Origin of the sequence: Solibacillus sp. FSL H8-0523, from assembly GCF_038051985.1 — a bacterium.
GTDB lineage: Bacteria > Bacillota > Bacilli > Bacillales_A > Planococcaceae > Solibacillus.
Window position 1 is genome coordinate 230,687 of record NZ_CP150291.1, and the last position, 461,373, is coordinate 692,059.

Below are 461,373 nucleotides of genomic sequence, written 5' to 3' on the forward strand. Positions count from 1 at the left end.
CAGCGATGCAAATTCCCTATGCGACCCATTTATTTGGGGTGGCGCGAATTTTAAAAAACACGGGCTATCGTGACACGGTTGTCACAGCCGGGTTATTACATGATATATTAGAAGACAATTTAGTCACAGAGCACGAATTACGCGTTCAATTTGGTGAAGAAGTGTTGCTGCTTGTAAAGGCAACAACAGAAATGACAAAGAGTGAAGCCTGGCACATCCGTAAACAATCTGTGATTAACAGTATTCAAGGGAAAACACCGGATGAATTGGCGATTTTATTAGCTGAAAAAATTCAAAACATGCGCTCGATTATTGTGGAATTAGAGCAGTTTGGTGCAGGCTTATGGCATAACTTTAATGCGCCAAAAGAGCAGCAAGAATGGTATTATAAAAGTATTATTGAACAAGTCGAAACGTACCATCCGAATGCGCTGTTACTACCACAATTACAGCAGGTAGTAGAGAAGCTATTCGCGAAGGTTGCGCATTAAGGAAGTGACGATAAATGCCAATCTCAGTCGGTTTTTATAAAAAGATGCATCAATGGTTAGTGAATGCAAATGAAGAAAATGTTAAGTTTAGACCGTTTTTAACGAAAGAAAATCCGTATAAATCACGCATATTTTTAGTAAGCCAACATGCTGTGCCATACTTTCATGTAGAGGACGCAAGTGAAAAAATCTTTGCGGAGGCTTTAGTAAATCGTGCGCTTTTAGAAGAGCTGTATGGCAATGAACTTCAAGCGGCACCACGTGAATTTCAAGGATCACTACAATTTGAAGCGTGGTTAGAAGCACAGGGCGAATCGCTGTTATATACGTCACTCAATACGTACCAGCTGGACTCACAAGATGAGGCAAAGCTTGTAAAGCAAACAGACTCTGAACAGTATGTACGCGGCGAGCAAGTCTTTTATGAAGTGTTAAACGAATTTCAGCCAGAAATCTTGATTTTACAAGGCACGACAGCGTTTAACCAATTTAAAAAGCACTTTGCTGAAAATCTTGTTATTTACAATCCAAGCATTACGAAAGTACAGTTATTAGAAGAAACAGGTCCATTTGCCGAGATGCATTTTGCAAACGGCAAGAAAATGCTTGTGTTCGTCACACGCAGTATGAGCTATTTTGGAAAAGACGGAGCCAAGTTTGAAAAATTCAAAGACAATTTAGTGAAAATGCTGTAAGATTAGGTGAAATCCGAACATTAACCTATAAAAAAAAGCTTTTTCGGTTAAATTTCCGAAAAATATGAATATTTTTATTATTAAAAGGTTATTGCAATTCGTTTTTTTCGTGCTTATAATTGGAACATTCATAAACTTAAATTTAATAACTTTACTCATATAATGGCAAGGATATGGCTTGCGAAGTTTCTACCGATTTACCGTAAATAAATCGACTATGAGTAAGGCAGGCTTAACTGATGAATTTGTCCAATTATTCTTTAATATTTGAACCAACCATTCGTTATAACTTTTGAATCGACTCGGAAGACTTGCTTTACTCATGGATTTGAGGAAGCAGGTCTCCGAGTTTTTTTATTTTGAGTTCATCATAAGGAGGATTTTTTAACATGGAATTGTTAAAAGAAAAAATTCAAAAAGAGGGCCAAGTGCTTTCAGACGTTGTATTAAAAGTTGACTCATTTTTAAATCACCAAATCGATCCAATGTTAATGAAAGAAATCGGGACGGAATTTGCAAATCGCTTTTCAGACCAAGTAATTACAAAAGTATTAACAATCGAATCTTCAGGTATTGCCCCAGCCACATTTTTAGGGCTAACACTAGGCGCACCAGTTGTATTCGCGCGTAAACGTAAGTCATTAACGTTAACAGATAACCTCTATACATCAAAGGTATTTTCATTTACAAAGAACGAAACAAATGAAATTTCGGTTTCGAAAAAGTTTTTAACAGCAGACGATAATGTCGTAATTATTGATGACTTCCTAGCAAACGGCGAAGCATTAAAAGGCTTAGTCGATATTGCAAACCAAGCAGGCGCAACGATTGTTGGTGCGGGTATTGTTATTGAAAAAGGCTTCCAACCAGGCGGTCAGTTCATGCGCGAGCAAGGCCTACGCATTGAATCATTAGCCAATATTAAATCACTTGCGAACGGTAAAGTAGAGTTTTTCGATTAACCAGTATTGTTTAAAAAAGTAACATAGTTCAAGCATGTCTAATCACTCAACGCGAGTACACATCAATTGGAGGATAACTTTTTTATGAATAACACAAAAGCGACGATGCTGGGTATTCAGCATCTACTAGCAATGTATGCAGGTGCGATTTTAGTACCGTTAATTATTGGGGGGGCGTTGAATTTTACGCCATCACAAATGACGTATTTAGTAGCAATCGATATTTTCATGTGTGGTGTTGCGACACTACTGCAAGTTTGGAAGGGGAAAGTCATTGGTATTGGCTTACCGGTCGTACTGGGTTGTACATTCACAGCTGTTAGCCCGATTATTGCAATCGGTACAGGTGGCGGCTTAGGTGATGTATACGGCGCGATTATCGTATCAGGTGTGATTATCGTTTTAATCGGTGGGTTATTCGGTAAATTAATTCCGTTCTTCCCACCAGTAGTAACAGGTTCAGTTGTAACGATTATCGGAATTAGCTTAATTCCAGTGGCGATTAACAACATGGGTGGCGGTCAAGGTGCACCTGACTTTGCATCTGGCTCAAACGTCGCTTTAGCAATGATTACATTAGTCATTATTTTAGTTGTATACCGTTTCTCAGTAGGTTTCGTACGTGCGATTTCGATTTTACTTGGCTTAGTTACTGGTACAGTGATCGCAATGTTCATGGGGAAAGTCGATTTCCAACCAGTGATTGATGCATCTTGGTTACATATTATGCAGCCGTTCTACTTAGCTACACCAACGTTTAGCGCTTCAGCGATTTTAACGATGACGTTAGTTGCAATGGTATCTCTAGTAGAATCAACAGGTGTGTACTATGCGTTAAGTGATATTTGTAAAAAAGATTTAACTTCAAAGGATTTAGCAAAAGGGTACCGTGCAGAAGGATTAGCATCGATTATCGGTGGTATTTTCAACGCCTTCCCTTACACAACATTCTCTCAAAACGTCGGCTTGATTCAAATGTCTGGCGTGCGTGACCGTAAAGTGATTTACATTACAGGTGGTATGCTTGTAGCACTTGGCTTCTTACCAAAATTAGCAGCCATCACAACGATTATCCCAACGTCTGTACTTGGTGCAGCCATGCTTGCGATGTTCGGTATGGTGATTACACAAGGGGTCCGTATGCTTGCCCCTGAAATTGCAAAATCAATGGAAAATGCCATGGTTGTAGCAATCGCGGTTGCTATCGGGATTGGTGTTGCGACTGTACCAGGTGTATTCGCGAACATTACACAAGGCATGCCATCTTGGTTAGCTGAAGTATTCAATGTGATTACATCAAACGGGATCGTAGCCGGTGCATTAACAGCGATTGTGTTAAATATTTTATTTAATATGATTGGTCCAAAGCGTCAAGACCCGATGCATTTCGAATAAAAAGCAGTCGTCTATTTAGCGAGTAAATCGTCTAAATAGGCGATTTTTTTCGTTTAAATCGACAGTTTGCGAAATTTGAAGGAATGCATGTTAGAAAACGCGAATGAGAAAAGAGGGAGGTGATGGGATGGGATTCATAAACGTACTAGTTATGGGGAGTATGGGGGTTATATTAGGCTCATTTTTCAATGTTGTCGGATTACGCGTGCCAAAAAAGGAATCGCTTGTTGCACCGCCATCGCATTGCCCGAATTGCATGCGGGTACTCCGTGCCATCGATTTAATTCCAGTCGTTTCATACCGATTATTGCGCGGGAAATGTCGAACATGTGGTGTGCGTATTTCGCCATTGTATGCATGGATTGAACTTGCAACAGGTGTGTTATTTGCGTATGCTACGTGGCAAATTGGGCTGACGTGGGAGCTATTTGTAGCGCTCCTGTTCATTTCGCTGTTAATGATCATTACGGTTTCGGATATTTCTTATATGCTCATTCCAGATAAAGTACTGCTCTTTTTCTTACCGCTATTTACGGTTGGGCGTATAGTTTCACCGCTAACACCTTGGTGGGATAGTGCGCTTGGAGCGGTTGTCGGATTTTTTGTGTTGCTACTGATTGCGGTTCTCTCAAAAGGTGGTATGGGCGGTGGGGACATTAAACTATTCTTTTTAATCGGGCTTGTATTAGGCACATTACATACATTACTGACGCTCTTTTTAGCGGCTGTACTGGGCATTCTTTTTGGTGGCGCGCTGCTAATTATTCGTAAACAAGGACGGAAAACGCCAATTCCATTTGGGCCAGCGATTGTTGTTGCGGCACTTTTAGTATATTTTTACGGTGAGCAAGTAATCGCGCGTTATATGAAGCTGCTGTTTGTTATGTAGTAAAGCTGTACGAGAACATTCCTACAGCTTAAAATGTGATTAATAGTCACGAATAATTTGTTCAAATGGGTGATTCGTTAACAATTCCTTCGTTGCCATTTCCACCGCTTTTTCCTCAGAATCCGCCAATACTAAAATCCGGTAGTCATCAAAATCCTTGTAATAGGCATCGGCTTCAATAATCGGGGAATCGATCTCTGTATCTAATTCAGGAATCGTCACAACAATCTCGTAACCGTCCTCAATAAATTCAATTTTCTTCATGAAAACACACCCTTTCTACTTTAAAAAGTATTTACCTTTTGGGGTGTATTTATTAAACCTAAGTCGTACACATTTTGTGCCAAATAATGTGAAAGGCTTTTTGAAAGCTAAAAACCAACATGCCGATGCAGCATGTTGGTAGCATAAATCTATTCAGCGTTTGGGTAAATCATTGTTGATGGATCTACATAACGGTCGAATTCCTCTTCTGTTAAAAGGCCTGAAGCAATAGCGGCCGCTTTTAACGTTGTGCCTTCTTTATGGGCTGTTTTCGCGATTTTCGCCGCATTTTCATAGCCGATATATGGATTTAATGCGGTTACAAGCATTAATGAATTTTGTAAGTTGTGATCTAATACTTCCATGTTTGGTTCGATGCCAACTGCACAGTTATCATTGAAGCTTTGCATGGAATCGGCAAGTAAACGCGCTGATTGTAGGAAGTTGTAAATGATTACAGGCTTGAATACGTTTAGTTCAAAGTTCCCCTGTGAGGCCGCAAAGCCAATTGTCGCATCGTTACCAAATACTTGGCATGCCACCATTGTTAGTGCTTCTGATTGCGTTGGGTTTACTTTCCCTGGCATGATCGATGAGCCGGGTTCGTTTTCTGGAATGGTAATTTCACCGATACCGGAGCGTGGGCCACTTGCTAGCCAGCGTACATCGTTGGCGATTTTCATTAAGTCGGCTGCTAAAGCTTTTAGTGCACCGTGCGCTGTTGTTACTTCGTCATGAGAAGTTAATGCATGGAATTTATTTTCCGCTGTTACGAAGTTTTTCCCTGTGTAAGTCGCGATTTCTTCAGCAACCATGGCACCGAATTTTGGATGGGCGTTAATACCAGTACCAACCGCTGTACCGCCAATTGCTAATTCCTTCATGAAGTCTGTTGTGACATGAATCATTTTTTCAGATTTCACAAGCATATGCGCCCAGCCTGAAATTTCTTGGCCAAGTGTAAGTGGTGTGGCATCTTGTAAATGTGTACGACCGATTTTAATGATGTCTTTGAACGCCTCTTGTTTTTGCTGGAACGTTGCTTTTAAGACGTTTAGTTTCGGTAATACGTAATCCTCAACTGCAAGGACAGCTGCAACGTGTAATGCAGTAGGGAAGGTATCGTTAGAGCTTTGAGACATGTTGACATCATCATTTGGGTGCACCTTTTCTTCAGAACCTTGTGCTTCTAGCAGTTGATTTGCACGGAATGATAATACTTCATTTACGTTCATATTTGATTGTGTACCAGAACCCGTTTGCCAAACAACAAGAGGGAACTGATTGTTTAGTTTTCCTGCTAATACTTCATCAGCAGCCGCAACAATGGCATTTGTTTTAATGTCCGATAACTTGCCTAATTTATTGTTTGCGATGGCACAAGAGCGTTTTAAAATCGCGAAGGCACGGATAATTTCAATCGGCATTTTTTCTGTACCAATTTTAAAGTTTTCTAAGCTACGCTGTGTTTGCGCTTTCCATAGTTTGTCTGCGGGTACTTGAATTTCACCCATTGTGTCTTTTTCAATACGATAGTCCATTGTAAACACTCCTTTTATATAGGTATACCCAATTTTGTGCTGAAAAAAAGGCAAATCTTGTGAGGAGATTTGCCTTTCTTTCAGGAGAAAAGAATAAATCTTTTCGAAATATGAGTAAAGTAATTAATGAGTTTCGAACCTGAACTGGGGGGAACGGTTCCGAAAGTATGTTAACAACTAAGATGTCTTCCTTACACTGATAATGATAATCTTTATCAACTGGAAAGTCAACCATTTCATCTGAAAATTTTTCAACATGTCTAGGCATTCGCGCCAGCCCCTCGGACATTTCAATCCTCTGCGCAAAAGTGATGAAGCGTTTACTTTTGCGTCGAGCTCTCCAATGTCTGAGTCTCACACGATGTGAGTCATGTCGGTCATGCCACATGGATGTGGCGTTTTGACCGACGCGGGGCTTAAAGGCGCGAATGCGCTTTTCTTAAAATAAAACAACGCCTAATGCATCGTAATTTCGTACGATGCGCTAGGCGTTGCTTAGACGGGTATTCACGTTGATTTGCCACCTCTTTAATTAGATGATTTTCACATAAAAGTCGCGACCATTTGTTAATCCTAAAATCTCGACCCCTTTTTCGGTTTGATAATATTTCTCTATAATATTTGCTAAACCGTTATAACCGTTGAGAAGGGTACCTTGCTTAATTTCCTTTGCGATGTTGTGGAATTCGAAGTACGTAAGTGCATCCTCGTTCATGCTGTTTAAGATGTTTTCTAGATCTGCTAATGGAATGTGTACACCGCGAGTATAGCGACATTCACGCTTATACGTATGGTGCTCAATATTGACTGGTGTTGTTTCTGTGATCATTGTTAATTGGTTCATAGATTGTCCTCCTTTGAAAATAGTAGCTTACTCTATTATTATACCTAAAAAATGAATAAAATAATCAGAAAATTAATTAAATTTGGAAATTTGTTTAAAATTTTCCAATTTACCACTCGTCGCCGCGCTGTAATTCCTCTGCGACCATTTGTAAATCGTAGGCATTGATAACGAAAAGTTCGTAATCTTGATGGATTTCCTGATACTTTTCTACAAGGCGATGCACATATTTTGGAGAGCCTTCGTTTTCATCATCGTAAACAAGGAGCGTCGCATCGGTGTTATCGATAATAAACTTGTCCTTTTCGATAAATTGCCACGGCGCTTCGTATGGGCGCTTTGTCACACTGGTCACAAAATCGGCCTTACTAACTATATGCATATAGGTTGCTTGTTTATGCTCATTCCAATTTTTTTCTTGCTCTAAAAACGGGGTGATAATGGAATATTTCAAATGAGGGAAGTCGTTTTTAAGCTCTAGTATGACTTGTGCGGCCCATGTTTCCACACCTTGCTGACCACCAATGACGACCCATTCAAGCCCATCATCTAAAAAAATCCGTAATTGGTTTTCAAGGGCCGTTTTAATAATCTCAACGCCTGGGTGCTTGTCATTAAAAATACCGAGCTCATGTGGACGATAGCCCGTAATATAAAGTGATTTCATAAGGTCCTCCCATCGTGTAAAAGGCTACGCTAAATTTAGCGCAGCCCCCAATCATTTATTTAAATACGGCCTCAATTTGCTCAATCGCCCAGTCTAAATCTTCTTTTGAAATAATTAGTGGGGGAGCAAAGCGAATCACCGTATCATGAGTTTCTTTGCAAAGTACGTTAAGCGCCGCTAGCTTTTCACAATAAGGGCGAGCTGCTTCATGCAACTCCACACCAATGAATAGCCCGCGCCCACGAATTTCTTTAATCGCAGGGTGCGCAATGGCTTGTAATCTTTGCTTGAAATAATCCCCAAGCTCTAGTGAACGTTCTGTTAGCTTTTCATCAAGTAACACATCAATCGACGCGATCGAAACGGCACAGGCAAGTGGATTGCCTCCAAATGTAGAGCCGTGTGATCCGGGATTGAACACACCTAAAATATTGTCATTGGCAACGACAGCAGAAATCGGATAAACTCCGCCACCAAGCGCTTTTCCTAAAATATAAACATCGGGTACTACGTCTTCCCATTCGCAGGCAAATAATTTACCCGTACGCGAAAGGCCGGTTTGAATTTCATCGGCAATGAATAAGACATTGTTTTTACGGCATAATTCATACGCTGCTTTTAAAAACCCTTCAGGTGGAATCAAAATACCTGCTTCCCCTTGAATCGGCTCAATAATAAACGCTGCTGTATTTGGCGTGATCGCTTGTTCTAACGCTTCTAAATCCCCGTAAGGAATCAGTTCAAAGCCTTCAAGCATTGGGCCAAATCCGCGTTTATATTCCGCTTCAGAGGATAGTGATACGGCACCCATTGTACGTCCATGGAAGTTGCCAATACAGCCGATAATTTGCGCAGCATTAGTAGGAATATCTTTTACTTCATAGCCCCACCGACGCGCGGTTTTAATGGCTGTCTCGACTGCTTCTGCACCGGTGTTCATTGGCAGTACCATGTTTTTCCCTGTAAGCTTACAAACTTTTTCATACCACGCACCAAGCGTCGCACTATGGAAAGCGCGTGACGTTAATGTCACTTGGTCGGCTTGATCTTTTAACGCCTGAATAATTTTCGGATGGCGATGGCCTTGGTTGAGTGCCGAATACGCCGAAAGCATATCTAAATAGCGGTTACCTTCTGGGTCGGTTACCCACGCGCCTTCTGCCTTTTCAATAACAATTGGTAGCGGGTGATAGTTATGCGCCCCAAATTGTTCGGTTGTTGCAATGAGTTCTTGTGACCTTGTTGACATGATGAAATCCTCCTTCTATTCAATAAAACGGGAAAATCAAGACGTAAAGTACAAGAAGTCTACTTAAGTACTGCAGGCTTCTTCCAAATTAATGTTAACAGAATACCGAACACTAATACAACTGCTGCAAAATAATACGGGTAGTTAATGTCGATATCAAATAATATCCCGCCTAAAATTGGACCAAAAATATTGGCTAGACTTGTGAACATCGAGTTCATTCCACCAACAAAACCTTGCTCATTGCCAGCGATTTTTGATAAATAGCTCGTCGCAGCGGGTCGGAATAAATCAAAGCCGACAAAGACGAAGCATGTAACAAGTAAAATTGAGAAGTACGAGCTGACGACTGTCATTAAAAATACTAAAACGGCCGATAAAATTAATGTATAGCGAATCAGTTTAATTTCGCCCCATTTTTGTGCCAAACGATCGAATAGGGCAACCTGTGCAATCGCTCCAAAAATCGCACCACCTGTAATGATGATGGCGATATCCATTGGTGTAAACGCAAATTTATGGTCAACGAATAAACTAAAGAATGATTCAAACGCCGCTAAACCAAACGACGCGACAAAAATTAAAATAAAGGCAATGAAGTACATCGGCTCAAACACGCGCTTGAAGCCAGATGCTTGATTGGGTGCATTTTCGATATTTTCTTCATTACGCTGTGGTTCTTTTAGTAAAATTACTGATAGAATCGCTGCTGTAATGCCAAGTGCTCCCGCAAAGTAGAACGGCACACGTGTACCAAAGTCAGCTAAGAAGCCACCAATCCCCGGTCCAATAATAAACCCGGTACTAATTGCGGCACTCATATAACCAAGTGCCTTTGGACGTGTTTCCATCGTCGTAATATCCGCGATAAACGCGGTAACGGCAGGCATAATAAACGCCGCACTAATCCCACCAAGAACACGTGAGATAAATAACACTTCAATCGTTTTCCCTAAACCGAATAATAGTTCCGAGAAGCCGAAAATAAATAACCCAATAACAATCATAATTTTACGACCATATTTATCAACCGCTTTACCAGCAATAGGTGAAACGATCAGCTGTGCAATCGCGAACGCCGCGGTTAAATAACCGACTGTTGTGCCGCTAATGCCTAGCTCATTCATTAACGTAGGCAGCACTGGTATGACTAATCCAATCCCTAAAAAGGCGATGAATAAGTTTAACAGCAGTAAGCCTAACGTAACTTTAAATTCTTTCATAGCTGCTTGCTCCTTACTTAAATTGTTAGAAAGTTCATTTGAATCCGCATCTTCTAACATAAACCCTATAGTAGCTATAGAGTCAACAAATCGGTTTTAAATTATTGTAAAAAAATAGTTATAGGAGCTGGACTTTTAATTCCACGATAAATTCATCCTCTTCGCTTGGTGAATAATTAAGTGGCATAAAAATTTCATAGACGGTTGCAGCTGTTTGTAATTGCAGCTGTTGAATATATTGGTAGAGCTTTTGATATTGAGCAAAGTAAGTTTCACTACTATATATAAAGGCAATACAGACAAAGCGTCCTCCAGGAAGGGTCTTAACGTCCATATCCTTCGTGAGGTGAGTAATATAGCGATCCGTTAGAAGCGGTGCAAAAATATGGCTATAAAATAATTGATCCAATTTTTCATAAGGCTTTAACGGAAAGATGCAACCATAGCGACTGCTTAAAAAGCTATTTTCGGTTTCTAATGTTTTAATGAGTGAGCTATAGTACACATTTGGAATATCTGAAGGGGTTAGCTCTTTTGTTTCAATTGATAAGACACGACTGGCCTCTTCAGATTTGATGTACACCGTATCTAAGACATCGATTGCGAGCTGCTCTTGCATTTGTTTTTTTGTTTTATACAGTGTTTGTTGAATCTCTTGTAAGCGGCTCATACGTTGTTCGATTACTTGCTCTTGCTGCTGTAAAAATGTCAGCAAGCCTTGTGGTGTAAAGCTTTGTGCGGCTTTAATTTCATCGAGCGACACGCCGATATATTTGAGTGATTTTATAATATCTAAATAATAAAATTGCGAATCTTTATAGTAACGATAGTTCGTTTCAGGATCGACATAAGACGGCTTAAATAAGTCGATTTGGTCGTAATAGCGTAGTGTTTGAATAGAAATATTCGTTAATTTGGCAACCTCGCCAATTGAATAATACGTTTCTTCCATAAAAAATGTGTCCTCCAGTAAGCGGCGTAAAATAGTTTTACGCTAATTGTACAGCTCTTTAGCTACGGGTACAGACTTTTTCTTACTGTAAGTATAGCCAATCATTAAAATCAGTAACGCCAGTGTCACGATGATCCCGGCAAAAAGGAGAGGCGCTTTAAATGTAGCGTAATGGGTTTCTAAACGGCTAGCAATAACCGGCCCAACAATTTGCCCAAGTGCATAAAACGTTGTCAGCATGGACACGACATAGGCGCTTTGCTTTGGAAACAGTGCGCGTGCATAGCCTGTTGACATCGTAACAAGTCCAACGAAGGTAAAGCCAAATAAAAACGCAGATAACAGCACACTCCACACCGTTTGTGAAACGACGGGTAGTAAGATGCCGATAATTTGTAAAGCGTAAGCGAGTGCCATCATGGAAATCGTTGAAAAACGTGTCATGAGCTTCATCCAAACCGGTGCAGAAGGAATGGCAGCTAGTCCCACAACGACCCAGCTATAGCCAGCATAGCTTCGCAGTGCCTCAATATTATAAATAATGTCGACTAAAAACGTACCTGTCACAATATAGCCAAGTCCCTCTAACCCGTAAGCAACGATCAGCCACGGCATAAAGCCATGCCAAATGGACGTGTGCTCACCTTGTACAGGCTTTGTGCGGTTTGGTATCGAGAGCTTGCGCCACAACAGGAGCGTCGTCAGTAAAAATAGGGTAGAGAGCACACCAAGCCCAATCCATGAGCCTTGCCATGCAGCGCGCGCCTCTAAAAACGGTACGACTAAACCAGATGTCGCAATCCCAAGGCCAATTCCACTAAATACATAGCCACTCCAACGCGTTAGTAACTGCGCGGCTAAATAGTCCATGACAATACTAGATGTTAAAACGAAAATAAAACCACCCGTGATACCAGCGATTAAACGAAGCAAAATCCAAATTCCGTAAGAATCAATGACGCCCATTAATACAACCGATAAAATATTGAGGACCACATTCAATAGTAGAAAGTTCTTTTTACTACGGTAAATAAATGCAGCCCCAAGCGCCCCGATAAAGTAACCAATATAATTACTCGATGCAAGTAGACCGCCTTGTGAAAACGTTAAATTCGCATCCACGCGCATAAACGGCAAAATCGGTGTATAGGCAAAACGGCTAATGCCCATCGCCACCATTAATAACAAAATGCCACCAACAATAATCCCCATATGTTGTCGATTCATGAAACTCCCCCTAATAAACCCCTTTGTTAGAATTGTAACATTATTAAATTTGGAAATAACAGAAAGAATTGTTGTATGAACGAGATAAAACCCAACTTTTCACCAAAAGTTGGGTTTAGACGTCATAAGCCATATGAAAAAGGCCATCAACGCGATATATTTCCAAGTAGCAATTTTGACCATACGAATAAAGGTATCCTTTGAAAACGCCGCATCTTTTGCGTAATTCATCGCAGGCTTAAAGGCACGTGCCATAAAATAAAGGGAAAGTGTCATCGCAATATATGTGACAACGAGCCAAGAAGCACCCCAAGGCCAGCCGCTAAAATACACAAGTAAAAGGCCAGTTGGAACAATATAATGACCACCGTTTGCCACTGCGCGTAGTACACCTTGTAAGGAATTAATATAACTTGGTGCCTCATTGTCGGCAGCATTTTTCATCCGGTTAAGTAACGGGAAAAGCGCAAATAACGGACCCGTTGCAACGACCGCACTTAAAACGTGTGCAAATAATAGAAGTTTGTAGAGCACATGCATCCCTCACTAATAAAAAGTACATTTAGTGTAACACGAACAAAAAAAGCAAGCTACGTCCCCTAAACGTAGCTTGCTCTGTAAACCCCTTATGAATGTGCGGGTGCACTTTCTCCCACTTGCTTTGTTTGTTTTTCAACTTGCTGTTTTTTCGTTTTGTTCACGTCAGCACGTAATAATAATGAGATTCCGAATGAAATCGCGATTAAAATACTGAACACGTAGAACACCGGTACATAGCTGTTTGCCGCTTCACGAATAGCCGATACGATCATCGGACCAAAAACCCCACCAAGTGACCAGGTTGTCAGTAAGTAACCGTGGATCACACCAAGCTGTTTTGTGCCGAATAAATCGGACGCAAATGCTGGTAAGTTCGAGAATCCACCGCCGTAACAACTTACTACTAAGAAAATAAATAGTTGGAAGATGATGACGTTTGTTGTAAATGGTAATGTAAGAAACGCGATTAATTGAATGACAAAGAAAATCACGAACACATTTTGACGCCCCATATAATCGGACGCTGCTGCCCAAATTAGGCGACCGCCACCATTAAATAAGCCCATTAAACCAACCATTGTAGCCGCTGCTGCGACCGAAAGACCTGCAATTTCTTGTGCCATTGGTGAGGCAACTGAAATCATCATTAAACCAGATGTTACATTAATTAAATGCATCGACCACAGCATCCAAAACTGTTTTGTTTTCACGGCTTGGCGTGCTGTCATTTGTGCTAATTCTTGTTTTTTGCCGCCTACTGTTACGACCATTTCCTCTACCTCACCTGGCTTTGGTGGTGCGATGTATAAGGCACCTGCCATCATTAAGATAAAGTAGCTAATTCCTAAAATAAAGTACGTATTCGCAATACCAACGCTTTCCATAAGGTTTGCCGCAACGGGTGCTGTAATTAACGCACCTGCACCAAACCCGAGTACAGCCATCCCTGTCGCTAAACCGCGACGATTCGGGAACCATTTCACAAGTGTGGATACTGGAGCAATATAGCCAATCCCCATCCCGACACCACTAAGTAGCCCGTATGTAAGCCAATAAAGTACAACTGAATCAGACAAAATGGCAAAGCCTGCGCCACCTTGACCTAGTCCAAATAACACGGCAGCGACCATTGCTGCTTTACGTGGACCTAATTTTTCTACAACTCCGCCAAATAGTGCTGCAGCAAAACCGGCAAGTCCCATCATAATTGTGAAAGCGATTGTAATTTGTGAAGCATCCCAACCAAGCTCTGTAGCGATTGGATTTTTATACACGCTATATGCATAAGCACCTCCAATTGATAAATGGATAGAGATAGCAGATGCAGCGATTAACCAACGATTCTTTTTCATAATTTTCCCCCTCACACATATTATTTATCGTTTTTCACGATAATTTCTACCTAAAGTAGATGTGTCGAAACTATGAACGTCCATGCACATAACTTACCATCATTTTATTATGTTATGCAAGTGAAATTTTGAAAATAAATTATGTCGAAAAAACATATAATTCTTTTTTAAAGAGTAAAAATTGTTCTTAGTGTCGGTGTTGTATGAGTTAGTTGTTTATGACAAAACGCTGTTAATTCAAGCTTTTGGAAGGGTTTTCTTGGAATGAATTAATAGAAAATCAATCATTTCAATATAATGAAAATAAATATAGTAATAAACATTAAATTGTACTTAAATAATTAAAATAGCTCAATTTTACTTGAATTATCTATATTTATATTATTTCAATCTTTTACTTTGATGCTATTCAATCAATAATATAACAGATAGTAATACACATCGAAATGGCGGTTGAATGGATTATGCATTGAAAAATCAACGTTTTCAGCTTCATTTTCATTTAATGGATATAAATGTTAGTGTATTCCGTCGAAAAAGAAAAACTGTTTATAACAGTTTCAAACTTACGGTATTTTTGAACTTTCGACTAAGAATTTTGTATTAGATAGAAATAAAATGAGGGTGAGCGAGATAGTATATATCCATTTTAAGGGAATTTAGAACAAAACCTACGATAAAACAGCTTTAAAAATAGGTCAGATTTTATGTGTATAAATATGCCTTTATAGAAAGCAGAAATGATAAAATAAATTGACGTTGATCAGACGGTTCTTTAAAGTCAAAATAGTGATAGAAAATGAGGCGATATGTATGAAACAAATAGATCCAGTACAGCTAACAGAACGTGAAAATTATAAATTTTTGATTGGTTCAATTATTCCGCGTCCGATAGCCTTTGTGACGTCGTTGACAGAAGAAGGTGTAGTCAATGCGGCTCCGTTTAGCTTCTTTAATATTGTGTCTTCGAATCCGCCCATGATTTCGGTGAGCATTCAGCGAAAAGCTGGCGAAATGAAGGATACGGCGCGTAATATTAAACAGCAGGGCCAGTTCGTCGTCCATATTGTTGATACGGATAATGTAGAACAGGTCAATGAAACCGCAGCGAATTTACCACCGCATGAAAGTGAAGTTACACGTGCCGGACTTACATTAGTAGAAAGCACAAAAATTGCAGTGCCCGGTGTAAAGGAAGCGAAAGTGCGCTTTGAATGTGAGTTAGAAACAGTACTTGAGCTTGGCGGCGATGACAATAATGCCGGTTGTGACCTGATTATCGGCAAAGTATTGTACTATCATATAGAAGAAACCATTTACGAAGACGGAAAAATAGATCCAGAAAAATTAGCGGCGATTAGTCGTTTAGCGGGCAATGACTACGCAAAAATCGGCGAACAATTCACGATTGAGCGCCCGCAATAACTTAGGAGGCAACAACATGTTAATCAAATCCATTGAACTTTATAATATTGAACTACCATTAATTGAACCATTTATCGTCAGCTACGGCACGTATCCAAATATGCCGTCGATCATTGTGAAAATGACGACAGAATGTGGCTTAGTTGGCTGGGGGGAAGCAGTTCCAGATGAGCACGTAACAGGCGAAACATTAGAAGGCACATATGCGGTATTAAAATCTACGTTAGCGCCAGCGATGATTGGTGAAAATCCAATGAACTTTGAAAAAATCCATGCCAAAATGGACGCACTGATCTATAGTGCACCCGCAGCAAAAGCAGCGATTGATATTGCCTGCTTTGATGTCGTTGGGAAAAAACTAGATGTACCGGCTTACCAATTAACAGGTGGTCGCTACCATGAAAAATTCCCGATTACCCATGTACTCAGCATTGGCACGCCAGAAAAAATGGCGAATGAGGCCGCAGAGCGTGTGGAAATGGGCTACAACTCATTTAAAATGAAGGTTGGTCGTGACGTGGCAAGTGATGTGGCACGTATTCAAGCAGTGCGCGCGCGTGTAGGGAACGAGATTGCCATTCGCGTAGACGTCAACCAAGGTTGGGTGAACAGCTCAACGACGATGCAGGCTGTGCGTGAATTAGAAAAACTGACTATCGACTGGCTTGAGCAACCGGTGCGTGCCGATGACATCGATGGCATGGTGGAAATTAAAGCGAAAACAACCATTCCTGTCATGATTGATGAAGGCTTACGCGGTGTACGTGAAATGCGTGAAATTATCGCCAAACGTGCGGCGGATAAAGTAAATATCAAGTTAATGAAATGTGGCGGGATTTACCCAGCGATGAAGCTTGCGCATATGGCAGAGATGGCAGGGATGGAGTGCCAAATCGGTTCAATGGTTGAATCATCTGTTGGTTCAGCAGCTGGTTTCCATGTAGCCTTTTCGAATAAAGTGTTCACAAGCGTCGAGTTAACAGGCCCATTAAAATTCTCAAAAGACATCGGCAATCTGCATTATGATGTACCATTCATTCAATTAACGGAGCGTGCAGGTCTTGGTGTGGACGTAGATGAAGAAATTTTAGCAGAGTTAACAAGAGAAAGCTGTGTGGTGAACGGATGATCGCCAGTGGATTATTAGGAAACGCTTCGTATGAAGTGCATCTATTAAATGAATCGCATATCCAGGGGCTCATCACATTACAGGTAGAAGTTGTTGAGGCACTTGAAGATAAAGCCATTCTGCAACCACTTGATGAAGGGGAACTGCGCTTTATTTTAAGTGGTAATGGTGTGATGATTGGGGTATTTGTTGAAGAAAAGCTGATTGCATTTCGTGCCTTATTGCAGCCAGAGCTTGATGACGAGCATTTAGGCTATGACATTGGTCTTTCAACAGAAACTGAAATTAAAAAGGTGCTCTATCAAGAAATCTCAAACGTCCATCCGGCTTATCGCGGCTACGGTTTACAGCGAACAATGGCGGATTTTATTATGGAGCAGGTGGATTTAACGAAATTCAATGTAGTATGTGCAACGGTCATGCCGGGTAATATCGCGAGCTTAAAGGATAAGTTTTCACAGGGCATGCATGTGGCGGCGTTAAAACTGAAATACGGCGGGAAATTGCGCTATGTATTTATGAAGGATTTAATGCGTGAGGGGAATGCATCTTGGCAACAAGAGCAGTTCGTGTCGATGGATGATACAGAAGGTCAACAACAGCTCTTACAAAATGGCTTTGTTGGACGAGCGATGAGGAAAACAGGCGAAAACTGGCTTGTACACTATGTGAAATAATAAAGGATGTGGCGAGGTTTAGATTTTCGCCACATCCTTTATCGATTTACTAGACTCCATGATTTGTGTAGGCTCCTTTAAATATCGTTATCGTCAAAGCTGTCTAAATCGAAGAAGTCACTGTCATCTTCGAATAGGTAAGAAACATCATTATCGTCTGTTGCTAAGTACGTGTAGTTTGTCATTTTGTATCAGCTCCTTTTTATAACTATACAATAGTCAGAAAATTAAGTAAAGTAAGAACTACCGATTTTTTTAGTGAATAATCATTCATGAAAACGTTTTATATCAGGCTTTCACTGTATTGGTTACGTTTACAATTATTGTAGGAGAATATTTTTTTGAACCGTTTTTCATGCAGGTTTTCATACATGTATTTGGTGAAACGAAAGGATCCTTTCATACGTAAATAGAAGAAACGACAAAGGGGTGCTACTGATGGACAAAAAACCGTTTAATGATGTTGATGAGCATTACGCGAAACATGTTGGAACACCGAGCTCTTATAAGTTAAAGCAAATGCCAAAGCCGATTCGTTTTATTGGTTATTTTATGATTGGCTTTATGGTCATTGCAGCGATTTTGATTATAGGCGGAATTGTAGTGGGAAAATTATTTCAGTGAATTAACATTCATTTTCTCTGCTTTATGCTAAAATATCGTTAACTTTACATAAAGGGGTGTAGGTGGATGCGTTTAGATAATAAGGTGGCTGTTATTACGGGTGGTGCGAGTGGGATTGGTTTAGCAGCGGTGAAACGTTTTGTACTAGAAGGAGCAAAAGTGGCTATACTGGATTATAATGAGCAGGCTGGTGAGCAGGTTGTCGCTAATTACGGCGATGAGGTAGTCTTTTTTAAAGCGGATGTTTCGAATCAAGAGCAAGTGCAACAAGCAGTCAAAGCGATTGCGGAGCATTTTGGCAAAATTGATATTTTAATTAATAACGCAGGCATTACACGTGATGCGTCGCTACTGAAAATGTCAGCAGCGGATTTTGATAAGGTCATTCAAATTAACTTAAACGGCGTGTTTTATTGTACGCAGGCGGTTGTACCATATATGATCGAGCAAAAATACGGCAAAATTATTAATACTTCATCGGTAAGTGCGGAGCGTGGGAATTTTGGGCAGACGAATTATACCGCAACAAAAGCTGCACTCATCGGTATGACCAAAACATGGTCGAAAGAGTTTGGTCGTAAAGGCATTAATGTCAATGCGGTCGCACCCGGTTTTGTGGAAACGGATATGGTAGAGAGTGTACCAAGTGAAATTACCGGAATGATTAGTACGATTACAAGCATGCAGCGAATGGGAAAACCAGAAGATGTGGCGAATGCGTATTTATTTTTAGCATCCGATGAAGCAAGCTATATAACGGGTCATGTTCTTCATGTAGATGGTGGAATCATGATGTAAAAAAACAGATTGAAATGCTGTGGGGATGGCATTTCAATCTGTTTTATTAAGTTTCCATTTTGGAGTTTATACAAAGTTCATATTCAATCTCTATAATATAAAACGCAAACAAAAAAAGGAGGCAATTATGAATAAATTCCTAAATCCAATTACGGACTGGGTATCAACCAAGCGTGGTGCGACGATTACGTTAATCATTTGGCTTGTATTAATGATCGGCTTAAGTGCAGGTCCGCAGCTAAGTGAATATAAAACGTCAAACTTCCAATCACTACCTGATGATGCACAGTCAATTATCGCAGACAATAAATTAAATGAATATTTCCCGAATGACCAGGGAACACCGGGGATTCTCGTTTTCCATAATGAAAACGGGGACATTAATCAAGACAGTGTGAAGGCGATTTTAAATGCCATCATCGCGGAGAATATTGAAGGGGTTGACCAAATTGTCGACATTTCAAAATTACCACCGCAAGCATTAGCAGGCTTCACATCAGACGACAACTCAACAATGATCGTGCCAATGACACTTGAAAAAGGGCTTGGCAATGCGGCATATGAAGAGATTAATGACCAGGCTTCAAAATTAGGTAACAAGGCAGCCGAGGTAACAGGCGACACGAAATTCTACATTACGGGTCCAGCAGGGATTGCTGGCGATACGTTAAAGCTGTTTGAACAAGCAGACTTTAAATTATTATTCTCAACAATTTTCATTATTTTAATTTTATTAATCATCATTTACCGTTCACCACTACTTGCGATTATTCCATTACTTGCAACGGTAATCATTTATCAAGTAGCAAACCAATCTGTTGCCTTAATGGGTGCAGCAGGCTTAGAAATTAATAACTCAACGACATCGATTATGAGCATTTTATTATTCGCAGCAGTAATCGATTACTCGTTATTCGTCTTCTCACGCTACCGTGAGGAGTTAAACCATTACGAGAATAAATACGAGGCAATGAAGCATGCGATGCGTGCAACAGGTGAGCCAGTATTCTTCGCGGGTGGTACCGTTTTAGCAGCGATGCTTGTGTTATTCTTCGCTGATTTCCGTGATTACCAAAACTTTGCGCCAATCTTTGGTATGGCAGTGTTCATCATCATGCTTGGTTCGATTACATTAGTACCCGCATTATTCGCATTATTTGGCCGTAAAGCGTTCTGGCCAAAAGTACCGAAATTCGGTGAAGTAAAAGAAGTAAAACACGGCATTTGGGGACCAATTGCGAAATTCGTAGTAAACAAGCCATTTTTATCAGGTGGATTAGTATTAATCTTCATGCTGATCACGTCATTAAATGTACTGAATTTAGATTATGAATTTGATACAGTAAAATCATTCCCAGAAGATTTACCTTCACGTGTTGGGTATGAAATTGTAGAGTCTCGCTTTGATAAAGGCGAACTTGCACCAACTTCTCTACTTGTAGAAAGTAAACAAGCGTTAACAGAAGAGCAGCAACTTGCGTTAACAGAAAGCTTATTAGCAGAGGACATGATTGCTTCGGTTCGTCCTTCAGCAGTTTCTGAAGACGGCACAAAGGCGAAGTTGTCGATGGCGTTTGAATTAAACCCATACTCACCAGAAGCAATTGACAAGCTTGAGGAAATGCGCGATAAGAGCGCGGATTACTTAAAAGAAGCAGGTATTGACGGCGAATTACTATTTGCAGGGACAACAGCAAAATTAGTAGATGAGCGTAACGTTAATAATGCAGATATTTATAAAATTGTTTTACTCGAAACATTATTAATTTTAGTATTACTATTCGTATTAACACGTTCTTGGAAAATGCCAATTTACATGATGGCGACGATTTTAGTGTCATACTTATCGGCATTAGGATTAGGCCTGTTCCTAGTGGATGTTTTATTCGGCTACGATGCGATTAGTACACGTGTACCGGTGTATGCATTTATTTTCTTAGTAGCGCTTGGTATCGATTACAACATTATTTTAATCTCACGCTTTATGGAAGAGCGTAAAACACGTAAAGTGAAAGAAGCCCTTGAAATTGCAATTCGCAATACAGGTGGGGTGATTTCATCAGCGGGTGTTATTTTAGCAGCAACATTCGCCGCACTAATGACAATGCCAATCTCGGATTTATTCGTATTCGGCTTCATGGTAGCGGTTGGTATTCTGATCGACACGTTCCTAGTGCGCGGCATGCTATTACCGATGCTAATTCTAACATTTGAAAAAGATAAGAAGTAATAGGTAAGAATCTGTCCGAGAAGTATTTCTGGGACAGATCTTTGCGCCGAGGATGGTGAGAATTTATTCTGACCACCGCAGAAGCACCGCCCAAAAGCGGCTAATTAATACATGAACGAAGTACTGCCTAAAAAGTATATACTTTTTAGGCAGTATCTTTTTGAATAAACAAAAGCAGGTGATGGCATGGACATTTTAGTGGTAGATGATGATGCATTTATTCGCAAATTGATTGGCATTCATCTTAAGAAAGAAGGCTACTTCGCGCAGTTTGCGAGCGATGGTTTAGAAGCACTGACCTTATTAACAGAACATGATTTTGATTTAGCAATCGTCGATGTGATGATGCCAAAAATGGACGGCATCCAATTAACAAAACGCCTAACCGAGCAAAATATTCCGGTGCTCATGTTAACCGCAAAGGCGACCTTAGATGATAAGGAAAAGGGCTTTTTAGCGGGGGCTGATGATTATATGGTGAAGCCGTTCGAGCCAAAAGAGCTACTGTTTCGGGTGCGTGCGATTTTACGTCGCTTCCAAAAAACAGAGCGTGGTATCACAAAAATGGCCAATATGACGATTGACCGTGAGACGTTTGAAGTTCGTGTAGGCGAACAGGGGCTGCTCTTACCGCTTAAGGAGTTTGAGCTGTTAAGCATTTTATGTAGCCGTCCAGAAGTGGTGTTCACGCGTGATCAACTGATGGAACAAGTATGGGGCTATGATTATGATGGCGACGACTTTACGCTAACAACACATATTAAGCGTTTGCGCAGTCGCCTAGAAGAAGTGCAAGCACAGGTCAAAATTCAAACGGTGCGCGGGATTGGTTATAAAGTAGAGGAAATGAAATGAAATGAAAACATTATATAAGCAATATATTGTCGTGACATTAGCGGTCATTGTAGCGAGCATTACGCTATCGATGCTGCTGCTTGGTCAAATTTACAACGCGCAGGTTCGACCGAATACGGATGCGCAAAACTTCGAAGTCGCTCAGGAAGTGAAGCAAATTTTATCCACGATGCCGGGCGATAGCTATGACGCTTATTTTAAATCGATTGCGAAATTTGGTTATCAGCTAACGATCAGTGATGCGGCAGGTGAGACGACGCATTATGGCAATCCGTTTAAGAAAGCGGATGTAACTCCTGAGATGAGCGCTATCATCGGCACAGATCAGGTGTATCACGGCATTCAGGATTATAAGGAAACCTTTTTCTTTATGAACCATTTCGCTAATGATGTTCAAAATACGATTGGGGTGCCGTTTCTATTAAACGGGGAGCCGCATGCGTTATTTATTCGTCAGGGTAATGCGACGTTATTTTCAGAAATGCATTTTTTAATTGTCGGTTTTATTGTCATTAGTGCCATTATTATTTTAGGGACGATGGTTTTGTTGGCGCGTCAGCTTGTACAGCCGCTGAAACAATTACAACAGGCAACGGAGCAAATCGCGCAGGAGAATTATGACATTGAACTGAATATTGAGCGCGATGATGAACTTGGCCACTTGGCGACGCAGTTTCAAAAGATGGCGAAGCGTTTAGCAGAAAATGACCAGACAAAAAAGGATTTCATCAATAATGTATCGCATGATTTTCAGTCGCCGCTACTTAATATTCAAGGCTATGCGAATGTACTGAAGGATGCGGATAATACCGAAGAGGAACGCATTCAATATTTAGAAATTATTGAGCAAGAAACAAAGCGTTTATCAGCGCTGACAAAGCAGCTGTTACTGCTGAGCTCACTCGACCAAAAAAACTTACCGATTGATAAAAAGCATTACGCACTGGATCAGCAATTAAAAGAGCGTGTGTTTTCAAAGCGCTGGAAGCTGGATGATAAGCAGATGGAGCTTGTTTATGAATTAGAGCCAATTGAAATTTTCGCGGATCAGCATTTGCTTGAGCAAGTATGGGACAATTTATTATCAAACGCGATTCGCTATAGTGAGGATCGTGGGAAAATTGTTGTGTCATGCAGTAAAAAGGGTGATGTGGTGCAAGTGGTCATGCAAGATTACGGCATTGGCATTCCGGAAGAGGCGCTAGAAAAGGTGAAGGAACGCTTTTACCGAGTGGATCCGTCACGTTCTAGCCAAAGTAGTGGGCTTGGTCTTGCGATTGTTACAGAAATTGTGAAGCGCCATGACGGGGAGTTAGTCATTGAAAGTGTGTTAGGTGAAGGGACAAAAGTAAGTGTTCGTTTATAAGGAAGAAAAGAGCGTGAATATAGCATTCACGCTCTTTTTTTAGATAATTTTCGCTTCTTCTAATGTTGGAATCGCTTCCATCGCGCCGACTTTTTCGCACACTTTTGCGCCTACGCGGTTCGCAAATTCGATAATCGAAATCCATTCCGTTTGTGGAATTTCCGTCGTCTCCCGCGTCGCGAGTTCGTACAATACGGCCCCAACAAAGGCATCTCCCGCACCTGTTGAATCAATCGCCTTTACGGGGATGGAAGGGATCGTTGTCATCATACCATTTTGGTAAAAAATCGTCCCAGCAGCACCTTGGGTAATCGCTATCGCCTTATTTTCAAATTGGGTAAGCCATTCAAGTGCCTCGTCGAAATTGTCCGTACGCGCAAATACTAATAATTCATCGTCGCTCATTTTAATGAAATGCGCGGCCTCAATAAACGGCTCACACTTTTCAATAAAGCGCTCGGTATCCCCTTTCCAAAGGTTCGCACGGTAATTGGGATCAAATGAAATAAAATGATTTTGTAGAAGTAAGGTTTGCATGAGCTGCTCATATGTTTTGCTAAATGGCTCACTTAGAAGGGCAGTCGCCGAGCCAAAATGAATGATGTCCATCGCCATAAGCTTTTGGAGATGTAAGTCCTCGATGCGCAGTAATTCATCTGCCCCGCGATTAAAAATAAAGTCACGCTCTCCGTCCGTATCACGTGAGACAAAAGCGAGTGTTGTTGGGGCAAGTGGATCTAAAATCAATTGCTCCGTACAAACGCCTGCCTGTTGCAACGTCTGTTTTAAAAAATGACCAAACGCATCATCGCCCACTTTGCCGCAAAAATAAGCGTTGCCCCCAAGTTTTGCAATCGTCGCCGAGACGTTCGCGGGTGCGCCACCTGCCTGTTTTTCATAAGTTGTTGCTTCTATAAGAGACTGTTTGATTTCGGTCGTAAAAAAATCAATTAATAATTCACCAATACAAAGAATTTGCTTCACTAGATATCCCTCCTAATTTATGTATATTATTAAATTTTGGCACAAACCCATAAAAATGGAAACTAATTACGCTGACATTGCGGTGTAAAATGTATAAAAGTTACAATTTTGTAGCGCATATGTGGGATTTTACCCGTGTAGCTACAAAAAAACACCTTCACATATAAAGTGAAGGTGTCTAAAAGCCTAAGTTGGCTAGCATGCTTATGTAAGCAGCCACATTGCCGTAGTTATTATAGTAAGTTTTAAACCACCACTCCTCGAAGTGGGTGTTCGCAAATGTTGTCCTGTCTATCTCAGAGTCAAAAGAGTCTGAGCACGCCATTCTAACATCGATGTAAAACTCCCTATATAAGTATAAAGGTTAAAACTTAATATTCGTACGTACAACGTAGCCTTATCGTTATAATATAATAAGTTTTTGTGCATTGCAACAAAGTATGTTTCAACAAAAAAGTCAACTATTTTGAACGGCAAAATAAAAAAGCCTTCCTGCAATTTCGGAAGCCTTTTGTTGTTAGTCTGTATGTTGTTGGAGGATATTTTCTGTGAGCTCTGCAATATCGATGACCGTTTTTTCAGCGACAGCATCCGTTAAAATTTCGTTGCGGAAGTAGTGTACGCTTGTTGGTAAATCAATTAATAATAGCTTGGAGAGGGCAGTTTGGTACATATAAACAAATTCGGTATCGGTATTGCCGCGCTTTAACTCGGCAAAGGATTCGTAAAACTGATCGAGCTTGTCAGCGAATTCAAGTAGTCGGCCTTCAATGGTGCCGTCTTTTCCTTCCTTCATACGCTCAAAGAAGATGCCTTGTAAGTCTTCAGGAATTTCTTCAATGATGAATTTTTCCATCATTTTTTCTTCTACATGTGCCAGCATTTGCTTTAACTCCACACTCGCATGTTTGACGGGGGTTTTAATGTCGCCAATAAACACTTCCGCAAAATCGTGGTTAATTGTTTTTTCGTATAATGATTTCCAGTTAATTTCATTACCAGCGCGTTCTTCGAGTGTCCCAAAAAACATCGCGTATTGGGAAACCTTCCATGAATGGGCTGCTACGTTGTGCTCCTCAAATTTAAAGCGGCCTGGGCAACGGATGATGCGCTCAAGATCATTAAGACTCGTGAAAAATGTATGGATTCCGATAAAAATCACTCCTTTTGTCTGGTTACCTGCATTGTACTATTTGTTATACCCGAAAAATTGATTTTTAAAAGTTCTTTAGAAAAATTTAACAAGTCGTTTACAAAGGACTAGAGATTCGCAACGAGCGAATGGTATTTCGCAAGTATATGAAGAAACGCGTAAATATAGCACAAAATTTGAAAATAAAAATCGGCACGTAAAAAGACATCCACAATAGTGAATGTCTTTTTTCTTAAGCTTGAATGTCGATTACCTGACCTTTATAAGGGTGGGCTGCTGGTGCGGCTTGCTGAGGTAATTGTTCCATTAGCTTTGTAACACCTGCTGCATCGGCGTTCATTGTACGATCTAGCATCGTCATTTGAAGCGTTTGTTGAAGAGATGCAAGCTGTTGAGACATTTGTGTATTGATTTCCAAAATTATCCCCTCCTTTCTAGTTTTATCGACAATTTCTCCGAAAGTTCGAATCATAATTGATGCATTTGTAATCCTTTTGAAAACAATTTGTCAGTTTTTATTGAAAAAAAGTGATGATTGACGGTTAAAATACGAAAACTTTGCGAAAGATGATAGTAAAAATGTGATAATTATCCATTGGTTTTTGCATTTTTTTGTAATGTGTAGCACATGATGTCGTCATTCACCTGCAATCTAGATGCGGTAAAGTGGCATCAGAGTTCAAAAGGATAGCAAATTTATTTAGAAGAAATCGGAGGAATAGTGAATTGAAGAATAGTAAAATTATCGCGTTAGCATTGGCCGGTGTTTTAACTACGGGGGCACTTATCGCGAAAGAAGCGTCGGCGCAACCCTATGAGATTCAACCGGGCGACACGCTTTATACGATTAGTCAGCAATTTGAGACCACGGTGGAATCTTTACAAGAAATGAATCAATTAACGAGTGATTTAATTTATGCAGACGAAGCCTTAGAAATCAGTTCGAATGGCAACATATATATGATTGAACCTGGGGATACATTATATAGAATTGCACTGGAAAATGACGTTTCAGTAGAACAGCTGCAGGCTTGGAATGGTTTACATTCCGATTTAATTTATGCAGGTGAAACCTTATCCATTTCAGGACCATCCAAGGATGTAACGGAATCAAAAGCGAAAAAAGCGCGTGTGGCTTCTGCCAATAAAACTAGGGTAGCATCTACTACGGCACCTGCAGCATCATCAACGCGTGTTGCCACCCAAGTTGCGTCAGAACCAACATCAAATGTAGCGCGTACAATGACCGTGGAAGCAACCGCTTATACTGCCTATTGTGAGGGATGCTCGGGGACAACAGCGAACGGCACAGATTTACGTGCAAACCCAAATTTAAAGGTAATTGCGGTTGATCCACGTGTCATTCCACTTGGTACAAAAGTATGGGTGGAAGGCTATGGTGAAGCGGTTGCAGCCGATACTGGTGGCGCAATTAAAGGCAATAAAATTGATGTCTTTATTCCAAACAAAGCCGGTGCTTATGAATGGGGTCGCAAAAGTGTAACAATTAAAATTTTAGACTAATTCAAATAGAAGAAATCGAGTCGCTCAAATTTGGGCGACTCTTTTTGTATAAGTTTTAGGTAATGGAGAAATACTAAAGCAAAAAGGAGGGACGGTATGCGTAAATTCGTGATGATGAGTATGGTGTTATTACTGTCAGGCTGTAATTTTATGCAAGGAGATAAGCTTGCGGTAAATGCCCCGGAGACGTTAACAGCAAAAGCGGTAATTTATAATACCGAAAATGAGCTTGTTGGTGAAATTGCGTTTAAAGAAACAGGAAAGGGTGTAGAACTAACCGCAATTTTAAATAGCCTACCCCCAGGTGGACATGGGATTCACTTACATGAAACGGGTAAGTGCGATGCGCCTACTTTTGAATCTGCCGGGCCTCATTTTAATCCGACAAACAAAAAGCATGGAGTAGAAAATCCACTCGGCCCACATGTGGGAGACTTACCGAATATCGTTGCTGACGAGGCGGGGGAAGTTCAGTTAAATTTGATTACCGCTGATTTTACGTTGAAAAAAGGCGAAGCTACATCCATTTTCGATAAAGATGGTACAGCGGTTGTGATTCATGAAAAGGAAGATGATTATAAAACTGATCCCGCCGGCAATTCGGGTGCACGTATTGCTTGTGGGGTAATTGAGTAACTGTATTCTAAATGGATACAGTTTTTTTATTATGCAAAACCTAACGTGGAAAAGTATATTGATAAAATATGATTTTATGCGTTTTTTATGCAATTTTTAACCGGAATACATAAAAACTAAATAATATCGAGTAGGAAAATAGGGATTAAAAAGAAAAAAAGTTATTTTAATAGCGTATTTATGCTAATGTTAATTATTCTGATTTTATTAAATAGATTGACTTTTGAATAAATATGTAGGTAAAATGAAGTCATAACTATGCGCAAAGGGGGAAAATTTTATATGTTTAAATCTAAAAATAAGCTACTTCTATTTGTAGTAAGTGCATTCATTTTAGTATTAGCAGCCTGTGGTGGAGACGATGAGGTTGAGTTCGTTAGTATTTTAACAGGTGGTACACAGGGGACTTACTATCCATTAGGTGGTACGTTTGCTGACTTAATTACAACAGACACAGGGGTAAAGGCAACAGCCGAAGTTTCACAAGCGTCTGCTGCCAACATGACAGCGCTTGATGCAGGTGATGGTGAAGTGGCATTCGTGCAAACGGATATCGCTTACTATGCAACACAAGGAACATTAATGTTTGAAGGCCAAAAATTGGATTCAATCGTAGCATTAGGTGCACTATACCCAGAAACAATTCAATTAGTAGTTTTAAAGGATTCAGGTATTAAAACGTATGAAGATTTAAAAGGTAAAAAAGTATCTGTAGGTGCGCCAGGTTCTGGTACATTCGCGAATGCAGAGCAATTATTAGAAATTCACGGGTTAACAATGGACGATATTAAAGCACAAAACTTAGACTTCGGTGAATCAACAGATGGACTTCAAACAGGTCAAATTGATGCAGCGTTCATTACAGCAGGTTACCCAACAGGTGCTGTAGAAGCGTTAAATGCAACAAATGGCGTGTATATCATTCCAGTTGAAGCAGCAAAAGCAGATGAGTTAATCGCAAAGTATCCATACTACGCAGTGGACAAAATTCCATCAGGTACGTACGGATTAGAGTCTGATATTCCAGCTGTATCTGTAGGGGCGATGTTAGCGGTTAAGAAGGACTTATCAGAAGACTTAGTCTACGAGATGACAAAAGCGATCTACGACAACACGGATAAAATCAGCCATGCAAAAGGTGCATTCATTAAAGCTGAGACGGGCTTAGATGGAATCGGTATTGATGTTCACCCAGGTGCACAAAAATACTTTGATGAAGTGAACAAGTAGTAGAAAGAGGCCTCTGTTGCGATTAACGCCAGAGGTCTTTTTTTTATAGGTGATGAGGATGAAAAAATGGCTTGTAGTAATGGTAGTAAGTTCTTGTTTAATCGGCTATTTTGTCCCATATGAGCGCAGTATCACGTTTAAAGAAACACGTGTTGAAAATCCGGTGCTCGTTTATCAACCGTTACAATCTGGGACTGATTTTGACATTGTGTTTACGCATTCGATTCATTTGACGGATGTCACGGAAAGCTACCGCGTGTTACCGACAAGTGAGCTTCAGCTGTTAGCCATGCAATACACGGACGTCGCTATTGGGATGCCGAGTGCTGCTGAACAAGACCAGACGTTAACGTATGAAAATGGTGTGTATACACTGCAATACCATGATGCGAGATTAAAAGATTTTACGCTACATATTGGAGATGTTGATTACAAATTAGATTTGCATTATGGTGGTGAAATTTTTGCGCTTAAGCAAAAGTTAACACGCGGCAAATCATATGTTTTACAAATACAAAAATTGTCCCTGTATCAAAAGATGAAAGGAGTGGCGTTAGGTGAGTAAAGAAGTGGTGAACAAAGATGAGCTTCATGAAAGTTTGTCGTTAGAAAAGCAGCAGGAGTTGCTGGAAAAATTTGATTTAGAATCAAATCAGCGCAATCCGCAAAACTTTATGAAGCATGCGATTTATGTTGGGTTATTGGCCTTTACACTATACCAATTATACACAGCTGTTTTTGGACAGTTCCCAGCGCAAATTCAGCGTACGGTCCATCTAGGTTTTGCTTTAGTATTTATCTTTTTATTATTCCCGGCAACACGTAAATTATCAAAAACGCGTATCCCGTTTTACGACTATATTTTGGCGCTCATTGCGGTCTTTGTAGGTAGCTACTGGGTGTTAAACTATGAGCGTCTTGTGCAAAGTTTAGGGAAGTTAGAAACGTTAGATTTTTACGTCGGTTTACTGGCAATCGTTTTAGTATTAGAAGCAGCAAGACGCGCGGTTGGTTTGCCGATTGCGATTATTGCGGCAGTATTTTTACTCTACGCATTCTTCGGTCCGTACATGCCGGCGTTTATGTCGCACCGTGGGCAAAGCTTAGAAAGTATCGTCAATTTAATGTACTTCTCAACAGATGGGATTTTAGGGACGCCACTAGCAGTATCGGCTACGTTTATCTTTGTGTTCTTACTATTTGGTGCGTTTTTAGTAAAAACCGGAGTAGGGCAATACTTTAATGATTTAGCCATTTCGGTTGCCGGTAAATTAACGGGTGGCCCGGCAAAGGTAGCGATTTTCTCGTCTGCCCTTCAAGGGACGATTTCAGGAAGTTCCGTAGCAAACGTTGTAACATCGGGTTCTTACACGATTCCAATGATGAAACGTCTTGGCTACAATAAAAACTTCGCGGGTGCGGTAGAAGCCTCTGCATCAACCGGCGGACAATTAATGCCACCGATTATGGGTGCTGCGGCGTTCTTAATGGTTGAATTTATTGGGCGTGGGATTACGTATTGGGATATCGCAAAAGCAGCGGCGATTCCAGCGCTACTTTACTTTACGGGTATTTGGATTATGACGCACTTTGAGGCGAAACGATTAGGCTTACGTGGTTTAACAGATGAAGAAATGCCGGATCGTTCTCATGTCTTTAAAAAGATTTATTTACTCATTCCAATCGTGCTCATTATTGTCTTAATGGTTTCGGGTGTACCGGTGATTCATGCTGCTTTATACGGCATTATTTCATGTGTCATTGTTGGAATTATTAATCCAGATGTGAGATTCGGTGTGAAAGAATTTATCGATGCATTAGTAGAAGGTGCGCGCTCTGCATTAGCAGTCGCTGCGGCAACTGCCTGTGCGGGGATTATTGTTGGGGTCGTTGTGAAAACAGGCTTAGGTTTATCTTTAGCAAACAGCTTAGTAAAACTTGCGGGTGGTAGCATTTTATTAACGCTATTCTTCGTAATGATTGCATCGCTTATTTTAGGGATGGGCGCACCAACAACAGCAAACTATGTAATTACATCAACAATTGCAGCACCAGCGATTATTGCACTACTAGCGCCAGATGTGGCAGCGAGTGCAGCGCCACTAATTGTTGTATTATCTGCACATTTCTTTGTATTCTACTTCGGTATTATTGCCGATATTACGCCACCGGTTGCGCTCGCCGCCTTTGCAGCATCCGGTATTTCGGGAGGCGACCCGATTCGTACTGGTGTCAACTCGGCGAAATTAGCGATTGCGGCATTTATCATTCCGTACATGATCGTCTTCTCACCGGCGTTACTGATGATTGACGTAACGGTTGGGCAAATTGCATGGGTCGTATTTACAGCACTTATGGGAATGATTGCAATCGGTGCTGGAGTTATTGGGTATTGGTATCGAAAAATCAACGCGATTGAGCGTTTAGTGTTAATTGCGGCGGGTTTAGCGATGATTTACCCAGAATCGGTATCAGATACTATTGGTTTAATCGTCTTTGGTGTCATGTTTGTGATTCAATGGATGACAAGAAATAGAGAGGACGGACCAAAAGTAGCAACTTCATAATGTATTGAGCTACATCGAAGCATTTTTTCGATGTAGTTTTTTTCCGTCGGGCTCTCCAATGTCTGTTGGGGCTTGACGGGCGCTTTAGCGCTTTTGATTATTGATCTCAAAATGAGATAGGTTTTATAGTTTGTTAGCATACGTTGCGTTTAATGATTGATTTTCATAAGGTCGCGCTGTAATATTTAAATTAACTAAAAATTCAATCAATTAAAGGGGCGAATGATAATGACGACATTGTTAAAATCAACGTTAGAGACGTATTTATTGGATGAGGAAATGGATTTTGAAGCGGTAGAACAGCATGAAGCGCAGCAAGTCGAAGAGCGTACAAACTATCCAAGCGGCTTTTTCTCAAGCCTGTAAGGAGTAGAAACTTATGAACACTTTCACATAGTGGTCGTCACGAAGGGCAACTTTCTGGCGATCACTTTTTGTTTTTACTTGGGCAACAATACTGCGGCTTACGAAGTTTTTGCTGTATACTATAGGTAACAAATTTAAGTCGAGGTGCAAGTCATGTTAGCGGTAAAATCAACGGAACAACTGATTTTTGATTGGTTCCAGCATTTCCATGAAAATCCGGAAATTAGCTGGAAAGAAGTGAAGACTACGGCAAAATTAGCGGATATTTTAAGTGAAATGGGTGTGTCATTTAAGCGTTTTGAAGGTGTAACCGGCTTAGTTGCGGAAATTGGAAAAGGTGATGAGGTCATCGCCGTTCGAGCGGATATTGATGCCTTATGGCAAGAAGTCGACGGCGTGATGCAGGCGAATCATTCATGTGGCCATGATGCCAATATGTCGATGGTACTTGGCGCGCTAGTTGCATTAAAAGATGAAGTGCTAACAAAACGAATTCGCTTCATTTTCCAGCCGGCGGAAGAAACAGGTGGCGGAGCATTAGCAATGATTGAACGTGGTGTGATGCAGGATGTCACGCATTTATTCGGAGTGCATTTACGTCCACAAGAAGAACTCCCACTTGGAAAAATTGCACCGGCGATTTATCACGGAGCTGCGGCCTTCTTAGGTGGTAGCATTTCTGGTGCTGATGCGCATGGTGCTCGCCCACATCAGGGCAATAATGCGATTGAGGTTGTTGTGGCGATTCAACAAATGCTGAAAAATATTCATATTGATCCATTTGAAGTGTATTCAGCGAAGTTAACGAAAATTGTTGCAGATGGGGGTAGTGTGAATATTATCCCTGGGAATGCGAGCTTTTCGATCGATGTGCGTGCACAGAAAAATGAAATCTTAGCGAAGTTGCAACGTCACGTCGATAAGGGCTTAAAGCAAATTGCGGACATGTTTGAGACGGAGATTGCGTGGGATTGGCAAGATGTCACACCAGGTGCGGAAGTGTCACTTGAAGCAGCACATGTTGCAGAGCGTGCGATTGTGGCGTCATTAGGGGAAAGCTATTTAGCCCCAGCTGTTGTCACACCAGGAAGTGACGATTTCCATTTCTATACGGTAAAACATCCACAGTTAAAAGCAGCGATGATTGGTGTGGGGGCAAACCTAGGACCAGGCTTACATCATCCAAACATGACGTTTGATCCACAGGCACTGTTAGACGGGGCAAAAGTGGTAGCAGAAACGTTAAAAATGATAGCTAAATAATTGAAACGAAAAAACGATGCTCGCGGCTTTGTCGCGTAGCATCGTTTTTTGTGGTGTCTAGGCATTCGCGCCAGCCCCTCGAGCTTTTCGTTCCCGCCGTCGAAAGTGGAAGTGCGCTTACTTTCTAGTCGGGCCCTCCAAAGCTAGTCGGGGCTTAAAGGGCACGAATGCACTTTTCTTATTTAATCGGACAGAACCCGCAAGCGATTAAACCAGGGATGTCCTTTGAAAAGCAGCAGCTTTTACGAACGGGCTGATTAATGAGTGCAGACGGGCTTTTGCCACCTGTGTAATTGAGGAATAATGATTTATCCGAGAAATGACGCCACACATTTTTATCCTCTAGCATATCTAAATCCTCAAATGCGCGGTCTGCTAAGGCTGGGTTGGCAAGAAGGGTATGGAAATGCCATAGCATATAACCAAAAATGTTTTCCCACAATACTAACGGTGAAATCGACGTTGTTTTGCGGAGTTGCCCAATAATAACTGACGTTTTATATAAAATATCTGTCATCACACGCTCACGCTCGTCATCTTCTACATAGCGAAAATCGTTCGCATTAATGTACATGCCAAGTGTATGCATACCGAATTCAGGAACAATCGCAAAGCGTAAATCCTCAGGACGTCCATCCCAAATCTCATCATAAGTTGTCAGCATATAAAACTGCATCGCCACAAACATTCCGTAGCGGCGGCCAAAATGAGAAATTGCAGCGGCTTCTGTTGCGGCGTTTGTTATGCCCATCATTAAATTACGGAAATCCGTTAAATAAAAATCTTTGTGCAAATTCGCGAGTGTAAATAATGGGCGCTGTGGTTCTTCTGTAAAAATGCTATATGAATTTAGCTGTCGTACTTGATCATAGGAAAGTGCTGGCACCTGACATCACCTTTTCTTAAATTAGTCTCTCCATACTATAACATTTCTCTTTGCAAACGAGGAAAAAAACGTTAAACTTAATAAAACTTATCAGAAAGGTTGGTTTTATATGACGAAACCGATTTCGATTCCAAGACCGTTAGTGCGTGTGAATCAGTGGACAATTTTTTTGTCGGTTGTCTTCACATGGCTGACAGGGCAGTATTGGTTGTTAGCCATTCCGCTCGTTGCCAATTTACTTGGTGTTTTGACAGGCTTTAATCCGATTATGCGTGTTGCAAAGCTTTTTTTAACGAAGGATTTAAAATCGTATATTCCTGAGGAGATAGGACAACAGAAATTTAATGCGACGATTGCGTGTATTTGCTTAGCTGGAGGGTTAGCCGGATTTGTACTTAATCTTTCAATAATAGCCTATAGCTTTACCATCATGGTAGCACTCGCATCGTTCATTGCGATCTTAGGTTTTTGTATTGGGTGCTTTTTACATTTTCAACTAAAGCAATTCCAATATCGCCGCTCATTAAAAAATTCTTAAAAGAATTTTAAGGAAACATATTGACAATGAAAGTGATTATCATTATCATTAAGTTATAGCAAGAGCTTATTTGTAATACAGTACAGGTAAGTCCGAAGCTAACCTACTTTTCTCCAGGAGTAGGTTAGCTAAGGTTAGCGTTCTAAACCCCCTCATTTAGAATGTAAGTTTGGCTGAGGTCAAACATGAGTTTTTCACCCTTTATATTTTTCTTCAAAGTGTTTACTTCCTTATTGGGAAGGCCCTTTGCCCGTATCCTGCGTAGATATGGGTTTTTTTATTTTATATGTATTTAAATTAGGCCCATCAGGCATGTTGCATTGGGCAAATAATAAGGATAGCGCGCAGCTGATGCGGCTATCCTCTTTTTAGTATAGTCAGCGCTTTTTTACTTGTCAGCATCGTATGATAGCTATGAAGTAGCATGCCGATAATAATGACCGCTAATCCGGCAAGGGCAACCGGTTGTGGGAGCGGCACACTGAGTAAAATCATTTCACCCATCATCGCAAATAGCACTTCTGTTGACTGTGTTGCTTCGACGGCTGCGAGTTTACCTTGATCGTTGCGTACACGGTCTGTTGCGATGAAAAATAGAATGGTTGCAATGACCCCAGAAGAAACCGCAACAAGTAACGACTGAAATACTTGGCTAGAAGAGGGGGCTCCGACAGTAAAGAGCGCATATACCGCTAACACAATCCAAGCCGGTAGGGACGCAATGGTCATGCCGAGTACACGTTGAAATGGATCAACACGTCCACCACATAGGGCCATCATTTTGCGGTTGCCTAACGGATAGGCAAAGGCTGCGACAACAACCGGTAAAATGCCAAGTAGTAAGCTTTTGGCATCAACGCTCTGGGCTTGGGGAATTTGAATGAGTAAAATCCCAATTAAAATAATGCCAGAAATACCAAGTGACACAAGTGGAATTTTGGCGCGCGTTGTTTTTCCGGCAAGAACCGTAACAAAAAGTGGCGCAAGTAAAACACCTGCAATAATCGTAAATTGCCACGTTCCTGATACAAGCCAGCCTGGTCCAAAGGCGGCTGCAAACGTAAGCGGTGCATAAAATAACACAAAGCCGACAAAGCTCCAAATGAGCCAGCCACCAGGATGTTGTTTTATTTCACTAGCGAGCACGCGAAAGCCGCGTTTTCCACGAATGGCAACAATGACAATTAAAAACGGTAGCATAAAGAAATAACGCAGTGAAGCGCTCCATAACCAGCTTCCACCATCCAGCTCCATGGAGTGGTTTAACACAAAGGTGACGGCAAAAAATAGTGCTGCTAAAACCCCAATCAAAATTTCCCTCATGCGACACCTCTTTAATATCATGAATTTTCTGATAACATTGTATAAAAAAAACGGAGTGAATGGAATCACTCCGAGGAAAATAATTGGATTTAGTTACGCTTCTCAAACAACTGTACGATTTCAATAATCACTTCTGTTGCTTTTTCCATCGTTTCGCCTGATACGAATTCGTATTTCCCGTGCATGTTTTCGCCACCAGCGAAGATGTTTGGTGTAGGTAAGCCCATGTATGAAAGCTGAGAGCCGTCTGTACCACCGCGAATTGGTTCAACGATTGGTGTGATATCAAATTTCGTAAATGCTTCTTTTACGATCTCGACAATTTCCATAACCGGTACAATTTTTTCGCCCATGTTGTAATATTGATCGTCGATTTCTACGGTAATCGCGTCTTCACCGTATTTAGCTTGCATGTCTTTCCCCACTTGCGCCATGAATGCTTTTTTCTCTTCGAATTTTGCACGGTCATGGTCACGGATAATGTAAGACATTGTTGACTCCTCGATGCTACCATCAAAGTGCATTAAGTGAATGAAGCCTTCGTAGCCGTCTGTTTTTTCAGGAACCGCGTCAGCTGGCATCGCATTTTGGAATTCGATTGCTTTTGTGATTGAATTCACCATTTTGTCTTTCGCAGAGCCTGGGTGAATGTTTGTACCACGTGTTGTTACTTTTACGCCAGCCGCATTGAAGCTTTCGAATTGTAACTCACCAAGTGGGCCCCCATCCATTGTGTAGGCGTAATCCGCACCGAATTTTTCTACATCGAATTTGTGCGGGCCACGACCGATTTCCTCATCTGGTGTGAATGCCACGCGGATTTTGCCGTGTTTAATTTCTGGGTTGTTCACTAAAAATTCCATTGCCGTCATAATTTCTGCGATACCGGCTTTGTCGTCTGCGCCTAGTAATGTGTTGCCGTCAGTTGTAATTAATGTTTGGCCAACATAATTTTTTAAGTTCGGGAAATAGTCAGGTGACATAACTAAACCGTTTTTAAGTGTAATGGCCTCACCGTCATAGTTGTCGATGCGTTGTGGCTGTACGTTTGTACCTGTGTAATCAGTTGTTGTATCAACGTGTGCTAAAAAGCCAAGTGTTGGCACGTCTTTGTCTGTGTTTGATTCTAGTGTGGCGAACAGGTAGCCGTTGTCATCTAATGTGATGTCAGTTAAGCCGATTTCAGCTAATTCGTCTTTTAATAGGTTTAAAAGGTCAAATTGTTTCATTGTTGATGGCGTTGTTTCTGAATTGAAATCTGATTGTGTGTCGATTTTTACGTAGCGTACTAAGCGCTCGATAACGGTTTCTTTCATGTGGCAAAAGCCCTCCTAAATAGATGTTGTATGAACAGTGTCTAGGTTAAAGCACCAGTCCCCGAGCTTTTCGGTCCCGTTTTCGAAAGTGAAGAAACGTTTACTTTCTAGTAGGGGCGTAAAGGGCGCTTTAACGCTTTTCTTATTATTGTACACTCTTTATTTCGGTTTTTGAACTATTTTGAAGTATTGAGCAATACTTAACATTAACAAAAATTGTGCTCCGTAATACGTAAACATAATGAGCTCGTGTGCAAAAGCTACTGGGAACATGAATTTATTGATTGCTAAAATCGAATCGGATGTAATAAACAGCAATGCCCCAGCTATCGCAAATGTGCTGCCTGTTCGAAACGACATCCAGCCCATTGTTAAAATGACCGCGATATATGCAATTACAGCAATGGCCATCACCGTATCGCCGTTCATAAATAAGGAACCCACAATCCATAGAAGCATCGCAGCACCATAAATACCTAACAGTACTTTGGCGTATAGCGGTGTTTTTTGTCTATCAGTAGAACGAAACGCGAAAATATAAAAAATATGGCCGGTTAAAAAGAAACTAAGCCCGACAATGAACCATTGCAGCGTGTAATCACCAATCGCACACACAATGAGCCCAATGGAAATGAGCCAATAATATGGCGTTTTATTTGGTACCTTTGTTAAAAATGCGAGAAGGATTAATAACAGCATTGGAATTAGTTTAAATACCATTTTAAAAGAGCTATCAATCGTGTCGAATAGAAATACGTAGTACAAGCCGAAAATAAAAAATAACGCAATCAGTAGTTTTCTAGTCATGCATGGGCCTCCTAAAAATCATATTTTAATTGTTTATGAATCTTTTTTAACGGTTATTCGTAAATACTAAGAAGAGAGAGGATGATTTAGATGGGACAGTTATTTTTACTAACCGCCATTGGATCGTTAATAATGACATTACTATTAGTACCGTTATCGAAAAAGCTTCGTAATAAAGAGCTTTCGACAAAATCCGTTGTCGTCGGTGCGGTAATTGTATTTATTGTAAGTTTTATTTCGGTCTTTTTAACGGTTTATATATCAAAAATTGATTTGAGTTGGACAATATTTTTATATGTACTACCAGTAATCGCGATTTTTGGTGCAATTATTGCAGTGGGGACAGAGCAAAAGATTAAATCATTTATCGTGTTAGTGGGGATTATTGGCATTGGTTATTTAGTATCCGCACCATTTTTAAATGCGAATGATAAATATAAGTCGGCTGATATGCAGGAAAAAACGGAAATTGCTCCGTTCGAAGAAACAAAAACGCCTGCGAGTGTACCACCACAATTCGTAAAAAATAAAATGAAAAAAGCGTTCGGGCAAGTACCGAATACGAGCTATTATGAATTAGGGAACCTACAAATTCAAAAAGTAAACGGCGAGTATGTATACATTGCACCAGTGGAGTTTTCAGGCTTTTTTAAATGGTTTAATGGAAAAACGACGCCAGGTTACTTTACGATGAGCGCAACGGATTCAAGTGATAATCCGAAGTTTATCAAAGAGGAAATGAGCTATATTCCGTCAGCATTTTTAAACAAAAACTTAGAGCGTCATATTCGTTTGCAGTACCCGACATTAATTTTTTACGGGGATACGCAATTAGAAATTGATGAAGAAGGTAAGCCGTTCTACATCCGTTCATACGGTGAATTCATTTCAGCGCGTAACGGGTTTGATGTAAGAGGGATCATCTTAGTTGATGCGAAGACGGGGGATACGGAAAAGCTAGCATTAGCTGATGTACCGGCATTTATTGACGGTGCGGTATCACCAGAAACAGTGAGCTTGCAAAATAGCTATTACGGAAATTATGTACATGGTTTTTGGAACAGCTTAGTTGGGAAGAAGGACGTTAAAATTCCAAGTGATGAAGGCACAGAAGAAAATGTAAGCCCAGTCTTTATGGAAGACGGTGACATGTATTACTTCACGGATTTCACGAGTCCAAAAGAGGGTGTTGATTCGATGCTTGGTTATGCGTTAACACATGCGCGTACGGGTCAGGCAACGTATTACACAGGCAACTTAGAAGAATCGTACATGGATTCGCAAGGGGCACTGGATATTATTGAGAAAAAGTTCGTGGAAAAAGAGTGGGACGGCGAGATGCCAATTCTTTATAACTTTTACGGTGAAGCAAGTTGGTTAACCGCGGTACTAGATGCTAATGGTTTCTTACAAAACTATTTCATCGTTTCAGCAGCGAACCCTGAAATTTCAGCGTTTGGTACAACGCCAAATGAAGCATTAAAGCTTTATAAAACGGCACTTAATCGTGGTAGTAGTACCGTAAATGGCTCGTCTAGCGCAGAAGAGGCAAAGGCTACTGTTGAAATTGTACGTGTGTATAAAGAGCGTGTTGGAGACTTTACGATTGTTTCGTTCTTAACGACAACAGGTGAAAACTTTATTGTGAGTTCAGAGATTGCACCGTTTGTGATTTACTTACAAGCAGGTGACAAAGCAACGATTACCTATGCAAAAACAGGTGAGGACTTCCAGCCGGTAAAAGCATTAATAATTGATGGCTTATAAAACGAAAAGGAGAGCGCGATTTAGCGTTCTCCTTTTGTTTGTGCGTAATTATTAATATAATCAAGCATTTTTCTACGGCGCATTTCGATATGTTCATCTGGAAACAGGGTAATCGCCATGAATTTTTCACGTTGTTCTTCTAAGATGTCACGTGCACTTTGATAGAGTTCAGCAGGCTCGCGGTCCAAAATATATTTTAGATGGAATAGTTGCATTAGTGCCACTTCAGAATCTTCTAAGTTGCAGACAAATTTAATATTCCAAATGTGCGTATGGGAAATGTATTGATTGACATAGGCGGTTGCTGCCTCGTATTTCGTTTCATCAATATGTGGTGCTAGTTGATGGTGGACATCTTTTAGCGCTGTGTTAATATCGATGATTTGTAAGGAAAGCTTGCGGACAGATTTTAAATGCTGGCGCTCCATTGATTTTGCTACAAAACTCGAGCTCATTTTGAAATCCTCCAATCTTTTATAATAATTGTATCAAAAGTACTTAGAAAAAAATTGGGTACAAACGATTGAATTATTTGCTGTATTTACATAATTTTCATTTTTCATTATACAAAAAGAACGACAAAAATAGGTTTAATGGAATAGTTAAATTATTTAACTGGGAAAAGGAACGAATCAAAGGACTACTATTGTATGAAAATATACATAGCTACTGTGTAGAGAGGCTGATTGACCAATGCGGTTCATATTACTTTTGGAAGTTTTGAATATAGTCGCGCATTTTTGCTTCTCGTGATTTTAGTTGTTCGTCTGAATAAAGCGTAATACTTAGGAACTTTTCGTTTAAGTCCTCTAAATTTGTACGAATTGCTTGATGTAAGTCAGCAGGCTCACCAAGTAAGATGACTTTTAAATGAAAAACCTGCATTAATGCGACTTCAGGGCTCTCTAAATTGTTCGCAAACTTGAGATTCCAGATATGGGTATGCGAAATATATTGGTTTACATAGGATGAAATCGCTTCATACTTTGTTGGGTCAATTTGTGGTGCTATTCTATCGTGCAGTTCTTTTAAATTTTCGTTAAGAGTAGCGATTTGTAAAGGATATCTGCGAATTGTCTTTAAGTGTGATTTTGAAGTAATACTGATGCCCATTAGCAATCACTCCCTCTCTTTTTAGTAATATGAAGGTATGTAGTAGATAGATTGTTCTAGATTATGTTTAATGAAGTCTAAATAGATTTAACTATATATTTCAGTTCTATTGTAATGCTGTAATTATATGCATTTATCAAAAATGAAGCAATGCTTTCAACAATAAAAAAGATACACCGCCTTAGAGAGACGGTGTATCCGAACGTGATTATTTCCAAGTAAAGCCTTGCGCTGCTAAGAAATCTTTAATAAATGGACGTTTTTGATCGACTAAGAAATCGGCCATTTGCTTCGTCCATGTTGCCATTTTTTGATTGGAAGAACGGCTAGCGTAATAGTTTTCCATCGTTGCATCGTAGGCTGGAAGTAATGTGTCGTATTGTTCGACATTGTATTCGTTTTCGTGTAAAACGGCTGCAACTGGTAAACGTGGCTTTGTTTCGTTACGTTTTGTCGGTGTGCCGATTGTCATTGCAAATAGTGGAAACACGTACTCGGGTAAGTTGAAGAGCGCGCTAATTTCCTTTGGATTTGTACGGGCACCACCGATGTAGCAAATGCCGTAGCCTTTTGCTTCTGCTGCGATGACAAAGTTTTGTGCGAATAAGGAAACGTCTGCTACGCCAACGAGTACGTTTTCTGCAGAATCTGCTACGATATCAACGCCGTGCAGTTGACCTGCTACATGTAGACGCTTGAAGTCTACGCAAAATAGGAATGAACCGCCTGCAGTCCCGAATTGGAACTCATTTTTTGATAGCTCACCAAGTTTTTTCTTTTTGTCCTCGTCTGTTACCCAAATGACACTGTAGGCTTGTACGAAATGTGAGCTTGCCGCCATTTGTGCAGTTTCGATTAAATCGATGACTGTTTCCTTTGAAATTGGCTCGCCTGTATATTTACGTACAGATGAGTGACTACGTAATAATTCTCTAGTTTCCACGTGAACATCTCCCTTTTATGTATTGTTAGAAAGACACATTATGCACGATAATGATGTTCTTTCTTATGTCGTTAAACGACAAAAAAGCTTAAAGGATTTCTCCTTTAAGCTTATTCTAGTCAAAATCGAGGGTGAAGTCGATTACAATAAACCGATCCATTTCCAGTAAGTTGCACTGAAGATTAAAATTAAGATGAATCCAAAAATTGTTAATGGAATCCCTGATTTTAAGAAATCTTTTGTCGTAAATGAACCGGTACCGTAAGCAAGCATGTTTTGTGGTGCGCTTACTGGTAATAAGAAACCGAAGCAAATAACGAATTGTTGAATAATAACGAAGCCAATTTGGTTTTCAACCGGCAATGGCAATGTCATGGCTAAGGCGATAAATACCGGAATTAACGCCGATGCTAAGCTTGTCGCCGAGGCAAAACCTAAGTGAATAATAATGTTAAAGATGGTCACTAACGCAATCGTTGCTAACAGTGGCATCGTATCTAAGCCAAGTGAGCCGAAAATTGTGTCTGATAACCAGGCAGCACCTTTTGTATTAAGTAGCGTAGAGCCTAAAGAAATACCTACTGCGAATACGATTAATGTACCCCAGTCGATGCGGCTAGATGCTTCTTGCCAATTGAACACACCAACTTTAGGTGCTAATAAAAAGGCGATGGCAATAATCGTAACCGTTGTTGTATCGAATGGATGTAATTTTCCTTCTGTTGCCCAGAAGCATAATAATACTAACGTTGTAATGATTAATGTGATTTCTTTGCGTTTCATTGGGCCAAGTTCCGCTAACTGTTGGCGAATTACGTCTTTGCCGCTTGAAATATTGTCTGTCTCAGGTTTGATTAATTTAATCATGACGAAGAATAATACGACCGACATGATCGCTGAGAATGGCGCGGCGTACATAAACCACTCGCCCCATGCAATATCGATCCCATATTCAGTTTTAATAAAGCCAAGTGCAATTAAGTTTTGTGCAGCGGCGGTTTTAATTCCGACATTCCAAATTGAAACGGCCTGTGCTGCTGTAATAACTAATAATGCCGCGAGTCTACTTTGTTTTGTTAAGCCGAATGCTGCAACAACCCCTAAAAGGATTGGAACAACCGCACCTGCACGAGCTGTCGCACTCGGTACAACGAATGCTAAGACGATTGCTACTAAAATCGCACCAAATACAAGTGCGTTTGTTTTTGTACCAACTAATGATAAGACCCAAAGTGCGATACGCTTATGTAAGTTGGTAATTTGCATTGCGGCTGCTAAAAACAGCGCCATCCCTACTAATGCTACCGCAGAGTTACTAAAGCCACCTAAAGCTAGTTTTAGTGCATTACTTGTTCCCATTTGAACAGATGGATCTTCCAAGCTTGGTGCTAAACCAAGTAATACGGCGATTAATGCTAAAATCATAGCCGAGCTGACTGGGTAAGATACGGCTTCAGTTACCCATAAAATAACGGCAAACGCTAAAATTGCTAACGTACGTTGCCCCATAACCGGTAAGTCGCCATTGTTTGGTAATAATACAATGATAATAAGTGCAGCGAATGCGAGCGCAATCCAAAGTGGCTTTAAATTGCGTTTTTGCTCCGTAGCGCCATTGTTTTTCTCTGTTGCTGTTGTCATAAAAATGCCTCCTTCACATCTATTAAATTTTTATTGAAATAATAATTTCGACCTAAGAAGTTTTCTTAGAATAAAGACGTGACAATGTTACTTTTTATGTACATAGTGCGGTTACTTTGTTAATAAAGCTATAAATAAAAGTATTTGTCATAAATAATTATAGCAATCATAAGTAGTAATTATTGTTAATATTTAGTGAATTATGTTATTTAAAAATTAGTGAATTACTATTCTTTTTAAAGATTGTGATAGTAAAATATGTATTTATTTAGTATTTAATGGTAATTGATAGCGAAAAGAATACGCAATAGGAAATTCAGGAAATAAAAATTCAGAAAATTAAATTTTTAGTGTTGACAGATGGATTTACTCTGTTTTATACTGTGAATCAACGATGGAACACAAATCACATACACTCTTATCAAGAGCGGCTGAGGGAATAGGCCCTATGAAAGCCCAGCAACCAGTGAGTAATAATTCACTAAGGTGCTACGTCCTACAAAATGTACAACCATTTTGGCAGATAAGAGGAGGTTAACTTGCTCATACGCGGGGACTCTCTTCTTAACTGAAGAGGGTCTCCGTTTTTTTCATTTAAAAAACGAACCCCTCCTCAAAATACACCGATTTACCATCGAAAATTTTTTAGGAGGTACAATAATGACAAACTTACGACCAGAAACATTATTACTACATGGAGGCCAAAAGCCAGATCCGGTAACGGGCGCAATTGCTGTACCAATTTACCGCACAACGGCTTATGCATTTAAGGACACGGCTCATGCGCAACGTCTTTTTGCATTAGAGGAAGCGGGCAATATTTATTCACGTATTATGAACCCGACAGTAGGGGCGTTTGAAGAGCGCGTGGCATTACTTGAAGGCGGAACAGCGGCAGTAGCACTTTCATCTGGTGCAGCAGCAGTGGCGTTTTCAATTTTAAACTTAGCGGGCGCTGGTGACGAAATTGTTGCAGCAGGCTCACTTTACGGGGGAACGTACAATTTATTTGCGACAACTTTACCGCGCTACGGGATTACCGTAAAATTCGTTGACGAATCGGACCCAGAAAACTTCCGTGCCGCCATTACGGATAAAACAAAGGCCGTATATGCAGAAATTATCGGTAACCCAAGCTTAAAGGTGTTAGATATTGAAGCAGTTGCCAATATCGCACATGAAAACGGTCTACCATTACTGATCGATAGCACATTTGCTTCGCCGTATGGTAGTAACCCGATTGAATTTGGCGCAGACGTTGTCATTCACTCCGCAACGAAATGGATTGGCGGTCACGGGACGACAATCGGCGGTGTTGTCGTGGATGCAGGGAAATTTGACTGGACACAAGGACGTCATGCTGTTTTTACAGAGCCGGATAGTTCATACCACGGCATTCGCTATGGAATTGACGCAGCAGGGGCTTCATTTGCCACAAAGCTTCGTGTTCAATTACTGCGTGATTTCGGTCCAACTTTATCAGCAGACGCGGCATTCAACTTCTTACAAGGACTCGAAACGCTTCATTTGCGTATTGTCCGTCATAACGAAAATGCGCAAAAAGTAGCCGAGTATTTAAGAAACCACCCATTCGTGGAATACGTAAACTACAACGGCTTCGAGAATTTTGCGACACATGATTTAGCGAAGAAGTACTTGAAAAATGGCTTCGGTTCGATTATTACATTCGGTATTAAAGGTGGTCGTGAAGCAGGGCGAGAAGTGATTGATAACGTAGCGTTATTCTCACATGTAGCAAACGTAGGGGACGCAAAATCATTAATTATTCATCCCGCTTCAACAACGCACCAACAATTATCAGCTGAAGAATTAAAAATTGCAGGCGTATCAGAGGAGCTCATTCGCTTATCGATCGGTCTTGAAGCAGTAGAAGATATTATCGCCGATTTAGAGCAGGCGTTAGCAAAAGTTTCGGTTGCTGTAGGTGCTGAAGCAAACGATTAATACCTAACTAATAGATAGAAGAAACGCGCTTTCTTTTCTCATTCGAAAAGAAAGTGAGTTTTCAAAAATTTAATCCCTACTATTTTTATAAGTTTTATTGACAACGTTAATACCAAGTAATACAATAGGAATATATTAACCGAACGATTTAAAGGAATATCAGTTGAAATGATGTTGCACATGATTTCAAAATGAAGATTCAAATTAAAAGAAAAGGAGTTGTTCGACATGGGAAAAGTATATAGTGCACAAAACGTCGCTGCTTACGTAATCTATGAATTAAATGAAGTAAAGGAATTCGTGAACGCTTGTTCAATCCAACAAATTTTGGCGGATGTGAATGCGATGTGGCAAAACGTGTTTGGCCATCATGCTTTCTCAGAAACAACTCACGATCTTAAAACAGCAGGCTACATCGTAAAAGAAGTGGCCGATGACTATAAGGAACTTGGTACAGCCCATATTGTGGAGCCGGCAAAAGAGTGGTTTTTAAAATACGGTGAGTTCCAACTGGTGCAACGCCCATACGCGGTGCCTAATTTTTCAGCAGTAGAAGCAATCGTTATGCGTAAAATTTTAGCTGCTTATCGTTTACGTGTTTATAATGCAGTGAATGTAGCAGTTTAAAATATATCCATTAAGCACTAGTGAATCCCCCTTACTAGCGCTTTTTTATTTGTTCAATTTTCCTTCATGAAAACGCTTGAATGCTAGTTTACAATAACATTTGAATGATGAATGACTTTTTACAGGAAACAAATGTCTTTCTAGGAGAGATTTTTCTTGTTTTCGTGTACTATATAGGATAGAATTTCTGTAAGATAAATTATTTGAATTATTCGTCAATATAGCGTGTTTTTTGAATGTGGAGGATGAAAGGCAATGGCAACAATCAAGGCAGCCATCTTAGGATTTGGCACAGTAGGTCAAGGGATTTACCATATTTTAAATGAGAAGAGGCAGGAGCTTCGCGAAAAACTAGGAGTCGAGCTAGAGGTCGCGAAGATTTTAGTGACGGATGCGAGTCGTGAGCGTGTACCCGGCACGAAGCATTTAATGACCGAGTCAATGGACGAGGTCTTAGCAGAGAAGGGCCTACAAGTCGTATTTGAGGCAATCGTTAATGAAGAGCCAGCGTTTAGCTATTTAAAACGTGCGGTCGAAGCGAAATGCCACGTCATCACAGCAAACAAGGTGATGCTTGCCAAGCGCGGTGAAGAATTAGAGGCACTTGCAAAGGCAAACGGTGTGTTCGTAGGCTACGAAGCATCAGTAGCTGGCGGTGTGCCAATCATTAAAACGATGAAAAATATTTTACTCGTAAACGATGTAAGCCGTGTGCAAGGGATTTTAAATGGGACGACCAACTACATTTTAACGAAAATGCGTGCAGAGGCCTGGAGCTTTGATGATGCGCTAAAAGAAGCGCAGCGCCTAGGCTATGCAGAGGCTGATCCATTCAACGACGTGTCAGGTCAAGATGCATTTAAAAAACTAATGATTTTATCAAGCTTAGCATTCGGTGTGCAGCCAAACTGGGCAGACGTTGAAGTCATTGGCATTGATACGATTTCAGCAGAACAAGTACAGGACGCGACGGAAAAAGGCTTACGCTATCGTCACGTAGCAGAAGTGGAAAAGTTAGAGGATGGCACAATCCTTGCGAAAGTCGCACCCCTATTAGTGGATAAAGATCACCCATTATATCCAGTAGACGACGTATTTAACGCCGTTGCGATGGAAACGAATTATATCGGCACACTCTCAATCACGGGACCAGGCGCGGGCATGTACCCAACGGCTAGTGTAATGGTAGAAGACTATGCTGAAATTATCGGCAAACGTGCGGGTTTTACAGTAACAATATAATTAGAAAAAGCGAACTCGGTTAATGAGTTCGCTTTTTTGTTAAGGAAATTACATATTATCGCATTGTGGAAAACTTTGAATAAAGTGTTCTCTACGTCTAGGCTAGAGCGCCAGCCCCGTAAACCGCTTGTCGGGGCTGGACGGACGCTTTAGCACTTTTGCAATTAATCTTCGTCCTTCACGTCCATGTCTTCCGGAATCGGCGTATTGCGCCAAATCTCAATTTCTTCTTTAATGCGTTCAAGCTGCTCATGATACGTATCAAACTGCGCGCTGTTAATTAAAAAGCTGTCACCATCAGGAACTGCTTTAATACGCCCTTCATAAATATATTTCATAATTTGATGCTCAGGCATACCGATTTCTCTGGCTGTTTCTTCTATTGATTTAAACATCGAGATGGCCTCCTTTTAATTGTAGTTAGTTCTTATTATAATCCGAATGAGAGCAGAGTGCATCTGATTTGCGAAAGACAAGAGCTATTAAATAAAGTTTTCCTTTTTAATTGGTGGGCTACCGCATATCAGCAACAAAGCCACGTGATACGTGTCTTTATCACTGATATTATTGCGGTATGGGATGCCCACCAATCAATAATTTTGCTCTTGTTATAAAGTTAAGGCCATAAAATACTGCCGCTTGCGCTATCGCGAGGCGGCGGATGTGAATAAAGGTAAGTATGTTTCAATGGGTTACAATTGTAAAAGGCTATTATTTTACGAAGTTAAAGTTACATGGAGCTGTGGGCGCTCGAGAAATCAATTTTTGCCACAAAAGAGCTGTGCGGAGCGAAGGGGGCGACTCCCAGGGGATTAAGCGTGCGCGGAAAGGGTTGCTCCTGTCGCTAGCGCTTTCGTCGCAAAGCTTTTTGGTAAAAGCTTTGTAGCCACTCCCCCAGGAAAGCGTCCCCCGTAGCGCAGTACAGCGGACGAAGTTCGACAAACCAATTAAATGTTACACACCTACCCCCACAGCCAAGCAACGCAGACTCAATTAAATCTTAAGAATTTCTTCAGATTTCTCATAGTAAGATGTTAAGGATTGTCAGTTAATATAAAAGTATAAGAAAAAGGTGTGAGGTGAGTTTGATGAGTCAGTTGACGGTGCTTGTGACGGACGATGATAAAGACATCCGTGACGGCATTGAAATTTATTTGAAAAACGAGGGCTACCATGTTTTAAAGGCCGGAGATGGGCTTGAGGCAATTGAGTTGTTAGAAAAAAACGACGTTCATTTAATTATTTTAGATATTATGATGCCGAAAATGGACGGTATTACCGCGACATTTAAAATTCGTGCGGAGCGCAATATTCCGATCATTATGCTAAGTGCAAAGGCCGAGCAAACGGACAAAATTCATGGGCTATCGGTTGGAGCAGATGATTATATTACAAAACCATTCCATCCATTAGAGCTGATGGCGCGTGTTAAGTCACAGTTACGTCGTTATGTCGATTTAGGGACGCTTGAAACACAAGGGATTGTCGCAGGGTTAGAGCTCGATGCGGCGGCGCGTGAAGTACGCGTGAACGGTGAGCCCGTGAAGCTTACGCCAACTGAGTATAAAATTACCGAGTTACTTCTTAAAAATGCAGGACGCGTTTTTTCGATTAACGAAATTTACGAGCTTGTGTGGAATGAGCAAGCTTACAATGCTGAAAATATTGTCGCCGTGCATATTCGGAAAATCCGCGAAAAAATTGAAGTCGATCCGAAAAATCCACAGTACTTAAAAGTTGTGTGGGGACTTGGCTATAAAATTGAAAAATAAGTTTTTGTCATGGATTGGTGGCATCGCAGCGGTAATTGGCTTTTATTTATTAGCTACTTATTTTTATGACTATTTTACAGGGCGCTTTATCCCGGTTGTAAAGCAGCTAGTTTATTTTTTTAACTAACTTGAGGAGGAAAAACAGTGAAAAACAGAAAAATTCACCTCCAGCTTGTGCTGATGTTTATTGTCGCGTTTGCGTTGGCGGTGATCTTTACAGAGGGCACACGTTATTTTGGCAAATCGTACTATGAATCGAATTCGTTTGATGCAGAAGCTACCGAATATATGGATCAGTTGGCCCGTAACGTATTAGCGCCTTTAACGGAAGAGGATTTTGAGAAAGTGCTAGCGGTAACACCAGATGAAATTACCCGTTACCGGTTGTACTACGGTTCGTTAGCAGAGCAAATTCAAAATATAAAAGATCAATATGCCAGCGATATAGATGGAGCAGAGGATGAGGATGTTTTAAAGGCGCTCAAGCAAGAGCGTGATGCTAAAATTGCGGACATCCAAAAAAACTTTGATGATGACGACTACGTAAAACAAAAAATAGTAGTAATTAAGCAGCGGGCCGTTGCAGAGATTTTAGAAGATCAACAGCGTGGGCTACGTCAATTTAAATCGAATAACACGTATTACGCGTATGATTTTTATAATGCAAAAAAAGAAGAGCATTTTACAAAAGGTGAGATTGATAAAGCCGCTGTTTATGAAAAAGAACTTACGCCCAATGAATTACCCAATGTCACACGCTATATTAACTTAAATGAGTATGAGCAGGTCGGCTATTTAGATAAAACCTATACAATTGAAAAAGACCTGTCAGAGGTATCAGGAAAGATTACGATTCCAAAATCGATGCTCGCGAAGTCAGGGCTAGGCAATGACCTAAAAGCCTTTACCATTGCGAAGTTTGTGTATTATTGCATTGTGCTACTAGGGATTGTTTGCCTGATTTTGGCAATAAAGGTTGTGAAAGTTGGACGTAAAAGCTTTCTGATTGAAAATGGACTACGTAACAGATTAGATCGTTTACCGGTAGATGTACAAATTGCCCTTACAGCTTTTGTCGCGTACATCACCTCGTTATTCATTTCTTCGATGACGTATCTTGCAAGGTCTATCGCCTATTACTTGGCGGATTCTTATTACATCGACTTAATTGAAAATATTCTCTTAGTGCTCGTGACATACGGATTGTTTGTGGCGATGGTGTATTTCATTGCTTGGACATGGGAACGTGTGAAGTGCTATGACAGCTTCGAACAACTATGGGCAGAGACATTTTTAGCGAAGTTTATGAAGACCGGTGTTTCGATGTTCGAAAACCGTTCAGTAGGCATGCAGTCATTAATTTTACTGATCATTATTTTCCTTGGAGGCTTTGGCTTTGCTATTCCTCTAGTGACTGGATCGTTCGGGGCATTTATGTTCTATGTGTTTTTATTCTTTGTCTTCTTTATACCGGCGCTGTTTCTATTCATGCGTCGTATGGGCTACCTAAACCGAATCATGAAGCATACAGAGGATATGGCACACGGGCGTTTAACGGAAAATATTAAAGTGAAGGGGAAATCACCATTAGCAAGACATGCCGAGAATTTAAACGGCTTGCGTGAAGGCGTGCGTACAAGCTTAAACGAGCAGGCGAAAAGTGAGCGTTTAAAAACGGAGCTCATCACAAATGTCAGCCATGATTTACGTACACCGTTAACATCAATTATTACGTATACAGACTTATTGAAAAACCCTGACCTTACAGTAGAAGAACGTACTAAATATATCGAAATACTGGATGCGAAATCGAATCGTTTGAAAACGCTTATTGAAGATTTGTTTGAAGTATCAAAAATGGCGAGTGGGAATATCGAAATTAGTAAACAGCGTATTGACCTTGCACAACTGTTGCAGCAGGCGGCGGGGGAGCATGAAGAGGATTTTGCGAAGTCGAACTTAGATCTGCGTGTGGCGATTAGCGAGCAACCGATTTATGCCTATGTGGATGGCCAAAAATGGTGGCGTGTCATTGATAACTTGATCGTCAATGCACGTAAATATTCATTAGAAGGTACGCGTGTTTATGTGAACTTAAAAGTAAACAACGGCAATGCGGAGTTAACTGTGAAAAACGTTGCCAAATATGAATTAAACGAAGATGCAACCGAATTAATAGAGCGCTTCAAGCGTGCTGACACATCACGTCATACGGAAGGCTCAGGGCTTGGCCTTGCGATTGCCCAGTCAATCGTGGATTTACACGGCGGGCAATTAGATGTTTCGATTGACGGCGATTTGTTTAAAGTAACAGTGCTTGTAAGAGCAGAGAATTAACGAAGAGCTACAGCGAGAAATCTTGCTGTAGCTTTTTCCGTGCTTCTTGTGAATCATCTATAGTACAATAGCAACTAACTAAAAAATGACAAAATAGGAGCACAAGTTATGCGAATTTTATTAGGTATCTTTGCCATTGCCATTTATGGTGGGATTACGTTTTATCTTGGCTGGAATTTACGCGCATGGCTTAATTCATTGCAAGTATTTCGTTGGCCGATTTTATTTTGGAGTGTGTTATTTTTAACTTCGTTTGGTTATTTCATAGGAAAGCTGCATGTACTGTTAACACCGCTCACTGTGCTGGGCAGTTACTGGATGTTCTTTTTACAATACGGGCTTATGCTATGTATGATCGCGAATATTATTGTGTTTTTTACACCGCTTTCGACAAAGTTTGTTGGTACAGGCGCGGTTGGAATTTTACTTGTGTTATTAGCTGTAGGGACGTACTTTGCGTATACACCAGTTGTGCGTCAGGCAACGATTACGATTGATAAGCCGGGCGAGGACATGCGTGTTGTGCTCGGTTCAGATTTTCACTTAGGATTGTTGTCTGGTAAGGGGCATTTGGAGAAATTTGTTGCCTTATCAAATGAACATGAGCCCGATTTAGTATTACTGGCGGGGGATATTGTCGATGATAGTCCGCAACGCTTTATTGATAAAGGGATGGGCGAGGTTATGGAAAGCCTACAATCTACTTACGGGGTTTACGGAATTTTAGGCAATCATGAATATTACGGCAATGAAATTCCTGAATTTAAACAGGCGATGAAGGAGTCAAATGTTGAAATTTTAATGGATGAAACGCTTCTGATTGGGGATAGGTTTTATTTAACAGGGCGCGAGGATTTGACGAATAAAAAGCGTTTAGCGCTCAGTGCGTTGCAGCCGGAAAACAAAGAGTTACCGTGGTTTGTCATGAATCATACACCAGATGATTTGGACGAGCCCGCAAACCTTGGGGTCGATTTCCATGTGTCGGGCCATACGCATAAAGGGCAAATGTGGCCAAATCAGTATATTACCAAGAAGATTTTTGAGCTGGATTATGGGCATCGCCAGAAGGAACAAATGCATGCGCTTGTTTCAAGTGGCTTTGGCTTTTGGGGCCCACCGACGCGTATTGGTAGTCAATCGGAGCTCTGGGTCATTGATATTCAGTTCAACAAATAAATTGTGAACAGAATCAGGCTTTTAATGCTTATTTTGTTTTATGAGTATAATTTATAAAAAACGTCAAATTTGTGAAATGATTTGGCGTTTTTTGTTTGTCTATGCATGAAGTTATATTGTAAAAAATGGATATATAACCTATATTAAGAGTTAAAATGACGGAAAATTCAAATTGATCAAGAGGGGTGAAAAAGTGTTTTTTTCTAAAAAGAAAGCTTCTGCAACAAAGGGTGAAGAAGTAGATTTGCAGCATGTTGGGATTTTTATTAAAGATCCAGGTCGTTTAGTACAGATGCAAATTATTGGTTTAAACCTGGAAGACCTACAATTAATACGTACATTAAAGCCACATGTAGAAGTACGTATTTTGGAGGTGGTCCAGGCTTTTTATTCAACCATCGAGACGGTTCCACAATTTCGTGACACAATCAGCAAGAACAGCTCGTCCGAACGTTTACGTCAAACATTGCGTCATCATATTATCGAGATGCTAGAAGGGCGGATCGACGAAAAATATTTAGAAAATAGACGGAAAGTATCGTTAATGCATGTGCGTATTGGACTTTCAACAAAGTGGTATTTAGCGGCCTTTCAAAAGCTAGAGGCGAGTTTGCGTAACGTTGTTTATTCTCTTAATTACCATTCTGAACAAAAGCAAAAAATGATTGATGCCATTGGACGCATCTGTAATTTTGAACAACAGCTCGTATTAGAGGAATATGAGCTTGTTTCAGCAGCCATTCAACAGCAGCAACAACAAGAAGTGAAGGAAGAAGTTAAGTCGATTGTTGGCGACATTTCACGTGATTTGGAGCATCAATCGCGCGAGACCAATAATACGGTTTTCACGATGATTGACCATACAAAAAAGGTGGATCATTATGTACATAATAGTATCGAGGCTGCGACAGGTACGAAACGGGCATCTCAAGAAGGTTATGAGCAAATGCTACACATTACGAAACAGTCGAATGAAATCAATGATAAAACGATAGAAATGTCCCATAAGGTAGAGGCATTAAATACGTCATCCAACGAAATTTATGCGGTCATCGAAATCGTAAAGGGCATTGCAGGGCAAACGAATCTGCTGGCATTAAACTCAGCGATTGAGGCAGCGCGCGCGGGTGAGCATGGTAAGGGCTTTGCGGTTGTTGCCGATGAGGTGCGGAAACTAGCAGATCAAACGAAAACATCGGTCGAACAAATTGCTGGTTTAATTTCGGATTCAGGCAATGTCACAAACGAAGTAATCGAAGCGATTCATCACATTCAGCTGCTTGTACAAAATGGAATTTCACAAAATGAACAATCGCTCGTAGCTTTTGAAAAAATTTCATCAGCCGTCGATTCAACGATTGAGGATTTTAGTCATGTGGGAAAACAGGTGCGAGAACTAAATGGTGTTGTAGAAACGATTGGCGAATCAACTAAATCACTAGAGCATGCCGCCACGAAATTAGAAGAAACCATTCAGACACTATAATAATAAAAAAAGCACAAAGCCCTTTTCAATACGAAAAGCTTTGTGCTTTTTTAGTTGCTAATTATTATTTATTAAACATATCAAACAGTCCGCCGATACCGCCTTCACCTGCGTTTTGACCGCCGCCACCTTTAGAAACCGGGGCAGCTGCGAAGACGCGGCTTGCTAAACGGCTAAATGGTAGTGATTGCACCCAAACCGTACCAGGACCTGAAAGCGTTGCGAAGAATAAGCCCTCACCGCCAAATAGGGCTGTTTTTACACCGCTTACCATTTCAATATCGTAGTTTACGTCTTGCGTCATCGCGACTAAGCAGCCTGTATCGATTCGTAAAGTTTCTCCAGGCTGTAGGTTCCTTTTATAAATCGTACCGCCCGCGTGAACGAAGGCCATGCCATCACCTTCAAGCTTTTGCATGATAAACCCTTCACCACCGAAGAAGCCAGCCCCTAATTTACGCTGGAATTCCACGCCTACAGACACACCCTTTGCCGCCGCTAAAAAGGCATCCTTTTGACAGATGATTTTGCCGTTAAATCGGCTTAAATCCATTGGGATAATCTTCCCTGGGTACGGTGCGGCAAAATACACTCTGCGCTTGCCTGTCCCTTCGTTTGTGAACGTTGTCATGAAGAGACTTTCGCCTGTGACTAAACGTTTTCCTGCGCCAAGTAATTTACCCATTAGACCAGAGCCTTGGTTTTTAGAACCATCTCCGAAAATCGTTTCCATGCGAATGCGGTCTTCCATCATCATTAAGCTTCCTGCTTCTGCAACGACCGTTTCTTGTGGATCTAATTCGATTTCAACAAATTGCATATCGTCTCCGTGTAGTACGTAATCGATTTCGTGGTTTTTCATGATTTCTATCCCCTTTTAATAAACTATTTCTATAAGTTACGTTTTACTGCATAAGAAGTTTCAAAAAATTATATTCTGCTAAATAAATTTTTATGAGGACTAGTCAATTAAAAGTGTGCATTTAATATGGAAGGTCATTCTTTTAAAGAAAAAGAGGTATTAAAGAGAGAATGTCGAATAATAAGAGTAAAATAGGTATTGTGGGGTGTGGAGATGGAACTGGTGAATTTTATTGGTGGGCAATGGATAGAAAGTAAAAATTTGCAAATGATGCCTGTGATGAATCCGGCAAATGGGGAGCAGTTAGGAATGGTTCCGCTTTCGACGAAGGAGCAGGTGGATTTGGCGGTGCAACATGCCAAACAAGCACAAAAACAGTGGTCGCTCATTCCGGCGCCAAAGCGTGCGGAATATTTATATGAGATTGCCTTTAAATTGAAAGAGAAAAAAGAACATTTGGCACAGACGCTAACAAAGGAAATGGGCAAAGTTATTGAAGAAGCACGCGGTGAGGTACAAGAAGGTATTGATATGGCGCTCTACATGGCAGCAGAAGGTAGACGCTTATTTGGAGAAACGGTCCCTTCTGAATTACCAAACAAATTTGCGATGAGTGTACGTGCGCCGATTGGGGTAGCAGGACTGATCACACCGTGGAACTTCCCAATCGCTATTGCTACGTGGAAAGCGTTTCCAGCACTTGTAGCGGGAAATACCGTTGTGTGGAAGCCGTCAAATGAAACGCCGTTTATGGCATATGAGCTGGCAAAAATTTGCGAGGAAGTCGGCTTACCAGCGGGCGTATTAAATGTGGTTTTTGGCACAGGACCAACTGTTGGAACGGCGATGATTGAGCATCCAGATATTCGCGTCATTTCGTTTACTGGCTCTACAGAAACGGGCAGTAAAGTTGCGGAACTCGGTGGCAAGCATTTAAAGAAGATATCACTTGAAATGGGTGGGAAAAATGCAGTCATTGTCATGGATGATGCCGATTTAGATTTAGCGCTTGAGGGGATTTTATGGAGTGCATTTGGAACAGCGGGTCAGCGCTGTACGGCATGTAGCCGCGTTATTGTGCATAAAGATGTGAAAGCGGAACTTGAATCGCGTTTAGTAGAAGCGGCGAAAAGTTTAACGATTGGTGACGGCTTAGACCCAGCAACAAAGGTAGGGCCAGTCATTAATAAGGCTGCACTTGAAAAGATCAACCATTATGTGCAAATCGGCAAGCAGCAAGGGGCTACGCTACTTACAGGCGGTGATATTTTAGCGGAAGGTGCACTTGCGAATGGCTATTATTTCGCACCAACGATTTTTACGAATGTTGAAGCTGATAGTATTTTGGCGCAAGAAGAAATTTTCGGCCCGGTCATTAGCATTATTGAAGTGGATAGCTTAGAACAGGCGATTGACGTTAATAACGGCGTGAAATTTGGCTTATCAAGCTCGATTTTCTCGCAAGATGTGAATACGATTTTCAAAGCACAGCAATTACTTGATACAGGGATTGTCTATGTGAACGCGGGGACAACGGGTGCTGAAATTCACTTGCCGTTTGGTGGCACGAAAGGTACGGGCAATGGTCACCGTGATTCAGGTCAGGCGGCGCTTGATGTGTATACAGAATGGAAAAGTATTTACGTAGATTACAGTGGGAAATTGCAACGCGCGCAAATCGATAATGCATAATCGCGCGTCAAGCGTCTCATTTATTAAGTTTTTAAAAGAAAGTATAAAATTTCACTGTTATAAAGGTGTCTAGGCTAAAGCGCCAGCTGCTCGAGGCACTTCAGAATGCTCTACACGTGGCAAGCACGTTAGGAGCCTTCTTCCAGTGCTTTTCGCAGCTTAAAGGGCGCTTTAACGCTTTTCTTACTTACTATACAAACAAAGGGGTTGTTTTATATGAAAGTAGTAGTATTAGGTGCAGGTTTAATGGGGAAAGAGGTTGCCCGCGATTTAGTGATGAGTGAGAAAGTGGAACACGTATTTTTAGCGGATATATCGATTGAAAAGACGCAGGAATTTGTGGATACACTGGGCTCACGTAAAATTGAAGTTGTGCAAATGGATGCGGAGAATGATACGGATTTACGTGAAGTGATTGCGCGCGGGGACGTTGTGGTGAATGCACTGTTTTATGCATTCAATGAAAAAGTGGCTCGCGCGGCAATCGAAGTTGGGGTGCATGCGGTTGATTTAGGCGGTCATATTGGTGGGATAACAGAAGCGGTGTTCCAGCTACATGATCTAGCGCAAGCAAATGGTGTGACGATTGTTCCAGATTTAGGGGTAGCGCCAGGAATGATCAATATTTTAGCGGGCTACGGGGCAACGAAATTAGATACAGTGGAATCGATTAAACTGTATGTCGGTGGGATTCCAACAGAACCAACGCCACCGCTCCATTACACGCGTGTATTTTCGCTAGATGGTATGTTTGATCATTATACAGAGCCGTCAAAAATGATTCAAAAAGGCGTCTTGTCTGAAGTGGAATCCTTAACAGGCATTGAGCCGATTTACTTTGAGGAATTTGGCGTATTAGAGGCATTTTATACATCAGGCGGAATTTCGACGTTGTACAAAACTTTCCCAAATGTGAAAACACTTGAATATAAAACGATTCGTTATAAAGGGCATGCAGAGAAATTTCAGCTACTTGCTGAGTTAGGCTTTTTAGATAAAACAAACACGGTTGAAGTGGGTGGCCATGAAGTAAATGTGCGTGAAGTCACACGTGAGGCGTTAAAGAAAAAGCTGGATTTAGGGAAGAAAGTCGATGCGGTGCTACTGCGCTCCATTATTGCGGGGGAAAAATCAGAAGAGCAAATTACGTACGAATACGAAATGGTTGTGCGTAAGGATGTAGAAAAAGACGTAACCGCGATGGCACGTGCAACGGCGAATACCATTTCGGTTGTCGCGCAAATGATTGGTAATGGTCTCATTACAGAGCGTGGTGTATTTGCACCAGAAGCGGTTGTACCGGGGAGCGAATTTATTCAGGAAATGGCAAAGCGCGGTGTCGACATTAAAGAAACGTTACACCGTTCATCGATTATCGTGAAGTGGTAGGTGTGGTCGTATGAACTTCGAATTTACAGAAGAACAAGTACTTTTACGCAAAACGGTGCGCCAATTTGTGGATGCAGAAATCATCCCTCATATTGCACAGTGGGACGCGACAGGTGGCTTTGATCAAGGGATTTGGCAGCGCTTAGCCGAGCTTGGCTTGATGGGTGTTTGTGTACCAGAAAATTACGGTGGCGCGGGCATGGACTATAATTCACTTGCGATTGTCTGTGAGGAGCTAGAGCGCGGCGATACCGCATTTCGTACGGCGGTGTCTGTGCATATTGGCTTAAATAGTATGACGCTTATGCAGTGGGGTAGTGAGGCGCAAAAGCAGAAGTATTTAACACCGCAAGCAAAGGGTGAAAAAATCGGTGCGTTTGGTTTAACAGAGCCAGGCGCGGGATCTGACGTCGCGGCGATGAGCTCGTATGCAACGCGTGACGGAGACTACTATATTTTGAATGGCCAAAAAACATGGATTTCCTTATGTGATGTGGCGGATCATTTTATCGTGTTTGCTTATACCGATAAAGAAAAGCTGCATCACGGCATTTCTGCCTTTATCGTCGAGCGTGAGTGGGCTGGCTTTAGCTCGAAGGCGATTAAAGGGAAGTACGGCATTCGCGCGGGCAATACGGGCGAGCTGTTTTTTGAAGATGTAAAAATTCCAGCCGAAAACCTGCTTGGTGAAGAAGGGGAAGGCTTTAAAATTGCGATGTCTGCACTCGATAATGGGCGCTTTACCGTTGCAGCGGGTGCAGTTGGTTTAATGCAGGCTTGTATTGAATCAAGTGTGAAGTACTGTCACGAGCGCGCAACATTTGGCAAGCCGATTGGGGAGCATCAGCTTGTCGGGCAGATGTTAGCGAAAATGGAGGCGGGCTATGAGATGAGCCGCTTACTCGTGTACCGTGTAGGTGAGCTGAAAAATCAAGGGGTGCGCAATACACGCGAAACGTCACTCGCGAAGTGGCAGGCATGTGACTTTGCCAACAAGGCGGCCGATGATGCACTGCAAATCCACGGGGCGTATGGTTATTCGGATGACTATCCGGTCGCACGCTATTTACGTAACTCGAAGGCACCCGTCATTTATGAAGGCACCCGTGAAATTCATACAATCATGCAGGCGGATTATGTCTTAGGAAAGCGCAAGGATAAAAAATTGCGTTGCATGCTACCGAGCTGGCCATTTGAATAAGCATTTCATGTAACGAGAGGAAATCTAGTCCTCTCGTTTTTCGATTTCAAAAAATATTTAATGTAAAATTAAAAATATTCTGTAACTTATTTTAGGTTGGCGAGTCTAATTCAGTACAAAAAGGAATTCTAAGGGAGGGAAATGCATGAAGAAGGATAAGATCATTGGCGTTGGTCTGGTGTTATCACTAATTGTAATAGTAGGCGTGTCGTCGCTGTTTTACTGGGCAAAGGATACGGTGTTTGCCAATGGGCTCGTGTTTGAAGGAGAGGGCTATACGATGCAATTCAATCAGGCACTTAAAGCGGACAGTGTGACGAACGGGGCCATTACCGTAACGGATACAGCAGGCAAAGTCGTGCAAGCGAAATTAACATTGGATGCAAAAGTGTTAACGGTTGAAAATTTAAAGGCAGGGCAATACACGCTAACAGTGAAGAAAAACGCGTATGCAAAAGCACCGAAATTAAATCGGGAGCAAAAGATTCCGCTAGAAGTAATTCAAAAAGTAACGGCACTGAAAACAGAAGCCGATTTAAAGGCCTATTTTAAAGCGTATTTAGCAATAGAAAACACGCGCTTTAATAATGCTGGAGGGGTGAAAGAGGAGGAATCAGCAGATGTTGCAAGTGAGAGCAGCTCAGAAAATAAAGACAGCGCGAGTTCTCCGGGCTCTAGTCATTCTTCTACAAATAACCAAGTAGAAGGCATTGAAGAAGGCGATATTACGATTACAGATGGGCGCTATATTTACACATTAGTAGATAATAAAATTATTATTGTAGATGCGAAGTCATTAAAGCTGGTGAAGCGTTTAGCGGTGGGCAAGGATATTTACCCAACGCACTTAATGAAGCATAATGATTTACTCATTGTCGGCTACACAACCTATATCCAAACGCAAAAAGAGCCGTATTACGATTCGAAATCCGTATCGAAAGTGGCATTTTATGATGTGAAAAATGCAGCGAATCCAACGTTAGTGCGCGAAGTTGGGCATGATGGAGATATGAACAATATGCGTAAACTCGGCAACTATTTATATGTTGTTTCAAGTAAAACGCCAAATTACTGGATGCTGCGCGAAAATGCAGAAGTTGAATTACGTCCAGCAACGTATGACGGTGATGACGAGAAGCTGTTACCAGTTGATCAAATTCGCATGCTTCCACAAAGCAACGAGCCGAGCTATTTAATGGTATCAGCGATTGATGTCAGCAATGTGAAATCAAATGAATGGAAAACCGAAAGCTTTTTAGGTAGTAGCGGTCAAATGTATATGTCTGAACAGGCGATTTACATTGCATCAAGGAATGTTCATTTCTGGCCGGAAATCGGTATAGGAAGAGAAACGACAATGTCTTCATCAACGTCGACGCAGCGTGAAGATGAAACGACGATTTATAAAATTGCGGTTGATAAAACTACGATCAACATGAGCGCACAAGGCAAGGTCAAAGGTTCCGTGTTAAACCAATTCTCGATGGATGAGCATAAGGGGTACATCCGCATTGCTACAACAGAAGGGAATGCGTGGGGCACGGAGGCAAATTCGAAAAACCATCTCTTCATTTTAGATAAAAACTTAAAGCAGGTTGGTGCGGTGAACGACCTGGCGCACGGTGAACGGATTTACTCGGCGCGTTTCATGGGCGACAAGGCGTATTTAGTGACGTTTAAGGAAACGGACCCGCTATTTGTCATTGATACAAAAGATCCGAGAGCTCCAAAAGTGTTAGGGGAGCTAAAAATTCCGGGCTTCAGTAATTACTTGCATCCGATTGATGACAATCATTTACTAGGGATTGGTTACGATACTGAGGTGCGTATGCAAGAGGGTTCTAAGGAGCCTCTGGTGTTCACAAAGGGCATGAAGCTTAGTTTATTTGATGTAACGGACTTCAATAATCCGAAAGAACAGCAGGCCGTCATTATCGGTGGTCGCGGCACGTATTCACCAGTGCAATACGACCATAAGGCTTTGTTTAGAGATCCGCGCAACGATTACTACGGTTTCCCGATTACCGTCTACGCTGAAACGGATGAGGAAGACCGTCTGAAATATGAGGGTACCGGTTCACAAATTTACAAAGTGACAGCGTCGGGCATTACGCTTGTGGCAGATTTACTAGAGCCGGCACGACCAGGCGAGCAGTATGAGGATGCGTACAATGTGGTGCAGCGTCTGTTATATGTAGACGACGAGTTTTACGCGGTATCTCGCTTGAAAGTGACAAGCTACGACGGCAAGACATTTAAAAAGCAGCAAATGCTAGGGTTTTAAAAAGTGAAGTCTGTGTTAGAGGGAAATGCTCTAGCACAGGCTTTTTTTCTGCGTCTAGACTATCGCGTCTCGGATGATTCTTAAGAATTTCTTCATATTTGTCCTCCCAAAAAATTAAGATTTATCCGTTACACTTACGTTATAAGGGAGTGTTTGAGCGATGATTGAAGTAAAAAATATACAGCATACGTTTTTAATCGGTAAAAAAGGTAAGGAAAAGCACGTACCGGTACTGCGTAATGTATCGTTTGATATTGCACAAGGTGAAATTATGGCGGTTGTCGGAAAAAGTGGTTCGGGTAAATCGACACTACTGCAAATTTTAGCCGGGTTTATGAAGCCAGAGTTCGGCTCGGTTTGTGTCAATGGACAGGAAACCGCGGCGTTTACGGAAACAGAGAGCGCAGCGTTTCGTTTGAAAAATTTCGGATTTATTTTTCAAAACTTTCAACTGATGCCCAGCTTAACGGCATTCGAAAACATTGAGCTACCGCTGAAATTACAAGGTCTAAGCCCGGTAATTCGTAAAAGTCGTGTTGAGGAAATTATGGCACGCGTTGGTTTAGTTGAGGTGAGTGACCACTTTCCAAATGAATTATCCGGTGGGCAGCAACAACGTGTGAGTATTGCGCGTGCACTTGTCACAAAGGCACCAATTTTACTTGCCGATGAGCCGACAGGGAGCTTGGACTCAGAAACCGAGCAAGAAATTTTAGCGCTGATTAAGCAGCTAAACGAGGAATTTAACTTAACGTTTATTATTATCACGCATGACGAGGAAGTCGCGCAAATTGCGGACAACCGTTACCGCATGCATGACGGGGAATTAGTGAAAGAAGGTGCAACATATGCGATTTAGTGACCAAATTGATTTTGTCATGCAGCATATTAAGAAAAATAAATTACGCGTCTTTATGACCGTATTAGCCGCAACGATGGGCTGTGCTTTTTTAATCGTGCTCGCATCGGTAGGCTTCGGGTTACAGCAATCGGTGGAAGAGGATATTTTATCGAATGATAGCGTGACAAAAATTGAAGTACAAAGCAGTCAAGCGCAGTTTACGGCTGAAGAAGTGGCAGAAATTCAAGCGGTCGAGCATGTACAAACCGTGTTGAAAATAACAAACGTCAATGCAGAGGCACAGAGCTATTTTGAAGATCGTGAGACACAAAGCAATTTATATGTAACCAATTTTAACGATCTAGAAAAGGTGGCAGATGACCTATCATCGGGGACGTATCCAACAGCGGCAAATGAAATTATTGTAGGTTATCATTTCGCACAGACGCTACTAAACGATGCGGATTTAAAAGCGATTGAAGAAAAATCGAAGGCAGCACAAGCAAATGGCGATTATTATGATGGCGAGGACGAAGGCTATAAAGAATCGCTCATCGGCAAAGAAATAGAAGTGGCTTTCCGTTCTTATGAGGACATGTCTATAGAAACAGCGCGTCAAACGTTCAAGATTGTTGGCGTGTTAGCGAAGCCTGCGTATGAGTGGGCAATTGATAATAAAATTTACGCGGCAGATACAGTGGCCCCAGCGCTTGAGGAAATGTTCGTGGCAACATTCCCAAATCAGCAGGAAGAAATATTTTTTGACCGTTTTGAGATTTACGCAAAAAGTTTAGAATATGTAAAACCGATTTTAGAGGAATTACGTGATAAAGGCTACGGCGTGTTCTCGGTAACCGAACAGCTAGAAGAGTTAAATGTATTTTTCTTAGTGTTAAAAGCAGGGCTGATTTTTGTGGGAACGATTGCCGTGTTAATTGCGTCAATTGGGATTTTCAACACGATGACGATGGCGGTAACCGAGCGTACGCGTGAAATCGGCGTCTTAAAAGCAATTGGTGCGAGCCCGAAATTAATTCAGCGACTATTCTTAATGGAAAGTACGTTCATTGGGGTTGTGGGAACGGCGATTGCGGTTGCGATTTCCTATGCGGTGAGCATTACCTCAAATGCGCTGCTACCTGTTATATTAGAGGCAACGACGGGGGAAGAGAGCTTTAATAACATTCAGTTTTCAGCAATCCCTTGGCAGCTTGTTGTTATTGCGGCAGTCATTAGTATTGGTGTTGCAGTAATTTCAGGCGTGCGACCAGCACGTAAAGCGACGAAAATTGAAGTGATGCAGGCATTACGCCAAGAGGCATAAACGAGAAACACGGCTTTTTACAGCCGTGTTTTTTAGTGTTTTAATAAAGTCTCGAGTAAGCGTACTTGCTGTTCAAGCTTGATGAATGCTTGCTCGGCTTGCGGTAAGGTGACGAGTTCAAAGGTAATGGTGTGCTTTGGTCCAAGCTGTGCGAGGCGTGGTAAATCAGCTGCAATGACTTGTGCAATTTTTTTGTAGCCGCCTGTTGTTTGGTGATCCGCCATTAATAGGATGGGCTGCCCAGTTGAAGGGACTTGGATTGTACCGAATGTGACCGCCTCCGATAAAAGCTGAACTGAGTCAGTTGTTTCAAGCGGGACTTCGCCGTCTAAGCGGTAGCCCATGCGGTCGGCTTCGAGTGAAATAGTGTAAGGTTGGTGTAAAAAATACTGCTGTGCGAGTGCTGTAAAGTGATGCCACTCGGTTCCTTTTAAAATGCGAATGGGGCGCGGTTCATAAAAGTTTTCGGTATAAATCTGCGTTGTTTTGAATCGGCGCATAGTTGGTTCATAAGGGATTTCATCGCGCGTCTGTAACGCACGTCCATGAAATCCTCCAAAGCCCGCTTTTAGATAGGTGCTCGTGCTGTTTAAAATTGGTTCAATCGAAAAGCCACCTGCAATGCATAAATAGCTGCGTGTCCCGCTGGTGATAGGACCGCATGTGAGCCGGTCATTCGCTTTTAGAGCAATGGCTTGATTCATCTTTAGGACGTTTCCGTTTACGGCTGCGTGCATCTTTCCGCCTGTCAGTGCGATCGTTGTTGGCTTTGTAAAAAGAAACTCACCGCCGATTAGCGTCATTTCAAGTGCGGGTTTGTTTGTTTGATGAAGTAATGCGTTACCAAGGCGATAGGCAACTGTATCCATCGCACCGCTTTTGATAATGCCGTGTGCTTGGTAGCCGGTGCGCCCTAAATCTTGAATCATTGAAAAGACGCCTGGTTTTATAACGTTTAGCATGAACCTTCCTCCTTTACCGCTACAAAGCGTACGAGATCGCCTGCTTGTAATAAGGTTGGTGGGTTGTTGTGAAGTGAAAATAGTGGCGTCAGCGTGCGTCCGATAATTTGCCAGCCGCCTGGTGTAGCGAATGGGTAAATACCGGTTTGTTCACCGCCAATGCCGACTGAACCGGCAGCAATCTCAAGGCGAGGTGTGGCGCGGCGCGGGGTGATGAGGCGTGCATCAAGTCCGCCCAAGTACGGAAAACCAGGCGCAAAGCCGAGCATATACACAAGATAATCACGAGAGGTGTGGATTCGGATTACTTCGTCGATTGTCAGCTTGTTGTAGTCAGCCACTTCTTGTAAATCAGGACCGTATTCCCCGCCGTAAAACACAGGGATTTCAATGATGCGGCGTGTTGTGTTAGTGGGCGTTAGCTGATTTTTTAACAGCTGTTCAATATAGTTTTGAACCCGTTTCGCAATGGTATCAGCTACTGGTAAGTGCTTGAACACACTAAATGGATCATAGTACACGCAAAAATTCGTATAGCTTGGCACAATTTCAATGAGTCCGGGAAAGGGCTGTTGCTGTAGTATGGTTACGGCGTGTTGAATTTGTTGTTGGGTTTGTTCGTTGATGGAGGAACCGAACTCGACAAAAAGTGCCTGTTCGCTGAGTTGTTTAAATTGGATAGCGGGCATTCAGTTCACCTCGTTATTGGAATCGTTGTCGTTGTATGGCATGATAATAGCATAGTTATTGGAAAATTCCAAAAGGTGGCGAATTGGTTGGTGAAGGTCGATATCAATTGTGATTTAGGGGAAAGCTTTGGGCGTTACCGCTTAGGGGAACAGGAGGAAATGTTGCGCTATATTACGAGTGCCAATATTGCATGTGGCTTTCATGCAGGGGATCCCACGGTGATGCGTGAAACTGTGGCGCTTGCGATCAAGTACGGGGTACAAATCGGTGCACACCCAGGACTACCAGATTTAAATGGCTTTGGGCGTAGAGAAATGAGTATTTCTACACAAGAAGCATATGATTTGGTCGTCTATCAAATTGGGGCGCTACAAGGATTTCTAACAACAAAGGGTGTGACGATGCAGCATGTGAAACCACACGGCGCCTTGTATAATATGGCGGCAAGAAATCGCGAACTTGCGGAAGCCATTGCACAAGCGGTGTATGATGTATCACCTGAGTTGATTTTATTTGGTCTGGCGTCGAGTGAATCGACAAAAGCAGCAGAGCGACTTGGCTTACAAACGGTGCATGAGGTATTCGCGGATCGTACTTATCAGGCAAGCGGTGCATTAACGGCGCGCAGTGAAGCGAATGCACTTATTACCGATGAAGCACAGGCCATCGCGCAAATTGTGGAGATGGTAAAAGAAGGTACGGTGACATCGGTACAGCAAACGAAGGTCGCTTTAAGGGCGGATAGTATTTGTGTGCATGGTGACGGCGTACACGCAGTAGCATTTGCGAGGTTAGCGCGTCGTGAGCTAGAGGAGCAAGGGATTCAGGTGCAGGCGTTTAGATGAAGGTGGTAACTAATTTTATGAAAATCATACGTTTGATCATAGGGATTTTAATATATTGGGAGGAAGCTAATGAAATTTGTTATTAAGCCATATGAAAGTGTTGGTCCTATTAAACTAGGAATGACAAAGGAAGGCATAAGGCGTGTTATGCCAGAGGAGCCAGAGGACGATCATTATTTTCGAGGGCCTTATACAGATCACTTTGTGCAAATGAGTTTCTTCGCTTATTACACAGGAGAAGACGGCGTATGTGAGGCTATCGAGTTTAGTGATCCTTCTATAGCGATATTGGAAGGAAAGCCAATAAACGAGGTGCCATTTATAGAAGCTAAGAATTGGTTAGAAAAATTTGATCCTGAATTAAAGGAAGAAAGATTCGAGGGTGTTACATCTAATAAACTTGGTGTGGGATTATATGCACCAAATTATTATGACGATGAAGATCCTACTATTCCTGTAGAAGCAGTAATAGTTTTTAGAAAGGGATACTACGACTAATCTAAAATCAAAACGAAATAAAAATTTGTTGAATAGAGTGTAGAATAGGCAACTTCTACTTTATAAAGGAGCACCATCATCATTTTACACATTGTTGACGGCGCTCCTTATACTACCTCTTACTTTATCATGCTTTCTTGAAGCACTTTGAAAATATCAAATGCACCTTCTGACTGATTTACACAAACGACTGAAATACTAGATTGTAATGGATAATAGGCTGAGTGAAAACTAACGCCTGGATCATATCCCATTACGTGATATTTTGAAATCACTTCATTTTTTTTATCAATCCAAACCCCATACCCATAAAATCGATCATAATGCTCATCCATATTAATATATGGTGTTAGCAATTGCTGCGTCATACGCTCATTTAATAGCTTATAGCTTATTAACGCCTCCCATAAACGACTTATGTCATCGACAGTTGTGAAAGCACCACCATCTGCTCCACCTTTAACCGGAACGGAATAAATATTCGATTTCCAGCTACCATCTTCCAAATCAATATAGCCTAAAGCTGTATTTTTCGGTAAGGCATCCAATTCGAAATAGCCACTCTCCTGCATATTCGCTTTTTGAAAAACATTTTGTCTAACATAGTCTTCAAATGTCATCTCGCTAATCTTCTCGATGATAAGACCTAGCAATATATAGCCTGCATTATTATAATGAAACCTTTCGCCGACAGCTAGCTTCATCGGATGATTTTGGAATAGTGGTAAAAAATCACTTAAGTTACGCATTAAATACATTGGCTGTGCAATCCATAATTCCTCAAAGTCATCCATTACTTCTTCATCAAAATAATCTGGTATCCCAGATGTGTGCGTTAATAAATGATGGATTGTAATGGCTTGATCGAAATGTGGCAACTCAATCGTTAGACAATCTTGCAGCTTCGTATTAAATCTTAATTTACCCTGTTCTACGAGTTGGCATATTGCAATGGCTGTGAACAATTTACATCCTGATGCAATGCCAAAACGCGTATTCATTTGAATTAGTCGCTGCTCTGCCCGGTTCGCATAGCCGTTGCAGCCCTCTAATACTAAACTCTTTTCCTTATAAAGGAATGCTCCTGATAATTCATTTTCTTTCATTAAGTTGTTGATTTTCTCTTTAACCATTTGCATTTTTATCTTATTTCCTCTCTCATTTGTTTTTAAGATAAAAACTGGTTCACAAATATTTTCTGATTAATTTTCAGAATAACAAAACTTGGCTATATTAGTATAGCACCTTCGAAGATAACTGAAAATACTGATTTTTAAACCTAGACGATGTATGATGAATATTATGATGGAGCGTGATGAAATTGAAAAAAGTTAGTTTAATTTTGTCTTTTATGTTTTTAATGGTCGTTTTATTTGGCTGCCAACAAAACAAGGATGATCAGGTTGATAATACGCCGTCTACTACCGGAAGTTTAGAAACAAAAGCGGAGGTCACTGAAGGAGAATTTGTTTATCGACTTGTAACGGAAAAAGCAGAGTACCGTGAAAATGAACCTGTAAAAGTTTATGCGGAACTAGAATATATCGGGAATCAAGAAGAAATTACAATAGCTCATGCAGCTTCGCCATTCCATTTCCCAATGGTTGAGACTACACGAAATTATGAAATTTTTTACAGTATGGACCAGCCTTCAATAGCGACGAAACTAATTAAAGGAGAACCACTCCATCAGGAATATAGGGCTGGTGGGGGATATGGTTCACAGGATAAAAAAGAATATATCGAATTTATGAAGCACATTATGAATCAGGAATTTCCAAAGGGGCATTATGTTGTAAATGGCTTTGCAGACTTTGCTGTTATAGCTAATGAGGGAACTAAACAAAAGAAAAACTTTACAATAAAAGCACAGGTTGAATTTAGGGTAAATAAGAGTGGCGAATGAAAAAGTACATAAAATCTAATGTAAAACATTGTTAGATCAACAAAAAAGCCTATCAAATCGATATCGATTTAATAGGCTATTTCACGTGATTTGTCATTCAAAAGAGAGGGCGTAGCTTTTCAGGTATGACATTCGTATTCTTCACCATACCTTAGTGATGCTGTAACACTTCAGAAATCGTCACAAACTCATAGCCTTCGCTTTGTAAGTATTTCAGTACAGGCTCCAGTCCATCAGCGGTCGATTGGTGAATGTCGTGCATTAACACAATCGCGTTGTTATGCATGGCCTTTTTTACCATTGGTAGCAGCTGCTGTGGATCACGATGCTTCCAGTCGAGCGTATCAATCGTCCAGTTGACCGATGTGCGCGGAATGAGTGCGCGCACGGAATCATTGCTAGCCCCGTATGGCGGGCGGAACACGGTAGAGTTTTGGCCGGTTGCCTTTAAAATCGCCTGTTCAGTGGATTCGAATTCCTTTTGAATCGCAGCAGCAGACATTTTTGTTAAGACCGAGTGTGTCCATGTATGGTTGCCAATTTCGTGACCAGCATCGCGTATTGCACGTGCTAAGCCCGGATAATATTGTACACGGCTCCCAAGCATAAAGAATGTAGCCTTGGCGTTATACTTATTTAATAGTGCTAAAATTTGTTTCGTCACTTCTGGGTGCGGCCCGTCATCAAATGTTAACGCAACCCGTTTTTTTGTTGGGTCCGTATTTTGCTTTGGTACAATCGTTTCCTCTGCCTCCATCGCGATTTGGAAGTTTGATGCGAGCAGTGGATTTAAGAAGGATAATGACATTTCAACTGTAGGAATTCCCGCTTTTGCTGTGGCAATTTCACCTTCATTGAAGTACACAACAAGCGACTCTTCCTTTAACGCAAAACGTTTAAATAAGTCCCATTCGGGTTGTGTGGCAAGCGCTAATTCCTCTTGTAAAAGATGATCCGTATACGCTGGATTTTTCGCGATTTCGGATTGAATATGCGTCGCAAATGTTTCAAGACTTGTTAAATCTTCGTTAAGTAGTGTGCGAATATCAAACAGCTCCCCCGTTTTATAATCGATTAAAAAGGTGGTCACGGTTGTTTCTTGTTCGTCCGGATTTAAAAATGTTTTGTTTGTTAAGACAAACGAATAATAATGATTGTATTCGTACGTTTCGAGACTGATGTTGAGCTCGCCTGTTAGGTCATGGCTGCTTTGCTGCAGGCGCATTATGCCGGTGTAATAATCTTTTGCTTCGTTAATATACGTTAAAATTGTCTCGTTAAATGCCTCATATTCCGTCAATGGGTATTGGATGGCAAAGGGCATTTTTTCGTCATTGGAAATATCGGTGACGATGCGCACACCGGGGAAAATCGATGGTTCCTCGGAAATGTTAGACAGCGTCGCTTCGGCAATCAGCTCGTCTTCATATGGGAAAATGGGGTCATCACTTAAAACGGTTAAATAAATAACGATTGAGCCTAAGACAGCAATCGTCCCGACAAGCAGTAAATCAATCCACAATCCATGTCGTTTACGGTAAGGAGTTTTCATAGCTGTTTGTTTCCTTTCAAAAATATAGGGCAGTAAATGTAAAGCATTCGTTCAATTTAGGGTACAGAAATAGAAAGAAATTGCACCGTTATGTAAGCATAAAAAGTCTTAAATAAGACTATGATTTTAACCACGCTTCAAGTAATATGAGCTAAGAAGTGAAAGGAGGCCCATCACTATGAATGTTGAACATAATGAAATGGCGATCGACTGTTTTTTGTTAGCGGGTCGTATCATGATGGAAAGTGGCGCTGAAACGTATCGTGTTGAAGATACGATGCTACGGATGGCACGTTCTCAAGATATGATGGACGCACAGAGTTATGTCACGCCAACGGGAATTATTTTTTCACTTGGTAAAACGCAGCCTACACGAATTACATCGATCTCAACAAGAATTACAGATTTACACAGAATTGTTCTTGTTAACGAGATTTCCAGAAAACTTACATCTCAAATCATAACATTACAACAAGCATATGACGAGTTAAAGAAAATCGAAACAACGAATTACTTTTTACCAATTCTCATTCAAGTATTGGCAGCAAGTATTGCGAGTAGTTGCTTTTTACTGATGTTTAAAGGCATGATTCCTGATATACCGGCAGCTTTTGTTGCAGGGGGATTAGGGCTGTATATTGTCACGGTCATTCACCAAATTACACGTGTTAAATTTTTCTCGGAATTTTTAGCAGCAGTGGCTGTTGGGGTAGTGGCATCAATGGCGGTGCACTTTGGATTTGGAACACAAGTTGATAAAATTATCATCGGCTCAGTGATGCCACTTGTACCGGGCTTACTGATTACGAATGCGGTACGTGATTTAATGGCCGGGCATTTTACAGCCGGTATGGCAAAGGGTGCGGAAGCCTTTTTAACGGCATTTGCAATAGGTTCAGGGATTGCACTTGTTCTATCCTTGTAAATAAAGGGGATTTTTTTTATGATCGATAGCTTATGGTTTCAACTCATCATTAGTTTTTTTGCGACAGCCTGTTTTGGTGTCATTTTTAATGCGCCAACAAAGGCTATTCCCGCGTGTGGATTCGTTGGAGCGATTGGCTGGGGCATTTATTATTTAATGGCGGATTACGGTTTAGATGAAGTGCGCGCGTCATTTATTGGTGCTTTTATCGTGTCACTTGTGGCACATTATGCGGCACGTAAATTCCGTATGCCAATGATTGTGTTTAGTGTATCGGGCATTATTCCACTCGTACCGGGGGGCATTGCCTATAATACGATGCGTAACATTATGGAGCTCGATTATATTATGGGTCTACAAAACGGCATGCGTGCTTTTATGATTTCAGGTGCAATTGCGATGGGATTAGTATTTGCGGAAGTGATTATGCAAATGATTCTACGTATGATGCATGAAGGAAAAACATCGATTCAATCGTTTATGAAAGTGAAAAAAAGAAGCTCGAAAGCAAAGGAATAACCAATGCTTTCGAGCTTTTTCGATTTCGTTAAATTTGGCTTGTAATTTCGTCGTTTGTTACAGGTTTACTAATGAAGTAACCTTGTACCACATCGCAGCCGAATTTTGTTAGGAGCTCTTGTTGGTCTTTTGTTTCCACACCTTCTGCCACGACAGTGAGGTTCATGGATTTGCCTAACTGCACCATACCGTTCACAAGCTGCTGCGTTTTTTCGGATTTTAGTGCGCGTATAAACGTTTGGTCAATTTTCACAGTAGAGATTGGTAGGAGCTGCATGTAACGGAATGAACCATAGCCTGTTCCGAAATCGTCTAGCGAGAAGAGGATCCCTTCGTTTTCTAAGATGCGCATTTGCTTAATGATGCCTGTTTCGGCTTCCGCTTCAAGGGCAAATTTCTCGGTAATCTCGATTTGTAGTAAGTCCGCTGGGCAGCCTGTGCGGTCGAGCGTTTCTAAAATCGATTTTGCCATATTTTTGTCACGGAACTCACGAACCGATGAGTTGATGCTTACTTTTATTTGATGGCCGGCATTTTTCCAGGCAACGGCTTGTTCACATGCGCGTTCAAGCATGAACGAACCGATGTTGTTGATTAAGCCTGTTTCCTCTGCAATTGGAATGAGTTCGTCAGGTGAAACGGTACCAATTTCCTCATCGTCCCAACGTACAAGTGCCTCTACCGCAGTAATTTTACCTGTTTTAACATCGAGCTGTGGCTGATAAAGAACATGTAAATTCTTTTGATCTAATGCAAGCAGTAAGCGTTTTTCAACAACTGATTTACGATTTAAGGCAGCATGTGATGACTTTGATAAAGAAAGAATGCTATCGCCACCTGCTTCACGAACAGAAGTGATCGTTGCAAGGGAAGCCTTCATTAATTGTGAGAACGTTGTTTGGTCTTCAGGGAAGCGTGTGATCCCACCACTTAATGATAACGGTACAGCAACATTGCCGTTGTAAATCGGATTTTGCTGTAAATACGTTAAGAAACCTTGCGTAAACCATTCAGGTAATGGCGTAATGACAACGAATTCATTTTCGTTAATACGTGCCATCGTGCTGTCTTGGAAGTACATTTTCATACGTTTTGTAAATTCCATGACAAGCGATGTGCCAGCTAAATCATCGTGTAAGTCTTTAATTGTATAAAACTTGTCGATGCTTAAATAGACGAATGAAAAATGGCGCTGTTCTTCGATCATTGACGTAATGACCTGTGCCAAGCGGTGCACATTAATCATGCCGGTTTCTGGGTCGATATAGGCGATTTTTTCAAGCTGAAATTGGACGGTTTTATCCTTCGTAATATCACGCTCGATTAATACGTATTGGTTGCGCTCAGGTGTTGTGCCGAAAAGCGGAATCGCTGTTAAGTGTACCCAGTAAAGCTGCTCATCTTTTGTAATTTTTTGTACGTCACCTTGCCAAATATGCCCGTTTTGTAAAGTTTTCCAAATGGTTTGAGTAACCTTCTCAGAATCGCTAGAAATCGGAAAAAGTTGCCAAAACGTTTTGCCGATGACGCGCTTTGGTGTCCAGTGACTCGTTCTTAAAAACTGTTGGTTCGTTTGAATGATAAAGCCGTCTGAATCCAGTGTCACGGTCATAAATGATTGATGAATTCCATTCTTTAAATCCGTTAACTGTTGTTGCTCGGCATTTAATGAACGGATGTCGTCGTTTGGAATACATAAAACGTAGATAGCCTCTGTACCTTCAAAGGTTGTTGGTTTTGTGTAAAGGGTAACAAGTGTCGTTGTTTGCTGCTTTGTCGTAATCGCAACATCTTGTAAATACTGTGGTACTGTACTCGATAAAATCGATTCGATTGTATCATTCCCGATTTCTGAAAAGAGCGTGTGCGCGATGGGCTGCTTGTTTAGTCGCTCCATATCTAGTGTTGAATAGTCAAAATGGTCTAAGTTCCCTTTGGCGATTGTTCCAGTAGGTAAAAGAATAAAAGAAGGGAAAGGAGTAACTAGCAATGGCTCAATATCCGTTGAATAGATTTGCTCTTTTGTCATAAGTCACTTCTCCTTAATTTCGTAAATTAATACTATAATTATAATTAATTAATATCCATTAGTCACTAATTAAAAACTAATTACTGTAAAAACAAGAAATATTATAGTATTATTTTACCTTGTTTTGTAAACAGGGAATAAATGATATTACATAATTTATCTTAAATTTGACAAATAAGGTAAAATGTCTTTTTAAAATACAAGATTATTATCTTATACCCAATAATGGATATATTAACTGATTCATTTAGGCTGTTTCATGAAATAACTATAGAAAAACGAAGATTTGATTGACCTTGTTTTTCTATAGTTGCGTAACAACGAGAGCTTTACTACAATAAGAGCATTAGAAGGTAGTAAGAATTGGAGTAGAAAGAATGAATTTATCGGCAATTACGGTTTCGTTTCCTCTAGATGAAGAAACGTTTGAGGAATTACAAAATTTATGCAAAGTCGCGGAAATTGACGGGCATGTCTATCATCAAGTGATGAATCTACCAGTTGCGCGTAACTATGATATGCGTGGCTTTTATGTGCTTGTATATGATGATGAAAAAAATGAACTTGTTGGTGCAGGTACGGCCATCGATTTAATGGGCTTAAATACGTATGAGTGGTCTATTTTAGTAGCACCGATGTATCGCCAGCTCGGTATTGGTAGTGCGGTTTACAATGTGTTAAAGGACGGTATGGCTGCGCGTGGTAGTGAAGGTGAGCTTGCATTAGCAATAGAGGGAAGCCATTTTGGGGATGAATTTTTACAAAAGCTTGGCTACTTATATAGTTTTTCAGAGTCAACGTTAGAGGTGAAGGCAGAGGTACTCGAGCAGCAAGGGCCGGTGACATTACGTCCGTTCATGCAAAAGGATACGGAGGCACTTGTGACAATCTTTAGTGAGGCCTTTGGAGATATACGCGAGGAATCGCTTGAGCTAATTGACTTTAATACGACAACAGAAGGCCTTGTTATGTGGACGGCTGAAGTCGGCGACGAGGTAGTCGGCACGGTGACGACGCGTAAAGAGGGCGAAGTTGAGTGGATTACCGCGTTTGCTGTGGCGCCAAATAAGCAAGGGCAAGGCATCGGTACACAAATCTTAAATCTCGTGAAAGATTACGCGATTCGCCAAGGGGAGAAAACGATTCTACTAGATGTTGAAATCGAAAACGTCGGGGCACTCCGTGTGTACGAAAAAGCCGGCTTCATGAAGTCGACGCAGATTGATTATTATATTTATATTAAATGAATAAAAGCATCCTGAACTGATTGTTCAGGATGCTTTTTTGGTCATAGGATTATAATTTCGAATAAAGTTTTACCCTCGTAATAAAGTAAAGTGAAAAACACAAAACCAAGCCGCTTGCGCTTACGCGAGGCGGCAGTTAGTGAAAATAGTTACTCTTTCTTTATTAAAGAAACTTAAATCAATGCTGTGCTGATTGAAAATTCATTTATTTAAAAGGTTTTTTTATTACCGTTGATTAGAAGTAGCGGCATTTTAAAAGGAAATGCTTTGTTTTATCATTTTTTACAGAAGCTCACTTAATGCCAAAGTAGAGTGGCGCGGAGCGAAGGCGGCAGACTCCTGCGGGAACAGCGCGTGCGGAAAATCCATTTTTTGTGCCGCCGTCAGAGGCACAAAAAATTAGTTGGAGCCGTGCCCGCGGAAAGCGTCCGCCGTAGCGCAGCAAAACGGACTCAATTAGAAAAACTCAATTTTTATCTTGTCATCCCTAACTTTTGTTGAAGAACCACTTTTTTACATTAAAAATGTCTCTTTCGAAGGGCCGATTAAATATAGCTCATGCATCGCGCGTGTTAGGGCAACGTAGAGGAGCTTACGGTCAATCGGATTGTCGTAGTACGGTGCTTCAAAGGACGCGATGATAACGGCATCAAACTCTAGCCCCTTCGCTAAATGGCTCGGGACAACGAGAAGCTTTTGCTGATCAATGCCGGAGTTTTCATTGAGTAACTGGGCAGGAAAACCTTTATTTTCAAGCTGTTTGACAATGGCCTGTGCTTCGTTTGTTGTTTTACAAATAAGCGCAATCGATTGATGTTTATTTGCTTTGATGGCTTCGACGGTTTTGGCGATTGTTTCAACGTCGAGCTTGTCTTGCATGATAAATTCCGGAACCTTGCCGTGACGTACAACTGGCTCAACAAGCGGAAGCTCCTCGTTCATTTGCGCGAGGATCTCATTGGCGAGTTCCATAATTTCAATCGTTGTTCGGTAGCTTTTTTGCAACGTCGCATAGGTGGCGCGCGGGAATAAGTCGAGCACCGGCTGCCATTCAGTTAGTGAGCGGTAGCTATGAATGCCTTGTGCTAAATCACCAACCATCGTAAACATATCGGTTTCAAGTCCCGCTTTAAGCGCGGCAAGTTGGAAGTAGCTATAATCTTGCACTTCATCGATAAAGACAACGCGCATCTTCCACTTTTCTTCGATGCCTTTGACCTTCGCCTGCAAGTAGTAGAGCGCGGCTAAATCCTCGAGTGCCCAAGCTTCTTTCTTATGTGCCTTTAGGAAGCTTTCGGTTTCGCTTGGATCCCATTCCGGTGCGATTTCATAGAGCAACTCACGGCTCGTGACAAGTTCGCGGTACAGTGTTTTGATTTTTGCTTTGGTGAATTTCTTCATATAAGCAGTGGCGGTCGTTTTCGCCTCTTGCTTGATTTTTGGGATACGATCGTCGCGTTCGTCAATCATTTTCGTGACGGTGTGGCGGCGTTTTTCCGCGTCGCGCATGCCGTTTAATGCGCGGCCAATCGCCTCTTCATACCGGGCGTTTAACTTCGTGAGAACGGCGGTCGTTTTACGTTTCACTTCGGTTTGGATAATTTTTTTGATGCGCTCGAGTCGTTTTTCAATCGGCATGTAATGGAATTCGACTAAAAACAGCTTTTTCAGATGGTCGCCCTTGATGATGCGATATTTTTCGATAAACACATCGTCAAAAAGTGTCGCAAGCTGCTGTTCATAATGCTGTAAGAAACGTTGCATCATGAGCTCGTAGTAAGGACTGCCTTTCATTTTAGAAATGTGCAGCTCCTCGAAATTTCCAGCTTGTGCAATAATTTTTTCGAGTTGCTCATTTGGATTCGTTAGTTTTAGTTTAAGTTTTAAGGCATTTTGCACGTAATCGGCATAGGTCGTTTGGCAAATTTTATCGACACCGAGTTCCGGCAAGACGTCGCCAATATATTCAATAAATAAATTATTCGGGGCTAAAATCATCAGTTGCTCAGCGTTAAAATGCTCGCCCATTGTATAGAGGAAATACGAAATTCGGTGCAAGGCAATCGTTGTTTTTCCTGAACCGGCAGCGCCTTGTACGAGAATCGGCTGACGTAGGTGCGCACGGATAATTTCATTTTGTTCTTTTTGAATCGTGGACACGATTTCGGTTAACCGCACATCGGCTTTTCCCTCAAGTGCCTCTTGTAGTAATTCGTCGTTCGTTGTTAAATCGACGTCGCGGTAGTCGATGAGTTCGGACTGCTCAATTTTGTATTGACGCTTGGCAAATAAATGACCAGATAATTCCTCATCGCGCACATCATACGTTATATCGCCTAGGCGTCCATCGTAATAGACGTTTGCGACAGGGGAACGCCAATCGACGATGATCGGCTCATGGGTTTCACTATGAAACAACGATGTTTTACCGATATAGAGAAATTCCTCGGGCTCCTGCTCACGTTGAAAGTGAATCCGTGCAAAATACGGCTTTTGGCGAATGGCCTCTAAGCCTTCTTTTTGATTGCGCGCCAGTTCAAAAAAGCGCGTGTTCATTAAAATATTTAGGAAGCTGTCACTCGAATCCAAGTATTCTACGTTCGACATCGCCGTTTTAATGTTTTCCTGCGCGTTTTCGATATCGCTTTTCGAGCTATGTAAAATACGGTCCATATAGGCAACGGTTTCACGTAAGCGCTGTTGTTCTTGTTGGAAATCTTCCGGTTGCATCGTCTTGTTCCCCCAATCAATTCATAAAGTCAGACTATAATCGTATCAAAAGCGAGTTGCGTTATACAAGTAAACCTTAGAGAAATAATTAGAAAAACACATTTCGCGCAAAATAGCGCGAAATGATATCTTTTCTTATGTGGATTTCCTTGAAAAAAGTTATACTTTCCTATCCACCAAAAAAGACAGCAATTGTTTGCTGCCTTAACGGTTTACCACTTCGCGACATGCTCCTCAATACAGCCAAGCATTTGCTGAATGCATAAAGTCGACCCGTCCTCTAATTGGATCGTGCCGTCATAATAGCCGACCATTTGATGCACAGAAGAAGCGATGACTTTTGCATTGGTTTCAGCCACACGCTCGAAAAATGGCGTAAATGTCAGCTGTACTTGGTCGCTAAATTTGGAACGAATCGTCCACGGCTTCATAAAGTCTGTACGGTCATACTTAAAGTGTACATCTTCATTGATTTTCGTCATCACCCCATCTATGAAAATCGCGTTTTCTGTCATCCCCGTGCCATCTGTCCATTGCCCACCAAAATTTAAGCCGATGCGCTGTCCGCGAACAAGCTGTGACGCCATGCCCCAATTCCATGTTGCTCGGCGCGGCCATACCCCACGACCGTAATCGAGAACGGCAAAGCTTTCTTCCGGAGAAAATGTAAAGCGACGATTACCAATTTTAACGATGCCTGAAGTCGGTAACGTATGATGCTTTGCGGTAAATTGAAACGTTTGACGATTCCACGGGATCACAACATTGAGCGACTCGTCTTTTGGCGGATGCTCAATCGTTAATTCCGCGTGTAAATGCTCCCCGTCAAAATTAGGGGAAATGACCGTTAGATGCGTCACGCCGTTGAAATACGTCAACTGAATTGTCATGTCGCTACTTTTAAAGTTAACGGTTTCTAATACCTGTGATGGCATGTTTATTTTTGAGCCAAGTGGAATGGTAATTGTTTTTTCGAAATAACGTTGTGTTTCGTATTCAAGGAAATAAACGAAGCAAACAGCCGCATAATCTAAATGGCTAATCGTTGCAGAAAATAAGATTTCCTCGCCGTAAACGCACCAATAATTCCATTTTTTCTTGCGCATAAAATGACCAGATAAATTGCAATCAATAATTGGCTGACGTGCAAAGCCAATCGCCTCTGGATTTAAGTTGCCTTTTTTATCGCAAAGTGCCGTTGGAATTATAATTTCTTTTTCTGCGTGCTGCTTCATCAAAAATCCCCCTATACTGTAAACTCATATAAAAATATTGTATCAAACATTTTAGAAAACTGTGCAATTTCACTCTAGTTGTTAAACAACGGACATATTCGTAAAAAAATGGTCATACGCTATTAGAAAATACAGTTCGTCAAATTGCGTGAAATGGTATTGCATCTTTTGTGAGTTACCTAAAAAAAATACACTTTCTTCTCCATTAAAAAAGAAAAGAGGCCATGACAATGCGTTATTACAATCGCCAAGCAGCGGTCGACTATGCCAATACTTGGTGGGACCGTCACAACCCGCAGTTTCCGGCATTTCAAGATGATTGCACCAACTTTATTTCGCAGTGCCTCTATGCGGGTGGTGCACCAATGCGCGGAATGCCAAATCGTAGTCAGGGCTGGTGGATGATTGGGTTGCCGGAGCGTTGGAGCTATAGTTGGAGTGTGGCGCATTCGCTTAGGTGGTATTTAGAGACGTCGACAAAGGGGTTAATGGCAACGCGTGTTAACTCTGCGTCTGAGCTGGAGCTTGGCGATGTCATTTTTTATGATTTCACGGGGGATGGACGCATTGACCATAGTACGATTGTGACGCGGATCGAGGAGGGGATTCCATACGTCAATGCCCACACGATGAACAGTAAAAATCGCCATTATTCATATGAAAATTCCTCAGCCTACACAGCACAAATGCAGTATTATTTCTTTCATATTCACGATGAATTTCCTTTGTAATCACCTTGTTACATGATAAGGTATTACTAGAAAACAAAGGAGGATTTGTCGATGACTATCTCAGTAAAACAAGCAATTTTAGAGCGCCGATCAATTAAAAAATTTAACGGGCAACCTGTTGAAAAACAAGCGGTGCTAGAAATCTTAGATGATGCAAAGTGGGCACCAAATCACGGCAATCGTCAGCCTTGGCGAATCGTTGTAGCAGCAGAGGATAAATTACCGCAGCTACACGAACTACTACGCGATTTAGCAGTTCCAAAATGGCAGGAGCTTTCAGAAGAAGCACTTGCCGCACAAATGCAAAAATTCACGCTTGCGGGGGCCTATGCATTTGTTTTAGTAACAGAGGATATGCGTCAAAAAGAGCGTTTAGAAGATTACGCCGCGACGTCTTGCTACTTACAAAATACGCAGCTACTTGCGTGGGAAAAGGGTATCGGAACGTGCTGGAAAACACCAGGCTTCTTAGATAACCCAAAATTCCGCGAAGCTTTACATGCTAAATCAAATGAGCGCGTCATTTCGATGCTACAATTTGGTCATTTCGATGAAGCACTTGCTGCAAAGCCACGTAAAGAAGTCGCTGATTTTGTAACAGAATTCGGCGCATAAGAGAAAGAAGGGAAGCACCTTGTCCAATAAGTGCTTCCCTTTATTATTTCAAAAAACGTTTTTGTCATTGGATGAACGGGAAAAGTACGTTACCAAAATTTTGGAGGAATGCATATGTATGAACATGCACCAAAGCAAACGGTTGAACTTGTCTATACAAAACATGATTTATTCACGAAACTCCAGGAATTACGGAAGTCACCGGAAGTCGTTCATCGCAACCAAATTTATATTTTAACAAAGCATGTCGACGAGTTTCATGCACTAACGCGTGATCATCAAGTTACGCTTGTTACCACGCACGGTATGCGTAACTTTATGAAGGAGCTCCTATTTAAGGAATCGCCGATTGAAAAGGTTCTGCGCCGTATGAATCTTTCGCATAGCGAACGGGTAGAATACGAGGCGGTTATACGCAGTGGCGGGATGGTTGTAGTATCGGGAACGGACCCATTTAATGAAGAGGAATGGACGGGGCACACACTGACTCAATGGATTACCAACCGTTCAAATTCCTCAAACATCACGTTACATGACATCAAAGAAGAGCGCATTGTGCCATATGAGCCAGAAAGACAGCTGTACTTTTTACCTTCAATGGGTGTAGCGGGTGAATTTGGGCGCGCAAGTGAAGTGATGGTTACGGCTGATGGTGATATGCCATTAAAGGATAATCAGCGCTATGTTCGAGATCCAAGAACGCGTGAATTAGGGATTTATCAAGGACCACATCAGTGAAAACTTAATCTAAGTCGGGTTGCTTTTTAGAAAGTGAATTCGGCTTTTTTTGTGCGCGGTAGAGGAAAAACTCGTTTTTTGTAGAATATTTACTCATTAAAGAGGTGAGTGATATGGGGAAGGTAATCGGTTCAGTACAACAAGCGGTCGCGCAAATTGAAGACGGGGCAACGCTGTTAGTGGGTGGCTTTGGCTTATGCGGTATTCCGGAAAATTTGATTCAAGCGGTTAAGGACATAGGGGTAAAAAATTTAACGGTTGTGAGTAATAACTGTGGTGTCGATGATTTTGGTCTTGGGGTATTGCTACAAGAAAAGCAAATCACCAAAATGATTGCTTCTTATGTGGGGGAGAATAAAACGTTTGAGCAGCAGTTTTTAAGTGGTGAGCTTGAGGTGGAACTTGTGCCACAGGGGACATTAGCGGAGCGAATTCGCGCGGGTGGTGCAGGGATTCCGGGGTTTTACACGGCAACCGGGGTAGGCACAGACATTGCTAAAGGGAAGGAAACGAAGGAATTTGACGGCAAGTTGTACATATTAGAGCGTGCGATTACGGGTGATGTTGCGCTTGTGAAAGCATGGAAGGCCGATACTTCGGGGAATTTAGTGTTCCGCAAAACGGCACGTAACTTTAATCCACTTGTGGCAACAGCTGGCCGGGTGACGATTGTAGAGGTCGAGGAGCTTGTGGAAGTGGGCGAGCTTGATCCAGATAGCATCCACCTACCAGGGGTGTACGTGCAACATATTGTTCATAGCCCGTCGTTTGAAAAACGGATTGAACGCCGCACGGTAAGGGAGGATGCATAACATGGATGCACGTAAGAAAATTATTCAGCGCGCGGTACGAGAAATTGAGAATGGCATGTATGTCAATTTAGGTATTGGCATGCCGACGCTGATTGCCAACGAAATTCCAGCAGATTATGACGTCATGCTGCAATCTGAAAATGGCTTACTTGGCATTGGCGCGTACCCGACGGAAAGTGAACTCGACGCGGATTTAATTAATGCCGGTAAGGAAACAGTAACCGCAAAAGCGGGCGCAGCGTTTTTTGATAGTGCGGAAAGCTTTGCGATGATTCGCGGTGGCCATATTGATGTTGCGATTTTAGGGGGCATGGAGGTTTCTGAGAACGGGGACCTCGCCAACTGGATGATTCCCGGTAAAGTCGTGAAGGGCATGGGCGGTGCGATGGATTTAGTCGTCGGTGCCAAAAAGGTCATTGTCATTATGGAGCACGCCAATAAATACGGGGAGTCGAAAGTGAAGAAGAGCTGTACACTCCCGCTTACTGGGCAAGGGGTGGTGCACCGACTTATTACCGATCTTGCGGTATTTGATTTTGAAGAAGGACGCATGCAGCTGGTGGAATTGCAGGATGGTGTGACGCTTGAGGAAGTACGTGAAAAGACCGAAGCTGTGTTTGAAGTGAAATTATAATTATAGGAAGTCGTGCTAATTCGTGAAGGATTAGCACGACTTTTTTGCATTTTATTGATAGTGTAATAAAAACCTCGAGTATCGGGTAAAGGTAATTTTACTAATAAAATTTGTAAATTAGTATAGGGGTATATATTGTATTTTTATACTTAGATATACATCCGAAATGGTACCTTTGAATTTTCTTTATATTTCAAAACTACATAAATTCACAGTATTACCTACCTTTATTAATAGTATATGCATATAAAGTGAATAAAATAGACGATATATAATTCTGAAAATTAGAACTTTTATTTTATCTATTGAATATTTATGCACAAGAAGTTAGAATAAGTTATCACTTATTTGATAATCATCAAAAGGTTACTAATTATCAAAAAGATACAAACATTGTGAGGTCCTATAAAATGGCAGATTGGTTAGATTTATATAAAGAAATGGGCGACTATTTAGCGCCAAGTATGGCAAAGGATCACCCGAATCTTCCAGTTGTAAAAGAGGAAGGTTGTTATTACTGGGGTGCGGATGGCAAGAAATATTTAGATTTTACATCAGGCATCGCCGTAACAAACACGGGGCACCGTCATCCGAAAGTCGTGCAAGCGATTAAAGATGCGGCCGATCATTTAGTACATGGCCCATCAGGCGTGATTATGTACGAATCGATTTTAAAATTATCGGAAGAGCTTTCAGAAGTATTGCCTGGTGATTTAGGTTGTTTCTTCTTTGCAAACAGTGGTACTGAAGCAATTGAAGGCGCACTGAAATTAGCGAAGTTTACAACAGAGCGTCCGTATATCATTTCATTTACGGGTTGTTTCCACGGGCGTTCAATGGGCGCACTTGGCGTGACGACTTCAAAAGCGAAATACCGTAAGTTTTTACAGCCATCACATCTGTCGTACCAACTTCCTTATGCAGACGTGAAATCCGCTCCAACGGGTGTGGATGCAGAACAATATGTGGTTGAAAAACTTGAGCAAGATTTCAAACAGCTATTCAAGCACCAAGTTACACCAGAAGAAGTAGCGGCGGTTATTTTAGAGCCGGTATTAGGTGAAGGTGGTTACATCATCCCGCCAAAAGCATGGGTGAAAAAAATCCGTGAAATTTGTGACCAGCACGGCATTCTACTTATTTTTGATGAGGTGCAAACAGGCTTCGGTCGTACGGGTGAATGGTTCGCGGCACAATACTTCGACGTAACGCCAGACATTATGGCGATTGCCAAAGGGATTGCGTCAGGCTTACCACTTTCTGCAACGGTTGCCTCAAAACAACTAATGGAAAAATGGCCAATCGGTGCACACGGTACAACATTCGGCGGCAACCCAATCGCGTGTTCAGTAGCACGTACAACGTTAGAAATTTTCCACGAAGAAAACTTAGTTGAAAATTCTCGCGTAGTTGGCGCATATGCTCGTGAACAACTGTTAAAAATAAAAGAGAAGTATTCAATTATTAGCGACGTGCGTTCAGCCGGCTTAATGATTGGTATTGAATTATCAGATCCTGTAACAGGTGAAGTTTCAGGGGAAGCAGTTGGGAAAGTATTAGATTACGCGCTTGAAGAAGGCGTACTGTTCTATTTATGTGGCAATGAAGGCGAAGTTATTCGTATGATTCCACCACTGACGATTACAAAAGAGCAAATTGATGACGGCTTGCACATGCTAGATAAAGCCATCGCACGATATTTACAAGAACAACAATAAAAGGAGAGAACATCATGAACAAAAAATGGTTATTAGCAGCGCTGACAACACTTGTGATCGCAGTATTAGCGGCATGTGGGACAGCAGACAAAGAAAAAGAAACATCAGGTAGCGAAAATACAGACAACAAAACATTAGTAGTGGGAACATCAGCGGATTACGCACCATTTGAGTACGTAGAAACGGCAACAAGCGACGAAATTATCGGCTTCGATATCGATTTAATCAAAACAATCGGTGACAAATTAGGCTATGACATTCAAGTACAAAACATGGACTTCAACTCATTAATCACAGCATTACAAGCGGACAAGTTTGACGTTGTCATCTCAGGTATGACCCCAACAGAAGACCGTGACAAAGTAGTAGATTTCTCAGTGCCTTACTATGAAACAGAGCAATATTTAATTTTTGATAAGGAAAAAGGCTACGAAACACCAGCTGACGTTAAAGGCGGTGTCGTAGGTGCACAAATTTCTTCAATTCAAGAAGATTTAGCAAAAGAATTAGGCGAAACACACGGCTTTAAAGTAGAAAACCGTAACTTAATTCCAGAGTTAATCCAAGAATTAAAAACAGGTCGTTTTGATGCAGCGGTTATCGAAAACATCGTTTCTGAAAACTACTTAGCGAACAACGACGATTTAGCAGCATTCCCAATCGAAGTAGAAGAGCCAGATTATAAAGCCATCGTATTCCAAGAAGGCAGCGCATTAAAAGCAGAGTTCGATAAAGTGATCGAAGAATTAACTGCTGACGGTACGATCGACGAATTAAAGAAAAAATGGTTTGTAGTGGAGTAAGCAACAAGCTAGCCACATGAACAAGTAACGTCATTCAGCTGTTAAGGGCTGAATGACGTTTCGTATGTTTCGAACTTAGTTTTACTAAGAGTGGTGGGCTACGGCAAACAGCATTAGAGCCACGTGGTACGTGTCACTACTACTGTTTCTATTGCCGTTTGCGAGGCCCACCACTCAGACGTTTTACTCTCGTTATAAAGTTAAGCGCTTAAAATCAAGCCACTTGCGCTTACGCGAGGCGGCGATGAGTAAGGAAGGTTTGCTCTTTGTTATGGAAGGTAAATTGAATAGAGAGTGTTTTGTTTTAATTCCTAAATTGAGCAAGTATTTAATGGATAGAATTAATGATTGAGTAACTTTTTATAAGAGATAAACTTCATACCAAAGCAGAGTGACGCGGAGCGAAGGCGGCAGACTCCTGCGGGAACAGCACGCGCGGAAAATCCAATCAATTGTGCCACCGTAAGAGGCACGATTGATTTAGTTGGAGCCGTGCCCGCGGAAAGCGTCCGCCGTAGCGCAGAAGAACGGACCCAATTTCAAAGTAACTGTAAATAATAGATTTCATCAAATTGAAGAAAGGAGGGTTACGATGTTTAATTTTGACGCAGTCGTACCCTCTATCCCGTACATTTTAGAGGGGATAGGTGTCACATTACAAATCGTTGTTGGCGCGACGATTATTGGTTTAGTTTTAGGTATACTTTTAGCATTATGCAAAATCGGCAACATCGCGCCACTTCGTTGGTTCGCGAGCTTCTATACATCAATTTTCCGAGGCACGCCATTAGTATTACAATTAATGTTAATTTACTACGCCGTACCGCAAGTATTAGATATGCAGATCGACCCAATTCCAGCGGCGATACTCGCATTTGGTTTAAACTCAGGGGCGTACATTTCTGAGATTATCCGTGCCGGCATTAGCGCGGTCGATAAAGGACAAATGGAAGCCGCGAAAGCACTGGGCATTCCGTACAGTAAAATGATGAAGGACATCATTTTACCGCAAGCCATGAAAAATATTTTACCATCGTTAATGAATGAATTTATTACATTAAATAAAGAATCAGCCATCGTGACAGTAATCGGTGCCATGGATATCATGCGCCGCGCGTACGTTGTCGGTGGTTCGACGTTTACGTATTTAGAGCCGCTACTAATTGCCGGTTTAATCTATTACGTCATGACATTAGTATTATCATTCCTTGGCAAAACGCTAGAAAAGAGGATGAAACGCAGTGATTAAAATTGATAACTTAAAAAAAACCTATGGCAAAAATGAAGTATTAAAAGGCATCACAACCGAAATTAAAGAAAAAGAAGTAATCGCGATCATCGGTCCTTCTGGCTCAGGGAAGTCAACATTCCTACGCTGCATTAACCGCTTAGAAGAACCAACTGAAGGCGTGATTTCGGTTGCAGGCGAGACCGTGACGGAACAAAATGTCATGAAGGTGCGCGAGAATTTAGGCATGGTGTTTCAGCACTTCCACCTGTTCCCGCACAAAACGGTTTTAGAAAACTTAACGTACGCACCGATCAACGTAAAAGGTGTCGCTAAAGAGACGGCTGTGAAAATGGCCGAGGAACTGTTATCAAAAGTAGGGCTTTTTGAAAAGCGTAACGAATACCCGAACCGTTTATCAGGTGGGCAAAAGCAGCGTGTGGCTATCGCGCGTGCACTTGCGATGAATCCAACGGCGATTCTATTCGATGAGCCAACATCAGCGCTTGACCCAGAAATGGTTAAAGAGGTTTTAGAAGTAATGAAGTCGCTTGCCAAAGAGGGCATGACGATGATGATTGTAACGCATGAAATGGGCTTCGCGCGTGAAGTCGCGGACCGCGTACTGTTTTTAGATGGTGGTTATTTAGTAGAGGATGCTCCTCCAGAAGAATTCTTCGCTGCCCCAAAATCAGAACGTGCGAAAGCGTTTTTAGAGAAAGTTTTATAAGTTTAAGCACATCCGCTATTGTGGGTGTGTTTTTTTGATTTGAATTTGGGTTTAATGAGCGGAAATTTCGGGTTTTAGAGCGAAAATGGATTCGTTATGAGCGAAAGGTAAAGGTTTATGAGCGAAAAATGAAAGCTTATGAGCAAATTTCAGAGACTTACGAGCATATAACCAATTATTCCCTTTTTAATTCGCGAAACTTGAGCAACGCAAAAAAGGGCATCCTAAAAATTACTTTCAGGACACCTTTACAATTATTACTTTGGATACGTCTGACACACATGTCCCACTTGCCCGTCTGTTTAAGAGCTAGTTCCAGGCTGTGCGTTCACTTTGCCGCTCGTTTTTAATGGCTTTTCGTTTTTCATCGGCAAGAGCCGGGTCGTGGTTTACCTCAGCACCAAATTCTTCTTGTGGGCTTTTCTGATTCTTCCGTTGAACTTGTAATTTATTATTTGCAGTTGATTTGCTACGATTCGTGTCCATAGTGATTCCCATCAGCCTCCGTTATTTTAAAGAATACTTCATTTTAAAGTTTGGCCAATTGGAAGGATTTTATGAATTTAAACGGAAGTTTTTAAAAATGTATACGCACAAAACGTTATGTTCGATTCATTTAACCATCATGTGAAATCATACGTAATACTAGACCACAAAATGAAAGTAGGGGCGGCGAATGAAAAAAAGTTTTTTTATAGGAATGGTAGGGGCAATGCTTTTGGTGGGCTGTGACAATTCGCAGGAAACCACTACAACTAATACAGATTCAGTAGCGGTTGAAGTACTGAAATCGAGTATGGAAAAACAAGTAACAGAACTACAGCAGCGATTAGATGAACTGCAACTACGGCTCGATGCAGTGGATGAAGAAAACGGCGATCAGGGGTTGGCATTATATACACTGAACCACATCATCAACGCGACATCAGATGTGGAAGCTAAGTACGGCTACATTGAAAATATTTCAGAAAATAAGGTTACGGTGAAAAGGGTAGAGATGGTAACGGATTCAAGTAGGCCTAACGGATATCGAATAGATGAGTTGAATCAAAATGAAGAGTTTTTGTTAGATGAAACGATGCTGTACTTTGTTGTACATGAGGTTGCCCCAGAGTTGGTCGACTATACTGAATTTAAACAGCAGGCAGTGGGCTCGAAGTTATTTACGTTTACAATCGTTGATGGCAAGCTGCTCGTTATAAAAGAGCAGTATTTGCCATAAGCGCGTGGAACAGAGTTGGCGATAAAAAAACAAAGCCCACATCGCGCGGGCTTCGTTCATTTTATTTCGGATATGTCTGACAAACGCGTCCAACTTGTCCATCTGTTAAGCGCACTTTAATGCCGTGTGGGTGAAAGCTCGAGTTTGTTAATAAATCCTTCACAATCCCGCGCGTAGTTGTACCTGTGCGTTGGTCTTTTTTTAAGACGATATCGACTTCTAAACCAGCGAATACATCGCTGCGATTTTTTCCGTTCATTGTGTGGCTCCTTCATACTGTACTGTTTTCTTAGTATAGCATGAACGGTGCAATACGCTACTTCGGCAGGTGATTTAAAAAGTTTTGATAACAAAAGCCGCGCACCTCTTCCTCACGGTAATACTTCAATAATTCATTCACCAAATTCTGATGCATACCGGCATGCTCAAGTCCGGTAACCTTCGTTGAAATCCCGTCAAAATCAGAGCCAAGGCCGATTAAATGCTTGCCACCAAGGGAAGCAATGTGATCAATATGATTGATTAAATCCCGCAGTGACGCCTGTTTTTGCCCATTGATAAATTCAGGGAAATACACGACATGCATCGGCGCATTTTTTGAAATCATCGCACGGATTTGCGCATCGGTTAAATTGCGCTCGTGCGGATAGACCGAAGTCGCATTAGAGTGTGAGGCAATCACATAATCCGCATGCTCCATCACATGCCAAAAGCTTTGCTCGTGGAGGTGCGTGACGTCAGTGATAATTTTGTGCTCGTTGTTCAGCTTGATAATGTCATGGCCAAAACTTGTGACACCGCGCCCTAAATTGCTATGTAAACCGTCTGCTGCTTCATTTGGAACGTTCCATGTTAAGCCAATTGCTAGGACGCCAAACGTGTAAAATTCATACCAAAAATCAAGGTTGCCACCGAAAAAATCCACGCCTTCAATCGTTAAAAACGCGCCAATTTGACCGAGCTGTAACGTATGAAAGTCCTCCCAATTTTTTAGTTGCACCATGTTCGTATTTGCTTCGATTAGCGCTTGGAAATGCGCGACTTGCTTGTAGGCAGCCACACGTTTTTCTTGTAGTGATAACTCAGGTTCAATAAAAATCGCAAACGCCTGCGCCATGACATTGCCAGCTTGCAACTTCTCATAGTTCACATCTAAAGTAGGGGCGTTCGTAAAATTATTACCCCGTTCAAATAACCGAAGCAAGGCATCACAGTGCAAATCAATAATCGGTATTGCCATCCTTATCACCATCCCAGTAATTTTCTCCATTATATAGAATATGCAAACTTTTTCCAAAAAATTATTAAAAAAAGCCTCACGCTAGATGGAATTCTAACGTGAAGTTAATGTGTTAAGCGTGATGCAATCCGGCGAAAATACCGCCTTTTGCAACAAGCTCTTCGTATGTGCCTTGCTCTTCGATGCCGTTTGGTGTGACAACGAAAATATAATCTGCATCGCGAATCGTTGCTAAGCGGTGCGCGATAATTAACGTTGTCCGGTTTTTCGCTAAATCGTTTAGCGATTGTTGAATAATGCGCTCTGTTGCCGTATCGAGTGCCGATGTCGCTTCATCTAAAATTAAGATTGGCGGGTTCTTTAAGAACATTCGTGCAATCGCCAGACGTTGCTTTTGACCGCCTGATAATTTCAGACCGCGCTCACCGATTTCCGTTTCAAAGCCGTCTGGTAGGTTTTCGATGAACTCCAGTAAGTTCGCCTGCGCTGCCGCGGTTTGTATAGCCTCAAAGCTTGCGCCGAGCTTGCCGTACGCGATGTTTTCACGAACCGTCCCAGTAAATAGGAAGACATCCTGCTGTACGGTACCGATTTGCTTACGCAGGGATTCTTGCGTAAGGTCACGGATATCATGACCGTCGATTGTGATCGAGCCATCTGTTACGTCATAAAAGCGCGGGATCAGTGCGCTGATTGTTGTTTTTCCTGAGCCGGATGGACCAACGAACGCAATCGTTTTCCCAGCTTCCACGTTAAATGAAATATTGTTTAATACTTGCTTGCTGTCGGCGTAATTAAAGCTTACGTTATTAAACGCAATATTCCCGTTTAAATGCTTCACTTCAATGGCATCAGGGCGGTCGGTAATCGTTGGCTCCTGGTCGATTAAATCACAGAAACGCTTAAAGCCTGCCATGCCTTTTGGATACAATTCTAGGAGTGCGCTAATTTTGTCGATTGGCTTAATTAAGACACTCGTAAATAAAATAAAGCTCGCAAATTCCCCGTAAGAAAGTTGGTCATTATTCACCAGCCAAGCCCCGACAACTAACACAACTAATGTCAGTAGGCGAGTTAAGATGTAAATGCTTGAATGCGTGCCGGCCATTACTTTGTAGGCATAGATTTTCGCCTTGCGGAACAGGGCATTTTGTTCTTTAAAACGCTGCTTCTCAAATGCCTCGTTGGTAAATGATTTAACAACGCGAATCCCCGAAAAGCTGTCCTCCACGCGGCCGTTGACGTTGGCAATCTCGCCATACATCACCGTCCAACCTTTTTTCATGCGCTTGTTGCTTAAATACATAACCACAATTAAAAACGGCACGAATATTAAAATGATCGTCGCCATTGTGGCATTTATGTTGTACATAATCGAGAACGCCCCGATGAACGTCATAATCGCGATAAATAAATCCTCAGGACCGTGATGCGCAAATTCGCCGATATCGAACAGGTCATTCGTAATGCGGCTCATTAAATGCCCGGTTTTCATATTATCGAAAAACGTATACGGCTGGCGCTGTACTTGATTGAACAGCTGCTGGCGCATATCGGTTTCGATATTGACCCCAAGCTTGTGGCCTAAATAGTTCACGATAAAGTTCATGCCGGTACTAATAATGTACGTTAAGAGTAACAGCGCACTGATTTTGGTAATCATCCCCCAATCGTTCGTCGGGAGCAGGTCATCGATAAACCATTGCACCGCTAAGGGAAACAGTAATTCTAAAATTGCTACGAATACCGCACTGGAAAAGTCGATGATGAAGAGCCTCTTATGCGGTTTGTAGTACGTAAAAAATCTTGCTAGCATAGTACGTCCTTTCTGTTAAGCGAGGTTAACGTGGTGTAATGGAAATCCATTGTTAAAGAGGATTATAACATTTTTTCGGAGGGCGAAGGAATAGGGCACAGGACTGGAGATTTGCGGAGTGTGCGCGCGGTCGGTTTGAGGGGAAACTTTTAGTCGACAAAAGGAGGGAATTCACGGAAAATAGCGAAAGTACGTATACAAAGTAGCCTGATAGAGAGGGGATAAAATGAGATGAAAAAAGTAGCATATACAGTTGCGCTAATTGGAATGATGGCATTTCTCATTTTGTTAGTGATGTTTGAAAAGATGCAGGCAGTCGATGTACGTGCCGCAGAAATTTTGTATGAGAATCCGGTGCTGCAGTTCTTTCATAGCTACGGGACATATGTGATTATCGCGGCGCTTGTGGCGACAATTGTCTGTTTATTAGTGAAGAAAAATTACCGATTTTTAGTGATTGTGTTACTGACGATTGGTGGGACGATTGCTATTAACCAGCTTGCCAAAAATTTGATCGGCCGAACGCGCCCAGAAACAGCGGGGGACTTAACGAACTATAGTTTTCCTTCAGGTCACACAATGATTAGCTTGGCAATTGTGATGTTATTTGCGTATGTGATGCCGCTTTATGTGAAAACAAGGGGCGCAAAAATTGCCATTTGGGTTGTTGCCATCATTCTTGCGGTAGTAATCGGGCTTTCTCGTGTAGCGGTCGGGCATCATTATTTAACAGATGTACTCGCTGGCTGGGCGCTTGCTTCTTCGTGGGTTGTGCTGGTGATTTATTGGTTTGAGAAAAAATATGGGCTTAAAAAGAAGCATGCGTTTAGCCACATTAATCCATATCCATATGCTTAAATAAGAAGGATCTTAAAGAGCGCTTTCCTAGAATGGTTACGGGTTCTCTTTTGAATCACAAACGAGTAGCTTACTAAATCGACATTGATTTGGTAGGCTATTTTTTATTGATTTAATAGCGCTTTTTGTCTTACAGTAAATTAGAGACCCAATTAATCACTAACGACTAGATATTCTCAACCGTTTTTTCAATGAGATAAAAGGGGGGATTCATAGGGAGATTTTAAAATAAATTATTCAGCATGATTTTATGCAATAAACGATTCAAATAATATTCCCTAAAATACTATACACTCATTGGTTCAACAAGTAATTTGAAACCAATCTGTTTCTTGCAGGAAATCTTTTCTTGAGAGTCTTTGACCAGAGATCATTTGGCGATAGGAAGTAATTGTACCATCGTGTGATACGATATATATCTTTTCTTTTTGTCGTCGCTTACAATTCACTATGAATTCTTCAGCAAGTTTTATGAATTGTTTTTCAGGTAAAGTATTTATGCCCTCAGTCCAAATATTTCGAGGGGCTTTACGATCAATTTCAAATGTAGGATAAAAATCCAAAATTGCTTCTAAATCAAGTATTTTATCACAAGGTAATGTGCTACAACTTGGGCGAATTGGAAATATTCTAGGAGACACTAATGGGCTTACAATTTTACGACAGTCTATATTTTCACTCCAAATGTATGCAGTTTCTAATGTTCTTCTAATAGGGCTTATAAAAATAATATCATTATTGTTTAATGGAAGTTGATTTCTTAGAAGTTTTGCTTGTTCAATCCCTTTAGCAGTTAATGCAGGGTCTTCTATATGTAGGCTACTAGGTATTTCTAATGTATGTTCTCCTTCACCGTGACGAATAAACACTAACTCCATTTAAACACTCCTTTTAGCTTATTATCAGTACTTTATTGGTTATTTACCCACTTATTTTAGATATTACCTTCCCTTAAAAAATTAGCTAACTAACAATGTAAAAGTAGCAAAGAGTCACTCTAATAATTAACATAATGAGGTAAATTAACCAAAATATGTTTACAAACAACTTGAAGATAGATATACTTACAAAGTAAATAAAAAATTCTTAAGGAGGTCGAATGAAATGATCATTATCGTTAAATTGATGTCAGTGGTAGTTACAACTTCAGTAAAAATGAAAATCACACATTCGACTAGATCGGAATGGATCGCTTAAGGTTTTTTTGTAATTAAGCATACCCATACCGCAGGGAGAAGTGTGCCCCTGCGGTATTTTTGTGCCTTTTTTTACCGTAGGGGAGTCTCTCTACGGTTTTTTTCATTTTTCAGGGTATTTTAAGGAGGTGATAATAAATGATATTAAACATATTTTCTCTCACGATAACTATTACAAAACGTGAGAACTCTCTTGAGAAAACACTTCATAATGAACATGCGAAAAAAATCTCTGAAGAGAACAAAAGAAAAGTAGAAAATTATATGCGTACTCGTCAATATTAATTTTGTTAATTAAAAAACATGAAAAGGTGGGAATTGAAATGATTTATATGAGCAAAAAACGTCATGCAGTTTTATGGGTTAAGAAAGATTCAACCTAGCCAACAGATGAAGTAATATAAAGTGACAATATAGCTATTTATTTTTAAAATCTCAGTAAAGCTAACCCGTTCTAGGACGGGTTGCTTCAGGAGGAAATGCGAATTACAATGTTAGGTCTAATTCTACAAAGCGTAATTCCTCGATACTAAAAATTGAATTTGGCAATCTTTAATTGCTTAAATCCATTATTCTGCCCGTTAGTAAATAAGTTCAATAAAAAAGGCATTAATCCTTCTCGGATCAATACCTTCTTTCATTGAATATGTCTAACAAATGGGGTGCAGTTCATGTTTGGTAACATTTTCATGTGTTTATTATAGTAACTAGATTCGACAAATTTGGTGTCTGAGCGAAATTCGCTATGAAATTTTCGATCAGTGATAAACTAATAAGAAAAGCAGTTAAAGGGTGTTCGGGGATGAATTTTTATATAGTCATGCAAGGCAAAACATATGAACAGGCGAAGGAAACAGGCGTCGTGTGGTGTTCGATTTATGATACGAGTGGGCAAACGCCGCATTCGTGGGAGCGTATGACCGAAGTCAAACAGGGTGATGCGATTTTCCATCTAGTAAAGGGCGAAATCGTTGCGATGAGTATTGCGCAGGAGGATTGCCAAATTGGCGAAAATCCATTTGATGAGGCAAAAGAGCTCGGCAATGTATTCGCATCAGCGTATGAGGCGCTACATCAGCCAATTTCGATTAAAGCGAACTTTGCGCAAATCAAACCGCTACTACCGGTCAAATATTCGCCATTTCAGCATAACGGCGACGGCAATCAGGGCTTTTTATATCCATGCAACGAAATGCTGGCGATCAAATTACTCGAGCTAATGAGTGATGCCAATATTTACGAGGAAAACGAAGAGCAGCTCGAGTTTGCTATCGGGCCCATTGCACAAAAAGAACGTCATACATTAGCACCGATTTTAATTGAAACGGAAGCCGAGGCGAAAGTGAAAATCCGTAAAGGCCAGCAAAAATTCCACAAGCAGCTCGCCCCGTTATGGGATCATCACTGTGCGCTCTGCGGCATTGATTTACCGGAGCTCCTACAGGCGAGTCACTCAAAGCCGTGGAAAGACGCAACGGATGAGGAGCGACTCGATCCGTACAACGGCATTTTACTGTGCAGCAATCATGATGCCTTGTACACGCGCGGCTATATTGCCTTTGACGGCACAGGCAAGATCCATATTTCACCGGAAATCGCGCCGATTGACTATGTGAAATACGGCATTCATGACAAGATGCGTGTAGCGCGAGTTGAAGAGAATAAGAAGTATTTTAAGTGGCATAAGCGAGAGGTTTTTCGGGGGGAAGTAAAAGAATAGTGGCTTTTATTAAATAAGGGGTGAGTACCTTATGAGTTATGTAAAATATGAAAGTGAATATGAAATTACATCTGAAAAAAGCATTAAAGTTTTTTGGTGTTTAGGTGATGGAGATAATGGTGAAATTGATGATACGTATGGTTTAGAAATTCAAGTTGATGAGTTTATTGAGCAGGAAGATTATTTAACTGGTATTAATTGCTTTTCATTTGGTTATGAATCATGGTCTTATAAAATTTGGGAGGAATGGGGAAGATTTATCGAGCATAAAATTCAAGACATTCCGAAGACAGCGCAGGGATTTGAAGAATTTTGTAATTGGTTAATTGAATTTGATTGTAATTATACTAGATCCGAAAATCATTTAAAGGACCTTGATAAAATAAAGGCTATCATTGAAGTAAATAAATAACATTAATAAAACGCTTCTACAAAGGAAAATCCCTGTAGAATAACGGGTTCGGTTGATGGGGAGAAAACGCTAAAACGCACTTCAATTACCACCCTAATCAGCATATGATTTGCACTATAATTAACAGTATAAATAGCAAAAAAAAACGCACAGTGTTGTCTGTGCGTTTTTACTTGCTATATTTTATTGTTGTAATTTGTTCGACAATTGCGCCCAATTGATGAAAGGAAATCACTCTATATAGTCAATTAACTTTGCAGGAACTTGTTCAAAAATATAAACTTCAGGGTTATTAAAAGGCTTATTTTTCAAATAATCTGCGAGAGTGTTCATACTTGACCAATAATTTTTCACTAAATCTTCCTTTGAAGGCAATCCCTCAATCATACGCCCTTTGCCACCATCATACATGTCCTCAATATAAGCAAATAAATCACTTGATATATCTCGGTTAAAAACCAAAATTTTCTCACTAAACACTGGGAATCGATAGTGGGGACTATCGTCAACTTCTAGGTCTACTACGAAAGCAACTTTAAAATCAATCCATTTCGGTAAATTTACTGGTCTAAAACGGTCCGTTAAATCTGGAAATAGATTGGCACTATTGGAATACCACTTAGTTGCTGTCTTGTGATTTAATCCTTCCTTTAAAACGGTTTGGGGACTTATATTTTCGTAGAAATCACGGTGAATAACCATATGATATAAAAACAAAAGAGTTCCTCCTTTTTAATTATAGGTTTCTTAAAAAACTTAATTAAACTACCGTTTTACCTCCGACATTCGAAAAAATTAAAATAACCGGTTACAACAAACTAATTTCTAGAGAAAAGTTTACAAAAGTCCATTACCTGATATTTAACTAAATGGAATACTTTAACTATAATCTATTTTGCCATAAAAGGGCTCTCTTCCCTTCAATAAATTTAACTATTTCGAAACTTATTTTTATAACAACTACTTTTTAACAAATTAACAGAGTTTTAACAGTATAATTAACACTGTAATTCGCAACGGAACATAATTTTATGCGGTGTTGTGAATTACCATGCTAATAGCTATGCCAATTCACCTGAATTTTAAGTCAAAACGTTGATATAATAACAAAAACAGGGACATCAATTCATATGCGAATTGCGTCCCCAATTGGTATGCTATTTAATGTTTTCTCCCCGAGTTCCGAACCCGTTCCCTGTAGAAGCGTTCTTTTTATTCTTCAACTAAATAATGATAAATATCGTATTGAATTGGCTGCTCTAACACCATTTCCATCGTTACAACAGGGTGGTAAGCACCTTTATCGAAAATTTTATCTTCTTTTGCAGAAGTTGGATTGACCGTTCCGCGTCCAAGATAATAGAAGTCCTTGCCCTCACCGTTATCCTTTTTCACAAAGAGGTAAACATTTGTGCCGTTTGCAACAGAATTGATCAGAACTTGCATCTCTTTCGATTTAATATAGCGATTTTTAGTGGAGCACCATCTAAAGGCGTCAGTTGCTAAAAATTCATCCATATATTTTGTTTCAGTATCATTGTCATCATTTTTGTGATAGTTTACGAAAATTGGGAAGTCACCGCTTTTCGGACGACCGCCGTTTAGTGTACCTTCTTCGTTTTTATCCCAATCTAATAAACGACATACTTCACGGCGCGAATATTTTTCATACAGCTTAAATGGCTCATGATTGTCATAGTTCGCATTCTTAATAAATGCACATGCAAGTAAATCCATAAAGTACTGTTTGAAATTCGAATCTTGAAGTGACAGTTCGAGTTCTTCATTAAAACGGTAGTGTGAATCCATTTTAATAATGACAGGCTTTTGGCCAAATTTCTTTTTATCAACGTCTACGAAAAATTGTAGAGAAAAGACATTTTCAATACCCGCGATTGTGTCTTCGGAAATATAGGCATTCTCTTTTTTTAAAGCTGAGATGTATTCTTGTTCAGAAATGGATTCATTTTCTGCTAACAGCTTTAATAGCAAAATTTCATGAATTCGTTTGCCGGATAGAAAATCTTTACCGATTAGTGATAGCACTGATTTTTCGTAATCTGTAATTGGGGCAATATCTGCCTTCATTTTTAATAAGAATTCATAATAAGTCGGAATATAACCAATAATTACTTCTGGATCTAACGAATTTTGTTCAATAAAATCAGCTAATAATGGAATGCGCCCAATGCGATTTTTCACTTCTAAATAGCTATCTTTCAGTGTTTTTAACGTTGAGAGATTGGTATTCTTAATTGCATCGAAAATTTGTTTCTTTGCGATTTCCTCAAAGTTAATCGTTGAGATGCCTCGAATATAATCGGTATTTACCGTATTTCGGCGAACATTATCCTTATTCATCGTTTTATCACCTGAAAGGGCAATCGGAATTAAATAGTTGTTTTTATAGTTGCCGATAAAATCGATAATCGCTACATAATCTTTAGTGTCATGCTTTCGCAAACCGCGACCAAGCTGCTGAATGAAGATAATGCTTGATTGTGTTTGGCGTAGCATGACGATTTGATTTAAAAATGGGATATCAATGCCTTCATTAAAAATGTCTACTGTAAGAATATAGTCTAACTCACCAGTTCGAAGTTGCTCGATCGCATGTTCGCGTGTTTCCTGTGAATCCTCACCAGTCAGGGCACATGTTTTCAACCCACGATGATTTAATATTTTCGAAAGCTCACGGGCTTCTTCTTTTTTACTACAGAACATTAATCCCTTCACGCGTGTTCCTGAAAAACCATAGTAGTCGATTTTTTCAAGAATATGCTCGACACGCTCTTTGACAATCAGCTTTTGTAAATCAGCAGTTTCGTCAATGACTTCCTCATCTTTTATATAATCGGTTACACCGAAATAGTGAAATGGGCAAAGCATGTCTTCCTCTAATGCTTCTTGCAGACGAATTTCATAGGCAATATTGTAATCAAATAGCTCATAAATATTGAAGTTATCCGTACGCTCTGGTGTTGCGGTCATGCCGAGTAAAAATTGAGGCGTGAAATAATGAATGATTTTCAAATAAGATTCAGCACCAGCACGGTGAACTTCATCGATTAAAATGTAATCGAAATGGTCTTTTGCGAATTGCTGTAAATAAGGATCGCGCGACATGGTTTGTACGGTAGCGAATAAGTAACGGGCATCCGTATTTTTCGACGTGCCGGATAAAATTCCGTAATCCTCATCGTTACCTAATAAAATTTTGCGATAGTCTGCCATAGCCTTTGTTAAAATTTGCTCGCGGTGTACAACGAATAGTAATCGCTTTGGCGCGGCATTTCGCACATCAAATGCGGAAAGATAGGTTTTTCCTGTGCCGGTCGCAGAAATAATGAGCCCTTTTTGAGCACCAGCTGCACGTAAGGCTTTTAATTGCTCTAATGCAGCGGTTTGCATTTTATTTGGTTGGATTAATAGGCTATCTTTTAATGGATTTGTCACATAAAGCGGCGTGGAAGCAACTTTTGAAGGCTGCTGCATATTTTCTAAATAAATAGGCTGATAAGACGCAATCCATTCTTCAGAGAGAATCGTTGCTTCGCTCCATGCTTGTTCATATTGATTTTTGAAATGCTGAATTATTTCGCCGTTTTCTAATGAATTTAAATAGACATTCCATTCGTAATTGGCTTTTAAAGCACTATCGGTAAGGTTTGAACTCCCTACGATTAATGAATAATACTCTTCGTGCTCGAAAATATAGCCCTTAGAATGAAACCCTTTAATATCCGTAATTCGCACATCTACATTTGTTAGCTTTAGCAGCTCTTTAAACATTTTTGGCTGATTGAAATGCAGGAAAGTAGATGTTAAAATGCGACCCTTAATCCCTTTTTTCTGCAAATCATAGAGCATCGTTTTTAATGTAGCGAGACCACCTTCAGTAATGAATGCAACAGAGAAGGTGAACGACTTACACGTTTTCAATTCTTGTAAAAGAGTCGTTAATACATTTTCATGTGTTTTATTGGATAACAATTTTGGTTTAAAGTTTGAAGAAACAGCTCTATTTTGATCGATAAAACCTCTATATAAAGAGTTTTCAAGCTTCTTGATAATCTGCTCCATAAGCAATGCCACCTTAACTAATTATTTTCTTAATTTTTCAACTGCTGGTAGATCTGCTGGTGCAAATTCAAGTTCATGAAGAGCATCACGTTTTACCCATTTTGCTTCGGCATGTTCAAGTGCTACAGGAGTACCCGCGATGATTTTTGCCATATACGTTTCTAAACGAACAACGAACGTGCCGTAATCATATGTAGTGTCTTCTACTTTATCGCCAACTGAAATCTCACAAGTGAATTCTTCCGAAATTTCACGTATCAATGCTTGTTGTGGTGTTTCATCGGCTTCGATTTTTCCACCAGGAAATTCCCATAAGTTCGGTAGTGACATTTTCGGGCTACGGAGCGCACAATAAATTTCTTGGTGCTCATTTTCAATAATTGCGCCAACAACGTGTACTTGTTTTTTCAAAATCATCCATCCTAACCTTCTGTCTATTGTTATGTTGATTATAACATCTTCAATAGGAATATTTTCATATGAAATTCCTCCAAATATGTCAAAACCCCCGAACCAATCTAGGCTCAGGGGTTTCCTCATCTTATATGAAAATCATATGCCACCCCAACCCTCAGCACCCCGACAAATACCGGGAATTCCATCAGTCGCGCCTTTAAATCCAGAAAGTAAACCATTTCGCCTGAACCAAGCAGTAACTCTTGAAAGCGGTATTCCTTGTACACACGATGCCACTTTACGGCGAGGTCACCGAAATGCTGCTCGTGTAGCTTTTGTGCAGCAACGGGGTTTTCGGCAAAGTAGAAGGCCTACTTTTTTTCGTCATGGCAATGGAATTCCTTTGCCTGTGTGGCGTAGAGCTTAATGCGGTTGATGCCGAGCACGTCCTGTTGCTCCATGCGCCTGAGCTTCTCGAGTTCGGCATCGGTAAAGGGCACATCGTTAATGCTTTCGATGGGATCGTGCTTTTGCGGTAGCCCTTTGTTAGTGCGAGGTAAATCCGGTAGGCACCGAAGTTTTGTTCATGCTTCACCATGTCCATGAGCAGCAGGTAGACGGTTGTTGGCTGTGTCATGGGCGCTTGTTGCCGCGCGCTTTGACGTTGCGGTTTAGCTGCGACTGGCAAACGATAGGGCAATTGAATTCCTTGGCCATTTGCTTGAGACTGCGGCTTGTTTTACTTGTAAAAATCGCCGAAAACTCCTGGTCATTTACCTCAAGCATCGTCCCTAAAATGCTTTGCTCCAAAAACGCCTTTTTCATGTTACCAATCCTCACCAGCACTATAATCAGGTTCAAACGGCTCCGGAAAACTGCACTGTACCATGTTGCGTGCGCGTGCTTCGTTTAAATAGCTCTCAAAATTCGAAGGGCGAAACAGCGTCATCGGGCGCAAATATTTTTCCATTTCTAAACTGCCGAGCCAGCATTGCGTTTGTTCATCAATGACGAGCTTGCAATCTTCCACCGTGTAGCCGTCATTGATGCGGCCGCTAATAAAATTGCGGTTAGCCTGCGTTTTGAGGCTGAAATGCTTACCAGTTTTTTCGTTAAGGTAGTTGAGCACCTCATCGATTTGCGCGGCAAGCTTGTTGGTATAGATCGCTTTGCTGCTTTGTTTTTTCTTTGTGTCGGTAGTTACTGGGAAGGCTTTACCACCATGCGATGAAAATGCGTTTGTGATCGCTTCTACTTCTTGTTCGCTGAGTGTTGTTTGGGCGATATAGGTGTGTAAGATGTGCTGCAATTTTTCGTAATCAATCGTGTACCATTTTGTGCGGTCCACAGAAAAGCGGTTGAACTTGTCCGTCGAGTAGACGATTCCTTCGTTTTCTAATTTGCGAATGCTGTGTTTGATTTTTGAGCTGCTCCAAAAAGGAAATTGCTTGTGCCAGCTGTCGAGCGATTGGCAGTACCAGGCTTCCTCGTTCCCCTTTGCTTTAATTGGCTGTAGGCGGTAATGGAGCTGTTGTAAGATCATCGCCTGCTCAAGTCCGAGCACGACACCGAGTAGTGGTAACGCCATCAATGGTTTTTCATTTGTGAGTAGTTGCATAAAAATTCCTCCTTCGTCATTTTGGGTCCCTTACTAGATATATGTCATCAAAATTCGAAAAAAGGGAAAGCTTGTTGAAAAAATTTTTTCGCGTGGATTTGAACAGGCGGATTTTTTGAACTTGTCTTTGTTTTAGGATCGGGTGTGTTTTCTTTTGGTTTGTAAGGTGTTTTGGTTTTGCGAAGTTGTAAAAAAAACATAAGGTCGTATTGTTAAAGACGACAATGTATTTTCTGAATATCTTAAAGAACTCTTATCTTTTTGTGTGGTAGGAATGTGCCAACAGGAATGGCGATGGGGGGGAAGTTCGGAGAGGTGATGTTAAAGAAACAGGCGAACAGATTATTTTGAGTTTTCAATATGTGTTATTTCTAGGGCATGAGGCATGCATTTATTGATCTAAAACTATTAATAGTTTACATTAGGAGGAATAATAGATTTAAAATAGGAGATTTGATATGGATAAAGTACTTGAAGCACGAGGTTTAAAGCTCAGAGAATATTTAGAAATTTCATATGGGATCATGAAAATCCCGTATACACAAAGACCGTATGAATGGGGAAAACCACAAATTTCCCGTTTGTTTTATGATTTTTGTAATGTTTATGAAAATAAAGTAGACCAGCATATTTTGAACTTTATTACTTTGTTTAAAGAAAAGGATTTTGTAAATATTTATGATGGTCAACAGCGTACTGTTTCAACAATTCTTATTATTTGCGCGATTTTAAATAAATTAAAGCAAATTCCTAATTTTGATCAAAGCTTCATTACGAAAGTGAAGCAGAAATATATTGTTGATAATGATTTATTTACAAGTGAAACAAAGTATAAGTTGTCGTTTGAAAAGCAAAAAACAAATGAATTTTTCCAAAGTTTCGTTATAGAGGGGAATCCTAATTCACTTGAACAAATGACAGATGAGCAAAAAGCATTAGAAACAAACTATATCGAAGTTTCAATGATGATTGATAAAACATTTTTGAATCGAGACCTAGCACATAGTTTAAAGGGTTTATTGCAGGCGATTCTTGAGCAAGTCCTTGTTATTGTACTGGAAACAACAAACGAGCAAATTGCTAATCAAATGTTTGAGACATTGAACAATACAGGTAAGAAAATTGCCGACTTTTACGTGTTGAAAAACCAGTTAGTTCGAGCACTGGGTGAAGATGATATTAAAAGCGAGTGGGATGAAATTGAGAAGAATTTAGATGGCATCAATAAAAATAAATTTTTAGTAGCATACGCCTCTACATTTAACGGCAAAACTTCTGAAGCGGGTGCCTATAAAGCAATTGAAAAAAATAATAAAATTGCAGATCAAAAACAGGCGAATATAACTTTAGCGGAATTAAAAAAAGCTTCAAAAACGTATTTATACCTAGATGCACCACGTATGCGCTATGACATTGATGAGGCGAATTCGAAACGTTACCAAGCTTTAGTTGAAACATTGGGTATGTTTTCAGCGCACCAATATAAGACGGTTGTTGTTGCAATGGAATTGAAGGGATATAGGTTAGAGACAGTAAATAATGTCATTCAAAAACTCTTAAATTTACACATAAGAAATATTTTTATTTCACAAGCAGTAGCTAATACGTTAGAGCAATTTTATCCGGCACTGGCTCAAAAAATTTATTTAAATGATTTTACTGAAGAAGAAGTCATCTTGGAAATTGAACAGAAAATGACGAAGGGCGAACTATTAAAGAATAACTTTAAAAATCGCCAGATAATCACGCCAAACGATAAAAAGGCATTGAGATATATTCTACGTGAAATTTATAATTACGAAAATAAAGATGAGGTTAAGGTTTTTGAAGATGCCCAGCATGTAAATCTTGAACATATTCTTCCGCAAACACCAAACAAATCAAGTGAGTGGCATGCGATCTTTGCGGTTGAAGAGGAAAGAGAAAAGTACACGCACAGTATCGGAAATATGACCGTTTTATTAGGCACGAAAAATAGCAGTGGTGGTAACCAAGCCTTTGATGTGAAAAAGGAAATTTATAAAACGAGTGCAATTAAGCATAATCATCAAATTGCAGAGCTTCTAATTTGGAATAAGCAAGCGATTGATAGCCGTGTAGATAACCTTTATACCGCATTTTTAAAGATTTGGAGTTAGCCGTAATCTGTTGAAGATGTATTTACAAGCTGCTCAATAATCGTGAATTGAGTAGCCTTTTTTTGAATAAAATTAAATGGTAGAGGTGAAATAGATGATTGAACAACCGGAGCAAGCGGTATTTTGGAATTTCTCTCCTATTCCAAACATTGAAGAATCCAATTTTAACAAAGTGTTGGAACGATTTTATGGATTAGGGATTAAAGGACTGACAAAGGAAAATATTCAAAACTCATTAGATGGGCGTTTAAAGGATTGTGCACTTCCCGTCGTTGTAACGATTAAACTTGGAACGATTGATCAGTCGTATATACCTGGGATTGCAGATGTAAAGGCACATATTAAAAGCTTAAAGGGGCGTAATAGCTATACGGTAGAAACGATCGACCATATGGTAAAGCATATGGATAAAGAGCAAGTACGCTATGTATCGTTCGAGGATTTGAATACGAGAGGACTGACTGGCGCAAGAAATGGCCAAAGTAATTCGAAAGAGGATACGTGGGGCATTTATGCGTATAACAAAGGCGTTCACTTTGAGGAAAAGGACGAATCGTTTGAGACAACGCGTGGTGGTTCACATGGTATTGGTAAAATTGCTTCTAATGCGGCTTCAGATTTGCACCTGATGTATTTTGCAAACTGTGATGAAAAACAGGAGAAACATTTAGGTGGTACAGTGCAATTGATTGAACATGAATTTGAAGGGCAATGCTACCGCTCTTCGGGTTATTTTGCAAAAGTAGAGCAGCATGAGGGACAGTCAAAATTTTATCCGTATGAAAATGAATTCCGTGAAGTATTTCAGAAAAATGAGCGTGGTTTGAAAATTATTATTCCGTTTTTACGTAAAGAGTTTGACGATGAAAATGAAATCATCAAAACGATTTGCGATAACTTTTTCGTATCAATTTTGCAGGGCAATTTAGAAGTTCATGTGAATGATCATCAGCTAACAAAAGATACGATTCATACGTTTTTAGGAAATCCACGCTATTATGAGCAAACGCTGCAGGATATGAAAAAAGTGTTTACGCCGCTTTATTTTAAAACGTATTTAGAGCAAGAGCCAAAATCGATTACCGTCAATAACGGGGAAATGGATTTTGAATTTCAGCTATATTTTACATACAACGAAGCGATTCCTAAAGGTCGTGTAGGGATTGTTCGTACAATTGGGATGAAAATTGAAGATTTTAAAGTGAAGGCCAATGCCACAAAACCTTTCAATGCGGTGTTAATTGGTGGGCTAAAAGAAGATAAATACTTGAAGTCACTAGAAAACGAGTCGCACACGGAGATTTCTTCTGAGCATATAAAAGATGCCAAACTAAAAGCGCGAGCAACGCGTTTTATTAATAATTTATCAAAAGAGATTGCTAAAATAATTGATGATGAAATGCGTAAGAATAATCCGACTGATGAAGAGATGGATACAGGAGATTTAATTTATTTGATGGAATCGCAATTTAAATCAGATCTCGAAAAAGCAATGGGTTCGGTCAAAATTAAAAATGGTAAATCCATTTTAAAAGCAACAACTAATAGCCAAAAAGAGAAAAAGGATAAGGGTGACCAACAGGGAACTGTGAAAACTGAAAAAACGGAAGTGAAACGTGTTCCGAAAAAGACTCAAGTGGGTAACCAATCCGATCTCGATGAAACAGATGAGGCGAAAGAAACGTACCGCGTAAATCCAAATACAGTGGAACGCGTCATCATTCAAAATACGGAATACCTTCAATTTTTATTTACAGCGAACGAAGAGATGAAGAAAGTGAAAGACTGTAATATTATGATGCGCATAATAGATGGCACGGGAGAAGAATTTGAGGAAAGCTTTAGTTTAACGGAAAACTATCTTCAAATAGTGGATGTGCTTAAAGGAGCGTCTTGTAAGGTTACAGACAATAAAATAACAGGTGTTTCCGTTCAAAAAGGACTAATAAAATTAAAATTGAATGTGCATCAAAATTATAACGATGCATTAAAATTCATTTACTACGTAGAGGTGTAACATGATTTACAAAAAAGATGCCAATTTCCCATATCCTATTTTGACAAATACGACATCAACCTATATGAATCCATATTTTTCACTAGACGTGAATTTGGAAGAAAATACTAATGCTTACCGTTTTGTACTGGATTATGAAATTAGTTCACCATTTATTAAAGAGCTAATTCATCAGTATAAAGCGACGGTTGTTTTTATTATTCAGTCGAAAGATACACGTTTTGTAAAACTAGCACCAAACCAACGTTATGTAGATATAGAAAAATCCCGTATTTCGCTGAACAAACGCACATCGATTCAATTACAAATTCAGACGGCAGAAGATATTTCATTTGCCTTGAATGAGGATTTAACAGCCTTTTATGATCCATTTAAAGTGGATATTAAACTATGTCAAAATAAGTTATTAGGTTATTCAAATGTCGTTGTTTTTGAAGGAAGCATACAGCAACCGCTTGTGTTATTTGAAAAGAAATTAGATGAAAATTTAACATCTGATATTAAAATTGAACTCGGTACAGAAACGATTATTATTCATTATAAAAAGGCGGATTTCCAATTCAATGGCATGCGCAATAGCCGAGACTTTAATACGCCATACTTGTATCTTGGAATGCAAAAAGCGCTTCAAAATTTCGTTAGTGAGTATGGTCGAGATGAGGGTGCTGTAGATTTAACACAAGTGGATGTACCTGAAAGTGGACTAGATTATAAACTATATAATTTAATGACAAAGAAAATGATTACTGAGGTTTCAACAGAAAATATTGACGAGGTCATTACGCTAATTTCTGAAAAATTGATTGAGAAATATTCAGCAGCAGTAAGGGAGCTTGATCAAAATGGAGATTAGATTATTAAAGAGTGGTTATAAAAATAATGAACAATTTTATTTGGATTTTTTAGAGGATAAAATTATAGGGAATGAAGATTATTTTTCGGATAATTATGTGACCGTTTCACAAATTCCGGACTTTCCAGTTTATATGGGTAGGGGATCAGCAAAAGAGCGTAATGAAGATTTCTTAACAGCTCTCCAAATTATTGCGAAATATTATATTGTTTTGGATCGCGATTTGCATTTTGATGAAGTATTTTGGCATTCGCTTCTTGTACTAAAAAAACGCGACTATATTTTAAAGAATTATCCGAGTGTAAAAGAAAGCAATAGTGATTTTAAAAATATTGTAATCAAGAAATTCGACTGGGAAAACTATATTTATAAATGTGTACTAGCAGCAGAATATATTGAAGATATAGGTGAAACAGTAGAGCAAAAAAATTACCTCTATCATTTAGTTTTAGAAAACCTAGATGTATTTAATTATATTATTAAGTATCCGATTTTCCGCAACGCCGAATTTACGGTGAAAATTTTAACCATTATTGACGAATTAGATATTTCAAAAATTATGAAAGCGTATATCCCGGATCGTCCAGATTTGGGTAAAGATCCACGTTATGGTCGCCAAGTAATTTACGAGTTAAACAAAAATTATCCGATTGTCATGGCACCAATGATGGACAAAGAGGAACTTAAAGTAGAAGTATTAAAAGCTTTAAGTTACTACTATGATATTTCAGCTATTCAAGATCAATTAATTTCATTAAATCAATAATAAGTACCGCCCTGATATCTAATTAGGTCGGTGTACGTTTTAATTGCTGTGCTAATGCAAATAATTCCTCAGCTGCAACTTTTCCTTGCGGGGGAGGAGGTGATTGATTTGACTTTAAATCTACGTGATCCCAGGCGTGCATATTACCCATCTGGTGTCAGTGCATCAAATCCTGCGTATGCAGCAGCGCGTGATGGGGACAAATAAAGCGGGCTTTCTCATCTTGAGAAGCCCGCTATTTTTATAGCTTAAACCGCTGTACTTATGAACTTCATCGGCTATATAAAGCCTAGCCTTTAGGAAATTCAAAATGTATTTATTCTGCTGTGTGTAAACGTCTCAGTCTCCAGCCACAGAGTAAAAAAGCAAGGGTGATTGTAATGATTAACGGTGCAATGGACCAGAATTCCCATTCGGTGCTGCTTAAATTGATAAAGCCCCATGTTGCAGGGAAAATCCCTCCAATCGATTGTAAAACCCTTGGTAGCATATCCACTGGGAACATAATCCCCGACAGCATAATAGATGGTAAAAAGATTAGCTGTGACACCATTGTTAATTTTGTTGTACTTTTTACAGTCAATCCTAGTATTGTTCCAATAGAAAGAGAAGCAATAATGAAGAGTTCAAGTGTAACAAAATACATGAAAAGGTTAGAAGGCATACTGGCATCAAAAATAAAGAGTGCCAGTATAAATAGCAGGATGCTCATAAGAGAAAGATGAATTATCCCTGAAACAAAATTATTAACGAATCCCGTCCAAAGAGGTATCCCGCCGACTTTATAAGCTTTTTTCATCTCACTATTATAGAGTTCAACAAGAGGTGCAGGCGTACCTAGAAGGGCACCCATTGACACACCAAAAACGGTCATGGATTGGATAAGTGTTTGATAAGCAGTCGGATTGATGGAAGTAAAGATGCCACTCATAAAGATAAAGAATAATAATGGAATGATATAGTACGTGAGAAGAATCCCTTTATCTCGAAAATCTAATCGCCATTGTAGGCCAATCCCATAAAGAAATGCGCTCATAACACTACCTCCTTCGCTAAATCCATAAACCGCTTCTCTAAGCTTGTTTGCTCAATTTTTAAATCATAAAGCGTATTTTTTTCTGCTCTTACCATTGAAGTTAATTCGAAAAGTCCCTCTTCTAACTTTTTTGTTTCAAATAAATGGTACCCTTGCTGTTCGCCTACATAAGTACATGCTAACAAGGAATTCGTATTAACCAAATTAGCTAATTTGAGATGCATGATATACGTATCATTCTTTTTCTTAGTAAATTCATAAACAGTCCCGATAAAACCAATTTGTCCGTTCTTTAGGATGGCTAGTCGATCACAAAGTTCCTCTACTTCCACCATATCATGACTTGTCAAAACAATGGTTTTCCCTCTTTTTTTCAACGCTCGTATTTCTTCATGTAATGCAACGCGTCCTTCCACATCAAGTCCTGCTGTTGGCTCATCAAGAAAAACGATATCGGGATTTCCTACCATTGCAATAACCAAATGTAACCGCCTTTTTTGACCAGTGGATAGCTCTCTATATTTTTTATTCATCATAGGCTCGAGATTTAATCTTTGAATAAGTTCCGTATCAATCGTTGTACCATTCCATTTTGCAAACAGCTTAAGTGCTTCTTTTGTTTTGATATTTTCAGGTAATGACGTAGATTGTAGCTGAACCCCAATTTTCCCGTGAATTTCGATAGTCCCACTATACTTCCTGAGCCCCTCAATACATTCAAGTGCGGTCGTTTTTCCAGCGCCATTCGTTCCGATTAAAGCAAATACTTCTCCATGTTCAACGGTAAAAGAAATACCATTAAGTACCGTTTTATCGCCATACTGTTTAGTTAATGAATCAATAGAAATGATTGCCGTCAATACAAATCCCCCAATGTGTTAATCCCTTATAATACTTCATAATATCACGAAATCACTTGAATATATGTAATTATTTGTAAAATATTATTTCAGTAAAACAAAAATGCATAGTGGGATAGTATTGTTAGAACCTTTTTAATAACAAATATATTGAATTATCAAAGGGAAAAATTATAAATATAAAAAAATATGCAAATTTCATATTGTGAAATTTTGTTGCGTAAGAGTTATATCTTCTTTTGATATTATCATATTAATAATTTGAAAGGGGTTTTTACAATGGACGGTAATTTATTAAGAAAGGCTTTTGGAAAGTTCCCGACAGGTGTAACAGTTGTGACTTGGTTTGATGGAGATGGGATTAATGGAATTACGGTAAATTCATTTACATCGGTGTCACTAGAGCCACCACTTGCGCTTGTGTCGATTGATAAAAAAGCAAATTCATATGAACAGCTACAAAATAAACCTTTCACGATTAATGTATTAGCGGATGATCAAGAGGCGATTGCATGGCAGTTTGCGGGGCGTCCTCAAGAAGGATTGGATATTCTTTGGAACGAAGAGGGCGATTCGCCAAGCATTGATGGTGCGTCAGGCTATTTTAAATGCAAGCAGTGGCAGCAATATGATGCAGGGGATCATGTGCTGTTTGTTGGAGAGATTACAGCGTTCGATCATCAAAGCGGTAATTCATTAACATTCTTTGAAGGCAAGATGGGGTCAACAGAGACATATAAAAGCCAAGAAGTGCAATAAATTTAAAGGGAGTGTATGTGGTGGGGATTCGTACTGGAGCACAATATATCGAAGCGTTAAAGTCGCGTAAACCAGAAGTTTGGTTGAATGGGAAAATCGTAGAAAACATTTTGGATGAGCCATATTTTAAACAACCAGCATTAGAGATTGCGAAGCTGTATGATATGCAGCATGATCCAGCATATCAAGAGGATTTATCAGTGTTGTGCGAAGAAACGGGTGAGCGTATCGCGACATCGTTTTTAATGCCACGCAATTACGAGGATATTATGAAGCGTAGTAAGGCGTTTGAAATTGTAGCACGCCAAACGTTTGGACTAATGGGCCGTACGCCAGATTTCTTAAATACAGTTGTGACATCATTAGCGCAAAATTCTTGGTTTTTACGTAAATACAACGAAGATTGGGCAACGAATATTGAAAACTACTATAAGCATTTACGTGATAATGATATTTTTTTAACGCATGCGATTGTAAACCCACAAAATGACCGTAGTAAAAATTCGCATGAGCAGGCAGATCAGTTTACGCATCTTGGGGTTGTTGAGGAGCGGGCTGAAGGGATTATTGTACGCGGGGCAAAAATGTTAGCAACGTTAGCAGCATTAACGGATGAAGTAATTATTTATTCATTCCCAGGTTTTGCGCCTGGCGATGAGCGTTATGCACTAGCATTTGCTGTACCGGTTGATGTCAAAGGTTTGAAAATTATTTGTCGTGAGCCAGTGCAAGACGGTACACGTTCGACATTTGATCACCCACTTGCATCGCGCTATGAAGAAATGGACGCGCTCCTCGTTTTTGAGGATGTACTTGTTCCTTGGGATAAAGTATTCCTTTACAACAATGTAGAAGCAGCGAACCTGCTGTATCCTATGACGGGTATTGCCGAGCAACCAGCACATCAATCAGGTGTACGCGGCTATATTAAGCTGAAGTTTGCGGTAGAGGTTGCATGTAAAGTGGCAGATTCGATTGGAGCAGACCAATATTTACACGTGCAACGCGATTTAGGTGAATTAATTCAAAATACAGAGGTTATTCGTTCGCTACTGCGCACAGCAGAGCATGAATATACGATTACAGAGCATGGCGAGGCACGTTTGAATCCAGTCGTACTAGAAACAATTCGCGGCATGATGCCGGACATGTATCCACGCACAATTGAAGTAATGCAGGCAATTGGGGCAGGCGGATTGCTTATGATGCCAACAGAAGCGGACTTTTTAAGTGAAGAGCTACGCCCAACAATCGATCGTCATTACGGTGGACGTGCAGGTATCGATGCAGAGGCACGCATGAAAATCTTCAAGTTGGCCTGGGATTTATGTGGCGAGGCGTTTGGTATGCGTGCATTACAGTATGAGCGCTACTACACAGGTGATCCAGTTCGTAAACGCGCAATTTTTTACAATAAGTATAAAAAGGATCATTCACCTGATTTAGCCAATGCGATTTTATCGAAGGAAGATACGGTAAAACAGCCACAAACAAACTAATCAGGAGGTAATGGGAATGATCGCTTCTGTTAGTAAAATGGCACAAATTATTGATTTGTTTTTTGAAAGTGAGTCAGCTTTGTCCAACAAACGAATTGCAGAAATGCTAGATCTCCCTGTTAGCTCTGTACATCATTTTTTAAAGACGATGTGCGAGGAAAATATTTTAATGCAAGATAAAAATCGTAAATATCGCCTTGGCTGGCGCATTTTAGAGTGGAGTAACAAAGTAATGTACCAGCAAGAGATGAATGAAAAGGTTGCGCCGATTGCTGCAAATCTAGTGAATCGTTTTAAAGGTAGCGTTCACGTAGGGATGTTTGATAACGGCCAAGTGCGTTTCATCTTTAAAAGTGTTTCGCCTCATACGGGTGTATTGCCGACATATATCGGCGTAACGCGCTTTCCAGCTCATGCGACAAGCATCGGCAAAGTGTTGCTTGCCTATAACCCCTCTTTTGTGAAGGCGGTTGAGCAGCATGGGATGCAAAAGTTTACAAAAAATACGATTTCGGATATTGGCGTTTTAAAGAAGGAACTACAAGTCATCCATAAACAGGGCTTTGCTGTGAGCAACGGTGAAAATGAGACGGGTACATTCGGAATCGCTGCACCAATTAAAAGCTATAGTGGGCAAGTTATTGCGGCATTCAACTTCGTATGTGCTGTCGATTACATTCAGGAACATAATTTTCAGCTTATTTTAAATGAGGTTATCCGCTCTGCGCAGATTATATCGCGCGAGATTGGCTATATAACGTTTTAAACTGCTTATGCGATTAGCTTACGCAATCCATCTAGGAAGCTAAGTAAGCCAAAGCGCATAGCACATAAAAAATAGGAGGTTTTACAATGAACAATTCAACTGAAGTAAGCAAAATGCAAGCACGTGCTCAAGATATTTGGAAAATCATCGAGGAAAATAAGGATTTATTAAAGCCACCAGTAAACAATACAGTGCTATGGAATGATTCTCAGTTTTTAGTGATGTTAGTTGGTGGTCCAAACGCACGTCGTGAATTCCATGTGAGCCCTTCAGATGAAATTTTCTACCAAGTAAAAGGCTCTTGCTATGTTGAAATTATTAACGACGAAAATAAACGTGAAGTAATCGAAGTAAAAGAAGGCGAAATGTTTGTATTACCAGGCAACGTACCGCATTCTCCGCACCGGGTAGCTGAAACATACGGCATCGTAATTGAATATAAACGTAAAGAAGGCGAATTAGAAGACTTGGTATGGTTATGTGAAAAATGCGATCACGAAGTACATCGTGTCACGTTACAAGTAACAAATATCGGGCAACAAATTGCAGATGGTATTGCAATTTTTAACGGATCAGAAGAATTACGTACGTGCAATGAATGCAGCCATGTAATGTCTGAGAAAGTTGAGGAATGGCAAGTATGAGAATCGACTTCCACACGCACATTTATCCGTTGAATTTACCAAATTTCGCACAGAAGTTTGGCAATGATAAATGGCCAGTAATGGAGCAAAAATGCTCTTGTGGCGCGGATATTATGGTAAGTGGTAATCTGTTTCGCGAAGTAACAGACCAAGTGTGGGATCCGAAAAAGCGCATTGGGGATATGGAAAAGGAAGGCGTCGATATGCAAGTAATCTCTCCTGTACCCGTAACCTTTTCGTACTGGGCACCGGTAGAGCAAGCGCTTGAAATGGCACAATTCCAAAATGACTTCATCGCGGAGACAGTGAAGGAATATCCGGCGCATTTTATTGGTTTAGGTACAGTGCCATTGCAAGATGCAGAGACAGCGATTGAAGAAATGCGTCGTTGCAAGGAGCTTGGCTTAACTGGTATTGAAATCGGTACAAATGTTAATGGTGAAAATTTAGATGCAGACTATTTGCTACCGTTTTTCCAAGCGGCGGAGGAGCTAGAAATGTCGCTCTTTATCCACCCGTGGGAAACGATGGCGAAAGATCGCACACCACGCCATAACTTTATGTACACAGTAGGTATGCCGAGCGAAACAGCTCTTGCAGCTGCGAGTTTAATATGGAGTGGCGTGATGGAAAAATGTCCGAACCTCAAAGTCTGTTTTGCACATGGTGGCGGGTCATTTGCCTATATTTTACCTCGCTTAGATCAAGGGTGGGAAGTATGGCCACATTTACGTCTGACAGAACATCCACCAAGCTATTATGCGAAAAAGTTTTACTTCGATTCACTCGTATATGACAAAGACAATTTTGCCTTTTTATTAGAGCGCTTTGGCCATGACAAAATTATTATGGGCTCGGATTATCCGTTCTTACTACGTGAAATCAATCCAGGTAAGGTCGTAGAGGAATCGCTACAGCTTTCAGACGAAGTGAAGAGGGCTGTGCTTGGTGAAAATGCCCGACAGTTTTTAAATTTAGCAAAGAGTGGTGTGAGTAAATAATGGTGAATGAAACACAAACGCCAGAATTGCAATTGGAGAAGCTAGGCATTACGCTCGGCACGCCACGTTCAGCAGTTGGAAATTATGTAAGCTGTGTACGCGCAGGAAATTTAATTTTCACATCGGGACAGGGTGTTGACCAATATTACGGTAAGCTTGGTGCGGATTTAACAGTTGAGGATGGGTATGCGGCATCACGTCAATCAATGATTAACTTACTTACAGTGTTGAAGCATGAGTTAGGTGATTTATCGAAGGTGAAGCGCATTGTGAAAATTTTAGGAATGGTCAATTCTACTCCTGACTTTACGCAGCAGCCAAAGGTGATGAATGGTGCATCGGATTTACTTGTCGAAGTGTTTGGCGAAAAAGGAAAGCATGCACGTTCGGCAGTAGGGATGGCGCAGTTACCAAATAATACAGCAATCGAAATCGAAATGATTGTTGAGATAGAAGAATAACAGCACGTATGGCAGCTTAAAGGAAGTAATAGTTTCATCTTCTTTGAGGCTGCCTTATTTTATCCAGACGTAAAGCGAGGTGAATCCTGCACGAAGGTGTAGGAAAACATGCGACAAGTACAGTTAAAAGGAATCGATTGCCGCAATTTCATTAATGGCCAATATGTAGAGGCGGCTGAAGATCGAAAGTTTTTAAATATTAACCCAGCAACAGAAGAAGTAATCGGCTGGGTAGCAGAGGCAACACAAGATGAGGTTGATTTTGCGGTGAAAGCAGCGAAGGCAGCGGTAAAAGGTGAGTGGTCAACATATACAGTGAAGCAACGCTCGCAAATTATTCGCAAAATCGGCGATCTAATTTTAGAAAATCTCGAGCAATTTGCGATGCTTGAGGCGCTCGACACAGGGAAGCCTTACGCATTAGCAATGGAGATGGATATTAAACGCGCGGCACATAACTTCCACTTTTTTGCGGATTATGTTACGTCGTTAGGAAATGAGGCATACAACCAGGACAATATCGCACTGCACTATACAGTGACGCGTCCAGTAGGTGTTGTGGCCATGATTAATCCATGGAATTTACCGCTTTTATTATTAACATGGAAGCTTGCACCATGTTTAGCTGCGGGCAGTACAGCCGTTATGAAACCAGCGGAATTAACACCGATGACGGCAACGATGCTAGCGGAAATATGTAAGCAAGCAGGCGTACCAAATGGTGTTGTTAATGTTGTACACGGTTTTGGTAAAGATTCAGCAGGGGCGTATTTATCAGAGCACCCACTTGTTGATGCAATTACATTTACTGGCGAAACACGTACAGGGACGACAATCATGAAAGCAGCAGCACCAACATTAAAGAAAGTGTCATTTGAGCTAGGTGGGAAAAACCCAGCCATTATTTTTGCGGATTCAGATATTGATGAAGTAGTGGAAACAACACTGCATTCAAGTTTTCGCAATCAAGGACAGGTGTGCTTATGTGCGTCACGTATTTACGTTGAGCGCTCTATTATGGATGAATTTTTACAGAAGTTCGTAGCACGCACGGAGGAACTTGTCGTCGGTGATCCATTCGATGCCAATACGAATATCGGCGCAGTTATAGGGAAGGAACATTATGAAAAAGTAATGCGCTATATCGAGATTGCTAGAGAAGAGGGCGGTACGATATTAACAGGCGGCAAGCGTCCAGCGCATATGGAAAAAGGCTACTTTATCGAACCGACAATCGTTGTTGGTTTAGATGAAAATTCACGCTGTGTGAAGGAAGAAATTTTTGGTCCAGTCGTTACGGTGTGGCCATTTGATTCAGAGGAAGAGGTAATTGGCTATGCGAATGATACGACGTACGGATTAGGGGCGACGATTTGGACGAATGATTTACGGCGTGCGCATCGTGTGGCCGGGCAAATCGAATCGGGCATCGTATGGGTGAATACATGGTATTTACGCGATTTACGTACACCATTCGGCGGCATGAAGCAAAGCGGAATCGGGCGTGAAGGCGGCGCACATAGCTTTGAGTTTTATTGTGAACAGTCGAACGTAACGATCAAATTATAAAAGTAGGTGACGCACAATGAGTGTAAATTTAATTGAATGGTCTAGTAAAATTTCGCAAGCAGAAAAAACGCGTCAAGGCATCGCGCCGTTGACGGAGCAAATCGACAGCTTAAGTTTGAAGGATGCCTATTCGATTCAGCTTGAACAAGTACATCGTAAAGTAAATGAAGGTGACCGCATTACGGGTAAAAAAATTGGCTTAACATCGCTCGCAATGCAACAACTGCTAAAAGTAGATGAACCAGACTATGGGCATTTGCTGGAATCGATGGCTATTCCAAACAATGTGCTCGACTGTAGTGAGTGCATAAAGCCACGTGTAGAGGCAGAAATTGCGTTCATTATGAAAGAGGACTTAATCGGCCCGAATGTCACGTTAGAGCAAGTACTTGCTGCAACTGATTATGTCGTTGCAAGTCTCGAAGTCGTCGATAGCCGCATTAAAGATTGGAAAATCAAACTGCTTGATACGATTGCGGACAATGCATCATCAGCCAAATATGTGTTAGGTGAGGAAAAGAAGCGGGTCGATGAGATTGATTTACCAGCAGTGGAAATGAATTTCTATAAAAATGGTGAACTGATCAATAGCGGTAAAGGGACAGATGTATTAGGCAATCCGGCAGCTTGTGTTGTGTGGCTTGTAAACCGTTTAGCTGATTTTAATATTGGGTTGAAAAAGGGTGAAGTGATTTTATCGGGCGCTCTATCTGCCGCACTTGATGCAAGCCCAGGGGACGAATTTGTAGCGGACTTCGGTGAAATACTCGGAAAAGTTCAACTAAGCTGTCGCTAATAGGAGGTTCTATGAAAAAGGTGAAGGTAGGAATTATCGGTTCGGGAAACATCGGTACCGATCTTATGAAAAAGGTCATGCGCTCTGACTATTTGGAAATGTCCGTGTTAATTGGTATTGATCCAGCATCTGATGGATTAAAGCGTGCGCAGGATGCTGGTATACACACGATTTCAAACGGTATCAAAGGATTTTTAGAGCAGCCTGAGCTAGCGGATATTATATTTGATGCTACATCAGCAAAGGTGCATCAAGCGCATGTTGAGGCATTGGTACCACTGGGAAAGCGCATCATTGATTTGACACCTGCAGCAATCGGACCCTTTGTTGTACCGGCCGTTAATTTGCAAAAGCATATTGAGTTACCTGTTGTAAATATGATTACTTGCGGTGGGCAAGCAACGATTCCGATTGTGCATGCCATCTCGCGTATACAAAGTGTGGCATATGCAGAAATCGTTGCAACGATCGCTTCAAAAAGTGCTGGCCCAGGAACGCGGGCTAACATTGATGAGTTTACGGAAACAACAGCACGCGCTATTGAGCAAGTAGGCGGTGCAAAACAAGGAAAAGCCATTATTATTTTAAATCCAGCAGAGCCGCCAATGCTTATGCGTGACACCGTTTCTTGCTTATTAGAGGAAGAAGCGAAAGACCCTGTGAAAATTAAGGAATCGATTGAGGAAATGGTGCAGGCAGTTAACGCATATGTACCAGGCTACCGCTTAAAAATCGAGCCATTAATCGACGGACGCGAAGTAAAGGTATTTTTAGAAGTAGAAGGGCTTGGAGATTATTTGCCAGTGTATGCCGGCAACTTAGATATTATGACGGCTTCAGGGTTGAAGGTCGCTGAAATGATTGTGCAGCAACTCCAGCAAAAAGGGGTGCACATGTCATGAAAAAGTTATTAATAACAGAAGTAGCGTTACGTGATGGAAGTCATGTTGTTGGGCATCAGTTCACAAAAGAACAAGTACGCAATGTAACAAAGCAACTAAGCGCTGCGGGTGTTCCTTATATCGAAGTGACACACGGCGACGGTTTAGGTGGCTCATCTTTACAGTATGGCTTTTCAAAGGAATATGATATCGAGCTTATAAAAGTAGCGGTGGAAGAAGCGGGTAACTCAACAATTGCTGTCTTGCTGTTACCGGGTATCGGTACGATTGAAGACTTAAAAAAGGCATATGATGCAGGTGCTCGCATGGTACGCGTAGCAACACATGTAACAGAGGCGGATGTTTCAAAGCAGCATATTGAAACAGCAAAAGCGATGGGCATGGAGGTAGTTGGCTTTTTAATGATGGCACACAGTGCTTCACCAGAAGTTGTTTTGGAGCAGGCAAAGCTAATGGAATCTTACGGAGCAGACGTTGTTTACGTGACGGACTCTGCAGGTGCAATGCTTCCGAGTGATGTAATTGCACGTATTAGTTTGTTAAAGACCCATTTGTCGGTGGATATCGGCTTCCATGCGCACAATAACTTATCGTTAGCGATAGCCAATACCCTCGCAGCTATTGAGGCGGGCGCCAACCGTATTGATGGGAGCGTGTGTTGTTTAGGTGCAGGTGCAGGAAATGCACAAACAGAAGTATTAGTGGGTGTATTAGATCGTTTAGGTTATGAAACGGGTATTGATCTTTACAACATGCTTGACTTAGCAGATGATGTACGCGCGAATCTGTTACCAGCGCCACAAGATATTACGAGCAGTAGCTTTATCATGGGTTATGCGGGCGTGTATTCAAGTTTTTTACGTCACGCAGTCCTTGCGGCAGAAAGATTCGGTGTGGATGCACGTGATATTTTAGTCGAGCTTGGTAAACGTAAAGTAGTCGGTGGACAAGAAGACATGATTATTGAAGTAGCACAACAAATGGCGGAAAAAAAGGTGAGTGTATCGTGAGTACAATTTATGAATATGTAGAACGCGTTGCAACTGCACAATTAGAAAAAACGGCAATAGAAAAAATTACCAATAGTAACCCGGGGTTAACGCTTGAGGAAGCATACGAAATTCAACGTCTTAGCATTGAAAAATCGATTTCGGCAAGCAATGCATTTATCGGCTGGAAGATGGGGTTAACGAGCAAAGCGAAGCAGCTTCAAGTTGGTGTTGATTCAACAATTTACGGTCGTTTAACGAACAATATGCTCATGAATCACAATGAAATTACGGCAGTAGATTACATTCATCCACGCATCGAACCAGAAGTTGCTTTTACATTCAAAAAGCCGATTGCTGGTGAAAATTTAATGCCGTATGAAGTATGGTCAGCAGTTGAATATGTTTACTTAGCGCTAGAAGTAATTGATAGCCGCTACGAAAATTTTGCGTTTTCTTTAATGGATGTTATTGCAGACAATGCTTCTTCTACAAAATTCTTAATGGGTAGCCAACCATATGCACCGACCACGACAGATTGGGCACAGATCAAAGTGGATGTGTATCACAATAATGAGCACAAGTATGAGGGTGTCGGTGCAGCAATTTTAGATCATCCGATTAATTCGGTTATTGAGCTACTAAATATGTTGAGCAAAGAAGGGCGCGGCATTCAGCCAGGTGAACTTGTATTAGCGGGCGCGATGACTGACGCAGTAGCTGTGAAATCGGGCGATACAGTGACAGCCGATTATGGTGCATTAGGCAGCTTAACGATTCATGTGAAGTAACGGTGATCACCATATGCCAATTGTACAAATCCAATTATTAGAAGGTCGCAGTGCGGAACAAAAACGACACATTATTTATGAAATGACGGAGACGCTTGCACGAGTTGCTGACGCTCCGAAAGAAAGCATTCGCATCATAATTCAAGAAATCCCATTAGATCATTGGGGTATCGCGGGTGAGACGATGACCGAGTATCGAAAAAACAAAGGATAAAGGGGAGTCAAATTTCATGAAAAAGTTTTTAAGTTTTGCAGCAATACTTATGTTACTTCTAGTGTTAGCGGCATGCAATGATGATGAAGAATTAGCAGGTGAAAATGTTTCAGCAGGTTCAGGGGATTATCCGGAAGTAACGTTTAAATTAGCACATATTACACCAACAGATCACATGTGGCATCAAGCTTCTGAAAAATTTAAAGAAGAGCTTGAATCGATTACAGATGGCAAAATGACCGTTGAAATTTACCCAGCGAGTCAATTAGGCTCTGAGGCAGACATGGTACAGCAAGTAGAAGCAGGTTCAGTTGATATGGCGATGATTACAGCGGCATATTTAACATCTCGTACTCCAGAAATGGCTGCATGGTTTGCGCCATATTTATTTGAAACATTAGAAGAAGCAAATACAGCAGCGCAATCAGATTTAGGGCAAGAAGTGTTAAAGAAAGTAGAGGGTACGGGACTTAAAGGCTTAACGTACTTATTCGCAGGTCAACGTACGATGGTAACTAAGGGCGTAAAAATCAACTCTACAGATGATTTAAATGGCTTAAAATTACGCGTAACACCAAGTCCAGCGCTACAGTCATTTTACCGTAATGCAGGTGCAGCACCAGAATCTTTATCATTAACAGAAGTATATTCAGCGTTACAAACAGGCGTTATTGATGGAATGGACATGGACTTAGACGCAACAATTACAAATAAATATGCTGAAATCGCAAAATATGTAGCAGTAACAAACCATATGGTATGGCCTTCTACAATTTTAACAAATGAGAAAAAATTCAATGCCCTTTCACAAGATGCTCAAGATGCTGTAACGCAAGCTTGGCAAGTAGCGAGTGATTATGCAGTTACAACACGTGCTGGTCAAGAGGAGGAGTTCCGTAAAGAGCTTGAAAGTCAAGGTATGGAAGTATATGACTTAGATGCAAGCTTGTTTGCGAAACAAATTGAAGCATTCGATAGTGAGTACGGTGGTCAGTCGGATTTAATCAAGCAATTCATTGAAGCGAATCGTTAATCAAATGTAGTATTCGAATAGTGATTTGGAGGGTGAAGGATGACAAAGCTCAGCAATATTATTACAAAAGTAGAGGAAGTTATTATGGGCGTTTTAATGGCAATTTTAACGATTATCATGGTAACAGCTGTATTTTTTCGCTATGTATTATCTGATCCACTCCCTTGGGCAACAGAAATTTCGATTTACTTATTCATTTGGTTTTCATTCATAGGTGGTAGCTGGGGCTTGAAGTATGGTACGCAAGCCGCAGTTACTTTTTTACTTGATGCTTTATCTGAGAATAAGCAACGAATTTTAAAGATTGTTCAAGATGTGATTATGTTAGCTTTTTTAATCATTATTTTAATTTACTCTGTGAAGTGGCTTATGCTACCTTCCACGGTACTCCAAAAATCAACCTCAGTTGGCATGCCGATGTGGATTCCGTATAGTGCTGTACCGACGGGCATTTTATTTGCGGGGATCCACATTGTTGCACGTCTAATCCGCCTATTAAAAAATGAAGAGAACTTACAAGAAAAAGAGATTGGAGATGAATTAATATGACATATATTACGATAGCTGTATTTGTCATTTTATTAATTTTAGGTATTCCAATTTCTTTAGTATTGGGAATTACGACGGTTGTTTACTTTTTAATTAATGGGCAAGCTTTACTACTTGAGTCGACACCGTTACGCATGTTTTCGGGGCTTGAAAATTTTGGTTTGTTAGCAATCCCGCTATTCATGTTAATGGGAGAAATTATGAATGAGGGTGGCATTACGACACGCCTCGTGAATTTCGCAAAGTTAATTTTAGGTCATTTTCGTGGTGGTCTAGCGTATGTAACCGTCGTAGCGAACATGTTTTTAGCCTCTATTTTGGGCTCTGCTAATGCACAGGCTGCAATGATGAGTAAAGTTATGGTACCGCAAATGGAAAAAGAGGGCTATAAGCGTGAGTTTGCAGGAGCAATTACGCTTGCTTCGTCGATTATTGCACCGATAATTCCACCGAGTATGATTTTTATTATTTATGGAACGTTGTCGAGTACATCGATTGGTGCAATGTTCATGGCCGGGATTTTACCGGGAATTTTATATGGATTAGCCTTTATGGGGATGATTGCATATATGGGCTACAAAAATAATTTCCCTAAAAGTAAACGCCATTCTTTCAAAGAAATTTTGCAAGGGACAGTAAAGACATTACCGGCATTATTAATTCCGTTAATAGTAGTAGTCGGGATTTTACGGGGTGTTTTTACGGCAACAGAATCAGCAGCTGTTGCGTGCTTTTTAGCAATTATTATAGGGTTATTTGTTTACCGTGAATTAGATATTAAAAAGTTTCCAAAAATGCTTGTTAACACGGTAACAAATACGGCCACAGTGACCTATTTAATTATTATGGCGAATATTTTTGGTTGGATGATTGCATTTGAGCGAATTCCGCAATTAATGGCCGACCTCATTTTAAGTTTTACAGAAAGCCCATGGGTGTTTTTACTTTTAGTTAATATTTTATTACTGGTTGTCGGCATGTTAATCGACGGTATTGCAGCGCTTGTTATTTTAGTGCCAGTATTAATGCCACTTGTACACGCACTTCAAATTGATCCGGTTCACTTTGGGGTAATCATTTGTATCAACTTAACATTAGGTTTGTTAACCCCGCCAGTAGGTACAGGCTTATTTATTGTATCTTCGATGGCGGATATAAAATTTGAGCGACTAGTGAAGGCGGTTTTCCCATTCATCGTTGTGTCGGTTATCGTATTATTTATTATTACGTATCTACCAGATTTCGTATTGTTCGTTCCAAGGATGCTAGGATTCTAGGATGAATCAACTAAGGTGGCTCGTTTTGCTTATCGTTATTTCGCAGCTATTAACCGCATTTGTTGGACGGAGCCTAAATCCATTTGCGGCCTATATTGGAGAAAGTTTTGCACTAACGAATTTTCAAATTGGATTTTTACCGACAGCATTGTTCGTTGGACAATTTTTGGCGACATTGCCGATGGGGTTTATTACCGATTATGTAGCGACTCATCGGCTTATGCTGTTATTGATGTCAATTGTAGGGGGAGGATTTTTGTTACTTGCTACAATTGACGGAAGTTATTTTTTAGCGCTTCTTTTTATTATGTTAGCAGGGCTTGGTTATGGCGGCATGCATCCTGTAACGAATAAAATGCTTGTACAGCTTTACCCGATTGAAAAAATTGCATTGCCAATAGGTGTTAAGCAAATGTCAATTACGCTTGGTTCAGCTTTGTCGAGTATTGTATTGATTGCTATTGCAGAGCAAATCGGTTGGCAGCCAACGATTACAATGGCATCACTTCTATTATTGGGAATGGCAGTGATCATTTACTTGTTACTGAAATCACACGAGGAAACGTTTCGTTCACATCGTGCCACGGAGACTTCATTAGTTGCACACTTAAAAAAATTAATGAGCTCAACACCGCTCTTTTTTACTACGTTAATTGCACTCATTTTGATGGGGATACAAATTACATTTAATACGTACATTCTATTATATTTAATAGAGGTAAAAGTATGGGCCGTTTATTTAGCTGCTTTGGCACTTGCTTGTTCTGAGATTTTTGGCGCAATTGGCCGTGTTTTATGGGGTGTAATTAGTGACAAATTTCTACGGAGTAATCGCTGGTTGGCGCTGTTAATGATTGCACTTTGGTTACCATTTGCTTTATATGGGTTACATATAGTACAAGACCGTCTGCTATTGTTCTTCGTCATTGCAACAATTGGTTTTTCGCTTTCAGGATTTAATGGTGTTTGGATGAGTTTAGCGGTTGAAAGTGTCCCAAAAACATTAAGTGGATCAGCGAGCGGTTATAGCGTAACATTTGCGTCGGTAGGTGTCTTTATTATCCCGCCGCTTTTTGGACTTATTTTAGATAAAGCAGATTATGTACAAGCAGGGACCTTTTTAGCGTTTGTAAGTAGTTTATGTGCACTAATTATTGTAGCGATGCTTTTTAGTCAAAAGAAGAAACTCGGAAGTTCATAGTAATTAATTTTGATTCTCTAGGTTTTACACAGAATAAAAGTCGATTCATACTAAGAATTTGAATTCTAGTATGAATCGACTTTTTTCATGGGACTGATCCGCTTATTTTATTACTTTTGATGTCATCATGAACGCAAAGCCCTCTGCACTCTCCAGTGAAAACGAAGCCCCCATACCTTCCGTCGCATCGACAATAATTTGCATATGCTTTAAATACGCATCCTGTGTTTTATCGATATAGTAAGGCACCCCAGCAATTTCACCGACCAGCACATTTTGGCTGCTTATATAATGACCATCTGCTAAAAAGCACATCGGCACCGTGCCATCACAGCAGCCAGAAGATTGCTGAAACAATAGATTGCCATGCTTCGCTTTTAACAGTTCAATCACTTCAACCGCTTTTTCAGTAGCAATTAGTTTTTCCATAGGTTAAGAGCCTCCTTATGATTTCCTCCATAGGGCTTTTTTTATGAGCGGATTTTGAGGATTTTAGAGCGGTATTCCTCGTTTTATGAGTGAAATCTGAGAGGTAACGAGCGTTTTCCCGATACTTATGAGCACTTTCCCACCAATTACGAGCGAACGCCCAAAAATTGTAAATAAACCCACATCACAGCAAGCCCTAACTAAACAAAAAGGGATGCGCTAAAATAGCACATCCCAGTAGAGCATAATCGACTTAGAAGAAGCCCATTGGTGCTTGGTTATAGCTTACTAACATACATTTCGTTTGTTGGTAGTGCTCTAACATCATTAAGTGGTTTTCACGACCGATACCTGATTGTTTGTAACCGCCGAATGCAGCGTGAGCAGGGTATTGGTGGTATGTGTTTGTCCAAACACGACCAGCTTGAATACCACGAACAGCACGGTAAGCTGTATCCATGTTACGAGACCAAACACCAGCACCTAGACCGAAGTCTGAGTCGTTGGCAATTTCCATTGCTTCTTCAAATGTTTTGAAAGTCGTAACAGAAAGAACTGGACCAAAGATTTCTTCTTGGAAGATACGCATGTCGTTTGTACCTTTGAATACAGTAGGAGCTACATAGTAACCGCCTTCTAATTCGCCGTCAAGAACGTTTTGGTTCCCGCCGATTAATAGCTCAGCGCCTTCTTCTTGGCCGATTGTCATGTACGACATGATTTTTTCTAATTGTTGTTGTGAAGCTTGTGCACCCATCATTGTTTCAGTATCTAATGGGTTACCGATTTTGATTGCTTTAATGCGTTCTAATGCACGTTTCATGAATTCTTCGTAAATGTCTTCGTGTACTAATGCACGTGAAGGACAAGTACAAATTTCACCTGAGTTCAGTGCGAATAATACTAAACCTTCGATTGCTTTGTCTAAGTACTCATCGTCTTTATCCATTACGTCTGGGAAGAAGATGTTTGGTGATTTACCACCAAGCTCTAATGTTACCGGAATAATGTTTTCAGTTGCGTATTGCATAATTAAACGACCAACGCCAGTTGAACCTGTGAAGGCAACTTTGTTAATACGTGGGTTTGTTGCAAGTGGTTTACCTGTTTCAACACCTAAACCATTAACAACGTTGAATACGCCTTTTGGTAATAAGTCTTGGATTGTTTCAATTAATAGCATCATAGAAGCTGGCGTTTGCTCAGCAGGCTTCATAACGATTACGTTACCAGCAGCTAAAGCAGGCGCAATTTTCCAAGCAGCCATTAATAATGGGAAGTTCCAAGGAATAATTTGACCAACAACCCCGATTGGTTCGTGGAAGTGGTAAGCTACTGTATCGTTGTCGATTTCAGAAATACCGCCTTGTTGTGCACGAATCGCACCAGCAAAGTAACGGAAGTGATCCACTACTAATGGAATATCTGCATTTAATGTTTCACGTACTGCTTTACCGTTGTCCCAAGTTTCAGCAACGGCGATCATTTCTAAGTTTGCTTCGATACGATCAGCAATTTTATTTAAAATATTTGCACGGTAAGCAACAGAAGTATGAGCCCAAGCGTCTTTTGCCGCGTGTGCAGCATCTAAAGCTAACTCGATATCTTCTTCAGTTGAACGTGCAACTGATGTGAATACTTTACCTGTTAATGGAGATTTTACTTCTAAATATTGACCTTTAACCGGGGCAATCCATTCGCCGCCGATGAAGTTTTCGTAACGTTCTTTAAATTGTACTAAAGAGCCTTCTGTATTAGGATTTGCATAAATCATTTATATCGCCTCTGATTAGAAGATTTAAAGTGTGATAACTTTATGCCTTGATTATGCAATTGTAATTTCAAATAAGCAACTGAAAACGTCTGTTTTATTTTTTCTGAATAGTATTATTTTGTAATACAATTGTATATTGTAAACGGAAATAGGGGCTTTCTTTGTATTGGTACACAGATTATTAAAAGAGCGATATAGAAATGTTGATTGTTAGAATTCTACTGTTCACTTGGAAATGCGTATTATATAACAAAAAAAGCAGTTGAATTTTTATGCAATTTTAAAAATAAAAATTCTTGGTGAAAACGTTCAATCCAGCAAAAAAATATTGAATGAAAAAGCATAAAAAAAGATGCTATAGTTTAGGTAATTGAAATAATTGTATATGTACTGTTGTGAAATGAATGGAGGGGATGCGCTATCATTCTTGTATTTATCATCGCGTTAATCGGAGCGCTTGTTTTTTCTGCATTAGCACTGCCCATTCCGTGGCTGTTAGGACCGATTTTTTCCGTATTAATTGCCCAGTTTTTCATTAAGGAACGTCTACGCTGGCCGGCAGTTTTACGGAATACCGGGTTAATTATCGTCGGGGTGGCGATTGGGCAGCAATTTGACCTGTCGTTATTTAGCGATTTTAAATCGTTGCTGTTTTTTATGGTCATTATTAATATCCTACTCTTTGGTTTTTGCTTAGGGATTGCCTGGATCATCTCGAAAACAACGAGTCTGTCGTTTAAAACCGCAGTTGCGGCCAATGTTCCTGGGGGCTTGTCACAGCTTGTGCTATTTGCCGAAGAAGAGGGCGACGTCAATTTAACGGCGGTAACGTATTTCCATATTGTCCGCGTGCTTGGGGTAGTGTTACTGATCCCGTTTTTAGTGTCGGGACATGTGGTAAGTGGGGGGACGATTCCGATTTCACTAGACGTGTGGCAAGTGGTCGTCCTGATTTTATTCGCGGCCGCGCTTGTGCCACTCGGTAGGAAAATCAAATTGCCAGTTGCACAATTTTTAACGCCAATCGTAGTCGTCATTTTATTGAAGCTGTTTTCAGTGGAAGCCGCGATGATGCCGAGCGATGTGCTACATATCGCACAGGTTTTAATCGGAGCCTACATTGGTTTACTACTAAAGCCAGAAACGCTGCGCTTACCGGCCAAAGTGTTAGTCGGTGGTGTTGCGAGTACGGTGCTGATGATTGCGCTCACGTACGGAACAAGCCTACTCATTGCGAACTATTTAGATTTAAGTTTTGCAACGAGCTTTTTAAGCACTGCACCAGGAGGTCTGGATCAAATGGGCTTACTTGCGGCTGCGGTACAAGCTGATATTTCGGTTGTGACGGTGTTTCAGCTATTCCGCTTACTGTTTATTTTCCTACTTATTCTGCCATTAATTAAATGGGTTTACCGTCAAAAAAATCCTGAATTGTGACGGAGTTTTCACGAACAGCAACATGAAAATATTTGAAAAAAAGTGCGGAAACTAACCCTTTGCGAGCGGTTTGGGTTATACTAGAGAAAGTGATTAATTGAGGAAGTAGGATTATGAAACATGCAAACGCAATCAAATCGACAGTTGTGGGCGCAAGCTGTAAAAACCGGAATTATTAAATCCAATTTAATTCCGATGATCGCAGCGCTTATGCTCGCCTTATACACATATGAATTAGACTTTATTGAACATATTCCCACTATTATTTTTGCTTTTCTAGGCACGGCTGCCGTCATTGCTGCTGCAGGTGCGTATAATAATGTGTACGACCGAGATATTGACAAAATTATGCCGCGTACAAAATTACGCCCAACGGTAACGGGTCAGTTATCAGCAAAACAGGTATTAGTAACGGCTACCTTATTACTCATTGCTGGTTTAGTATTACTTTACTTCGCAACGCCACTTGCCGCGTTCCTTGGCTTTTTAGGGGTATTTTTCTATGTTGTACCTTACACAATGTGGACAAAACGTCGTACGATTTGGAACACGGAAGTCGGCAGTATTTCAGGCGCAATGCCACCACTTATCGGATGGGCAGCAGTGGCACCGGACATTTGGCATCCAGCCGCATGGGCACTGTTTTTAATTATGGTGATTTGGCAAATGCCACACTTTTACGCCATTGCCATTCGTAAAAAAGAAGACTATGCCGCAGCTAATATTCCGATGCTACCCGTAGTAAAAGGGGAGCGCCGTACGTATATTCAATCAAATATTTACTTAGTGTTACTCATTTTATCGAGCTTTTTATTTTTACCACTTAGCTCAGGCCTGACGATTGTCTCAATCATTTTAGGTATCATTTGGCTCGCAATGAGTATTACCGCTTCTAAGAAAAAAGAACAGAAAAAATGGGCCAATAAAATGTTCGCCTACTCGTTATTCCATATGATGGCTGTGTTCGGCACGGTATTCATCTATGCAACAGTAGGGATGATTTTAAACGCGCTATAAGAAAAGTGCATTCGCGCTCGCCTATACACTGCTATAAAGAAAAGGCATAAATGCATCGCGCATTTATGCCTTGTTTTTATTTTGTTGTAAATTGATCCTCTACTTGTTTTAAGAAAAACGTCCACGCAATATCCAGACGTGTTTGGGAAAGGTAACCGCCACCTGTTAAATGATCCAGACGAATGCCTTGTAAAATAACTAAATACAAGTGTACAAAATGCGTTGCTTGCTCTTCAGTATAGGCCTTGAATGTTTCGGTAGTGTTTAAAAATTCAATAAATTGAACGTTCAGCTTCTCATAGTAGCTTTCAGACTTTTCAAGTAAGACCTCATGTAAATGATGTGGTGGAAAAATAATAAATCGAAATAAAAAATGCGCGCTTGGAATATTTTTTATGCGGTGCGAATGAAATTCAATATAGGCTTTTAATGTAGGAAGTAATGTTTCGTTTGTTAAATGCTTCTTAAAAAAATCTCTCGTTACTTGAATTTCTTCGTGAACACAAGATTCGTAAACCGATAAAAACAAATCGTCCTTACTTTTGTAGTGATTGTAGATAGAAGATTTTTTTATGCCAACATCTTCAATAATGTCAGCGAGTGAAGCGCCTTCATAGCCTCTTTGTGCAAAGAGGATGAGTGCAGCATTTTTAATACGTAGTGATGACACGTTACCCAATTCCTTTCTTAGTTAGGGTGTATAGGATAATAATAAGTACTATATGTAACGACCTTATATGGTAATTATTGTAGATTTTTTGTAAGCTGCCTTTATTATACTAAAAATATTACGAATGAATCAACTGAGTGCTTAAAATTACTCGAAACTAGTAGGTGGGCGGCAATTTTGTAAAAATGGCTAGAAAAGTTGAGAAATTGTGAACAAAAGTTGTGAGCATAATATGACAATGTAGGCAGGCCTCTTTTGTTAGAAAATAGGAGATGCTATGATAAATGCATCAAGTAAAACGCTTGATAATAAGTCTCATACTCTAAAATGCTTATTTTACTCATATTTCGTATACGACTTCGACAACATATAAAACCCCCTATTTTTATATGGTCAACGTACGTGAAAAAAACTCCAACGCTCATGTGGGCATTGGAGTTTTTTATTATTAATTAAAGTTTTAAATCCGCAATTTCATGCATGTAATCGCCAAGTACGCGTAAGCCTTGGTCGAAGTTTTCTAAATGGAAGTGCTCGTTTGGTGCGTGGAAGTTTTCGCTCGAAAGTCCGAAGCCCATTAGCACAACTGGTAAATCTAAAATTTCGTCAAACGCTGCTACGATTGGAATCGAGCCGCCACCGCGTGTGTAAGCTGTTGGTACGTTATATACTTTTTCGTAAGAACGGCCTGCTGCTTGAATAACTGGATGATCGAATGGCGTGATGTATGGTTTTCCTTTGTCAAACTCAGAAACAACCACTTCAACACCAACTGGCTTGTGTTTTTCGATATGTGCTTTCAGTAATGCTACGATTTCTTCTGGGTCTTGGTTTGGTACTAAGCGGCATGTAATTTTTGCGCCTGCTTCAGCCGGTAAAACCGTTTTAATGCCTTCGCCTGAGAACCCACCGAATACACCATTTACTTCTAATGTTGGACGTGCCCACGTTTGCTCTAAGTAAGAGTAGCCCGCTTCGCCGAATAATTCCTTCACGCCCACTTCTTCTTTTAATGCCGCTTCATCAAAGTTAAGATCGCGGTATGCTTGGCGCTCTTCTTCTGATAATGGTAAGACGTTGTCGTAGAAGCCTTCTACTTGAATTGTCCCATGCTCATCACGGAATGACGCTAAAATTTCCGTTAATGCGTGAATTGCGTTTTGCACGCCGCCACCGTATAGGCCTGAGTGTAAATCGCCTTTTGCACCGCGGATATCGATTTGTACGCCTGTTAAACCACGTAAGCCGTAGCATACTGCTGGTTTGCCTTTTGCGTAAAGACCTGTATCGGAAATCACGATTAAGTCTGCTGCTAAGCGTTCTTTGTTGTCTTCTGTATATGCTGGTAATGACGGGCTACCGATTTCTTCTTCGCCCTCGTAAATGAATTTCACGTTTACCGGTAATGTACCTTCTGTTGCAAATAAGGCTTCGATCATTTTTAAGTGCATGAATACTTGGCCTTTGTCGTCAGAAGACCCACGCGCGAATAGCTTGTTGTCGCGGATAGCTGGCTCAAACGGTGGTGTTTCCCATAAGTGTAATGGGTCTACTGGCTGCACGTCATAGTGACCGTAGAATAGGATCGTTGGTTTGCCTTCAGCGTGTAACCACTCACCGTATACAACCGGGTGACCTGCTGTTTGTTCGACTGCTACATTTTCGATGTTTAACGCTTTTAAATGATCTGCTAACCAGTTAGCAGCCGTCGTCATATCGTCTTTATGCTCTGATAAAGCCGAAATGCTTGGAATGCGTAAAAATTCGTTTAATTCTTCTAAGTGACGCGCACGGTGTTCTGTGAAGTAAGCGTCTAATTTTTCTAAGTGACTCATATGAATGGGCCCCTCCTTTTATTTCGATTATGGAAATAAGTATAGCATAACGGTGTAAGTGTTGATAATCTTAGCTTTAGGAAGGGCGCTTTTCGTTTTCAGCACACAAGAAAGGACTGTTTGTACGCAATGTCGAATTGAAACAACATAAAAAACAATTGTAGGAGGGCATAACGGTGCTCTATATCATAATAAGTTATTTATTAGGCACAATTCTGTTCGCCGGGATCGTTGGCAAACTAAAAAAAGTCAATTTACAAAACGAAAACAGCGGTAATCTAGGCGCGCGAAACGCAGGAAGAACACTTGGGAAATGGGCATTTGCTATCGTGGCAGTAGGGGATGCGCTAAAGGGCTTCCTCGTTGTCATAATCGGAAGAGCCCTGGAGTTTTCAGAGCCAACAATTGCGTTCGCTGTAATCGCTGTTACGTTAGGACATTTATATCCGTTTTGGAATAAAGGGCGCGGTGGGAAAGGGGTGGCTACCATTGTCGGAGCAATGCTGGCCTTTTCACCACTATATATCCTCGTATTGTTAGCAAGCTTTCTCGTAAGCATGCTCGCTACGAAAAGTGCCACGCTTAGCATGGTGATTAGCTTTGTACTATACGGTGTGGTGATTTCAATCGTCATGCCGGCTGGAATAATTTTGAGTATCGCGTTAATTTTTGTACTATGGAAGCAACGCAAAAGCATAATGGAAAGAGTGAGGCCACATGTACTGGAGTAAAGTTGCAACAACTGAACAGGAATTTGATGCAATCGCGGCATTAAACTATGAAACATTTGTGGAGGAAATCCCGCAGCACGAACAGAATGCAGACAAGCGCTTAGTCGATAAATTTCACGCTGAAAATACGTATGTCGTTGTTTATAAGCATACCGAAATCATTGGCATGGTCGCGTTCCGTGATCAACGTCCGTTTTCGATTGACCAAAAAATTGGTGCGGTCGAAGGGCATTTAGATGAAGCGTTATGTAAGTATTTATGCGAAATTCGCTTGTTGGCTGTGAAAAAAGCGTACCGAAATGGCCGCGTGTTTACAAAGCTAGCAACGGCGATTTACCGTTATTTCTACGATAAGGGCTATACGGCATGTGTCATTTCAGGGACGGTGCGCCAGGAAAAGCTGTATACCGACATGGGTTATAAACAGTTTGCCCCGGCGGTTGGTGCAAAAGAGGCACGCTATTTGCCGATGGTGTTAACAAGAAAAGATAGCGCCGTGTTTCGCGAGCGTTTGCGTGAAAAAAATGTGGTATTTTACCCAGGTCCAGTAGCACTCGAAAACGAGATGGGGCAATCGGTGTTATCGCATCGCTCCGTGCAGTTTGAGCAGGAGCTGACACAGATGAAACAGGGGCTATGCCAGGTAACAAAAGCACAATGTGTCATTCCGATGCTTGGTAGCGGCACACTCGCAAATGATGCAATGCTTGGCCAATTAAAAAGTGATTTTCCAGAGTCTCGCGGGCTATTTTTATCAAATGGGGAATTTGGCAGTCGCTTAATCAAGCAGGCAGAGCAATGGAATTTGACGTTTGATGCGATTGACTTTGGTTGGGGGCAGCCGTTTTTACTTGAAAAAATCGAGCAGCAGCTTCAAACGAGTAGCTATCACTATCTTGTCTTTGTGCATAGCGAAACGTCAAACAGTGTAATGAACCCGCTCGAACAGCTAGCCGAATTAGCGACGCGCTACGGTGCAGTGTTATGTGCGGATTGTGTCAGCTCATTTGGCGCGGTGGACTTTTCAATGGAGCATGTACATTATGCAACCGCGAGTAGTGGCAAGGCACTTGGAACGATTGCTGGCTTAGCTTTCGTGTTTTGTAAGGAAGCACCGAAGCAGAGTGAGGTACCGCTATATCTGAACTTACCTTATTATGTAGAGAAAAATATTCCGTTTACGCTGCCGCATTTCTTTGTAAAAGCGGTAAATGTAGCATTGCAAGCATATCCAGAGCGTTTTCAAGTCTTACAAAAGCGCGCGGAACTTGTAAGGAATGCGGACTTACCGATTGTCGCAAGTAGTCCGATTATCGCCACGCTGCAGCATGAGGACATACCAAAAATCATTGAGACCTGTGAACTAAACGGCTTTTACCTGCATAGCGACAGTAGCTATTTAAAAGCGCGTCAATCCGCACAAATTAGCACGATTCAGCCAACGTTTGAGCGAGACTTTAAAAAGTTAGTGGAACTATTTTCTACGATAGTGAAAACCTTGTAAGGAAGTAAGAGGTAGAGGTAGCATGAGGTCAGGAAACATGGCACAGTACAAATAATTACGCCGTAGCTTACATCATTGTAAGGTAATTGAAAGCCAATCCGATAGAGTGTAAGTATTTATTTTGGCAAAATAAAGTTAGAAAGTAAGTAAGTAACGATTTGAACTTAAACATAAATTGACTTGACTTTATATAAATAAAATCTATCGGAGGTTTTACAAATGAACGAATTATTAGCCACTATTTATGACGAATACAACCGCTACATTTACCACCTATGCTTAAAATTAACACGTAATCAAAACGAAGCAGAGGATTTAATGCAAGAAGTTTGGGTGAAAGTTGTGCGCTATGAGGATTCGGTCGCACAGGTAGATCATGTGAAAGCTTGGTTAACAACGATTACAATGAACACATTCCGCGACCGCTATCGCAAAAATGTGCGCCGTAGTAAATATATGATGAGTCAACCTGAACAATTAGACGTACCGGTTTTAGATTTGGTTCCCAACAATGACGTTTCTACGGAAGAACTTGTGGAAAAAACGGAAATCACGAAAATCGTCCAAGAAAAAATGGGTCAGCTCGACAACATTTATCAAAAAACATTATGGTATTTCTATGTGGATCAATTTTCACTAGCAGAAATTTCAGAGCTGATGAAAGTTTCGATCGGTACAGTAAAATCTCGTTTATTCCGTGCAAAGGCGCGTTTAAAAGAAATTTTATTAGCTGACAACAGCGCGGCTGAAGCGATTTTACCAGCTTAATTATAAGAACGAAAACGATTGTAGAAAGTTGCAGTCGTTTCTTTTTTTTGGCAAAAAAAATCGATGGAGATTTGATCTCTCCATCGATTTTATAGTTTCGCACATTTTTCAAAAAGCTGTGTTAAGGTTTTGAGCTCATCCTCATTTAACATACCGAAAATATTTTCAAATAGTGTATCAACTTGTTGTTTGGAGCTTTCCAATACGTCGATACCTGCTTGGGTAATATGAATTTGTGAGGCACGACGATCGGTTTCGTGTTGTGTCTTCTCGATGAGGCCGGCTTTTAAAAGCTTCGTCGTTAAAACCGTAACCCCGCCTGTCGTCACTTTTAACTTTTCTGCAATCGCAGAAGGGCGTTTTGGACCCTCTGTATGCAAAAAAGCTAAAATGAAGATATGTGATTTTGAAAACCCCAGTAAATCCTGGCTGTTCCATTGGTTCGCAATCTTGCGCTCGAGTGAAGACATAGTTTCAAATAGAGCAGATAATTGCTCCCGTTTTTGCTCATTCATAAGTGGTCAACTCCAAGAAGTTTTCGCTATTCGACAGCTAGCTTTTGAAGGGCATTCAGTTCAAATGCACGCACCTTACGTGGAATGAAGCGACGGATGTCCATTTCGTTATAGCCGATTTGAATGCGTTTTTCGTCAAGTAAAATAGGGCTACGCAACATACGTGGATGCTGCTGAATTAAATTATAAAGCTCTTGAATGGATAATTGATCGATATCAAGATCTAAATTTTTGAAGTCATTTGAGTTTGTTGCGATAATTTCGTCTGTCCCGTCTTCAGTCATGCTTAAAATATGTTTGAACTCAGCTAATGTTAATGCCTGAGAAGTTGTACGTTTTTCTGTGTAAACGATGTCGTTTTCGTTTAACCATTTTAGTGCTTTACGTGATGAAGAACAGCTTGATTGTGTATAAATTGTAACTGTCATAATATATTTCCTCGCTTCCCATAATTAAAATATTTAGGTGATAGCTTAGTTGTAAGACATTTGTTTATATGAATATCTTACCAGTAAGCTACTTGTATTGCAATATGTTTTTCACTGGTTTACTTTTCCATTATTTGTTTACCCACTCTTCTAATAAAATATACGTCTGTGCTAGTGAAAAGTTTCGGATTTTATATTACAGTTTTGTAAAGATACGATGACAGCATGATATATTCGTATAAATTGTTGCCTATTTTATTTGCGACGTAATTAAAGTAACAGGAGCATGTCATTCGCGTGGGGGATAAAGCATAGTCTTTATATAGTATGAACTGAGCTGAAAGGTTATCGGGTTAATTCTATTAATACCCATTTAGTGATGTAATGTAGAAAACTCGTTCTTTAGTTAGAATTTTCAGATAAATTATTGATATTCTTCTAATCTAATGGTAATTTTAAAATGTATTAATCTCAAAACAAGGGGGATGAGGGAATGATTACATTTTTAGTATCGATTGTGTTACTTATCGTAGGGTACTTCACATACGGAAAGTACGTCGAGAAGGTGTTTGGACATAATGAAAAGCGTCCAACGCCTGCTTATGTAAACCAGGATGGGGTTGACTATGTACCAATGTCGACACCGAAGAATTCATTAATTCAGCTGCTGAATATTGCAGGAACTGGGCCAGTATTTGGTCCAATTGCCGGTGCATTATACGGGCCAGCTGCATTTATTTGGATTGTGGTCGGCTGTATATTTGCTGGTGCCGTGCATGACTATTTAACGGGGATGATTTCAATCCGTAATAAAGGCGCGCATTTACCAGCACTTGCTTCAAAGTATTTAGGGGTGGCGATGAAGCATGTCGTTAATATTTTTGCGCTATTATTATTACTTTTAGTAGGGACGGTATTCGTGACATCACCAGCGATGCTCATTAGTAATTTATTTGATGGAAAAGTGGCACTTGCTGTTATTGTTGGTGTTATCTTTGCTTATTATATTTTTGCAACGTTACTACCGATTGATAAAATTATCGGGCGTCTTTACCCATATTTCGGTGCGTTGTTAATTTTCTCTGCGTTAGGTATTGGGGTAGTGCTTGTGTTTACAGGTGCACCGATTCCAGAGCTATCATTTGAAAACATGCATCCGGGCTTATTACCAATTTTCCCAATGCTGTTCTTTACGATTACATGTGGGGCGCTTTCAGGCTTCCATGCAACGCAAACGCCGATTATTTCGCGTACAACGCAAAAAGAAGGGCAAGGGCGTAAAATTTTCTATGGCATGATGATCGCAGAGGGGATTATTGCGATGATTTGGGCAGCTGCGGCAATGAGTATTTTCAACGGGCCAGTAGGTCTAAACGAAATACTTGCAGCAGGTGGTCCTGCAGGAGTTGTAAGTGAAATTTCAATTGCGACATTAGGTGCTGTTGGAGGTACATTAGCGATTTTAGGTGTTGTTGTGTTACCAATTACGTCAGGGGATACAGCATTCCGTGCAGCACGTATGATTATTGCAGATTACTTCAAGTTCTCACAAGCAAAAATTTTAAGTCGTTTATGGATTGCAATTCCATTATTCGTCCTATCATTTGCCTTAACAAGAATTGATTTTAATATTTTATGGCGTTATTTCTCTTGGGCAAACGGTGTAACCGCTGTCATTGCACTGTGGGTCGGGGCGATGTACTTGTTCTTGAAAAAGAGCAATCACTGGATCGCAACCGTACCGGCTACATTCATGACGTCGATGGTATTTGTTTATATTATTTATGAGCCGACAATGGGCTTTGGGATGGGGCTAACAGAGTCGTACATTCTCGGAACGGTGGCGACACTTATTATCGTAGCTATGTTCTTTGCCACAGCCTTTAAAAAGCGCGGAACCAACTTCCTGTTAGACGAGGATGTTTCTGGCTATAAAGTACACGAAGGCTAACAAACATAGTCATATGTAGGGGACTCGACCTCCTGCATATGACTTTTTTTATTTGAGAATTAGGTAAAAAAACGCTACTCCCTATGACTAGGAAATAGCGTTTTATCAAAGCTTATTTAAATTCGTTTAACTCTTTTGTTTCACGCGTTGTGAACCAATCTTGTACGTTCCAGATCTTTGTCACTAAACCTTCATAGAATTCAGGTTCATGCGATACAAGAACGATTGTGCCTTTGAATTCCTTCATTGCACGTTTTAATTCCTCTTTTGCAGTAACGTCTAAGTGATTTGTAGGTTCGTCAAAGATTAACCAGTTTGTTTGGTCCATCATTAATTTACATAAACGAACTTTCGCTTGCTCACCACCAGAAAGTGAGTTCAGTGGACGTGTGATATGGTCTGTTTTTAGACCAGCGCGTGCTAAAGCCGCACGAACTTGCGCTTGTTCCATAGAAGGGAACGCGTTCCATACATCGTCGATTGGTGTAATTTTGTCTGCTTTTACTTCTTGCTCGAAGTAAGACGGCTCTAAGTATTCACCTAAATAGAATTTTCCATCTAACGGCTGTACTTTACCAAGCATTGTTTTTAGTAGCGTCGATTTACCGACACCGTTCATCCCAACAAGGGCAATTTTTTCACCGCGCTCGATTTGGAATGTTAATGGTGGTAATAACGGTTTTTCTTTGTCATAACCGATCACTAAGTTTTCAGCTTCCACGACATAACGGCCTGGTGTACGCGCTTCTTTAAAGCTGAACTCAGGTTTTACAGCTGTTTCAGGGCGGTCAATACGCTCCATGCGGTCTAATTGCTTCGCACGTGATTTCGCACGGCCACTTGTTGAATAACGTGCCTTGTTACGGTTAATGAAATCTTCTTGCTGTTTAATGAATTCTTGCTGCTTTTCGTACGCATCGATATGTTGACGCTTGTTGATTTCCGCAAGTTCGATGAATTTTTCGTATGTCGCTGTGTAGCGCGTCATTTTTGCGAATTCTAAGTGTAGGATTACATCTACAACATCATTCATGAATTCCGTATCATGCGAAATTAATAGGAACGCGTATGGGTAGTTTTTTAAGTAGTTCTTTAACCACGTTACATGCTCTTCGTCTAGATAGTTGGTAGGCTCATCTAGTAATAATACTTTTGGCTTTTCAAGTAAAAGCTTCGCCAGTAACACTTTTGTGCGTTGACCACCAGAAAGGGCTGCTACGTCACGGTCTAAACCAATTGCATCTAAGCCTAAGCCGCGTGCGATATCATCGATTTTCATATCTAAGTTATAGAAATCACCTGCATCAAGTGCATCTTGAATTTCTGACATTTCTTCTAATAATTTGTCGTAATCTGCATCGGGCTCTGCAAGCTCAGCCGAAATTTCGTTTAAGCGTGCTTCTTTTTGGTACAGTGGTAAAAACGCATCACTTAACGCATCGCGCATTGAGCGGCCTGTAGTTAATACTGTGTGCTGATCTAGGTAACCATAATGCGTGCCTGGTAACCACTCGACTTTACCTTCGTCGTGAATTTGTTGTCCTGTCAGAATGCCCATTAATGTTGATTTCCCAACACCGTTTGCGCCGACTAAGCCGATGTGATCGCCTTCGACTAAGCGGAATGAAACATCTTTAAATAACGTGCGGTCACCAAATGAATGACCTAAATTTTCAACTGTTAAAATTGCCATATACTAATCCTCCGAGTGTTTTTATATAATTTATTCTTTTAGAAAGTGTTATTTTAATACAATCCGTTCTGCTGCGCTGCGGGGAGAGCGCGTTGATTGGGATTGATTTTAGCCCCAAGTCCGTTGTACTGCGTTGCGGCGGACGCTTTTCTGAGGGCGTGGCTGCAACTAAATGTATTGTGCCTCTTACGACGGCACAATACATTGGATTTTCCGCGCACGCTAATCCTCTAGAAGTCGCCGCCTCCACTCCGTACAACTCTTTTCATTGAAGCAGATCTATCTAATAATCCATCCTTTGCTTCGCGCCACTCAACTTTAGTATAAAGTGAGCTTTTAGAAAAAGTATTACTAATAAATAATTCTCTACTAATAGAGAGCATTGATTCAAAGCATACTCAATTAAGAAGGAATAACTTCTACCATCCGAGAGGCCTGCTCCTGTCGCTACGCTTTCGTCGCAAAGGAACAATCAAATCACAAGGCATTTGATTGTTCCTTGCCTCGCGATAGCGCAAGCGGCTTGATTTCACGCTCTTTACTTTATGACGAGGAAGAAATGATGGATTGGTGGGCATCGCAAACGGCATAAAAGACAGTCGTAAAGACACGTACAACGTGGCTTGTAGGCTGTAATGCCGTAGCCCACCAATAAATAAAGCAACTTCTATTAGAAAAGCCAGCCTGTGTTTTTGCTTTCGCTATATATTTCCTCAAAAAAAACTCGCAGGCATTATAGTGCTGCGAGCTGTTTATTTAGTTCTGCGAGCCTTGCTTCCATATTCTCTAGACGTGTTACCGCCTGCTTCACTGAATCTGCATGGCCTACTGACTCTAATTTTTCTGTATCGCCTTGAAGATTGATGTAATCCATCTTCAGCTCGGCAATTTCTTGCTGTAATTGGCTCTTTGTTAACATCGATGTTTGCTCCTTTAACTAACAAAATTCATCTTTTTGTATTGTAACATAATGCGTTTAGTTTTTTCACTACATGTGCGCAAGATTATGACGAGAATATGCTAAATCGAGCAGTAAATTTTTCAAAATATCATTGTTCGTCAAGATTTCTAAGGCACGCTGTTTACGGACAGCGCGTTCGCGGCGGGATTCGTGCAGTAAAAGTTCCATCACCGCATTTTGTAAAATTGACTGCTTCATTTTTCGACCAAGACCGATATGAATAAATCCGTTCATTTCACGGGCAAAGGTATAGTTTAATTCTTGTTCTTGTTGGGCAGTTGTAATACAAGGGATTCCGGCTGTTGCAACTTTGTAAGGTGTGTAATTGGCGTTGCAAATGATGAGGTCAGCATCTGGCATGAGATGGAGTAGGGCATCGGCGCGCTTGACGATTTCTGTATTGCGGCGGCTGAGTGCCATGAGCTTAAGGCTGTCCAAATCGTGCTTGTAATCGTCATCAATCGCTATCGAAATTTTGAGTGGGATATGGAGCTGCGTAAGGTGGCGTAATGTGCGGTACGTTAGATTATTGGCATCCCCGTCCTCAAAAGCGACGACGATGTGTGGAAGCTCTTGTTTAATAGAACAATCGGACGAATCGTAAATGGCCTGTGCCGTTTGCTCTAAGTTTGGTGGTACGGCAAATGCGTAGCTGCCTGCAAGTTCTTGCGGTAATGATTCCTCGTGGGGCTCACCAAAGAGCGCGATAATATGGCAATCGACCAGCTGTACACCCATGCCGAAATCGTCGAAATGAACAATCGTTTGGCAGTAGGGGCGAATCATTTCAATTTGATCAAGCTGCGTATCTTTACCGTCATGGACAATTAAATCCGGTTCCAGCTCGCGAATTTTCTTTTTTAACTCTATAAAACGATCAAATAACACGATCGTTAATTTCGTCGTGGCTAACTTATCAATTAATGCTTGATTGTCGGTTTTGACAAACAAAAAGACACTTTCCTCCTGCAGCAAATTTGCTAAGGTCACGGCGCGTTCGATTGGATACGAGCCTTTTGTGTCACAGTGCTCGACAATCCAAATGATTCTTTTTTTGTGCAATTTAATCCCATCCTTTCCACTATCCCTATAAAATATGGTGGAAAAACCGAAATTATGAATAAGGGTGTTATTTTCCATACATATACTGTGAAAAAATGAGGGATATTAAATGAAGGCGATGCGTTCAGCTTTAGTAGTAGGCGCGACAGGATTAGTCGGCTCTAAATTAGTAAAACTATTGTGCGATAGCGATGAGTACGTAGCGGTCAATGTCATTTCAAGAAGGCCAATTGATTATTTTCATCCGAAGTTAATCGTGACGTTGCGTGAATTTGATCAAATTGCTGATAGTGATATTGAATTTGCGCATGAAGTATTTTGTTGCTTAGGCACAACGATGAAAAAAGCAGGCTCCAAGGAACAATTCGAAAAGGTCGATTTTGAATATCCAATGACGATTGCGGCACTGGCAAAAAATCGAGGGATTGGGCATTTCATTGTCATTTCTGCAATGGGGGCGAATGAAAAGGCGCTCGCATATTATAGTAGAGTGAAGGGCAAATTAGAAAAAGCGCTCACAAATATGGATTTCCCGCAGTTGTCTATTGTACGCCCATCGCTCATTACAGGGGAGCGCGGCGAGTTTCGTTTCGGTGAAGCGTTCGGTGCAAAGGCGCTGAAGGTCGTGAATCCGTTACTTGTCGGCCCATTGAAAAAGGTGCGCTCGATTCCAGCACAGCAAATTGCGCTGGCGATGAAGGTCATTGCACTACATGGTAAAAAGCAAAAGGTGACGATTTATAAATCGGATGAACTCCTCACGCTGAAAATGCCGATTGTCGAAAAAAACGAAGAACAACTGGCCAATCAAGAGGTGCTGTTTAACTGGGACAAGTTAAAAGAAGAGGAATTCCCACCAGTGGATGATGAGGTTGTCTTTGATCGCAGTAAAATCAAAGAAGTTGAGCCACGGGACTAATTGTATTGCACAATAACAACTTCCGACGAAAGACTGAATTTTTCTTGTTACAAGCAACTAGGTGTTATCAAAATCCGTTATTCTGATACAATAAAGGCACAATGAGTTACATGGAGGAACAACAATGAAAATTTTACTTGTCGATGGGACAATTTTTGGACGTAAAACCGGTGTTCTTTTAGAACAGGTTCAACAATATATCACCGCTTTCAATCCGGATTTAGAGCTTGAAATTTTATATTTTTCAAAATTACAGCACCAAATTTTAGACGGTAGCCCGCTAAATGATGATATGAAAAAGATGATTCAAAAATTTGAAGAAGCGGATGCGTACATTTTCGCTTCACCCATTTTCCAAGCATCGATTCCAGGCGTATTAAAAAATGCGTTTGATATGATTCCACCAAAAGCAATGCGCTACAAGCCAGCAGCCATTATCGGCAACGGTGGTACGTATCAGCACCATTTAGTATTAGAAAACCAATTACGCCCAATCTTAGATTACTTCCGTTGCCTTGTGACACCAAACTACGTGTACACGCATGCGGATCATTTCGATAAAGACAACAAAATTACAGATGAAGACGTACACAACCGTCTACGCGAATTAGCGCGCGTGTTCGTACAATACTGTGAAATGACAAAGACATTGTCGAAGGAAGCAGTCGATATTCAGTAATATTAAACAACCCTGAAATGATGATTTTCATTCCAGGGTTGTTTTTTAGTAGTTGAAAAGTAATGTTATTCTTCCCATTTAAACATTATTATCTTTTTTATCCACACCTATGTAGAAATAAAAGTATTATTTTTTTAAACTACCTATAGTTTAATTTAAGGAGTGAATTTTTTGAAAAAGCATTTTTTTAGTTTTTTAAGTGCAATCATTATATTGATTGGACTATCGGTAAACGTAGAAGCGGCAGATTACGTTTACTTAGAGCCAGGTAGTAATTATTCAGATACATTGACATCATCTAAGGATGTTCATTGGTATACATTTAATACCACCGAAGACAATAGTGATATTAGAGTTTATCTTTCGAATACAACAGCACCGATGTATTTTGAAATTTACAACAGCGATATGAAGCGTATAGATTATTCTTTAACGTCTTATCTTAGCTCTTTAAAGGCGGATACATACTACATTAAGGTTTATCCTTCAGGTTGGGGAAATAGTTATTCAAAAGGGACTTATGAAATTGTAACAACGTACTGGAATGGGAAAGTAAATCATGATACAACAACCCATGAACCAAATGATACAAGAGAAATGGCCTTTAACCTGACTTCAGGTAAAAAGGAATCATCATTAATCTCTAATGCTCTAGATTATGATTTCTACAAATTTACGACAAATATTGATAACGGTGATGTCTACGTTTACCTATCAAATACAACAGCGCCTGCCTATTTTTCAATTTATGATAGCAATAAAAAACGACTAGATTATTCATTAACATCATATTTTGCAAAATTAAAAGCCGGCACTTATTATATTCAGGTTCACTCTACTAGCTGGTCAAATGTCTATACTCTTGGAACATATGATATTAAGGCTACTTATTCAACACCTACAGTGAAACAAGATACAACAACATTTGAACCAAATGATACAAGAGAAAACGCATTTCCGTTAAAATCCGGCGTTTCATTAGCATCTACGTTAGAAAATAAAAGTGATTATGATTATTATGAAATTAACTTAACGAAGGCCGGTAATATTAACGTAGGTTTAACGAATACAACAGCACCTACCTATTTTGCAATATACGATAGCAATAAAAGCCGTTTAGATTATTCACTTACGTCTTTTTCTAGACAATTGGCTGCAGGGAAGTATTATATTTTAGTTCATTCAAATAACTGGGCTAATCAATATTCAAAAGGAAATTACACATTAACAGCAAGTTATCCAAATGTAGATAAGAAAATTGAACCGATTACTCTATATTTAAATAGCAAAAAAGCGTTAATAAATGGGAAATCAAAAACATTAGCGGTTGCACCATTCACAAAACAAGAAACAACGCTTGTACCACTACGCTTTGTAAGTGAAGAGCTGGGTGCAAAAGTTCAATGGGATAGCCAAAACGGTCGTATTACAGTGTTACTTGATGGAACAAAAATCGTTTTAACAACAACGAGCCATTATGTAGAAGTAAATGGCTACAGCAAACGTCTTCAAGTAAAGCCTGAAATCATTAACGGTACAACGTTTGTACCACTACGTTTTGTAAGTGAAGAGCTTGGTAAATCTGTGCAATGGAATGCGAAAAACGGTAGCATTACCATTAAGTAAGAGCAAAATTTGATACAAACGGAATTAAAAAACTCCTTATGCTACTTCATGGCATAAGGAGTTTTTGGTTAAGGACATTCAAGAGATGGAGGCAACGGGTGATAAGCTACTTGTCACAAATTGATCCTGATTTCAGCACCCCATACTTTTAAAATTTAAAAGGTTTAAGAATATCTTTAACGAATTTTTAATAATGTATCTATGGTGATACTTTACTAGAGAGAGGTAGCGATATGCATGGAAACACTACAAACATTTCTAAAAGATTTCGACGACCAAATGCGAGCATTATACAAGGCTGCGGCTGAAGCAAACTGGATGGTCCAAACAACGGGAGACCCTGAATGGGCAACTAAATTAGGTGAAGCTGAAACTAGATACAATCTGTTATTCTCTTCAAAAGATCTATACGAGAAAACAAAAAACTTTCTAGCAACGGAAGACGTAACGGAAATTGAAAAACGTCAGCTTCAACTGTTACTCAGCGAAATGGAAGGGAACCAACTCCCTGAAGAAATGATTGCAGATTTAGCAAACCGCGCTGCTGAACTAAATTTATTATTTAACACTTACTCACCTAAAGTCGATGGGAAGAACTATTCTGCCAATGAAATTCGAGAGGTATTAATGTATAGTGATGACCTAGAATTACGCAAAAAGGTATGGTTTGCTAGTAAGGAAGTAGGGAAAGTCGTAGAAAAAGATTTGCTTGAGCTTGTTAAGAAGCGCAATGAGGCTGCACAACTACTCGGGTTTGATAACCATCATCAAATGGGATTTGCACTTCAAGAACTTGACCGTGATGAGGTATTCGCTATTTTCAATGAACTCATTGCTCAATCAGATGAAGCTTACCGCTCGATGAAGAAGGAACTAGATGAACGTTTAGCAACTAAATTCGGGATTAATCCAGAGGAGATACGTCCTTGGCATTATGTTGATCCCTTTTTCCAAGAGGTGCCACCATCTGATTCAACCAATCTAGACCCTTTTTATGAAGGGAAGGATATTCTAGAGCTTACTACCGATACGTTTAACTCAATGGGTATCGAAGTTGACGACCTCTATGCAAAGAGCGATTTGTTTCCTGGAGAAAAGAAAAATCCAACTGCCTTTTGCGCGGATATGGACCGCGAAGGTGACGTTCGAGTCCTTTGTAACATAGAGGAAGATGCATATTGGATGGAAACGAACCTGCATGAATTTGGCCATGCTGCTTATTTCAAATATGTAGACGCTAGCTTGCCATTCGGATTACGCACGCCAAGCCATATTTTAACGACAGAATCAATCGCGATGTTATTCGGAAAAATGGGCAAAGATCCACGTTGGTTAAAACGCTTCTTGCAGGTGGATGAAGCAACCGTAACTGCACTGGTTCCCGAATTAGAAAAGTACCAACAATTACAAATGCTTATAGCAGTTAGATGGATTGTTACCTTTGTCTTTTTTGAAAAAGAACTGTACGAAAATCCCAATCAAGATTTAAATGCTTTATGGTGGAAAACTGTAAATGAAATTCAGCTAGTCACGCCTCCAGATTCAACTGAGAATCCTGATTGGGCAGCAAAGATTCATTTTACACTTGCACCTGTTTACTATCAAAATTATCTCCTTGGTGAATTAATGGCCGCACAGCTTCTTCGTCATATTGAAACAGAGATTTCTCCTGAATTTTTCACAAAAGAAACAGGGGAGATGCTCATCAATCAATTCTTCAAACCAGCTGCTCGCTATAACTGGAATGAAAAAATTAGCATGATAACGGGTGAAAAATTAAATCCTGCGCACTTTGTTGAGGTTTATTGTAAAACGCGAAGGCTCGTTTAGGTCCAGGTTATAAATGCAACAAATATACCTCTTGAATAGGGACTTCCTATTGCAAGAGGTATGTTTATGCAATCTTAAAATCGAAATTTCACTCGCACGGAAGCTTGAATAGGAATTGTTCCCTGTTCAATTGGTGTTGTAAATTCCTGAGTCGCAAATTGTGCCGACTTATAAGGAACTGGCGTTACATGTTGACTCTCTTCAATAATCTCGATGGGTATGAGCTGTATAGGTACTTGCATCGTTTCGGCCATCGATTTGGCTTTCGCCAGTGCATTAACAAGTGCTAAATTTAGGGCCTGTTGATAATAGGCATCTGAACTTTCTATTTTAAACTGGATTGCTGAAACATGATTTGCCCCATTTTGAATTGCCGTATCAATGACGGTACCTGCTTGACTAAGATCCGTTATTTTAACGGTAATCGCATTCTGCACTTCATAGCCCCTAAATACTTGTCTTCCATCCATATAATCGTAAACTGGAGAAATCGAATAGCTACTTGTTTGGATCGCTTCTCTTGGAATATTTAACGCCATGAGCGATTCAATGACACGGCTCATAATGAGGGCATTTTCTTGCTGTGCGACCGTGACATCCTTTCCTTCTGTACGCACCTCTATTAAAATTTGCGCATAATCGGGCGGCGCAACAATTTCTCCATTCCCTGTCACAGTCATTTCACTTGTTACAGGAAATGATTGAAACTTAAATTGTGGAGGATACAACGAAAATCACCTTTCTTATAGGTTTTTTTCAATATACTATGCGCCTTGTTTCTAAAATAAACATCAATACCCCTCTACCAAAAATCATAACACCTATGACATCTAACCATCCTTAAAAAAACTTCGCGCATATTGATAAAAAAACGATTGGAGTTAATGGCATGAGTAAGTTCAGTCCAGAAAGGCTCGCTGTTGAATATAGGGACGGTGTATCGACTACTGAACCAGTTATTTCAAGACGTCACACACTAACTCACTCTGATATTACTGGCGAATTATTCTTAACGATTGGAACACAATTTGCGTGGGATAAAGTTAATACGGATCTGCGAGATGAAGTACTAGGCTTTTGGGAAATGGACGGGGAACGGTTATGTTACAACGTATATGTTTATCTAGATAATGGGGAGCACGACTTATCTACAGCAATAAGGCGTAATGAAGTTTTCAGGCGTGAATTACCACTTGCATTAACTGCGATTCGATACGGCGATCGGTTTAAATTTGATTCCTATCCATATTTAGATTATGCATTAATCAACGTAAACTTTATGTCCAGTTATCCTCAATTATATATACAGGAGAGTTGGGGTACTTTCAGCAGTTTATCCACATAACCCGCATTTACGAAAAAAAGGATTATCTTTGGCGGATAATCCTTTTTTCCATGTGGACAGGCTCAATTCTCGCTACATTTACACTGCACTTTCTCAGTAATGAAATGTTTTAGTAAAATAGAGTGTACAGTTTTGTTTTTTGTCTTTTATCTTCATACATTTGAGCATCTGCTTCCATATAGAGACTGTCTGTTTTTCCTAACGACTGCTCACTAAATGCTATACCAATCGACATGTGAAGGTGAAGGTCATCTATAAATGAAGGGGACTGACTGATTTTTTCGCGGAGCTGATCGCAAAGGCGTTCAATTTCAAGTAGCGTTGTCTGGGGGATGAGAATGACAAACTCGTCTCCTCCTACGCGTGACACAATGGCGTTTTCCAAAAAGACGCTCTTTAACAGCCCGGCAGCCGCTTGGATAAGCTGATCGCCTATTTTATGCCCATACGTATCATTCGCATGTTTGAGTCGGTCGAGGTCACATAAAACAAGGCCAAGAGCCACATTCTCCTCTTGATTGTAATAGGTCATCATTTGTTCGAAATAATCGCGATTATAAACAGTGGTTAATGCATCATGCGAAACGCGATAGTGTAAATCTTGCTCGAGCTTGATTTTGTCATCAATATTGCGCATAATCCCTTGAACCGCAACAATTTCCCCCTTTTCATAAATTGGCGTTGTGTATTCTTCAAACCACCTATACACGCCGTCCGTTCCTTTTAAACGCTGGATAATCCCTTCATTATAATTGATTTTTCCAGAAATTTTTTGTTCCATAATCCCGCGGTCATCGGGGTGGATCATTTCAAATGGCATGTTGGAATCCCGATAGAGCGCGTCTAGCGTCCCTGCACCTAAAAAGAGGTCTACAGAAGGGCTTGTATATTTATGTTTATAGACAGGTTTTACCTCATAGTAGTAAATGATATCTTTCGATTGTTCTACTAAACTGAGTGAGATACTTTCTTTTTGAAACATTCTTTTTTTAAATCTTGCATACACCGTGTATAGTAGTAAGCTCACGGCTAAACCTAATAAAAAAGCGTACAACTCCATAAATTTCCCCTACTTTATAAAAATCGATTGTTCCCACGTAACGAATAAATTCATCACGTTACGTTCGTACAATTACTTTAATTGTGCCTATTTACTTAGTATGTATATTATACTTTTTTACTATAAAGTATTCTACTGGTATTCTTGCTTTTATTTTTCTATCTTAATAAAGACGTCACATCGTGGAGCTAAAAAAACAACACGGTATAAAATCCGTGTTGCTGTAATCCTGATTAAACTATTACGTTATCCTTAATGCAATCAATAATATCCTCCGCGACAGTATGCGCCAGTTCAAGCTCTGATGTGAAGCCTACGCATGAGCAGTTCATTTCGCCTAAGATATACGTATCTTGGCCGTTTTCATCTGTATCTAAGATAAAGTCCGCTGTCCAAATCAGTGGTAAGTCGTAGCCGCCTAGTAACGACATAATTTCAGGTAATTGACCTAAGAAGTCGTGTACAAGTGTTGCCCACTCTTCTGGGCTATCGTAGCGATACTGGGCACCTGAGAATAATGTTGCACTGAATGCGTCTGCATCTTCTGCTGGTTTTTTGTGTACGACGTTAATGGGCTTGTCGCGTAGCATGAATAGACGAATTTCACCTTCTTTAATGCGCGGTAAGAAAGGCATATCGACAAGCATGCCGTTTGCACCAACGATGTATTGCTCGCAGAATGTCATGAACGCAGCTAGCTCATGGTATTCCACGTGGTTATCCTTTGCTTCTGTACATTTAATTTTCGCGTTAAGTTGTACTTCCGTTGCGCCTTCTTCTAAAGCGTCGACTAATTGTACGCGCCAAATCCCTTCACCCGTTGACCCACGATTTTGCTTTAATACACGTTCACCATTGACCAGTGATTTTGGGAATGTTTCTTTGAATTCTTCAATTGTGTAGTACGCATACGTGTCTTCAGGAACAAGGGATGTATGACGTAATTTTACAAGTGCATCCTTTGCACCGTAGCCGATCATTGCATCAGGGTGTGGCATGCCCACAACACCTGCTGCGCATAATTCGCGTAGCATTTCAAAATACTCCGCTTCGTGCGCTAAATTACCAGGGTTAATACGTGAAACATAAGCGACTGCGTTGTCTTTCACATAGTTAAAAATCTCATCTCGCTTTTCTAACTCAAAGAAAATAACTTCCGCCTCTTGCTCGCGTTGTTTTAAAGCATCCACCATTGGCATCGTATCTCTGCGATGTCCATCCGGCCCTTTATCGCTTCCACCTTGTACTTCAAAAAATATGACTTTTTTCATATATAACTACTCCTTTCGAATTATGTATTACATGTCTCATCATAACTTGAAAAGTAAATATAAATAAACTAGAAATATATCGAAATTGTTACGAAATGCTATTTACAACCAAAAATAGCTCGTTAAAAGCATAGTTAAGAACTAGAGATTAATAAAATAAAATGTATAAATTTGTATATTTGTAGTAATTTTTGAACTATATAAAAATTCCGTCGATTTCAAGATTTTCACTTGAAAAACAATAAGTTTATAAATATCAAAGAAAAAACAAGTAAAATACAATAATATTTAGTAGAATTGAATTGGGAATAAATAGGAAAATTTAAGTAGGAAAAATTAAAAATCTGTGCTGGGCAATAATCCTAAAAATATGGACAGATTGTGTCGAGAGAATAATGAATTTTAGGATTGAATAAAACGAGTTAATGAAACATAAAAAAATGGGAATAAGAAATGTTAATGGACAACGATTGAATGAATGATGATTTTGTTGTAGCATGTATTTTTATGTAAAAGTGCGAAGAGACTGCCCAAAAAAGAAGTTACTTTTTGGACGGCCCCAGCATTTGGAGGCGAACGAAAACATGGAACAAACGATTTGGCAGCAGGAGACAGCGCATTTAAAAGAAACGAGTGCGTTGTTAAAACAACAGATTGCAGTATTAGAAACGCAATTACAAAAACAAAAAAGTGACATCGTTGAAGAGCGTACACAAGCATCGGCAGAATTTAATGATGTGTCCGGTGAAAACGCGATTCAATTTTCACAAATGCTCCAAACGATGCAACTGCGTGAGCGCGAGTACCTACAGCAAAGCGATCAACTCGCAAAGGCACAAATGTTATATAAGAGCCCGTATTTTGGGCGTATTTCTATTGAAAATGAGCTAGGCGAAACCGAACATTTATATATCGGCTTATCGACATTTCGCGAGCAGAAGACAGATGATGTCTTAATTTTTGACTGGCGTGCTCCGATTTCAAGCCTTTTTTATGAAAATAAAGTCGGCCCATCGCGCTATCAAATTCCTAATGGCGAGTATGTCGAGGTATTAGTTGAAGGACGCCGCCAATATAAGGTGAAATATGATGAGCTGTTACAGCTATTTGATGCAGATATTTATGTAGGCGATGAGGTATTACAAGGACTATTAACCGATACGGCAAAGGAAAAAATGAAATCAATTGTCGCGACGATTCAAAGTGATCAAAACATCGTCATTCGGTCATCGAATAAAGCGAATTTAATCGTCCTTGGTCCTCCGGGTAGCGGGAAAACGTCGGTGGCAATGCAGCGAATTGCGTTTCTTCTATATGAATACCGCGAAACGATGAACGCACGCAGCATTTTACTAGTGTCACCATCTGACCTTTTTAATGACTATATTTCAAATGTCTTACCAGAGCTTGGCGAGGAAAATGTACAGCATACGACGTATTATCATTTAACGAAGGACGTAAAGCTAACGAGCTATAAAATCGAAACGAACTACGAAAACATTGAACGACTGTATACGGCGAGTTCTGAGCAGCGTGAAAGCTATGCGTTTAAAGGGTCGCATCTGTACGTAAAACAGCTATTACATTATATTGAAAGTGTAAAACGCGCGGGCATGCCGTTTTATAATTTAAAAATGGGCAATGAGCTCTTTATTTCTGCGAAAAAGCTATCCGAGTTATTTTATGAACGCTTTGGTGGGCTTGATATCGATTTTCGTTTGAAAAAAATCCGCACCGTGTTACTTGAAAAAGTGGCGCAGAAAAAAGCAAAAGACCGCAAAGCCTTTTTTAAGGAATTGCAATCGGTGACAACGTATATGGGTACGGACAAGGAAATCGAGCAGGAAGTAAATGAACGACTACAAAAAAAATATGGCAAGCTTGAAGCAACAATTGACCAGCTCGGCTTTGTGAATATCAATAAAATGTATAGCAAATCGTTAACGCATCAAAACGAGCAAGCGTTCACACAAGCGATCCAACAAGCGACGACTGAATCCTTAAAAGAGCGCATATTGTATTACGAGGACTTAGCGCCGATGATGTATTTGCAAGCCGTTGTGAAAGGCTTATACGCCAATAATACGATCAAGCATATCGTCATTGATGAAATTCAGGATTATTCCTATTTACAGCTACTCGCGATGAAAGCGATGCACCCAAAAGCGCATTACACGTTACTTGGCGATAAAAACCAGCTCGTGCATCCGCAAATGAAGGATTCACTCGCAGGGCCACTGTCGAAGCATTTTAAAGTTGTTGAACTGAATAAATCATACCGTTCTACCAATGAAATTACTGATTTTATGAGTGCGATTTTAAATAATAAAACGACGCTGTCTTTAGGTGTATCGGGTGACAAACCACAGATTATTCAAACCGATGATTTACGCGGGACGGTGAAGGGACTTGTGGACACGGCGTTTGAAGCGAACGATAGCTTCGTCATTTTATGCAAAAATAAAGCCGCCTGCCAGCAGCTCTATACGGAGTTAAAACCGTCTATTCCACAACTACAGCTCATTACGGAAAAGCAAAAAGCGTATATGAAGGGCATCCTAATCATGCCGGGCTATATGGCGAAAGGCTTTGAATTTACAACGGTCGTGCTCGCTGACGCCAATGCACAGGTGTATCAGGAAGAGATGGATGCGTATTTACTGTATACAATCGCTTCACGCGCCACGCGAAAATTATTTTTACTAACGAACGGAACATTACCAAAATCGCTTGCACACATCGGCGAACAGTATTATCGTAAAGAAGTGAACATTTAGGCGGAAAAAACGTCTAACAGGAGATAACTACTTATTTTTTAGGAGAAACAGATGGAAAACTTTGATTTAATTTTACTTTTAAAGCACTTTATCATCGGCTTAGTGCAAGGATTTACTGAGCCAATTCCGGTTTCATCAAGCGGTCACGTCATGATTGCGAGTGAAATTTTAGGGATGGGTGAGCAAGGCTTTACGTTTGCGATTTTAACGAACACGGCGTCGCTATTGGCGATTATGTTCATTTATCGCGAGGACATTATTCGTTTAATTACGGGCTTTTTACTATTTATTAAAACGCGTGACCGTCGCTACCGTACCGATTTTAACTTCGCACTGTATGTCATTATCGGTTCAATTCCAGCGGGTGTGCTGGGTGTGCTCTTAAGTGACTACATTTCGGATAGCGTGAGCATGACAACGATTGCGCTGATGCTATTTGTAACAGGGATTGCGCTGTGGTTAATTCGTAATATGCGCGGCACAAAACGCGACGGCGATTTAACGAAAAAAGATGCCTTTTTAGTAGGTCTTGGGCAAGCAGTTGCCTTAACACCAGGAATCAGCCGTTCGGGTGCCACAATCATCTCAGCAATCGCTGTCGGTATGAAACAAGAAACAGCGCTTCGCTTTTCGTTCATGCTATACATTCCGGTAAGTTTAGGTGGGGTGGTGCTGGGGATTAGTGATTTCCTAGACGAGCCTAACAAAATGGATCTAGCATTGCCATATAGCGTGACGTTCATTGCGACATTATTCATGACATACTTCGCGATGCGTTGGTTTATGGGGATTATGAAAAACGGAAAATTACACTACTTTACATACTACTGTTTCTTAGTAGGTGTGCTGCTGTTAATTTTCTTCTAAACCAAAGTGGGGCACGTTCTAGTATTCAAACTAGAGCGTGTTTTTTGTTTATCTATGAAGTCCGCTGTGGGGAGTGGCTTCAAATAAATGTGATGTGCCTCTGACGACGGCACATCACATTGGATTTTCCGCGCCCGCTAATCCCCTGGGAGTCGCCCCCTCCGCTCCGCCCAGCTCTTTTGAGGCAATAAGTTGTTTACTCGAATTACCACAGCTCTACTTTGACATCGGGCGGGTCTTTAAAATTTAATTTTGAATCAAAGGATGCCCAGCGAATATTTTGTCTACCAAAGTAGATAATAAAAAAACATACTATTTTGCTTAAATGGAGAAAATTAACCCATATTACCACCGCCGCCTCGCGTAAGCGCAAGCGGCTTGATTTGACGCTCTTAACTCTGTAACGAGAGTGGAATTTTTGAATTGGCGGGCCTCGCATAATGCTGTCATGCAGTAGCCCGCCAATAATTAAGTAAAACTTTGTACGAAATACGCTTTAAAACCTTATACTAAAGTAAATTTTTTCACAAAAACCACTGTAAACCCTGACGCATTCATGTCATAATTCTACTAGCAATCGGCCAGTATTTTCTTAAATGATACAACGGTATTGTCACAACACTTAAAAAGTGATAAAATTTTGAAAATTTAAATAAAAGGAAGAGAATTCAACATGCAATATTCTGATAGTATTTTAAACACACCATCTTCATTCATCCGCAACATTTTAAAAGTAACCGATTCAGCGGATGTGATTTCATTTGCGGGTGGCTTACCGAATCCGATTTCGTTTCCAATCGATGCGCTGAAAACGTCGGTGAATCACGCAATTGATGAAAGTGGTGCTAAGCTTTTCCAATATTCAACGACACAAGGCTACTTGCCGCTACGTCAGTATATTGCAGAAAAATATAGTCGCACACATGGTCTAGAGTACACAGCAGAAGACGTGTTAATTACAACGGGTTCACAGCAAGCGTTAGAGTTAATTTCAAAGGTACTTTTAAATAAAGGCGACGGCGTAGTGATTGAGGAGCCGGGCTATTTAGGGGCAATTCAAGCATTTACATTACGCGAGCCAACGTTCCACGGCGTGACATTAGAGCAGGACGGCATTAACGTGGACGAGTTAAAACAAGCATTAAAACAACCAAATGTAAAAATGGTGTACACGGTACCAAACTTCCAAAATCCAACGGGACTTACGTATACAAAAGAGCGTCGTGAAGAGGTTTACGAAGTGGTGAAGAACGAAGATGTGATTTTCATCGAGGACGATCCATACGGCGAGCTACGTTTTACAGGGGAGCATTTACCGTATATCGCAGCAGGGAAAATGACGAACAGCGTCGTGCTAGGCTCATTTTCTAAAACGGTTACACCTGGTATGCGTTTAGGCTACATTTTAACGAAAAACCATGAGCTGTTAAATCATATCGAAACGGCCAAACAAGCGTCAGATCTTCATACAAATATTTTTGCGCAGTACATTTTACATGATTATTTAACAAATAATAAATATGAAGAGCACGTAGAAAAAATTATTGCACTATATAAAGCGCAAGCAGACACAATGTTAGCGGCGATGGATAAATACTTCCCACCACATATTTCGTATACAAAACCAGAGGGCGGGATGTTCATTTGGGTGACGATGGAAGAGGGTGCGGACGCACTTGAAAAATTCAACGAGGCGATGGAGCAAAAAGTAGCCTTCGTACCAGGCAATCCATTCTATACATCGAAAACGAAGGTCAACACGATGCGTTTAAACTATACAAATGCGACACCAGAAGTAATTGAAGAAGGCATTAAGCGCTTAGGGAAAATCTTTTCTCTTGTAAAGGCGTAAAAGAAGGGCAGTCTAAGAAATCATTCTTAGGCTGTTTTTTTCGTTCAAAAAAAAGAAGCACATTCTCGGAAGAATGTGCTTCTTGCAACTAACTATATGACTTAATTCGTTAAAATTAAAGTTTTACTACGTTAGTAGCTTGTGGTCCACGGTTGCCGTCTTCAACTTCGAATTCAACTTTTTGACCTTCGTCTAAAGTTTTGAAACCGTCGCCTTGGATAGCTGAGAAGTGTACGAATACGTCATTGCCGCCTTCAACTTCGATGAAACCGAAACCTTTTTCTGAGTTAAACCATTTTACTGTACCTTGTTGCATGAGAGAAAACCTCCAAAAAATAAATTGTTAAATTGCTGAATGTATAAAAAAAATTCACACATGTAAAAAAGGGAGCGTAAACGTTCACTTTTTTAATGCGTGAATTAATCGTTACTTAGCAATTTAATTACCCTTATTGTATAACAACTTTATCCAACTGTCTACAAAAAATTCGGGTGATAGCGAGAGAATTTTCGACCTATCGTACGAATGCGGCAATTGTGGGCTGTAAAAACTGGGTATTATTATTATTGTTTCATTAAATTTTTTTGCGGTTTAAATAAAAAATAGCCAACAAGTTAAGGCGTTTTTTTGCAATATAATCCCGAAAATACTTTAAAATTCATACAATTCTAATTAATTTTGTTTCTAGTTAATCAATAGTAGGTATAATGGTTTTGAAATTATTTGAAAAATCTTAGTGACTAATTAACTAAATATTGTATAATTTTAGAGGGACTTATAAGAAGGAGAGGAATTAAATTGAAATTTTCGATATCTAAAAAATTATGGTTATCATTTTCGATTTCAATTGTGTTAATTATCTTAATTAATGTGATTGGATCGTTTGCATTAACCAGTGTCAATTCAAAATACGAGGTTATTCTCGATCGTGATGTAGAGCGGATAGTACACGCCAAAAATTTAGAAATTGCACAAAAGGATTTAGCAACACGCGTGCTTGAATTTGTAGCACTTAATAAGTCAACGGCAAGAGACGAAATTGAGAAAGAAATTGACAAGGGTTCTACAGCAGCGAAGGCCTTAATCGAATTAAGTTCAGATGAAGCGTCGCTCATATTATTAGAGGACTTAAAAGTAAAAACCGTGTTACTATTCGAATCAAACAATTTAATTATGGATTTAAAAACAAAAGGGCAGGACATGTCATCGGCACAGTTAACATCGATGGACTTAAACAGTGAAGTGTTAACGATTATTGCGAATATTATCGAGGTGCAACAGCAAAATATTACTGATACGCGTGCGGAAATTAACGCATTCCAGAGTACTGCCTTTATTACGATGTTAATGTTAACGGTACTGGCGGTTATTTTAGCGCTATTTATTTCAACTTACATGAGCCGTCACATTTCACGACCAGTAGGCGAAGTAACAACTGCGCTTGAAGAAATTGCACAAGGGAATTTAGCTATTCAACCATTACATATTAAAAACAAAGATGAAATCGGCTTAATGGGTAATAGTTTCAACAAAATGTTAGAAGACTTACGCGGTATTGTTTCAAATGTAAGTGATTCTTCGATGCAAGTAGCAGCCAATGCCGAGGAGCTTTCAGCAAGCTCACAGCAAAGCTTAGCCTCTTCACAAATGGTTGCAAAATCAGCAGAAGATCAATTAGCAATAAGCTCAGAGCAATCGAACTTTATGGATGTATCGATTACGTCAATGGAAGAATTACGTACAAGTGTCGACCAAATTTCAGGTGATAATGAGCAAATGCTTAATGCTACAAATGATGTGAAAACATTAATCAATCAAGGTGCAACATCCATTCAAAATGTTGTAGATCAAATGGAAACGATTCACGAAACATTTGTGGATACAACAACTATGATGCACGAAATGGAGCAACACTCAAACCGCATTCAAAATATTACGGGACTTATTACAGATATTGCTGACCAAACGAACCTATTAGCATTAAATGCGGCAATTGAGGCTGCACGAGCAGGTGAGCATGGTAAAGGCTTCGCGGTTGTAGCTGAGGAAGTTCGTAAACTAGCGGAGCAATCGAAAAATTCAGCAACAGAAATCGAAAGTATGGTACAGCAAATCCAGCAAACATCCAATGAAGCAACAAAAACAATCGTAACTGGTGGTACAAAGGTAAATGAGGGAATGGACAAAACATCTGAATCCCTACATGTATTCCGCAATATTGAATCAGGTATTGGTGAAGTAGTGTACCGTGTTGAATCTGTTTCAGCAGCAGTTGAAGAAATTCAAGCAATGACAGGCTCTGTAACAGATAGTGTCAAGCATGTTCAGCAGCTTGCTAAACAAACGGCCGATACGGCGAGTGATACAAGTGCCGCAACAGAACAGCAACTTGCTTCAACAGAGGAAATTTCGCATAATGCACAGGCGTTATCAGAGTTAGCAGAAAGTCTGCAGCAGGATGTTAATCACTTTAAACTATAAAAAACAGCGCCATTCGCAATTTGTATGCGAATGGCGCTTTTCTTAATAAGAACTAACAATTTTTCGGATTCGTTCCATAGAATCGCGGGTGATAGTAGCACCGGACGTCATGCAAAAATCGGCATCTTTAAAATGAATTTGATTTAAGCCTAAATCTGGACGTAAGATGACATCTGCGAGCTGTAATTCTTCTTTCACTAATTTCGTGCTCATAATATCGATTGTATTTAACACGGAATCAATAAAATTTTTCGTAGCGCCCTTTGTAAATTTCTCCGAGCAAACATTGACCGCAATGACAATGTCCGCGCCCATACTTTTTGCAAGTGCGGCAGGAACAGGGTGTACAATAGCGCCATCTACTAACGTTTTGCCCTGATATTCAACTGGGCGAATCAACGAGGGGATAGCCGTACTCGCGGTAATCGCCCGTGCTAAGGAGCCAGTTTTCATAATATGAGCATCACCTGTTAGTAAATCAGAAGCAACCGCAGCGAATGGGATTTTCAAATCTTCAATATTAACGGCACCAACTTGCTTTTCGATATAGTGAATGATCTGCAAATTGTGAACAATGGCCGACTTTGTAAAAGCAGGACGTAAAAAATCACGCCATCGAATCTTCGATAAAATCTCCGCACATTCTTTCGGGGTTAACCCAGCGGCATAGCCACCACCGACTAAGGAACCTGCACTTGTCCCCGCAATCATATCGATCGGAATCCCTTCATCTTCTAACACTTGAATGACACCCAAATGCGCTAATCCGCGGGCAGAGCCACTTCCAAGGGCGAGTCCGATTTGTGGGCGCTCTCCAGGCTTGCGATTTTTGCCGAAGCGTAAATGCTTGGCGTAAATCGTACGGCCCTCACTTAAAATATAAGCCCCTTTAATTAAATCACGTAATTCTTCTACATTTTTTGTTAAGAATGGAAACAGTGTTAACAGACGCAATGCATCTTGTGAAATCGCATTTTCTGCATCTACTGCGCCCGCCTTTAGTGCGTAATGCTGCGCGATTAATGGAATATCTTCCGTGCGCTCGCGTAATGGCGGGATAACGATGCTTGGAAGATGGAATGCTAATGGCTTAATCGTCGTAAAAATAAAGCGTGTTTCTAAGTATTGATTTACAAGCGCGGTAAGTACATGACTTGGTGCTAAATCGGCATGTTCCACGATGATTGTGCCACCGTGTGCCACTTTAATTTTGCTATACCAGCTGTTCAGATCAATGTTTTCGGCATCTAATATTAAAAATGGATACGAAGCTTGTGAAGAGTGCTCGTGAATTTTTCGGGCAACACTAATTTTTTCGGTTCCTGGTTCGCCGATAATGGCGAGGGCGTCGGATTTTCTCGCGATTTCAGAAATCTCCTGAAGCAAGCGCTGCATTTCAGGGCTCGTGCCGATTAACTCCCCATAACGCTCTTGGTCAGAAGTTTCTTGATGCTTTACAAGTAAAATATTTTTCTGATGTTCTTCGACAACTCGTTCGTTGGAATTTTGAATGCGCTTCACCATATTTTCGATAATTTGCATACGAAAGGCTGTATTTTGGTCCATTAATAGCATCATGCCATTGCGACAAACGCTAATCGTTGTCACCGAATCAACGGCCTCAACATGGGCACTAATCGGGTCGCCTGTTAAGCAAGACATTTCCCCGAAAAATTGATTTTCCCCTAACAGGGCGAGCTGAATTTTTCGTTCTTGTTCGATGAAGACTCGTACTTGCCCGTTAAGAATAATATGAATGCGTTCAGAAATTTCCCCTTTTGTTAAGATGAGCTGTTCCGCTTCAAAATGGTGGGTTTCGACGGTTAGCTGGGCTTGTACTAATTTTGTTTGAATGTCAGATGTAATTAATGGATCGTTTGCATGTTGGTATGTCATAAGAGCCCCTCCACATCGATAGATTAAGTTTGATTTGTTATAAAGTTTTTATTGTGTGGCTATGTAATCTATCTCTAGGTGCGTAAGAAAAAAAGGGAGAGCTTGCCTGAAGCAAGCTCATAAAAATTGTTTATTCATAAAGCATAGAAATAGAGTGACTAAGGATGATTGGACGCATTACGGTGTCGTGGAGTCATTAGTTTCATCTTCTTCTCTAGTGCCTTCCGCATTATTTAATAAGATTTCACAGTCTTCAGCTGACATCCCTTCTTCACAAGCCAGTGGTACATCCGGGCAAGTGTCGGCGTTCGGCTCACAAGTAGGAGCAAGTTCTTCACAAACCTCTACTTCAGGATCACAAGTAGGCGGCGTGTCCTCGCAAGTGTCGATGTTCGGATCACAAGCCAGTGGTACATCCGGGCAAGTGTCGGCGTTCGGCTCACAAGTAGGAGGAAGTTCTTCACAAACCTCTACTTCAGAATCACAAGTAGGCGGCGTGTCCTCGCAAGTGTCGATGTTCGGATCACAAGCCAGTGGTACATCCGGACAAGTATCAGCGTTCGGCTCACAAGTAGGAGGAAGTTCTTCGCAAGTCTCTACTTCAGGATCACAAGCAGGCGGAAGCTCTTCACAAGTCTCTACGTTAGGATCGCAAGTAGGCGGCGTGTCCTCGCAAGTGTCAGCGTTCGGCTCACAAGCAGGAGGTGTTTCCTCGCAATATTCGATTTCGCCTTGTAAACAACGTTCCAACCGCTCTTGCTCAAGTCGTTCCTGTTCAAGACGTTCTTGTTCCAAGCGTTCTTGCTCAAGTCTTTCCTGCTCAAGAAGTGCCCAATCAATGGTTTCTTGAGCGGCTCCGTCAGTAATGACTGGCTGTACAACTGGGGGAGGGGTGTTAGTAACAGTTGCTCCCTCATCTTTAAAGCGTAGCACCTGGTCCGGTTCGACATCTAGAATTTCCATCGTGCCATCAGTGCGAATGTAAATCGCTTGATTCGCGGTAATTTGAACTGGTGTGGCCTGATTTTCTAGTTGGACGGTTACAACGCCTTCTAGTACACCAACCCAGGTCTCACCATTTTGGTCATAGTAAACGTAAAATTCCGTGCCCATTACACCCATAATGGCATTGGGCGTTTGTACGTCGAACTTCGATTCGCCTTCTAGTTTTTTTGAAATCTTCACTTTTACTTTGCCCCCGGAAAGGGTTAAGTCGGTTTTTCCAGATTTCGCTTTGACACTTGAAAGAAGTTCTTTTATAACAAGCTTTGTATTTGCGCTCACTTCAACTTGCTTATTGTTATCAATCTGCAACTTGGCACTACTTTTGGCGCCTGTTATAATCGTATCGCCTTGGGTGAAGGCCATATTTTTAAAGGCTTTAAATGTCTTTTTGCCCTTACTTTTTTGAACTTCTACTTGACCAGAAATCTCCACAATCTTTCCGGCTTTTTTCATATCTTTCGCATAGGTCGCATTGGGAAAGATTAAACAGGTTATCACAAGCAGCAAGAGGAGTAGGTACCTGTTTTTCATGTCATGCCCTCCACTTCGTATATTGAAATGCCTTGTAACTTTCCTTTCACCTGGATTTCGCCAAGTGCATTGACGATGACGCGGTCTTTTACTTGTTCGTAAATGGTGTCACTAATAATGATTTGCCCAGGCTTCGAATTACTTTCTAAACGAGCCGCTGTATTCACTGTATCCCCGATCACGGTATAATCCATGCGCGTTTTAGAACCGATATTTCCGACAACTGCTGGACCGGAGTGAATGCCGATACCGAATTTGACTGCTTTGCCGAAGCGCTCTTGTAATTGTTCTTCTAAAGCAACGGCTTTTTGTTTCATTGCCCAAGCTGAACGAACGGCCTGCATCGCATGGTCTTCTAGCGGCAGTGGGGCATTATAAATGGCCATTGTCGCATCGCCAATAAATTTGTCGAGTGTGCCACCATAGTCAAAAATACAGTTGGCCGTTAAATCCAAATACTCATTTAAAATTTCGACAATCTCTTCGGGTTCGACGCTTTCTGACAATGTCGTAAAGCCACGAATATCAACAAACAATACCGTAACCTCTTTTCGAATACCCCCAAGCTTTAAGCCTTCCTCACCGTTTTCTAAAATTTCATTGACGACTTGCGGTGCGACGTAACGACCGAAAATGGATGTCACGCGCTTTCGTTCAGATAGCTCGTTGAAATAATGGAAAGCAACCGCACAAACATAGCTAGTGGCTAACAACAAAAGACCATAAACGAACGCGATTATTAAGCCATTTTCATAAAGCAATTTCCCCAAGTAGCCAAAAAGCCCAGCAAACACAGCGAGTAAAATTAATGAAACAAACGGCGATTTCATACGGCAAATAAAGTAAGCAATACTACTTAACATAACTAAAATAAGCGCATTCCATTGCCAGTCTACCTCTTTTTTAAAATTGCCTTCTAATAAATTTTGAATAATATTGGCATGGATTTCGACACCATACATGCTTTGCTTTTTATCAAGCGGGGTTAAAAAATCATCCTTAATGCCAACTGTATAAGGACCAATTAACACAATACGATCCTCAAAATAGTCAGCCGGTACATCCCCGTTGAGCACCATCGAATACGGAATCACTTCAAATTGATTTGGCGCTCCCGCGTAATCGATGTGAAATTGCTGAAGTTCATTAAGCGCGCTTTCATCAAAACGCAATGGCTCACCCATTTTTTGCGCATAGTGTTGGGCAATGACAGAAGAAAAGCTGTTAATTTCTTCACCTTCAAATGTAAAACGGTAAAGTGCGCGGCGGACAACACCGTCCTCGTCAGGGAAGGTATTTAAATGACCAAGCCCGACTGCAGCTTCTTTTAACGGCGGAAACGGTTCCGATAACTCGGTACTTTCAATCATCCCGCGCTGCGAAAATTTATCGAACATCCCATAACGGGCAAGCACAACATTGCCTGCGTTTTGAACTGCCTCAATGAATGCTTCATCGTCCTCAGGATTGTCGGATGCGAGCGGGAACGTAATATCGAACCCAATAACGGCTGCAAAATCAGCTAGCTCATTGACAAGCTGGGCATGAACATCGCGAGGCCAAGGCCATTGCCCAACGTCGTGTAAACTTTCATCATCAATCGCTAAAATCGCGACACGGTAATCAGTTTCGCGTTCATCTTGTAGCCAAATATCCTGCAGCTTTACGTCGATTGTTTGAAATGATTGTTGGTAAAGTAAAAAAACAAAAATAAGCGTTAGTACAGTAAAGAGAGCGGCTAATCGAATTTTCATGTTGGGCTCCTACGAAATTTTTTCTGACATGAACAAAAGAAACACGATGATTTGTACGACATGGATCAGCTGATCAATAGCGAGTCCCCAGCCTAAAGGATTGAGCTTTTTGTAAAACCACAGCGGTCTCGCCTTTAAATAGTCCGCCCCAGCATGTACAACAAATAAAATGAAAACATCAGACAAATCGACAGAATAGCCAATAAGATGTGCGGCAATCAGCACGGTTCCTGTCCATATTCCCGCATGAGTAGCGAGAATGATCCCATTTTTCCCTTTCATTTCAGCGAGGAACGCTCCTTGAAGTGGATAATCCGCCAGTAAATGTGCAAAAAGCAATATTAAAAAATCCACTGAGCACCTCCGTGTCTATAAAATTTCTGAATAGAAAGACTTTTTTATATTACTTTCTATTATAACGGTTTATTTAGTGAAAAATAAACAAAAACGAGTAGAAAAATGCGAGAAAGAGAGAATAGTATGACTTATTATGTTGGAAATGTTGAGGGATTGGAATAGTGAGAGAGGTTTCGTACTACCTAATTATTGGTTTTACAAAAGTCACCTAATTGAAACTTCGACTGCTCGCTTTTTCATGAAAAGGGACAATGGCGCTAGTGATAGGTGCTTTTTGCACGATATGTTATAGTAAATTCAATGAGTGATTGAAAGGGTGTTTGTATGGCTAAAAGTTTAGTATTAGCAGAAAAACCTTCAGTAGCACGCGATATTGCGAATGTGCTGAAGTGTACGAAAAAAGGAAATGGTTATTTAGAGGGCGACAAATATATCGTCACTTGGGCGTTAGGACATTTAGTAACACTTGCCGATCCAGAATCTTACGACGAAAAATATAAAAAGTGGAATTTAGAAGATCTACCGATGCTGCCAGATCGACTGAAATTGACAACAATTAAGCAAACAACGAAGCAGTACAATGCGGTCAAGTCGCAGTTAACGCGTGGTGATGTGAATGAAATTATTATCGCTACCGATGCGGGTCGTGAAGGGGAACTTGTGGCACGCTGGATCATTGAACGTGCAAAGGTCAACAAACCAATCAAGCGTCTATGGATTTCATCTGTAACAGACAAAGCCATTAAAGAAGGCTTCGCGAACTTAAAGCCGGGCAAAGCTTATGAGGATTTATACCATGCTGCGGTTGCGCGTAGTGAAGCAGACTGGTATTTAGGGTTAAATGCAACGCGTGCTTTATCGACAAAATATAACGCGCAGTTAAATACAGGCCGTGTACAGACGCCAGTTGTCGCGATGGTCGGTGCGCGTGAAGATGAAATTAAAAGCTTCAAAGCACAAACGTACTATGGTATTGAAGCACAAACAAAGGATTTAAAATTAACGTGGCAAGATGCAAACGGCAATGCACGCAGCTTTGCGAAAGAAAAAATCGATGCCATCGTCAATTCTTTAGATAAAAAAGATGCAACGGTTGTCGCGATTGACCGCAAACCGAAAAAGACATTTTCACCAGGGTTATACGATTTAACGGAATTACAGCGCGATGCCAATAAAATTTTCGGCTACTCAGCAAAAGAAACGTTAAATATTATGCAAAAATTATATGAGTCACACAAAGTATTAACGTACCCACGTACAGACTCACGCTATATTTCAAATGATATCGTGCCAACATTACCAGAGCGCTTAAAAGCATGTGGAGTTGGTGAATTCCGTCCGCTTGCCAACAAAATTTTAACAAAGCCGATTAAAGCAAATAAATCATTTGTCGATGATGCGCGTGTTTCAGATCACCACGCGATTATTCCAACTGAAGAATACGTCAACTTCTCCGCGTTCTCAGATAAGGAACGCAAAATTTATGACTTAGTTGTGAAGCGTTTCTTAGCGGTATTATTCCCAGCGCATGAATATGAGCAATTAACGGTGCAAGCTACAATTGGCTCAGAAAAATTCATCGCCCGTGGGAAAACGGTCGTAACGATGGGCTGGAAGGAAGTTTACTCAAATCGCTTTGATGATGAGGAGTCAAACGAAGATGTAAAAGAGCAACTGTTACCACGTCTTGAAAAAGGCCAAGTGTTACCAGTTAATTTACTCGCACAAACGTCAGGCCAAACAAAAGCCCCTGCACGTTTTACCGAGGCAACATTACTTTCGGCAATGGAAAACCCAACAAAGTATATGAGTTCGCAAAATAAGCAACTTGCTGAGACGTTAAAATCAACAGGTGGGTTAGGTACCGTTGCGACGCGTGCAGATATTATGGAAAAGCTATTTAACTCATTCCTAATCGAAAAGCGCGGCAAGGACATTCATATCACGTCAAAAGGCCGTCAGCTACTCGACTTAGTTCCAGACGAATTGAAATCGCCTGAAACAACAGGGCAGTGGGAACAAAAGCTGGAGCTGATCGCAAAAGGTAAGCTGAAAAAGGATGCCTTCATTAATGAAATGAAGCAGCATACAAAATCAGTCGTTCAAGATATTAAAAATAGTGAGAAGAAATTCAAGCACGATAATATCTCAACAAAGACTTGTCCGGATTGTGGTAAGCCAATGCTTGAAGTAAACGGCAAAAAGGGCAAAATGCTTGTGTGCCAAGACCGCGAATGTGGTCACCGTAAAAACGTATCACGCGTGACAAATGCGCGCTGTCCACAGTGTAAGAAAAAACTTGAATTACACGGACAAGGGGACGGTCAAATTTTCGTATGTAAATGCGGTCATCGTGAAAAATTATCAGCCTTTGAAGCGCGTCGTAAAAAAGAAGGTGGCGGAAAAGTCGATAAGCGCGCTGTCCAAAATTATATGAAGCAGCAAAATAAAGAAGAAGAGCCAGTGAACAATGCGTTTGCAGATTTATTAAAAGGCTTTAAATTAGAAGACTAACAATAAGCGCCTAAAAGAATTCATTCTTTTAGGCGTTTTTTTACGCTAGAAAAACGGTTTCCATTTACAAATAAAGGGTAATTAAATTTAACTATACAGTTTTAAACAGATTGCAATGAATATCCCCCGATTAATAGGCACAAAGAATCGAATATGTACAATTGGTGAATGTTTTATTTTCCCATCCGATATTATTTTATATAATGTACGTAACAAATCGAGCGAAAAAGAGGTGAAACGTCATGAAAATTTCTACTTTATTACACGGCTACAATCCTGACTTAGAGGAAAGAAAGCGCGCCGCCCAGCGCAAAGAGGTCGGCGATGTTTATAAAAAGCATGCCAAATACGCAGATGCCAACAAGAATCCAATCCTCCAAGCGCTTGAAAATTTACTTTCTGGTAAAACAGAGAAGGAATTACACGAGGCCGATGCAGCGGCTCGTAAGGATACGCATCCAGTAGAGGCAAAGGAAGCGAACTTAGAGCGTCCAGAAGTGAAAAAAGAAATTTCTCAGCTCAAGCAAACTGAGCAAGAAGTCATTCAGCATGAGAATGCCCATAAATCATCAGGGGCAGGTGTCACCGGTGCGGTAACGTATACGCACACAACAGGGCCCGACGATCAGCGCTACATCAACGGTGGTGAAGTAGCGATTCAAATGCCGGCAACGACTGGAGAGCCGGAGGAAACGATTGCCTTACTTGAAAAAGTACGCCAAGCAGCATTAGCACCGGCAGAGCCATCTCCGCAAGATTTACGTGTCGCGGCAAGTGCCTCAGCGCAAATTCAACAAGTGCGCGCAGATAAATTCGGCGAGCCACTAGAAGAGCAAGAGGAAGTCGCACCGTTTGCGGACGAGGATTTAACGTTTGAGGTGCCTGAAAAATTCCAAAAGGATTTTGCGCGTAACCCCGAACAGCAAACGGTATTTGGCCAGGATTTAGAAAAGCTATTGACGCAGCGCACATTTAACAATGCATCACAAACGTATAACGCCCATATTGCCATGGTGAAAAACGGATACCGTTCTGTGGCGGAGCCAATTTTCTCACAAGTTGCTTAAGTCTTTATAACCCTCGTCATTAGTTTACGTAACTAATCATGGGGGTTTATTTGTGTTAACATTTACTTTAACTTAATACAGCAGAAGTCCCCGTTAAGCCCTTGGCGGGTGTCACCGATTTTTAAAGGAGTTTTTCGAGTAGACTCGAAAAAAATCTGGACGCAATTATGCCGAGGCATAATTGAGATAGAGGTGTTATACTAGTTTCAATATTTCGAGAATTGGAGTGGTCACTTTGGCGAAAAAGCATGTGAAAACAAACGCCATTCGTTTAATCGAGCAACAAAAAATTGCGCATGAAATCTTTGAATACACGACAGAAGACGGCGCGGCGGTAGATGGTGTCACCGTTGCAGAAAAAATAGGTCAGCCGGTTGCGTATGTGTATAAAACCTTGATTGCAACTGCAGGGAAGGGCAACTATTTTGTGTTTGTGATCCCGGTGGCAGCGGAACTCAATTTAAAGGCGGCGGCAAAAGTGGTCGGCGAGAAAAAAGTGGAACTAATTGCGGTAAAAGAACTCCTTGGTTTAACGGGTTATGTACGAGGAGGCTGTTCGCCGGTGGGGATGAAAAAATTATTCCCAACCTATATCGAACAGGCTGTAGAAACGCTGGATTATCTGATCGTCAGTGCTGGAAAAATCGGCATGCAGATGAAACTCGCACCACAAGATTTAGCAAAAGCTTCGGGTGCAAAATTTGCATCAATTGTAGCTGAATAGAAAGAAGGTTGGGAATGTCGAAAAAATTTTGGTGGCAGTGGTCGAGCTTCTTTGTCGGGCTGATTGTGATGTCGCTAGGTATTACAATGACGATTAAAGGCAACGTCATTGGCACAAGCCCATGGGATGTCTTCCATATTGGCATGTTCAAACAGTTTGGCTTCACCATTGGTACGTGGTCGATTTTAACAGGACTACTGATTATTGTAGCAACCTCACTTTATTTAAAGCGTTGGCCACAATTAGCAACGTGGCTCAATATGCTATTAATTGGCACCTTTATTGATATCTTTAACTGGCTGTTACCAGATGCACAGCGTTTTTTATGGGAAATTACATATTTTGCGGCAGGCTTCGTCATTATGAGTACCGGCTGTGCGCTTTATATCGCCGCAAGTCTCGGTGCAGGACCGCGCGATACAATTATGATGATTATAGCGAGTAAGGGCTATTCGGTGAAAACGGGGCGTATGGTCATGGAAGTATTCGCCGCGTTATTCGGCTGGTTACTTGGTGGTCCAGTGGGAGTTGGTACCGTGATATTAGCACTTGGCACCGGCTATATTATTCAGCCCGCGCTCTTTTTCTTTAAGGGGAAGCTCGAAAAAATTATTGGCGAGCCGCTAACGTAAAAAATTGGGCACTTATGCTACACTATTACTGAGATGGATATCGAAAGGATGAGCAAGTATGTCAAACGTATTAACAACCTTTTTAGATGAAAATTTAGACGCCTTACGTACACAAGGCTTATACAATGAAATTGATCCTGTTGAAGGGGCAAATGGTCCAATCATTCAAGTAGCAGGCAAACAACTAATCAACCTATCATCAAACAACTATTTAGGCTTAGCAACAAACGCGGAGCTAAAAAAAATCGCCCAAGAGACAATCGAAACATACGGTGTTGGTGCTGGTGCGGTTCGTACCATTAACGGCACATTAGATGTACACGTAAAACTAGAAGAGACACTCGCAAAATTCAAAGGTACAGAAGCCGCGATTAGCTATCAATCAGGCTTCAACTGTAATATGGCGGCAATTTCTGCGGTCATGGATAAAAACGATGCCATTCTTTCAGATGCATTAAACCACGCTTCAATTATCGACGGCTGCCGTTTATCAAAGGCAAAAATCATTCCATTCAATCACTCTGATATGGAAGATTTACGCGCGAAGGCAAAAGAAGCAACAACATCAGGCCAATACAATAAAGTCATGGTCATTACAGACGGCGTATTCTCGATGGACGGCGATATCGCAAAGCTTCCGGAAATCGTAGAAATCGCAAAAGAATTTGATTTAATCACATATGTAGACGATGCGCACGGTTCAGGCGTAACTGGTAAAGGTGCGGGGACAGTGAAGCACTTCGGTTTACAAAACGAAATCGACTTCCAAATCGGTACATTATCAAAAGCAATCGGTGTTGTTGGTGGTTATGTAGCCGGCAAGAAAAACTTAATCGACTGGTTAAAGGTGCGTTCTCGTCCGTTCCTATTCTCGACAGCCTTACCACCAGGTGACGTTGCAGCAATCACACGCGCAGTAGAAATGATCATGGAATCAACTGAGCTGCACGACAAGTTATGGGACAACGGCGATTATTTAAAGAACGGCTTAAACGAGCTCGGCTTTAATATCGGTGCTTCTGAAACGCCAATCACACCATGTATTATTGGCGATGAATTGCTAACACAGCAGTTCTCAAAACGTTTAAGCGAAGAGGGCGTGTACGCAAAAGCCATCGTGTTCCCAACGGTACCAAAAGGAACAGGCCGTGTACGTAATATGCCAACAGCCGCACATACAAAAGAAATGCTAGACGACGCATTAGCGATTTACGCAAAAGTAGGCCGTGAACTTGGAGTAATTAAATAGAAAAGGTATTCACAAAACGAAGAGGCTCCGAACTACAACTTGTAGCGCGGAGCCTTATTTTTTATTGTGCGTTAACCGTAAATAAATTCAGTTTTGCCACACGCTGCATCGCTTCTTGTAGACGTGCTTCATCCACAAGTAACCCTACACGGATATAACCTTCACCGTATTCCCCAAAGCCGTTCCCACTAGCCACAGCAATGTCTGCTTTTTCAAGTAAAAAATCAGCAAATTGCTCACTCGTAAAGCCTGTTGGAACAGGTAGCCAAGCGAAAAACGAACCCTTTGGAGCAGTAATATTCCAGCCAATTTTACGTGCTTCTTCTACAAGGACATTGCGACGGTTTTCGTAAAGGGCACGCAAGTTTTCCACGCATACTTGCTCCTCGTTTAAAGCGGTCGCCGCTGCATGTTGAACCGCGGGGAACTGACTGCAAAACAGGTGATCTTGAATGATATTAATGGCTTCAATCATCTTGGCATTCCCAACCGCAAAGCCAATGCGCCAGCCTGCCATGTTGAAGGATTTCGATAAGGTGTACAACTCAATGCCAATGTCTTTCGCGCCGGGTGCTTGTAAGAAGCTTGGTGGACGATTCCCGTCAAAGCCAATCGCCCCGTAGGCAAAATCATGGGCAACGGCGATGTTGTTTTCTTTCGCGAATTGAACCGTTTCATTGAAAAATGCGCTCGTTGCCACACCACCAGTTGGGTTGTTCGGATAGTTTAAATACATTAATTTGGCGCGCTGTTTTACGTCATCTGAAAGCGCGGCATAGTCTGGTAAAAAGTCGTTTTGCGCCGTTAGTGGCAACGTATCAAACTTCACATCAGCAAGTGCCACGCCTGATAAATAATCCGGATAGCCCGGGTCTGGTAGTAGCATAGAATCACCGGGATTTAATACAGCAAGTGGTAACTCGACAAGCCCAACTTTTGTGCCGCCTAGAATCGCGACCTCCGTATTGGGATTAATATCGACGTTGTATTCACGTTTATAAAAGTCCGCAGCCGCTTGACGAAGTTCTGCAATTCCGCGAAACGGGGAATATTTATGCGTTTGTGGATTGGTCGCGGCAATTTGGAGTGCTCGGGTAATATGGTCGGGTGTGGGTTGATCAGGGTTTCCCTGACCTAAATTAATGACATCGCGGCCTTCTTGAAGTGCGGCGTTTACTTTATTCACAAGTGCCGCGAAAAATTGTGGAGGGAGTTGCTGTAGTTTTTTTGAAAATTCCATTGTTTGTTCATCACCTTTAATAAGTAGAATCAATTTCGCCTTGGCATAATTGCGTCCAGATTTTTTAGGGCCACATGATGTGGGTCAGTCAGCCGTTGTCACAGGACGTGACGCTTGTAGGCTGACTTCCTTTTTAAAATTCCTCTAAAAATCTGTGACATCCGCCGGGGCATTAACTTGCTTTAATTGAAGCAAGTTAATTAATCTTAGTACTTTTCTAGGTTTAAGTAAAGTGAAAATTACGATAATTTATGGTAGAGTAAATGTCATAAAGGACGGTGCTTTTCTATGAAAATCGGTTGTATTCAATTAAACGTAGGCTTTGGCAAAGTCGACGAAAACTATAAGCGTGCAGAAAAATTGATTCGCGAAGCAGCAGCGGGAGGCGCGAAAATCATCGTGCTACCGGAAATGTGGAATACAGGCTATGCGCTTGAAAAATTAGCAGAGCTGGCAGATGAAAACGGCGAGCGCTCGAAAGGCTTTTTAAGTAAGCTTGCAAAAGAATTAGCTGTACACATCGTCGGTGGTTCCGTTGCGGTAAAGCGCGAGGGCGAATTTTTCAATACGATGTATACATATAACAAAGACGGTGAATTAGTCGGTGAGTACAGCAAAGTGCATTTGTTCCGTTTGATGGATGAGCATTTGTATTTGCAGGCAGGCAATGCCATGAATCGTTTTAATTTAGACGGGCTAGAAGCAGGCGGTGCGATTTGCTACGACATTCGTTTCCCAGAATGGTTACGCGCCCAGGCATTAGACGGCGCAAAGGTGTTATTCATTCCAGCGCAGTGGCCAACACCACGTATTGATCACTGGAAAATCCTACTGCAAGCACGTGCCATTGAAAACCAGTGCTTCGTGATTGCGGTAAACCGGATTGCACGCAAAGTCGAGAATTTCAATGGGCAGTCCATGGTTATCGGTCCATGGGGCGAGGTGCTATGGACAGGTGCAGAGGATGAGGAGTTAGCCATTATTGACGTTGATTTTTCAAGTGTTGATGAAGTGCGCGAACGTATTCCCGTATACGAAGATCGACGCCCACAGTTATATGGAAAAGTTGTGAAATAGTAAAAAGTGCGTACCTCAAAAAAGGGTGCGCTTTTTGTTTGCCTAAATTAATAGTATTTACCACTTGCGGTCTCACACGTCTCATTTTAATATAGAACAAACGTTCGATTTAAAAGGGAGATGAGCGCCATGTATGAAAATGCGCCGCAGCGTTCGATTGTTTGTATTGATATGCGTAGCTTTTATGCGAGCTGTATCGCCTCATTAGAAAATTTAGATGTTATGGAAGTGCCGATTGCGATTGTCGGGAACTTTCAGCAAAAAGGAAGTGTCGTGTTAGCCGCTTCTCCGCCAATGAAAAAGCGTTTCAATATTCGTACCGGTTCAAGGCTTTATGAAATTCCACCACATCCGGATATTCGTCTGTTTGAACCAAAGATGGCGTTTTTTATTCGCATGTCGATGGAACTCGTGCGCCATTTTAATTTGTTTGTGCCAAAGGAGGCGATTCATGTGTATAGCGTGGACGAAAGCTTTCTTGATTTAACGGGGACCGAAAAAATTTGGGGTCCACCTGAACAAACGGCGCGCTATATCCAAGATACGGTTTTAAGTCAGTTTGATTTGCCGTGCACGGTTGGAATGGGACCGAATATGCTAATGGCAAAACTCGCACTTGATATTGAAGCAAAAAAGACAGGTTTTGCGAAGTGGACGTATGACGATGTACCGACGAAGCTTTGGCCGATTATGCCGCTGTCGAATGTGTGGGGCATTGGACGCCGTACGGAAAAAACGCTTAATCATATGGGCATTTATTCAGTGCATGATTTGGCACATACCGATTTAGCCACGCTTGAAGCACGTTTTGGGGTCATGGGCAATCAGCTGTATTACCACGCATGGGGCATCGATCATTCCGTAGTCGGCGCCCCGATTATGGAAGGCCAAATTAGCTTTGGCAAGGGACAAATGCTCATGCGCGATTACCGTAGCCGCGACGAAATTTTGGTTGTGCTACTTGAAATGTGTGAGGACGTAGCAAGACGTGCGCGTGAGGCGAAAAAAGTAGGACGCACGATTTCGTTAGGCCTGAGCTATAGCAAAGATGCGTTTGGTGGTGGTTTTCATCGTGCGCGGACAATCGACGAGCCAACCAATGATACACTCGCCCTATTTCAAGTATGTAAAGCGCTGTTGGATGAATTTTATGCAGAAAGGCCAGCACGTAAATTGACGGTGACATTAAGCAATATTGAAAGTGAGTATTCGATGCAGCTCAGCCTGTTTGATGAAGCAAGGTGGCGCAATCGTCAGCTCGGTGAAACGATGGATCACTTGCGCACAAAATACGGGACGACCGCGTTACTACGGGCGGTTTCTTACACCGAAGCAGGTACGGCATTTAGCCGTGCCACATTACTTGGCGGACATAAACAATAAGAGGTGAATAGGATGAATAGAGACCGAGGCACAATCAAATGGACGGCCATGATGCTACCGGAGCATGTGAAATTATTACGCGAATGGCAAACGGAGGACACATGGGTTGAAAAGCCACAATTAGACGAGGCGCAACTTGAGCAAATCAATCAACAAGTATACACCGCTTATGAACAGCAGCAACAAGTAAAAGTGCGTGTCTGGGAACACAAGCAAATGACTGTGTATACAGGATTCATTAAAAAAATGAATGAACACGAGCGTTACCTTCAATTGGACAACGGGAAAAAAATCGCCGTTGAAAGCATTTGCGATATCATCATTGAAGGGTGAGGTAAGAGGTTACACGTCATCTTTGTGCAGTTTTTAGAAAAATAACACGATTCGCATATTTGAGGTGGACAATTGTCTTGCTGAAAAAGAATTTTCACAAAATATTGTATTTTATAAAAGAACACCCTATAATAAATCCGAGAAAAAGCTTTTCAAATTAGGTTTTGTTTGAATATGAATGTGTTTTTACAGAGGACAATTGTACTGTCTAACAATATTCAATTGAAATATTTTTTTAGGGGATAGGGAGGTATCACGTGTGAAAAAAATTATGGTGACCGGTGCTTTAGGTCAAATTGGTTCAGAATTAGTCGACAAACTGCGTGTACAATATGGCGTGGATAATGTATTAGCAACGGATATTCGAAAAATAGATCAGCATGTCGGGCCGTTTGAGGTACTAGACGTAACAGATGGCAAGCGTATGCATGCACTTGCACACGATTTCGGTGCGGACACAATGATTCACATGGCGGCACTTTTATCCGCAACAGCAGAAAAAAATCCAGTATTCGCCTGGAATTTAAATATGGGTGGCTTAATGAACTCTCTTGAGGTAGCACGTGAACTAGATATGCAATTTTTCACGCCAAGCTCAATCGGCGCATTCGGCCCGTCAACACCAAAGGATAATACCCCACAAGATACGCTGCAACGCCCAACGACGATGTACGGGGTAAACAAAGTAGCCGGTGAATTATTATGCGACTATTACTACACGCGTTACGGCTTAGATACGCGCGGTGTTCGTTTCCCAGGTCTTATTTCGTACGCGACGCCTCCAGGGGGTGGCACGACGGATTACGCGGTCGACATTTACTATAAAGCACTTGCGGAAGGTCGCTACACGTCGTATATCGCACAGGGTACGTATATGGATATGATGTATATGCCGGATGCACTGCAGGCCATTATTGATTTAATGGAAGCCGATCCAAACAAGCTCGTACACCGTAATGCCTTTAATATTTCAGCAATGAGCTTCGAGCCATCACAAATTGCAGCATCGATTCAAAAGCATATGCCAAGCTTCACAATGGACTATGACGTAGACCCGATTCGTCAGGCAATTGCCGATAGCTGGCCAAACGCCATCGATTCATCGGCTGCAATCGAGGAATGGGGCTTCAAGGCAAGTTATGATTTAGACAAAATGACAATTGATATGCTAGAAAAGCTAAAAGTACGTTTAGAACAAAGAGCAGTTTAATAATATAAGTGAGCACATGGGAGATAATCCTGTGTGCTTTTTATTATGTAAATCATGAAACGTTATTATTATGAATTAAAAAATAACATCCGCAAATAGTATTCGAATTCTAATAAGAAATTGCGGTTGAATGCTCGGTTACATCGAGATGATACAAAATAATGAAAGAACTCTGCTCTTATCAAAATAACGGGAACGAGCAAAAAAACTCTATATTAAACTAAATATTTACATTTTTCAGTATATTATATTAAAATGATATTGTGGGAGAAAATAAAAACGCCTTTATCGGAAATGGGGATTGCCGGTAAGCGCGGTTAAACACAAGGGGGAACTAAATATGATGATGCAAACACCGCTCGTTTTAACGGATTTGTTAAAACGCGCAGAGACGTACTATGCACATAAAGAGATTATTTCACGTACAAGTGACGAGATGGTACACCGCTTAACTTACGGGGAGTGGGTGAAGCGTACGCGTAAATTAGCGCACGCACTGACAAAGCTAGGGATGGAGCGCGGTGACAAAATCGCGTCATTTGCCTGGAATCAGCACCGCCATTTAGAGGCGTATTTTGCCGTACCATGCGCGGGCGCAGTGCTTCACATGGTGAATATTCGGCTGTCACCAGAGCATATCGCGTACATTATTAATCACGCAGAAGACAAAATACTTATAATAGATGAAGATTTAGTACCGCTTATTGAAGAAGTGCAAGCCGAGCTAAAAACAGTGCAGCACTACATCATTATGGCGGACGGTGAGCTACCAAAAACGACATTGCCAAATGCGCTGTCTTACGAGGCACTGCTTGCGGAAGCCGATGAAACATTCGCGTTCCCAGAAGATTTAGATGAAAATTTACCAGCAAGCATGTGCTATACAAGCGCAACGACAGGTAATCCGAAAGGCGTTGTTTACACACATCGCTCGCTTGTACTACACAGCATGACCATTTCAATGACTGACACGATGGGCATTTCAGAGCGTGATACGATTTTACCAATCGTGCCAATGTTCCACGTAAATGCTTGGGGCATGCCGTTTGCTGCGGTAAATGTCGGGGCAACACAAGTATTAATCGGACCACAATTCACACCGAAGTTAATTTTAGACTTCATCGAAAAATACGGCGTCACAAAAACAGCGGGTGTGCCAACGATTTGGTTAGGTGCCTTACAGGAGCAGGAAAAGCAGGCGCGTGATTTATCGTCACTGCAAGCAATTTTCTGTGGTGGTTCCGCGTCACCAAAAGGCCTCATTAAAAAGTACGAGGAGCTTGGCATTCATTATATTGTCGCGTACGGTATGACCGAAACGTCGCCAATCGTATCGATGTCACGCGATCTGTCGCATATGGACGACTGGTCACTCGATGAAAAAATTGAAACACGCGCAATGCAAGGTTTAACTGTACCTGGCATTGAATCAAGCATCGTCAATGAAAACGGTGAGGTACCGTGGGACGGGGAAACGATGGGAGAATTACGCTTGCGTGGCCCGTGGATTGCTGCAGAATATTACAAGGACGAGCGCACAGCAGATGCCTTTATGGACGGCTGGCTTTACACAGGCGATATCGCGGTCCGTTCAAAAGAAGGCTTCATTAAAATTACTGACCGTACAAAGGATTTAATCAAATCCGGCGGTGAATGGATTTCATCGGTAGATTTAGAAAATGCACTCATGTCGCATGATGCCGTATTCGAAGCAGCCGTAATCGCTATTCCACACGCGAAATGGCAAGAGCGTCCACTTGCTTGCGTTGTGCTAAAGGAAGGCGCCGACGCAACGAAAGAAGAACTAATCGAATTTTTATCAGGGCAATTCGCGAAATGGTGGATGCCAGATGATATTGTGTTCTTAGCCGAAATCCCAAAAACATCGGTCGGTAAGTTTTTAAAGGCCAAATTACGAGAAAGCGTTAACGAAATTTACCCTCAGCTCACAATTTAATAAAATGAACGAACACCTTCTTGTTGAATATTGATTGGTCACTATGTAAAAATAATGACCAAGTTGAATTCTAAAATAAGAAGGTGTTTTAATTTGCGCATTTTAATCGGATGCTCTAAAAACACCACGAAAATGTTATGCGATAATTTAAATGCAGTCGATCCAGCATTTAGCGATAGAAACGTTATGAATTTAAAATTAACGTAAGAAAATAGTCGGGAATAGAAGAATACTAAGCGTAATAATTTTAGATATTATATAGGAAGTAATTTTAAATAATATTTTTTTGATAAAAAGTGTTGACGAAAGGTTATTATGCGTGTAATATTATAGAAGTCGCCGAGAGAGATTGCGACAAACGAAATAAAATGAACCTTGAAAACTGAACAAGCAACGTTAATGAAAAACAAGTTTCTTAAATGAAACAAACAATAGATTTCTAACTTAATTGTTAGAATCGCTAGCAAAGCAAATGAGCTTTCAAACTAACTATTATGGAGAGTTTGATCCTGGCTCAGGACGAACGCTGGCGGCGTGCCTAATACATGCAAGTCGAGCGAATGATTAGAGAAGCTTGCTTCTCTCTGATTTAGCGGCGGACGGGTGAGTAACACGTGGGTAACCTACCCTATAGACTGGGATAACTTCGGGAAACCGGAGCTAATACCGGATAATACTTCGAAACACATGTTTTGAAGTTGAAAGATGGTTTCGGCTATCACTATAGGATGGACCCGCGGCGCATTAGCTAGTTGGTGAGGTAACGGCTCACCAAGGCAACGATGCGTAGCCGACCTGAGAGGGTGATCGGCCACACTGGGACTGAGACACGGCCCAGACTCCTACGGGAGGCAGCAGTAGGGAATCTTCCACAATGGACGAAAGTCTGATGGAGCAACGCCGCGTGAGTGAAGAAGGATTTCGGTTCGTAAAACTCTGTTGCAAGGGAAGAACAAGTAGCGTAGTAACTGGCGCTACCTTGACGGTACCTTGTTAGAAAGCCACGGCTAACTACGTGCCAGCAGCCGCGGTAATACGTAGGTGGCAAGCGTTGTCCGGAATTATTGGGCGTAAAGCGCGCGCAGGTGGTTCCTTAAGTCTGATGTGAAAGCCCCCGGCTCAACCGGGGAGGGTCATTGGAAACTGGGGAACTTGAGTGCAGAAGAGGATAGTGGAATTCCAAGTGTAGCGGTGAAATGCGTAGAGATTTGGAGGAACACCAGTGGCGAAGGCGACTATCTGGTCTGTAACTGACACTGAGGCGCGAAAGCGTGGGGAGCAAACAGGATTAGATACCCTGGTAGTCCACGCCGTAAACGATGAGTGCTAAGTGTTGGGGGGTTTCCGCCCCTCAGTGCTGCAGCTAACGCATTAAGCACTCCGCCTGGGGAGTACGGTCGCAAGACTGAAACTCAAAGGAATTGACGGGGGCCCGCACAAGCGGTGGAGCATGTGGTTTAATTCGAAGCAACGCGAAGAACCTTACCAGGTCTTGACATCCCATTGACCACTGTAGAGATACAGTTTTCCCTTCGGGGACAACGGTGACAGGTGGTGCATGGTTGTCGTCAGCTCGTGTCGTGAGATGTTGGGTTAAGTCCCGCAACGAGCGCAACCCTTGTTCTTAGTTGCCATCATTTAGTTGGGCACTCTAAGGAGACTGCCGGTGATAAACCGGAGGAAGGTGGGGATGACGTCAAATCATCATGCCCCTTATGACCTGGGCTACACACGTGCTACAATGGACGATACAAACGGTTGCCAACCCGCGAGGGGGAGCTAATCCGATAAAATCGTTCTCAGTTCGGATTGTAGGCTGCAACTCGCCTACATGAAGCCGGAATCGCTAGTAATCGTGGATCAGCATGCCACGGTGAATACGTTCCCGGGCCTTGTACACACCGCCCGTCACACCACGAGAGTTTGTAACACCCGAAGTCGGTGAGGTAACCTTTATGGAGCCAGCCGCCGAAGGTGGGATAGATGATTGGGGTGAAGTCGTAACAAGGTAGCCGTATCGGAAGGTGCGGCTGGATCACCTCCTTTCTAAGGATTATTTCGGAAATCTTCTCTTGGAGAAGATACTCATTAACGTTTGCTGTTCAGTTTTGAAGGTTCATTCTTAATTGAATGAGATACTTCAAAAATAAAACCTTTGCTCCTGTCGCTGCGCTATCGTCGCAAGACTGCATGAAGCAAAGTCAACGAAGCGAATCACGAAGTGGTTCAGTGTAGTTGTCTTGTTCTTTGAAAACTGGATAAAACGACATTGATAAGTAATAAACAAACAATAGATCAAGAAATTGGTCGTGCAATATCCTTAAAATCTTAAATCTTCTGATTTAAGTTTAACTTTTGGTTAAGTTAATAAGGGCGCACGGTGGATGCCTTGGCACTAGGAGTCGATGAAGGACGGCACTAACACCGATATGCCTCGGGGAGCTGTAAGTAAGCTTTGATCCGGGGATTTCCGAATGGGGGAACCCACTATCTTTAATCGGATAGTACACTCACGTGAATTCATAGCGTGTTTGAGACAGACGCAGGGAACTGAAACATCTAAGTACCTGCAGGAACAGAAAGAAAATTCGATTCCCTGAGTAGCGGCGAGCGAAACGGGAAGAGCCCAAACCAAAGAGCTTGCTCTTTGGGGTTGTAGGACACTCAATACGGAGTTACAAAAGAATGATTTAGGCGAAGCGACTTGGAAAGGTCCGCAAAATAAGGTAAAAGCCCTGTAGCCCAAAAGTTATTCCCTCCTGAGTGGATCCTGAGTACGGCGGAACACGTGAAATTCCGTCGGAATCCGGGAGGACCATCTCCCAAGGCTAAATACTACCTAGTGACCGATAGTGAACCAGTACCGTGAGGGAAAGGTGAAAAGCACCCCGGAAGGGGAGTGAAATAGATCCTGAAACCGTGTGCCTACAAGTAGTTAGAGCCCGTTAATGGGTGATAGCGTGCCTTTTGTAGAATGAACCGGCGAGTTACGATTACGTGCGAGGTTAAGTTGAGAAGACGGAGCCGCAGCGAAAGCGAGTCTGAATAGGGCGAATTAGTACGTGGTCGTAGACCCGAAACCAGGTGATCTACCCATGTCCAGGGTGAAGGTGAGGTAACACTTACTGGAGGCCCGAACCCACGCACGTTGAAAAGTGCGGGGATGAGGTGTGGGTAGCGGAGAAATTCCAATCGAACCTGGAGATAGCTGGTTCTCTCCGAAATAGCTTTAGGGCTAGCCTCGTGATTGAGAATACTGGAGGTAGAGCACTGTTTGGACTAGGGGGGCATCTCGCTTTACCGAATTCAGACAAACTCCGAATGCCAGATATTTATACACGGGAGTCAGACTGCGAGTGATAAGATCCGTAGTCAAGAGGGAAACAGCCCAGACCACCAGCTAAGGTCCCAAAGTAATCGTTAAGTGGAAAAGGATGTGGCGTTGCTTAGACAACCAGGATGTTGGCTTAGAAGCAGCCATCATTTAAAGAGTGCGTAATAGCTCACTGGTCGAGTGACGCTGCGCCGAAAATGTATCGGGGCTAAACGATTCACCGAAGCTGTGGATGCATCCGTATGGATGCGTGGTAGGAGAGCGTTCTAAGGGCGTTGAAGTCAGACCGGAAGGACTGGTGGAGCGCTTAGAAGTGAGAATGCCGGTATGAGTAGCGAAAGACGGGTGAGAATCCCGTCCACCGTATGACTAAGGTTTCCTGAGGAAGGCTCGTCCGCTCAGGGTTAGTCGGGACCTAAGCCGAGGCCGATAGGCGTAGGCGATGGACAACAGGTTGATATTCCTGTACCACCTCCTCACCGTTTGAGAAATGGGGGGACGCAGTAGGATAGGGTAAGCACGCCGTTGGTTGCGCGTGTTCAAGCAGTAAGGTGTGTATGTAGGCAAATCCGCATACTTTAACATTGAGCTGTGATGACGAGTCCGTATGGACGAAGTTCCTGATTTCACACTGCCAAGAAAAGCCTCTATCGAGGTGAGAGGTGCCCGTACCGCAAACCGACACAGGTAGTCGAGGAGAGAATCCTAAGGTGTGCGAGAGAACTCTCGTTAAGGAACTCGGCAAAATGACCCCGTAACTTCGGGAGAAGGGGTGCTCTGTTAGCGTGCAAGCGTGAGAGAGCCGCAGTGAATAGGCCCAGGCGACTGTTTAGCAAAAACACAGGTCTCTGCAAAACCGTAAGGTGACGTATAGGGGCTGACGCCTGCCCGGTGCTGGAAGGTTAAGAGGAGTGGTTAGCGCAAGCGAAGCTGCGAATTGAAGCCCCAGTAAACGGCGGCCGTAACTATAACGGTCCTAAGGTAGCGAAATTCCTTGTCGGGTAAGTTCCGACCCGCACGAAAGGCGTAACGATCTGGGCACTGTCTCAACGAGAGACTCGGTGAAATTATAGTACCTGTGAAGATGCAGGTTACCCGCGACAGGACGGAAAGACCCCGTGGAGCTTTACTGTAGCCTGATATTGAATTTTGGTACAACTTGTACAGGATAGGTAGGAGCCAGAGATCCCGGAGCGCCAGCTTCGGAGGAGGCGTCAGTGGGATACTACCCTGGTTGTATTGAACTTCTAACCCATGCCCCTTAGCGGGGTAGGAGACAGTGTCAGGCGGACAGTTTGACTGGGGCGGTCGCCTCCTAAAGAGTAACGGAGGCGCCCAAAGGTTCCCTCAGAATGGTTGGAAATCATTCGTAGAGTGTAAAGGCATAAGGGAGCTTGACTGCGAGACCTACAAGTCGAGCAGGGTCGAAAGACGGGCTTAGTGATCCGGTGGTTCCGCATGGAAGGGCCATCGCTCAACGGATAAAAGCTACCCCGGGGATAACAGGCTTATCTCCCCCAAGAGTCCACATCGACGGGGAGGTTTGGCACCTCGATGTCGGCTCATCGCATCCTGGGGCTGTAGTCGGTCCCAAGGGTTGGGCTGTTCGCCCATTAAAGCGGTACGCGAGCTGGGTTCAGAACGTCGTGAGACAGTTCGGTCCCTATCCGTCGTGGGCGTAGGAAATTTGAGAGGAGCTGTCCTTAGTACGAGAGGACCGGGATGGACACACCGCTGGTGTACCAGTTGTTCTGCCAAGAGCATCGCTGGGTAGCTATGTGTGGACGGGATAAGTGCTGAAAGCATCTAAGCATGAAGCCCCCCTCAAGATGAGATTTCCCATTACGCAAGTAAGTAAGACCCCTGAAAGACGATCAGGTAGATAGGTTCGAGGTGGAAGCGCAGTGATGTGTGGAGCTGACGAATACTAATCGGTCGAGGACTTAACCACAATTTATGAACATCAATGAAACGTTTATCCAGTTTTGAAAGAATAAATTCTTTCAACTTAATAAGTGAAGTGACGATGGCAAAGAGGTCACACCTGTTCCCATACCGAACACAGAAGTTAAGCTCTTTAGCGCCGATGGTAGTTGGGGGTTTCCCCCTGTGAGAGTAGGACGTCGCTTCACTTATTTTTTATTTTTTACGGAGGATTAGCTCAGCTGGGAGAGCACCTGCCTTACAAGCAGGGGGTCGGCGGTTCGAGCCCGTCATCCTCCATCCTTTCTAAAACGCCGGTGTAGCTCAGTTGGTAGAGCAACTGACTTGTAATCAGTAGGTCGAGGGTTCGACTCCTTTCGCCGGCACCATTTTAGAGAGAGCCATTAGCTCAGTTGGTAGAGCATCTGACTTTTAATCAGAGGGTCGAAGGTTCGAGTCCTTCATGGCTCACCAGTTTTTTAATTTCATAACTTGTCAGAATAAAAATATCTATGCATTTTTGCGGAAGTAGTTCAGTGGTAGAACACCACCTTGCCAAGGTGGGGGTCGCGAGTTCGAACCTCGTCTTCCGCTCCAAAAATGCCGGGGTGGCGGAACTGGCAGACGCACAGGACTTAAAATCCTGCGGTGAGTGATCACCGTGCCGGTTCGATTCCGGCCCTCGGCACCATCTTTCAAATAAATAATTGCGTTCGTAGCTCAATTGGATAGAGCATCTGACTACGAATCAGAAGGTTGTAGGTTCAAGTCCTGTCGAGCGCACCATTATTTTTGAAAAATATCTCAAGAGAAGTAAATAACAAGTTTAATATTATTGTCGCGGGGTGGAGCAGTGGTAGCTCGTCGGGCTCATAACCCGAAGGTCACAGGTTCAAGTCCTGTCCCCGCAACCAAATGGTCCCGTGGTGTAGCGGTTAACATGCCTGCCTGTCACGCAGGAGATCGCCGGTTCGATCCCGGTCGGGACCGCCATTTTTATTTTTAAGGCCCGTTGGTCAAGTGGTTAAGACACCGCCCTTTCACGGCGGTAACACGGGTTCGAATCCCGTACGGGTCATATCTAAGTATGTAGCATAGTGCTACATACTTTTTTTGTTTTTTAAAACTTATCTGCAAATAAGAAATAGAGAGATTAATTTAAAATCATTTGGTTTTTCCCTTTATCCGTATGGGTATTTTGCCAATCATCCACATAAAGGGATTCAAACGGCCACGTATGTAGTAGATGGTGCGCTTACGTATTATGATAATTTTTCGGGTTGTGGGCGTTTAGAAAAAAATGATTTTTAAATTATCACGTTAGGTAACGGCATTATTCATAATGAAGATCCAGATGTAGGGTACGACCGCACGCGTGTTACAGCTATGGATTAGCTTAAGTCCTGAAAACAAAAAGCACCACGCAAGCAAGCTACGTCGATATTTTAAGTGGTACAACACCACAAGTTGTGATGGACGGGGCAAAGGTCAATGTTAGCAGGGAATTTAGGAACGGTCACGCATCTCGAAAATCCAATGCCTGTTAATATTTACGAAGGTACAATAACGGGTGAATTTGAGCTGCCGATTGCAAAAGGCTATAACAGTTACTTTTATGTATTAGTAGGGTCTGGGGTAGTAAGCGAGGAAGCAGTCGACACATTTGATTTGACGCATTTTGAAGAAACAACTGATGCAAAGATAGTTCACATTACAGCAAATGAATCGATGCGCTTTTTATTCATTTCCGGGGAGCCGATTAAAGCACCTGTTGTCGTACGTGGGCGGTTTCAACAAGTATTTTTAGGTTATGAACACGGGGTAATTGTACCAAACCAACCAAAATAAAAACGGGAATGACTCGACTTAGCGAGCATTCCCGTTTTTTGCTTTAACGTTTTTGAACGGTGTTCCCTACAAAGAATTTCTTAATAAACGTCAAGCCTAAATTGAAGAGAAAAATAATGAGTGCGATGCGGAAGAACGCGATGAAATATTGCCACAGCGTTGTGGAATCCGTAAATAACAGTGACATATCACTCACGAGTTCAAACGTAAAATAACCTGCAATCCCAATAAAAAATATACCTGCAAAGAAATCTTTAATACTCATCGTGTGACCTCCATTCGATAAGTGAATGATACCACATCAATTATTTGTAAAATAGCTTAAATCGACCCAACTTGCTTTGTTGCTTGTACGAGCGCTTCAATTGTTGCCCAATCATCTTCAAGAAGTGCCGTTACGATTTTACTGCCAACAATCACTCCGTCGGCAATGTCGCCAAAGCTTTTCACATGCTCTGGTGTTGAAATTCCAAAGCCTGCTAATACCGGAATGGTGCTTACTTGTTTTAAACTTGCAAAGTGCTCGGCAAGCTGTGAGGCAAAGCTTGCACGTTCCCCAGTAATACCGTTTACCGTCACCGCATAAATAAAGCCTTCACTTGCTTCAGCTAATTTTTTTACACGCTCTGGAGGGCTCGTTAATGACACGAGCTGCACAAGTGCGATATCTTGCTGTTTTAGAGCAGGGTGAATGACGTCACGTTCCTCATATGGCATATCCGGTACGATTAAGCCTTTAACCCCAGCAAGGCGCGCATCACGTGCAAACGCATCAATGCCATACGCTAAAATCGGATTTAAGTAGGTCATCACGACAAGCGGTATCGTAATTTCATCGGCGAAGCTTGTTAACTGCGCGATGACTTTTTTTAACGTAACGCCACTTTTTAATGCACGTTCACCAGCTTGTTCAATAACTGGGCCATCTGCAACCGGATCTGTAAACGGAATGCCGACTTCAATTGCGGAAACGCCTAATTGCTGTAATTTTAAAATCGTTGGCTTTAATGTTGCCAGTCCACCGTCACCCGCCATAATGTACGGGACGAATGCTTTGTTGCCAGCTTGCAAGACGTTTTCTAATTGTTGTTGTAATGTCATACGTGGTCACCTCCGAGCTTGTCCATTAATGTGTGTACGTCCTTATCCCCGCGGCCTGATAAGCACACGACAATGATTTCATCTTGCGGACGTGTTTTTGCAAATTCCGCTGCATAGTAAATGGCATGTGCACTTTCTAATGCCGGTAAAATGCCTTCCGTTTCACATAGTAATTTCACACCTTCTAGTGCTTGGCTGTCAGTAACAGAAGGGTACTGCGCACGGCCTGATTCATGTAAATGACAGTGCTCTGGGCCAACACCTGGGTAATCAAGCCCCGCTGAAATCGAATGTGCTTCCTGTACGAAGCCGTTGTCATCTTGTAATAAATACATAAGCGCCCCGTGAAGTACACCCGTTTTTCCGACATGAATAGCTGCGGCATGCTTGTCGGTATCAACACCTGCACCCGCTGCTTCAATGCCGTAAAGTGCGACGTCTGTATCTGCTACGAACGGATAGAACATGCCGATTGCGTTACTACCACCGCCGATGCAGGCGATGATTGTATCCGGCAGGCGACCTTCTTGTTGTAAAATTTGAGCACGTGTCTCATCACCAATGACACGCTGGAAATCACGCACAATCGTTGGGAATGGGTGAGGGCCAAGTGCCGAGCCTAAAATATAATGCGTATCGTCCACATGTGTTACCCAGTGGCGTAGTGCTTCGTTTACGGCATCTTTTAACGTAGCAGAGCCTTTTTCCACGGCAACTACCTTTGTACCAAGGAGCTCCATACGAAATACGTTGAGCTGCTGACGGCGTACATCTTCTGCGCCCATATAGACAATGCATTCCATATCAAGTAATGCACAAGCCGTTGCTGTAGCAACCCCGTGCTGTCCTGCACCTGTTTCGGCAACGATTTTCTTTTTCCCCATGCGCTTCGCAAGTAGGGCCTGACCGATTGCGTTATTAATTTTATGTGCACCGGTATGGTTTAAGTCTTCACGCTTTAAGTAAATTTTCGCACCGCCCATTTTCGCGCTTAAACGTTCTGCGTAATAAAGTGGTGTTTCCCGGCCAACGTATTGCTTTAAGTAATAATTCAGCTCTTCTTGAAAGCTGGGATCATTTTTTGCTTCTTCATATGCTGCTTCTAATTCGGCTAATGGGGTCATTAATGTTTCCGGGACAAATTGTCCACCGAACTGTCCGAAGCGTCCTTTTAATACTGTCATAAAATCAGTTCTCCTTTCGCGCGTTCCACGAAACTTTTAATTTTGTCCGAACTTTTACGTCCATCTACCTCAACACCGCTCGAAACATCGACGGCAAACGGCTCTACTAACATAATCGCAATGCCAACGTTTTCTTCGGTTAAGCCACCAGCTAAAATGACTTTATCTAATAAAATACTGACGTCATCTAATAGAGTCCAATCGAAAGAGTGGCCACTACCACCGCGGAAATCACTTCCAGGTGCATCAAATAAATAGTAATCGACGTCATAAGTCGCCGCACGCTCTACATCTGCTTGTGTGCGAATCGAAAAGGCTTTAATCGCAGGAAGACCAATTGCTTTAATTTCCTCAGCAGATTCATCACCGTGGTATTGAATATAATCTAATCCTACTTGTGAGGCGATTTGTTTAATCGTTTCGGCATCTTCGTTGACAAACACGCCAACTTTTTTCACGTTTGCTGGGATATGTGCTACGAGTTCAACGGCCTGTTCTACCGTAATCCGGCGCTTACTCGGTGCAAACATGAGTCCAATAAAGTCCGCTCCTGCCGCGACTGCTGACTCAACATGCTCGACTTCTTTTAATCCGCAAATTTTTACTTTTGTCATCATTGTTCGCCAACCTTTGCTGAAAGTTCGATTTTTAGTGCTTTTAATGCCGCTTGTACATCGCCACTACGCATGAGTGATTCGCCAACTAATACACCTTTTGCACCTGCTTCGGCAACATAACGCGCATCGTCTTCATTCCAAATCCCGCTTTCGCTAATAAACGCGATTGTTGACGAGGGAACGTGTGTCGCAATGTCACGTGTCGTTTCAAGTGACACCTCAAATGTTTTTAAATTTCGATTGTTTACGCCAATAATCTTTGCATCAATCGCTACGGCACGCTGTAATTCTTCCACGTCATGTACCTCAACAAGTACTTCTAAGCCAAGGTTTGTGGCATACGTATGAAGCGCTTGTAACGCTTCATCGGTTAACGCCGCTACAATAAGTAACACAACAGAGGCCCCAGCCGCTTTCGCATAATCCAGCTGGACTTCATGAATGATGAAGTCCTTACACAAAACAGGGATATTGACCGCTTGTGCAACAGCATTTAAATCATCGAAGCTTCCCTTGAAAAAGGCTTGTTCTGTCAACACCGAAATGCAGGCAGCTCCGGCTAACTCGTATTGCGTCGCTTGCTCAACAGGATCGATATGTGTCGCAATATCCCCTTGAGAAGGGGAGGCACGTTTCATTTCAGAAATGACTTGTAACGTGTTCGTACTGCGTAATGTTTCGTATAGGGAAGGGCGCACTTTTGTAATACTTGGAAAGCTTGGTGCATTGGCAAGTAGCCCTGGAAGTTCTGATTTTTTTTGTTCGATAATTTTATTTAAAATGGTCATGTTAACGATTCCTCCTCAGCGACTTGTTGACTATAAGCCACCACATTTTCTAGCTTTTCAAGTGCACGACCTGAAAGAATGCTGTCTTTTGCAAGCTCGATGCCTTCTTTCATCGTGTCGGCTAGGCCGTATGCAAAAAAGCCAATGCCTGCATTTAACACAACCGTATCGAAATACACGCTTTGTTTCCCTTTTAATAGATCGCGCATAATTATCGCGTTTTCTTGAGGGGTCCCGCCACGAATCGCGGAGAGGGGCTGCTGTGTTAAGCCAACATCCTCAGCGCGTAATTTAAACGGAATAATGTCGCCACGGTCGAGTAACACGAATGTATTTTCACCGGCTAGTGACGCTTCGTCCATTCCTTGAGAACCCGATACGACAATCGCGCGCTCGCGACCTAGCATATGGAGCACCTCAGCGTAATCCGTTGTGAAATTTGGTCGGTTAATGCCGACGAATTGTGTTTTAAGTGGCACCGGATTTGTCAGCGGTCCGACTAAATTGAAAATCGTTGGCACACCGAGTGCTTGTCGAACTTCGCCGATGCGCTTGAGTTTTGGGTGCATATTCGGCGCATGTAAAAAGGCAATGCCGTGTGTTTGTAAAAGCTCGGTCGTTTGCGCAGTGTTCGGTAACAGCGTAATGCCAAGTGCTTCTAACACATCTGAGCTCCCTGAAGCACTCGAAATTTTACGATTGCCGTGTTTTGCCACTAAAATCCCGCCACCTGCTAGTACGAAAGCCGACGTTGTACTAATATTGAAGCTTTGTAAACCGTCACCACCTGTACCGCAGTTGTCGATGTAAATCCCTTCTGGTGCATCGACTGCGACTGCGTGCGACTTCATGACATGCGCTAAGCCGGCCACTTCATGGGCCGTGACACCTTTATCGTTCATCGCTATTAAAAAGGAAGCAATGTGTTCTTTTGGTGTTTGTTCGTTAAATATGATTTCTGCGGCTTGCTGCATTTCGTCGAAAATTAAATGCTCACGGCGCGCAAGTTGCTCGATATATGGAAGTAAAGACATTGAATTCATCCTTTCATCAGCGCCTCAAAGGGCACGCCTGCTTGATTTGTACGAATATGTGCACGGTTACCTGTAATCGTGATTATATTTTCGGGTGTTGTGAAATCGACCTGGCCATTAAAGCCGATATAGCCGATTAATCCTTGTGCTGGCTTCAGCGCTTTTACGACATCAATCGCATGGAGCGTTGGATTTAAATTACCGTGTTGAATGGTATTTACAGTTTGGCTAGTACCTTGGCAAAAACGTTCAATTGAAGGAGCCTGGTCAGTTGCTGATAGGGTACCATCTCGAACTTGTAAATAGTTGTTTTCCGATGTACCAACAACGGTGCAATCATCAAAATCGATGTAGTACATATATGGTGCTGCGTGTTCGATGCGCAGTTTACGATACAGTGCAAACGCATCACCTGAGAATGTTGCCCCGTACACACCGTCTTGCTGAAGCTCGGGTGTGTGGAGCGCATACGTTGTTTCTTGTGGTGTCTGATTCGCAAACAATTCTTCGATAAATGCATCGATATTAGGCGTGACTTCTTCTGCTTCAATATTTGTATGGAACACTGCGATTTCATCGGTTAAATGATCAAAAATGATGAGCGTGTCATACACATGGAACTCAAGCTCGGGTAAATCGTTTGTCAGCGCATTGATGTAGCCAATGCCACCACCTGTAAACGGATATTCTGTATGGGAAGTAATGCGCGGCATCACTTGTTTTAATAAGGAAATGAGCTCGCCTTCATAGGTATAGTGTTTGTTTGTTAAATGCGACGTATCGATTAGTTGTTCTTGTTCGCCACGATACGTTTTTCGAGGACTAGTGCCAATAAACGAATAGCGTCCGTGCCCTTCATATTTCATTGAGCTTTCTAATAAAAATTTTCGCTCACCGTGTAAGCGTTGGAAAATTGAAATTGGTGTTAATAAATCTCCGTTGACCTTTTTCATGGACGTACGAAAACGCTGTTTAATGGACATCTCGTTACACTCCTCTAAAATTAAATGAAATAAAAAAAACGCCCTCAGCAAAGGAATACCTTTGCTGAGGACGATAATAGACCGCGTTGCCACCTCGATTGAAGTAATAAATACTTCCACTTAAACCTGATAACGGCAGGGAACCGTCCGCCAACTAATGCTAGCAGCTTTCGTAAGGCCCATTCACATGTATCGCTTCGCGCATTTCCACCAGCCATGCGCTCTCTAAAGAAACGAAAATCATGTTACTTTTCTTACTCGACAATTTACTTTGCTCAACTCAAGACGGTGGTTATGCTATCACAACCTGCTACCGTGAAAAATAGAATAAACTTATTCTAACACCGAAATTAAAAAAGTCAAACAATTCTAAAAAGTTTTGGTAGGAAAATAAAAACCAGCTAGCAAAATGGCTAACTGGTGAAACGATCTATAGTAATTTTTTAAAATCAAGACGTTTATTTAATGTGTACATAATCGGTGCGCCGACAGCTAATACGACGAATTCGCCCGCAGCAACGGTTAGCCATGTCCAGAAGAACGGCAACTCTAATGCTAAATTTAACTCAAAGGCGATGATGAACATCGTAAAAGTAAACAGCAGTGTATTAATGACAAGACGCGCGATAATGTTTTTCACAAATTTGCAGATTAAAAGAAACAGACCGATTGTGACAATAGAGTGAGTTACCCCAAACACTAAGTCATACCAGCCAAGCGGCGAGAATAGATTCGCAATGAATACCCCTAAAATAATACCACCTGCAAAGCGTGGATTAAATGCCACTAAATGATTAAACATTTCAGAAACACGGAATTGGACCTCCGTAAATCCGAACGGTGCAACGAGCATTGTGACAGCAATATATAATGCTGCAATAATACCAGTCGTTGCCATAAATTTGACTTTCATATTCAATTCCTCCTAGTTTTTTTACGTGGGATGGTTGCGAACCACGATAAAGAAAGTGCAATCATAGCAAGATTGTAGGAGAAAGTAAAGATGTGTAAGTGCGTTCTTGAATAGTCGAAACATTCAATAATAATTAAGGGGGAATAACATTTTACCTATCATCAATAACGAGGGTATAGTAAAATAAGGAAGTTAATGTAATTATTTGTATTTAATTTAAAATCTATTAAGTATTGGAGAGGAATCACATGAGTATTATTGAAGCGTTAGCAACATCCGTTCCGTACATCCATATGGCAATGAAAGGTGAAGCCATTGTAGCTGTTGTCGATAAAGAAACAGAAATTGTGATGAAATATTTAGCAGGCAAGCGTGTCGATTCAGGTTATAAGGATGGTCAAAAGATAAATCCGAATGATTCGAACGTATATATTGCATTTAGCGGTAGAAATGCAGATGTCGTCATTCCAAAAGATGTATACGGCGTGCCGATTAATGCTTTTTCATTTCCAATTCGAGAAGGCAATCGTGTCGTTGGTGCATTAGCGTTCGGTTTACCAATCGATAACGAAGTGGAATTAGAGCATTATATGGAAGATATGGAGCGCATCATTAATAATCTACAAGATAATGTACATACACTGGCATCGCATTCTGAGCAGCTTGCCGCAACAAGTGAAGAGATCGACAAGCAAACACAAGTAGCACTGGATGATGCAGAAAAATCAAATGGTGTAACATCATTAATAAAAAGTATTTCACGTCAAACAAACTTACTTGGCTTGAATGCCTCAATCGAAGCAGCACGCGCGGGTCAGCATGGCGCTGGCTTTAATATCGTTGCACAAGAGGTTCGTAAATTATCATTTGAAACATCAACAGCAACAGAAAATATCGAAAAATCACTCCATAATATCAACACCAACCTAACGCAATTAAAGCAAAACATGGGGCAAGTTAATTCAGCAACAGGCGAACAAGCGAAGCTCATTCAAGACTTCAGCGAAATTATTGAAGAGTTAAGTGGCTTAAGTAAAGAAATGAAAACATTTATGCATAAGGCATTGCAATAAGAGAACGAACGACGAATGAATGCAAAAAACATTCATTCGTTTTTTGTGTTAAGGAAATTATAGATTATCGCATTGTGGATAACTTTGTATAAAGTTTTCTCTACGTCCAGGCTAAAACGCCAGCCCCTCGGACATTTCAAACCCTCCTGCAAAAGTGGTGAAGCATTTACTTTTGCGTCGGGCCCTCCAATGTCTGAGGCTCACACGACGTGAGTCATGTCGGTCATGCCACATGGATGTGGCGTTTTGAACGATCGGGGCTTGACGGGCGTTTTAGCGCTTTTGTTCATGAAATCGACAAAGTAGACTGCTAAATTGCAAAAATTGAATTCAGAACATTCTAAATGTTATTGACTATCTGAAAGTGAAGGAGTAAGATATTTTTAAACATACTTCAACGAGTTGAAGTGTAACGCTTTAACTCGACAGAGAAAATAGGGGGATAAAACATGAAACGTAATTTACTGAAGCTATCATTCGTATTATTCGGGCTTCTGTTCGTATTAGCTGCATGTGGTACGGAAGAGAAAGACTCTTCAACAAACGACACAGCAAATAGTGGCGCTGGAGAAACAGCACAAACAGAAGATAAAACTTTTAAAATCGGGACAACACAAATCGTCGAACACCCATCTTTAGATGCAGCAAAGGACGGCTTTAAACAAGCAATTAAAGACGCGGGAATCGACGCAGAGTATGTCGATAAATCAGCAAATAATGATAACAGTAACAACATGACAATCGCACAACAATTAGTAAGCGAAAACGTCGATTTAATTTTCGCGAATTCAACACCATCTGCACAGGCTGCAAAAAGTGCAACAGCGGATATTCCAATTATCTTTACATCTGTAACAGATGCAGTCGGTGCCGAGCTGATTGACACCATGGCAGCACCAGGTGCGAACGTAACAGGTACAATCGATTTACACCCAGACACAATGCCAAAATCAGTGGCATTCTTAAAAGAGTTAGGCGCAAAGAATGTCGGGATGATTTACAACGCGGGTGAACAAAACTCAGTAACACAAATCGCAGCAGTTAAAGAAATCGCAGCAAAAGAAGGCGTAACAATCCTTGATACAGCAGTATCAGCTTCTTCAGAAGTACGTCAAGCGGCTGAATCATTAATCGGTAAAGTCGATGCTTTCTATGTTGTAACAGATAACACAGTTGTTTCAGCATTAGAATCAGTAGTTGATGTAGCCAATACCAACACATTACCATTAATCGTTGGGGAATTAGATTCTGTAGCGCGCGGTGGTTTAGCAGCTTATGGTTTCGACTACTACGATATTGGTTACGAAGCAGGTCAAATGGCCGCACAAATTTTATTAGAAGGTAAATCACCTGCTGAAATGCCAGCAGCTTACCCAGCTAACTTAAAATTAGTGATCAATAAAGCAGTGGCAGACAGCTTAGGTTTAGAAGTGAAACCAGAGTGGGGCGCTGAAATACAATAATGTAGGATTCGCGCTTGGGTCACCTCTTTGTGTGAACCAAGCGCGAATGTTTATTTAAAGAGAAAAGTTAGGAGATGATTCAACATGTTTGCAGCTTTATTTGGTTCAGTGGAGCAAGGAATCATCTATGCAATTATGGCACTTGGCGTGTACTTAACATTCCGCGTGCTAGATTTTCCGGATTTAACGGTTGATGGAAGCTTTGTAACGGGTGCAGGGACAGCCGCGATGATGATCGTGCTTGGCTACAATCCGATACTCGCAACCTTCGTCGCAACAATTGCTGGATTTATTGCTGGATGTATGACAGGGATTTTACACACAAAAGGCAATATCAACCCATTGTTATCGGGAATTTTAATGATGATTGCGCTGTATTCCATTAACTTGCGCATCATGGGCTTAAGCTCGGATTCGGGTGTCACACGTCCAAACATTCCACTATTAAATTCAGATACGATTTTTACATCGTTTAATAATTTTTGGTCAGGCTTAGGCATAGACGGCGTGTTATCAAATTTGCTGAAATCATTGGGCGTTCAAGCGATTCCATCAACATGGGGCGTTTTAATCTTAATGATCTTAGTAACGGTCATCATTAAATTAGTCGTTGATTGGTTCTTAAAAACAGAAGTGGGCTTAGCGATCCGTGCAACAGGGGATAACAAGCGCATGATTCGGAGCTTCTCGGCTAATACCGATTCATTAATCATTTTAGGCTTAGGGATTTCAAATGCGATGGTTGCGTTATCAGGTGCGTTAATCGCACAGTATACAAAATTCGCAGATGTTGGCTTAGGGATCGGGATGATTGTCGTTGGGTTAGCTTCGGTCATTATTGGTGAAGCGATTTTTGGTACAAAATCAATTGTCCGTGTCACATTTGCGGTCATCGCGGGGGCCATTATTTATCGTATGATTTATGCACTAGCACTACGCGTGGACTGGTTAGATTCTGGGGACATGAAGCTGATTACAGCTGTAATTGTAATTTTAGCGTTAGTCATCCCGCAAATTGTGAGTAAATATAAAGAGAAAAAACGTAGAGCGCGTCGTTTAGAAGAACGTATGGCCGCGCAACATGCAAAACTTGAAATCGAGCAGGGAGGGAAGAACCTTGCTTAAATTAGATGGCATTAACAAAGTATTTAACGAAGGTACACCAGATGAAAAAATCGCATTAGATAATATTAATCTGCATTTAGCAGCGGGTGATTTCGTTACGATTATCGGGAGTAATGGTGCGGGGAAATCAACGATGATGAACATGGTTTCAGGTGCATTAACACCAGATTTCGGTTCGGTCATCATTGATAGCAATGACTTAACACGCTTACCAGAACATAAGCGCGCGGTGCATATTGGCCGTGTGTTCCAAGATCCAATGGCTGGTACCGCACCGACGATGACAATTGAAGAAAATTTAGCAATCGCCTATTCACGGAATGCCAAGCGTAGTTTACGTTTTGGCGTCGATAAAAAGCGTCGTGAATTTTTCAAAACGTCACTGGAAAAACTGCATTTAAATTTAGAAAACCGTTTATCCGCGAAAGTTGGTTTACTATCAGGTGGGGAACGACAGGCACTGAGCTTACTAATGGCAACGTTTACGAAGCCGTCGATTCTACTACTGGATGAGCATACTGCTGCACTGGATCCGTCACGTGCCGAGCTAATTACGAATTTAACAAAAGAACTTGTTGAAGAAAGTAAGTTAACAACACTGATGGTCACACATAATATGCAGCAAGCCCTGGATCTAGGGAACCGTTTGATTATGATGGATAAAGGGCAGATCATTTTAGAGGTAGAAGCAGACCGCAAGCCACATTTAACGATTCCTGATCTAATGCTGGAATTCGAACATATCCGCGGTGAAAAAATGAACTCAGATCGTGCATTATTAGGATAACCGAAAACGCTAACCCGTCGTCTTGAACGACAGGTTAGCTTTTTTTGTATGCGCATTTACACAAAAAACCGCTACTGTAAAAAGTAGCGGTTAGCGATTAAACAAGCAGCGCAAACAACGTGCTGTCTTTATTCACTTCTTTATATTCAAACCCATTCGCAAGCATGCGTTCCATTAAGCCGGCGCGGTCATTAGGGTGACCAATTTCAATACCGACAAGTGCAGGACCGCTTTCTTTGTTATTTTTCTTCGTATACTCAAACGTTGTAATATCATCATTTGGTCCAAGTACTTCTGTTAGGAACTGACGCAGTGCACCAGAACGCTGCGGGAAGCTGACGATAAAGTAATGTAGTAAGCCTTCATAAATAAGTGAGCGTTCCTTAATTTCTTGCATGCGTCCGATATCGTTATTACCACCAGAAATAATGACAACGACTGATTTTCCACGGATTTGTTCGGCATAAAAATCAAGTGCCGCCACCGATAATGCCCCAGCAGGTTCTGCGATAATCGCATGTTTATTATATAAATCTAAAATCGTTGTACATACTTTGCCTTCAGGAACAGCTACGATGTCGTCTAAATACGTGCGGCATACTTGGTACGTATCATTGCCTACGCATTTAACAGCTGCGCCATCGACGAATTTATCAATCCAATCGAGGGCAACCGGGCCTTCATGATCGAAAGCAGACTTCATACTCGACGCACCAGCTGGTTCTACGCCAATGACCTTACTCGTTGGAGATAAATTCTTCACATAAGCCGAAACACCTGACATCAAGCCACCGCCGCCAATGCTCCCAAAAATATAGTCAATGGGCTCTTCGATATCATTCATAATTTCCACCGCAACCGTCCCTTGACCTGCCATCACGTCGTAATCATCGAATGGATGAATGAAAATGCGATTCTCTTCTTCGCAGTAAGCAATCGCACTTTTCGCCGAATCATCGAAAGTATCACCAGCTAGCACGATTTCAACAAAATTGCGCCCAAACATACGCACCTGATCAATCTTTTGTTTTGGTGTCGTTTTTGGCATGAAAATCGTCGCCTGGATTTCTAATTTCGCACAGGCATACGCCACACCTTGCGCATGGTTGCCGGCACTTGCGCACACAACGCCTGAAGCGCGGGCATCGTCTTCGATTTTTTTAATTTTATAATAGGCACCGCGCAATTTAAATGAACGCACATGCTGCAAATCCTCGCGTTTGAAATAAATTTTTGCACCGTACTTTTCTGATAAGTAATCATTTAATTGTAGTGGCGTATGTACGACCACATCCTTTAAAAAATGGTGTGCGATTAATACGTTTTCCACCGCAATGGTCTTTGGTTGAGCAACTTCCATCTCCATGTAACCTCCGTCGTCTGTCTAAAAGATTAAACTATTTTATCATAAAAATACTAATAAATGTTGTAAAAATTCAGTAAATTAAGAAAGTTTATAAAATCGTCATAATGAAAGCGGTTTAAGGGAGAGGATAAAAAAATCCCGCATTTTGCAAAGATGCAAAACACGGGATGTTGTTAGAATAATAAATGCGCAATCGCTGCGATAATTGGAATCGAGATAATTGTACGGATTAAGAAAATCACGAACAGATCCCATAATTTTAATGGAAGCTTCGTACCTAAAATTAGGCCGCCGACTTCAGACATGTAAATTAATTGTGTAACGGAAACCGTGGCAATGAAGAAACGTGTCATCTCTGATTCAATGCCTGCTCCTAAAATTGAAGGCAATAGCATATCCGCAAAGCCGACGATCATTGTTTGCGCGGCTTCACTTGCTTCAGGAATTTGTAGAAGCATTAAAATTGGCTCAAACGGCATCCCTAAAATACGGAAGAAGCTTGTAAATTCAGCTAAAACTAACGCAATTGTACCAAATGCCATGATGATTGGCGTAACTGCAAACCACATTTCTAGCACATTTACAAACCCGTTTTTCACCATTTTACCTAAGTTACGATTTGAATCGGCTTTTGATAACGCATTGTGTAAGCCGTACGTTACGACGTTGTAGCCATCTTGCACTTCTTCACGATTCGCAGCTGCTTCGGAACCATCAATTAACGTATCCGCCTTGTGCTTTAACGGATAAATACGGGGCATAATCACCGCTAGTACTAATCCACAGAAAATAACCGATGCATAAAACTCAAGGAAGTACGCTTCAATGCCAATCGTTTCAACAACGACTAAACAGAAGGTAATCGATACAACAGAGAATGTTGTCGCAATCGTTGCGGCTTCACGACCTGTATAGTTTTTTTCTTCGTACTGCTTGCTCGTTAGTAACACACCAATTGTTCCATCACCAACCCATGACGCTAAACAGTCAATCGCAGAACGTCCAGGTACTTTGAAAATCGGACGCATGATTTTCACCATCATCGAACCGAAAAATTCAAGTAAACCGAAGTCTGTTAATAATGGAAGTAACAGCCCCGCAAATAAGAAAAGCACGAACATAAATGTTACTAGACCACTTAAAGGATCAATTAAAATTCCAGTTGTCACATCACTTGTTAAAGCGTCAGGACCGACTTGGAATAAAAACGCACCTGCGAACACAACGGCAAGAACACGCATGATCGTCCAGAACCAGTGTACGCGAAATAACGAATCCCAAATTTTGCGCGGCCCACGCTGTGGAATAAAGTGCATCACAATCGAACCGAGCGCTGCAATAATAAAGACAATGAACGCGAACCAATGGATAAAGCCGTCCGTATAACCAGCCAACCAATTCGCAAGTAACGCAATTGGTACCTTTACACCAGCATCTGTACTAATCGGTGTAATGAAAATAAACACACCAAGTGCAGACATGGCTAAAAATAAAAACCACGTGTAAAACGAAAATTTTGTTTTCATCTATAATAACCTCATTAAAATGTATTGTTGTATATTTATACACTATAAAAGGTCGAAATATGGTTTGTCTACTGTTTTGCATAAAGAGTAATATTTCTGAAAATTATTGATGAGTAAGAAATTGCATATGTAAAAAGAAAGGGTACCTATTATACGAATAAAATGTGTGTTTGTAGAGGATTTCAGAAAAAGAATAGTTGAATAAAAATACATTATTTTGAATTTGGAAATAAAAAGATGCTCTGTCAAATGACGAGAGCATCTTGCTTTATTAATCGTTAAACGTAATGTTGTAAAAATGCTCGAAGTTTAGCCAGCTATCTGACATCACTTCACCGTCATCCACACGTTTTGCCGTTTCTTGCATCATCCAAGCTGTTTGCGAAGCATGTGCTTGCAGTGCTTTTACTTTATCGTTTTTCACAGACTGAATATCTACAGATACATGGGGTTCCCCATTTTTTTCAACTGTGTCATTAGCAAATGCACAAGCTAAAATACGTGGTCGCTTTTCTTTTTCAATACGACGAACCGCTTCCACAACGGCCTTTGCTGTTGCTTCGTGGTCTGGATGCACTGCAAAGCCTGGTAGGAAAGTATAAATTAATGAAGGGTTTAACTCGTTAATTAAATCCGTCACAAGCTGCACCATTTTTTCATCGTCTTCAAATTCGATTGTTTTATCGCGTAGGCCCATCATACGTAAATCTTCAATGCCCATCGCTTCACAGGCTGCAATCAGCTCTTTACGGCGAATTTCAGGAAGTGATTCACGCGTTGCAAATGGGGGATTGCCTAAATTACGGCCCATTTCACCTAATGTTAAGCACGCGTATGTAACGGGCACGCCCATATTACGGTACATACGAATGACGCCTGCAACAGAAAAAGCCTCATCATCTGGGTGAGGGTACACGACTAATACGTGACGTTCTTGTAGTAAAGTCATCAGTAGATCCTCCTTAATAAGCAAATGGCGATTCGCTAATTTCTAGTGCGATCGCTAGCTTTCCTTCATTGTCTAAGCCCGCCATCAGTAAGCGGCCTTGCTCGTCTAATTCAAAGTGCGTAATGCCTTGTGCGTACACCCAACCATGCGCCATTTTTAAGCCAACACGGTGTGGTGAATCACCAACGACCTTACCTAATTCATAATTTAATTTGACGTTGCGGATAAATGCCCCCGCATTAAAAAAGTTTTCATTGTAATGAGTAGCATAAGACCCATTTGTCGTTTCTAGATGAATATAAACGTCTTTGTTCGCAAAAGAATTAAGTAATTCTTGGAGCTCTGTTTGATTTACTTCCTTCATCTCAATTCTCCTTTCGAATCTATCTATTAATAGTATAGTCAAAATTGGTGCACTATGAAAAGAAAAAGGCACACGAGAAGCGAATTCTCGTGTGACTTAAATTTATGCTTGCACGTAATGCGGAATTGTTGTCACTGTTACTTCAGGTGCACCGAAGCGAGATTTTGCGCCGTGCATCACAGGTCCAACATGTTCATTTAACGCCCAGCCGTGTTTAATGGCAGCTGAAACAAACTCTTTTGCTTCAATAACTGCTTCTTCAACCGAAAGGCCGTTTGCTAAGTTCGCACAAACGCTTGCTGCAAATGTACAGCCTGCGCCGTGGTTATAAGTTGAAGCGACTTTTTCCGTTTCAAGTAATTTAAATTCCGTACCATTAAAGAATAAATCCACGGCTTTATCGTGTGCTAATGCTTTTCCGCCTTTAATGACGACATTTTTCGCGCCAAGTGCATGAATTTTCGCAGCCGCCACTTGCATGTCTGTGATTGTTTTTGGTGTCGGCACACCAGCTAACTGACCCGCTTCGAATAAATTAGGTGTAACTACAGTCGCGTATGGTAATAAGTAGTTCACCATCGCAGTTGTGTTCCCTGGATTTAATACTTCATCGTCACCTTTACATACCATGACTGGGTCAATGACAACTTTATCTGTACCGGATTTTTGGATCGCTTTTGAGGCAATTTGAATAATTTCTTCGGTTGAAAGCATCCCTGTTTTAATCGCATCCACACCTGTTGACAGGGCCGTATCGATTTGACTTTGTAAAAGTGCAGTTGGTAATGGTGTCACGCTATGACTCCAGTTTTTCGGATCCATCGTCACGACTACTGTTAAAGCGACCATTCCGTATGTGCCATGCTCCTGAAATGCCTTCAAGTCGGCTTGCATTCCTGCGCCACCAGATGTGTCTGACCCTGCAATTGTTAATGTTTTTTTCAGCATAATAAAAACTCCTTAAAAAGAATATTCGAATAATAATTGCTTTTAGTATAGCGTGCATCTGACTTTATAGAAATAGCCAGAATCAATGAAAACTATAAGGTCAGATGGAGGACTTGAATTTTCTCGTTATTTTTACTACTGTTTGGAGTGAGGTGAAGAAATTGATCGAACAATTAACAAATGGATGGCAGGAAATTTTAGCCCCACAACAAGAAGAAACGTATTATCAAAAATTAATGCAATTTGTAAACGAACAGTATGAAACAGCGGTCGTGTATCCGAAAAAAGAGCATATTTTTAGTGCGCTACACTATACCGATTATAATGAGGTAAAGGTTGTTCTTTTAGGACAAGACCCATATCACGGACCGAATCAAGCACACGGCTTAAGCTTTTCCGTTGAACAAGGACAAAAATTACCACCGTCATTAAAAAACATGATGAAGGAACTACAGGAAGATGTCGGCTGCCCACTACCAGATCACGGGGAGTTAGTTGACTGGGCCAAGCAAGGCGTTCTTCTATTAAATACGGTATTAACTGTGCGTCAAGGGGAGGCCAATTCGCATAAAGGGCAAGGCTGGGAACAATTGACCGATGTCATCATTGAAAAGCTAGCAATGCGTAAAAAGCCGATTGTATTTTTATTATGGGGCAAACCAGCGCAAAGTAAGCGTGCGATTATTGAGCGAGTTTCAAATGACCACGTGATTTTAGAAGCACCGCATCCAAGTCCATTAAGCGCATATCGCGGCTTTTTTGGTAGTAAGCCGTATTCGAAAACAAATGAAGTGCTTTTGACACGTGGCGAGCGTCCGATTGATTGGTGTATCAACAGCAAACAGGCTAAACTTTTTGACTGAAAGATGGTAAAGTGAACTAAGAGAAAGAGAGGGAACAACCAATGAAAATAGATTGCTTTAAATGTCAGCATTTCCGTGTAACATGGGATCAAGCCAACCCACGTGGCTGCGCGGCATATGGCTTTAAAACAAAGCAGCTGCCATCATTAGTTGTTCGGCAGTCAAGTGGCATGGAGTGTTTGAAATTCGTGGCAAAAGTAAGACAGGGAGGTACGGAGCGATGATTACACAGCAAACGATTTTAACACAAATTGATAAGCTAACGGCTGAAGCGCGACAACTACCGGAGCAACAAGCACGAGAAAAATTCGCTGCGATTAAAGCACTTTGCGAGGTCGTGTTAGCAGAATCAACTGCGGTAACACCACAGCAAACTTACGTAGCGCCGATCGCAAAGCCTGCTCCTGTCTTCACACAACCAGTAGCAATCCCGTCTCAAAAGTTACAAGAAGAGGATGCAAACGGGGATTCACTTTTTGATTTTTAATTGAAGAAAAACAGATGAAATAGAAAGAGGTAAGAAGAATGAAGGGTTCAATTATTTCAGGTGCAATTCATGGTTTTTTATCAGTAGCACTGGGCGCATTTGCGGCGCATGGATTAGAAGATGTATTAGACGATTACGGCACAGGCATTTGGGATACAGCGGTACAGTACCAAATGTTCCATGCAGCTGCACTCATTTTAGTCGGCATTTTAATGGCACGTCCATTATTTGGTGACGTAAAGCAATTAAAAGTAGCGATGTTTTGCTTTAACGCCGGTATCTTTTTCTTCTCGGGAAGCTTAATGGTATTAGCACTTACAGGTATTAAAGTATTAGGCGCGATTACACCAATTGGCGGTGTATTCTTCTTAATTGGTTGGGTTATGATTATTTTAACCGCAGTAAAAAAAGCATAGAAAACAAAAGCACGTACTTCTAAATTTAGAAGTATGTGCTTTTTTTACTAGTTCTATCATAAAATTAAAAGTTTTTTCAAAATTGACTGAATTTATTGTATAGTTATAAAGTAGTCTAGTGAAGGAGCGATGGTAATGAAGCAATTATTAACAAAGTTACAAGAGCATTTTGAAGAAATGGTCATCATTCGACGTTATTTACATGAATATCCGGAGCTTTCTCATGAGGAAGTACATACTCCTTCATACATCGCAACATTTTATCGAGAGCTTGGTTTAGAGGTTCGGGAACAGGTTGGAGAGCGTGGTGTTGTCGCGACACTACGTGGTGGGCGTCCAGGGAAAACAGTGGCGCTACGAGCAGATTTTGATGGGTTAGCGATTCAGGAATTAAATAATGTGCCATATAAATCAAAAAATGATGGTGTGATGCATGCATGTGGTCATGATGGGCATACGGCAGCATTACTTGTGCTAGCAAAGGTACTAGCGGACATGCGTGATCGAATGGCAGGTACGATTGTCTTTATACACCAACATGCGGAGGAAATCGCGCCAGGTGGGGCAAAAGCAATGATTGAAGATGGCTGTTTAGATGGTGTAGATGTTATCTTCGGTACCCATTTATGGGCACCAACGCCACTTGGGCAAGTGCTTGTAAGAGACGGTGCTATTATGGCAGCAGCTGATCGCTTTGAAATTGTCATTCAAGGCAAGGGGGGGCACGGTGCGGAACCGCAACATTCAGTCGATGCGATTGTTGTTGGCGCGCATTTTGTCACACAGTTACAAACACTTGTTTCCCGCCGCGTGGCACCACTTGAATCAGCAGTTGTAACGGTCGGTAAATTTGAAGCCATTAACCCGTTTAATGTCATTGCTGATACCGTGAAAATTCAAGGAACGGTACGCGCGTTTGATGAAACCGTACGACAAAAAATTAAAGAAGAGCTAGAGCTGCTAGTCAAAGCGACGTGTCTAGGTATGCACGCGAGTTATGATTTTGCATATTTTGATGGCTATCCACCGGTTATTAACCATGTAGCGGAAACGAACTATCTAAAGGAAATTGCGAAACAAGTTCCGACAGTTGAAGAAGTGAAAGTTTGTCCGCCATTTATGATTGGGGAGGATTTTGGCTACTATATGCAGCATGTACCTGGTACATTTTTTTTCACAGGTGCTAAAAATCCAGCGTGGGAAACGGTTTATCCGCATCATCACGCAAAATTTGACTTTGATGAAAGAGCGATGTTAATAGCGGCACAAGTTTTAGGTGCAGCCGCATGGAGCTATTTGACGAGCGAAAATAAAGAAGATGTAGTATTATAGATTATGTAATTTTAAGTAAATATAGGGAAAAAGAAGGAGGATTGGAGAATGAATGTTGGGGCCAAATTAAATGTCGCCTTTTATTCGATGCTTGCGATATTTGCCATTACAATTGGGATTACATTTTTAAGTTTAAATAATATTGAGGCAAAAACAGAAGAAGCATTAGATCAGCGTGTGGAGCAAATTCGTTCCGTTGATCAAATTCGTTTTGGTTTATCGATGCAAGGTTTATATGCGCGTGCAGTTGTATTAGATGGAAAAGAAGAATCTGTAGAGAATTTTGAGTATTATAAAGAATTTCTGATTAACGAAATCCTTCATTTAGAAAGTTTAACAACTAGCGAGCTAATGAAAGAGCATATTGTGCAGCTTCAAAAATATAATAACGATTTTAATAACGGCTCTTTAGATATGCTAGACGCTTTAAAACGTGACGATAAAATTTTAGCAAACGGCTTTATTAACACAAAACTACGTGCAGCAAATGACGGAATTTTAGATATTGCCAACCAAATTATTGACTACCAAGAGCAGCAATTGGCGGAAATTAGTAAACAAACAGATGGCGCCATTGCTTTAACAAAATCCATTGCCATCATCGCATTAGTTGTGAGTGTTGCCATTGTCTTCTTCTTCATTTTCAATATTCGTAGAGCGATTACAATGCCTCTGAAAAATGTCGTAAAACAGGCGAACATTATTGCAGCAGGTGATTTGTCTCAGCAAGATATTGTCATCAAGTCTAAAGATGAAATCGGTCAGTTAGGCAATGCCTTTAACTTAATGAAAGCGAATCTATCGGGATTAATAAAAAATGTGCAAGGAAATGCCGAGCAATTAAGTGCTTCTGCACAAGAGCTATCTGCAAGTACGGAGGAAATTACAGCATCAACAGAAGATGTAACGGTACGCGTCAATAAGACAGCAGAAACGTCACAAGTCTCGGCCCATGCTTCAAGTGAAAGTGCACGTGCGATGGAAGAAACTGCAGCTGGCGTGCAGCGTATTGCGGAGGCAACACAGCTTTTACATGGGAGCTCAGTTGACGCCTCGGTAACGGCAAATAACGGTGGCGACATTATCGAAAAGGCACAATCCCAAATGACGATTATTAGCACTTCGACAAACTCTGTAAATAGCTTAGTAAAAAAGCTAGCGCAGCAAACGGAGGAAATTAATAATATTACAAAAGTTATTACGGATATTACCGATCAAACGAATTTACTCGCGTTAAACGCAGCCATTGAAGCAGCTCGAGCAGGTGAGCACGGAAAAGGCTTCGCAGTGGTAGCAGACGAGGTACGTAAATTAGCCGAGCAATCAAAAACATCAGCTACATCGATTGTGAGTTTAACACTTGAAATTAAAGCGGACACAGAAAACGTTGAGCGTGCGGTAAGCGATTCGTTAGTTTCGGTTCAAGACGGCGTAGAAATTATTACCGAAGCGGGCGAATCCTTTACATCCATTGCAAAAGCAGTCAACATTATGTCGACGCAAATTGAAGAGATTTCCGCAACGTCTGAGCAAATTTCGGCAAGTGCAGAACAGGTATCTGCCTCGGTGAACGAAATCGCAAATGGTGCAGGTGAGGCGAGTGGTAATTTAACCATGATTTCTGCGGCGGTAGAAGAGCAAACCGCAACGATGCAACAAATTAGTGATGTGGCGGTCACATTAAGTGAACGTGCACAAGATTTACAGCATGAAATCCATCAGTTTAAAGTGAAATAAGAAAGAAGCTAGTTAGCGTATTTTTGGCTAACTAGCTTCTTTCACTTTTTAATAGATAATAAAGTTTAAAGTTTCACCAATTGAGGCTAAAAGGGCGCGAATACGCTTTTCTTAAGGCGTTTGGGTAAAGTACGCAAGTTCTTCGTCAAATTCAGCATAATCAAAATAAACCATCGGGAACAAAAAGCGGTGGTTTGTTTTTAATTCGCTTAAAATCACGTGATCACGTCCAGCTGCTTCTACAACACCTCTTACAGCACGCGTATTACTACCTGCTACCGCATTATCAAACGAAAAATAAAAGGTACCTGGTTTGCCGCGATTGAGTCGTAAAATATTTTCAATATACGATTCTTCACGTGGAAATGAAGCACCGGGTATACCTGAAGTCGTTGGGATACCAGATGTCATTTGGGGCATCGGTTGAGTCCAATAATAAGTCAAAATCAATTCCGTCCTTTCATGTAAAATCATGTCGAGGCAGGTTCTTGAGGTCCTCCTCGTTTTCGATTTAGTATATGCAATCGCCCGAAAGAAAGATACACGAAAACGGATGACTGTAAATGAACGATCAAACGATTAAAAATAGGATGAATGATTTTAATTTATTAGAATATACTAACGGATAATAATAAAAATTATGTACTATCTTATAAAAAATGGGTAAAGATACAGTGCATAATAATTGAGATGTTGCCTCGTGGAAATGAAAACTCGGGGAGTGAATGTGATGAAAGTTGGTATCTGGTTTAGCATGATACTCGCTGCATTCTTGGCGTTTGCCATCGCCACATTTTATGGGGAACCAAGGCATTGGTATTTGCTTGTGCTATTAGTAGTCGTGGGTCTTTACATTAATACCATTATCATGATTTTAAAACTACAGGATGATCACACGTAAAGGGATGAGTTAGGTTAACTCATCTTTTTTCGACTTTTGCTCGAAAACATAACTTTAATAGATATTACTTTTCAATAATTTATAATGGAAATCATTAAAAATGAAGGAAGGGAAGTTGTGTGGAACGACGTAAAGTTCAATGGAGTCTTGCACTCGTTATTGTTCTTTGTGCTGCTGTCGCAATGGTCATTGGAAAATTATTGAACCCGTTTACACCGTGGTTTTTCTATATTGTATTAGTGGTGATCGGCTTTTTCGTGCATACAGTTATTTTAATTATAAAGACGGATGACGAGCAAAAAGCAACGGATACAGAGCTAAAAAAACGAGCGTGATGACTGACATCACGCTCGTTTTGTATTTGTTAAGGAAATTATAGATTATCGCATGGAGCGCTTTTGTTTCTAAATGGCTAATAATTTTTCAAGTTTTTCTGTATCTAATAAGTTCCCGACTAGGAACTCACCGAACTCACCGTAGCGAGCAGATACTTCGTCAAAGCGCATTTCGTACACGATTTTTTTGAATTGCAGCATATCATCAGCGAATAATGTTACGCCCCACTCGTGGTCGTCTAAACCAACTGAACCTGTGATGATTTGCTTGATTTTGCCTGCGTAGCTGCGGCCAATTAGTCCATGGGCATGCATCAGCTTACGGCGCTCATCCATTGACAGCATGTACCAGTTGTCGTTGCCGTCACGTTTTTTGTCCATTGGATAGAAGCAAACGTATTTTGATTTTGGTAATTCAGGATACAGGCGCGCACGGATATGCGGGTTTTGGTATGGATCTTCGTCTGATTTTCCTGCTAAGTAGTTTGATAATTCAACTACAGATACGTAAGAATACGTTGGAATTGTAAAGTCTGCAATCGCAAGCTTTGCAAAGCGTGTTTCAATCTCGCTTAATTCTTCTGGTGTTTCACGTAACGTCATCACCATGAAGTCAGCCTTTTGACCAATAATTGAGTAAAAAGCGTTTGAGCCTGTATCTTTATTTAAATCCTCTAAAAATGCGATAAATTCTTTCGTTGCGGCTTCGCGTTCTTCAGCAGAAACTAATTTCCAGCTTGCCCAATCGATTGAGCGGAATTCATGTAACGCGTACCAACCATCTAATGTGATTGCTGCTTCATTCATATGTAAACACTCCTTATATTTGAAAATGATTCACAATTAGTTTAGCACAAAAGAGGTGGAAATAATCATTTCAACACTTTAAAAAAAGTGATTTCACCAATTTGACATGACTTCAAATTGCGGTATGCTAAAGTGAGAAAAATGAACAGTAGGAGTAACGATATGAACGAAATTTTACAAAAAACAACATGGCGCTTCGTCGACCAATCGATTAGTGCTAATAAACGTTCACCGCTTGAATCCTTCGCGATGGACGATACATTATGCCATTTAGTTGGGCAAGAAATGAGCGATGCCACAATCCGTACATGGGTGCATCATGATGCCGTTGTTCTTGGCATTCAAGATCACCGTTTACCTTATATAGAGGAAGGCATGGCTACGTTACGCGCAAATGGGTACGAACCAATTGTCCGCAATTCAGGTGGCTTAGCGGTTGTGTTAGATCACGGTGTATTAAATATCTCGATTGTCGTAGGCGAACAAATCCCCCTTAGCATAAATGCAGCATTTGATGTCATGGTTGATTTTATTCGCGCGTTATTCCCGAAAGTGGCACATAAAATTGAAGCCTATGAAGTTGTTGGCTCGTATTGCCCGGGCTCGTATGATTTAAGCATTGACGGTAAGAAGTTTGCCGGTATTTCACAGCGTCGCATGAAAAACGGTATCGCGGTGCAAATTTATGTATGCGTAGAAGGTAGCGGCAGTGAACGTGCCGAGCTTATTCGTGATTTTTATGCGGCAGGCTTACAAGGGGAGGAAACGAAATTCCAATACCCAGTCATTACGCCGCATGTCATGGCTTCACTACAAGAATTAACAGGAGAAATAGTCAGTGTACAAGAAGTGAACGAGCGTATTCGTCAGCAATTAGCGGAATGGAACGGTATGTTACGAGAGAACCCACTGCAACAACATGAAACAGATTTATATACGTTTTACTTAGAGCGCGTGTTAAAGCGTAATGAATCGATGCTTACAAAGTAAAAAAACGACGTGCATTATGGATGCACGTCGCCTGTATCATGAATCGCAGTTTGCGAGATTAAATTCCCGTTTTTCTCCATTTTAAAAGTTGGTGTCTCAAGTTCCTCGTCTTCAAATGCGACAAGGCGTCGTGCGCGGTTCATAATCGACACGAACTGCTCGTAATCTTCTTTAATGGCTTTGTTTTCTTTTTGTAAAGCATGTAATTGTTGCTCAAGCTGATGCTTTTGTTCTGTTAATAATGTTGTCAGCTTGCGCCATTTTAACACGTCCTGTTCACTAGAGTTATTGTGTTGTAGGCGTACTAAGTAGGCAATGACAATATCGAGTGACAGGGCCGATAATGGAATCGACATCGGTTGTTCTTCATTAGATGGTAGTAAATAAAGTGGTGTTGTCCGGCGTTTGGTCGCCTGATTCATTAAGCGCATACGTTCTTTTCGTTCTTTTTTTGCTTGTGCTAAATCTTCCTCATAAATGCGGCGCACCACGGCATTCCAGCGAAATCCGCAAGCCGCTGCGGTACGGTTTAGTAAATCGCCCGCCTCCTCAAAAGCATTTAGCTGTGTACTGCCTTCTTTGACATGGCGAATGACCGCCTCAGCGAGCAGTGCATCATTTTCTTCTACCCAAGCATCTTGTCTAGCTTTTGTCATAAAAATCCCCCTTAAGTTGTTGTAAATCTATCATGTCCAAAGCGTGAAATATTTATTCACTGTATCGTAAATTGTTGCTAGAATCTGCGCATGTCATACAACTATCAGACCTTTGACGGAAATACTAGGATATGACTTGAAGGAAGTGCACATCATAAGCTACAATAGCAGGTAGGTTAAATTGATTCAGCTTGATTGAATCAATTTAAGCCCCGGCGGATGTCACAGATTTTTTAGAGGAGTTTTCAAATGAACTTGAAAAATCTGGACAAGAGTTAGCTGAGGCGTAATTGATACTAGATAAGAAAGAGGTGTTGACACTATGGCAAACTTATTCCACGTTTGCGATGAATGTCAGGCCGTTAATTTAAAGACGTTAATTCCCAAATTACGAGAAATTGATCCAGAAGCAACGATTGAAATTGGCTGTCATTCATATTGTGGTCCCGGCCGCAAAAAAACATTTACATTCGTAAACAACCGTCCCGTAGCCGCGTTAACTGAAGAGGAGTTAATGGTAAAGGTGTTAGACAAACTAAAAAAGTAATTACGTAAAATCGCGCGTCACGTATGTAGACACGCGATTTTTGCCTTTACAATTCTTTTTTAGAGCTAACTTCATTATAATGAAGCAAAAGGAGGTCGGTTTTATGACTACATATGGGCAAATGAAAATGCAGGAAGAAAAAGTGTTTAAAGATCCCGTCCACCGCTATGTACATGTGCGTGACCAAGTGATTTGGGATTTAGTGAAGACGCGTGAATTTCAACGTTTGCGCCGCATTAAACAGCTCGGTACAACTTACTTAGTATTCCACGGAGCAGAGCATAGCCGCTTTAGCCATTCACTCGGTGTATACGAAATTGTGCGTCGTATTATTGATGATGTGTTTAAAGGACGCCCGGAATGGGATGAATCAGAGCGCTTACTCGTTTTATGTGCGGCACTGTTGCACGATTTAGGACACGGACCGTTTTCGCATGCATTTGAAAATGTATTTGAAACCGACCACGAAGAATTTACCCGTCGTATTTTATTAGAAGATACGGAGGTTAATGCGGTGTTGAGTCGTGTGGCACCCGATTTCCCGGAAAAAGTAGCACAGGTCATTGAAAAGACCTATCCAAACGAGTTGGTCGTGAGCCTGATTTCCAGTCAAATTGATGCGGATCGTATGGATTACTTACAGCGTGATGCCTATTATACGGGCGTTAGCTACGGCCATTTTGATATGGAGCGCATTATGCGTGTGATGCGTCCACGTAAAAATGGCGTTGTCATTAAAGAAAGTGGGATGCACGCGGTAGAGCACTATATTATGAGCCGCTACCAAATGTACCTACAAATCTACCTCCACCCTGTATCTCGTAGCGCGGAAGTCATCCTCAATAATATTTTAAAACGAGTAAAGGTGCTATGGGCAGCGGGCTATCAATTTAAAGTACAGCCAAAGCCGTTTGAGTCGTTTTTTGAAAATAACGTGACGTTAGAAGATTATATTGCACTTGATGAAAGCATTATGCTGGCGTATTTCCAATTTTGGATGAATGAAGACGATGCAATTTTACGTGATTTAAGCCGCCGTTTTGTGAACCGTCGCCTTTTCCAATATCAAAATTTAAATCCGTTTGATCAGCCCGATGTCAATTCGGAATTACGCCGTTTATTTACAGAAGCAGGATACGACCCGGATTATTATTTTGTGCATGATTCGACGTCTGATTTACCTTATGATTTTTATCGACCAGGTATCGAAGGGACGAAGAAGCCCATCTTTTTATTGATGCAAGACGGGGAACAATCCGAATTATCGGAGCATAGTCAAATCGTAGAAGCCATTGCAGGGCGTATTAAAGTCGATCATAAAGTGTATTATCCAGAGGAATTATTTGAGGATAAGAGCGTTCCACAAATCTTACGTGATGAAATTCGACAATTACTAAAACATATATAATGAGAAAAAGGACTTATCACCAATGAGGAGTGATAAGTCCTTTTCGCATTCAAATTTTGATTATTGGGAGATTTATCGACTAGACGAGTTCACAGTTGAGAGATAAGAACCATTCTACAATTACTAGCTCGTCTTTTACACGCTATTTTGGAAGTTGGATAAATAACATGCAATCAGGGTAAAACTTAATTAGAAGTAACGTAACTTGTCCTACCTCAATTAAATTGCGCTATACAGCGTTTTAGGAGAGATGTTTATGACAAAAATGAAAATGGCACTATTACCAGCACTGCTTGTTTTACAAATGATTGTTGTTCCGGTTGAAAGTCAGGTAGCTGCAAATACACAAGATATAGCAGACTCCTTAAAACCAATAACTCTTGGTTTTAACTTAGGGATGTTGTTAGTCGGTATAATTATTCTCATTACAGGATTTTTATTATTTAAAATACAGAGCCGTAAATAAGCACATAGAATAATGGCAACATTAATAAGTTTATTTTTCATAAATTGACTTCCGTCTACAAAATAAAAAGAGAACCATGTCTGATTCTCTTTTACCCAAAATGTTTAAATTGTATTACTTGTCGCTATAACGCACGCCAGCTGTTGCGTAATGGCCTTTTGACATCTCTTCAATAATAATAGATACGTTTTCGATTGGTGCGTTCACTGTTTTTGAAACAGCTTGTGTAACTTCTTCTACAAGCGCGCGCTTTTGTTCATCCGTGCGGCCTTCGATCATTTTGATTGTAACGATTGGCATAAAGTCGCCTCCTAAGTAAAATATAGTGTATAGTAATTATAATAGCTTATTTGGAGGTATTTACAATGGCGAATAATGAAAATTCAAAACCAAAAATGGGATTTACAATCATAAAAAACGATCCAACTGATGGACATAAAGGCTTTGGCATTGGCTCACTTTCTTTAGAGAATGTGTCACCAGTCATTTTGGATGTCGCAGAAAAAACAGCGGTCGTAGATATCGGCGCAATGCATGCGAAAAGTGAAGTCGAGCGCGGTATTAAATTTACCGTGAACCGTGAAGATTCTGAAGGTGGTAAAGACTACTGGCTTGTATGGGTAACGATTGATCATAAAGAATCTGGTGCCTATTTTGCGGGCGTAACAGCTTGTGAAATGGTCGTAAACCGTGAAAAACGTCGTGGCTATAAAATTTTAGCAGATCATGTCAATCGAATGGATAAATCAATGAAGCGTAAAATTATCGTTGATCATATGGACGCTGCTTCGAAAAAAACATTAGCCGACTTTTTAAAAGGTCATGATGAGACAATGTGGTTAAACAGCGACGAACAGTTACGTAACGATTTAGCATAGTGTTTATTTGTTAAAAAAAGGGTGTTTTATTGAGGCGTTACATTTAATGTGCAGTCAATTACTTTTTTAGGAAAATGAATTAAATCCTTGAACAATATGTGACAGTTCTGGCACAAAGAAAATCCGTGGTTGAAACTGCTTCCAAAAGAAAGTAAACTGAACTTAAAGCTTGCAAAATAGTAGGCTAGGACACGTGGAAAATGAATAGTGATGAGGATTATGCGGCATTTGCAATTTCCCAAGCCGGATGCCCCATGATTCTCATCCTTTCGTTGACCACAATAGAAAAGCTCTTTCGTTTTACGGACTTGAACCGGAAACGAAAGAGCTTTTTTATTTCTTCTTATTTGGATAATAAATAATATGATGTTTTTTATTCCCAAAAACTTTTGAGGGCTTCAAACGGGTTGCCTTCCCAGAAGTTGCCCCACGTATCGGTGTTGAAAAATTCAAACGATGAACAAGATTCAGTCGGCACATCCATCGCTTTTAAATAAACAACACGCTCACTGCCACAAGCTTTATTGGCTAGTTTGCCACTTTTAATATCGATTGCTACGGGCTCAACGCCATTTGGAAGCGTAAATGCTTCGTTTGCCTTGCCATCAAGTGCAGCTTCCATAAAATCAATCCATACTTGCTTCGAAGCCGCCATATCTGCTTGGACCGATAACGTTTTGCCCTGATCATAGCCATTCCAAACGCCAGCTGTTAGGCTCGGTGTAAAGCCAAGCATCCATTGGTCTGAATTCGTTGTCCCTGATTTTGCCGCGTACGTATGCGTCATACGTGAACGCAGAGACAGTCCGGTTGCAGGGGAGTAATCGCTAAAAATCGGGTCAAATAGTCCGGTCATCATATGCGTTAATACAGCCGCATCTTCTTTTGTAATGACCTGTTCTTTTTCAGGTGCTTTATATTCGTAAACAACCTTGCCTTTTGCATCGGTAATCGAGAGAACGGTTGTCGCCTGGCGTTTTTCGCCACCAGCAGCAAGTATGTTGTAGGCATTTGTTAAATCATAAAGCGAATTTTCCTGTGTACCGAGCGCTACAGCTGGATTGTCCTTCTCGGAATAAGTAAGGCCAAAGCGTTTTTGTACATCGCGGAATGCCCGGTAGCCAATATCCTCTAGTGTTTTTACCGCGTAGACATTATCTGAAATGGCGAGCGCCTGTGCCATTGATAATTCGTGATCGGCGTATTTTTTATTAATGTTTTGCGGTGTATACGTGGCACGACCGCTATCATACGTAAATGTCGTTTGACCTACGTCTAGAAACGTCATCGGATTATAGCCTTTTTCAAGCGCTGCTGCGTATAAAATCGGCTTAATTGCAGAACCAGGTTGACGATTGCCGAGCGCCACACGGTTAAATGAGCTCGTGCTATAATCGCGTCCACCGACAAGTGCTGTCACGTAACCTGTATCAGCATCCATACTAACAAAACCAACCTGTAATTCGCTATTAGGCATGTTTTTTTCGATGGCCTGTTCAGCTAAACGTTGGTGAGCTTGGCTTAATGTCGTTTGAATCGTCCAGCCACCCTCACTAATGTTTAAATTTTTCGCGGCTAAAATCGCACTCGCTTCATCCCAAACAACATCTAAAAAGTAAGGGGCAATCGATTTTGTCGCAATCCATTCGTCACTTTTTAAAATCACTTGTTCTCCCTCGGCACGCGTTTTTTCCTCAGCGGTAATTTTACCTTGCTCACCCATTAAACGCAGAATCACGTGCTGACGGTTTGTCGCTTTTTCTAGGTTATTAAGCGGCGAATAATACGTCGGCCCCTTAGGCACACCAGCAAGCATCGATGCTTCTGATAACGTTAAATCCTTCGAAGACTTGCCGAAAAAGTAACGGCTTGCTGCTTCCACCCCGTACATGCCATGCCCGTAATACACGGTATTTAAGTAACCTTCTAAAATTTCCTCTTTTGAGTAAAATAACTCTAAACGATATGCATAAAGCATTTCATTAATTTTTCGAGTCCATGTTTTTTCATGTGTTAAATAGAGATTACGTGCGTATTGCTGGGTCAATGTGCTAGCACCCTGTACTTTACTACCAGCTTTAATGTCTGCTAACACAGCACCTGCAATACGTGAATAGTCGAAGCCACCGTGGCTAAAGAAGTCCTTATCTTCTACCGCAATTGTCGCATCGATTAAATAAGGTGAAATATCCTTATATTCAGTCCAGTAACGACGCTCTTCGGTGAAATAATCCCCGATTTGGTGGTTGTCGCTATCTAAAAAAATCGATGCTTTGGGCACGGTAAGTGGCGGTGCTCCAGCAACTTGTGCATATATACGCAATGAAAGGAGGGTGACAGCGACAAAACATAAAAAGGCGATGGCAGTAAGACCAATTTTTTTGCCAAATTTTTTACGATTCTGCTTTTTTTGATATTGCTGTCTGTTCAACTCATTCCACCTCATTTATAAAGTATTTGGCGTGCAATAAAAATTTCATCATTAATGGATAAAAATCACAGAAATTCTCTTGCACTTTTAGTGAAAACAACTATACTTTGTCGTAGCACTTTTTAAAGTGTCGAATCATGTCAGTTGCACTTAATTATACGAAAATAGCGAACGAAAGTTTCATTTGATGAATTTAGTATGAGCAAATTCAGTGCAACCTATGCAAACTTAATGAAAGATGAACGACATAAAAGGCAAATGACAACTCCAATACATAGAAAGCTTGGTGGGTATAAATGAGATTTGACGAGACGTATGCAGGGAATATGTTTATTAAAAGCAATCAAAATTACGAGGAAAGTAAGGCAGTGCTTTACGGAATGCCAATGGACTGGACAGTAAGCTACCGTCCGGGTCAACGTTTTGGCCCAGCACGTGTTCGTGAAGTATCAATCGGCTTAGAAGAATATAGCTTCTATTTAGATCGTGAATTAGGCGATGTTCCTTTTTTTGATGCGGGTGATATTCCACTACCATTCGGTAACGCGGAAAAATCATTAGCGGAAATTAAAACATTTGTCCGTAAGGTGCTAGCAGATGGCAAAGTACCAATTGGTTTAGGCGGGGAGCACTTAGTGTCTTTACCGGTAATGGAAGCAGTGTATGAAAAGTATCCAGATTTAGCCGTGATCCACTTTGATGCCCATACCGATTTACGTACAGATTACGAAGGGGAACAGTACTCACACGCAACACCAATTCGTAAAATTGCCGATACAATCGGACCACAAAACGTTTACTCATTCGGTATTCGTTCAGGCTTAAAAGAAGAATTACAATGGGCAAAAGAAAACGGCATGCACATCTCATTATTTGAAGTGTTCGAGCCATTAAAAGAAATTTTACCTACATTAAAAGGTCGTCCAGTATACGTAACAATTGATATTGACGTATTAGACCCAGCACACGCACCAGGTACAGGTACAGTGGATGCAGGCGGGATTACACCAAAAGAGCTGTTAGCGTCAATCCATGAAATTGCACGTTCACAAGTGGATGTTGTGGGCTTTGACTTAGTAGAAGTAGCCCCAGTATATGATCACTCAGATATTACCGTGAACACAGCAGCGAAGTTAATTCGTGAAATGATTCTTGGTTGGGTGAAATAAAAATAACGCATGACGATTTACTCGTCATGCGTTTTATTATGCTTATTTTTTCAATTGATTATCATGACAAATAAACGTAGAGGACTGTCTTTTGGCATTTGCTAGTGCACGGTATGCCGCGTTTAATAAGGGCGACAAGGCAGCATAGTGGTCAGAAGAACAAATCCCAATTGCCGACGTAATTTGTAAGGTAGGGTCTTGCTTAAATACTAAATTTTTAATAGCATAATTTATTTGATTCGCTATTAAAATGGCTTCAGCAGGTGCTGTATCGACAAGCACAATATAAAATTCATCACTATCAATTCTGCTGATATAGGTATCTTTAGGTAATTGCAGTTGAATTGTTTCGGCAATTTTAGAAAAGAATTCATCGCCCGCCTCGTAGCCATATTGATGATTAATCGCGCTAAATTTCCGTAAATCTAAATGCAGTAACTCAAATGAAATTTTAGCTTGAATGAGCCACGTTAACTTGAGCTCTGTTGCAATGTGGTTTGGTAGTTGCGTGAGTAAATCCATTTGCTTTAAGCGATAAATTTGCTTAATTTGTTTATCGCGGTGATCAAGCTGTAATAAAATTTGGCGCAGTAAATAAAAAATCACAGATGAACAGATAAAATAAAGGATTAAAAAATAGATACTTTCCATTGAACAACGGTAATAAATAAGTAACAACGAAATATGCTCAAATGTTATGATAAAAAAATAGATTGGTATATTGCGGTACGTGATCGGATGTTTGCGACTGACAAATGTAAGCGCAATTGTATTAATAAATACGTTGAGCATCATAATAAATGCCAGTGTAGACGTGTACATGAGTAAATAACGACCACTAACAATAATCATACCCGTAATAAAAAGCGCCCATGGTCCACCCAGTAAGCCACTAAAAACAATGAAAATATTACGGTTATGGATTAATACGCCATTTGCAAACGGTGTCGTAATGACCGTTAAAATAAGAGCTGCTACGCCAAATGTAATACCAACAAGCACGATCTTATATTTTTTTATGAATGGTTTATGTTCATATTGGATAAATGCCCAGTAAATTAATAGTGTAAAACTAAACAAAATAGCAAAATTACTAATAAATTCTAAAAACATATGATTTCCTCTTCGTATAAAGTGATAGCCATTATTTTAAGTTACTCGCATGGAAATAGGAAGAAATTGAATTGGCCTTGGCATGTTGCTGGGCCAAAATTAACTTTTTCGTTAACGTATGCATATCCTCACCGTTCGTTGGATAGGAACAAAGGCCAACTGACACGGAAATACGGATTTCGGTATTTTTTGGGCCGACAAAACTATGCTGCGCAATGGCTTGAATGAACTGATTTGCTTCGACAATTGCGACAGCCGGTGCGACATTTTTTAGAACAACCAAAAATTCCTCGCCGCCGATGCGTCCAATAATGACATCATTTTTTTGAGCGTAATCGCAAAATAATAGTCCCAATTGCTTGATGATCGCATCTCCTACTGGAAAGCCATATAAAGAATTTACTAAGCGAAAATCTTTGATATCAATGAGCAACATTGTAAAATCGATCTTTTTAGTAATTAAATTTTCAATGTGAGGTTGAATGGCAAAGTTATTAGACAATTTTGTTTGATAGTCGATGTATTGTAAATAATGCGTTTCCTGAACGGTATCGTTGGAGCGCTTGACTTGATGAATGACGAAATAAATAAAATAAAACGTAAAAACAGTGAAAATCGTGTATACCATTAAATAGAAAAATCCGATTTTATGGATTGTTAAACCGATAAACAGCACAATGATTCCATCGACTAATGCCGCCCAAAAATAAATGAAAATCGATTGCCTTGTGAGTTCATATTTAATAGTAAATAAAAAAAGCACAATGGTCAGAGCGGTGAAATTGAGATTGAGTAAATATGTAACGGTTGTTAAATTGTCTAAAAACAAACGCCCAATACCCATAATAAGCCCACTAATTAATAAGGAAATGGGTCCACCAAGCAGCCCACTAAATAACACTAAAATAATGCGGCTATTCACCATAAAACCACTCATCAGTTCCAGCCCTACAATTGTAAAAATAAGTCCAGAAAACCCAAATTTCAATCCAACGATATAAGGCTTTGTTCGTTCAATAAAAGCCCCTTGCTTAAAATGATGTAAAAAGGGCCAGTAAATCAACAATGTAAAGGTAAATAAAATTGAAAAAAATGATAGTAATTGTATAAACATGGTAGACTCCTTTATCAAACATCATCTCAAATTTTAGGAAGGGCTGACTATTTGTTTCGCACAATTAAGGGGGATTTAGTTGAAATCAGATTAATTGTAAGAGTAAGCGCAAAGATTTGGTTTCTATCTTGCTTAAAACAAGCGTTTTCGCCTATAATAAAAAGGTTATAGAAATAAATATATGGGAGCTGACTGCTGTGGCGAACGAGAATGGGAAAACAGTCAAAATTAAGCTAGTTTCCTCAATCATTCCAACCGAGGGCGAGCTTGAACAATACGAAATGTGGCTTGAAGGTAGCTGTATTGAAAAGGGCGAAAGTCATTATTTACGCTACGAGGAAGTTCAGGAAGATTTACACATCCAAACGACTGTAAAATTACATCCAGAACAAGGGTTTATTCACCGCAAGGGTGGCGTCAATATGCGACTGCCGTTAACGCCTGGTATGCGCGGCAATGGCCATTATGAAAGTCCATTCGGCTCGTTACCAATCATTACCGATACGCAACAGTTAGCGATCGAAGTACAAAACAACGAAAAAGTATCAGGGCGTTTTACTACGCAATATGATCTTATTATAGGCGGCAATTCGGTTGGCCGTTACACGTTAGATATTCAATTTATGGAGGTATAGTGATGAACGCAGTAGAACAATTACAGCAATCGATTAAAGCAGCATTAGCAGCAGCTATCGAAAAAGCGGGCTTAGTAGAAGCTGGTACACAAGTAAATATTCACTTAGAAACACCGAAAGACAAAACAAACGGGGACTTCGCAACAAACGTCGCGATGCAATTAACAAAATTAGCGAAAAAGCCACCTCGTGCAATCGCTGAAGCTATCTTAGAAAACTTAGAAACAGAAGGCACGGATATCGAGAAAATCGACATCGCAGGCCCTGGTTTCATGAATATTACAGTACGTAAAGACTTCTTAGCGAGCATTGTTAAAGGAGCAGTTGAGCAAGGTGAAAACTACGGTCGTACTACTGCAGGTGCTGGTGAAAAAGTACAAGTAGAGTTCGTATCAGCAAACCCAACTGGTGACTTACATTTAGGACACGCGCGCGGTGCATCTGTAGGAGATTCATTATGTAACGTTATGGATTTCGCTGGTTACGACGTATCTCGTGAATACTATATTAACGATGCGGGTAACCAAATCAACAACTTATCATACTCATTAGAAGCACGTTATAAGCAAGCATTAGGCATGGACGCGGAAATGCCAGAAGGCGGCTACCACGGCCCAGACATTATCGGCATCGCTGGTAAATTAGCAGAAGAATTCGGCGCATCAATTTTAGATAAAACAGAAGAAGAGCGTTTTAAGTTCTTCCGTGCGCACGGTCTTAAATTAGAATTAGCAAAATTACAAAATGACCTTAAAAACTTCCGCGTTGAATTTGACGTTTGGTATTCAGAAACTTCTTTATATGAAAACGGCAAAATCGAAGTAGCATTAGATAAGCTAAAAGCAAACGGTCACGTATTTGAAGAAGAGGGCGCGACTTGGTTCCGCTCAACAACTTACGGCGACGACAAAGACCGCGTACTAATTAAAAACGACGGTTCATTCACATACTTAACACCTGATATCGCATACCACGAAGATAAATTACACCGTGGTTTTGATAAGCTAATCAACATTTGGGGTGCTGACCATCACGGTTATATTCCACGTATGAAAGCGGCAATCGAAGCACTTGGCTATGACCGCGGTACGTTAGAAGTAGACATTATCCAAATGGTACAGCTGTACAAAAACGGTGAGAAATTCAAAATGTCAAAACGTACAGGTAATGCTGTCACAATGCGTGAATTAGTAGAAGAAGTAGGCTTAGATGCCGTACGTTACTTCTTCGTAAAAACTGCCGGCGATTCTCACATGGACTTCGACTTAGATTTAGCTGTTTCACAATCGAACGAAAACCCAGTGTATTACGCACAATACGCACATGCACGTATTGCTTCAATTTTACGTTCAGCAGCAGAGCAAGGTTTTGAGGCTTCACTTGAAAACTTAAGCCTGTTAACTGCAGAAAAAGAAGAAGATGTACTGAAAAAAGTAGGCGCATTCCCACAAATCGTGGCGGACGCAGCGAAATACCGCACACCGCACCGTATCGCGAACTACATTCAAGACGTAGCAGCTGCATTCCACAGCTTCTATAACGCTGAAAAAGTATTAAACCTAGACAACAAAGAGCTAACAGAAGCTCGTCTTGCATTAATCACAGCGGTAAAAACAACACTAGCCAATGCATTAAAATTAATCGGTGTATCTGCACCTGAAAAAATGTAATTGTTAAAATTAATCCCCGTATTATTTGTTTTAGACAAATAATACGGGGATTTTTTTATGCGTTTAATTCGTTGCTATCACACAATTGGAAACCCTTTCAATAATTTTAAAAAGTCAATCCGACAAAAAAACTAGGAAATAAACCATTGACTTACGAATATTCTGAAAGTATTATTGTGATTAACAATAAAACTTAGTTGTTAACTAGGGATTAGGCGGTGCTTTATGAGTAAGCAATTATTTATTCAAACAGAAAAACAGCGTGACTGGTTAAAGAAGATAGAAACGCTAGAGCAAAACTTTAAAGAGCAGGCACAGCAAATCGACGAAGCGTCTGTGTTTCCATTTGAAAATTTTAAAAAGCTACGAGAAATTGGTTATACAAAAATTACATTGCCAAAGGAATTTGGCGGCGAAGGTTTTTCGCTTTATGACACGATTCTCTTACATGAAACAGTAGCAAGTTATTGTGGAAGTACAGGGCTAGCTGCCTCATGGACAATTCAAAATGTGGGAGAGATTTTTGAAAACCAGTACTGGGATGAAGAAACATTAGCTTGGTTTGGTGAAGAAGTGAAAAATGGGGCAACAGTAAACCGCGCAGTAAGTGAGTTTGCGATGGGCAGCCCCGTTCGTGGAGGAAGACCGGCAACTTCCGCAAAGCGTGAAGGTGACAGCTATCTGATTAACGGCCGTAAAAATTATACGAGTGGTGCTCCTGATTTAGATTACTTTTTAGTAGCAGCCTGGATAGAGGATGATGATCACCTCGGCTTTTTCTTAGTACCGAAAACAGCAACCGGTGTATCGGTTGAAAATACGTGGGATGTTGCATCCATGCGCGGAACAGGTAGTGATGATTTAGTATTGCAAAATGTTCGTGTAGCGGCATCTTCTTTAGTTGAAATTCCGAGTTATTCTACAGGTTTCAAATTGAATGGCTGGCTCTTACTCATTCCAGCGACGTATCTAGGAATTGCGCAAGCCGCACGTGATTATGCCGTCAAATTTGCGACAGAGCATTCACCAAATAGTATTCAAGGAACCATTGCAGATTTACCAAACGTACAAACGTTAATCGGCGAAATGGATTTGGCTCTGACAAATGCCCGCTTTACGATTTATGGTGTAGCGGAGCTTTATAAAGATCCAAAGAAAAAATCAACCATTATTAATGAAGTCAATATTGCCAAACATGTTGTAACAAATATGGCCATTGAAGTCGTGGATAAAGCGATGCGCTTAGTTGGCGCAAAAAGTTTACAACGTTCCAATCCATTACAGCGCTATTATCGCGATGTGCGTGCAGGGCTACATAACCCGCCGATGGACGACATTACCATTAAGCGCTTAGCAGAAACAGCGATTCAAAATCAATTACAAAAGAAAGAGGTAATCGTATGAAATTCAAACAAATTTTAAAGTTAGCGACAATTGGAATCACGGCTTCAGCGTTATTGGCAGCATGTGGGGATGAGCCACAATCAGGCGCAGCCGCACCAACAAGTAAAGACGGGGTAACGGTTGTGAAGGTCGCGTATGACCAAGCAAGTAAACCGATGACGTATTTAGATGAAAATGGGAACGCAACAGGCTATGACGTAGAAGTGATGAAGTTAGTAGACGAAGCATTACCTGAATATGAGTTTGACTATGTAGGCACGACAAGTGATGACTTATTAATCGGTGTGGAGCAGGGCAAATATCATGCAGGTGTAAAAAATGCATTCTGGACAGAAGAACGTACACAAAAGTACATTTTCCCACAAGAATTTTTAGGGTTAAGTAGTGCTGGTTTAGTACTGAAAAAAGAAAATGAACACATTAAAAACTTAAGTGATTTTGCATCGGCAGGCTATACATTAGCACCAATTGCGGCAAACAATGCGCAGTATACAGTGATTGCAGAATACAACGAAGCCAATCCAGATAATCAAGTGAAATTAAAAGCAGGTGAAGATTTCACCGTAGATGTGGTGCAATGGGTAAATGAAGGGCGCGTAGATGGTGGGGTTCAAATAGAAGGTGCATTTACAGGGCAAGTGTTAACAGAAGGCGGCCCTTACCATAACTTAAAGGATGAAGTCGTTTATAACGAATTTGCGGTGATTAAAACATGGCCGCTATTTAATAAAAAACAGCAAGAATTTGCAGATGCTTACGATAAAGCAATCGAAGAAATTAAGAACACAGATGCTTTACGCGAGTTAAGTAAAGAATTTTACGGTAAAGACTTATTTGAAGTATTAGATTCAGTAAATCGCTAAACGGCCGGAGCTGCTTAAGTACTTTTCTTAAGTAGCTTTTTTAAAAGATAAGAAACTATAAAATTTTCAGTATTGCAACAGTGTCGGGGCTAAAAGGGCACTTTAGCGCTTTTCTTATATAAAAGGGTGGGGAACGGATGGAAAAGTATTTTGATGTGTCGTACATTTGGTCGGCATTGCCGGATTTATTGCCGTATTTATGGGTTACATTATATATCGCCGCTTTTTCGGTCATAGGTGGCTCGTTATTAGGTTTCGTACTCGCAGCAGCAAAGTTAAGCAATAATCAATTGTTACGTGCTTTAGCAAATGGCTATACGACGATTATCCGTTGTACGCCATCGATTGTCTTACTGTTTTTAGTGTATTACGGAATTCCAGCCTTTTCAGAAGGACTATTCGGCATTTACCTACAAAACGTTTCAACGGGTGTATTCGTTGTTGTTACCTTCAGCTTACAATTTGCTGCGATGATGTCAGAAGTGATTCGTTCCTCGTATTTAGCAATCGATCGTGGACAATTTGAAGCGGCGGTAAGTGTTGGGTTGACCCCGTTTCAAGCGTATCGCCGTATTATTTTCCCGCAGGCACTTGTGGTAGCACTGCCGAACTTTGGCAATGGCTTAATTTCGGTGCTTCAAGAAGGGGCACTTGCATACACAATTGGCTTTATTGATGTGGTTGGTAAGGCGAATTTAATCATTGCGAACAATTACGGCACACATACACTCGAAATTTATCTCGCATTAGCCGTGATTTATTGGGTCATCTCGATTTCAATTGAAAAGAGTTTTAGTCTACTAGAAAAAGCATTTACTAAAGGAAAGCAACCAATTAAAACGACGTAGGAGGTGCGCACGATGGACATGATTAACTGGCAGTTTTTATTTAATACATTTTTTGTGGCATTAAGTGGCGTGCCGATTGCGTTGCTCGTAACGGTTGTTTCACTTTTCATTGCGGTTCCACTAGGCTTTTTATTAGCACTGGCACGTGTCTATGAGATACCAGTCATTAATTTCTTTGCCAAAATTTACATTTCATTTGTCCGCGGCACACCAGTGATTATTCAAATTTTTATTTTATATGCAACGATTCCATTACTATTAAATGGCCTGTTTGAAAAATATAACATCGATTATCCGATCTATGATGTGAATCCGCTCTGGTATGCGTTTATTATTTTCTCATTTAACACAGCGGCAGTTTTAATCGAAGTATTTCGTTCGGCACTGCAAACAGTTCCAAAAGGGCAAATTGAAGCAGCACAATCGGTTGGTTTAACGACAGCGCAAGCGTATCGCCGCATCATTATTCCGCAAGCCCTTGTATCAGCCATGCCAAATCTTTGTACCGCGACCATTAATTTAATCAAAGCAACGTCACTTGGGTATGCGATTTCGTTACAGGAAATCACGTTAAAAGCAAAGGTAGAAGCAAACTTCGGTTATAACTATTTAGAGGCGTATATTGATATTTTTCTTGTCTATTTAATTGTATGTATGACCGTAGAGTATTTATTTAAATGGTCTGAAAAACGCTTAAGTCGTTACAAATTGGCTACGGTATAAGGAGGATAAACCATGTTAGATATTCAAAATGTGCATAAAACATTTGGTAAAAACGAAATATTAAAGGGCGTTAATTTAACGATTGCAAAAGGCGATGTTGTGGTAGTCCTGGGTCCAAGTGGGTCAGGGAAAACGACGCTTCTACGCTGCATTAACTTTTTAGAGCGCGCGGATGAAGGAACGGCGAATTTTGACGACATTGAAGTCGATTTACACAAGGCGTCGAAAAAGGACATTTTAGCAATCCGCAAAAAAACAGCATTCGTTTTTCAAAATTACAACTTATTTAATAATAAAACCGCACTTGAAAATGTCGCGGAAGGACTCATCATTGGGCGTGGTATGAAAAAAGAAGCAGCCTATACCATTTCTAAACAAGCGCTGGATAAAGTAGGCCTAACGGAAAAATATGATTCGTACCCAAGTCAATTATCGGGTGGCCAGCAACAGCGAGTAGGCATTGCGCGCGCAGTCGCATTAAATCCAGACATCATCTTATTTGATGAACCGACATCCGCGCTAGATCCAGAGCTCGTTGGAGAAGTGCTTGGAGTGATGAAGGATATTGCGAAGGAAGGCACGACAATGCTCGTTGTCACACATGAAATGTCCTTTGCAAAAGACGTAGCAAATCGCGTCATCTTCATGGATGGTGGAAATGTCATCGAAGAAGGTTCGCCACATGAAATTTTTGTACAGCCAAAAGAAGAACGCACGAAGCAGTTTTTACGCCGCGTAATACCAGACGATTATACGTACCATATTTGATCGATTTGGTAGAATTATCTGAAAATTTAATCGTACCTGCATACAAAAATGCTTTTTTCCGCTATAATAAAAGATATCAATTTCATATGGATTGTAAAGGTTCTTATTTCACAAGTAAGAAGTAAAAGGGAAATCGGTTCAAATCCGATGCGGTCCCGCCACTGTAAATGCGAGTTTTTAGCATAAAGCCACTGTTCACACGGGAAGGCGCTACAAAACGTTTCAGCATAAGCCAGGAGACCTGCCTTTATAATGCCCAACGAGTAACCTACGAGGATAGGATGTGGCGGATAAATTCTTTTTACATTGAATGTTATTTGCATGCACAAAGCTTCCTTCTCTCTATGAGTGGGAGGCTTTTTCTTTTGTGAAATAATAACTAAAAAGAGCCTATGAAACAAGAAGCATCAGGTTTTTATAATCTAAGGAGGCAATTTCAACATGAAAAAATGGCAGGTACTTTCTTCAGCAGCATTATTAACGTTAACATTAGCAGCATGCGGTGCGGAGGAAGAAGCAGCAGACAAATCGACAGCAACAAATAGCGCAGAAACGACAGAAACAGCGCAATTTCCACTTACACAAACAGACGCACTAGGCAAAGAGATTACAATCGAAAAAGCACCAGAGCGTATTATTTCACTCATTCCATCAAATACAGAAATTTTATTTGGCTTAGGCATAGATGAGCAAATTATTGCGGTAAATGATAACGACAATTATCCAGAAGCAGCACTTGCGAAAGAAAAAGTCGGTGGCATGGAGTTTAACCTAGAGCAAATCATCGCCCTACAGCCAGACTTAGTATTAGCGCATGAATCTAACTTATATAGTTTTAACGAAGAAGCGATTGCTCAGCTTGAAGCGATTGGTATTACGGTATTTGTCGTAAAAGATGCCAAAACATTTGAAGAAACGTATACAACGATTGAAAAAATTGGCCAGATGACAAATAAAGTACAACAAGCAGCCGATATGATCACTTCGATTAAAACGGGCATCGATGAAATTGAGGTCAAAGTGGCGGACCTGGAAGAAAAATCAGTATTTATTGTCGTGGGGACAGCACCAGATCTTTATGCAGCAGGTCAGGAAACATTTATTAATGAAATGCTTGAAGTGTTAGACGTAGAAAATGCGGTACCAGAACTAGGATGGCCAATGTACAGCACAGAGCAATTCGTAGCAAGTAACCCGGATGCAATTTTAGTGACCTATGAAAGCGACATCGAAGCGATTCAAACAAATGACGCGTATTCCGAAATGGATGCGGTGAAAAATGACCAAGTGAAGCTAGTTGACGGAGATACGACAAGTCGTCAAGGCCCACGTATTGTGGAAGGTATTGAATCATTAGCGGAAGCCATTTATCCAGAGGCATTTAATGAGTAAAAAATATTCAATCGCGTATATAGCGTCGATTGGATTGCTTTTAAGTAGCATATGGATTGGCATTTCGTTTGGCTCGGTTCATATTCCACTGTCTACATTATGGGATCAAACAACAGACCCCGTCGCCTATAGTATTTTATGGAAAATTCGGATGCCGCGCGTCGTTCTCGCAGCACTGATTGGCGCATCTCTCGCCATTGCGGGGGCTGCGTTCCAAGGGCTACTGAAAAACCCATTAGCCGACCCGTATACACTCGGCGTCTCTTCAGGAGCTTCGGTAGGGGCGGTCATGACGATCTTTTTAGGTATTTCCTTACCAGTACTCGGTGCTTTTACGTTACCCGTTTTTAGTATGCTCGGTGCAGCAATTACAATGGTTGTTGTATTAGCATTTGCAAGACTCGTCGACCGTACAATGAAAATGGAAACACTTATTTTAACGGGGATTATTTTCAGCTCGTTTTTAGGTGCGTGTATTTCATTAATGGTCGCATTAACGGGCGAGCAGCTACGCGAAATTATCGGCTGGCTGCTTGGCAGTGTATCAATGCGCGGATGGCCATATGTGCGCATGGTGTTACCGTTTATGATCATCGGTGCTGTGATTATTTGGTTAAATCGCCGTGAGTTAAACGCCATGATTTACGGGGAAGAACGTGCACAGTATTTAGGGGTAAACGTGAAGCGCAGTAAATATATGATTTTAGCAGGTGGCTCCATTTTAACCGGCGCTGCAGTGGCGGCATCCGGAACAATTGGCTTTGTCGGCTTAGTCATTCCACATATGATTCGCATTTTAATCGGTGCTGATCATCGTCATTTACTGAGTTTGTCGTTTTTAAATGGCGCGAGCTTACTCGTTATTTGTGATTTAGTGTCGCGTACGATTATTGCACCTATCGAATTGCCGATTGGTGTCATCACGTCCTTTATTGGCGCACCAGTATTTGCGTATATTTTCTTTAAGCAACGTAGAAAGGGTGTCGCATAATGTTACAAGTAAACGGCTTAAGTGGTGGCTATAACGGCAAAAGCATTGTGAAAAACGTGACGTTCCACGTGAAAAAAGGTCGAATTTTGGGAATACTAGGTCCAAACGGTAGCGGTAAATCGACATTATTAAAAATGATTAGCGGAATACTTCATCCGACTGCTGGAGAAGTATTGATTGAACAACAACCGATCAAAAGTTATGATATGAAGCAACTCGCGAAAAAGATGGCCGTACTGCCGCAGTTAAATGCCAGTACATTTTCAAATCGTGTATATGATGCGGTTTCACTCGGTCGTTATCCACATCAAACGGGCTTTTTCTCAAGCTGGTCAGAGCATGATGAACAGATGGTGCAGCAGGCGATGGACAGCACGGGGGTTTCGCAGTATAAAGAGCATTATTTAGAATTTTTATCAGGCGGGGAACAGCAGCGTGTATTTATCGCACAAGCACTCGCGCAAAATTCTGAGCTACTGCTGTTAGACGAACCGACCAATCACCTAGACATCGCGCATCAAAAACAAATTTTAGATATGATACGCTTACAAGTGGAGCAGAATGGGTTAACGGTTGTGTCGATTTTCCATGATATTAACTTAGCCTCCCTGTACTGTGATGAGCTGCTGTTACTGGAAGATGGTGAGGTACGTGCATATGGTTACCCGCATGAGGTCATTATGCAGGAGCAAATTGCCAATGTGTACAAGGCGCGTATTGCGACGTATCCGCACCCTGAATTACCAAAGCCGCAAATTACGATGTTACCGACAAATGAATTAGAGCGTAACGAAACACAGATCGACATAGCCAATTTTACGATGACAACAGATTATGTACAGTACAAGGCCGAAGCACCATTGAAAGCTATTTCGTCTGCGGTGCATAATGCAGGTATTGGCTGGTACGACACGTTTTTAAATCGTTCGATTGCGCCAGATTATGATATTTATAGCGTGAAAGAGGAAACGTACGATTTTTTAGTGAACAACAACTTTGCACCAACGAGTACCGTTGTCATGATGACCGCGGTTGCCACGAAATGTGCTGCCATTCAAACCTTTACACATGCTGAACTTGAAATTGTGATTATGGTCACAGCAGGGGTTGGAAACGGTGTTGACGTGACGAAAACGTATTTACGTGATGAACAACCACATGTCGGCACAATTAATACCTGGGTTTTCATTAATGGAAAGCTGACAGATGAAGCATTTATCCAAGCAATGATTACTGCTACAGAAGCCAAAACAAAGGCATTAGCTGATCAACAGGTGACGGATGCCTTTACCGGCACGATTGCGACAAGCACGGCAACAGACAGCTTGCTTATTGCAGCGACCCAGCACGGACCACAGATGCAATATGCCGGACCGATTACGGATATCGGGAAATTAATTGGGCGCGGTGTTTTTGAAACGACCATTGCGGCTATAAAAAAGTATAAAGAAATGTAAGTTGTTAGAAGTAATGAAAACTGAAAGGGTGAAGACGATGAAATTATATACAAAGCAAGGCGACACGGGGAAAACAAGCATTATAGGAGGGCGTGTCGATAAAGACCATTTACGTGTTGAGGCATATGGAACGATTGACGAATTAAATTCATTTATCGGAAAAGCCATTTGTGAGTTAGACGTAGAAAAATTCCAAGATGTTATTAAAGATTTAACAGCCATTCAGCATGAGTTATTTGATGGCGGTGGCGACTTAGCAAATGTGATGAAAGAGCGTCATTACAAGCTAACAGAAGACCCAATTGCTATTTTAGAACAGCGAATTGATGCCTTATCAGAAGAAGCACCACCGTTAGAGCGCTTCATTTTACCAGGTGGCGCTCCGGCTGCTGCTACATTACACATCGCGCGTACAGTAGCGCGCCGTGCAGAGCGTCAAACGGTTTCGTTAATGAAGGAAATTGAAGACGTTTCACCAGTTGTTCAAAAATATTTAAACCGCTTATCGGACTACTTATTTGCTGTAGCACGTGTTGTGAATCATCGCTTAGCAATTAAGGATATTGAGTATATCCGTAGCGCGCAAGTTTTTAAATAACATAAAAATGCTAGCTAGTACAATGAAAATTGTCGAGCTAGCATTTTTTTATTTTATTATTTAATTTTCAGAATTAATGACAAATTTTGTTGACTGAATGCTCATTCATAATTACAATGAACTTATAGATTAATATGGAAATATAGTTTGTCATATGGGAATACATGACAAATGGTTTTAGAATCATCGTTTTCTAGGGGGGAAAGGTATGAATACACTATTAATCATTAACTGGATTGCGACTGCTGCGGTTGTTGCTTATGCGCTTGGATTATTTACGTACTTATTAAAAACTCGTTACAACTACGTGCAATTAGGTCGCAAGGAAGAATTCAATATTAAAATGTCAGACCGCATTAACGACATCGTAGAAAAAGTATTTGGCCAATCGAAATTATTGAAAGATAAAAAGATGGGTCTTGTACACGTACTATTTTTCTATGGATTCTTAATGGTACAGCTAGGTGCAATTGATTTAATTTGGAAAGGGATTGCACCGGGGTCACATCTTCCGCTAGGCGGGCTGTATCCGATGTTTACGTTTACACAGGAAATTGTTGTGTTAACGATTTTAATTGCGGTCGCGGTCGCGTTTTACCGTCGTTATTTAGAGAAGTTAGCGCGTTTAAAGCAAGGCTTTAAAAATGGATTAGTTTATTTATTCCTATCTGTATTAATGTTTGCGACATTGTTCGGAAATGGTTTTTATTTAATTTGGCAAGATCACGGCTTAACTGGTTCAGAGCCAGTCGCTTCAGCAATTGCTTGGGCATTCCAGTGGATGAGCCCGACTGTAGCAGCAATCGGATTCTTTATTATGTGGTGGGCGCATCTGTTAGCGCTACTAGCATTCCTTGTGTATCTTCCACAAGGCAAGCACTTCCACTTAATTACGTCGATTTTAAATGTATACTTCAACCGTCAAGATCGTATCGGCACATTACGTCCGATTGATTTCGCGGCGTTAGAAGAGGCAGAAGACGAAGAAAGTATGCCACCAATGGGCGTAGGGAAAATTCAAGATTTCACGCAAAAACAAATGCTCGACCTATATTCTTGTGTAGAATGTGGTCGTTGTACGAATATGTGTCCAGCAACAGGAACAGGGAAGATGCTGTCACCGATGGACTTAATCGTGAAATTACGTGACCACTTAACATTCACAGGCGCGGTCGAAACAAAGCAAAAGCCGTGGGTACCGTTCCAATTCTTTAACAAAACACAAGGGAACCAACTGGCGATGGCTGCTGGTGCTGAAGGTGCAGTAATCGATAATATCTACAGCCCGTCATTAATTGGGGATATCATTACAGAAGAAGAAATTTGGGCTTGTACAACTTGCCGTAACTGTGAAGACCAATGTCCAGTAATGAATGAGCATGTCGACAAAATTATCGATTTACGTCGTTACTTAACAATGACGGAAGGTAAGGTAAATGCGGATGCACAGCGCGCGATGACAAATATCGAGCGTCAAGGAAATCCATGGGGCTTAAACCGTAAAGAAAAAGAAAACTGGCGCGAGCTAGATGAGACGGTGTATGTACCAACCGTAAAAGAGCTAAAAAAATCAGGCGAAGAAATGGAATACTTATTCTGGGTTGGCTCAATGGGTGCATTTGATAACCGTTCACAAAAAATCGCGTTAGCATTCGCACGCTTAATGAACAAAGCTGGCGTGAAGTTTGCGATTTTAGGCAACAAGGAAAAGAACTCAGGGGATACACCACGTCGTTTAGGGAATGAATTCTTATTCCAGGAAATCGCTGGGGAAAATATTTCAGAGTTCGAGAAAAATAATGTCACAAAAATTGTGACAATCGATCCGCACGCGTACAACATTTTCAAAAATGAGTACCAAGATTTTGGCTGGAGCGGGGAAGTACTGCACCATACCGAATTACTATACGATTTAGTAGAGCAAGGTCGCTTAACGATGGATCACCGCGTAGATGAAACAATCGTTTTCCACGATTCATGTTACTTAGGTCGTTACAATGATGTCTACGATCCACCACGTGAGATTTTAAAAGGCATCCCAGGCGTGAAGCTTGTCGAGATGGCGCGTAACCGCGAAGAAGGTATGTGCTGTGGTGCCGGTGGTGGTTTAATGTGGATGGAAGAGCATGTCGGAAATCGTATTAACGTAGCGCGTACAGAGCAAGCAATCGCGACGCAAGCTTCAGTTATTTCTTCAGGCTGTCCTTACTGCTTAACAATGCTATCAGATGGTACGAAGGCGAAGGAAGTAGAAGAAACGATTGGCACGTACGATATCGCAGAGCTATTAGAGCGCGCGGTATTCGGTACACCACAACCAGCATCGCAAGAAGTGCTAGAAGAGGTAATTGAAGAAGTCGCTGCACCTGCTGAAGTAACAGTAGAAGCAGAGAAAGAAGTGCAACCAGAAGCTGTAGCAGAGGAAGTAGCAACAGTAAAGGAGCCAGCAGTAAAAACAACGAAACAAATTGTTGTTGAAACAGAAAAAGAATCACAAAGCGAAGAAAAGTGAATTTAATGAGCATAAAGTTTTAAGTTCAGTATATTCAAATAATTTTGTTGCGAAATAAAAAAGGATTTAATACAATGAAATTAGTTAAAAAATGAGAGTATTATATGCTCTCATTTTTTTAAAACATGAAATTGAGCGAGCGTTCAGTCGAATGTTAAACAATGGGATTATGAGAAGGGTTTTTACAAAAAAAGATCGATATTTCAAACAAAGGGGTGTATGGATTGTCGAGAACAGTTATTTTAGACGGAGCACGAACGCCATTCGGAAAATTTGGTGGCGCGTTAAGTTCACTGACTGCTAGTGATTTAGGTGGCATTGCCATTAAAGAAGCATTAACAAAAGCAAATGTCGAAGCGCAAGCTGTTGGCGAAGTGATTATTGGCACGGTATTACAGGCAGGGCAAGGCCAAATTCCGTCACGCCAAGCTGCAACAAAAGCAGGCATTCCGTGGTCAGTAAAAACCGAAACAATTAATAAGGTATGTGCATCAGGCATGCGCAGTGTCACACTTGCCGATCAACTAATTCGTTTAGGGGACGAACAGGTCATTGTTGCAGGGGGCATGGAATCGATGTCAAACGCACCGTACTATATGCCAAAAGGGCGCTTTGGTTTACGGATGGGTGATGCCAGTTTAGTAGACGGCATGATTTATGACGGATTATCTTGCGCGTTTCATCCGAAGCAAGTACATATGGGCACTTACGGCAATGGCACAGCAGAAAAGTTTAGCGTAACGCGTGATGAACAGGATGCCTGGGCAGTACGCAGTCACGAAAAAGCAATTGCAGCCATTGAAGCAGGAAAGTTCGCAGAGGAAATTGTCGCGGTGGAAATTCCACAGCGTAAAGGGGAGCCAATCGTTGTAAACGAAGACGAAGCACCACGAGCGGGCACAACATTGGAAACGCTTGCAAAACTGAAGTCCGCGTTTAGTGCGGACGGTACCATTACAGCAGGAAACGCACCGGGGATAAATGACGGGGCCTGTGCACTTGTATTGATGAACGAAGACAAGGCACGTGAAGAAAATCGTCCAGTACTGGCAACGATTTTAGGTCATGCCGAAGTGGGGGTTGCACCAGAAGATTTCCCACAAACACCAGGGCTTGTCATTAATGAATTATTAAAGAAAACGGGAAAATCACTTGAAGAAATCGATGTAATCGAAATTAACGAAGCGTTTGCAGCAGTAGCACTTGTCAGCAATCAAATTGCCGGACTGGATCCACAGAAAGTCAATGTTAACGGTGGCGCCGTAGCACTTGGTCACCCGATTGGTGCAAGTGGGGCGCGTATTATTTTAACACTTGCTTACGAATTAAAACGTCGCGGCGGCGGCTTAGGTATTGCAGCCATCTGCTCAGGTGGCGGTCAAGGGGATGCGGTAATAATCGAAGTATCAAACTAAGGGGATGAAGGAATGAACATTGAAAAAGTGATGGTCATTGGTGCAGGGCAAATGGGGTCAGGCATTGCTCAAGTGTGTGCACAAGCAGGATTTACGGTTATTTTGAACGATATGAAAGACGAGTTTTTCGAACGAGGTCTAGCGACGATTACGAAAAATTTAACGCGAGATGTTGAAAAAGGGCGTAAAACAGAGGAAGAAAAGGCACAAGTGTTGGCGCGTATTACAAAATCAACGTCAATTGATGATGCCAAACATGTAGATATCGTCATTGAAGCAGCTGTTGAAAATATGGAAATTAAACAATCGATTTTCAAGCAGCTTGACGCGATTGCACCAGCCCATACGATTTTAGCAACAAATACATCAAGCTTACCCATTACTGAAATTGCGGCTGTAACAAACCGTCCAGAACAAGTAATCGGTATGCACTTCATGAATCCAGTACCAGTCATGCAACTTGTTGAAATAATTCGCGGGTTAGCAACAGCGGATGAAGTATACGAAGCGGTTGCCGCGATGACAAAGCAAATCGGCAAAACAGGCGTTGAAGTAAATGATTTCCCAGGCTTTATTTCAAACCGTATTTTACTGCCAATGATCAACGAAGCAATTTATGCGCTGTATGAAGGTGTGGCAACAAAAGAGGCCATTGATGATGTCATGAAGATGGGCATGAACCATCCGATGGGGCCGTTAACGCTTGCTGATTTTATTGGCCTTGATACATGCTTATCGATTATGGAAATTTTACATGAAGGTCTTGGTGATAGTAAGTACCGCCCATGTCCACTACTACGTAAATACGTGGCGGCTGGCTGGTTAGGGAAAAAATCTGGACGTGGCTTCTATGTCTACGAATGAGGTGAGCTTCCGTGAACTTACAATTTACCGATGAACAGCTGATGATGCGGAATATGGTTCGGGATTTTGCACAAACAGAAATCGCGCCGTTTATCGAGCAAATGGAACAAGGAGAGTTCCCACGCCACTTGCTAAAAAAAATGGGCGAGCTTGGCTTAATGGGGATTACCGCACCTGCTGAATACGGCGGCGCTGAAATGGATTTTACATCATATATCTTAGCGATTCATGAGCTATCTAAGGTAAGCGCGGTGATGGGGGTTATTTTATCAGTGCATACATCGGTAGGGACCAATCCCATTTTGTATTTCGGTAGTGATGCACAAAAAGAGAAGTATGTACCAAAGCTAGCTGCCGGTGAATACATAGGCGCGTTCTGTTTAACAGAAACAGGTGCAGGTAGTGATGCCGGTTCACTGAAAACGCGTGCTGTACGTGACGGTGCGGATTATGTGTTAGACGGGTCGAAGGTGTTCATCACCAATGGTGGAGAAGCAGATGTGTACATCGTGTTTGCTTCAACGAATCCAGAAACCGGAACACGTGGTATTTCCGCATTTATCGTAGAAAAGGATACACCGGGTTTTATCGTTGGAAAAGACGAAAAAAAGATGGGGCTTCACGGCTCACGTACGGTGCAGCTGACATTTGAAAATATGCGTATTCCGGCCGAAAACTTGCTTGGTGAAGAAGGGCAAGGCTTTAAAATTGCGATGGCCAACTTAGATGTCGGGCGTATCGGGATTGCTGCACAAAGCTTAGGAATTGCAGAGGCGGCGCTTGAAGCCGCGACAGATTATGCAAAAGAGCGCGAGCAATTTGGCAAACCAATCGCACAGCAACAAGCAGTCGGTTTTAAATTAGCAGACATGGCAACAGCCGTTGAAGCATCAAAGTTACTCGTGTACAGTGCGGCACATTTACGTAGTGAAGGGTACCCATGTGGCAAGGAAGCATCGATGGCGAAGCTTTTCGCGTCACAAACGGCAATGGATACAGCAATCGAAGCGGTTCAAATATTCGGTGGTTACGGCTATACCGAGGACTACCCAGTAGAGCGCTATTTCCGCGACGCCAAGGTGACACAAATTTACGAGGGAACGAGCGAAATCCAGCGCATTGTCATTAGTAAGCATGTGCTTGGGTGACGTAAAAATATAAACAAACAAAGGGGTTATGGGAAAATGAACTTTCAATTATCAGAAGAACACCAACAATTACGTGAAATGATTCGCGACTTTGCGATTAACGAAGTAGCACCAACAGCGGAACACCGCGATGAGCACGAGGAATTTGACCGTGGGATTTTCGACAAAATGGCGGAGCTTGGCTTAACAGGTATTCCATGGCCAGAAGAGTACGGCGGAGCAGGTTTTGACTACTTAGCATACTGTATCGCAGTAGAAGAATTATCACGCGTATGTGCATCAACAGGGGTAACATTATCGGCACATACATCACTTGCGGGCTGGCCGATTTATAAATACGGCAACGAAGAGCAAAAGCAAAAATACTTACGCCCAATGGCAGAAGGTAAAAAAATCGGCGCCTACGGTTTAACAGAGCCAGCTTCAGGGTCTGATGCGGGCGGTATGAAAACATACGCGGTTAAAGACGGGGATGACTACATCTTAAATGGTTCTAAAATCTTCATTACAAACGGCGGGATTGCTGATATTTATGTTGTATTTGCTGTCACAGATCCGAATGCAAGAAACAGCACAACGGCATTTATCGTGGAAGCATCGACACCAGGTTTCTCTGTTGGGAAGAAAGAAAGAAAACTAGGCATTCGTTCATCACCAACAACAGAAATCATTTTCGACAACTGCCGCATTTCAAAAGAAAATGTACTTGGTGAAGAAGGCCAAGGCTTTGTGATTGCAATGAAAACATTAGATGGTGGCCGTAACGGAATTGCTGCACAAGCAGTAGGGATCGCACAAGGCGCATTAGATGCAGCGGTTGATTATGCAAAAGAGCGTGTACAATTCGGTAAGCCAATTACTGCAAATCAAGGTGTATCCTTCAAATTAGCGGATATGGCGACAGAAATCGAAGCATCTCGTTTATTGACGTACCAAGCAGCATGGTTAGAATCAAATGATTTACCATACGGAAAAGCATCAGCTATGGCAAAGCTACTTGCTGGGGATACAGCGATGAAGGTAACGACAGAAGCTGTTCAAGTATTCGGTGGCTACGGCTACACGAAAGACTATCCAGTAGAGCGCTACATGCGTGATGCAAAAATTACGCAAATTTACGAAGGCACACAAGAGATCCAACGCCTAGTTATTTCGCGTATGATTACAAAATAATGTATGGCAACTAACGATAAGTTGCATGTGATCTCGTCAATAAAAGATGAAAATAAAATACTCGAGCGTCGTCAGCAAATTGTGAATGCCGGGGTGAAGCTCTTTAAAGAAAAAGGCTTTCACCGTGCCACAACACGTGAGCTCGCAAAAGCAGCAGGATTTAGCATCGGCACCTTATATGAATACATTCGAACGAAGGAAGATGTGCTGTTTTTAGTGTGCGACGATATTTTTAATGAAGTAACAAAATGCTTATCGCAATTTCCGGCTGATAATGGCACGATTACAGCACTTGAGGAAGCAATCCAGCAATATTATTTATTGATTGATACAATGCCTGAAGAATTTACGATTATGTACCAAGAAACGAAGTCGCTTCCAAAAGAGGCGATGCACTACATTTTGGATAAAGAACTAGAGATGGTGGCAATTTTCGAACGCATGCTAAAGGGCTGTGTAGAAGCAGGTAATTTAACGTTATCAGATGACGCGATCTATTTAGCGGCCAATCAAATTGTTGTTCAAGGGCAAAGTTGGGCATTTCGTAAATGGGCACTAAAAAAACGTTACACAATTGAAGATTATATAAAATTGCAAACAACGATGTTTTTACAAGGCATTATGCAGTTTGAAGAACATTAAGAAAACTGCCATGTAGAGCGCGAGAAAAACGGAGCTTTATGTGGCAGTTTTTCATTATTCTGAGATAACAAAGGGGTTAATACAACATGGGGAAAATCGAAGCATACAAACCAAAAAACTACGTCCGTTTCGTAACGGCATCAAGCTTGTTTGATGGGCACGACGCATCTGTTAATATTATGCGCCGTATTTTACAGTCAAGCGGCGCGGAAGTTATTCACTTAGGGCATAATCGTTCGGTGGAAGAAGTAGTAAACGCCGCGATTCAAGAGGATGCGCAAGGGGTGGCGGTATCTTCTTATCAAGGCGGTCATATGGAGTACTTTAAATATATGTATGACCTTCTGCGTGAAAAAGGCGCACCGCATATTAAAATTTACGGCGGTGGTGGTGGGGTAATCCTACCGCGTGAAATTAAAGAGCTTCATCAATACGGTATTGCAGGGATTTTCTCGCCGGAGGATGGCCGACAAATGGGCTTACAAGGCATGATTAATAGAAAGCTAGAGGGCGCGGATTATTCAACATTACAGGGAAATTACAACGAGCTTGTTGAAAAATTAACAACAAACACGCCTGAGATTTTGGCAAATTTAATTACAGCGGCTGAAAAAGGCGGCACGGAAGAAATCGACGCTATGTTAGAACTGGCGCGCACAAAATCAAAAAATACACCGATTTTAGGGATTACAGGTACAGGGGGAGCGGGTAAATCATCCTTAACCGATGAATTGATTCGCCGTTTCCTACAAGAGTTCCCAGATAAAAAAATCGCGATTTTATCAGTTGACCCAACAAAGCAAAAAACAGGCGGCGCACTGCTTGGTGACCGTATTCGTATGAACGCCATTTTCAATAATCGTGTGTATATGCGAAGTCTGGCTACACGCGGCTCTCGTACAGAATTATCAAGCTCAATTGGCGATGTATTGGATGTCGTACGCGCAGCAGGTTTTGACTTAATCGTCGTTGAAACAAGTGGGATTGGTCAAGGTGACGCAGAAATCACCAATTATACAGACCTGTCGATGTATGTGATGACAAGTGAATTTGGTGCGCCAACACAGCTAGAAAAAATCGATATGATTGATTACGCCGATTTAATTGCCATCAACAAATTTGAACGTAAAGGATCAGAAGATGCACTGCGCCAAGTACAAAAGCAATTCCAACGCTCACGTGAACTATGGGATGACGCAATCGATACAATGCCAGTGTTCGGTACGATTGCCTCACAATTTAATGATTTAGGTACGAATTCATTATTCGCAGCACTTGTAGCGAAAATTAATGAAAAGTTCGGCTTGGATTGGCAAACATCTTATGAGCAATTTGTAAAAACGCAAAAGCAAAATATCGTCATTCCGAATGACCGTCGTTATTATTTACGTGAACTGTCAGAAACGGTACGTAATTATCATAAGCAAGCTGAGCAGCAAGCGATCCTTGCAACGAAATGGTATCAGCTTGAAGGAACAAAGCTGCAATTAGCAGAGACAGAAAACGCATTAATCGCCTCACTAGATGCATTAATTGAAGGCGTACAAAACGAACTAACAAACGAATCAAAACGTATTCTAACAAATTGGCAAACACTGAAAGAGGCGTACGCCGGTGATGAGTTCATTACAAAAGTACGCGATAAAGAAATTAAAACGACTTTACGCACAGAATCACTGTCTGGCTTAAAAATTCCAAGAGTTGCACTGCCAAGCTTTAAAGATTACGGCGATATTTTACGTTGGGTATACAAAGAAAATGTACCAGGCGAGTTCCCGTATACAGCAGGCGTTTTCCCGTTCAAGCGTGAAGGTGAAGATCCGAAGCGTCAATTTGCGGGCGAAGGTACACCAGAGCGTACAAACAAACGCTTCCACTACTTATCAAAAGACGATGATGCAAAACGCCTTTCAACGGCATTTGACTCCGTAACATTATACGGTGAAGACCCACATACACGTCCCGATATTTACGGGAAAGTAGGGGAGTCTGGTGTAAGTATTTGTACGCTAGACGATATGAAAAAGCTGTATGCAGGCTTTGATTTATGTGCACCGTCTACGTCTGTGTCAATGACGATTAACGGACCAGCACCAATCATTCTCGCAATGTTTATGAATACGGCCATTGACCAACAAGTACAAAAGCGTGAAGCAGAACTTGGTCGTACGTTAACGGTAGAAGAATTTACTGAAACACGTGAACAGACGTTACAAGTTGTGCGCGGTACGGTGCAGGCCGATATTTTAAAAGAAGATCAAGGACAAAATACATGTATTTTCTCTACCGAATTTGCATTACGTATGATGGGTGATATTCAACAGTATTTCATCGATCATAAAGTACGTAACTACTATTCTGTGTCGATTTCGGGCTACCACATCGCAGAAGCTGGGGCGAACCCGATTTCACAATTAGCCTTTACACTGGCAAATGGCTTTACGTACGTGGAATATTACTTAAGCCGCGGAATGAATATCGATGACTTTGCGCCGAACTTAAGCTTCTTCTTCTCAAATGGCTTAGACCCAGAGTACACAGTGATTGGTCGTGTGGCACGCCGTATTTGGGCCGTTGTTATGCGCGATAAGTATGGTGCGAATGAACGTTCACAAAAGTTGAAATACCATATTCAAACATCCGGCCGTTCTTTACACGCACAGGAAATTGATTTCAATGATATTCGTACAACATTGCAGGCGTTAATGGCACTTCAAGATAACTGTAACTCACTGCACACAAATGCCTATGACGAAGCAATTACAACACCAACGGAAGAATCCGTGAGACGCGCGATGGCGATTCAAATGATTATTACAAAAGAGCACGGCCTATCGAAAAACGAAAACCCATTACAAGGGGCGTTCATTATTGAAGAATTAACGCAACTCGTAGAGCAAGCAGTGTTAGAAGAATTCGACCGTATTAATGATCGTGGTGGGGTACTAGGTGCCATGGAAACGCAGTATCAGCGCGGTAAAATTCAAGAAGAATCGATGTACTATGAGCACTTGAAGCATTCAGGTGAACTACCAATCATCGGCGTGAACACGTATTTAAATCCAAATCCAGCGTCAGATGAAGCGATTAACAATATGGAAATTGCACGTGCATCAACAGACGAAAAGGATTTACAAATTGCGAATCTAGAGAGCTTTAAACAGCGTCACATTTCATCGAATGAAGCCGCAATTGAGGCGTTAAAGCAAGTGGCAAAAACAAACGGTAATATTTTCGAACAGCTCATGGAAACAGTAAAGGTTGCGAGCCTAGGTCAAATTACAAACGCATTATATGAAGTTGGCGGACAATATCGCCGAAACATGTAAACAAAAAATGCTACTTTAGTCGTCATAAATTCTTTTAGCATTAAAATTTTGCAAAAAATATAAAAATCGCGGTTTGAAAGTCCACGTTTGTTAAAATTTTCGTTATACTAAGTAATACGAAAAAATTTACAGAAAGAAGGTACGGCATAGTGCGACAATACTTACATTATATTTTAATTCTAGTTTGCCTTGTGGGGACCTTCTTTTTATATAACAAACAACTAGCCGCGATACCGCTACTTCTGTTATCATTAATTTTGTTTTACGTTGCGTACAAAAAAGCAACAAATTTAAAAAACAAGAAATGAAACTAGCATAGTAGTAGCATGTTTGTATATAATGGGTATTATGCTTAACTTTATTTCAGTCGGTGAGTAATCACCAACTGAATAAAGTTAAGGTCTTCGGCAGATGTTACGGATTCGAAGAGAAGTTCTTTTCGAGCGAAAAGTCGAATCCGAACGCAATTACGCCGGGGCGTAATTGATAAACAAACATGTGATAAAGGAAAGGACGTGCACGATTTGAACTTTCGTGGCTTAACAGATGAGCAATTAGCAGAAGAGTCGTTAATCGACTTAGCATATGCACTTTTAGAAGATACAAAACAAGCAATGCCTTTAAACGATCTATTAAAAGAGATCCAAAAATTAAACGGTATTTCAGATGAGGACCTAAAGTCTCGTTTAGTACAATTCTATACAGACTTAAACGTAGAAGGCCGTTTCTTATTAAACCATGAGAATGGTTGGGGCTTACGTGAATGGTACAAAGTTGAAACAATCGAAGAAGAAACTGCACCAACAATTAAATCTCGTAAAAAGAAAGCAAAAGTTGCTGACGAAGACGAAGAGTTAGTTGAACTGGATGAAGAAGATGTATTATTCGAAGAAGACTACGATGAATTCGTAGAAGAAGATGATGCAGATGACGCTGAAGAAGATATCGATTTCGTTGAAGAAGAAATCGAAGACATCGATGCAGACATCGACGAAGAATTAATCGAAGAAGAAGACGGCTTCATTATTGAAGAAGACGAAGAAGAAGAAATCGAAGACGAAGATTTAAAATAAGTACCCCTTGAATTTTTCATTCAAAGTACTTGACTTCTATTTCACTTCCGTATAATCTTTAAATTGGGCTCCTTTAAAAAGGAGATTGACCGTATATCTTATACGCTCCCCCTGCAATTGCAGGAGGAGCGTTTTTTTATTTTATAGCACATCTATTTGGAAAAACATTCATTTGCATAGGCAACGAATGTTTTTCTAATTTGTTTAGTAACGAGGAGGAGTATGTAGAATGACAAAGTATATTTTCGTAACGGGTGGCGTCGTTTCATCACTTGGTAAAGGGATCGTCGCAGCATCATTAGGCCGTTTATTAAAAAACCGTGGATTAGAAGTAACAATCCAAAAATTTGACCCATATTTAAACATCGATCCAGGTACAATGAGCCCGTACCAACATGGTGAAGTGTTCGTAACAGATGATGGCGCAGAAGCAGATTTAGACTTAGGTCACTATGAGCGTTTCATCGACATTAACCTTGGGAAACACTCAACGGTAACTTCTGGTAAGGTGTACCAAGCAGTACTAAACAAAGAGCGTCGTGGCGATTACAACGGTGGTACAGTTCAAGTAATTCCACACGTAACAAATGAAATTAAAGACCGCGTACAACGTGCAGGTCGCGAAACTTCTGCTGACGTAGTTATCACGGAAATCGGTGGTACGGTAGGGGACTTTGAATCACTTTCATTCTTAGAAGCGATTCGTCAAATGCGCCGTGACTTAGGTCATGACAACGTAATGTACATCCACTGTACGTTAATGCCTTACATTAAAGCAGCAGGCGAAATGAAAACAAAACCAACACAACACTCAGTAAAAGAGTTGCGTTCGTTAGGTATTCAGCCAAATATCATCGTGTTACGTACAGAACAACCTGTACCTCAAGACATGAAAGAAAAAATCGCGTTATTCTGTGACGTACGTGCTTCAGATATTATTGAATCTCGTGATGCAGAGCACTTATATGAAGTACCACTTAACTTACATGCACAAGGCTTCGACCAAATCGTACTTGACCATTTCGGCATCAAAGCACCAAAAGCAGATATGGAAGATTGGAAAGAGCTTGTAGAGTTGGTAAAACATTTAGAACACAAAACACGTATTGCATTAGTTGGTAAATATGTAGAGCTACAAGATGCTTATATCTCAGTAGTAGAAGCATTAAAACACGCAGGTTATGTGTACAATTCAGATATCGAAATCGAATGGATTAATGCAGAGCACGTAACAGCAGAAAATGTGGACGAGCTATTAAGCCATGTAGACGGTATTTTAGTACCTGGTGGCTTCGGTGACCGTGGTGTTGAAGGAAAAATCGAAGCAACGCGCTATGCACGTGAAAACGACGTACCATTCTTCGGTATTTGCTTAGGTATGCAAATGGCAACAGTAGAATTTGCGCGTAACGTATTAAACTTAGAGGGCGCACACTCTACAGAATTAAATAAAGATACGAAGTACCCAATCATCGACTTCTTACCAGATCAATCAGAAGATACAGATTTAGGCGGTACATTACGTCTTGGTTTATATCCATGTAAATTAAAAGAAGGTTCAGTTGCACGCGCTGCATATAACGGCGAAGCGTTAGTATACGAGCGTCACCGTCACCGTTATGAGTTCAATAACGAATTCCGTGAAGCAATGGAAGCAGCAGGTATGGTATTCTCAGGTACTTCTCCTGACAATAAGCTAGTTGAAATCATTGAATTACCAGAGAAAAAATTCTTCGTGGCAGGCCAATTCCACCCAGAATTAATCTCACGCCCACAACGCCCACAACCACTATTCCGTGAATTCGTAGGCGCGGCTTTCAATAACCGTAAATAATAGAAAAACGAAAAACGGATTTAGAAAACGATAGGTTTTCTAAATCCGCTTTTTACTGTTGCGGTTTCTAATAAAATTTTACTGTAGTGATTGGTGGGCTACGGCAAGACAGCGATTAAGCCACGTGATACGTGTCTTTATCACTGCCTTTATTGCCGTTTGCGAGGCCCACCAATCATAAACTTTTGTCTTCGTAATAAAGTGAAGTGAAAAACACAAAACTAAGCCGCTTGCGATATCGCGAGGCGGCAGATTGTGAAAAAGTTATTTTGTCATCCTCTAATTATGGTAATGCCCCTATTTTTAAGCAAATGGTGAAGCGGTTTCCTCTTCGTCATCCTCATCACCAGCAACCATTTCATCAAATTCCATTTTTATCGCTTCGTAAATGTATAACGCCGCCATAATATGTGGGAAAACGATGCGCTCACCAAGCTTAGTTGGATGTGGTAAAATACCACCACGCATTTTTAATGAAATATATGTGTAGGCTAAATCGCTTAATTCATTGTCATCTGATGCGACTTCGCTTGCAACAGCTGAAAATGGAATGAACTCTTTATGGAGCTTTCGTGCTAACAGAAGTGCCTGTTCGTCAGATGCCTGACGCGTAAAAATTATGACGCGGTCGGCGGGCATTAATTCAATTGCCTCATCGTAGCGTGCAAATTTTGCAAAAGGCTGTACGCCTTGCTCTGCTTGAATCGCAATTGCTTCCAGTTCACCAAATGTTGCAAAATACACGGTTCCTTGACCAATTGCTGCTTGTGCAAGTAAGCGCGCTGTTTCTTCAATAGCCTCTTCTTCGGATTGCCCGATACGTTGAAAAAGGCCCGTTAGTTGTGTTGTTAAAATTTTTGACATAGTTCCACCTCAAAACTATTATAAAATCCAAGGTAGAAAAAAGCAAAACACGCAAAATTTAGCTTGCTAAAGAAGGAATTTATAATTAATAATAGAAATATATTACTTACACATCAACTTAATAAGGGGAATGAATTTGAAGGAAATATTAATTGTGGATGATCAGCCCGGTATTCGATTGCTATTAAATGAGGTATTTAAAAAAGAAGGGTTTCACACACATTTAGCTGCAAACGGCTTTGATGCGTTGAAAATTGCAGAAACAACGACACTTGATTGTGCATTATTAGATATGAAAATTCCGGGAATGGACGGATTGGAGATTTTGGAACGCTTAAAAGCAATCCAGCCAACTATCCCCGTTGTCATGATGACTGCTTATGTTGAGCAGCATATGATTGACAGTGCTACAGAATTGGGAGTCGCAAAATATTTTACAAAGCCTTTTAATATTTTTGAGATGCGGGATGAAGTGAAAAAAATATTAGCGATTCCAGAAAAAATATAGTGAAAAACACGTCGGCAGGCAGTAGCGCATACTGTCTGTTTTTGTTATGATTAATCTGAATGTTTTTTGTCAAAACATCACCAATTTAACGTGAGATATGGCAGAAAATACGGTACTTCATAAAGCATATGATGCAATTTATGTTTTTCTAGTAGCAAATCATCTAACTATCTTCGAGGAGGATTTTAATAATGGCATTAGTTTCAATGAAAGAAATGTTAATTAAAGCAAAGGCAGAAGGTTATGCAGTTGGTCAATTCAACATTAACAACTTAGAATGGACACAAGCGATTTTAGCGGCAGCACAAGAAGAAAATTCACCAGTTATTTTAGGTGTTTCTGAAGGCGCAGGAAAATACATGGGCGGTTTCTACACAGTTGTAAAAATTGTTGAAGGTTTAATGCAAGACATGAACATCACAGTTCCTGTTGCAATTCACTTAGACCACGGTTCAAGCTTTGATAAATGTAAAGCAGCAATCGATGCTGGATTCACTTCAGTAATGATCGACGCTTCTCACCACTCATTCGAAGAAAACGTAGCTATTACAAAAGAAGTTGTAGCATATGCGCACGCTAAGGGTGTATCAGTTGAAGCAGAATTAGGCACAGTTGGTGGGGAAGAAGACGGCGTAATCGGTGGTATTATGTACGCAAATCCTCAAGAATGTAAAGCGTTAGTAGAAGCAACAAATATTGATTGCTTAGCGCCTGCACTTGGCTCTGTACACGGTCCATACAAAGGTGAACCGAATTTAGGTTTCACTGAAATGGAAGAAATCTCAACATTAACAGACTTACCTTTAGTATTACACGGCGGTACGGGAATTCCAACAAAAGATATCCAACGTTCAGTTTCTTTAGGTACGGCAAAAATTAACGTAAACACAGAAAATCAAATCGCGGCTTCAAAAGTAATCCGTGAGTTTTTAGATAATGACAAGAAAACGTACGATCCACGTAAATTCTTAGGTCCAGCTCGTGAAGCGATTAAAACAACAGTAATTGGCAAAATGCGCGAATTCGGTAGCTCACAAAAGGCGTAATTTATTTGGATACATGATGCAAAAGTGCCCTACTCTGGAGCACTTTTCTTCGTGAACAGTTGTTTTCAAAAAAGCATCTCGTTCACATGTGGGCGGGATGCGTTTTCGTAAATGAAAGCAGAAAATAGAAATCATTTTTTTCGGAGGGTCTAACATGAAATTTTTTATTGATACAGCAAACTTTGACGAAATCAAAGAAGCATATAACTGGGGTATTTTATCAGGCGTTACAACAAACCCATCATTAGTAGCAAAAGAAGAAGGCGTGAACTTCCACGATCGCCTACGCGAAATTGCAGAATTAGTAAACGGTTCGGTTTCTGGTGAGGTTATTTCTTTAGATGCAGAAGGGATGATTCGTGAAGGGGAAGAGCTAGCAGCCATTCATCCAAACATCACGGTAAAATTACCAATGACTCCAGCTGGTCTAACAGCTTGCCGTCACTTTGCAAACAAAGGCATCAAAACAAATGTCACATTAATTTTCTCGGCAAACCAAGCGTTAATGGCCGCGCGTGCAGGTGCTACATACGTATCACCATTCATCGGTCGTTTAGACGATATCGGTCAAGACGGATCAGAATTAATTTCTACAATTGCTGAAATGTTTGCCATTCACGGCATTGAAACAGAAATTATCGCTGCTTCAATCCGTCATCCGCAACATATTCAAGCAGCAGCTTTAGCAGGTGCACATATTTCAACAACACCTTATAAAGTATTACAACAATTGTTCAAACATCCATTAACAGACAAGGGAATCGAAGGATTTTTAGCGGATTGGGCAAAGCGTGAAGGGAAATAATAATATTAACCTATATATAGCATTTTGAATTATTTATTGTTTGAAGTGGAAGTGGTGAAGCGACAGAAGCGCAAAGGTATTGCTTCTGCGTCCACTTCAACGGAAAACAATGCTATATAATTTGTCCAATTGTAAAGTAAGGGAGAACTCAAAATGGATGTTTATAAAATTCGAGGCGGTAATCGCCTACAAGGTAAAGTAACAGTTAGTGGGGCAAAAAATAGTGCCGTCGCTTTAATTCCTGCATCGATTTTGGCAGGTTCTTCCGTTACGATTGGCGGAATTCCTGAAATTTCAGATGCATGGACGTTAAAAGCATTATTAGAAGAAATCGGCGGCGAAGTAACATTTGAAAACGGCAAAATGACGATTGATCCATCAAAAATGGTCGCGATGCCTCTGCCAAATGGCAACGTAAAAAAGCTGCGTGCCTCTTATTACATGATGGGTGCGATGCTAGGTCGTTTCAAAAAGGCTGTTATCGGTTTACCAGGCGGCTGTTTTTTAGGCCCACGTCCAATCGATCAGCATATTAAAGGCTTTGAAGCTTTAGGTGCTAAGGTAACAAATGAGCACGGTGCGATTTATTTACGTGCGGATGAATTAATCGGCGCGAAAATTTATTTAGATGTGGCAAGTGTTGGTGCAACAATCAACATTATGCTTGCAGCCGTACGTGCAAAAGGAAAAACAGTAATCGAAAACGCAGCAAAAGAGCCAGAAATTATCGATGTTGCAACATTGTTAACGAATATGGGCGCAAAAATTAAAGGTGCCGGAACAAGCGTCATTCGTATTGAAGGCGTTGATGAGTTAACAGGTACAAAGCATACGATTATTCCAGATCGCATCGAGGCGGCAACCTTTATGGTGATGGCTGCAGCAATCGGTGATGGGGTAGAAATCGATAATGTCATTCCATTACATTTAGAATCGGTTACATCGAAGCTACGTGAAATGGGCGTGAAAATTGAGGAGAACGAAGAGAGCATTTACATTCCAAAGCAAGAAAATTTCCGTGCCGTAGATGTAAAAACGCTCGTGTATCCTGGTATTCCAACAGACGTACAGCAGCCACTGTCGGTATTAATGACACAAGCGGAAGGTACATCGATGGTGACAGATACCATTTATTCTGCTCGCTTTAAGCATATTGATGAGCTTCGTCGTATGAGTGCGAAGGCTCGTGTTGAAGGCAATACCGCAATTATTCAAGGTCCAGTAGCATTAGAAGGTTCAAAAGTAACGGCAACCGATTTGCGTGCAGGCGCCGCGCTTGTACTTGCGGGGTTAATTGCAAAAGGTGAAACAGAAATTCACGATATTTATCACATTGAGCGCGGCTATAGTGAGCTAATTGAAAAGTTATGTGCACTGGGCGCCGACATTCGAAAAGAATCAATCGTGGCAAATACGAATAATAAGGCGTAAAATAACGGATGTAAGTTTTCATATTAATTCATACAGCGAATAGTCTGTAAGTTTCGGCTTAACCGAATAATCAGGAGGCAATAGAAAATGGAACGTAGTTTATCAATGGAAGTAGTTCGTGTAACAGAAGCAGCAGCAATTGCATCAGCAAAATGGATGGGGCGCGGACTTAAAAACGAAGCAGACGACGCAGCAACAACAGCGATGCGCGTTATGTTTGATACAATCCCAATGCATGCAACAGTTGTAATTGGTGAAGGTGAAATGGATGAAGCACCAATGCTATACATCGGTGAAGAATTAGGACTTCGTAACGGCGGACCGGAAGTTGATATTGCAGTCGATCCATTAGAAGGTACAAATATCGTTGCAAAAGGTACAAACGGCGCCATGACAGTTCTTGCAATCGCAGACCGTGGTAACCTATTAAACGCACCGGATATGTACATGGAGAAAATTGCTGTAGGCCCAGAAGCAGCAGGTAAAGTTGATATTAATGCCTCTGTAACATATAACTTATTACAAGTAGCAAAAGCGAAAAACAAAGACATTTCTGACGTAGTAGCAACATTACTTGACCGTCCACGTCACCAAGCGATCGTTGATGAAATTCGCGAAGCAGGTGCACGTATTAAATTTATTCAAGACGGTGATGTTGGTGCAGCGATTAACACAGCATTTGACGAAACTGGTATTGATATTATGTTCGGTATGGGTGGCGCTCCAGAAGGCGTTATTTCAGCTGTTGCTTTAAAATGCTTAGGTGGCGATTTCCAAGCGAAATTAGTACCAGAAGATGAAGAACAGTTAGAACGATGCAAAAAAATGGGTATCGACGTAGACAAAGTACTTATGATGGATGACTTGGTTAAAGGTGATGACGCGATTTTTGCAGCAACAGCTGTAACCGATTCAGAGCTTTTACGTGGTGTTCAGTACAAAGGTTCTTACGCGTTAACACATTCAGTTGTTATGCGCGCGAAATCAGGTACAGTTCGTTTCATCGAAGGCCGTCACAGTATTGCGAAAAAACCAAGATACGGTCAAAAATAACTCCTAACTTTTTGAAGTTAAAACCTCTGTGTAATTGATAAAGAAAATAACTATTTTCATATCATTTACGTTATTATATAATTAGTGCCCGGTAAATTTTTGCCGGGCATCTTCAAATAAAGTAAGTATACCTTCTTCTTATAAACCCTTACGTTCTACAATTCATGAGTTACTACCCGAGAATAGAAAATTTTAAATAAGACTGGAGAAAATATATGACAGCATTAACAATTGCTCAATTAGAAAGCATGACGTTAAAGGAATTATATGCTTTAGCGAAGCAATATAAATTAACTAATGCTAGCAAGTTAAATAAAAAGGAACTGATTTTTGCGATTTTAAAATCACGTTCTGAACAAGAAGGCTTCTTCTTCATGGAAGGCGTTCTTGAAATCATTCCGACAGATGGTTTCGGCTTCTTACGTCCGATTAACTATTCGCCATCAAAGGAAGATATTTATATCTCAGCATCACAAATCCGTCGTTTTGATTTACGTAACGGGGATAAAGTTTCAGGGAAAGTGCGTCCACCAAAAGAAAATGAGCGTTATTACGGCTTGTTACAAGTGGATGCTGTAAATGGTGAAGACCCTGAAGTGGCAAAAGAGCGTGTGCATTTCCCTGCATTAACGCCACTTTACCCAGATCGCCATATGAAATTAGAAACAACGTCATCAGCTATTTCGACACGTATTATGGATTTAGTAGCACCAGTTGGTTTTGGACAGCGTGGTTTAATTGTTGCCCCGCCAAAAGCAGGTAAAACATCGCTATTAAAAGAAATCGCCAATTCAATTACAACGAACTATCCAGAAGCAGAATTAATCGTGCTATTAATCGATGAGCGTCCTGAAGAGGTAACGGACATTGAGCGTTCAGTAAAGGCAGATGTTGTATCATCAACATTTGACCAAGTGCCAGAAAACCATGTAAAAGTGGCAGAAATAGTATTAGAGCGTGCGCGTCGTTTAGTCGAGCATAAACGTGATGTAATTATTTTAATGGATTCAATTACGCGTCTTGCACGTGCCTATAACTTAGTCATTCCACCAAGTGGCCGTACACTTTCAGGTGGTATTGACCCAGCTGCATTCCACCGCCCAAAACGTTTCTTCGGTTCTGCACGTAACATCGAAGACGGCGGTAGTTTAACGATTTTAGCAACAGCACTTGTGGATACAGGTAGTCGTATGGATGAAGTCATTTACGAGGAATTTAAAGGGACAGGTAACTTAGAGCTACACCTAGACCGTAATTTAGCAGAACGTCGTATTTTCCCAGCGATGGATATTCGTCGCTCAGGTACGCGTAAAGAAGAATTACTTATTCCAAAAGAGCAGCTAGAAAAATTATGGGCAATCCGTAAAACATTCAGCGATTCTTCAGACTTTGCCGAGAAGTTCTTACGTAAATTACGTCCAACGAAATCAAACGAAGAGTTCTTCGCGAAACTTGATGCAGATATGAAAAAAGCAACGAACGGTAAAGGGTTACTATAATAGAAGTGCCCTTCAACTATGTTAAGCATTGAGGGGCTTGACGCAAAAGTAAATGCGTTCCCACTTTTGCAGAAATGACCGAGAAGTTGGCGCTTTAACGTAGATACAAAAATTTAAAATAAAATAGTTGCAACTACAAAACAATCTTGCTATAATTCTTTAGGTATGTAACGTGTACATATATAGCTGACCTTTAAACATTGTCTAGGCAATGATATATTCGGGCTATGTAAGGTGCAGTTCGAAAATACTCTGTTCCGGATGGTTCAGGGCGAGAGGAGAAAACGAATATGAAACAAGGTATCCACCCAGATTACAAAACTGCAACAGTTTCTTGCTCTTGCGGTAACACTTTTGAAACGGGTTCAGTAAAAGAAAAAATCGTGATCGAGTTCTGTAACGAATGTCACCCATTCTACACAGGTCGTCAAAAGTTTGCTTCTGCTGACGGTCGTGTTGATAAATTCAACAAAAAATACGGTATCAAGTAATATCGTGACCCATTTCCACATTTGTGGAGATGGGTTTTTTATTTTTGAAAACGGTACGATTGCGAATAGACGAAACGCTTAAAAATAGCTAAGATAGAAGAAGTGAAAATGAACCTTGAGTGTTGTACTCAAGGTTTTTTCTCGGAAAGAATTTGGTGTGTCACCAGTTTTAGGGGCTGTTCTCGTATAAGGTTTTCCTTGTTTGATTGGCGTGCTACGGCAAGACCGCGACAAAGCCACGTGATACGTGTCTTTATCACTGTCTTTGTTGCCGTTTGCGAGGACCGCCAATCATAAACTTTTGCCCTCGTTATAAAGTAAAGTGAAGAACACCAAATTAAGCCGCTTGCGCTAGCGCGAGGCGGCGGAGAGCGGAAATGATCGGCTGAGCTTCTTGGTAGCGGTCTGTTATAAAGAAACGCTATTTTTACAAAATTTCACTTTATACCAAAATAGCGTGCCGCGAAGGGTGAGCCACAAACAAATTCGCTTCAACGGACTTGGGGATAAAACCACTTTGCTCCAACGCGTTTACAACCGTAGCGCAGCAGAACCGATTCCCTAACTTATGACGGTGAACCAATAATCTTCCGAAAAACGTACGAAATGGGGTTTAGATAATAATGGCACAATTATTTTACAAGCATGGTGCGATGAATAGTGGGAAATCGATTGAGATTTTAAAAGTAGCGCATAACTACGAAGAACAAAATAAACCGGTCTTAATTTTTACATCGGGCATTGATACACGAGATGAAGTAGGGGTTGTTTCGAGTCGTATTGGATTACGTCGACCTGCAACCGCAATATTTGAAGATACAAACCTTTATGAAATTGTGAAAAACCACAATGAACATCTGTATTGTGTACTAGTAGATGAAGTGCAGTTTTTAACAAAGGAGCACGTTCTTCAACTTACTCAAATTGTGGATGAACTGAACATTCCGGTCATGGGCTTTGGTTTAAAAAATGATTTCCAAAACGAATTGTTCGAAGGCAGTCGCTACATGTTGATTTATGCGGATAAAATCGAAGAGATGAAGACGATTTGCTGGTTCTGTCACAAAAAAGCGACAATGAATATACGCGTGGATGAACATAAAAAACCCGTGCGAGCAGGTGATCAAATTCAAATTGGGGGTAATGATAATTATTACCCAGTATGCCGTAAATGCCACACAAACCCACCGCTCTAATTTTCAAGCACAGAACTTAAGAAAGTTTCAGCATATAGGTAGCAACAAGCGCAGAATTTCTTTATACTAGTATAGGTGCATTTTATGAAGATTCAAGCGATAGAATCGGTTTAATATAAATATAAAAATTATCTCTAGAGGTGAAATACATGTTTGATCGTTTACAGGCGGTTGAAGACCGTTACGAAAGATTAAATGAATTACTAAGTGATCCAGATATCGTTAGTGATTCAAACAAGTTACGTGAATATTCAAAAGAGCAATCGGATATCCAAGAAATGGTAGAAGTTTACCGCGAATACAAATCAGTAAAAGAGCAGTTCGCAGATACACGTGAATTAATGGAAGCGGAAAAAGATCCAGAGATGCTAGAAATGATGAAGGAAGAGTTTAATGATTTAAACAAACAAATTCCTGTATACGAAGAGCGTCTACGTATTTTATTAATTCCAAAAGACCCGAATGATTCGAAAAACGTAATTATGGAGGTTCGTGGTGCTGCCGGTGGTGACGAAGCGAACATCTTTGCGGGCGACTTATACCGTATGTACTCTCGCTATGCGGAAACACAAGGCTGGAAAATTGAAATTATGGAAGCTACGCCAAACCCATCAGGTGGTTATAAGGAAATTATCTTTATGATTAATGGGCAAGGGGCTTACTCAAAATTCAAATACGAAAGTGGCGCACACCGCGTACAACGTATTCCAGCAACTGAATCACAAGGTCGAATTCATACATCAACAGCAACAGTAGCATGTCTTCCAGAGATGCATGTAGAAGATGTAGAAATTCATGAAAAAGATATCCGTGTCGATACATTCGCCTCTTCAGGTGCGGGTGGTCAATCGGTAAATACAACGATGTCAGCTGTTCGTATGGTCCATTTACCAACAGGTGTTGTTGTATCGATGCAAGATGAGCGTTCACAAATTAAAAACCGTGAAAAAGCGATGAAAATCTTAGTCGCGCGTGTAGCGGAAAAAAACCGTGCAGAAGCACAAGCAGAAATCGATTCGACACGTAAGTCTGCTGTCGGAACAGGCGACCGTTCTGAACGTATTCGTACGTATAACTATCCACAAAACCGTGTAACAGATCACCGTATTGGTTTAACGATTCAAAAATTAGACCAAATCGTTGAAGGTAAAATGGATGAAATTATCGATGCACTTATTTTAGATGAGCAAGCAACACGTCTTGCTGGTCTGAACGACTAATGAATAAAACCATTTTTGAGGCCCTTAATTGGGCTTCTTCTTTTTTAGAGGACAATGGTCGCGAAGGAAATGCAGCACGACTGCTACTTCAGCATATTTTGCAAACAAATTATTCTGGACTCATGATGAAAATGCACGATCCAATCACGGAGCAACAGCACGAGCAATTGGAGCGGTTTTTAGATGCGCATAGTAAAGGGCGTCCTGTGCAATACATTACGGGTGTGGAAGAGTTTTATGGGCGTACATTTGAGGTCGATGAATCGGTATTAATTCCACGTCCTGAAACAGAGGAATTAATCGTCGGTACAATGGAACGAATGAATACGTTATTTCACAAAAATGATTTAACACTTGTGGATATCGGAACAGGTAGTGGGGCAATTGCGATTACGATGAAAAAGGAATGCCCGCAACTTACTGTAACTGCAACAGACCTGTCAGCTGTCGCCTTAAAAACAGCGCAGAAAAATGCAGCAAATCTGCAGGCAGATATCACATTTTTAGAAGGCGACTTAACAGCACCTATCGCACAAAAAAAGTGGGATGTCGTGCTATCAAACCCACCCTATATCGCACTTGCCGATTTGCCGACAATGTCAGATATCGTCGTAGCGCATGAGCCGCATAGTGCACTCTTTGCGGAAGAAGAGGGACTTATTTTATATCGTAAGTTAGCAGAACAATTACCTGCCTTGATGAATAAGCCTGGTCTTATTGGTCTTGAAATCGGTTATACACAAGGTCAAGCAGTCGCGAGGTATTTCCAAAAGCACTTCCCACAAGCTGAAGTTTCAGTCGTGAAAGATATTAATGGCAAAGATCGTATGGTATTTTGTGAAATCAGTGAATAAAATCTTCTAACCTTGCAAACAATGAGTTGCAAGGAGGAATGAAGATGTTACATGATTACGAGATTTCAACAAAGCCAATCTGGTGGATTGCGAGTCTAAAGTTACTTGCTATCACATTTGTTTTATATAGTGCGTTTCTTATTGTGCCGACATTTGTAGAGGGTGTACAGGCGGATCGCGGGCAGTTAAGTGACGACTTTAAAGTACGCGTTATAGCAAATAGCTCGTCACAACAAGATCAGCTGATCAAACAGCAAGTTGTGGAAAACATGCTAGAACAGATGGCAAGTTTGGATACCGTTACACCAGATATCCACAGTGTAGAGGGCATTTTTCACGAAATTCAGAAAACTTACCCACAATTAACATTACGCTATGAATTTGGGGATAACTTAATCCCGCCTAAATGGCAATTTAATACATTTTATCCACAAAACTATTACCATTCTTTAACGATTGTTATTGGACAAGGGCGCGGGGAAAACTGGTTTTGTGCAGTGTTTCCAACGCTTTGCTTACCTAAAGAGCAAACAGAAATAAAACGTCCACCATCGTATCTTTCAGAATGGTGGCATAAAAAGAAAACGAAAAATAATCCACAAATTTCAGAAAATTACCCACAGAAAATTGTGAATGAGTTGTAAATTGTGGATAGTGAATGTGGAAAGCTAGTAGAAAGGAGATTAAAAGATGGAGACAGTATTACTAACTGTGGATGATTTTGTGGATAATTCAGAAAATTATACACAAGCTGTGCATTTATTAAATGATGGACAAGTGGTCGCTTTTCCAACGGAGACTGTTTATGGTTTAGGGGCAGTAGCGACAGATGAACAAGCCGTTAAAAAAATCTTTGCAGCGAAAGGTCGTCCTTCTGATAATCCACTGATTGTCCACATTGGCACAATAGAAGAAGTGAACCGGTATGTTGTGGATATCCCTGAAATCGCCAAAAAATGTATGGCTGCCTTTTGGCCGGGGCCACTAACACTCGTGATGCATGTAAAACCAAATGTACTCGCAGAAAGTGTAACACCAGGTATGCAAACGGTAGGACTGCGTATGCCAGATCACCCCGTTGCGTTAAAGTTATTACAAACATTAAAAAAACCACTCGCTGCACCGAGCGCGAATCGTAGTGGCAAGCCGAGTCCAACAAAGGCTAGTCATGTATTTGAAGATTTACAAGGGATTATTCCATGTATTTTAGATGGTGGCATGACAGGTATTGGTGTGGAATCAACGGTACTTGATGTAACGTTAGCGCAGCCGGTTATTTTACGTCCAGGTGGTGTTACGAAAGAAATGCTTGAAGAAGTGATTGGCCCTGTACTGGAACCGAACTTTGAGCAACAAAAAATCGAAGCAACACCAAAAGCACCAGGCATGAAATATACACACTACGCACCAAACGCACCGGTGTATTTAATAGAACAAGATTTGCAAATAATGCAGCAAGCTGTACAAACGCTGCAGCAGCAACAACATAAAGTAGCGGTACTTGCGCCTGAGAATTTTGCAGCAGTAAATGCTGATTATTATTTTTCATTTGGTCATGAATATGAGCTAGAGCAAATGAGTGCTAACTTATATGATGCGCTGCGTGCATGTGACAAAACCGATGCAACGATTATTTTAGCAACGACTACCGAGCGAAAAGGTGTCGGTACGGCTATTATGAATCGTCTTGAAAAAGCAGCAGGCGGGAACTGGTATCAATATTAAGTGATGAGAATCCATATTTTACACAAATACTGTGTAGAGTATGGATTTTTTGTTAAGGTAAACGCATAACGTATAGGAGGACAAAAGTAAAATAACCAAAGAAAGAAGGGCAATATGCAGGAAATTGTGGCAGGCATAGTGATGTCATTTGATGTAGTAGCACTGTTTTTAGTAGCGAACAATGTAAAATATAAATGGCTGCTCGCATGTTGGACAGCCTGTTTACATATGGTTTTTCCGTTAATTGGCTTTTACTTTGGAGAATGGCTCGGCGAAGTGTTAGTACAATGGTCTAATGGTATTTCTGTGTTATTATTATTTTTCATAGGCTTACAATTGCTATTGTCGAGAAAAAATGAAGATTTTCCAGCAAAAACTTTGCCTATTATCGCAATATTTGCGAGTTTTGATACCTTTTCAGTTAGCCTATCTTTTGGTATGCTAAAGTTAGAAAAATATCTTTTTATTATAAGTGCAGGATTTTCTACGTTGGTATTGTCATATATTGCCCTCGTCATTGCGCAAAAAAATACAATTTTCAAAAATGACTTGTTAAAAAGAATGGCAGGATTATTATTAATCATTATGAGTATTTTACTACTGGAATAAGGAATGGTACGAGATGAATATTTACTTTATTTGTACGGGCAATACTTGCAGAAGTCCAATGGCAGCAATGATTTTAAAGAATAAAAACATCGAAAATCTAGAGGTGCGTTCTGCTGGTATTTATGCACAGCAGGGAAGCGCAATGTCACAAAATGCACAGGTTGTGTTAAATCAAAATAATATAGAACATCATCATCAATCATCGCTCTTTAATGAACAAGATGCACAGTGGGCAGACCTTATTTTAACGATGACCACAGCGCATAAGGAAATGGTTTTACGTTTAGTCGATGATGTAGGTCATAAAACATTTACATTAAATGAATATGTGGGAATGGATGTACAGGATATTCAAGACCCCTATGGTGGCAATGTCTTTGTCTATGAACAGACGTTTGAACAATTAAATGCAGCAATTGAAAAATTAGCGAAAAAAATACGAACGGAGGAATAAATATAACATGGAGACAAAGAAAAAAATCTTTACGCTACGACGTAAGCTCGTATTGTTCGTGGGGATTTTGGCGGCAATTACGTATACAGCAAGTTTTATCTTTATAGAATATATTCAACCAATGTTTTTCCCTGAAACAAGCCCGATTCTTTATCAAATTTTTACATATGCGTTAGGGGTTCTCTGGTCATGCATACTCGCTGCAATTTTTAGTTTAATCATTGTTCGTCCATTACAACGTTTAGAAAACAGTGCGAATCAAGTAGCAGAGGGTAAGATTGGTAAGGATGTCGATATGCCAAAAACAAACGACGAAATTCGTACAGTTGGGGAAGCATTCCAAGCGATGGTTGTGAACTTACGCAAAATGGTAAACGGAATTGAAGAAAACTATAAATCAACAGATGCGACAATTGAAGCGTTATCCGAGCAAAGTAGCTCCGTATCTAAAAATGCGGTTGCGATTTCAATGAATATTTCACACATTTCATCAGGTGCGGATTCTTCGGCAATGGCGATTCAAGAAACAGCCGAAGCGCTTGAAGAAGTACGTGAATTAGCGACAGAAGTAAACAATAAAGCCTTAGAATCAGCGAATCGTTCAAACGAAATTTTAACGAATTTATCATCTACAACGCAAGCCATTAATGGAGTTGTACTGAGCATCCAAAAAATTGCGTCTGACAATGAACATGCGTTAGGTAATATTCGTGAGCTTGAAAAAAATGCCGGGCAAATTGAGCGTATTATCGGCCTAGTAGGGGATATTGCAGGACAAACCAACTTACTTGCACTGAATGCCTCCATTGAAGCAGCACGTGCAGGGGAACATGGCAAAGGCTTTGCGGTCGTTGCTGAAGAAGTCCGCGGCTTAGCAGACGAGAGTGCAAATGCAGTAAAAGGCATTACCGAACTAGTCAAAACGATGCAGCAAAATGTAAACGTTGTCGTTTCACAAATGCACGAACAAGTTACATTTGCTGTTAGCGAGTCTTCACGCGTATCTGAAACAACGACGGCAGTAGAAGGTATGTCAAAAGCTGTACATCAAATGGCTGATGACGTTGTTCAAATTTCGCAATTAGTTGGTCAGCAAATGCAAAATATTGAACGTACATCGCGCCAATCACAAGAAGTAGCGGCTATCGCCGAGCAAACTTCGGCAAGCGCACAGGAAGTGAATGCTGCATCAAATGAACAGTCGTATGCCATCAAACAAGTAGAAGCATTAGCGACAGATTTACAAAAGCAATCAGCTGAGCTATATAAAATGATTCAGCAGTTCGATCGTAGCTAAATAAATAGAAACTTGAGCATTGCATCTTTTTGGAGGATGCAATGCTTTTTCACGTATATTAAAGCACAAGATAGAATCAAATATACGTAAAAAACTAACGATTATAGCGAAGTGCGCTCAAATATTCGTGTTTTATACTAAAAATTCAAAATCATTGCACAAAACACGTGTCATTCTGATGTAATAAATGGTACACTGTTGGTGAATATAAAAGAATAAACATTAGGGAGGAAACCCTCTATGAAAATTGCCATTTCTTCAGATCATGGCGGCAATAATTTACGTAAAGAAATTATGGCGCTATTAGATGAATTAGCGATCAGTTATGAAGACTTCGGTCCACAATCAAACGATTCAGTTGACTATCCAGACTATGCACGCCCAGTTGCAGAACGAGTAGCATCAGGTGAATTTGACAAAGGGATTTTAATTTGCGGAACAGGGATTGGTATTTCAATCGCTGCCAACAAATTTAAAGGCATTCGTTGTGCATTAGTACACGATACATTCTCAGCAAAAGCAACACGTAACCATAATGACTCAAACATTTTAGCAATGGGTGAGCGCGTAATTGGCGCAGGTCTTGCACGTGAAATCGTAACAACTTGGTTACATGCAGAATTCGAAGGCGGTCGTCACGTACGTCGCGTTGAAAAAATCTCTGAAATCGAAGAACAACAACAGTAGGTGACCAAATGACAAACTTACACGATGTTCAGCATCAGTTGGCTAGTGCCCTACATGAATTCGAGCAGCAAGTGAAGTTTACCGAAAATCAGTTATTTGTTGTCGGCTGTTCAACGTCCGAAATCATCGGCGAAAAAATCGGAACAGCTGGTGCACTCGATGTGGCGCAAACACTCTATGAAGTGTTGTTAAAATTTGCACACAAACATAAGATGTATTTAGTTTTCCAAGGCTGTGAGCACATTAACCGTGCGCTTACATTAGAAGCAGCAGCCGCTAAACAGTACCATTTAGAGCCTGTTTCCGTCGTACCTGTACGAACAGCAGGTGGCTCGATGTCTGCTTACGCCTATACACAAATGAACGAACCGGTTGTCGTAGAAGCCCTGAATGCTCATGCGGGTATTGATCTTGGCCAAACACTAATCGGCATGCATTTAAAACATGTTGCCGTACCAATTCGTACATCAGTAAAGTATGTCGGAGAGGCAGTCATTACATTAGCTACAACACGTCCAAAGCTTATCGGTGGCGAACGTGCGCAATATAAGTAACGTTACGTTACTACATATCATTTTGAATTGGAAACTTCGAAATTCGTTCGAAACAAAATTTAGGAGGATTTAGACAAATGGCATTTGAAAAATTAGCAGGACAAGACAAGGCAATCTTAGACGCAATTTTATTAGAGAAAAAGCGTCAAAACACAAACATCGAGTTAATCGCATCAGAAAACTTCGTATCAGAAGCAGTGATGGAAGCGCAAGGCTCTTACCTTACAAATAAATATGCAGAAGGTTACCCAGGTAAACGTTACTACGGTGGCTGCGAGCATGTAGATGTAGTAGAAGATATCGCGCGTGATCGTGCAAAAGAATTATTCGGTGCAGCTTATGTAAACGTACAACCACACTCAGGTGCACAAGCTAACATGGCTGTATACCACACAATTTTACAACCAGGCGACACAGTACTTGGGATGAACCTTTCACACGGTGGTCACTTAACACACGGTTCTCCAGTAAACTTCTCTGGTATTTTATATAACTTCGTTGAGTACGGTGTAACAGCAGATACAAACGTAATCGACTATGAAGATGTTCGTCAAAAAGCATTAGAATCAAAACCAAAACTAATCGTTGCAGGTGCATCAGCTTATCCGCGTGCAATCGACTTCGCGAAATTCCGTGAAATTGCGGATGAAGTAGGTGCGTACTTCATGGTAGATATGGCACACATTGCAGGTTTAGTCGCGACTGGTGAGCATATGAGCCCAGTACCATACGCTGACTTTGTTACAACAACAACGCACAAAACATTACGCGGTCCTCGTGGCGGTATGATTTTATCAAAAGACGAAAAATGGGAAAAAGAATTAAATAAATCAGTATTCCCAGGAATTCAAGGTGGCCCATTAATGCACGTAATCGCTGCAAAAGCAGTAGCATTTGGCGAAGCATTACAACCTGAATTCAAAGAGTATGCCAAACAAATTAAGTTAAACGCAGTAGCATTAGCGGCAAGCTTACAAGAAGAAGGCGTTGAAATCGTATCAGGTGGTACAGACAACCACTTATTACTATTAAATGTAAAATCTTTAGGCTTAACTGGTAAAGTAGCAGAGCACGTACTTGATGAAGTGGCGATTACTACAAACAAAAACACAATCCCTTACGATACAGAAAAACCATTCGTAACATCGGGTGTTCGCGTTGGTACAGCAGCGATTACTTCTCGCGGCTTCAAAGAAGAGGATGCAATCGAAGTGGGTAAAATCATGGCATTAGTGCTAAAAAACCCAGAAGATGCAGCCGTAAAAGCGCAAGCTCGTGAGCGTGTAGAAGCGTTAACAGCAAAATATCCTTTATACGCATAATCTAGTAATATTACGAAAACCTCTTTATAACCTGAATAGGGCATAAGGAGGTTTTTTTTTATTGTAATGTGACAATATTTAGTTCTAAAATACTTGTATTTTTGGATTATATTACTTATTTATGTTGAAATATACATATGATGTCCATTATGATAAATTTGATAGAATTTTTAAGTAATACGCGTAATAATAAATAAAAGATGGAGGAACTATGGGAAAAACGATTGTAAACTATATTGAAAGAATAAAAAATATCGGCAATCCACCATTACAAATAACCTTCATCATGATTGATGAAACATTTCACATTGTAGATGAAGAGCATTTAGATTCGCACCAAACATTGCAGCAATCGTTACATATATTAGAACATTTTATTCTCCAACCTGCAGAGCAACAACGATTTCTTCAGATGATCATTAATAAAACAGACGATTCAATGAAAGTCCGATATAAACGTCAAGATCAGTCACCAATCTGTGTTCAAATTCAGAGTGTCCCCATCCTATTAGAAAAGCAATATTATCTAATTATCTTGACGCCACTGGATTCTAATACGTCGGGTCTATTTACAGCTACGACGAATGATATCATTATTTTAGAAACGAGTTTTGAAAATAAAATTCAAAAGATCTGCACAGAAATGGAATGCTTGCACGATGTCATGATGACGTTCACGTATACAAAAAAAGAGTCTGTGCCACTTATTACTTCTCGCAGCTTTCAAGATTTTGAAACGTCCATGATTACGGAAGAGGAACGTAATCAGCATCTTCAAATGCAAGGAGAAGGTTTAAAGGATTTAGCGTTACATCAACTGACAAAATACTTTGCACAACAGAATGGCTATGATGAGAGTTATTTCTTGCCTATTTATACGAAAGAGCAAGAAGCAATCGGTTATTTTCTAATTTACATGAATGCAGAGCGAACGATTGAAATGTTGGACGGACGCTTTCAAGAAAAACTAACGCAGATTGTACAACTTCTAGATAAAATCTCGATGTATGAACAGCAAATCGAAGCCTTAAAAACGAAAGATCATGTCGTGAATCTGCCAAGCTACGATGAATTTGTTCAGCAATTAAAACGATTTAAGCAACAGGGTAAAATTGGCGTTGTCAAAATTATTAAGGCAGGAGAATTTTCAAATGTAGTAGGGCTTTACGGGAGACCAGCAGGAGAAGAGTTATTAAGGCAGCTTTGGCAGCGTTTATCGAAGGCGTCTGAAGATAGTTTAATTGCCCGTTTTACGAGTTCTGCGCTGATCATGTTTACCCCAATCGATTTTCAAACATTACTTCATCAGCAAACGAGGCTAAGTGATGATGTGAAGGATTCCTTTTTTATTTTTGATCAGCAAGTACATATAACGTTGAAAGTAGGCATTGCACCATTTGATGCAAATACAACTGTGCATGATGTTGTTCGCTTTGCCGAGTATGCCTTAGCTAAGGCACGCCAAATTCACGGGGCCCATACGGAATTTTATACGTCACGCTATGATGATATATTAGGGCGAGAAATGATGCTATTAAATCATTTGAAAAGTGCCATTCAGAACAAGGAAATTACCGCGTATTTTCAACCGAAATATGCAGTTTATAACGAAAAAATCGCCAGTGTCGAGGCGTTAGCACGCTGGATTTCGCCAGAGTTTGGCTTTGTCTCACCGGTGGAATTTATTGCACTTGCTGAAAATACAGGATTGATTAAAGATTTAGAACTGCATATTCTTGAAACGGTGTTCACGTGGCAGCAACAGCGCCAATATGACGGTAAGCGTATTGTCCCTGTGGCGGTGAATGTTTCGCCGGATCATTTTTATCATCCGCACTTTATACAAAATTTAAAACACCTACTTACAAAATATTACGCAGATCCGAAGTATGTAATTATTGAAGTAACTGAAAATATGGGGCTTTTCGACTTCGAAAGAGCGAATGAAATTATTAATAAGTTACAGACTCTTGGTATTGTGACAAGTATCGACGACTTTGGTGTTGGTTATTCTTCGCTAAGCTATTTGCAAAAGTTTTCGTTTAATGAGCTGAAAATTGACCGAAGCTTTATTATGAAAATTGATGAGCTTGCAACGCAGAAAATTGTCAAAGCGATTATTGACATTGCCCATACACTGGAGATGGATGTGATTGCAGAAGGGGTCGAAACAAAAGAACAACTGGAAATTTTAAAAGCAATTCGCTGCGATGGCATTCAAGGTTATTATTATTCAAAACCACTCCCAATCGATCAAGCATCTAAGTTAATTGACGTGGAACGTGAAAAAAGTAAGTGAATGTTGCCATCTTTGTGAAGAAAGAAAAAACATCCGTAGAATAGTTTTCGATAATATTCTTTTCTGTTATACTGGTTTAGATAAAAAACAGTTAGGAGATGTCAACGTGAGCAAAGTATACGTATTTGACCACCCATTAATTCAACACAAGTTAACTTATATTCGAGATAAAGAAACAGGAACAAAAGAATTCCGCGAATTAGTTGACGAAGTCGCAACATTAATGGCTTTCGAAATTACACGTGATTTACCATTAGAGGAAATCGAAGTGGAAACTCCGGTTACAAAAGCGAAAGCAAAAGTCCTATCAGGTAAGAAAATTGCCATCGTGCCAATTTTACGCGCTGGTATCGGGATGGTAGATGGCGTATTAAAATTAATTCCTGCTGCAAAAGTAGGTCACATCGGTCTTTACCGTGACCCAGAAACATTAAAACCAGTAGAATATTATGCGAAACTTCCAGCAGATGTGGAAGAGCGTGATTTCATCATTGTTGACCCAATGTTAGCAACTGGTGGTTCAGCAGTAGAGGCAATCAACTCACTGAAAAAACGTGGCGCAAAAAGCATTAAATTCATGTGCTTAATCGCAGCTCCAGAGGGTGTAGCAGAAATTCAAAAAATTCACCCTGATGTAGATATTTACATCGCATCTCTAGATGAAAAATTAAATGATCACGGTTATATCGTACCTGGCTTAGGTGACGCTGGTGACCGTTTATTCGGTACAAAATAAGAACAAAAGCGCTAAAGCGCCCTTTTAGCTGCGAAAAGCACTGGAAGAAGGCTCCTAGCGTGCTTGTCACGCGTAGAGACTTCTGAAGTGCCTCGAGTAGCTGGCGCTTTAACCTAGACGTAGACAATACTTCATGCAAAGTTAGTCTATATGCGATATTTTATAATTTTTTAATAATAAAAAGAACGCCCGTAAATGTGCGGGCGTTTTTTTATAGAGTAAGTTTTAATATAATCCATTGTGCTACGCTGCGGCGGACGCTTTCCTGGGGGCGTGGCTCCAAAGTTTTTGACAAAAAGCTTTGCGACGAAAGCGATAGCGACAGGAGCAACCTAATTTTCCGCGCACGCTTAATTCCCTGGGAGTCGCCGCCTTCGCTCCGCACAACTCTACTTGAATATAAAGTATACCTCTATAAAAAAATTTAAATAACAAACACTTTTTCTTATAGAACTATTACATGTAAAGCGCTGCATTATATGGCAGTACTATAAATAATATTTATGATTAGTCAATATCCGCCGCCTCGCGTTAGCGCAACGGCTTGGTTTTGCGCTCTTAACCTTATGACGATAGCAACATTTTGTATTGGTGGGCCTCGCAAACGGCATTAAAGAACAGTAGTATGGACATGTACCACGTGGCCATAATGCGGTCATGCCGTAGCCCATCAATTCAAAGCTTAATTATATACGATGCTAATTTTATTTAAAAGGAGACTCATCATGACAAACAAATATAAAGTAATGACCATTTTTGGTACACGCCCAGAAGCAATCAAAATGGCGCCGCTTGTGTTAGAGCTAGGGAAGCACACAGACAAAATTGAATCTATCGTTACCGTAACAGCACAGCACCGTCAAATGCTTGACCAAGTGCTTGAAACATTCAAGATTACACCAGACTATGATTTAAACATTATGAAGGATCGTCAAACATTAGTTGACGTTGCGACAAACGCACTAATCGGTTTAGACCGTGTCATGAAAGAAGCAAAGCCGGATATCGTGTTAGTACATGGCGATACAGCAACAACATTTGTCGGAAGCTTAGCGGCATTTTACAACCAAATTGCGATTGGGCACGTGGAAGCGGGCTTACGTACTGGTCAAAAATATTCACCGTACCCAGAAGAAATGAACCGTCAACTAACAGGGGTAATGGCTGACCTACATTTTGCTCCTACAGAACAGTCACGTGAAAACCTATTAAAAGAAAATAAACTTGACGAAGCGATTTTTGTTACAGGAAATACGGCAATCGATGCATTAAAAACGACAGTTAGTGAACACTATAGTCACCCAGTACTTGAAAAGATGGGTACGGATCGCATGATTTTACTAACAGCACACCGTCGTGAAAATCTAGGGGAACCAATGCGCAACATGTTCCGTGCGATTATGCGCTTACTCGCAGAGCATAAAGATGTTCAAGTTGTCTACCCAGTACACATGAACCCAGCAGTGCGTGAAGTGGCAAACGAAATTTTAGGGGACAACCCACGCGTTCATTTAATTGAGCCGTTAGAGGTGTTTGATTTCCATAACTTCGCAGCACGTTCGTTTATGATTTTAACGGATTCAGGTGGGGTACAAGAGGAAGCGCCGTCACTAGGTAAGCCAGTACTTGTACTACGTGATACAACTGAACGCCCAGAAGGTATTGCAGCAGGGACATTAAAACTTGCAGGCACGGACGAAGAAGTCATTTATACAATGGCAAAAGAATTATTAACGGATAAAGAAGAGTATGAAAAAATGGCACACGCATCGAATCCGTACGGTGATGGATTTGCCTCAGAGCGAATTGTAGAAGCATTATTAAAATTCGCTCAAAAATAATACGATTTATTGAAAAAATGTTTTTTAGGAAAATACTAGATACTAAATTAAATAAAATTTGTTGTCAATAGTTGAATCTGCTATTTTGCTACGAAAAAAAAATTTCAATCACAACCAAATAATTGGAAAACAGAAAAAATGCGTAAAATAGCGGATTTTAACGTTAGTGAAAAATAGTGGATAAAAATTATGTATAAGTATACACAAATTTGTCAACAATTTGACGAGGACTCTAACTGTGTGAAGTTTTTCACCATTAGCAATTGACATCAAAAACCCCCTATTGTATGCTTACAAAGGGTAAGAATGATGAGGGTTTCGTCTAGTTAAAAGACGTTGAAACACTTGTTATATCAAGTTTCTACTAGATTGACAGTTGAAATTCGGCTCGTCAATTTGCAACGTTTTTTATGCGTCTGGATTAAGTCCGCAAGATTATGAGTCATTTAGAGGTATGAAATGAATGAGAAGTTCGTGATGAAAATTGACGAAGTGATCATTGTTTAGTACTTGTAACGGCCTCTAATTTTGTAGTGCATTTACTACAACTTAAATTCACTTAATGGTCGATGAACACTTTCTTTACTCGAAAAAATGTTTCAGGAGATTAATTGCCAATGCTAGATTTGCATCACACTTTCGCTATGCAGAAAAAGGCGTTCTTTTTTTTGCTTGCTATTTGTGCTTTAGGCTGGGGATTTTCGCCGTATGATTCGATATTTGCTGGTATTGCCCTGGGTGCGTTCTTTGGTACGTATAACTTTTGGATATTAGTTCGACGTATGGAAAAATTTGACCGTTCCATGAGTGAAGGGACAAGAGCACCATCTATCGGAATGGCATATCGCTTTTTTTCTGGTGTTGCCGCAGTCGCAATCGCAATATCGTTGCCACAATATTTTCACTTAATAAGCACGGTCATTGGGCTCATGATTCCGTACATCTTTGTAGTAATAGAAAGAATCGTACATCTATCGAGACGCCACTAATGTGCATTTGAAAGAGAGGTGAATGCAGAAATGGATCATACAGCTCCAGAGCTACACTTGGATTTAAGCTTTATGACGCTTACTTTCAACTTATCTACAGTGTTAACTCTTTTAGTAGCAGCAATCATCGTATTTTTAATCGCGGTTATTTCAACAAGAAGACTCGCTTTAAAACCGACTGGTATGCAAAACTTCATGGAATGGATTATGGATTTCGTGAAGGGAATTATTAAAAGTAACATGGACTGGAAAACTGGCGGTCGCTTCCACATTCTAGGGATTACATTAATTATGTTCATTGCCGTATCTAACTTACTTGGTTTACCAATGGGTGGGATCTTGTACGGAACAGATTTATGGTGGAAATCACCAACAGCTGACCCAGTCGTAACGATGACATTAGCGACAATGATTTTAGTATTAACACAGTACTACGGCGTGAAAATGCAAGGTACAGGTGGTTATGCTAAAACATTCTTCCAACCAATGTCATTCATGTTCCCATTAAAGATTATCGAAGAGTTCGCAAATACGTTAACTCTTGGTCTACGTCTTTACGGTAACATTTATGCCGGTGAAATCTTACTAGGTTTACTAGGTGGTTTAGCAGGCGCAAGTATTTTAGGCTTCGTAGGTGCAATCGTACCGACAATGGCATGGATGGGATTCTCGATTTTCATCGGGTTTATCCAAGCTTTCATTTTCGTTATGTTAACGATGGTTTACATGGCTCACAAAGTGAGTACAGACCATTAATTATAAATTACCGCATTCAATGTAGTGTAGTAGTTTGAACAAAAAAAACAACACATCCAAGGAGGATATTTTATCATGACAGGTTCATTAGGTTTATTAGCAGCAGCAATCGCAATCGGTTTAGCAGCACTAGGTGCAGGTATTGGTAACGGTCTTATCGTTTCAAAAACAGTAGAAGGTATCGCTCGTCAACCAGAAGCACGTGGCGCATTACAAACTACAATGTTCATCGGGGTTGCGTTAGTAGAAGCATTACCGATCATCGCAGTAGTAGTAGCATTCATCGTAATGAATCAATAGTCTTTAACAGGCTATTTACAGTGGCGAAGAAGACTTTTCAAAGAGCCCTTCGCCATTGCTTTTGTATAAATAAGGAACATCCTTATTTTTTCGTTTTTTAACATGAAAGTAAAAGTTTTACAAATATAGATTTTTATTTAGCTCTTGAAGGGAGTGAAACAATCGTGTTTTTAGACCATCTTGTATTAGGTGCAGGCGCTACTGGCATCAACTTAGGTGATGCTATCGCTACATTAGTTATTTTCTTAGGTTTAATGGCACTTCTTAAAAAGTTCGCTTGGGGTCCTTTAATGGGTATCATGCGCGAGCGTGAAGAGTTAGTTGCTAGCGGTATTGATGCTGCTGAAAAAGCTAAGAAAGAAACGCAAGCACTATTAGAAGAACAAAAGAGCCTTCTTAAAGAAGCTCGTACAGAAGCGCAATCTATTTTAGAAGGCGCTAAAAAGCAAGGCGAAGCATCTCGCGAGGAAATCGTGTCAGCTGCACGCGCTGAAGCTAACCGTCTAAAAGAATCTGCTGTTCGTGATATCGAAGCAGAGAAAGAAAAAGCAATCGCTGCGGTACGCGAAGAAGTGGTTTCATTATCAGTTCTTGCTGCATCTAAAGTTCTTGGAAAAGAAATTTCAGAAGCAGACAACAGCGCATTAATTAAAGAAACGATTGCGAAGGCAGGCGAAGCGAAATGAGTCAATCGACTGTAGCAAATCGCTATGCTCAAGCAATTTTTAAATTAGCTGCTCAGCAAAACTTACTTACTGAAGTAGGTTCGGATTTTAAAGAGATCAAAGAAGTATTAGCTACTAACGATGAGTTTATGGCATTACTTACAGCTCCTAAAATCTCTGCTGATCGCAAAAAAGAGCTTATTGCTCAAATCTTAACTGGTGCACAGCCAATCGTTGTAAACATGATTCAATTCTTAATCGAAAAGAAACGTTTAAACGAATTATCAGCTGTTGCTGAACAGTTCCAAGCATTAGCAGCCGCTGCTCAAGGTGCTGCAGATGCAAAAGTTTTCTCTACTCGCGAATTATCAGCTGATGAGCGTGCAGAAATTTCTGCTGCTTTCGGTAAATTAGTAGGTAAAGAAACACTTAATATTACAAACATTATCGATGCGTCATTAATTGGTGGCGTACGCGTTCAAATCGGCAACTATATCTTCGACAGCACTGTAGCTTCTAAGCTAGAGGACTTAAAGAAAGTATTAGTTGGTTAAATCTTAAGAAATGTGAGAGGTGAACATACATGGGCATCAAAGCTGAAGAAATCAGCAGTCTGATTAAACAGCAGATTGAAGGTTATCAATCGGAATTAAAAGTAAGCGAAGTAGGTACAGTTATCACTGTTGGTGACGGTATCGCTCGTGCTCATGGCCTCGACAACGCCATGGCTGGAGAGCTTTTAGAGTTCTCTAACGGTGTTATGGGTATGGCACAAAACCTAGAAGAAGGTAACGTTGGTATCGTAATTTTAGGAGACTACCTTGGCATCAAAGAAGGCGATGAAGTTCGTCGTACAGGTCGTATTATGGAAGTTCCAACAGGAAACGCACTTATCGGTCGCGTAGTAAACCCTCTTGGACAACCAGTTGATGGATTAGGTCCAATCAACACAACTACTAGTCGTCCAATCGAGAGCCCAGCTTTCGGTGTAATGGCACGTAAATCAGTACATGAGCCATTACAAACAGGTATTAAAGCGATTGACGCTTTAGTTCCAATTGGTCGTGGTCAACGTGAGTTAATCATCGGTGACCGTCAAGTAGGTAAAACATCGGTAGCAATCGATACAATCCTAAACCAACAAGGCGAAGATATGATTTGTATCTACGTTGCAATTGGTCAAAAAGAATCAACTGTACGTGGTGTAGTTGAAACTTTACGTAAGCACGGTGCTTTAGATTACACAATCGTTGTAACTGCATCAGCTTCACAACCAGCGCCATTATTATACTTAGCACCATTTGCTGGTATATCTATGGCCGAAGAGTTCATGTTAGAGGGTAAACACGTTTTAGTCGTGTATGATGACTTAACTAAACAAGCATCAGCTTACCGTGAACTTTCATTATTATTACGTCGTCCTCCAGGTCGCGAAGCTTACCCTGGTGACGTATTCTACTTACACTCACGTTTACTTGAGCGTGCAGCGAAGTTAAATGAAACTTACAAAAACGGTTCTATTACGGCGCTTCCATTCGTTGAAACGCAAGCGGGCGATATCTCTGCATATATCCCAACAAACGTAATTTCTATTACAGATGGTCAGATCTTCTTACAATCTGACTTATTCAACTCTGGTGTACGTCCAGCAATCAACGCCGGTTTATCAGTATCACGTGTAGGTGGTTCTGCTCAAATTAAAGCGATGAAAAAAGTAGCTGGTACATTACGTCTTGACTTAGCAGCATTCCGTGAGTTAGAGTCATTCGCTCAATTCGGTTCTGACTTAGACGCAATTACACTTGCAAAATTAGAGCGTGGTAAACGTACAGTTGAAGTGTTAAAACAAGACTTAAACAAACCTCTAAAAGTTGAAAAACAAGTAGCGATCCTATATGCATTAACTAAAGGTCACTTAGATGATATTCCAGTACAAGACATCGTTCGTTTCGAAGGTGAATTCTTAAGCTGGTTAGATTCAAACCACACAAACGTTTTAGATCACGTTCGTACTACTAAAGAACTTGCTCCAGATGCTGAGTACATCGAAGCTATTAACGCATTCAAAAAAACTTTCGCTAAATCAGAGTAAGAATTGAACAGTTTTTTCACGTGTGCTTCGTGCATGCGTGAAAAGCTGAGCATCTCTTTTTAAGAACTTGATAAAAATCAAAAGGTGGTGAAATACCAGTGGTAAACTTACGCGAAATTAAAGGTCGTATTAACTCTACAAAGTCAACGAAACAAATTACTAAAGCGATGCAGATGGTTTCATCTTCGAAATTACGTCGTGCAGAGCAAAACGCTAAGGCTTTCGTACCTTACATGGAAAAAATCCAAGACGTAGTAGGCGCAATCGCATCAGGTACAAAAGACAGCGGACATCCAATGTTAACTGTTCGTCCTGTAAAGAAAACAGCTTACTTAGTTATCGGTTCTGACCGTGGTTTAGCAGGTGCTTACAACTCAAGCATTTTACGTGAAGTTCAGAACACAATTAATGAACGTCACAAGTCTAAAGACGAGTACGTAGTATTAGCGGTAGGACGTATGGTTCGTGATTACTTTGTAAAGCGTGGACACAACGTTATCGCAGATGTAGTTGCTCTACCAGACCAACCATCATTTGCTGATATTAAAGAAATCGCTCGTAAAGCTGTTGGTATGTTCACTGAAGGTACGTATGATGAACTTTATATGTACTACAATCACTTCGTATCAGCAATCGCTAACGAAGTGACTGTGAAAAAAGTTCTTCCTTTAACTGATATTGCACCTACAACAAGCAAAGCTGCATATGAATTCGAGCCATCAGGCGAAGCAATTCTTGAAGTATTATTACCTCAATATGCAGAAAGCTTAATTTACGGCGCGTTATTAGACGGAAAAGCGAGTGAACATTCAGCGCGTATGACAGCAATGAAAAACGCTACAGACAATGCAAACGACCTTATTGCAGATCTTTCTCTACAATACAACCGTGCACGTCAAGCGGCGATTACACAAGAAATTACAGAAATCGTTGGTGGAGCTGCAGCCTTAGAATAGGCGGCACTCACCAACGTCGTATAAGAATACGATAGGAGGGTACACAGTAATGAACAAAGGACACGTTCTTCAGGTAATGGGTCCAGTAGTAGACGTAAAGTTTGCTAATGGTGAATTACCAGCAATTTATAACGCATTAACAGTTACAATCGAACGTCCTAACGAAGAGCCAACTACTCTTGCATTAGAAGTAGCGCTACACTTAGGTGACGATTCTGTTCGTACGATTGCCATGTCATCTACTGACGGTTTACAACGTGGAGCAGAAGTAACAAACACAGGAGCACCAATCTCAGTACCAGTTGGTGATGCTACATTAGGTCGCGTATTCAACGTACTTGGTGAAGTTATCGACTTAGGCGAAGAGATTCCTGCTGACGTTCGACGTGATTCAATTCACCGCGAAGCGCCAACATTCGATCAATTATCAACTACTGTAGAAATCCTTGAAACAGGTATCAAAGTAGTAGACTTATTAGCACCTTACATCAAAGGTGGTAAAATCGGTCTATTCGGTGGTGCCGGTGTAGGTAAAACAGTATTAATCCAAGAATTAATCAACAACATCGCACAAGAGCACGCTGGTATCTCAGTATTCGCTGGTGTAGGTGAGCGTACTCGTGAGGGTAACGACTTATTCTTCGAAATGACTGATTCAGGCGTAATCAAACAAACTGCGATGGTATTCGGTCAAATGAACGAACCACCTGGCGCACGTATGCGTGTAGCTTTATCTGGTTTAACAATGGCAGAATACTTCCGTGATGAGCAAGGTGCAGACGTACTTTTATTCATCGACAACATCTTCCGTTTCACTCAAGCAGGTTCTGAGGTTTCTGCCCTATTAGGTCGTATGCCTTCAGCGGTAGGTTACCAACCAACACTTGCTACAGAAATGGGTAAATTACAAGAGCGTATCACATCTACGACTAAAGGTTCTGTAACTTCTATCCAAGCGATCTACGTACCAGCCGATGACTATACTGACCCGGCTCCGGCTACAACTTTCGCCCACTTAGATGCAACAACTAACCTTGAGCGTAAATTATCTGAAATGGGTATCTACCCTGCGGTTGACCCATTAGCTTCGACTTCTCGTGCATTATCACCAGAAATCGTAGGTCCAGAACACTACGCGATCGCAACTAAAGTTCAACGTACAATCCAACGTTACCGTGAGTTACAAGATATCATCGCCATCTTAGGTATGGATGAGTTATCTGATGAAGATAAACAAACTGTAGAACGCGCTCGTCGTATCCAGTTCTTCTTATCTCAAAACTTCCACGTAGCGGAGCAATTCACTGGTCAAAAAGGTTCTTATGTACCTGTTAAAGAAACTGTTCGTTCATTCAAGGAAATCCTTGAAGGCAAATGGGATCACTTACCAGAAGATGCTTTCCGTTTAGTTGGTTCTATTGATGAAGTAGTAGCGAAAGCTAAAGAAATGGGCGTACAAGTTTAATTAGCTGACGAGGAGGTAAAAATATGAAGACAGTTACAGTCAATATTGTCACTCCCGACGGCCCAGTATACGATTCAGAGGTAACGATGGTTATCGCTAAAACAACTTCAGGTGAAATTGGTGTCCTTGCTGGCCATATTCCTATGGTTGCTCCACTGACAATTGGTGCGGTGAAGCTGAAAAAAGCGGATGGTACTTTTGATCTTGCAGCAATTAGCGGCGGTTTCATTGAAGTACGTCCTGATAAAATTTCGATTTTAGCTCCTTCTGCTGAAGTTGCTTCAACAATCGATGTTGCACGTGCTAAAGAAGCATTAACTCGTGCTGAAGGTCGCCTTCAAAAGAAACAAGATGACGTCGATTTCCAACGTGCTGAACTAGCGTTAAAACGTGCGTTGAATCGTATCAACGTTCAAGAGGGTAATATCTAATTTAAATTTAAAGTGGGCAGAGCAATCTGCCCACTTTTTTAGTATGTCAGAAAATATAGGATTTTGGTGTTTTAGCAGTGTTTAGGTATTCGCGCCACCCCTTCACATATGCATTTTTTGACATTGGACGTCTTTTGTGGTTATATTAATATGTTTGACACGATTTGTGAATGGAGAGGATGGACTTGGATTTAGTAGCAGAAGCAGGGCAGCAGGCATTAATGAACGTTATTGCCTATATTGTTTTTATTGGCATGGCCCTATATGCATTGCAGGGACTACATCTTGAGCAGTTATTTAAAAAGGGAAAAACCTTTCAAATTCAATTGTTTTATATTTTAATGAGTCTTGTCATTGGATCGGCAGCAGCAGATTTTTTTCTTAACTTTTTAAGCTGGTCACGAACAATTCCCTATATCTTCAATTAATACAGGAAATAAACGGTGCTATTTATTTCTTGTAGTGGGGAATAATCACTTGTTTTTCACTACAAGAAATAAAATTTCCTAGGAAATAGTATACGTTTGCCATCTTACAAAGTCGGGGTAGTTAATTAAAGATGATACTTTTCTGTGAAATTCTGTCTATTCACATTAACTACCTGCGCTGCGTATTATAAAATAATAGCTATTTCTATAAAATTAGCTTAAAATAGTGATTTGGGTGCTTGAATAAGCGCACCTTTTTATGTAGTATGTTTTTGTGTGAGAAATAACAGTCAAATGAAGTTTTAACATGATAAAAATTAATTGAACTTATTCATTTATTCATTATATGAGAATCGAATTCGGAGGGACGAATTGTGGAGAGAATTATTGTTACTGGGGGTCAAACGCTAAAAGGCAATGTGCGCGTCGAAGGTGCGAAGAATGCTGTATTACCAATTTTAGCTGCGTCTCTATTAGCTTCAAAAGATAAAAATATTATTAAAGATGTACCAAACTTAGCAGATGTAAGTACAATTAATGAAGTATTAAAAAGCTTAAATGCACTTGTTGAATATAATGTAGAACAAAACGAAATGATCATCGATACGTCAATGGAGCTTTCAAGCGAGGCGCAATTCGAGTTTGTTAGTAAAATGCGTGCATCGATTTTAGTAATGGGTTCATTACTAGCGCGTAACGGTTATGCTCGTGTAGCATTACCAGGCGGTTGTGCAATCGGCTCACGTCCAATCGAACTACACTTAAAAGGCTTTGAAGCAATGGGTGCTGAAATTTCATTTGGCCATGGCTATGTAGAAGCAAAAGTAAAAGACGTACTGAAAGGTGCTGAAATTTATTTAGACTTCCCAAGTGTTGGGGCGACTGAAAACATTATGACAGCAGCAGCTTTAGCGAAGGGCACTACAGTTATTGAAAATGCTGCAAAAGAGCCTGAAATTGTAGATTTAGCGAACTTCATTAATGCGATGGGTGGTCGTGTTATCGGTGCAGGTACCGACACAATTCGTATTGAAGGTGTAAAACAATTAAAAGGTTGCGAGCATTATATTATTCCAGACCGTATTGAAGCCGGAACGTTTATGGTGGCAGCAGCAATTACGCGTGGTGACGTATTCATCGAAAACGCAGTACCTGAGCATATGACAGCATTGATTGCTAAAATGCGTGAAATGGGTGTTGAAGTCATCGAAGAAGGCGAAGGGTTACGTGTACGTGCTACGGATCCACTTAAAGCTGTGGACATTAAAACAATGCCACACCCAGGCTTCCCGACAGATATGCAATCACAAATGATGGCGTTAATGTTAACGGCAACAGGCACAAGTATTATCACAGAAACGGTATTTGAAAACCGCTTTATGCATGTGGAAGAGTTCCGTCGCATGAATGCCGATGCGAAAATTGAAGGTCGCTCAGTATTTATTGAAGGCGGTAAAAACTTACAAGGTGCGGAAGTATCAGCAACAGACTTACGTGCAGCAGCATCGCTTATTTTAACTGGTCTTGTATCTGAAGGCGTAACACGAGTAACAAAATTACATCACTTAGACCGTGGCTACGTGGACTTCCACAAAAAATTAGCTGCCCTAGGTGCGAATATCGAACGCGTTGATTCTGAAGAAGTTGTAGAAGAAACAATTGTAACGGTATAATACTAGAATTTCAGGAGCATCCATTCCCTCACAGAATTTGAGGTAGTGGGTGCTTTTTATGTAGAAAATAGGACTATGGTGAATTCCCTAAAATCTAAATCACGTACAATGTATATTCAGATGAGAAAAACATACACTGTCTCATGAAAAAAATTCTACTTTCTATTTTGTTACTTAGCTTATTCGTTATTCCGCTTTTTATGCTAAAAAAACTACCGAATTCATCAAAACAGATGGAGGAACCATTCGAAAACATGTGCCAGCTATTCATTTCGATCAATGACACATCGATTCCGATAGAAGACTATTTAATCGGTGTGCTTGCGGGAGAAATGCCGGCTAGTTTTCATGAAGAAGCGCTAAAAGCTCAGGCAATCGCGGCGAGGACATATGTATTGAAGCAAACTAACAATGGACAAACTGCCATCAGCGCAACAACAGCGCATCAAGTATTTAATGATCAGCAAATGCGCGAAGAAAAGTGGCAAGCCGCTTTCGCGCAAAATGAACAAAAGCTCGAGCAAGCCGTAAACGAAACCAAGCAGCAAGTACTGACCTATCAAGATCAACTCATCACCGCCATGTTTCATGCATCCTCCTACAAACAAACAGAATCCGCACAAAATTATAGCGACAATGTTCTTCCTTATTTGCAATCGGTACCGACATCAGAGCTACTTGAACCACAACAACTTATCTTCTCCTATAACGAGCTAAATACGCAGCTACAACAAAATTTTACAGCCAAAGAGTATCAACAAGCCAAAATCCTAAAGAACAGTTCTGAGCGTATAGAGTCCGTTACAATCGCAGGTAAAACATGGTCTGGGCGAGAAATCCGGGAATACTTAAATTTACGGTCAACACATTTCATGTGGGAGCAGGCAGCAGCGGGTATCCAAATTACTACGCTTGGTTATGGGCACGGGGTAGGGATGAGTCAAGAGGGTGCAAATGCGATGGCACAAAGAGGCGCAACCGCTGAAGATATTTTGGCGCACTATTATCCGAATACAAACCTACAAACTTTTGATTATTGTGAAAAATGATGTTTAACTTCGGTACTTCCTGTCCACACTTTTTCTTGAGGTGATGAACATGAGAGAAGTTAAACGAAAGCCTTCTCAAAAACTGATGGAGCGACCGTGGTTTTGGCCGGTTGTTTATAGCAGTATTGCATTGATGATTGTCGGCGTAATTTTGAGCTACAACGCTTTGTACAATAGTCAACAGGATCAGGTCGCATTAGAAGAGCAACCAGCAACCAATCAAGAAACCATTTTGCCAACCGCAACAAAGCTAGAAACATTGAAATATCCGTTTAAAGAGGAATTGTTAAATGAAGTGGCCATCTTACATGAATTTTATGATGTCACAGCCGACGAAGCAACACGAGAAAATGCACTTTTAGTATTCAACCAAGTGTTTACAACATCAACAGGTGTAACGATTGCGATTAATAGTGAGCCGTTCGAAGTGGTCGCTGCGATGAGTGGCGAGGTGACAAAAGTGAAGATGGACGTCTTTACAGGTAATCAAATTACAATCACACATCCAAATGGCATGGAAACGCGTTATAACTCCGTTGCAGATATTTTAGTAAAAGAAGGCGACAAAGTAACGCAAGGAGAGCCAATCGCCAAATCACAGGAAAATGAATGGAATGAAGCGGCAGGCATCCATTTGCACTTTGAAGTTCTAGAAAATGGAGTTCTTGTGAATCCAAGGAAGTTTTTAGCGTTCTAATGTAATCCCGAATAAACGCAAGACTCGACACATATGGTGAACCAATAAGAACTAAACACTCTTCATACATTTTAAAGAGAGGAAGAGAACGTGCACGAGCATATTCGGCAACGTTGCGTTCGATTGGGGGAGCTATTTGTGGAGAAAGGTGGAACGGTACGTGCACTAGCGAGTAAGACGGGATTTTCAAAAAGCACGGTGCATAAGGATTTAACAGAAAGACTCGTACAAGTAAATGAACCACTCGCCAAACAAGTGCAGGAACTACTCGCCTATAACAAGTCGATTCGACATTTGCGAGGTGGTGAAGCAACACGCAAAAAATGGCTAGAAAAACCAATACAAGCAACAGTAATGTCTAGCGAGTAAGTAAGCTCACTAGACATTTTTGATTTTTTTAGCAAATCCGCAACAACTTAAAATCCCTATAAATTCCAAAGTAAAGGAAATTGTCTACCATAATTATAGATGTAATTCAGTAGGGTATATGATAAAATAAGCTAGATAAAGAGGCATATGAATCGTATACATGTTGAAATCGCTGGAAGGAGACTAACAAACATGTTTTCTAAAGATATTGGGATAGATTTAGGTACTGCAAACGTGTTAATTCACGTGAAGGGGAAGGGCATTGTATTAAATGAGCCTTCTGTAGTGGCAATTGATAAAAAGAGTGGAAAAGTGCTAGCTGTAGGTGAAGAGGCACGTCAAATGGTAGGGCGTACACCGGGCAATATCGTGGCAATTCGTCCGTTAAAAGACGGCGTGATTGCAGATTTCGATGTAACAGAAGCAATGTTAAAGCATTTTATTAATAAACTAGATTTAAAGGGCTTTTTATCGAAGCCACGTATTTTAATTTGCTGTCCGACAAATATTACGTCAGTCGAGCAAAAAGCAATCCGCGAAGCAGCTGAAAAATCAGGCGGTAAAAAGGTGTATCTAGAGGAAGAACCAAAAGTAGCAGCAATTGGCGCAGGTATGGATATTTTCCAACCAAGCGGCAATATGGTTGTTGATATCGGCGGTGGTACGACAGACGTAGCGGTCCTTTCAATGGGTGATATCGTAACAAGTGAATCAATCAAAATCGCAGGCGACGTATTCGACAATGACATCTTGCAATACATAAAGAAAGAATACAAGCTACTAATCGGTGAACGTACGGCAGAGGATATTAAAACAACAATCGGTACGGTTTTCCCAGGTAGTCGCAAAGAATCAATGGACATTCGTGGCCGTGACATGGTAACTGGTTTACCACGCACAATCGAAATCCATTCAGAAGAAATCGAGCATGCCCTGCGTGAATCAGTAAGCATGATCGTACAAGCGGCGAAAAACGTGCTTGAAAAAACACCACCAGAATTATCGGCAGATATTATTGACCGTGGTGTTATTTTAACAGGCGGTGGGGCGTTACTACACGGTATCGACCAATTGTTAATTGAAGAATTAAAAGTCCCGGTATTTATTGCTGAAAACCCGATGGACTGTGTCGCAATCGGAACAGGTGTGATGTTAGATAATATTGACCGAGCAGTTAGTAATAAATAACTGAACTAGCTGATAACCTAACATTCAAATGAATTTTACCGATATATATGAAATATGACGTAACTAGAGGTGAAGTGCATGTTTAAAGGGTTTTATACAGTAGCAACAGGAATGGTTGCACAACAACGTAAGACAGAAATTTTAACGAATAATATGGCGAATGCCAGTACACCTGGTTTCAAATCAGATCAAACGACAATTCGCTCGTTTCCAGATATGCTTATGTCAGCAGTTGGCTCGACGAATATCCCAACTGAAAAAGGCTTTGCACTAAAAAAATTAGATACAATCGGCGCATTAAACGCAGGTGTATACTTACAAGAAACAATGCCAGACCAAGCACAGGGACAAATTTTTTCAACAGGTTTAACGACAGACGTGGCGCTGATTAATGGCAATCTGCCAACAGACGAAACATCGGGTAATGCAGGTCAAGTATTCTTCCGTTTAGAAAACGAAAATGGCACAGAAAGTTACACGCGTAACGGGAACTTCACAATGGACGGCCAAGGTAACTTAGTAAATCCAATGGGCTTATTCGTGCTAGATGCAAACGGCAATCGTATGCAATTTGCAAACGATAATATCCGCATTGATTCAACAGGTGCTATTTTTGATGAAAATAATGCACAGGTTGGGACATTAGGCGTAGCATTTTCAAATAACCCAGACGTATTAGTAAAGCGAGATAACGGCCTTTACAATACGCTAGATGGTGTAGACTTACCTACAGCTTACGGACAAGCGGGCGTGGAATTCTCGATGCAGCACCAATATTTAGAAGGTTCTAATGTAGATGCCGCAAGAGCAATGACAGAACTTATGACAGCTTACCGTGCATTCGAAGCCAACCAAAAAGTATTACAAGCGTACGATAAGAGTATGGATAAAGCTGTAAATGAAATCGGACGTGTCTAATTTCGTTTAGCCAAATCCACACGCAATATCGCCGAGTAAAAATGGACTATGAGCAATTATTTTCATTCAGCGGCGAGTTTACGTATAATAGGGAGGTAACTAGTTTATGCTACGTACAATGATTACAGCAACAAATACGCTGTCACAAGTTCAAAGTCAATTAGACAATATTAGTACAAATATCGCGAACAGTAATACTCACGGTTATAAAGCACAGCAAGCTAACTTTACAGAGATGCTTTATCAACAGTTTAATAATGATGAATACGATAAAACTGTACGTAATACACCAGTAGGCATTCGTTATGGTGTGGGAGCACAAATCGGTCAAATCCAATCGAACCAAAACCAAGGCTCGATTCAAGTGACAGAGCGTGATCTAGACTTTGCATTAACAACAAAAAATCAATACTTCAACGTCCTAATGCAAAATGATGCGGGTGAAACACGTACAGCTTATACACGTAATGGTAGCTTTTATGTAACGCCAACCGAGCCAGGAATTGTTACGCTTGTTAATAGTGATGGCTATCACGTAGCCGATGCAAATGGACAAGCCATTACATTCCCGGATAATGCGACACAGTTTACGATGGACGCAGACGGTACATTAGTCGTGAACTATGCAAATGGTCAGCCGCAGCGTTTCCAATTAGCTGTGACGTCACTGCAAAAGCCACAAGTAATGGAAAGCCTACAAGGTGGTACGTATATTGGCTTACCAGAAAACTTAGATGAGCTTGACTATACAGAGGCTGAAATTTTAACAAATTTACAAGGGGCGAATCGTCAAGTAGGCATCCAAAAAGGAGCACTTGAAATGTCGAACGTTGATTTATCACAAGAGATGACCAACTTAATTCAAGCGCAGCGTTCATATCAGTTCAATACGCGCGCGGTTTCGATTGCAGATCAAATGCTCGGACTAATTAACGGGATTCGCTAGGCATTTATCAATTACGCCTTGGTATTAAGGGAGAAAAAGCGATGACAAATGAGTTTGAACGACAAGCAGTACAGCCGACAATTAAAAAGACGAGACGTGGCTTCAGACGAAAGCAAGAGCAGCAACCGCCAACGCCTGAGCCAACGAACGATCCGCCTGTCCGCTGGGTACAGCTTCGTCTCATTCCCATTTGGCTACGTGTGATTCTAGTAGTAGCACTCTTTATAGCGGCTGGATCAATCGGCATTACAGTTGGTTATAGTGTGCTTGGCGGCGGGGATTCTGCGGACGCCCTAAAGTGGAGCACTTGGCAGCATCTACTTGATATTATGAGTGGGAAACAGTAAAGGGATTGCCATGGATATTAGTTTGTGCAATCCCTTTGCGCATTCCTTTTTTAAAGATATTTTGTGGTAGATTGGCTGTAGGAACTATTTTCTACAGCCTATTTACTCACGTTTTTCATGATTGTTATACATACTTATTAGGCAGTGAGCAAACAAACAAAGGGGATGTTTTTGTTGAATGTAGAGCAAATTCAAAATATTTTACCACACCGTTATCCATTTTTATTAGTTGATCGTATGGTAGAAATAGAAGAAGGAAAACGGGCGGTAGGTTTGAAAAATGTAACCATTAATGAACCGTTCTTTAATGGACACTTCCCAGGCTATCCTGTTATGCCAGGTGTGTTGATTGTAGAAGCGTTAGCACAAGTTGGTGGGGTAGCGTTACTAAGTATGGAAGCCTATAAAGGACGTCTTGTATTTTTAACGGGTATCGACAATTGCCGCTTCAAACGTCAAGTAGTACCAGGGGACCAGTTAAAGCTTGAGATGGAGTTTTTAAAACTGCGTGGACAAATGGGTAAGGGGAAAGCAAAGGCTACAGTAGATGGCGAGCTTGTATGTGAATGTGAAATTTTATTCGCAATTGGTCCAGAGCAACCAGTATGAGGCGATTTGCAATTATTCCACAAAGATTATAGAATATATAGGTTGAAGTAAAATAGTTTTTAGTTTTTGACAAATATAAAAATAATGGCGCTTAAATAATAGCCGAATACATTTGTCGAATTTTGAATAGATGATAAACAACAAGCGAAGTTTAGCTTTAAACGTAGGAGGTTTTAACTAGATGTATAAACAATTGTCTTCAGGCGTAAAAATTAGTATTACACGATCAATCTCGACGTCGTTTGAAGCTTATTTAGCGAGTATTGGTTGGGATGAAGAAAAATTTTCGATGGAAGATTACATGGTAAGTTGGCAAACCTACTTCAAGGATAATGCGGCTTGGATCGACAAAATACCAACTGACGTGCTATTAAGCCCTGAATTCCATGAAGAAATCGCAAAAAAAATGGATGAAGTGATCGCCAAAATTTTAAATGAAGAGCCAACTGAAAAGCAAAAAAAAGAAATTGCGAAGCTACAAAAACAGTTAGGTACGGATTATACATTTGATTGTAAGGCAGAAGCTGCTTACGTGGAGCAACTTTTAAAGCATAAATTAAAATAATCCCATCTGTAGGATAGATCCGTCTTTTCCCGGGCAATCTATTGATGATCACTGAGGTGATTGTGAATTGATCAACGTGAAAGGAGGGATTTTTTTATGCATAAATTTGTACTTGCAATAGGTTGTAGCGCTTTGTTGCTCGCAGGTTGTAACTGGAATACGGCCGACGAAAATAACGACACGCCCGCAGAAGACGTAAATCGTGGGGTAAATGACACGATGAATGATACGCGGGATGCCATCGATGACACAATCGATACGGTGGATCCGAACCAATCGGGGAACGGCACTAACGGAAACAACGGCAATGGGAATGTAAATGAAAGTACGATTGACAATAACGGGGCGTATCCAAACGGCTCAAGTAATCCAAATGGCGAAAACGGCGTCACATCACCAGGGGCACCGTCAGTTAACCAGGAGGATATTATCGAAGACGATCGAGATCGTAAAGATCAAGATAAAGTAGATAATAATTAAAGAAAAGGGAAATCCACGCAGTATGTGGATTTCCCTTTGTCATTTCCGTAATTGAGTATTTTCTAAACGCTCGTTTCGTTCTTGTAAGGAAGGACGATCGCGCATCCCTTGTTCAAAGGCAACGAGCAGTTCATCGTCACGCAAGCCTTGTTCAAGTAATTTTGATAACAGTAGCTCAGCATATTTTTTCCGCTGGGCTTTTAAACGACCTTTAAAGAGCACCGAGATTTTGTCGTCAATCGGCGTTACGGCATGCGCAATAATTGAAAATGGCGCAGGCTCGTTGTCTGGAAGCGAAATAATGACACGCGCATCGAGCATATCCCCAGATGAAATGAGCGTATCAAACAATTCTTTGTACTCTGCAGGCATAAACGCCTCGAGCACCCAAAGCTGATGACTGTTTTCTTGGTTAATGATAATGCCATCCGTAAGTGGAAATTTTTTGAGTTCACCATCAAGTAATAATTCAAATGAAAGCATTTTAAAAGTTTTCAAACGACCATTCCCTTCGACGTACTTTAATTAAAAGTATAGCACATCAAAATTGCCAAACTGTCAAAATGAGCTACGGTAAATTAAGAATGAATCGGCTAGATGTCATCGTTCTTTCAAGAATTAGAAAAAACAAGCGTAGCGAAATCGACACTTTGCACATGTAGAATAGGCGAAATATCAGATTTCGTGTTTTGAAAAACAGGCATAGTCTCTTATATGATAGTGCTAATAATATGAAAGGGGGTTTCTAAATGAATCATGTTGGAATTGTCGGGCGTACCACGAAAGAGTTAAGCTTGCGCCAATTATCAGAAGGGCGCGTACAGACGACATTTACGTTGGCTATAAATCGTCACTATAAAAATAGTGAAGGTATGACAGAGGCTGACTTTATTCACTGTATTGCATGGGGCAAGACGGCGGAGCTAATTGTTAAGTATTGCGGAAAGGGCTCGCTAATTGGTGTAAAAGGACGCTTACTAACAGGTTCTTATATAAATCGGGATAATCAAAAGGTATATACAACGGATGTTGTAGCAGAAGAGGTTCGCTTTTTTGCATTAAAGCCTTTAGCAGGTGCTACAGAAGCATCACCGCCAATTCCGGAAGATTTCGTATTACCAGAGCAAGAAAGTGAACTTGTCAGACCGTTATAACCTATTGAAAAAGTTAGCTGCTTACTGTATGACCGCGCAGTAGTAGCAATTCCAATCTGTAATCAGGTAGTTGTGAAGTAAGCGAAAAAAAGAGTCTACTTCTAGGCGTAAAAGTAGACTCCCTCCAACTTATTTAATTGTTGATGTATCAAGAACAAGTAAATCCATTAACTCTTGGTCACCAAGCTCGGTTAGCCATTTACTTGATTGAATTAATTCTTCGGATAGAGCAGATTTCATCGTGATCATTTTATCGATTTTTTCCTCGATTGTCCCAATTGTTACAAACTTATGCACCTGTACAAATTGTGTTTGTCCGATTCGATAGGCACGGTCTGTCGCTTGATTTTCGACTGCTGGATTCCACCATCGATCGGCGTGAAGCACATGGGTTGCAGCGGTTAAATTTAGCCCCGTACCACCAGCTTTTAGTGATAGTAAAAATATTGGAAACTCTCCTGCTTGGAAGGCCTCTACTAAATGATCACGTTGAACTTTCGTTGTACTTCCTGTTAAAAACGGCGCATCGACACCGTAAAGCTCCTGTAAACAATGTTGAATCAAATTCCCCATCCCAATATACTGGGTGAAAATTAAGCATTGCTCGCCACTATCAATAATTTCCTTTGTCATTTCGATAATACGCTTTAACTTGACCGAGCGCTTCATCATCGTCTTGGCATCATCAAATGGCTCTTTTAAATAGAGTGCAGGGTGATTACATAATTGCTTCAATTTTCCAAGCATTTTTAAAATACGGCCCTTTTTCTCAAAGCCAGCTAGTTGTTCGAGACTAGCAAGTGTATCTTGGATATAGCCTTCGTATAGCGCAGCCTGCTCAGTCGTTAATGCACAAAATTCATGCGATTCCTGTTTGTCTGGTAAATTTAATTGTAGCTCTGGATCTCGTTTGGTACGACGCAGTAAAAATGGGCTGATTTTCGTCCGTAATACGCGTTTATGTGTTTCCGATTCGTCGCGCTCAATTGGCACAATGTATTGCTCAGAGAATTTGCCAAAGCTTCCTAAATAACCTTTATGAATAAAATCAAAAATCGCCCAAAGCTCAGAAAGGCGGTTTTCAACAGGCGTTCCGGTTAAGGCAATATGATGTGCCCCAGTTAGTTTCCGAATTGCGCGTGATTGCATCGTTTGCATGTTTTTAATATTTTGTGCTTCATCAAGCGCAATCGTCGACCACTGAATCAGCTTTAAATCTTCGGCATCCTGTGTCACGGTACCATACGTTGATAAAATAACGTGAGGGCGCTGTGTTGCGATAAAGCTTGTTAAATCATCGCCTTTTAATCGGCGCGGTCCGTAATGCGTATACACCTCTAAGTCAGGTGCAAAGCGTGTTAATTCTTTTTGCCAGTTCCCGACAACTGAAGTCGGGCACACAATGAGTGTCGGCTCTTTTATTTGCAGTGCTTGAACCGTATGCAAAATATACGTAATAAGCTGAATCGTTTTCCCTAGGCCCATATCGTCGGCTAAACAAGCACCGAATTTTTGCTCGCGCATGAAGGTCAGCCACTCAAAGCCCTCGTGCTGATAGGCTCGAAGCTCCGCATGTAATTTCGTTGGCACTGCAATAGGTGGAAGGCCTTTTTTATGCTGAAGCTGCTCAATATAAGAAGCGAGCGATTGCTGCATTTCAAAGGCAAAGATCGGATCATCGCGCTCAGCGTCATCTTCCTCATCAAGTGGCGCGGTTAACGTTTCTGGTAGCTCACGGAATAGTAAATCTTTAACCGTCCAATCTTCCTCTTCGGCTTGTTCCATTAATTCCTTCATTTCTGTAAGCCACTGCTCATCAATGCGGAACCATTCATTCCCAACGCGAACAAATTCTCGTTTTTCCTCAACTAAACGTTTAAACTGCTCAGCAGATACTTCTTCACCGTTCATTGAGAACTGCCATTTAAACGTTAAAATATCATCAAGTCCGGCTACGCTCTTTGTAGATTGGTTCGCAGCACTCACACGTACTTTAAACTTCGACTGCTTTAATTCCTTTAGCCATGCCGGTAAGATGACCTCAAAGCCAATTGCCTGAAGCTTAGCTAAGTCATGCTTAAGAAATTCACGTACCTCTACATCGCTCATGGTCATGCGGATGAACGGTGCAGTTTCATGTGGGAGTTGCAGTAAGTCAATCACCTGCTTTTGCGTTTGTTCAACGCGCGCTGCAATATGTGCCCACTTTTTCGGAATCGCTTCAGCAATCGTCAATTTGCGCTTGGTTGCTGCGGGTGTCCAGTGCTTGATAGAGGAGGAACTTATTAGAATGGTTTCCAGTAGCCAGTTTTCCTCGTTTTCTTCTGGTTCGCTTAAGCGTAGCGCCATTTTAACCCCATCAAAAGCATGGGTTGTTTGAAGCGGCCAGCCTCCGTTTGTAAAGTACGGAATGAGAGCGAGTGAGTCTTGTTTAGAAAGCCCTGCATTCGCAAGCTTTTGCTCCATCGCGTGCTGCACGAGCTCATTATCAAAATGAAAGCCATCCTCTGTGATCTTTGCGTGCTGCCACAGTGTAGAATCGTTCCATAACGGCAGCGTCCCTTGTAATGCTGTAAAAAGCTGTGTCGTTTCCGAATTCAGCGCTGCAAAATCTACAAATGGGTGACGATAGCGAGGGGACAGGACATCGAGTAAGTCCGCTGCGCTAATGAGTAGATCACGCTCTTCTAATGACGTGTTCAACCCATATAAATTATGCTCGAAATTAAAAAATAGCGTAGACACCCAGCTTGTCGGCGGTAAAATTAAATCGTCTTTGTTGTAGGCCGTCATTCGAAATAATCCAGGACGCACCGTACTTATCTTAATGCGCATGGTTTGTAGAAATGGCAGCTTTGTATTTAATAAAGTTTGCATTGTCATTGCGCGTAACGCACATTCACCTCCTGGTAGTTGAATACATATTATGAAGCAATGAGATTGCTTTTACTAATTTCCTCTTGTAGGGCGCGCAGACGTTTAAATTGCTGCTGCACGGCGTCCATGTAGTTATCGAAATAATCGAGCTTGCCGGCTTTTTTGGCCGCCGATTTCATCGCACGCCAAATACGTACAGCCTGCTTATAGTTTTGACGTGATTTTTGGTTAATTTCATCCATCGCATAAAAATGATACAGCGGTAGGGCAACTTCAGGTTCATGGGCAACGACTTCCTTTAAGCCGCTTTGCTCAAGATAAGCAATCGACGTCGGGTACAGCTGATGAAGTGCAATCCATTCGCTATAGCGTTGCTCACGCAGTAAATAATCCGAAAACGCCTCGATGCCGTATTTACCAAAGGCCGCGTAAAGCGCTAGCTCTTCGGATTCCGTCAAGGTAATTTGCTCGTATAGGACATCGAGCTTGCGCGTGTATTTTTGCCGGCGAATCGGTACTAATGTGTCTTGAATATAGCTTTGTAAAAACGGAATCGCCTTTTTCAAAATAAGCGTCGCCTCGGTTGTATAGCCTTTAGCGAGACTATGCTGGGCGATATCGATAAAGCTTTCTACATTTTTAGGCGACATCTCGTGAATTGTTCGTTCTAGCGGTGTCATCGCGTGTAATAAAATATAGAATAGTGCTTTTACGACGTGTAAATCGATATCGGTTGTTGCGTTTGCATGTTCAAGTGCTGTGAGCTCCTTTGTTTGGCGCTTTTGCTCAGTAAATAACTTTGTCCAAAACTGTAGGTACAACGCCAGACGGAAATGCGCGGCCCCTTTTTCTATGAGTAAAATGTCGTGTGTCATCGTTTGTAGCGCATCGAAAAACGGTTCAGTCGCAAAAAGGCGCGTTGTTTTACTAATGGCATCGATAGAACGTTCGATTCGGCTAAGGGCATTTTCTAAATAATAGTTGAAATAGTTATTATCCATCGCCATACCTGTTTTTGAGGCATGCTGTAATAAGCGCTGCATAATGGTAATTTCCATATATAAATCAAATAACTGCTGCCACTCCTGCTCAAAAGGACGCTGACGCTGTAATTTCATACGCGCATTTTCAAGGAGTGACGAAATTAAAAAGCTATCGATCGGGCGCGGGTCTTTAAACGTATAGTTCAACACCTCATCAGCCATACGCTGCCAGCTCTCCGGGCTACGCTCAGAGGCGAGGGTATGCAGCTGTACCGTTTTTTTCGCACGCCACTTCGTTAGCCAATCCTGCAGCGAAATAAAATACTGGGATAGCTTAAAAATAACTGCCAGCTGATGACGGCATATCTTTTTTTGTGGGCACGTACAGCTAATTTGCTGTTGGGTGAAGGAAATCGTCACTTCGGTCGTGCGGACGTCTTGGATTTGGCACACTAATATTTGGTTAAACGCTGAGTAAGTGCGCAGCTTAATCGCTTGATTACGCACGGAAAACATCGCACGTGTCACAAGCTCGGCATCTTCATTAACGGAAGGGTGGAGCTGCTGCTCAAAGCGTTGTAATGTTTTTCCTATAAAATCTTGATGTGAATGAGCCACTTCTGAAAAACTAGAACTCAAAATGGACGCCCTCCTCTCTAAAAAAGTCGTTCCCTCCATTATAATATGAATTCAGACAAAACGGGTAATAAGAAGAAACGCGCTACATATTTCATTTCACGTAATTATTGGAAGTTTGAAATGTTGAAAGTATGGGGAACATATAGATAAATAGAAAATTTATTAAATTATCACGGTTTATAAGGAATAAAACATTAAATTTAATGAACAGGTAACCTCAAATAGGTATTATGTCTGTGAATAAATGTTAAAAAGTAGAATGATTTCTAAGGAGGAATTCGATATGATTCAAGTTCAATTTATGAAACCCTTTTATACAAAATTATCTGGCGAAAAACTACGCTTAGTATTTGCTTATCAATATTTTTCAATCACAAAGGACGACGAAATTTTCCATTTCATCCCGATTGAAGGCAAGGAAATGATTGTAGACCTGAATACGATGCAGGTCGAAAATTTATCGGAAGTATTCGTCTTCCAGCGTGGTAACCGCTTCGTGCGACTACCACTGTACCAATTACTATTAGTCTCCAATGTGCATGAGTACTTAATGCCGATTATTGAAAACGTATCTACACATGTGAAGCTACCACAAGCAGAAGCGGTCTATGAATTTGATGCTGAGGTAGAAGGTATCGTGCGCGTATTAGAAGCAGAAAACTTAGATCGTCTCATTGACGATGCACTCGAGGCTCGTAATGAAGCATTATTCCATGATTTAATGGCAGAGAAGGCAAAGTTCACCGGGGGCTATGCGGCCTCATGATTATCAAAAAAAAGAATTAGCTACCACTGACGCAACACTGCGCCAGTGGTATTTTTTTCAAAAAAACAGAGGCACCTCGTAATCGAAGTACCTCTGTTATGAACATAAAATTATTTACCGTTAAATAGATCCAATGCTAATTGCGCAGTATGCTGAGCCTGTTCGTGAAGCACTGTAATTTGGTCACGGAGCGCGGCTTCAATCGATTCACGCGCTTGTAACATCGTTTGTGCTTGTTCAAACAGTTGTTTCCCATCCCAATCATCGCGTTCAACATGACCGATGTTTGGCTGATTGGCAATTGCTGCAAAGGCATCGATTTTTGGATCGTACGAAATGGCGATGAACGGTGTCGTTTGAATCGCTGCAAAAATTAATGAATGCAGGCGCATACCAATTAGTAAGTCAGCCTGACCAATAATCGCAATTTTTTCTTCAATCGTTAAATTACCAGGAGCCACTAATGTTTTTTCTGGTACCATTTGTGCCATTTGGAACGAAGCTTTTTCATCGTGCTCATCATGCATGGGGATGAACACAATTTGATGACCAGCTTGTGCCAGTCGCGATAAGCTATCCGCAATTTTTTGCTTGAAATCAACTTCAGAAGGCCAGTCGCGCACACTTACTGCGACGAAGCCTGCTTCAAATGCTTGATAGTCCAGCCAACTACTACGAAAATCAGTTGGATTTAAGCCGATTACTGGATCAGGTACAATCGACATCGGCTTTTTCACGCCGATATCGACAAGTAACTGTCGAGATGCCTCATCACGTAGCGTAATTTGGTCCACTTTATTTAACGTTTTTCGTGTAATCATTTGGCTAATTGAATGATTGATTGGTCCCATACCTTGTGCATAAACGAACACCGGCTTTTTATGGTACTTTGCCAGATACATAATTGCACAATAGTACGGGATCGTTTTCATACCAGTTTGGTCTTGTAGTAAACTACCCCCACCACTAATTAAGCCATCTGCGCGTTTCAGTATGCTAGAAATTTCTTTTAGCTTCCAACGATTTATGGCCTTTACACCGTAAGTTGAAGACGTATGTGCTGGATTATTCGAAAGCACGGTTAGTTCAACTTCGGGCTGTAGCTTGCGTAATGACGTAATCATTGAAAGTAAAATCGCTTCATCGCCTACGTTGTCAAAGCCAAAATAACCTGAAAGAACGATATGCATTACGACCACCTCGCGATTGCTTTTTTCACTAATTTCGCTAGCACGTTATAAATCCCAATAAATACGACACCAACAACGAAGCCGAAAACGATACTATAGAATGTACGAAGTAACGATACGTCTAATGTAATGTGTAAGTGTGTAAAGGTATTCATAATCGATAGGAATCCAATAACCGCTGGAATGAGTAAAATGCTACCGATTTTTTTGTTAATACCCATGACATAAAGGGCTAATACGAACATCGGGAAACCAATTAAAACTTCCTTCGTACGTGGACGCGCATATAATACATCCTCAAGCCACTGACGAATCGATAGCTCTAAGGCGCTCGCTGTACCGCCATTACCAGTACGCGTAATGTAGAACACACCGACAGCAGCGATCACAACAACAACGATTAAATGCCAGTAGCGCACTTCTGTATTTACAAGCTTCACGCTACGAGTTAGCGAATGCTTATAGCCATTTTCGAAAATTTTATAAATTTGCATGATGACAAGTAAAATGACACCGGCAATTGGCACAATATATACAAGTTTAACACCGCGGAACACTTCGATACCTGTAATGAAGTGGTTTCCGTTTAGTAAACCAACAACAATGGCAATACCAAGCACACTAATGCCGACTGCTTTTGCATATTGAACAAAGATTTTTCCGAGATTACGTGAACCTGTTGCTGTCGACATGACCGCATAAATCGGTGTTAAGACAGCGATTAGTAACGCAAACGTTTGAATAAATACAAGACGGTCTAATAAGAAATAGGCCGCAGCTAGTAAGGCCATACCACCTGTCGCAACAATACGTAGCCAATGACAGCGTAACCAGCTAAACATCATGTAAGTAAATAAAATACCTGCAAGGAAAATAAGTGCCGTTGACCAAGAAGGTACACTGATTTTCTCAAATGTTTTAGACTGACCTAAGTCAAATGATGAAGGAACAGCTGTTTGAATTTCATTTAAATAGGTTGTTGCTAATTCTAGATTTTCTTCAACATCACCTGTAGTTTTTACATGGTAGAAAATCGCTTTAATGTTACGCTCTTTCACCGCACGAACTGTACGTTCCACCATTTTTTGCTTCGTTAGTGTAAATTCACGGTTAATGTCCATACTATGAAGACGCACGATATTGTAATTTGTTTGACGGGCAATGGTTTGCTCACCTTTTAACCCGCTACCTTCAATGAAATAGAAGAAATAGCCGGCTTCTTCTAACTTGTTGATGAATTTTGGCTGAGCAGTTTGGCCAAAACCAAGCGATTCCATACCCATACCTAGTAAACCAGCAGTATTCTCAGTTTTCATATCCACTAATTGTGTGACGATTTTGCCGTTTACTTCTTCTGTTTCGGCATTTGTTACGCGGAAGACATGCATGAAATCATGTTTTTCGATTGTTTCAAGAGCTACTGTGTCGTAGCCAATCGGTGTTGTTAGCTCATAAAACTCATCTGATTTTGGTAAGAAGTAAAATGGCTCTTCGCCAACCACGACTTCTTCAACATCGATTGTTTCTGTAATTAGTTGTTGATAGGCTTCGTTTTCTGGAATAGAAATGTAGTAGCCACGTTTTGTTACATCGACGTCTTCACGATAAGGCGTGAAGCGTAACGTTGAGGCTAACTCGCTTTCCTCAAAATAAGAGATAATGTTTTGTGATTTTAAATCGCGTAGGCTTAAAGGGCTTAAGCTAACAGTCGTTAAGCCGGCATCCTTTAGCTGAGTTAAAATTTCATCGACCGAGTATTCGCTTTCAATCGATAAGGTTAAAACTTCCTCATACGGAATAATGACTTCGTAGTTGTGATTCGTTTGTTCAACGTTCCAACGGTTAATTAAGCCAATGGAGCCAGCCAGTAGTAGTATTGTGATGACGGCCCAAAGCCATGTACGTTTATTTTTCATAGAAGTGTTGTTGCTCCTTTCGCTTTGTTTCGGTTGTTGTGTAACCTTTATTTTTTTCCCGATGACAGGAATCCGTTTTAAATCATCCGGGTGAATGGCGCGTAAAACCCATAGTAAGGCAAAGTACACGACTGCACCAACTGCGATACCAAGGAATACATAGCCTAGCGCAAGTAAACGCCCCCAATTTTCCACATCTAACCACAATGTAGGCAATCCGACAACAACCGCCATTACAATAGAAGAAACTACTATTTTTAATGTGGTTGCATTCCATGCAGAGAAGCGGATTTTACGTAAAATAAATATTGTGTTTAGGATAAAGACAACGGCATAAACAATTAATGTCGACCAGGCAGCACCGTCCAGACCGAACTGCTGGATCAGGATAATGTTTAACACAATTTTTAAGCCAACACCTGCAATGATGAGATAGGCCGCAAATTTGGCAAAATTCATGCCCTGCAAAATTCCTGTGCTGACAAGTGTTAACGATGTAAACACCGCACTTGCATTAATAATCGCAAGCATGGAGCTTCCTTCAACGTTTGTGTACAGCGCTAGGTTTAATGGCAGTGTTAATGCAAGTAGCCCCATTGCAGCTGGCCACGTAATTAAATGTGTCATACGGTATGTTTGCTCAATAACAGAGCGTGTCCCATCGACGTCCTTTTGTGCGAGCTTTTTCGTAATTAATGGGACAAGTGGCAAGATAATCGATGAGGCAAATACCGTAGTAATTTGCACGAGCGTTACCCCGCGACCATACAAGCCGTATAAGTAGTTAATTTCTTGTTGCGCTGTCACTCCGAGTTGCTTTAATGAATACGTTACAGTGAACGAATCAACAAAGTTGAATAATGCCATCGTAACCGAACCAATCGCAATCGGAATGGATATTTTTAAAATCGTGCCACTCCATGTTGAGAAGTCACGAGACGTATAGTTTTCGCCTGATTGTACCTTCAACGAAGAGCGCTGATATTTTAAACGTAAGTATATTAATGAAGCAAGTGCCCCTAAAACCGAGCCAATCATGACCCCACCGGCTACGATTTCTGTTGATAACTCCATTTTTACAAGTACATAGGCTGCCACAATAATCAAGACAGCGCGGATTAGTTGCTCGAGTACTTGCGACACAGCAGTAGGGCGCATGTCATCGTAGCCCTGGAAGAACCCGCGATATACCGCCATATACGGAGCAACAAGTAATGTTAGTGCTACGATAATGAGGGCAAAGCGTGTCGACGGTCCACCGAGCATGTCTGCGAGTACGTGCGAGAAGCTAAAGATAATCGTAAAGCTAAAAATCCCAAAGCAAATTGCAAGGATACTGGCAGTTAGGTAAATCTTCTTTACCTGACCCGATTCGTTGCGGGTATTTGCTTCAGCAATTAGCTTGGATATCGCTAGTGGAATACCAGCAACCGATAAATAGAGCGCTACCATATAAACAGGGTAGACGAGACTGAAAATCCCAAGTACTTCATCGCCCGCAATATTTTGAAGCGGCACACGGAAAATACTACCTAAGATTTTAGAAAGCAGGGTGGCAATCGTTAAAATGAGCGTGCTTTTCACTAATGTGGACTGACTCATTTTTTGTTACCTTGGCCTTTTAATTTCATACCGAATACTTTTAAGGCGAATTGCGGTAGCACCAGCATGCGTTTCCAGCGGCTAGGCTGCTTTGCTAAACGGTAAAGCCATTCCACATTTAGCTTTTGCCAAATTTCCGGTGCGCGCTGTACGGTACCAGCAATCACGTCAAACGAACCCCCAATGCCCATAAAGACACCATGTGAAAACTTGTCCTTGTTTTCGAAAATCCATTTTTCCTGGCGTGGTACACCAAGCGCAACGAAGATGAAGTCCGGCTCAAGCGCGGCTGCCTCTTCGGCAATCGTATTATTGTTCCAATCAAAGAACCCATCATGATAGCCAACGATCTCAACATTTGGATAATCACGGTGAATGTTTGCTACGGTTTTTTCGATGGTTTCTTTCGCAGCGCCTAGTAAATAGATTTTAAAGCGTTTTTGCTGGCCGTTTTCTAATAACCCGATCATTGTGTCATAGCCTGTTACGCGGCCTGGTAAATCTTTACCTAAAATGGAAGCAGCTTTTACAACCCCAATACCATCTGCGCATATATACGTTGCTTCCTTAATATACTGTTTAAGTGTGGCATCCTCCGTAGAACGCATAACGATTTCAGGATTCGCTGTTATTACAAATGTCTTTTCCTTTTGCTCAGCGCGCGTAGTCAATAACTCAATAAAGTGCTGCTGATCTATATGTAAAAAAGGAACATCCATAACGTTTACATGTTTCATAATTTTGACAACCTTTCATATTTAAATGCATTTTACTGCCCTTTATCATACCACAAATACTACATGGAAAAAATATTTCCCTGTGGAATTGAAAAGAGGGTTAAACATTTGACGTTGGGGAAGAGGAATAGTTCGATAAGGTGAATTAATATGGAAAATTACTGAAAAATAGCTATTTGCAAACAAAATAAACATTACAATTGCATTACAAATTTAAAACTTATATTACTTAAAATAACAGTAATTTAAGGCGGTGAAGTAAAATAATTTGGGTTATTACCTAATAAAGTTATTATTTGGATGTAAAGAATGCTCTGAATAATGAAATTTCATTTATCGAAAAATGATATTTTTTTGACTTTAAATGGCTTTTATACAGCTAAATGGTTGAAAAAAGTAACTTAAAACCTAGTAATATGTAAAATCATAATGCACAAATAGCGCACATACTATATAATGAGTAAGACATATGCCATTATTAGGATTTAAAGGATAAATTGATATGTTTCGTTTTTTTCGTAATGTGGAAATGTGAAAGAGTTCTAATCTATCCTTGTCTTCTAGAAAAATAGATGGTATATTATTGAAGTAATTAAATGTGTTAAATTGATACTGTTATCCCAATTTATTCACATTTACTAAAAAAATCCTTTATCCAATTGTTTTAAGTAGCTATGGTGAATTGGTACATAAACCTGTATCGGCTCTTCGAAACTGGATAAACGGAAAATTTAGGAGGAAAAATTTAATGGCAAAGACAAACAAAGGTCGTAAATTATTCGCGACAACTGCAACTGCTGCATTAGTAGCATCTGCTATCGTTCCTGTGGCTTCGGCTGCAGAAGTAAACGACATCAACTCGGTTGCATCATACGCTAAAGATGCGGTACAAGATTTAGTGGATCGCGGTGTTATCGAAGGTGATGCAAAAGGTAACTTCAATCCTAGAAATTCAGTAACACGTGCTGAAGCTGCAACAATCTTTGCAAAAGCTTTAGATCTAGAATCTACTGGTTCAATCAACTTCTCAGATGTTAAATCTGGTGCTTGGTACTATGATGCAATCGCTGCTGCAGTAAACAACGGAATTTTCCAAGGTCAAAGCGCTAGTAACTTCAACCCATCAGGTAACCTTACTCGCTCAGAAGCTGCAATCATTTATGTGAATGCATTTGGCTTAGAAGGTTCTGATGATTTATCATCATTCAAAGATGCTTCTGCTGTAAAAGCTTGGGCTAAAGAAGCAATCCAAATCGCAGTTGCTAATGGCGTTTTAAAAGGCGACGATAAAGGCAACTTAAATCCAAATGCTAACATCACTAAGCAAGACTTTGCTGTAATGTTTGCACGTGCTGAAGCTGCTGTAGTAGACCCAGCTGCTGACTTAAAAGAAGCATTAGAAACTCTTAAGACTACTTCAGAAAAATTAGCTGAAAAAGTAACTGCTGAAAACGTAGCTGCTGCAAAAACTGCAGTTGCTGACGCTAAAGAAGCAATCACTGCTGTAGAAGAAGCTTTAAAAGCTGCTCAAGAAGCAAAAGTTGTAACTGAAGAAGAAGTTAAAGCTACTGAAGAAGCAATCACTGCTGCAAAAGCTGCATTAGAAAAAGCAGAGAAAGCTGTAGCTGGTTATGAAGAATCATTAACAGTTGCTAAAGTTGAATCTGTAAGTGCGACTAACTTGAAACAAGTAGTTGTAACTTTCAACCGTGCTGTTGACAAATCAACTGCAAGTGAAGTGGTAAACTATGCAATTACTGGTGCTAATTCACCTGAAATCGCTGCTGCTTCAGTATCAGAAGATGGTAAATCAGTAACTTTAACTCTTAAAGATGTATTCGTAAACCAAAATGAATACAAATTATCTGTATACAATATTAAAGCTGGAGATAAAGTACTAAACGAAAAAGATTTAGTTTTCAAACCACTTGATAACACAGTTCCTACTGTTGCTGCTGTTCAAGCATTAGGTAACAAAACAATTCGTGTATTATTCAGTGAGCCAATTAAACCTGCACAAACTTCTCAATTTTTAATCGATGGTAAAGTAGTGGTAGGTTCTATCCAAACTACTGGTAATGCCGTAATTATTAAACTTTCTTCAGCACTTACAGATGGTGAACACACTATCACTGCAGAAGGTACTCAAGACTTTAATAATTTTAAAGTAGTTAAAGCTGATACAAAATTCAACGTTGTTGAAGATAAAACAGCACCAACTGTAACTTCAGTAGTAAGTGCTTCTTTCGAAAAAGTAGTTCTTAAATTCTCTGAACCAGTTGAGCAAGTATTTGCTTCTAATGTTTACTGGTTGCAAGGTGCAGCTAAGAAACAAGCTTCAAGTGTGAAACAATTAGCTGATGACACATTTGAATTCACATTTGTAGGTGATAACAAACTTGTTTATACTACGGACTTGTTCGTAACAAATGTAAAAGATTACTCAGGTAACGTAATTGATAAAGATACTAAAGTTCAAGTTACACCTGTAATTGATCAAACACGACCAGAAGTAATTAGTGCTGGTTTTGTTAAAAATTCAAGCAACAAAAAAGTTGTAATTAAATTCACTAAATCATTAGATTTAGATTCTGCTAAAAAAGTTGCTAACTATGTAATTAAAGATAAAGATGGTAAAGTTCAATTAATCTCTAGTTCAGTAGATACTTCAAATGATAAAGAAGTAACAATTACTTTATTAAATTCATTAAAAGATAACACTGAATATACATTAACAGTGAACGGTGTGAGTGATAACACTACGTTGAAAAACGTAATTTTACCTTATACAACAACTTTAAGTGTGAGTGATGTAACGCCACCAACATTAAGTACTGTTACACGTTTAAATGATAAACAACTTTATGTTGAATTTAGCGAAGCTATGGCAACAAGTGGTGATGGATCAGTAGTAGATTCTTCAAAATACACTATTACTGATACTAGTGTATCTCCAAACAAAACTCTTACACCAGCATCTTACAATGTAACTGGCGATGCAAAAGGGGTTATCCTTACTTTCAATGATAATTTACCAACAGCTGGTAATGTTTCATTTAAAGTTCAATTAGTAAAAGACGTTGCTGGAAATTATATAGCTAATCTAGTTGCTCCAGGAACTGTTATTACTAATACTGCTACAACAGTTGATAAAGTTACTGCAGTTGCAACAGATAAAGTAGAAGTAACATTTACTAAAGCTTTACAATCATTAAATCAAGGTGACTTCTCAGTAGAAGGTCATGAAATTGCTTACTCAGAATTATCTGCTAATGGTAAAAAGGCTACTTTCACATTAAAAACGAAATTACCTGAAGATGTTAAAAATTCTTCTGGTGATGAATTAAAACTTATTGTTACAGGTACACCTTCTTCTGTTGATATTTTAGGTGAAAAAATTGGTACAATTGGTGCTAAAGATATTACCGATGAAATTAGCGCAACTGTAAAAGCGATTGCAGCGGCTGATTTATCTGGAACTAAAATTAAAATTACTTTCAATGAAGCAATTAATATTGGAACATTAAGTGAAGTGAAATCTGACTTCGTTGTAGAAGACAATTTAGGAAATCCTCTTTCAATAACAGGCGTAGCTGTAAGTGGTACTGATAATGATGAACTGGTCCTTACTTTAAGTGGAGCGGTTATTGCTGCTACAATTTCAGCTAAAGATGTTCGCTTCGTTACTGACCGTGCAACAGATGCTAATACAATCGCTGATATTGAAGCTAGAACTGTTGAGTTAAATGGAGATCTTCTAGCACCAGTTATCTCTTCACCATCTTATACAGCTGGTGCAGTAGGTTCTAAACAGGCAGACATTTCAATAACATCTGATGAAGCTGGTACGGCTTACTACTTAGTAGTTGCTAGTGGTGCTGCAGCACCAACTGCAAGTACCGTAGTTGCTGGTGGTGTTAGTGAAGCTGTAGTTGCTGGGACAGCTAAAACTAAAACATTGACATTTGCTGCAGATGCAACAACTTATGATGTTTATGTGGTTGTAAAGGATGCTACTAATAATTTAAGTGCAGTTACTAAAGTTATTGTATCAACTCCGGCAGCACTGTAATATCAAGTACCGAATGCATAACTAACTGCATTTCCGGAATTGATGAAAGGCTCTACATGGCTTCGGCTGTGTAGGGCTTTTTGCCGGTTATACAAATAATGATGCATAAACAATTTTGTGTCACTACAATTAGAAGTTCTACGTAAGCCCGAAATTTCGTGCACCGGGTGCAAAAACAATTCAGAAAATACACTACAATTTATGAATATGCATTGAGTGAAATCGAAGAAGCCCTATATGAGAGAAATCTTGTATAAGGCTTCTTTTTTGTTATGTAGATGCCCCCGAAAAAATTTAGTTCACTGCGAATTTCCCTACAAAATTTCAATTTCCTCCAAAAACTTAAGTCAAACTGTCGATTTAGAGTTGTTAACAATTTCACTCTATTTGCATTTATTTCCCATATATTTTATGCTCAAAGAAAATGAAAGGGGCGAATGCTATGATTTGTAGTGTTGGGTTAGAAGGGATGCGTGGTTATATCGTGAATGTTGAGGCGGATGTGCGCCTAGATAAGGAACAGTGTGTCATTGTAGGGCTGCCGGATGCTTCGATGAAGGAGTCAAAGGAGCGGATTTTGAGTAATTTGCACTTGCTTGATCTTGATTTAACCTTAAAAAAGATTACGATTCACTTATCGCCTTCGGATAAACGAAAAATCGGCGTCGGCTATGATTGTGCGATGCTGCTTGCGGTGCTTAATAAAATGCTTGAAAACCCACTACCCATCAACGAACAAACCTGTGTGCTTGGTTCTTTATCGCTTCAGGGAGAAATCGTTGCTTTTCACGGACTGATGCCGTCACTTCAACAAGCGCTCCAGCTTGGCTTTAAGCGAATTTTCATTCCCCCAATTGACACGAGCTTTCTTCAATTAAATGATGATATCGAAATCGTTGCGCTGAAAAATGTCGAGCAAATGTTCGATTATTTGAACGGCCAGCTCTCCCTTGCAATGACTAGGTTGACAGTTGTAAAAGAACTAATTCCAGAGTCGAACTTTGACATGACGACAGATTTTAATAGTATCATTGGTCACGAAACCGCAAAGCGGGCGTTAGAAATTGCGGCAGCAGGTGGGCATCATGTGCTGCTTAGTGGTCCGCCAGGCTGTGGCAAAAGTATGCTGGCCGATGCCTTTCATACGATTTTTCCTGATATTATACATGAGCAAATGTTGGAAGTATACAGTATTTATCATTTAGCGAAGGAAGATGCGAGTTTTTCGCAGCGACCGAGCTACCGCGCGCCGCATCATTCGTCCTCGGCTACATCACTAATTGGAGGAGGGACATATCCAAAGCCAGGTGAAATCTCACTAGCACACCGCGGTGTACTATTTTTAGACGAGCTGGGTGAATTTCCAAGAAAGGCGCTTGATATGCTGCGCCAGCCGCTTGAAAGGGGTGAGGTGACGATTAGTCGTGTTCGTCAAACGGTAACTTATCCTGCTGCGTTCACACTCATTGCGGCAACGAATCCGTGTCCATGTGGCTACTTTGGCTCAAACGAACGCTATTGCACCTGCTCGCCGCAGCAAGTAAAGGCATATCAGCAAAAAGTGTCTGGTCCGTTACTTGATCGCATTAATTTTTTCTTACAGCTTAAAAGTGTCGGCATGAGATCAGGCATTTCAGGTGAAAGCTCTGTCGTGATTCGGCAACGTACAGCGCAGGCTCGTGAAATGCAGCAAAATCGCTATGGCCCCCATTTTTTGAACGGCAATGCCCCGTCTCATTTACTAGTAGAAGCCTGTGCGCTCACATCAGTTCAAAAGCAATATGTTCATGAAGTGTGCTATGCAAATAAGTGGAGCAACCGGACACAGCTAAAAATTTTACGCATCGCGCGCACCATTGCGGACTTACAACAGCAAGAGGAATTACAAGAAGCGCATTTAGAGGAGGCCGTTTCATGGAAGCAAGATGCGTTAGTGGAGGGGAGCGTCCATGGGTAGAAAAAAACGGCTGTGGCACCCACAGTACTTTGATCATGTTGTGATGCGAGGTAATAACCGACAAGTGATTTTTGCTGAACAGCAGGACTTTGCTGAATTTTTCCGTGCGCTTCACTACACTTACGACAAATATCCATTCGAACTCCTTGCCTATTGCCTTATGAATAATCACTATCATCTTTTAATCCTCAGCAAAACTCCACTCAGTAAAACAATGATGCTTCTTAATCGCCGCTATAGTGATTACTACAAAAAGAAATACCGCTATTCAGGTCATCTATACGAAAATCGCTATTATTCCGATATGGTGTTAAGTGCGCAGGGGATTCTTGAAGTGAGCCGTTACATCCACCAAAATCCAATCCGTACAAAAACCCCACTAGTAAACGAACTCGAGCATTACCCATACTCAAGCTTTCAATATTATGTGGCGCCTAAAAAAGCTCCCGTCTATTTAAATCCCTTTGCACTCGTACAATATTTTCCACTTGAATCAGAGCGCACATTAGAAAATTATATTACCTATTGCAGCATCATAGAAAAAACAGTCGTACACGAAATGCCATTGTAATATTTAGTGCTGAGGAAAAATTATACAGGTGGAATATCGTGCACCGGGTGCACAAACAATTATTTAACACGTTATACAGAAATGTCGCCTGTCTTAAAAGAAGCATATGAATTGAAACAGGCGTATTGTGAGTGGTTTGACCAAGCAAAAAATGAATCAGAAATTTCGGTGATTAAAGAGAGATTACTTCAGTTTTATAAGCAAGTAGAAGCGTCTGGCATTCCAGCGTTTAAGAAAGCGATTTAAACGTTCAAGAACTGGCAAACAGAGATTTTGAACAGCTTTTCATTTGGCTATTCGAATGGATTTTTAGAAGGCATTAACAATAAAACAAAAGTGATGAAACGGAATGCATATGGCTTCAGACGTTTCGATCACTTTAAGGCAAAGATATTATTAAATTTAAAGTATAAAAATATAGGTGGGCATGTAGGGGGAAATCGGTTTGGAAATTATTTCACCCCAACATTTGACTTAGAGCCTAAAAATCAAATCAAAAAAACAGCCCTACACAAAATTACCATTGTGTAGGGCTATTAGTATTGTGTGAAGACTAGTTACAACAGATCCAGCTCACTATTTAATCAACGAAAATATCTCTTCTCTAGAAAAATAATCAATATCTGAAATTTCTAGGATAACATAAGTACCATTATCTTGACGTTTTAAAATAGCATTGCCGTAATAATGATCGCCATAAATAAATGCGTTCTTTTCTTTTTCAGTAAAATCAGTCCATAAATGATCACTAATATTACCAAAGTAAAGATCAGACCCCTCATTTCTATAATAATCTAAATTATAGTTTGTGTACTTTACTTCATAATAGCCATTTTGAATATGGTTCACATACGTTATGTTTCGATAAGGAACATAAATTGAGCCGGGGAATTCATAACCGGGTACATAATAGTAGCCATTTTTATAGAAAATATTCATTTCAACGCCGTGGTCTTTAGACAATCCTGTCTTTAGTTGGCTTGGTTGTAGATCAATATTGAAATATTGCTTTAGTATAGCTTTTGCATGTTTCTCTGAGTAGACAAAGTAATAATCGTCGCCAATTTGTTGTTGGCCTCCAACAGTTAGCAGTCCATATGCGCTGGCATCAAGTAAATAATCCGAAACAGTCATACCTCTAGACTCTTCTAAGAACCATGTAGTTCCTAGTAATTTAGTCATCTTTAATAACTCTTGTTTACTTATAAGTGCGTGCGTATTTTTTGAAAGATTTGTCGGTTCAATTTGGTAATATTCAGCTTGAAATGCTAGAGATGCGTCCGAATCACTTGGATAATGGTTTGTAATAGCAGAATCTTCACTACGATAATTTTTTAAAGATGTGTCAATTCGTTTCATAAAGGAAGCAACTTGTTGGCGCTTTAATGGATTGTAATAACCAAATTTTTCAATAGTAGTTCCTGTTGAATATTGGTTGTTAGTGATGTTGTACTTTAATAAAAATTGAACAGCACCTTCTAAATTATAGTGTTCACGATCGATTAGGAAAGTTAAAACCATAGCGAAATGTTCGCGGTCAATTGGTTTATTACGCAATGAAATATCGGAATATCCAAATAACGGGACTTTATAATCAGCCATGATGTTATAGTACGTATCAGACCAATGTGTTTTTTCATTAGGCAATTTGTAAGAAGTCGATTTTAATTGGAAATATTCAGCAAAAATCTTCACTAATTCTGCTTCAGTTATATTGCCACCTGGATTGAATAGGTTATTTGCCTGCCCATTGACAATGCCCTTTTCTTTTGCCCATAAAATATCATTGTAATGAGGATTTTCTTTTTTTACGTCTTTAAACGTTGCTGAATTGCTGGCTGCGTCACTAGTGATCGTTGCTAAATTAAATGCAAAAATCAAAATGACTAAACAAGATAAAACCTTACATAATTGACTTTTCATATGTTCCTCCTAGTAATCTCTTTTATTCACAAGATAAAAATAAGTAATGCATATGTACTAAATAGAGCGTAAATAATACGTGCAATCCCATGTTTTAATTAGTGTATATTTTACCATTATAGTCAATTTGATAGTTTATTGGTAGATAATATTAAATCTCCTTAATTATGTACTTTAACCATATATAACAATGAGGTTTTGGAGAAGCTAGATGAAAAATGTCATAAGAAATTTTATGCATAAAAGTCTATTAAACTATAAATCAAAATAAATTATTCCTCTTAATACCTACCAAATAACTATTTTTTGTAATAAAATATAATATGTAGGTTTGAAGTTACATAGATAGAGGAGAGAAACCAAATGAATAAAAATTACAAACGCTTAATTGCGAGTACAACCATTGCGACATTAGCAATTCCAGCCGTAGCATTTGCTGATACGAGCTTCAAGGATGTTCAATCTGATGCATTTTACACAAAGGCAGTTAATGATCTTGCAGAGCGTGGCATTATTAATGGCTATAAAGAGGACAATACATTCCGCCCAAATGACAATGTAACCCGTGCGCAAGCAGCAAAAATTATTGCGGGTGTTGCTGGTCTTGATACAGAAAATGTGGAAAATCCGAATTTTGTGGATGTTCCTGAGAATAGCATTTATTACGGTGCGATTGCTGCGCTTGCAAAAGCAGGAATCATTAATGGAGTTGAAGGCACAAAGAATTTTGATCCAAATGAGCCGATGACGCGTTATCAAATGGCAAAGGTAATCTCGTTAGCATTTGACTTACAAAGCAAAAATGCAGCGTTGCCATTTACAGATGTTGCTGACTTTTACAAAGACTATGTACAGGCTTTATATGATAACGAGATCACAACAGGGAAATCTGCCAATACATATGGCGGTGGCGATTACGTTAAACGCGGAGAGCTAGCGACTTTTGTTTACCGTGCTGAAAATAATGACAGCACAGAACAAGCAGCAACAGTACAAGGTGAAATTACTGAAATTTCTGCCACATCTATTTCAATTGATGGTAAAGAATTTACGATTGCACCACAATTAAAGTCATTAGTAAACGAAACGAACAAGCAAGCATTAGCAGGTGCAGTAATAAAAGCTACGATTGATGGGGAAAGTGTGGCAACTATCGAGGAATTAGTCATTAAAGCGGTAGGGACAAAAGAACAGCCAATTACACTACAAGGCGTTCAACAGCCAGTAGCAGATGTAGCGAACCAATTAGATGCAATTTCTTGGAATGGTAAATTAGTAATTGATACGCCATTCATTACATTAAAAAATATTTTATTAGCAGATGTACAGCTAACAGCAGCAGTAACAGATGCTCAATTATTTAGCGCGATTGAAAAATTAGTAGTCGCAAAAGATGCAAAGATCAATATTTCAGGGGATGCACAAATTGCTGTATTAGAAGTAAATAGTGAACAGCCTGTTGTGCTTGACTTAACAAAAGTAATTGGCCAATTAAAGGTTACGGCGTTAAAAGCAGCGATCGAGTTAAGTGCCGTTACAAAAGTAGAGCAATTAGTAACCGATACAGCAAAAGCTGAAGAAGTTATTAAAAACTATCAGCAAGTGCTAGCGAATATTTCTAAAGTTAACGACAAGGCACCTGAAAAAGCGCCAACACCAGGTAATAATTCATCAGCAGGAGAAACACCAGCACCAGCAACAGATGGAAATAATAATGGTACACCGCCAACAACGGATAATAATAACGAAATACCAGTAGTTACGCCACCAGCAACGGATAAAAATAACGAAACACCAGTAGTTACGCCACCAACAACGGATAATAATAACGAAACACCACCTAAAGAAGATTCAACTGTGACATCAGTTTCAGGAGAAATTACAGAGCTTTTAAATGAGGGTGTTGTCATCGATGGTGTTACATACCAAGTTGATGAAAAGTTAACGCCACTATTTAGTAACGGTACTTTAGTGGATGCAACGATTAAAGCAGATGTACAAAATAAAAAAATAGTAAAAATTACGGAATTAACCGTTCAACAGAGCGGCGATTTAAATGCAAAAAATGTAACGATTGACGGGACCTTAACAATTAATGCGGACAACGTTAAAATTACAGGTTTAACAGTTGCAGGGGATGTAATTTTAACGAACCTTGTTAAAGAAGCAATTGATTTCGATGAAGTAAACATTAAAGGAAAGTTAATGTCAGTGAATGACAATGTGGCCAATACACGTCAACGAATCGCTTCCTTAGTTCCATTTATAGCAAATGAAAAGCCTAAAACAACGCTAACAATTACATTTGCCAACTCAGTAGTAGTAACTGTTGAGATATCAAAAGTAGATACGGTACTAAGTTTAGGTGCAGCAACTCAAATATCACTATTAAATGTTCAATCAAATGGTGTTTCAATTGAAGCGGCTAAAGATGTTATTTTACCAAACCTAAGTATCGTAAAAGGTGTTACACAAATCGAGTTAAATGCATCGATTGCAAAAGTTGAAATTAATACAAATGACGATGTTAAAATTTCAGGTTCAGGTAACTTCCAAAGCGTAGAAGTCAAAACAGAAAAATCGGTAGAATTAGCAACGACAGGTACGGTTGCGGCACTTGTAACGGATAACAAAAACGTAACACTTGGTGATCAGGTGAAAGTTGGAACAACGACGAATAGTCAGGGTGAAACGAAAAAGCCAGAAGATGTGATCTCAAATATTGCTGAAGTTAGCGGAAATGTGAATGTTGAAATCAAACAAGACGAATTTATTGGCTATATCGCAGCGAAAGTAATTCCGGTAGAGGGGAAATTTGGTTATGTAACTTTATCCGTACTAAATATCGGAAACCGTACGATTAAATACCGTTTTATTGACGGATATAACAATAATATTAAATTACCGGCAATTGGGTCACTGGCACCAGCAGATGCAAAAACGTATAACCCAGGCGATGAATTTATTAGCTGGTTCTCAAAAGATTTACAAGTATTTGCGGTAAATGATAAAAATGAAATCATCGACACATATAAAATTCAAAGCTTCGGTACATCGATGCGTGCTATTTCTGAAGCAAAAGTAGAAAACAATAAAATTATTTTACAAGCAGTTCACGCACCACTTCTGCAGCTTCACGAGGCTTACTTTGTTAATAACGGACAATTCTATCTCATCGATCAAAAACAGCAGCTTAAATCAGCAGCTGATGTGTCGGGTATTCCAACATTTGAAATCGATTTGCCAACAAACATTGCATATGATGCACAAAAAATGTCGAAACTTGCATTCTATTTAAATGAAATTGATGAAAAGGGTAACCGCAGAGGCGGATATATCTCTTGGCAATATATGGGCTCTGGAAACAGTGAGCAACGCTTTGCGAACGATTTAGTAGCACTTAAAGAATTAGTAAAGTTAAGTGATGATATGTCATCAGAACGTTTATATTGGATCGAAAGTATTTTAGACAGCTATGCTTATTCAAAAGTAGAGGTAAAAGATGAAGCAGGGAATATTGAATATATTTCTCAAGAAGGCAAGGCATTACCTTCTATTTTCGATAAGTATATTGCAGAGCTAAAAATTCGCACGATTACAACAGCTACTGAACTTGAAAAGCTAGTAGATGATGTAAATACAGCAAACAAAGCGTTAATTGATTTATTTGTTAAAGCAGATGCAGCGGTAAATGCTCTTTATAAAGAAGATAAATATGACTATGAGCACTATGAGCAATTAAAAGATGGTGTAACAAAAGCAGATATCGAAGCAGCTCAAAAATTAGTACAGGAGCTGCAGGCAAAGCTTCAAAATAATGTAACAAAACAGCTTGGCTATTCAGTAGAATCTGCTTTTGGCATTTTGGAAGCGCTAGAACGATTAAAGGCTTTTGCATTAATGTTGCCAAACTATGATTCGACTAACTATAATGAAGAATTTACAAATATATTAAATCGTTATGCAAATGAAACAGTAATTGAAGCATTCTTAGATCAATATGTAGCAAAGTTGAAAACATTAGCTGAGCTAACGCCAACAACATTAAAATCAGCAATTGAGCAAGTAAATGCACTACCAGAAAACAAAGAAATTACTACGAAATATGAAGTGACTCGAAATGCGGTAACGGCATTGTTAAGAGAAAATCGTTATTCATATGAGCAATATGATCGTTTAGCTGATGACTTTACTCAAGAGAAGTATCAAGCAGCCGAAAAGCTAGTAGCAGAGCTGAAGCTAAGTGGTAATGTTGGTAATGTGGCATCCATGTTTGCAGAGGTAAAACAAATTGTAACCAAATTACAAGAAGTTGCAAAAATTAACGAAGCAGCAAAAGCTTATCTAGCTTTACAACCATCTGAACAAGTAAATGCGTTCTATACGCTAAAAAATGACATTCAAACTTTTGCAAAAGATGAGTTTGTTGAAATTTTATTCACAAAATACATCGATGCAATTGCTCAACTACAAACTGTAACACCGGCATCAATTAAAGAAACAGTGAAGGCAGTAAATCAGGAAACAGCAAATACTGAAACAATTGCTACTTATACGAAAGTAAAAACAGCAGTAGATGCACTATTAAAAGAAGACTATAATTCTTCAAAATATAATATTGATGAGCGCTTAAACGCAGGTATCACAAAACAGCATTATACAGACGCAAAGACTTTAGTAAATGCTTTACAAGTAGATGAGCGTTTTAAGCAAGGTCTTGTAGGAAGATTGCATGAGGCATCGCGTGTATTTGAAGTGCAGGAGCAAGTAGCAAAACTGCAAGAGCAAGCGAAGGCGTATGTAGCTACCGAAACAACAACTCAACGTTATTATGAGCTTCAAAATATTTTACAAAACATTTCGTATGGTCCTTTAGGTAATGGTTTTTATGGTAGTTTAGCTAAAAATGAGCTGACAGAGGCGTACATTGTAGAATTAGCTAAAAAGAACTATACAACTGTAGCTGAAGTGAAAGAAACGTTAACTTTAGTAAATAAAGAAAACGAATCAACTGTTCAGCTTATAAATACAGTGAGTAATTTAATAGTGAATAATAAATTAGTTGACGGAATGACAATTGAAAAACTACTTGATTTAGAGGTACAAGTAAGTATGGTACATGCTATTAGTACATCTAATTTAAGTAGTTACATTGAGGCGGCGAAAAAGAAATACTATGAAAATACGACGAGACCTGAGCAACTAACAACGATTTATGTGAATAAAGACACATCAAATACCAGTCGTACGATTCAAGTTACATTTTCTGAGTCAATCAGCGCGGAAAGCATGACATTTGATTTAGCGGGCTTACAAAAAGATGAGGATTATACAGTCGAAGCGGCTAATGGACATGAAAATCAAGTAATTATCACAATCAAGGAATTAAAGCCTTCAGCACTATCAACAATTTCAATTGAAGGTATTAAAACAGCTGATGGTACAGCGCCAATTGAGTTTAAAGATGTGCCTTTAGTTGAATGGAATAAGCAATAATTTTTTCAACAATAATGAAATGACTAAAGAGAGATTTCTCGCTAGTTTGCTTCAAAAGTTTAGGTCTTAATATAGAGCTTTTGTAGTGTCTACTTTTAAATAGGTATGTTGATTATCCATATTGAAAAGGGGGCGTCCGGAGAATGATTTCGGTACGCCCCTTTATTTGGTTTGGAGGTATTAATAAAGCAAGAAGCCCTACACCATATAATCTGGTGTAGGGCTTCCCACATTTCTAATAATAGTTCATTAAAGCATTTTTGCTAATTCTAACGTTTTATAAAGCACTTTTGCCATTTGTGAACGCGTAAGCTCGCCTGATGGATCGAATGAACCGTCAGATTTCCCACTGAAAATACCTAATGCATACACTTGTGCTACTGCCTCTCGGTATGCGACCGGAATTTGATCTAAATCTGTGAAGGGAATTGTCGATAGGTCAGCTGGTGGTAATTCAACACCAGAGAATTGTAATAAGCGTACAGTCATTAATGTTACTTGCTGACGTGTTAATGTTTGATCTGGATCAAAGGCACTTTCAGTTTTACCATTAACGATGCCTGCTTCAAATAATGCTTGTACAGAGTCGGCATACCATTTACCTTCAACATCCTTAAATGTAGTTGAACCTTCTGGCTGTAATCCCATTGCGCGTGCTACCATTGTCGCGAATTGTGCGCGCGAGATACCGGCAGTTGGGTCAAAGTTTTCCTCCGTTGCGCCGAATACAATATGACGTTTTGCTAGAGCTTCGATATAGTCTTTGTGTCCGTCATTTGCAACATCGGTAAATGTTTTTTCTTCTGTGCTTACGATAAATTCACCAGAAGTCATCGTTTTAATGATGTATTTACCATCTTTAATGATAAATGGAGTCGCTACTTTATTACCGTTTTCATCGATTCGTAAAAGGACTGCGTTTTCTGGTAAATTACTAATTTCTACTTCGATATACGTCGCGAATGTTGCTGGTACATCATTTAATGTTGCTTGAATTTGTATTTTACCATCGTTGTTTTCAATTGCTAACGCTAAGGTCGCTCCATCCTGACCTTGAGGAACAGCATTCGCTGGGATTGAAATATTAATATTTTCAGAAGCTGTAATAACAATTGGCTCCGTTGAATCTTTGTATTCAGCGATTGGTACATTTACTTTTACCGTATCGCCATCTTGTACAACCGCTGGGGCTGTGGGAGTAGTTGGCTTTACATCATTAGGTAATGATTCTTCGCTCGGATTGGTTGGAATAGAAGATCCACCACCAGCAGAACCAGCGGAACCAGCGGAACCACCAGAACCAGCGGAACCACCAGAACCACCAGAACCACCAGAACCACCAGAACCACCAGAACTATTTGAGCCGCCACCAGAACCGCTAGCTCCTCCTGAACCACCTGTATTCGACTGTGCGTTTTCAAGTGTCACTAAAGCTTGTAGATTTGTTACGAGCTGCTTTTGGTTTGCTGTTAGCGCATTATATGCCGCGCGTGCAGCACTTACATCAGAACTATTTGTTAAACTTGTAATCTTTGTTACAACGTCGTTAGCTGCTTCTTTATCAGCAGTTACAATTGCCTGTGCCTCTGTTAACTTTTCAGTAGCCTCGGCAGAAATAATAGCTTTGTAGTTTGTAGAGAGCTGATCGAATAGCTCTTGTGCAGCAGCTACATCATTATGATAAGTCGGCTTTAATGAATTTAACGCTAAAATTTGAGCATCTAACGTACGAATTTCTTGAAGGTCATGAACAAATTGTTTTAACGTAGCAATAGCACTTTCAGCTACTAATGATTGCTGAGCTGCATTAAGCTGATTAAATTTCGTATTTGCTACTTCAACATCAGTTGTAAATGTAGGCTGTGCTGAATCAAGTGCAGCGATTTGAGTCTCGAATGCGGCTGCCTCTTGCTGATAAATAGTCAATGTGTTTTCATGTTCCGTTAACGTATTTACATTTGTAACATATGCTTGGTCCTCGGCACCTAACGTACCTAACGCATCTTTTGCCGTTTGTAAATTTGTGCTAAAGCTTGCTGACGTTTCATCAATTGAAGCGATTAATCGAATAACAGAAGCTGCGGCCTCGATACTTTTAGCAATTTCTGCAGCACGTACGATTGCGGCTACTAATTTTGCATTTTCGTTAACAAGTGCCTGCTGAGCGGGATTTAATTTATTATAGGCTGCCTCAGCTTGTGCTACATCTGCAATAAATGTAGGTGCTTCTTCGTTTAGTGCATTAATTAGCGTATCTACTTTATTTACAGCAATTTTATTTTCGAATGCTTCTATTTGCGCATAGTTCGTAACAAACGCCTTTTGTTGTTCTGTTAATGCCTCGTAGCTTGCTTTTATAGCTGCAAAGTCATTAGTATTTGAAGTAATTGTTAGCGCGGCAATTGCTGCTACTAAGTCTTTTACATTCATAATGGTAGTAGTCGCTACCGTGAGTGATGTTTGGTTTGTTACCGCAGTTTTATATAGATCTTGAATACTATTGAATGAAGTTATCGCGTCATTTACAGCCACTTCGAATGCTTCAATCGTTGGATACGTAGTTGTCTCAAGTTTAGAAATTGCCTCAATGGCCAATTTAATAGTTGTTACAGTAGTTGTTAAGTCTGCTAAATCAGTATAGTTCGTTACCTTTGCTTGTTGCGCAGGTGTTAAATTTTCATAAGCTGCAAGTGCGGCATCATAATTAGCAACAAACGATGGAGTTACAGTTTGTAAGGCTTTGATCTGTTCGATAACAGACTGTGCAATAATCGTATTTTGCTCACTAGAAATCGCTTGCTCCGCATTTTGTAAATCCCCATAATTTGTAATGAAATATTTAGCTAAATCAGATAACGTTTTATAGGCAGTGCGCGCTTCCATGATCGCTGTAGCATCGAATGGCTCGGACAACGCAGTGATTTTTTGGACTACCGCTTCAGCTGCGGATAGATCTGATTTAACAATAATATATTTGTTGGCATTTGTTACATGATTTTTTTCAGTGTCAGTTAGAGCCTCATAAGCCGCTGAAGCTGTATTGAATTTAGATTTAAAGTCAGCTGTAAATGTCGTTGGAATAGCTTCGATAGCTGAAATGGTTGCTTGAATATTCGTTACGCGTTGCTCATGCTGTACTAATACGTCAAGATTTCCAACGAACGCCTTTTGAGCTGGTGCTAAATTTGCATAGGCAGTGCGCGCTGTTGCAACATCTGTTGAAAAGCTAGTACTAGCTACATCTAATGTATTGATAAGTGCAATAACATCTTCTGCGAGTTGTAAGTCTGTTGCAATTTGTGCGACATAGTCGGTTAAGATTTTCTTCGTGTTCTCAGAAATATAAGCTTGCTGAGCAAAATTAAATTTATCAAATGTTGTATTGGCATCTTGAACTTTTAAGGCGAAATCATTAGAAGATTCCTTTAATGCGGCGATATCTGCTTCAAATTGTGTTGCAGTTGCATTATAAGATTGATGTGTTTTTCGTGCTGTTTCTAAAAGAGCTATATTTGCAACTAATGTTTTTTGGGTAGCTGTTAATGCATCGTAGCTAACTACTAGCGGTGCAATTACATCTTTAAATGTAGCTGCTTCTTCATTTAATAGTGCTAATGAATGATTGATATTAAACACAGCTTTCTCATCGGCTGCTTTTTGTGTTTCAGCATTCGTTAATTTCTTGAAATCATTTTGGCTAATGAGTATTTTTTGAGCCAGTGTCAATTTGTCATATTGTGCACGAGCGTCAATAGTTTGCTGATAGTAAGAGGCATCATTTACATCAATCGTGTTAATCGCGTTTACAAGCGCTGTGGCAATCTTGTTATTTTCAATTACTTGATTTTGAGCTTCAACTAATGCTGAGTTGTTTGTAACCTTTTCTTGTTGTGTTTTAGTTAATGCATCAAAAGCATCTTGGGCAGCTTGTACCTGCTGTGCGAAGTTCTCATCATATTGATCTAATGAAGCGATTGCTGAAATGACTGTGGCAATTATTTCATTTGTTTCTTTAATGCTTGTCTCAAAATCAATTAATGCTTGAAGGTTTGTAACTAACGTTTTTTGATCGGCTGTTAACGCATCATAAGCCTTTCGTGCATTTGCGGCGTCTTCTAAATATGTAGATGAGTTGTTATCGATTTTACTAATCAATTGAATTACTTGTTTCGCTGCTTCCTGATTGATAACAGCTATATCTTTTAGTGGCTTTGTATATTTATTTGAATTGCCATCAGTGTAAACTAGGTCGTTATTTACTATTTTTAAGCTGGTAATTTCAACTCTGTCTAACACCTCTAAACTGGATCCATCTAGCTTTATTTTTGTTAAAAAGGCACCATTACTATAGTTTGAGAAGTATAACCAGCCATCGTGATGTACTAAATATTTTACGCGAGTATCCGTAACTTTTGTAATACCTGCAGCAAGGTTATTTAAATCAACTGTATATAGAAGAATATCATCGTTTTTATTTGGGAAGTACCATTGTGAATCAACAATAACTGGATTTTCTACATTTGATAAGGGTGCGTATTTTTCAGAGCTAGCAACAGGATAATTTTTGTTATCAATTTTATGGTCATTTTTAATCGTTGTGTCTGAAATTAAGAAATATTTATAGCGCAGAAAATCACTCATATCACCAGCCGAAGCATTGAACACGGGATCGTTCCAAGTTGTGTCAAGATGGTACCATTCATTATCTAGCTTTACTAAATTCCATGCATGACCCTCTACGCCTACCTCACCTGTCACATAGTATGCTTCGATTTTTGCTTCTTTAAGTAAACGATAGGCTAGTAGCGCGTATGCCTGACACACACCTTGGCCTTCTTTTAAAATGGCATAGGCTGCATGTGGACTTGCAGTAGTATTTTTAGAATAAGTAGTATTTAAAACAACATAATCATTCACTGCTTTGATTTTATCGAAATCACTCATAGTAGTAGTGAAAATTTCACTAGCAATACGCTTTACCTCACTATTAACGAATTGCTCCTGCGCGGCTGTTGTGTGGTAGCTTATTGTAGCTGTAATAGTTGCCTCTGTTGAGGTCATTGATCCACTATAGCTATATCTAGAAAGTGTCCCAGCTTCATAAACCATCGCTTGATCCGTTTGTAAATCATTGAATATTTTTGTCCATTCATTACTAAGCTGACTTGTGTTCCCTGTATATGTAATTTTGAATTCCGTATTGTATGTACGTAAGTTTTCGTAAATTACTTCTTTTAGTTCTGCTACAGATGTTGCTTTATAGGAAGGTACTTCGTTTGCAGCAACGCTTCCAACTGAAGCAATTCGCTGCATTTGAGGCTTGGCATCATATAGGTGATAGGGATTTACCCAAGAATCGCTAATTATTTCTTTACTGTTTACTGCATCTGCAGCATTAACTTCTGCTTCAGGTAATGAAACAATTGCAGCAGGAATTAAAGCAAGTGTTAGTAAGGCTGTTTTTTGTTTTTTCTTCATGTGAAAACCTCCAAATTTAGTAATAAATTCTTACGTTAGAATCGTATAAATATTCATACAATAATAGTAATATTATTTTGCAATACAGAAAAGTGAAAAAAGTAACTAAAAACCATTAAAATGAAATTTTTTGGTTTTATAATGTGTCTTAGTACCCGTTAAAGCGGGGGATTCAATTTAAATTTCTTGAGATATTTAATGGTTTAGAAATCTGCTATAATTTAAATACCATAAATTTGAAAGAGGAGTATTCAATTTAATGAAAAAAATAATATCAGCACTTTTATTCGCGCTATTAATGAGCCTTAGTTTCTCAGCAGTTAACTCACATGCCAATTCCTATGGTGTAGTTGAAGACAGTTCAAAGCGTACACTCGTACCATTGCGCACAATTGCGGAAACCTTTTCAGTGAAGGTAGATTGGGATAATACGAGCAAAGTTGTCACGATTGACGGTCAATACAAGCTAGCAATGGGCAGTAAAGCAATTAAAAGAGACGGACAAGTCATTCGCCAAATGGATACACAGCCAAAGATGCTACAAAATGCTGTGTATGTGCCAGTCCGTGAGGTAGCATTTTTATTTGATGTACCGATGAATTGGGATCAAGTAAAAAAGGAAGTTTCTTATCAGGTAGGAGCGAACGCCTATCAGGTTGCGGTATATCCTGAAAAGGTACTAAACAAACCAAAAGTAGCGGTAGCAAAGAAAACCGTCAATGTAGGTGGAAAAAAGTTAGGGGTTAATGTTGTATCCATCAATTTACTCGCACCGAATACATCGTTACATGTGGAGCTTGCGAACAATAAGTTGGGTGCGGTTGGCTCGCTAGCAGGTATTGCGAAGGCGCATAATGCACTTGTAGCAATTAACGGGAATTATTTTGATGCTTATACCAATGCAAAAGAACGTTTAGTTTACAACGGCTTAGTAATGGATGGTGAGCGCGTAAAAGTATTTGATTTAAAATTTTCGGTGTTCTATGTGTTAAAGGATGGCAATGTCGGCATTTTACCGGGGGATCAATTTATGAGACTATTTGCAGACGGGAATGTACAGGAAGCCATTCAAGTAGGGCCACGATTAGTAACGAAGGGTGCGGTCACGGTCGATCCGATTGCAGAAGGTTTTTCGAGTCATAAAATTTTGAGTTCACCTGGTGCGAGAAGTGCGATTGGGATTTTGCCGAATCGCCAGCTTATTTTTGTAACAACTGCAGGTGCTACAGTGCAGCAACTTGCATCGGTAATGAAGCAATTAGGCGCGGTTGATGCCATGAATTCAGATGGTGGTGCTTCCAGTGGCTTATATGCAAACGGCAAATATATGACAACACCTGGCCGCGATATTGCGGTAGGCTTGTTGGTAAAATAACTATTGTAACGCATCATTTATAGGGATGCGAGAGAAGGAACAAGATGAAATTTTATAAAATAGTTTTAGGGGTTTTACTTTTCACTGCGCTATTACCGAGTTCAATTGGAATTGCGCAGGAAGAAGGGCAACAATATATCGTTGTCGCCGATGCTGGTATTTCAATGACAGCTAGTGCAGATGAAAAAGGTATGGTTGTTTCAAAATTAACAAAGGGAACGCGCGTAAGCTTTGTACGACAGCAGGATAATTGGGTAAAAGTGGACTATAAAGGGCGATTAGGATGGCTACCGAGTGATACAATAGCGCCTTTTACGAAAGAATTATTGCCGGTATATGCGAGCTATTATAAGCAGTTAGCAAAGATGGACCATGTGATTTATGCATTAATAGCCGATTTCACACAGGATGGTATCGAGGAATTATATGTCGTACGTGATACGGATCCAATAAAAGGGCAATATGAAGAATACATATATAGTGGCGACCAGCTTATTTATCAAAAAAATAATACAAATGCGTTAACAATTTTAAAAAGTGGGGAGAATTATTATTTATATCACCATGCCCAAATAAATAAAGAAAAAAAATTCAAGCTGAATCAGTTAAATAACCAAGCGAAAACAGATTATTTTGAGGTTAGTGAAGGGAAGACTGACCACGAAATTACAACTAATAGTTATTTAAAATCTTATTATATATTGAGTGCTGGCGATGGCCATGTGAAGGAGCAAACATTTTCATACGAGCAAATTGCCTCAATGGATTATTATGGTGCAGAAAAGAAAAATGACTATGAGGAATCCATTTATTTAGAAAAATACGCTGTATCAAAAGAAGGTAAAACAACAATACTGACACAGCAGGAGTATACTGCTAAATTAGCAATATTTGATAAATCAAAAGTAGTGAAGGTCATTTATGATGACCACTATAAGGCGGCTTCTTTAAACGAACGTTTTACATACGACAATGAACGTAGCAAAAAAGAATTAATAGAGATGGCGGCAAAAATCATGCCGGAAAAGCAGTTGAATCTTGAAGCACAGGAACTCGATGCGCTTCAACAAATGCTCGCACAATCGGTTCATTTAGAATTGCCTTATAGCGGTAATGTAGCGCGTAATATGCTGTCGTATTTTCAAGCCGTACAGCGCGGTCTTGAAAGTGGTATGCCAGGAACTGATTCGATACAGTTGAATACTACAAAAAATGCACAAGACGTTACTTATGACCGGGCAGCCATTGACCAACTGATTTATAACTTTTATGGTGTGCAAATGAAGCCAGACGAATTTAATCGCTTAGGGAACGATTTGGGCTATTTAATGACAAATGAAGAATATACGGCATATATAATGGAAGAAACTAAAAAAAATGCTAATCTATATCGTCAAATGCTTGCAGTTGAAACCATTGATAGCGGCTATGTGGCGATACACTATCAGGACTATGAAATGCCAGAAAATTTAACCATTTCTGAGGCGAATGAAAGTCTAATTATCGCAGGGGAGACGTTAGAAAAAGGGTATGTGCTATTAAAAAGGCTACCATTTAAAGAGGGTGTCCGATTTGTCTACATAGATACTGTAGATGCCCTTACCTATTTAAATACAAATCAGTTTAGCGTGTATGAAAATTCATTGGACGTTCTTCAAAAGTTATCGGTAGAGCAAAAAACGAATGCTGTAGCAGATACGGAGTTAGAAGAAATCGTAGAAAGTACAAATTTAACAGTAGCGAATGCGCAAGAGCCTACTAACGATGAATCGCCAACATTTAGTTGGTTAGGGTGGATTGGAGTCGGCGCATTAGTAACAACAGTATTTGCAGCTGCATTTTACGTCTATCGAAAGAAATATTTTAAAAAAGTTTAAACTTAAAACTTTTTTACAACTAAATGACAATTGAAAACATGTGAAACGTTTAAAGACGTTTCACATGTTTTTTTAGTATATTTTCTAAAATATAAAATTATTATTAAATAATAAATGTCATTTTTTTAATATAAAGTAAATATTAAAATGTTTTACATTTATTAGTTTAAATTACCTTTAGTATACTTTAGATGTATTAAATTACCACTAATGTTAATGTTTTTATTGTTTTTGTAATAGATTATTAATAAAAATGTAATAATTTAAGTTAGTACTTTATTAAATGTATGTTATAATTATATAGAATTGTTTAACGGAGAAATTTGTTAAATTTAATTCATTAGTATAAGCAAGAGCCAATTTCTTTTTAATACATAATGTAGAGAAGGATAATGTAGGCTTTAATTTGGAGTTTTGTCTCAAAAATTGAGGCAAAGTAGACGTCTTAGGAGGAAATACAATGTCAAAACAAAATACAGGTCGTAAATTCTTTGCGACAGCTGCAACTGCTGCATTAGTAGCATCAGCAATCGTACCAGTAGCTTCAGCTGCTGAATTCACAGATGCAGACAAAATCGCATCTTGGGCAACAGAAGCGGTAGAAGCTTTAGCTGCAAACGAAGTAATCTCAGGTAACCCAGATGGTTCATTTAACCCAGCAGGTACAGTAACTCGTGCCGAAGCTGCAAAAATGTTCACAGTAGCTTTAGGTTTAGATACTAAAGGCACTGAAACTTTCGCAGATGTTAAAGATGGCCAATGGTTCCAAGAATACGTAGTAGCAGTAGTAAACGCTGGTATCGTTAACGGTATGACAACTACTGAATTTGCTCCAAACGGTAAATTAACTCGTGAACAAGCTGCAAAAATGATCGTAGAAGCTTACGGTTTAGAAGGTGAAGCTGATCTTTCAGCATTCGCAGACGCTAAATCTGTAGCTGGTAAATGGTCTGAAGGTTACCTTGCAACTGCAGTTGAAAACGGTATTATCGCTGGTAAAGGCGACAAATTAGCTGCAACTGATTCAATCTCTCGTCAAGAGTTTGCTGTAATGTTAAACCGTGCTATCAACGTTGAAACTGTAGACACTGCTGCTGTATTAGCTGAAGCTGTAAAAGCTTTAGAAACAGCAACTGCTGCATTAACAACTGAAGTAGCAATTGAAAAAATTGCTGAAGCAAAAGCTACTGTAGCTACTGCTAACGAAGCAATCACTGCTGTTGAAGAAGCTGCAAAAGCTGCTGAATTAACAGAAGAAGAAGCAAAAGAAGTAGCAACTAAAGTAGAAGCAGCTAAAAAAGCTGTAGAAACTACTGAAGCTGCAATCGCAAAAGCTGAAGAAGCTGCTAAAGAATTAGCTGTAGAATCAGTAGTTGCTGAATCTGCAACTAAATTAGTTGTTAAATTCACAAAAGCTGTTGATAAAAACACACTTTCTGTTGGAGATTTCACAATCTCTCCATTAGATTCTCAAACTTTAAATGCTGGTACTTTAGTAGGTACTTTAAGTGAAGATGGTAAAACTTACACTATCGAAACTGCTGGTGGTCAATTCTTAACTAAACGTTATGATGTTAAAGTAATTGCTGATTCAATCAAATCAGTTGACGGTTCTGCTATCGCTGCATTTGAAACAACTATTACAGTTGAAGACAAAACAGCTGCAGCTATCACTACTACAGAAGTAGTTCAAGCTGCATCAAATACTGTAGATGTAACTGTAAACTTCACTGAGCAATTATCTTCAGTTGGTACTGTAAGTGTTGACGGTGTTGCAGTAGCTTCATCGAATTTAACATTCACTGCTAACGGTAAAAAATTAGTAATCACTGGCTTAAAAGCTGGTAAAACTTACAAAGTTGATGTTGTAGGTGCAACAGACGTAGCTGGTAACTTAGCTAACCCATTATCTACAACAGTAGTAACTGAAGAAGATGCAGTAGCTCCAACAGTTGCTTTATCTGCTAAAGAAACTACAATTACTTTAGACTTCTCAGAAGAAGTTACTAACGCATTCGTAGTAACTGTAAATGGTACAACTATTACAGCTCCTAAAGTTCAAGATTCTAAAGATAAAACAGTTTACACTGTAGATGCTAGCGAAGTATTAACAGGTTCTCTTACTTTCTTAAACAATGCAGAAGTAAAAGTTACTTCAATCGTTGACTTAGCTGGTAACGCTGGTAAAGTTGCAACTTTAACTACAAACTTAGTTAAAGATACTACAGCTCCAAAATTCGTATCTTCATTCATCGAAGATAATACTTTAGTATTAAAATATGACGAAGCTATTAAATCTACAACAGCTGCAGCAATTACAAACGCTGGCTTAACAATCAAGTATGCTGACAAAGATGGTGTTCAACACTCATTAGCAGCAGCTGATTTCACTGCTGTAACAGCAGCTGGTTATGATTTAAACGGTAACGGTTCAATCGATACTAACACAGACGAAGAAAAATACGTTTCTATTACATTAGCAGAAGCTAGCACTAAAGACTTCATCACTGCTGCTGGTAAATTAGTAACTGGTAAATACACTGTAACTGTTGCTAAAGATTTATTAACTGACGCTGTAGGTAACCAAGTAGCTGCTTCAACATTCACAGTTGAAACATCTGCAACTGCCGCAACTAAATCAGTATTATTCTCAGTTAACACTACTGGTGTTGAAACAAACGAATTCGTTGTAGTATATAACGAAACAATGGATGCAAGTGCTTTAGAAGTTGCTAACTACACTTTAGGTGGCGCTAAATTACCAGAAGGTACAAAATTAGCATTCGTAAACGATAAGAAAAACGTTTTAGTAACATTACCAGAAGGTTACATTACTGTAACTGGTGCACGTAATGTTGAAGTTGCTAACGTAGTTGCTATTTCAGGTAACACTCAAGACGTTAAAACTCAAACTAAACAAACTGTAACATTAAACGAAAATGTTGCTCCAGTAGCAAAAACAGTTACAATCAACAACGACGTAACTGCTACAGTTGATTTCAACGAAGCATTAGCTTCATTAGCAACTGTTTCAGGTGTAACAGTTAAAGTGAACGGCGCTAAAGTAACTCCAACAACAGTTGCAGTTTCTAACGGCGACTTAGTAATCACTTTATCAGCTGCTTTAAAAGCTACAGACAAAGTAACAGTTGAATTCGAATCAACTAACATTGCTGATGCTGCAGGCAACAAAGTTAAAGACGCTTCAATCAACAACTAATTTTAATTAATTGTTCGATTAAATAATTGATAGAATAAAATCTATCTAAAATAGTAAACCCTAGAATTTTACTACGGTAAAATTCTAGGGTTTTATTGTATTTAGCCAATAAAAATTAAGTAGTATCATTGACAACTCTAGAGGGTAACCAAAAATAACCAATCTATTTCGAAACATAATATTTGCTTTTATTGCCATCTAACTAAAACAATATGCTATTATAATGAAGTACTTGAATAGAGTGAGGGGTGTCTCGATGAAAAAAATGCTTGCAGTATTGTTAACAGCAATACTGGCAATGAGTACGCTATGTGCAAGTCCAAGTTCTGCAGCGACTAATAAAAACATAGTGGAACAGCAAGTGACAGTGATTATTAATGGAAAATATATTAGCTTTAAAGATCCGATTATCAATAATGCGGGTACCATTCTTTTACCAATGCGTGATTTTTATGAAGCCATTGGTGCACAAGTTAATTGGAATCCAACAGCGAAAGTTGCAACGAGTGAACGTAATGGTCAGGTAGTTGAACTAACGATTAACTCGAAAACAGCAGTAGTAAACGGTACTAAGGCACAAATGCTCGTAGCACCTATGATTTATAAGGACCGTACATATATTCCGATGCGTTTTGTAAGTGAAAATTCGGATGGTGAAGTGTACTGGAATCAAGCAAATAAAGTAGTAGAAGTTATATTAAATGAACAAATTCATGATGGACAAAGCCCTGGTGCAGGAGAAGAAACTCCAGAAGTGAACGTTCCGATTATTCCAGATGTAAAACATATTTTATATATGAATAGCGCGCGTATTGAAATGGATAAAGCCCCGGTTACCAAAGACGGCCGTATGTATATTTCTTCATACTATTTCAGTGACTATTTACAAGATAGTTATACACAGTGGGTGAATGAAAATAGCCTAGAATTAACAATTTCAGGGCTTACATTCAAGTTTACAAATAACAGTAATGAAATTTATGTCAATGGTGAGCAATACAAAGGTACGGAGAAGCCATTTATTCAATCGGGCGAGATGTATGTGCCTGTAAAATTTATTATTGATTCCTTTAAAAACGGTGGATCTTTACGTTATGTACAGGATTCTAAAACAATTTATGTGACAATTTATGATTACATGATGACAAGCAGCTTTTTAGACAAATCCTATGGGGCATTAGGGGTTCCACAATTAGTTGAAAATGCGGAGCTAGATGGGGAACGTCAATTATTTGTTAGTGATAACCCGGAAGAACTCATTCCGACGATTATTATGAAGGCCAATGAAACACTGGCCGAGAATCACGTGAAAGGTGTTACGTCAAAGCAGCACCGTGTATACGGCTGGCATATTAATAAGCTAGGTGAGAATGCGAAAATCGGGATTACCGTTCAAAATACATCGAATACAGCCCTACAAATTACTGACTCTAAAGGGATGTCGCAAACAACAAGCAACAGCTGGAGCACATTTGATGTTGGTTTACCTTTATCAGATGCGGTATTAACGAATACGTTACGTAATGCGAAGGATAGCCAAATTACGGTTGCCCCTGGTGAAACGAAAGTCATCCAAGCCTATGATATTGGTAAAAACTATTTATTAGGTTTTACACATGATTTTGATATTCGTTCGGCAACAGGTACAGCGGCAGATTATACAATTCGTACTGTAATTAGCTTAGAGGCTGAACCACAGCTAGAGAAAATCCATTCTCAAGCAGTCGGCATTAATGAATACGCGGCACATCCACGCGGTGTATGGCCAAGCTCAGCGGTAAAAGTAACGTTGCCAACTTATGCAGTCGATAGTGCGCAAATCGGTTACAATATTTCAAATGGTAAAACCGATCACTTATTAACTGCAGAAAATTCATTGGACACAATGAATGGTACAGTAGGGAACCCGGGCCATTTTGGGATGTCTTATAAGGTAGATATTCCAATTACGAATAACACAGGTAAGTTAAAGTATGTAGTGGTGAAAATTACAGGGCGCGGCGGTACATATAGTGGTGCCGTGAAATTAAATGGAAAGACGTATTTAATTCCAACATTAAAGGTTGGTCAAGAATACGTTCAATTACCAGTAGTTCGTTCGAAAAACAGAAAAGATGTGATTCAGGTAGAAATTATTCATGCAGGTGGTAGTAATTTACCGGTCGCAATTTACGTAGAAACGAGATAATTTTAAGGGAGCTAAGAAGATTTAATTCTTAGCTCCTTTTTCTATGAGCATATTATTTTTCTATGACCTATGTTTCATTTCAATGAATCACCCCATTTTTGTAAAAGAGTATGTTATTCTTTTTTTAGATACATTGTTTAGAATGGAGAGAGAAAAAGTGAATAAGAAAATCATAACAGCCTCTATGGCATTCGTTGCTGCGCAGGCCGCTTTTTATGTAGCAGAAAGTGAAGCAACATTCGATGAAAAAGTAACTAATAAGCAAACAACCGTTTCACCAGGTGTACAGTACATACAAGAGCGCTATGAATCAGCAGACACGAAGGAAGTTGTAAACTTTCTAAATATTGATTTAAACAACCACCATACGTCGTTAGAAATAGGGATGCCGGATCCTATTAACTCACTAAAAACCACTTCAGCAATTTCGAAAATACATAATCGTGAAGGCCACCGCGTTGTGGGGGCGACAAATGCATCGTATTTCTTGGGAAATGGCTATCCAGCGAATCTATTAGTAAATAATAATGTCATAGTAAACTATGGAATATTAGGTGAAAATACAGACAGTCCAACGCAACAGCCTGTAGCCTTTGGTATGACAAAATCAGGGGAAGCTATTGCCGATTATTACACAACGGATTTATCGTTTACTGTAGCGGGCCAAAAGTTTACGATTGATCGTATTAATAATGACCGTGCTGCTGGGACAACGGTGCTTTATACAGCAGAGAAGGCAACAACAAATACAAATAACTGGGGCCTTGAAATTGTTGTAACTGGTGCTACGCAAAATACGAAAACGTTAAGTTTTGGGGATTCTATTTCGGGAACAATTGCTAGTATTACAGAATATGGTCAACCAGGGAATTCAGCAGTGCCAGCAGATGGCTTCGTAGTATCAATTCAAGATAAGGCGATCGCAGAAAAAGTAAAAGCCGCATTAGAAATTGGTGCGCCAATTCAAGTAGATTTAAACATTGATGACAAATGGAAAGATGCGCAGTATATATTAGCAGCTGGCCCACTATTGGTGAAAGATGGGCAAGTGAATATTTCAATGCCTACAAGTTCGTCATTTGTCAAAATGCGTAGTGACCGTACCGCAATAGCAGTAGACGCTACAGGGAAAAAGGTGTTTTTAGTAACGGTAGACGGTCGTCAAAGTGGCTATAGTAACGGGACATCGTTAACTGATTTTGCCTCATACTTAATTTCAAAGGGCGCCAAATATGCCATTAACTTAGATGGTGGGGGCTCTACAACAATGGTCGTGCGTACGCCAGGACAAGAAGCACCAAGTCTTGTGAATCGCCCATCTGATGGCAGCGAACGCCGTGTTTCTGCAACATTGCAGGTCATTAATAGTGCGCCAGCTGGAACATTGAAGGCATTCTCAATTACAGGTCTTCCAGGTTCCATGACCGTCGAGACAAGCGCTACAGCGGATGTTTCGCTCGCGTATGATGAATTTTTAAATCCAGTAGCAATCCAAAAAGACCAGGTGAAATGGTCAGTGGAAGGTGACATTGGTGAACTAAACGGGGCAACATTTAGCGCAACAAAGATTGGTTCAGGTAAACTCGTGGCAACCTACAATGGTGTGCGTTCAGAGGTTGCGTTGAAGGTAACAAAGGCACCAGAAGCAGTTGAAATCATTGATCCATTTGATGTCACGTCAAATTGGGCAGTCACTACAGCGAAAGCAACCGCAACAATTGTAAACGCGACAAAGGCTGAGCCATTCCGCGAAGGTGCATCTTCAATGCGTTTAAACTATAATTTCACAACAGGTGAGTCAGGTACGAAAGCAGCATATGCAGTAGCACAGTCACCGATTCTATTAGAAGGTTTACCGAAGCAAGTCGGAGTTTGGGTATACGGCGACGCTGCGAAGCATTGGTTACGCGGAGTTATTATTGATGGTAACGGAGAAAAGCATACGATTGATTTTACACAGCAAGGAAAATTGGATTGGACAGGCTGGAAATACGTAACAGCAAACGTACCGCAAGATATGGCTCTACCAATTAAGTTTGACCGTATTTATATTACAGAGCCAACTGCTGAAAACCAAAATCAAGGGGTACTGTACTTCGATCAGTTGCAGGCGGTGTACAAAGAAGATTATAAAGAGCCACTTTATACCGATTTAAAATTAACGCACTGGGCAAGTTCAACGATTGAATATTTAAATACAAATGAGCTCGTAAAAGGTTATCCAAATGGTACATTTAAGCCGGAAAGCACAATCACTCGTGCAGAGGCCGCAACAATTATTGCACGTGCATTAGGAATCTCATCGACAAATAATGTCATGTTTGACGATGTAAAAACAAATCACTTTGCGTATGGAGCCATTGCAGCTGTTTCAGAACAAGGAATTTTAACAGGGCGTGAGGCGAGTAAGTTTAGTCCAGATGGTAAATTGACGCGTGCTGAAATGGCAACGATTTTAAAACGTGCGTACAATTTATCAGGTAAGGCATCATTACCATTTAAAGATGTACCAGCCAAACATTGGGCATATGACGCGATTGCGACCGTATATTCAAATCAATTAACAGGTGGCTACCCAGATAATACTTTTAAACCGAATAACAGTATAACGCGTGCTGAATTTGCGACGTTCCTATCAAAAATTTTGCAAAAATAAATTAAAGAAAAGTAATAAGATATGATCTAGCGATAATAGGTCATAAGCATAATTTTGCTGAAAGGAAGATTACATGCAATTCAATAAAAAAGTAAGTTTATTTACAGCTGCGTTTCTCGTTTTACCGGTAACAGCAGCATTTGTAATAGATGCTCCAGCCACTGCTGCAGCAAATCCTTATAGTGATGTCACAACGAAGGATGGTCATTATGAGGCAATCGTTAATCTAACAGAGCAAGGTATTGTTTCAGGTGTTACGAAAACGGTATTTCACTCTACAAAAGCAGCAACACGCGGAGAGGCCGCTTTATTTATTGCAAATGCATTAAATTTAAATACAACATCGGTATCCAATCCGAACTTTAAAGATTTACCAACATCAAGCCCTTATTACAGCGCGGCTGCTGCACTGTACGAATTAAAGGTAATCGGTGGCTATACGGACGGTACATTCCGTCCAGATGGTACGTTAAAGCGTTCGGAAATTGCCAAAATGCTAACCCTCGCGTTCGAGTTAGACATGTCGAGCGTTTCGCAAACGAAATTTGCAGATGTGAACGTGATTACGGATACAAACATGAAACGCTATATTCAAACGTTAATTGATTATGGGATTACGTCAGGTACGACAGCAACAACATTTAGCCCATATGGAACGTTAACACGTGGCCAGCTCGCAACATTTTTACAACGTTCTATGAATGCAGTATCTGATGACTTAACGGTTATTAGTGTAGAATAAATCTAGCTATGCAATCGATTATTTACTAACGGTTGCATAGTTTTTTTATTTGAAAAGGGGATTTTACTAAAGTAGAGTGGCACGGAGTGAAGGGGGCGACCCCAAGGGGATTAGCGTTCGCGGGCCCTCTTTATTAAAAATCTATTGCAATAAAAATATAATATATAGTATAAAAGTATAAACTATCTAAAATTAGTGAATTTTATACTATTTTTTGTTAAAATGGTAATTAATTATTAGCTGAGGGAGGCCGGCAGCAGTGTACTTAAAAAAAATCAGCTTGATGTTAGTTGTTTTCGTGATTTCATTATTTGCAGTTCAAAGTTCTAAAGCACAAGCAGCCACGATTAATTTTACGGATGTTTCATCAGCAACTCCAGCCTATGGAGAGATTATGTATTTAGTGGATTTAGGTGTATTAGAGGGGTCATTTGAAAAGGGCAAGCGGGTATTTAAGCCAAATGACCAAGTAACGCGTGGACAAGCAGCCAAGATGGTTGTTGTTGCAACCGGACAAGAACCATTAGTTGTTACAAAATCTTCATTTACAGATATTGACCTAAAAAAGAATGCGGCATTATCTGGATATGTTGAGCGCGCAGTTCAACTAGGGTATTTTAGTGAATATTCGCCAGGGAAATTTGAACCGAAAATTGCACTTTCTCGTAACGAGATGAGTAAAGTGCTTTCAAAGGCATTTCATTTAAATGTTGAGCAAACTGCTAATTTAACAATTCCGTTTACAGACGTTGCAAAGTCCGATCCATATTATCCGTACATTACGGCAATCTATTACAACGGCATTACGAGTGGAACGCATAATTCTACTAAGTACAGTGCAAAGGATCCGGTAACAAGAGCGCAATTTTCTTCATTTGTGGCACGTGCATCATCAGATACATACCGCTTAAAACTACCGGTACAAGGTGTATCTACTAGCAATCCAACAGAGCCACTAAAAATTATTGGCAAGGTTTATGTTACAGTGGACGGGTTAAATATTCGTTCATCTGCAGCAAGTACCCAGAGTACAAACATTGTAGGAAAAGAAAATACAGGAAAAGAACTTGCTGTTTATGAGGACCAGGGCTATTGGCTAAAGGTAGCATATAACGGTAAAACAGCATTCGTTGCAAAGGAATATACGAAGTCGACCGAACAGCTACAATTGGATGAAGAGCAAGAAGAGCCTCAAGAGCAACAAGGGCCAGAAACAGAAAATCCTGTAGTAACAGATGAACAAAGTGAACCAGCAATCGATGAAAATACAAGTGAGACAGAGATTGTAACAGAGCAGCCAGTGGCAGAGCCTTTAGCTACAATCGGCATTGCGACAATAAATGAGTTAGCTATTTTTGAGGAAAGTAATACAAGCTCGAAAGTACTTAATAAAATGAGTCGCGGTACACAGGTCGATCTTTTAGCGATTGACGGAAATTGGGTTGAAGTATTGTATAACGGCATGACCGGCTTTGTTGAAAAAAGATTTGTTCGTTTGAAAAATACTGTAGATGGCCCAGTTAAAAATAGAATTATTGTTCTTGACCCAGGGCACGGTGGGAAAGACCCTGGAGCAATTAGTGGCGCTTATACAGAAAAATCCATTGTTTTAAAAGTAACAAACTTAGTGAAAGAAAAGTTAGAAGCAGATGGAGCGATTGTGAAAATGACACGTACGGGGGATACATTCCCTACACTTGACGAACGTATTCAATTTACGAAAGCCAATTACGGAGAATTGTTTGTGAGTATTCATACAAACTCATTTACAACAGCAAAGCCAAACGGAACAGAAACGTATTATAGTGTAAAGTCCAACGAAAATGAAAAAGAAGACGTTGTACTCGCAACAAATATTAATAATTTAATCGTGAAAAATGCAGACATGACAAATCGTGGTGTGAAACGTAACGATTATAAAGTAATTGTAGGCTTAAAGATTCCCGCAGTGTTATTGGAACTTGGTTTTATTAGTAATGACGCTGACCGAGCAAAATTAGTGAGCGATAAATACGTAGAAATTTTCGCAGATTCGATTTATCAAGGTATTGTCGATTATTATGCAAGAAACTAGTTTTTAACACGTCTCAAAAATACAAATTTTCTACTCATAGAAAATTTGTATTTTTATTTTGTACTAGATTTTATTAAGAATAATTTCTAAATAGTAACATTTACAATCCTGTAACTTAAATTTGGAGCTATTTTACCGATAAAAATTAAAGAAGTATGTCATATACCCTATGTTTATCAAAAAAGAGGAGGAACTATCGTGAAAAAAAATATAAAAATCTGCTTAATGGCAGGTTTGCTAGTTACGCCGGCATTTGTTGCACAGGTATCTCCAACACAAGCAGAAGAAATTACACCCGTAAGCGCAAACGTAGAGAAATTTACGCAAGCCATGGCTACATTTTCAGATTCAACCCCATCAAAAACACTTTCAACACTAAATACAGCAGTGACTAAGGTGAAGACCGCTTATGGCAAGCTGACGGCTGAAGAAAAAAAGGCAATATCAGAAGAAGTGGCAAAAAATTATGCACAGATCCAAGCGACATATACCATTGCGAAACGCATTGATGAACTTTCTAAAAAAACGGATGAAGCTATAAAGTTAGACAGTGCAATCAATGATACAATGACAGAATTTGATAACTTAGAAGCGTATCAACGCTACGTTTTTAACTATTCAACGCTGACTAAATTATCAGATTCTGTTGCGGAAGTAATAATACTTGAGCAAGATATGATAGAAATGACACCAGCCAATACGCTGACAAAGGTTGCAGAAATCGTAGCAGCTTATAACGAACTGACGGCTACACAAAGAAAATATTTAACAGATGCCTCACAAGCGACGATTACTTCATGGAGACAAGCGCTTACAGCATCCACACAGCTTATTAAAGAAATCGATGCCATTACGACGACAAGCTTTGCAACATGGGGTTCTGCAACAGAATCGAGCAAGGCTACTGCAGTTAAACAGTTTAATACGAAAGTCAATGCGGCTCTTACAAAGCTAGAAAAAATTACGCTAGCATCGGTTTCAGCAGAGGTTGATCCGCAAGCGCTTGTTACGAATAAAGGCCGATTAGTAGCGCTAAAAGATTTCACAGCAATTTCCACACCGGTTTTAGAGCTTAATACAGACTTGTCGCGCGTAACAGAAACAGTCAATGCAGCGAAGGCAACTTTAGAGACCTTTGATGGCAAAATGACGGAACATAGCGCAAATTTATCTGAAATCGACAAAAAAAATCTACCGGGGCTAAAAATATTTTTAGCTGAATACGTTGCCTATATAGAAGACGAGCAAGCAATCATTGTTGACGTAGAAAATATCATTAATGCCTTAAAGGATAAGGTAGATCTAGTAACATTAGCAAGCGCCCGTGAAAAATTTAATTCGCTATCTTCGGAAGGAAAAAAATTCGTTTCAAATATAAGCCAGTTAACAGCGTTAGAGGCCACTTATAAATCGGCATTAGCTGTTGTAAAGCAAATTGAGGCGATTGATCCGAGTGCGAAAGACTTTGTCAGTAAAACAACAGCAGCAAAAGCCGCATACGATAAACTGGCGACGGAAGCACTGAAAAGTACGGTTACCAACTACATGACAGTAGAAAACTATTTACCGATAGCATTAATAATGAAAGAAATTGATGCCATCCGTGTGAATAGTGCTGAATTTAGAAAAGATTATGAAGCAGCGCAAGGTACGTATAATGCGTTAACTGCAGGGGTAACTGGAAATCCTGAAAGTTCACCAGCTCCAACAGATAAAGTGATTGTTGGCAAACAGCGTTTAGTAACGGAATATGGCCCAAAGCTTGATACATTTAAAGCAACGATTGCAACGATTGACAGCATTACAGCACGAATTGAAGGTCTATCCTCTAAAACAGGTCAAAGTTTTATGGAAGAGCTGAAAAGGCTTTCGGAAGAATATAAACGATTAGACAGCGCTACAAAGAGCAATATTTTAAATGCTCAAGACTTAACGACATTTGAAAAAGACTATAATGCGTCATTAAAAGTATTTAATGTAATTGAACAACTACCTGAAAATACAGATTTACAGTTTTCTAAAAAAGTAAATACAGCAGAAAAAGCTTTTCAAAAGTTAACAACAGTGCAAAAAGGCAATGTCTATAACTACGATAAGTTGAGTAGCCTGTTAAAGCCGGCAGCAATCATTGAGCGTATCAACAAACTAAAAACAACAAGTAAAACGTATGAAACAGACGTTCAAGATTTGCGTAAAGAGTTTGAAGAGCTTACGACAAATGAAAAGACAATTGTGCACAACATTGGAAAGCTTGTAGAAGCAGAAGAAAATATGAACCAAGCTGAAACAGTCATTGCGCTTATTAATGCAGCGATACCAACAGCGGAAGATTATTTAGTGAAATTACGTGAAGCGCGTGAAGCCTATGATAAATTAGACCGTACAAGGCAATCACTTATTTTAAATTATAAAGAGTTAACTTCGCGTGAACGTGCAATGAGGCCAATTATTAAGTTAGATCAAGATATCCTAAATTTAGACCCATCGAATGCAAAAACATTTATTTCAAAATATAAATCTGCTCAAAAGGCCTATGAAAAGCTGTCGCTAGTTGACCGAAACTTATTGGAAAATGATGTACTGCTACTTGGCGATTTAAAGCAACTCTTTGATGTAATCGACGCAATTAGTACGATTAAAAGTTCAAGCAAGACGTATGTGAAGGATACAGAAAATGCACGTCATCTCTACAATAGTTTAAAGCCAGAGTTACAACAAAAGGTTTCAAATCTTAAAGTATTAATAGATCACGAACTAAATGTAGCAGGTGGTGCAAGTGTAGATGCTATGATTCGTAATCTAAAAGCTGTAGAACCACTGCAATTCATTGAAGCGGTTAAGGAAGTGCGTAAAGCATATACTAGCCTGAATTCATCGAATAAAAAGGCTGTCTCATTAATCGACGAATTAAAAACACAAGAAAAATATATTAAGCCAGTACAAAAGATAATCGATGAAATCGAGGGATTATTAAATCCACGAAATAATTTAGCGAGACAATTTGAAAAGGTCAATAAATCCTTACAAAGACTAGATGATACACAATATACCTATATCACGAATATAGACAAATATTCGAATTTAGCAAATGTTATTCATACCTATGATTTAATCGAAAAGTTAAAGCCAAACGATCGTTATTATCAAGGGAACTTAGAGGCTGCGAAAACTTCCTATGACCGTTTATCACAAGAAGAGAAGCAAAAAGTAACCAATTATTACAAGCTGCAAGAAGCACAATTAAATGTGGATGAAGCAAAAGTGGTGATTAGTTTAATTGGTTCATTAACAAGTACCGCCAGCACCTATGCCGCTGACGTAGCGACTGCCGCAGCGGCTTATAAAGAACTCCCATCAAATATACGTAAGCAAGTGACAAACTATGATGTCTTAAAGCAAGCAGAGAAGGATTTAAAGGTAGTTGCTAAAGTGGAAAAACAAATTGCGGCCATCGATATGACAGCAAGAAATGCTACATCAAAGGTGAAATCGGCAAAAAAAGCTTACGATAAGCTAACATTGGAGCAAAAGCCACTTGTGAGCAATTATCAGATACTACAAGCTGCTGTTTTTGAGATGGAGCTATAGTATTAACGAAGCAATAGTTTACTTTATGTAAAAATTTGATATTATTGAAAGAGCGTTCTTCCATCAAGGGAAGATACGCTCTTTTGCATGTTAAAATAGAAATCGATAAGATATAAAAGAAAATACATAGTTTATAGAAGAGGGATGATTGGGTGAAAAAACGATTCTTAGCAAGTTCACTAGCAGCCTTATTATTTTTAAGTACACAAACAACTAGTCTTGCAGCAACGACATTTAGTGATGTGTCGCAAAAGCATTGGGCAGCTAGTACAATTTACGATTTAGTTGCTAAAGGATATATGCAGGGCTATCAAGACGGTACATTTAAGCCAAACCAAACGACGACTCGTGGAGAAGCGGCAGTCATTATTGCACGTACAATGGGCATTGATGTGAAAACAGATTTTCAGCCAAGTTTTCAGGATGTTCCAGAAACATATCCGTACTATAAACAAGTTAGTAAGCTAACAGAATTAGGTGTCTTACAAAATGGAAATTTCTTTTATCCCAATGCGCAGTTAAAGCGTTCAGAAATTTCGAAAATGATTGCTCTTGCTTATGGCGTAGAGGTAGATAATCAAAATAAAGCATCATTTAACGACTTATCGACAAATTTTTGGGCTAAGGATTACATTGAGTCTTTGGCAGATGCTGCGATTGTTCAAGGATTTACCGCAACAACATTTGAGCCTAATCAATATGTAACGCGCGCGCAAATCGCCTTGTTAGCGAAGCGCGGTATGGCATTTAAAGGACAACTTGCAAAAAAAGAAGTGGTATATGATTTTTTACAAAAGGATTATATTTCAACAGTAAATCAATATAAAGCGTGGGAAACGAAGACGTTGAAGCTAGTTAATGAGATTCGTGTGAAAAATAATTTGGCTAAGCTTGCATTAGATCCGGATTTAACGCAGGTTGCGATTATTAAAGCAAAAGATATGGTCAAGCGTAATTACTTTGAACACTATTCGCCGTTCTATGGAAACCCGTGGGATTTAGCGACGTTATTTGATTATGACTATGTAAGTTTTGGAGAAAACATTGCCCGCAATTTTTCAACGGCAGAAGCAACGGTGGATGCATGGATGGCTTCACCAAATCACCGTGCCAATATTTTGAAAAGTCATTATGAGTATATGGGGATTGGAATTGAAAAAACAAAAACTGGGAATTTTTATGTAGTTCAGCATTTTTCTTCAAAATAATATGGTAATTACTAGCTTGTTATATTACAAAACCATTACGAGAAATAGTTGGGAAATGAATATTTTGTAGCTTAAACGCTAATTTTCTATTCTATGATAGGAAATTTGTGTTTTTTGTTTTTAGGGCATTTCGTGTGAACTGTTACAGAAGTGAAAAGTAGTTACACAAAGTTATATGTTACCCTATATGTAGGTTAAATAAACCTTATTAGTTTTTGAAAGGGAGTTACATTTAACGTGAAGAAAAAAATTCTTTTGCCGATTTTTGCAGCATTTATGATTTTCGCTGGAACGGCTACTACAACTAACAATACTGCTGAGGCAGCATCAATTTCAGAATTAACAGCAACAGCTTCTAAATATATCGGTGTCCCATATGTATATGGAGGAACAACAACTCGTGGACTTGATTGTTCAGGTTATACTCAATTAGTCTTCAAAAAATTAGGCTATTCATTAAACCGTACAGCGGCTATGCAATACAAGCAAGGGACAGCTGTTTCAAAAGCTAATTTACAATCAGGGGACTTAGTGTTCTTTAATACTTCAGGCGGCGTTTCGCACGTAGGGATTTCATTAGGTGGTAGTAAGTTTATCCATGCTGGTGTAAGTACGGGTGTAGCCGTAGCAAGCCTTAACAGCTCTTACTGGGCTAAGCGCTATGTTGGAGCAAAGCGTGTAGCTAGCTTTGAAGAAAAAACGGTTGTAGCGTCTGTAGAAAAGGCAGAAGTTAAAAACGCAGCAATCGATTTCACGATTTTTGCATCTCGTGGTGAAGTAGCACTACAATTAGCGGAATCATTAGGTCTTGAAACAACAGATACAACATCAGTATTCCCAGATATTAAATCATCTTCTAAATATGCAGGTGCTGCAAAAGCATTATATGATTTAGGTATCTTTACAGGTGATGAAAACGGCAAGTTTAACCCAGGTTCACCATTTACACGTGCACAAATGGCAAAAGTACTGGTAGCTGCCTATAAATTAGAATTAGAAGAGCAACCACTAAGTTTTGCAGATGTAGCCTCGTCTCACTGGGCACATAATGATATCAAAATTTTAGCGTCAAATGGTGTGACAATCGGTTTAGGTGATGGTACATATGGTATTAATCATTACGTAAAATTAAAAGATTTAGCGACATTTATTGATCGCGCTCAAAATAAATAATGATTTTTAAGACATGCTGGCTGAAATAGCCAGTATGTCTTTTTTTATTGTTAAGGAAATTATAGATGATCACATTGTGTCAGCAGTCTCCATACCTGTGCGCACAACCACACGTTACATAAAAAAACCCGCCCAATTCGTATTAAACGACGGGGCGGGTTTATATTTGTATTAGTTTGCTTGGAACTTTGTAACTAGGTCTGAGCGTACCCATACATAGCGGCTTGGTGGGTTATCATCTGATAATAGCTTGTACCAGACGTAGCCATCTGAGCCTGTTGTTTCCTCAACGATAACAGCAGGGTAGCCGAATGTTTTCGTTTCTCCGATGTTTTTCGCTTTATACCAATATAATCGTTCTGAAAACTGTGTGGCTTCAGCGCGCGCACTGATTTGATCGCCGTTATAAATTACAAATGCTAGCTGTGAAGATAATGTATCTTTTTTACCAAAACGGTTGTCGATACGGAACATATGGCCAGCAATTTTACTACCCCAGAATGGATCTGAAGCGTAGCGAACATTCATACCGGTTGTTTTGTTTCCTGGAACTGCTCCGTTTGCAAATTTTCCTGATTGTGGCACATAGTTTAAATTCGCGTATTGATTGATAAATGCGCGTACACTATCATCTCGTGTTGCAAACGTTGTCCCAAGTGCTGTATTAGAATCATATACGGTGATCCCAAAAATATTGTTCTTTTTAAGTGAGTTTTCACTTATACCGTAGTCACTTTCATGAATCGCCGAAGCTAAAATGAATAATGCATTCACATTGTGCTCAGCTTCAACTTCTTTTAATAATTGTCCCATCCCTAAAAGGCGTGAATCTGTTAATACATTCTCATAGCCTTTTTGACTTTGACGTTCTGTTAATAGAGTCAGAATAATGTTATCAAGCTCTTCTGCCGTATAGTTTGAGTGCTGACGGATTGAAGCAAATTGGAAATATGAATAGTAGGTACCGACTTTTGAAGTTAGTAAAAAGTCGCTATAGAAATTGACCCCGTCTTGGCTGTAATAGCGCGCGCCCGTTTTCATGAAGCTTGGCGCAGGACCAATAACATAAGCACCATAGTATTTATTCGTAATATGGTTATATGTGTTGTGATGTAAATAGCCATCTAGTACAAAGTAAAACGATTGCTCTTTTAGTAGGCTAGAAGGCGTTAATGTTACCTCATCCATTTTTACGTAACCCTTTGTATCAGCTAAACGGACGATTGCGTATTTATCGGTGCTTGAATAATATTTAAATTCGCTGCCTTCAACCGCATACGTAAGGTCTTTTTTGAAATTTGAATCTGCATAAACAATGACCGTGTTGGCTTTTGTATCAGCTGCAGAAGCAATTCCAGCAGGCATACTAATAATTTTGTCGCCCTTAAATAATAGATTTAGCTTCGCTGCTTTTTGAGCCGCTACTGCTTGCTCATATGAAAAATAGATCGTTGGATTTTTTGTAACGACCCCATTGCTAATTTTACCGATGTAATAGCTTGATGGATCCGCAGGTTGTATCACATCAGGCGTGTCGTCTTCGCCATTATCCGTATATTGATCAATCGTTGTATTCATACGGTATAAAAATGCCGCTGCTTGTGCGATCGTTGCAGAGCCCTTTGGTTCAAAGTAAATCCCTTTTGCTGTTTGTGAGCCACGAATAATGTTGTAATACACATTGGCTGCAACGGCGGCCTTAAATTCATCACGAATTTTTTCGTTGTCCTTAAATGTAAGTGGGGCACCATTTACAGGGACTTTTTTATACGTTAGCGTGCGTAGTAAAAGCGCCGCCATTTGCTCGCGTGTAATTTTTTCGTTTGGACGGAAAGTACCATCAGGGTAGCCACTTAAAATATTTGCCCCCGCCGCCGCTTGAATTTCGTTTGTTAATGTTTGACCAGGTGTTAAGTCTTTAAACGTATAAGAAGATGACTCTGGTAGATCAAGTGCTCGTGTAATATAAGACGCAAATTCACCTCGCGTTACTGCGCGGTTTGGATTGTAATTGCCCTTTGCATCCGCACGAATGACGTCTAAGCTCGACCAATACGTTAATTCATGGACCATTAAGTGACCCTGTATATCGTTAGCATGAGATGTTGTTTGTGTAGTAAAGGTAAATGCAACGAGTAAAGCCATTGCAAGACCGATAATTTTTTTAAACATCGATTCACACTCCTTTCATTAAATCAGTTTATCAATTTATAGAGGAGAATAATAGAAAAACTACCATTATTAAATTGTTTGTAACAGATTTGTAATGTTAGAAGTGTAACAGAAAGTAAAAATATAAAAGGTTTCTGTTAGCAAAGTTATTTCTGTATAGTTACGGAATGACAAGATAGTTAGCTAAATTTTAAAGAACGAACATCAATAAACAAAAAATATATTACTCTCTATTAATATAAATGAACTACTAAAAATGAGATAAAATGTTATTTTTATGACAGAAACCTTTATTTTGAAAGATATTTAATATATAATGAATGTGAAATAATTGGTAATTATTAAGTACTAAACATCTAAAAAGAGATAAGGGTGGAGAAGTATGGCTAGAGGACGACGCGTCAATTCAAGTGGAGAAAAAAGTAAAAAATTATTGCTGGAGAAAGCCATTGAGCTTTTCTCTACACATGGCTATCACCAAACAAAAATTAGTGACATTGTTAAGGCAGCAAGTCTTACACAGCCGACATTTTATTTGTATTTCCAAAGTAAAGAAACATTATTTAATGACTTGAATGAAAAATTCCAAAGCGATTTAATCGAAATTTTCACAAACAAGGAAGAAACAGTGAGTGCTACTAAAAATGCCAACGAGTTAATCGAACAAAACTTAAAATGTATTTTTGATTACTTTATTGAAAATCCAAACTTAACAAAAATCGGTTTTTACGAGGCAGAGCAATCGTCTGGTTTGAAGCAGCTACTTGTTTCGAAAATTGAAAATGTCATCAATGAAAACTTGAAAGAGTGTCCCGTTGTAAAACGTGTGAATTCGAATGTGCTTGCAGAAAGCTTAGTTGGATCGATGGAGCGTTTAACGTTAACGAATCTATTAACGAATAAATCGAATCCGGAAAAGCTTGCACAAGAAATTAGTACGATTTATTTCTCAACTGAACAACCATTAGTTTATCAATAATTAAGTAAACGTAAAAAGACGTTAGCCAGAATAGTGGGCTAACGTCTTTTTGTTATTTTGCTACAGTTACATGTAAATAAACACCCTTTTTTAAGCTTTGGCCACTTGGTGTTTTTACTTTTGGATGAATCACGACCATATATTCTTTGCCTGCTGTTAACGGCTGGTTAGGTGTTACAAGTAGTTTATCGCCAGAGACGTTGAATGTCGAGGCTACTTCGTTTCCGCCTAGTTCTACCAGTTGTACCGCAGTAGGGTCTAGCTTAGAAACGATAGCTTTAGAAAATGTCACTGTAAATGTTTTGTTTACCGACACTTTTTTTAATGAAGCAATTTCTTGATAGTTGATAAGATTGCTAGCAATTGTATCGAAATGAGCTTTGTAAATTGCATTACTAGACGTTATCACATGTGGGTTTACACCGACATGATTAATGGCTGTTCCATTAGGGCCCGAAAATTCAGCAATCGTTAGTTTTAAGAAGCTGCCGTCTTCAAGCTCGAAGAATCCTTGCATAGCCCCTTTTCCATATGATTTTTTACCATATAACGTCGCTGCATTTTGATCTAATAGGGCTGCTGCTGTCATTTCAGAGGCACTGGCACTAGATTCATTGATTAATACCTTTGTGTTTTCAGGAAATTGTGTCGCTTGCTTTAGTGCACGTACATTGGATGTCGTTTTGGTTTCTTTTAATTTGTAAGCATAGGCGGCATTCGGGAACATTCCGATTAGCTGCTCGGCCGCTGTTACATAGCCGCCACCGTTGTTTTGAAGATCGAACACAAATGCTTTTGCGCCCTTGTTTTTTAAATCACGAATCGCTTTCGATACAAGGCTTGCTGTATCATTTGAAAACGAACTAAGAGAAATATAACCAACATTGCCGTAAAGTAAGTCTGTTGTCACATTTGGTAATGAAAAGGCTTTTCGCACAAGTATTTTCTTCAGGATTGTGCCGTCTTCACGTAAGATTGTTAACGTAACGGATGTGCCTGCTTTTCCTTGAATGAGTGAAGAGGCTTGGTCAATGGAAAGTACAGTTGTCGAGGTACTTTCCACCGCAGTAATAATGTCGCCAACCTTTAAGCCAGCATTTTTGGCACTGCCTCCATCAAAGAGCTGTGTAATTTTAATACCAGAATCTACTTTTTCAATTGCCACGCCAATTCCAACAGATGTTAACTCAACCCCGTTGTTAAAGCGTTCGAATTCATCTGCTGTGAAATACGTTGAATATGGGTCTAGCATATTCATCAGTTCGGGAATGCTTTTTGCTCGGTCGAGATTGCCGTTGATGTCGCCAACGTAATTATCCTTCACTACATCGCGCACCTCATCGAGTGATGCACCTAGGGCTGTTAATGGCAGCGTGAAGCATAGTACGAAGAGGAGTAGTGCTGCCAGTTGTTTTTTTAGCATGATTTTGCCCACCTTATCTTATTATTTTAGTGAAATGATTTAATTCCAACTTCTATTATATAGGATTTTTACATTCATCTTATAAACAATACCCAATAAAGTCCAATTTTAGTAATAAGATATGAGTATTAAAATGAAAAAAGCGTATAGTGAACAATTCACTATACGCTCTTATCAGCCAAACTTATTTACGTTTTACTAGATGAATAATATAACCAATTACGCCACCTACAAGTGCAGGAACGACCCATGCAATGCCTTGCTCATAGAGTGGGAAGATAGATAAGAAGTTATCATAGGCTTCAATTTCGAAACCAGCTTGCTTAATCCCATCATAAAGTGCTACAACACCAGTGAAAATTAACGCTACGCCGTACACGCTAGGTGCATGGTTGAAAAGGTTACCGAATAACGCGAATATCATTAATACAATCGCGATCGGATAAATGGCTACTAATACTGGTAATGAAAGTTTAATTAAATCTGCTAAACCAAAGTTTGAAATACCAAAAGAGAATACCGCAAAAATGACTAAGTATACTTGATACGAAATTTTCGGGAAAATCTTATGGAAGAACGTTGCGTTAGCAGATAGTAAGCCAACTGAAGTTGTTAAACAAGCTAAAATAATAACGGCTGATAAAATAATGCTGCCCGCTTGACCGTATAGCGCTTGTGCAGCAAGTGAAATAATCGTCCCACCATCTTCGTGGAAGCCGATTGCGGAAGTACTTGTTACACCGATATAGCCAAGTGATACATAAACAAATGCTAAACCTAATGCCGCAACAATGCCGGCGAAAATTGTAATTTTAATTTGTGCTGCTTTTTCCGTTATTCCTCGTGCTTTTAATGCTTGTACAATAACAATCCCGAAAACAAGTGATGCTAGTACGTCCATTGTTAAGTACCCTTGAATGAACGACTCACCAAATGCGTTGTCGATGTAAGTGCCTTGTGCTTGTCCAATATCACCTAGTGGCGTAATAACCGCTTTAATCGCAAGTAAGCAAATAACGATTAGTAATGCCGGTGTTAAAATCTTTCCAACACGGTCAACGATTTTCGTTGGGTTATACGCTAAGTACAGTGTAAAGCTAAAGAATAATAACGTTGTAATAAATAATGGAATCCAGCTTTCTTGCATCGTTTCAGATAAAAACGGCGCAATCCCGATTGAATAAGATACTGCCCCTGTACGAGGGATGGCAAAGAAAGGTCCAATTGATAAATAAATAATAGAAGTAAAAATAATTCCGAAGTATGGATTAATTCGACCTGCTAACACTTCTAAATCTCCGCCATTTTTTGCGACTGCGATAATACCTAAAAGAGGTAAGCCCACCCCAGTAATTAAAAATCCAATCATTGAAACTAAAATATTTTCCCCGGCCATCTGACCTAACTGTGGTGGAAATATGATGTTACCTGCGCCTAAGAAAAGTGCAAATAACATGAAACCGACCGCGATATTCTCACGGAAAAAACCTGACTTGCTATTCATGTTGACTGACTCCTTTTAATTTGAATATACAAAACTTTCTAATAATTTAAAACTAACAACAGTACGTAAGTTTAGCATAAAACTAATAAAATGCAAAACCTTAAATTAGCAAAAACGACGCAATCATCAGAATTTACGTAATTTCGCTAGAATTCAGTGGATATAAAATAGAAAAAAGGTAGGAGAAAAATTTCTCTTTACTAGAGAGAATGGTATGAAGAATCTATCTATTGGCATGTTGTTTTGAGGATATAAAATTGAGTAAAATGGGAATAGAGTATAAGTTTCACAGAAAAGGAGGAGTTTTCGATATGAAGAAAGCTATAAAGGTTGCGTTAGCAGGTGCGGTAATGAGCGGTGTCTTATTTGCAGCGCCAACAGCAGATGCAGCATCTTATAAAGTTCAAAAAGGGGACACGCTCTCTAAAATCGCGAAAGCTCACAACACGACAATTCAGCAGCTGAAACAATGGAATCAATTAGCGGGAGATCAAATTTACATAGCTCAATCCCTTGTCGTCGCGTCAAAAGTAAGTAAAAACAAGGTGATTGCTATTTCAGTTGTAGAAGAAAAAGAGCAAAACCCTGTAAGTCATACGGTGGTAAAGGGGGATACGCTAACTAAAATCGCGAAAAAGTATAAGACAACGGTTGCTAATTTAATGCAATGGAATAATTTGAAATCCGATAGCATTAAAATCGACCAACAGCTTGCGATTCATGGAGCAGAAGTAATCACTGAAGCCCCGACAGCAACAGCGGTAGAAGCGGTGATTAATTTTAAAGATACAGCCGACGCAGTCATTGAAAAGCAGTTAAACAATGAAAAAGCAGCCCCAACAACTGTATCAAAATCAAGTAAGGATATTTATGCGTTAGCGATCAACATTGCCGAACAAACAATGGGGATTCCATATAAATACGGTGGAAATACATTAGAAGGCTTTGATTGCAGTGGTTTTGTAAGCTACGTTTACAACAATGCTGGTATTAAGCTAGACCGTAAATCCAGCCTACAATATTTCGAGCAGGATACATTAAAGGTAGAAAAGCCAGTGCCAGGGGATATCGTATTCTTTAAAAACACATTCATCCCAACGATTTCACATATGGGCATCTATATAGGTGAGGATCAATTCATCCATGCCGGTTCAAAAGGCATTACCATTAGTAATGTGAACGAAAAATATTGGGCAGAGCGCTTCGTAGCCTATAAACGTTTTGCAGTTGTGAAATAATAAAATAACCTTTAAACAAAACGATTATGTCTATTAAGTAAAAAGGCATAATCGTTTTTTGATTGGTACGACTTATTGCTTATGTTACAAATATTACAATAAATACGTTAAAGTCGGGTTTTATTCAAAAATATTACATTAATTTTAAAATAATAGAGCTTAGAAACGTTGATATAAAAGCGTTTTCGGAATATGTTTAAAAATTACAGTAAAGGGGTATTGTAACTATATTGTTACGTAAATGTAATGTTATAAACCTGATTCCCGTGTTAACCTAATAACAGTTAAGTTTTCAGAAAATTATTTTGGTTGGAGGAACAGGATGAATTACATTAAACTATTACGTATCACAGTACTAACAATGGCAGCGGCATTCGTCATTTTCTTTGCACCAGTGAATGAAAACGAAGCTTCTGCATCAACACCCTACTCTATAGAAGATCTAAATAAAATCTCTACAAAATACATTGGTGTTCGTTATTCTTATGGTGGAACAACTGCAAAAGGGTTTGACTGCTCTGGTTATGTACGCCACGTATTTAAAGAATTAGGTATTACTTCATTAGACCGCACATCTGCAGGCATGTATGGCCAAGGGACAGCGGTTAAGAAAAGCGATTTGCAAGCAGGTGACTTAGTATTCTTCAACACTTCAGGTAAACGCGTATCACATGTAGGAATTTACATTGGTTCAGGTAAATTCATCCACGCTTCAACAAGCAAAGGTGTTATTAAAACAAGCATTAACGACAAGTACTACTGGGGTAACAAATTTGTTGGCGCTAAACGCGTAGCGAGCTTCCAAACAGCTAGTAAAATTGCAGCTTTAGAAGACGAAACAGACGTAGACAACACACCAGAAGTAGACGCTGAATAATACATAGCTTATACTTACTCAAACCTAAAATTTCAAATCCCTCATCCCTTTATAAAAAGGGGATGGGGGATTTTTTCGTGTTTGGCGAATCTTAACTGGAGCGCTACGCCAGCCAAATAAAAAAGCACCCCAAATGAATGGAGTGCTACTAAAATGAAAACTATTGAGGTACGCGGGCTGTCCAGCGAGATAGATCTGCGCCTTCTGCTGTTACAAGTTGTGCCGGGAAGATGAACGTCCAAGGCTTTGTTGTATTAGGTTGAACTGTTAATACCGGATCTAATTTGAATGACCCTTTGGCAACAATTTCACCGCGCGCATCAACGATTTCAAGTGGTAGTTGCTCTAAGTTAATCGCTTTGTCGTGTCCATTGCGGATGAAGATTGACGCGTGTAAGCTGTTGTCGTCGTTTAACTTTGTTTGTAAGCCCGTGAAGTTAACCTCTGTTTTACCAAGCTTCGGTAATGTTTTCACGATTTCCGCTAGCTTTTCTTGCTGCTCTTTTGGTAATTGTTTTTTCCACGTATCATCAAGGTCTAATTGGTGACCACGTAATGATAATAGGTTGAATGAAATTTTCCAGCCTTCTGCAGGTACGTCTTCCGCTGTAATTGCTGACTTAGGGAAGTTGAAAATCCATGGACGCGCGCTTTCAGCAGGAATCACACCTAACTCCTTGAAGTCAAAGTAGTGAGACGCTAAACGGTTGTCTTCCTTATCTAAAATAAGTAGCTCAATTTCACCAAGCTCAATTGCTTCTGCTAACGAAGAACGGAAGAATGCTTTAACATTCCAAGAACCGTTTGCTAATGCTGGTTCAATGTTGATTGCAGAAAGTGATAATTGGTTTGGCTTTAATGGTGCTAAATCGTTTGCTAGGAAGTTGAACACATATTTTTGCTCTTGTGGCACATCCCATTCAGGGTGGAACGATAATTTCGTTACCACATCGCGGTTTGCATCCTTTTTAGAAGTTTTTGCACCTGATTTTACTACTGATGATGAATCAATTGCGCTATCTTTGCCGACTTTATCGCCTTTTTTAAATAAATCGAATAAACCCATTGTGTTATTCCTCCACGTTCATCGTAATGTTTTTCATGAATGTTACAAGCTCTTCTACAATTTTGCGACGAAGCTCTTGATAGTTTTTACCGAATAATTCTAAACCTTCACGTTGGTAAATACGCATTGGATCTTCTTGTTGGTAGTGACGTAAGCCGATACCCTCTTTTAAATGCGCCATTTGCTCAAGGTGACGAATCCACATTTGGTCGATAAAGCTTAGCATCACTTTTGGAATGATGGCCATAATTTGCTCGTTCGTTTCGAAGCTTTCGATAACTTCCTTCAGCTCTTTTACAGAAGGGTCCATCGCGTTAAGTAGTCGCTTCACTTTTGTTTCGTCACGGTTTACAGTAACTGGTGTTAAGAATAGTGAGTTGACCGTGCGCTCCATTTTATCGAAGTCCCACTCTAGCACATCTTTGTCCTCTGGAGCGTTTTCACGTACCGCAAAGTCGATGGTTTCGTCCATCATTTTTACTAAATGTTCTAGAATGTTTTCGTTACGTAACACTTTATCGCGTAGGTCATAAATAACGCGACGCTGATCGTTAATGACGTCATCTAGCTTTAAGTTATATTCACGCATTGAGAAGTGTGCGCCTTCCACGATACGTTGTGTACGGTCGATGAGCTCATTTACTTCTTTGTTTTGAATGCGACCAATTTCGTTTGCTGTTAACTTTTTGCGGAATTTCTCTACATCGTCTTTCGCAAAACGCTTGAACATATCGTCTTCGATTGACAGGATGAATTGGCTTTCACCTGGGTCACCTTGACGACCTGAACGACCGCGTAATTGGTTATCAACGCGACGAGATTCGTGCTTTTCTGTACCCATTACAAAAAGGCCGCCAAGCGCTTCAACGCCTTCACCTAATACGATATCCGTACCACGACCCGCCATGTTTGTTGCGACGGTAATACGGTTCTTTTGACCAGCACTTGAAATTAATTCAACCTCTTGCTCAACGGTTTTAGCGTTTAATAATTGGAAGTCTAAGCCGTATTTCTTTAAATAGCTTGCTACTTTTTCAGATTGCAAAATCGAAGTTGTCCCGATTAATACCGGCTGACCTGTTTCATGACGGCGTAGTGCTTCTTGCGCTACATATTCGTATTTTTGTTCGATTTTTTCGAATACGATGTCCGTTTGGTCCATACGCTGGCGCTTGCGATTCGTTGGAATTTGAAGCACGCGCATGCCGTAAACTTCGAGGATCTCCTTTTCTTGCGTTTTCGCAGTACCAGTCATCCCTGATAATTTCGGGTACATACGGAAGTAGTTCTGAATTGTTACTTGTGCTTGTGCTTTGTTTTCTTCAGTGATTGTCACGCCTTCTTTCGCTTCAATCGCTTGGTGTAATCCATCTGAAAGGGAACGACCTTCCATGATACGGCCAGTAAACATATCTACAAGCTCGATTTTATCGTCACGTACGATGTAATCCACATCACGCTCGAACATGACGTGTGCACGAACGGCTTGGATAACATAGTGATACAGTGTTTGGTGCTCAAGGTCATATAAGTTGTCTACGCCAAATGCCGCTTCAACCTTTTCAATCCCTTGATCTGTTAATGAAGTGGCCTTTGTTTCGTCGTCGAAATCATAGTCCTCATCCATTACGAAACGTTTTGCTAACATCGCAGCGATGCGATGTAACTCTTCGTTTGCTCCCATTTTACCTGCAATAATTAACGGTGTTTTCGCTTCGTCGATTAATACCGAGTCCACCTCATCGATAATTGCGAAGTGGTAAGGGCGCTGTACTTTGTCGCCAATTGTATGCGCCATATTATCACGTAAGTAGTCGAAACCAAATTCTGTACCAACGCCATATGTAATATCTGCATTGTAGGCGATTTTTTTATCAGCAGGTTCCATCATTGGTACGTTCAGACCAACTGTTAACCCTAAGAATCGGTGGATTTGACCGATTAATTCGAAGTCACGCTTTGCTAAGTAATCGTTTACTGTGATCACGTGAACCCCTTTGCCCTCTAATGCACGTACGTAAGAAGGAAGTGAGGCAACTAATGTTTTACCTTCACCTGTAGGCATTTCGGCGATATTACCCTCTGTTAATACAAGACCGCCAATTAGCTGTACATCGAAATGGCGCATGTTTAAAACACGTTTAGATGCTTCACGCACAACAGCAAAGGCATCAGGGATGATGTTAACTAGCTCTTCGCCGTTCTCTAAACGTTCTTTGAATGTAAATGTCATATTACGGAGCTCGTCGTCCGTCATCGGACTGTACGTTGCTTCAAGTTTGTTAATTTGCTCTACTGTTTTGTAGTAGCGTTTTAACTCTTTAACGCTTGTTTGCTCCTTGTTGCGTTTAAAAATTGAGAACATATTTTTACTCTCCTTTAAAATGGACTACTTGAAATGTAGACACTCAATTATTTTATCAAATTTTACGTGTAATGACTACTGGACAATAGGGAAATCATAGGAATTATAGAAATAAAATGGATTTTTTAGAGCCGAAACATAGTGATTTTTTGACTGATTAGCGTCTAGTAGGTGTTGAAAAAATGAAAAATTGAGAAATAAATAGAAAGAAAAAGTAGACTTGAGACATTTGAATAAAGCAAATAGCACTATGTTTTATAAAGGGTTCATGCTATAATGACACTGAATAATAATGTATATTTTTTTAGTGGATACGAAAATATAATGCTTTTTGGAAATCCACAGGAGAAAAGACAGACATTCTCACAATTTGGTGCGAAATTTGTTTTTAAATGAAACTTCAACTCGTCAATAAACGTTGTACCAGTTGAGACTACAAATATTAAGGAGGAGAGACATGACTTACGTGTCTTTAATCGTGGCCTTTGTTGCTGCCATTTTACTTACTCCGCTTGTGAAGCGATTTGCGTTTCGCATTGGCGCTGTAGATGCCCCAAACTATCGAAAAGTACATGCGCGCATTATGCCACGTCTTGGTGGATTAGCGATTTACCTTGCTTTTATGATAGGGATTTTACTTTTAAAATTTGTCACAAACTTCCAAAGTGATTACTTATATGCGATTTTAATCGCTGCTACAATTATCGTGATTACAGGTGTAATCGATGACATGCGCGAAATTTCAGCGAAAGCGAAATTGGTCGGGCAAATTGCTGCTGCGTGTATCGTTGTGTTTGTTGGCGGTATTCAAATTGAAAATATTAACTTACCATTCGGTGGTGAGCTTGAATTTGGTTGGTTAGGAATTCCATTTACGATTGTATGGATTGTCGGCATTACAAATGCCATTAACTTAATCGATGGTCTAGATGGCTTAGCTGCCGGTGTTTCAACTATCGCTTTAATCACATTAGCTGTGATGGCGATGATTATGGGCAACGGGATTGTTATTGCCATGGGTGCCATTTTAGCTGCTGCGACAATTGGTTTCTTATTCTTTAACTTCCACCCTGCGAAAATATTCATGGGGGATACGGGTGCATTATTTTTAGGATTTATGATTTCGGTACTTGCACTTCTCGGATTTAAAAATGTAACAGTGATCTCATTCGTTATTCCGGTCATTATGCTAGGTGTACCGATTTCGGATACATTCTTTGCTATTGTGCGCCGTAGACGTAGCGGGAAAAAATGGTCGGATCCAGATAAATCCCACTTACATCACCGCTTACTTGATTTAGGTTTCTCACATCGTCAAACGGTGTTAATCATTTACGCGATGGCTGCGATGTTCGGCTTAGCGGCGGTCATCTTCTCGATGGCAAAAGTTTGGGGTGCGATTTTATTAATCGCGGTCATTTTAGTAGCAATCGAGTTATTAGTAGAAATTATCGGCCTCGCCGGTAAAAACTACAAACCGCTCATCAATTTTGTGAAAATGTTCAATAAATGAAAAGATCGAAACAAGTAACTGGCATTGGCTGGTTGCTTGTTTTTTTATTGGGTTTTTTAGGTTTTTGGGATGAGCGGAAGTGTGGTGGAACTTGGATATGAGCGATATTGGGGTGCTTATGAGCGGAATTCCACGAGTTATGAGCGGTTTAGAGGTTTTTATGAGCGAAAGCGACTAACATACGAGCGAAATTCCACTTTTTACGAGCGAAATTCCAAATTTATCCACAAAATCTCATCTGGAATGACGTACATCAGCGTTCTTTTGTAACCAGTAGTGTGTAAATTAAGCTGTGCGAGTATACGTTTCGCTGCGAATCGACATTCAATACCGGTGAATTGCCGAAACGCCTTATTTGAAATACGGTTGCTAATTAACGTGCGATAATCATGAAGCGCATCCAGAAACACATTTTTCGATTTTGCCTTACAGCTAAAACAATGCCAGTAGCCTGAGTAAAAAAGCATCGGCGCCTTGGTATCACAGCTCGTACAAAACACGCCGGATTTTAATCGGCTCGGTTCGATTTGACGGCGAGCTGGCAGGATTTGTTTCATTTTCAGAAAAATCGATTGTATTTCTGAGACCTGGTAAGCTGTGGGTGGAAATTGGGTAGATAAGTTTTCAAGAAATGTAGGGAGGCCGCTTAAATGTAGAATAGGCATTGTTTCCAGTGAAACATCGAGCTTGGCGCGGTAGTTCGCGATGACGACTAAATGTACGACGGGGATATGAATATGATGCTGGTGCAAAACCTGTTCGATAAATAACTGATGCCGGTATGCTTGGTCGAACGGATTTGGTAAATTTTCTTCTATGTTGTTTTCCATTCGCCGCGAAAATTCATGCACAGCTGGCTTATAGAAAAGCTGGCCCGAAATGATTTGATGTGAAAAACCGCGCGTATTCATACATTCAAAATTATACAAAATGAAATAATCACTTTTGAAATGATAATCTGCGAGCCTGTTTTTAAGTTTTAATTCCCCAGAAAGCCCCGCCTGCATCCGGTAAAATTCCTCTTGAAATAGTGTCGCCTCAAGATCAGTAGTGTGAATTCTACGGACAAGCGCCTCTATGAACAAATAATGCTGCGATTTTTGCATTAAATTCACCTCCATCTGCTAAACGTACTTGATAACGCCGAAAAATGAAATGCTTTACGTGAAACTGTCGATTTCATGGCAGGGTGGATGTGCTTGAAACGGGAATACAAAAAACCCCCGAATCTCGCATGAACGGAGATTCGGGGACGGATTTTATTGGGTCATGGAATCGTCATCTGCTTCTTTGTAAGCAGAGTCTGATTCTGTACCAGTACTAGAGTAGTTTGTCGATTCAGGAGTTAAACCTAAATGACTTTGTAAAATATGGCTGATTTCGTCTACGTTTTCTTGATCTAATTTGTAATAGTAAGTACCTTTTGACGTATCATCATAGCCTGTTAATGTTAAGGCGTCGATGCGCGGCATACCATTTGTTAAATAGCTAAAGAATGAACGCATTTCTTTAAAGGACATATCAGTTTTCATGTTTGAGCCGACAGCAGAAAGAATGTCGTCGTATTTCGTAAGAGACGTAAATGATGCTGCTTTCATAGCGACTGCTTTAATAATGTCTTGCTGGCGTTTACCACGCTCGATATCGCTATCTTGCTTACGTGTACGGGCTAATGCTAAGGCTTCGCGTCCGTCAAGTGTTTGTAAACCAGCTTTTAAATCAACCGTTCTTTTATCGTTTTCATCCAGTTCAAGTAGGTCGTATGGTACTTCTGCTTCGATCCCACCTAAAGCGTCAACAATATCGATAAATGCATGGAAGTTCATGCGTACATAGTAATCAATCGGAATATCAAATAATTCTTCTACGGTTTCGATGGAAGCGAGTGTGCCACCGAATGCATGGGCGTGATTGATTTTGTCACGATAGCCAACATGCGGGATATATACATAAGAATCACGAGGGATACTTAATAATTTCACTGTTTTTGTTTTGTTGTTTAATGTTGCAAGTAATAAGGCATCTGTACGTGAATGTTCGGCACCTTGACCACGTTTTTCACTGTCATCAACACCTAAAATTAAAATAGATACATTGTCATCTGCAGGCTCAACTTTTGCTTCGCGGTTGTTAGGGATGTTGCGTTCATCAAGTTCTTCATAGGCCTGATCGACTGCGTGTTTGGCTTGCTTTGTTAAATAAACGCCATATGCAGTTGCGCAAATTGCTAATGACAGTGTCACAAGCATCGTAACCTTTAAAAAAAGCTTGAATTTTGAAGCGCCCTTCTTTTGCGTTGGTTTATTTGTCATAAAAATTCTCCTCTAGGTTAGGAATAGATTACTGTATAGAAAAGTGTTTTTTTTGCAATGAAATCTAGGACACTATAAGGAATAGTTTCCAATCTTATTTATTATACTACTATCCATTTACGCCGTAAAGATATCGATGCAAGGGGCTTTTCATTTATTCCTTTAAAAATTCAATAAAAAGCGCATCCTCATTCGATACAATTGCTTGGCCGTTCGTTAATTCAGTCATCCATTCAGTGAAGGCGGCTTCGTCCTCTTTTAACACGGACACAAAAATTTCAACACTTTCTGCATAGCCAATATCGCGTAATGTGTAGTCAGAATTACGAATTTCGTTTTCTAATTTACCGAGCCACACATAATCAACCGCGACTTTCATTACGTAGTGTAATTTTCGTTCGACAACGCCAGCAGCCGCGATGCCTTCTGTTGTTGCATTGCCGTAAGCACGGATCAGTCCGCCACCGCCGAGTTTAATACCACCGAAGTAACGGGTAACAACGACTACTGTGTCTTTTAACCCTTGTTTCTTTAAAACCTCTAACATTGGGACGCCGGCTGTGCCACTTGGTTCCCCGTCGTCATTCGCTTTTTGGATATGGTCATGCTCGCCAATCATATAGCATGAGCAATTATGCGTAGCGCTTGCGTGCATTTTTTTAATTTTATCGATAAATAGTAGTGCTTCTTGTTCGGTTTCGACACGCTCAACATACGTTAGAAATCGAGATTTTGAAATGATAATTTCGGATTCGCCGTAGCCCTTCACAGTAAAATAGTTATTTCTCATTATTATTTCTCCTTAAATTAACAATTAATGTCTTTTTTTGTAGTTACAATATATCTTAAAAAATGTTTTAATAATGCTATAATAGGTATGTACTATAATAGTAATAAACCGAAAAAAAAGATACAACGAGATAACACTTTGGCTTAGTAAGGTGGGGATAGTATGCTTCAAAACGACCGTATAGATGTAGCCTCGCTTGATGTGATTTTTAATCGAATGCTGGAAACAATTACAAATTCTAAAGACGATATATTTATTATAAGCGAACAGAGCCGAAGAAGCTTTGAGCAAATGCAACAAGAGCTCGAAATTGTCCGCCACGAAATGAAAATTACGATTGACGAAACCGATAATTTAGAAAAACTGTTGCAGTTATCGAAGCATCGTTTAGTCATTGTGAGTAAAAGTTTCAATGATCACTCAGAGGAACAAATTCGTGCAGCCTATGAAAATACAAATAATTTACAATTAAAGGTGTCCTTATGCAAGGAACGTGAAAAACAATTACGTGACAAACGAGATGATTTAGAAAGACGATTGCGTGCACTTTATGATACGATTGAAAGAGCAGATCACATCGTTAATCAGGTAAATGTCGTGATTAGCTATTTTACGACCGATTTAAAAGATGTCAGCGTGGCTCTCGAGCAAGCGAAAATAAAACAGGAATTTGGTATCCGCATTATTAAAGCGCAAGAGGAAGAACGCAAGCGATTGTCGCGTGAAATTCACGATGGACCAGCCCAAATGATGGCCAATGTGCTCATGCGCTCCAATTTAATCGATCGCATTTATCGTGAAAAAGGTGCTGAAAAAGCGCTACAAGAAATTCAAGATTTAAAGGTGAATGTGCGCAACGCCTTATCGGAAGTGCGTCGGATTATTTATGATTTACGCCCAATGGCACTCGATGATTTAGGAATCACGCCAACATTAAAAAAATATTTATCAACGGTTATGGAATATAATCCAGGCGCCGATATACAATTTATATCCTATAATAATGAACGTCGGATTTCATCAGATTATGAGGTTGCCATATTCCGTTTAGTACAAGAAAGTGTCAATAATGCATTAAAACACGGTAAATCTTCACTGATCCATGTGAAAATTGAGTGGCTTCGTGACGAAATAAATGTTGTCGTGAAAGATAATGGTAAAGGTTTCGACACTGATAATGTGCGAGAAGGTTCATTTGGCATTATTGGCATGAAGGAAAGAATCGATTTATTAAAGGGTACAATAAATATTAGCAGCGCTGTAGGTAAAGGCACGACTGTTCTCATGAAAATTCCTTTACCGATAGAAGACGAGGAAATAATCTAACAGATACTAGGGGGTACTACCATGACAAAAATTATTATTATCGATGACCACCAACTATTCCGTGAAGGGGTTAAACGCATTTTAGATTTTGAAGATTCGTTTGAAGTTGTAGCAGAAGGCGATGACGGAATCGATGTATTAGGTTTATATGAAAGAAATGAACCAGATGTTGTATTAATGGACATTAACATGCCAGAAAAAAATGGTGTCGAAGCTACGGCTGAATTAATCGAAAAATACCCAGATGCAAAAGTAATGGTGTTATCGATTCACGATGACGAATCATACGTAACACACGCACTAAAATCGGGTGCACTTGGTTATATGTTAAAAGAAATGGATGCAGACGAAATCGTGGAAGCGATTAAAGTAGTATCAAACGGTGGCTCATACTTACATCCAAAAGTTACGAAAAACTTAGTAGCAGAATTCCGTCGCCTTTCAGAGCATGAAAACAAAGGCAATTTCCACCAAACTGAAATTCGCCGTCCATTCCACTTACTAACAAAGCGTGAATGTGAAGTGCTACAATTACTGACAGATGGCCAATCAAACCGTACAATCGGTGAAACATTATTCATCTCAGAAAAAACGGTTAAAAACCATGTTTCAAGTATTTTACAAAAAATGAACGTAAACGACCGTACACAAGCGGTTGTAACAGCCATCAAAAACGGCTGGGTAGAAGTTCGTTAATTAGCAAACTATTAAAGCAGGAGTGCAGCGTGATGGCACTTCTGTTTTTGTTTTGTGCATCTATGAAACATCTGTGAACAGATGGCGTCTTATTAGTTGGTAACTATGATTTTGACCATTCGAGACATCGAATTTTTGATACGACTATGCTAGAATATTTTGCGGGAGGTTTGGAAATATATGAAAAACTGGTTAGTAGCGGTCATGGCAATGTTTTTGCTGACAGCTTGTGGGGATGAGAAAGACGCATCGCCTGAACAATTACAAAAAACAATCGATGAAGGAACAGCTGGCTTTGAAATGTTGGGTGGAAAGATTCAAGAAGCAACAGGCGTTCCAGAAGATGAAAAACAACAAATTATTGATGCGTTTAACGAATACATTGCAGCCTTTAATGATAAAGATTTACAACGTTATAAAACTATTATTTCACAAAATGCAAAAGGCTTTGATTACGAGGAAGATGTGAAGGCGGCCACAGAAGTATTTAAGCAATATGACATTAACCGTAGCGCTGAAGATATTACGATTGTGAACTATAAAGCAGATGAGGCGCAAGTATTTTCAAATCTAACAACCAATACAAAAGAGCTTGAAACCGGGGCTGAAATGTCAGGGACAGGTCGTCAAGTAACAGTATTTGTAAAAGAGGATCTTTGGAAAGTTTCAAGTATCTACTATATCGGTAATGAATAATAAACGAGAGCATCTTGTCCCTTTTTGTGGACGGGATGCTTTTTTGAATAACAATATTTCGCATCTGTGGAGGCTATGTGCTACAAGAGGTATTTTTTTCGTTCACAATTACATAGAGTTCATGTAAACTAAGATGCATAGGAGAGTGGGGTATTTCATGAAAACAGTAGTTGTTACAGATAGTACAGCCTATTTGACGCTTGAAGAACGTCAGCGTCTAAACGTTCATATGATTCCTTTAAGCGTGAATATTGAAGGAACAATTTATGATGAAGAGATTGATATTACTGCCTCTGAATTTTACGATCGTGTGCGCGGTGCCAAGGAATTTCCGAAAACAACGCAGCCACCAATTGGTAAATTCGTAGAGCTTTTTGAAACGTTAGCAAAAGATTATGATGATATTGTAACAATCCATTTATCAAGCGGCATTAGCGGCACATTCCAAGGCGCGGTGCAAGCAGGGGATATGGTAGACGGTGTAAATCTCTATGCCTTTGACTCAGAGGTAGCGGCTTATTTACAAGGCTTATATGTAAAGGAAGCGGCAATAAAGGCAGCAGAGGGCGCGTCCGGTGCAGAAGTTATGGCGCACTTAGAAACGTTGCGTCCAACACGCGAGGAATACATTATTGTAGATGACCTACAGCATTTACAGCGTGGCGGTCGTCTATCGGCAGCAGCGGCGTTAATCGGCGGCTTACTTCAAGTGAAACCGGTATTAACGTTCCAAAACAAAGTCATTGTCCCGTTCGAAAAAATTCGTACGCGTAAAAAAGCATTACGTCGTGTAGAAGATCAGCTAGACGTTGCAGTCGAAAAGCACGGTGCCTTACGCGCGACGGTGATTCATGGGAACTGCGAGGCAGAAGCAACGGAATGGATGAACAGCTTAGCTGAAAAGCATCCGACCGTTGATTTCACACTAAGCTACTTTGGCCCAGTAATCGGCACACACTTAGGTGAAGGCTCGATTGCCCTCGGTTGGATTAAAAAAGTATAACACTCACACAGCAGTCACTACAGAAGGTATTTGTAGTGGCTGTTTTTGTTTACTTATAGTAGCTTGACCGGTTATCCGCTAAAATCGTGCAGTAATTAGAAAACCTTAGTTTCCCCCTAAAAACTAACTAAAGGAGCAACCCTCAATGATCCAAACATCCATCCACACAAAAACCTTCAAAGTCTCTACACACAGGCAAAACACTTCCTACAAAGGCATCCTCGTTGAACCGACAATCGAAAACTTTTTCACAGGTCGCATATGGTCGCGGTACAATACGCCGTTTCCCCAGCAAAAAATCAACACCTACATCAAGCATCATTACTTCACAACCCTCCCAGCAGTTTCAACTAAGCCGAAACTAACATGCAATCGCTGCCTAAACAAAATCCCGCACAAATTCATCACCTTCCACTGCGCAAAATGCCAGCAACTTTGTCATTATTGTCGCCACTGCATAACGATGGGGCGCATGTGTAGCTGTGAGGAGCTCATAAAATGGTGTGGGCCGAATTACGCCATAAAAAAGATAAAACCATACTTCACATGGACCGGCACATTAACGCTGCATCAGCAAAAAGCCGCAGATGAGCTCACGATTAGCCTGCAGAAAAATCGCAATCATCTGGTGAGTGCGGTTTGCGGAGCGGGAAAAACAGAGATTTTATTTGCCGCTATTTACGAGGCACTGAAACAAAATAAGCGCGTTTGTGTAGCAACCCCGAGGACAGATGTGGTGCTCGAGCTGTATCCGCGTTTTTTACAAGTGTTTCAAAACATCACGATTCATGCGCTGTACGGAGGGGCAGAGCCGAATGCACAATTTGCGCAGCTGGTTCTTTCAACAACGCAACAGCTCTATCGTTTTGATCAGGCGTTTGATGTGATGATTGTCGATGAAGCGGATGCGTTTCCGTATACCTACGACGAAGCCTTGCAACAAGCGGTGTTAAAAGCGAAAAAACCCACGGCGCCAATTGCCTTTGTGACTGCGACGCCTTCCCCGAAATTACTAGCACAAAAAACCGCCGAACATTGGGGCTATTCCTTTATTGCGCGGCGCTTTCATGGCTTTTTGTTACCTGTCCCGAAATTTCAATCGCTGTGGCGCTACGACAAAGCATTCAATAAAAACCGCATCCCGCAAAAATTGCGCGCGTGGCTAGAAAAGCGACTTGAAAATAACGAACCCTTCCTCATTTTTTTCCCAACCATTGACCTGATGGAACGCGCGGTACCCCTATTTCAACAAATGGAACCGACAATTGAACGCGTGCATTCAGAAGATCCATTGCGAAAGGAAAAGGTACTCGAGCTTCGGAATGAACAGCGCAAAGGCTTACTGACAACGACCATTCTAGAGCGTGGTATTACGATAAAAAATGTACAGGTGGCCGTCATTGGTAGCGAAAGTCCAATTTTCACCGCGAGTGCGCTCATTCAAATTAGTGGCCGTGTTGGGCGCAATCCGCAATTTCCAGATGGCGAAATCGTCTTTTTTCATCACGGTATTACGATAGAAATGGACAAGGCCCGCAAAAAAATTCAGGAGATGAACCGCCATGAATAAACCAATCATGAATTGTCTGTTATGTGAACGCGAATTGCAGGGCGGTATGGGGTGGAAAGAACTACTTACAGCCGTTTTACCGAAAACCATTTGTCAACGCTGCGAACAACGCTTTGAAAAAGTGACGCAACAGCTAGATGCAGATGTTGTCACATTATTTCATTATAATGATGCGATGAAGGATTTCTTGCACCGCTATAAATTCATGCATGACGTTGTGCTAGCGCATGTATTTAATCGAGAAATAGCCGCCCATTTAAAGCACGATCCCCGCCTGATTATTCCGATTCCTATGCATCCAGAAAGCTTAAAGCAGCGCACGTTTTCCCATGTGGATGAATATTTAAAGGCGGCCAACATTCCATTTGTGCAGCACCTCGCTAAGCTATCGAGTGAACAGCAATCAAAAAAAACGCGACAGGAACGACTTGCCACTGCACAGCTATTTGAAGTGACTAATCCCGCCGCAATTAAGCACAAAAACATAGTGTTAGTTGATGATATTTACACGACGGGTACAACATTTCGGCACGCAAAAAAAGCATTACTCGAAGCTGGGGCAAATACAGTAGATGGATTTATATTAATACACAGTTGAGGTTTAGGTGAAAATACTCATATCTAATAAATTTGGAAAGTTGTCAATGAAAAATAAGTAACGTTATGTATAATTATAATTAATGAAGTTCGTCTCATACTGACTAGGAGGTGTAGGAAATGGCAGAGTTAAGAAATTGTCCGATGTGCCAAGAATTTTTCAACTATACAGGTTTACGTGAAGTATGTCATAACTGTGCGCAAAAGGAAGAAGATATGTATCAAGTGGTTTACCGATTTTTACGTAAGCGCGAAAATCGTGCAGCGAATGTTGATCGAATCGAAGAAGCAACAGGTGTTAATCGTGATTTATTATACAAATGGGTGCGTAAAGGACGCTTGCATCCAGCGGTATTCCCGAGCCTAGGCTATCCTTGCGATAACTGCGGGCATTTAACAAATAAAGGGAAGCTATGTGAGAAGTGCCAAAACAACTTGAAGTCGGATTTACGCACATTTGATGCGGCAAAGGAATTCCGAAATGATATCGCGCGTCGTGATCGCGTTACATACCATACGGATAAACGCTAAAAACTAGAGAAACGGAGTCTTATTAATAGGACTTCGTTTTTTATTTTAGTAAAATGTACATAGAACAACTAAAAATACAATACATTCAAAACTTTTGGCACATAAAAGTTGGAATTTTTTTAGAAAGCATAAACAATTTTCTGACGTAGTCGAAATATATAGTATAAAGATGATTTAAATGAGGGGAGGCCATACCAATGAAAATCAATCCAATTGGTTTACAGGCGATTAATTCATACAAAAAACAAGCACGCACAGATAAAGCTACAAATGTCCAAAAATCATTTGCAGATCATATCGAAATTTCGTCAAAAGCAAAGGAAATGCAGGCAACAAACACCTATGCGGCTGAACGCGCGGACCGCATTAAACAGCTAAAGGCAGATATCGATTCGGGCACATATAAAGTCGATGCCAAGCAAGTTGCACAGGATATGCTGAAATACTATCGTCGCTAATTTAAATTTTTTACGTAAGGGAGCATAAATTACATGTCGATTGCCAACATTGTTGCAACGTTAGAGAAGCTAGAAAAAATGCATAAAAGTCTACTTGAGCTAGCAGTTACCAAAACGGAATACATTAAGCAAGGTGATATGGAAAAGCTTGATCAGCTCATTAAAAATGAACAGGCACATGTAGCGGCGATTGATACGTTCGAACAACAGCGTCAGAAAATGGTAACGGATTACCTTCGAGCAAAAGGATTTGCTCTTTCTGATACACCCTCTGTTGCCGATGTTATTGAGGCTGCTCAGCAATCAGAACCGACCGAAGCGTTAGTCGCAGTACGCGAGCGCATGGTCGAGCTTTTAGGGAAATTAAAAGCGCAAAATGATTTAAATCAAAAAATGGTGTTCAACTCTTTGCAGTTTGTCAATATTACACTCGATGCGATGCGTCCACAGAAACGTACGGAGCAGTTTAACTATTCCGGTGCAGAAGTACGCGGCCAAACGGAAATAGCGCGTCGCTCATTTAACGAATTCAAAGCTTAATCGCATGTTCTTTGTCTGCGCATGCAGCGATGGACATGCGATTTTTTTGCTTTTATTGCATTTGCTGGTGGGATTACAGGCAGTCTTGATTTTATAGATTGTTTTAGTATTTCTGTGATTTTATAGTGGGAATTTTGGGTTTATGAGCGAAATTCGTTTGCTTATGAGCGTTTTTTTCGGGGGAATGAGCGAATTTAGCTCTTTTATGAGCGATCTAACGAAACTTATGAGCGAATTCAGCACTTTTACGAGCGGATTACCTAATAATGGAAACTGAACCCAGCATATTCTCACCTTCACAGTGGTCGCGCACCCTAAACGAGGTAGGATTTTGTCCTATTTTTGCGCCAATTCAAATTAATTCACAAAATTTTGTTCAAAGCATTACATAACATGTCGAAATAAAGACTAATGAGAAACGAAAGACAAGAGGAGGCACAACCATGCGCTCAACATTCATGGGACTTGAAGCAAGTAAACGCGGGCTTTTTACACAGCAATCAGCCCTTTATACAACAGGCCATAACATTTCAAACGCCAACACAGAAGGCTACACACGCCAACGCGTTAATATGGAAACAACGCCAGGATTCCCGGGTACAGGCTTAAACTCGCCAACAACAGCAGGCCATATCGGAACAGGGGTACAGGCGCATTCTGTACAACGTATGCGCGACGAGTTCGTAGACCGCCAATTCCGCCAAGAAACGAATAAACTTGGTTACTGGCAATCCACGACAAAATCGATTTCACAGATGGAAGATGTGATGTCAGAGCCATCAGAGTTCGGGATTAACCAAGCGTTCACGGAATTCTGGAAGTCAATGGAAGATGTCGTAACGAATCCAAAAGACACAGCAGCGCGCCAAGTAATGATTTCAAAAGGCCAATCATTAGCCGAATCATTTAACTATATGGATACGCAGTTAAAGTTAATTCAAGGAAATATCGGAAACGAGATTAATGTCATAACAGGCGAAGCAAACAGCCTTTTAAAACAAATTGCGAATTTAAACAAACAAATCCAAGCTGTTGAACCAAATGGCTATATGCCAAACGATCTTTATGATACGCGTGACGTGTTATTAGATAAATTAAACGAGATTATGCCGGTTTCCGTTTCATATGAAAAATCAGGCGGGAATTCTTTAGCAATTGCTGAAGGTAGTATGACAGTTACGTTTAAAAAAGCAGGCTCAACAGATGAAATTACTTTAGTGCAAGGGAAAGATTATGCTGCACTATCTACGGATAATACGAGTGGAGGCCCGATTACAGGTGATGTCGACGGGACAACCGGTAAATTTTTAGAGTTCTCTAAAATTAATATCTCTGGATTATCGAGTGACCATGAAAAAAATCCACCAGCAGCACCAGGTACACCTGTAGCATATAGTGATTTGGAGTCTTCAAAAGGGAAATTGGTCGCTTTAATTGATGCATTTGGACATAGCGGTGGTAAAGGGCTATATCCGGAAATGCTTTCACAGTTAGATCTTTTGGCAAGTGAAATTGTTCGAGTATTCAACGCAGCTCATCAACAAGGTTTTGATTTGAAGGGAACTGCAGGCAAACCGTTCTTTGATGAAGCGGGTACTACAGCCGCCGATATTAAAGTGCAAATTACAAAGCCTGAAGAAATTGCTGCTTCTGACGCTCCTAATGAAGAAGGTAACAATAAAAATATCTTAGCCATTGCAGCGTTACAAACAGAAGTTGTTAAAGATGCAGGAAATACGGCAACTCTACAAGGTGGTACATTCCAATCATTCTATAAATCATTAATCGGTGACTTAGGTGTAAAAGGTAAACAAGCGGTAATGGAAGAGTACAACTCAGGTACATTAAATTTACAAATTGAAAAAAATCGTGCGTCATTTAACTCGGTATCACTAGACGAAGAAATGACAAACATGATTACATTCCAGCAAGCATACAACGCCAACGCACGTATGATTACTGTAATCGACGAAACATTAGACAAAATCATCAACGGCATGGGCCGTGTCGGATTATAATACACAACTACAACTTAGACTAAGCAACTAGAAAGAAGGCAAAACCGTAATGCGCGTTACACAATCCATGCTATCTAACAATATGCTTCGTAATCTGAATACAAGCTACAACAAGATGAGCAAACTTCAAGATCAAATGAATTCAGGATCACTAATTAACCGTCCTTCCGATGACCCGGTAATCGCCGTAAAAGGAATGGGCTACCGCGTAGACTTAGATAAAAACGCGCAATACCAACGTAATATTAATGAGGCGCATACTTGGGTGGATTCTACAGATGAAGCATTAGACCAAGTTGGTACTTCGTTAATTCGTGTGAAAGAGTTAATTGTACAAGCAGCGAATGATACAAATACACCTGATGAACGTAAAAAAATTGGTGAAGAAATTAGCCAAATTCGTGAGCAATTCCGCGATTTAGCCAATTCGAAAATTGGTGATAATTATATATTCTCAGGAACTTATACAAATCGCCCATTATTTAGTGATGGGGCGATTAATCCCGAAATCGCTGGTCAAGACGGCTTAACAAAATCTATTGACATGAACGTCTTTGATGGCATTTCAATGAAAGTAAATACGACAGGCGTAGATTACTTCCAAAAAGTCGATGAATTTATGGGGCAGCTTGAAGGGATTTTGAACAATAAAGACATTACAAGTGAAGAAATCGGTGCGGCATTAGGCGCAGAATTTGAAAATGCTGGAGGCACAGCCAAAATTCCAGCATTAGACGGCTTGCATAGCACGGTCTTGACAATGCGTGCAGAAATCGGCGCAAAACAAAACCGCCTAGAATTAATGCAAAACCGTTTAGAAATTCAAGAACTGAACGTGACGAAGCAGCTATCTGAAAATGAAGACACAGACTACGCAAAAGCCATTACAGACATGACAACAGCCGAGTCAATTCACCAAGCGTCTTTATCTGTAGGTGCAAAGATTATTCAGCAAACTTTAGTTGACTTTATCCGTTAGATGAAGACAACTAAAGTTCTGCGAAAGCAAAGCGACAGTTGCAAACGGTTTTAAAAAATAAATGACTTCATCCGTTAATAACAATCTAAATTTCGCAATAAAGATTCAATTTCTACATTACATGAAGTGGCAAAACACAACTTACCATTTTATTCAGTCAGCTTAGAAATTACCGTGTTTCGACCATTTCAAATTCTTTTTTGAAAAGGGGAATGGCAATGCGTGTTACACAATCGATGTTATCAAGCAATATGCTACGAAATTTAAATAATAGTTATAATAAAATGTCTAAATATCAAGACCAGTTGAACTCTGGAAAGATTATTAACCGTCCATCTGATGACCCGGTAGTAGCCGTAAAAGGGATGAGCTACCGCGTGGATTTAGACAGAAACGTACAATATCAACGTAATATGCGTGAAGCTCATACGTGGTTGGATTCGACGGACGAGTCTTTAGATCAAGTCGGGACTTCTTTAATTCGTGTGAAAGAGCTAATTGTACAAGCAGCGAACGATACGAATACAAAGGAAGAGCGCAATAAAATCAGCGAAGAAATCAAACAAATTCGTGCGCATATTCAGGATTTAGGTAATACAAAAATTGGAGAAAATTATGTTTTCTCAGGTACGAAAACAGGGACACCATTATTTGTTAATGAACCAACTCTAAATGTAACGGTATTAAATGAAGCAGCTTTAGGAACAAAAACAGATAGTAATGCTCCAGGAAATAAAACTGTAGAGATTGATGTATTCGACGGCATCAAAATGCAAGTCAATACAGCGGGGATGGAATTATTTGGCGCTGTTGATGATTACTTAGCAGAGGTAGAAGGCTTATTTGGTCGTCACAAAGATCCTACTCAAACACCTGCTACAGGCGAGGAAATCGGTGACTTATTAGGTCTTTCAGGCACAGGTGCAACAACCACTAATCCTAGACTAGATAAAATCACTGAAAAAGTACTCGAAGTCCGAGCTACAGTGGGAGCGCGTCAAAATCGTCTTGAATTAATGACGAACCGCTTAGAAATCCAAGAAGTTAGCGTGACAAAACAAATGTCACTTAACGAAGATACAGACTATGCCAAAACCATTACCGAAATGGTAACAGCCGAATCTATCCACCAAGCATCCTTGTCTGTAGGGGCAAAGATTATTCAGCAAACTTTAGTTGACTTCATCCGTTAGATGAAGGCAACTAAAGTTCTGTGACGAAAGCGAAGCGACAGTCACAAACGGTTTAAATAAAACGAAGACTTCATCCGTTAGATGAAGGCAACTAAAGTTCTGTGACGAAAGCGAAGCGACAGTCACAAACGGTTTAAATAAAATGAAGACTTCATCTGTTAGATGAAGGCAACTAAAGTTCTGTGACGAAAGCGAAGCGACAGTCACAAACGGTTTAAATAAAATGAAGACTTCATCCGTTAGATGAAGGCAACTAAAGTTCTGTGACGAAAGCGAAGCGACAGTCACAAACGGTCTAAATAAAATGAAGACTTCATCCGTTAGATGAAGACAACTAAAGTTCTGTGACGAAAGCGAAGCGACAGTCACAAACGGTTTAAATAAAATGAAGACTTCATCCGTTAGATGAAGGCTACTAATGTCTTGTGACAAAAGCGAAGAGACAGTCATAGACGGTTTAATACCATCCGTTAACAACATAAATTTCAACAACTGAGCGTTTGGAGCTTTTCCAAACGCTTTTCTTAAAAAGGGGGGCCTATAAGTATGAACATCCCACAAATTCAAATTTCAACAACTGACATCAAAATGGATTACAACATTACAAAGCCGTTTCAACGCATTCAGCAACCGAAAGCAACATTGAATATTTCACAGCCGGCTGCAACACTTGAAATCAATACAACGAATGCTAGGCTCGACATTAATATGGATCAAATGTGGCGTGATTTAGGGCTTAAGCCAACTGGTGAAATGATTAAAGAATATGCACAAATGGGCCGACAAGAATCACTAAGTGGTATTTCGCGTCGCGTTAGTGAAGGTAATCAAATGATGCGCAACGCCGGAAAAGACATGGGGCGTTCAACAATCCAAAATATCGCCAAGCAAAACCATGGACCAAAGCGCGCGGGTCCCTATAATATTAAGTTCATCCCATCAATTGGCTCGGTGGATGTAAACATTACACCAGGGACAACAGATGTGAACATTACACGAAATGCGCCAAAAATTGACGTTCAAGTGAACAAGCCGCAAATGGACTTCACTTACGGTAAGGTAAGTGGCAAAATGGTGGTAAGGCCAGATGTACAGATTGATGTAAGAGGCTAAAAGGAGCGAATTACATGAACATTGAAACAAAATTTTTAGGTGAAGTAGAAATTCAAGAAGAGAACATTATTACCTTTGAAAACGGATTACCTGGTTTCCCAGAAAATAAATCGTTTATCCTTTTAGGCTTAGATGCCGATTTACCGATTGCGTTATTACAATCGACAGAAGAAGCGCAGCTAGGCTTTGTGGTTGCCTACCCATTTGCGTTTAAAAAAGATTATGCATTTGACTTAAGTGAAGAAGACAAAACCGAGTTAAAGCTAAGCGATGAAAAAGATGTCGCGGTGTATACGATACTCACATTAAAAGAAAATTTCCCGGATTCAACGATGAACTTATTAGCACCCATCATCATTAATACAAAAGAACAGCTAGGCAAACAGATTGTCTTACATGATAGCGGACAATATTCACTACGCTACCCAGTAGGGATTGCTGAAGGAAGTGTGAAATAAATGCTCGTACTGTCTCGAAAAAAAGGCGAGTCGATTATGATTGGCGACCACATCGAGTTGAAGGTGATTGCCGTAGAAGGCGATCAAGTCAAGCTCGGTATCGTGGCACCAAAATCGGTCAAGGTTCACCGTCATGAAGTATTTGAATCCATTATGCAACAAAATAAAGAGGCATTAGATGCTGTCCCAGATTTTGTGAAAAATTTAAAGTTAAAAAAATAGCAGAAAAAGCACTAGTCAAAGTGAAAATGGACTGGTGCTTTTGTTTGGTTAATGGTAGTTTTAAATACATATATTAACGGGAAATTTTATGGTTAAAAATAACTTTTAAGAAAAATGCCGATAAGGTAAGAAAGCTTAAAAATAAATTGAACATAAAGGTATGATGCAAATGGTCGGTTTTTTAAAAAAATTATTTTCTTCGAAACCCATTCCCCCTGAGCAGCAATACGACGAGCGCGGCTTCAATCTATACGGGGAATCATAAAAACGGCACCAAATATGATGATTACGGTTATGATGTCCGCGGATTTGGTGAAAATGGCAAAATGCGCAATCGTAACTTTTATGATGCAAATGGCTTTGACGCAAAGGGCATCCATTTGACCGGGAAAAAGTATATCGGCGGCTACGATTGCTTCGGCTATGATGCAATCGGCTATAATCGTGACGGCTGGAACCGAGAGGGCTACTACAAGGACGGTTATAACAAAGCAGGCTATGATGTAGACGGCTTCAATTTTAGTGGCCTTGACCAAGAAGGCTATGACCAAGACGGTTTCGATAAAAAGGGCTGGGACCGAGAAGGCTTTAATAAAGAAGACTTCGATAAAAACGGCTACAACCGAGACGGGAAAACGCACGATGGCTACAACGAAAAAGGTTATAATGCGGAAGGCTACGACCGAGAAGGTTACAACAGAAAAGGCTATAAATGTTGACACAACGGAAGCACCGATGCCTGACAATATTACCTTCCATATTGGTGCAAACAGTGGCCAAAATATTCAAGTAGAGTTACCTAAAATTTCAACTAAAAATCTAGGCTTAACAGGCATCAGCATTGCTACTCAAGAAACGGCGGATAAGGCAATCGAAAAATTCGATAAAGCAATCGCCCTGATTTCAGACGATCGCTCACGCCTGGGTGCAGTACAAAACCGCCTCGAGCACACAATTAACAACCTAGGCGCAACATCAGAAAACCTAACAGCCGCAGAATCACGCATTCGCGATACAGATATGGCCGCTGAAATGATGAACTTCACAAAGCAAAACATCTTAATGCAAGCAGCGCAATCAATGCTTGCACAGGCAAATCAGCAGCCACAAGGTGTATTACAGCTACTAGGCTAAAAAATATTTAAAAATATTTTTAAAAACTATTAAACATTTAAAACCTGTAACGATATATAGAGTGTAAGGCAGAGGGAAACCAAAGCTGAGCTTTCCCACAAGGATGTGGGTCACAAAAACAATTCAAGGAGGAATTCCACATGAGAATTCAACATAACATTTCGGCTTTAAACACACACCGTAACCTTGGTTTCAACAACGCGCAAGCGTCTAAAAACCTAGAAAAATTATCTTCAGGTTACAAAATCAACCGTGCTGGCGATGACGCTGCAGGTTTAGCAATCTCTGAAAAAATGCGTGGACAAATCCGTGGTTTAGACATGGCTACGAAAAACGCTAACGACTCAATCTCTCTTATCCAAACAGCTGAGGGTGCATTAAACGAGTCTCACTCAATCTTACAACGTATGCGTGAGTTAGCAGTACAATCTGCAAACGACACAAACGTTGCAGAAGACCGTAACGCGTTAAACAAAGAAATCACACAATTAAAAGAAGAATTAACTCGTATCTCTACAGACACTGAGTTCAATACTCAAAAATTATTAAACGGTGATTTCCAAGATCGCGTATTCCACATCGGTGCAAACGAGAAACAAAACATCGAGTTATCAATCAGCAACGTATCTGCTAAAGCTCTTGATATTCAAGGGGATAAAGAAGGTACAGTTAAAAATACTGATGTTTATGATACTCTTAAAGTAAGTGTAAAAGCAGAGTCAGTTGGAGCGGCAGTTGTTGAATTAGAAGCTAAATGGCAAGCATCTGCAGGTACAAAAGTAGCTGGTTATTATGTTGCTAACGCTACAGTAGCGGTATTAGCATCTGCTAAACCTTTAACTGTTGGTGCAACACCTGGTACAATGACTATTACTACTGTTACTACACGTATTGCTGCAGGTACAGTTGCGGGTCTTTACTCAACAGCTGGCGATGTCGATAAAGAAGGCGTACTATCAGAAATGACTGTTGATGGTGCTGTAGCAACTTTCAAAGAAGCAGTTAAAGATGCAGATGGTAAAACTACACAAGCTGCGGGTTATTACAAAGCTGATGGTACTTCAGCGTTTGCTGCTGATGAAGCATTTGAAAACGGTGCTAAAGTTGATGTTGAAGGAATTAGCCTATTAACTCAAAAAGGTGCTGACTCAGCAATCGTTGATATCGATGCAGCAATCAAAAAAGTATCTGATACACGTTCTAACTTAGGTGCAGTTCAAAACCGTTTAGAACACACAATTAACAACTTAGGTGCAACTTCTGAAAACTTAACAGCTGCTGAATCACGTATCCGTGATACAGATATGGCTGCTGAAATGATGTCATTCACGAAGAACAACATCTTAATGCAAGCTGCACAATCAATGTTAGCGCAAGCTAACCAACAACCACAAGGCGTATTACAATTATTAGGTTAATTTGTAAGAAGCTTTTAAAAAAAGCGTTTGGGAATTTATTTTCCCAAACGCTTTTCTTTAGTTTTGAAATAAATTGTCGATATAGATGTTAGTTAATGAAATTTGAAGTAAGGGACAGATGAAATATGTTAATTGAAAAGAATATAGAAATTTTATCTGATGGAAAACCCCATTGGATAGCAGAACATATTGATAATGAGTATCCTAAGTTTTTATATAAAGATGAGAATAAAGAGTATTTCGAAGTTAAAGAAAATAAAATTATTGCCGTTGAATCTAATTTGGATGAAACTTTTGTATACAGTAAATACAAAAGAGAAATTATATTCGCATTTGGTATTTTAGGTGTTGAAGAGTTATCTGAACTTAAAAAAAGTGTTCATAAAGATTCGGTTATTATAGTAATAGAACCACAGTTGAATTTACTAACCCATACATTACATAATAAGTCCTTTAAAATTTTTCGGAAAAGTGGGATACTATTATTTGCCGATCATATTACAGATAATTTAAATGAATTTATTCAATCCATCATCTACAGTTTTGAAGCTTTAGGAATGGCTAGGAATATTCGATTTTATTTTACAGATTACTATCGAAAAACAGATTTTTCAATTACTAAACAATACATTTCTAAAATTAATCAAGTTTTAACAAGCATATTGCGAACTACAGGAAATGATGTTGATGATAGTTTGCAAGGATTAAATCAAAATTTAAGTAATTTAGAGTATATTGTTAAGTCTAAAAATCCGGCCTTTTTGAAGAATCGTTTTCGTAATAAACCTGCTGTAGTCATTGCTGCAGGTCCTTCGTTAAATAAAAACATAGAAATTTTAAAAGCCAATAAAGAGAAATTAATAATCGTTGCAGTTGATACAATAGTTAGTCGTTTAGTAAAGGAAGGAATTATTCCTGACTTTATTTGTACTGTAGAACGAGTAGTTACGGTGTACGATTATTTTTATAAGGATAAAGATATGCCGAAAGAAATTACTTTAGTAGCACCTCCTTTGCTGCATGGTGAAATTTTTAAGGAGTTTAAGGGGAATTTAGTATTACCATTTAGAACGGAAGTAAATGAGTATAGATGGTTAAAAGAAATTTTAAATGTGGAAGAAGATGCAAGTACTTTAGTGGGGATATCATGTGCTCACATGGCATTTGGATTTGCTCATCATTTAGGTTGTAGTCCTATAATTTTAATTGGTCAAGACTTAGCATATGGTGAATCTGAGAGAGAAACACATGCTAGTGGTACAACTTATGATAATCTAGAGAATAATAAAATAGAAGAAACTTTTGAAGTACCTGGATATAATGGTGGTACAGTAAAATCTACGGCTATTTGGAATATGTTTAGAGTTTGGTATGAATCGAAAATTGCTGAATATGAGATAGATGTAATTAATGCTACAGAAGGCGGTTCTAAAATCGCTAATACTAGACAAATGACGCTAAAGGAAGCGATTAATAAATACGGTACCTCTAATATTGAAAATGTATATTCAGTAATTAATGACACGCCAATATATAATATTGATTTATCAATTGCTAAGAGAAATTTGAGCACAATGTTAGATTATATAGAAGCGTTTAGAAGAAAATGCTTAATTTACTTCAATAATGTCTCTAATATTAACATTGATAGTGAAAATATTAGGGGTAAGCAATTAGAAGTTGTTTATGAATTGAATAAAATAAAATATTTAAATGAGGAAATTTCTACTCACAAATTACTATCTCATAATCTTCAGTCACAATTAATAAAATATTTGTGGAATTATAATGATATAGATGAAATATGGAATTTAGAAAATCTGAAAAGATACAGAGATATTAATATTCGATATTTAGGTGCAGTAATTGTTACTTTAACTAGAATTGAAGAAATTATAAATAATAATTTAAAAAATGATTTTTTAAAGGATTGAAAAGAATGTTAAATAATAAAACGATATTAGTAACAGGTGGTACTGGATCTTTTGGTAAAAAGTTTATACGTAAGGCTCTGACGCTTGATGTAAAAAAAATCATTGTATTTAGCCGTGATGAGCTAAAACAATACGAAATGAAACAAGAATTTCAAGATGAGCGTATTCGTTTCTTTATCGGAGATGTAAGAGATAAGGATCGTTTATATCGTGCGTTTGATGGAGTAGATATTGTCATTCACGCAGCAGCGATGAAGCATGTGGATGCGTGTGAATATAATCCATTCGAAGCAATTAAAACGAATATTCATGGTGCTCAAAATATTATTGAAGCGGCCATTGATTGTGGCGTTGAAAAGGTTATCGCACTTTCAACAGATAAGGCATGTTCACCAGTAAACTTATACGGTGCAACAAAGTTAGCTTCAGATAAATTGTTTGTTGCAGCAAATGCCTATGTTGGTGAAAAGAAAACAAAATTCTCTGTTGTACGCTACGGTAATGTTGTAGGTAGTCGTGGCAGTGTTGTACCGTTCTTCAAGAAAATCCGAGAAACAGGAGTCGTTCCGATTACTGATGAGCGTATGACGCGCTTCTGGATTACATTAGAGCATGGTGTACAATTTGTATTAGATAACCTTGAGCGCATGCAAGGCGGCGAAATTTTTGTGCCGAAAATTCCAAGTATGAACATTATGGATTTAGCTAAGGCGATTGCTCCTGAATGTGAAATTGAGGTTATTGGTATTCGCCCAGGCGAAAAGCTGCATGAGGCGATGATTATGGAAGATGATGCGCGTCATACTATCGAATATGATAGCTATTATGTAATTCAGCCTGAAACAAACTGGTGGACAAAAGATAATAAATTAAATTCTAAAGAATTACCTGAAAATTTCCGTTATGTTAGTAATGAAAATACACATTGGTTAAGTGTTGAAGAATTAAGAGAATTAGTAAAAGAAATGTAGCTAAGCTACATTTCTTTTTATCATGTGGAGGTAGTAATAATGAAGATTATTGCAATTATTCAGGCGAGAATGGGATCAACAAGATTACCAGGGAAAATTTTAAAAAAAGTTAATGGCAAACCGTTGTTACAATATCAAATTGAAAGATTAAGAGACTGTGAAGAGTTAGATGAAGTTATAATAGCTACCACCGAGTTATCAAAAGATAATTTAGTAGCTGATTTTTGTAAAGAAAACAATATAATTTGTTTTAGAGGTTCAGAACAAGATGTTTTGTCTAGATATTTTTTAGCAGCTAAACAATATAAAGCAGATGTTGTTGTAAGAATAACATCAGATTGCCCACTAATTGATCCAGAAATCGTAGACAAAGTAATAAAATATTATAAGGATAATAATTTTGATTATGTCTCGAATGTTTTAGAAAGAACATTCCCTCGAGGACTAGATACAGAGGTTTTTTCATTTACAAGTTTAGAGAAAGTATACATTGAAGCAAAAACTGCAGATGAAAGAGAACATGTAACTTTATATTATTATAATAAAGAAAACGAGTTTACCAAAGGTAATGTGAAAAACGATAGAGATTTACATAATTACAGATTGACTGTAGATACGGAGGAGGATTTCACATTGATAGAAAAAATTTTAAGTACGTTATTTGTAGGAAACCCTAAATTTAGATTAATGGACATTATAACTTTAATGGAAAAAAATCCTTCTTGGTATGGTATTAATGCTCACATCGAACAAAAAAAGGTTTTAGGCGAATAAATGAAAGTTATTATAAGAGTAGATGCTTCAACTGAAATTGGTATTGGCCATGTCTCAAGATGTTTAACGTTAGCCAAAAAATATCAAGAACTGGGTAACGAGGTTATGTTCATTTGCAGAGAACTTGTTGGGGATTGTAGAGAATTAATTAAAAGTCATAAGTTTAAGGTGCTCAGTTTGCCTTTAATTGAAGAAGATATTTGGAGTTATACAACTGAAAATTGGGAGTTGGATGCTCTCCAAACTATAGAAATGATACCTAGTCAAAAAGCTGATTTGTTAATAGTAGATCATTACTCTCTCGATGAAAAATGGCAAAAAAAATTAGCTTCGTTTGTAGATGAAATATTGGTAATTGATGATTTGGCAGATAGACCGCATTATTGTGATTATTTAGTAGATCATAATGATTATTTAAACTTAAATGAACGATATAATAAATTAATTCCTGATTTTTGCTTGCCGTTATTAGGGCCTACTTATGCTATGTTAAGACAAGAATTTATTGTTGAAAAAGGTCGCATTAAAGAAAAAAAAGGCCCTGTTAAAAATATCTTAGTTTCATTTGGAGGAAGCGATCCAACAAATGAAACCTTAAAAGTACTTAAGGCATTAATTAGATTTAAAGGTTTAACTGTCCATGTTGTAGTTGGAAGTAGTAATCAGTATGCCAATATTATAAAAGAATGTTGTGAAAAAAATGACAATTACCATTATTACTATCAAATAAATAATATGGCTAGTTTGATAAATCAATGTGATATAGGAATTGGAGCTGGTGGTGTATCTACATGGGAAAGATGCTCCCTAGGTTTACCAAGTATAGTTGTAGCTACAGCAGAAAACCAATTAGAACTTTCCGAAAATGCAAACCAAAAGGGGATTATAAAATATTTAGGTTTAGCAGAATCTCAAACTACGAAAAGTTGGGAAGAGGAGACTGAAAAATTTATAAAAAATGAGATTCAGCGTATTAAGATACATAAAAAAGCTCTAGAAGTGATTGATTGCTTAGGAGTAGAGCGGATTGTAGAAAAAACGTTAGTATAGGGGAGATTATTACATGGTTAAAATAGGGAATAGGGAAATTGATATTAATAATGAACCTTACATTGTGGCAGAGGTAGGTATTAATCATAACGGAGACTTAAATAAAGCATTTGAGATGATTAAAGTTGCTAAAAAATCAGGTGTTGATGCAGTTAAATTTCAAACATTCAAAGCTGAAGAATTTGTTAACGATAGTACACAAATGTTTTCATATAAATCACAAGGTCAAGAAATTACTGAACCTATGTTAGATATGTTTAAACGATATGAATTTACAAAAGAAGAGTGGCAATCGATAAAAAGTAAGTGTGATGAATTAGGCATCACATTTTTATCAACTCCACAAAATGAATCAGATTTAGAACTATTGATGCAAATCGGGATAGATGCAATAAAAGTTGGTTCGGATGATTTTACGAATTTACCTTTGTTGAAGAGTTACGCAAAAATAGGTTTACCATTAATTATTTCATGCGGAATGGCCGATATGGCAGAAGTATATGAGACGCTTAATACATTAGATGCGTTTAATGGGGAGTCTGTAATTTTACTATTGTGTACGTCTCAATATCCAACCCCAGTAGAGGATGTAAATTTAAACAAATTAAAAACTTTAGCATCTAGTTTTCCTAATATTACATTAGGCTTTTCTGACCATACACAAGGTTTTTTAGCTTCATCTTTAGCGATAACATACGGAGCTAGATTTTTTGAAAAACATTTCACATTAGATAATGATTTACCAGGCCCGGATCATTGGTTTTCTGAAAATCCGGCTAGTTTAGAAGAGTGGGTTAATGCGATTAGGATGTCTTATAAAATGTTAGGAGATTCAATTATTAGACCTACAAAAGCAGAAGAACAAATGAAAATAATTGCAAGGAGACATATAGTAGCCTTAAATGATATTAATGAAGGAGAAGAATTGAATTCTAGTAATTTAGTTTTGAGAAGAACTGGAGAACCAGGGTTAGTACCCAAGTTTTATGAAGAGATACAGGGTTCTAAGGCATTGAAAAATATAAGTAAAGGTGAAATGATTAGACTGGGGGATTTTTATGTTGGAAAGTAATGAATTCAGAAAAATGCTAAGCAAATCAATTAATTTTAAAGAAAATGATTTTCATCCGCTAGTATGGATTAATGGAGAGCCTGAAATCGGGGATAATGTATTTATAGGTTTTTTTTCTGAAATTAATGCAAAAGGTGCAAAGGTGATTATTGGTGATAATTGTGATATTGCCTCATTTGTTGCTATAAATTGTGCAGATTCACATAAAAAATGCATTGAAGTTTCAGATGAAATAGATAGAAAGAATATAATTTTGGAAAATAATGTGTTTGTAGGTTCCCATTCTGTAATTAAAGGTGGAGCTAACATCGGACATCATTCAGTAATCGCGGCTGGGACAATAGTTGAAGGTGTGGAGATTCCTCCATATTCTTTAATAATAGGGAATCCAATGGTTGTTAAAGAAGGTTACTACAAATAGTATTCAAGAATATAAAATGAGATTTAATTGAAAGAAGTGATTGGCATGATAGTCACAGCACATCAACCTGCTTATTTACCTTGGTTAGGGCTATTTCATAAAATTGCAATAAGTGATTACTACGTGTATTTAGACACAGTTCAATTTGAAAAAAATAGCTTTATAAATCGTAATAAATTGGTTAGCGATCAAGAAGCTATTTGGTTGACAGTCCCAGTTCATCATAAGGGACATTTTGAGACGTCAATTAGTGATATTCAGATTAATAATAATTTAAAATGGAAAAAGAAACATTGGCTATCGATTTATTATAATTATAAATCAAGTCGATACTTTGATAAGTACAGTCCATTTATAGAGGAAGTCTATTCAAGGGAATGGGATAGCTTAGCTGACTTAAATTATGAAATGATGAAATGGTATTTAAATGTTTTGCGTATCAATGTTCCAATTATTAGAGCTAGTGAACAATCTTTTATAGGACAAAAAAATGAACTATTGATTAATATTACAAAACAGTTAAATAGCGATATTTTTATTTTTGGAAGTTTAGGTGAAAATTACGCAGATAGAGAATTGTTCTATCAATCCGGTATATATCCATATTTTCAAAAATATAATCATCCAATTTATACGCAACAAAATCAGAATTTTTTACCCTATATGAGTGTTTTAGATTTATTATTTAATGAGGGACCAGATGCATTAAATATAATTCTAAAAGGCAATATTAGTAAAAATGAGTTATTGAAAAAAAGGAGTGATTGAAAATGGCATTTTCAAAAGAGTGGGAAGAAGTATATCAAAATCAAAATCATTTAAGTATTTGGCCTTGGTCGGATGTAGTAAGTTATGTAAAGCGACATACTAACGCATCTGGAAGTGATTTTAAAGTATTGGAATTAGGTTGTGGAGCAGGTGCAAATATACCTTTTTTTAAGAGCTTAAATGTTGAATATCATGCGATTGATGGAAGTCCTTCAATAGTAGAAAAGTTACATACACAATTTCCAGAGTATAAAAATAATATTCAAATAGGAGATTTTACGAAACTTGATTTTGGAAAAAATAAGTATGATTTAATATTAGATAGAGCTTCAATTACACATAATACTACCCGCGCGATTAATGAATGTTTAGCGAACGTATATAAGGCTTTGAAAAATAAGGGTACTTATATAGGAATAGATTGGTTTTCGTCAGCACATTCGGATTTCAATAAAGGTTCGCTATTAGAAAATGATTTATATACAAAAACAGGATTTACAGAAGGACAGTTTTCTGGTTTAGGAAATGTACATTTCTCTGATAAAGATCACTTAATGAAACTATTTTCAGCTTTTGAAATAAAAGTATTGGAGCATAAAGTAAGTAATTTTGAATTACCTAAACAGCATCAGTTTGCGTCGTGGAACATAGTTGCAACTAAAGTAGAGAATAGTCTATTAGGAGAGATTTTAGTATGACATTTTCAAAAGAATGGGAAGAAATTTATAAAAGTCAATCACATTTAAGTGTCTGGCCTTGGTCTGACGTAGTAAGTTATGTAAAACGATATACAAATGCCAAAGGTAGTAACTTTAAAGTATTGGAATTAGGTTGTGGAGCAGGAGCGAATATACCGTTCTTTGAGAGTTTAGGTGTAGAGTATCATGCGATTGAAGGAAGTCCTTCAATTGTAGAAAGGTTACATAAACAATTTCCTAAATATACTCAAAATATTCAGGTAGGGGACTTCACAAAATTAAATCTTGGAGAAAATTATTATGATTTGATTCTAGATAGAGCCTCATTGACGTGTAATGACTCGGAAGCAATTAATGCAACTTTAAAAAATATATATCGTGCATTAAAACAAGATGGAGTACTGATAGGGATAGACTGGTTTTCTACTTTACACTCGTCATATGCGGAAGGTGAATTTCAAAAAGATGATATATATACAAAGTTTAATATATCAACAGGACATTTGTCAGGTTTAGGAATTATTCATTTTACGGATAAAAATCATTTAATGGATTTATTAGAATATTTTAAAATAGAAGTATTAGAACATAAAATCAATGAAATGAATATACCTACTACTGAAAAAATAGCAATGTGGAATTTTGTAGCTAAAAAATAAAGGTTGCGGGAGTTGGTTAAGTTGAGAGACGCAGTTATAGTAGGTGGAGGGATTGTAGGAATCCTTGCAGCAATTCAGCTTAGACTAAAAGGGGTAAAAGTCACACTTATAGAAAAAGATTCAGAATGTGGAGGGCTCTTAAAGTCAGTACAAAATAATTCTGGAATTTACTTTGATTATGGGACACACATTCCAAGTGAAACCTCCAATGATGAATTAGATTCAATTTTATTTTCAGAGATGAATAATGATAAATGGAATTCTTTTTCAACAATCAAAGCAGGGAATTATTTCAATAAAAATTTATACGATAAAAGTCAATTCATATATCTACCCTCTTTAAAATCGAGTTCGTATGAAAATGGATTATTTCAACTACTAAATTCTAAGTTCAGTAGAAGAGATTTAGTTGAAAGTGATAATTTATTGGAATATTACAATAAATTATATGGTAGTATTTTTACTGAAGATATTTTTAGACCAATATTAAAGAAGTTTTTAGGTACAGACATGGAGTACTTACATTCATCTGCAGCCTCAGTTTTTAGCTTAACAAGGTTAATTCCAGGGAATGAATTTTTAACTAATAATCTGAAAAAAATTCCTTTATATGACGAAAAGCTGGCTTTTGTAAATTATCATGAGGGCGTTTCGAATCAAAAAAAATTCTATCCTATTAATGGATATGGAGTTCAACAATGGGTAATGGATATATTGCTAAAGGCTGAAACTCTAGGAGTTAAAATTTTAACAGAAACATTTATTACTTCAATTGATATAAAGGATAAGAGGATAGAAAGTTTGAAATTAAATACAGGTGAAATAATTAAGACTAATATCTTAGTTTGGACAGCAAATACATATTTGTTATCAAATTTAATAGGTTTAACAAATAACATGCAAAAACCAAAAATGAGAACAATGGTCTTATTTAATTTTGTATTTGACAAACATTTTTTAGTAGAGAATCATTACATAAATTGCTATGATTCTGATTTCAAAACATTCCGAGTCACATTATATCCTAATTTAAAATCGGGCCATTCCGAGAACACACCAATTAATTGTACAGTAGAAGTATTGATGAATAAAGGAGATTATTCAGATATAGAAAATGAAATATTCAACGAACTTGTAATTATGGGGATTATTAGTGACGATACTGAAGTCATTGATGTAGACAAAATAGAAATAAATGATGCGTTTCCAATAATTACACCTGAATACCATTATGGAATTAAGCTTAATAATGAAAATATAAGAGATTCAGTTAGGAATTTAGTAATGGCGGGAAAAGCAACTGGGGAATCTTTCTTTTTATCAGATTCATTAATTGATGTTTTTAATAAAATAAGAAAACTTAATTTTTAGGTGTTTCCATGTGCGGAAAATATGAAAAGGACTTAATAATATGAAAAAAATTTTAGTAATTGCAGCCCATCCAGATGATGAAATTTTAGGTTGCGGCGGAGTAATGGCGAAGCATGCTAAGGCAGGAGATTCTGTTTATTCAGCTATTTTAGCTGAAGGAATAACTAGCAGGGATTTAGAAAGAGATAAAACTATACACGAAGAAGACTTTAAGCTTTTATATAAAGCTGCTGAAAAAGCCAATCAGATTGTTGGTGTAAAAGAATTAAGATTGTTAGGCTTCCCTGATAATCGTATGGATTCTATTACGTTGCTAGATATTGTAAAACAAGTAGAAATATTAATTGAGGAAATTAAGCCTGATATAATTTATACACATCATATTGGAGATGTAAATATAGATCATCAAATGATTCATCGTGCTGTGGTTACAGCTACTAGACCTATACCAGGAAATCATTTTGTTGAGGAAGTTCTCTTTTTTGAAACTGCTTCTAGTACGGAATGGATGACGCCAGGAAGTGCTGCCCCATTTGTGCCGAATTATTATGTGAATATTGAAAATACATTAGAATTAAAATTAAAGGCATTGGAAGCATATGAATACGAAATGAGAGAATGGCCTCATGCGCGTTCAATTAAAGCATTAGATTATTTAGCGAAATGGCGTGGAGCTAATGTTGGCTTTGAAGCTGCAGAGGCGTTTATTTTAGGGCGAAAAATAGTAAAGTAAGGTGAATTACATGGTAGAGTTTATTTCATATGGTCGTCAATCAATAGACGGCGAAGACATCCAAGCAGTAGTGGACACATTACGTTCGCCTTATTTAACACAAGGACCAAAAGTTGCCGAGTTTGAACAAGCTGTAGCAGATTATGTAGGGGTAAAATACGCCGTTTCATTTTGTAATGGAACTGCTGCCTTACATGGTGCTTGCTCTGCTGCTGGGATTGGTGAAGGAGACGAGGTCATTACTTCACCAATTACATTCGCAGCAAGTGCAAACTGTGTGCGATATGTAGGCGGTACAGTAGTATTTGCTGATATTGATGCAACTACGTATAATATTGATCCGACAGAAATTCGTAAAAACATTACAGCAAAAACAAAAGCAATCATTCCTGTAGATTTCACAGGCCAGCCTGTTGATATAGATGAAATTATGACGATTGCAAAAGAGCATAATTTAGTTGTTATTGAAGACGGTGCACACTCTTTAGGTGCTACATACAAAGGCCGTAAAGTTGGGACAACGGCTGATATGACAATGTTTAGCTTTCATCCAGTAAAGCCTGTGACAACAGCAGAAGGTGGCATTATTGTAACAGATAATGAGGAATATTATAAAAAGATGCTACAGTTCCGCAGTCATGGCATTGAGCAGGTACCATACTCACCTGAAAAGGGTGGCTGGTATTATGAAATGACCGACCTTGGCTACAATTATCGAATGACTGATCTACAAGCTGCTTTAGGTGTTTCACAATTGAAGAAATTAGATACATTTATTGCAAAGCGTCAGGAACTTGCTGAACACTATAACCAAGCTCTAGTGAATGTTGAAGGAATTAAAATTCCACAGCAATTAGCTAATACTAAGTCTGGTTGGCATTTATATATGATTCAGCTTGAACATGCGAATCGAAAAGAAGTATTTAATGCAATGCGTGCAGCTAATATTGGAGTACATGTGCATTACATTCCGGTTTATTGGCATCCGTATTATCGTGATTTAGGCTACGAGCGCGGATTATGTCCTGTAGCAGAGGCATGGTATGAAAAAGCGTTGACATTGCCGTTACATCCAGGGATAACACAAGAAAATATGAACTTCATTATTGAAAAATTAGAAACTACAATTCATGATTGAAAGTTTTTAGGGAGTAGGTTAATTTAATGACACAAAACACAAACCAGTTAATTCAAGAAGCAATGGAATCATATTATGAATATGTTGCAAAAATTGAAGGCGGATGCAATTCAATTGTTGAATTGTTAAAAGCAGATGAGGTAGAAAAAGCGATGCATGGCATTAGAGATTTGAGTGATGGCTTAGTTTGGTTACTCGAAGTAGAACGCCATTTAGAAGGGCACTCTTATAAAATTGATAGCCCAATTTCACAAATCACGCCATTATTTCAAAAAATCAATGAAGCAATTGAAACAAATAATTTAGAAGCCGTTATTAATCTATTTGAAGCGGAATTTAATCCGTTGTTTTTAAATGCTAAACAATGGCAGTTTGAAGAAGTTATTAGTTAATTGATTTTAAATGAATATATTGAGGTACCCATGTCTATTGAGCAAAATAGACATGGGTATTTTTTATCCTAATAACTGCAAAATCCCTTGGCCCATCTGATTGATCTGCGCCATCATCGATTGGGAGGCTTGTAGTAAGACTTGATCTTTTTGGAGCTTGATTGTTTCCTTTGCGATATCCGTATCGCGTAGTTGGGATTCAGCCTTTGTTAAGTTTTCGTTAGCGCTTAGCACGTTGTTATACGCGTGCCCTAAGCGATTTGAAATAGCCCCGTATTCTGCACGGCGGTCACTAATTTTGGCAATGACGGCATCCACACGAGCTAACGCTTCCATTGCGGATTCGTATGGTGTGAGTGCCATGTCCTTTAAAAACAGGCGGAAATCGCGGTGGTCGTATAAGGGAATTTCAATATTTTGTCCTGAGTTGGCACCTGAGTGGATCACTAAAGGCTTCATCGATTCTTCTGTAAATGATCCACCTGATTCATTGGTGATTTTTTCGGCTAATGTCAGTAGCTGCTCACCAAACATGCCGTTGATGTCTAGGTATAAACCATCTGTCTCCGTATGAAGAGGGGAGAGCTGCGTATTCGATTCGCTATTTGTAATAACGGTTAATTTAGCTGAGCCATCTAGTTCTGCAATTACATCATCAATTGTATATTTCGAATAGATTTGGCTGGCTAGTATTTCATTATCATCAAAATTTCCATTACTATTTGAGTCTTCGTATGGTAATCTCTCATGAACGGTTGCATCTGTCACAAGGATATAGTTTTTCGTAGCGTCAGGACGGAATTTATCAATAGAATGTGCTTTTAAAATTCCTTCTAATCCGGATTCATCCCAGTCAGCCCCATTAGTTAGTTGAATACCATTGACACTATTTTTAAATTGGTCTACATCTAGTGGGAATCCTACAATTTCAGAAAGTACTGAATCACCGCCTAGGTTAACAGGAGGTGTCATTTTAGATTCATCGCCATATGTAACAAGGCCTAGATTAACATCGATGCCATGCGCTTTTAGTGCGGAAACGAAGTTACCAATGTTATTTTTTACATTTTGAATCAGCTGTCTCATACTCCCCGTATTATCAATCACAAACACAATATCCGCCTTCCCAGAGCCACCTGTAATGCCAGGTATAATTTCACTTGGTGGAATGAACGGTTTGATGGTATTGAATTCCGTATTATGCACGATATCGTCGATGCCCTCGATAATTTCGTTGATCTCTTTTTGAATCAGTTCGCGGTCTGGGTCGGTATTCGTATCGTTTGCCCCTTGAATAATGAGCTCACGTAACCGATTGAGCATCGGGCTTTGCATCGTGCCGAGTGCAGCGTCCATGACGTTGATGACGGAAATGCCGTCTTGAATGTTTTCGGAGGCTTGCTCTAAGCCGCGGATTTGCGCGCGCATTTTTTCGCTGATGGCTAATCCAGCTGCGTCATCGCCGGCTTTGTTAATTTGGTAGCCTGATGAGAGCTTATTTAACGTTTTATTTAGCTCGGTATTTGTCTAGTTATAGCGATTTTGAACGAATAAGCCTTGATTTTGTTGGATACGCATGGAAGTCAGTCCCTACTGTAATTTTGTATATTTAGTTTATAAAAAATAGTTTAATTTTCCAATAAGTAAGTCAAATTAACTAAATTATTCGTAGGTATAAATTATTGAATGTGCGCTACTATTTGTCAAGTGTTTCAAAAGTGTTTGGAAAATACGGTAAAACGTACAAGAAAACTGAATAAAAGACAAAAAACAGAATAATTGTAGAAAAAACAAGAAAAAAGATTGCAATATAGTTCTAAACAACCTATATTAGTATTTAATACAAATATTTGGAAGTGTGGTGTAGTTTCCGATGGCTAAAATTTATTTAGATGGAATTGCCTATAATCAGTTTGGGCATGATATTTTTTTTACACAACTAAATTTGAAAACCTTGCTTGCCTTATTTGAAGTAGATAGCAATGTACAAAGGGAATTAGATCCTCAAAGAAGGTTTGATATTCGTTCGTTTATTTTGGACAACCTAGAGCACGAACGGCCGTTTCATTTTACTTCATTTGTATTTAGTGCACGCGGGGAAATCCAGCAAGATGCGCAGGGCTATTACTTAACGTCCGGGAGTAAATTATACATAAACGATGGGCAACATCGTTCGAAAAGTATGGAGTCGGCATTGATGATGCTCAAGAGTTCTCTGGATGCGGCAGAATACGTAAAAAATACAGAAAAAGTAATCAAGCTAAAAGAACAAATTAAATACCTAGAGGATTTTCCGATTACGATGCAAATCTTCTTGAATTTAACTGTCAAGCAGGAGCGCCAGTTGTTTAGTGATCTGAATACGGAGCGAAAAGATGTTCACTCCGGTCAGCTTTTACAATATGATCACCGAGACGCCTATAGCATCCTGACACGCCAATTGGCCAAGCGCCTTCAACATCACATGGAAATCGAGCTTAACGCAGCGCGTGTGTTGAGCAGCTCCTCTGCCATCACGACACTGGTTGTCATGAAGCGCTGTATTTCGGCATTATTCGATGGCCTCTATACGGCAAAGGTCAACAAAATCACATTTTCTTATCCTCAGCAAGAAGTCGAACAAATTGCAGAAGCATTCTTTTTGAAATGGTTACAAATCTTCCCGAAGCAAGCACATAAACGCTCGCAGTATGTAACAGGTTTAACTGGAATCCAAGTCGCACTCGCCCTTACCGTTCATCACCTCACGAAAACACAAAAATTATCCTATCAAGAAGCCATCGAGCAACTAACGATTTTAAAAGATTTTAGTTGGACGCATACAGATCCGATTTTTCAATTTTTATACGTCAAAGAAAAAAATAGCATTGTCGGTCATTCCAATACTTATGCGATTCGCCGTATAAAAGAAAGCTTTATAAAAATGATTCAGCAGGAAATGGCGGTGAAATCATGACACAATATGTAACGCTTTTTACGGTACAAGAAATTGCAGAAAAGGTGCAGCAGCAAACCATGGTTTTACGAAAAACCGAGGCGCGCCATACACGAAAAATCCGGCAATATGTGATGGAACAATTTATGACAGGGGATGTCTACATTCCGCCGATTGTTGCTTCTGAAAACGACGGAAATCTCTACATTATCGATGGCAGCACACGGTTGCAGGGCATTCTTGACATTTTACCGCTTGTGAATCGTTTAATGCTAAGTGACGATTTAGAGGAGCAAACAAAGGCCATTCAGCTAAGCGCGAGTATTGGCGATGTGCCACTAGCTTTTCAAGTGTTTAAAAATTTCACGAAAAAGCAGCAGGAGCAATTGTATTTAGACGCCAATACTAAAGGCAAAAAAGTAGCGCTCTCGAAGCGAATCGCCTTTGATTCACGTAATACGATTAATACGGTAACCAATGAATTGTTGCAGCAGCATGAAGCTCTACGCTTTGCAGGGATTGAGCAGGAGAAGGTAAGCATCAATCGACCAGCGAATAAGAACTTTTTATCGCTAAGTCAACTGAGGGCAATCGTGGCACTGTTTGTTGTTGGAAAGGAAACAGAGTCGGGCTTACACACGCAGCATGTAGATAATGAGTTAATCGAAAAACGATTACCCCTGATCAATGCCTGGTTGGATGAGCTCTTTATCTTGGAGGGACCTGAAAAGATTGGGGATTACCAGATTTCGATCTTGGCGAGCTTTTTAGTTGTGCGGGCATTGGCCTATTATGCGCTACGCGGCGAGGAGTTTGTGACAACGAATAATAAGGAAACGTTTATCCGCAATCGCATGAAAGCGCTTAATCATATTAGTTGGGAGTCCTGTCAGCCGCTTTGGCAGCAGTTCAATGGGAATTACCGGGCTGGGGGACAGCTCTATTTTTTACAAAACAGCAAAAAAACATTGAACAGTATTATTGATTGGCTATGTCTTCAAGGGGGTGATGTGGTATTGGAAAACTCTTATTAACATAGAAAAAACCTCTGTATACGCGTCCTGGACAGACTAATCGTATACAAAGGCTTCAGCATCAGGAGTATCCTGAATAAATTTAGTATACTCCTTTTTTTACAGTTTGGAAATGTTTTGAAACTAAAAAGGAGGAATAACAATGATAAAAAACGCACGACACACACTTACGTATGACTCACAAGTAATCTTCGAAACGGTAGTAGATGGCCAGCAAGGGATCGCAATCATTGAAAAGGGGCACTATTACTTTACAGAAGGTAGACTAAGGCAGCTAATCACGCATAACGAAACGTACTATGCGACGAACTTAGCGGTAGCAAAACGTTTAGCACATGATATTTTAGGCTCGGCACATGCGGCGCCTTACTTCTTTTCAGATTTGGTGTGGGTACCGTTAGAGGTGCATAATCGCTCAGTGATGATTTATGTGGCACTGCATCAAATCGGACGTATTCGAAGCATTACCAAGGATACAACGATGCTGGAACTACACCACGGTATTAAAGTCTTGCTGAATATGAGTGTGCATTCGGTCTATAAACGATTATTAGTGAGCTGCGTTTTGAAAACACTATTAGACGTACGCAAAAAATTTTTATATGAGGCCGTCAGTCATGGGAAACCAGGCTTTGAAATTATTAAAGAGCAGGGCAATGTTTTTTATACGAAGAAGCGTGACGAGAAAGCAGACGACTAAACAAATCATGTATAGTAAGCATAGCGATTAACTAAAATACGAAAAGCGCCTTTGAGCGGTTAAATTAACGTTTTCAAAGGCGTTTTTTCAATAGAGAGCTCAAACAATAAGTAGCTATTGTTTGAAAATGAAAGGAAAGAACTATAAAAAAAAAATTTACAAATCCGATATTAAACACAGTACAAGTAACGCTTGGATTAATTCAAGGAGGATGAAAAAACATGCGTATAACAGGAAATCAAAATTTAGATATGGCATCAGTAAGTAAAGCTGTGACACCGCCAATATCAACACAATCTACTGTAAAGGCTGTTCAGCAGGGAAGCGAAACACCTAAATCAGCAGTAAAAGTATCAAATGGACCGACTGTTAGTTCATTAGACAATAATGAAGAAACTAAAGCAAAGCTTCAAGAGGCTGTTTCTATGATGAATGAGATACTTGAAACTAATGATAATACTTCAAGATTTCAATATCACGAAGGGTTAGACCGTTATTATGTAACGGTTGTTGACAAAAATACAGATGAAGTGGTAAAAGAAATTCCACCTAAAAAATTATTAGATGCATTTTATGAAATGCAAAAGATGATTGGTATGATTGTGGATGAGAAAATTTAATTAATTTTAGTAAAAGGTCTCTCAGTTCGAGAGGCCTTTTATTTATGCTTTTTTACATAAGAAAACACCCACGGCCTCGTGTAAGAACGAGGTGTGGGTGTTTTGACTATGACTAATTTGTTTGCTTTTTAAATACAATGGTCGGACTTGCTGTTGTAAATGAAGCGAGCCATTCATCATTGCTAGTGCTGCGTGTAGAATTTAATGTAATCGTTGTTTTACCAGCCTTTAATTCCTCTAAATTTAATTCGAAGGTAGCTGTGTAATGCAGTACAACGCCTGTAGCGATAGACAGCTCTTGATCGCTTACACTTACATTGTTGTCAGTAGCAGTAGTGCCAGACTTCACTAAAAGAGGTGCCGGTTGATTGACCGCCTCTGTAAAGGTGATTGTTAAGCCTGAAACAAGGACACTTCCCTCCATATTGAATGAAGTATCAATTTGGTAGTCCATTTCTAAATCATTCAATGGTGTAATGGCGATTGTATAATCATCCTTCACTTGAATTTGAACTTGCTGACGTAAGCCATTTTTCGTAGTAAGTGTCACAATTTCAGTGCCGATTGCTAATGCATATACATTAGCACCCTCAATTCGAATGATTGAAGAAGTGTCTGTGCTATAAGCAAACGAGGCGTAAGAATTGATTGCTAAATTAGCAAATAAATCCTGTTGAACAATGTTAAATGCTGCGTTAACCGCTGTTAATGTGCCAGCATACAGAACCGTTTTGCCGTCTTTCGTAGCACGTACGATTGCTGTTTCGTTTGTATCTGTATTTGTAAATCCGAATACAGTATTGCCATCAACAAATACTTGGTCACCTTTTAATACCTCAAGGCTTGTCGCATCTGCTAATGTGACAGTAGGTACAGCAACCTCGGGCTTGATTTCGTATTTATCGTCTGAGCTATTGTACTCGACTTCAATTTGAACGTAGCTGCCGTCCACCATGTAAATCCCAGTACCTACAGCTATTGCGTGCCATTTACCATTTGCATAGGATACGACATCTTTTTGTGCCTTATGCTCGACAGTTGTGTAAGCTGTCTGTGCATCTTCCGCTAATTCCGTCGCTGTTAATTTATAGTTTGTATCAATCGATACATTGTAGATTTTTCTATCTGTTGTAAACGAACCACTTGTGCTTGTATTCGTAGCAGTTAGTGGCGTTGGATAAATGACCGTATAGTCCACACCATCTACTGTATGTGTCACTACACGTAAATTACCTTTTACATCAGTTACAGCTGTGCTATAGACAAGTGCTTCTTGAATTTGAGATGCCGTGAAGTCCACCTTAAATTCATTTGTAGTCGTATCTACTACAGCCTGTGAGTAGACTGTTTTAAATTTATTTGTTTCGTTTTTGATAACAAATACTGTCGGTGTTTCATCGATATATGTGATACGTAGCCCTGTGCCCTCTGAAACGGCTGTTGCTGTACCTGATTGCGTAATAGCAATTGGTGCAAAGCCAAATTCATTGTAGGCCACAAATGATGTAAATGGTTCAAATGTGAAGCTACCACCAGCTGTTACAGTTAATACATACAGTGCCTGCTTGCCTTCGTTCCCTTTCACGATGACATGTGCTGTACCAGGTTCACCTGGGTACACGGTTACAATTCCATTGCTTACTTGAATGACACCTTGCTTCGATTCTAAGGCTGTCCCATTTGCATGGGTTACGCCCGTCGCATAGAAGTTAAAGTGCGAGAAGTTGTAAGAGCCACTTACCGGTGTTGATGCAACGACAAGGTTATTGGCATCACCCGTTACAGTAACGGAAAGTTGAATAGATTGTGTGCCGTCTGCGTCTGTTACGGTTACATATTCGTGACCTGTAGCGTTTGGTGTTAATTCGACAATCTTTTTGCCATTAATCGTGTCAACTGTTGCTGTTACGATTGTATTTGTTGAAACGATCGTAGTAGCGTTCGGTAAAATATCGTGAATATCCGCTTGCTTTTGTGTGATTTTTTGAGCGCTCATGACACCGCCTTTTGTAATGACAATGCGGTAAATATCATTTCCGATTGTAACATCTCTAAATGACTGTTCACCATTTGTATCAAGGGTAAAGTCAACGGCACTTGCAAGGAAGTTTGCATCTACTGACATAAACGCTGATACATCCTCAATTGGAGCGCCTACTAATTGAACAGTAATTGGTGCAGCGTTAACCGCTAGTTTCCCGTTCACTTTTTGAGCAACGACATTATAAAGCTTTCCGTCTACTGTTGCGATGAGGCTGCCTTCTGTTAATGCATAAATCGTATCTCCTACAAAGCGAACAATGTTATTATTTGTAGTTTTTGCTGTAATAGATGTTGCACCTGAAATTTCATGGCGAGCGAAAATTGGACTTGCAATGACTAATTTTGAGTCTTGTTCTGTTACGGCAAAGTAAACAGTTGTTTCGCCATTATTAATCGTTAGTTTTGCCTCACCTGTATTTTTAGCAAGAATCACTAATGTTTTCGTAGCCCCTGTACCGATTGTTTTCGCTGAGATTACGCCAGAGCCAATGATAGGCGAAATATTGTGTGCAGTAATTTCAGATATTCCTAAATCCGCAGCAGTGAATGTAAGCTGAACAGCTGGCTGGCTAACCTCTAGCTTGTATTGACTATCTACAAGCGTTACAGAAATTGTTTTAATTTCTGTGCCGTCTTGAATTTGAACAATACCTTCTTTTTGTGCATAGACAGTATTTCCTACAATCTTAATAACATCCGAAGTGCTATCAACTAATGTTGGTGCGTTTGCAAATGTGGCTTTAACGACATTAGGTTTAATATCGAATTTCAAATCAGATTGACGATCGATTGATACGTTCATTAATACTTTTACGGTATTTAATGTACCCTCTAGCACCGTTTTCCCTGATTTAAGTGCGTAGATTTTGTTGTCACGCACTTGCGCGAATTCATTTGACGTCCAATCTGTAATAGCTTGCTCATCAACTGTTAAGATTGGATTTGGAGTAACTGTTAAATCCTTCGCTGCAATTGTTGGTAACAGCTCTGTGCCGTTATGAGTAACAATTACGGCGACATTTGTACCATCTGAAACTCTGATTTCAGCTGTACCATTGCTTTGACCGATTAGATACAGTTTCTGTGCATCTGCACTTAGCTGTTTTGTTACAGTAGAGCCTGTAATGTCAACGCCTTGGAATGTTGCAAGACCTAAATCCGTAGCTAAAATTGTTGCTAGGTTATGCTCACTTTCTTGAATACTATAGAGTTCGGATTGCGCGTTTTTGCTAACTGTCACAGTCGTAGCTTTTTTGCCATCCGCGCTCGTTTTGAATAATGCATTGCCAGCAGCAGTAGGGTAGTAAGTGCTCGAATCTTGACGGAATGTCAATCCAGCTGTAGCTGTCAGTTCTGTTGCATTTTCCAGCTCAATGCTTACTGGTATTGCTGTTGCTTTAAGGTTGCCATCCGTGCTTTCTACAATGACATTGACAAGCCCAACAACATTGCCACCTTGTTTTAGGACGATTGACGTTGTGCCTGCACCCTTAGATGTAATATTTAATCCATCCGTAGTAGTAGTAACAGCGATTAAGTTGCTATTATAAGCCTCTGCTGTAATGTTATTAGCTGCATTGGATAAGCCCATATCTACAAATTTTAGGGCATTTACACTTGCTTGCTCGGTTACAAGGAATGCACCGTCTTTGTTGTTCGTTACATTAAATGTTAAAGTCGTTGTTTTTCCATTAACCGTATCTTGTACCTTTAATGTTGCCTTCTCAAATACGGTACCTGCATAAATAATAAGATTATCTCCATCGATTTCAGCGAACGCAACATCAGCTGGTGTGTTTTCGGCAGTGACTGTTGTCGCTGTTAAGCCATAATCAGCTAATTTAAATGCTTTCATTTGGCGTTCATCAACATTCAGCTTGTAAAGGCCATCTTCAAATGTTGTGCTAGCTATGATGCGGTAATTCGTTGTAAACACCTTTTCTTCGGCTGCTACGTCAGCAATGGCATAAAGTGTTGTACCATCTAGCTTTAAGTTTGGAGACGTAAATGATGCCGCCTCTTTAAGCTCATATTTCACAAATTCAGCAGTTGCAGTTAGCTCACCATTTGTACGTGTAACCGTTACGTTAATTAAACGATTATCAGCTAGTTTTAATACAGCGTTACCTTCAGTAAGTAGGTATAGCTTGTTAGTTGTAGAGTCAACTCGTACGTTTGTGCCTTTATATAGTTCCGCGCCGACCATGTTTGTATCTAAATCTAATTCCGCTGCCTTCAGTGCTGATGGTACACCATTTGTGACCGTTGTATGGTAAAGCATGTTAACGCCACCACTTGTAATCATAATGTCTGAAACGCCTGTGTTTTCAGTAGCATAGATGACTAATTCGTTTGATGTTTCGCTAATTGCTGTTTCGACACCGTTTAATACCGTGCCTACAGTAGCGATTGTGCCAGCAATATTTGCAAGGTCAAATGTAACAAATTTCATTGCTGCTGATTTTGTCAGGCTATAGTGCCCATTTTGCTGTGTGACTGCAATTGAATAAACGTCAGCGCCGATATTGACTAATGCTGTGCCAGTTTCTTTTGCATAAAGCGTCATGCCAATTTCCGTTAAGATTACCCCGTTTGTAATGGTATCGACAGCAGTAGTCATTTCCGTGCTTACAAACGTTGGTGCTGTAGCCTGTAACAGATTTGTTTGTGAAGCGTTGACTGTTGTGTTGACGAACGCATTCGCAAATTTGAACGCTGTATTTCCAGCTTCTAGTGCGTAAATTGTCAGGCTATTATCCTTCCAAACAGCACGTGCTTGGTCGTTTTCAAGAACTTCATTAATTCCAGTAGGGAAGCCTAATGAACTTACATCAAGTGCAGTAGCCGCCTCTTTTGCCTCTGAAATTGAGCCATCCTCTGCGATTTTAATATTAATCACTGCATGATATTTTGTTGTATCCGAACCAATTGTTCCTTCTACTAATAACGAAACGGTTTGAGCTGTTGATGCCCCGTTGCTATATAGGACTACGTTATCTGTACCACGGACAAATTGGATAGCATTTGCATTGCCTTTTAGGACTGTCGCAGAAGTTAATGCCGTTAAGCCAAGCTGCTGAGCAGATACGACAGAGCTTGTAATCGCTGTTTTTGTCATAGACACTTGCTTGTTCGCAGCTTCTACTACATGTACCTCATAGACGTTTCCATCAATTTGCACTTTCGTTGAACCAATACCTGTTGCATAAATGATACCTGTTGCTGTGTCTAGGCGAACAACATTTGGATCCGTTGCATTACCTGGTAAAGCTGCGATAGTTTTGCCGCTTTCATCGAGTGTAAGTGGTGTAACAGCGACTTGATATTCACCTGTCGTTGCACTCTTTGTTACGTGAATGGCTTGTAGGTCTGTACCAACTGTTGCATACGTATGACCCTCTGCAAATGGATATAATTTATTATTTACAGCATCAAAGCGAACAAGCGCTGGATTTTGGAATGCTGGTGCTTGTGCAAATGCCGTATAGTCCTGTTCAGCGATTGTAGATGTTAGCTGAATCGCGCTAGCTGCATCCAATTTACGAGCTACTTGTACAAGTGTTCGTAGGTTTGCGTCAGCTGTAGATTTGACAATAATTTCACCTGTGCCCGTTGTATTGCCTGTTAATTTGCTATAGGCAACTAGCTTTTCAACGATTGTTCCATTTTCCTCTACTTCCACAATGGCTGCATACGTTGAGCTGCTATTGCTGTTTGATTCAATTGTTAAGCCGGATGTAGACGAGAAGCCTAAATCACTAGCTGTGTAAATTGCTAAACCTAATGATACAGGTTCTGACATTGTGTAATGACCATCTACTACTGAAATCGTAATTTGCTTGATTTCGTTGCCAACTAATAGCTCGACTTTTCCTGCTGCAAGACCATATACTTTTGTTCCTTCAATACGTACTAATGCAGCATCTGAAGGGTCGATTAAAATTGGGACTGCTGCTAATGTTTTAGCAACAACTTCTTTTTCTACTTTGAATGAATTATCTGCTTCTTTCGTAACAGTAAAGTTCACGATGGTAGATTTTGAATTAGCACCGCTAATCGTAAGGGATGTTTTTCCCTCTGCGACACCGTATACGCTAATATTATTGCCGTACTCCGTTTTCGTTAGGATAGCTGCGTTATGACCTGTTGCAGTAAGGTTGCCAGTTAAGTCAAGCTCTGTACCAGTCACTGTAAGGCTGTTTGTCATCACAGTATGATCCATTTCATAGTGCGTATCACTATTGGCTGAAATCGTAAATTGTACGATTCGGCCGTCTGATAAGAGCACCTTAGCGGTCGAATTATTTTTCACTGCATAAACTATATCGTTATAAATGCGAACGGCGTCGCCCTCGATTATTGTACCTGTAATATCAGCGCCTAAATCTGCTAAGTTATAAGATACTACATTACCTGTAATTGTACGCTTGCTCTTTGGATTCGCCGCATCATCTAATGCAGTTGTTACGTTTATAAGCAAAGTTTGGTTGTTTGAATCCGTTGCTGTATAAGTTGTTTTACCAGCCTTTAATGCATAGAGTTCAACTGTTTTACTTGAAACATTCGCACGTAGCATATCTGTTAAGTAGCTAGAAGTGGTAACGCCATTTAGGCCATATGCTGAAACATCAATTGAATCAGATTTTTCAACCTCTGCTACTAAGCCTGTATCATCCCGCTTAATGTACATGTAAGAGGTAGCTGTGCTTTCGTTACCAATGACTTGAATGCGTGTTTCCTCAGAGCTTGATGAAGAAATATCGAGTTTATCGCCATTGATGGTTGCCGTTGTTGTGCTACCAGTTGGAACGATGACCTCATTTAATGAGGTTAAGCCTAATTCATCCATAGAAATGGATTTTTTAAACGTAATGACACCTGTGTCTTCGAAAGCGTATTCTTTAGTCGCTTCGTTGTATGAAACCTTAATCGTATAGAAGCCTGATAAATTCGTATCTGTTTTGTGCTGAATAGGCACTTCGATTGTTGCGCTATTATTTGTTAGGCCGTTACCAGTTGCATATAAAATGCCATCTTTTACATGAGCAGCGGTCGAGCTAAATGTTGCATTTGAAAGTTCGAAGTCGTTTAGTTTTGCTGATAAATCATGTTTTACTGGTGCTGTCGTAATTTCGTAGTTGCCAGCAGTATTGGATACGGTCGTATTGACAACCGTAGTATTTGAGCCGTCTGTTACTTTAAATGTACGTTCGCCGTCCTGGAATCCGTAAATATAAAGTTTATCGGCAATTGTAATCGCACGCGCAGTAGTTGTTAACTCGTTTGAGACAGAAGTAAGAGCATTTAAGCCTAAATCTGTCGCTGTAATTTCAGCGCGGTCGATTTCGACTGAATATTCATTGCTTGCATTTTTAGTTACGTGAATAATCGTTTGCTGTGGTACGGCAGCACTTGATTTTAAAATAATTGTTGATGTACCTACTTCAGACATGCTTACAAGCAATTGAGAGTTACTTGAAATTTTATAAAGCTGTGTCGTTTGATTGGCAGTTGTTGCGCTATCAAAATCGCTCATGTGTAACTCAGCTGCTGTAATCAGCTTGTTTGTAATCGCTACAGGCTTTTCAATTAAATATTGGTTGTTTTCAAGCTTTACTTCAATTGAATATTGCTTGCCGTTAGAAAGCGTTACATATGTTGTACCTGCTGATACGGCATATAATGTAAGGCCAGATTTACGTAAGCTTGAACCCTGTAAATCCTGTATTGTAGCACCTGTATTATCGTCCGTTGTATTAGTTGAAGTAATAACATTTGTTAAATCTAAATCGACAACCTTGAATGTTGGTACGGCAATCTTTCCGCTTGTGTTCGTTGCTTGGAAATTTAAGATTGCTGATTTATCCTGAATATCCTTTACAATAATTGAGCCGCTCGCTGCAGCGTTCGCAAATAATTGTAGCGCTGAGCCACTCTCATAGACATGGACGTTTGTTGTATTTGGATAAATATCGATTGACTTAATAGCTTCTAGCTTTAAAGTATTTGCAATTGAAACGGCTGTTGATTTTGCAATTTCAGGCACGTTAACGGTAGCTGTTATATCCGTAAATGACGTATTTACGGTTAAGGCTGTTGAATTTGTACCATCTGATACTTTAATGTTTTCTCCACCAGCAATACGAGGATATAAGGCAACACTGTCTGTAAGTGTTAAGCCGCCTACTTTAGAAGCAGTTAATGACGTAACCCCATTAGGTAGGCCTAAATCAGTATAAGATACAATTTGTGGTGTAATTGCTAATGCGTCCGTGATTGTATAAGCGCCATTTGCATTAGATACATAGACTCCTGTTAAATTGCCTAGTAAATCAGTGTCTGTCTTATTTGTTTGAATAATCGCTAATGCGTTTTGTAATTTTGTAGCAACAATTTTTACTTCGCCATTGACTTCTACATAGCGGAAATCATCATTACCTTCGATTAATACTCCGTTTGGTGCTGTTGTAGCTAATACTTCTTGTTTAGTAATATTCTTATTGGCATCGACTGTGACTGAAACTAATGTTGCATTTCCTGCCGCATCTACTACACGTACCGTCGTTGAGCCTTCTTTTAATGCAGTAAAGACAAGTTTACCGTTTGCCACTGTATTTGAAATGACACCTGCTGTTGAGTACTCAAATTGTTCTAATGGTGCAGATGCTAAGAGTAGGTCTTTTTCTGACATTAATTCAGACGTATTGTACTCAGGAGTTAAATCCGTAAGTAACTGTTTAATGTGCTCTGTCGTTGTGTATTTTTCTTCGTTAGCAACAAGCTCATCCACATAGTGCTTTAAGAAAAGGCTATCAAAAGTAGCGGCGCTCGTAGAAGAAATTGTCGCTAATAAAATGCGAATCATATTTGGATTTCCAGTTGATTGTGCAAGCTTCGCTAATTGTTTGAGCATTGGCACATAGTGACTAGATGGACTATTACTGCCACTCCCCCCTAGACTAAGTGCGTTTTCTGATGCATAGAGTTCTTTCGCGTTATTTAAGGTAACGCCATTGATTGTTTTTGGTACGGTAATTTCAACGTAATTTAAGCCATTGCTATTTACTTTCCAAGTTAGACCAGTAAGCTTTGTGTCGCTGTACACTAATTGATCTTCTTTTAAAATAACAAAGTATTTTAAAGCCTCCTGTACAGAAACGGTACTTCTATAAGTTGTATTAATTTTAAATGTGGCTGTACTCGATCCAAATGATTTATCAATCGCAATTAAACCTACAGATGGTGGTGTTAGCTTTGCAATTTTGAAATCTGCGCCGACACCTGTGTATAAAATGATATCCGTCACATCGTTATACATAGTTAAGCTGCTGTTAGCTGTATAAAGAGTAGCGTCAGTAGGTGTAGCGGTGATGCCTGTAAGGTTCTCGCTAGCCGTAAAGAATTTGTAATAAATTGGTGTTGAAATCATGCTATCAACATTAAATTTGATTTTTCCTAATAGGTTGCCATCACGTACTGCTGTAGCATTAAATGTTGCAGGTGTGCTAGCAGCAGGCTTTGAGAAAATATCATGAGCTGCAGTAATGTCTGTATAGGTTGTAGCGTCAGCTGTATGCTTTAGCTTAATATTTCCAGTAGCTGTAGGTAAGGCAATATTAATTAGTGAAATCCAGCCATCTGTATTTGTATTCGCATCATTTGTAGGTGCTGTTATTAGTAATTCTCCAATTGTTTTAGTTGAATCACTAGAAAGCTCGATAGCGCCTTGTAGCTCTAACGTTAAGCTTGCTACATCTGCGTTAAGTGTTGTAGCTAATACATTCTTTTTAATTGAAACGTTCGCCAATTGATTGGCGTTAATTGTGACATCATTGCTTTGGATGTCGATTGTAGAGAAAGGCTGTGCATTAGCGTTTGTATCAACAGTTACGTTAGAACGTTGAATTGTTAAGGTTTTGCCACTGTAGTTGCCAGCAAAAGTGATTTCTAGCTTAGATGTTGTACTAGCCTGTGCAAATTGAATACCTTCTGTTGCTGCAATACGATTATTTAATAATGAACGTTTAGCAATGAGTCCTGAATCAGCTGGGGAAATAATTACCTCATTAGATGAAACATTTTGAACTTGAAGTGCGCTATTCGTTGTTTGGATTGTTAAAGTATCTGCCGCTACATCTTCAATTGTTTGAACGTCGCCTGTAACGGTTAAATCGCCAATTTCAGGTGCGTTTTCTAAAGAAAGGGTGTTACCTGCAACTGATAGAGTAAGAGCTTTAATTTTTTTGACTTCGTTATTTTCAACTTCTACGACTACGTTTTCTACATTCCCGAATGCTCCGTTAAAAATACTTTGGTGTGCCGCTGTAATTGCATATTGTTGGTCATTTACAACTAGCATGTTGTCTGCTGTAACAGTTGGAGACCCGGTTTGAACCTCAGTTGGTGCAACAGGCACTGTAACAAGTCTAGCAACAGCTGAAGTTAAAGCAGCTAAAGCATCATCAATTTGTGCTTGAGAAGCTTTTGTGTCAGCTAAAATAGCTTGAGCAGTAGTAATAGCCGCTGTTAATGAGGCAACAGAATCAGCCATGTAAAGCTTTTGGTCAAGCGCTGAAGCTTTTGATAGCTGAGCTTGAAGCTTAGACGTATCCACTGTCACAACAGGCGGTGCTGAAACAAGGCCGGTAATCGCTGAAGTTAACGCAGCTAAAGCGTTATCAACTTGAGCTTGAGAAGCGTTAGTATCCGCTAAAACACCTTGAGCGTTAGTGATTGCCACCGTTAATGAGGCAACAGAATCAGCCGTGTAAAACTTTTGGTCAAGCGCTGAAGCTTTTGATAGCTGAGCTTGAAGCTTAGACGTATTGACGGTCACAACAGGCGGTGCTGAAACGAGTCCAGTAATTGCTGAAGTTAAAGCAGATAAAGCGTCATCAACTTGCGTTTGAGTAGTGTTAGTATCCGCTAAAACGGCTTGAGCGTTAGTGATTGCCATCGTTAATGAGGCAACAGAATCAGCCGTGTAAAACTTTTGGTCAAGCGCTGAAGCTTTTGATAGCTGAGCTTGAAGCTTAGACGTATCCACTGTCACAACAGGCGGTGCTGAAACAAGGCCGGTAATCGCCGAAGTTAAAGCAGCTAAAGCGTCATCAACTTGCATTTGAGAAGCGTTAGTATCCGCTAAAATACCTTGAGCTGTAATGATGGCTGCTGCTAATGTGGCAGCAGAATCAGCCGTGTAAGGTGATTGGTCAAGAGCCGAAGCCTTAGAAAGCTCTGCTTGAAGCTTAGACGTATCCACCGACACAACAGGCGGTGTAACAGGCGCTAAAACAAGACCAGTAATCGCCGAAGATAAAGCAGCTAAAGCATTATCAACCTGTGCTTGAGAAGCGTTAGTATCCGCTAAAATACCTTGAGCTGTAGTGATGGCTGCTGCTAATGTGGCAACAGAATCAGCCGTGTAAGGTGATTGGTCAAGAGCCGAAGCTTTCGTTAGCTCCGCTTGAAGATTAGCAGTATCTACCACTACGATAGGCGGTGTAACAGGCGCTAAAACAAGACCAGTAATCGCCGAAGATAAAGCAGCTAAAGCGTCATCAACTTGCGTTTGAGAAGCGTTAGTATCTGCTAAAACAGCTTGAGCTGTAGTAATGGCTACTGCTAATGTGGCAACAGAATCAGCCGTGTAAGGTGATTGGTCAAGAGCCGAAGCTTTCGTTAGCTCCGCTTGAAGATTAGCAGTATCTACCACTACGATAGGCGGTGTAACAGGCGCTAAAACAAGACCAGTAATCGCCGAAGATAAAGCAGCTAAAGCGTCATCAACTTGCGTTTGAGAAGCGTTAGTATCTGCTAAAACAGCTTGAGCTGTAGTAATGGCTACTGCTAATGTGGCAACAGAATCAGCCGTGTAAGGTGATTGGTCAAGAGCCGAAGCTTTCGTTAGCTCCGCTTGAAGATTAGCAGTATCTACCACTACGATAGGCGGTGTAACAGGCGCTAAAACAAGACCAGTAATCGCCGAAGATAAAGCAGCTAAAGCGTCATCAACTTGCGTTTGAGAAGCGTTAGTATCTGCTAAAACAGCTTGAGCTGTAGTAATGGCTACTGCTAATGTGGCAACAGAATCAGCCGTGTAAGGTGATTGGTCAAGAGCCGAAGCTTTCGTTAGCTCCGCTTGAAGATTAGCAGTATCTACCACTACGATAGGCGGTGTAACAGGCGCTAAAACAAGACCAGTAATCGCCGAAGATAAAGCAGCTAAAGCGTCATCAACTTGCGTTTGAGAAGCGTTAGTATCTGCTAAAACAGCTTGAGCTGTAGTAATGGCTACTGCTAATGTGGCAACAGAATCAGCCGTGTAAGGTGATTGGTCAAGAGCCGAAGCTTTCGTTAGCTCCGCTTGAAGATTAGCAGTATCTACCACTACGATAGGCGGTGTAACAGGCGCTAAAACAAGACCAGTAATCGCCGAAGATAAAGCAGCTAAAGCGTTATCAACCTGTGCCTGAGAAGCGTTAGTATCTGCTAAAACAGCTTGAGCTGTAGTAATGGCTACTGCTAATGTGGCAAAAGAATCAGCCGTATAAGGTGATTGGTCGAGAGCCGAAGCCTTAGAAAGCCCCGCTTGAAGCTTAGATGTATCCACCGACACAACAGGCGCTACAACGAGTCCTGTAATCGCTGAAGTTAATACAGCTAAAGCGTCATTAACTTGCGCTTGAGAAGCGTTAGTATCCGCTAAAACAGCTTGCACGTTAGTGATAGCCGCTGTTAACGTGGCAACAGAATCAACTGTGTAAAGCTTTTGATCAAGCGCTGAAGCTTTTGATAGCTGAGCTTGAAGCTTAGACGTATCGACTGTCACAACAGGTGGTGTAACAGGCGCTACAACGAGTCCTGTAATCGCTAAGGTTAAGGCAGTTAAAGCCGCATTGACTTGTGCTTGAGAAGCGTTCGTATCAGCAAGGATGGCCTGAGCTGCTTGAATCGCTGAAGTTAACGTCGTAACAGAATCTACTGTGTAGAGCTCTTGATCAATACCCGAAGCTTCATCCAATGCTACTTTAAGCTTAGAGTTATCAACTATACTCTGTAGAGGAGGCGAAACTACATTGTTGTTGTTTGACCCTGGATTTGAAGGTATAACAACAACAGGATTAGATGGCTGATTAGACATAAATTTAGTAATAAATTCTGACCAGCTATAGGTATCGTTATTAACAACAGCTTGTAGAACATTAATTGCAGAACTTATATTAAATGTTGAAAAATTATTTGCTGAACTGTGTAAATGTGATATTGAAGCCGTTCCTAAAAGCTGTAATAAATTAGTAACGTAAACATTTAGGAATGCTCCGTTTAATGTTAATGTCGCTGTAGTAAGTGCATGCAGATTACTAATTAATGAATTTTCATTGGTAATAGTTGATTGTGTAGTTTCAATATGTAAATCGTTAATAGACGAGTTAGCAAATGTAGCTACTGTTTGTTGATTTGCATTTGCCATAGGTAATAAAGAAGCAGTTTTTGCACGTTCTTGTTGAATATCTACAGTTAGAGCAGTTACTTGATCAAATTTTAACGTAGTAGGAGTAGCTGAATAACTAATTTTACTAGCTTGAACATCTTTTAAAAGTTCAAGCGAAGCTGGTAGGGTAAGTGTGTTAATTATACTGCCTTGAAGATTAAGTTTCTCAGCATTTGCCGAAATGTGTAAGTTATCAATTGTCTGTAATTGATTGTTCTTAATAGTAATGGAAATGGCAGCATCCTTAAGTGCTGGCGCATTACTAGCTAAAGATAAAAATTTGAAATCAGAATCGAATTTATATTTTGTCCCATCGATTGTTAAGTAGTTTTTAGTGATTTTTTCAATAGTTCCTGAAACTGTTTTTTTATCTATAAATTTACTATTTTCTGCACGTACTACAAATGAAGCAAATTGTCCGCGAGTAACGGCGCTCTTCATATCATATGTAGTAGCAGTTTTTCCTGTTGTAACACCTAATCCATAAAGTGAGGCAATATAAGGTGAATATTCATGTGATAACGAAACGTCACTAAAAGGATGTGTATGGTCAACACTTGTTAAACTAAATGCTTTAACTAGCATTTTTGATAATTGTCCACGAGTAACTGTGTCATTTTGTTTGAAACTACCATCTGGGAAACCATTAATAACTCCTGCTTCAACTAGTGCAGCGATATGTCCGTAAAATTGATGCGTTTGTGGTAAATCGATAAAATTCGGATTTGAAACATTTTGTGTATCTAAATTTAATACAGAAGAAAGGATTTTAGCAGCTTGTCCACGAGTGACAGCTTGCTCTGGTTTGAATGTACCATCAGGAAAGCCGTTAATAATCCCTCGCTCCAGTAAATTTATAATATTGTCATAATGTGTATTATTAGAATGTAAATCGTTAAATCCATTTCCTGCAACAGTTGCTGCAGGAATAGCAGAAAAAGTACTTGCGACTAATGATACTGCAATGGATGAATTTAAAATTTTATTTTTTGGATTTTTCATATTGAATAATAAGCCTCCTTCAATTAGTTCATGGTTTTTATCGGCACAGTTCCTTCAATTTGTAACGTTTGCACTAATTGGGAAAAGAAAATATTAGAGAGATTTACAATTTGTTTTATGAAATGTTCAAATTTAAAAATCAATTCCGATATAAAAAGGAGTAATCGTTTTAAAGTGGTTTTTATTGGTATATTTTAGGTAATTAAATTGAATAAGTTTGTAAGTATGAATTCACATAAAAATAAGCAGTAATTTTAGGAGGAGTTAGTTATGGTAACACGTATAGGTGGATTAGCATCAGGTATGGATATTGACAGCATGGTAGAAAAATTAATGCAGGCTGAAAAAGCGCCATTAGACAAGCTTTATCAAAAGAAGCAAACGCAGGAATGGCAACGTGATGCGTATCGTGACGTTAACAAAAAGTTAAATGCATTCGACACGTTCTTGTTTGATAATATGACAATGAAAAAAGATGTGTATAAAACAACGGTCAGCTCTAGTAATAGCGCTGTTACTGCAACAGCAACAGCAGGTGCGCAAGGTAGTGTAAATATTAGTGAAGTATCAAAGCTTGCTAAGAGTGGAAGTGCAGTTTCAAGTGGAATCGGTGCAGGTACGGCATCAACAGTAACGCTAGAGTCGTTGAATTTAGATTTTGAATTCGATGCAAATGGTGAAGCAAAGGTTGACATGAAAGTATTGAAGGCCTCTGGAAAGCTAGAGGATGTATCACTAACTTTCAAGAAAACAGATACGATTGCAGATGTTGTAAAAACATTAAATGGTAGCACAACAGGGTTAAATGCCTTTTATGATGAGCAATCTGGCCAGTTCTCAATTTCAACGCAGGTGACAGGTGCAGGTGAAATGATTAAAGGTATGGAATTACAAGATACAGTTGATGAGAACGGCTTTCCTGGAGTTGTTGATGCGGAAGTATCACACACGGCTTCTATTTACGTTGGAGAACAAGGCAAGGATTTCTTTAGTAGCTTAGGTTTTACTGGAGGGAATTTTCTAGCAACTGGTGAAAATGCGAAATTAACAGTGAATGGTGTAGCTATTGAGCGTCAATCAAATACAATAGACGTTAATGGCGTGAGTATTACTTTAAACGAAGAATATACAGGTACAAAACCAATTACACTAACAACTCATACAGACGTTGAACATATGGTAGACAAAATCAAAAAATTTGTCGAAAACTATAATGGTTTAGTAGAGTCATTTACTGCTTCAACAAAAGAAACAAAGTATCGTGATTTCCCACCTTTAACAGACGAGCAGAAAAAAGACATGTCTGAAGACGAAATTAAGTCTTGGGAAGAAAAAGCGAAATCGGGTGTTTTACGTAGTGATTCATTAGTTCGTTCTGGTTTAGCATCGATGCGTAGTACGATGTATGAAGTGGGCGGTAGCTCTAATGAGTTATTTAATAGCTTATACAAGATGGGTATTACGACTTCAAACAAAACATCAGACAATGGTAAATTGGTGATTGATGAAGAAAAACTAAGAAAAGCGATTGAATCTGATCCAGATGCCGTGTTTTCAACATTTAGTAATGTAAGTGATGAGAAACCAGGTTTAGTTCAGAAGCTGCGTAAAAACATCTCGGCAATGACTATTAATATTGAAAAGAAAGCTGGTAAAGCGGAGTCTGTAAACAATACGTTTAATTTAGGACGCGCGCTAAATGATCTTGATACGCGTATTGATGCATGGAAGAAAAAATTAGCAAATCTTGAAGAGCGTTATTGGAAGCAATTTGGTGCAATGGAAACGGCTATCAACAAAGCAAACCAGCAATCAGCTTCATTATTCTCAGGGCAAGCTCAATAATAGGGGCTAAAAATTAATGGAACAACAATTACAACAGCTATTACAAATTTCGGCAAAACTTTATGAAAAGCTAACAAATGATCCCGAAGAATCGGTTCGTGATGAATTTATTGAAGACATTCAAGGACTAATCGATCAGCGTGGCGAATTAACCAAACAAATTGTAGATGCCGGTTTTTCTTATAATGCAGATGATAAAACGCACCGAACATTATTTGAATTAGATAAGGGAATTCGAAGTCGACTCGAGCGTGTAATGATAACGATTAAAGAAGATATGAAAAACCTTCAAAACGCTAAAAAGAATGAACAACAATATACAAACCCTTATGGACATGTACAAGTCATGGATGGTATGTATTACGATAAGAAAAAGTAACTTAAATTGTTACTAGGAATTTAGTCATAGCTACGTTAAACTTATAGTAAATGAGCTTCAAAAGGAGTGTTTTTAGTGGCGGTAAATTCAAATGCTTTTAACGCTTACAAACAAAATAGCGTAACAACAGCCTCACCAGGCGAATTAACGTTAATGCTATACAATGGTTGTTTAAAATTTATCAATCGAGCAAAAGTGGCGATTGATAATAAAAACATCGAAGAAAGAAATCATTATATTCAACGCACGCAAGCTATCATTGGTGAGTTAATGTCCACGTTAAACATGGACATGGAAATTTCTAAACAAATGTTACCACTATATGAATACATGAACCGCCGTTTAACAGAGGCGAACATTAATAATGATGTGAAGATTCTAGATGAGGTAGAAGGTCTTGTAACGGAATTCCGTGACACATGGAAAGAAGTTATTAAAATTACACGTCAGCAGCAATATGGCAATGTAGGTAGCGAACAAGTTTAGTAGGGGAAGGATCCAAGTAAAATTGGATCCTTTTCTTTTTGTCTGTAAACGAACATATATATAAGAGAGGGGTGGTTTTTAAATGAAACAATTAATTAAAGAGTGGATGCAGCATCCAGAATATCAAAAAGAACTAGAAACACTAGATGACGAATCAAAACTTAAAGAGCGTTTCGTTTCAAATTTACCATTCGGCACGGGCGGCATGCGCGGGTTACTCGGCGCAGGCACAAACCGCATCAACACCCACACGATCCGTCTTGTCGCAGAAGGGCTAGCGCGTCAAATTGAAACGCAGGGGGAGATTGCGAAAATGCGCGGGGTCGTCATTGCGTATGACACACGCCACTATTCGCAGCACTTTGCTTATGAAACAGCGGGCGTATTGGCGGCACATGGCATTCAAAGCTATGTTTTTAAGGAGAGTTGTCCAACACCGGAACTGAGCTTTGCGGTGCGCTACTTGGCGGCCTATGCCGGCGTAGTAATCACAGCGAGTCATAACCCGAAACAATATAACGGCTTTAAGGTGTACGGGGAGGACGGCGCACAGTTAACGCCACAATTTGCGGATGAAATTGTAGCGCATATGAACAAGGTGAATTCAGTATTTGAAATTCCGAATTTGTCAAGGTCTCAACTACAAACATCAGAATTGTGTGTAGAATTATTAGAAAAGCTAGATGATGCATATTTGCAGGCATTAATGCGTTTGAAATTAAAGGATGATGTGAATCATGAGCTTGCGATTGTTTATACACCGCTACATGGATCAGGGCTTGTGCCGACAATGCGCGGCTTACAAAGTTATGGTTTTTCTAACGTACACTTAGTAAAAGAGCAAGCGACACCAGACGGCGAATTCCCAACGGTGACGTACCCAAATCCAGAAGAGGCCGATGCCTTTCATTTGGCGATGACACTCGGTAAAAAAGTGGGCGCGCAGCTACTGTTAGCGACCGATCCAGATGCGGACCGTCTAGGGGTGGCAGTGCTTGATAACGGTGCTTACAAACTGCTAACTGGCAATCAATTAGGGGCGTTGCTGTTACATTATATGTTGTCGGTAAAACAAGTACCTCACAATGCGGCGATGATTAAAACGATTGTGACGTCGGAGTTTGGAACGGCGGTTGCCGAAAAGTTTGGTGTGACGACCATCAACACATTAACTGGGTTTAAATACATCGCAGAAAAAATCGCGGAGTGGGAACAAACAAAAGCGTATACGTTTCTATTTGGCTATGAAGAAAGCTACGGTTATTTAGCGGCGGATTTCGTACGCGACAAGGATGCGGTTCAAATTGCATTACTAACGGCGGAAATGGCAGCATACTATGATTTGCGCGGTCAAACGCTAACGGATGTATTAAAAAGCTTATATGAAGAGCTGGGCTATTACAAAGAGGCACTTATTTCGTTAACGTTTGATGGAATGGAAGGGCAGCAAAAAATTGCGGACATTATGACGAAGTTCCGTAAAAAAACACCGATCGAGTTTGCGGGGATTCCGGTTGTGAAAACAGAAGATTACTTAACGCAGTCTGTAAATGGCTTACCAAAGGCTGATGTCGTGAAGTTTTTATTGGCTGATGAATCGTGGATTTGCGTGCGCCCTTCAGGAACAGAACCGAAATGTAAAGTGTATATCGGGGTTAAAAAGGAAAGTGAAGCGCAAAGTGAACAAGCAATTGAACAATTGAAGCAGGCAGTAAAGAAGTTACTAGAAGAAGTTGAGGCCTTTCATTAAAAAGGTGGTTATTCTTGGGTTTATAGTTAGATAGGCATTTGCATTTAAACTTCCAAGTCGTTAATATACATTTAATGGAACATTAACGCTGTAATACGGGTATAAAGAAGAATTAATTTAATTGCTTGGGAGGAACAATCATGACATTTAAACGTACAGAGGGCTTCCGATTCGCTTTTGGCGAGCCGATTTACGCGAAGTATATCGTACTAATTGACGGCAAGCCACAGGATTTAGAAATGACGAAGTACGACTGTGAAATATTAGATGTTAGCCCGCGTGGCATGAAAATGTTTTCATATCACGATATTGGTGAACATACTAATAAGCTGGTACAACTTGAAGTGCAGTTCATTTTAGATGAAGTGTTAATTAAGGCTGTCGGCGATATTGTTTGGAAAAAGCCTTACGGGGGAAAAATGCAATTTGGTTTGATTTTTGATGGACAGCCACAAGTTGAAACTTTAATTGTAAATGAATTAAAGCTGCGCCGTAAAAAAGAAGTCAGTCGCAGGTAACGTATTTTTCTCACATGAAGATGTGAAAAAAATGTCGAAATATGAAAAAACTTTTAAGATGTGGCAGGAGTTTTTGAATTTATGTAGAAATAGTACTTATAGCCGTAATGAAGGAGGAGTTCAAATGCTAAACTTTAACATTCGTGGTGAGAACATTGAGGTGACTCCAGCGATTCGTGAGTATGTTGAATCAAAAATTGAAAAGGTAGAGCGTTACTTCAATGAGGATTTAAATGCGAACGCTAACGTTAATTTAAAGGTTTATAACGACAGACAAACAAAAGTAGAAGTAACAATTCCGATGAAGAATTTAACGCTACGTGCTGAGGAACGTCATAATGATATGTACGCAGCAGTTGACTTAATCGTTGATAAATTAGAGCGCCAAATTCGTAAGCATAAAACAAAAGTAAATCGTAAGTTCCGTGATCGTGAAGGCGTTGGTGTTTATTTTGCAACTGCCACACAAGCAGAACCAGCAACAGAATCGACGGATGAAGAGTACACAATTGTACGTACAAAACAATTTGACTTAAAACCGATGGATCAAGAAGAAGCGGTTTTACAAATGAACATGCTAGGCCATGACTTCTACATCTTCACAGACGCAGAATCAGATGCCACAAATATCGTGTACAAACGTAGAGATGGAAAATACGGCTTAATTGAAACAAACTAACACACGAACGAACTACCTGTAACGGGTAGTTCGTTTTTTAGTGCGTGTACCTACTATTTGTAAAAAGTGTATATTGAAATGCAGAGGGTCAAATTATACCCCATGCTTATTGGCATAAGAGTTCATTTGCGCCTGATGCATATATAATGGTAAAATGACGGTTGAGACTATTTATTGGGATGTGACCAATTCGATGGCAAATTTTTTAAATAAATTATTTGATTTTAATAAAAAAGAAGTAAAGCGATTAGAAAAAATCGCAGATAAAGTAGAAGCACTGGCTGACCAGTTCGAAAGCTTATCGGATGATGCATTAAAAGCAAAAACAGAAGAGTACAAAGAACGTTACCAAAAGGGCGAAACGGTAGACGAATTATTACCGGAAGCATTCGCGACAATTCGTGAAGCCTCACGCCGTGTACTTGGGATGTATCCGTTCCGCGTGCAAATTATGGGTTCGGCTGCATTAAACGAAGGTAACATCGCAGAAATGAAAACCGGTGAAGGTAAAACGTTAACCGCGACAATGTCTGTATACTTAAATGCCATTACAGGTAAAGGTGTACATGTTGTTACAGTCAACGAATACCTGGCAAGTCGTGACGCACGTGAAATGGGTGAGTTGTACAACTGGTTAGGCCTAACTGTAGGCTTAAACTTAAACAGCTTATCTAAAGAAGAAAAACGTGAAGCGTATGCGGCGGATATTACGTATTCAACAAACAACGAGCTAGGGTTCGATTATTTACGTGACAACATGGTGCTGTATAAAGAGGACCGTGTACAACGTAAATTGCACTATGCCGTAATCGATGAGGTTGACTCGATTTTAATCGATGAAGCGCGTACGCCGTTAATCATTTCAGGGCAAGCCGGCAAACAAGCACAGCTTTACGTGCAGTCTAATGCCTTTGTGCGTATGTTAAAGCAAGAAGAGGACTATAACTACGAAGAATCAACAAAAGGTGTAACGTTAACAGAAACAGGGATCGAAAAGGCGGAGCGTGCGTTTGGCATCGATAACCTATTCGATTTAGCACATGTGCGTTTAAACCATGCGATTAACCAAAGCTTAAAAGCCCATGCATCAATGCATTTAGATGTGGATTATGTGGTGCAAGACGGCGAAATCGTGATCGTAGATGGCTTTACAGGTCGTTTAATGAAAGGTCGTCGTTATTCAGACGGCTTACACCAAGCGATTGAGGCTAAAGAAGGCTTAGATATTCAAAATGAATCAATGACAATGGCAACAGTAACGTTCCAAAACTACTTCCGTATGTACGAAAAACTGTCTGGTATGACAGGTACAGCGAAAACGGAAGAAGAGGAATTCCGTAACATTTACAATATGAATGTTGTGGCGATTCCAACGAACATGCCGATTGCGCGTGATGACCGACCTGATTTAATTTATGCATCGATGGATGGTAAATTCAAAGCGGTTGCAGAAGATATCGCAGAGCGTCACCGTGCAGGACAGCCGGTACTAGTTGGTACGGTTGCGATTGAAACATCTGAAATTATTTCGAAATATTTAACAAAATTTAAAGTGCCACATAGTATTTTAAATGCCAAAAACCACGAAAAAGAAGCAGAAATTATTTTAAATGCAGGTCAAAAAGGTGCGGTAACAATCGCAACGAACATGGCCGGTCGTGGTACGGATATTAAACCGGGTGAAGGCGTAATGGAAATTGGCGGTTTAGCGGTCATTGGTACGGAGCGTCACGAATCACGCCGTATCGATAATCAGCTACGCGGTCGTTCTGGTCGTCAAGGGAACCCAGGGGTAACGCAATTCTACCTTTCTTTAGAAGATGATTTAATGCGTCGTTTCGGATCGGATAAAATGAAAGCGATGATGACACGTCTTGGTATGGATGATTCACAGCCAATTCAGTCAGGTATGGTTTCAAAAGCCGTAGAATCAGCACAAAAACGTGTAGAAGGTAACAACTTCGATGCGCGTAAACGTTTATTACAATATGATGATGTACTGCGTCAACAACGTGAGATCATCTATAAAGAGCGTGAAGAAGTACTGGATTCTGAAAACATGCGTGCTTTAGTGGAATCTATGATTGCTCAAGCGATCGAAAATGCCGTAGCGCTTCATACGCAAGGTGAACAAGAGGCTTGGACACTGGATGCGTTAGAAGACTACATTGCAGCGAATCTTTTAGAAGAAGGCGACATTACAAAAGCAGAGTTAGAAGCAAAATCACCTGAAGAGATGATAGCGTTTATTTCTGAAAAAGTAACAGCGCGCTACAACGAAAAAGAAGAAGCGATGACGCCAGAGCGTATGCGTGAGTTCGAAAAAGTTATTTTACTTCGTTCAATTGATACGAAGTGGATTGACCATATCGATGCGATGGATCAGCTGCGTCAAGGGATTCATTTACGTGCGTACGGTCAAAATGATCCACTGCGCGAATACCAGCAAGAAGGTTTCGCGATGTTCGAGGACATGGTTGCATCGGTACGTGAAGATGTGGCGAAGTATGCATTAAAAGCAGAAATTCGTAGCAACTTACAACGTGAAGAGGTAGCAAAAGGTCAAGCGGTTAACCCGAAAGAAGAGGGTGCCCCGAAGCCGAAAAAAATGCCCGCACGTAAAGCCGAAAACATCGGACGTAACGACCCATGTCCATGCGGCAGCGGCAAGAAGTACAAGTCATGCCACGGTGTAGGCCAATAAACTAAAGAAACAAAACAAGGTCATTGAGTGATTCAATGACCTGGTTTGTTTTCTATGGTGGAATCGTGTTAGAAGGGATGTGCCCTATAATAAGGTCCGTTTTGCTACGTTACGGCGGACGCTTTCCGCGGGCACGGCTCCAACTAATTTTTTGTGCCTCTGACGGTGGCACAAAAAATGGATTTTCCGCGCGTGCTGTTCCCGCAGGAGTCTGCCGCCTTCACTTCGCGACACTCTATTTTGGTAAAAGTTTCTTGCTATTAATAAGGAATTGAATAGGTATCTCCTTTTCCAAAATAGTTGATTTTAATCAAAAGATATACTTTTTTAATAAACCTTATTCATTAAAATATTAAAAGAAAAAATTTTAAAGTAACCGCCGCCTCGCGTTAGCGCAAGCGGCTTGATTTCACGCTCTTAAATTTATTTACGAGAGCAAAATAAATGATTGGTGGGCATCGCAAACGGCATTAAAGACAGTAGTATGGACACGTACCACGTGGCCATAATGCGGTCATGCCGTAGCCCACCAATAAGTTAAGTAAGTAATATTAGTTGAAAAACAAACCCAATAACGGTTAACCACGGAGGAAAACATATGATCGAATTAGCAGAAGTGCGTAATGCACTCGAAACTACAGCTACGAAACTAGCGGACTTTAGGGGGTCTCTTTGACTTAGAAAACAAAGAGGCACGTATTCAAGAATTAGACGAAATCATGCTAGAGCCAAACTTCTGGAATGACCAGAATGGCGCGCAAACCGTGATTAATGAATTAAACGGTATTAAAGCGGTCGTAAACGAATATAGCGAGCTATTATCGTTACAAGAAAACCTTGAAATGACATTAGAGCTGTTACGTGAAGAGGCAGACGATGAGTTACAAGAAGAGCTTGGTACGGAACTAGACGAGTATCAACAAAAGGTAGCAGCCTTTGAATTACAAATGCTGTTATCGGAGCCATACGATAAGAACAATGCGATTTTAGAGCTTCACCCAGGTGCGGGTGGTACGGAGTCTCAAGACTGGGGCTCGATGCTACTGCGTATGTACCAACGTTGGGCAGACAAGCGCGGTTTTAAAGTCGAAACATTAGACTACTTACCGGGTGATGAAGCGGGGATTAAATCCGTGACATTAAAAATTTCTGGCCATAATGCATACGGCTATTTAAAAGCTGAAAAAGGTGTACATCGTCTCGTGCGTATTTCGCCGTTCGACTCATCAGGCCGTCGTCATACATCATTTGTATCATGTGATATTATGCCAGAATTTAATGATGAAATCGAAATTGAAGTACGTACAGAGGATTTAAAAATCGATACGTACCGTGCAACAGGTGCCGGTGGTCAGCATATTAATACGACGGACTCAGCTGTTCGTATTACGCATATTCCAACAGGTACAGTTGTACAATGTCAGGCTGAACGTTCGCAAATCAAAAACCGTGAAGCCTCGATGAAAATGTTGAAATCGAAGCTGTATCAATTAGAAATTGAAAAGCAGCAAGCACAATTAGACGAAATTCGTGGTGAGCAAAAAGAAATCGGTTGGGGTTCTCAAATCCGTTCTTATGTATTCCACCCATATTCAATGGTAAAAGATCACCGTACAAGCGCAGAAACAGGTAATGTTGGCGCGGTAATGGATGGCGATTTAGACCAATTTATTACAGCATATTTACGTTCGAAAATCTCATATTAATAGGTAAGGGCTTGTCCGGAAAATTATTTTCTAGGCGAGCCCTTTTTTTATAGTGAAAATTCAAATTGGATAAATTCAATACTTGTGAAAAGTGAAAAAATGTGCAATAATAAATACGAACAAACGTTCTCATTTAAGGAGGCATTTACATGTTACAAATCCCTTCTGGAACGATACCGTATTATGAATCAGGTATTTACTTACCACTACTGTTAGTCATTCTTGAAAAAGATCAGCAAATTATCGAGCAAAGCCCATTTAAGTTTACGCGTCCGTATTTACAGTTCGTGAACACGACACGTTCAAAAATTGAGCAAGATTTAAAGGAAACGAAGGAGTATTTTAAACTTCATCAGATGCGCTTGGTGAGAGGAAAAACAGATGATTTGTTTACCGAGTATCATTTTTATTTTGAAGGAGTCATGGAGTGTCGGAGATATTCGAATATTCGCCTCCGTAACCACAGTGAGTTACTACTTGCTGAATATTTCATGGGGTGAATGTTAAATCGAGCTATTCCGTTGGATGATAATATTTTTCGTATAAATAACAGCTCTTACGTATTGTTGGTTGAATGACTTTAAGTGAACTGGGAAAACGTGCTCAGAGCCATCAAGGAATGTAACGAGTGTGGATTCATTACGTTCTTCAATGTTAATAATCGCATTTACAGCGATCCAAATATTTTGTTTAGAATGTGGCGAAAATAACGGAAACATCACACAAGGATCACCGAAATTATAGGCAACCATAATCGGCATTTTGTGACGCGTATGACCGAAAAATTTTTTCGCATGATGCTTTGCCGCTTCATATGTTGTACCGTGCAACGAACAGGTATGGCGAATGACACGCAACGGTTGGAAAGAAACGATTATCTGACCGTGCTTGTCTAAAATCAACGTATGAACATGGTTACGGAAAGCTTTTGAAATTAAGCAATACGTTGAATTCGTAATAATATATTTAGATGTCGGGTTTGGTTCGAACATATAACTACTCCTCTCTCCTTGAATTTTCACTATACTCTTAAAATAAGCTATGAAATGTCAAAAATCAACATTATTCTCAGAAAATTCAGCCAAAAGATAATTATTCAGAAAATATTGCAAATTAAAAGCGATTTAATTTATAATGGATAAAAGAGATCGAGGTGATATCGATGGATAAATATTATTCGTATACAGACTTTTTGAAAGCAGTCGGTCAACAGCCAACGGGAAAACAATCAGAAAAGTTGTTAAATGAAATTTATTTAGATTTATTTATAAGTCGATTACAGCGCATGCACCGTATCGAACAATTAACTCTGTTAATCGATAATTCATTAGATCAAAAAAACGAACGGGATTTTAAAACGTATGCTTCCGAATTAAAAGAGTTACTGGAAGCACCGATTTCTTAACCAAAAAAGTCACCTTTAAACGAGGTGGCTTTTTTGTATGGTGAAAATCGATTTTCGAATATATGTTCGCAAAATAATCGTCAATTAAAAATGGGTATGTTAAAATAAAATTATGAATACATCGACGGAAAGGACAGCTACTATGACAGAAACGTTTACAATTCAGTCCGCCTACAAGCCGGCGGGAGATCAGCCAGAAGCGATTAAAGAGCTTGTAAAAGGCATTCGCGAGGGCAAGCGTCATCAGACATTGCTCGGCGCTACAGGTACGGGTAAGACGTTTACCATTTCAAATGTGATTAAAGAAATCAATAAACCAACGCTCGTCATGGCACATAACAAAACGCTAGCGGGCCAATTATATAGCGAATTTAAAGAGTTTTTCCCAGACAATGCAGTGGAATACTTTGTAAGTTATTATGACTATTTCCAACCGGAAGCGTATGTACCACAAACGGATACGTATATCGAAAAGGATTCGAGCATCAATGAAGAAATCGATAAACTACGTCACTCCGCAACCGCATCCCTATTTGAACGAAAAGATGTAATTATTATCGCGTCCGTTTCATGTATTTACGGGTTAGGGAATCCAGAAGAATACCGGGAGATGTTAGTTTCCATTCGAACGGGTATGGAATTAGAGCGAAATCAGTTGCTACGCAAATTAGTGGACATTCAGTATGAGCGCAATGATATTAATTTTACGCGCGGAACGTTTCGTGTACGAGGGGATGTCGTTGAGATTTTCCCGGCATCTAAAGATGAACACTGCATCCGTATTGAATTTTTCGGTGATGAGGTCGACCGCATTCGTGAAGTGGATGCCTTAACGGGGGAAATAATAGGGGACCGTCAGCACGTGGCAATTTTCCCAGCATCCCACTTCGTTACGCGTGAAGAGAAGATGAAAGTTGCAATTGAAAATATTGAGCGTGAGCTGGAAGAACGTCTTAAAACACTAAGATCAGAGGACCGTTTATTAGAAGCGCAGCGCTTAGAGCAGCGTACGAATTATGACTTAGAAATGATGAAGGAAATGGGCTTTTGCTCGGGCATCGAAAACTATTCGCGCCATTTAACGTTGCGTGAATCCGGAGCGACGCCGTATACGTTGCTCGATTATTTTCCAAAGGATTTCTTACTTGTAGTTGATGAAAGTCACGTAACCTTGCCGCAAGTACGCGGGATGTATAACGGGGACCAAGCGCGAAAGAATGTGTTAGTCGACCATGGTTTCCGTTTACCATCAGCGCTTGATAACCGACCGCTTATGTTCGATGAATTCCAATCGAAGGTGAGTCAGGCAATTTATGTTTCGGCTACGCCAGGTCCTTATGAATTAGAGCATACACCTGATATGGTGCAGCAAATTATTCGTCCGACTGGCTTACTTGATCCGAACATTGAAGTGCGCCCGATTGAGGGGCAAATTGATGATTTAATCGATGAAATCCAGGAGCGTATTCGTCGAAATGAACGTGTGTTAATTACAACGTTGACGAAGAAAATGTCCGAGGATTTAACGAATTACTTGAAGGAAATGGGCTTAAAGGTTGAATATTTACACTCGGAAATTAAAACACTACAACGTATAGAAATCATTCGCGAGCTACGTAAAGGGACGCATGATGTACTCGTAGGAATTAACTTACTGCGAGAAGGGCTCGATATTCCTGAAGTGTCACTCGTTGCAATTTTAGATGCCGACAAAGAAGGCTTCCTGCGTTCGGAGCGTTCACTGATTCAAACGATTGGACGTGCTGCACGTAATTCGAATGGCCATGTCATCATGTATGCCAATAATATGACCGATTCTATGAAAAAGGCAATTAGTGAAACGCAGCGTCGTCGTGAAATTCAAGAGGCTTACAATGAGCAGCATGGGATTACACCGCAAACGATTATCAAAAAAATACCAGAGATTATTCGTGCAACACAGGCGGCTGAACAAGAAGAAACGTATCTTACAAAAGTAACGGGCGGCAAAAAGCTAACAAAAAAAGAGTTAGTCAAGCTGGTTGAAACATTGGAAGTGGAAATGAAGGAAGCTGCAAAAGCGTTAGACTTTGAACGTGCAGCGGAATTACGCGATATGATTTTTGAATTGAAGGCAGAGGGGTGACGTTACGTGAAAAATACAGAAATCGTTGTACAAGGTGCACGTGCACATAACTTGAAAAATATAGATGTCACAATTCCGCGCGACAAAATCGTTGTGGTGACAGGTCTTTCGGGCTCAGGGAAATCTTCGTTAGCATTTGATACGATTTACGCAGAAGGGCAGCGTCGTTACGTCGAGTCGCTATCTGCTTACGCACGCCAGTTTTTAGGGCAAATGGACAAGCCGGATGTGGATACGATTGAGGGGCTGTCACCAGCGATTTCAATCGACCAAAAAACAACGAGCCGTAATCCGCGCTCAACAGTTGGGACCGTTACCGAAATTTATGATTACTTGCGTCTGCTATTCGCGCGTATTGGCAAGGCGTATTGCCCGACACATGGTGTTGAAATTTCATCGCAAACAATCGAGCAAATGGTAGATCGTTTAATGGAATATCCAGAACGTACGAAAATTCAGCTGCTTGCACCTGTAATTGAAGGCAAAAAAGGCACACATGTGAAGCTGATAGAAGACTTGAAAAAGCAAGGTTTTGTACGGATTCGTCTAAACGGAGAGCTACGTGATTTAGACGATCATATCGAGCTTGATAAAAACAAAAAGCATACGATTGAAGTTGTCGTGGACCGTGTTGTCATGAAAGAAGGCATTGAATCGCGTTTAAGTGATTCGCTAGAGGCTGCATTAAAAATTGCAGAGGGCCGTGTGTTAGTTGATGTGATGGAGCATGAGGAGCTGCTTTTTAGTGAGCATCATGCCTGCCCGCAATGTGGGTTTTCAATTGGAGAGTTAGAGCCACGTATGTTCTCGTTCAACAGTCCGTTCGGGGCATGTCCGTCTTGTGATGGCTTAGGCAGCACCGACAAAGCCGACCTTGATTTAGTTATTCCGGATTGGGACTTATCGTTGTTAGAAAATGCAATTGCACCGTGGCAATCGGTGTCGTCGAACTATTATCCACAGCTATTAGCATCGGTTTGTCTCCATTATGACATTCCAATGGATGTACCGGTGAAGGATATTCCAAAGGCGCAAATGGATAAGATCTTGTACGGCTCAGGGAAAGAAAAAATTCGATTTGACTATACAAATGATTACGGTAGTATGCATAAAAAGGATGTTGTGTTTGAAGGGGTCATTCCCAATATCGAACGCCGCTATAAAGATTCGTCATCGGATTATACACGGGAAGCGATGCAAAAATTTATGACCGAACAGCCATGCGTGTCGTGTAAGGGGCATCGTTTAAAGCCGGAGACACTTGCGGTTAAAATTCAAGATCAAAATATTTCAGAAGCCACGCGCCATTCGATTCAAGAAATGTATGATTTCTTTAGTTCAGTGGAGCTAACGGAAAAAGAAAAGCAAATTGCGAAATTAATTATTCGTGAAGTCATCGAGCGGTTGAGATTTTTACTTGATGTGGGCTTGAATTATTTAACGTTAGCGCGAAATGCCGGCTCATTATCCGGTGGTGAGGCACAGCGCATTCGTTTAGCGACGCAAATTGGGTCGCGTTTATCAGGCGTACTGTATATTTTAGACGAGCCGTCGATTGGGCTACATCAACGTGACAATGATCGCCTCATTGCGACGCTTGAAAATATGCGTGATTTAGGCAATACGCTTATTATTGTGGAGCATGATGAAGATACAATGATGGCTGCGGACCATTTAATTGATATTGGGCCGGGTGCTGGGGTGCATGGTGGGCAAATTATTGCACAGGGGACACCGAAGCAGGTCATGAAAAACAAAGACTCGATTACCGGGCAATATTTAAGTGGGAAGAAGTTTATTCCATTGCCACAGGAGCGCCGCAAGTCAGATGGTCGTAAAATTACGATTAAAGGCGCAGCGGAAAACAACTTGAAAAAGGTGAATGTCGATATTCCACTTGGTCAATTTATCGCTGTCACAGGGGTTTCTGGTTCAGGGAAATCGACATTAGTAAATGAGATTTTATATAAATCGTTAGCTTCAAAATTAAACCGCGCGAAGATGAAGCCGGGTGCACATAAATCAATTGAAGGCCTAGAGCAGCTTGAAAAAGTAATCGAAGTCGACCAATCACCAATTGGCCGTACACCACGTTCAAACCCAGCGACCTATATCGGGGTGTTTGATGATATCCGCGATGTGTTTGCGATGACGAATGAAGCGAAGATACGCGGCTATAAAAAAGGACGCTTCTCATTTAATGTAAAAGGTGGACGCTGTGAAGCTTGTCGCGGAGACGGGATTATCAAAATCGAGATGCACTTCTTACCAGATGTGTATGTGCCATGTGAAATTTGTCACGGTAAGCGCTATAACCGCGAAACATTAGAAGTGAAATATAAAGAAAAAAATATTGCAGACATTTTAGAAATGACGGTGGAGGATGCACTGGAGTTTTTCGGCAACTTACCAAAAATTCAGCGTAAACTGCAAACGATTGTTGACGTGGGGCTGGGCTATGTGAAGCTTGGTCAGCCGGCGACAACCCTTTCAGGTGGGGAGGCGCAGCGTGTCAAACTCGCATCCGAATTACATCGCCGCTCCAACGGGAAATCATTCTACATTTTAGACGAGCCAACAACAGGTCTACATGTGGATGATATCGCACGGTTATTAAAGGTGTTACAGCGTTTAGTCGACAATGGGGAGACGGTGCTAGTCATTGAGCATAATTTAGATGTCATTAAAACCGTCGACCATATTATTGATTTAGGTCCTGAAGGTGGCGATGGTGGTGGCACGATTTTAGCAACGGGTACACCAGAGCAAATTGCTGAGGTGAAGGGAAGCTATACGGGACACTACTTAAAGCCGATCTTAGAACGTGAGCGTGCACGGATGGATGACAAAATTGAACATGCAAAAGGTAAATAATTTAAATTCTCCAGAGCGCAAATGAAACTTTTTGTCCTCCCTCCTCGTATAATAAATAGATACGAAGAGAGGGAGGAATTTTTTTATGCAAGAACAACGTAAACGCATTTTACAATTAGTTGAAAATGGTACTATTACAGCTGACGAGGCCATTGTATTACTAGAAAAGTTATCAGCGAAAAACGAATCCACTCCGCCAACAGTACAGCCTGTCGTACCATCGACAGAAAAAGAGGACGAGCCCTTTAAGGCAGAGCCATTTGAAGAAGCTAAAAAAGATGAAAGTAAAAAAACAGGATTTGAAGATATTTTCGGCAAATCATTTAACGATAAAGAATTTAATCAAAAAGTAGAAGATTTTATGGGCGATATTAAAAAGGATTTATCACAGTTTAGCACGCGTATGACGGGCATTGTTGGCGCGGCCTTAACGAAGCTAAAGGACCTTGATATCGAAACGCCATTTGGTGAAAAAGTGGATTTCGCGAAAACATACGCTTACCCAGCAACGGAAGTTCGTAGCATCGAACTAGATATCGCGAACGGAAAAATCGATGTTGTTAAAGCAATGGATGAATTAGTGACCGTGCAAGTGACGGGTAAAGCGCAATTAAAAGGAACAGAAGAAGAAACAATCGCGCAAATTACCGAAGAGCTTGTAACGAAGACAGAAGATAAAATCCACATGAAATCTGAAAATAAGTTCACGCAAATTAAAGTGAAAATCGCTATCCCAGAAAAGCATTATGACGTATTTATCGCACGTTTACTTACAGGTTCGATTTCTGTAGAGAACCTAGATGCGAAGCTCATTAAAGCGCGTACGTATAACGGAACGATTCGTTTAGAGGAGTCGACGTTTGATCATGCGGAACTGCAAACGAGCAACGGGGCAGTTGAAGCGCGTAAGATTAAAGGTGATGATTTAGAAATCGAAACAGCAAACGGCCGCATTTATGTGGACGGTGAACTTAAAGAAGTCGAAGCAGAATCGATGAACGGCACAGTCGCGATTACGACAACGAGCAAGGAAGCCCATAAGCTAAAAGCGCGTGCATTAGCGGGTTCAGTAGAGATTTATGTGCCAAAAACAGTCGCATTAGAAGGACAAATCTACTCGAACTTCGGGAAAGCAGATGTCGGCTTAAGCGACGCAAAGTTATATGAGGAAGAAGAACAATTCCTTTTAAAATCAGTACGCTTCACGAAAGAATTAGAAGGCGCGAAGCTCTTAAAAATTACGGGTGAATCACGTACAGGTACGGTGCTTGTGCGTTATACACTGCAATAATAGGACGTGAAGCCCACTTGCAAGGTTAGTACTTGCAGGTGGGCTTTTTTCTATGATTGAGAAGGATTTTCAATAAATATGTCGAACAATACATAAGTCCGAATGTTTATTATATTAATAAAATTTTATGTAACAAAAATATGACAAAGTACATCAGATATTTCAAATGGTGCGTGAAATTTAGCAAGAAATCAATCTGTAAATGGCGCGTGAATCGTCTGTAGTGCATTAAAAATGTGCACACGCTTACAATGAAAAGAAATTGTAATAATTTTATAGCTTGAAAGTGCTATAATAAAAAGGATAAATTTAATTTTTAAGACACAAGAACTTAGGTGGTTTCGTTAATGATTCAAATGAATAATGTAGTCAAAAAGTATCCTAATGGCGTTGTCGCTGCGAACGGGATTACGATTGAAATAAAAAAAGGTGAATTCGTTTATGTTGTAGGTCCAAGTGGTGCGGGGAAGTCGACATTTATTAAATTGATGTACCGTGAAGAAAAGCCAACTTCGGGCGATGTGTTGATTAACAATATTAACTTACGCACGTTAAAAAATGGACGTGTACCTTTTTTACGACGTCAATTAGGCGTAGTATTCCAAGATTTTAAATTGCTACCACGTTTAACGGTTTATGAAAACGTAGCGTTTGCAATGGAAGTAATTGAAGAACAGCCAAAAGTTATCCGCAAGCGTGTGATGGAAGTGTTAGAGCTTGTTGGATTAAAACATAAAGTACGTATGTTTCCAAGCGAACTTTCAGGTGGAGAACAGCAGCGTGTGTCGATTGCCCGCTCGATTGTGAACCGTCCGAAAGTAATGATAGCGGACGAGCCTACAGGGAACCTTGATCCAGAAACGTCTTGGGAAATTATGAATATTTTTGAGGAAATTAATCGTCAAGGGACAACGATTGTCATGGCGACACATAACCGTGAAATCGTTAATACGATTCGTAAACGAGTTATTGCAATTGAAGGCGGCATGATTGTGCGCGATGAGTACGGGGGGGACTACGGCTATGAAGGGTAGAACGCTCGTACGCCATTTTAGAGAAAGTTTTAAGTCATTAGGGCGTAACAGCTGGATGACGATTGCATCAGTTAGTGCCGTAACAGTTACGTTATTATTAGTCGGTGTGTTTGCAGTCATCATGATGAACTTAAATAAAGTTGCAACAGATTTAGAAAACGACGTGGAAATTCGCGTCATGATTGATATTATTCCAGATGCAGCAGAAGCTAAATTAGCAGAAGACCATTTGATTAATGAAATTCACAGCTTGCTAGATGTTGATGAAGTTACATATTCTTCAAAGGAAGAAGAATTAAATAAGCTAATTAAAGATTTTGGCGATGAACTAAGTCTATTTGAGCAAAACAATCCGTTATATAACGTGTTATATGTAAAGGCGGTAGATCCGCTGAAAACGGCGGAAGTCGCGAAGCAAATTGATAGCTTCGATAATACACAAGAGGTTAAATATGGAGAAGGCAAAGTCGAAAAGCTGTTCAACTTTTTAGAAATTGCGCGTAATGTCGGACTTGTGTTAATTTTAGGTTTATTATTTACAGCGATGTTCTTAATTTCAAATACGATTCGTATTACGATTATTGCACGTAAAGATGAAATCGAAATTATGAAATTAGTAGGGGCAACCAATTCATTTGTGCGTATTCCATTTGTATTAGAAGGCATGTGGCTAGGTATTATTGGCTCAATTATTCCAATTGCCGTTGTATCGGTTGCTTACTATAAAATACATGAATTATTATCGCCGCGCTTAAAGGGCGAGCTATTCCAACTGTTAGACGTAACACCACTGTTATACCAAGTGAACGGCATGATTTTACTCATCGGCGTCTTCATCGGCGTCTGGGGCAGTTTCATGTCTGTACGTAAATTCTTAAAAGTATAGATCGATGTTGCAAAAGCTCAAAAAACGCATCTAAGACAAACTGAAGAGAAAACCAATATGCGTTTAGGGGGAAATTAGGTTTTGAAGAAGCTAAATACACGTTCATTTAAACTACTTGCTGTACTACTCGCATGCGTATTATTCATTCAAATGCCAGCAGCCTATGCAGCAAGTTTAGATGACTTGAAAAAAGAGCGTAGCGAGCTTGAGGCTCAGAAAAAAGCCTTAAATAAATCGCTCCAACAAAAAACAAATGAATTAAAAACCAATCAAAATCATCAAGAAGAGCTCATTTCACAATTAGAGAAAATCGGAGCGGAAATTAATACGACAAACCATAATATTGCAGTAGTAGAGTTAGATATTGAAATTGCCAATCAAGAAATTGACGATTTAGAAAAAGATATCGAAGCGTTACAAGAAAAAATCAAACAACGTGATGCACTGCTACGTGAACGTGCACGTGCCATCCAAACAGGCGGTACGGTAAGCTATATCGATGTATTGCTTGGCGCAAACAGCTTCGTTGATTTTATTGACCGATTTTCGGCAGTCAGTACGTTAATGGATGCGGATCGTCAAATTATGCGTGAGCAAAAGGAAGACCAAGAAAAGCTAGAAATTCAAAAGGCTGAATTGATTGCGAAAAAAGAAAATTTAGAAGCGAACAAAGCAGAGCTAGAAAAATTAAAAGCCCACCTTGTGCAAAAAAAGAAAGAAAAAAATAAGTTAGTGGACGACCTTGAAAAAGAGGAAGCCCGTTTACACGATCAAAAAGAACAACTTGAAACACATATTCATGAAACAATTGAGTTAAGTAAAGAAACCGAAGCACAAATGAAGAAAGAGCAAGATCGTTTACTTGAAATTGCACGTAAAAAGGCATTAGAAAAAGCGGCTGCGAAGAAAAAGCAACAACAACAAAGTAGTGTGTCAGCTGGTTCAGGGAACTTACCAACTGTATCAGCAGGTACATGGACAAGACCGGCTGCTGGACGCTTTACTTCAGGCTTCGGTCGTCGTGATATCGGCCCAATCGGTAGTAAAAATCACTTAGGTGTTGATATTGCCAATTCAATTGGTACACCAGTCATTGCAGCAGCAGACGGCGTTGTGTCGTATGTTGGAACGATGAACGGTTACGGTAAATTGGTAATGGTCACACACTCATTAGATGGCGCCCAGTTTACAACAGTGTATGCACACTTAAGTGGTTTTACATCAAGCGTTGGTGATGTTGTATCAAAAGGTGACCAAATTGCGAGAATGGGGAATACCGGGAACTCAACTGGCCCACACTTACACTTTGAAATTCACGTAGGTGAATGGAACGGTAAACGTTCAAACGCAGTAAACCCATTACGCTATATTTCGTTATAAAATTCATCACGTAAGAGTAACTTTTCTAATAAAATTTTACTTGATTGATTGGTGGGCAATGGCATGACAGCAATATGGTCACGTGGTACGTGTCCATACTACTGTCTTTAATGCCGTTTGCGATGCCCGCCAATTCATCATTTTTCCCTCGTCATAAAGTTAAGAGCGCAAAATCAAGCCGCTTGCGCTTACGCGAGGCGGCGGAGAGTAAAAAAGGCACGCTACTTTAATTGAATATGCTGGAATTTTGGCTCTGCTATAGAAAAGAACGCTCTTTATTAGAGGGTTCTTTTCTATATTAATTTTGATTAAAAATAGCATGATTTGAAAGAAATAACTTTTCAAATTACTTGCTTCATCATTTTACTAAAGTAAAGTGGCGCTGAGTAAAGGGAGATTTTAAATAAAATTGCTTCAAAGAATAGAGTTGTACGGAGTGGAGGGGTGGACTTCTAGGGGATTAAGCGTGCGCGGAAAATCCACTAATTACTTGCCGACATGTTGGCAAGTAATTAGTTAGTTGGAGCCACGCCCCCAGAAAAGCCTGCCCCGGAACGCAGTACAATGGACGTGAGCTTAAAATCATCTCGCATTAACGTGTATTCCCCGTAGCGTAGCAGAACGGATTTTATAAAAAAGATTTAGTTAAATACCCAAATACATTTCAAAAAGGCAAAACTTTGAAAATTTAAAAGTTTTGCCTTTTTCTTTTGAATAATTTTCAAATAGATATGATATGGTACTATTAGAAACAAATCGCGAGGTGTAAAACATGAAAAAAAACATCGGGTTGATCATCGTTTTAGCACTTGTCATCACGATGGTTGGCACATACATAAAAAAAGAATTAGATGCGGATCAAAAAATTAGTGAACAAGCAATGGGAAAAGAAGTCGCATTAGATGAAACGGTAGGCCTAGAAAAAGGTAATCTAGCACCGGATTTTACGCTTTCTAATCTACAAGGCGAACCATTGACACTTTCAGACTTAAAGGGTAAACGGGTTGTGTTAAATTTCTGGGCAACGTGGTGTCCGCCTTGCGAAGCGGAAATGCCGCATATGCAAAAATACTATGAGCAGTATAAAAACGAGGACAATGTCGAAATTGTTGGCGTCAATTTAACATACGCAAGAGAAAAAGTTGAGCGTGTTGAAACGTTTTTAAAGAGCTATGACATTACATTTCCGATTGTGTTAGAGCCAGATGAATCAGTTGCGAATCAGTACCGTATTCTTACCATTCCTACGACGTTTATGATCGATACTGAAGGCCGTGTACAAAAGAAAATCGAAGGACCGCTCGATTTAGACACATTACGAGAAAATGTTACACAATTAAATTAGCGAAAATTGATTCGACTTGAGTAGTATGAAATGAATTTCCACTTCATAAATTTTATGGAGTGGGGGGAAGTTTGTGCGAAAAAGTCGAATTTTTTTATTGCTACTGGCGCTAGTAATCGTTGTCGGACTTGTCTATGGTTATAGTAAAATGCAACAGGAAGAAACAAAAGAACAGGCGGATTTTGCGGCAGTCAATGAGTTACATGAACTGATTACGGCTGAATCGGTTTATGATATTACTTCGGAAAAGTTAGTAGAGGGGGCACTGCGCGGGATGGCAAATGCCATTAATGATCCGTATAGTACCTATTATTCACAGCAAGAAGCGGTTTTTCACAAGCAAGCGTTAGCGAGTGAGCGTGTTGGCATTGGGCTTGAATTATCGGAAGTGAATGGGAAGTTTATTGTTGTAGCGCCAGTGAAAGCATCGCCCGCAGAAAAAGCAGGGATTCGACCACTGGATGAGCTGGTTCAAGTCGATGAAACACGACTCGAAGGAAAGACACTGGGTGACGTGATGAAGCTAATGCAAGGGGAAGCGGGCGAAACGGTTGCGCTGGTACTGTATCGACCAGAGCTAGAGAGACATGTAAAACTTGAAGTGAAACGGGAGAAGCTTAAAAATACAACGGTGGAAACGCAATTATTAGAAGTGGAAGAAGTGAAAATTGGCTATGTAATCATCTCGCTCTTTGCCGAAAACACGGCGGAGGAATGGAAAAAGGCGCTTGATGTGCTTTTGGCAAAGGAAGTACAAGGCTTAATCATTGATGTACGTGACAACCCTGGTGGCTATTTACATAGTGTTGCACAAATGATGAGCATGTTTGAGCAAAATGAAAAAACGTTCGCCTATATGCAAAATCATGAGGGGGCGACAGAGTCACTGAAAACAAAAACAAGTGAAGCCTTTGCGCCTTACGCGAAGCAGTTAAGCAATATGCCGATTACGGTGTTGCAAAATGAAGGAAGTGCTTCAGCGAGTGAAGTCTTTGCCGGGGCGCTTCAAGACTGGAAGCGCGGTGTGGTCATTGGTGTCACAAGTTTTGGTAAAGGAACGGTCCAACAAACATGGGAACTGCAAAATGGTGGTGAGGTGAAGCTGTCGACAAATAAATGGTTAACACCATCGAAGCGCTGGATTCATCAAGTTGGGATTGAGCCGGATTTAGAAGTAGAGCAGCACCCGCTGTATAAAGTCGAAATGAAAGTGTTAAAAGGCCGTTTTGATGTGGGCGAATATAGCGAAGAAATTGCCTATAGTCAGCGTGTGTTAAGCGAGCTTGGCTATAATATTGGGCGGACAGATGGCTTTTATGATTTAGACACGGCAAATGAAGTTGAAAAATTCCGCAAGCGTTATGAGTTAGAGGATGGCAGACAGTTAGATGAAGTGTTTTTCCGTGAGCTGACGCTGCAATTAAAGAATTTTAAAGAAGACCCAGTAAACGATATGCAATTGCAAATGGCGGTGAGCTTTGTGATGCACCAATTTGAGTAATTGGTCTATTAAGTTCTGATGCGGCATAGATAATAGAAATAGGACTACGAATTATGACCAGGATTTGATACAATTAGTCGTACGGTAGGTGAGATGATGGATATAACAATTTTATTCGAAATTTTAAAAGGGATTGGTCGCTTTTTTATCAATCCGCTATTTTATATCGCAATTTTATCAGCAATATTTTTAGGTTATCGTCGTGTAAAACGAGAGCGCCGCTTTTTTCATACAAGAATTTTAGACGGCTGGTCAGAGTTGAAAAACATGCTGTTGATGGGCTTTGTCCTATCGTTAATCATTTCGTTATTTAGTGTGGTTATTGGCTTAACGGTATCACTTGAGCTATTAGTCGCGATATTTTTAGTTAGCCTGATCGGGCTCGTTTTATACTTGTATCATGTATTATCGCCAATTATTGTGATGACACTCGCATTTTGTGCGATTGTCTGGATAGATTGGCAAGATTGGTCGTATTCGATTTGGGGTATTGACTTAGCTGGACGTAATGTCGTAGAGGGGTTAGTAATTACCGTGCCCGTTTTAGCTGGGCTACTATTAATGGCTGAAGGGATTTTGATTCGTCGTAACGGAGCGAAATTTGCCTCGCCCATTGTAGAAAAGACCAAGCGTGGAATGAATGGCGTTGCTTACTATAGTAAACAGCTTTGGTTATTACCACTTGTCACGATTATTCCGGGAGATGGCATTCAAAACTTTGCGCCGTATTGGCCACAGTTTACGATTGGCGCAGAGCAATTTTCGCTAATTATTTTCCCGTTTGTCATTGGTTTTCAACAAATGGTACGACAAAAGCTACCGATGTATGTTTATCCGCAAATGGGGGGTAGCATTGTCTTAATCGGTGAATTGGTATTGATTGTTGGTTTACTTGCTTATTTTGTACCGGTACTCGGTGCAGCGGCATTAGCGCTGGGTGCAATTTCTCGTACGGTTATTGGCGTTTACTATAGTCGCTCAGAGGACCGGAACAGTTATGCGGTGATTCGCAGTGAAAAAGGAATCATGATTGCCAGTGTGTTACCGGATTCGCCAGCAGAGAAGATGGGCTTAATTGCTGGGGAAGTTATTAAGAAAGTTAACGGTCAGCTTGTTTTAACCGAAGACGAACTGTACAGCGCCTTACAAATTAATGCGGCACATTGTCGTTTAGAGGTGCTCGATCATAGCGGTGAAATTCGTTTGACCCAGCATGTTGTACACAGTGAAGATAATCATAAAATTGGGCTATTAATTGTCCGTTAAGTAAGTGGAACCTCGCACATTGTGGGGTTCTTTTTTTGTGCATTATGTTTATCACTGTTCGACTTCGTAAAGTATGATACTATAAACGTATTATTCGTTATTTGAATTTTATGAATGCATGTAGAAAGCTTGTCGTTCTTAACAGGAGTGGGAGTTATGTTAGATTGGGTTAGTATTGCGAATGTTGAATTATTGATTGAAAAATATAAATTATTGGGGCCTTGGTTTAGTGTTTTACTAACATCGATTGAGGCGTTTTTACCGTTTATTCCATTGTTTGTCGTGGTTGTTGCGAATGCGGGAGCTTATGGGTTGTTTTGGGGCTTTATGTTATCGTGGCTAGCGACCGTAGCGGGCTCGTATTTATTCTTTTTAATCATCCGCAAATTCGGCAACCATCGACTATTTAAAAAAATAAAAGCGCAACACCAAGTGCAAAAGCTGATTCAATGGGTTGATATGCGCGGCTTTACACCGCTGTTTGTTCTACTCTGTTTACCATTTACGCCAGTGGTTGTGGTCAACAGTGTGGCAGGCTTATCGAATTTAAAAAAGAACTATTATTTTTTGACATTACTCATTTCTAAGCCGGTGATGATTTTTTTCATTAGTTATTTAGGTAGTGACTTACGCGCGGTTGTAAGTTCGCCGATGAAAATTATCGTATCGTGTCTGATTATTGTCGGGATTTGGCTGTTAGGGAAATGGATTGAACACCTGATGAATAAACGTGTAGAACGAGATTTACGCAATGCACGAGCAAATAAGCAGTAAATTTAGGCGTCGCTATATTAAATAGTGACGTTTTTTCTTTGCTATGTCTAGGCTAAAGCGCCAGCCCCTAGGACATTTCGGTGCCTCCTGCAAAAGTGGTGTAGCATTTACTTTTGCGTCAGGCCCTGCAATGTCTGAGGCTCACACGATGTGAGTCATGTCGGTCATGTCACATGCGTTTTGACCAATCGGGGCTTAAAGGGCGATTTAGCGCTTTTCCTATAGGATAAAGTGCGCGAACATGTATTCTTATTATATAATAAAGATACTTAAAAAAAGTGAGGTGTCGGCGATGACGTTACGTGTGATTTCAGGACGAGCAGGGACAGGGAAATCGACTTTTATTCATGAAGAAATTGTAGAGGATTTAAAAACAAATTTACTCGGCCATCCGATTTTTATTTTAGTTCCGGACCAAATGACGTTTTCAACCGAGTATGAGCTGACTAATAATTATGACATTGAAGGCATGATGCGCGCACAGGTCATGACGTTTAAACGTTTAGCGTGGTTTGTACTGCAAAACGAGGGTGGGATTGCACGTGAACGGATTGATAACACTGGGTATCGCATGCTGCTACGTCGCATTTTAGAAGAGCATCAAGAGGAGTTTTTACTGTTCAAGCAAGCAGCTGGGAAGCGCGGATTTACAAAGGAAGTCGAGCAAATTTTAAAGGAATTTAGTCAATACAATATTGATCTTCCATCGCTTAAACCATTAATGGACGCATTACGTGTGAATGGTGCAAGTGAAGTGCTGCTACATAAAATGCATGATATTGAAATTATATTACAGCAACTAGAGGAGCGCATTGGAGCAGAGTATATCGATGGGGATGGTTACTTCCCGTTACTGTTAGAGCGTATGCCTAAAATGGAAAGCTTACGCAATACGCATGTATATTTAGATGGTTTTGTGTCGTTTAATGGTCAGGAGTTTGCGATTTTAAAAGAGCTGTTAATTTATGCGAAGCGTGTGACATTAGTGTTGCCGATGGATCATCCGTCTTCAGATATGCTGGATGGTTCCACGTTTTACCGTGCGGCGATGACCTACGACAAAGTTAAGCATGAAATAGCAAAATTACGATTAGAGCATGGCCTTGATATTGAGGAAGAGCCGCGTATGCATTTAGAGGTAAATTTCCGTAGTAAGAATCGTGATTTACAGCAAATTGAGCGTAGCTTTAATGAGCCATTTGTGAAGCCGATTGAGGCATTAGGAAACGTGAAAATTTTAGAGGGGGTTAATCCGCGTGCAGAAGTACAAGGTATTGCCCAGGAAATTAAAAAGCTCGTTGTCGAAAAAGGCTTGCGCTATCAAGACATCGGGATTATGTATCGCCAAGCAGATGTCTATGATCCGATTATTACGACGACGTTTACGCAATATGAAATTCCATACTTCTCGAATGAAAAACGTGCGATGCTGTACCATCCTTTAATCGAATTTAGTCGTTCAGTTTTAGAAATTCTCACGTCAAATTGGAAGTATGAACCGGTATTCCGCAGTGTAAAAACTGACCTTTATTTCCCGTACAATGCAAATTTAGCCGCGATGCGTGACCGTGCGGATATTTTAGAGAACTTTGTCATTGCAAAGGGGATTGTGCATGATCGTTGGTTTAATGACGAGGTGTGGCATTACCGTCGTTTTAAGTCACTTGAAAAGATGAATACCGTGCAAACAAAGGACGAAGAGGAGCATGAAGCACTACTGAAATCGGCGCGTGATTTAATTCGAGAACCGGTTGCAAAGCTACAGCATAAGCTAAAAGGACATGTAACAGGCCGTGACATTGTTGTGGCATTGTATGAATTTATGGACGAGCTTGAGGTGTATAAAAAGCTCGTGAAAATGCAGGAGCAGGAAGAAAAAACGGCAGCCATGCAAAAGGCGACAGAGCATGAACAAGCGTGGAATGGCTGGGTGCATATTTTAGAGCAGTTCGACCTCATGTTTGGCGATAAAGAAATCGCTTTAGAAGAGGCAGCACAAATTTTAGATGAGGGCTTTGAATCGCTGCAGTTTTCAAGCGTACCACCGACACTCGATGAAGTAACGGTTTCTACGTTAGAATTCGCACGTTTTGATAATAAAAAGGCGATTTTCATTATCGGGGTCAATGACGGCGCGTATCCAATGCGAATGGATTCGGGCGGATTATTATCAGATGATGAGCGTGACGTGTTTGAACAGGCTGATTTCGAGCTGGCGCCAGGAATTAAAAGCCGATTGTTACAAGAAAGCTTTTTATTTTACCGTGCGATTACATCACCGACGGATTATTTATTTATTACCTATGCGAGTGCGGATGAAGAAAGTAAAGGCAAGCTGCCATCGATTTACGTGAACCGTCTGCATAAAATGTTTGAGGTGAAGCAGGACGGAAAAGATGAGCCGGTGCGCACCTTACCGCAACGTCAAGTAGTCGCCGATCCGCTTGATGAAGTGCATTCAGCAAACGTACTCGATTATTTACAGCATCCATCTCCTGCGATTGGCTTTTTAATGACGCAGTTAAAGCAGGCACAATTTGAACGCCGCGAAGTCGCAGAAGCATGGCAGGCACTCCAAGCGTTTTATGAGCGTGAAGGGAACTGGCAGCATGTGCTTGAGCTTGTCACAAAGCCGTTATATGAAACAAATGAGGCAGAGCCACTTACGGAAGAAACGGCTACAAAGCTATACGGTGAAAACTTTTTAGCGAGTGTATCGCGTATTGAGAAATTTTATAGCTGTCCGTATTCACACTTTGCATCGTACGGCTTGAAATTACAGGAGCGTACGGAATTTAAACTGGAATCATTTGCGATGGGCGATTTATTCCATGAGGCAATTCGAACAATTTTATCGGAAAAAGAGCCGACGATTGTGCTTGATACGTATGTGGCATGTTATAAAAAAGCGGATTACACGATTTCAAAACTCGTTGATTACTTCTCGTACAATATTTTAAAAAGCAGTCATCGTTTTGAGTACATTAAAACGAAGCTTGTTAAAATTGTCGCGCGTACGATTTATGCGTTAGTCAACCAAAGCGAGCTGTCAAAATTCAAAGCGATTGCGCATGAAAAGCCGTTTGGTAAGCGGGATGATAAAAATACCGAACAAGATGACCGCAACCCACTCGATGCATTAAAGATTGATTTGGATGATAACCGTAAAATGTTTGTGCGCGGCCAAATTGACCGCATTGATGCGTATAAGGATGCGCAAAACTTATATTTGCGTGTCATTGATTATAAATCGAGCGGCCGTAAATTAGATTTCAACGAGGTGTATAACGGTATTTCGCTTCAGCTGTTAACGTATTTAGATGTGGCGATGCAAAACTTCCCGATTATTGCACAGGAAGGCAAGTTTATTAAGGATTTATCGGAGCTTGAAAACATCATTGTGCAAGCAGCCGGCATGTTCTATTTACATGTGCATAACCCACTGATTCCAACTGAGGATTATGAGCAGCTCGACAAGGTAGAAAGCTTACGTCAGGAAAAGTTCAAGCTAAGTGGCTATATGTTGAAGGATGTCGAGGTAGCGAACTTAATGGATACGTCGCTTGAGCCGAGCAAGACGTCTATTATTGTGCCAGCGAAATTTAAAAGTGGTGAGGAGCTAGAATTTGATGGCCGCTCATCGAAAGTGATCGAACCAGCGCAAATGGAGAATTTACAGCAATTTGTTCACCATAAATTCCGCCAGGCGGGTAATGAAATTTATAAAGGTAACACCGAAATTAAGCCGTACAGCTTAGGCAATCAAAAAGCATGTACGTATTGTAATTTTAAATCGGTTTGTCAATTTGATGAGACCGAAACGGGCAACAGCTTCAATGAACTGAAGAAGCAAAAAGAGGAAGAACTATTCGACAATATGAAAAAGGCGGTGTGTGTACATGACGATTCCAATGAAGCCGAGTGATGTGCAGTGGACCGATGTACAGTGGAAGGCGATTTATGCAGCTGGACATGATGTATTAGTATCGGCTGCTGCGGGTTCAGGGAAAACAGCGGTATTAATCGAGCGGTTAATTCAAAAGATTTTAGCACCTGAGGATGTTCGAATTGATGTCGATGAATTACTCGTTGTAACGTTTACAAACGCATCGGCTGCGGAGATGCGCAATCGTATGGCAGAGGCACTCGAAAAGGCGCTGTCCGAGGACCCAAGCAATGCCTTTTTACGCCGTCAGCTGAGTCTACTAAATAAGGCACAAATTTCAACGCTGCATTCGTTTTGCTTATCGATTTGCCGTGAGTTTGCATACACAATTGATTTAGATCCAGGTTTTCGTTTAGCGAGCACCGAGGAGGCATCACTGCTACAAGATGATGTACTAATGGACGTGTTAGAAAAGGCGTACCGTGGGGATATGGATGCACTATTTTCAAAAGATGAGTTATATGCATTAGTTGATAGCTTTGCGACGGACCGCAGTGACCAGGCGATTGAGTTTTTACTACAGGAAATGTATAAAGTGTCACGTGTACAGCCAAAACCGTATGAATGGTTACGCGCGTTGCCGTCTAAATATGATATTGATCCGAGTACACCGATTGATGATTTAGCGATAGCTAAGGAAATTCGCCCGTTTGTTGTCGCGAGTTTACAAGAAGCAGCAAGTCGTATATATAAAGGCTGGCAAATTGTATCGGTGGAGCCAGCGCTTCAAAAAAACACGGAGTTATTTGAAGGGGAATACGCGGCGGTAAAAGCAGTAGCCGACGCAATGGAGCAAGGCACGTGGCAAGAGGCCTATGAGCTGATGCCAGCAATTGAATTTGGTCGGATAAAAGCTGTGACGAAAAAAGATACCGAGGAAGACCGTGCACAATACGCGATTGCGAAAGACCACCGCGACCAAGCAAAAGCAATGATTGCAGGTTTAAAGGAAACATTTTTCGCCCGTCATCCAAAGCTGTACGTACAGGAAATGGCTGCAACTAAGCCAATTTTAGAAACGTTAGTGAAGCTGACGATTGAATACAGCGAGGCCTTTAAAAAGGCGAAGCAGGAGCGCGGTTTACTGGATTTCTCGGATTTAGAGCATTATGCACTTGAGATTTTAACCGCTCGAGATACGGATACGGCACCACCGACACCGTCTGATGTGGCACTAGGTTTTAAGAAACGTTTTAAAGAAGTGCTTGTTGATGAGTATCAGGACGTTAACTTTTTACAAGAAACGATTCTGCAGCTTGTGAAAAGTGGCGATGAGGCGAGTGGCAATATGTTCATGGTTGGTGATGTCAAACAGTCGATTTACGCGTTCCGACTGGCAGAACCCCGCCTGTTCCTTGATAAATACAAGCGTTTTGACACGGATCCAACGGCGAACGGGATGAAAATCGATTTAAATGCCAACTTCCGTAGCCGTTCAGAGGTATTAGAAGGCACGAACTATGTGTTTGAGCAAATTATGGATGAGGAAGTCGGCGAAATTGAATACGATGAGCAGGCAAAACTAAGATTTGGTGCAAGTTACGATGAGCAGCAAGTCCCGATTGAACTAGTGCTACTTGAGGGCGATTCAAAAACACAAATCGTACCTGGTGCCGAAGAGGATACAGAGGAAGAAAGCATTAGCGCGGCCCAGCAAGAGGCACGTTATATTATTCAGCGTATTCGAGGCTTTGTAGAAAACGGTGGACAAGTATATAACCCGAAAACAAAATCAATGCGCCCCGTGCAATACAAGGACATCGTTGTTCTAATGCGTTCACGCACATGGTATACGACATTCGCTGAGGAATTTAAACGTGCAGGCCTACCGCTGTATGCGGAAACAGATGGTGGCTATTTCGAGTCGCTTGAAGTGATGATTATGCTTAACACATTAAAAGTGATCGACAACCCGTATCAGGACATTCCACTAGCATCTGTTCTGCGTGCCCCGTTTATTGGCTTAACGGAAAATGAACTGGCAGCCATTCGTTTGGTAAACGAAAAAGTGCCGTTTTATGATGCGCTCAAGCAATTCCGTGAGCAGGCGAATGGTGAAATGTCGGGTGCTACGGAGCAAAAGCTCGACAAGTTCTTTAGCCTACATGAAAAATGGCGTAACTTCTCGCGTCACGGGGCACTCGCTGATTTAGTATGGCAAGTGTATTTAGATACGAATTATTTTGAAATGGTTGGCGCGATGGCGAATGGTAAGCAGCGTCAGGCCAATTTACGTGCGCTGCATGACCGCGCATTAAGCTATGAAAAATCATCGTTTCGTGGATTATTCCGCTTCCTACGTTTCATTGACCGTATGCACTCGCGCGGGGATGATCTAGGAATTGCGAAATCCATTAGTGAAGCCGATGATGTCGTAACCCTACTGACGATTCACAAATCAAAGGGCTTAGAATATCCAGTCGTATTTGTTGCGGGCATGAGCCGAGCTTTCAATACAAAAGATTTAAGCAGTCGTTATATTTTTGATCAAGATTTTGGGTTAGCGATTAAATCGGTCAATCCGGATTTGAATATTATTTCAACATCACTACCTCATTTATATGTGAAAGAGAAAAAGCTCGCAAAAATGAAGGCTGAGGAAATGCGTATTTTATATGTGGCGATGACGCGTGCGAAGGAACGACTAATTTTAGTCGGTTCTATAAAAGAGTGGCAAAAGCAAAAGGAAGAATGGCAGTTTTATCAGGATTTACAGGAAAAAGTGCTGCCAAAATATGTGCGTTCTAAAGCAAATAGCTATTTAAGCTGGGTAGGTCCTGCGGTTGCACGTCACAACGATTTCTTATTTGCCGAGTATCGTTCAGAAAAAGCGACGAAAACGGAAAAATGGAAAATTACCGTTGTGCCAAATAGTGATTATTTAGCGGCCAACGAGCAGGCAGATACGGTAGATGAAAAGGACAAGCAAGCAGTGAATGAAGAGCTCGTGACGCTTTTAACGAACCGCTTTTCAGCTAGTTATCCATATGAACAGGCGGTAACAAAAAAATCGAAAACCTCTGTATCCGAGCTGAAGCGATTAGAAAGCTTGCAGCAAATGGAGGAAGAACAGCTGTACAACACCGATGCCAAACGCTACGTAAAAGCGACGGTGCCAAGCTTTATGTTAAAAGGTAAAAAGAAGCGCGAGCTATCAGCAACCGAAATAGGAACCGCGGTACACGCAGTCATGCAGCACGCACCGCAGCAAGGTTTTGAGACAATTGAAGAAGTAGAGCGGTTTAAACAAGTGTTAGTGGAGCGTCAGTTATTACATCAAATTGAAGCAGAGGCCGTGCAAGCCGAGCAGGTACTCGCCTTTTTCAAAACGGAAATTGGGCAACGCTTTACACAGGCAAAGGAAGTGCTACGTGAAATTCCGTTTACGCTCAGTCTAAAAGACAAAGACGGCGATGCACAAATTATTCAAGGGGTAATTGACTGTCTGTTTGAAGATGCGAATGGTCAGTGGATCTTACTCGATTATAAAACCGACTTTATTGCGCCATCCATTTTAGACGATTTTGAGAAAATTAAACAAAAAATGACAAAATCCTACCAAGTTCAATTAAACTATTATCAACATGCTGTACAAGTCATTAAACGCATTGAAGTAAGCGAGAAATATTTATATTTGTATAGCATTGGTCAACAATTGAAAATGGATTAGGAGGATTCTTGTGGAGTTTCGCCCAGTAGGTTCCAAAGAGCGTGTGGCAACGCTTGATATATTACGTGGTTTTAGTTTACTCGGTATTTTACTTGTCAATATGTTTGGCTTTTATTTACCGATGCCACATATTGCGGATTTAAGTAATTGGTTTAGTGAAGCACAAGACATTATTTGGCAACAATTGCTCGATATTTATGTGCAAAGTAGTTTTTATCCGTTATTTTCGATGCTGTTCGGGTATGGTTTAGCAATGCAGTTTTTAAAGGCCAAAGAAACGGGGGCTAGTTTTTATCGATTTGCCCCAAAGCGCATGATCATCTTATTTATAGTAGGGATGTTGCATGCCGTCCTCATTTGGTGGGGCGATATTCTAGCAACATACGCATTTTGCGGCATTTTCTTAATTGCCCTTATGCGCTTACGTGCAAAATGGCTTTTAATCATTGCAGTTGTGGTCAACGGGTTGTATCATGCGATTATTTTAAGTCTATATAAAGCGGGCGGTATGTTTGATACGACAACGGATAGTTTGTCGGTAGATATTGTAGCGATTCAAAGCTCGATTGAGGCATATGGGGTTGGATCGTGGATGGATGCATTTTCGCAGCGCTTAGTCGATTTGTCGATTCAACTGAGCCCGTTTATGTGGATTTCGTCGCTATTTACGATTTTACCGTATATGCTAATTGGAGCAGCACTTGGAAAGTGGCGTCTCATTGAAGGTGCGAAGGACAAGCTAGTGACATGGCTAGTATTAGCGGTACTTGGCATTGGTATCGGGATTTACATGAAAAGCTTACCAATTGCAGGTGCGCAAACATTTGGCAATGAATATTTACAAGTGTACATTGGTGGTCCGATGTTAGCGTTAGGCTATATTGCCGTCGTGACGTTACTTACGCAGCTACCGTTTATTGTAAAAGTTTTATCACCGGTGGCAAAGGCTGGCCGTATGTCGATGACGCTGTACATTATGCAGTCGATTGTCTGCACGGTGCTCTTTTACAATTGGGGCTTCGGATTATTTGGCAAAGTGGATGTACAGATGGGTGTCTTTATTGCCCTGGCGATTTATGTGTGCCAATTAGTAATGGCCGAGCTGTATTTCTCGAAATTTAAGCAAGGGCCACTCGAAGCAGCGATGAAGCGCTTAACGTATGGTAAATAGATTTCAGAAAAGTAAGGTAATTCCAAACGTATTGATGTATGATGTAAAAAAACAGTAAGGAGCGTTTTACGTTATGAAATTGTTATCATTTAAAGTAAATGAACAAGTAAAGTTTGGTCCAAAAGTGAAAAAAGAAGAGGCGGTTTGGGATGTTGTTGAAATTCAAAAGCAACTAAACGTCTTAAAAGATTTCCCGGAAACAATTATCGACGGCATTACGTTAGGCTATGACTTTGTTGAGCAGGTTCGTAAATTAGTAGATGCTGCACAAAAACATGAAGATGGTGCGCAATTTAAATTAGCGTATTCACATATTGAATGGTTATCACCAATTCCGCGTACACCGAAAAATATTTTATGTGTCGGAAAAAACTATAACGATCATGCGGTGGAAATGGGTGCAGAGAAAGCGCCTGAAGATATTATGATTTTCACAAAATCACCAACAGCGATTGCTGCGGATGAAGCGACTTTACCGGTCCATGCGGAGTTAACGGATTCACTCGATTACGAGGGTGAATTAGCGATCGTTATTGGCAAGCGCGGTAAAAATATTCCGAAGGGCATGGCGTTCGATTATGTGTTTGGTTATACCATCGCTAATGACTTAACGGCGCGTGATCTTCAGCAAAAGCATAAGCAGTTCTTCTTAGGCAAGAGTTTAGAAGGAAGCTGTCCAATGGGGCCATACTTAGTAACGAAAGATGAACTTCCTGATCCACAAGCACTTACAGTGGTAACAAAAGTAAACGGTGAAATCCGTCAAAACGGCTCGACAAAAGATATGATGTTTACCGTAGAGGATATTATTGCTATCGTTTCGAAATATGTAACGCTTGAGCCAGGTGATGTTATTTTAACAGGGACACCAGCTGGAGTAGGTAAAGGCATGAATCCACCACAATTTTTAAAAGCAGGCGATGAAGTGAAAATTTCAATCGAAGGTATTGGGACATTAGCGAATCGCTTCGCATAAAAATGTAAAAAATTTATTACAAAGCGTTTACAAGCAATCGAATTCATTGAATCCTCACAACCTCTCATGGTAGGATAACTCATGTAGAAAAAAATAGAAGAGGTGGAAATAATGGATTTTTTAACTAGTACAACGCACTTACACATTACAACTTGGGTAATCGCATTAGTTTTATTCTTTATCGCAGCATTATCTAGTAAAAAGCTTACAGGTGTACATATGGGCTTACGTTTAATGTACATTTTAGTGATCATTACAGGTGGCGCACTATTCTTAGAATGGCGCGATAAAATTACTGAAAGCGGCATGAATTATGACATGAAGGTATTATTCGGTATTTTAGTAATCGGCTTCATGGAAATGGTGTTAGTACGTAAAGGCAAAGGCAAGCCAGTAAACCTATTCTGGATTCTATTTGCTGTTGTGTTATTAGTAACGTTATACCTAGGCTTAAGCATGGGTATCGGTGTGAACTTCTAATTCAATCAATCAAACCACTTTAGCTTAGTTGCTAGAGTGGTTTTTTCTATGAGTCACAAGATATTAAAAATAACTAAGTGTTTTGTAATGAAATCCGTTCTGCTACGTTACGGCGGACGCTTTCCGCGGGCACGGCTCCAACTAATTTTTTGTACCTCTGACGGCGGCCCAAAAAATGGATTTTCCGCGCGTGCTGTTCCCGCAGGAGTCTGCCGCCTTCACTCCGCGCCACTCTCTATGGGAAAAAGTGAGCTTCTTTAACAAAGTAGTTCAGCATAATAACTAAAATAGAATTCCTTTCTAAAAAAGCAATCATAAAATTTCCCTATTGTTATAAAGTGAAGAACAAAAAATCAAGCCGCTTGCGCTAACGCGAGGCGGCGAATGATGTAAAAGTTTTGCTTACTTGATTGAGCATACTTTGAATTCTAAGGTAGCTATTTTTAATAAGTTTGTTGATAAAGCAACCTATTTTGTTAAAGAGATTCACTTTATGCCAAAGTAGAGAGTCGCGTAGTGAAGGGGCCGACTTCTAGAGGATAAGCGTGCGCGGAAAATCCAATGTACTGTGCCGCCGTAGAGGTACAGTACATTTAGTTGAAGCCACGCCCTCAGAAAAGCGTGCCTCGTAACGCAGCAGAACGGATTCAATTATAAGGGCTCATAATCTTAAACATGTAGGAATAAAGCATGTATACACACTTTTGTCACTTATTTGCCTCATTTAGTATTAATACCTATCCTTTCCATAGCCTGTAAGATAACTTTTTTGGTAAAATGACGAGGGACTGTATGTGAAGGAGAGGAAAAAGTTGAGACTGAAAAAGTGGTTAAGTGCCTTAACTGCGGGTGTGCTTCTTTCAACAACTTTGGTGTTTGCCGGTGTGGCAAATGCAGAGGGACAAACGAGCACAATGGCAGATGAAAGTATATACGATTTATTAGTAGACCGTTTCTTTAATGGGACAGGTAAAAATGATGATGAACAGGTCAATGCAAAAGACCCCGAGATGTTTGCAGGTGGGGATTTTGATGGGTTAATAAAAAAAGTAGATTATATCGCGAACATGGGCTATACGATTATTTCGATTGGCTCGGTATTTGCAACGGAAAAATATGATGGCTCAATGATTACGAGCTACGAGGCAATTGAACCGCACTTTGGTACGGAAGAACAGCTTCAAAATGTAGTGAATACATATCAAAATCGAGACATGAAAATCATGGTCGATTTCCCGGTATCTAATGTCAGCCCGAACCATGAATGGGCATCGCAGGCGGGCTTTGTGGCAAGCACAAATGAACAAATTCAGTGGGATTTATCAAATTCAGCCGTGCAAGATCAGTTAATTGAAAGCGCGGCAGCCTTCGTATCAAAATACGATGTTGACGGTGTACGTTTAACAAATATCGAAAGTGCGGATACGGCGTTTTTAAACCGTCTAATTGATGCGTTAAAAGCGACTGATAGCGAGCTCTATGTGATTACAAATAGTGAAAGTGATGCTAACTTTGATGCGAAATTTTATGCAGACACAGCAGCACTGTTAACGAATGCCTTTAAAAATGTTGATTTAGATACGGGTGTGTTAGAAGCGCATATCGCCGAAGCCACTTCAGGTACACCAGTGCTTTCGATGACGGATACAATTTGGTCGGACCGTTTCACACGATCTTCAACAGCAGAGGGTATGTACCAGCCGACACGTAGTAAAATGTCGATTGCGAGTACTTTATTATTACCAGGTGTGCCGGTTGTGACGTATGGTTCGGAAATTGCGATGAACGGTACAGCGGGTCCTGAAGCACATCAATATTACAACTTTAAAACCGATTCGGAATTAGCCGATTATATCGGAAACTTACAATCGTTATTAAATGACTCGGACACATTACGTGCTGGGGAATTTAAGTGGATTGAAAACGACAATGGCTACATGGCATTTGAGCGTAAATCAGATACAGAGCATTGGGTTGTCATTATTAATAATAGTAGTAAAACAAAACGTGTGAACTTACCAATCGCAGAAATCGGTGAGGATAAAGAAATTCGCGGTATGTTTGAGAGCGAAATTATTCGTGCCAATAAAGACGGTAACTATACAATCATTTTAGATCGTGAAATGGTAGAAGTGTATCAAGTGATTGATGAGCGTGGCATTAATATGTCATACATCGTGGCCCTTGGTCTAGTCGTTGTCATTTATACGATTTTCATGGTGGCAGTGATGAAGCGCGGAAAAAAACGTCGCGCGGAGCAAGCTAAATAAACAAAAAAATCGGGAGTAGCCAATGCGGCCGCTCCCGATTTTTATAGTTTCAAACGTTCTTGCAATACGCGTGCAATGCCGTCTTCGTTGTTAGATAACGTAATTTCGTTGGCAATATTTTTTAGCTCGGCAATGCCGTTATTCATCGCAACTCCGACTCCGGCATATTCAATCATTTCTAAATCATTATCCTCGTCACCAAAGGCAATAATGCGGTCACGTGGAATGCCCATTTCTTTGGCGATATGGTCAATCCCCACAGCTTTACTTAAGCCTTTACGAACGATTTCGATAATCGGGAATGGTGCGCCCCAGCGACGATGTTCGATCAGTTCGGCATGGACATCTTGCAGGTGCTGACGAATGATTGGTGTGTTGGCGTCATCTGCGTGGATTAGTAAGCTTGTTGGGTTTTGATGCAGCGTATGTGTTAAATCACCCATTAAAATGTTCGGGCTACCCATATGGAACATTTGCAGCGCGCCGTCATCTTCACGATGGATGTATACGTCATCCATTACTTCGGCGATTAAATTATCGTATTCATATTTGTGTACCGATTCGACAACGTCATGTACGACATGTAAATCGACTGTCGTATGTATCGTCTGCCACAGCGGATTTTTGGGATTGTGAACGAGTGCACCGTTAAAATTGACAATCGGTGTTGTTAAACCAAGTTCGTTATAATAGAGCTGGCTTGCACGGTATGGACGCCCTGTTGCGATCATCACCTGATGGCCCGCTTGTTTTGCTTTTAAAAGAGTATCTTTCGTTAACTGAGAAATGACTTTTTCGTCGGTTAATAGTGTGCCGTCTAGGTCTAAAACGATTAAATGTTCTTTCATAGGTGATAAAGCCTCCTTTTACGTGGATTCATTGTAACGCTTAAAAATAGTTTTCGTCAAAGTTTTGAAACAAATGCAACATTTTGATAAGGTAAGGTTTGAGGTGAAAAAAATGATTGTACAACGTGAAGTTTGGAACGATATTCCATTATTACATGTATATAATGAACAAATGAATGAACAGTCACCCGTTGTAATTTTTTTACACGGATTTTTAAGCGCGAAGGAGCATAACCTACATTATGCCTATCAGCTCGTTCAACGTGGTGTCCGTGTGATATTACCAGATACTTATTTACACGGGGAGCGTTCAAATGAAGCTTCTGAGGATAAGATGAACCTGCACTTTTGGGAAATTGTTTTAACATCAGTAAAAGAGGTACATACTATTTATGCGCAGCTCAAGGCAAAAAATTACTTGGCGAGTGAAAAAGTAGGCTTAGCTGGTACATCAATGGGTGGTATCGTGACATCGGGCTGTTTAGCTGTTTATCCGTGGGTACAAGCAGCAGGTATTTGTATGGGAACGACAAGCTATACAAAGTTAGTAATGCACCAAGTAGAGGAAATGAAGCAACGCGAAATCGATTTACCGATGTCAGCTGAAGAACAGGCAGGCTTCATAACGATGCTAAGTAAATTTAATCTGGAAGATCATGAACAGAATTGGCAAGGTAAGCCGATAATTTTCTGGCACGGGATGCGCGACACGGTTGTTCCGTATCAAATGAGCCGAGATTTTTATGATTCACTGGACGATACGCACCTTGAAGCGATTACTTATTTATCAGAAGAAAAGGCCGGTCATGCCGTTTCACGCAATGGCGTGTTGCAAGTGACACAATTTGTTGCACAACATTTGGCATAAATCGCAAGTTCTGATAAGATAAACGTTAACACTATTTCGAAAGGGGAAATACAAAAATGGCAATCGATCAAGATATGAAAGACAGCATGTTAGCTGCGTTAGAAACTGTAATTGATCCTGAGTTAGGTATTGATATCGTAAACTTAGGTTTAGTATATGATGTTGATTTAACAGATGAGGGGTTAGGCATTGTTACAATGACACTAACTTCAATGGGCTGTCCATTAGGTCCGGTAATTGTAGACCAAGTGAACACAGCATTAACTGAACTTCCAGAAGTGAAGGAAGTAAAGGTTGATATCGTATGGCAACCAGCATGGTCTAAAGACAATATGTCTCGTTATGCTAAAATGGCATTAGGTGTCCGTTAATTAATAAGGCCTCGATTTTTTCTATTATACATAGGAAAAATCGGGGTCTTTTTTTAATCAATTCGGCAAACACTAAGGGGACAATGATCGCATTCGATTTCACGCTTTAAAAACGATATGTCATGAATCATTATGTAGCCTTTTTCTATCGAAAGGATGTGTTGTTTACGTAGATCGCTCAGCATCCGGTTCACGACTTCGCGACTTGTAGCACAAAGGTTGGCGATTTCGGTATTTGTAAATGCGAGTTTAATGAGCACTTCATTTGGTGATTGGAATTTGCCGTAAGTGTTCGCTAAACGAATCAGTGTGGAGTAAAGTGCTCCTTTTTTACCGTGCAGCACTAAATCACGTAGTCTGCTTTGATTTTTTAAATGCTCGATTTGTAACCACTTTAAATAGTCGGTCATTGTCTTGGGTTCGTTTTGTAAATAGCATTCAAAGGCTTCGCGTGATAAGGCGTAAAGTTTCGCTGGCGTCAATGCTTTGGCAGTCGTTGTATGAAAGGTGCTACAGCAAAAAACGGTCGTTTCGCCGATTAATGTCTGCTCGCCACAAATTCGAATCGCTAGTTCCTTACCGCTTTCGGTTTCTTTACTAATTTGGATTGTTCCATTTTTCACCAGATAGAGTTGGTCTGCTAAACCGCCTTCTTGAAACAACTGCGCGCTCTTATTTACGTTGACTAATGTGCCTTTTGTTTGGAAAAGTGTTGTAAGGACTGGAGGGAAAATGATCACGGTTTCGATTGTGCTCACACCTTTCGAAAGAAATTAATTTACAAATAATTCCCATTATAATTGAATTTATCATACCATAATTTATGGAAAAAATTCGTTGAACATTGAGTGTATTTATTTGAAGTTTGACTAATTTTGACCTATAATCAAATTAGTCAATAAAGGTCAAACTTTTAAAGGGGTGTAGTATATGCAATTTAATCAAACACAGGATAATCGTCCGCCATTAGAACAATTTGGGCGAAATTTAATTGAACAAGTAAAGAACGGCAAAATGGATCCAGTTATTGGCCGTGACGAAGAAATTCGCAATGTGATTCGTATTTTATCGCGTAAAACGAAAAATAATCCGGTGTTAATCGGTGAGCCAGGTGTAGGTAAAACCGCAATCGTTGAAGGCCTTGCACAGCGTATTGTGCGCCGTGATGTACCAGAAGGTTTAAAGGATGCTGAGCTTTATGAATTAGATATGAGCGCATTAATCGCAGGGGCTTCGTATCGTGGTCAATTCGAGGAGCGTTTAAAGTCGGTATTAAAGCAAGTGAAAGAAGCAGAAGGGCGCATTATTTTATTCATCGATGAAATTCATACGATTGTTGGTGCTGGGAAATCAGACGGCGCAATGGATGCAGGAAATATGCTCAAGCCAATGCTTGCGCGTGGTGAGCTGCATTGTATCGGTGCCACAACATTAGACGAGTACCGCATGTATATCGAAAAGGATCCAGCGTTAGAGCGTCGTTTCCAACAAGTATTAGTGCGCGAACCGTCGATTGAAGATACGGTATCGATTTTACGTGGCATTAAAGATCGCTTCGAGGAGCATCACCGCGGTGTACGTATTCACGACCGCGCGATCATTGCAGCAGCACAGCTAGCCGACCGTTATATAACAGATCGTTTCTTACCAGACAAAGCGATTGATTTAATCGACGAGGCATGTGCGATGATTCGCATAGAAATTGATTCGATGCCACAAGAGCTTGACCAATCGACACGTCGTTTAACCCAGTTAAAAATTGAGCAGCAGGCACTGAAAAAAGAAAAGGACGCGGCAAGTAAAAAACGTCTTGAAATTTTATCGGGCGAAATCGAAACGGTAGAAGCAACGATGAAAGCAATGAAAGAACAATGGGAGCTCGAGAAAAACGGCTTACAAATTGTGCGTGACAAAAAAGATGAACTGAAAAAATTAGAAGCCGAGCGCGATGATCTGTATTTATCAGGTAGCAACTTTGCACGCGCTTCGGAGCTGCAATATAGTAAAATTCCAAAGCTTGAAGAAGAAGTAGCCAAACTGGAGGCACAGCTAAAAGAAACAGAAGGCAATCGTATGCTACGAGAAGAAGTTACGGAAGAGGAAATTGCCAAAATCATTTCGCGCTGGACAGGTATTCCAGTAACAAAATTAGTCGAGGGCGAGCGTGAAAAATTACTGCGCTTAAAAGATACATTGCATGAGCGTGTTGTTGGGCAAGATGACGCGGTAACGTATGTAACAGAAGCAGTATGGCGCGCGCGTTCAGGCATTAAAGATCCGAACAAACCAATCGGCAGCTTCTTGTTCTTAGGGCCAACAGGTGTTGGTAAAACTGAGTTAGCAAAAGCATTAGCCGCGCAGCTATTTGATTCAGAAGAGCATTTCATTCGTATTGATATGAGTGAATACATGGAGAAGCATTCGGTATCGCGCTTAGTTGGAGCACCTCCGGGGTATATCGGCTATGAAGAGGGCGGTCAGCTAACAGAAGCAGTTCGTCGTAATCCGTATTCGGTTGTGCTGTTAGATGAAATTGAAAAAGCGCATCCAGATGTCGCGAATATTTTACTGCAAGTGTTGGATGATGGCCGCATTACCGATAGTCAAGGACGTATGGTCAACTTTACGAATACGGTAGTTATTTTAACGTCGAATATTGGTTCACAGTATTTATTAGAGCAAACACCAGAGTCTGAAGAGCTTGTACAAATGGCATTACGTCAGCACTTCAAGCCAGAACTACTTAACCGTATGGATGATATTATCATGTTCCACGCATTATCAAATGAACACTTCCATGCGATTGCTTGGAAATATGTTCATCAGCTACAAGCTCGTGTGGCTGAGCAAGAGATTACGTTACATGTGGATGACGCAGTAGTAGACTGGGTTGTGAAGCACGGAATTGATCCACAATTTGGGGCACGTCCATTAAAACGCTTCGTACAGCGTCATTTAGAAACGATTGTTGCGCGAGAACTATTAAAAGGCGAAATTGTTGCAGGTGGTACGCTTGAGATTTCGTTAGACAATGATGGATTAGTGATTCGAAAAGGATAATTGGAAAGGCACAGCTTGTATGCGGAAAAATGCGTGTAGGGGCTGTGTTTTTTTTATGAAGCATGGAATGAAAATGGGATACTTGTGGGATTTTGATTTTATTTGCGTTTTGACAATTAACAAGGGGCTGCCCGGTAGTATATACTGGACAGCCCCTTATTACAATTAGTGGTGTTCTGCTTCTACTTCTGGAGTAGATTCGTTTGGAATTACTGCAGCGATAATAATTACTAATACGCTGAATACTAAAGAAACGATTAAGCCATTCATAAAGTCGAAGTTTACGCCTAAAACTGAGCTTACTACGTAGTTTAACATTGTTACTAATAGGAATGACCAAAAGAACGTAATAATATATTGCATTAAATTCACCTCATTGAACTTATTTATAACGATTTTATGAAATTACATCTTCAATATCATACCATAAGCCCTTAGGAAAATAAAAGAGGGAATGCAATATTTAATGAAGTTGTCAAAATATTTTAGAACGCATTTAGAAAACAAGGAAAATCATTGAAAAACGGGCGAAAGTGGATTAGGAATTTAGGTGACTAAATACATATTTAGAAATAGAAAAATAGAATTTTTACAATAATAAAAAAATCTACAGTTGAGTTTCTCTTTTTTATCCTCTATAATTAGTACCAACTACTAATAATTAGTAATGATTAAAAGGGGATTTTTCACAAAGGGGGCGTTTATTTGAACGCAGGAATTATCGGGATAAGTAAGTACATTCCACCAAAACGTGTGAGTAATGCAGATTATGAAAAGGTTTTTGAAACATCGGATGAATGGATTCGTACACGAACAGGCATTGAAAATCGCCATATTGCAGAGACGGAAGAAACATCTGACTTAGCCTATAATGCAGCTAAACAGGCTATTGAAAATGCTGGAATTACGCCACAACAGATTGGCATGATTCTCGTTGCTACCGTAACACAGGATCAGAACTTTCCGAGTGTAGCATGCCAAATTCAAGAGCGTTTAGGCATAACAGGCTGTGCAGCGATGGATATTTCAGCGGCGTGCTCGGGTTTTATTTATGCAACGACGATTGCCAAACAGTTTATTGAGAGTAATAGCTATGATTATATATTAGTAGTAGGTGTTGAAAAGTTATCGAAAATTGTTGATTGGACTGATCGCAATACGGCGGTGTTGTTCGGAGACGGAGCAAGTGCGGCGGTTATTGGGAAGGTTTCAGAGGGGCGTGGCATTTTATCGTTTGAGCTCGGCGCGGACGGAACGGGTGGTAAGCATCTCTATCTAAACAGCCAAAATCATATTTTCATGAATGGCCGTGAAGTGTTTAAATTTGCGGTGCGTCAAATGGGTGAGTCTGCTGTGAATGTATTAGAAAAAGCGGGCTTAACAAAGGATGATTGCGATTATTTAGTGCCGCATCAGGCCAATATTCGCATTATGGAAGCGGCGCGTGAACGACTCGGTTTACCGGAAGAGAAAATGTCGAAAACCATTCATAAATATGGAAATACCTCTGCCGCATCGATTGGAATTTCGATTGTGGATGATTTACAAGAGGGGAAAATTAAAGATGATGATATCGTCGTACTAGTTGGATTTGGTGGCGGGTTAACTTGGGGTGCACTCGCAATCAAATGGGGGAAATAAATCAAATCAGAGAAGAAAAGGGTGTTCAACATGGAAAAACGTAGAGTCGTCGTAACAGGAATTGGGGCTGTTACTCCTGTAGGAAATAGCGCGGAAGCTTCATGGGAAAATGTGATTGCGGGTAAATCAGGTATTGGTCCAATGACACGTGTCGATACGAGTAAATTCCCCGTATCGGTTGCGGCAGAAGTGAAGGACTTTCAAATAGAAGAATATATCGAGAAAAAAGAAGCGCGTAAAATGGATCGCTTTACGCATTATGCGCTTGCAGCTTCGATGATGGCGGCAAAGGATGCGGATTTAACAATTACCGAAGAAATGGCACCGCGTGTTGGGGTGTGGATTGGTTCGGGTATTGGCGGGATGGAAACGCATGAACAGCAATTTTTAACGTTCCAAGAGCGCGGGGTACGTCGTGTGAGTCCGTTCTTTGTACCGATGATGATTCCGGATATGGCATCAGGTCAGGTGTCGATTTATTTAGGTGCAAAAGGCGTGAACTCATGCTCGGTAACGGCTTGTGCGTCAGGAACAAACTCGATTGGTGATGCGTTTAAAGTGATTGAGCGTGGTGATGCGGATGTCATGATTACGGGTGGGGCAGAGGCACCGATTGTGACGATGGCAGTAGCAGGCTTTTGTGCGAATACAGCACTTTCATTAAATCCAGATGTGAATAGTGCGTCACGTCCATTCGATAAAAATCGAGATGGTTTTGTAATTGGGGAAGGCTCAGGGATTTTAATTTTAGAAGAATACGAGCATGCAAAGCGTCGCGGGGCGAAAATTTATGCAGAAATCGTTGGCTACGGGGCAACAGCCGATGCACATCATATTACAGCGCCAGCACCAAACGGCGAAGGAGCGGCACGTGCGATGCAAATGGCGTTAAACGATGCAGGCGTGCTACCTGAAAAAGTAGGTTATATTAACGCACACGGTACAAGTACACCGTATAATGATTTATTTGAAACGCAGGCTGTGAAAACGGTATTTGGTGATCATGCTTATAAATTAGCGATGAGCTCAACGAAAAGCATGACCGGGCATTTACTTGGTGCAGCGGGTGGGATTGAAGCGATCTTTTCAGTGTTAGCATTAAAAGAAGGAATTCTACCACCAACAACGAATATACAAGAGCAAGATCCAGAATGCGATTTAGATTATGTACCGAATGTAGCGCGTAAAGCCGATATCGACTATGCACTAAGTAATTCGCTTGGCTTTGGTGGACATAACGCTTGTTTATTATTTAAAAAATATAACGGATAATCAAAAAAACGAACGCGGCCAAGTCTAAGCTGCGTTCGTTTTTCGTATCGTGTACAAAGGATGGTGTTTTTGACCCGCTTTGTACTTTTTTTATTTTGCTACGGGCTATGTGTCATGTCTGTAAGCAATATGATTTTGTATTTAAATTACCGCACGCTTGGCTATTCCTGGAATGCTGTGCTGCTATACATTGTACATGGGGCCGAGCTCTATTTAGCGCTCGGGGCACTCATTGGGATGTTTAGCGTCGTTTACGGCCTAAGCCCATCGCGTTCTCCATTTTCTTAAGTGTTTTCGACGCGATGGCGTTTGCTTTTTCGGCACCTTCATCTAAAATATCGTCTAATTCTGGAGAATCGATTAATGCGTAGTAGCGCTCTTGAATGGGTGTTAAGTGCTCGACAACGGCTTGTGCAACGCCTGCTTTAAAGTCGCCATAGCCTTTCCCTTCATACTTCGCTTCTAATGCTGCAATAGAAGCGCCTGATAAAGCAGATTCGATTGTTAATAAGTTCGAAACGCCTGGTTTGTTTTCTACGTCAAATTTCACGATGCCTTCAGAATCGGTTACAGCTGATTTGATTTTCTTTTCGATTTCTTTCGGTGTATCGAGTAAGCGGATTGTCGCTTTTGTGTTTGTATCTGATTTTGACATTTTTTTTGTAGGTTCTTGTAATGATTTAATACGCGCGCCTTCTTTTGGTGTGTGAATGTCTGGAATCGTTAACACATCATTGTAGCGCTTGTTGAAACGCTCTGCTAAATCGCGTGTTAATTCGATATGTTGCTTTTGGTCATCGCCAACTGGCACGATATCGGTGTTGTATAAAATAATATCCGCCGCCATTAATGGTGGGTACGTTAATAGTGCTGCTGAAACAGACTCTTTGCCGTCTGATTTATCTTTGAATTGTGTCATGCGCTCTAATTCTCCGATTGACGCAACACATTGTAACATCCATCCTGCCTGCGCGTGAGCTGGTACTTCCGATTGGATGAATAATGTTGATTTTTTCGGATCAATACCACATGCGATATACATGGCAGCTAATGAGCGGATGTTTTTGCGTAGCTCTAAACGGTCTTGTGGCACCGTAATCGCGTGCTGGTCAACGATACAGTAAATCGCATCGCCTTGTTCTTGTAGTTCTGGGAATTGCTTAATCGCGCCGATATAGTTCCCTAATGTAATGGTACCTGTTGGCTGTACGCCAGAAAAAATAGTTGTCATAGGTAAGTCCCCCTTATAGATATTTTGTTATTTAGTGAAACTAAAGAACAAAAAAACATCATGCGTCCTCTATTATTAAATAATAGAAGGGACGAATGATGTTAGAATCCGCGGTACCACCCAGCTTGCCAATTTGGCCACTCTTCTTCGTAACGTGAAGGCGACGAGCAAAACTACTGGAACCACTTGTAAATGTCCGTTCGTAAGGCTAACTCGGAAGTCCATTCCATTTAACCGATGATCTGTTTGCACCAACCACAGACTCTCTTAACATCGGATTTAAATGTACTACTCTTCGTCAACGTTTTTCTTAATCTTGAAAGTGATTATATCGCAACTGACGAAATAAACGCAATCATTTTACATAAAATTTTCGAATAAAAAGAGGACAAAATGGGAAGAGTAGTAGGAATCCGTCTAAATGCATGCATTTTATGTGAAATTGTCCAACTATTTTCTCAATTAATATTTTTAAATGAGAATGATTATCTTTTTAGTAGACGTTTCGGTCTAGAATTTTCTGGGTAATTATTAGTTATGATCGATTGAAAAGGAATACTTGTATTTTCGAGATAAAAATGTCATATTTATTGCGGCTAAACCCCATTTATTTATTGACAAAGTGTATTCAAACATGCGTAATTCATGTATAATAAGAAGAGAATCTTAAATTAAATTAATTCTAAACTAAGTATTTATTTATACATTCTGCTTCTTATTAAAGAAGACACTTATAGCAATTGAATTGAATCAATTAGAGAGGAAGTGAGATCAATGTTAGTAACATTATTTACTTCACCAAGTTGTACTTCATGTCGCAAAGCGAAAGCATGGTTAGAGGAGCATGACATTCCATATACTGAGCGCAATATTTTCTCAGAACCTTTAACAATTAGCGAAATTAAAGAAATTTTACGAATGACAGAAGATGGCACAGACGAGATCATCTCAACGCGTTCGAAAATCTTCCAAAAATTAAACGTTGATGTTGAAACATTACCATTACAACGTTTATACGAATTAATTCAAGAATATCCAGGTCTGTTACGTCGTCCAATCATTTTAGATGAAAAACGACTTCAAGTTGGTTATAACGAAGATGAAATTCGTCGATTCTTACCTCGTAAAGTAAGAGCGTATCAGTTACAGGAAGCACAACGCATGGTTAACTAAATAAGCGCGATTTCTGATGTTACGGCTGCGAATAAGCGATTGTAACATCTTTTTTTATTGTCCAGACTAAAAGGGCACTTTAGCGCGTTTATTATTGTCAAATGTCCAAATACTTTAATCATTTTTACGTATACTAAAGTTAAGCAAGTTTGTTACTTGAATTAAAGCAATAAGTACAATACAATTGCAATTATTCGAAATATTTATTGTGGATAATGTTTTTTCTTTTCATTTTAAAGCATTCCATCATACAATAGATTTATAGTTACTTTCATGTATGAAAAAGTAATAAAGTTATGATGCAATAGATTTCCGTGTTGTATAATATTGTAAGGAATCATGACGTTCTATACAATGACTGTGAAGGGAGTTGAGGTCTAATGGACATCGAACGCATTAATGATAATACGTTAAAATTATTTATTACGTATAGTGATATCGAGGATCGCGGATATACGCGTGAAGAGATTTGGTACAATCGCGCAAAAGGGGAAGAACTTTTTTGGGATGTCATTGGCGAAGTTAATACAGATGATTACTTCGATTTAGATGGTCCAATTTGGATTCATATTAATGCATCAGAAAGTGGTTTGGAAGTGGTTGTCACACGTGCAGCGGTCAACAATGACTCTGAAACTTCATCGATGATTGGTTCGTTTGAGGATGACCTTCATATAGCAGATCAGTTAAATGAAATGGAAGAATCGATTTTCAACGCAATTGGTGGTAAGGCAAGCAAAGAAGAAGAAGTGCTTGAAAATGCACGCTTCCGCTTTAAAGATATCGATGAATTATTACCACTGGCCGAGCGCGCAGCTCAGATTGATGTACCATCAGCGCTTTATAAATGGGATGACTACTATTATTTATTTGTCGATTTACAGCATTTAGAGCAAGCTGAGGCACGTAATGTCATTGCCTTATGTAGTGAATATTTAGCAGCTTCAAAAATGACCGTTCACCGTTTAGAGGAATACGCGGAAAAAATCATTCCAGAAGACTGTTTCGAAACGATTATAAGTTATTTCTAACATACAAGGCTACCTGAATTTTAGGTAGTCTTTTTTCGTGCTTTGAAATCGACAGTTTTCCAAGAGTTACTTGTTGTAAGTTGATTGTGCGCGGGACACTCGCTACGATTAGTTAAAAGAGGTGAAATCCATGTTAGTTGCGCATAATGAACAAAAAGAGCTCGTGCAATTGCATCGACAATTTTCACGAGAAGAATTACAGCGACTTCGGCAACAGCAACAATTTTTCTGTCCACAATGTCAGGAGCCCCTGCAATTAAAAATCGGACAAATTCGGATTCCGCATTTTTCGCATTTTCAGCAAAGTGACTGCGAGGCGCTGTTTTCGGAGCGAGAATCACAAACACATCTTTTAGGCAAACAGCATTTGTATGAGTTTTTCGAACGTTTAGCACTGTCCCCGCAATTAGAACCTTACCTCCCGCAAATCAAACAACGTCCAGATCTACTAATTGAATACGTCAATCGCCAATTCGCAATTGAATTTCAGTGCAGTAATTTACAGCCAGAAATTTTCCTGGAGCGAACTCTTGGCTATATCCGTGCCAAGATTACACCTATTTGGATACTCCATACGCCGCAACGGAAAAAGAATGGACTCGGCATTCAAAAAATCACCTTGAATCATACACTCGCGCAGTACATGATGCAAAATAATGGCCAGCGTTATTTAATCACGTATGATGTGGCGAGTAAAACTTTCTATTATTACAGCAACTTACTGCATGTACACAAAACGCAATATTTGGCATCTATTAATTGCATCCCACTAGCGAACCAACGCTTTCCATTGTTAATTCCAACAAAAATTTCTCGTACTAAATTTGAATTCCTATTCACAAAACTCCTATATTTCCGTGAAAGCTATTTGCCCCCGCGTCTACTCCTTAGTAAGCGAGGTGTGAAGGATCCCTTTTTACGGGCTATTTATGAACTTAAGCTAACGACTACCAATTTGCCGATTTTTCTTGGTATTCCCGTAAAAAATACGAATGCTTTTGATGACTATTGCATAGAATGGCAAGTACAGCTATTTTATTTTTTGAAGTGTCATGCATTAACGCCACAGTCGATGAATACAAATGCGATTGATTATTTTTTGCAGTGGGCGAAACTAAAAGCGACCGTTGAGCGGAATGAGGAAGTGGCGTATTATTTAAAGTTGTTAAAGCAATTAAATATTCAGCATGTCCACGAAAAAATCGAAAAAAAGCAATTAATTGATGTCCTCTATGACGAATTGGTTGCAATTGGATAGTTAAATTGTTTAAATAGACTTATAATTTCGAATTTCGGAATAGTAAGGGTAGGGGGAAATTACTAATGACAAAACAAATCACGCGTTCAGAAGTACCAGAGCATTTAACATGGGACTTAACATCAATTTTTGAGTCCGATGCAGCTTGGGAAGCGGAATTAAAAGACGTAGAAAAGCTATCAGAACAAGCAGCTAACTTTAAAGGCAAAGTTGCAGAAAGCGCGGAAAGCTTATATAAAACAATTCAATTTAGCAATCAATTATTTGAGCGCCTTCGTAAATTATATGTGTATTCACATTTAAAACACGACCAAGATACGACGAATAGTATGTATCAGGATTTAGACGGGCGTGTACGTTCAGTTGCTTCTAAAGTAGGTGCAACATGGTCGTTCATTATTCCGGAAGTGTTAGGTTTAGATGAAGCAACGTTAACAAGCTATGTAGAAAGCTATGAGCCACTTGAGCAATTCAAACAAAGCTTAAAAGAAATTAACTTAGGTCGTCCGCATGTATTATCTGCGGATAAAGAAGAGCTACTAGCACAAATGTCGGAAGTATCGTCTTCAGCAAGTACAACATTTAGTGCATTAAATAATGCCGATTTAGAATTCCCTAAAATTAAGGGTGAAGACGGCGAAGAAGTGCAACTTACGCATGGTAACTATATTTTGATGCTTGAAAGTGATAACCGTGAAGTACGCGAAGCGGCATTCAAAGCGGTGTACGCAACTTACGGCCAATTTAAAAACACCTTCGCAGCGACGCTTTCGGGTAATGTAAAGGCACAAAATGCCAACGCGAAAATCCGTAACTACGATTCAGCGCGTCATGCGGCACTGAGCAATAACTTCATTCCAGAAAAAGTGTACGATCAATTAATTTCAACGATTCACGACTACTTACCAGCGCTACACCGTTACGTGGAATTACGTAAAAAAGTGTTAGGTGTTGATGAATTGCACATGTACGATCTATTCACGCCACTTGTTAAAGAAGTGAAAATGGAAGTAACGTATGATGAAGCAAAGAAAACAATGGTAGAAAGCTTCGCGCCACTTGGTAAGGAATATCAAGACACTGTTCAAAAAGGCTTAGACAGCCGCTGGGTAGACGTATTAGAAAACAAAGGGAAACGTAGCGGTGCTTACTCTTCAGGTACATTTGGGACAAACCCATACGTATTAATGAACTGGCAAAATAACGTCAACAACCTATATACATTAGCGCATGAATTTGGACACTCGATGCACAGCTATTATTCACGTGCTAACCAGCCGTACCAATATGCGGATTACTCAATCTTCGTAGCAGAGGTAGCGTCTACATGTAACGAAGAATTATTATTCGATCATTTAATGAACACATTAGATGATGAAAAACAAAAAATCTATTTATTAAATCAATGGTTAGATGGCTTCCGCGGTACAGTATTCCGTCAAACAATGTTTGCTGAGTTCGAGCATATGATTCACGAAATGGATGCAAAAGGCGAAGCAATCACAGCGGATAAATTAACGACTGTTTACTATGATTTAAATAAAAAATACTTCGGTGACGCTATGAAGGTAGATGAAGAAATCGGGTTAGAATGGGCACGTATACCGCATTTCTACTACAACTATTACGTTTACCAATATGCAACAGGTCAATCAGCGGCAACGGCTTTATCGAAGCAAATTTTAGAAGAGGGTCAACCAGCTGTCGATCGTTACATTAACAATTTCTTGAAAGCAGGATGCTCGGACTTCCCAATTGAAGTATTAAGAGCAGCAGGCGTAGATATGGAATCTCCAGAACCAATCGCACTTGCTTGCCAAGTATTCGAAGAAAAATTAGCTGAGCTTGAAAAGTTATTATTGAATAATTAATTGCTTTTGAAAACGCATCTCTTTTAGGTGCGTTTTTTGCTTATTTAAGTGGATATTTTATTGTTTTAGCTCTTGTTGTTTAGGTTTTGAAAAAAGAGGATTGTAATTAGGTTTTTTACGGAGTCCCTCATATCAATGCTTTGTAGAGTTTAGCTACCTATTGACTGTTAAAATCTTAGTAAAACATTTTCATTTCTATGGAAACGCTTACTATATGACGAATTTGTGAAAAAAGGCTTGTTTCGTTGCATCAATTATTATTCCGTGATAGAGTAATAAACGTGAAATAAATCACATAACAAACATACACCCCTTTGTTTGAACGTGAACATTTCTCCCATCCCCTTTGTGAAAAAGAGGCGCACTATCTGTCGAGGATAGGGGCGCCTCTTTTGTTTTTTTAAAATACCAAGTTGATGTAGTTAACAGTACGATGTTATAATTTCCAATAAATACTATTTTATACTTGGAGGATTTTATGAGAAAAAAGATGACTATTTTATTGGGTGCTCTATTAGCATTCGTGCTAATTGTTCCTAGCACTTCATTTGCAGCAGAAAGTACTAAAACGCTTACTGGCGGGCAAATTATCGAAGGAAGAACTTTATTACCACTAAGAAGCCTTTTTGAAAGCCTTGGTGCAGAAGTAAAGTGGAACGCAAAAACAAGTACTGTTACTGCGGAAAAAGGGAATACGAAAATTGAATTAACAATAAACTCAAAAACAGTAAAAGTAAATGGTACGAAAAAAACAATAGATGTTCCTGCAAAATTAATTAATAGTTCAACAATGGTGCCAGTTCGCTTTATTAGTGAAACTTTAGGTGCGAAAGTGGAATGGAACAAAGAAAATAGCTATGCGCTAATTAATTATCAAGGGCAAAAAATTAAGGTGTTAGTGCAGGCAGCTAGTCAGCAAAAGCAATCGGAACTACAAACAATTAAAAGTCATGCATTAAAGGGAACAACACCTCAGTCAACGAACATCAAGGTTGGGGATACGGTTCAAAAAGTAGTAAATACTTATGGTAAAACATCTGGTGATGGTATGAGAGAATATTACACTTTAGAATATAAGGATTTCACAGCATATTATATGGGCCTTGAAGATGGGGAAGGGACGTACTCAACTTACGATAGTAAGACAACAATCTACAATCTTACCGCACAATTATCAAAGGCATACTCATTTGAGCAAATAAAAGCAGTTTTTGGTTCTAATTTTGAACGAGGTTATGATACGATTCCAGGTAAAATATTTATTACTTACGATTTAGGAAGTTATAAAATCTATTTTGAAGCAGTACAAGAGGTCGATTCAGATGCAGGATATTCGATGCCTCTACCACAATTTTCGTTTAAAACATATTCTGTAGTGAATTTTTAAGAGTGATGCAGTATGGATTTATATGATGGTTTCTGTATTATGCAGAAGCCATCTTTTTTAGTTTCTATTGGACAATGCTTACAAGGAAATTTTGAGCACCAAATAAAATTGAAAGGGGCTTGAGAGGTTTTTGGGATTTCAAGAATAAAAAAACCAACCTACAAATGCAGGCTGGTTAGAAATATTAGGATAAGTGCGAGAATTTTGTAACGCTGTGCTATTTTGCGCGCCAAAGTGTGACGTCGTCAGTCATGAGGCGCTCGACTTTTTGCTGGAGCATACGCTTTTTGAGCTCGCGTTCAGCAGCTTGCTCATTGATTGAATAGATCTCAGCTACTTCAGTTGTCGTTAATGTTGTAAATCGAGTAAATAAATCATCTAGTGACGGAGCAGGTTCACGAATTAATTCTTCACCTAACAGCTCCGCTAAAATATGTTCATATACCTCATATTGATACGAACCACTTACTTTTAAGCCCTCATCCTCAATGCACTCATTGAAAAAGACGATACTTGGTACTTCTTCGACTTCCATTTCGCGTGTTAAATATAAATCACTTTGGAACGAGCGGGCTGCTTCTTTTGAGCCAAAGTCGATCATAAATTCATTCATATCTAAATCAGCATGCTGTGCAATTTCGATTAAAGTTGCATGGGAGTTAATGTTGCGTACTTTTAGCTTTGCCACTTCTTGTACTTTGTTTAAATAGCGGAATCCAGCACGTTTCCCTTGAAGCTCTGCTGCTTTAATCGCAATAGACGGGAGTGCGGGATGGGTAATATCCAATTCGGCTCCGGAAACACAGCCCTTCATACGGTTTGTCATACAGTTAAGTGATGATAATTCCGTACTTAGGACATAACGACATGTAAAATAGTGACCATACTCTACTTGAAGCCTACGCAATGTTAATTGCATTGCGTGTGCGCGTTCATCAAGTGGGTCAATGAAAATGTAAAGTTCAATCGGTTTATTACATGTAGAAGGTGCTACAGGTTGCTGTAAAACTTGGACATTATTCACTCAAATCCCTCCTCATCATTCGGCGCATTTACCATATGGTGAGCAGTCATGACAAGGCGTTTGTAATAGACTTCACGGAATTTCCCGTCTAATCCAACCTCGTCCATTGCTTCTGCCATACATTCTAGCCATGCTTGAGCACGATCGGGTGTAATTTTAAAATGCATATGTCTCGCACGCATCATGGGATGACCATGCTCTTCGGTATAGAGGTCTGGTCCGCCAAGATACTGCGTTTGAAATTGAATCTGTTTACGAATTGTTTCAGAAAAATCTTTAGGGAAAATGGGAATTAGTAAAGGGTGCTTCGCCACTCGAGAGTAGAACGCATTCATTAATTCAGAAAGCTTTTCAGCGCCGATTTCCTCATAAGGAACCGTATATTTTCGATTCATTTGTTGTACTCCTTTGTGTCTTACTTCGTCCATATTATCAATGATAACCCATTTATGTAATGAATGTTTCATTTGGGCGATACAATTATTCTAGCAACGTAAAGCAGTTTTAACAAATAAAGTGCCCTACAAAATATTTTGAAGGGCGCTTTCCTTAAGCATTAAAGTAATTTAACACGTTTTTTACATAGTTCTGTGTTTCTGTAAATGGCGGGATGCCACCGTATTTATTTACGTTACCAGGCCCTGCGTTATAAGCAGCAAGTGCGGTTTCGATATTATTATCGAACTTGTCCAACATTTGGCGTAAATATTTCGCGCCACCCATAATATTTTGCTGGGGGTCGAAGCGGTCCTCTACACCTAAATAGCTAGCGGTTGTAGGCATTAATTGCATTAAACCAGATGCACCAGCTGAGCTGACGACAGAAGAATTGAAATTCGATTCTTGTTTCATCACGGCCGCAATGAGCTTTTCAGGCACATCATATGTTTGTGCAGCTTTTTTAATTTCTGAACTGTATTTTTCAGCACCGGCAAGAATGTTTTCGTAAGAAGTTTTGCCTGTGTAATCTTTTGTATAGTCATCAAGCGTTTTGTTCGTTGTTTGTCCTGTCATGCTACTGATTGCATTTGGCGCGACTTGGCCACTGTTATTAAATAAAAATGAAGAAATATAGGTAGTCGCATTCGCTGAAGTAGCAGATGCATCGCCTTGTAATGAATTCATAAGTTGTTGTAATGAGCTGACATCACCAAGTTCATTCAATGAGCTTGATGTACCAAGACCTTGACCATTTAATAAATCACCAAGTAATTCAGAAAATAATGTAGAGTTTGATGATGACATCGTTGAACTTGAACTATCGGACGTGTTTAAGTTCTGCAGTGCCTGTAGCTCTAATAATGTTTTCATTGATGAAATATCCATGAAAGCACCTATCCTTTCTGACTATTTAAAGCCGTCATAAAGCGCACGATTTTTTTCGGTGCAGTTTTCGGCTCAATATTATAGTTTTGTAAAAACTGAAGAAACACAGATTTTCCAAATGTTTCATCATTTGTTTCATATTCTACCTCATAATCGTCACAGTGCAAATAAAAAGAATGATCGAATACGAGTAAGCCGCCCTCATAGGGAAGCTCGACGCGGTCTGTTGTCAAGGTTCCGTAGCGCTGTAAGTTGTTCAACGGAATGTCAAAAAGTGCTAGACGTTCCTTCACATGTGGCGCTTCAATGCCATTCCCCGCAAGCATTTGATCGGCTTGGTCGCGTGTTAGCAGGTCAGTTGTTTCTAAATGCTGATGCTCCGACGATTTTTCTTTAAGCGTGCATTCAATCGTCTGTTCAAATTCACGAATACGCAGTGCACTTTTGATCGTTTTTAAATGAAGCTCGGGCGTATCGAAGTAATGATTAACCTGACGAATAATTTGATCGGGTGTTACCGCAAAATCTAGAAGCATTTGCTCATACTGCGCTTTTGTTAACATGTTTTTAAATTCAATTTCGATGTGTTGAGACATGGTCGTACCCCTTTTGCTAATAAATTTATAAAATGAATCGTTGTGAACTGGAAATGCAGTTTAATTAATGTTTTTCTTTATGGTAAAATATGAACAAAACAAGTTTTTAATAAAGGAGCTCTATTCCATTGCGAAACGTCTATTTGATTGATCAATTTAACGTAGTACATAATGAAATTCACTTTATTTTAAATGAAACAAAACAACTTAGCCAACTTCAGCCAACTGGGCAGGTATTGGCAGATTCAGATCATGAAGCCATTCTTTATCTAATCGACGAAAATGATACATATAATTATGTAAGCTTTGGTCAGTCAATTTGGTCGCAATTGGCACATATGATTGTATCGGATCAAAAGGCCTTTTTAAAAGTAGAAGATGGTCTACTGGAGCTTACCGATTTTACAGAAGAGCTTAAGGCGCTGCTCTATAATATTGAAGGTAATAGCAACTACGGAGAAGTTTTTGTGCAAGCCATTGAGAATACGTTTGCTGATTTTTTCGGTAAATAAGAAACTGTGATTGCATAAAGGAAACTGTCAGAAGAAAAGCCATCATTTCATGCGATTTGGCGTGAAATGTGTTTTTCTTTTGGCTAAATAAAGTATAATGAGTAAAGCAACGTGTTGTGAAATAGTAGGGAACGAGAGCTACTATTTTAGTTGGGAGGTTTTTGTAAATGGGACAATGGGAAATATTTTTAAGTCCATATAAACAAGCAGTGGACGAATTGAAAATTAAATTAAAAGGGATGCGTTCACAGTTCGGGATTATGAGTGGGAATTCACCGATTGAATTTGTAACAGGACGCGTAAAACCACTTGCTAGTATATATGATAAATCGCTTGCAAAAGGCATCCCATTTGAACCAACGGCGCATTTAGGTAACGAGTTACAAGATATTGCAGGCGCACGTATTATGTGTCAGTTTGTAGATGATATTGCAACAGTGGCCGAGCTGATTCGCCAACGCAATGATATGACAATCATTGAAGAAAAAGATTATATTACACATAGTAAGCCGAGCGGATATCGTTCGCATCATATGATTGTGGAATATCCTGTAGAAACAATTCAAGGGCGTATCGTGGTTGTAGCAGAAATCCAAATTCGTACATTAGCAATGAATTTCTGGGCATCGATTGAGCATTCACTGAACTATAAATATAAAGGGATTTTCCCTGAAGAAATTAAAAATCGTCTACAAAGTGCAGCAGAAGCAGCGTTCCGTTTAGACGAAGAGATGTCGTCCATTCGCAGCGAAATTCAAGAGGCACAGGCCTACTTTAGTGAAATAAAAGAAGCAACGAATCCAGCAATCCATAAGTCAAATGACAAAGAGGAGCGTGAACGTTCATGAAATTTGCCATTCAATCACGCCGAGATGACCAATCAAACGAATTGATGGAGCTCGCAAAATCGTATTTAGTTGATTTCGGTTTACAATTTGATGATGAAGAACCTGAAATTGTCCTTTCTATAGGTGGAGATGGAACGCTGCTACATGCCTTTCACCGATACGCCAATCGCTTAGACAAAACCGCATTTGTTGGCATTCATACAGGTCACTTAGGTTTTTATGCAGACTGGAAGCCATCCGAACTTGAAAAGCTTGTGCTGTCCATCGCGAAAAAGGAATTTAATGTGGTCGAATATCCGCTGTTAGAAGTACAGGTGCATCGTCATCACTCGGAATCGAGCATGTATTTAGCACTGAATGAAGCAACGATTAAATCACCAGACGTCACGCTTGTGATGGATGTCGAACTAAACGGAGAGCATTTCGAGCGCTTCCGTGGGGACGGGTTATGTATTTCAACGCCATCAGGAAGTACGGCTTATAATAAGGCATTAGGTGGCGCGATTATTCACCCAACACTGCAAGCATTCCAAATTACTGAAATGGCGTCGATTAATAACCGCGTTTTCCGTACCGTTGGGGCATCGCTCGTGTTACCTGCGCATCATAACTGTGTATTAAAGCCAGTCAACGAGCAGCAATTTAATATGACAGTGGATCACATTAGCATGGTCGAAACGGATGTAAAATCGATTACATTTAACGTGGCAAACGAAAAGGTTCGTTTTGCTCGTTTCCGCCCATTCCCATTTTGGGAGCGTGTGCACGATTCATTTATTTCAAACGAATAGAATGAGGCATTATGGATAAACGATTTCAATTACAATTTATAAATGAAGTCCCAGGACAATTGCTGCGAGAAGCGATTGCTACATGGGGCATTTCAAAGCGTGCGCTCACGGCGATTAAATTCGATGGTGGCGCACTTTATGTCAATGGCGAAGAAAAAAACGTCCGTCATCCACTTGCTGTAGGGGATGAGGTAACGATTCTTTTCCCCCTAGAGCAAGTAAGTGACGGCCTGATTCCACAGCAAGGGCAACTTGATATTGTCTATGAGGACGAGGCGCTACTTGTTATTAATAAGCCCGCCTTTATGAGCTCGATTCCATCTCGGGAGCATCCAGATGGTAGTTTAGCTAATTTTATTTGTGGCTATTTTGAAACAAAACAGCTCGCATCGACCGTGCATATCGTCACGCGTTTAGACCGTGATACATCAGGTTTAATGGTGATTGCGAAGCACCGACATATTCATCACTTAATGAGCGAGCAGCAACAGGCGGGACTTGTACATCGAGAATATGAGGCGGTCGTAGAAGGGATTGTAACTACGGACACAAAGTCGATCATCGCGCCAATTGGTCGAAAGGATACGAGCATTATTGAACGGGAAGTACGCGAAGATGGTCAGTTTGCGCATACGGATGTAACGGTACTGGCGCGTAAAGCGGAAACAACGCACGTACGCTTAAAGCTACATACAGGCCGTACGCATCAAATTCGTGTGCATATGAGTTTTATTGGTCACCCATTAGTTGGTGATGAATTGTACGGAGGCGATCGCGCACAGCTAGGTCGCCAAGCGTTACATTGCCGTTATGTGGCGTTTATTCATCCACTAACAAAGCAACCCGTGCAATTTGAATGCGAGCTGCCACAGGATATTATAGAAGTATTAAAATAACGGAAAGATGCCAACATTGCGTGGCATCTTTTTTATTTAGTAAAATTAGGGCCCATAACTAAAAGTTGGGGAAATACGGTATTATGGACACGTACCACATGGCCGTAATGCGCTCATGCCGTAGCCCAGCAATCCAAAAAGTAAGACTAAATTCGAAAAAGCAACCCCGTATTATGGTGATGAGCTGAAATTAGTGAATAGCCTCATGATGTTAGAAATAATCCAAGCAAAAGCGTAGTGAATAGATTAAAATAATAGTGAAATAAATAAGTGCTTGACGCTACTTGAAATTTCGTACTAAAATAATGCGTCATGAACACACGAGAGGAGGGGACAGCATGATAGAAGAAAAAAACAATGGCGTTCATTTTGATGAATCCTTTTTACGCATGTTACTTGATGAAGAAAACATTGAAACATTCCGTGAGCATTTTTTAGAACTTCACCCATATGATCAAGCGCAGTTTTATGAAGAGGTGGGCCCTGATATACGACAGACGATCTATCAGTTTTTGTCTCCTCAAGAAATGGCCCAAATTTTTGAGGCAATTGAACTCGATGATGATGAATATGAAAACTATTTAAATGAAATGGATACGTCATACGGTGCGGCGATGCTTGGTTTTATGTACGCCGATGATGCAGTAGACATTTTAAACGAATTAGATACAGAGCAACGTGAAAACTATTTAGACATGATGGATGACGAAACTGTCGAAGAGATTAATGAGCTGTTAGGCTATGAAGAATATACAGCCGGAGCGATTATGACAAAGGAGTACGTTTCGGTACAAGAAACGGCAACCGTACGCGAAGCAATGCGCGTGCTACGTCAAGAAGCGCAAACAGCAGAAACGATTTACTATATTTTTGTTGTCAACGATCAACATCAATTGTGCGGGGTATTATCGCTTCGTGAGCTCATTGTAGCGGAAGGCGATCTATATGTTCGCGATATTATGAGTGATAGAATTGTGTCTGTGAAAGTGACAGACGATCAGGAAAAAGTTGCGACGTTAATGAGAGACTATAACTTTATAGCAATCCCTGTTATTACAGATGAACGTGAGCTACAAGGGATTATTACCGTCGATGATATTATTGACGTTATCGATGAAGAAGCGGAAGACGACTACTCAAAATTAGCCGGGATTTCTGATATGGATGATATTGATTCTGGTCCGATAAAGGCGGCTGGTAAACGTCTGCCTTGGTTAATCATTTTACTGTTTTTAGGGATGATTACATCTGGGTTAATGGGGATTTTTGAAGCGACGTTAGATAAGGTCGCGTTACTTGCGACATTTATTCCACTGATTTCGGGGACTTCGGGGAATAGTGGGACACAGGCACTTGCCGTAGCCATTCGTGGTATTGCGACAGGTGATATCGGTGGGAAGAGTAAATTTCGATTGGTGTTGCGTGAATTAAGTACGGGTCTCATTATGGGGCTTGTTAGCGGAGCACTTGTTGTGGGCATTATTTTCATTTGGAAAGGTACGTTTATCATTGGGCTACTCGTTGGCGCGGCCATTTGTTGCTCCATTATTGTCGCGACATTAGCGGGCTCGTTTATTCCGATTATTATGCACAAGCTCGGTGTTGACCCAGCCGTTGCATCCGGTCCGTTTATTACGACATTAAATGACGTAACAAGTATCGTTATTTACTTAGGCTTAGCCTCGACGTTTATTAACCAAATTATGTAGCGAATTGCTTTTTGGTTGCATATTGTATGAAAAAGGATGTGCAGCATGGATGGGCAGCCGCTACTTTATATTGCGAGTCCAAAGTTTATAAAGCAAGTGATTGAACAAGAGGAGAGTACATCGATTTTTGTACCTACCGCTGTTGAAAAAACAACAAATGCGTTAGTAAAAAAACAATTAAGTTATTTTTCGAAACCGTTGAAAGAGCCGCGCATGCTCTTATTTTTAATGAATGATGGTGAGCGTATTTATGCATCAATTGACCGCTTGCAGGCAAATGAAGTACTACTCAATTGTTTTCATAATAAGCGTTGGATTAAAGCGTCGGATATTGTCATGATTCAGCATACAATGTAAAGAGGAGCCAAAGTTACTGGCTCCTTTTTTTATCTTTATTTTAATTACAAATGCCAAGGTCTACGTCGTCAATACACTGCACGGCGCAGAAGCAATCCAAGTTAACTGTTACACAGCTATCTGATGCGACAAATCGTGTCACACGACAAACATCGCGGAAGGAAATTGCTGTCCCGTCATTATTTAATAAGTCGACTGTACGACCGTTGTCATCCTCGGGAACGAGTACACGTAACGTCGCGCAGCAACCATCGAAAATATCTTCAACGCGGAAGTAGATGGATACGCAAGGTGGCTCATCGCTCGTTGAACTAAACGTTGCAAAGAACGGCGAACCATCTTTGTTAAGTAATGTGAACACACGTGTATCAGCTGAAGAGCGCGCTGGGTTGACGATTCCACCAAGAGGCTCTAAGAAACAGTTTGTTGTACATGTCGAACATTCATCCTGCACCGCTGCATTTTGAATTTCTAAAATCGCACGTACCACTTCACAAACGCAGCCATTTGTTGATTGGCCACCTACATTATTATCAGCTCTACCACACCCCATAATTTCACCTCCTTTACGCTGAGCTCTTACTAAAATATGAATTGAAATCTACATGAAACGGGCGAATGCTCACTGTCGTAAAAGTTCCAATAGCCAATTGAATAAATGAATGATGCCGCGGCTATACTTTAAGCAACTTTCGATGCAAGGTGGGCTGTTATGAAAAATAAATGGCTAGTTCTGTTTTTATTACTGCTAGTAGCGGGCTGTAGTGAAAAAGGCCAGGTAGAGACGTATAAGAATACCAATGACGATAAGCTACAAAGCGAAGTCGCACAGCTCTTTAAAGATGATGATCAAATTGAGCAAGCGAATATTTTACTCGTTGAAAATGAAATTTTTGTTGCACTTCAGCTCAAACCATTTACGAAATGGAAAAAGCAAAAAATCGAAGAGAAATGGCAGAAAAAAATTGAAAAGCAATTTAAAGAAAAAGCTGTACTCGTGTCAACTGATTTTAAGTTGTATTGGGAATCATCAAAACTGCTTGAAGAAAAAAGTCAGCAAAAGGTCCAGCAAAAATTGGAGGATTTAAAGAAGCTAGCAAAGGAGGAAACATGACGTGAAAGAGCAACAGTATAATACGTTGAAAGAGCAGTTAACCCCACAAACACCGGTACTCCTTAATGTATTGAAAGCGTTTTTTGTTGGAGGGATTATTTGCGTGGTCGGACAGGCGATTTCGTATTTTTATATGATGTTTTTTGATTTCACCGAAAAAACAGTCGGTAATCCAACCGTTGCCACGATGATTTTCTTAGCGATGCTTGCGACCGGTTTTGGCTTGTATCAAAAGCTTGGTCAATTTGCGGGAGCGGGGAGTGCCGTGCCAGTGACAGGGTTTGGCAACGCGGTTATTTCAGCGGCAATTGAGTATAAATCGGAAGGGCTCGTATTAGGCGTTGGTAGCAACATGTTTAAGCTTGCGGGCTCTGTTATTTTATTTGGTGTTGTATCAGCATTTTTTGTCGCCCTAGTTAAGCTGATTTTAGTATCGATTGGGGTGGTCTCGTGGTAATTGTTTTCCCGTCAAAGCCGTCCATACTTGCTTCAGCTGCTGTTGTTGGTCCGCTAGAAAAGCGTAGTGTTTATCAAACGTACTTCGATAAAATAATGGACGATGAGCGTTTTCACAAACAAACGAATGAAAAAGGGAATGCGGTGCTCATTTCAGAGGCATGCCAGCTCATACTTAAAAAAACGA

Annotated in this window: 389 protein-coding genes, 9 tRNA genes, 3 rRNA genes, 1 other RNA gene, 3 pseudogenes, 4 riboswitches and 2 other annotated features (2 of these 411 only partly in view); of the genes and pseudogenes, 294 read left to right on the plus strand and 111 right to left on the minus strand. The window is 40.2% G+C overall.

Features of this window, described 5'->3' with window-relative positions:
- The 5 genes from NSQ62_RS01145 to NSQ62_RS01165 all read left to right on the plus strand — a co-directional run.
- Positions 1-491 carry the 3' portion of an HD domain-containing protein gene (locus NSQ62_RS01145; RefSeq protein WP_341322104.1) on the plus strand. The gene continues 61 nt to the left of window position 1, outside the view, so the window shows 491 of its 552 coding nt (coding positions 62-552); its start codon lies off the left edge, out of view; the stop codon is at positions 489-491.
- A gap of 14 nt (positions 492-505) precedes the next feature.
- Complete coding sequence (locus NSQ62_RS01150) at positions 506-1,186, plus strand: RNA 2'-phosphotransferase (protein ID WP_341322105.1); 681 nt, start codon at positions 506-508, stop codon at positions 1,184-1,186.
- A gap of 135 nt (positions 1,187-1,321) precedes the next feature.
- Positions 1,322-1,424, plus strand: a riboswitch (purine riboswitch).
- 151 nt (positions 1,425-1,575) lie between these two features.
- Positions 1,576-2,148 (plus strand): xanthine phosphoribosyltransferase, encoded by a 573-nt coding sequence (locus NSQ62_RS01155; RefSeq protein ID WP_341322106.1) that lies wholly within the window; start codon positions 1,576-1,578, stop codon positions 2,146-2,148.
- An 84-nt stretch (positions 2,149-2,232) separates the two neighbouring features.
- A complete protein-coding gene (locus NSQ62_RS01160) occupies positions 2,233-3,543 on the plus strand; it encodes a nucleobase:cation symporter-2 family protein (RefSeq protein ID WP_341322107.1) in 1,311 nt (436 codons plus the stop codon).
- A gap of 127 nt (positions 3,544-3,670) precedes the next feature.
- Complete coding sequence (locus NSQ62_RS01165; protein ID WP_341322108.1) at positions 3,671-4,432, plus strand: prepilin peptidase; 762 nt, start codon at positions 3,671-3,673, stop codon at positions 4,430-4,432.
- Positions 4,433-4,471: 39 nt separating this feature from the next.
- Here the strand turns inward: NSQ62_RS01165 and NSQ62_RS01170 are convergent, their stop codons facing one another.
- The 10 genes from NSQ62_RS01170 to NSQ62_RS01215 all read right to left on the minus strand — a co-directional run bounded on the left by NSQ62_RS01170 (position 4,472) and on the right by NSQ62_RS01215 (position 14,291).
- Positions 4,472-4,696, minus strand: coding sequence for a hypothetical protein (locus tag NSQ62_RS01170; protein WP_341322109.1), 225 nt, complete (start codon positions 4,694-4,696; stop codon positions 4,472-4,474).
- Positions 4,697-4,845: 149 nt separating this feature from the next.
- Positions 4,846-6,237 carry a class II fumarate hydratase gene (gene fumC / locus NSQ62_RS01175; protein WP_341322110.1) on the minus strand — a complete coding sequence of 464 codons (1,392 nt, stop codon included), beginning with the start codon at positions 6,235-6,237 and terminating at the stop codon, positions 4,846-4,848.
- A gap of 532 nt (positions 6,238-6,769) precedes the next feature.
- A complete protein-coding gene (locus NSQ62_RS01180) occupies positions 6,770-7,081 on the minus strand; it encodes a hypothetical protein (RefSeq protein WP_341322111.1) in 312 nt (103 codons plus the stop codon).
- A gap of 109 nt (positions 7,082-7,190) precedes the next feature.
- Positions 7,191-7,748 (minus strand): DUF1273 domain-containing protein, encoded by a 558-nt coding sequence (locus NSQ62_RS01185; RefSeq protein ID WP_341322112.1) that lies wholly within the window; start codon positions 7,746-7,748, stop codon positions 7,191-7,193.
- A gap of 55 nt (positions 7,749-7,803) precedes the next feature.
- The gene (locus NSQ62_RS01190; RefSeq protein WP_341322113.1) at positions 7,804-8,997 is read right to left on the minus strand and encodes an ornithine--oxo-acid transaminase; all 1,194 of its coding nucleotides are present in this window, start codon (positions 8,995-8,997) and stop codon (positions 7,804-7,806) included.
- Positions 8,998-9,056: 59 nt separating this feature from the next.
- A complete protein-coding gene (locus tag NSQ62_RS01195) occupies positions 9,057-10,220 on the minus strand; it encodes an MFS transporter (protein ID WP_341322114.1) in 1,164 nt (387 codons plus the stop codon).
- Positions 10,221-10,338: 118 nt separating this feature from the next.
- Positions 10,339-11,172, minus strand: coding sequence for a MerR family transcriptional regulator (locus NSQ62_RS01200; protein ID WP_341322115.1), 834 nt, complete (start codon positions 11,170-11,172; stop codon positions 10,339-10,341).
- A gap of 42 nt (positions 11,173-11,214) precedes the next feature.
- Positions 11,215-12,399 carry a YbfB/YjiJ family MFS transporter gene (locus NSQ62_RS01205; RefSeq protein WP_341322116.1) on the minus strand — a complete coding sequence of 395 codons (1,185 nt, stop codon included), beginning with the start codon at positions 12,397-12,399 and terminating at the stop codon, positions 11,215-11,217.
- Between the two features lie 99 nt (positions 12,400-12,498).
- Positions 12,499-12,933: a hypothetical protein gene (locus tag NSQ62_RS01210; RefSeq protein WP_341322117.1), complete on the minus strand. Its 435-nt coding sequence runs from the start codon at positions 12,931-12,933 to the stop codon at positions 12,499-12,501.
- A gap of 92 nt (positions 12,934-13,025) precedes the next feature.
- Entirely contained in the window at positions 13,026-14,291 is a 1,266-nt protein-coding gene (locus NSQ62_RS01215; protein ID WP_341322118.1) for an OFA family MFS transporter, read from the minus strand.
- Positions 14,292-15,104: 813 nt separating this feature from the next.
- Here NSQ62_RS01215 and NSQ62_RS01220 point away from each other — a divergent pair.
- From NSQ62_RS01220 to NSQ62_RS01255, 8 genes are all read left to right on the plus strand, one after another.
- Positions 15,105-15,716, plus strand: coding sequence for a flavin reductase family protein (locus NSQ62_RS01220; protein WP_341322119.1), 612 nt, complete (start codon positions 15,105-15,107; stop codon positions 15,714-15,716).
- 16 nt (positions 15,717-15,732) lie between these two features.
- On the plus strand, positions 15,733-16,845 hold the full coding sequence (locus NSQ62_RS01225) for a dipeptide epimerase (protein ID WP_341322120.1): 1,113 nt from the start codon (positions 15,733-15,735) through the stop codon (positions 16,843-16,845).
- Positions 16,842-17,522 (plus strand): GNAT family N-acetyltransferase, encoded by a 681-nt coding sequence (locus NSQ62_RS01230; protein WP_341322121.1) that lies wholly within the window; start codon positions 16,842-16,844, stop codon positions 17,520-17,522. Before NSQ62_RS01225 ends, NSQ62_RS01230 begins: the two co-directional genes overlap by 4 nt.
- A gap of 438 nt (positions 17,523-17,960) precedes the next feature.
- A complete protein-coding gene (locus tag NSQ62_RS01235; RefSeq protein ID WP_341322122.1) occupies positions 17,961-18,146 on the plus strand; it encodes an amino acid transporter in 186 nt (61 codons plus the stop codon).
- Positions 18,147-18,212: 66 nt separating this feature from the next.
- Positions 18,213-18,944: a beta-ketoacyl-ACP reductase gene (locus tag NSQ62_RS01240; protein WP_341322123.1), complete on the plus strand. Its 732-nt coding sequence runs from the start codon at positions 18,213-18,215 to the stop codon at positions 18,942-18,944.
- A gap of 127 nt (positions 18,945-19,071) precedes the next feature.
- Positions 19,072-21,174 carry an MMPL family transporter gene (locus NSQ62_RS01245; protein WP_341322124.1) on the plus strand — a complete coding sequence of 701 codons (2,103 nt, stop codon included), beginning with the start codon at positions 19,072-19,074 and terminating at the stop codon, positions 21,172-21,174.
- Positions 21,175-21,360: 186 nt separating this feature from the next.
- The gene (locus NSQ62_RS01250; RefSeq protein WP_341322125.1) at positions 21,361-22,029 is read left to right on the plus strand and encodes a response regulator transcription factor; all 669 of its coding nucleotides are present in this window, start codon (positions 21,361-21,363) and stop codon (positions 22,027-22,029) included.
- A gap of 1 nt (position 22,030) precedes the next feature.
- Positions 22,031-23,395, plus strand: a complete 1,365-nt coding sequence (locus NSQ62_RS01255) for a HAMP domain-containing sensor histidine kinase (protein ID WP_341322126.1) — start codon at positions 22,031-22,033, stop codon at positions 23,393-23,395.
- Positions 23,396-23,434: 39 nt separating this feature from the next.
- Here the strand turns inward: NSQ62_RS01255 and NSQ62_RS01260 are convergent, their stop codons facing one another.
- The 4 genes from NSQ62_RS01260 to NSQ62_RS01275 form a co-directional block, all read right to left on the minus strand.
- The gene (locus NSQ62_RS01260; protein ID WP_341322127.1) at positions 23,435-24,379 is read right to left on the minus strand and encodes a carbohydrate kinase; all 945 of its coding nucleotides are present in this window, start codon (positions 24,377-24,379) and stop codon (positions 23,435-23,437) included.
- Positions 24,380-24,588: 209 nt separating this feature from the next.
- Positions 24,589-24,780: non-coding RNA, 6S RNA (gene ssrS / locus NSQ62_RS01265), on the minus strand.
- A gap of 116 nt (positions 24,781-24,896) precedes the next feature.
- Positions 24,897-25,541 carry a YfbR-like 5'-deoxynucleotidase gene (locus tag NSQ62_RS01270; protein ID WP_341322128.1) on the minus strand — a complete coding sequence of 215 codons (645 nt, stop codon included), beginning with the start codon at positions 25,539-25,541 and terminating at the stop codon, positions 24,897-24,899.
- Between the two features lie 223 nt (positions 25,542-25,764).
- The gene (locus tag NSQ62_RS01275) at positions 25,765-25,950 is read right to left on the minus strand and encodes a putative motility protein (RefSeq protein WP_341322129.1); all 186 of its coding nucleotides are present in this window, start codon (positions 25,948-25,950) and stop codon (positions 25,765-25,767) included.
- 308 nt (positions 25,951-26,258) lie between these two features.
- Between NSQ62_RS01275 and NSQ62_RS01280 the strand changes: the two genes are divergently transcribed.
- The 7 genes from NSQ62_RS01280 to NSQ62_RS01310 all read left to right on the plus strand — a co-directional run bounded on the left by NSQ62_RS01280 (position 26,259) and on the right by NSQ62_RS01310 (position 33,118).
- On the plus strand, positions 26,259-27,056 hold the full coding sequence (locus NSQ62_RS01280; protein ID WP_341322130.1) for a LysM peptidoglycan-binding domain-containing protein: 798 nt from the start codon (positions 26,259-26,261) through the stop codon (positions 27,054-27,056).
- Between the two features lie 96 nt (positions 27,057-27,152).
- Positions 27,153-27,692, plus strand: coding sequence for a superoxide dismutase family protein (locus NSQ62_RS01285; RefSeq protein ID WP_341322131.1), 540 nt, complete (start codon positions 27,153-27,155; stop codon positions 27,690-27,692).
- 282 nt (positions 27,693-27,974) lie between these two features.
- Complete coding sequence (locus tag NSQ62_RS01290) at positions 27,975-28,922, plus strand: TAXI family TRAP transporter solute-binding subunit (RefSeq protein ID WP_341322132.1); 948 nt, start codon at positions 27,975-27,977, stop codon at positions 28,920-28,922.
- A gap of 58 nt (positions 28,923-28,980) precedes the next feature.
- Complete coding sequence (locus NSQ62_RS01295) at positions 28,981-29,487, plus strand: DUF1850 domain-containing protein (RefSeq protein WP_341322133.1); 507 nt, start codon at positions 28,981-28,983, stop codon at positions 29,485-29,487.
- Positions 29,480-31,489, plus strand: a complete 2,010-nt coding sequence (locus NSQ62_RS01300; protein ID WP_341322134.1) for a TRAP transporter permease — start codon at positions 29,480-29,482, stop codon at positions 31,487-31,489. The genes NSQ62_RS01295 and NSQ62_RS01300 overlap by 8 nt, the downstream gene beginning before the upstream one ends.
- 228 nt (positions 31,490-31,717) lie before the next feature.
- Positions 31,718-31,855, plus strand: a complete 138-nt coding sequence (locus tag NSQ62_RS01305) for a hypothetical protein (RefSeq protein WP_341322135.1) — start codon at positions 31,718-31,720, stop codon at positions 31,853-31,855.
- A 153-nt stretch (positions 31,856-32,008) separates the two neighbouring features.
- Entirely contained in the window at positions 32,009-33,118 is a 1,110-nt protein-coding gene (locus NSQ62_RS01310) for an amidohydrolase (protein ID WP_341322136.1), read from the plus strand.
- Between the two features lie 178 nt (positions 33,119-33,296).
- On the opposite strand, the gene NSQ62_RS01315 is transcribed toward NSQ62_RS01310, so the two are convergent.
- Positions 33,297-34,004, minus strand: a complete 708-nt coding sequence (locus NSQ62_RS01315) for a Fe-S oxidoreductase (protein ID WP_341322137.1) — start codon at positions 34,002-34,004, stop codon at positions 33,297-33,299.
- Between the two features lie 109 nt (positions 34,005-34,113).
- Between NSQ62_RS01315 and NSQ62_RS01320 the strand changes: the two genes are divergently transcribed.
- Complete coding sequence (locus NSQ62_RS01320) at positions 34,114-34,542, plus strand: DUF4395 domain-containing protein (protein ID WP_341322138.1); 429 nt, start codon at positions 34,114-34,116, stop codon at positions 34,540-34,542.
- 357 nt (positions 34,543-34,899) lie between these two features.
- On the opposite strand, the gene NSQ62_RS01325 is transcribed toward NSQ62_RS01320, so the two are convergent.
- From NSQ62_RS01325 to NSQ62_RS01335, 3 genes are all read right to left on the minus strand, one after another.
- Positions 34,900-35,865: a multidrug resistance efflux transporter family protein gene (locus tag NSQ62_RS01325; protein ID WP_341322139.1), complete on the minus strand. Its 966-nt coding sequence runs from the start codon at positions 35,863-35,865 to the stop codon at positions 34,900-34,902.
- Positions 35,866-35,954: 89 nt separating this feature from the next.
- The gene (gene pepT / locus NSQ62_RS01330) at positions 35,955-37,181 is read right to left on the minus strand and encodes a peptidase T (RefSeq protein WP_341322140.1); all 1,227 of its coding nucleotides are present in this window, start codon (positions 37,179-37,181) and stop codon (positions 35,955-35,957) included.
- A 159-nt stretch (positions 37,182-37,340) separates the two neighbouring features.
- Positions 37,341-37,988 carry a lysoplasmalogenase gene (locus tag NSQ62_RS01335; protein ID WP_341322141.1) on the minus strand — a complete coding sequence of 216 codons (648 nt, stop codon included), beginning with the start codon at positions 37,986-37,988 and terminating at the stop codon, positions 37,341-37,343.
- 90 nt (positions 37,989-38,078) lie between these two features.
- Here NSQ62_RS01335 and NSQ62_RS01340 point away from each other — a divergent pair, with 90 nt between their 5' ends.
- Positions 38,079-39,755 carry a hypothetical protein gene (locus tag NSQ62_RS01340; protein WP_341322142.1) on the plus strand — a complete coding sequence of 559 codons (1,677 nt, stop codon included), beginning with the start codon at positions 38,079-38,081 and terminating at the stop codon, positions 39,753-39,755.
- A 20-nt stretch (positions 39,756-39,775) separates the two neighbouring features.
- Here NSQ62_RS01340 and NSQ62_RS01345 read toward each other — a convergent pair whose 3' ends face one another.
- From NSQ62_RS01345 to NSQ62_RS01360, 4 genes are all read right to left on the minus strand, one after another.
- Complete coding sequence (locus NSQ62_RS01345) at positions 39,776-40,210, minus strand: hypothetical protein (RefSeq protein ID WP_341322143.1); 435 nt, start codon at positions 40,208-40,210, stop codon at positions 39,776-39,778.
- Positions 40,211-40,460: 250 nt separating this feature from the next.
- Entirely contained in the window at positions 40,461-40,868 is a 408-nt protein-coding gene (locus tag NSQ62_RS01350; RefSeq protein WP_341322144.1) for a hypothetical protein, read from the minus strand.
- Positions 40,869-41,076: 208 nt separating this feature from the next.
- Positions 41,077-41,811 (minus strand): NADPH-dependent oxidoreductase, encoded by a 735-nt coding sequence (locus NSQ62_RS01355; protein WP_341322145.1) that lies wholly within the window; start codon positions 41,809-41,811, stop codon positions 41,077-41,079.
- A 141-nt stretch (positions 41,812-41,952) separates the two neighbouring features.
- The gene (locus tag NSQ62_RS01360) at positions 41,953-43,452 is read right to left on the minus strand and encodes a DASS family sodium-coupled anion symporter (protein WP_341322146.1); all 1,500 of its coding nucleotides are present in this window, start codon (positions 43,450-43,452) and stop codon (positions 41,953-41,955) included.
- 415 nt (positions 43,453-43,867) lie between these two features.
- Positions 43,868-43,982, plus strand: a riboswitch (SAM riboswitch).
- A 130-nt stretch (positions 43,983-44,112) separates the two neighbouring features.
- Between NSQ62_RS01360 and NSQ62_RS01365 the strand changes: the two genes are divergently transcribed.
- From NSQ62_RS01365 to NSQ62_RS01375, 3 genes are all read left to right on the plus strand, one after another.
- Positions 44,113-45,417 carry an O-acetylhomoserine aminocarboxypropyltransferase/cysteine synthase family protein gene (locus tag NSQ62_RS01365; RefSeq protein ID WP_341322147.1) on the plus strand — a complete coding sequence of 435 codons (1,305 nt, stop codon included), beginning with the start codon at positions 44,113-44,115 and terminating at the stop codon, positions 45,415-45,417.
- A 228-nt stretch (positions 45,418-45,645) separates the two neighbouring features.
- Entirely contained in the window at positions 45,646-46,044 is a 399-nt protein-coding gene (locus NSQ62_RS01370; protein ID WP_341322148.1) for a hypothetical protein, read from the plus strand.
- Positions 46,045-46,299: 255 nt separating this feature from the next.
- Positions 46,300-47,286, plus strand: a complete 987-nt coding sequence (locus NSQ62_RS01375; protein WP_341322149.1) for a homoserine dehydrogenase — start codon at positions 46,300-46,302, stop codon at positions 47,284-47,286.
- Positions 47,287-47,450: 164 nt separating this feature from the next.
- Here NSQ62_RS01375 and NSQ62_RS01380 read toward each other — a convergent pair whose 3' ends face one another.
- Entirely contained in the window at positions 47,451-47,681 is a 231-nt protein-coding gene (locus NSQ62_RS01380; protein ID WP_341322150.1) for a DNA-binding protein, read from the minus strand.
- Between the two features lie 693 nt (positions 47,682-48,374).
- On the opposite strand from NSQ62_RS01380, the gene NSQ62_RS01385 reads away from it, so the two are divergent.
- The 4 genes from NSQ62_RS01385 (at position 48,375) to NSQ62_RS01400 (ending at position 54,060) form a co-directional block, all read left to right on the plus strand.
- Positions 48,375-49,058 (plus strand): response regulator transcription factor, encoded by a 684-nt coding sequence (locus NSQ62_RS01385; protein WP_341322151.1) that lies wholly within the window; start codon positions 48,375-48,377, stop codon positions 49,056-49,058.
- 144 nt (positions 49,059-49,202) lie between these two features.
- On the plus strand, positions 49,203-51,395 hold the full coding sequence (locus NSQ62_RS01390) for a HAMP domain-containing sensor histidine kinase (RefSeq protein ID WP_341322152.1): 2,193 nt from the start codon (positions 49,203-49,205) through the stop codon (positions 51,393-51,395).
- Positions 51,396-51,503: 108 nt separating this feature from the next.
- Entirely contained in the window at positions 51,504-52,574 is a 1,071-nt protein-coding gene (locus tag NSQ62_RS01395) for a metallophosphoesterase (protein ID WP_341322153.1), read from the plus strand.
- Between the two features lie 193 nt (positions 52,575-52,767).
- On the plus strand, positions 52,768-54,060 hold the full coding sequence (locus NSQ62_RS01400; protein ID WP_341322154.1) for a globin-coupled sensor protein: 1,293 nt from the start codon (positions 52,768-52,770) through the stop codon (positions 54,058-54,060).
- A 64-nt stretch (positions 54,061-54,124) separates the two neighbouring features.
- Here the strand turns inward: NSQ62_RS01400 and NSQ62_RS01405 are convergent, their stop codons facing one another.
- The gene (locus NSQ62_RS01405; protein ID WP_341322155.1) at positions 54,125-54,922 is read right to left on the minus strand and encodes a TIGR00266 family protein; all 798 of its coding nucleotides are present in this window, start codon (positions 54,920-54,922) and stop codon (positions 54,125-54,127) included.
- Positions 54,923-55,135: 213 nt separating this feature from the next.
- Here NSQ62_RS01405 and NSQ62_RS01410 point away from each other — a divergent pair, with 213 nt between their 5' ends.
- From NSQ62_RS01410 to NSQ62_RS01435, 6 genes are all read left to right on the plus strand, one after another.
- Entirely contained in the window at positions 55,136-56,614 is a 1,479-nt protein-coding gene (locus tag NSQ62_RS01410; RefSeq protein WP_341322156.1) for an aldehyde dehydrogenase family protein, read from the plus strand.
- 216 nt (positions 56,615-56,830) lie between these two features.
- Complete coding sequence (locus tag NSQ62_RS01415; RefSeq protein ID WP_341322157.1) at positions 56,831-58,003, plus strand: saccharopine dehydrogenase C-terminal domain-containing protein; 1,173 nt, start codon at positions 56,831-56,833, stop codon at positions 58,001-58,003.
- A gap of 10 nt (positions 58,004-58,013) precedes the next feature.
- Entirely contained in the window at positions 58,014-59,204 is a 1,191-nt protein-coding gene (locus NSQ62_RS01420) for an acyl-CoA dehydrogenase family protein (protein ID WP_341322158.1), read from the plus strand.
- 145 nt (positions 59,205-59,349) lie between these two features.
- Positions 59,350-61,488, plus strand: a complete 2,139-nt coding sequence (locus NSQ62_RS01425) for a beta-propeller domain-containing protein (RefSeq protein WP_341322159.1) — start codon at positions 59,350-59,352, stop codon at positions 61,486-61,488.
- A 160-nt stretch (positions 61,489-61,648) separates the two neighbouring features.
- Positions 61,649-62,347, plus strand: coding sequence for an ABC transporter ATP-binding protein (locus tag NSQ62_RS01430; RefSeq protein ID WP_341322160.1), 699 nt, complete (start codon positions 61,649-61,651; stop codon positions 62,345-62,347).
- Complete coding sequence (locus tag NSQ62_RS01435) at positions 62,337-63,653, plus strand: FtsX-like permease family protein (protein ID WP_341322161.1); 1,317 nt, start codon at positions 62,337-62,339, stop codon at positions 63,651-63,653. Before NSQ62_RS01430 ends, NSQ62_RS01435 begins: the two co-directional genes overlap by 11 nt.
- A 32-nt stretch (positions 63,654-63,685) precedes the next feature.
- Here the strand turns inward: NSQ62_RS01435 and NSQ62_RS01440 are convergent, their stop codons facing one another.
- Both NSQ62_RS01440 and pxpB read right to left on the minus strand, forming a co-directional pair.
- Complete coding sequence (locus tag NSQ62_RS01440) at positions 63,686-64,615, minus strand: biotin-dependent carboxyltransferase family protein (protein WP_341322162.1); 930 nt, start codon at positions 64,613-64,615, stop codon at positions 63,686-63,688.
- On the minus strand, positions 64,609-65,304 hold the full coding sequence (gene pxpB / locus NSQ62_RS01445) for a 5-oxoprolinase subunit PxpB (protein ID WP_341322163.1): 696 nt from the start codon (positions 65,302-65,304) through the stop codon (positions 64,609-64,611). Before pxpB ends, NSQ62_RS01440 begins: the two co-directional genes overlap by 7 nt.
- 87 nt (positions 65,305-65,391) lie before the next feature.
- Between pxpB and NSQ62_RS01450 the strand changes: the two genes are divergently transcribed.
- Both NSQ62_RS01450 and NSQ62_RS01455 read left to right on the plus strand, forming a co-directional pair.
- Positions 65,392-66,150, plus strand: coding sequence for a 5-oxoprolinase subunit PxpA (locus NSQ62_RS01450; RefSeq protein WP_341322164.1), 759 nt, complete (start codon positions 65,392-65,394; stop codon positions 66,148-66,150).
- A 69-nt stretch (positions 66,151-66,219) separates the two neighbouring features.
- Positions 66,220-66,648 carry a hypothetical protein gene (locus NSQ62_RS01455; protein WP_341322165.1) on the plus strand — a complete coding sequence of 143 codons (429 nt, stop codon included), beginning with the start codon at positions 66,220-66,222 and terminating at the stop codon, positions 66,646-66,648.
- A gap of 119 nt (positions 66,649-66,767) precedes the next feature.
- On the opposite strand, the gene NSQ62_RS01460 is transcribed toward NSQ62_RS01455, so the two are convergent.
- Complete coding sequence (locus NSQ62_RS01460) at positions 66,768-67,787, minus strand: serine hydrolase (RefSeq protein ID WP_341322166.1); 1,020 nt, start codon at positions 67,785-67,787, stop codon at positions 66,768-66,770.
- Between the two features lie 182 nt (positions 67,788-67,969).
- On the opposite strand from NSQ62_RS01460, the gene NSQ62_RS01465 reads away from it, so the two are divergent.
- Positions 67,970-68,554, plus strand: a complete 585-nt coding sequence (locus NSQ62_RS01465) for a hypothetical protein (RefSeq protein WP_341322167.1) — start codon at positions 67,970-67,972, stop codon at positions 68,552-68,554.
- 151 nt (positions 68,555-68,705) lie between these two features.
- Here NSQ62_RS01465 and NSQ62_RS01470 read toward each other — a convergent pair whose 3' ends face one another.
- The gene (locus tag NSQ62_RS01470; protein ID WP_341322168.1) at positions 68,706-70,106 is read right to left on the minus strand and encodes a polysaccharide deacetylase family protein; all 1,401 of its coding nucleotides are present in this window, start codon (positions 70,104-70,106) and stop codon (positions 68,706-68,708) included.
- A gap of 178 nt (positions 70,107-70,284) precedes the next feature.
- Between NSQ62_RS01470 and NSQ62_RS01475 the strand changes: the two genes are divergently transcribed.
- On the plus strand, positions 70,285-71,031 hold the full coding sequence (locus NSQ62_RS01475; RefSeq protein WP_341322169.1) for a threonine/serine exporter family protein: 747 nt from the start codon (positions 70,285-70,287) through the stop codon (positions 71,029-71,031).
- An 18-nt stretch (positions 71,032-71,049) separates the two neighbouring features.
- On the plus strand, positions 71,050-71,550 hold the full coding sequence (locus tag NSQ62_RS01480; protein WP_341322170.1) for a threonine/serine exporter family protein: 501 nt from the start codon (positions 71,050-71,052) through the stop codon (positions 71,548-71,550).
- Positions 71,551-71,578: 28 nt separating this feature from the next.
- On the opposite strand, the gene NSQ62_RS01485 is transcribed toward NSQ62_RS01480, so the two are convergent.
- On the minus strand, positions 71,579-73,579 hold the full coding sequence (locus tag NSQ62_RS01485) for an EAL domain-containing protein (RefSeq protein WP_341322171.1): 2,001 nt from the start codon (positions 73,577-73,579) through the stop codon (positions 71,579-71,581).
- 377 nt (positions 73,580-73,956) lie between these two features.
- Between NSQ62_RS01485 and NSQ62_RS01490 the strand changes: the two genes are divergently transcribed.
- Complete coding sequence (locus NSQ62_RS01490; RefSeq protein WP_341322172.1) at positions 73,957-74,826, plus strand: GNAT family N-acetyltransferase; 870 nt, start codon at positions 73,957-73,959, stop codon at positions 74,824-74,826.
- A gap of 513 nt (positions 74,827-75,339) precedes the next feature.
- Here NSQ62_RS01490 and helD (NSQ62_RS01495) read toward each other — a convergent pair.
- Entirely contained in the window at positions 75,340-77,556 is a 2,217-nt protein-coding gene (gene helD, locus NSQ62_RS01495; protein ID WP_341322173.1) for an RNA polymerase recycling motor HelD, read from the minus strand.
- A gap of 212 nt (positions 77,557-77,768) precedes the next feature.
- A complete protein-coding gene (locus tag NSQ62_RS01500; protein WP_341322174.1) occupies positions 77,769-78,791 on the minus strand; it encodes a DUF2804 domain-containing protein in 1,023 nt (340 codons plus the stop codon).
- Between the two features lie 230 nt (positions 78,792-79,021).
- Between NSQ62_RS01500 and NSQ62_RS01505 the strand changes: the two genes are divergently transcribed.
- The 9 genes from NSQ62_RS01505 (at position 79,022) to NSQ62_RS01545 (ending at position 86,800) form a co-directional block, all read left to right on the plus strand.
- A complete protein-coding gene (locus NSQ62_RS01505) occupies positions 79,022-79,522 on the plus strand; it encodes an amidase domain-containing protein (protein WP_341322175.1) in 501 nt (166 codons plus the stop codon).
- A gap of 51 nt (positions 79,523-79,573) precedes the next feature.
- Positions 79,574-80,137, plus strand: a complete 564-nt coding sequence (locus tag NSQ62_RS01510; RefSeq protein WP_341322176.1) for a nitroreductase — start codon at positions 79,574-79,576, stop codon at positions 80,135-80,137.
- A gap of 114 nt (positions 80,138-80,251) precedes the next feature.
- Positions 80,252-80,875, plus strand: coding sequence for a serine/threonine protein kinase (locus NSQ62_RS01515; protein WP_341322177.1), 624 nt, complete (start codon positions 80,252-80,254; stop codon positions 80,873-80,875).
- 113 nt (positions 80,876-80,988) lie between these two features.
- Positions 80,989-81,687 carry a CoA transferase subunit A gene (locus NSQ62_RS01520; RefSeq protein WP_341322178.1) on the plus strand — a complete coding sequence of 233 codons (699 nt, stop codon included), beginning with the start codon at positions 80,989-80,991 and terminating at the stop codon, positions 81,685-81,687.
- A 1-nt stretch (position 81,688) separates the two neighbouring features.
- The gene (locus NSQ62_RS01525; protein WP_341322179.1) at positions 81,689-82,321 is read left to right on the plus strand and encodes a 3-oxoacid CoA-transferase subunit B; all 633 of its coding nucleotides are present in this window, start codon (positions 81,689-81,691) and stop codon (positions 82,319-82,321) included.
- Positions 82,322-82,731: 410 nt separating this feature from the next.
- Entirely contained in the window at positions 82,732-84,039 is a 1,308-nt protein-coding gene (locus NSQ62_RS01530) for an aspartate aminotransferase family protein (protein ID WP_341322180.1), read from the plus strand.
- Between the two features lie 14 nt (positions 84,040-84,053).
- Positions 84,054-84,842 carry a transporter substrate-binding domain-containing protein gene (locus NSQ62_RS01535; RefSeq protein ID WP_341322181.1) on the plus strand — a complete coding sequence of 263 codons (789 nt, stop codon included), beginning with the start codon at positions 84,054-84,056 and terminating at the stop codon, positions 84,840-84,842.
- A 592-nt stretch (positions 84,843-85,434) separates the two neighbouring features.
- Complete coding sequence (locus NSQ62_RS01540) at positions 85,435-86,091, plus strand: amino acid ABC transporter permease (protein ID WP_341322182.1); 657 nt, start codon at positions 85,435-85,437, stop codon at positions 86,089-86,091.
- A complete protein-coding gene (locus tag NSQ62_RS01545; RefSeq protein ID WP_341322183.1) occupies positions 86,084-86,800 on the plus strand; it encodes an amino acid ABC transporter ATP-binding protein in 717 nt (238 codons plus the stop codon). Before NSQ62_RS01540 ends, NSQ62_RS01545 begins: the two co-directional genes overlap by 8 nt.
- Before the next feature lie 309 nt (positions 86,801-87,109).
- Here NSQ62_RS01545 and NSQ62_RS01550 read toward each other — a convergent pair whose 3' ends face one another.
- Complete coding sequence (locus NSQ62_RS01550) at positions 87,110-87,286, minus strand: hypothetical protein (protein ID WP_341322184.1); 177 nt, start codon at positions 87,284-87,286, stop codon at positions 87,110-87,112.
- A 190-nt stretch (positions 87,287-87,476) separates the two neighbouring features.
- Here NSQ62_RS01550 and NSQ62_RS01555 point away from each other — a divergent pair, with 190 nt between their 5' ends.
- Complete coding sequence (locus NSQ62_RS01555; protein WP_341322185.1) at positions 87,477-88,022, plus strand: hypothetical protein; 546 nt, start codon at positions 87,477-87,479, stop codon at positions 88,020-88,022.
- Positions 88,023-88,083: 61 nt separating this feature from the next.
- Here the strand turns inward: NSQ62_RS01555 and NSQ62_RS01560 are convergent, their stop codons facing one another.
- From NSQ62_RS01560 to NSQ62_RS01570, 3 genes are all read right to left on the minus strand, one after another.
- Positions 88,084-88,281 carry a YwbE family protein gene (locus tag NSQ62_RS01560; RefSeq protein WP_341322186.1) on the minus strand — a complete coding sequence of 66 codons (198 nt, stop codon included), beginning with the start codon at positions 88,279-88,281 and terminating at the stop codon, positions 88,084-88,086.
- 57 nt (positions 88,282-88,338) lie between these two features.
- Positions 88,339-89,262 (minus strand): membrane dipeptidase, encoded by a 924-nt coding sequence (locus NSQ62_RS01565; protein WP_341322187.1) that lies wholly within the window; start codon positions 89,260-89,262, stop codon positions 88,339-88,341.
- 112 nt (positions 89,263-89,374) lie between these two features.
- Positions 89,375-91,078 carry an ABC transporter ATP-binding protein gene (locus NSQ62_RS01570; RefSeq protein WP_341322188.1) on the minus strand — a complete coding sequence of 568 codons (1,704 nt, stop codon included), beginning with the start codon at positions 91,076-91,078 and terminating at the stop codon, positions 89,375-89,377.
- A 231-nt stretch (positions 91,079-91,309) separates the two neighbouring features.
- Here NSQ62_RS01570 and NSQ62_RS01575 point away from each other — a divergent pair, with 231 nt between their 5' ends.
- Positions 91,310-91,936, plus strand: a complete 627-nt coding sequence (locus tag NSQ62_RS01575; RefSeq protein ID WP_341322189.1) for a phosphatase PAP2 family protein — start codon at positions 91,310-91,312, stop codon at positions 91,934-91,936.
- Between the two features lie 302 nt (positions 91,937-92,238).
- On the opposite strand, the gene NSQ62_RS01580 is transcribed toward NSQ62_RS01575, so the two are convergent.
- On the minus strand, positions 92,239-92,814 hold the full coding sequence (locus NSQ62_RS01580) for a histidine phosphatase family protein (RefSeq protein WP_341322190.1): 576 nt from the start codon (positions 92,812-92,814) through the stop codon (positions 92,239-92,241).
- A 456-nt stretch (positions 92,815-93,270) separates the two neighbouring features.
- Between NSQ62_RS01580 and NSQ62_RS01585 the strand changes: the two genes are divergently transcribed.
- The 3 genes from NSQ62_RS01585 (at position 93,271) to NSQ62_RS01595 (ending at position 95,264) form a co-directional block, all read left to right on the plus strand.
- Positions 93,271-93,417: a YrzI family small protein gene (locus NSQ62_RS01585; protein ID WP_341322191.1), complete on the plus strand. Its 147-nt coding sequence runs from the start codon at positions 93,271-93,273 to the stop codon at positions 93,415-93,417.
- A gap of 517 nt (positions 93,418-93,934) precedes the next feature.
- The gene (locus NSQ62_RS01590) at positions 93,935-94,852 is read left to right on the plus strand and encodes an HNH endonuclease (protein WP_341322192.1); all 918 of its coding nucleotides are present in this window, start codon (positions 93,935-93,937) and stop codon (positions 94,850-94,852) included.
- 31 nt (positions 94,853-94,883) lie between these two features.
- A complete protein-coding gene (locus tag NSQ62_RS01595) occupies positions 94,884-95,264 on the plus strand; it encodes a hypothetical protein (RefSeq protein ID WP_341322193.1) in 381 nt (126 codons plus the stop codon).
- Between the two features lie 231 nt (positions 95,265-95,495).
- On the opposite strand, the gene NSQ62_RS01600 is transcribed toward NSQ62_RS01595, so the two are convergent.
- The 5 genes from NSQ62_RS01600 to NSQ62_RS01620 form a co-directional block, all read right to left on the minus strand.
- Positions 95,496-95,981: a hypothetical protein gene (locus tag NSQ62_RS01600; RefSeq protein ID WP_341322194.1), complete on the minus strand. Its 486-nt coding sequence runs from the start codon at positions 95,979-95,981 to the stop codon at positions 95,496-95,498.
- A gap of 495 nt (positions 95,982-96,476) precedes the next feature.
- On the minus strand, positions 96,477-99,347 hold the full coding sequence (locus NSQ62_RS01605; protein WP_341322195.1) for a DEAD/DEAH box helicase: 2,871 nt from the start codon (positions 99,345-99,347) through the stop codon (positions 96,477-96,479).
- 21 nt (positions 99,348-99,368) lie between these two features.
- Positions 99,369-99,758, minus strand: a complete 390-nt coding sequence (locus tag NSQ62_RS01610) for a (deoxy)nucleoside triphosphate pyrophosphohydrolase (protein WP_341322196.1) — start codon at positions 99,756-99,758, stop codon at positions 99,369-99,371.
- Between the two features lie 618 nt (positions 99,759-100,376).
- On the minus strand, positions 100,377-100,568 hold the full coding sequence (locus tag NSQ62_RS01615) for a DnaB-like helicase C-terminal domain-containing protein (RefSeq protein ID WP_341322197.1): 192 nt from the start codon (positions 100,566-100,568) through the stop codon (positions 100,377-100,379).
- A gap of 1 nt (position 100,569) precedes the next feature.
- A complete protein-coding gene (locus NSQ62_RS01620) occupies positions 100,570-101,361 on the minus strand; it encodes a conserved phage C-terminal domain-containing protein (protein WP_341322198.1) in 792 nt (263 codons plus the stop codon).
- Positions 101,362-101,819: 458 nt separating this feature from the next.
- Between NSQ62_RS01620 and NSQ62_RS01625 the strand changes: the two genes are divergently transcribed.
- From NSQ62_RS01625 to NSQ62_RS01640, 4 genes are all read left to right on the plus strand, one after another.
- Positions 101,820-103,499: a DUF262 domain-containing HNH endonuclease family protein gene (locus NSQ62_RS01625; protein WP_341322199.1), complete on the plus strand. Its 1,680-nt coding sequence runs from the start codon at positions 101,820-101,822 to the stop codon at positions 103,497-103,499.
- A gap of 94 nt (positions 103,500-103,593) precedes the next feature.
- On the plus strand, positions 103,594-105,516 hold the full coding sequence (locus NSQ62_RS01630) for a hypothetical protein (protein WP_341322200.1): 1,923 nt from the start codon (positions 103,594-103,596) through the stop codon (positions 105,514-105,516).
- 1 nt (position 105,517) lies between these two features.
- Positions 105,518-106,369 (plus strand): hypothetical protein, encoded by an 852-nt coding sequence (locus NSQ62_RS01635; protein WP_341322201.1) that lies wholly within the window; start codon positions 105,518-105,520, stop codon positions 106,367-106,369.
- Entirely contained in the window at positions 106,359-107,135 is a 777-nt protein-coding gene (locus NSQ62_RS01640; RefSeq protein WP_341322202.1) for a hypothetical protein, read from the plus strand. Before NSQ62_RS01635 ends, NSQ62_RS01640 begins: the two co-directional genes overlap by 11 nt.
- Positions 107,136-107,451: 316 nt before the next feature.
- Here NSQ62_RS01640 and NSQ62_RS01645 read toward each other — a convergent pair whose 3' ends face one another.
- Together NSQ62_RS01645 and NSQ62_RS01650 are read right to left on the minus strand one after the other, a co-directional pair.
- Positions 107,452-108,171, minus strand: a complete 720-nt coding sequence (locus NSQ62_RS01645; protein ID WP_341322203.1) for an ABC transporter permease — start codon at positions 108,169-108,171, stop codon at positions 107,452-107,454.
- Complete coding sequence (locus tag NSQ62_RS01650) at positions 108,168-109,031, minus strand: ABC transporter ATP-binding protein (RefSeq protein WP_341322204.1); 864 nt, start codon at positions 109,029-109,031, stop codon at positions 108,168-108,170. Before NSQ62_RS01650 ends, NSQ62_RS01645 begins: the two co-directional genes overlap by 4 nt.
- Before the next feature lie 279 nt (positions 109,032-109,310).
- Here NSQ62_RS01650 and NSQ62_RS01655 point away from each other — a divergent pair, with 279 nt between their 5' ends.
- The 16 genes from NSQ62_RS01655 (at position 109,311) to NSQ62_RS01730 (ending at position 123,482) form a co-directional block, all read left to right on the plus strand.
- Positions 109,311-109,790 (plus strand): flavin reductase family protein, encoded by a 480-nt coding sequence (locus NSQ62_RS01655; RefSeq protein ID WP_341322205.1) that lies wholly within the window; start codon positions 109,311-109,313, stop codon positions 109,788-109,790.
- Between the two features lie 20 nt (positions 109,791-109,810).
- Positions 109,811-111,289 carry a 4-hydroxyphenylacetate 3-hydroxylase N-terminal domain-containing protein gene (locus NSQ62_RS01660; RefSeq protein WP_341322206.1) on the plus strand — a complete coding sequence of 493 codons (1,479 nt, stop codon included), beginning with the start codon at positions 109,811-109,813 and terminating at the stop codon, positions 111,287-111,289.
- A gap of 16 nt (positions 111,290-111,305) precedes the next feature.
- The gene (locus NSQ62_RS01665) at positions 111,306-112,055 is read left to right on the plus strand and encodes an IclR family transcriptional regulator (RefSeq protein WP_341322207.1); all 750 of its coding nucleotides are present in this window, start codon (positions 111,306-111,308) and stop codon (positions 112,053-112,055) included.
- 86 nt (positions 112,056-112,141) lie between these two features.
- Positions 112,142-112,699: a 3-hydroxyanthranilate 3,4-dioxygenase gene (locus tag NSQ62_RS01670; protein WP_341322208.1), complete on the plus strand. Its 558-nt coding sequence runs from the start codon at positions 112,142-112,144 to the stop codon at positions 112,697-112,699.
- Positions 112,696-113,700, plus strand: coding sequence for an amidohydrolase family protein (locus NSQ62_RS01675; protein ID WP_341323863.1), 1,005 nt, complete (start codon positions 112,696-112,698; stop codon positions 113,698-113,700). The genes NSQ62_RS01670 and NSQ62_RS01675 overlap by 4 nt, the downstream gene beginning before the upstream one ends.
- A gap of 2 nt (positions 113,701-113,702) precedes the next feature.
- Positions 113,703-114,161, plus strand: a complete 459-nt coding sequence (locus tag NSQ62_RS01680; protein WP_341323864.1) for a RidA family protein — start codon at positions 113,703-113,705, stop codon at positions 114,159-114,161.
- Positions 114,162-114,269: 108 nt separating this feature from the next.
- The gene (locus NSQ62_RS01685; RefSeq protein WP_341322209.1) at positions 114,270-115,730 is read left to right on the plus strand and encodes an aldehyde dehydrogenase; all 1,461 of its coding nucleotides are present in this window, start codon (positions 114,270-114,272) and stop codon (positions 115,728-115,730) included.
- Positions 115,731-115,746: 16 nt separating this feature from the next.
- Entirely contained in the window at positions 115,747-116,526 is a 780-nt protein-coding gene (locus tag NSQ62_RS01690; protein ID WP_341322210.1) for a 2-keto-4-pentenoate hydratase, read from the plus strand.
- Positions 116,527-116,537: 11 nt separating this feature from the next.
- Complete coding sequence (locus NSQ62_RS01695) at positions 116,538-117,428, plus strand: acetaldehyde dehydrogenase (acetylating) (protein ID WP_341322211.1); 891 nt, start codon at positions 116,538-116,540, stop codon at positions 117,426-117,428.
- The gene (dmpG, locus tag NSQ62_RS01700) at positions 117,425-118,438 is read left to right on the plus strand and encodes a 4-hydroxy-2-oxovalerate aldolase (RefSeq protein WP_341322212.1); all 1,014 of its coding nucleotides are present in this window, start codon (positions 117,425-117,427) and stop codon (positions 118,436-118,438) included. The genes NSQ62_RS01695 and dmpG overlap by 4 nt, the downstream gene beginning before the upstream one ends.
- Positions 118,435-119,208 (plus strand): fumarylacetoacetate hydrolase family protein, encoded by a 774-nt coding sequence (locus tag NSQ62_RS01705; RefSeq protein ID WP_341322213.1) that lies wholly within the window; start codon positions 118,435-118,437, stop codon positions 119,206-119,208. The genes dmpG and NSQ62_RS01705 overlap by 4 nt, the downstream gene beginning before the upstream one ends.
- Before the next feature lie 13 nt (positions 119,209-119,221).
- Entirely contained in the window at positions 119,222-119,422 is a 201-nt protein-coding gene (locus NSQ62_RS01710; RefSeq protein WP_341322214.1) for a 4-oxalocrotonate tautomerase, read from the plus strand.
- A gap of 16 nt (positions 119,423-119,438) precedes the next feature.
- Complete coding sequence (locus NSQ62_RS01715) at positions 119,439-120,455, plus strand: TRAP transporter substrate-binding protein (RefSeq protein WP_341322215.1); 1,017 nt, start codon at positions 119,439-119,441, stop codon at positions 120,453-120,455.
- A 39-nt stretch (positions 120,456-120,494) separates the two neighbouring features.
- A complete protein-coding gene (locus tag NSQ62_RS01720) occupies positions 120,495-121,004 on the plus strand; it encodes a TRAP transporter small permease (RefSeq protein WP_341322216.1) in 510 nt (169 codons plus the stop codon).
- The gene (locus NSQ62_RS01725) at positions 121,001-122,281 is read left to right on the plus strand and encodes a TRAP transporter large permease (protein WP_341322217.1); all 1,281 of its coding nucleotides are present in this window, start codon (positions 121,001-121,003) and stop codon (positions 122,279-122,281) included. Before NSQ62_RS01720 ends, NSQ62_RS01725 begins: the two co-directional genes overlap by 4 nt.
- 25 nt (positions 122,282-122,306) lie before the next feature.
- Positions 122,307-123,482 carry an MFS transporter gene (locus tag NSQ62_RS01730; RefSeq protein WP_341322218.1) on the plus strand — a complete coding sequence of 392 codons (1,176 nt, stop codon included), beginning with the start codon at positions 122,307-122,309 and terminating at the stop codon, positions 123,480-123,482.
- 102 nt (positions 123,483-123,584) lie between these two features.
- On the opposite strand, the gene NSQ62_RS01735 is transcribed toward NSQ62_RS01730, so the two are convergent.
- Both NSQ62_RS01735 and NSQ62_RS01740 read right to left on the minus strand, forming a co-directional pair.
- Positions 123,585-123,911, minus strand: coding sequence for a DUF779 domain-containing protein (locus NSQ62_RS01735; protein WP_341322219.1), 327 nt, complete (start codon positions 123,909-123,911; stop codon positions 123,585-123,587).
- Positions 123,912-124,164: 253 nt separating this feature from the next.
- Entirely contained in the window at positions 124,165-125,685 is a 1,521-nt protein-coding gene (locus NSQ62_RS01740) for an aldehyde dehydrogenase family protein (RefSeq protein WP_341322220.1), read from the minus strand.
- 435 nt (positions 125,686-126,120) lie between these two features.
- On the opposite strand from NSQ62_RS01740, the gene NSQ62_RS01745 reads away from it, so the two are divergent.
- Positions 126,121-127,122: an AbrB family transcriptional regulator gene (locus NSQ62_RS01745; RefSeq protein ID WP_341323865.1), complete on the plus strand. Its 1,002-nt coding sequence runs from the start codon at positions 126,121-126,123 to the stop codon at positions 127,120-127,122.
- Between the two features lie 120 nt (positions 127,123-127,242).
- Positions 127,243-128,139, plus strand: a complete 897-nt coding sequence (gene cyoE / locus NSQ62_RS01750) for a heme o synthase (RefSeq protein WP_341322221.1) — start codon at positions 127,243-127,245, stop codon at positions 128,137-128,139.
- A gap of 76 nt (positions 128,140-128,215) precedes the next feature.
- Here cyoE and NSQ62_RS01755 read toward each other — a convergent pair whose 3' ends face one another.
- Positions 128,216-128,809 carry a TetR/AcrR family transcriptional regulator gene (locus tag NSQ62_RS01755; protein WP_341322222.1) on the minus strand — a complete coding sequence of 198 codons (594 nt, stop codon included), beginning with the start codon at positions 128,807-128,809 and terminating at the stop codon, positions 128,216-128,218.
- Between the two features lie 452 nt (positions 128,810-129,261).
- A complete protein-coding gene (locus NSQ62_RS01760; protein WP_341322223.1) occupies positions 129,262-130,644 on the minus strand; it encodes a dipeptidase in 1,383 nt (460 codons plus the stop codon).
- Positions 130,645-130,820: 176 nt separating this feature from the next.
- Here NSQ62_RS01760 and NSQ62_RS01765 point away from each other — a divergent pair, with 176 nt between their 5' ends.
- The 3 genes from NSQ62_RS01765 (at position 130,821) to NSQ62_RS01775 (ending at position 133,647) form a co-directional block, all read left to right on the plus strand.
- The gene (locus NSQ62_RS01765; protein WP_341322224.1) at positions 130,821-131,375 is read left to right on the plus strand and encodes a glycerol-3-phosphate acyltransferase; all 555 of its coding nucleotides are present in this window, start codon (positions 130,821-130,823) and stop codon (positions 131,373-131,375) included.
- Entirely contained in the window at positions 131,362-132,879 is a 1,518-nt protein-coding gene (locus NSQ62_RS01770) for an aminotransferase class V-fold PLP-dependent enzyme (protein ID WP_341322225.1), read from the plus strand. Before NSQ62_RS01765 ends, NSQ62_RS01770 begins: the two co-directional genes overlap by 14 nt.
- Positions 132,880-133,098: 219 nt before the next feature.
- A complete protein-coding gene (locus NSQ62_RS01775; protein ID WP_341322226.1) occupies positions 133,099-133,647 on the plus strand; it encodes an RNA polymerase sigma factor in 549 nt (182 codons plus the stop codon).
- A gap of 89 nt (positions 133,648-133,736) precedes the next feature.
- On the opposite strand, the gene NSQ62_RS01780 is transcribed toward NSQ62_RS01775, so the two are convergent.
- Together NSQ62_RS01780 and spx are read right to left on the minus strand one after the other, a co-directional pair.
- The gene (locus NSQ62_RS01780; protein WP_341322227.1) at positions 133,737-134,162 is read right to left on the minus strand and encodes a MarR family transcriptional regulator; all 426 of its coding nucleotides are present in this window, start codon (positions 134,160-134,162) and stop codon (positions 133,737-133,739) included.
- Between the two features lie 26 nt (positions 134,163-134,188).
- A complete protein-coding gene (gene spx, locus NSQ62_RS01785) occupies positions 134,189-134,590 on the minus strand; it encodes a transcriptional regulator Spx (RefSeq protein WP_341322228.1) in 402 nt (133 codons plus the stop codon).
- Between the two features lie 493 nt (positions 134,591-135,083).
- Between spx and NSQ62_RS01790 the strand changes: the two genes are divergently transcribed.
- Positions 135,084-136,541 carry a carbon starvation CstA family protein gene (locus NSQ62_RS01790; RefSeq protein WP_341322229.1) on the plus strand — a complete coding sequence of 486 codons (1,458 nt, stop codon included), beginning with the start codon at positions 135,084-135,086 and terminating at the stop codon, positions 136,539-136,541.
- Positions 136,542-136,653: 112 nt separating this feature from the next.
- On the opposite strand, the gene NSQ62_RS01795 is transcribed toward NSQ62_RS01790, so the two are convergent.
- From NSQ62_RS01795 to NSQ62_RS01805, 3 genes are all read right to left on the minus strand, one after another.
- Positions 136,654-138,234, minus strand: coding sequence for an ABC-F family ATP-binding cassette domain-containing protein (locus tag NSQ62_RS01795; protein ID WP_341322230.1), 1,581 nt, complete (start codon positions 138,232-138,234; stop codon positions 136,654-136,656).
- Between the two features lie 733 nt (positions 138,235-138,967).
- Complete coding sequence (locus NSQ62_RS01800; RefSeq protein WP_341322231.1) at positions 138,968-139,153, minus strand: SE1832 family protein; 186 nt, start codon at positions 139,151-139,153, stop codon at positions 138,968-138,970.
- Between the two features lie 69 nt (positions 139,154-139,222).
- Positions 139,223-140,257, minus strand: a complete 1,035-nt coding sequence (locus NSQ62_RS01805; protein WP_341322232.1) for a CMP-N-acetylneuraminic acid synthetase — start codon at positions 140,255-140,257, stop codon at positions 139,223-139,225.
- A gap of 109 nt (positions 140,258-140,366) precedes the next feature.
- Here NSQ62_RS01805 and NSQ62_RS01810 point away from each other — a divergent pair, with 109 nt between their 5' ends.
- The 4 genes from NSQ62_RS01810 to NSQ62_RS01825 all read left to right on the plus strand — a co-directional run bounded on the left by NSQ62_RS01810 (position 140,367) and on the right by NSQ62_RS01825 (position 145,311).
- Complete coding sequence (locus NSQ62_RS01810) at positions 140,367-141,176, plus strand: NAD(P)H-binding protein (RefSeq protein WP_341322233.1); 810 nt, start codon at positions 140,367-140,369, stop codon at positions 141,174-141,176.
- 124 nt (positions 141,177-141,300) lie between these two features.
- On the plus strand, positions 141,301-141,855 hold the full coding sequence (locus NSQ62_RS01815; RefSeq protein WP_341322234.1) for an NADPH-dependent FMN reductase: 555 nt from the start codon (positions 141,301-141,303) through the stop codon (positions 141,853-141,855).
- Between the two features lie 171 nt (positions 141,856-142,026).
- On the plus strand, positions 142,027-143,481 hold the full coding sequence (locus NSQ62_RS01820) for a copper amine oxidase N-terminal domain-containing protein (protein ID WP_341322235.1): 1,455 nt from the start codon (positions 142,027-142,029) through the stop codon (positions 143,479-143,481).
- 237 nt (positions 143,482-143,718) lie between these two features.
- Positions 143,719-145,311, plus strand: coding sequence for a M2 family metallopeptidase (locus tag NSQ62_RS01825; RefSeq protein WP_341322236.1), 1,593 nt, complete (start codon positions 143,719-143,721; stop codon positions 145,309-145,311).
- A gap of 74 nt (positions 145,312-145,385) precedes the next feature.
- Here the strand turns inward: NSQ62_RS01825 and NSQ62_RS01830 are convergent, their stop codons facing one another.
- Positions 145,386-146,039, minus strand: coding sequence for an SIMPL domain-containing protein (locus NSQ62_RS01830; protein ID WP_341322237.1), 654 nt, complete (start codon positions 146,037-146,039; stop codon positions 145,386-145,388).
- Positions 146,040-146,200: 161 nt separating this feature from the next.
- Between NSQ62_RS01830 and NSQ62_RS01835 the strand changes: the two genes are divergently transcribed.
- Positions 146,201-146,656, plus strand: coding sequence for a staygreen family protein (locus NSQ62_RS01835; protein WP_341322238.1), 456 nt, complete (start codon positions 146,201-146,203; stop codon positions 146,654-146,656).
- A gap of 109 nt (positions 146,657-146,765) precedes the next feature.
- Here the strand turns inward: NSQ62_RS01835 and NSQ62_RS01840 are convergent, their stop codons facing one another.
- Complete coding sequence (locus NSQ62_RS01840; RefSeq protein WP_341322239.1) at positions 146,766-147,716, minus strand: sensor domain-containing diguanylate cyclase; 951 nt, start codon at positions 147,714-147,716, stop codon at positions 146,766-146,768.
- A 233-nt stretch (positions 147,717-147,949) separates the two neighbouring features.
- Positions 147,950-148,987 (minus strand): Cj0069 family protein, encoded by a 1,038-nt coding sequence (locus NSQ62_RS01845; protein ID WP_341322240.1) that lies wholly within the window; start codon positions 148,985-148,987, stop codon positions 147,950-147,952.
- Between the two features lie 584 nt (positions 148,988-149,571).
- On the opposite strand from NSQ62_RS01845, the gene helD (NSQ62_RS01850) reads away from it, so the two are divergent.
- The 3 genes from helD (NSQ62_RS01850) (at position 149,572) to NSQ62_RS01860 (ending at position 154,483) form a co-directional block, all read left to right on the plus strand.
- Positions 149,572-151,764 (plus strand): RNA polymerase recycling motor HelD, encoded by a 2,193-nt coding sequence (helD, locus tag NSQ62_RS01850; RefSeq protein ID WP_341322241.1) that lies wholly within the window; start codon positions 149,572-149,574, stop codon positions 151,762-151,764.
- A 51-nt stretch (positions 151,765-151,815) separates the two neighbouring features.
- Entirely contained in the window at positions 151,816-152,631 is an 816-nt protein-coding gene (locus tag NSQ62_RS01855; protein ID WP_341322242.1) for an undecaprenyl-diphosphate phosphatase, read from the plus strand.
- Between the two features lie 673 nt (positions 152,632-153,304).
- On the plus strand, positions 153,305-154,483 hold the full coding sequence (locus tag NSQ62_RS01860; RefSeq protein WP_341322243.1) for a PLP-dependent aminotransferase family protein: 1,179 nt from the start codon (positions 153,305-153,307) through the stop codon (positions 154,481-154,483).
- A gap of 115 nt (positions 154,484-154,598) precedes the next feature.
- Here the strand turns inward: NSQ62_RS01860 and NSQ62_RS01865 are convergent, their stop codons facing one another.
- Positions 154,599-154,799, minus strand: coding sequence for a cold-shock protein (locus NSQ62_RS01865; RefSeq protein WP_341322244.1), 201 nt, complete (start codon positions 154,797-154,799; stop codon positions 154,599-154,601).
- A gap of 483 nt (positions 154,800-155,282) precedes the next feature.
- Here NSQ62_RS01865 and NSQ62_RS01870 point away from each other — a divergent pair, with 483 nt between their 5' ends.
- Positions 155,283-156,965: a HAMP domain-containing methyl-accepting chemotaxis protein gene (locus NSQ62_RS01870; protein ID WP_341322245.1), complete on the plus strand. Its 1,683-nt coding sequence runs from the start codon at positions 155,283-155,285 to the stop codon at positions 156,963-156,965.
- Between the two features lie 42 nt (positions 156,966-157,007).
- Here NSQ62_RS01870 and NSQ62_RS01875 read toward each other — a convergent pair whose 3' ends face one another.
- From NSQ62_RS01875 to NSQ62_RS01890, 4 genes are all read right to left on the minus strand, one after another.
- Positions 157,008-158,861, minus strand: a complete 1,854-nt coding sequence (locus NSQ62_RS01875) for a patatin-like phospholipase family protein (protein WP_341322246.1) — start codon at positions 158,859-158,861, stop codon at positions 157,008-157,010.
- A 177-nt stretch (positions 158,862-159,038) separates the two neighbouring features.
- Positions 159,039-160,397, minus strand: coding sequence for a FecR domain-containing protein (locus NSQ62_RS01880; protein ID WP_341322247.1), 1,359 nt, complete (start codon positions 160,395-160,397; stop codon positions 159,039-159,041).
- Positions 160,394-162,151: an adenylate/guanylate cyclase domain-containing protein gene (locus tag NSQ62_RS01885; RefSeq protein ID WP_341322248.1), complete on the minus strand. Its 1,758-nt coding sequence runs from the start codon at positions 162,149-162,151 to the stop codon at positions 160,394-160,396. The genes NSQ62_RS01880 and NSQ62_RS01885 overlap by 4 nt, the downstream gene beginning before the upstream one ends.
- 9 nt (positions 162,152-162,160) lie before the next feature.
- On the minus strand, positions 162,161-162,505 hold the full coding sequence (locus tag NSQ62_RS01890) for a DUF3307 domain-containing protein (protein ID WP_341322249.1): 345 nt from the start codon (positions 162,503-162,505) through the stop codon (positions 162,161-162,163).
- Positions 162,506-162,832: 327 nt separating this feature from the next.
- On the opposite strand from NSQ62_RS01890, the gene NSQ62_RS01895 reads away from it, so the two are divergent.
- From NSQ62_RS01895 to NSQ62_RS01915, 5 genes are all read left to right on the plus strand, one after another.
- Positions 162,833-165,022: a DNA topoisomerase III gene (locus NSQ62_RS01895; RefSeq protein ID WP_341322250.1), complete on the plus strand. Its 2,190-nt coding sequence runs from the start codon at positions 162,833-162,835 to the stop codon at positions 165,020-165,022.
- 242 nt (positions 165,023-165,264) lie between these two features.
- Positions 165,265-166,089, plus strand: coding sequence for a putative metalloprotease CJM1_0395 family protein (locus NSQ62_RS01900; RefSeq protein ID WP_341322251.1), 825 nt, complete (start codon positions 165,265-165,267; stop codon positions 166,087-166,089).
- 235 nt (positions 166,090-166,324) lie between these two features.
- Positions 166,325-166,813 (plus strand): Cys-tRNA(Pro) deacylase, encoded by a 489-nt coding sequence (gene ybaK, locus NSQ62_RS01905; protein WP_341322252.1) that lies wholly within the window; start codon positions 166,325-166,327, stop codon positions 166,811-166,813.
- 14 nt (positions 166,814-166,827) lie between these two features.
- Positions 166,828-167,445 carry a YitT family protein gene (locus NSQ62_RS01910; protein ID WP_341322253.1) on the plus strand — a complete coding sequence of 206 codons (618 nt, stop codon included), beginning with the start codon at positions 166,828-166,830 and terminating at the stop codon, positions 167,443-167,445.
- 58 nt (positions 167,446-167,503) lie between these two features.
- The gene (locus tag NSQ62_RS01915; protein WP_341322254.1) at positions 167,504-168,694 is read left to right on the plus strand and encodes a glycine C-acetyltransferase; all 1,191 of its coding nucleotides are present in this window, start codon (positions 167,504-167,506) and stop codon (positions 168,692-168,694) included.
- 61 nt (positions 168,695-168,755) lie between these two features.
- Here the strand turns inward: NSQ62_RS01915 and NSQ62_RS01920 are convergent, their stop codons facing one another.
- Positions 168,756-169,934 carry a pyridoxal phosphate-dependent aminotransferase gene (locus NSQ62_RS01920; RefSeq protein WP_341322255.1) on the minus strand — a complete coding sequence of 393 codons (1,179 nt, stop codon included), beginning with the start codon at positions 169,932-169,934 and terminating at the stop codon, positions 168,756-168,758.
- Positions 169,935-170,222: 288 nt separating this feature from the next.
- Between NSQ62_RS01920 and NSQ62_RS01925 the strand changes: the two genes are divergently transcribed.
- The 18 genes from NSQ62_RS01925 (at position 170,223) to NSQ62_RS02010 (ending at position 182,999) form a co-directional block, all read left to right on the plus strand.
- Entirely contained in the window at positions 170,223-171,011 is a 789-nt protein-coding gene (locus NSQ62_RS01925; protein WP_341322256.1) for a carbon-nitrogen family hydrolase, read from the plus strand.
- A 129-nt stretch (positions 171,012-171,140) separates the two neighbouring features.
- The gene (locus tag NSQ62_RS01930) at positions 171,141-172,394 is read left to right on the plus strand and encodes a UV damage repair protein UvrX (RefSeq protein WP_341322257.1); all 1,254 of its coding nucleotides are present in this window, start codon (positions 171,141-171,143) and stop codon (positions 172,392-172,394) included.
- 12 nt (positions 172,395-172,406) lie between these two features.
- Positions 172,407-172,727: a YolD-like family protein gene (locus tag NSQ62_RS01935; RefSeq protein ID WP_341322258.1), complete on the plus strand. Its 321-nt coding sequence runs from the start codon at positions 172,407-172,409 to the stop codon at positions 172,725-172,727.
- A gap of 259 nt (positions 172,728-172,986) precedes the next feature.
- Entirely contained in the window at positions 172,987-173,937 is a 951-nt protein-coding gene (locus NSQ62_RS01940) for an L-threonine 3-dehydrogenase (protein WP_341322259.1), read from the plus strand.
- Between the two features lie 343 nt (positions 173,938-174,280).
- Positions 174,281-175,894, plus strand: a complete 1,614-nt coding sequence (locus NSQ62_RS01945; protein WP_341323866.1) for a long-chain fatty acid--CoA ligase — start codon at positions 174,281-174,283, stop codon at positions 175,892-175,894.
- Positions 175,895-176,385: 491 nt separating this feature from the next.
- Positions 176,386-177,940 (plus strand): 16S ribosomal RNA (locus NSQ62_RS01950).
- A 311-nt stretch (positions 177,941-178,251) separates the two neighbouring features.
- A 23S ribosomal RNA gene (locus NSQ62_RS01955) occupies positions 178,252-181,179 on the plus strand.
- 65 nt (positions 181,180-181,244) lie between these two features.
- Positions 181,245-181,360 (plus strand): 5S ribosomal RNA (gene rrf / locus NSQ62_RS01960).
- Together the 16S, 23S and 5S rRNA genes with 9 tRNA genes alongside form the textbook arrangement of a ribosomal RNA operon.
- 18 nt (positions 181,361-181,378) lie before the next feature.
- Positions 181,379-181,451, plus strand: a tRNA-Val gene (locus tag NSQ62_RS01965).
- A 13-nt stretch (positions 181,452-181,464) separates the two neighbouring features.
- Positions 181,465-181,540: transfer RNA gene (locus NSQ62_RS01970), tRNA-Thr, on the plus strand.
- A 9-nt stretch (positions 181,541-181,549) separates the two neighbouring features.
- Positions 181,550-181,625: transfer RNA gene (locus NSQ62_RS01975), tRNA-Lys, on the plus strand.
- 48 nt (positions 181,626-181,673) lie between these two features.
- Positions 181,674-181,748 (plus strand) — tRNA-Gly (locus NSQ62_RS01980).
- Positions 181,749-181,753: 5 nt separating this feature from the next.
- Positions 181,754-181,842 (plus strand) — tRNA-Leu (locus NSQ62_RS01985).
- 18 nt (positions 181,843-181,860) lie between these two features.
- Positions 181,861-181,937, plus strand: a tRNA-Arg gene (locus NSQ62_RS01990).
- Between the two features lie 53 nt (positions 181,938-181,990).
- A tRNA-Met gene (locus tag NSQ62_RS01995) sits at positions 181,991-182,065 on the plus strand.
- Positions 182,066-182,068: 3 nt separating this feature from the next.
- Positions 182,069-182,144: transfer RNA gene (locus NSQ62_RS02000), tRNA-Asp, on the plus strand.
- A gap of 13 nt (positions 182,145-182,157) precedes the next feature.
- Positions 182,158-182,229: transfer RNA gene (locus tag NSQ62_RS02005), tRNA-Glu, on the plus strand.
- Between the two features lie 413 nt (positions 182,230-182,642).
- Complete coding sequence (locus tag NSQ62_RS02010; protein WP_341322260.1) at positions 182,643-182,999, plus strand: pirin-like C-terminal cupin domain-containing protein; 357 nt, start codon at positions 182,643-182,645, stop codon at positions 182,997-182,999.
- Between the two features lie 43 nt (positions 183,000-183,042).
- On the opposite strand, the gene NSQ62_RS02015 is transcribed toward NSQ62_RS02010, so the two are convergent.
- The 8 genes from NSQ62_RS02015 to NSQ62_RS02050 form a co-directional block, all read right to left on the minus strand.
- Entirely contained in the window at positions 183,043-183,264 is a 222-nt protein-coding gene (locus tag NSQ62_RS02015) for a sulfate permease (protein WP_341322261.1), read from the minus strand.
- 56 nt (positions 183,265-183,320) lie between these two features.
- Positions 183,321-184,100 carry a tryptophan synthase subunit alpha gene (trpA, locus tag NSQ62_RS02020; protein ID WP_341322262.1) on the minus strand — a complete coding sequence of 260 codons (780 nt, stop codon included), beginning with the start codon at positions 184,098-184,100 and terminating at the stop codon, positions 183,321-183,323.
- Positions 184,097-185,284, minus strand: coding sequence for a tryptophan synthase subunit beta (gene trpB / locus NSQ62_RS02025; RefSeq protein WP_341322263.1), 1,188 nt, complete (start codon positions 185,282-185,284; stop codon positions 184,097-184,099). Before trpB ends, trpA begins: the two co-directional genes overlap by 4 nt.
- Positions 185,281-185,898, minus strand: a complete 618-nt coding sequence (locus NSQ62_RS02030; RefSeq protein WP_341323867.1) for a phosphoribosylanthranilate isomerase — start codon at positions 185,896-185,898, stop codon at positions 185,281-185,283. Before NSQ62_RS02030 ends, trpB begins: the two co-directional genes overlap by 4 nt.
- A complete protein-coding gene (gene trpC, locus NSQ62_RS02035) occupies positions 185,898-186,689 on the minus strand; it encodes an indole-3-glycerol phosphate synthase TrpC (protein WP_341322264.1) in 792 nt (263 codons plus the stop codon). The genes NSQ62_RS02030 and trpC overlap by 1 nt, the downstream gene beginning before the upstream one ends.
- The gene (gene trpD, locus NSQ62_RS02040) at positions 186,686-187,723 is read right to left on the minus strand and encodes an anthranilate phosphoribosyltransferase (RefSeq protein WP_341322265.1); all 1,038 of its coding nucleotides are present in this window, start codon (positions 187,721-187,723) and stop codon (positions 186,686-186,688) included. The genes trpC and trpD overlap by 4 nt, the downstream gene beginning before the upstream one ends.
- 5 nt (positions 187,724-187,728) lie before the next feature.
- Positions 187,729-188,706 carry a metal ABC transporter ATP-binding protein gene (locus NSQ62_RS02045; protein ID WP_341322266.1) on the minus strand — a complete coding sequence of 326 codons (978 nt, stop codon included), beginning with the start codon at positions 188,704-188,706 and terminating at the stop codon, positions 187,729-187,731.
- Positions 188,707-188,769: 63 nt separating this feature from the next.
- Positions 188,770-188,977 (minus strand) — a binding site (T-box leader).
- 159 nt (positions 188,978-189,136) lie between these two features.
- A complete protein-coding gene (locus NSQ62_RS02050; protein WP_341322267.1) occupies positions 189,137-189,619 on the minus strand; it encodes a QueT transporter family protein in 483 nt (160 codons plus the stop codon).
- Between the two features lie 6 nt (positions 189,620-189,625).
- Positions 189,626-189,670, minus strand: a riboswitch (PreQ1 riboswitch).
- 197 nt (positions 189,671-189,867) lie between these two features.
- Between NSQ62_RS02050 and NSQ62_RS02055 the strand changes: the two genes are divergently transcribed.
- From NSQ62_RS02055 to NSQ62_RS02070, 4 genes are all read left to right on the plus strand, one after another.
- Positions 189,868-190,692, plus strand: coding sequence for a methyl-accepting chemotaxis protein (locus NSQ62_RS02055; RefSeq protein ID WP_341322268.1), 825 nt, complete (start codon positions 189,868-189,870; stop codon positions 190,690-190,692).
- A 449-nt stretch (positions 190,693-191,141) separates the two neighbouring features.
- Positions 191,142-192,155 carry an ABC transporter substrate-binding protein gene (locus tag NSQ62_RS02060; protein WP_341322269.1) on the plus strand — a complete coding sequence of 338 codons (1,014 nt, stop codon included), beginning with the start codon at positions 191,142-191,144 and terminating at the stop codon, positions 192,153-192,155.
- 84 nt (positions 192,156-192,239) lie between these two features.
- Entirely contained in the window at positions 192,240-193,280 is a 1,041-nt protein-coding gene (locus tag NSQ62_RS02065; RefSeq protein WP_341322270.1) for an ABC transporter permease, read from the plus strand.
- Complete coding sequence (locus NSQ62_RS02070) at positions 193,273-194,067, plus strand: ABC transporter ATP-binding protein (RefSeq protein WP_341322271.1); 795 nt, start codon at positions 193,273-193,275, stop codon at positions 194,065-194,067. The genes NSQ62_RS02065 and NSQ62_RS02070 overlap by 8 nt, the downstream gene beginning before the upstream one ends.
- A 97-nt stretch (positions 194,068-194,164) precedes the next feature.
- Here NSQ62_RS02070 and ilvA read toward each other — a convergent pair whose 3' ends face one another.
- The 5 genes from ilvA to thiD all read right to left on the minus strand — a co-directional run bounded on the left by ilvA (position 194,165) and on the right by thiD (position 199,223).
- Positions 194,165-195,427 carry a threonine ammonia-lyase IlvA gene (ilvA, locus tag NSQ62_RS02075; RefSeq protein ID WP_341323868.1) on the minus strand — a complete coding sequence of 421 codons (1,263 nt, stop codon included), beginning with the start codon at positions 195,425-195,427 and terminating at the stop codon, positions 194,165-194,167.
- A gap of 179 nt (positions 195,428-195,606) precedes the next feature.
- The gene (locus tag NSQ62_RS02080; RefSeq protein WP_341322272.1) at positions 195,607-196,959 is read right to left on the minus strand and encodes a YjiH family protein; all 1,353 of its coding nucleotides are present in this window, start codon (positions 196,957-196,959) and stop codon (positions 195,607-195,609) included.
- Between the two features lie 271 nt (positions 196,960-197,230).
- Entirely contained in the window at positions 197,231-197,908 is a 678-nt protein-coding gene (bshB2, locus tag NSQ62_RS02085) for a bacillithiol biosynthesis deacetylase BshB2 (RefSeq protein WP_341322273.1), read from the minus strand.
- Between the two features lie 13 nt (positions 197,909-197,921).
- Positions 197,922-198,272, minus strand: coding sequence for a YojF family protein (locus NSQ62_RS02090; RefSeq protein ID WP_341322274.1), 351 nt, complete (start codon positions 198,270-198,272; stop codon positions 197,922-197,924).
- Between the two features lie 102 nt (positions 198,273-198,374).
- On the minus strand, positions 198,375-199,223 hold the full coding sequence (gene thiD / locus NSQ62_RS02095) for a bifunctional hydroxymethylpyrimidine kinase/phosphomethylpyrimidine kinase (RefSeq protein ID WP_341323869.1): 849 nt from the start codon (positions 199,221-199,223) through the stop codon (positions 198,375-198,377).
- Between the two features lie 158 nt (positions 199,224-199,381).
- Between thiD and NSQ62_RS02100 the strand changes: the two genes are divergently transcribed.
- The 6 genes from NSQ62_RS02100 to NSQ62_RS02125 all read left to right on the plus strand — a co-directional run bounded on the left by NSQ62_RS02100 (position 199,382) and on the right by NSQ62_RS02125 (position 204,055).
- Complete coding sequence (locus tag NSQ62_RS02100) at positions 199,382-200,083, plus strand: uracil-DNA glycosylase (RefSeq protein ID WP_341322275.1); 702 nt, start codon at positions 199,382-199,384, stop codon at positions 200,081-200,083.
- Between the two features lie 41 nt (positions 200,084-200,124).
- Positions 200,125-200,307 (plus strand): uracil-DNA glycosylase, encoded by a 183-nt coding sequence (locus NSQ62_RS02105; protein WP_341322276.1) that lies wholly within the window; start codon positions 200,125-200,127, stop codon positions 200,305-200,307.
- On the plus strand, positions 200,304-200,570 hold the full coding sequence (locus NSQ62_RS02110) for a YwdI family protein (RefSeq protein WP_341322277.1): 267 nt from the start codon (positions 200,304-200,306) through the stop codon (positions 200,568-200,570). The genes NSQ62_RS02105 and NSQ62_RS02110 overlap by 4 nt, the downstream gene beginning before the upstream one ends.
- A 38-nt stretch (positions 200,571-200,608) precedes the next feature.
- Entirely contained in the window at positions 200,609-200,986 is a 378-nt protein-coding gene (locus NSQ62_RS02115) for a DUF423 domain-containing protein (protein ID WP_341322278.1), read from the plus strand.
- A 135-nt stretch (positions 200,987-201,121) separates the two neighbouring features.
- Positions 201,122-202,318: a M20 family metallopeptidase gene (locus NSQ62_RS02120; RefSeq protein WP_341322279.1), complete on the plus strand. Its 1,197-nt coding sequence runs from the start codon at positions 201,122-201,124 to the stop codon at positions 202,316-202,318.
- Positions 202,319-202,366: 48 nt separating this feature from the next.
- On the plus strand, positions 202,367-204,055 hold the full coding sequence (locus NSQ62_RS02125) for a methyl-accepting chemotaxis protein (protein WP_341322280.1): 1,689 nt from the start codon (positions 202,367-202,369) through the stop codon (positions 204,053-204,055).
- A gap of 111 nt (positions 204,056-204,166) precedes the next feature.
- On the opposite strand, the gene gerQ is transcribed toward NSQ62_RS02125, so the two are convergent.
- Positions 204,167-204,475, minus strand: coding sequence for a spore coat protein GerQ (gerQ, locus tag NSQ62_RS02130; protein ID WP_341323870.1), 309 nt, complete (start codon positions 204,473-204,475; stop codon positions 204,167-204,169).
- Between the two features lie 310 nt (positions 204,476-204,785).
- Here gerQ and NSQ62_RS02135 point away from each other — a divergent pair, with 310 nt between their 5' ends.
- Together NSQ62_RS02135 and NSQ62_RS02140 are read left to right on the plus strand one after the other, a co-directional pair.
- Positions 204,786-204,956: a hypothetical protein gene (locus tag NSQ62_RS02135; RefSeq protein WP_341322281.1), complete on the plus strand. Its 171-nt coding sequence runs from the start codon at positions 204,786-204,788 to the stop codon at positions 204,954-204,956.
- A 119-nt stretch (positions 204,957-205,075) separates the two neighbouring features.
- The gene (locus NSQ62_RS02140; RefSeq protein ID WP_341322282.1) at positions 205,076-205,291 is read left to right on the plus strand and encodes a hypothetical protein; all 216 of its coding nucleotides are present in this window, start codon (positions 205,076-205,078) and stop codon (positions 205,289-205,291) included.
- A 69-nt stretch (positions 205,292-205,360) separates the two neighbouring features.
- Here NSQ62_RS02140 and hemQ read toward each other — a convergent pair whose 3' ends face one another.
- A complete protein-coding gene (gene hemQ / locus NSQ62_RS02145; RefSeq protein WP_341322283.1) occupies positions 205,361-206,098 on the minus strand; it encodes a hydrogen peroxide-dependent heme synthase in 738 nt (245 codons plus the stop codon).
- Between the two features lie 162 nt (positions 206,099-206,260).
- On the opposite strand from hemQ, the gene NSQ62_RS02150 reads away from it, so the two are divergent.
- Complete coding sequence (locus tag NSQ62_RS02150; protein ID WP_341322284.1) at positions 206,261-207,088, plus strand: lipoate--protein ligase family protein; 828 nt, start codon at positions 206,261-206,263, stop codon at positions 207,086-207,088.
- A gap of 14 nt (positions 207,089-207,102) precedes the next feature.
- On the opposite strand, the gene NSQ62_RS02155 is transcribed toward NSQ62_RS02150, so the two are convergent.
- Positions 207,103-207,744 (minus strand): RsfA family transcriptional regulator, encoded by a 642-nt coding sequence (locus tag NSQ62_RS02155; protein ID WP_341322285.1) that lies wholly within the window; start codon positions 207,742-207,744, stop codon positions 207,103-207,105.
- 322 nt (positions 207,745-208,066) lie between these two features.
- On the opposite strand from NSQ62_RS02155, the gene NSQ62_RS02160 reads away from it, so the two are divergent.
- From NSQ62_RS02160 to NSQ62_RS02170, 3 genes are all read left to right on the plus strand, one after another.
- Entirely contained in the window at positions 208,067-208,291 is a 225-nt protein-coding gene (locus NSQ62_RS02160; RefSeq protein WP_341322286.1) for a DUF1450 domain-containing protein, read from the plus strand.
- A gap of 103 nt (positions 208,292-208,394) precedes the next feature.
- Positions 208,395-209,699: an HD domain-containing protein gene (locus tag NSQ62_RS02165; RefSeq protein WP_341322287.1), complete on the plus strand. Its 1,305-nt coding sequence runs from the start codon at positions 208,395-208,397 to the stop codon at positions 209,697-209,699.
- 256 nt (positions 209,700-209,955) lie between these two features.
- Positions 209,956-210,165: a hypothetical protein gene (locus NSQ62_RS02170; protein ID WP_341322288.1), complete on the plus strand. Its 210-nt coding sequence runs from the start codon at positions 209,956-209,958 to the stop codon at positions 210,163-210,165.
- Positions 210,166-210,279: 114 nt separating this feature from the next.
- Here NSQ62_RS02170 and NSQ62_RS02175 read toward each other — a convergent pair whose 3' ends face one another.
- Positions 210,280-210,465, minus strand: coding sequence for a 2-hydroxymuconate tautomerase (locus NSQ62_RS02175; protein WP_341322289.1), 186 nt, complete (start codon positions 210,463-210,465; stop codon positions 210,280-210,282).
- A 65-nt stretch (positions 210,466-210,530) separates the two neighbouring features.
- Here NSQ62_RS02175 and NSQ62_RS02180 point away from each other — a divergent pair, with 65 nt between their 5' ends.
- A complete protein-coding gene (locus NSQ62_RS02180) occupies positions 210,531-211,043 on the plus strand; it encodes a YwhD family protein (RefSeq protein ID WP_341322290.1) in 513 nt (170 codons plus the stop codon).
- A gap of 373 nt (positions 211,044-211,416) precedes the next feature.
- On the opposite strand, the gene NSQ62_RS02185 is transcribed toward NSQ62_RS02180, so the two are convergent.
- Entirely contained in the window at positions 211,417-213,474 is a 2,058-nt protein-coding gene (locus NSQ62_RS02185; protein ID WP_341322291.1) for a PBP1A family penicillin-binding protein, read from the minus strand.
- A 296-nt stretch (positions 213,475-213,770) separates the two neighbouring features.
- Here NSQ62_RS02185 and speB point away from each other — a divergent pair, with 296 nt between their 5' ends.
- Complete coding sequence (gene speB, locus NSQ62_RS02190) at positions 213,771-214,643, plus strand: agmatinase (protein WP_341322292.1); 873 nt, start codon at positions 213,771-213,773, stop codon at positions 214,641-214,643.
- Between the two features lie 42 nt (positions 214,644-214,685).
- On the opposite strand, the gene NSQ62_RS02195 is transcribed toward speB, so the two are convergent.
- Positions 214,686-215,756, minus strand: a complete 1,071-nt coding sequence (locus NSQ62_RS02195) for a diguanylate cyclase (RefSeq protein WP_341322293.1) — start codon at positions 215,754-215,756, stop codon at positions 214,686-214,688.
- 31 nt (positions 215,757-215,787) lie between these two features.
- Entirely contained in the window at positions 215,788-216,870 is a 1,083-nt protein-coding gene (locus NSQ62_RS02200; RefSeq protein ID WP_341322294.1) for a diguanylate cyclase, read from the minus strand.
- A 197-nt stretch (positions 216,871-217,067) separates the two neighbouring features.
- Between NSQ62_RS02200 and NSQ62_RS02205 the strand changes: the two genes are divergently transcribed.
- The 20 genes from NSQ62_RS02205 (at position 217,068) to NSQ62_RS02300 (ending at position 242,209) form a co-directional block, all read left to right on the plus strand.
- Complete coding sequence (locus tag NSQ62_RS02205) at positions 217,068-217,505, plus strand: DUF1934 domain-containing protein (protein ID WP_341322295.1); 438 nt, start codon at positions 217,068-217,070, stop codon at positions 217,503-217,505.
- A 2-nt stretch (positions 217,506-217,507) separates the two neighbouring features.
- Positions 217,508-219,175 (plus strand): arginine--tRNA ligase, encoded by a 1,668-nt coding sequence (gene argS, locus NSQ62_RS02210; protein WP_341322296.1) that lies wholly within the window; start codon positions 217,508-217,510, stop codon positions 219,173-219,175.
- Between the two features lie 225 nt (positions 219,176-219,400).
- Positions 219,401-220,579, plus strand: coding sequence for an acyl-CoA dehydrogenase family protein (locus tag NSQ62_RS02215; protein WP_341322297.1), 1,179 nt, complete (start codon positions 219,401-219,403; stop codon positions 220,577-220,579).
- Entirely contained in the window at positions 220,576-221,442 is an 867-nt protein-coding gene (locus tag NSQ62_RS02220; RefSeq protein ID WP_341322298.1) for a transporter substrate-binding domain-containing protein, read from the plus strand. The genes NSQ62_RS02215 and NSQ62_RS02220 overlap by 4 nt, the downstream gene beginning before the upstream one ends.
- 137 nt (positions 221,443-221,579) lie before the next feature.
- Positions 221,580-222,290, plus strand: coding sequence for an amino acid ABC transporter permease (locus NSQ62_RS02225; RefSeq protein WP_341322299.1), 711 nt, complete (start codon positions 221,580-221,582; stop codon positions 222,288-222,290).
- 12 nt (positions 222,291-222,302) lie between these two features.
- On the plus strand, positions 222,303-223,013 hold the full coding sequence (locus NSQ62_RS02230) for an amino acid ABC transporter permease (RefSeq protein WP_341322300.1): 711 nt from the start codon (positions 222,303-222,305) through the stop codon (positions 223,011-223,013).
- 12 nt (positions 223,014-223,025) lie between these two features.
- The gene (locus NSQ62_RS02235; protein ID WP_341322301.1) at positions 223,026-223,781 is read left to right on the plus strand and encodes an amino acid ABC transporter ATP-binding protein; all 756 of its coding nucleotides are present in this window, start codon (positions 223,026-223,028) and stop codon (positions 223,779-223,781) included.
- An 80-nt stretch (positions 223,782-223,861) separates the two neighbouring features.
- Positions 223,862-224,045, plus strand: a riboswitch (cobalamin riboswitch).
- Between the two features lie 177 nt (positions 224,046-224,222).
- A complete protein-coding gene (locus NSQ62_RS02240) occupies positions 224,223-225,173 on the plus strand; it encodes an ABC transporter substrate-binding protein (protein WP_341322302.1) in 951 nt (316 codons plus the stop codon).
- Positions 225,166-226,164 carry an iron ABC transporter permease gene (locus tag NSQ62_RS02245; protein ID WP_341322303.1) on the plus strand — a complete coding sequence of 333 codons (999 nt, stop codon included), beginning with the start codon at positions 225,166-225,168 and terminating at the stop codon, positions 226,162-226,164. The genes NSQ62_RS02240 and NSQ62_RS02245 overlap by 8 nt, the downstream gene beginning before the upstream one ends.
- Complete coding sequence (locus tag NSQ62_RS02250) at positions 226,164-227,621, plus strand: adenosylcobinamide amidohydrolase (protein WP_341322304.1); 1,458 nt, start codon at positions 226,164-226,166, stop codon at positions 227,619-227,621. The genes NSQ62_RS02245 and NSQ62_RS02250 overlap by 1 nt, the downstream gene beginning before the upstream one ends.
- A gap of 37 nt (positions 227,622-227,658) precedes the next feature.
- On the plus strand, positions 227,659-228,219 hold the full coding sequence (locus NSQ62_RS02255; protein WP_341322305.1) for a cob(I)yrinic acid a,c-diamide adenosyltransferase: 561 nt from the start codon (positions 227,659-227,661) through the stop codon (positions 228,217-228,219).
- 208 nt (positions 228,220-228,427) lie between these two features.
- Positions 228,428-230,731, plus strand: coding sequence for a (Fe-S)-binding protein (locus NSQ62_RS02260; protein WP_341322306.1), 2,304 nt, complete (start codon positions 228,428-228,430; stop codon positions 230,729-230,731).
- Positions 230,732-230,955: 224 nt separating this feature from the next.
- The gene (locus NSQ62_RS02265; protein WP_341322307.1) at positions 230,956-232,146 is read left to right on the plus strand and encodes an acetyl-CoA C-acetyltransferase; all 1,191 of its coding nucleotides are present in this window, start codon (positions 230,956-230,958) and stop codon (positions 232,144-232,146) included.
- A 12-nt stretch (positions 232,147-232,158) separates the two neighbouring features.
- Positions 232,159-233,010, plus strand: coding sequence for a 3-hydroxybutyryl-CoA dehydrogenase (locus NSQ62_RS02270; RefSeq protein ID WP_341322308.1), 852 nt, complete (start codon positions 232,159-232,161; stop codon positions 233,008-233,010).
- Positions 233,011-233,021: 11 nt separating this feature from the next.
- Positions 233,022-234,158, plus strand: a complete 1,137-nt coding sequence (locus NSQ62_RS02275; RefSeq protein ID WP_341322309.1) for an acyl-CoA dehydrogenase — start codon at positions 233,022-233,024, stop codon at positions 234,156-234,158.
- 36 nt (positions 234,159-234,194) lie between these two features.
- Positions 234,195-235,331, plus strand: a complete 1,137-nt coding sequence (locus NSQ62_RS02280) for an acyl-CoA dehydrogenase (RefSeq protein ID WP_341322310.1) — start codon at positions 234,195-234,197, stop codon at positions 235,329-235,331.
- A gap of 3 nt (positions 235,332-235,334) precedes the next feature.
- Entirely contained in the window at positions 235,335-235,973 is a 639-nt protein-coding gene (locus NSQ62_RS02285) for a TetR/AcrR family transcriptional regulator (RefSeq protein WP_341322311.1), read from the plus strand.
- 86 nt (positions 235,974-236,059) lie between these two features.
- Entirely contained in the window at positions 236,060-239,302 is a 3,243-nt protein-coding gene (gene icmF, locus NSQ62_RS02290; RefSeq protein WP_341322312.1) for a fused isobutyryl-CoA mutase/GTPase IcmF, read from the plus strand.
- 515 nt (positions 239,303-239,817) lie between these two features.
- A complete protein-coding gene (rpoE, locus tag NSQ62_RS02295; RefSeq protein WP_341322313.1) occupies positions 239,818-240,375 on the plus strand; it encodes a DNA-directed RNA polymerase subunit delta in 558 nt (185 codons plus the stop codon).
- Positions 240,376-240,604: 229 nt separating this feature from the next.
- A complete protein-coding gene (locus NSQ62_RS02300; protein WP_341322314.1) occupies positions 240,605-242,209 on the plus strand; it encodes a CTP synthase in 1,605 nt (534 codons plus the stop codon).
- A 303-nt stretch (positions 242,210-242,512) separates the two neighbouring features.
- Here the strand turns inward: NSQ62_RS02300 and NSQ62_RS02305 are convergent, their stop codons facing one another.
- The gene (locus tag NSQ62_RS02305; protein WP_341322315.1) at positions 242,513-243,073 is read right to left on the minus strand and encodes a DUF2529 family protein; all 561 of its coding nucleotides are present in this window, start codon (positions 243,071-243,073) and stop codon (positions 242,513-242,515) included.
- Positions 243,074-243,209: 136 nt separating this feature from the next.
- Here NSQ62_RS02305 and NSQ62_RS02310 point away from each other — a divergent pair, with 136 nt between their 5' ends.
- The 42 genes from NSQ62_RS02310 to NSQ62_RS02515 all read left to right on the plus strand — a co-directional run bounded on the left by NSQ62_RS02310 (position 243,210) and on the right by NSQ62_RS02515 (position 281,623).
- Positions 243,210-243,581, plus strand: coding sequence for a response regulator (locus NSQ62_RS02310; RefSeq protein WP_341322316.1), 372 nt, complete (start codon positions 243,210-243,212; stop codon positions 243,579-243,581).
- 191 nt (positions 243,582-243,772) lie between these two features.
- A complete protein-coding gene (locus NSQ62_RS02315; RefSeq protein ID WP_341322317.1) occupies positions 243,773-244,627 on the plus strand; it encodes a class II fructose-bisphosphate aldolase in 855 nt (284 codons plus the stop codon).
- Between the two features lie 154 nt (positions 244,628-244,781).
- The gene (fsa, locus tag NSQ62_RS02320) at positions 244,782-245,432 is read left to right on the plus strand and encodes a fructose-6-phosphate aldolase (RefSeq protein ID WP_341322318.1); all 651 of its coding nucleotides are present in this window, start codon (positions 244,782-244,784) and stop codon (positions 245,430-245,432) included.
- 153 nt (positions 245,433-245,585) lie between these two features.
- The gene (locus NSQ62_RS02325) at positions 245,586-246,863 is read left to right on the plus strand and encodes a UDP-N-acetylglucosamine 1-carboxyvinyltransferase (protein ID WP_341322319.1); all 1,278 of its coding nucleotides are present in this window, start codon (positions 245,586-245,588) and stop codon (positions 246,861-246,863) included.
- Between the two features lie 87 nt (positions 246,864-246,950).
- On the plus strand, positions 246,951-247,916 hold the full coding sequence (gene glpX / locus NSQ62_RS02330; protein ID WP_341322320.1) for a class II fructose-bisphosphatase: 966 nt from the start codon (positions 246,951-246,953) through the stop codon (positions 247,914-247,916).
- A gap of 215 nt (positions 247,917-248,131) precedes the next feature.
- Entirely contained in the window at positions 248,132-249,415 is a 1,284-nt protein-coding gene (gene rho, locus NSQ62_RS02335; protein ID WP_341322321.1) for a transcription termination factor Rho, read from the plus strand.
- 290 nt (positions 249,416-249,705) lie between these two features.
- The gene (gene rpmE / locus NSQ62_RS02340; protein WP_341322322.1) at positions 249,706-249,906 is read left to right on the plus strand and encodes a 50S ribosomal protein L31; all 201 of its coding nucleotides are present in this window, start codon (positions 249,706-249,708) and stop codon (positions 249,904-249,906) included.
- 623 nt (positions 249,907-250,529) lie between these two features.
- The gene (locus NSQ62_RS02345; RefSeq protein WP_341322323.1) at positions 250,530-251,102 is read left to right on the plus strand and encodes a thymidine kinase; all 573 of its coding nucleotides are present in this window, start codon (positions 250,530-250,532) and stop codon (positions 251,100-251,102) included.
- A 149-nt stretch (positions 251,103-251,251) separates the two neighbouring features.
- A complete protein-coding gene (gene prfA / locus NSQ62_RS02350; RefSeq protein WP_341322324.1) occupies positions 251,252-252,322 on the plus strand; it encodes a peptide chain release factor 1 in 1,071 nt (356 codons plus the stop codon).
- Positions 252,322-253,176 (plus strand): peptide chain release factor N(5)-glutamine methyltransferase, encoded by an 855-nt coding sequence (gene prmC, locus NSQ62_RS02355; RefSeq protein WP_341322325.1) that lies wholly within the window; start codon positions 252,322-252,324, stop codon positions 253,174-253,176. Before prfA ends, prmC begins: the two co-directional genes overlap by 1 nt.
- A 44-nt stretch (positions 253,177-253,220) precedes the next feature.
- Positions 253,221-253,820 (plus strand): stage II sporulation protein R, encoded by a 600-nt coding sequence (locus tag NSQ62_RS02360; protein ID WP_341322326.1) that lies wholly within the window; start codon positions 253,221-253,223, stop codon positions 253,818-253,820.
- Between the two features lie 46 nt (positions 253,821-253,866).
- Positions 253,867-254,901, plus strand: coding sequence for an L-threonylcarbamoyladenylate synthase (locus tag NSQ62_RS02365; RefSeq protein WP_341322327.1), 1,035 nt, complete (start codon positions 253,867-253,869; stop codon positions 254,899-254,901).
- Between the two features lie 114 nt (positions 254,902-255,015).
- A complete protein-coding gene (locus tag NSQ62_RS02370; protein WP_341322328.1) occupies positions 255,016-255,510 on the plus strand; it encodes a manganese efflux pump in 495 nt (164 codons plus the stop codon).
- Between the two features lie 13 nt (positions 255,511-255,523).
- A complete protein-coding gene (locus tag NSQ62_RS02375; RefSeq protein WP_341322329.1) occupies positions 255,524-255,964 on the plus strand; it encodes a low molecular weight protein arginine phosphatase in 441 nt (146 codons plus the stop codon).
- A 7-nt stretch (positions 255,965-255,971) separates the two neighbouring features.
- Entirely contained in the window at positions 255,972-257,261 is a 1,290-nt protein-coding gene (locus NSQ62_RS02380) for a HAMP domain-containing methyl-accepting chemotaxis protein (protein ID WP_341322330.1), read from the plus strand.
- A gap of 240 nt (positions 257,262-257,501) precedes the next feature.
- A complete protein-coding gene (gene rpiB / locus NSQ62_RS02385; RefSeq protein ID WP_341322331.1) occupies positions 257,502-257,948 on the plus strand; it encodes a ribose 5-phosphate isomerase B in 447 nt (148 codons plus the stop codon).
- Positions 257,949-257,956: 8 nt separating this feature from the next.
- On the plus strand, positions 257,957-258,502 hold the full coding sequence (locus NSQ62_RS02390) for a TIGR01440 family protein (protein ID WP_341322332.1): 546 nt from the start codon (positions 257,957-257,959) through the stop codon (positions 258,500-258,502).
- Positions 258,503-258,579: 77 nt separating this feature from the next.
- Complete coding sequence (gene glyA / locus NSQ62_RS02395) at positions 258,580-259,824, plus strand: serine hydroxymethyltransferase (RefSeq protein WP_341322333.1); 1,245 nt, start codon at positions 258,580-258,582, stop codon at positions 259,822-259,824.
- 211 nt (positions 259,825-260,035) lie between these two features.
- Positions 260,036-262,123, plus strand: a complete 2,088-nt coding sequence (locus tag NSQ62_RS02400; RefSeq protein ID WP_341322334.1) for a GGDEF domain-containing phosphodiesterase — start codon at positions 260,036-260,038, stop codon at positions 262,121-262,123.
- 106 nt (positions 262,124-262,229) lie between these two features.
- Positions 262,230-262,859 (plus strand): uracil phosphoribosyltransferase, encoded by a 630-nt coding sequence (gene upp, locus NSQ62_RS02405; protein WP_341322335.1) that lies wholly within the window; start codon positions 262,230-262,232, stop codon positions 262,857-262,859.
- Between the two features lie 725 nt (positions 262,860-263,584).
- Complete coding sequence (gene wecB, locus NSQ62_RS02410) at positions 263,585-264,700, plus strand: UDP-N-acetylglucosamine 2-epimerase (non-hydrolyzing) (protein ID WP_341322336.1); 1,116 nt, start codon at positions 263,585-263,587, stop codon at positions 264,698-264,700.
- A gap of 617 nt (positions 264,701-265,317) precedes the next feature.
- Positions 265,318-265,689 (plus strand): ATP synthase subunit I, encoded by a 372-nt coding sequence (locus NSQ62_RS02415; protein WP_341322337.1) that lies wholly within the window; start codon positions 265,318-265,320, stop codon positions 265,687-265,689.
- Positions 265,690-265,719: 30 nt separating this feature from the next.
- Positions 265,720-266,445, plus strand: a complete 726-nt coding sequence (atpB, locus tag NSQ62_RS02420) for a F0F1 ATP synthase subunit A (protein WP_341322338.1) — start codon at positions 265,720-265,722, stop codon at positions 266,443-266,445.
- Positions 266,446-266,520: 75 nt separating this feature from the next.
- Positions 266,521-266,745 (plus strand): F0F1 ATP synthase subunit C, encoded by a 225-nt coding sequence (gene atpE / locus NSQ62_RS02425; protein WP_341322339.1) that lies wholly within the window; start codon positions 266,521-266,523, stop codon positions 266,743-266,745.
- Positions 266,746-266,909: 164 nt separating this feature from the next.
- Positions 266,910-267,431: a F0F1 ATP synthase subunit B gene (gene atpF, locus NSQ62_RS02430; RefSeq protein WP_341322340.1), complete on the plus strand. Its 522-nt coding sequence runs from the start codon at positions 266,910-266,912 to the stop codon at positions 267,429-267,431.
- Entirely contained in the window at positions 267,428-267,964 is a 537-nt protein-coding gene (locus NSQ62_RS02435; RefSeq protein ID WP_341322341.1) for a F0F1 ATP synthase subunit delta, read from the plus strand. The genes atpF and NSQ62_RS02435 overlap by 4 nt, the downstream gene beginning before the upstream one ends.
- Positions 267,965-267,993: 29 nt before the next feature.
- Positions 267,994-269,502 carry a F0F1 ATP synthase subunit alpha gene (gene atpA / locus NSQ62_RS02440; RefSeq protein WP_341322342.1) on the plus strand — a complete coding sequence of 503 codons (1,509 nt, stop codon included), beginning with the start codon at positions 267,994-267,996 and terminating at the stop codon, positions 269,500-269,502.
- 98 nt (positions 269,503-269,600) lie between these two features.
- A complete protein-coding gene (atpG, locus tag NSQ62_RS02445; RefSeq protein WP_341322343.1) occupies positions 269,601-270,458 on the plus strand; it encodes an ATP synthase F1 subunit gamma in 858 nt (285 codons plus the stop codon).
- A gap of 49 nt (positions 270,459-270,507) precedes the next feature.
- The gene (gene atpD, locus NSQ62_RS02450) at positions 270,508-271,923 is read left to right on the plus strand and encodes a F0F1 ATP synthase subunit beta (RefSeq protein ID WP_341322344.1); all 1,416 of its coding nucleotides are present in this window, start codon (positions 270,508-270,510) and stop codon (positions 271,921-271,923) included.
- A gap of 23 nt (positions 271,924-271,946) precedes the next feature.
- Complete coding sequence (locus NSQ62_RS02455) at positions 271,947-272,354, plus strand: F0F1 ATP synthase subunit epsilon (RefSeq protein ID WP_341322345.1); 408 nt, start codon at positions 271,947-271,949, stop codon at positions 272,352-272,354.
- Positions 272,355-272,533: 179 nt separating this feature from the next.
- Positions 272,534-272,782 carry a DUF1146 family protein gene (locus tag NSQ62_RS02460; RefSeq protein ID WP_341322346.1) on the plus strand — a complete coding sequence of 83 codons (249 nt, stop codon included), beginning with the start codon at positions 272,534-272,536 and terminating at the stop codon, positions 272,780-272,782.
- A 374-nt stretch (positions 272,783-273,156) separates the two neighbouring features.
- Positions 273,157-274,455, plus strand: coding sequence for a UDP-N-acetylglucosamine 1-carboxyvinyltransferase (gene murA / locus NSQ62_RS02465; RefSeq protein ID WP_341322347.1), 1,299 nt, complete (start codon positions 273,157-273,159; stop codon positions 274,453-274,455).
- 254 nt (positions 274,456-274,709) lie between these two features.
- Positions 274,710-275,504, plus strand: a complete 795-nt coding sequence (spoIID, locus tag NSQ62_RS02470) for a stage II sporulation protein D (protein ID WP_341322348.1) — start codon at positions 274,710-274,712, stop codon at positions 275,502-275,504.
- 49 nt (positions 275,505-275,553) lie between these two features.
- Positions 275,554-276,201 (plus strand): M23 family metallopeptidase, encoded by a 648-nt coding sequence (locus NSQ62_RS02475; RefSeq protein ID WP_341322349.1) that lies wholly within the window; start codon positions 275,554-275,556, stop codon positions 276,199-276,201.
- Between the two features lie 90 nt (positions 276,202-276,291).
- Positions 276,292-276,570, plus strand: coding sequence for a sporulation transcriptional regulator SpoIIID (locus tag NSQ62_RS02480; protein ID WP_341322350.1), 279 nt, complete (start codon positions 276,292-276,294; stop codon positions 276,568-276,570).
- Positions 276,571-276,762: 192 nt separating this feature from the next.
- Positions 276,763-277,758: a rod shape-determining protein gene (locus tag NSQ62_RS02485; RefSeq protein WP_341322351.1), complete on the plus strand. Its 996-nt coding sequence runs from the start codon at positions 276,763-276,765 to the stop codon at positions 277,756-277,758.
- Positions 277,759-277,836: 78 nt separating this feature from the next.
- Entirely contained in the window at positions 277,837-278,676 is an 840-nt protein-coding gene (locus NSQ62_RS02490; RefSeq protein ID WP_341322352.1) for a flagellar hook-basal body protein, read from the plus strand.
- Positions 278,677-278,782: 106 nt separating this feature from the next.
- On the plus strand, positions 278,783-279,622 hold the full coding sequence (locus tag NSQ62_RS02495; RefSeq protein WP_341322353.1) for a flagellar hook-basal body protein: 840 nt from the start codon (positions 278,783-278,785) through the stop codon (positions 279,620-279,622).
- A 41-nt stretch (positions 279,623-279,663) separates the two neighbouring features.
- A complete protein-coding gene (locus NSQ62_RS02500) occupies positions 279,664-279,969 on the plus strand; it encodes a DNA-directed RNA polymerase subunit beta (RefSeq protein ID WP_341322354.1) in 306 nt (101 codons plus the stop codon).
- 171 nt (positions 279,970-280,140) lie between these two features.
- Positions 280,141-280,578, plus strand: a complete 438-nt coding sequence (fabZ, locus tag NSQ62_RS02505; RefSeq protein WP_341322355.1) for a 3-hydroxyacyl-ACP dehydratase FabZ — start codon at positions 280,141-280,143, stop codon at positions 280,576-280,578.
- A gap of 181 nt (positions 280,579-280,759) precedes the next feature.
- On the plus strand, positions 280,760-281,143 hold the full coding sequence (locus NSQ62_RS02510; RefSeq protein WP_341322356.1) for a hypothetical protein: 384 nt from the start codon (positions 280,760-280,762) through the stop codon (positions 281,141-281,143).
- A gap of 96 nt (positions 281,144-281,239) precedes the next feature.
- Positions 281,240-281,623: a hypothetical protein gene (locus NSQ62_RS02515; RefSeq protein ID WP_341322357.1), complete on the plus strand. Its 384-nt coding sequence runs from the start codon at positions 281,240-281,242 to the stop codon at positions 281,621-281,623.
- A 39-nt stretch (positions 281,624-281,662) separates the two neighbouring features.
- On the opposite strand, the gene NSQ62_RS02520 is transcribed toward NSQ62_RS02515, so the two are convergent.
- Positions 281,663-282,121 (minus strand): YwpF family protein, encoded by a 459-nt coding sequence (locus NSQ62_RS02520; RefSeq protein WP_341322358.1) that lies wholly within the window; start codon positions 282,119-282,121, stop codon positions 281,663-281,665.
- Between the two features lie 251 nt (positions 282,122-282,372).
- On the opposite strand from NSQ62_RS02520, the gene ssb reads away from it, so the two are divergent.
- Positions 282,373-282,777, plus strand: a complete 405-nt coding sequence (gene ssb / locus NSQ62_RS02525) for a single-stranded DNA-binding protein (protein ID WP_341322359.1) — start codon at positions 282,373-282,375, stop codon at positions 282,775-282,777.
- Between the two features lie 129 nt (positions 282,778-282,906).
- On the opposite strand, the gene NSQ62_RS02530 is transcribed toward ssb, so the two are convergent.
- Complete coding sequence (locus tag NSQ62_RS02530; RefSeq protein ID WP_341323871.1) at positions 282,907-285,654, minus strand: DEAD/DEAH box helicase; 2,748 nt, start codon at positions 285,652-285,654, stop codon at positions 282,907-282,909.
- 47 nt (positions 285,655-285,701) lie between these two features.
- Positions 285,702-287,276, minus strand: a complete 1,575-nt coding sequence (locus NSQ62_RS02535; RefSeq protein WP_341322360.1) for an SWIM zinc finger family protein — start codon at positions 287,274-287,276, stop codon at positions 285,702-285,704.
- 283 nt (positions 287,277-287,559) lie between these two features.
- Here NSQ62_RS02535 and NSQ62_RS02540 point away from each other — a divergent pair, with 283 nt between their 5' ends.
- Positions 287,560-288,042, plus strand: a complete 483-nt coding sequence (locus NSQ62_RS02540; RefSeq protein WP_341322361.1) for an IDEAL domain-containing protein — start codon at positions 287,560-287,562, stop codon at positions 288,040-288,042.
- A 110-nt stretch (positions 288,043-288,152) separates the two neighbouring features.
- On the opposite strand, the gene csaB is transcribed toward NSQ62_RS02540, so the two are convergent.
- From csaB to NSQ62_RS02555, 3 genes are read right to left on the minus strand one after another with little or no spacing between them, the layout of a single operon-like run.
- Entirely contained in the window at positions 288,153-289,232 is a 1,080-nt protein-coding gene (gene csaB, locus NSQ62_RS02545; RefSeq protein ID WP_341322362.1) for a polysaccharide pyruvyl transferase CsaB, read from the minus strand.
- A complete protein-coding gene (locus NSQ62_RS02550) occupies positions 289,232-292,750 on the minus strand; it encodes a DUF5693 family protein (RefSeq protein ID WP_341322363.1) in 3,519 nt (1,172 codons plus the stop codon). Before NSQ62_RS02550 ends, csaB begins: the two co-directional genes overlap by 1 nt.
- Entirely contained in the window at positions 292,747-293,487 is a 741-nt protein-coding gene (locus NSQ62_RS02555; RefSeq protein ID WP_341322364.1) for a WecB/TagA/CpsF family glycosyltransferase, read from the minus strand. The genes NSQ62_RS02550 and NSQ62_RS02555 overlap by 4 nt, the downstream gene beginning before the upstream one ends.
- A 748-nt stretch (positions 293,488-294,235) precedes the next feature.
- Here NSQ62_RS02555 and NSQ62_RS02560 point away from each other — a divergent pair.
- The 4 genes and pseudogenes from NSQ62_RS02560 to NSQ62_RS02575 all read left to right on the plus strand — a co-directional run.
- Positions 294,236-297,559, plus strand: coding sequence for an S-layer homology domain-containing protein (locus NSQ62_RS02560; protein WP_341322365.1), 3,324 nt, complete (start codon positions 294,236-294,238; stop codon positions 297,557-297,559).
- Positions 297,560-298,001: 442 nt separating this feature from the next.
- A complete protein-coding gene (locus NSQ62_RS02565; protein WP_341322366.1) occupies positions 298,002-299,516 on the plus strand; it encodes a YifB family Mg chelatase-like AAA ATPase in 1,515 nt (504 codons plus the stop codon).
- Entirely contained in the window at positions 299,509-300,087 is a 579-nt protein-coding gene (locus NSQ62_RS02570) for a transposase (protein WP_341322367.1), read from the plus strand. Before NSQ62_RS02565 ends, NSQ62_RS02570 begins: the two co-directional genes overlap by 8 nt.
- 60 nt (positions 300,088-300,147) lie before the next feature.
- Positions 300,148-300,522, plus strand: a pseudogene (locus tag NSQ62_RS02575) (transposase); the annotation flags it as partial.
- Positions 300,523-300,663: 141 nt separating this feature from the next.
- Here NSQ62_RS02575 and NSQ62_RS02580 read toward each other — a convergent pair.
- The gene (locus NSQ62_RS02580; protein WP_341322368.1) at positions 300,664-302,010 is read right to left on the minus strand and encodes an S-layer homology domain-containing protein; all 1,347 of its coding nucleotides are present in this window, start codon (positions 302,008-302,010) and stop codon (positions 300,664-300,666) included.
- Positions 302,011-302,373: 363 nt separating this feature from the next.
- Between NSQ62_RS02580 and NSQ62_RS02585 the strand changes: the two genes are divergently transcribed.
- Complete coding sequence (locus tag NSQ62_RS02585) at positions 302,374-307,506, plus strand: S-layer homology domain-containing protein (protein ID WP_341322369.1); 5,133 nt, start codon at positions 302,374-302,376, stop codon at positions 307,504-307,506.
- Between the two features lie 249 nt (positions 307,507-307,755).
- Here the strand turns inward: NSQ62_RS02585 and NSQ62_RS02590 are convergent, their stop codons facing one another.
- On the minus strand, positions 307,756-312,984 hold the full coding sequence (locus NSQ62_RS02590; RefSeq protein ID WP_341322370.1) for an S-layer homology domain-containing protein: 5,229 nt from the start codon (positions 312,982-312,984) through the stop codon (positions 307,756-307,758).
- A gap of 259 nt (positions 312,985-313,243) precedes the next feature.
- On the opposite strand from NSQ62_RS02590, the gene NSQ62_RS02595 reads away from it, so the two are divergent.
- The 10 genes from NSQ62_RS02595 (at position 313,244) to NSQ62_RS02640 (ending at position 333,085) form a co-directional block, all read left to right on the plus strand.
- Positions 313,244-314,359 carry a phosphodiester glycosidase family protein gene (locus tag NSQ62_RS02595; RefSeq protein ID WP_341322371.1) on the plus strand — a complete coding sequence of 372 codons (1,116 nt, stop codon included), beginning with the start codon at positions 313,244-313,246 and terminating at the stop codon, positions 314,357-314,359.
- Positions 314,360-314,403: 44 nt separating this feature from the next.
- Positions 314,404-316,236, plus strand: a complete 1,833-nt coding sequence (locus NSQ62_RS02600; protein WP_341322372.1) for an SH3 domain-containing protein — start codon at positions 314,404-314,406, stop codon at positions 316,234-316,236.
- Positions 316,237-316,696: 460 nt separating this feature from the next.
- Positions 316,697-319,456, plus strand: a complete 2,760-nt coding sequence (locus NSQ62_RS02605; RefSeq protein WP_341322373.1) for an S-layer homology domain-containing protein — start codon at positions 316,697-316,699, stop codon at positions 319,454-319,456.
- Positions 319,457-319,712: 256 nt separating this feature from the next.
- The gene (locus NSQ62_RS02610) at positions 319,713-321,644 is read left to right on the plus strand and encodes a stalk domain-containing protein (protein ID WP_341322374.1); all 1,932 of its coding nucleotides are present in this window, start codon (positions 319,713-319,715) and stop codon (positions 321,642-321,644) included.
- A 157-nt stretch (positions 321,645-321,801) separates the two neighbouring features.
- Entirely contained in the window at positions 321,802-324,300 is a 2,499-nt protein-coding gene (locus NSQ62_RS02615; protein ID WP_341322375.1) for an S-layer homology domain-containing protein, read from the plus strand.
- 73 nt (positions 324,301-324,373) lie between these two features.
- Positions 324,374-325,042: an S-layer homology domain-containing protein gene (locus tag NSQ62_RS02620; protein WP_341322376.1), complete on the plus strand. Its 669-nt coding sequence runs from the start codon at positions 324,374-324,376 to the stop codon at positions 325,040-325,042.
- Between the two features lie 259 nt (positions 325,043-325,301).
- Positions 325,302-327,116 (plus strand): N-acetylmuramoyl-L-alanine amidase, encoded by a 1,815-nt coding sequence (locus tag NSQ62_RS02625; protein ID WP_341322377.1) that lies wholly within the window; start codon positions 325,302-325,304, stop codon positions 327,114-327,116.
- A gap of 198 nt (positions 327,117-327,314) precedes the next feature.
- Positions 327,315-330,704, plus strand: a complete 3,390-nt coding sequence (locus NSQ62_RS02630; protein WP_341322378.1) for a hypothetical protein — start codon at positions 327,315-327,317, stop codon at positions 330,702-330,704.
- Positions 330,705-330,856: 152 nt separating this feature from the next.
- Positions 330,857-331,912, plus strand: a complete 1,056-nt coding sequence (locus tag NSQ62_RS02635; protein WP_341322379.1) for an S-layer homology domain-containing protein — start codon at positions 330,857-330,859, stop codon at positions 331,910-331,912.
- A 237-nt stretch (positions 331,913-332,149) separates the two neighbouring features.
- Entirely contained in the window at positions 332,150-333,085 is a 936-nt protein-coding gene (locus NSQ62_RS02640) for a C40 family peptidase (protein ID WP_341322380.1), read from the plus strand.
- Positions 333,086-333,256: 171 nt separating this feature from the next.
- On the opposite strand, the gene NSQ62_RS02645 is transcribed toward NSQ62_RS02640, so the two are convergent.
- Positions 333,257-335,257, minus strand: a complete 2,001-nt coding sequence (locus tag NSQ62_RS02645; RefSeq protein ID WP_341322381.1) for an S-layer homology domain-containing protein — start codon at positions 335,255-335,257, stop codon at positions 333,257-333,259.
- A 382-nt stretch (positions 335,258-335,639) separates the two neighbouring features.
- Here NSQ62_RS02645 and NSQ62_RS02650 point away from each other — a divergent pair, with 382 nt between their 5' ends.
- Positions 335,640-336,236, plus strand: coding sequence for a TetR/AcrR family transcriptional regulator (locus NSQ62_RS02650; protein WP_341322382.1), 597 nt, complete (start codon positions 335,640-335,642; stop codon positions 336,234-336,236).
- Between the two features lie 52 nt (positions 336,237-336,288).
- Here the strand turns inward: NSQ62_RS02650 and NSQ62_RS02655 are convergent, their stop codons facing one another.
- Together NSQ62_RS02655 and brnQ are read right to left on the minus strand one after the other, a co-directional pair.
- Positions 336,289-337,659, minus strand: a complete 1,371-nt coding sequence (locus tag NSQ62_RS02655) for a S41 family peptidase (RefSeq protein WP_341322383.1) — start codon at positions 337,657-337,659, stop codon at positions 336,289-336,291.
- A 184-nt stretch (positions 337,660-337,843) separates the two neighbouring features.
- The gene (brnQ, locus tag NSQ62_RS02660) at positions 337,844-339,163 is read right to left on the minus strand and encodes a branched-chain amino acid transport system II carrier protein (RefSeq protein ID WP_341322384.1); all 1,320 of its coding nucleotides are present in this window, start codon (positions 339,161-339,163) and stop codon (positions 337,844-337,846) included.
- 311 nt (positions 339,164-339,474) lie between these two features.
- Here brnQ and NSQ62_RS02665 point away from each other — a divergent pair, with 311 nt between their 5' ends.
- Positions 339,475-340,401: a LysM peptidoglycan-binding domain-containing protein gene (locus tag NSQ62_RS02665; RefSeq protein ID WP_341322385.1), complete on the plus strand. Its 927-nt coding sequence runs from the start codon at positions 339,475-339,477 to the stop codon at positions 340,399-340,401.
- Positions 340,402-340,723: 322 nt separating this feature from the next.
- Entirely contained in the window at positions 340,724-341,278 is a 555-nt protein-coding gene (locus NSQ62_RS02670; RefSeq protein WP_341322386.1) for a C40 family peptidase, read from the plus strand.
- Between the two features lie 160 nt (positions 341,279-341,438).
- On the opposite strand, the gene NSQ62_RS02675 is transcribed toward NSQ62_RS02670, so the two are convergent.
- Together NSQ62_RS02675 and secA2 are read right to left on the minus strand one after the other, a co-directional pair.
- Positions 341,439-342,344, minus strand: a complete 906-nt coding sequence (locus NSQ62_RS02675; protein WP_341322387.1) for an accessory Sec system S-layer assembly protein — start codon at positions 342,342-342,344, stop codon at positions 341,439-341,441.
- Between the two features lie 4 nt (positions 342,345-342,348).
- Positions 342,349-344,709 carry an accessory Sec system translocase SecA2 gene (gene secA2 / locus NSQ62_RS02680; RefSeq protein ID WP_341322388.1) on the minus strand — a complete coding sequence of 787 codons (2,361 nt, stop codon included), beginning with the start codon at positions 344,707-344,709 and terminating at the stop codon, positions 342,349-342,351.
- Between the two features lie 457 nt (positions 344,710-345,166).
- On the opposite strand from secA2, the gene NSQ62_RS02685 reads away from it, so the two are divergent.
- The gene (locus tag NSQ62_RS02685; RefSeq protein ID WP_341322389.1) at positions 345,167-346,222 is read left to right on the plus strand and encodes an MraY family glycosyltransferase; all 1,056 of its coding nucleotides are present in this window, start codon (positions 345,167-345,169) and stop codon (positions 346,220-346,222) included.
- Between the two features lie 200 nt (positions 346,223-346,422).
- Here the strand turns inward: NSQ62_RS02685 and NSQ62_RS02690 are convergent, their stop codons facing one another.
- The 3 genes from NSQ62_RS02690 to NSQ62_RS02700 all read right to left on the minus strand — a co-directional run bounded on the left by NSQ62_RS02690 (position 346,423) and on the right by NSQ62_RS02700 (position 349,324).
- The gene (locus tag NSQ62_RS02690; RefSeq protein WP_341322390.1) at positions 346,423-347,328 is read right to left on the minus strand and encodes a nuclease-related domain-containing protein; all 906 of its coding nucleotides are present in this window, start codon (positions 347,326-347,328) and stop codon (positions 346,423-346,425) included.
- 153 nt (positions 347,329-347,481) lie between these two features.
- Positions 347,482-348,534: an LCP family protein gene (locus tag NSQ62_RS02695; protein ID WP_341322391.1), complete on the minus strand. Its 1,053-nt coding sequence runs from the start codon at positions 348,532-348,534 to the stop codon at positions 347,482-347,484.
- 154 nt (positions 348,535-348,688) lie between these two features.
- A complete protein-coding gene (locus NSQ62_RS02700; RefSeq protein ID WP_341322392.1) occupies positions 348,689-349,324 on the minus strand; it encodes a YigZ family protein in 636 nt (211 codons plus the stop codon).
- Positions 349,325-349,486: 162 nt separating this feature from the next.
- On the opposite strand from NSQ62_RS02700, the gene NSQ62_RS02705 reads away from it, so the two are divergent.
- The 31 genes and pseudogenes from NSQ62_RS02705 to NSQ62_RS02855 all read left to right on the plus strand — a co-directional run bounded on the left by NSQ62_RS02705 (position 349,487) and on the right by NSQ62_RS02855 (position 377,257).
- The gene (locus NSQ62_RS02705; protein WP_341322393.1) at positions 349,487-350,650 is read left to right on the plus strand and encodes a sensor histidine kinase; all 1,164 of its coding nucleotides are present in this window, start codon (positions 349,487-349,489) and stop codon (positions 350,648-350,650) included.
- Positions 350,651-350,671: 21 nt separating this feature from the next.
- A complete protein-coding gene (locus tag NSQ62_RS02710) occupies positions 350,672-351,346 on the plus strand; it encodes a response regulator transcription factor (RefSeq protein ID WP_341322394.1) in 675 nt (224 codons plus the stop codon).
- A 180-nt stretch (positions 351,347-351,526) separates the two neighbouring features.
- Positions 351,527-352,042: a nuclear transport factor 2 family protein gene (locus tag NSQ62_RS02715; protein ID WP_341322395.1), complete on the plus strand. Its 516-nt coding sequence runs from the start codon at positions 351,527-351,529 to the stop codon at positions 352,040-352,042.
- A gap of 157 nt (positions 352,043-352,199) precedes the next feature.
- Entirely contained in the window at positions 352,200-353,045 is an 846-nt protein-coding gene (locus NSQ62_RS02720) for a DegV family protein (protein WP_341322396.1), read from the plus strand.
- A gap of 145 nt (positions 353,046-353,190) precedes the next feature.
- Positions 353,191-354,615 carry a DEAD/DEAH box helicase family protein gene (locus NSQ62_RS02725; protein WP_341322397.1) on the plus strand — a complete coding sequence of 475 codons (1,425 nt, stop codon included), beginning with the start codon at positions 353,191-353,193 and terminating at the stop codon, positions 354,613-354,615.
- Positions 354,608-355,213 (plus strand): ComF family protein, encoded by a 606-nt coding sequence (locus tag NSQ62_RS02730; protein WP_341322398.1) that lies wholly within the window; start codon positions 354,608-354,610, stop codon positions 355,211-355,213. Before NSQ62_RS02725 ends, NSQ62_RS02730 begins: the two co-directional genes overlap by 8 nt.
- A 119-nt stretch (positions 355,214-355,332) precedes the next feature.
- Positions 355,333-355,743 carry a TIGR03826 family flagellar region protein gene (locus NSQ62_RS02735; RefSeq protein WP_341322399.1) on the plus strand — a complete coding sequence of 137 codons (411 nt, stop codon included), beginning with the start codon at positions 355,333-355,335 and terminating at the stop codon, positions 355,741-355,743.
- A 197-nt stretch (positions 355,744-355,940) separates the two neighbouring features.
- On the plus strand, positions 355,941-356,201 hold the full coding sequence (flgM, locus tag NSQ62_RS02740; protein WP_341322400.1) for a flagellar biosynthesis anti-sigma factor FlgM: 261 nt from the start codon (positions 355,941-355,943) through the stop codon (positions 356,199-356,201).
- 33 nt (positions 356,202-356,234) lie between these two features.
- Entirely contained in the window at positions 356,235-356,741 is a 507-nt protein-coding gene (locus NSQ62_RS02745; protein ID WP_341322401.1) for a flagellar protein FlgN, read from the plus strand.
- A 443-nt stretch (positions 356,742-357,184) separates the two neighbouring features.
- A complete protein-coding gene (gene flgK / locus NSQ62_RS02750; RefSeq protein ID WP_341322402.1) occupies positions 357,185-358,759 on the plus strand; it encodes a flagellar hook-associated protein FlgK in 1,575 nt (524 codons plus the stop codon).
- Between the two features lie 49 nt (positions 358,760-358,808).
- The gene (gene flgL, locus NSQ62_RS02755) at positions 358,809-359,738 is read left to right on the plus strand and encodes a flagellar hook-associated protein FlgL (RefSeq protein ID WP_341322403.1); all 930 of its coding nucleotides are present in this window, start codon (positions 358,809-358,811) and stop codon (positions 359,736-359,738) included.
- Positions 359,739-359,956: 218 nt separating this feature from the next.
- Entirely contained in the window at positions 359,957-360,931 is a 975-nt protein-coding gene (flgL, locus tag NSQ62_RS02760; RefSeq protein WP_341322404.1) for a flagellar hook-associated protein FlgL, read from the plus strand.
- A 546-nt stretch (positions 360,932-361,477) separates the two neighbouring features.
- Positions 361,478-362,044, plus strand: coding sequence for a DUF6470 family protein (locus NSQ62_RS02765; protein WP_341322405.1), 567 nt, complete (start codon positions 361,478-361,480; stop codon positions 362,042-362,044).
- Positions 362,045-362,058: 14 nt separating this feature from the next.
- The gene (fliW, locus tag NSQ62_RS02770; protein WP_341322406.1) at positions 362,059-362,502 is read left to right on the plus strand and encodes a flagellar assembly protein FliW; all 444 of its coding nucleotides are present in this window, start codon (positions 362,059-362,061) and stop codon (positions 362,500-362,502) included.
- Positions 362,503-362,724: a carbon storage regulator CsrA gene (csrA, locus tag NSQ62_RS02775; RefSeq protein WP_341322407.1), complete on the plus strand. Its 222-nt coding sequence runs from the start codon at positions 362,503-362,505 to the stop codon at positions 362,722-362,724.
- A gap of 326 nt (positions 362,725-363,050) precedes the next feature.
- Positions 363,051-363,443: a hypothetical protein gene (locus NSQ62_RS02780; RefSeq protein WP_341322408.1), complete on the plus strand. Its 393-nt coding sequence runs from the start codon at positions 363,051-363,053 to the stop codon at positions 363,441-363,443.
- 34 nt (positions 363,444-363,477) lie between these two features.
- Positions 363,478-363,858 (plus strand): annotated as a pseudogene (locus NSQ62_RS02785) (flagellin); the annotation flags it as partial.
- 140 nt (positions 363,859-363,998) lie between these two features.
- Positions 363,999-365,276: a flagellin gene (locus NSQ62_RS02790; protein WP_341322409.1), complete on the plus strand. Its 1,278-nt coding sequence runs from the start codon at positions 363,999-364,001 to the stop codon at positions 365,274-365,276.
- A 125-nt stretch (positions 365,277-365,401) separates the two neighbouring features.
- A complete protein-coding gene (locus tag NSQ62_RS02795) occupies positions 365,402-367,210 on the plus strand; it encodes a 6-hydroxymethylpterin diphosphokinase MptE-like protein (RefSeq protein ID WP_341322410.1) in 1,809 nt (602 codons plus the stop codon).
- A gap of 5 nt (positions 367,211-367,215) precedes the next feature.
- Positions 367,216-368,181 (plus strand): UDP-N-acetylglucosamine 4,6-dehydratase (inverting), encoded by a 966-nt coding sequence (pseB, locus tag NSQ62_RS02800; protein ID WP_341322411.1) that lies wholly within the window; start codon positions 367,216-367,218, stop codon positions 368,179-368,181.
- A gap of 39 nt (positions 368,182-368,220) precedes the next feature.
- Entirely contained in the window at positions 368,221-368,955 is a 735-nt protein-coding gene (locus NSQ62_RS02805; protein WP_341322412.1) for a glycosyltransferase family protein, read from the plus strand.
- Positions 368,956-370,005, plus strand: coding sequence for a UDP-2,4-diacetamido-2,4,6-trideoxy-beta-L-altropyranose hydrolase (gene pseG, locus NSQ62_RS02810; RefSeq protein ID WP_341322413.1), 1,050 nt, complete (start codon positions 368,956-368,958; stop codon positions 370,003-370,005).
- A gap of 13 nt (positions 370,006-370,018) precedes the next feature.
- The gene (locus NSQ62_RS02815; protein WP_341322414.1) at positions 370,019-371,077 is read left to right on the plus strand and encodes an N-acetylneuraminate synthase family protein; all 1,059 of its coding nucleotides are present in this window, start codon (positions 370,019-370,021) and stop codon (positions 371,075-371,077) included.
- Positions 371,064-371,498: an acyltransferase gene (locus tag NSQ62_RS02820; protein ID WP_341322415.1), complete on the plus strand. Its 435-nt coding sequence runs from the start codon at positions 371,064-371,066 to the stop codon at positions 371,496-371,498. The genes NSQ62_RS02815 and NSQ62_RS02820 overlap by 14 nt, the downstream gene beginning before the upstream one ends.
- 36 nt (positions 371,499-371,534) lie before the next feature.
- Positions 371,535-372,266: a WbqC family protein gene (locus tag NSQ62_RS02825; RefSeq protein WP_341323872.1), complete on the plus strand. Its 732-nt coding sequence runs from the start codon at positions 371,535-371,537 to the stop codon at positions 372,264-372,266.
- Positions 372,267-372,268: 2 nt separating this feature from the next.
- Positions 372,269-372,964, plus strand: coding sequence for a class I SAM-dependent methyltransferase (locus NSQ62_RS02830; protein ID WP_341322416.1), 696 nt, complete (start codon positions 372,269-372,271; stop codon positions 372,962-372,964).
- Positions 372,961-373,623 carry a class I SAM-dependent methyltransferase gene (locus NSQ62_RS02835; protein ID WP_341322417.1) on the plus strand — a complete coding sequence of 221 codons (663 nt, stop codon included), beginning with the start codon at positions 372,961-372,963 and terminating at the stop codon, positions 373,621-373,623. The genes NSQ62_RS02830 and NSQ62_RS02835 overlap by 4 nt, the downstream gene beginning before the upstream one ends.
- Before the next feature lie 21 nt (positions 373,624-373,644).
- Positions 373,645-374,994 carry an FAD-dependent oxidoreductase gene (locus tag NSQ62_RS02840; protein ID WP_341322418.1) on the plus strand — a complete coding sequence of 450 codons (1,350 nt, stop codon included), beginning with the start codon at positions 373,645-373,647 and terminating at the stop codon, positions 374,992-374,994.
- 40 nt (positions 374,995-375,034) lie between these two features.
- Entirely contained in the window at positions 375,035-375,727 is a 693-nt protein-coding gene (locus tag NSQ62_RS02845) for a PIG-L family deacetylase (protein WP_341322419.1), read from the plus strand.
- A 10-nt stretch (positions 375,728-375,737) separates the two neighbouring features.
- Positions 375,738-376,865 carry a UDP-4-amino-4,6-dideoxy-N-acetyl-beta-L-altrosamine transaminase gene (gene pseC / locus NSQ62_RS02850; RefSeq protein ID WP_341322420.1) on the plus strand — a complete coding sequence of 376 codons (1,128 nt, stop codon included), beginning with the start codon at positions 375,738-375,740 and terminating at the stop codon, positions 376,863-376,865.
- A 26-nt stretch (positions 376,866-376,891) separates the two neighbouring features.
- Positions 376,892-377,257 (plus strand): hypothetical protein, encoded by a 366-nt coding sequence (locus NSQ62_RS02855; protein ID WP_341322421.1) that lies wholly within the window; start codon positions 376,892-376,894, stop codon positions 377,255-377,257.
- Positions 377,258-377,320: 63 nt separating this feature from the next.
- Here NSQ62_RS02855 and NSQ62_RS02860 read toward each other — a convergent pair whose 3' ends face one another.
- Together NSQ62_RS02860 and NSQ62_RS02865 are read right to left on the minus strand one after the other, a co-directional pair.
- A complete protein-coding gene (locus NSQ62_RS02860; RefSeq protein WP_341323873.1) occupies positions 377,321-377,791 on the minus strand; it encodes a flagellin in 471 nt (156 codons plus the stop codon).
- A 225-nt stretch (positions 377,792-378,016) separates the two neighbouring features.
- Positions 378,017-378,772, minus strand: a pseudogene (locus tag NSQ62_RS02865) (flagellin); the annotation flags it as partial.
- 358 nt (positions 378,773-379,130) lie between these two features.
- Here NSQ62_RS02865 and NSQ62_RS02870 point away from each other — a divergent pair.
- From NSQ62_RS02870 to NSQ62_RS02885, 4 genes are all read left to right on the plus strand, one after another.
- Positions 379,131-380,213 carry a DNA sulfur modification protein DndB gene (locus NSQ62_RS02870; protein ID WP_341322422.1) on the plus strand — a complete coding sequence of 361 codons (1,083 nt, stop codon included), beginning with the start codon at positions 379,131-379,133 and terminating at the stop codon, positions 380,211-380,213.
- Positions 380,210-381,226 carry a DNA sulfur modification protein DndB gene (locus tag NSQ62_RS02875; RefSeq protein ID WP_341322423.1) on the plus strand — a complete coding sequence of 339 codons (1,017 nt, stop codon included), beginning with the start codon at positions 380,210-380,212 and terminating at the stop codon, positions 381,224-381,226. Before NSQ62_RS02870 ends, NSQ62_RS02875 begins: the two co-directional genes overlap by 4 nt.
- Positions 381,227-381,368: 142 nt before the next feature.
- A complete protein-coding gene (locus NSQ62_RS02880; protein WP_341322424.1) occupies positions 381,369-381,926 on the plus strand; it encodes a competence protein ComK in 558 nt (185 codons plus the stop codon).
- 221 nt (positions 381,927-382,147) lie between these two features.
- Complete coding sequence (locus NSQ62_RS02885; protein WP_341322425.1) at positions 382,148-382,546, plus strand: flagellar protein FlaG; 399 nt, start codon at positions 382,148-382,150, stop codon at positions 382,544-382,546.
- A 112-nt stretch (positions 382,547-382,658) separates the two neighbouring features.
- Here the strand turns inward: NSQ62_RS02885 and NSQ62_RS02890 are convergent, their stop codons facing one another.
- Positions 382,659-397,085, minus strand: a complete 14,427-nt coding sequence (locus tag NSQ62_RS02890) for an S-layer homology domain-containing protein (protein ID WP_341322426.1) — start codon at positions 397,083-397,085, stop codon at positions 382,659-382,661.
- A 270-nt stretch (positions 397,086-397,355) separates the two neighbouring features.
- Here NSQ62_RS02890 and NSQ62_RS02895 point away from each other — a divergent pair, with 270 nt between their 5' ends.
- From NSQ62_RS02895 to NSQ62_RS02935, 9 genes are all read left to right on the plus strand, one after another.
- Positions 397,356-398,930 (plus strand): flagellar hook-associated protein 2, encoded by a 1,575-nt coding sequence (locus tag NSQ62_RS02895; RefSeq protein ID WP_341322427.1) that lies wholly within the window; start codon positions 397,356-397,358, stop codon positions 398,928-398,930.
- A 16-nt stretch (positions 398,931-398,946) separates the two neighbouring features.
- A complete protein-coding gene (locus NSQ62_RS02900) occupies positions 398,947-399,309 on the plus strand; it encodes a flagellar protein FliT (protein ID WP_341322428.1) in 363 nt (120 codons plus the stop codon).
- Between the two features lie 75 nt (positions 399,310-399,384).
- The gene (gene fliS, locus NSQ62_RS02905; protein WP_341322429.1) at positions 399,385-399,795 is read left to right on the plus strand and encodes a flagellar export chaperone FliS; all 411 of its coding nucleotides are present in this window, start codon (positions 399,385-399,387) and stop codon (positions 399,793-399,795) included.
- Between the two features lie 82 nt (positions 399,796-399,877).
- The gene (locus tag NSQ62_RS02910) at positions 399,878-401,545 is read left to right on the plus strand and encodes a phospho-sugar mutase (protein WP_341322430.1); all 1,668 of its coding nucleotides are present in this window, start codon (positions 399,878-399,880) and stop codon (positions 401,543-401,545) included.
- 140 nt (positions 401,546-401,685) lie between these two features.
- Positions 401,686-402,063, plus strand: coding sequence for a PilZ domain-containing protein (locus NSQ62_RS02915; RefSeq protein ID WP_341322431.1), 378 nt, complete (start codon positions 401,686-401,688; stop codon positions 402,061-402,063).
- A gap of 124 nt (positions 402,064-402,187) precedes the next feature.
- Positions 402,188-402,742: a ribosome-associated translation inhibitor RaiA gene (gene raiA / locus NSQ62_RS02920; protein WP_341322432.1), complete on the plus strand. Its 555-nt coding sequence runs from the start codon at positions 402,188-402,190 to the stop codon at positions 402,740-402,742.
- Between the two features lie 193 nt (positions 402,743-402,935).
- Complete coding sequence (gene secA / locus NSQ62_RS02925; RefSeq protein WP_341322433.1) at positions 402,936-405,446, plus strand: preprotein translocase subunit SecA; 2,511 nt, start codon at positions 402,936-402,938, stop codon at positions 405,444-405,446.
- Between the two features lie 601 nt (positions 405,447-406,047).
- A protein-coding gene (gene prfB, locus NSQ62_RS02930; RefSeq protein WP_341323874.1) for a peptide chain release factor 2 occupies positions 406,048-407,152 on the plus strand; the annotation gives its coding sequence in 2 pieces (ribosomal slippage) (positions 406,048-406,119 and positions 406,121-407,152; 1,104 coding nt in all).
- Between the two features lie 149 nt (positions 407,153-407,301).
- Positions 407,302-407,652: a hypothetical protein gene (locus NSQ62_RS02935; protein WP_341322434.1), complete on the plus strand. Its 351-nt coding sequence runs from the start codon at positions 407,302-407,304 to the stop codon at positions 407,650-407,652.
- Positions 407,653-407,655: 3 nt separating this feature from the next.
- Here the strand turns inward: NSQ62_RS02935 and NSQ62_RS02940 are convergent, their stop codons facing one another.
- A complete protein-coding gene (locus NSQ62_RS02940; protein ID WP_341322435.1) occupies positions 407,656-408,144 on the minus strand; it encodes a competence protein ComK in 489 nt (162 codons plus the stop codon).
- Positions 408,145-408,314: 170 nt separating this feature from the next.
- Between NSQ62_RS02940 and NSQ62_RS02945 the strand changes: the two genes are divergently transcribed.
- The 17 genes from NSQ62_RS02945 (at position 408,315) to NSQ62_RS03025 (ending at position 435,546) form a co-directional block, all read left to right on the plus strand.
- Complete coding sequence (locus NSQ62_RS02945) at positions 408,315-408,557, plus strand: IDEAL domain-containing protein (protein ID WP_341322436.1); 243 nt, start codon at positions 408,315-408,317, stop codon at positions 408,555-408,557.
- Between the two features lie 142 nt (positions 408,558-408,699).
- The gene (uvrB, locus tag NSQ62_RS02950; protein ID WP_341322437.1) at positions 408,700-410,682 is read left to right on the plus strand and encodes an excinuclease ABC subunit UvrB; all 1,983 of its coding nucleotides are present in this window, start codon (positions 408,700-408,702) and stop codon (positions 410,680-410,682) included.
- 6 nt (positions 410,683-410,688) lie between these two features.
- A complete protein-coding gene (uvrA, locus tag NSQ62_RS02955; protein WP_341322438.1) occupies positions 410,689-413,556 on the plus strand; it encodes an excinuclease ABC subunit UvrA in 2,868 nt (955 codons plus the stop codon).
- Positions 413,557-413,641: 85 nt separating this feature from the next.
- The gene (locus NSQ62_RS02960; protein ID WP_341322439.1) at positions 413,642-414,847 is read left to right on the plus strand and encodes a DUF4097 family beta strand repeat-containing protein; all 1,206 of its coding nucleotides are present in this window, start codon (positions 413,642-413,644) and stop codon (positions 414,845-414,847) included.
- 347 nt (positions 414,848-415,194) lie between these two features.
- Complete coding sequence (gene ftsE, locus NSQ62_RS02965) at positions 415,195-415,881, plus strand: cell division ATP-binding protein FtsE (RefSeq protein ID WP_341322440.1); 687 nt, start codon at positions 415,195-415,197, stop codon at positions 415,879-415,881.
- A complete protein-coding gene (gene ftsX, locus NSQ62_RS02970) occupies positions 415,871-416,767 on the plus strand; it encodes a permease-like cell division protein FtsX (RefSeq protein WP_341322441.1) in 897 nt (298 codons plus the stop codon). The genes ftsE and ftsX overlap by 11 nt, the downstream gene beginning before the upstream one ends.
- An 81-nt stretch (positions 416,768-416,848) precedes the next feature.
- A complete protein-coding gene (locus NSQ62_RS02975; protein ID WP_341322442.1) occupies positions 416,849-418,147 on the plus strand; it encodes a peptidoglycan DD-metalloendopeptidase family protein in 1,299 nt (432 codons plus the stop codon).
- A 772-nt stretch (positions 418,148-418,919) separates the two neighbouring features.
- Entirely contained in the window at positions 418,920-419,492 is a 573-nt protein-coding gene (locus tag NSQ62_RS02980) for a TlpA disulfide reductase family protein (protein WP_341322443.1), read from the plus strand.
- 73 nt (positions 419,493-419,565) lie between these two features.
- On the plus strand, positions 419,566-420,993 hold the full coding sequence (locus tag NSQ62_RS02985) for a S41 family peptidase (RefSeq protein ID WP_341322444.1): 1,428 nt from the start codon (positions 419,566-419,568) through the stop codon (positions 420,991-420,993).
- Between the two features lie 93 nt (positions 420,994-421,086).
- A complete protein-coding gene (locus NSQ62_RS02990; protein WP_341322445.1) occupies positions 421,087-422,259 on the plus strand; it encodes a PDZ domain-containing protein in 1,173 nt (390 codons plus the stop codon).
- 156 nt (positions 422,260-422,415) lie between these two features.
- Complete coding sequence (locus NSQ62_RS02995) at positions 422,416-423,033, plus strand: TVP38/TMEM64 family protein (protein ID WP_341322446.1); 618 nt, start codon at positions 422,416-422,418, stop codon at positions 423,031-423,033.
- Positions 423,034-423,325: 292 nt separating this feature from the next.
- Complete coding sequence (gene addB, locus NSQ62_RS03000; RefSeq protein WP_341322447.1) at positions 423,326-426,958, plus strand: helicase-exonuclease AddAB subunit AddB; 3,633 nt, start codon at positions 423,326-423,328, stop codon at positions 426,956-426,958.
- Positions 426,933-430,649, plus strand: coding sequence for a helicase-exonuclease AddAB subunit AddA (gene addA / locus NSQ62_RS03005; protein ID WP_341322448.1), 3,717 nt, complete (start codon positions 426,933-426,935; stop codon positions 430,647-430,649). The genes addB and addA overlap by 26 nt, the downstream gene beginning before the upstream one ends.
- Before the next feature lie 10 nt (positions 430,650-430,659).
- Positions 430,660-431,820: a DUF418 domain-containing protein gene (locus NSQ62_RS03010; RefSeq protein ID WP_341322449.1), complete on the plus strand. Its 1,161-nt coding sequence runs from the start codon at positions 430,660-430,662 to the stop codon at positions 431,818-431,820.
- A 73-nt stretch (positions 431,821-431,893) separates the two neighbouring features.
- Complete coding sequence (locus tag NSQ62_RS03015) at positions 431,894-432,796, plus strand: fumarylacetoacetate hydrolase family protein (RefSeq protein WP_341322450.1); 903 nt, start codon at positions 431,894-431,896, stop codon at positions 432,794-432,796.
- Positions 432,797-432,907: 111 nt separating this feature from the next.
- Complete coding sequence (locus NSQ62_RS03020) at positions 432,908-433,276, plus strand: YisL family protein (protein WP_341322451.1); 369 nt, start codon at positions 432,908-432,910, stop codon at positions 433,274-433,276.
- 812 nt (positions 433,277-434,088) lie between these two features.
- A complete protein-coding gene (locus NSQ62_RS03025; RefSeq protein WP_341322452.1) occupies positions 434,089-435,546 on the plus strand; it encodes an alpha-amylase family glycosyl hydrolase in 1,458 nt (485 codons plus the stop codon).
- Positions 435,547-435,587: 41 nt separating this feature from the next.
- Here NSQ62_RS03025 and NSQ62_RS03030 read toward each other — a convergent pair whose 3' ends face one another.
- Positions 435,588-436,394 (minus strand): Cof-type HAD-IIB family hydrolase, encoded by an 807-nt coding sequence (locus tag NSQ62_RS03030; RefSeq protein WP_341322453.1) that lies wholly within the window; start codon positions 436,392-436,394, stop codon positions 435,588-435,590.
- 112 nt (positions 436,395-436,506) lie between these two features.
- On the opposite strand from NSQ62_RS03030, the gene NSQ62_RS03035 reads away from it, so the two are divergent.
- Positions 436,507-437,262 (plus strand): prolyl oligopeptidase family serine peptidase, encoded by a 756-nt coding sequence (locus NSQ62_RS03035; RefSeq protein ID WP_341322454.1) that lies wholly within the window; start codon positions 436,507-436,509, stop codon positions 437,260-437,262.
- A gap of 62 nt (positions 437,263-437,324) precedes the next feature.
- A complete protein-coding gene (locus NSQ62_RS03040) occupies positions 437,325-437,633 on the plus strand; it encodes a metal-sulfur cluster assembly factor (RefSeq protein ID WP_341323875.1) in 309 nt (102 codons plus the stop codon).
- 53 nt (positions 437,634-437,686) lie between these two features.
- Here NSQ62_RS03040 and NSQ62_RS03045 read toward each other — a convergent pair whose 3' ends face one another.
- A complete protein-coding gene (locus NSQ62_RS03045; RefSeq protein WP_341322455.1) occupies positions 437,687-438,391 on the minus strand; it encodes a Crp/Fnr family transcriptional regulator in 705 nt (234 codons plus the stop codon).
- A 172-nt stretch (positions 438,392-438,563) separates the two neighbouring features.
- Here NSQ62_RS03045 and NSQ62_RS03050 point away from each other — a divergent pair, with 172 nt between their 5' ends.
- On the plus strand, positions 438,564-440,693 hold the full coding sequence (locus tag NSQ62_RS03050) for an AAA family ATPase (protein WP_341322456.1): 2,130 nt from the start codon (positions 438,564-438,566) through the stop codon (positions 440,691-440,693).
- A 165-nt stretch (positions 440,694-440,858) separates the two neighbouring features.
- On the opposite strand, the gene NSQ62_RS03055 is transcribed toward NSQ62_RS03050, so the two are convergent.
- Positions 440,859-441,056 (minus strand): YjzD family protein, encoded by a 198-nt coding sequence (locus NSQ62_RS03055; protein WP_341322457.1) that lies wholly within the window; start codon positions 441,054-441,056, stop codon positions 440,859-440,861.
- A 342-nt stretch (positions 441,057-441,398) separates the two neighbouring features.
- Here NSQ62_RS03055 and NSQ62_RS03060 point away from each other — a divergent pair, with 342 nt between their 5' ends.
- A complete protein-coding gene (locus tag NSQ62_RS03060; RefSeq protein WP_341322458.1) occupies positions 441,399-442,334 on the plus strand; it encodes a beta-ketoacyl-ACP synthase III in 936 nt (311 codons plus the stop codon).
- Between the two features lie 30 nt (positions 442,335-442,364).
- Positions 442,365-443,606 carry a beta-ketoacyl-ACP synthase II gene (fabF, locus tag NSQ62_RS03065; protein WP_341322459.1) on the plus strand — a complete coding sequence of 414 codons (1,242 nt, stop codon included), beginning with the start codon at positions 442,365-442,367 and terminating at the stop codon, positions 443,604-443,606.
- Positions 443,607-443,847: 241 nt separating this feature from the next.
- Here fabF and trpS read toward each other — a convergent pair whose 3' ends face one another.
- Complete coding sequence (gene trpS / locus NSQ62_RS03070) at positions 443,848-444,837, minus strand: tryptophan--tRNA ligase (RefSeq protein ID WP_341322460.1); 990 nt, start codon at positions 444,835-444,837, stop codon at positions 443,848-443,850.
- Positions 444,838-444,921: 84 nt separating this feature from the next.
- Positions 444,922-445,148, minus strand: a binding site (T-box leader).
- A gap of 463 nt (positions 445,149-445,611) precedes the next feature.
- Between trpS and spxA the strand changes: the two genes are divergently transcribed.
- From spxA to NSQ62_RS03095, 5 genes are all read left to right on the plus strand, one after another.
- Positions 445,612-446,010: a transcriptional regulator SpxA gene (gene spxA, locus NSQ62_RS03075; protein ID WP_008403575.1), complete on the plus strand. Its 399-nt coding sequence runs from the start codon at positions 445,612-445,614 to the stop codon at positions 446,008-446,010.
- Positions 446,011-446,390: 380 nt separating this feature from the next.
- Entirely contained in the window at positions 446,391-447,041 is a 651-nt protein-coding gene (mecA, locus tag NSQ62_RS03080; protein WP_341322461.1) for an adaptor protein MecA, read from the plus strand.
- 130 nt (positions 447,042-447,171) lie between these two features.
- Positions 447,172-448,299 (plus strand): competence protein CoiA family protein, encoded by a 1,128-nt coding sequence (locus NSQ62_RS03085; protein WP_341322462.1) that lies wholly within the window; start codon positions 447,172-447,174, stop codon positions 448,297-448,299.
- Positions 448,300-448,364: 65 nt separating this feature from the next.
- Positions 448,365-450,170 (plus strand): oligoendopeptidase F, encoded by a 1,806-nt coding sequence (gene pepF / locus NSQ62_RS03090; RefSeq protein ID WP_341322463.1) that lies wholly within the window; start codon positions 448,365-448,367, stop codon positions 450,168-450,170.
- Between the two features lie 478 nt (positions 450,171-450,648).
- Positions 450,649-451,557 carry a copper amine oxidase N-terminal domain-containing protein gene (locus NSQ62_RS03095; RefSeq protein WP_341322464.1) on the plus strand — a complete coding sequence of 303 codons (909 nt, stop codon included), beginning with the start codon at positions 450,649-450,651 and terminating at the stop codon, positions 451,555-451,557.
- Between the two features lie 217 nt (positions 451,558-451,774).
- Here NSQ62_RS03095 and NSQ62_RS03100 read toward each other — a convergent pair whose 3' ends face one another.
- From NSQ62_RS03100 to NSQ62_RS03115, 4 genes are all read right to left on the minus strand, one after another.
- The gene (locus NSQ62_RS03100) at positions 451,775-452,581 is read right to left on the minus strand and encodes a DsbA family protein (RefSeq protein ID WP_341322465.1); all 807 of its coding nucleotides are present in this window, start codon (positions 452,579-452,581) and stop codon (positions 451,775-451,777) included.
- Positions 452,578-452,976, minus strand: coding sequence for a globin (locus NSQ62_RS03105; protein WP_341322466.1), 399 nt, complete (start codon positions 452,974-452,976; stop codon positions 452,578-452,580). The genes NSQ62_RS03100 and NSQ62_RS03105 overlap by 4 nt, the downstream gene beginning before the upstream one ends.
- Positions 452,977-453,130: 154 nt before the next feature.
- Positions 453,131-453,907, minus strand: coding sequence for a lytic transglycosylase domain-containing protein (locus NSQ62_RS03110; protein WP_341322467.1), 777 nt, complete (start codon positions 453,905-453,907; stop codon positions 453,131-453,133).
- Positions 453,908-453,915: 8 nt separating this feature from the next.
- Positions 453,916-454,503: a CYTH domain-containing protein gene (locus tag NSQ62_RS03115; protein WP_341322468.1), complete on the minus strand. Its 588-nt coding sequence runs from the start codon at positions 454,501-454,503 to the stop codon at positions 453,916-453,918.
- A 128-nt stretch (positions 454,504-454,631) separates the two neighbouring features.
- On the opposite strand from NSQ62_RS03115, the gene NSQ62_RS03120 reads away from it, so the two are divergent.
- The 6 genes from NSQ62_RS03120 to NSQ62_RS03145 all read left to right on the plus strand — a co-directional run bounded on the left by NSQ62_RS03120 (position 454,632) and on the right by NSQ62_RS03145 (position 459,616).
- Complete coding sequence (locus tag NSQ62_RS03120; RefSeq protein ID WP_341322469.1) at positions 454,632-455,015, plus strand: hypothetical protein; 384 nt, start codon at positions 454,632-454,634, stop codon at positions 455,013-455,015.
- A gap of 167 nt (positions 455,016-455,182) precedes the next feature.
- Entirely contained in the window at positions 455,183-455,863 is a 681-nt protein-coding gene (locus NSQ62_RS03125) for a GTP pyrophosphokinase family protein (RefSeq protein ID WP_341322470.1), read from the plus strand.
- A complete protein-coding gene (locus NSQ62_RS03130) occupies positions 455,860-456,654 on the plus strand; it encodes an NAD kinase (protein WP_341322471.1) in 795 nt (264 codons plus the stop codon). Before NSQ62_RS03125 ends, NSQ62_RS03130 begins: the two co-directional genes overlap by 4 nt.
- Positions 456,655-456,665: 11 nt before the next feature.
- Positions 456,666-457,550, plus strand: a complete 885-nt coding sequence (locus NSQ62_RS03135) for an RluA family pseudouridine synthase (protein WP_341322472.1) — start codon at positions 456,666-456,668, stop codon at positions 457,548-457,550.
- A 338-nt stretch (positions 457,551-457,888) separates the two neighbouring features.
- Entirely contained in the window at positions 457,889-459,259 is a 1,371-nt protein-coding gene (mgtE, locus tag NSQ62_RS03140; protein ID WP_341322473.1) for a magnesium transporter, read from the plus strand.
- 45 nt (positions 459,260-459,304) lie between these two features.
- Positions 459,305-459,616 carry a 4-diphosphocytidyl-2C-methyl-D-erythritol kinase gene (locus NSQ62_RS03145; RefSeq protein ID WP_341322474.1) on the plus strand — a complete coding sequence of 104 codons (312 nt, stop codon included), beginning with the start codon at positions 459,305-459,307 and terminating at the stop codon, positions 459,614-459,616.
- 40 nt (positions 459,617-459,656) lie between these two features.
- Here the strand turns inward: NSQ62_RS03145 and NSQ62_RS03150 are convergent, their stop codons facing one another.
- Entirely contained in the window at positions 459,657-460,169 is a 513-nt protein-coding gene (locus tag NSQ62_RS03150) for a CotY/CotZ family spore coat protein (protein ID WP_341322475.1), read from the minus strand.
- Between the two features lie 159 nt (positions 460,170-460,328).
- Here NSQ62_RS03150 and NSQ62_RS03155 point away from each other — a divergent pair, with 159 nt between their 5' ends.
- The 3 genes in view from NSQ62_RS03155 to NSQ62_RS03165 are tightly spaced (at most 1 nt apart) and all read left to right on the plus strand, a layout consistent with a single transcriptional unit that may run on beyond the window.
- Complete coding sequence (locus NSQ62_RS03155; RefSeq protein WP_341322476.1) at positions 460,329-460,730, plus strand: YhcN/YlaJ family sporulation lipoprotein; 402 nt, start codon at positions 460,329-460,331, stop codon at positions 460,728-460,730.
- Position 460,731: 1 nt separating this feature from the next.
- On the plus strand, positions 460,732-461,187 hold the full coding sequence (gene spoVAC / locus NSQ62_RS03160; RefSeq protein ID WP_341322477.1) for a stage V sporulation protein AC: 456 nt from the start codon (positions 460,732-460,734) through the stop codon (positions 461,185-461,187).
- Positions 461,181-461,373, plus strand: partial view of a stage V sporulation protein AD gene (locus NSQ62_RS03165; RefSeq protein WP_341322478.1) — the 5' end (the start) only. 803 nt of this gene lie beyond the right edge of the window; only the first 193 of its 996 coding nucleotides appear in the window; its start codon is at positions 461,181-461,183; its stop codon lies beyond the right edge, outside the window. The genes spoVAC and NSQ62_RS03165 overlap by 7 nt, the downstream gene beginning before the upstream one ends.

Coding starts and splice junctions, on each gene's coding strand:
- NSQ62_RS01150 (WP_341322105.1), top strand. CDS start 506: ATGCCAATCTCAGTCGGTTTTTATAAAAAGATGCATCAATGGTTAGTG.
- NSQ62_RS01155 (WP_341322106.1), top strand. CDS start 1,576: ATGGAATTGTTAAAAGAAAAAATTCAAAAAGAGGGCCAAGTGCTTTCA.
- NSQ62_RS01160 (WP_341322107.1), top strand. CDS start 2,233: ATGAATAACACAAAAGCGACGATGCTGGGTATTCAGCATCTACTAGCA.
- NSQ62_RS01165 (WP_341322108.1), top strand. CDS start 3,671: ATGGGATTCATAAACGTACTAGTTATGGGGAGTATGGGGGTTATATTA.
- NSQ62_RS01170 (WP_341322109.1), bottom strand. CDS start 4,696: ATGAAGAAAATTGAATTTATTGAGGACGGTTACGAGATTGTTGTGACG.
- fumC (WP_341322110.1), bottom strand. CDS start 6,237: ATGGACTATCGTATTGAAAAAGACACAATGGGTGAAATTCAAGTACCC.
- NSQ62_RS01180 (WP_341322111.1), bottom strand. CDS start 7,081: ATGAACCAATTAACAATGATCACAGAAACAACACCAGTCAATATTGAG.
- NSQ62_RS01185 (WP_341322112.1), bottom strand. CDS start 7,748: ATGAAATCACTTTATATTACGGGCTATCGTCCACATGAGCTCGGTATT.
- NSQ62_RS01190 (WP_341322113.1), bottom strand. CDS start 8,997: ATGTCAACAAGGTCACAAGAACTCATTGCAACAACCGAACAATTTGGG.
- NSQ62_RS01195 (WP_341322114.1), bottom strand. CDS start 10,220: ATGAAAGAATTTAAAGTTACGTTAGGCTTACTGCTGTTAAACTTATTC.
- NSQ62_RS01200 (WP_341322115.1), bottom strand. CDS start 11,172: ATGGAAGAAACGTATTATTCAATTGGCGAGGTTGCCAAATTAACGAAT.
- NSQ62_RS01205 (WP_341322116.1), bottom strand. CDS start 12,399: ATGAATCGACAACATATGGGGATTATTGTTGGTGGCATTTTGTTATTA.
- NSQ62_RS01215 (WP_341322118.1), bottom strand. CDS start 14,291: ATGAAAAAGAATCGTTGGTTAATCGCTGCATCTGCTATCTCTATCCAT.
- NSQ62_RS01220 (WP_341322119.1), top strand. CDS start 15,105: ATGAAACAAATAGATCCAGTACAGCTAACAGAACGTGAAAATTATAAA.
- NSQ62_RS01225 (WP_341322120.1), top strand. CDS start 15,733: ATGTTAATCAAATCCATTGAACTTTATAATATTGAACTACCATTAATT.
- NSQ62_RS01230 (WP_341322121.1), top strand. CDS start 16,842: ATGATCGCCAGTGGATTATTAGGAAACGCTTCGTATGAAGTGCATCTA.
- NSQ62_RS01235 (WP_341322122.1), top strand. CDS start 17,961: ATGGACAAAAAACCGTTTAATGATGTTGATGAGCATTACGCGAAACAT.
- NSQ62_RS01240 (WP_341322123.1), top strand. CDS start 18,213: ATGCGTTTAGATAATAAGGTGGCTGTTATTACGGGTGGTGCGAGTGGG.
- NSQ62_RS01245 (WP_341322124.1), top strand. CDS start 19,072: ATGAATAAATTCCTAAATCCAATTACGGACTGGGTATCAACCAAGCGT.
- NSQ62_RS01250 (WP_341322125.1), top strand. CDS start 21,361: ATGGACATTTTAGTGGTAGATGATGATGCATTTATTCGCAAATTGATT.
- NSQ62_RS01255 (WP_341322126.1), top strand. CDS start 22,031: ATGAAAACATTATATAAGCAATATATTGTCGTGACATTAGCGGTCATT.
- NSQ62_RS01285 (WP_341322131.1), top strand. CDS start 27,153: ATGCGTAAATTCGTGATGATGAGTATGGTGTTATTACTGTCAGGCTGT.
- NSQ62_RS01290 (WP_341322132.1), top strand. CDS start 27,975: ATGTTTAAATCTAAAAATAAGCTACTTCTATTTGTAGTAAGTGCATTC.
- NSQ62_RS01295 (WP_341322133.1), top strand. CDS start 28,981: ATGAAAAAATGGCTTGTAGTAATGGTAGTAAGTTCTTGTTTAATCGGC.
- NSQ62_RS01305 (WP_341322135.1), top strand. CDS start 31,718: ATGACGACATTGTTAAAATCAACGTTAGAGACGTATTTATTGGATGAG.
- NSQ62_RS01310 (WP_341322136.1), top strand. CDS start 32,009: ATGTTAGCGGTAAAATCAACGGAACAACTGATTTTTGATTGGTTCCAG.
- NSQ62_RS01320 (WP_341322138.1), top strand. CDS start 34,114: ATGACGAAACCGATTTCGATTCCAAGACCGTTAGTGCGTGTGAATCAG.
- NSQ62_RS01325 (WP_341322139.1), bottom strand. CDS start 35,865: ATGAGGGAAATTTTGATTGGGGTTTTAGCAGCACTATTTTTTGCCGTC.
- pepT (WP_341322140.1), bottom strand. CDS start 37,181: ATGAAAGAAACCGTTATCGAGCGCTTAGTACGCTACGTAAAAATCGAC.
- NSQ62_RS01335 (WP_341322141.1), bottom strand. CDS start 37,988: ATGACTAGAAAACTACTGATTGCGTTATTTTTTATTTTCGGCTTGTAC.
- NSQ62_RS01340 (WP_341322142.1), top strand. CDS start 38,079: ATGGGACAGTTATTTTTACTAACCGCCATTGGATCGTTAATAATGACA.
- NSQ62_RS01345 (WP_341322143.1), bottom strand. CDS start 40,210: ATGAGCTCGAGTTTTGTAGCAAAATCAATGGAGCGCCAGCATTTAAAA.
- NSQ62_RS01350 (WP_341322144.1), bottom strand. CDS start 40,868: ATGGGCATCAGTATTACTTCAAAATCACACTTAAAGACAATTCGCAGA.
- NSQ62_RS01360 (WP_341322146.1), bottom strand. CDS start 43,452: ATGACAACAGCAACAGAGAAAAACAATGGCGCTACGGAGCAAAAACGC.
- NSQ62_RS01365 (WP_341322147.1), top strand. CDS start 44,113: ATGACAAACTTACGACCAGAAACATTATTACTACATGGAGGCCAAAAG.
- NSQ62_RS01370 (WP_341322148.1), top strand. CDS start 45,646: ATGGGAAAAGTATATAGTGCACAAAACGTCGCTGCTTACGTAATCTAT.
- NSQ62_RS01375 (WP_341322149.1), top strand. CDS start 46,300: ATGGCAACAATCAAGGCAGCCATCTTAGGATTTGGCACAGTAGGTCAA.
- NSQ62_RS01380 (WP_341322150.1), bottom strand. CDS start 47,681: ATGTTTAAATCAATAGAAGAAACAGCCAGAGAAATCGGTATGCCTGAG.
- NSQ62_RS01385 (WP_341322151.1), top strand. CDS start 48,375: ATGAGTCAGTTGACGGTGCTTGTGACGGACGATGATAAAGACATCCGT.
- NSQ62_RS01395 (WP_341322153.1), top strand. CDS start 51,504: ATGCGAATTTTATTAGGTATCTTTGCCATTGCCATTTATGGTGGGATT.
- NSQ62_RS01405 (WP_341322155.1), bottom strand. CDS start 54,922: ATGAAAAACCACGAAATCGATTACGTACTACACGGAGACGATATGCAA.
- NSQ62_RS01410 (WP_341322156.1), top strand. CDS start 55,136: ATGGAACTGGTGAATTTTATTGGTGGGCAATGGATAGAAAGTAAAAAT.
- NSQ62_RS01415 (WP_341322157.1), top strand. CDS start 56,831: ATGAAAGTAGTAGTATTAGGTGCAGGTTTAATGGGGAAAGAGGTTGCC.
- NSQ62_RS01420 (WP_341322158.1), top strand. CDS start 58,014: ATGAACTTCGAATTTACAGAAGAACAAGTACTTTTACGCAAAACGGTG.
- NSQ62_RS01425 (WP_341322159.1), top strand. CDS start 59,350: ATGAAGAAGGATAAGATCATTGGCGTTGGTCTGGTGTTATCACTAATT.
- NSQ62_RS01430 (WP_341322160.1), top strand. CDS start 61,649: ATGATTGAAGTAAAAAATATACAGCATACGTTTTTAATCGGTAAAAAA.
- NSQ62_RS01435 (WP_341322161.1), top strand. CDS start 62,337: ATGCGATTTAGTGACCAAATTGATTTTGTCATGCAGCATATTAAGAAA.
- NSQ62_RS01440 (WP_341322162.1), bottom strand. CDS start 64,615: ATGCTAAACGTTATAAAACCAGGCGTCTTTTCAATGATTCAAGATTTA.
- pxpB (WP_341322163.1), bottom strand. CDS start 65,304: ATGCCCGCTATCCAATTTAAACAACTCAGCGAACAGGCACTTTTTGTC.
- NSQ62_RS01455 (WP_341322165.1), top strand. CDS start 66,220: ATGAAATTTGTTATTAAGCCATATGAAAGTGTTGGTCCTATTAAACTA.
- NSQ62_RS01460 (WP_341322166.1), bottom strand. CDS start 67,787: ATGCAAATGGTTAAAGAGAAAATCAACAACTTAATGAAAGAAAATGAA.
- NSQ62_RS01470 (WP_341322168.1), bottom strand. CDS start 70,106: ATGAAAACTCCTTACCGTAAACGACATGGATTGTGGATTGATTTACTG.
- NSQ62_RS01475 (WP_341322169.1), top strand. CDS start 70,285: ATGAATGTTGAACATAATGAAATGGCGATCGACTGTTTTTTGTTAGCG.
- NSQ62_RS01480 (WP_341322170.1), top strand. CDS start 71,050: ATGATCGATAGCTTATGGTTTCAACTCATCATTAGTTTTTTTGCGACA.
- NSQ62_RS01485 (WP_341322171.1), bottom strand. CDS start 73,579: ATGACAAAAGAGCAAATCTATTCAACGGATATTGAGCCATTGCTAGTT.
- NSQ62_RS01490 (WP_341322172.1), top strand. CDS start 73,957: ATGAATTTATCGGCAATTACGGTTTCGTTTCCTCTAGATGAAGAAACG.
- helD (WP_341322173.1), bottom strand. CDS start 77,556: ATGCAACCGGAAGATTTCCAACAAGAACAACAGCGCTTACGTGAAACC.
- NSQ62_RS01500 (WP_341322174.1), bottom strand. CDS start 78,791: ATGAAGCAGCACGCAGAAAAAGAAATTATAATTCCAACGGCACTTTGC.
- NSQ62_RS01505 (WP_341322175.1), top strand. CDS start 79,022: ATGCGTTATTACAATCGCCAAGCAGCGGTCGACTATGCCAATACTTGG.
- NSQ62_RS01510 (WP_341322176.1), top strand. CDS start 79,574: ATGACTATCTCAGTAAAACAAGCAATTTTAGAGCGCCGATCAATTAAA.
- NSQ62_RS01515 (WP_341322177.1), top strand. CDS start 80,252: ATGTATGAACATGCACCAAAGCAAACGGTTGAACTTGTCTATACAAAA.
- NSQ62_RS01520 (WP_341322178.1), top strand. CDS start 80,989: ATGGGGAAGGTAATCGGTTCAGTACAACAAGCGGTCGCGCAAATTGAA.
- NSQ62_RS01525 (WP_341322179.1), top strand. CDS start 81,689: ATGGATGCACGTAAGAAAATTATTCAGCGCGCGGTACGAGAAATTGAG.
- NSQ62_RS01530 (WP_341322180.1), top strand. CDS start 82,732: ATGGCAGATTGGTTAGATTTATATAAAGAAATGGGCGACTATTTAGCG.
- NSQ62_RS01535 (WP_341322181.1), top strand. CDS start 84,054: ATGAACAAAAAATGGTTATTAGCAGCGCTGACAACACTTGTGATCGCA.
- NSQ62_RS01540 (WP_341322182.1), top strand. CDS start 85,435: ATGTTTAATTTTGACGCAGTCGTACCCTCTATCCCGTACATTTTAGAG.
- NSQ62_RS01550 (WP_341322184.1), bottom strand. CDS start 87,286: ATGGACACGAATCGTAGCAAATCAACTGCAAATAATAAATTACAAGTT.
- NSQ62_RS01555 (WP_341322185.1), top strand. CDS start 87,477: ATGAAAAAAAGTTTTTTTATAGGAATGGTAGGGGCAATGCTTTTGGTG.
- NSQ62_RS01560 (WP_341322186.1), bottom strand. CDS start 88,281: ATGAACGGAAAAAATCGCAGCGATGTATTCGCTGGTTTAGAAGTCGAT.
- NSQ62_RS01565 (WP_341322187.1), bottom strand. CDS start 89,262: ATGGCAATACCGATTATTGATTTGCACTGTGATGCCTTGCTTCGGTTA.
- NSQ62_RS01570 (WP_341322188.1), bottom strand. CDS start 91,078: ATGCTAGCAAGATTTTTTACGTACTACAAACCGCATAAGAGGCTCTTC.
- NSQ62_RS01575 (WP_341322189.1), top strand. CDS start 91,310: ATGAAAAAAGTAGCATATACAGTTGCGCTAATTGGAATGATGGCATTT.
- NSQ62_RS01580 (WP_341322190.1), bottom strand. CDS start 92,814: ATGGAGTTAGTGTTTATTCGTCACGGTGAAGGAGAACATACATTAGAA.
- NSQ62_RS01585 (WP_341322191.1), top strand. CDS start 93,271: ATGATATTAAACATATTTTCTCTCACGATAACTATTACAAAACGTGAG.
- NSQ62_RS01590 (WP_341322192.1), top strand. CDS start 93,935: ATGAATTTTTATATAGTCATGCAAGGCAAAACATATGAACAGGCGAAG.
- NSQ62_RS01595 (WP_341322193.1), top strand. CDS start 94,884: ATGAGTTATGTAAAATATGAAAGTGAATATGAAATTACATCTGAAAAA.
- NSQ62_RS01605 (WP_341322195.1), bottom strand. CDS start 99,347: ATGGAGCAGATTATCAAGAAGCTTGAAAACTCTTTATATAGAGGTTTT.
- NSQ62_RS01615 (WP_341322197.1), bottom strand. CDS start 100,568: ATGAAAAAGGCGTTTTTGGAGCAAAGCATTTTAGGGACGATGCTTGAG.
- NSQ62_RS01620 (WP_341322198.1), bottom strand. CDS start 101,361: ATGCAACTACTCACAAATGAAAAACCATTGATGGCGTTACCACTACTC.
- NSQ62_RS01625 (WP_341322199.1), top strand. CDS start 101,820: ATGGATAAAGTACTTGAAGCACGAGGTTTAAAGCTCAGAGAATATTTA.
- NSQ62_RS01630 (WP_341322200.1), top strand. CDS start 103,594: ATGATTGAACAACCGGAGCAAGCGGTATTTTGGAATTTCTCTCCTATT.
- NSQ62_RS01635 (WP_341322201.1), top strand. CDS start 105,518: ATGATTTACAAAAAAGATGCCAATTTCCCATATCCTATTTTGACAAAT.
- NSQ62_RS01640 (WP_341322202.1), top strand. CDS start 106,359: ATGGAGATTAGATTATTAAAGAGTGGTTATAAAAATAATGAACAATTT.
- NSQ62_RS01645 (WP_341322203.1), bottom strand. CDS start 108,171: ATGAGCGCATTTCTTTATGGGATTGGCCTACAATGGCGATTAGATTTT.
- NSQ62_RS01655 (WP_341322205.1), top strand. CDS start 109,311: ATGGACGGTAATTTATTAAGAAAGGCTTTTGGAAAGTTCCCGACAGGT.
- NSQ62_RS01665 (WP_341322207.1), top strand. CDS start 111,306: ATGATCGCTTCTGTTAGTAAAATGGCACAAATTATTGATTTGTTTTTT.
- NSQ62_RS01670 (WP_341322208.1), top strand. CDS start 112,142: ATGAACAATTCAACTGAAGTAAGCAAAATGCAAGCACGTGCTCAAGAT.
- NSQ62_RS01675 (WP_341323863.1), top strand. CDS start 112,696: ATGAGAATCGACTTCCACACGCACATTTATCCGTTGAATTTACCAAAT.
- NSQ62_RS01685 (WP_341322209.1), top strand. CDS start 114,270: ATGCGACAAGTACAGTTAAAAGGAATCGATTGCCGCAATTTCATTAAT.
- NSQ62_RS01690 (WP_341322210.1), top strand. CDS start 115,747: ATGAGTGTAAATTTAATTGAATGGTCTAGTAAAATTTCGCAAGCAGAA.
- NSQ62_RS01695 (WP_341322211.1), top strand. CDS start 116,538: ATGAAAAAGGTGAAGGTAGGAATTATCGGTTCGGGAAACATCGGTACC.
- dmpG (WP_341322212.1), top strand. CDS start 117,425: ATGAAAAAGTTATTAATAACAGAAGTAGCGTTACGTGATGGAAGTCAT.
- NSQ62_RS01710 (WP_341322214.1), top strand. CDS start 119,222: ATGCCAATTGTACAAATCCAATTATTAGAAGGTCGCAGTGCGGAACAA.
- NSQ62_RS01715 (WP_341322215.1), top strand. CDS start 119,439: ATGAAAAAGTTTTTAAGTTTTGCAGCAATACTTATGTTACTTCTAGTG.
- NSQ62_RS01720 (WP_341322216.1), top strand. CDS start 120,495: ATGACAAAGCTCAGCAATATTATTACAAAAGTAGAGGAAGTTATTATG.
- NSQ62_RS01725 (WP_341322217.1), top strand. CDS start 121,001: ATGACATATATTACGATAGCTGTATTTGTCATTTTATTAATTTTAGGT.
- NSQ62_RS01735 (WP_341322219.1), bottom strand. CDS start 123,911: ATGGAAAAACTAATTGCTACTGAAAAAGCGGTTGAAGTGATTGAACTG.
- NSQ62_RS01740 (WP_341322220.1), bottom strand. CDS start 125,685: ATGATTTATGCAAATCCTAATACAGAAGGCTCTTTAGTACAATTTAAA.
- cyoE (WP_341322221.1), top strand. CDS start 127,243: ATGCAAACGCAATCAAATCGACAGTTGTGGGCGCAAGCTGTAAAAACC.
- NSQ62_RS01760 (WP_341322223.1), bottom strand. CDS start 130,644: ATGAGTCACTTAGAAAAATTAGACGCTTACTTCACAGAACACCGTGCG.
- NSQ62_RS01770 (WP_341322225.1), top strand. CDS start 131,362: ATGTACTGGAGTAAAGTTGCAACAACTGAACAGGAATTTGATGCAATC.
- NSQ62_RS01775 (WP_341322226.1), top strand. CDS start 133,099: ATGAACGAATTATTAGCCACTATTTATGACGAATACAACCGCTACATT.
- NSQ62_RS01780 (WP_341322227.1), bottom strand. CDS start 134,162: ATGAATGAGCAAAAACGGGAGCAATTATCTGCTCTATTTGAAACTATG.
- spx (WP_341322228.1), bottom strand. CDS start 134,590: ATGACAGTTACAATTTATACACAATCAAGCTGTTCTTCATCACGTAAA.
- NSQ62_RS01790 (WP_341322229.1), top strand. CDS start 135,084: ATGATTACATTTTTAGTATCGATTGTGTTACTTATCGTAGGGTACTTC.
- NSQ62_RS01795 (WP_341322230.1), bottom strand. CDS start 138,234: ATGGCAATTTTAACAGTTGAAAATTTAGGTCATTCATTTGGTGACCGC.
- NSQ62_RS01800 (WP_341322231.1), bottom strand. CDS start 139,153: ATGTTAACAAAGAGCCAATTACAGCAAGAAATTGCCGAGCTGAAGATG.
- NSQ62_RS01810 (WP_341322233.1), top strand. CDS start 140,367: ATGAAGGCGATGCGTTCAGCTTTAGTAGTAGGCGCGACAGGATTAGTC.
- NSQ62_RS01815 (WP_341322234.1), top strand. CDS start 141,301: ATGAAAATTTTACTTGTCGATGGGACAATTTTTGGACGTAAAACCGGT.
- NSQ62_RS01825 (WP_341322236.1), top strand. CDS start 143,719: ATGGAAACACTACAAACATTTCTAAAAGATTTCGACGACCAAATGCGA.
- NSQ62_RS01835 (WP_341322238.1), top strand. CDS start 146,201: ATGAGTAAGTTCAGTCCAGAAAGGCTCGCTGTTGAATATAGGGACGGT.
- NSQ62_RS01840 (WP_341322239.1), bottom strand. CDS start 147,716: ATGGAGTTGTACGCTTTTTTATTAGGTTTAGCCGTGAGCTTACTACTA.
- NSQ62_RS01845 (WP_341322240.1), bottom strand. CDS start 148,987: ATGAAAAAAGTCATATTTTTTGAAGTACAAGGTGGAAGCGATAAAGGG.
- helD (WP_341322241.1), top strand. CDS start 149,572: ATGGAACAAACGATTTGGCAGCAGGAGACAGCGCATTTAAAAGAAACG.
- NSQ62_RS01855 (WP_341322242.1), top strand. CDS start 151,816: ATGGAAAACTTTGATTTAATTTTACTTTTAAAGCACTTTATCATCGGC.
- NSQ62_RS01860 (WP_341322243.1), top strand. CDS start 153,305: ATGCAATATTCTGATAGTATTTTAAACACACCATCTTCATTCATCCGC.
- NSQ62_RS01865 (WP_341322244.1), bottom strand. CDS start 154,799: ATGCAACAAGGTACAGTAAAATGGTTTAACTCAGAAAAAGGTTTCGGT.
- NSQ62_RS01875 (WP_341322246.1), bottom strand. CDS start 158,861: ATGACATACCAACATGCAAACGATCCATTAATTACATCTGACATTCAA.
- NSQ62_RS01880 (WP_341322247.1), bottom strand. CDS start 160,397: ATGAAAAACAGGTACCTACTCCTCTTGCTGCTTGTGATAACCTGTTTA.
- NSQ62_RS01885 (WP_341322248.1), bottom strand. CDS start 162,151: ATGAAAATTCGATTAGCCGCTCTCTTTACTGTACTAACGCTTATTTTT.
- NSQ62_RS01895 (WP_341322250.1), top strand. CDS start 162,833: ATGGCTAAAAGTTTAGTATTAGCAGAAAAACCTTCAGTAGCACGCGAT.
- NSQ62_RS01900 (WP_341322251.1), top strand. CDS start 165,265: ATGAAAATTTCTACTTTATTACACGGCTACAATCCTGACTTAGAGGAA.
- NSQ62_RS01910 (WP_341322253.1), top strand. CDS start 166,828: ATGTCGAAAAAATTTTGGTGGCAGTGGTCGAGCTTCTTTGTCGGGCTG.
- NSQ62_RS01915 (WP_341322254.1), top strand. CDS start 167,504: ATGTCAAACGTATTAACAACCTTTTTAGATGAAAATTTAGACGCCTTA.
- NSQ62_RS01920 (WP_341322255.1), bottom strand. CDS start 169,934: ATGGAATTTTCAAAAAAACTACAGCAACTCCCTCCACAATTTTTCGCG.
- NSQ62_RS01925 (WP_341322256.1), top strand. CDS start 170,223: ATGAAAATCGGTTGTATTCAATTAAACGTAGGCTTTGGCAAAGTCGAC.
- NSQ62_RS01930 (WP_341322257.1), top strand. CDS start 171,141: ATGTATGAAAATGCGCCGCAGCGTTCGATTGTTTGTATTGATATGCGT.
- NSQ62_RS01935 (WP_341322258.1), top strand. CDS start 172,407: ATGAATAGAGACCGAGGCACAATCAAATGGACGGCCATGATGCTACCG.
- NSQ62_RS01945 (WP_341323866.1), top strand. CDS start 174,281: ATGATGCAAACACCGCTCGTTTTAACGGATTTGTTAAAACGCGCAGAG.
- NSQ62_RS02010 (WP_341322260.1), top strand. CDS start 182,643: ATGTTAGCAGGGAATTTAGGAACGGTCACGCATCTCGAAAATCCAATG.
- NSQ62_RS02015 (WP_341322261.1), bottom strand. CDS start 183,264: ATGAGTATTAAAGATTTCTTTGCAGGTATATTTTTTATTGGGATTGCA.
- trpA (WP_341322262.1), bottom strand. CDS start 184,100: ATGACATTACAACAACAATTAGAAAACGTCTTGCAAGCTGGCAACAAA.
- trpB (WP_341322263.1), bottom strand. CDS start 185,284: ATGACAGTATTAAAAGGACGCTTCGGACAGTTCGGTGGACAATTTGTC.
- NSQ62_RS02030 (WP_341323867.1), bottom strand. CDS start 185,898: ATGACAAAAGTAAAAATTTGCGGATTAAAAGAAGTCGAGCATGTTGAG.
- trpC (WP_341322264.1), bottom strand. CDS start 186,689: ATGACCATTTTAAATAAAATTATCGAACAAAAAAAATCAGAACTTCCA.
- trpD (WP_341322265.1), bottom strand. CDS start 187,723: ATGTCTTTACTTCCATATATCGAGCAACTTGCGCGCCGTGAGCATTTA.
- NSQ62_RS02045 (WP_341322266.1), bottom strand. CDS start 188,706: ATGTCCATTAAACAGCGTTTTCGTACGTCCATGAAAAAGGTCAACGGA.
- NSQ62_RS02050 (WP_341322267.1), bottom strand. CDS start 189,619: ATGAAAGTCAAATTTATGGCAACGACTGGTATTATTGCAGCATTATAT.
- NSQ62_RS02055 (WP_341322268.1), top strand. CDS start 189,868: ATGAGTATTATTGAAGCGTTAGCAACATCCGTTCCGTACATCCATATG.
- NSQ62_RS02060 (WP_341322269.1), top strand. CDS start 191,142: ATGAAACGTAATTTACTGAAGCTATCATTCGTATTATTCGGGCTTCTG.
- NSQ62_RS02065 (WP_341322270.1), top strand. CDS start 192,240: ATGTTTGCAGCTTTATTTGGTTCAGTGGAGCAAGGAATCATCTATGCA.
- ilvA (WP_341323868.1), bottom strand. CDS start 195,427: ATGGAAGTTGCTCAACCAAAGACCATTGCGGTGGAAAACGTATTAATC.
- NSQ62_RS02080 (WP_341322272.1), bottom strand. CDS start 196,959: ATGAAAACAAAATTTTCGTTTTACACGTGGTTTTTATTTTTAGCCATG.
- bshB2 (WP_341322273.1), bottom strand. CDS start 197,908: ATGACTTTACTACAAGAACGTCACGTATTAGTCGTGTACCCTCACCCA.
- NSQ62_RS02090 (WP_341322274.1), bottom strand. CDS start 198,272: ATGAAGGAAGTAAATCAAACAGAGCTCCAAGAATTACTTAATTCTTTT.
- NSQ62_RS02105 (WP_341322276.1), top strand. CDS start 200,125: ATGAAAATAGATTGCTTTAAATGTCAGCATTTCCGTGTAACATGGGAT.
- NSQ62_RS02110 (WP_341322277.1), top strand. CDS start 200,304: ATGATTACACAGCAAACGATTTTAACACAAATTGATAAGCTAACGGCT.
- NSQ62_RS02115 (WP_341322278.1), top strand. CDS start 200,609: ATGAAGGGTTCAATTATTTCAGGTGCAATTCATGGTTTTTTATCAGTA.
- NSQ62_RS02120 (WP_341322279.1), top strand. CDS start 201,122: ATGAAGCAATTATTAACAAAGTTACAAGAGCATTTTGAAGAAATGGTC.
- NSQ62_RS02125 (WP_341322280.1), top strand. CDS start 202,367: ATGAATGTTGGGGCCAAATTAAATGTCGCCTTTTATTCGATGCTTGCG.
- gerQ (WP_341323870.1), bottom strand. CDS start 204,475: ATGCCCCAAATGACATCTGGTATCCCAACGACTTCAGGTATACCCGGT.
- NSQ62_RS02135 (WP_341322281.1), top strand. CDS start 204,786: ATGAAAGTTGGTATCTGGTTTAGCATGATACTCGCTGCATTCTTGGCG.
- hemQ (WP_341322283.1), bottom strand. CDS start 206,098: ATGAATGAAGCAGCAATCACATTAGATGGTTGGTACGCGTTACATGAA.
- NSQ62_RS02150 (WP_341322284.1), top strand. CDS start 206,261: ATGAACGAAATTTTACAAAAAACAACATGGCGCTTCGTCGACCAATCG.
- NSQ62_RS02155 (WP_341322285.1), bottom strand. CDS start 207,744: ATGACAAAAGCTAGACAAGATGCTTGGGTAGAAGAAAATGATGCACTG.
- NSQ62_RS02160 (WP_341322286.1), top strand. CDS start 208,067: ATGGCAAACTTATTCCACGTTTGCGATGAATGTCAGGCCGTTAATTTA.
- NSQ62_RS02165 (WP_341322287.1), top strand. CDS start 208,395: ATGACTACATATGGGCAAATGAAAATGCAGGAAGAAAAAGTGTTTAAA.
- NSQ62_RS02170 (WP_341322288.1), top strand. CDS start 209,956: ATGACAAAAATGAAAATGGCACTATTACCAGCACTGCTTGTTTTACAA.
- NSQ62_RS02175 (WP_341322289.1), bottom strand. CDS start 210,465: ATGCCAATCGTTACAATCAAAATGATCGAAGGCCGCACGGATGAACAA.
- NSQ62_RS02180 (WP_341322290.1), top strand. CDS start 210,531: ATGGCGAATAATGAAAATTCAAAACCAAAAATGGGATTTACAATCATA.
- speB (WP_341322292.1), top strand. CDS start 213,771: ATGAGATTTGACGAGACGTATGCAGGGAATATGTTTATTAAAAGCAAT.
- NSQ62_RS02195 (WP_341322293.1), bottom strand. CDS start 215,756: ATGTTTTTAGAATTTATTAGTAATTTTGCTATTTTGTTTAGTTTTACA.
- NSQ62_RS02200 (WP_341322294.1), bottom strand. CDS start 216,870: ATGTTTATACAATTACTATCATTTTTTTCAATTTTATTTACCTTTACA.
- argS (WP_341322296.1), top strand. CDS start 217,508: ATGAACGCAGTAGAACAATTACAGCAATCGATTAAAGCAGCATTAGCA.
- NSQ62_RS02215 (WP_341322297.1), top strand. CDS start 219,401: ATGAGTAAGCAATTATTTATTCAAACAGAAAAACAGCGTGACTGGTTA.
- NSQ62_RS02220 (WP_341322298.1), top strand. CDS start 220,576: ATGAAATTCAAACAAATTTTAAAGTTAGCGACAATTGGAATCACGGCT.
- NSQ62_RS02225 (WP_341322299.1), top strand. CDS start 221,580: ATGGAAAAGTATTTTGATGTGTCGTACATTTGGTCGGCATTGCCGGAT.
- NSQ62_RS02230 (WP_341322300.1), top strand. CDS start 222,303: ATGGACATGATTAACTGGCAGTTTTTATTTAATACATTTTTTGTGGCA.
- NSQ62_RS02235 (WP_341322301.1), top strand. CDS start 223,026: ATGTTAGATATTCAAAATGTGCATAAAACATTTGGTAAAAACGAAATA.
- NSQ62_RS02240 (WP_341322302.1), top strand. CDS start 224,223: ATGAAAAAATGGCAGGTACTTTCTTCAGCAGCATTATTAACGTTAACA.
- NSQ62_RS02245 (WP_341322303.1), top strand. CDS start 225,166: ATGAGTAAAAAATATTCAATCGCGTATATAGCGTCGATTGGATTGCTT.
- NSQ62_RS02250 (WP_341322304.1), top strand. CDS start 226,164: ATGTTACAAGTAAACGGCTTAAGTGGTGGCTATAACGGCAAAAGCATT.
- NSQ62_RS02255 (WP_341322305.1), top strand. CDS start 227,659: ATGAAATTATATACAAAGCAAGGCGACACGGGGAAAACAAGCATTATA.
- NSQ62_RS02260 (WP_341322306.1), top strand. CDS start 228,428: ATGAATACACTATTAATCATTAACTGGATTGCGACTGCTGCGGTTGTT.
- NSQ62_RS02270 (WP_341322308.1), top strand. CDS start 232,159: ATGAACATTGAAAAAGTGATGGTCATTGGTGCAGGGCAAATGGGGTCA.
- NSQ62_RS02280 (WP_341322310.1), top strand. CDS start 234,195: ATGAACTTTCAATTATCAGAAGAACACCAACAATTACGTGAAATGATT.
- NSQ62_RS02285 (WP_341322311.1), top strand. CDS start 235,335: ATGGCAACTAACGATAAGTTGCATGTGATCTCGTCAATAAAAGATGAA.
- icmF (WP_341322312.1), top strand. CDS start 236,060: ATGGGGAAAATCGAAGCATACAAACCAAAAAACTACGTCCGTTTCGTA.
- NSQ62_RS02300 (WP_341322314.1), top strand. CDS start 240,605: ATGACAAAGTATATTTTCGTAACGGGTGGCGTCGTTTCATCACTTGGT.
- NSQ62_RS02305 (WP_341322315.1), bottom strand. CDS start 243,073: ATGTCAAAAATTTTAACAACACAACTAACGGGCCTTTTTCAACGTATC.
- NSQ62_RS02315 (WP_341322317.1), top strand. CDS start 243,773: ATGGCATTAGTTTCAATGAAAGAAATGTTAATTAAAGCAAAGGCAGAA.
- fsa (WP_341322318.1), top strand. CDS start 244,782: ATGAAATTTTTTATTGATACAGCAAACTTTGACGAAATCAAAGAAGCA.
- NSQ62_RS02325 (WP_341322319.1), top strand. CDS start 245,586: ATGGATGTTTATAAAATTCGAGGCGGTAATCGCCTACAAGGTAAAGTA.
- glpX (WP_341322320.1), top strand. CDS start 246,951: ATGGAACGTAGTTTATCAATGGAAGTAGTTCGTGTAACAGAAGCAGCA.
- rho (WP_341322321.1), top strand. CDS start 248,132: ATGACAGCATTAACAATTGCTCAATTAGAAAGCATGACGTTAAAGGAA.
- rpmE (WP_341322322.1), top strand. CDS start 249,706: ATGAAACAAGGTATCCACCCAGATTACAAAACTGCAACAGTTTCTTGC.
- NSQ62_RS02345 (WP_341322323.1), top strand. CDS start 250,530: ATGGCACAATTATTTTACAAGCATGGTGCGATGAATAGTGGGAAATCG.
- prfA (WP_341322324.1), top strand. CDS start 251,252: ATGTTTGATCGTTTACAGGCGGTTGAAGACCGTTACGAAAGATTAAAT.
- prmC (WP_341322325.1), top strand. CDS start 252,322: ATGAATAAAACCATTTTTGAGGCCCTTAATTGGGCTTCTTCTTTTTTA.
- NSQ62_RS02360 (WP_341322326.1), top strand. CDS start 253,221: ATGTTACATGATTACGAGATTTCAACAAAGCCAATCTGGTGGATTGCG.
- NSQ62_RS02365 (WP_341322327.1), top strand. CDS start 253,867: ATGGAGACAGTATTACTAACTGTGGATGATTTTGTGGATAATTCAGAA.
- NSQ62_RS02370 (WP_341322328.1), top strand. CDS start 255,016: ATGCAGGAAATTGTGGCAGGCATAGTGATGTCATTTGATGTAGTAGCA.
- NSQ62_RS02375 (WP_341322329.1), top strand. CDS start 255,524: ATGAATATTTACTTTATTTGTACGGGCAATACTTGCAGAAGTCCAATG.
- NSQ62_RS02380 (WP_341322330.1), top strand. CDS start 255,972: ATGGAGACAAAGAAAAAAATCTTTACGCTACGACGTAAGCTCGTATTG.
- rpiB (WP_341322331.1), top strand. CDS start 257,502: ATGAAAATTGCCATTTCTTCAGATCATGGCGGCAATAATTTACGTAAA.
- NSQ62_RS02390 (WP_341322332.1), top strand. CDS start 257,957: ATGACAAACTTACACGATGTTCAGCATCAGTTGGCTAGTGCCCTACAT.
- glyA (WP_341322333.1), top strand. CDS start 258,580: ATGGCATTTGAAAAATTAGCAGGACAAGACAAGGCAATCTTAGACGCA.
- NSQ62_RS02400 (WP_341322334.1), top strand. CDS start 260,036: ATGGGAAAAACGATTGTAAACTATATTGAAAGAATAAAAAATATCGGC.
- wecB (WP_341322336.1), top strand. CDS start 263,585: ATGACAAACAAATATAAAGTAATGACCATTTTTGGTACACGCCCAGAA.
- NSQ62_RS02415 (WP_341322337.1), top strand. CDS start 265,318: ATGCTAGATTTGCATCACACTTTCGCTATGCAGAAAAAGGCGTTCTTT.
- atpB (WP_341322338.1), top strand. CDS start 265,720: ATGGATCATACAGCTCCAGAGCTACACTTGGATTTAAGCTTTATGACG.
- atpE (WP_341322339.1), top strand. CDS start 266,521: ATGACAGGTTCATTAGGTTTATTAGCAGCAGCAATCGCAATCGGTTTA.
- NSQ62_RS02435 (WP_341322341.1), top strand. CDS start 267,428: ATGAGTCAATCGACTGTAGCAAATCGCTATGCTCAAGCAATTTTTAAA.
- atpA (WP_341322342.1), top strand. CDS start 267,994: ATGGGCATCAAAGCTGAAGAAATCAGCAGTCTGATTAAACAGCAGATT.
- atpD (WP_341322344.1), top strand. CDS start 270,508: ATGAACAAAGGACACGTTCTTCAGGTAATGGGTCCAGTAGTAGACGTA.
- NSQ62_RS02455 (WP_341322345.1), top strand. CDS start 271,947: ATGAAGACAGTTACAGTCAATATTGTCACTCCCGACGGCCCAGTATAC.
- NSQ62_RS02460 (WP_341322346.1), top strand. CDS start 272,534: ATGGACTTGGATTTAGTAGCAGAAGCAGGGCAGCAGGCATTAATGAAC.
- spoIID (WP_341322348.1), top strand. CDS start 274,710: ATGTGCCAGCTATTCATTTCGATCAATGACACATCGATTCCGATAGAA.
- NSQ62_RS02475 (WP_341322349.1), top strand. CDS start 275,554: ATGAGAGAAGTTAAACGAAAGCCTTCTCAAAAACTGATGGAGCGACCG.
- NSQ62_RS02485 (WP_341322351.1), top strand. CDS start 276,763: ATGTTTTCTAAAGATATTGGGATAGATTTAGGTACTGCAAACGTGTTA.
- NSQ62_RS02490 (WP_341322352.1), top strand. CDS start 277,837: ATGTTTAAAGGGTTTTATACAGTAGCAACAGGAATGGTTGCACAACAA.
- NSQ62_RS02495 (WP_341322353.1), top strand. CDS start 278,783: ATGCTACGTACAATGATTACAGCAACAAATACGCTGTCACAAGTTCAA.
- NSQ62_RS02500 (WP_341322354.1), top strand. CDS start 279,664: ATGACAAATGAGTTTGAACGACAAGCAGTACAGCCGACAATTAAAAAG.
- NSQ62_RS02510 (WP_341322356.1), top strand. CDS start 280,760: ATGTATAAACAATTGTCTTCAGGCGTAAAAATTAGTATTACACGATCA.
- NSQ62_RS02515 (WP_341322357.1), top strand. CDS start 281,240: ATGCATAAATTTGTACTTGCAATAGGTTGTAGCGCTTTGTTGCTCGCA.
- ssb (WP_341322359.1), top strand. CDS start 282,373: ATGAATCATGTTGGAATTGTCGGGCGTACCACGAAAGAGTTAAGCTTG.
- NSQ62_RS02530 (WP_341323871.1), bottom strand. CDS start 285,654: ATGCAAACTTTATTAAATACAAAGCTGCCATTTCTACAAACCATGCGC.
- NSQ62_RS02540 (WP_341322361.1), top strand. CDS start 287,560: ATGATTCAAGTTCAATTTATGAAACCCTTTTATACAAAATTATCTGGC.
- csaB (WP_341322362.1), bottom strand. CDS start 289,232: ATGCATATCGTTCTTTCAGGTTATTTTGGCTTTGACAACGTAGGCGAT.
- NSQ62_RS02550 (WP_341322363.1), bottom strand. CDS start 292,750: ATGAGTCAGTCCACATTAGTGAAAAGCACGCTCATTTTAACGATTGCC.
- NSQ62_RS02555 (WP_341322364.1), bottom strand. CDS start 293,487: ATGAAACATGTAAACGTTATGGATGTTCCTTTTTTACATATAGATCAG.
- NSQ62_RS02560 (WP_341322365.1), top strand. CDS start 294,236: ATGGCAAAGACAAACAAAGGTCGTAAATTATTCGCGACAACTGCAACT.
- NSQ62_RS02565 (WP_341322366.1), top strand. CDS start 298,002: ATGATTTGTAGTGTTGGGTTAGAAGGGATGCGTGGTTATATCGTGAAT.
- NSQ62_RS02570 (WP_341322367.1), top strand. CDS start 299,509: ATGGGTAGAAAAAAACGGCTGTGGCACCCACAGTACTTTGATCATGTT.
- NSQ62_RS02580 (WP_341322368.1), bottom strand. CDS start 302,010: ATGAAAAGTCAATTATGTAAGGTTTTATCTTGTTTAGTCATTTTGATT.
- NSQ62_RS02585 (WP_341322369.1), top strand. CDS start 302,374: ATGAATAAAAATTACAAACGCTTAATTGCGAGTACAACCATTGCGACA.
- NSQ62_RS02590 (WP_341322370.1), bottom strand. CDS start 312,984: ATGAAGAAAAAACAAAAAACAGCCTTACTAACACTTGCTTTAATTCCT.
- NSQ62_RS02595 (WP_341322371.1), top strand. CDS start 313,244: ATGAAAAAAATAATATCAGCACTTTTATTCGCGCTATTAATGAGCCTT.
- NSQ62_RS02600 (WP_341322372.1), top strand. CDS start 314,404: ATGAAATTTTATAAAATAGTTTTAGGGGTTTTACTTTTCACTGCGCTA.
- NSQ62_RS02605 (WP_341322373.1), top strand. CDS start 316,697: ATGTCAAAACAAAATACAGGTCGTAAATTCTTTGCGACAGCTGCAACT.
- NSQ62_RS02610 (WP_341322374.1), top strand. CDS start 319,713: ATGAAAAAAATGCTTGCAGTATTGTTAACAGCAATACTGGCAATGAGT.
- NSQ62_RS02620 (WP_341322376.1), top strand. CDS start 324,374: ATGCAATTCAATAAAAAAGTAAGTTTATTTACAGCTGCGTTTCTCGTT.
- NSQ62_RS02645 (WP_341322381.1), bottom strand. CDS start 335,257: ATGTTTAAAAAAATTATCGGTCTTGCAATGGCTTTACTCGTTGCATTT.
- NSQ62_RS02650 (WP_341322382.1), top strand. CDS start 335,640: ATGGCTAGAGGACGACGCGTCAATTCAAGTGGAGAAAAAAGTAAAAAA.
- NSQ62_RS02655 (WP_341322383.1), bottom strand. CDS start 337,659: ATGCTAAAAAAACAACTGGCAGCACTACTCCTCTTCGTACTATGCTTC.
- brnQ (WP_341322384.1), bottom strand. CDS start 339,163: ATGAATAGCAAGTCAGGTTTTTTCCGTGAGAATATCGCGGTCGGTTTC.
- NSQ62_RS02665 (WP_341322385.1), top strand. CDS start 339,475: ATGAAGAAAGCTATAAAGGTTGCGTTAGCAGGTGCGGTAATGAGCGGT.
- NSQ62_RS02670 (WP_341322386.1), top strand. CDS start 340,724: ATGAATTACATTAAACTATTACGTATCACAGTACTAACAATGGCAGCG.
- NSQ62_RS02675 (WP_341322387.1), bottom strand. CDS start 342,344: ATGGGTTTATTCGATTTATTTAAAAAAGGCGATAAAGTCGGCAAAGAT.
- secA2 (WP_341322388.1), bottom strand. CDS start 344,709: ATGTTCTCAATTTTTAAACGCAACAAGGAGCAAACAAGCGTTAAAGAG.
- NSQ62_RS02685 (WP_341322389.1), top strand. CDS start 345,167: ATGACTTACGTGTCTTTAATCGTGGCCTTTGTTGCTGCCATTTTACTT.
- NSQ62_RS02690 (WP_341322390.1), bottom strand. CDS start 347,328: ATGCAAAAATCGCAGCATTATTTGTTCATAGAGGCGCTTGTCCGTAGA.
- NSQ62_RS02695 (WP_341322391.1), bottom strand. CDS start 348,534: ATGACAAATAAACCAACGCAAAAGAAGGGCGCTTCAAAATTCAAGCTT.
- NSQ62_RS02700 (WP_341322392.1), bottom strand. CDS start 349,324: ATGAGAAATAACTATTTTACTGTGAAGGGCTACGGCGAATCCGAAATT.
- NSQ62_RS02705 (WP_341322393.1), top strand. CDS start 349,487: ATGCTTCAAAACGACCGTATAGATGTAGCCTCGCTTGATGTGATTTTT.
- NSQ62_RS02710 (WP_341322394.1), top strand. CDS start 350,672: ATGACAAAAATTATTATTATCGATGACCACCAACTATTCCGTGAAGGG.
- NSQ62_RS02715 (WP_341322395.1), top strand. CDS start 351,527: ATGAAAAACTGGTTAGTAGCGGTCATGGCAATGTTTTTGCTGACAGCT.
- NSQ62_RS02720 (WP_341322396.1), top strand. CDS start 352,200: ATGAAAACAGTAGTTGTTACAGATAGTACAGCCTATTTGACGCTTGAA.
- NSQ62_RS02725 (WP_341322397.1), top strand. CDS start 353,191: ATGATCCAAACATCCATCCACACAAAAACCTTCAAAGTCTCTACACAC.
- NSQ62_RS02730 (WP_341322398.1), top strand. CDS start 354,608: ATGAATAAACCAATCATGAATTGTCTGTTATGTGAACGCGAATTGCAG.
- NSQ62_RS02735 (WP_341322399.1), top strand. CDS start 355,333: ATGGCAGAGTTAAGAAATTGTCCGATGTGCCAAGAATTTTTCAACTAT.
- flgM (WP_341322400.1), top strand. CDS start 355,941: ATGAAAATCAATCCAATTGGTTTACAGGCGATTAATTCATACAAAAAA.
- NSQ62_RS02745 (WP_341322401.1), top strand. CDS start 356,235: ATGTCGATTGCCAACATTGTTGCAACGTTAGAGAAGCTAGAAAAAATG.
- flgK (WP_341322402.1), top strand. CDS start 357,185: ATGCGCTCAACATTCATGGGACTTGAAGCAAGTAAACGCGGGCTTTTT.
- flgL (WP_341322403.1), top strand. CDS start 358,809: ATGCGCGTTACACAATCCATGCTATCTAACAATATGCTTCGTAATCTG.
- flgL (WP_341322404.1), top strand. CDS start 359,957: ATGCGTGTTACACAATCGATGTTATCAAGCAATATGCTACGAAATTTA.
- NSQ62_RS02765 (WP_341322405.1), top strand. CDS start 361,478: ATGAACATCCCACAAATTCAAATTTCAACAACTGACATCAAAATGGAT.
- fliW (WP_341322406.1), top strand. CDS start 362,059: ATGAACATTGAAACAAAATTTTTAGGTGAAGTAGAAATTCAAGAAGAG.
- csrA (WP_341322407.1), top strand. CDS start 362,503: ATGCTCGTACTGTCTCGAAAAAAAGGCGAGTCGATTATGATTGGCGAC.
- NSQ62_RS02780 (WP_341322408.1), top strand. CDS start 363,051: ATGCGCAATCGTAACTTTTATGATGCAAATGGCTTTGACGCAAAGGGC.
- NSQ62_RS02790 (WP_341322409.1), top strand. CDS start 363,999: ATGAGAATTCAACATAACATTTCGGCTTTAAACACACACCGTAACCTT.
- NSQ62_RS02795 (WP_341322410.1), top strand. CDS start 365,402: ATGTTAATTGAAAAGAATATAGAAATTTTATCTGATGGAAAACCCCAT.
- pseB (WP_341322411.1), top strand. CDS start 367,216: ATGTTAAATAATAAAACGATATTAGTAACAGGTGGTACTGGATCTTTT.
- NSQ62_RS02805 (WP_341322412.1), top strand. CDS start 368,221: ATGAAGATTATTGCAATTATTCAGGCGAGAATGGGATCAACAAGATTA.
- pseG (WP_341322413.1), top strand. CDS start 368,956: ATGAAAGTTATTATAAGAGTAGATGCTTCAACTGAAATTGGTATTGGC.
- NSQ62_RS02815 (WP_341322414.1), top strand. CDS start 370,019: ATGGTTAAAATAGGGAATAGGGAAATTGATATTAATAATGAACCTTAC.
- NSQ62_RS02820 (WP_341322415.1), top strand. CDS start 371,064: ATGTTGGAAAGTAATGAATTCAGAAAAATGCTAAGCAAATCAATTAAT.
- NSQ62_RS02830 (WP_341322416.1), top strand. CDS start 372,269: ATGGCATTTTCAAAAGAGTGGGAAGAAGTATATCAAAATCAAAATCAT.
- NSQ62_RS02835 (WP_341322417.1), top strand. CDS start 372,961: ATGACATTTTCAAAAGAATGGGAAGAAATTTATAAAAGTCAATCACAT.
- NSQ62_RS02845 (WP_341322419.1), top strand. CDS start 375,035: ATGAAAAAAATTTTAGTAATTGCAGCCCATCCAGATGATGAAATTTTA.
- pseC (WP_341322420.1), top strand. CDS start 375,738: ATGGTAGAGTTTATTTCATATGGTCGTCAATCAATAGACGGCGAAGAC.
- NSQ62_RS02855 (WP_341322421.1), top strand. CDS start 376,892: ATGACACAAAACACAAACCAGTTAATTCAAGAAGCAATGGAATCATAT.
- NSQ62_RS02860 (WP_341323873.1), bottom strand. CDS start 377,791: ATGTTTGGTGAGCAGCTACTGACATTAGCCGAAAAAATCACCAATGAA.
- NSQ62_RS02870 (WP_341322422.1), top strand. CDS start 379,131: ATGGCTAAAATTTATTTAGATGGAATTGCCTATAATCAGTTTGGGCAT.
- NSQ62_RS02875 (WP_341322423.1), top strand. CDS start 380,210: ATGACACAATATGTAACGCTTTTTACGGTACAAGAAATTGCAGAAAAG.
- NSQ62_RS02880 (WP_341322424.1), top strand. CDS start 381,369: ATGATAAAAAACGCACGACACACACTTACGTATGACTCACAAGTAATC.
- NSQ62_RS02885 (WP_341322425.1), top strand. CDS start 382,148: ATGCGTATAACAGGAAATCAAAATTTAGATATGGCATCAGTAAGTAAA.
- NSQ62_RS02890 (WP_341322426.1), bottom strand. CDS start 397,085: ATGAAAAATCCAAAAAATAAAATTTTAAATTCATCCATTGCAGTATCA.
- NSQ62_RS02895 (WP_341322427.1), top strand. CDS start 397,356: ATGGTAACACGTATAGGTGGATTAGCATCAGGTATGGATATTGACAGC.
- NSQ62_RS02900 (WP_341322428.1), top strand. CDS start 398,947: ATGGAACAACAATTACAACAGCTATTACAAATTTCGGCAAAACTTTAT.
- NSQ62_RS02910 (WP_341322430.1), top strand. CDS start 399,878: ATGAAACAATTAATTAAAGAGTGGATGCAGCATCCAGAATATCAAAAA.
- NSQ62_RS02915 (WP_341322431.1), top strand. CDS start 401,686: ATGACATTTAAACGTACAGAGGGCTTCCGATTCGCTTTTGGCGAGCCG.
- raiA (WP_341322432.1), top strand. CDS start 402,188: ATGCTAAACTTTAACATTCGTGGTGAGAACATTGAGGTGACTCCAGCG.
- secA (WP_341322433.1), top strand. CDS start 402,936: ATGGCAAATTTTTTAAATAAATTATTTGATTTTAATAAAAAAGAAGTA.
- NSQ62_RS02935 (WP_341322434.1), top strand. CDS start 407,302: ATGTTACAAATCCCTTCTGGAACGATACCGTATTATGAATCAGGTATT.
- NSQ62_RS02940 (WP_341322435.1), bottom strand. CDS start 408,144: ATGTTCGAACCAAACCCGACATCTAAATATATTATTACGAATTCAACG.
- NSQ62_RS02945 (WP_341322436.1), top strand. CDS start 408,315: ATGGATAAATATTATTCGTATACAGACTTTTTGAAAGCAGTCGGTCAA.
- uvrB (WP_341322437.1), top strand. CDS start 408,700: ATGACAGAAACGTTTACAATTCAGTCCGCCTACAAGCCGGCGGGAGAT.
- NSQ62_RS02960 (WP_341322439.1), top strand. CDS start 413,642: ATGCAAGAACAACGTAAACGCATTTTACAATTAGTTGAAAATGGTACT.
- ftsE (WP_341322440.1), top strand. CDS start 415,195: ATGATTCAAATGAATAATGTAGTCAAAAAGTATCCTAATGGCGTTGTC.
- ftsX (WP_341322441.1), top strand. CDS start 415,871: ATGAAGGGTAGAACGCTCGTACGCCATTTTAGAGAAAGTTTTAAGTCA.
- NSQ62_RS02980 (WP_341322443.1), top strand. CDS start 418,920: ATGAAAAAAAACATCGGGTTGATCATCGTTTTAGCACTTGTCATCACG.
- NSQ62_RS02990 (WP_341322445.1), top strand. CDS start 421,087: ATGATGGATATAACAATTTTATTCGAAATTTTAAAAGGGATTGGTCGC.
- NSQ62_RS02995 (WP_341322446.1), top strand. CDS start 422,416: ATGTTAGATTGGGTTAGTATTGCGAATGTTGAATTATTGATTGAAAAA.
- addB (WP_341322447.1), top strand. CDS start 423,326: ATGACGTTACGTGTGATTTCAGGACGAGCAGGGACAGGGAAATCGACT.
- addA (WP_341322448.1), top strand. CDS start 426,933: ATGACGATTCCAATGAAGCCGAGTGATGTGCAGTGGACCGATGTACAG.
- NSQ62_RS03015 (WP_341322450.1), top strand. CDS start 431,894: ATGAAATTGTTATCATTTAAAGTAAATGAACAAGTAAAGTTTGGTCCA.
- NSQ62_RS03020 (WP_341322451.1), top strand. CDS start 432,908: ATGGATTTTTTAACTAGTACAACGCACTTACACATTACAACTTGGGTA.
- NSQ62_RS03030 (WP_341322453.1), bottom strand. CDS start 436,394: ATGAAAGAACATTTAATCGTTTTAGACCTAGACGGCACACTATTAACC.
- NSQ62_RS03035 (WP_341322454.1), top strand. CDS start 436,507: ATGATTGTACAACGTGAAGTTTGGAACGATATTCCATTATTACATGTA.
- NSQ62_RS03050 (WP_341322456.1), top strand. CDS start 438,564: ATGCAATTTAATCAAACACAGGATAATCGTCCGCCATTAGAACAATTT.
- NSQ62_RS03055 (WP_341322457.1), bottom strand. CDS start 441,056: ATGCAATATATTATTACGTTCTTTTGGTCATTCCTATTAGTAACAATG.
- fabF (WP_341322459.1), top strand. CDS start 442,365: ATGGAAAAACGTAGAGTCGTCGTAACAGGAATTGGGGCTGTTACTCCT.
- trpS (WP_341322460.1), bottom strand. CDS start 444,837: ATGACAACTATTTTTTCTGGCGTACAGCCAACAGGTACCATTACATTA.
- spxA (WP_008403575.1), top strand. CDS start 445,612: ATGTTAGTAACATTATTTACTTCACCAAGTTGTACTTCATGTCGCAAA.
- mecA (WP_341322461.1), top strand. CDS start 446,391: ATGGACATCGAACGCATTAATGATAATACGTTAAAATTATTTATTACG.
- NSQ62_RS03085 (WP_341322462.1), top strand. CDS start 447,172: ATGTTAGTTGCGCATAATGAACAAAAAGAGCTCGTGCAATTGCATCGA.
- pepF (WP_341322463.1), top strand. CDS start 448,365: ATGACAAAACAAATCACGCGTTCAGAAGTACCAGAGCATTTAACATGG.
- NSQ62_RS03095 (WP_341322464.1), top strand. CDS start 450,649: ATGAGAAAAAAGATGACTATTTTATTGGGTGCTCTATTAGCATTCGTG.
- NSQ62_RS03105 (WP_341322466.1), bottom strand. CDS start 452,976: ATGAATCGAAAATATACGGTTCCTTATGAGGAAATCGGCGCTGAAAAG.
- NSQ62_RS03110 (WP_341322467.1), bottom strand. CDS start 453,907: ATGGATATTTCATCAATGAAAACATTATTAGAGCTACAGGCACTGCAG.
- NSQ62_RS03115 (WP_341322468.1), bottom strand. CDS start 454,503: ATGTCTCAACACATCGAAATTGAATTTAAAAACATGTTAACAAAAGCG.
- NSQ62_RS03125 (WP_341322470.1), top strand. CDS start 455,183: ATGGGACAATGGGAAATATTTTTAAGTCCATATAAACAAGCAGTGGAC.
- NSQ62_RS03130 (WP_341322471.1), top strand. CDS start 455,860: ATGAAATTTGCCATTCAATCACGCCGAGATGACCAATCAAACGAATTG.
- NSQ62_RS03135 (WP_341322472.1), top strand. CDS start 456,666: ATGGATAAACGATTTCAATTACAATTTATAAATGAAGTCCCAGGACAA.
- mgtE (WP_341322473.1), top strand. CDS start 457,889: ATGATAGAAGAAAAAAACAATGGCGTTCATTTTGATGAATCCTTTTTA.
- NSQ62_RS03145 (WP_341322474.1), top strand. CDS start 459,305: ATGGATGGGCAGCCGCTACTTTATATTGCGAGTCCAAAGTTTATAAAG.
- NSQ62_RS03150 (WP_341322475.1), bottom strand. CDS start 460,169: ATGGGGTGTGGTAGAGCTGATAATAATGTAGGTGGCCAATCAACAAAT.
- NSQ62_RS03155 (WP_341322476.1), top strand. CDS start 460,329: ATGAAAAATAAATGGCTAGTTCTGTTTTTATTACTGCTAGTAGCGGGC.